Annotated in this window: 420 protein-coding genes, 1 tRNA gene, 1 other RNA gene, 5 pseudogenes and 1 riboswitch (2 of these 428 only partly in view); of the genes and pseudogenes, 250 read left to right on the forward strand and 177 right to left on the reverse strand. The window is 62.5% G+C overall.

Going from position 1 to position 447,953, the window contains the following annotated elements; genetic code table 11:
* From rsmH to murB, 11 genes are all read left to right on the forward strand, one after another.
* Positions 1 to 169: the 3' portion of a 16S rRNA (cytosine(1402)-N(4))-methyltransferase RsmH gene (gene rsmH, locus AC6CIG_RS05955; protein WP_127712416.1), read on the forward strand. The gene continues 857 nt to the left of window position 1, outside the view; 169 of the gene's 1,026 nt are visible here — the last part of the coding sequence; the start codon falls outside the window, past its left edge; its stop codon occupies positions 167 to 169.
* Positions 170 to 175: 6 nt separating this feature from the next.
* Complete coding sequence (gene ftsL, locus AC6CIG_RS05960) at positions 176 to 571, forward strand: cell division protein FtsL (protein ID WP_102761210.1); 396 nt, start codon at positions 176 to 178, stop codon at positions 569 to 571.
* Positions 571 to 2,319: a peptidoglycan D,D-transpeptidase FtsI family protein gene (locus tag AC6CIG_RS05965; protein WP_018095461.1), complete on the forward strand. Its 1,749-nt coding sequence runs from the start codon at positions 571 to 573 to the stop codon at positions 2,317 to 2,319. The genes ftsL and AC6CIG_RS05965 overlap by 1 nt, the downstream gene beginning before the upstream one ends.
* 165 nt (positions 2,320 to 2,484) lie before the next feature.
* A complete protein-coding gene (locus AC6CIG_RS05970) occupies positions 2,485 to 3,945 on the forward strand; it encodes a UDP-N-acetylmuramoyl-L-alanyl-D-glutamate--2,6-diaminopimelate ligase (RefSeq protein WP_127712414.1) in 1,461 nt (486 codons plus the stop codon).
* A 1-nt stretch (position 3,946) separates the two neighbouring features.
* Complete coding sequence (locus AC6CIG_RS05975; RefSeq protein ID WP_127712413.1) at positions 3,947 to 5,380, forward strand: UDP-N-acetylmuramoylalanyl-D-glutamyl-2,6-diaminopimelate--D-alanyl-D-alanine ligase; 1,434 nt, start codon at positions 3,947 to 3,949, stop codon at positions 5,378 to 5,380.
* Between the two features lie 241 nt (positions 5,381 to 5,621).
* Positions 5,622 to 6,722: a phospho-N-acetylmuramoyl-pentapeptide-transferase gene (mraY, locus tag AC6CIG_RS05980; protein ID WP_018095458.1), complete on the forward strand. Its 1,101-nt coding sequence runs from the start codon at positions 5,622 to 5,624 to the stop codon at positions 6,720 to 6,722.
* A 6-nt stretch (positions 6,723 to 6,728) separates the two neighbouring features.
* Positions 6,729 to 8,120, forward strand: a complete 1,392-nt coding sequence (gene murD, locus AC6CIG_RS05985) for a UDP-N-acetylmuramoyl-L-alanine--D-glutamate ligase (RefSeq protein WP_018095457.1) — start codon at positions 6,729 to 6,731, stop codon at positions 8,118 to 8,120.
* Positions 8,121 to 8,177: 57 nt separating this feature from the next.
* Positions 8,178 to 9,332: a putative lipid II flippase FtsW gene (gene ftsW, locus AC6CIG_RS05990; protein WP_018095456.1), complete on the forward strand. Its 1,155-nt coding sequence runs from the start codon at positions 8,178 to 8,180 to the stop codon at positions 9,330 to 9,332.
* Positions 9,333 to 9,335: 3 nt separating this feature from the next.
* Entirely contained in the window at positions 9,336 to 10,460 is a 1,125-nt protein-coding gene (gene murG, locus AC6CIG_RS05995) for an undecaprenyldiphospho-muramoylpentapeptide beta-N-acetylglucosaminyltransferase (RefSeq protein WP_018095455.1), read from the forward strand.
* Positions 10,457 to 11,872 (forward strand): UDP-N-acetylmuramate--L-alanine ligase, encoded by a 1,416-nt coding sequence (gene murC, locus AC6CIG_RS06000; protein ID WP_018095454.1) that lies wholly within the window; start codon positions 10,457 to 10,459, stop codon positions 11,870 to 11,872. The genes murG and murC overlap by 4 nt, the downstream gene beginning before the upstream one ends.
* The gene (gene murB / locus AC6CIG_RS06005) at positions 11,869 to 12,843 is read left to right on the forward strand and encodes a UDP-N-acetylmuramate dehydrogenase (RefSeq protein WP_018095453.1); all 975 of its coding nucleotides are present in this window, start codon (positions 11,869 to 11,871) and stop codon (positions 12,841 to 12,843) included. The genes murC and murB overlap by 4 nt, the downstream gene beginning before the upstream one ends.
* Before the next feature lie 72 nt (positions 12,844 to 12,915).
* Here murB and AC6CIG_RS06010 read toward each other — a convergent pair whose 3' ends face one another.
* Positions 12,916 to 14,226 (reverse strand): MFS transporter, encoded by a 1,311-nt coding sequence (locus AC6CIG_RS06010; protein ID WP_498322520.1) that lies wholly within the window; start codon positions 14,224 to 14,226, stop codon positions 12,916 to 12,918.
* A gap of 401 nt (positions 14,227 to 14,627) precedes the next feature.
* Between AC6CIG_RS06010 and aqpZ the strand changes: the two genes are divergently transcribed.
* Complete coding sequence (aqpZ, locus tag AC6CIG_RS06015) at positions 14,628 to 15,314, forward strand: aquaporin Z (protein WP_127712411.1); 687 nt, start codon at positions 14,628 to 14,630, stop codon at positions 15,312 to 15,314.
* A gap of 112 nt (positions 15,315 to 15,426) precedes the next feature.
* On the opposite strand, the gene AC6CIG_RS06020 is transcribed toward aqpZ, so the two are convergent.
* On the reverse strand, positions 15,427 to 15,639 hold the full coding sequence (locus tag AC6CIG_RS06020) for a hypothetical protein (protein ID WP_498322522.1): 213 nt from the start codon (positions 15,637 to 15,639) through the stop codon (positions 15,427 to 15,429).
* Here AC6CIG_RS06020 and AC6CIG_RS06025 point away from each other — a divergent pair.
* The 8 genes from AC6CIG_RS06025 (at position 15,625) to ligA (ending at position 27,144) form a co-directional block, all read left to right on the forward strand.
* Positions 15,625 to 16,551, forward strand: coding sequence for a D-alanine--D-alanine ligase (locus AC6CIG_RS06025; protein WP_018095450.1), 927 nt, complete (start codon positions 15,625 to 15,627; stop codon positions 16,549 to 16,551). The genes AC6CIG_RS06020 and AC6CIG_RS06025 overlap by 15 nt on opposite strands.
* Positions 16,539 to 17,468: a cell division protein FtsQ gene (ftsQ, locus tag AC6CIG_RS06030; RefSeq protein WP_018095449.1), complete on the forward strand. Its 930-nt coding sequence runs from the start codon at positions 16,539 to 16,541 to the stop codon at positions 17,466 to 17,468. The genes AC6CIG_RS06025 and ftsQ overlap by 13 nt, the downstream gene beginning before the upstream one ends.
* Positions 17,465 to 18,793, forward strand: coding sequence for a cell division protein FtsA (gene ftsA, locus AC6CIG_RS06035; RefSeq protein WP_018095448.1), 1,329 nt, complete (start codon positions 17,465 to 17,467; stop codon positions 18,791 to 18,793). The genes ftsQ and ftsA overlap by 4 nt, the downstream gene beginning before the upstream one ends.
* Positions 18,794 to 18,887: 94 nt before the next feature.
* Complete coding sequence (gene ftsZ / locus AC6CIG_RS06040; RefSeq protein ID WP_127712410.1) at positions 18,888 to 20,669, forward strand: cell division protein FtsZ; 1,782 nt, start codon at positions 18,888 to 18,890, stop codon at positions 20,667 to 20,669.
* Between the two features lie 426 nt (positions 20,670 to 21,095).
* Positions 21,096 to 22,049, forward strand: a complete 954-nt coding sequence (gene lpxC / locus AC6CIG_RS06045) for a UDP-3-O-acyl-N-acetylglucosamine deacetylase (RefSeq protein WP_127712409.1) — start codon at positions 21,096 to 21,098, stop codon at positions 22,047 to 22,049.
* 266 nt (positions 22,050 to 22,315) lie between these two features.
* Positions 22,316 to 23,182, forward strand: coding sequence for an outer membrane protein assembly factor BamD (locus AC6CIG_RS06050; protein ID WP_018095445.1), 867 nt, complete (start codon positions 22,316 to 22,318; stop codon positions 23,180 to 23,182).
* A gap of 36 nt (positions 23,183 to 23,218) precedes the next feature.
* On the forward strand, positions 23,219 to 24,892 hold the full coding sequence (gene recN, locus AC6CIG_RS06055; RefSeq protein WP_127712408.1) for a DNA repair protein RecN: 1,674 nt from the start codon (positions 23,219 to 23,221) through the stop codon (positions 24,890 to 24,892).
* Positions 24,893 to 24,990: 98 nt separating this feature from the next.
* The gene (gene ligA, locus AC6CIG_RS06060; RefSeq protein WP_127712407.1) at positions 24,991 to 27,144 is read left to right on the forward strand and encodes an NAD-dependent DNA ligase LigA; all 2,154 of its coding nucleotides are present in this window, start codon (positions 24,991 to 24,993) and stop codon (positions 27,142 to 27,144) included.
* Positions 27,145 to 27,279: 135 nt separating this feature from the next.
* Here ligA and AC6CIG_RS06065 read toward each other — a convergent pair whose 3' ends face one another.
* Positions 27,280 to 27,684, reverse strand: a complete 405-nt coding sequence (locus AC6CIG_RS06065) for a VOC family protein (RefSeq protein WP_026168647.1) — start codon at positions 27,682 to 27,684, stop codon at positions 27,280 to 27,282.
* 347 nt (positions 27,685 to 28,031) lie between these two features.
* Here AC6CIG_RS06065 and panC point away from each other — a divergent pair, with 347 nt between their 5' ends.
* From panC to AC6CIG_RS06090, 5 genes are all read left to right on the forward strand, one after another.
* The gene (panC, locus tag AC6CIG_RS06070) at positions 28,032 to 28,907 is read left to right on the forward strand and encodes a pantoate--beta-alanine ligase (protein WP_127712406.1); all 876 of its coding nucleotides are present in this window, start codon (positions 28,032 to 28,034) and stop codon (positions 28,905 to 28,907) included.
* Positions 28,908 to 28,909: 2 nt separating this feature from the next.
* Complete coding sequence (gene panB / locus AC6CIG_RS06075; RefSeq protein ID WP_018095440.1) at positions 28,910 to 29,731, forward strand: 3-methyl-2-oxobutanoate hydroxymethyltransferase; 822 nt, start codon at positions 28,910 to 28,912, stop codon at positions 29,729 to 29,731.
* 218 nt (positions 29,732 to 29,949) lie between these two features.
* Positions 29,950 to 30,666, forward strand: a complete 717-nt coding sequence (locus AC6CIG_RS06080) for an AzlC family ABC transporter permease (protein ID WP_018095439.1) — start codon at positions 29,950 to 29,952, stop codon at positions 30,664 to 30,666.
* 3 nt (positions 30,667 to 30,669) lie between these two features.
* Positions 30,670 to 30,978, forward strand: coding sequence for an AzlD family protein (locus AC6CIG_RS06085; protein ID WP_127712405.1), 309 nt, complete (start codon positions 30,670 to 30,672; stop codon positions 30,976 to 30,978).
* Positions 30,979 to 31,094: 116 nt separating this feature from the next.
* Positions 31,095 to 31,334, forward strand: coding sequence for a PA2433 domain-containing protein (locus tag AC6CIG_RS06090; protein WP_018095437.1), 240 nt, complete (start codon positions 31,095 to 31,097; stop codon positions 31,332 to 31,334).
* A 372-nt stretch (positions 31,335 to 31,706) separates the two neighbouring features.
* Here the strand turns inward: AC6CIG_RS06090 and AC6CIG_RS06095 are convergent, their stop codons facing one another.
* On the reverse strand, positions 31,707 to 33,542 hold the full coding sequence (locus tag AC6CIG_RS06095; RefSeq protein WP_127711967.1) for an aminopeptidase P family protein: 1,836 nt from the start codon (positions 33,540 to 33,542) through the stop codon (positions 31,707 to 31,709).
* 666 nt (positions 33,543 to 34,208) lie between these two features.
* On the opposite strand from AC6CIG_RS06095, the gene AC6CIG_RS06100 reads away from it, so the two are divergent.
* Entirely contained in the window at positions 34,209 to 34,466 is a 258-nt protein-coding gene (locus tag AC6CIG_RS06100) for a hypothetical protein (protein WP_003536225.1), read from the forward strand.
* A gap of 69 nt (positions 34,467 to 34,535) precedes the next feature.
* Here the strand turns inward: AC6CIG_RS06100 and AC6CIG_RS06105 are convergent, their stop codons facing one another.
* The 3 genes from AC6CIG_RS06105 to AC6CIG_RS06115 all read right to left on the reverse strand — a co-directional run bounded on the left by AC6CIG_RS06105 (position 34,536) and on the right by AC6CIG_RS06115 (position 36,475).
* A complete protein-coding gene (locus AC6CIG_RS06105) occupies positions 34,536 to 35,411 on the reverse strand; it encodes a 50S ribosomal protein L11 methyltransferase (RefSeq protein WP_026168646.1) in 876 nt (291 codons plus the stop codon).
* A 160-nt stretch (positions 35,412 to 35,571) separates the two neighbouring features.
* The gene (locus AC6CIG_RS06110; protein ID WP_018095432.1) at positions 35,572 to 36,171 is read right to left on the reverse strand and encodes an SCO family protein; all 600 of its coding nucleotides are present in this window, start codon (positions 36,169 to 36,171) and stop codon (positions 35,572 to 35,574) included.
* 145 nt (positions 36,172 to 36,316) lie between these two features.
* Positions 36,317 to 36,475 carry a hypothetical protein gene (locus tag AC6CIG_RS06115; protein ID WP_100671682.1) on the reverse strand — a complete coding sequence of 53 codons (159 nt, stop codon included), beginning with the start codon at positions 36,473 to 36,475 and terminating at the stop codon, positions 36,317 to 36,319.
* 250 nt (positions 36,476 to 36,725) lie between these two features.
* Here AC6CIG_RS06115 and AC6CIG_RS06120 point away from each other — a divergent pair, with 250 nt between their 5' ends.
* The 4 genes from AC6CIG_RS06120 to AC6CIG_RS06135 all read left to right on the forward strand — a co-directional run bounded on the left by AC6CIG_RS06120 (position 36,726) and on the right by AC6CIG_RS06135 (position 40,558).
* Positions 36,726 to 38,795, forward strand: a complete 2,070-nt coding sequence (locus AC6CIG_RS06120; protein ID WP_127711971.1) for a methyl-accepting chemotaxis protein — start codon at positions 36,726 to 36,728, stop codon at positions 38,793 to 38,795.
* A 2-nt stretch (positions 38,796 to 38,797) separates the two neighbouring features.
* Positions 38,798 to 39,262 (forward strand): chemotaxis protein CheW, encoded by a 465-nt coding sequence (locus AC6CIG_RS06125; RefSeq protein ID WP_003536237.1) that lies wholly within the window; start codon positions 38,798 to 38,800, stop codon positions 39,260 to 39,262.
* Between the two features lie 298 nt (positions 39,263 to 39,560).
* Positions 39,561 to 39,950 (forward strand): hypothetical protein, encoded by a 390-nt coding sequence (locus AC6CIG_RS06130; protein WP_018095428.1) that lies wholly within the window; start codon positions 39,561 to 39,563, stop codon positions 39,948 to 39,950.
* 248 nt (positions 39,951 to 40,198) lie between these two features.
* On the forward strand, positions 40,199 to 40,558 hold the full coding sequence (locus tag AC6CIG_RS06135; RefSeq protein WP_437411710.1) for a hypothetical protein: 360 nt from the start codon (positions 40,199 to 40,201) through the stop codon (positions 40,556 to 40,558).
* Positions 40,559 to 40,735: 177 nt separating this feature from the next.
* Here AC6CIG_RS06135 and AC6CIG_RS06140 read toward each other — a convergent pair whose 3' ends face one another.
* Both AC6CIG_RS06140 and AC6CIG_RS06145 read right to left on the reverse strand, forming a co-directional pair.
* A complete protein-coding gene (locus AC6CIG_RS06140; RefSeq protein WP_018095426.1) occupies positions 40,736 to 41,233 on the reverse strand; it encodes a CreA family protein in 498 nt (165 codons plus the stop codon).
* Positions 41,234 to 41,336: 103 nt separating this feature from the next.
* A complete protein-coding gene (locus AC6CIG_RS06145) occupies positions 41,337 to 42,617 on the reverse strand; it encodes a GGDEF domain-containing protein (protein ID WP_026168645.1) in 1,281 nt (426 codons plus the stop codon).
* 122 nt (positions 42,618 to 42,739) lie between these two features.
* Here AC6CIG_RS06145 and AC6CIG_RS06150 point away from each other — a divergent pair, with 122 nt between their 5' ends.
* Complete coding sequence (locus AC6CIG_RS06150) at positions 42,740 to 43,429, forward strand: phosphoribosyltransferase (protein WP_127711973.1); 690 nt, start codon at positions 42,740 to 42,742, stop codon at positions 43,427 to 43,429.
* A gap of 82 nt (positions 43,430 to 43,511) precedes the next feature.
* Positions 43,512 to 43,973, forward strand: coding sequence for a GNAT family N-acetyltransferase (locus tag AC6CIG_RS06155; protein WP_127711975.1), 462 nt, complete (start codon positions 43,512 to 43,514; stop codon positions 43,971 to 43,973).
* A gap of 53 nt (positions 43,974 to 44,026) precedes the next feature.
* Here the strand turns inward: AC6CIG_RS06155 and AC6CIG_RS06160 are convergent, their stop codons facing one another.
* The 3 genes from AC6CIG_RS06160 to AC6CIG_RS06170 form a co-directional block, all read right to left on the reverse strand.
* On the reverse strand, positions 44,027 to 46,579 hold the full coding sequence (locus tag AC6CIG_RS06160; protein WP_127711977.1) for an ATP-dependent helicase: 2,553 nt from the start codon (positions 46,577 to 46,579) through the stop codon (positions 44,027 to 44,029).
* 124 nt (positions 46,580 to 46,703) lie between these two features.
* Entirely contained in the window at positions 46,704 to 47,114 is a 411-nt protein-coding gene (locus AC6CIG_RS06165; protein WP_018095422.1) for a carboxymuconolactone decarboxylase family protein, read from the reverse strand.
* A gap of 16 nt (positions 47,115 to 47,130) precedes the next feature.
* On the reverse strand, positions 47,131 to 47,952 hold the full coding sequence (locus tag AC6CIG_RS06170; protein WP_127711979.1) for a cyclase family protein: 822 nt from the start codon (positions 47,950 to 47,952) through the stop codon (positions 47,131 to 47,133).
* Between the two features lie 320 nt (positions 47,953 to 48,272).
* Between AC6CIG_RS06170 and AC6CIG_RS06175 the strand changes: the two genes are divergently transcribed.
* Both AC6CIG_RS06175 and AC6CIG_RS06180 read left to right on the forward strand, forming a co-directional pair.
* Positions 48,273 to 49,469 carry an efflux RND transporter periplasmic adaptor subunit gene (locus AC6CIG_RS06175; RefSeq protein WP_127711981.1) on the forward strand — a complete coding sequence of 399 codons (1,197 nt, stop codon included), beginning with the start codon at positions 48,273 to 48,275 and terminating at the stop codon, positions 49,467 to 49,469.
* Complete coding sequence (locus tag AC6CIG_RS06180; protein ID WP_127711983.1) at positions 49,466 to 52,600, forward strand: efflux RND transporter permease subunit; 3,135 nt, start codon at positions 49,466 to 49,468, stop codon at positions 52,598 to 52,600. Before AC6CIG_RS06175 ends, AC6CIG_RS06180 begins: the two co-directional genes overlap by 4 nt.
* Positions 52,601 to 52,654: 54 nt before the next feature.
* Here AC6CIG_RS06180 and AC6CIG_RS06185 read toward each other — a convergent pair whose 3' ends face one another.
* Positions 52,655 to 53,089 (reverse strand): anthrone oxygenase family protein, encoded by a 435-nt coding sequence (locus AC6CIG_RS06185; RefSeq protein ID WP_127711985.1) that lies wholly within the window; start codon positions 53,087 to 53,089, stop codon positions 52,655 to 52,657.
* 470 nt (positions 53,090 to 53,559) lie between these two features.
* Between AC6CIG_RS06185 and AC6CIG_RS06190 the strand changes: the two genes are divergently transcribed.
* On the forward strand, positions 53,560 to 54,966 hold the full coding sequence (locus AC6CIG_RS06190) for an FAD-binding oxidoreductase (RefSeq protein ID WP_437411711.1): 1,407 nt from the start codon (positions 53,560 to 53,562) through the stop codon (positions 54,964 to 54,966).
* A 100-nt stretch (positions 54,967 to 55,066) separates the two neighbouring features.
* Positions 55,067 to 58,801, forward strand: a complete 3,735-nt coding sequence (locus AC6CIG_RS06195) for an AsmA family protein (RefSeq protein WP_234841276.1) — start codon at positions 55,067 to 55,069, stop codon at positions 58,799 to 58,801.
* A 41-nt stretch (positions 58,802 to 58,842) separates the two neighbouring features.
* On the opposite strand, the gene AC6CIG_RS06200 is transcribed toward AC6CIG_RS06195, so the two are convergent.
* From AC6CIG_RS06200 to ssrA, 4 genes are all read right to left on the reverse strand, one after another.
* Positions 58,843 to 59,085, reverse strand: coding sequence for a ribbon-helix-helix domain-containing protein (locus AC6CIG_RS06200; protein WP_127711991.1), 243 nt, complete (start codon positions 59,083 to 59,085; stop codon positions 58,843 to 58,845).
* Positions 59,086 to 59,167: 82 nt separating this feature from the next.
* Positions 59,168 to 59,383, reverse strand: coding sequence for a DUF4169 family protein (locus AC6CIG_RS06205; protein ID WP_127711993.1), 216 nt, complete (start codon positions 59,381 to 59,383; stop codon positions 59,168 to 59,170).
* 21 nt (positions 59,384 to 59,404) lie between these two features.
* A complete protein-coding gene (locus AC6CIG_RS06210; RefSeq protein ID WP_127711995.1) occupies positions 59,405 to 59,920 on the reverse strand; it encodes an SspB family protein in 516 nt (171 codons plus the stop codon).
* Positions 59,921 to 60,123: 203 nt separating this feature from the next.
* Positions 60,124 to 60,483: a transfer-messenger RNA gene (gene ssrA / locus AC6CIG_RS06215) on the reverse strand.
* A 149-nt stretch (positions 60,484 to 60,632) separates the two neighbouring features.
* Between ssrA and AC6CIG_RS06220 the strand changes: the two genes are divergently transcribed.
* A complete protein-coding gene (locus tag AC6CIG_RS06220; RefSeq protein ID WP_100671663.1) occupies positions 60,633 to 60,941 on the forward strand; it encodes a DUF2853 family protein in 309 nt (102 codons plus the stop codon).
* Positions 60,942 to 61,054: 113 nt separating this feature from the next.
* Here AC6CIG_RS06220 and AC6CIG_RS06225 read toward each other — a convergent pair whose 3' ends face one another.
* A complete protein-coding gene (locus tag AC6CIG_RS06225) occupies positions 61,055 to 61,501 on the reverse strand; it encodes a DUF2267 domain-containing protein (RefSeq protein WP_127711997.1) in 447 nt (148 codons plus the stop codon).
* A 301-nt stretch (positions 61,502 to 61,802) separates the two neighbouring features.
* Between AC6CIG_RS06225 and AC6CIG_RS06230 the strand changes: the two genes are divergently transcribed.
* The 11 genes from AC6CIG_RS06230 to AC6CIG_RS06280 all read left to right on the forward strand — a co-directional run bounded on the left by AC6CIG_RS06230 (position 61,803) and on the right by AC6CIG_RS06280 (position 69,219).
* On the forward strand, positions 61,803 to 62,009 hold the full coding sequence (locus AC6CIG_RS06230; protein WP_018095410.1) for a hypothetical protein: 207 nt from the start codon (positions 61,803 to 61,805) through the stop codon (positions 62,007 to 62,009).
* 10 nt (positions 62,010 to 62,019) lie between these two features.
* Complete coding sequence (locus tag AC6CIG_RS06235) at positions 62,020 to 62,262, forward strand: hypothetical protein (RefSeq protein ID WP_018095409.1); 243 nt, start codon at positions 62,020 to 62,022, stop codon at positions 62,260 to 62,262.
* 44 nt (positions 62,263 to 62,306) lie between these two features.
* Complete coding sequence (locus AC6CIG_RS06240; protein ID WP_018095408.1) at positions 62,307 to 62,525, forward strand: hypothetical protein; 219 nt, start codon at positions 62,307 to 62,309, stop codon at positions 62,523 to 62,525.
* Positions 62,526 to 62,685: 160 nt separating this feature from the next.
* Positions 62,686 to 63,480 (forward strand): thymidylate synthase, encoded by a 795-nt coding sequence (locus AC6CIG_RS06245; protein WP_018095407.1) that lies wholly within the window; start codon positions 62,686 to 62,688, stop codon positions 63,478 to 63,480.
* A 62-nt stretch (positions 63,481 to 63,542) separates the two neighbouring features.
* A complete protein-coding gene (locus tag AC6CIG_RS06250; RefSeq protein ID WP_018095406.1) occupies positions 63,543 to 64,148 on the forward strand; it encodes a glutathione S-transferase in 606 nt (201 codons plus the stop codon).
* 13 nt (positions 64,149 to 64,161) lie between these two features.
* A complete protein-coding gene (locus tag AC6CIG_RS06255) occupies positions 64,162 to 64,704 on the forward strand; it encodes a dihydrofolate reductase (RefSeq protein WP_164867047.1) in 543 nt (180 codons plus the stop codon).
* A gap of 194 nt (positions 64,705 to 64,898) precedes the next feature.
* On the forward strand, positions 64,899 to 65,987 hold the full coding sequence (gene hflK / locus AC6CIG_RS06260; RefSeq protein ID WP_018095404.1) for an FtsH protease activity modulator HflK: 1,089 nt from the start codon (positions 64,899 to 64,901) through the stop codon (positions 65,985 to 65,987).
* Positions 65,984 to 66,916 (forward strand): protease modulator HflC, encoded by a 933-nt coding sequence (hflC, locus tag AC6CIG_RS06265; RefSeq protein WP_127712003.1) that lies wholly within the window; start codon positions 65,984 to 65,986, stop codon positions 66,914 to 66,916. The genes hflK and hflC overlap by 4 nt, the downstream gene beginning before the upstream one ends.
* A 7-nt stretch (positions 66,917 to 66,923) precedes the next feature.
* The gene (locus tag AC6CIG_RS06270; protein ID WP_018095402.1) at positions 66,924 to 67,109 is read left to right on the forward strand and encodes a DUF2065 domain-containing protein; all 186 of its coding nucleotides are present in this window, start codon (positions 66,924 to 66,926) and stop codon (positions 67,107 to 67,109) included.
* A 5-nt stretch (positions 67,110 to 67,114) separates the two neighbouring features.
* On the forward strand, positions 67,115 to 67,501 hold the full coding sequence (locus AC6CIG_RS06275) for an ACT domain-containing protein (RefSeq protein WP_003534920.1): 387 nt from the start codon (positions 67,115 to 67,117) through the stop codon (positions 67,499 to 67,501).
* A 209-nt stretch (positions 67,502 to 67,710) separates the two neighbouring features.
* Entirely contained in the window at positions 67,711 to 69,219 is a 1,509-nt protein-coding gene (locus AC6CIG_RS06280; RefSeq protein ID WP_018095401.1) for a Do family serine endopeptidase, read from the forward strand.
* A 31-nt stretch (positions 69,220 to 69,250) separates the two neighbouring features.
* Here AC6CIG_RS06280 and AC6CIG_RS06285 read toward each other — a convergent pair whose 3' ends face one another.
* Both AC6CIG_RS06285 and serB read right to left on the reverse strand, forming a co-directional pair.
* Positions 69,251 to 69,826, reverse strand: coding sequence for a GNAT family N-acetyltransferase (locus tag AC6CIG_RS06285; RefSeq protein WP_127712005.1), 576 nt, complete (start codon positions 69,824 to 69,826; stop codon positions 69,251 to 69,253).
* Positions 69,823 to 70,710, reverse strand: a complete 888-nt coding sequence (gene serB / locus AC6CIG_RS06290; RefSeq protein WP_437408588.1) for a phosphoserine phosphatase SerB — start codon at positions 70,708 to 70,710, stop codon at positions 69,823 to 69,825. The genes AC6CIG_RS06285 and serB overlap by 4 nt, the downstream gene beginning before the upstream one ends.
* Here serB and miaA point away from each other — a divergent pair.
* Positions 70,709 to 71,620, forward strand: coding sequence for a tRNA (adenosine(37)-N6)-dimethylallyltransferase MiaA (gene miaA, locus AC6CIG_RS06295; protein ID WP_018095398.1), 912 nt, complete (start codon positions 70,709 to 70,711; stop codon positions 71,618 to 71,620). The two genes, serB and miaA, sit on opposite strands and share 2 nt — an antisense overlap.
* A 65-nt stretch (positions 71,621 to 71,685) precedes the next feature.
* Here the strand turns inward: miaA and AC6CIG_RS06300 are convergent, their stop codons facing one another.
* The 3 genes from AC6CIG_RS06300 to AC6CIG_RS06310 form a co-directional block, all read right to left on the reverse strand.
* Positions 71,686 to 72,126: a DUF6841 family protein gene (locus tag AC6CIG_RS06300; protein ID WP_018095397.1), complete on the reverse strand. Its 441-nt coding sequence runs from the start codon at positions 72,124 to 72,126 to the stop codon at positions 71,686 to 71,688.
* Positions 72,127 to 72,168: 42 nt separating this feature from the next.
* Complete coding sequence (locus AC6CIG_RS06305) at positions 72,169 to 72,519, reverse strand: hypothetical protein (RefSeq protein ID WP_018095396.1); 351 nt, start codon at positions 72,517 to 72,519, stop codon at positions 72,169 to 72,171.
* A gap of 112 nt (positions 72,520 to 72,631) precedes the next feature.
* Complete coding sequence (locus AC6CIG_RS06310) at positions 72,632 to 74,668, reverse strand: ATP-binding protein (RefSeq protein WP_127712011.1); 2,037 nt, start codon at positions 74,666 to 74,668, stop codon at positions 72,632 to 72,634.
* A gap of 347 nt (positions 74,669 to 75,015) precedes the next feature.
* Here AC6CIG_RS06310 and AC6CIG_RS06315 point away from each other — a divergent pair, with 347 nt between their 5' ends.
* Together AC6CIG_RS06315 and ilvN are read left to right on the forward strand one after the other, a co-directional pair.
* A complete protein-coding gene (locus AC6CIG_RS06315; RefSeq protein ID WP_127712013.1) occupies positions 75,016 to 76,794 on the forward strand; it encodes an acetolactate synthase 3 large subunit in 1,779 nt (592 codons plus the stop codon).
* A gap of 21 nt (positions 76,795 to 76,815) precedes the next feature.
* On the forward strand, positions 76,816 to 77,388 hold the full coding sequence (gene ilvN, locus AC6CIG_RS06320) for an acetolactate synthase small subunit (RefSeq protein ID WP_498322532.1): 573 nt from the start codon (positions 76,816 to 76,818) through the stop codon (positions 77,386 to 77,388).
* A gap of 121 nt (positions 77,389 to 77,509) precedes the next feature.
* On the opposite strand, the gene AC6CIG_RS06325 is transcribed toward ilvN, so the two are convergent.
* Complete coding sequence (locus tag AC6CIG_RS06325; protein ID WP_127712015.1) at positions 77,510 to 78,355, reverse strand: aldo/keto reductase; 846 nt, start codon at positions 78,353 to 78,355, stop codon at positions 77,510 to 77,512.
* A 311-nt stretch (positions 78,356 to 78,666) separates the two neighbouring features.
* Here AC6CIG_RS06325 and AC6CIG_RS06330 point away from each other — a divergent pair, with 311 nt between their 5' ends.
* Both AC6CIG_RS06330 and AC6CIG_RS06335 read left to right on the forward strand, forming a co-directional pair.
* Complete coding sequence (locus AC6CIG_RS06330) at positions 78,667 to 78,876, forward strand: cold-shock protein (RefSeq protein WP_003533862.1); 210 nt, start codon at positions 78,667 to 78,669, stop codon at positions 78,874 to 78,876.
* A gap of 156 nt (positions 78,877 to 79,032) precedes the next feature.
* Entirely contained in the window at positions 79,033 to 79,257 is a 225-nt protein-coding gene (locus AC6CIG_RS06335; protein WP_003533858.1) for a hypothetical protein, read from the forward strand.
* Between the two features lie 102 nt (positions 79,258 to 79,359).
* Here AC6CIG_RS06335 and AC6CIG_RS06340 read toward each other — a convergent pair whose 3' ends face one another.
* Positions 79,360 to 80,088: a class I SAM-dependent methyltransferase gene (locus AC6CIG_RS06340; protein WP_437408589.1), complete on the reverse strand. Its 729-nt coding sequence runs from the start codon at positions 80,086 to 80,088 to the stop codon at positions 79,360 to 79,362.
* A 395-nt stretch (positions 80,089 to 80,483) separates the two neighbouring features.
* On the opposite strand from AC6CIG_RS06340, the gene AC6CIG_RS06345 reads away from it, so the two are divergent.
* The 4 genes from AC6CIG_RS06345 to AC6CIG_RS06360 all read left to right on the forward strand — a co-directional run bounded on the left by AC6CIG_RS06345 (position 80,484) and on the right by AC6CIG_RS06360 (position 82,815).
* Positions 80,484 to 81,077: a LysE family translocator gene (locus AC6CIG_RS06345; RefSeq protein ID WP_018095390.1), complete on the forward strand. Its 594-nt coding sequence runs from the start codon at positions 80,484 to 80,486 to the stop codon at positions 81,075 to 81,077.
* Positions 81,078 to 81,144: 67 nt separating this feature from the next.
* A complete protein-coding gene (gene nthA, locus AC6CIG_RS06350) occupies positions 81,145 to 81,786 on the forward strand; it encodes a nitrile hydratase subunit alpha (RefSeq protein WP_127712018.1) in 642 nt (213 codons plus the stop codon).
* Positions 81,783 to 82,442, forward strand: a complete 660-nt coding sequence (gene nthB / locus AC6CIG_RS06355; RefSeq protein WP_127712020.1) for a nitrile hydratase subunit beta — start codon at positions 81,783 to 81,785, stop codon at positions 82,440 to 82,442. Before nthA ends, nthB begins: the two co-directional genes overlap by 4 nt.
* Positions 82,429 to 82,815: a nitrile hydratase accessory protein gene (locus AC6CIG_RS06360; protein WP_127712022.1), complete on the forward strand. Its 387-nt coding sequence runs from the start codon at positions 82,429 to 82,431 to the stop codon at positions 82,813 to 82,815. Before nthB ends, AC6CIG_RS06360 begins: the two co-directional genes overlap by 14 nt.
* A gap of 19 nt (positions 82,816 to 82,834) precedes the next feature.
* On the opposite strand, the gene AC6CIG_RS06365 is transcribed toward AC6CIG_RS06360, so the two are convergent.
* The 4 genes from AC6CIG_RS06365 to AC6CIG_RS06380 all read right to left on the reverse strand — a co-directional run bounded on the left by AC6CIG_RS06365 (position 82,835) and on the right by AC6CIG_RS06380 (position 85,753).
* Complete coding sequence (locus AC6CIG_RS06365) at positions 82,835 to 83,641, reverse strand: anti-sigma factor family protein (RefSeq protein ID WP_127712024.1); 807 nt, start codon at positions 83,639 to 83,641, stop codon at positions 82,835 to 82,837.
* Positions 83,638 to 84,192 carry an RNA polymerase sigma factor gene (locus tag AC6CIG_RS06370; protein ID WP_018095385.1) on the reverse strand — a complete coding sequence of 185 codons (555 nt, stop codon included), beginning with the start codon at positions 84,190 to 84,192 and terminating at the stop codon, positions 83,638 to 83,640. Before AC6CIG_RS06370 ends, AC6CIG_RS06365 begins: the two co-directional genes overlap by 4 nt.
* Positions 84,176 to 84,550, reverse strand: a complete 375-nt coding sequence (locus AC6CIG_RS06375; protein WP_018095384.1) for a COG4315 family predicted lipoprotein — start codon at positions 84,548 to 84,550, stop codon at positions 84,176 to 84,178. The genes AC6CIG_RS06370 and AC6CIG_RS06375 overlap by 17 nt, the downstream gene beginning before the upstream one ends.
* 114 nt (positions 84,551 to 84,664) lie before the next feature.
* The gene (locus tag AC6CIG_RS06380; protein WP_127712029.1) at positions 84,665 to 85,753 is read right to left on the reverse strand and encodes an AbrB family transcriptional regulator; all 1,089 of its coding nucleotides are present in this window, start codon (positions 85,751 to 85,753) and stop codon (positions 84,665 to 84,667) included.
* A gap of 247 nt (positions 85,754 to 86,000) precedes the next feature.
* Here AC6CIG_RS06380 and AC6CIG_RS06385 point away from each other — a divergent pair, with 247 nt between their 5' ends.
* Positions 86,001 to 87,128 (forward strand): ATP-dependent DNA helicase, encoded by a 1,128-nt coding sequence (locus AC6CIG_RS06385; RefSeq protein ID WP_018095382.1) that lies wholly within the window; start codon positions 86,001 to 86,003, stop codon positions 87,126 to 87,128.
* 12 nt (positions 87,129 to 87,140) lie between these two features.
* Here AC6CIG_RS06385 and AC6CIG_RS06390 read toward each other — a convergent pair whose 3' ends face one another.
* Together AC6CIG_RS06390 and suhR are read right to left on the reverse strand one after the other, a co-directional pair.
* A complete protein-coding gene (locus AC6CIG_RS06390) occupies positions 87,141 to 87,773 on the reverse strand; it encodes a LysE family translocator (RefSeq protein ID WP_127712031.1) in 633 nt (210 codons plus the stop codon).
* A gap of 110 nt (positions 87,774 to 87,883) precedes the next feature.
* Positions 87,884 to 89,779 carry an RpoH suppressor SuhR gene (gene suhR / locus AC6CIG_RS06395; RefSeq protein ID WP_127712033.1) on the reverse strand — a complete coding sequence of 632 codons (1,896 nt, stop codon included), beginning with the start codon at positions 89,777 to 89,779 and terminating at the stop codon, positions 87,884 to 87,886.
* Positions 89,780 to 90,169: 390 nt separating this feature from the next.
* Here suhR and AC6CIG_RS06400 point away from each other — a divergent pair, with 390 nt between their 5' ends.
* The 5 genes from AC6CIG_RS06400 to AC6CIG_RS06420 are packed head-to-tail and all read left to right on the forward strand — an operon-like array spanning position 90,170 to position 97,181.
* Positions 90,170 to 93,244, forward strand: coding sequence for an ATP-binding protein (locus tag AC6CIG_RS06400; protein WP_437408590.1), 3,075 nt, complete (start codon positions 90,170 to 90,172; stop codon positions 93,242 to 93,244).
* Positions 93,228 to 94,457 carry a YcaO-like family protein gene (locus AC6CIG_RS06405; protein ID WP_127712037.1) on the forward strand — a complete coding sequence of 410 codons (1,230 nt, stop codon included), beginning with the start codon at positions 93,228 to 93,230 and terminating at the stop codon, positions 94,455 to 94,457. Before AC6CIG_RS06400 ends, AC6CIG_RS06405 begins: the two co-directional genes overlap by 17 nt.
* A gap of 7 nt (positions 94,458 to 94,464) precedes the next feature.
* Complete coding sequence (locus tag AC6CIG_RS06410; protein ID WP_018095377.1) at positions 94,465 to 95,247, forward strand: TfuA-like protein; 783 nt, start codon at positions 94,465 to 94,467, stop codon at positions 95,245 to 95,247.
* 32 nt (positions 95,248 to 95,279) lie between these two features.
* Positions 95,280 to 96,464, forward strand: coding sequence for a gluzincin family metallopeptidase (locus AC6CIG_RS06415; RefSeq protein ID WP_018095376.1), 1,185 nt, complete (start codon positions 95,280 to 95,282; stop codon positions 96,462 to 96,464).
* Positions 96,465 to 96,485: 21 nt separating this feature from the next.
* On the forward strand, positions 96,486 to 97,181 hold the full coding sequence (locus tag AC6CIG_RS06420) for a hypothetical protein (RefSeq protein ID WP_018095375.1): 696 nt from the start codon (positions 96,486 to 96,488) through the stop codon (positions 97,179 to 97,181).
* A 27-nt stretch (positions 97,182 to 97,208) separates the two neighbouring features.
* Here AC6CIG_RS06420 and AC6CIG_RS06425 read toward each other — a convergent pair whose 3' ends face one another.
* From AC6CIG_RS06425 to AC6CIG_RS06440, 4 genes are all read right to left on the reverse strand, one after another.
* Complete coding sequence (locus tag AC6CIG_RS06425; protein ID WP_018095374.1) at positions 97,209 to 97,562, reverse strand: EF-hand domain-containing protein; 354 nt, start codon at positions 97,560 to 97,562, stop codon at positions 97,209 to 97,211.
* A gap of 17 nt (positions 97,563 to 97,579) precedes the next feature.
* Positions 97,580 to 97,819 carry a glycine zipper 2TM domain-containing protein gene (locus tag AC6CIG_RS06430; protein WP_018095373.1) on the reverse strand — a complete coding sequence of 80 codons (240 nt, stop codon included), beginning with the start codon at positions 97,817 to 97,819 and terminating at the stop codon, positions 97,580 to 97,582.
* 289 nt (positions 97,820 to 98,108) lie between these two features.
* The gene (locus AC6CIG_RS06435) at positions 98,109 to 99,215 is read right to left on the reverse strand and encodes a hypothetical protein (RefSeq protein ID WP_127712041.1); all 1,107 of its coding nucleotides are present in this window, start codon (positions 99,213 to 99,215) and stop codon (positions 98,109 to 98,111) included.
* A gap of 230 nt (positions 99,216 to 99,445) precedes the next feature.
* Entirely contained in the window at positions 99,446 to 100,147 is a 702-nt protein-coding gene (locus AC6CIG_RS06440; protein WP_437411715.1) for a DUF899 family protein, read from the reverse strand.
* Between the two features lie 203 nt (positions 100,148 to 100,350).
* Here AC6CIG_RS06440 and AC6CIG_RS06445 point away from each other — a divergent pair, with 203 nt between their 5' ends.
* From AC6CIG_RS06445 to AC6CIG_RS06460, 4 genes are all read left to right on the forward strand, one after another.
* Positions 100,351 to 101,103 carry a pyridoxine 5'-phosphate synthase gene (locus tag AC6CIG_RS06445; RefSeq protein WP_018095371.1) on the forward strand — a complete coding sequence of 251 codons (753 nt, stop codon included), beginning with the start codon at positions 100,351 to 100,353 and terminating at the stop codon, positions 101,101 to 101,103.
* Between the two features lie 243 nt (positions 101,104 to 101,346).
* A complete protein-coding gene (locus AC6CIG_RS06450; protein ID WP_018095370.1) occupies positions 101,347 to 103,362 on the forward strand; it encodes an acyltransferase family protein in 2,016 nt (671 codons plus the stop codon).
* Positions 103,363 to 103,469: 107 nt separating this feature from the next.
* Complete coding sequence (locus AC6CIG_RS06455) at positions 103,470 to 104,888, forward strand: aminotransferase-like domain-containing protein (RefSeq protein ID WP_127712045.1); 1,419 nt, start codon at positions 103,470 to 103,472, stop codon at positions 104,886 to 104,888.
* Positions 104,889 to 105,076: 188 nt separating this feature from the next.
* Complete coding sequence (locus AC6CIG_RS06460) at positions 105,077 to 105,499, forward strand: DUF983 domain-containing protein (RefSeq protein WP_018095368.1); 423 nt, start codon at positions 105,077 to 105,079, stop codon at positions 105,497 to 105,499.
* 114 nt (positions 105,500 to 105,613) lie between these two features.
* Here the strand turns inward: AC6CIG_RS06460 and AC6CIG_RS06465 are convergent, their stop codons facing one another.
* Positions 105,614 to 106,501, reverse strand: a complete 888-nt coding sequence (locus AC6CIG_RS06465; RefSeq protein WP_127712047.1) for an SDR family oxidoreductase — start codon at positions 106,499 to 106,501, stop codon at positions 105,614 to 105,616.
* Positions 106,502 to 106,665: 164 nt separating this feature from the next.
* Here AC6CIG_RS06465 and AC6CIG_RS06470 point away from each other — a divergent pair, with 164 nt between their 5' ends.
* Positions 106,666 to 107,070 (forward strand): winged helix-turn-helix transcriptional regulator, encoded by a 405-nt coding sequence (locus AC6CIG_RS06470; RefSeq protein ID WP_018095366.1) that lies wholly within the window; start codon positions 106,666 to 106,668, stop codon positions 107,068 to 107,070.
* A gap of 105 nt (positions 107,071 to 107,175) precedes the next feature.
* Here the strand turns inward: AC6CIG_RS06470 and AC6CIG_RS06475 are convergent, their stop codons facing one another.
* A complete protein-coding gene (locus AC6CIG_RS06475) occupies positions 107,176 to 107,880 on the reverse strand; it encodes an aspartate/glutamate racemase family protein (protein WP_127712049.1) in 705 nt (234 codons plus the stop codon).
* A 200-nt stretch (positions 107,881 to 108,080) separates the two neighbouring features.
* On the opposite strand from AC6CIG_RS06475, the gene AC6CIG_RS06480 reads away from it, so the two are divergent.
* From AC6CIG_RS06480 to AC6CIG_RS06505, 6 genes and pseudogenes are all read left to right on the forward strand, one after another.
* Positions 108,081 to 108,545: an Lrp/AsnC family transcriptional regulator gene (locus tag AC6CIG_RS06480; RefSeq protein WP_003533799.1), complete on the forward strand. Its 465-nt coding sequence runs from the start codon at positions 108,081 to 108,083 to the stop codon at positions 108,543 to 108,545.
* Positions 108,546 to 108,678: 133 nt separating this feature from the next.
* Positions 108,679 to 109,947 carry an NAD(P)/FAD-dependent oxidoreductase gene (locus tag AC6CIG_RS06485; RefSeq protein ID WP_018095364.1) on the forward strand — a complete coding sequence of 423 codons (1,269 nt, stop codon included), beginning with the start codon at positions 108,679 to 108,681 and terminating at the stop codon, positions 109,945 to 109,947.
* 83 nt (positions 109,948 to 110,030) lie between these two features.
* Positions 110,031 to 110,873, forward strand: coding sequence for a MurR/RpiR family transcriptional regulator (locus AC6CIG_RS06490; protein ID WP_127712051.1), 843 nt, complete (start codon positions 110,031 to 110,033; stop codon positions 110,871 to 110,873).
* A 214-nt stretch (positions 110,874 to 111,087) separates the two neighbouring features.
* Positions 111,088 to 112,548 carry an MFS transporter gene (locus AC6CIG_RS06495; RefSeq protein ID WP_018095362.1) on the forward strand — a complete coding sequence of 487 codons (1,461 nt, stop codon included), beginning with the start codon at positions 111,088 to 111,090 and terminating at the stop codon, positions 112,546 to 112,548.
* Complete coding sequence (locus AC6CIG_RS06500) at positions 112,545 to 113,204, forward strand: aspartate/glutamate racemase family protein (protein WP_100671625.1); 660 nt, start codon at positions 112,545 to 112,547, stop codon at positions 113,202 to 113,204. The genes AC6CIG_RS06495 and AC6CIG_RS06500 overlap by 4 nt, the downstream gene beginning before the upstream one ends.
* 151 nt (positions 113,205 to 113,355) lie before the next feature.
* Positions 113,356 to 114,256, forward strand: a pseudogene (locus tag AC6CIG_RS06505) (aminoglycoside phosphotransferase family protein).
* Between the two features lie 35 nt (positions 114,257 to 114,291).
* Here AC6CIG_RS06505 and AC6CIG_RS06510 read toward each other — a convergent pair.
* The gene (locus AC6CIG_RS06510; protein ID WP_164867049.1) at positions 114,292 to 115,050 is read right to left on the reverse strand and encodes a thermonuclease family protein; all 759 of its coding nucleotides are present in this window, start codon (positions 115,048 to 115,050) and stop codon (positions 114,292 to 114,294) included.
* Positions 115,051 to 115,351: 301 nt separating this feature from the next.
* The gene (locus AC6CIG_RS06515; RefSeq protein ID WP_498322541.1) at positions 115,352 to 116,155 is read right to left on the reverse strand and encodes a hypothetical protein; all 804 of its coding nucleotides are present in this window, start codon (positions 116,153 to 116,155) and stop codon (positions 115,352 to 115,354) included.
* 170 nt (positions 116,156 to 116,325) lie between these two features.
* On the opposite strand from AC6CIG_RS06515, the gene AC6CIG_RS06520 reads away from it, so the two are divergent.
* Positions 116,326 to 116,916 carry a transglutaminase-like cysteine peptidase gene (locus tag AC6CIG_RS06520; protein WP_018095357.1) on the forward strand — a complete coding sequence of 197 codons (591 nt, stop codon included), beginning with the start codon at positions 116,326 to 116,328 and terminating at the stop codon, positions 116,914 to 116,916.
* A 57-nt stretch (positions 116,917 to 116,973) separates the two neighbouring features.
* On the opposite strand, the gene AC6CIG_RS06525 is transcribed toward AC6CIG_RS06520, so the two are convergent.
* Together AC6CIG_RS06525 and macA are read right to left on the reverse strand one after the other, a co-directional pair.
* Positions 116,974 to 118,917, reverse strand: coding sequence for a MacB family efflux pump subunit (locus tag AC6CIG_RS06525; protein WP_127712748.1), 1,944 nt, complete (start codon positions 118,915 to 118,917; stop codon positions 116,974 to 116,976).
* Positions 118,918 to 118,925: 8 nt separating this feature from the next.
* Positions 118,926 to 120,200 (reverse strand): macrolide transporter subunit MacA, encoded by a 1,275-nt coding sequence (gene macA, locus AC6CIG_RS06530; protein ID WP_498322542.1) that lies wholly within the window; start codon positions 120,198 to 120,200, stop codon positions 118,926 to 118,928.
* A 283-nt stretch (positions 120,201 to 120,483) separates the two neighbouring features.
* On the opposite strand from macA, the gene AC6CIG_RS06535 reads away from it, so the two are divergent.
* Positions 120,484 to 121,131 (forward strand): TetR/AcrR family transcriptional regulator C-terminal domain-containing protein, encoded by a 648-nt coding sequence (locus AC6CIG_RS06535; protein WP_018095354.1) that lies wholly within the window; start codon positions 120,484 to 120,486, stop codon positions 121,129 to 121,131.
* A 31-nt stretch (positions 121,132 to 121,162) separates the two neighbouring features.
* Positions 121,163 to 122,209 (forward strand): annotated as a pseudogene (gene ilvC / locus AC6CIG_RS06540) (ketol-acid reductoisomerase); the annotation flags it as partial.
* A 65-nt stretch (positions 122,210 to 122,274) separates the two neighbouring features.
* Here ilvC and AC6CIG_RS06545 read toward each other — a convergent pair.
* Entirely contained in the window at positions 122,275 to 122,529 is a 255-nt protein-coding gene (locus AC6CIG_RS06545; protein WP_018095352.1) for a hypothetical protein, read from the reverse strand.
* Between the two features lie 238 nt (positions 122,530 to 122,767).
* On the opposite strand from AC6CIG_RS06545, the gene AC6CIG_RS06550 reads away from it, so the two are divergent.
* The 5 genes from AC6CIG_RS06550 (at position 122,768) to AC6CIG_RS06570 (ending at position 127,708) form a co-directional block, all read left to right on the forward strand.
* Positions 122,768 to 123,721, forward strand: a complete 954-nt coding sequence (locus AC6CIG_RS06550; RefSeq protein ID WP_437408593.1) for an adenylate/guanylate cyclase domain-containing protein — start codon at positions 122,768 to 122,770, stop codon at positions 123,719 to 123,721.
* Positions 123,722 to 123,877: 156 nt separating this feature from the next.
* Positions 123,878 to 124,822, forward strand: a complete 945-nt coding sequence (locus AC6CIG_RS06555; RefSeq protein WP_437411717.1) for an ABC transporter substrate-binding protein — start codon at positions 123,878 to 123,880, stop codon at positions 124,820 to 124,822.
* Positions 124,810 to 125,508 (forward strand): L,D-transpeptidase, encoded by a 699-nt coding sequence (locus AC6CIG_RS06560; protein WP_127712744.1) that lies wholly within the window; start codon positions 124,810 to 124,812, stop codon positions 125,506 to 125,508. The genes AC6CIG_RS06555 and AC6CIG_RS06560 overlap by 13 nt, the downstream gene beginning before the upstream one ends.
* Before the next feature lie 48 nt (positions 125,509 to 125,556).
* Entirely contained in the window at positions 125,557 to 125,892 is a 336-nt protein-coding gene (locus tag AC6CIG_RS06565; RefSeq protein ID WP_127712743.1) for a hypothetical protein, read from the forward strand.
* 589 nt (positions 125,893 to 126,481) lie between these two features.
* Positions 126,482 to 127,708, forward strand: coding sequence for an aminotransferase-like domain-containing protein (locus AC6CIG_RS06570; protein WP_127712742.1), 1,227 nt, complete (start codon positions 126,482 to 126,484; stop codon positions 127,706 to 127,708).
* 220 nt (positions 127,709 to 127,928) lie between these two features.
* On the opposite strand, the gene AC6CIG_RS06575 is transcribed toward AC6CIG_RS06570, so the two are convergent.
* Both AC6CIG_RS06575 and AC6CIG_RS06580 read right to left on the reverse strand, forming a co-directional pair.
* Positions 127,929 to 128,978 carry an aldo/keto reductase gene (locus AC6CIG_RS06575; RefSeq protein ID WP_018095345.1) on the reverse strand — a complete coding sequence of 350 codons (1,050 nt, stop codon included), beginning with the start codon at positions 128,976 to 128,978 and terminating at the stop codon, positions 127,929 to 127,931.
* A 37-nt stretch (positions 128,979 to 129,015) separates the two neighbouring features.
* Entirely contained in the window at positions 129,016 to 129,690 is a 675-nt protein-coding gene (locus tag AC6CIG_RS06580; RefSeq protein WP_018095344.1) for a glutathione S-transferase family protein, read from the reverse strand.
* 181 nt (positions 129,691 to 129,871) lie between these two features.
* Here AC6CIG_RS06580 and AC6CIG_RS06585 point away from each other — a divergent pair, with 181 nt between their 5' ends.
* Positions 129,872 to 130,417: a metal-dependent hydrolase gene (locus tag AC6CIG_RS06585; protein WP_127712740.1), complete on the forward strand. Its 546-nt coding sequence runs from the start codon at positions 129,872 to 129,874 to the stop codon at positions 130,415 to 130,417.
* 108 nt (positions 130,418 to 130,525) lie between these two features.
* On the opposite strand, the gene rpsU is transcribed toward AC6CIG_RS06585, so the two are convergent.
* The 3 genes from rpsU to AC6CIG_RS06600 all read right to left on the reverse strand — a co-directional run bounded on the left by rpsU (position 130,526) and on the right by AC6CIG_RS06600 (position 131,471).
* Positions 130,526 to 130,762 carry a 30S ribosomal protein S21 gene (gene rpsU / locus AC6CIG_RS06590; RefSeq protein WP_003537123.1) on the reverse strand — a complete coding sequence of 79 codons (237 nt, stop codon included), beginning with the start codon at positions 130,760 to 130,762 and terminating at the stop codon, positions 130,526 to 130,528.
* Between the two features lie 42 nt (positions 130,763 to 130,804).
* Positions 130,805 to 131,092, reverse strand: a complete 288-nt coding sequence (locus AC6CIG_RS06595; RefSeq protein WP_127712739.1) for a cold-shock protein — start codon at positions 131,090 to 131,092, stop codon at positions 130,805 to 130,807.
* A gap of 169 nt (positions 131,093 to 131,261) precedes the next feature.
* The gene (locus tag AC6CIG_RS06600) at positions 131,262 to 131,471 is read right to left on the reverse strand and encodes a cold-shock protein (RefSeq protein ID WP_018095341.1); all 210 of its coding nucleotides are present in this window, start codon (positions 131,469 to 131,471) and stop codon (positions 131,262 to 131,264) included.
* Between the two features lie 380 nt (positions 131,472 to 131,851).
* Here AC6CIG_RS06600 and AC6CIG_RS06605 point away from each other — a divergent pair, with 380 nt between their 5' ends.
* The 4 genes from AC6CIG_RS06605 to AC6CIG_RS06620 all read left to right on the forward strand — a co-directional run bounded on the left by AC6CIG_RS06605 (position 131,852) and on the right by AC6CIG_RS06620 (position 137,785).
* Positions 131,852 to 132,832, forward strand: a complete 981-nt coding sequence (locus AC6CIG_RS06605) for an ABC transporter substrate-binding protein (RefSeq protein WP_127712737.1) — start codon at positions 131,852 to 131,854, stop codon at positions 132,830 to 132,832.
* 7 nt (positions 132,833 to 132,839) lie between these two features.
* Positions 132,840 to 134,870, forward strand: a complete 2,031-nt coding sequence (locus AC6CIG_RS06610) for an ABC transporter permease (protein ID WP_437411718.1) — start codon at positions 132,840 to 132,842, stop codon at positions 134,868 to 134,870.
* Positions 134,858 to 135,934, forward strand: a complete 1,077-nt coding sequence (locus AC6CIG_RS06615) for an ABC transporter ATP-binding protein (protein ID WP_127712216.1) — start codon at positions 134,858 to 134,860, stop codon at positions 135,932 to 135,934. The genes AC6CIG_RS06610 and AC6CIG_RS06615 overlap by 13 nt, the downstream gene beginning before the upstream one ends.
* Positions 135,935 to 136,072: 138 nt before the next feature.
* On the forward strand, positions 136,073 to 137,785 hold the full coding sequence (locus tag AC6CIG_RS06620) for an HAD-IIB family hydrolase (protein ID WP_127712215.1): 1,713 nt from the start codon (positions 136,073 to 136,075) through the stop codon (positions 137,783 to 137,785).
* A gap of 36 nt (positions 137,786 to 137,821) precedes the next feature.
* On the opposite strand, the gene AC6CIG_RS06625 is transcribed toward AC6CIG_RS06620, so the two are convergent.
* Positions 137,822 to 138,016 carry a hypothetical protein gene (locus AC6CIG_RS06625; RefSeq protein ID WP_127712214.1) on the reverse strand — a complete coding sequence of 65 codons (195 nt, stop codon included), beginning with the start codon at positions 138,014 to 138,016 and terminating at the stop codon, positions 137,822 to 137,824.
* A gap of 225 nt (positions 138,017 to 138,241) precedes the next feature.
* Here AC6CIG_RS06625 and ftsZ (AC6CIG_RS06630) point away from each other — a divergent pair, with 225 nt between their 5' ends.
* Positions 138,242 to 139,279, forward strand: coding sequence for a cell division protein FtsZ (ftsZ, locus tag AC6CIG_RS06630; protein ID WP_018095334.1), 1,038 nt, complete (start codon positions 138,242 to 138,244; stop codon positions 139,277 to 139,279).
* A 218-nt stretch (positions 139,280 to 139,497) separates the two neighbouring features.
* Here the strand turns inward: ftsZ (AC6CIG_RS06630) and AC6CIG_RS06635 are convergent, their stop codons facing one another.
* Together AC6CIG_RS06635 and AC6CIG_RS06640 are read right to left on the reverse strand one after the other, a co-directional pair.
* The gene (locus AC6CIG_RS06635; RefSeq protein ID WP_127712213.1) at positions 139,498 to 141,267 is read right to left on the reverse strand and encodes an adenylate/guanylate cyclase domain-containing protein; all 1,770 of its coding nucleotides are present in this window, start codon (positions 141,265 to 141,267) and stop codon (positions 139,498 to 139,500) included.
* Positions 141,268 to 141,450: 183 nt separating this feature from the next.
* A complete protein-coding gene (locus AC6CIG_RS06640; protein ID WP_127712212.1) occupies positions 141,451 to 142,779 on the reverse strand; it encodes a PQQ-dependent sugar dehydrogenase in 1,329 nt (442 codons plus the stop codon).
* A gap of 276 nt (positions 142,780 to 143,055) precedes the next feature.
* On the opposite strand from AC6CIG_RS06640, the gene AC6CIG_RS06645 reads away from it, so the two are divergent.
* The 12 genes from AC6CIG_RS06645 to AC6CIG_RS06700 all read left to right on the forward strand — a co-directional run bounded on the left by AC6CIG_RS06645 (position 143,056) and on the right by AC6CIG_RS06700 (position 156,535).
* On the forward strand, positions 143,056 to 144,195 hold the full coding sequence (locus tag AC6CIG_RS06645) for a TRAP transporter substrate-binding protein (protein WP_018095331.1): 1,140 nt from the start codon (positions 143,056 to 143,058) through the stop codon (positions 144,193 to 144,195).
* Between the two features lie 75 nt (positions 144,196 to 144,270).
* Positions 144,271 to 144,936, forward strand: a complete 666-nt coding sequence (locus AC6CIG_RS06650) for a TRAP transporter small permease subunit (RefSeq protein WP_127712211.1) — start codon at positions 144,271 to 144,273, stop codon at positions 144,934 to 144,936.
* Positions 144,933 to 146,672, forward strand: coding sequence for a TRAP transporter large permease (locus AC6CIG_RS06655; protein WP_437408595.1), 1,740 nt, complete (start codon positions 144,933 to 144,935; stop codon positions 146,670 to 146,672). The genes AC6CIG_RS06650 and AC6CIG_RS06655 overlap by 4 nt, the downstream gene beginning before the upstream one ends.
* 543 nt (positions 146,673 to 147,215) lie before the next feature.
* Positions 147,216 to 148,550, forward strand: a complete 1,335-nt coding sequence (locus AC6CIG_RS06660) for a TadE/TadG family type IV pilus assembly protein (RefSeq protein ID WP_127712209.1) — start codon at positions 147,216 to 147,218, stop codon at positions 148,548 to 148,550.
* 776 nt (positions 148,551 to 149,326) lie between these two features.
* Positions 149,327 to 149,770, forward strand: a complete 444-nt coding sequence (locus tag AC6CIG_RS06665; protein WP_100674869.1) for an NlpC/P60 family protein — start codon at positions 149,327 to 149,329, stop codon at positions 149,768 to 149,770.
* 149 nt (positions 149,771 to 149,919) lie between these two features.
* Positions 149,920 to 151,026 (forward strand): endonuclease/exonuclease/phosphatase family protein, encoded by a 1,107-nt coding sequence (locus AC6CIG_RS06670; protein WP_018095327.1) that lies wholly within the window; start codon positions 149,920 to 149,922, stop codon positions 151,024 to 151,026.
* Between the two features lie 2 nt (positions 151,027 to 151,028).
* On the forward strand, positions 151,029 to 151,778 hold the full coding sequence (locus tag AC6CIG_RS06675; RefSeq protein ID WP_127712208.1) for an NUDIX hydrolase: 750 nt from the start codon (positions 151,029 to 151,031) through the stop codon (positions 151,776 to 151,778).
* A 176-nt stretch (positions 151,779 to 151,954) separates the two neighbouring features.
* The gene (locus AC6CIG_RS06680; RefSeq protein ID WP_127712207.1) at positions 151,955 to 152,872 is read left to right on the forward strand and encodes a PhzF family phenazine biosynthesis protein; all 918 of its coding nucleotides are present in this window, start codon (positions 151,955 to 151,957) and stop codon (positions 152,870 to 152,872) included.
* Between the two features lie 126 nt (positions 152,873 to 152,998).
* Positions 152,999 to 153,074: transfer RNA gene (locus AC6CIG_RS06685), tRNA-Lys, on the forward strand.
* A gap of 434 nt (positions 153,075 to 153,508) precedes the next feature.
* Positions 153,509 to 154,408, forward strand: a complete 900-nt coding sequence (locus AC6CIG_RS06690) for a glycosyltransferase family 2 protein (RefSeq protein WP_437412824.1) — start codon at positions 153,509 to 153,511, stop codon at positions 154,406 to 154,408.
* A gap of 180 nt (positions 154,409 to 154,588) precedes the next feature.
* The gene (locus AC6CIG_RS06695) at positions 154,589 to 155,584 is read left to right on the forward strand and encodes a Tim44 domain-containing protein (RefSeq protein ID WP_127712117.1); all 996 of its coding nucleotides are present in this window, start codon (positions 154,589 to 154,591) and stop codon (positions 155,582 to 155,584) included.
* A 228-nt stretch (positions 155,585 to 155,812) separates the two neighbouring features.
* Positions 155,813 to 156,535 (forward strand): pentapeptide repeat-containing protein, encoded by a 723-nt coding sequence (locus tag AC6CIG_RS06700; protein ID WP_127712116.1) that lies wholly within the window; start codon positions 155,813 to 155,815, stop codon positions 156,533 to 156,535.
* Between the two features lie 19 nt (positions 156,536 to 156,554).
* Here AC6CIG_RS06700 and AC6CIG_RS06705 read toward each other — a convergent pair whose 3' ends face one another.
* The 3 genes from AC6CIG_RS06705 to AC6CIG_RS06715 form a co-directional block, all read right to left on the reverse strand.
* A complete protein-coding gene (locus AC6CIG_RS06705) occupies positions 156,555 to 156,839 on the reverse strand; it encodes a hypothetical protein (protein ID WP_127712114.1) in 285 nt (94 codons plus the stop codon).
* Complete coding sequence (locus AC6CIG_RS06710) at positions 156,836 to 157,165, reverse strand: hypothetical protein (protein ID WP_100674862.1); 330 nt, start codon at positions 157,163 to 157,165, stop codon at positions 156,836 to 156,838. Before AC6CIG_RS06710 ends, AC6CIG_RS06705 begins: the two co-directional genes overlap by 4 nt.
* A 203-nt stretch (positions 157,166 to 157,368) precedes the next feature.
* Positions 157,369 to 158,058 carry a LexA family transcriptional regulator gene (locus AC6CIG_RS06715; protein ID WP_164867055.1) on the reverse strand — a complete coding sequence of 230 codons (690 nt, stop codon included), beginning with the start codon at positions 158,056 to 158,058 and terminating at the stop codon, positions 157,369 to 157,371.
* Between the two features lie 135 nt (positions 158,059 to 158,193).
* On the opposite strand from AC6CIG_RS06715, the gene AC6CIG_RS06720 reads away from it, so the two are divergent.
* The 3 genes from AC6CIG_RS06720 (at position 158,194) to AC6CIG_RS06730 (ending at position 160,081) form a co-directional block, all read left to right on the forward strand.
* Complete coding sequence (locus AC6CIG_RS06720) at positions 158,194 to 158,730, forward strand: helix-turn-helix domain-containing protein (RefSeq protein ID WP_127712109.1); 537 nt, start codon at positions 158,194 to 158,196, stop codon at positions 158,728 to 158,730.
* Positions 158,731 to 158,852: 122 nt separating this feature from the next.
* Positions 158,853 to 159,470: a hypothetical protein gene (locus AC6CIG_RS06725; RefSeq protein WP_018095318.1), complete on the forward strand. Its 618-nt coding sequence runs from the start codon at positions 158,853 to 158,855 to the stop codon at positions 159,468 to 159,470.
* Positions 159,471 to 159,715: 245 nt separating this feature from the next.
* Positions 159,716 to 160,081, forward strand: a complete 366-nt coding sequence (locus AC6CIG_RS06730; RefSeq protein ID WP_026168639.1) for a BA14K family protein — start codon at positions 159,716 to 159,718, stop codon at positions 160,079 to 160,081.
* 12 nt (positions 160,082 to 160,093) lie between these two features.
* Here the strand turns inward: AC6CIG_RS06730 and AC6CIG_RS06735 are convergent, their stop codons facing one another.
* The 3 genes from AC6CIG_RS06735 to AC6CIG_RS06745 form a co-directional block, all read right to left on the reverse strand.
* Positions 160,094 to 160,273 (reverse strand): hypothetical protein, encoded by a 180-nt coding sequence (locus AC6CIG_RS06735; protein WP_018095316.1) that lies wholly within the window; start codon positions 160,271 to 160,273, stop codon positions 160,094 to 160,096.
* Positions 160,274 to 160,436: 163 nt separating this feature from the next.
* Complete coding sequence (locus tag AC6CIG_RS06740) at positions 160,437 to 160,637, reverse strand: hypothetical protein (protein WP_018095315.1); 201 nt, start codon at positions 160,635 to 160,637, stop codon at positions 160,437 to 160,439.
* 1,143 nt (positions 160,638 to 161,780) lie between these two features.
* Positions 161,781 to 162,188, reverse strand: a complete 408-nt coding sequence (locus AC6CIG_RS06745) for a hypothetical protein (RefSeq protein WP_127710994.1) — start codon at positions 162,186 to 162,188, stop codon at positions 161,781 to 161,783.
* A gap of 170 nt (positions 162,189 to 162,358) precedes the next feature.
* Between AC6CIG_RS06745 and AC6CIG_RS06750 the strand changes: the two genes are divergently transcribed.
* Positions 162,359 to 162,724, forward strand: a complete 366-nt coding sequence (locus AC6CIG_RS06750; protein WP_127711114.1) for a hypothetical protein — start codon at positions 162,359 to 162,361, stop codon at positions 162,722 to 162,724.
* On the opposite strand, the gene AC6CIG_RS06755 is transcribed toward AC6CIG_RS06750, so the two are convergent.
* Entirely contained in the window at positions 162,721 to 163,125 is a 405-nt protein-coding gene (locus tag AC6CIG_RS06755; RefSeq protein WP_018095312.1) for a hypothetical protein, read from the reverse strand. The genes AC6CIG_RS06750 and AC6CIG_RS06755 overlap by 4 nt on opposite strands.
* A gap of 337 nt (positions 163,126 to 163,462) precedes the next feature.
* On the opposite strand from AC6CIG_RS06755, the gene AC6CIG_RS06760 reads away from it, so the two are divergent.
* On the forward strand, positions 163,463 to 163,618 hold the full coding sequence (locus tag AC6CIG_RS06760) for a DUF3309 family protein (RefSeq protein WP_020487478.1): 156 nt from the start codon (positions 163,463 to 163,465) through the stop codon (positions 163,616 to 163,618).
* 25 nt (positions 163,619 to 163,643) lie between these two features.
* Here AC6CIG_RS06760 and AC6CIG_RS06765 read toward each other — a convergent pair whose 3' ends face one another.
* Complete coding sequence (locus AC6CIG_RS06765; protein WP_127710996.1) at positions 163,644 to 163,985, reverse strand: GFA family protein; 342 nt, start codon at positions 163,983 to 163,985, stop codon at positions 163,644 to 163,646.
* A 142-nt stretch (positions 163,986 to 164,127) separates the two neighbouring features.
* On the opposite strand from AC6CIG_RS06765, the pseudogene AC6CIG_RS06770 reads away from it, so the two are divergent.
* From AC6CIG_RS06770 to AC6CIG_RS06780, 3 genes and pseudogenes are all read left to right on the forward strand, one after another.
* Positions 164,128 to 164,481, forward strand: a pseudogene (locus tag AC6CIG_RS06770) (terminase large subunit domain-containing protein); the annotation flags it as partial.
* A gap of 68 nt (positions 164,482 to 164,549) precedes the next feature.
* Positions 164,550 to 165,848 carry a hypothetical protein gene (locus tag AC6CIG_RS06775; RefSeq protein WP_498322549.1) on the forward strand — a complete coding sequence of 433 codons (1,299 nt, stop codon included), beginning with the start codon at positions 164,550 to 164,552 and terminating at the stop codon, positions 165,846 to 165,848.
* Positions 165,849 to 166,334: a hypothetical protein gene (locus AC6CIG_RS06780; RefSeq protein WP_127711000.1), complete on the forward strand. Its 486-nt coding sequence runs from the start codon at positions 165,849 to 165,851 to the stop codon at positions 166,332 to 166,334.
* 67 nt (positions 166,335 to 166,401) lie between these two features.
* Here AC6CIG_RS06780 and AC6CIG_RS06785 read toward each other — a convergent pair whose 3' ends face one another.
* Complete coding sequence (locus AC6CIG_RS06785) at positions 166,402 to 167,244, reverse strand: glycosyltransferase family 2 protein (protein WP_437412812.1); 843 nt, start codon at positions 167,242 to 167,244, stop codon at positions 166,402 to 166,404.
* 229 nt (positions 167,245 to 167,473) lie between these two features.
* Here AC6CIG_RS06785 and AC6CIG_RS06790 point away from each other — a divergent pair, with 229 nt between their 5' ends.
* The 3 genes from AC6CIG_RS06790 (at position 167,474) to AC6CIG_RS06800 (ending at position 168,989) form a co-directional block, all read left to right on the forward strand.
* Entirely contained in the window at positions 167,474 to 168,286 is an 813-nt protein-coding gene (locus AC6CIG_RS06790; RefSeq protein WP_437409506.1) for a lysozyme family protein, read from the forward strand.
* A 120-nt stretch (positions 168,287 to 168,406) separates the two neighbouring features.
* Positions 168,407 to 168,658 (forward strand): hypothetical protein, encoded by a 252-nt coding sequence (locus AC6CIG_RS06795; protein WP_018095304.1) that lies wholly within the window; start codon positions 168,407 to 168,409, stop codon positions 168,656 to 168,658.
* Positions 168,651 to 168,989 carry a DUF1515 family protein gene (locus tag AC6CIG_RS06800; RefSeq protein WP_127711004.1) on the forward strand — a complete coding sequence of 113 codons (339 nt, stop codon included), beginning with the start codon at positions 168,651 to 168,653 and terminating at the stop codon, positions 168,987 to 168,989. The genes AC6CIG_RS06795 and AC6CIG_RS06800 overlap by 8 nt, the downstream gene beginning before the upstream one ends.
* Before the next feature lie 144 nt (positions 168,990 to 169,133).
* On the opposite strand, the gene AC6CIG_RS06805 is transcribed toward AC6CIG_RS06800, so the two are convergent.
* Positions 169,134 to 169,418 (reverse strand): hypothetical protein, encoded by a 285-nt coding sequence (locus AC6CIG_RS06805; RefSeq protein ID WP_026168635.1) that lies wholly within the window; start codon positions 169,416 to 169,418, stop codon positions 169,134 to 169,136.
* Positions 169,419 to 169,454: 36 nt separating this feature from the next.
* Positions 169,455 to 169,874, reverse strand: a complete 420-nt coding sequence (locus tag AC6CIG_RS06810) for a hypothetical protein (RefSeq protein ID WP_164866987.1) — start codon at positions 169,872 to 169,874, stop codon at positions 169,455 to 169,457.
* Positions 169,875 to 170,157: 283 nt separating this feature from the next.
* Between AC6CIG_RS06810 and AC6CIG_RS06815 the strand changes: the two genes are divergently transcribed.
* The 4 genes from AC6CIG_RS06815 to AC6CIG_RS06830 all read left to right on the forward strand — a co-directional run bounded on the left by AC6CIG_RS06815 (position 170,158) and on the right by AC6CIG_RS06830 (position 175,832).
* A complete protein-coding gene (locus AC6CIG_RS06815) occupies positions 170,158 to 171,933 on the forward strand; it encodes an SLC13 family permease (RefSeq protein WP_018095300.1) in 1,776 nt (591 codons plus the stop codon).
* 148 nt (positions 171,934 to 172,081) lie between these two features.
* On the forward strand, positions 172,082 to 172,642 hold the full coding sequence (locus tag AC6CIG_RS06820) for a DUF924 family protein (RefSeq protein ID WP_026168634.1): 561 nt from the start codon (positions 172,082 to 172,084) through the stop codon (positions 172,640 to 172,642).
* A gap of 41 nt (positions 172,643 to 172,683) precedes the next feature.
* The gene (locus tag AC6CIG_RS06825; protein WP_437409505.1) at positions 172,684 to 173,145 is read left to right on the forward strand and encodes a GFA family protein; all 462 of its coding nucleotides are present in this window, start codon (positions 172,684 to 172,686) and stop codon (positions 173,143 to 173,145) included.
* Positions 173,146 to 173,276: 131 nt separating this feature from the next.
* Complete coding sequence (locus tag AC6CIG_RS06830; RefSeq protein ID WP_437409509.1) at positions 173,277 to 175,832, forward strand: mechanosensitive ion channel domain-containing protein; 2,556 nt, start codon at positions 173,277 to 173,279, stop codon at positions 175,830 to 175,832.
* A 131-nt stretch (positions 175,833 to 175,963) separates the two neighbouring features.
* On the opposite strand, the gene AC6CIG_RS06835 is transcribed toward AC6CIG_RS06830, so the two are convergent.
* Positions 175,964 to 176,605 (reverse strand): TerC family protein, encoded by a 642-nt coding sequence (locus AC6CIG_RS06835; RefSeq protein ID WP_018095298.1) that lies wholly within the window; start codon positions 176,603 to 176,605, stop codon positions 175,964 to 175,966.
* 399 nt (positions 176,606 to 177,004) lie between these two features.
* Between AC6CIG_RS06835 and AC6CIG_RS06840 the strand changes: the two genes are divergently transcribed.
* Positions 177,005 to 177,268: a hypothetical protein gene (locus AC6CIG_RS06840; protein WP_437409504.1), complete on the forward strand. Its 264-nt coding sequence runs from the start codon at positions 177,005 to 177,007 to the stop codon at positions 177,266 to 177,268.
* 99 nt (positions 177,269 to 177,367) lie between these two features.
* Here the strand turns inward: AC6CIG_RS06840 and AC6CIG_RS06845 are convergent, their stop codons facing one another.
* On the reverse strand, positions 177,368 to 178,027 hold the full coding sequence (locus tag AC6CIG_RS06845; protein WP_275597746.1) for a dihydrofolate reductase family protein: 660 nt from the start codon (positions 178,025 to 178,027) through the stop codon (positions 177,368 to 177,370).
* A gap of 115 nt (positions 178,028 to 178,142) precedes the next feature.
* On the reverse strand, positions 178,143 to 179,552 hold the full coding sequence (locus AC6CIG_RS06850) for an adenylate/guanylate cyclase domain-containing protein (protein WP_102761330.1): 1,410 nt from the start codon (positions 179,550 to 179,552) through the stop codon (positions 178,143 to 178,145).
* A gap of 186 nt (positions 179,553 to 179,738) precedes the next feature.
* On the opposite strand from AC6CIG_RS06850, the gene AC6CIG_RS06855 reads away from it, so the two are divergent.
* Both AC6CIG_RS06855 and AC6CIG_RS06860 read left to right on the forward strand, forming a co-directional pair.
* Positions 179,739 to 181,352 (forward strand): SMc04171 family calcium-binding repeat protein, encoded by a 1,614-nt coding sequence (locus tag AC6CIG_RS06855; protein ID WP_437409503.1) that lies wholly within the window; start codon positions 179,739 to 179,741, stop codon positions 181,350 to 181,352.
* A 103-nt stretch (positions 181,353 to 181,455) separates the two neighbouring features.
* Complete coding sequence (locus tag AC6CIG_RS06860; RefSeq protein ID WP_437409502.1) at positions 181,456 to 182,289, forward strand: response regulator; 834 nt, start codon at positions 181,456 to 181,458, stop codon at positions 182,287 to 182,289.
* A 63-nt stretch (positions 182,290 to 182,352) separates the two neighbouring features.
* Here AC6CIG_RS06860 and AC6CIG_RS06865 read toward each other — a convergent pair whose 3' ends face one another.
* From AC6CIG_RS06865 to AC6CIG_RS06875, 3 genes are all read right to left on the reverse strand, one after another.
* Entirely contained in the window at positions 182,353 to 187,485 is a 5,133-nt protein-coding gene (locus AC6CIG_RS06865) for a beta strand repeat-containing protein (RefSeq protein ID WP_498322553.1), read from the reverse strand.
* A 210-nt stretch (positions 187,486 to 187,695) separates the two neighbouring features.
* Complete coding sequence (locus AC6CIG_RS06870; protein ID WP_498322554.1) at positions 187,696 to 188,457, reverse strand: outer membrane protein; 762 nt, start codon at positions 188,455 to 188,457, stop codon at positions 187,696 to 187,698.
* 408 nt (positions 188,458 to 188,865) lie between these two features.
* Positions 188,866 to 189,870 (reverse strand): GlxA family transcriptional regulator, encoded by a 1,005-nt coding sequence (locus AC6CIG_RS06875; RefSeq protein WP_437409164.1) that lies wholly within the window; start codon positions 189,868 to 189,870, stop codon positions 188,866 to 188,868.
* Positions 189,871 to 190,376: 506 nt separating this feature from the next.
* Here AC6CIG_RS06875 and AC6CIG_RS06880 point away from each other — a divergent pair.
* The gene (locus AC6CIG_RS06880) at positions 190,377 to 190,649 is read left to right on the forward strand and encodes a metal/formaldehyde-sensitive transcriptional repressor (protein ID WP_018095287.1); all 273 of its coding nucleotides are present in this window, start codon (positions 190,377 to 190,379) and stop codon (positions 190,647 to 190,649) included.
* Positions 190,646 to 191,602: a CDF family Co(II)/Ni(II) efflux transporter DmeF gene (gene dmeF, locus AC6CIG_RS06885; protein ID WP_437409165.1), complete on the forward strand. Its 957-nt coding sequence runs from the start codon at positions 190,646 to 190,648 to the stop codon at positions 191,600 to 191,602. The genes AC6CIG_RS06880 and dmeF overlap by 4 nt, the downstream gene beginning before the upstream one ends.
* A gap of 13 nt (positions 191,603 to 191,615) precedes the next feature.
* Here the strand turns inward: dmeF and AC6CIG_RS06890 are convergent, their stop codons facing one another.
* Positions 191,616 to 192,215 carry a YdeI/OmpD-associated family protein gene (locus AC6CIG_RS06890; protein WP_437409166.1) on the reverse strand — a complete coding sequence of 200 codons (600 nt, stop codon included), beginning with the start codon at positions 192,213 to 192,215 and terminating at the stop codon, positions 191,616 to 191,618.
* Positions 192,216 to 192,449: 234 nt separating this feature from the next.
* On the opposite strand from AC6CIG_RS06890, the gene AC6CIG_RS06895 reads away from it, so the two are divergent.
* Positions 192,450 to 193,313 carry an alpha/beta fold hydrolase gene (locus tag AC6CIG_RS06895; RefSeq protein WP_437409167.1) on the forward strand — a complete coding sequence of 288 codons (864 nt, stop codon included), beginning with the start codon at positions 192,450 to 192,452 and terminating at the stop codon, positions 193,311 to 193,313.
* A 123-nt stretch (positions 193,314 to 193,436) separates the two neighbouring features.
* Here AC6CIG_RS06895 and AC6CIG_RS06900 read toward each other — a convergent pair whose 3' ends face one another.
* On the reverse strand, positions 193,437 to 193,637 hold the full coding sequence (locus AC6CIG_RS06900) for a hypothetical protein (protein WP_018095283.1): 201 nt from the start codon (positions 193,635 to 193,637) through the stop codon (positions 193,437 to 193,439).
* Positions 193,638 to 194,187: 550 nt separating this feature from the next.
* Between AC6CIG_RS06900 and AC6CIG_RS06905 the strand changes: the two genes are divergently transcribed.
* The 3 genes from AC6CIG_RS06905 to AC6CIG_RS06915 all read left to right on the forward strand — a co-directional run bounded on the left by AC6CIG_RS06905 (position 194,188) and on the right by AC6CIG_RS06915 (position 196,011).
* Complete coding sequence (locus AC6CIG_RS06905) at positions 194,188 to 195,084, forward strand: LysR substrate-binding domain-containing protein (protein WP_437409168.1); 897 nt, start codon at positions 194,188 to 194,190, stop codon at positions 195,082 to 195,084.
* A gap of 96 nt (positions 195,085 to 195,180) precedes the next feature.
* Positions 195,181 to 195,510 (forward strand): ArsR/SmtB family transcription factor, encoded by a 330-nt coding sequence (locus tag AC6CIG_RS06910; protein WP_018095280.1) that lies wholly within the window; start codon positions 195,181 to 195,183, stop codon positions 195,508 to 195,510.
* Between the two features lie 30 nt (positions 195,511 to 195,540).
* Positions 195,541 to 196,011 (forward strand): SRPBCC family protein, encoded by a 471-nt coding sequence (locus tag AC6CIG_RS06915; protein ID WP_437409169.1) that lies wholly within the window; start codon positions 195,541 to 195,543, stop codon positions 196,009 to 196,011.
* Between the two features lie 218 nt (positions 196,012 to 196,229).
* Here the strand turns inward: AC6CIG_RS06915 and AC6CIG_RS06920 are convergent, their stop codons facing one another.
* From AC6CIG_RS06920 to AC6CIG_RS06950, 7 genes are all read right to left on the reverse strand, one after another.
* Positions 196,230 to 196,892 (reverse strand): phosphotransferase-like protein, encoded by a 663-nt coding sequence (locus AC6CIG_RS06920; RefSeq protein WP_437409170.1) that lies wholly within the window; start codon positions 196,890 to 196,892, stop codon positions 196,230 to 196,232.
* 61 nt (positions 196,893 to 196,953) lie between these two features.
* Complete coding sequence (locus AC6CIG_RS06925) at positions 196,954 to 199,005, reverse strand: ASKHA domain-containing protein (protein ID WP_018095277.1); 2,052 nt, start codon at positions 199,003 to 199,005, stop codon at positions 196,954 to 196,956.
* Positions 199,006 to 199,024: 19 nt separating this feature from the next.
* Positions 199,025 to 199,363, reverse strand: coding sequence for a hypothetical protein (locus AC6CIG_RS06930; protein WP_437409171.1), 339 nt, complete (start codon positions 199,361 to 199,363; stop codon positions 199,025 to 199,027).
* A 2-nt stretch (positions 199,364 to 199,365) separates the two neighbouring features.
* Positions 199,366 to 200,328 (reverse strand): methyltetrahydrofolate cobalamin methyltransferase, encoded by a 963-nt coding sequence (locus AC6CIG_RS06935; RefSeq protein WP_100673765.1) that lies wholly within the window; start codon positions 200,326 to 200,328, stop codon positions 199,366 to 199,368.
* A 121-nt stretch (positions 200,329 to 200,449) separates the two neighbouring features.
* Positions 200,450 to 201,541 (reverse strand): methylenetetrahydrofolate reductase, encoded by a 1,092-nt coding sequence (locus AC6CIG_RS06940; protein WP_018095274.1) that lies wholly within the window; start codon positions 201,539 to 201,541, stop codon positions 200,450 to 200,452.
* Positions 201,538 to 202,125 (reverse strand): methylenetetrahydrofolate reductase C-terminal domain-containing protein, encoded by a 588-nt coding sequence (locus AC6CIG_RS06945; RefSeq protein WP_018095273.1) that lies wholly within the window; start codon positions 202,123 to 202,125, stop codon positions 201,538 to 201,540. The genes AC6CIG_RS06940 and AC6CIG_RS06945 overlap by 4 nt, the downstream gene beginning before the upstream one ends.
* The gene (locus tag AC6CIG_RS06950) at positions 202,118 to 202,420 is read right to left on the reverse strand and encodes a virulence factor (protein WP_003530676.1); all 303 of its coding nucleotides are present in this window, start codon (positions 202,418 to 202,420) and stop codon (positions 202,118 to 202,120) included. The genes AC6CIG_RS06945 and AC6CIG_RS06950 overlap by 8 nt, the downstream gene beginning before the upstream one ends.
* A gap of 305 nt (positions 202,421 to 202,725) precedes the next feature.
* On the opposite strand from AC6CIG_RS06950, the gene AC6CIG_RS06955 reads away from it, so the two are divergent.
* Positions 202,726 to 203,193, forward strand: coding sequence for a BA14K family protein (locus AC6CIG_RS06955; RefSeq protein WP_275597756.1), 468 nt, complete (start codon positions 202,726 to 202,728; stop codon positions 203,191 to 203,193).
* A 316-nt stretch (positions 203,194 to 203,509) separates the two neighbouring features.
* Here the strand turns inward: AC6CIG_RS06955 and AC6CIG_RS06960 are convergent, their stop codons facing one another.
* Positions 203,510 to 204,130 carry a DUF1638 domain-containing protein gene (locus AC6CIG_RS06960; RefSeq protein ID WP_127711030.1) on the reverse strand — a complete coding sequence of 207 codons (621 nt, stop codon included), beginning with the start codon at positions 204,128 to 204,130 and terminating at the stop codon, positions 203,510 to 203,512.
* A 37-nt stretch (positions 204,131 to 204,167) separates the two neighbouring features.
* Here AC6CIG_RS06960 and AC6CIG_RS06965 point away from each other — a divergent pair, with 37 nt between their 5' ends.
* A complete protein-coding gene (locus AC6CIG_RS06965) occupies positions 204,168 to 204,326 on the forward strand; it encodes an entericidin domain-containing protein (protein ID WP_080636480.1) in 159 nt (52 codons plus the stop codon).
* Positions 204,327 to 204,418: 92 nt separating this feature from the next.
* Here AC6CIG_RS06965 and AC6CIG_RS06970 read toward each other — a convergent pair whose 3' ends face one another.
* The gene (locus tag AC6CIG_RS06970) at positions 204,419 to 205,117 is read right to left on the reverse strand and encodes a corrinoid protein (RefSeq protein ID WP_018095269.1); all 699 of its coding nucleotides are present in this window, start codon (positions 205,115 to 205,117) and stop codon (positions 204,419 to 204,421) included.
* A 509-nt stretch (positions 205,118 to 205,626) separates the two neighbouring features.
* Here AC6CIG_RS06970 and AC6CIG_RS06975 point away from each other — a divergent pair.
* From AC6CIG_RS06975 to AC6CIG_RS07000, 6 genes are all read left to right on the forward strand, one after another.
* Positions 205,627 to 207,201 (forward strand): trimethylamine methyltransferase family protein, encoded by a 1,575-nt coding sequence (locus AC6CIG_RS06975; RefSeq protein WP_018095268.1) that lies wholly within the window; start codon positions 205,627 to 205,629, stop codon positions 207,199 to 207,201.
* Between the two features lie 107 nt (positions 207,202 to 207,308).
* Complete coding sequence (locus AC6CIG_RS06980) at positions 207,309 to 208,013, forward strand: ferredoxin (RefSeq protein WP_437409173.1); 705 nt, start codon at positions 207,309 to 207,311, stop codon at positions 208,011 to 208,013.
* A gap of 73 nt (positions 208,014 to 208,086) precedes the next feature.
* Positions 208,087 to 208,839 carry a phosphodiester glycosidase family protein gene (locus AC6CIG_RS06985; protein ID WP_127711034.1) on the forward strand — a complete coding sequence of 251 codons (753 nt, stop codon included), beginning with the start codon at positions 208,087 to 208,089 and terminating at the stop codon, positions 208,837 to 208,839.
* 78 nt (positions 208,840 to 208,917) lie between these two features.
* The gene (locus tag AC6CIG_RS06990; protein WP_018095266.1) at positions 208,918 to 209,553 is read left to right on the forward strand and encodes a helix-turn-helix transcriptional regulator; all 636 of its coding nucleotides are present in this window, start codon (positions 208,918 to 208,920) and stop codon (positions 209,551 to 209,553) included.
* A 27-nt stretch (positions 209,554 to 209,580) separates the two neighbouring features.
* The gene (locus AC6CIG_RS06995; RefSeq protein ID WP_437409174.1) at positions 209,581 to 210,720 is read left to right on the forward strand and encodes an aminotransferase class I/II-fold pyridoxal phosphate-dependent enzyme; all 1,140 of its coding nucleotides are present in this window, start codon (positions 209,581 to 209,583) and stop codon (positions 210,718 to 210,720) included.
* Between the two features lie 73 nt (positions 210,721 to 210,793).
* Positions 210,794 to 212,845, forward strand: coding sequence for an acyltransferase family protein (locus tag AC6CIG_RS07000; protein ID WP_437409175.1), 2,052 nt, complete (start codon positions 210,794 to 210,796; stop codon positions 212,843 to 212,845).
* Between the two features lie 42 nt (positions 212,846 to 212,887).
* Here AC6CIG_RS07000 and bmt read toward each other — a convergent pair whose 3' ends face one another.
* A complete protein-coding gene (gene bmt / locus AC6CIG_RS07005; protein ID WP_437412535.1) occupies positions 212,888 to 213,901 on the reverse strand; it encodes a betaine--homocysteine S-methyltransferase in 1,014 nt (337 codons plus the stop codon).
* Positions 213,902 to 213,976: 75 nt separating this feature from the next.
* Positions 213,977 to 214,825 carry a LysR substrate-binding domain-containing protein gene (locus AC6CIG_RS07010; protein WP_437409177.1) on the reverse strand — a complete coding sequence of 283 codons (849 nt, stop codon included), beginning with the start codon at positions 214,823 to 214,825 and terminating at the stop codon, positions 213,977 to 213,979.
* A 98-nt stretch (positions 214,826 to 214,923) separates the two neighbouring features.
* Between AC6CIG_RS07010 and AC6CIG_RS07015 the strand changes: the two genes are divergently transcribed.
* Entirely contained in the window at positions 214,924 to 215,331 is a 408-nt protein-coding gene (locus tag AC6CIG_RS07015; RefSeq protein WP_437412536.1) for a tautomerase family protein, read from the forward strand.
* A 42-nt stretch (positions 215,332 to 215,373) separates the two neighbouring features.
* On the opposite strand, the gene AC6CIG_RS07020 is transcribed toward AC6CIG_RS07015, so the two are convergent.
* From AC6CIG_RS07020 to AC6CIG_RS07030, 3 genes are all read right to left on the reverse strand, one after another.
* Positions 215,374 to 216,420, reverse strand: coding sequence for a quaternary amine ABC transporter ATP-binding protein (locus AC6CIG_RS07020; RefSeq protein ID WP_437409179.1), 1,047 nt, complete (start codon positions 216,418 to 216,420; stop codon positions 215,374 to 215,376).
* Between the two features lie 229 nt (positions 216,421 to 216,649).
* Positions 216,650 to 217,648: an ABC transporter substrate-binding protein gene (locus AC6CIG_RS07025; protein WP_437409180.1), complete on the reverse strand. Its 999-nt coding sequence runs from the start codon at positions 217,646 to 217,648 to the stop codon at positions 216,650 to 216,652.
* 463 nt (positions 217,649 to 218,111) lie between these two features.
* A complete protein-coding gene (locus AC6CIG_RS07030) occupies positions 218,112 to 218,255 on the reverse strand; it encodes a hypothetical protein (protein WP_010969600.1) in 144 nt (47 codons plus the stop codon).
* Positions 218,256 to 218,545: 290 nt separating this feature from the next.
* Between AC6CIG_RS07030 and AC6CIG_RS07035 the strand changes: the two genes are divergently transcribed.
* The 3 genes from AC6CIG_RS07035 (at position 218,546) to cyaD2 (ending at position 223,209) form a co-directional block, all read left to right on the forward strand.
* Positions 218,546 to 220,000: a cobyric acid synthase gene (locus tag AC6CIG_RS07035; RefSeq protein ID WP_437409181.1), complete on the forward strand. Its 1,455-nt coding sequence runs from the start codon at positions 218,546 to 218,548 to the stop codon at positions 219,998 to 220,000.
* 91 nt (positions 220,001 to 220,091) lie between these two features.
* Positions 220,092 to 220,907 (forward strand): alpha/beta fold hydrolase, encoded by an 816-nt coding sequence (locus AC6CIG_RS07040; protein ID WP_437409182.1) that lies wholly within the window; start codon positions 220,092 to 220,094, stop codon positions 220,905 to 220,907.
* Positions 220,908 to 221,031: 124 nt separating this feature from the next.
* Positions 221,032 to 223,209, forward strand: a complete 2,178-nt coding sequence (gene cyaD2, locus AC6CIG_RS07045) for an adenylate cyclase CyaD2 (RefSeq protein ID WP_437409183.1) — start codon at positions 221,032 to 221,034, stop codon at positions 223,207 to 223,209.
* A 64-nt stretch (positions 223,210 to 223,273) separates the two neighbouring features.
* Here the strand turns inward: cyaD2 and AC6CIG_RS07050 are convergent, their stop codons facing one another.
* Positions 223,274 to 224,182: a FecR family protein gene (locus tag AC6CIG_RS07050; protein WP_437409184.1), complete on the reverse strand. Its 909-nt coding sequence runs from the start codon at positions 224,180 to 224,182 to the stop codon at positions 223,274 to 223,276.
* A 764-nt stretch (positions 224,183 to 224,946) separates the two neighbouring features.
* Here AC6CIG_RS07050 and cobU point away from each other — a divergent pair.
* The 12 genes from cobU (at position 224,947) to AC6CIG_RS07110 (ending at position 239,654) form a co-directional block, all read left to right on the forward strand.
* Positions 224,947 to 225,474, forward strand: coding sequence for a bifunctional adenosylcobinamide kinase/adenosylcobinamide-phosphate guanylyltransferase (gene cobU / locus AC6CIG_RS07055; protein ID WP_100673749.1), 528 nt, complete (start codon positions 224,947 to 224,949; stop codon positions 225,472 to 225,474).
* Between the two features lie 3 nt (positions 225,475 to 225,477).
* On the forward strand, positions 225,478 to 226,542 hold the full coding sequence (gene cobW, locus AC6CIG_RS07060; protein WP_018095253.1) for a cobalamin biosynthesis protein CobW: 1,065 nt from the start codon (positions 225,478 to 225,480) through the stop codon (positions 226,540 to 226,542).
* Positions 226,543 to 226,581: 39 nt separating this feature from the next.
* A complete protein-coding gene (cobN, locus tag AC6CIG_RS07065) occupies positions 226,582 to 230,397 on the forward strand; it encodes a cobaltochelatase subunit CobN (protein ID WP_437409185.1) in 3,816 nt (1,271 codons plus the stop codon).
* Between the two features lie 10 nt (positions 230,398 to 230,407).
* On the forward strand, positions 230,408 to 231,052 hold the full coding sequence (gene cobO, locus AC6CIG_RS07070; RefSeq protein ID WP_100673746.1) for a cob(I)yrinic acid a,c-diamide adenosyltransferase: 645 nt from the start codon (positions 230,408 to 230,410) through the stop codon (positions 231,050 to 231,052).
* Positions 231,052 to 231,477, forward strand: a complete 426-nt coding sequence (locus tag AC6CIG_RS07075; protein WP_437412541.1) for an EamA family transporter — start codon at positions 231,052 to 231,054, stop codon at positions 231,475 to 231,477. The genes cobO and AC6CIG_RS07075 overlap by 1 nt, the downstream gene beginning before the upstream one ends.
* 160 nt (positions 231,478 to 231,637) lie before the next feature.
* Entirely contained in the window at positions 231,638 to 232,804 is a 1,167-nt protein-coding gene (locus AC6CIG_RS07080; RefSeq protein WP_437409188.1) for a transporter substrate-binding domain-containing protein, read from the forward strand.
* Positions 232,801 to 233,415 (forward strand): ANTAR domain-containing response regulator, encoded by a 615-nt coding sequence (locus AC6CIG_RS07085; protein WP_127711064.1) that lies wholly within the window; start codon positions 232,801 to 232,803, stop codon positions 233,413 to 233,415. Before AC6CIG_RS07080 ends, AC6CIG_RS07085 begins: the two co-directional genes overlap by 4 nt.
* Entirely contained in the window at positions 233,396 to 234,292 is an 897-nt protein-coding gene (locus tag AC6CIG_RS07090; protein WP_102761297.1) for an ABC transporter permease, read from the forward strand. The genes AC6CIG_RS07085 and AC6CIG_RS07090 overlap by 20 nt, the downstream gene beginning before the upstream one ends.
* Positions 234,292 to 235,212 (forward strand): ABC transporter permease, encoded by a 921-nt coding sequence (locus AC6CIG_RS07095; protein WP_018095246.1) that lies wholly within the window; start codon positions 234,292 to 234,294, stop codon positions 235,210 to 235,212. The genes AC6CIG_RS07090 and AC6CIG_RS07095 overlap by 1 nt, the downstream gene beginning before the upstream one ends.
* 41 nt (positions 235,213 to 235,253) lie before the next feature.
* Positions 235,254 to 236,870, forward strand: coding sequence for an ABC transporter substrate-binding protein (locus AC6CIG_RS07100; RefSeq protein WP_127711066.1), 1,617 nt, complete (start codon positions 235,254 to 235,256; stop codon positions 236,868 to 236,870).
* Positions 236,860 to 237,804 carry an acetamidase/formamidase family protein gene (locus AC6CIG_RS07105; RefSeq protein ID WP_127711068.1) on the forward strand — a complete coding sequence of 315 codons (945 nt, stop codon included), beginning with the start codon at positions 236,860 to 236,862 and terminating at the stop codon, positions 237,802 to 237,804. The genes AC6CIG_RS07100 and AC6CIG_RS07105 overlap by 11 nt, the downstream gene beginning before the upstream one ends.
* A 68-nt stretch (positions 237,805 to 237,872) precedes the next feature.
* Positions 237,873 to 239,654 carry an ABC transporter ATP-binding protein gene (locus AC6CIG_RS07110; RefSeq protein WP_437409189.1) on the forward strand — a complete coding sequence of 594 codons (1,782 nt, stop codon included), beginning with the start codon at positions 237,873 to 237,875 and terminating at the stop codon, positions 239,652 to 239,654.
* 23 nt (positions 239,655 to 239,677) lie between these two features.
* Here AC6CIG_RS07110 and AC6CIG_RS07115 read toward each other — a convergent pair whose 3' ends face one another.
* On the reverse strand, positions 239,678 to 240,463 hold the full coding sequence (locus tag AC6CIG_RS07115) for a TSUP family transporter (protein WP_026168628.1): 786 nt from the start codon (positions 240,461 to 240,463) through the stop codon (positions 239,678 to 239,680).
* Between the two features lie 325 nt (positions 240,464 to 240,788).
* Here AC6CIG_RS07115 and AC6CIG_RS07120 point away from each other — a divergent pair, with 325 nt between their 5' ends.
* The 11 genes from AC6CIG_RS07120 (at position 240,789) to AC6CIG_RS07170 (ending at position 251,036) form a co-directional block, all read left to right on the forward strand.
* Positions 240,789 to 241,217 (forward strand): cobalamin biosynthesis protein, encoded by a 429-nt coding sequence (locus tag AC6CIG_RS07120; RefSeq protein ID WP_026168627.1) that lies wholly within the window; start codon positions 240,789 to 240,791, stop codon positions 241,215 to 241,217.
* A gap of 133 nt (positions 241,218 to 241,350) precedes the next feature.
* Positions 241,351 to 242,190 carry a uroporphyrinogen-III C-methyltransferase gene (cobA, locus tag AC6CIG_RS07125; RefSeq protein WP_100673738.1) on the forward strand — a complete coding sequence of 280 codons (840 nt, stop codon included), beginning with the start codon at positions 241,351 to 241,353 and terminating at the stop codon, positions 242,188 to 242,190.
* The gene (locus AC6CIG_RS07130) at positions 242,187 to 243,476 is read left to right on the forward strand and encodes a cobyrinic acid a,c-diamide synthase CobB (protein WP_437409190.1); all 1,290 of its coding nucleotides are present in this window, start codon (positions 242,187 to 242,189) and stop codon (positions 243,474 to 243,476) included. Before cobA ends, AC6CIG_RS07130 begins: the two co-directional genes overlap by 4 nt.
* Positions 243,477 to 243,478: 2 nt before the next feature.
* Entirely contained in the window at positions 243,479 to 244,480 is a 1,002-nt protein-coding gene (gene cobD / locus AC6CIG_RS07135; protein WP_437409191.1) for a threonine-phosphate decarboxylase CobD, read from the forward strand.
* Positions 244,480 to 245,466, forward strand: a complete 987-nt coding sequence (gene cbiB, locus AC6CIG_RS07140) for an adenosylcobinamide-phosphate synthase CbiB (RefSeq protein WP_275599853.1) — start codon at positions 244,480 to 244,482, stop codon at positions 245,464 to 245,466. The genes cobD and cbiB overlap by 1 nt, the downstream gene beginning before the upstream one ends.
* A 126-nt stretch (positions 245,467 to 245,592) precedes the next feature.
* Positions 245,593 to 245,880, forward strand: a complete 288-nt coding sequence (locus AC6CIG_RS07145; protein WP_010969581.1) for an acyl carrier protein — start codon at positions 245,593 to 245,595, stop codon at positions 245,878 to 245,880.
* Positions 245,881 to 246,051: 171 nt separating this feature from the next.
* Positions 246,052 to 246,528 (forward strand): 3-hydroxyacyl-ACP dehydratase FabZ family protein, encoded by a 477-nt coding sequence (locus tag AC6CIG_RS07150; protein ID WP_003530766.1) that lies wholly within the window; start codon positions 246,052 to 246,054, stop codon positions 246,526 to 246,528.
* 2 nt (positions 246,529 to 246,530) lie between these two features.
* A complete protein-coding gene (locus tag AC6CIG_RS07155; RefSeq protein WP_018095237.1) occupies positions 246,531 to 247,733 on the forward strand; it encodes a beta-ketoacyl-ACP synthase in 1,203 nt (400 codons plus the stop codon).
* A 12-nt stretch (positions 247,734 to 247,745) separates the two neighbouring features.
* Positions 247,746 to 249,029, forward strand: coding sequence for a beta-ketoacyl-ACP synthase (locus AC6CIG_RS07160; protein WP_018095236.1), 1,284 nt, complete (start codon positions 247,746 to 247,748; stop codon positions 249,027 to 249,029).
* Positions 249,030 to 249,072: 43 nt separating this feature from the next.
* A complete protein-coding gene (locus tag AC6CIG_RS07165) occupies positions 249,073 to 250,101 on the forward strand; it encodes a zinc-binding dehydrogenase (RefSeq protein ID WP_437409192.1) in 1,029 nt (342 codons plus the stop codon).
* Between the two features lie 11 nt (positions 250,102 to 250,112).
* Positions 250,113 to 251,036 carry a lipid A biosynthesis lauroyl acyltransferase gene (locus AC6CIG_RS07170; protein ID WP_127711120.1) on the forward strand — a complete coding sequence of 308 codons (924 nt, stop codon included), beginning with the start codon at positions 250,113 to 250,115 and terminating at the stop codon, positions 251,034 to 251,036.
* Positions 251,037 to 251,270: 234 nt separating this feature from the next.
* On the opposite strand, the gene AC6CIG_RS07175 is transcribed toward AC6CIG_RS07170, so the two are convergent.
* The 4 genes and pseudogenes from AC6CIG_RS07175 to AC6CIG_RS07190 form a co-directional block, all read right to left on the reverse strand.
* On the reverse strand, positions 251,271 to 251,624 hold the full coding sequence (locus tag AC6CIG_RS07175; RefSeq protein WP_127711086.1) for a VOC family protein: 354 nt from the start codon (positions 251,622 to 251,624) through the stop codon (positions 251,271 to 251,273).
* Positions 251,608 to 252,050, reverse strand: a pseudogene (locus tag AC6CIG_RS07180) (SRPBCC family protein). The gene AC6CIG_RS07175 and the pseudogene AC6CIG_RS07180 overlap by 17 nt, the downstream one beginning before the upstream one ends.
* 104 nt (positions 252,051 to 252,154) lie before the next feature.
* Complete coding sequence (locus tag AC6CIG_RS07185; protein ID WP_437409193.1) at positions 252,155 to 253,072, reverse strand: DUF6597 domain-containing transcriptional factor; 918 nt, start codon at positions 253,070 to 253,072, stop codon at positions 252,155 to 252,157.
* An 81-nt stretch (positions 253,073 to 253,153) separates the two neighbouring features.
* Positions 253,154 to 254,572, reverse strand: coding sequence for an alanine/glycine:cation symporter family protein (locus tag AC6CIG_RS07190; protein ID WP_437412542.1), 1,419 nt, complete (start codon positions 254,570 to 254,572; stop codon positions 253,154 to 253,156).
* Between the two features lie 431 nt (positions 254,573 to 255,003).
* Here AC6CIG_RS07190 and gnd point away from each other — a divergent pair, with 431 nt between their 5' ends.
* Both gnd and AC6CIG_RS07200 read left to right on the forward strand, forming a co-directional pair.
* Positions 255,004 to 256,434 carry an NADP-dependent phosphogluconate dehydrogenase gene (gnd, locus tag AC6CIG_RS07195; RefSeq protein ID WP_437412543.1) on the forward strand — a complete coding sequence of 477 codons (1,431 nt, stop codon included), beginning with the start codon at positions 255,004 to 255,006 and terminating at the stop codon, positions 256,432 to 256,434.
* 218 nt (positions 256,435 to 256,652) lie between these two features.
* Positions 256,653 to 256,919 (forward strand): hypothetical protein, encoded by a 267-nt coding sequence (locus AC6CIG_RS07200; RefSeq protein WP_018095227.1) that lies wholly within the window; start codon positions 256,653 to 256,655, stop codon positions 256,917 to 256,919.
* Between the two features lie 108 nt (positions 256,920 to 257,027).
* On the opposite strand, the gene AC6CIG_RS07205 is transcribed toward AC6CIG_RS07200, so the two are convergent.
* Positions 257,028 to 258,089 carry a LacI family transcriptional regulator gene (locus AC6CIG_RS07205; RefSeq protein WP_437409200.1) on the reverse strand — a complete coding sequence of 354 codons (1,062 nt, stop codon included), beginning with the start codon at positions 258,087 to 258,089 and terminating at the stop codon, positions 257,028 to 257,030.
* Positions 258,090 to 258,560: 471 nt separating this feature from the next.
* Here AC6CIG_RS07205 and AC6CIG_RS07210 point away from each other — a divergent pair, with 471 nt between their 5' ends.
* The 9 genes from AC6CIG_RS07210 (at position 258,561) to AC6CIG_RS07250 (ending at position 270,034) form a co-directional block, all read left to right on the forward strand.
* Entirely contained in the window at positions 258,561 to 259,796 is a 1,236-nt protein-coding gene (locus AC6CIG_RS07210; RefSeq protein WP_018095225.1) for an ABC transporter substrate-binding protein, read from the forward strand.
* 190 nt (positions 259,797 to 259,986) lie between these two features.
* Complete coding sequence (locus AC6CIG_RS07215; RefSeq protein ID WP_498322566.1) at positions 259,987 to 260,895, forward strand: carbohydrate ABC transporter permease; 909 nt, start codon at positions 259,987 to 259,989, stop codon at positions 260,893 to 260,895.
* Positions 260,888 to 261,826, forward strand: a complete 939-nt coding sequence (locus tag AC6CIG_RS07220; RefSeq protein WP_437409195.1) for a carbohydrate ABC transporter permease — start codon at positions 260,888 to 260,890, stop codon at positions 261,824 to 261,826. The genes AC6CIG_RS07215 and AC6CIG_RS07220 overlap by 8 nt, the downstream gene beginning before the upstream one ends.
* Before the next feature lie 6 nt (positions 261,827 to 261,832).
* Positions 261,833 to 262,918: an ABC transporter ATP-binding protein gene (locus AC6CIG_RS07225; RefSeq protein ID WP_100673723.1), complete on the forward strand. Its 1,086-nt coding sequence runs from the start codon at positions 261,833 to 261,835 to the stop codon at positions 262,916 to 262,918.
* A gap of 92 nt (positions 262,919 to 263,010) precedes the next feature.
* Positions 263,011 to 265,485, forward strand: coding sequence for a beta-mannosidase (locus tag AC6CIG_RS07230; RefSeq protein ID WP_437409196.1), 2,475 nt, complete (start codon positions 263,011 to 263,013; stop codon positions 265,483 to 265,485).
* A gap of 56 nt (positions 265,486 to 265,541) precedes the next feature.
* Positions 265,542 to 266,303 (forward strand): sugar phosphate isomerase/epimerase family protein, encoded by a 762-nt coding sequence (locus AC6CIG_RS07235; RefSeq protein ID WP_437409197.1) that lies wholly within the window; start codon positions 265,542 to 265,544, stop codon positions 266,301 to 266,303.
* Between the two features lie 15 nt (positions 266,304 to 266,318).
* A complete protein-coding gene (locus AC6CIG_RS07240) occupies positions 266,319 to 267,452 on the forward strand; it encodes a Gfo/Idh/MocA family protein (protein ID WP_437409198.1) in 1,134 nt (377 codons plus the stop codon).
* Between the two features lie 156 nt (positions 267,453 to 267,608).
* Positions 267,609 to 268,637 (forward strand): L-glyceraldehyde 3-phosphate reductase, encoded by a 1,029-nt coding sequence (mgrA, locus tag AC6CIG_RS07245; RefSeq protein WP_127711104.1) that lies wholly within the window; start codon positions 267,609 to 267,611, stop codon positions 268,635 to 268,637.
* A 290-nt stretch (positions 268,638 to 268,927) separates the two neighbouring features.
* Positions 268,928 to 270,034, forward strand: coding sequence for a TRAP transporter substrate-binding protein (locus AC6CIG_RS07250; RefSeq protein ID WP_100673719.1), 1,107 nt, complete (start codon positions 268,928 to 268,930; stop codon positions 270,032 to 270,034).
* Between the two features lie 441 nt (positions 270,035 to 270,475).
* Here AC6CIG_RS07250 and AC6CIG_RS07255 read toward each other — a convergent pair whose 3' ends face one another.
* Positions 270,476 to 272,269 (reverse strand): TRAP transporter large permease, encoded by a 1,794-nt coding sequence (locus AC6CIG_RS07255; RefSeq protein WP_437407613.1) that lies wholly within the window; start codon positions 272,267 to 272,269, stop codon positions 270,476 to 270,478.
* A complete protein-coding gene (locus AC6CIG_RS07260; RefSeq protein WP_100673713.1) occupies positions 272,266 to 272,841 on the reverse strand; it encodes a TRAP transporter small permease subunit in 576 nt (191 codons plus the stop codon). The genes AC6CIG_RS07255 and AC6CIG_RS07260 overlap by 4 nt, the downstream gene beginning before the upstream one ends.
* A gap of 347 nt (positions 272,842 to 273,188) precedes the next feature.
* On the opposite strand from AC6CIG_RS07260, the gene AC6CIG_RS07265 reads away from it, so the two are divergent.
* Complete coding sequence (locus tag AC6CIG_RS07265) at positions 273,189 to 274,832, forward strand: glycoside hydrolase family 43 protein (RefSeq protein ID WP_437407614.1); 1,644 nt, start codon at positions 273,189 to 273,191, stop codon at positions 274,830 to 274,832.
* Between the two features lie 110 nt (positions 274,833 to 274,942).
* Positions 274,943 to 275,323 carry an RcnB family protein gene (locus AC6CIG_RS07270; protein ID WP_437407615.1) on the forward strand — a complete coding sequence of 127 codons (381 nt, stop codon included), beginning with the start codon at positions 274,943 to 274,945 and terminating at the stop codon, positions 275,321 to 275,323.
* A gap of 108 nt (positions 275,324 to 275,431) precedes the next feature.
* Here AC6CIG_RS07270 and AC6CIG_RS07275 read toward each other — a convergent pair whose 3' ends face one another.
* Positions 275,432 to 276,445, reverse strand: a complete 1,014-nt coding sequence (locus AC6CIG_RS07275) for a zinc ABC transporter substrate-binding protein (RefSeq protein WP_437407616.1) — start codon at positions 276,443 to 276,445, stop codon at positions 275,432 to 275,434.
* Between the two features lie 143 nt (positions 276,446 to 276,588).
* Here AC6CIG_RS07275 and AC6CIG_RS07280 point away from each other — a divergent pair, with 143 nt between their 5' ends.
* From AC6CIG_RS07280 to AC6CIG_RS07290, 3 genes are read left to right on the forward strand one after another with little or no spacing between them, the layout of a single operon-like run.
* Positions 276,589 to 277,494, forward strand: coding sequence for a metal ABC transporter ATP-binding protein (locus AC6CIG_RS07280; RefSeq protein ID WP_127712765.1), 906 nt, complete (start codon positions 276,589 to 276,591; stop codon positions 277,492 to 277,494).
* On the forward strand, positions 277,487 to 278,314 hold the full coding sequence (znuB, locus tag AC6CIG_RS07285; RefSeq protein WP_018095204.1) for a zinc ABC transporter permease subunit ZnuB: 828 nt from the start codon (positions 277,487 to 277,489) through the stop codon (positions 278,312 to 278,314). The genes AC6CIG_RS07280 and znuB overlap by 8 nt, the downstream gene beginning before the upstream one ends.
* The gene (locus AC6CIG_RS07290; protein WP_003536852.1) at positions 278,314 to 278,709 is read left to right on the forward strand and encodes a Fur family transcriptional regulator; all 396 of its coding nucleotides are present in this window, start codon (positions 278,314 to 278,316) and stop codon (positions 278,707 to 278,709) included. Before znuB ends, AC6CIG_RS07290 begins: the two co-directional genes overlap by 1 nt.
* Before the next feature lie 9 nt (positions 278,710 to 278,718).
* Here the strand turns inward: AC6CIG_RS07290 and AC6CIG_RS07295 are convergent, their stop codons facing one another.
* From AC6CIG_RS07295 to AC6CIG_RS07310, 4 genes are all read right to left on the reverse strand, one after another.
* Positions 278,719 to 279,249: a gamma carbonic anhydrase family protein gene (locus AC6CIG_RS07295; protein ID WP_437407617.1), complete on the reverse strand. Its 531-nt coding sequence runs from the start codon at positions 279,247 to 279,249 to the stop codon at positions 278,719 to 278,721.
* 49 nt (positions 279,250 to 279,298) lie between these two features.
* On the reverse strand, positions 279,299 to 279,985 hold the full coding sequence (locus AC6CIG_RS07300; protein ID WP_100673708.1) for a fumarylacetoacetate hydrolase family protein: 687 nt from the start codon (positions 279,983 to 279,985) through the stop codon (positions 279,299 to 279,301).
* Between the two features lie 187 nt (positions 279,986 to 280,172).
* Positions 280,173 to 280,382, reverse strand: coding sequence for a hypothetical protein (locus AC6CIG_RS07305; RefSeq protein ID WP_003536846.1), 210 nt, complete (start codon positions 280,380 to 280,382; stop codon positions 280,173 to 280,175).
* Positions 280,383 to 281,135: 753 nt separating this feature from the next.
* Complete coding sequence (locus AC6CIG_RS07310) at positions 281,136 to 281,372, reverse strand: DUF982 domain-containing protein (RefSeq protein WP_018095200.1); 237 nt, start codon at positions 281,370 to 281,372, stop codon at positions 281,136 to 281,138.
* 427 nt (positions 281,373 to 281,799) lie between these two features.
* Between AC6CIG_RS07310 and AC6CIG_RS07315 the strand changes: the two genes are divergently transcribed.
* Positions 281,800 to 282,048: a hypothetical protein gene (locus AC6CIG_RS07315; RefSeq protein WP_018095199.1), complete on the forward strand. Its 249-nt coding sequence runs from the start codon at positions 281,800 to 281,802 to the stop codon at positions 282,046 to 282,048.
* Between the two features lie 158 nt (positions 282,049 to 282,206).
* Here the strand turns inward: AC6CIG_RS07315 and AC6CIG_RS07320 are convergent, their stop codons facing one another.
* From AC6CIG_RS07320 to AC6CIG_RS07340, 5 genes are all read right to left on the reverse strand, one after another.
* The gene (locus AC6CIG_RS07320; protein WP_437407618.1) at positions 282,207 to 282,833 is read right to left on the reverse strand and encodes a hypothetical protein; all 627 of its coding nucleotides are present in this window, start codon (positions 282,831 to 282,833) and stop codon (positions 282,207 to 282,209) included.
* 485 nt (positions 282,834 to 283,318) lie between these two features.
* Positions 283,319 to 284,236, reverse strand: a complete 918-nt coding sequence (locus AC6CIG_RS07325) for an NADP-dependent oxidoreductase (RefSeq protein ID WP_437407619.1) — start codon at positions 284,234 to 284,236, stop codon at positions 283,319 to 283,321.
* A 192-nt stretch (positions 284,237 to 284,428) separates the two neighbouring features.
* Positions 284,429 to 284,974, reverse strand: a complete 546-nt coding sequence (locus AC6CIG_RS07330; protein WP_437407620.1) for a carboxymuconolactone decarboxylase family protein — start codon at positions 284,972 to 284,974, stop codon at positions 284,429 to 284,431.
* Between the two features lie 34 nt (positions 284,975 to 285,008).
* Positions 285,009 to 285,731 (reverse strand): nitroreductase family protein, encoded by a 723-nt coding sequence (locus AC6CIG_RS07335; RefSeq protein WP_419183666.1) that lies wholly within the window; start codon positions 285,729 to 285,731, stop codon positions 285,009 to 285,011.
* A gap of 132 nt (positions 285,732 to 285,863) precedes the next feature.
* Positions 285,864 to 286,820, reverse strand: coding sequence for a cupin domain-containing protein (locus AC6CIG_RS07340; protein ID WP_437407621.1), 957 nt, complete (start codon positions 286,818 to 286,820; stop codon positions 285,864 to 285,866).
* Between the two features lie 210 nt (positions 286,821 to 287,030).
* Between AC6CIG_RS07340 and dusA the strand changes: the two genes are divergently transcribed.
* Positions 287,031 to 288,188, forward strand: coding sequence for a tRNA dihydrouridine(20/20a) synthase DusA (gene dusA / locus AC6CIG_RS07345; protein WP_127712758.1), 1,158 nt, complete (start codon positions 287,031 to 287,033; stop codon positions 288,186 to 288,188).
* 127 nt (positions 288,189 to 288,315) lie between these two features.
* On the opposite strand, the gene AC6CIG_RS07350 is transcribed toward dusA, so the two are convergent.
* Positions 288,316 to 288,528, reverse strand: coding sequence for a cold-shock protein (locus AC6CIG_RS07350; protein ID WP_003535347.1), 213 nt, complete (start codon positions 288,526 to 288,528; stop codon positions 288,316 to 288,318).
* 501 nt (positions 288,529 to 289,029) lie between these two features.
* Between AC6CIG_RS07350 and AC6CIG_RS07355 the strand changes: the two genes are divergently transcribed.
* Entirely contained in the window at positions 289,030 to 289,647 is a 618-nt protein-coding gene (locus tag AC6CIG_RS07355; protein ID WP_018095192.1) for a J domain-containing protein, read from the forward strand.
* 193 nt (positions 289,648 to 289,840) lie between these two features.
* Here AC6CIG_RS07355 and AC6CIG_RS07360 read toward each other — a convergent pair.
* Positions 289,841 to 290,498, reverse strand: a pseudogene (locus AC6CIG_RS07360) (hypothetical protein).
* Positions 290,499 to 290,742: 244 nt separating this feature from the next.
* Entirely contained in the window at positions 290,743 to 293,736 is a 2,994-nt protein-coding gene (uvrB, locus tag AC6CIG_RS07365; protein ID WP_498322572.1) for an excinuclease ABC subunit UvrB, read from the reverse strand.
* A gap of 213 nt (positions 293,737 to 293,949) precedes the next feature.
* Here uvrB and AC6CIG_RS07370 point away from each other — a divergent pair, with 213 nt between their 5' ends.
* Complete coding sequence (locus AC6CIG_RS07370) at positions 293,950 to 294,303, forward strand: DMT family protein (RefSeq protein ID WP_018095189.1); 354 nt, start codon at positions 293,950 to 293,952, stop codon at positions 294,301 to 294,303.
* A gap of 29 nt (positions 294,304 to 294,332) precedes the next feature.
* Here AC6CIG_RS07370 and AC6CIG_RS07375 read toward each other — a convergent pair whose 3' ends face one another.
* Positions 294,333 to 294,923, reverse strand: coding sequence for a hypothetical protein (locus tag AC6CIG_RS07375; RefSeq protein ID WP_018095188.1), 591 nt, complete (start codon positions 294,921 to 294,923; stop codon positions 294,333 to 294,335).
* 11 nt (positions 294,924 to 294,934) lie between these two features.
* Entirely contained in the window at positions 294,935 to 295,324 is a 390-nt protein-coding gene (locus AC6CIG_RS07380; RefSeq protein ID WP_018095187.1) for an acyl-CoA thioesterase, read from the reverse strand.
* A 210-nt stretch (positions 295,325 to 295,534) separates the two neighbouring features.
* Here AC6CIG_RS07380 and AC6CIG_RS07385 point away from each other — a divergent pair, with 210 nt between their 5' ends.
* The 4 genes from AC6CIG_RS07385 to AC6CIG_RS07400 all read left to right on the forward strand — a co-directional run bounded on the left by AC6CIG_RS07385 (position 295,535) and on the right by AC6CIG_RS07400 (position 302,222).
* Positions 295,535 to 297,349 (forward strand): methyl-accepting chemotaxis protein, encoded by a 1,815-nt coding sequence (locus AC6CIG_RS07385; RefSeq protein WP_437407624.1) that lies wholly within the window; start codon positions 295,535 to 295,537, stop codon positions 297,347 to 297,349.
* 421 nt (positions 297,350 to 297,770) lie between these two features.
* Positions 297,771 to 298,325 carry a Kazal-type serine protease inhibitor domain-containing protein gene (locus AC6CIG_RS07390; protein WP_018095185.1) on the forward strand — a complete coding sequence of 185 codons (555 nt, stop codon included), beginning with the start codon at positions 297,771 to 297,773 and terminating at the stop codon, positions 298,323 to 298,325.
* Positions 298,326 to 298,574: 249 nt separating this feature from the next.
* Positions 298,575 to 299,771, forward strand: a complete 1,197-nt coding sequence (locus AC6CIG_RS07395; RefSeq protein WP_437407625.1) for an extensin-like domain-containing protein — start codon at positions 298,575 to 298,577, stop codon at positions 299,769 to 299,771.
* 312 nt (positions 299,772 to 300,083) lie between these two features.
* Positions 300,084 to 302,222, forward strand: coding sequence for a TonB-dependent receptor (locus tag AC6CIG_RS07400; protein WP_437412249.1), 2,139 nt, complete (start codon positions 300,084 to 300,086; stop codon positions 302,220 to 302,222).
* Positions 302,223 to 302,399: 177 nt separating this feature from the next.
* Here AC6CIG_RS07400 and AC6CIG_RS07405 read toward each other — a convergent pair whose 3' ends face one another.
* Positions 302,400 to 303,515, reverse strand: coding sequence for an ABC transporter substrate-binding protein (locus tag AC6CIG_RS07405; protein WP_437407815.1), 1,116 nt, complete (start codon positions 303,513 to 303,515; stop codon positions 302,400 to 302,402).
* Between the two features lie 493 nt (positions 303,516 to 304,008).
* Here AC6CIG_RS07405 and AC6CIG_RS07410 point away from each other — a divergent pair, with 493 nt between their 5' ends.
* Positions 304,009 to 304,935, forward strand: coding sequence for an ABC transporter ATP-binding protein (locus tag AC6CIG_RS07410; RefSeq protein ID WP_100673069.1), 927 nt, complete (start codon positions 304,009 to 304,011; stop codon positions 304,933 to 304,935).
* Positions 304,932 to 305,693: an ABC transporter permease gene (locus AC6CIG_RS07415; protein ID WP_003535321.1), complete on the forward strand. Its 762-nt coding sequence runs from the start codon at positions 304,932 to 304,934 to the stop codon at positions 305,691 to 305,693. Before AC6CIG_RS07410 ends, AC6CIG_RS07415 begins: the two co-directional genes overlap by 4 nt.
* Positions 305,694 to 305,712: 19 nt before the next feature.
* On the opposite strand, the gene AC6CIG_RS07420 is transcribed toward AC6CIG_RS07415, so the two are convergent.
* The 3 genes from AC6CIG_RS07420 to AC6CIG_RS07430 are packed head-to-tail and all read right to left on the reverse strand — an operon-like array spanning position 305,713 to position 307,467.
* Positions 305,713 to 306,414, reverse strand: coding sequence for a TIGR02281 family clan AA aspartic protease (locus tag AC6CIG_RS07420; RefSeq protein ID WP_018095179.1), 702 nt, complete (start codon positions 306,412 to 306,414; stop codon positions 305,713 to 305,715).
* Positions 306,411 to 306,632 (reverse strand): DUF1289 domain-containing protein, encoded by a 222-nt coding sequence (locus AC6CIG_RS07425; protein WP_020487477.1) that lies wholly within the window; start codon positions 306,630 to 306,632, stop codon positions 306,411 to 306,413. Before AC6CIG_RS07425 ends, AC6CIG_RS07420 begins: the two co-directional genes overlap by 4 nt.
* Positions 306,633 to 306,678: 46 nt before the next feature.
* A complete protein-coding gene (locus AC6CIG_RS07430; protein ID WP_026168619.1) occupies positions 306,679 to 307,467 on the reverse strand; it encodes an adenosylcobinamide-GDP ribazoletransferase in 789 nt (262 codons plus the stop codon).
* Between the two features lie 139 nt (positions 307,468 to 307,606).
* Here AC6CIG_RS07430 and cobT point away from each other — a divergent pair, with 139 nt between their 5' ends.
* Positions 307,607 to 308,623 carry a nicotinate-nucleotide--dimethylbenzimidazole phosphoribosyltransferase gene (cobT, locus tag AC6CIG_RS07435; protein WP_018095176.1) on the forward strand — a complete coding sequence of 339 codons (1,017 nt, stop codon included), beginning with the start codon at positions 307,607 to 307,609 and terminating at the stop codon, positions 308,621 to 308,623.
* Between the two features lie 227 nt (positions 308,624 to 308,850).
* On the forward strand, positions 308,851 to 309,264 hold the full coding sequence (locus tag AC6CIG_RS07440; protein WP_018095175.1) for a diacylglycerol kinase: 414 nt from the start codon (positions 308,851 to 308,853) through the stop codon (positions 309,262 to 309,264).
* 74 nt (positions 309,265 to 309,338) lie between these two features.
* Here AC6CIG_RS07440 and AC6CIG_RS07445 read toward each other — a convergent pair whose 3' ends face one another.
* The gene (locus AC6CIG_RS07445; protein WP_018095174.1) at positions 309,339 to 310,874 is read right to left on the reverse strand and encodes a sensor histidine kinase; all 1,536 of its coding nucleotides are present in this window, start codon (positions 310,872 to 310,874) and stop codon (positions 309,339 to 309,341) included.
* A gap of 150 nt (positions 310,875 to 311,024) precedes the next feature.
* Here AC6CIG_RS07445 and AC6CIG_RS07450 point away from each other — a divergent pair, with 150 nt between their 5' ends.
* The 5 genes from AC6CIG_RS07450 to AC6CIG_RS07470 all read left to right on the forward strand — a co-directional run bounded on the left by AC6CIG_RS07450 (position 311,025) and on the right by AC6CIG_RS07470 (position 313,909).
* On the forward strand, positions 311,025 to 311,744 hold the full coding sequence (locus AC6CIG_RS07450; RefSeq protein WP_164867044.1) for a thermonuclease family protein: 720 nt from the start codon (positions 311,025 to 311,027) through the stop codon (positions 311,742 to 311,744).
* Positions 311,737 to 312,366, forward strand: coding sequence for a uracil-DNA glycosylase family protein (locus AC6CIG_RS07455; protein ID WP_437407627.1), 630 nt, complete (start codon positions 311,737 to 311,739; stop codon positions 312,364 to 312,366). The genes AC6CIG_RS07450 and AC6CIG_RS07455 overlap by 8 nt, the downstream gene beginning before the upstream one ends.
* 64 nt (positions 312,367 to 312,430) lie before the next feature.
* Complete coding sequence (locus AC6CIG_RS07460; protein ID WP_003535303.1) at positions 312,431 to 312,919, forward strand: Lrp/AsnC family transcriptional regulator; 489 nt, start codon at positions 312,431 to 312,433, stop codon at positions 312,917 to 312,919.
* 307 nt (positions 312,920 to 313,226) lie between these two features.
* The gene (locus tag AC6CIG_RS07465) at positions 313,227 to 313,499 is read left to right on the forward strand and encodes a type II toxin-antitoxin system VapB family antitoxin (protein WP_018095171.1); all 273 of its coding nucleotides are present in this window, start codon (positions 313,227 to 313,229) and stop codon (positions 313,497 to 313,499) included.
* A complete protein-coding gene (locus AC6CIG_RS07470; protein ID WP_437407628.1) occupies positions 313,499 to 313,909 on the forward strand; it encodes a type II toxin-antitoxin system VapC family toxin in 411 nt (136 codons plus the stop codon). The genes AC6CIG_RS07465 and AC6CIG_RS07470 overlap by 1 nt, the downstream gene beginning before the upstream one ends.
* A 66-nt stretch (positions 313,910 to 313,975) precedes the next feature.
* On the opposite strand, the gene AC6CIG_RS07475 is transcribed toward AC6CIG_RS07470, so the two are convergent.
* The 3 genes from AC6CIG_RS07475 to AC6CIG_RS07485 all read right to left on the reverse strand — a co-directional run bounded on the left by AC6CIG_RS07475 (position 313,976) and on the right by AC6CIG_RS07485 (position 316,466).
* The gene (locus tag AC6CIG_RS07475; RefSeq protein ID WP_437407629.1) at positions 313,976 to 314,704 is read right to left on the reverse strand and encodes a DNA alkylation repair protein; all 729 of its coding nucleotides are present in this window, start codon (positions 314,702 to 314,704) and stop codon (positions 313,976 to 313,978) included.
* Positions 314,701 to 315,570: an NAD(P)-dependent oxidoreductase gene (locus tag AC6CIG_RS07480; RefSeq protein ID WP_437407630.1), complete on the reverse strand. Its 870-nt coding sequence runs from the start codon at positions 315,568 to 315,570 to the stop codon at positions 314,701 to 314,703. The genes AC6CIG_RS07475 and AC6CIG_RS07480 overlap by 4 nt, the downstream gene beginning before the upstream one ends.
* A 68-nt stretch (positions 315,571 to 315,638) precedes the next feature.
* Positions 315,639 to 316,466: a class I SAM-dependent DNA methyltransferase gene (locus AC6CIG_RS07485; RefSeq protein WP_100673078.1), complete on the reverse strand. Its 828-nt coding sequence runs from the start codon at positions 316,464 to 316,466 to the stop codon at positions 315,639 to 315,641.
* Between the two features lie 286 nt (positions 316,467 to 316,752).
* Here AC6CIG_RS07485 and AC6CIG_RS07490 point away from each other — a divergent pair, with 286 nt between their 5' ends.
* On the forward strand, positions 316,753 to 317,478 hold the full coding sequence (locus AC6CIG_RS07490; protein ID WP_018095166.1) for a DUF2270 domain-containing protein: 726 nt from the start codon (positions 316,753 to 316,755) through the stop codon (positions 317,476 to 317,478).
* Positions 317,479 to 317,596: 118 nt separating this feature from the next.
* Positions 317,597 to 318,301: an SDR family oxidoreductase gene (locus tag AC6CIG_RS07495; protein WP_018095165.1), complete on the forward strand. Its 705-nt coding sequence runs from the start codon at positions 317,597 to 317,599 to the stop codon at positions 318,299 to 318,301.
* 28 nt (positions 318,302 to 318,329) lie between these two features.
* Here the strand turns inward: AC6CIG_RS07495 and AC6CIG_RS07500 are convergent, their stop codons facing one another.
* The 4 genes from AC6CIG_RS07500 to AC6CIG_RS07515 form a co-directional block, all read right to left on the reverse strand.
* On the reverse strand, positions 318,330 to 318,596 hold the full coding sequence (locus AC6CIG_RS07500; protein ID WP_026168618.1) for an usg protein: 267 nt from the start codon (positions 318,594 to 318,596) through the stop codon (positions 318,330 to 318,332).
* A gap of 177 nt (positions 318,597 to 318,773) precedes the next feature.
* Complete coding sequence (locus tag AC6CIG_RS07505; protein ID WP_018095163.1) at positions 318,774 to 319,604, reverse strand: ABC transporter permease; 831 nt, start codon at positions 319,602 to 319,604, stop codon at positions 318,774 to 318,776.
* Positions 319,601 to 320,404, reverse strand: coding sequence for an ABC transporter permease (locus AC6CIG_RS07510; RefSeq protein WP_018095162.1), 804 nt, complete (start codon positions 320,402 to 320,404; stop codon positions 319,601 to 319,603). The genes AC6CIG_RS07505 and AC6CIG_RS07510 overlap by 4 nt, the downstream gene beginning before the upstream one ends.
* A gap of 195 nt (positions 320,405 to 320,599) precedes the next feature.
* Complete coding sequence (locus AC6CIG_RS07515; RefSeq protein ID WP_437407631.1) at positions 320,600 to 321,382, reverse strand: ABC transporter substrate-binding protein; 783 nt, start codon at positions 321,380 to 321,382, stop codon at positions 320,600 to 320,602.
* 406 nt (positions 321,383 to 321,788) lie between these two features.
* Between AC6CIG_RS07515 and AC6CIG_RS07520 the strand changes: the two genes are divergently transcribed.
* Positions 321,789 to 324,041 (forward strand): OmpA family protein, encoded by a 2,253-nt coding sequence (locus AC6CIG_RS07520; RefSeq protein ID WP_437412250.1) that lies wholly within the window; start codon positions 321,789 to 321,791, stop codon positions 324,039 to 324,041.
* 105 nt (positions 324,042 to 324,146) lie between these two features.
* Here the strand turns inward: AC6CIG_RS07520 and mobB are convergent, their stop codons facing one another.
* The 3 genes from mobB to moaA all read right to left on the reverse strand — a co-directional run bounded on the left by mobB (position 324,147) and on the right by moaA (position 327,011).
* Positions 324,147 to 324,671: a molybdopterin-guanine dinucleotide biosynthesis protein B gene (mobB, locus tag AC6CIG_RS07525; protein ID WP_018095159.1), complete on the reverse strand. Its 525-nt coding sequence runs from the start codon at positions 324,669 to 324,671 to the stop codon at positions 324,147 to 324,149.
* A 125-nt stretch (positions 324,672 to 324,796) separates the two neighbouring features.
* Positions 324,797 to 325,705, reverse strand: a complete 909-nt coding sequence (locus AC6CIG_RS07530; RefSeq protein WP_437407633.1) for a DMT family transporter — start codon at positions 325,703 to 325,705, stop codon at positions 324,797 to 324,799.
* Positions 325,706 to 325,961: 256 nt separating this feature from the next.
* Positions 325,962 to 327,011: a GTP 3',8-cyclase MoaA gene (gene moaA, locus AC6CIG_RS07535; protein WP_437412251.1), complete on the reverse strand. Its 1,050-nt coding sequence runs from the start codon at positions 327,009 to 327,011 to the stop codon at positions 325,962 to 325,964.
* A gap of 159 nt (positions 327,012 to 327,170) precedes the next feature.
* Between moaA and AC6CIG_RS07540 the strand changes: the two genes are divergently transcribed.
* Entirely contained in the window at positions 327,171 to 327,545 is a 375-nt protein-coding gene (locus AC6CIG_RS07540) for a gamma-butyrobetaine hydroxylase family protein (protein WP_026168616.1), read from the forward strand.
* A gap of 41 nt (positions 327,546 to 327,586) precedes the next feature.
* On the opposite strand, the gene AC6CIG_RS07545 is transcribed toward AC6CIG_RS07540, so the two are convergent.
* The gene (locus AC6CIG_RS07545) at positions 327,587 to 328,078 is read right to left on the reverse strand and encodes a MarR family winged helix-turn-helix transcriptional regulator (protein WP_018095154.1); all 492 of its coding nucleotides are present in this window, start codon (positions 328,076 to 328,078) and stop codon (positions 327,587 to 327,589) included.
* A gap of 44 nt (positions 328,079 to 328,122) precedes the next feature.
* On the opposite strand from AC6CIG_RS07545, the gene AC6CIG_RS07550 reads away from it, so the two are divergent.
* Both AC6CIG_RS07550 and AC6CIG_RS07555 read left to right on the forward strand, forming a co-directional pair.
* Entirely contained in the window at positions 328,123 to 329,040 is a 918-nt protein-coding gene (locus tag AC6CIG_RS07550) for an alpha/beta fold hydrolase (protein ID WP_437407635.1), read from the forward strand.
* Positions 329,041 to 329,131: 91 nt separating this feature from the next.
* On the forward strand, positions 329,132 to 329,740 hold the full coding sequence (locus tag AC6CIG_RS07555; protein WP_498322579.1) for a pyridoxamine 5'-phosphate oxidase family protein: 609 nt from the start codon (positions 329,132 to 329,134) through the stop codon (positions 329,738 to 329,740).
* A 46-nt stretch (positions 329,741 to 329,786) separates the two neighbouring features.
* On the opposite strand, the gene fumC is transcribed toward AC6CIG_RS07555, so the two are convergent.
* Positions 329,787 to 331,178 (reverse strand): class II fumarate hydratase, encoded by a 1,392-nt coding sequence (fumC, locus tag AC6CIG_RS07560; RefSeq protein ID WP_164867045.1) that lies wholly within the window; start codon positions 331,176 to 331,178, stop codon positions 329,787 to 329,789.
* Positions 331,179 to 331,675: 497 nt separating this feature from the next.
* On the opposite strand from fumC, the gene AC6CIG_RS07565 reads away from it, so the two are divergent.
* The gene (locus tag AC6CIG_RS07565) at positions 331,676 to 333,571 is read left to right on the forward strand and encodes a L,D-transpeptidase family protein (RefSeq protein ID WP_127711926.1); all 1,896 of its coding nucleotides are present in this window, start codon (positions 331,676 to 331,678) and stop codon (positions 333,569 to 333,571) included.
* 33 nt (positions 333,572 to 333,604) lie between these two features.
* Here the strand turns inward: AC6CIG_RS07565 and AC6CIG_RS07570 are convergent, their stop codons facing one another.
* A complete protein-coding gene (locus tag AC6CIG_RS07570; protein ID WP_026168614.1) occupies positions 333,605 to 334,288 on the reverse strand; it encodes an HAD family hydrolase in 684 nt (227 codons plus the stop codon).
* A 219-nt stretch (positions 334,289 to 334,507) separates the two neighbouring features.
* Here AC6CIG_RS07570 and rpiA point away from each other — a divergent pair, with 219 nt between their 5' ends.
* From rpiA to AC6CIG_RS07595, 5 genes are all read left to right on the forward strand, one after another.
* Positions 334,508 to 335,203: a ribose-5-phosphate isomerase RpiA gene (gene rpiA / locus AC6CIG_RS07575; protein ID WP_437407638.1), complete on the forward strand. Its 696-nt coding sequence runs from the start codon at positions 334,508 to 334,510 to the stop codon at positions 335,201 to 335,203.
* Positions 335,204 to 335,315: 112 nt separating this feature from the next.
* Positions 335,316 to 335,858 carry a DUF2059 domain-containing protein gene (locus AC6CIG_RS07580; RefSeq protein ID WP_018095148.1) on the forward strand — a complete coding sequence of 181 codons (543 nt, stop codon included), beginning with the start codon at positions 335,316 to 335,318 and terminating at the stop codon, positions 335,856 to 335,858.
* A 199-nt stretch (positions 335,859 to 336,057) separates the two neighbouring features.
* Positions 336,058 to 337,449 (forward strand): glutathione-disulfide reductase, encoded by a 1,392-nt coding sequence (gene gor, locus AC6CIG_RS07585; protein WP_018095147.1) that lies wholly within the window; start codon positions 336,058 to 336,060, stop codon positions 337,447 to 337,449.
* Between the two features lie 232 nt (positions 337,450 to 337,681).
* A complete protein-coding gene (locus tag AC6CIG_RS07590; RefSeq protein ID WP_026168613.1) occupies positions 337,682 to 339,055 on the forward strand; it encodes a class II 3-deoxy-7-phosphoheptulonate synthase in 1,374 nt (457 codons plus the stop codon).
* 134 nt (positions 339,056 to 339,189) lie between these two features.
* A complete protein-coding gene (locus AC6CIG_RS07595) occupies positions 339,190 to 339,585 on the forward strand; it encodes a GFA family protein (RefSeq protein WP_127711928.1) in 396 nt (131 codons plus the stop codon).
* A 31-nt stretch (positions 339,586 to 339,616) separates the two neighbouring features.
* Here the strand turns inward: AC6CIG_RS07595 and AC6CIG_RS07600 are convergent, their stop codons facing one another.
* The 4 genes from AC6CIG_RS07600 to AC6CIG_RS07615 form a co-directional block, all read right to left on the reverse strand.
* A complete protein-coding gene (locus AC6CIG_RS07600; protein ID WP_437407816.1) occupies positions 339,617 to 340,450 on the reverse strand; it encodes a hypothetical protein in 834 nt (277 codons plus the stop codon).
* A gap of 212 nt (positions 340,451 to 340,662) precedes the next feature.
* Positions 340,663 to 342,396, reverse strand: coding sequence for a TadG family pilus assembly protein (locus AC6CIG_RS07605; RefSeq protein WP_498322582.1), 1,734 nt, complete (start codon positions 342,394 to 342,396; stop codon positions 340,663 to 340,665).
* 1 nt (position 342,397) lies between these two features.
* Entirely contained in the window at positions 342,398 to 342,820 is a 423-nt protein-coding gene (locus AC6CIG_RS07610) for a TadE family protein (RefSeq protein ID WP_018095143.1), read from the reverse strand.
* Positions 342,821 to 343,106: 286 nt separating this feature from the next.
* Positions 343,107 to 345,026, reverse strand: coding sequence for an LTA synthase family protein (locus tag AC6CIG_RS07615; RefSeq protein ID WP_437407641.1), 1,920 nt, complete (start codon positions 345,024 to 345,026; stop codon positions 343,107 to 343,109).
* A gap of 268 nt (positions 345,027 to 345,294) precedes the next feature.
* Here AC6CIG_RS07615 and AC6CIG_RS07620 point away from each other — a divergent pair, with 268 nt between their 5' ends.
* Together AC6CIG_RS07620 and AC6CIG_RS07625 are read left to right on the forward strand one after the other, a co-directional pair.
* On the forward strand, positions 345,295 to 346,977 hold the full coding sequence (locus AC6CIG_RS07620) for an NAD+ synthase (RefSeq protein WP_018095141.1): 1,683 nt from the start codon (positions 345,295 to 345,297) through the stop codon (positions 346,975 to 346,977).
* 2 nt (positions 346,978 to 346,979) lie between these two features.
* On the forward strand, positions 346,980 to 347,807 hold the full coding sequence (locus AC6CIG_RS07625) for a TolB family protein (protein ID WP_437412254.1): 828 nt from the start codon (positions 346,980 to 346,982) through the stop codon (positions 347,805 to 347,807).
* A 9-nt stretch (positions 347,808 to 347,816) separates the two neighbouring features.
* Here AC6CIG_RS07625 and AC6CIG_RS07630 read toward each other — a convergent pair whose 3' ends face one another.
* Positions 347,817 to 348,839 (reverse strand): LacI family DNA-binding transcriptional regulator, encoded by a 1,023-nt coding sequence (locus AC6CIG_RS07630; RefSeq protein WP_018095139.1) that lies wholly within the window; start codon positions 348,837 to 348,839, stop codon positions 347,817 to 347,819.
* Between the two features lie 97 nt (positions 348,840 to 348,936).
* Between AC6CIG_RS07630 and AC6CIG_RS07635 the strand changes: the two genes are divergently transcribed.
* From AC6CIG_RS07635 to bluB, 3 genes are all read left to right on the forward strand, one after another.
* Positions 348,937 to 350,130, forward strand: a complete 1,194-nt coding sequence (locus tag AC6CIG_RS07635) for a phytanoyl-CoA dioxygenase family protein (RefSeq protein ID WP_437407643.1) — start codon at positions 348,937 to 348,939, stop codon at positions 350,128 to 350,130.
* A 63-nt stretch (positions 350,131 to 350,193) separates the two neighbouring features.
* Positions 350,194 to 351,015 carry an SDR family oxidoreductase gene (locus tag AC6CIG_RS07640; RefSeq protein ID WP_437407644.1) on the forward strand — a complete coding sequence of 274 codons (822 nt, stop codon included), beginning with the start codon at positions 350,194 to 350,196 and terminating at the stop codon, positions 351,013 to 351,015.
* Between the two features lie 40 nt (positions 351,016 to 351,055).
* Positions 351,056 to 351,265, forward strand: a riboswitch (cobalamin riboswitch).
* Between the two features lie 45 nt (positions 351,266 to 351,310).
* Positions 351,311 to 351,994 carry a 5,6-dimethylbenzimidazole synthase gene (bluB, locus tag AC6CIG_RS07645; RefSeq protein WP_018095136.1) on the forward strand — a complete coding sequence of 228 codons (684 nt, stop codon included), beginning with the start codon at positions 351,311 to 351,313 and terminating at the stop codon, positions 351,992 to 351,994.
* Between the two features lie 299 nt (positions 351,995 to 352,293).
* On the opposite strand, the gene AC6CIG_RS07650 is transcribed toward bluB, so the two are convergent.
* The 4 genes from AC6CIG_RS07650 to AC6CIG_RS07665 all read right to left on the reverse strand — a co-directional run bounded on the left by AC6CIG_RS07650 (position 352,294) and on the right by AC6CIG_RS07665 (position 357,646).
* Entirely contained in the window at positions 352,294 to 353,421 is a 1,128-nt protein-coding gene (locus tag AC6CIG_RS07650; protein ID WP_437407645.1) for a DUF2865 domain-containing protein, read from the reverse strand.
* 168 nt (positions 353,422 to 353,589) lie between these two features.
* Positions 353,590 to 354,234 carry an acyl-homoserine-lactone synthase gene (locus tag AC6CIG_RS07655; protein ID WP_003534106.1) on the reverse strand — a complete coding sequence of 215 codons (645 nt, stop codon included), beginning with the start codon at positions 354,232 to 354,234 and terminating at the stop codon, positions 353,590 to 353,592.
* A gap of 155 nt (positions 354,235 to 354,389) precedes the next feature.
* A complete protein-coding gene (locus AC6CIG_RS07660) occupies positions 354,390 to 355,127 on the reverse strand; it encodes a helix-turn-helix transcriptional regulator (RefSeq protein ID WP_018095134.1) in 738 nt (245 codons plus the stop codon).
* Between the two features lie 206 nt (positions 355,128 to 355,333).
* Positions 355,334 to 357,646: an NADP-dependent malic enzyme gene (locus tag AC6CIG_RS07665; protein ID WP_018095133.1), complete on the reverse strand. Its 2,313-nt coding sequence runs from the start codon at positions 357,644 to 357,646 to the stop codon at positions 355,334 to 355,336.
* A 245-nt stretch (positions 357,647 to 357,891) separates the two neighbouring features.
* Here AC6CIG_RS07665 and AC6CIG_RS07670 point away from each other — a divergent pair, with 245 nt between their 5' ends.
* Together AC6CIG_RS07670 and AC6CIG_RS07675 are read left to right on the forward strand one after the other, a co-directional pair.
* Positions 357,892 to 358,737 (forward strand): UDP-2,3-diacylglucosamine diphosphatase, encoded by an 846-nt coding sequence (locus AC6CIG_RS07670; RefSeq protein WP_498322585.1) that lies wholly within the window; start codon positions 357,892 to 357,894, stop codon positions 358,735 to 358,737.
* A gap of 137 nt (positions 358,738 to 358,874) precedes the next feature.
* Positions 358,875 to 360,098, forward strand: a complete 1,224-nt coding sequence (locus AC6CIG_RS07675) for an MFS transporter (protein WP_100673106.1) — start codon at positions 358,875 to 358,877, stop codon at positions 360,096 to 360,098.
* On the opposite strand, the gene dgcA is transcribed toward AC6CIG_RS07675, so the two are convergent.
* The gene (gene dgcA, locus AC6CIG_RS07680; protein WP_437407646.1) at positions 360,050 to 361,033 is read right to left on the reverse strand and encodes an N-acetyl-D-Glu racemase DgcA; all 984 of its coding nucleotides are present in this window, start codon (positions 361,031 to 361,033) and stop codon (positions 360,050 to 360,052) included. The two genes, AC6CIG_RS07675 and dgcA, sit on opposite strands and share 49 nt — an antisense overlap.
* Positions 361,034 to 361,218: 185 nt before the next feature.
* Between dgcA and AC6CIG_RS07685 the strand changes: the two genes are divergently transcribed.
* The 4 genes from AC6CIG_RS07685 (at position 361,219) to AC6CIG_RS07700 (ending at position 365,337) form a co-directional block, all read left to right on the forward strand.
* Entirely contained in the window at positions 361,219 to 362,358 is a 1,140-nt protein-coding gene (locus AC6CIG_RS07685) for an ABC transporter permease (protein WP_018095129.1), read from the forward strand.
* Between the two features lie 11 nt (positions 362,359 to 362,369).
* Entirely contained in the window at positions 362,370 to 363,179 is an 810-nt protein-coding gene (locus AC6CIG_RS07690) for an ABC transporter ATP-binding protein (RefSeq protein ID WP_018095128.1), read from the forward strand.
* 91 nt (positions 363,180 to 363,270) lie between these two features.
* On the forward strand, positions 363,271 to 364,641 hold the full coding sequence (locus tag AC6CIG_RS07695; RefSeq protein ID WP_164867046.1) for an MlaD family protein: 1,371 nt from the start codon (positions 363,271 to 363,273) through the stop codon (positions 364,639 to 364,641).
* Positions 364,642 to 364,722: 81 nt separating this feature from the next.
* Entirely contained in the window at positions 364,723 to 365,337 is a 615-nt protein-coding gene (locus AC6CIG_RS07700; RefSeq protein ID WP_018095126.1) for an ABC-type transport auxiliary lipoprotein family protein, read from the forward strand.
* 67 nt (positions 365,338 to 365,404) lie between these two features.
* On the opposite strand, the gene AC6CIG_RS07705 is transcribed toward AC6CIG_RS07700, so the two are convergent.
* Together AC6CIG_RS07705 and hemF are read right to left on the reverse strand one after the other, a co-directional pair.
* Complete coding sequence (locus AC6CIG_RS07705) at positions 365,405 to 365,683, reverse strand: BON domain-containing protein (protein ID WP_018095125.1); 279 nt, start codon at positions 365,681 to 365,683, stop codon at positions 365,405 to 365,407.
* An 84-nt stretch (positions 365,684 to 365,767) separates the two neighbouring features.
* Positions 365,768 to 366,679, reverse strand: coding sequence for an oxygen-dependent coproporphyrinogen oxidase (gene hemF / locus AC6CIG_RS07710; protein WP_026168610.1), 912 nt, complete (start codon positions 366,677 to 366,679; stop codon positions 365,768 to 365,770).
* 202 nt (positions 366,680 to 366,881) lie between these two features.
* Here hemF and AC6CIG_RS07715 point away from each other — a divergent pair, with 202 nt between their 5' ends.
* Both AC6CIG_RS07715 and AC6CIG_RS07720 read left to right on the forward strand, forming a co-directional pair.
* Entirely contained in the window at positions 366,882 to 367,142 is a 261-nt protein-coding gene (locus AC6CIG_RS07715; RefSeq protein ID WP_003534130.1) for a hypothetical protein, read from the forward strand.
* Between the two features lie 138 nt (positions 367,143 to 367,280).
* Positions 367,281 to 368,510 carry an MFS transporter gene (locus AC6CIG_RS07720; protein ID WP_437407647.1) on the forward strand — a complete coding sequence of 410 codons (1,230 nt, stop codon included), beginning with the start codon at positions 367,281 to 367,283 and terminating at the stop codon, positions 368,508 to 368,510.
* Here the strand turns inward: AC6CIG_RS07720 and soxR are convergent.
* Positions 368,470 to 368,955 carry a redox-sensitive transcriptional activator SoxR gene (soxR, locus tag AC6CIG_RS07725; protein WP_018095122.1) on the reverse strand — a complete coding sequence of 162 codons (486 nt, stop codon included), beginning with the start codon at positions 368,953 to 368,955 and terminating at the stop codon, positions 368,470 to 368,472. The genes AC6CIG_RS07720 and soxR overlap by 41 nt on opposite strands.
* Before the next feature lie 78 nt (positions 368,956 to 369,033).
* Between soxR and AC6CIG_RS07730 the strand changes: the two genes are divergently transcribed.
* Positions 369,034 to 369,606 carry an NADPH-dependent FMN reductase gene (locus AC6CIG_RS07730; protein ID WP_010969495.1) on the forward strand — a complete coding sequence of 191 codons (573 nt, stop codon included), beginning with the start codon at positions 369,034 to 369,036 and terminating at the stop codon, positions 369,604 to 369,606.
* 54 nt (positions 369,607 to 369,660) lie between these two features.
* Here the strand turns inward: AC6CIG_RS07730 and AC6CIG_RS07735 are convergent, their stop codons facing one another.
* Entirely contained in the window at positions 369,661 to 370,122 is a 462-nt protein-coding gene (locus AC6CIG_RS07735) for a tRNA (cytidine(34)-2'-O)-methyltransferase (RefSeq protein WP_018095121.1), read from the reverse strand.
* A gap of 478 nt (positions 370,123 to 370,600) precedes the next feature.
* Between AC6CIG_RS07735 and AC6CIG_RS07740 the strand changes: the two genes are divergently transcribed.
* From AC6CIG_RS07740 to AC6CIG_RS07760, 5 genes are all read left to right on the forward strand, one after another.
* A complete protein-coding gene (locus AC6CIG_RS07740) occupies positions 370,601 to 372,454 on the forward strand; it encodes an ABC transporter ATP-binding protein (RefSeq protein WP_102761309.1) in 1,854 nt (617 codons plus the stop codon).
* Between the two features lie 61 nt (positions 372,455 to 372,515).
* Positions 372,516 to 374,438 (forward strand): ABC transporter ATP-binding protein, encoded by a 1,923-nt coding sequence (locus AC6CIG_RS07745; protein WP_437407648.1) that lies wholly within the window; start codon positions 372,516 to 372,518, stop codon positions 374,436 to 374,438.
* Between the two features lie 314 nt (positions 374,439 to 374,752).
* Positions 374,753 to 375,331, forward strand: a complete 579-nt coding sequence (petA, locus tag AC6CIG_RS07750; protein ID WP_018095118.1) for a ubiquinol-cytochrome c reductase iron-sulfur subunit — start codon at positions 374,753 to 374,755, stop codon at positions 375,329 to 375,331.
* 14 nt (positions 375,332 to 375,345) lie between these two features.
* Positions 375,346 to 376,626 carry a cytochrome b gene (locus tag AC6CIG_RS07755; protein WP_018095117.1) on the forward strand — a complete coding sequence of 427 codons (1,281 nt, stop codon included), beginning with the start codon at positions 375,346 to 375,348 and terminating at the stop codon, positions 376,624 to 376,626.
* A 32-nt stretch (positions 376,627 to 376,658) separates the two neighbouring features.
* Positions 376,659 to 377,528 (forward strand): cytochrome c1, encoded by an 870-nt coding sequence (locus AC6CIG_RS07760; protein WP_127711960.1) that lies wholly within the window; start codon positions 376,659 to 376,661, stop codon positions 377,526 to 377,528.
* A gap of 502 nt (positions 377,529 to 378,030) precedes the next feature.
* Here AC6CIG_RS07760 and AC6CIG_RS07765 read toward each other — a convergent pair.
* The gene (locus AC6CIG_RS07765) at positions 378,031 to 384,315 is read right to left on the reverse strand and encodes an apolipoprotein A-IV repeat region-like domain-containing protein (protein WP_437407649.1); all 6,285 of its coding nucleotides are present in this window, start codon (positions 384,313 to 384,315) and stop codon (positions 378,031 to 378,033) included.
* 504 nt (positions 384,316 to 384,819) lie between these two features.
* On the opposite strand from AC6CIG_RS07765, the gene AC6CIG_RS07770 reads away from it, so the two are divergent.
* On the forward strand, positions 384,820 to 385,188 hold the full coding sequence (locus AC6CIG_RS07770) for an Hpt domain-containing protein (protein ID WP_127712551.1): 369 nt from the start codon (positions 384,820 to 384,822) through the stop codon (positions 385,186 to 385,188).
* A 398-nt stretch (positions 385,189 to 385,586) separates the two neighbouring features.
* Entirely contained in the window at positions 385,587 to 385,907 is a 321-nt protein-coding gene (locus tag AC6CIG_RS07775) for a 2Fe-2S iron-sulfur cluster-binding protein (protein WP_029957011.1), read from the forward strand.
* Positions 385,908 to 386,377: 470 nt separating this feature from the next.
* Here the strand turns inward: AC6CIG_RS07775 and AC6CIG_RS07780 are convergent, their stop codons facing one another.
* On the reverse strand, positions 386,378 to 387,013 hold the full coding sequence (locus AC6CIG_RS07780; protein ID WP_437407650.1) for a DUF922 domain-containing Zn-dependent protease: 636 nt from the start codon (positions 387,011 to 387,013) through the stop codon (positions 386,378 to 386,380).
* Positions 387,014 to 387,208: 195 nt separating this feature from the next.
* On the opposite strand from AC6CIG_RS07780, the gene folP reads away from it, so the two are divergent.
* From folP to folK, 3 genes are read left to right on the forward strand one after another with little or no spacing between them, the layout of a single operon-like run.
* Positions 387,209 to 388,060, forward strand: a complete 852-nt coding sequence (gene folP, locus AC6CIG_RS07785) for a dihydropteroate synthase (RefSeq protein ID WP_437407651.1) — start codon at positions 387,209 to 387,211, stop codon at positions 388,058 to 388,060.
* Between the two features lie 14 nt (positions 388,061 to 388,074).
* Positions 388,075 to 388,446: a dihydroneopterin aldolase gene (folB, locus tag AC6CIG_RS07790; protein WP_018095110.1), complete on the forward strand. Its 372-nt coding sequence runs from the start codon at positions 388,075 to 388,077 to the stop codon at positions 388,444 to 388,446.
* Positions 388,433 to 388,957, forward strand: coding sequence for a 2-amino-4-hydroxy-6-hydroxymethyldihydropteridine diphosphokinase (gene folK / locus AC6CIG_RS07795; protein ID WP_127712549.1), 525 nt, complete (start codon positions 388,433 to 388,435; stop codon positions 388,955 to 388,957). Before folB ends, folK begins: the two co-directional genes overlap by 14 nt.
* Before the next feature lie 41 nt (positions 388,958 to 388,998).
* On the opposite strand, the gene AC6CIG_RS07800 is transcribed toward folK, so the two are convergent.
* From AC6CIG_RS07800 to AC6CIG_RS07815, 4 genes are all read right to left on the reverse strand, one after another.
* On the reverse strand, positions 388,999 to 389,550 hold the full coding sequence (locus AC6CIG_RS07800; protein WP_437407652.1) for a hypothetical protein: 552 nt from the start codon (positions 389,548 to 389,550) through the stop codon (positions 388,999 to 389,001).
* Positions 389,551 to 389,685: 135 nt separating this feature from the next.
* Complete coding sequence (locus AC6CIG_RS07805) at positions 389,686 to 390,765, reverse strand: YcjF family protein (RefSeq protein ID WP_437412255.1); 1,080 nt, start codon at positions 390,763 to 390,765, stop codon at positions 389,686 to 389,688.
* Positions 390,762 to 392,261 (reverse strand): YcjX family GTP-binding protein, encoded by a 1,500-nt coding sequence (locus tag AC6CIG_RS07810; protein WP_275597840.1) that lies wholly within the window; start codon positions 392,259 to 392,261, stop codon positions 390,762 to 390,764. Before AC6CIG_RS07810 ends, AC6CIG_RS07805 begins: the two co-directional genes overlap by 4 nt.
* A 168-nt stretch (positions 392,262 to 392,429) precedes the next feature.
* Positions 392,430 to 392,966 (reverse strand): SixA phosphatase family protein, encoded by a 537-nt coding sequence (locus tag AC6CIG_RS07815; RefSeq protein WP_437407654.1) that lies wholly within the window; start codon positions 392,964 to 392,966, stop codon positions 392,430 to 392,432.
* Between the two features lie 407 nt (positions 392,967 to 393,373).
* Between AC6CIG_RS07815 and dksA the strand changes: the two genes are divergently transcribed.
* Positions 393,374 to 393,793: an RNA polymerase-binding protein DksA gene (gene dksA / locus AC6CIG_RS07820; RefSeq protein WP_003532995.1), complete on the forward strand. Its 420-nt coding sequence runs from the start codon at positions 393,374 to 393,376 to the stop codon at positions 393,791 to 393,793.
* A 92-nt stretch (positions 393,794 to 393,885) separates the two neighbouring features.
* Here the strand turns inward: dksA and AC6CIG_RS07825 are convergent, their stop codons facing one another.
* The gene (locus AC6CIG_RS07825) at positions 393,886 to 394,848 is read right to left on the reverse strand and encodes a flagellar biosynthetic protein FliO (RefSeq protein ID WP_437407655.1); all 963 of its coding nucleotides are present in this window, start codon (positions 394,846 to 394,848) and stop codon (positions 393,886 to 393,888) included.
* Positions 394,849 to 395,213: 365 nt separating this feature from the next.
* On the opposite strand from AC6CIG_RS07825, the gene cckA reads away from it, so the two are divergent.
* Positions 395,214 to 397,823 (forward strand): cell cycle histidine kinase CckA, encoded by a 2,610-nt coding sequence (gene cckA, locus AC6CIG_RS07830; protein ID WP_437407656.1) that lies wholly within the window; start codon positions 395,214 to 395,216, stop codon positions 397,821 to 397,823.
* A gap of 119 nt (positions 397,824 to 397,942) precedes the next feature.
* On the opposite strand, the gene AC6CIG_RS07835 is transcribed toward cckA, so the two are convergent.
* Together AC6CIG_RS07835 and AC6CIG_RS07840 are read right to left on the reverse strand one after the other, a co-directional pair.
* Positions 397,943 to 398,872: a pseudouridine-5'-phosphate glycosidase gene (locus AC6CIG_RS07835; protein WP_100673131.1), complete on the reverse strand. Its 930-nt coding sequence runs from the start codon at positions 398,870 to 398,872 to the stop codon at positions 397,943 to 397,945.
* 135 nt (positions 398,873 to 399,007) lie between these two features.
* Positions 399,008 to 399,967, reverse strand: a complete 960-nt coding sequence (locus tag AC6CIG_RS07840) for a carbohydrate kinase family protein (protein WP_437407657.1) — start codon at positions 399,965 to 399,967, stop codon at positions 399,008 to 399,010.
* 334 nt (positions 399,968 to 400,301) lie between these two features.
* Between AC6CIG_RS07840 and recA the strand changes: the two genes are divergently transcribed.
* Together recA and alaS are read left to right on the forward strand one after the other, a co-directional pair.
* Positions 400,302 to 401,387, forward strand: coding sequence for a recombinase RecA (gene recA, locus AC6CIG_RS07845; RefSeq protein WP_010969478.1), 1,086 nt, complete (start codon positions 400,302 to 400,304; stop codon positions 401,385 to 401,387).
* 238 nt (positions 401,388 to 401,625) lie between these two features.
* Complete coding sequence (alaS, locus tag AC6CIG_RS07850; RefSeq protein ID WP_127712543.1) at positions 401,626 to 404,289, forward strand: alanine--tRNA ligase; 2,664 nt, start codon at positions 401,626 to 401,628, stop codon at positions 404,287 to 404,289.
* A 299-nt stretch (positions 404,290 to 404,588) separates the two neighbouring features.
* Here alaS and AC6CIG_RS07855 read toward each other — a convergent pair whose 3' ends face one another.
* Complete coding sequence (locus tag AC6CIG_RS07855) at positions 404,589 to 405,803, reverse strand: NADP-dependent isocitrate dehydrogenase (RefSeq protein ID WP_010969471.1); 1,215 nt, start codon at positions 405,801 to 405,803, stop codon at positions 404,589 to 404,591.
* Positions 405,804 to 406,110: 307 nt separating this feature from the next.
* Here AC6CIG_RS07855 and AC6CIG_RS07860 point away from each other — a divergent pair, with 307 nt between their 5' ends.
* The 9 genes from AC6CIG_RS07860 to AC6CIG_RS07900 all read left to right on the forward strand — a co-directional run bounded on the left by AC6CIG_RS07860 (position 406,111) and on the right by AC6CIG_RS07900 (position 416,325).
* A complete protein-coding gene (locus tag AC6CIG_RS07860; RefSeq protein WP_437407658.1) occupies positions 406,111 to 408,126 on the forward strand; it encodes an FUSC family protein in 2,016 nt (671 codons plus the stop codon).
* 50 nt (positions 408,127 to 408,176) lie between these two features.
* Positions 408,177 to 409,007, forward strand: coding sequence for an RNA methyltransferase (locus tag AC6CIG_RS07865; protein WP_018095098.1), 831 nt, complete (start codon positions 408,177 to 408,179; stop codon positions 409,005 to 409,007).
* Positions 408,994 to 409,830 (forward strand): glutamate racemase, encoded by an 837-nt coding sequence (murI, locus tag AC6CIG_RS07870; RefSeq protein WP_127712541.1) that lies wholly within the window; start codon positions 408,994 to 408,996, stop codon positions 409,828 to 409,830. The genes AC6CIG_RS07865 and murI overlap by 14 nt, the downstream gene beginning before the upstream one ends.
* 167 nt (positions 409,831 to 409,997) lie before the next feature.
* Positions 409,998 to 411,512 (forward strand): ATP-binding protein, encoded by a 1,515-nt coding sequence (locus tag AC6CIG_RS07875; protein ID WP_127712540.1) that lies wholly within the window; start codon positions 409,998 to 410,000, stop codon positions 411,510 to 411,512.
* A gap of 253 nt (positions 411,513 to 411,765) precedes the next feature.
* Positions 411,766 to 412,383 (forward strand): 30S ribosomal protein S4, encoded by a 618-nt coding sequence (gene rpsD, locus AC6CIG_RS07880; protein WP_003533017.1) that lies wholly within the window; start codon positions 411,766 to 411,768, stop codon positions 412,381 to 412,383.
* A 143-nt stretch (positions 412,384 to 412,526) separates the two neighbouring features.
* Positions 412,527 to 413,474: a glutaminase gene (locus tag AC6CIG_RS07885; RefSeq protein ID WP_018095095.1), complete on the forward strand. Its 948-nt coding sequence runs from the start codon at positions 412,527 to 412,529 to the stop codon at positions 413,472 to 413,474.
* A gap of 149 nt (positions 413,475 to 413,623) precedes the next feature.
* Positions 413,624 to 414,508: a tRNA 2-thiocytidine(32) synthetase TtcA gene (gene ttcA / locus AC6CIG_RS07890; protein WP_437407818.1), complete on the forward strand. Its 885-nt coding sequence runs from the start codon at positions 413,624 to 413,626 to the stop codon at positions 414,506 to 414,508.
* Complete coding sequence (locus AC6CIG_RS07895; protein ID WP_018095093.1) at positions 414,505 to 415,329, forward strand: inositol monophosphatase family protein; 825 nt, start codon at positions 414,505 to 414,507, stop codon at positions 415,327 to 415,329. The genes ttcA and AC6CIG_RS07895 overlap by 4 nt, the downstream gene beginning before the upstream one ends.
* A 300-nt stretch (positions 415,330 to 415,629) precedes the next feature.
* Positions 415,630 to 416,325 carry a class I SAM-dependent methyltransferase gene (locus AC6CIG_RS07900; protein WP_437407659.1) on the forward strand — a complete coding sequence of 232 codons (696 nt, stop codon included), beginning with the start codon at positions 415,630 to 415,632 and terminating at the stop codon, positions 416,323 to 416,325.
* Positions 416,326 to 416,426: 101 nt separating this feature from the next.
* Here the strand turns inward: AC6CIG_RS07900 and AC6CIG_RS07905 are convergent, their stop codons facing one another.
* The 9 genes from AC6CIG_RS07905 to AC6CIG_RS07945 form a co-directional block, all read right to left on the reverse strand.
* Positions 416,427 to 417,743, reverse strand: coding sequence for a multidrug effflux MFS transporter (locus tag AC6CIG_RS07905; protein ID WP_018095091.1), 1,317 nt, complete (start codon positions 417,741 to 417,743; stop codon positions 416,427 to 416,429).
* Positions 417,744 to 417,800: 57 nt separating this feature from the next.
* Positions 417,801 to 419,048: a multidrug effflux MFS transporter gene (locus tag AC6CIG_RS07910; protein ID WP_018095090.1), complete on the reverse strand. Its 1,248-nt coding sequence runs from the start codon at positions 419,046 to 419,048 to the stop codon at positions 417,801 to 417,803.
* Positions 419,041 to 419,337 carry a hypothetical protein gene (locus tag AC6CIG_RS07915; protein ID WP_127712536.1) on the reverse strand — a complete coding sequence of 99 codons (297 nt, stop codon included), beginning with the start codon at positions 419,335 to 419,337 and terminating at the stop codon, positions 419,041 to 419,043. The genes AC6CIG_RS07910 and AC6CIG_RS07915 overlap by 8 nt, the downstream gene beginning before the upstream one ends.
* 52 nt (positions 419,338 to 419,389) lie before the next feature.
* Positions 419,390 to 419,725: a Grx4 family monothiol glutaredoxin gene (gene grxD, locus AC6CIG_RS07920; protein WP_018095088.1), complete on the reverse strand. Its 336-nt coding sequence runs from the start codon at positions 419,723 to 419,725 to the stop codon at positions 419,390 to 419,392.
* Between the two features lie 165 nt (positions 419,726 to 419,890).
* Positions 419,891 to 420,133: a hypothetical protein gene (locus AC6CIG_RS07925; protein WP_437407660.1), complete on the reverse strand. Its 243-nt coding sequence runs from the start codon at positions 420,131 to 420,133 to the stop codon at positions 419,891 to 419,893.
* A 7-nt stretch (positions 420,134 to 420,140) separates the two neighbouring features.
* Positions 420,141 to 420,374, reverse strand: a complete 234-nt coding sequence (locus tag AC6CIG_RS07930; RefSeq protein ID WP_003531391.1) for a BolA/IbaG family iron-sulfur metabolism protein — start codon at positions 420,372 to 420,374, stop codon at positions 420,141 to 420,143.
* Between the two features lie 123 nt (positions 420,375 to 420,497).
* On the reverse strand, positions 420,498 to 422,729 hold the full coding sequence (gene purL / locus AC6CIG_RS07935; protein WP_437407661.1) for a phosphoribosylformylglycinamidine synthase subunit PurL: 2,232 nt from the start codon (positions 422,727 to 422,729) through the stop codon (positions 420,498 to 420,500).
* Between the two features lie 182 nt (positions 422,730 to 422,911).
* Positions 422,912 to 423,499 (reverse strand): acyloxyacyl hydrolase, encoded by a 588-nt coding sequence (locus AC6CIG_RS07940; protein ID WP_018095085.1) that lies wholly within the window; start codon positions 423,497 to 423,499, stop codon positions 422,912 to 422,914.
* A gap of 90 nt (positions 423,500 to 423,589) precedes the next feature.
* The gene (locus AC6CIG_RS07945; RefSeq protein WP_018095084.1) at positions 423,590 to 425,008 is read right to left on the reverse strand and encodes an aminotransferase-like domain-containing protein; all 1,419 of its coding nucleotides are present in this window, start codon (positions 425,006 to 425,008) and stop codon (positions 423,590 to 423,592) included.
* Between the two features lies 1 nt (position 425,009).
* On the opposite strand from AC6CIG_RS07945, the gene AC6CIG_RS07950 reads away from it, so the two are divergent.
* Entirely contained in the window at positions 425,010 to 425,333 is a 324-nt protein-coding gene (locus AC6CIG_RS07950; protein ID WP_324761825.1) for a DUF1127 domain-containing protein, read from the forward strand.
* Between the two features lie 344 nt (positions 425,334 to 425,677).
* Here AC6CIG_RS07950 and AC6CIG_RS07955 read toward each other — a convergent pair whose 3' ends face one another.
* The 4 genes from AC6CIG_RS07955 to purC form a co-directional block, all read right to left on the reverse strand.
* Positions 425,678 to 426,085: a hypothetical protein gene (locus AC6CIG_RS07955; RefSeq protein ID WP_437407662.1), complete on the reverse strand. Its 408-nt coding sequence runs from the start codon at positions 426,083 to 426,085 to the stop codon at positions 425,678 to 425,680.
* 105 nt (positions 426,086 to 426,190) lie between these two features.
* Complete coding sequence (gene purQ, locus AC6CIG_RS07960) at positions 426,191 to 426,862, reverse strand: phosphoribosylformylglycinamidine synthase subunit PurQ (RefSeq protein ID WP_018095081.1); 672 nt, start codon at positions 426,860 to 426,862, stop codon at positions 426,191 to 426,193.
* A gap of 81 nt (positions 426,863 to 426,943) precedes the next feature.
* A complete protein-coding gene (gene purS, locus AC6CIG_RS07965; RefSeq protein ID WP_003531405.1) occupies positions 426,944 to 427,186 on the reverse strand; it encodes a phosphoribosylformylglycinamidine synthase subunit PurS in 243 nt (80 codons plus the stop codon).
* Positions 427,187 to 427,204: 18 nt separating this feature from the next.
* On the reverse strand, positions 427,205 to 427,969 hold the full coding sequence (gene purC / locus AC6CIG_RS07970; protein ID WP_003531407.1) for a phosphoribosylaminoimidazolesuccinocarboxamide synthase: 765 nt from the start codon (positions 427,967 to 427,969) through the stop codon (positions 427,205 to 427,207).
* A gap of 229 nt (positions 427,970 to 428,198) precedes the next feature.
* On the opposite strand from purC, the gene AC6CIG_RS07975 reads away from it, so the two are divergent.
* Positions 428,199 to 428,513 carry a DUF1476 domain-containing protein gene (locus AC6CIG_RS07975; protein WP_018095079.1) on the forward strand — a complete coding sequence of 105 codons (315 nt, stop codon included), beginning with the start codon at positions 428,199 to 428,201 and terminating at the stop codon, positions 428,511 to 428,513.
* 65 nt (positions 428,514 to 428,578) lie between these two features.
* Here the strand turns inward: AC6CIG_RS07975 and AC6CIG_RS07980 are convergent, their stop codons facing one another.
* Genes AC6CIG_RS07980 through AC6CIG_RS08010 form a run of 7 tightly spaced genes read right to left on the reverse strand, consistent with a single transcriptional unit; the run spans position 428,579 to position 435,028 of the window.
* Positions 428,579 to 429,637: a 4-oxalomesaconate tautomerase gene (locus tag AC6CIG_RS07980; RefSeq protein ID WP_437407663.1), complete on the reverse strand. Its 1,059-nt coding sequence runs from the start codon at positions 429,635 to 429,637 to the stop codon at positions 428,579 to 428,581.
* Positions 429,638 to 429,660: 23 nt separating this feature from the next.
* Positions 429,661 to 430,167 carry a tripartite tricarboxylate transporter TctB family protein gene (locus AC6CIG_RS07985; protein WP_437407664.1) on the reverse strand — a complete coding sequence of 169 codons (507 nt, stop codon included), beginning with the start codon at positions 430,165 to 430,167 and terminating at the stop codon, positions 429,661 to 429,663.
* Positions 430,164 to 431,153 (reverse strand): tripartite tricarboxylate transporter substrate binding protein, encoded by a 990-nt coding sequence (locus AC6CIG_RS07990; protein WP_437407665.1) that lies wholly within the window; start codon positions 431,151 to 431,153, stop codon positions 430,164 to 430,166. The genes AC6CIG_RS07985 and AC6CIG_RS07990 overlap by 4 nt, the downstream gene beginning before the upstream one ends.
* A gap of 24 nt (positions 431,154 to 431,177) precedes the next feature.
* A complete protein-coding gene (locus AC6CIG_RS07995; protein WP_437407666.1) occupies positions 431,178 to 432,695 on the reverse strand; it encodes a tripartite tricarboxylate transporter permease in 1,518 nt (505 codons plus the stop codon).
* Between the two features lies 1 nt (position 432,696).
* Positions 432,697 to 433,581 carry an NAD(P)-dependent oxidoreductase gene (locus AC6CIG_RS08000; protein WP_018095074.1) on the reverse strand — a complete coding sequence of 295 codons (885 nt, stop codon included), beginning with the start codon at positions 433,579 to 433,581 and terminating at the stop codon, positions 432,697 to 432,699.
* 41 nt (positions 433,582 to 433,622) lie between these two features.
* Positions 433,623 to 434,297, reverse strand: a complete 675-nt coding sequence (locus AC6CIG_RS08005) for a 4-carboxy-4-hydroxy-2-oxoadipate aldolase/oxaloacetate decarboxylase (protein WP_100673151.1) — start codon at positions 434,295 to 434,297, stop codon at positions 433,623 to 433,625.
* A complete protein-coding gene (locus tag AC6CIG_RS08010; RefSeq protein ID WP_437407667.1) occupies positions 434,294 to 435,028 on the reverse strand; it encodes a PIG-L deacetylase family protein in 735 nt (244 codons plus the stop codon). Before AC6CIG_RS08010 ends, AC6CIG_RS08005 begins: the two co-directional genes overlap by 4 nt.
* A 112-nt stretch (positions 435,029 to 435,140) precedes the next feature.
* On the opposite strand from AC6CIG_RS08010, the gene AC6CIG_RS08015 reads away from it, so the two are divergent.
* A complete protein-coding gene (locus tag AC6CIG_RS08015; protein WP_437412260.1) occupies positions 435,141 to 436,379 on the forward strand; it encodes a LysR substrate-binding domain-containing protein in 1,239 nt (412 codons plus the stop codon).
* A 26-nt stretch (positions 436,380 to 436,405) separates the two neighbouring features.
* Here AC6CIG_RS08015 and AC6CIG_RS08020 read toward each other — a convergent pair whose 3' ends face one another.
* Entirely contained in the window at positions 436,406 to 436,960 is a 555-nt protein-coding gene (locus AC6CIG_RS08020) for an RBBP9/YdeN family alpha/beta hydrolase (RefSeq protein ID WP_100673153.1), read from the reverse strand.
* A 164-nt stretch (positions 436,961 to 437,124) separates the two neighbouring features.
* Between AC6CIG_RS08020 and AC6CIG_RS08025 the strand changes: the two genes are divergently transcribed.
* Positions 437,125 to 437,934, forward strand: a complete 810-nt coding sequence (locus AC6CIG_RS08025; protein ID WP_100673154.1) for a DUF2189 domain-containing protein — start codon at positions 437,125 to 437,127, stop codon at positions 437,932 to 437,934.
* Positions 437,935 to 437,997: 63 nt separating this feature from the next.
* On the opposite strand, the gene AC6CIG_RS08030 is transcribed toward AC6CIG_RS08025, so the two are convergent.
* From AC6CIG_RS08030 to AC6CIG_RS08060, 7 genes are all read right to left on the reverse strand, one after another.
* Positions 437,998 to 438,303 carry a PilZ domain-containing protein gene (locus AC6CIG_RS08030; RefSeq protein ID WP_018095068.1) on the reverse strand — a complete coding sequence of 102 codons (306 nt, stop codon included), beginning with the start codon at positions 438,301 to 438,303 and terminating at the stop codon, positions 437,998 to 438,000.
* A gap of 151 nt (positions 438,304 to 438,454) precedes the next feature.
* A complete protein-coding gene (purB, locus tag AC6CIG_RS08035; protein WP_127710029.1) occupies positions 438,455 to 439,762 on the reverse strand; it encodes an adenylosuccinate lyase in 1,308 nt (435 codons plus the stop codon).
* Between the two features lie 63 nt (positions 439,763 to 439,825).
* Positions 439,826 to 440,383, reverse strand: coding sequence for a hypothetical protein (locus tag AC6CIG_RS08040; RefSeq protein ID WP_437407669.1), 558 nt, complete (start codon positions 440,381 to 440,383; stop codon positions 439,826 to 439,828).
* Positions 440,383 to 441,120: a DUF2259 domain-containing protein gene (locus AC6CIG_RS08045; RefSeq protein ID WP_437407670.1), complete on the reverse strand. Its 738-nt coding sequence runs from the start codon at positions 441,118 to 441,120 to the stop codon at positions 440,383 to 440,385. Before AC6CIG_RS08045 ends, AC6CIG_RS08040 begins: the two co-directional genes overlap by 1 nt.
* Positions 441,117 to 441,797: a ribulose-phosphate 3-epimerase gene (rpe, locus tag AC6CIG_RS08050; RefSeq protein ID WP_324761814.1), complete on the reverse strand. Its 681-nt coding sequence runs from the start codon at positions 441,795 to 441,797 to the stop codon at positions 441,117 to 441,119. The genes AC6CIG_RS08045 and rpe overlap by 4 nt, the downstream gene beginning before the upstream one ends.
* A gap of 62 nt (positions 441,798 to 441,859) precedes the next feature.
* Positions 441,860 to 442,867: a P1 family peptidase gene (locus AC6CIG_RS08055; RefSeq protein ID WP_437407671.1), complete on the reverse strand. Its 1,008-nt coding sequence runs from the start codon at positions 442,865 to 442,867 to the stop codon at positions 441,860 to 441,862.
* The gene (locus tag AC6CIG_RS08060) at positions 442,864 to 443,952 is read right to left on the reverse strand and encodes a branched-chain amino acid ABC transporter substrate-binding protein (RefSeq protein WP_437407672.1); all 1,089 of its coding nucleotides are present in this window, start codon (positions 443,950 to 443,952) and stop codon (positions 442,864 to 442,866) included. The genes AC6CIG_RS08055 and AC6CIG_RS08060 overlap by 4 nt, the downstream gene beginning before the upstream one ends.
* Positions 443,953 to 444,111: 159 nt before the next feature.
* Between AC6CIG_RS08060 and AC6CIG_RS08065 the strand changes: the two genes are divergently transcribed.
* The 5 genes in view from AC6CIG_RS08065 to AC6CIG_RS08085 are tightly spaced (at most 55 nt apart) and all read left to right on the forward strand, a layout consistent with a single transcriptional unit that may run on beyond the window.
* Positions 444,112 to 444,639 carry a flavin reductase family protein gene (locus AC6CIG_RS08065; RefSeq protein ID WP_018095061.1) on the forward strand — a complete coding sequence of 176 codons (528 nt, stop codon included), beginning with the start codon at positions 444,112 to 444,114 and terminating at the stop codon, positions 444,637 to 444,639.
* Between the two features lie 24 nt (positions 444,640 to 444,663).
* Positions 444,664 to 445,593, forward strand: a complete 930-nt coding sequence (locus AC6CIG_RS08070; protein WP_324761810.1) for an AAA family ATPase — start codon at positions 444,664 to 444,666, stop codon at positions 445,591 to 445,593.
* A 5-nt stretch (positions 445,594 to 445,598) separates the two neighbouring features.
* Positions 445,599 to 446,861 (forward strand): vWA domain-containing protein, encoded by a 1,263-nt coding sequence (locus AC6CIG_RS08075; RefSeq protein ID WP_437407674.1) that lies wholly within the window; start codon positions 445,599 to 445,601, stop codon positions 446,859 to 446,861.
* Positions 446,862 to 446,916: 55 nt separating this feature from the next.
* A complete protein-coding gene (locus AC6CIG_RS08080; protein ID WP_018095058.1) occupies positions 446,917 to 447,249 on the forward strand; it encodes an XdhC family protein in 333 nt (110 codons plus the stop codon).
* 3 nt (positions 447,250 to 447,252) lie between these two features.
* Positions 447,253 to 447,953 carry the 5' portion of an XdhC family protein gene (locus AC6CIG_RS08085; protein WP_018095057.1) on the forward strand. It continues 7 nt past the right edge of the window, so only the first 701 of its 708 coding nucleotides appear in the window; it begins with the start codon at positions 447,253 to 447,255; its stop codon lies beyond the right edge, outside the window.

Consider the following 447,953-nt stretch of genomic DNA (forward strand, 5'->3'; position numbering starts at 1 on the left):
AGTCGGCAAGCCTATGGTCGCGGCAAGCGAGGAGGAGGCGTCCCGCAATCCTCGTGCCCGGTCCGCGAAGCTGAGAGCGGGTGTCCGCACCGAGGCTCCGTCGCCGGGCGCCGATCTTTCGATTTTCAATCTGCCGGAACTGGCGAGCCTTGCAAGGCTGGGGGGCTAGAAGACGATGCTCAGAACGCTCGATATTGTCCTGATCGTCATCATGACGGCGGCCGCGACGGTCACCTACACGATCAAGCATAAGGCCGAGAACAAGCTCGAAGAGGTGCGCAGGCTCGACGCAGCGATAAAGCTCGAAGAGGACACGATCGATCTGCTCAAGGCCGACTGGGCGCTTCTGACCCAGCCGAACCGGCTGGAGAGACTGGTGACCGTCTTTGCAGCCGATCTGCAACTCGCGCCGACCCCCTCGACGCAGCTGGCGCGGCCGGAGGAGCTGCCGATGCTGAGGGCTGATCTGCCTCCATCCGAAGAGGATAAGAAGGCCAGGGAGCAGGCGGCCGACAATATCGCCGCCGTCATCGAGGCCGACAATATCGCAACAGGTTCGGTGGCGCGCTGATGTCGTTTCTCTCTCGTATCATGGTGCTGAAGAGCAAGGCGCATTTTTCGGCGGGCGGCAATAACCGCCCCGCCGACAGCGGGCTCAACGTCACTTTCGAAGGAACGCGCAAGAAGAGCGCAAGCCGGGCGAAAAGCCGGGTCGCGATCATCATCGCCAGTTTCGGCCTCGTCTACGCGGCGATCGGAGGACGCCTCGTCCAATATGGTCTCGCGCAGCCGGAAACGGTCTCCTCGATCGGCCGCGCCGATAGTCTCATGGCCTCGCGGCCGGATATTCTCGACCGCAACGGCGAGGTTCTCGCAACCGATATCCGTACCGTCTCGCTCTATGCGGAGCCGCACAAGATCGTCGATGCCGACGAGGCGGTGGAGCGATTGGCGACGGTGCTTCCTGATCTCAACGCGCGCGAAATCTACAACAAGCTCAAGTCGAATTCGCGCTTTCAATGGCTGCGCCGGCAACTGACGCCGAAGCAGCAGAGCGAAATCCTCGCGCTCGGCATTCCCGGCATCGGCTTCCGCCCGGAGAAACGGCGCTTCTATCCGGGAGGGCCGACTGCCGCCCACATCCTCGGTCACGTCAACATCGACAACCGCGGCGTCGCCGGTATGGAGCGTTACATAGACGAGCAGGGTCTCGCCGATCTTGCGGCGATCGGAATGACCAGCGATGCCAAGCTCGAACCGGTCAGGCTTTCGATCGACGTGCGCGTGCAGAATATCGTGCGCGACGTCATCGACGCAGGCATGAAGAACTACCAGGCGATTGCCGCCGGTGCCGTCGTCCTCGACGTCCATACCGGCGAAGTGCTGGCCATGGCCTCGGTGCCGGATTACGACCCGAACAGGCCCGCGGAAGGCGCCGAAGAGGGCTGGATGAACCGCATGTCGAACGGCACGTTCGAGATGGGCTCCACCTTCAAGACCTTCACCATCGCCATGGGTCTCGATTCCGGCAAGGTGACGCTCAACGACAGTTTCGATGCGACCGCACCGATCCGCATCGGCGGATTCACGATCAAGGACTTCCACGGCAAGCGCCGCGTACTGACGGTGCCGGAAATCTTCCAGTATTCCTCGAATATCGGTACCGCCAAGATCGCCGACCTGATCGGCATTCCGGGCCACAAGGAGTTCCTCACGCGGATAGGCCTGCTGACGAGGCTTCCGACCGAACTGCCGGAAGTGAAGGCGCCAAGCCAGCCGCGCGAGTGGAAGAAGATCAACTCGATCACGATCTCCTTCGGCCACGGCGTTTCGACGACGCCGCTGCAGACTGCGGTCGCAGGTGCTGCGCTGGTCAATGGCGGCAAACTCATCCCGCCGACCTTCCTGCCGCGCAGCGAGGAAAAGGCGAGCGAACTCGCGAGCGCAGTGGTCAAGAAGAGCACCAGTGAAGACATGCGCTATCTGCTTCGCTGGAACGGCATCGCGGGTTCGGGCAAGCGGGCGCTTGTTCCGGGTTTCAATGTCGGCGGCAAGACCGGCACGGCCGACAAGGTCGTCAACGGCCGCTATGCCAGCGACCTGAACTTCAATGCCTTCCTTGCGGCGTTTCCGATCGACGATCCCAAATACATGGTGCTGACCTTCATCGACGCGCCCAAGACCGGCGAAGGCGGGGGACGCACGGCCGGTTCGAATGCCGCCCCGATGGTGCGCGACATCATCAGCCGCTCCGCTCCGCTGCTCGGCGTGGAGCCGAAATTCGGACAAGACGGTTCTGCCTTGCTTGTGTCTTATTGACCGTGAAATGAAAGGCGGAGGATTCGCGATTCCGCTGCATGGCTCCGTGAACCGGAGTCGATTCAAGGACCATACCATGCTGCATTCAAAGTGTTACGGCGACCTTTGCGCGTCTGAGAAGACGCACGGCGCTGTTGGATCATATCGATGTGAGACGTGCAGTTCATGAAGATCACGGACCTGGCGGGATCGAATTTCCCGGAACTTTCGGCGCAGCTGAAGGGCGACGCCGCAACCATCGAGATCGGCGGCATCACGGCCGATAGCCGGCAGGTCAAGCCCGGCGATCTCTTCGTCGCCGTTGCCGGATCGAAGGCGGACGGGGCTGCTTACATAGCGGATGCGCTGTCTCGCGGAGCCTCGGCGGTCGTTGCCGGAAAAGGCGCCCAGGCGGAAGCGGGTGCGCCCGTCTTTGCGATCTCCGAACCGCGCAGGTTCCTGGCAAAGGCGGCATCCAGCTTCTACGAGCGCCAGCCGGAGACGATGGTGGCGGTCACGGGCACGGCGGGAAAGACGTCCGTTGCCTCCTTCACCCGGCAGATCTGGGCGCATAGCGGCTTCTCGGCGGCGATGATCGGCACCACGGGAGTGGTGGCGCCCGGCCGCACCGAATACGGCTCGCTGACGACCCCCGACCCGGTATCCCTGCATAAGCTGCTTGCCGAACTTGCCGATGAGGGCGTGACCCATGCGGCAATGGAGGCTTCGAGCCACGGTCTGGACCAGTGCCGGCTGGACGGGGTCAACCTCGCGGCCGCCGCCTTTACCAATCTCGGCCGCGATCACATGGATTACCATCCGACGGTCGAACACTACATGGCCTCCAAGATGCGCCTCTTCGGGGCGCTCCTGCCGAAAGGTTCGCCGGCGGTGATCTTCGCGGACGACCAATGGTCCGCCGAGGCGATCGCTGCCGCTCGCAAGGCCGGCCACGATGTGCGCACCGTCGGGCGCAACGGCGATTTCATTGCGCTGAAGCGCGTCGAGCATTTCCGCCACAAGCAGTCGGCGGAGGTGCATGTCGGTGACGACATCTACGAAATTCACGTGCCGCTCGCCGGTGATTTCCAGATCGCCAACGCGCTCGTTGCCGCGGGGCTCGCAATGTCCACCGGGATCACCGCAAAGGCGGCATTCTCGGCGCTGGAGAGGCTGCAGGGCGCTTCGGGGCGGCTGGAGCTCGTCGGACAGACGAAGGACGGCGCACTCGCCTATGTGGACTACGCCCACAAGCCGGACGCACTCGCAAACGTGCTGGAGTCCGTGCGTCCCTTTACCACCGGCCGGGTCGTGGTGGTTTTCGGATGCGGCGGCGACCGGGACAAGGGCAAGCGCCCGATCATGGGAGAGATTGCCAGCCGCCTCGCCGATGTCGTGATCGTCACCGACGACAATCCGCGCTCGGAAGTACCGGAAGTGATCCGTGCCGAGATCATGGCTGCGGCCAAGGGGGCTACGGAAATCGGCGATCGCGCCGAGGCGATCCGTGCGGCCGTCGGCATGCTGAAGACCGGCGATACGCTGATCGTTGCCGGAAAGGGGCATGAAGAGGGGCAGACGATCGGTTCGGTGACGCTGCCTTTTTCCGACCACGCGGAGGTCCGCAAGGCACTGGGAGGTCTTTGATTTGAACTGGCTCTGGACAAGCAGCGATCTTCTGGCCGCCATGAACGGCCGCCCGGTCGGGAACCTGCCCGAAGGGATCACCGGCATTTCGATCGACAGCCGCACGATCGGCGATGGCGAGGCCTTTTTCGCGATCAGAGGCGATCGCGTCGACGGCCACGACTATGCCGGGATCGCGCTTGCAAACGGAGCCGCGCTCCTGGTCGTCAGCGAAGCGAAACTCCCGGCGCTGGGGCGCCTGACCGCCCCGATGATCGTCGCCGACGACGTGCTGGAGGCGATGATCCGGCTCGGTTGCGCCGCCCGCGACCGCAGCGCGGCGAAAATCATCGCCGTCACGGGATCGGTGGGCAAGACCACCACGAAGGAGATGCTGAGGCACGTGCTGTCGCCCCTCGGCCGGGTGCACGCCTCCGTGGCGTCCTTCAACAATCACTGGGGCGTGCCGCTGACGCTTGCGCGCATGCCGGAGACGACCGATTTCGGGGTCTTCGAGATCGGAATGAACCATGCGGGCGAAATTCTGCCGCTGACACGGATGGTCCGCCCGCATGTCGCGGTGGTGACCAGCATTGCCGCCGCCCATCTGGGCAATTTCACGAGCCTGGACGAGATTGCGGCCGCCAAGGCCGAGATCTTCGAAGGCGTGGTCAACGGCGGCCATGCGGTCATCAATCGGGACAGCGCGCAATACGAGTTCCTCGAAAGGGCGGCTGCGGCGGCGGGGGTCAGCCATGTCCATTCCTTCGGCGCAAATCCGAGATCGGAGTTCCGTCTGGCCGAGTTTGCCGGAGGAGCGGAAAGCTCGGTGCTCTGGGCCGCCGTGGGAGGCAGAACGCTTGAGATAGCGATCGGGGCACCCGGGCGCCATATTGCCGAGAACGCCTTGGCGGCGATCGCCGCGGCGACGCTGGCAGGCGCGGATACCGATCGCGTCGTCGCGTCGTTTGCGACGATGCAGCCGGAAAAGGGCCGGGGGCTGCGGCATCACCTGAGGATCGGCGCCGGGCACCTCACCGTGATCGACGAAAGCTACAACGCCAATCCCGCCTCGATGCGGGCGGCGATCTCGCTTCTGCGCGATGCAGAGCCGTCAGCCGGCGGGCGACGCATTGCCGTTCTCGGCGACATGCTGGAAATGGGCGAGCATTCGGCGGTGGTTCATGCGGCGCTTGCGAGACCCATTATCGAGGCGGGTATTGCCGATGTCTGGCTGGCCGGGCCCGAGATGGCCCATCTGCGCGACGCCCTGCCGCCGGAGGTATCCGTCGTCCATCGGGACCGGGTGGATGATCTCACGGGCTACGCGCTCGGAGCTGTCGCGGCCGGCGACGTCGTGATGGTCAAGTCTTCGAAGGGCACCGGTTGCGCAAAGATCGTCCAGGCGCTTCTCGATGCCTATCCGCAGGAGACGGCCGGAGCAGGGGAAGTATAGGGACGTTGCCATCGCTGCATGTTTCCTCGAACCGGAACCGGTCTGCGGAAGAACATGCGGCTACTGAAAGCGCTGCGGCGGCTCTTGTGCACCCGAAAGGGTGCGCGGCGCCGCAGTGCTGGTGGATACGGCCTTCGGCCAGGGGAAATGGCCTAACATAGTCGAACGCAAGCGGGTATCTTCTGGCAGATGATTCTGTTGGACGATGTCCGATTATAAACTTCCGGGGGAAAGGTCCCTTATGCTGATCTGGCTTGTGGAACTGGCGGACCACTTTCAATTCTTCAATCTCTTTCGCTACATCACCTTCCGTACGGGGGCGGCTCTCTTCACCTCTGCCTTGATCGTGTTCCTGTTCGGCCCCGCCATGATCGCATCGTTGCGCATCCGCCAGGGCAAGGGCCAGCCGATCCGTGCGGACGGCCCCCAGACGCACTTCAAGAAGGCAGGGACCCCGACCATGGGCGGGTTGATGATCCTGACCGGCATCGTGGTGTCGTCGCTGCTCTGGGCCGATCTATCCAGCATCTATGTCGTATCGACGCTTCTGGTGACGCTCGGGTTCGGCGCTATAGGCTTCTACGACGACTATCTGAAGGTGACGAAGCAGTCGGAAAAGGGCTTCTCCGGCAAGGCACGGCTCGGCATCGAGTTCGTGATCGCCGCCGTTGCCGTCTTCTTCATGATGCAGGCGGCGCTTTCCGCGGGGGCGGCGGGTTCCACCTTCGGCTCGTCGGTGACCTTTCCCTTCTTCAAGGACCTGATGCTCAATCTCGGATATTTCTTCGTGCTGTTCGGCGGGTTCGTCATCGTCGGCGCGGGAAATTCCGTAAACCTGACCGACGGTCTCGACGGGCTCGCGATCGTTCCCGTCATGATCGCGTCGGCCGCATTTGGGCTGATCGCCTATCTTGCCGGTAACGCCGTCTTCGCCAATTACCTGCAGATCCATTTCGTGCCCGGCACCGGCGAACTCGCGGTGATCCTCGGTGCCGTGATCGGCGCGGGCCTCGGCTTCCTGTGGTTCAACGCACCGCCTGCTGCGATTTTCATGGGCGATACGGGTTCGCTTGCGCTCGGCGGCCTGATCGGCACCGTGGCCGTCGCGACCAAGCACGAGATCGTCATGGTCATCATCGGCGGGCTCTTCGTCATCGAGACGCTGTCGGTCATCATTCAGGTCTTCTGGTTCAAGCGCACCGGGCATCGCGTCTTCCTGATGGCGCCGATCCACCATCACTTCGAGAAGAAAGGCTGGACGGAAAGCCAGGTGGTGATCCGTTTCTGGATCATCGCAGTAATCCTCGCAATGGTCGGCCTCTCGACGCTGAAGCTGCGGTGAGCCGCGATGATCCCGGTCACCACATTCAAGGGCAGGAAGATCGCACTCTTCGGGCTTGGCGGCTCGGGGCTCGCGACGGCTCAGGCACTCGTTTCGGGCGGTGCCGATGTCGTGGCGTGGGACGACAATCCTGACAGCGTCGCCAAGGCTGCGGCGGCCGGGATAACCACGGCTGACTTGCGCGGCGTCGACTGGCATGACTTTGCCGCCCTGGTGCTTTCGCCCGGCGTGCCGCTGACGCATCCGAAGCCGCACTGGAGCGTCGATCTCGCGCATCAGGCCGGCGTCGAGATCATCGGCGACGTGGAGCTCTTCGTGCGTGAGCGACGCAAACACGCGCCCGATTGCCCCTTCATCGCCATCACCGGCACCAACGGCAAATCCACGACGACGGCGCTGATCGCCCATATCCTCAGGACGAGCGGGCGGGACACGCAGCTCGGCGGCAATATCGGCACCGCAGTGCTCACGCTGGATCCGCCGAAAGCAGGGCGCTTCTATGTCGTCGAATGCTCATCCTACCAGATCGACCTTGCGCCCACGCTCGACCCGACCGCCGGGATACTGCTCAACCTGACGCCGGATCATCTGGATCGCCACGGCACGATGCAGCACTATGCGGAGATCAAGGAGCGTCTGGTGGCGGGGAGCGGAACGGCGGTCGTCGGCGTCGACGACAGCCTCTCGAGCCTGATCGCGGATCGGGTGGAGCGGGCAGGAACAAAGGTGGTGCGTATCTCGCGCCGCCATCCGCTTGCCGAGGGCGTTTATGCCGAAGGCTCGGCGCTGATGCGGGCGCAGGACGGGGCATCGTCGCTCTTTACCGATCTTGCCGGCATCCAGACGCTACGCGGAGGGCACAATGCCCAGAATGCCGCGGCTGCGATCGCCGCCTGCCTGGCGGTCGGCATCTCCGGGAAGGAAATCGTGAACGGCCTCAGGAGCTTTCCGGGCCTCAAGCACCGGATGCAGCCGGTTGCGAAAAAGGGCGAGATCGTCTTCGTCAACGACAGCAAGGCGACCAATGCAGAGGCTGCAGCCCCGGCGCTTTCAAGTTACGACCGAATCTACTGGATCGCCGGCGGTCTGCCGAAGGAGGGCGGCATCACGTCACTGGCGCCATTCTTCCCGAAGATCGTAAAAGCCTATCTGATCGGAGAAGCGGCACCCTCCTTCGCGGCGACACTCGGCGAAGCAGTGCCCTACGAAATCTCTGGGACGTTGGAAAAGGCGGTTGCGCACGCGGCAGCGGATGCGGCGCGGGACACGCAAGGCCCTGCGGCCGTGATGCTTTCCCCGGCTTGCGCAAGCTTCGACCAGTACAAGAATTTCGAGGTGCGCGGAGATGCCTTCGTCGGCCATGTGGCGGCGCTCGAGGGCGTGAGCATGCTGATTTGACGGCTTCGGCCGGTAGTGGATGTTGGCGCGGTACGCGCCCGGAAAGGGGACAGACTGATGGTAAGCCGAGCCGAACGTGGCCCCGTGGCCGACTGGTTCTGGACGATCGACAGATTTTTTCTCGCCGCCTTCATCCTGCTGATGGGCGTGGGCTTCATGCTCTCCTTCGCCGCAAGCCCCCCGGTCGCCGAACGGCTCGGCCTCGACAGCTTCCACTTCGTCAAGCGCCATGCGCTCTTCCTCCTGCCGTCGCTGGTGGTGATGGTCGGCATCTCCTTTCTCTCGCCCCGACAGGTTCGGCGCACGGCGATCATCCTGCTCGTGATTTCCACGGCGATGATGGTGCTGGCTCTGTTCTTCGGCCAGGAGGTCAAGGGCTCCCGGCGGTGGCTGTCGCTCGCCGGCATTTCGATACAGCCCTCGGAATTCATGAAGCCCGCCTTTGTCGTGGTCTGCGCCTGGCTTTTCGCCGAACATGCACGGCAGCCGGAAATTCCCGGCAATCTGCTTTCGATCCTCCTCTTCGGTATCGTCGGGGCGCTCCTCGTTGCCCAGCCCGACCTCGGCCAGACCATCCTCACTGCGGCGGTCTGGGGCGGCATGTTCTTCATGGCCGGCATGCCATGGCTCTGGATCATCGTGCTCGCGTCGGTGGCGATAGGCGGATTTTTCGCCGCCTATTCCATCCTGCCCCACGTCGCCGGCCGCATCGACCGGTTCCTGACCGGCGAAGGCGATACGTTCCAGGTGGATACGGCCCGCGAGGCGATCATTCGCGGCGACTGGTTCGGCCGCGGCCCCGGTGAGGGCGTGGTGAAGCGCATCATTCCGGACAGCCATACGGACTTCATCTTTTCCGTCGCTGCGGAGGAGTTCGGCATCGTCTTCTGCATGGTCATCGTCATGATCTTCGCCTTCGTGGTCATGCGCGGTCTCAATCATGCCTTCCGCGAGCGCAACGACTTCAATCGGTTCGCGGTTGCTGGGCTGGTTCTGCAAATCGGCATCCAGTCGATGATCAATATCGGCGTGAATCTCGAGCTGCTTCCGGCCAAGGGCATGACGCTCCCGCTGATTTCCTATGGCGGGTCGTCGATGGTGGCGATCTGCGTGACGGCGGGGTTCATTCTGGCACTGACGCGTCATCGGCCGGAGAAACGCGCCGTCGAGCGCAGCCTCTTTCGATCGGGCGTCGGAGTGCCGGCGGAGTGAGACATGGATAAAGGCATCATTCTTCTTGCCGCCGGCGGGACCGGCGGGCACCTCTTTCCAGCCGAGGCGCTGGCGCATGAGCTGAAAGCGACAGGCTATTCCGTGCATCTGGTGACGGACAGCCGTGCCGAACGCTTCACGGGGAAGTTCCCGGCCGACGAGATTCATGTCGTGCCGTCGGCGACGATCGGTTCGAAGAACCCGATGAAACTCGCCCGGTCGGTGTGGAAGCTCTGGACGGGCCTGAGGGCGGCACGGCGACTGATTGCCAGGCTTAGGCCCAGGGCCGTCGTCGGCTTCGGCGGCTACCCGACGGTGCCGCCGCTGCTTGCGGCCACGGGCATGGGCATTCCGTCGATCATCCACGAACAGAACGCGGTGATGGGCCGCGCCAACAAAATGCTCGCATCACGGGTCAAGGCCGTCGCCGGCGGCTTTCTCCCGGAAGGCGCCGGAGCCTTCGCGGCGAAGACCGTGGCGACCGGAAACCCTGTGCGTCCGGCGGTGCTGAAGGCTGCCGGGCTTCCTTATGCGCCGGCTGCCGGCGATGCGCCCTTTCATCTCGTGGTCTTCGGCGGCAGCCAGGGCGCGCAATTCTTCTCGAAAACGGTGCCGCAGGCGGTCTGCCGGCTCGACGACGCGCTGCGCCAACGGCTGAAGGTGACGCAGCAGGCCCGGCCCGAGGACCGCGAAGGCGTCATCGCGGTCTACGAGAAGCTCGGCGTTCCCGCTGAGGTATCTCCCTTCTTCACCGACATGGCCGGTCGGATCGCTTCGGCGCAGCTCGTTATCTGCCGCTCGGGCGCGTCCACCGTTTCGGAAATCTCGGTCATCGGACGCCCGGCGATTCTGGTGCCGTATCCCTACGCTCTCGACCACGACCAGGCAGCCAATGCCGCGGCACTCGCCGCGAAAGGGGGGGCGCGCGTGATCGCGCAGGTGGAGCTCAGCGCCGAGCGGCTCGCCGGCATCCTTACGGATGCGATGAGCAACCCGGATGCGCTGGCGCAGATGGCGGCCGGCGCCCGCCAGACCGGCAAGCCGGATGCCGCGCGCTTGCTTGCCTTGCTGGTAGAGGCTATTGCCAGCGGCTCGACAGTCGCGAAGTTCAAGGAAACACGCTCATGAAGATGCCGAAGACGATCGGGCTCGTACATTTCATTGGTATCGGCGGCATCGGCATGAGCGGTATTGCCGAGGTCCTGCACAATCTCGGCCATCGCGTCCAGGGTTCCGACCAAGCCGACAGCGCCAATGTGCAGCGTCTGCGGGAAAAGGGCATCAGCGTCTCCATCGGGCACAAAGCGGAAAATCTCGGCGATGCCGAGGTGGTCGTCGTCTCGACGGCGATCAAGAAGGACAACCCCGAGCTCATCGCTGCGCGCGAGAAATTCCTGCCGGTCGTGCGGCGTGCCGAGATGCTTGCCGAGCTGATGCGCTTCCGCAATGCAATTGCGATCGGCGGGACCCATGGAAAGACGACGACGACCTCGATGGTCGCCGCCCTGCTCGATGCGGGCGGCCTCGATCCGACCGTGATCAACGGCGGCATCATCAACGCCTACGGCACCAATGCGCGCATGGGCGCCGGCGAATGGATGGTGGTCGAAGCAGACGAATCCGACGGCACGTTCCTGAAGCTGCCGGCCGACATCGCGGTCGTCACCAATATCGATCCCGAACATCTCGACCACTACGGCAATTTCGACGCCGTCCGTGCGGCCTTCCGGCAGTTCGTCGAGAACGTGCCCTTTTACGGTTTTGGCGTGCTGTGTCTCGACCACCCGGAGGTCCAGTCCATGGTCGGCAAGATCGAGGACCGGAAGGTCGTCACCTACGGCGAGAACCCCCAGGCCGACGTGCGCTTCCACAATATCCGCATGGACGGTGCGACCTCCATCTTCGATATCGAGATCCGCCGCCGCCGCACGGGCCAGGTGATCGCGATCAAGGACCTCAGGCTGCCGATGCCCGGACGCCATAATGTCTCCAACGCCACGGCTGCCGTGGCGGTCGCACAGCGGCTCGGCATCAAGCCCGAGGACATTGCGAGAGGTCTTGCCACCTTCGGCGGCGTGAAACGCCGCTTTACTCTGACGGGAGAGTGGAACGGCGCGCGCATCTTCGACGATTACGGCCACCATCCGGTCGAGATCAGGGCGGTCCTGAGGGCGGCGCGCGAGGCGTGCCAGGGGCGCATCGTCGCGGTCCACCAGCCGCATCGCTACTCGCGCCTGTCGAGCCTCTTCGAAGACTTCACATCCTGCTTCAACGACGCCGATACGATCCTGCTCGCTCCGGTCTATGCGGCCGGCGAGGAAGCCATAGAGGGCGTCAGCTCGGAAGCGCTCGTCGACCGCATCAAGGCTGCCGGCCATCGCGATGCCCGCCACATCCCCGGACAGGAGGCATTGGCGCCCGTTATCGCGAAGATTGCACAGCCGGGCGATTTTGTGGTTCTCTTGGGAGCTGGCAGCATTACCTATTGGGCCGCGGCCTTGCCCAAGCAGCTCGCGGAAATTTCAGGAAATCGAGCATGAAACAGGTCAACGGTCAGAAACTTCTCGATTCGCTCGGAAACGGCGTCGCTGCAATCCGCGGACGTCTCACGCCCGATGCCCCGATGGACCGCGTTACCTGGTTTCGTGCGGGCGGTCTCGCCGAGCTCATGTTCCAGCCGCACGACACCGACGACCTCGTCGCCTTCCTGAAGCTGGTGCCCGAAGAGGTGCCGGTGATGGTCGTCGGCGTGGGCTCCAACCTGCTCGTGCGCGACGGCGGTATTCCGGGTGTCGTCATCCGGCTTTCGGCGAAGGGCTTCGGCGATCTCGAACTCGCCGGTGAAAACCGCATCAAGGCGGGCGCGATCTGCCCGGACAAGAACATCGCCGCCATGGCACTCGACCATGGTATCGGCGGCTTCTACTTCTATTACGGCATTCCCGGTTCGATCGGCGGGGCACTCCGCATGAACGCCGGCGCCAATAGCGGCGAAACCAGCGAACGCGTCGTCGAGGTCCATGCCGTCGACCGCAAGGGCAACAGGCATGTCCTGAGCAAAGCCGAGATGGGCTACGGCTACCGCCATTCCGGCGCGGCCAAGGAGCTGATCTTCACGCATGCGATCTTCGAGGGCTATGCGGAAGACAAGACCAAGATCCGCACCGACATGGACGCCGTGCGCCAGCATCGCGAAACGGTGCAGCCGATCCGCGAGAAGACCGGCGGATCCACGTTCAAGAACCCGGACGGCCATTCGGCCTGGAAGCTGATCGACGAGGCCGGCTGCCGCGGGATGATGATCGGCAATGCCCAGATGTCGCCGCTTCACTGCAATTTCATGATCAATACCGGACAGGCGACCGGCTACGAGCTCGAATATCTCGGCGAGACCGTGCGCCAGCGGGTGATGGAGCATTCCGGCGTCAAGCTGGAATGGGAAATCAAGCGGGTCGGCAATTTCATGCCGGGCTATGAAATCAGGGAATTCCTCGGCCGCGCCACGGCCTGATCCGAAATCGGGACCAAGAAAAAGGCCGCGGCGGATATCCGACGCGGCCCTTTTTCAGGATTATTCCATCTCTCAGCCCGAGACCTCTTCCTCGTTCGAAAGAAGCAGGCAGACGAGCGTGATCGATGCCGCCGCCAGCAGATAGTAGCCGACATGGCCGAGGCTGTAATTGGTCGCGAGCCAGGTGGCGATATAGGGCGCCAGCGACGCGCCGAAGATGCCGGCGAGGTTGAAGGTCATCGAGGCGCCGGTATAGCGCACCGCCGTCGGGAAGGGAGCCGCCAGCGCCGCGCCGATCGGCCCGTAGGTGAGGCCCATCAGGCCGAGGCCGACGATCGAGAATACGAAGGCCCCGCCGAGACCGGATGACAGAAGCGGCGCCATGAAGAGGCCGAAAACGCCGATGCCGATCGTCGTCAGCACCAGCACGAGGCGCCGGCCGAAGCGGTCCGAAAGTATGCCGGAGACCGGGATCATCAGGCCGAAGAAGACGACGCCCGTCATCTGTACGAGCAGGAACTGTTCGCGCGAATAGCCGAGCTTGGTCGTGCCCCAGGAGAGCGAGAAGACGGTCATCAGATAGAACAGGACGAAGGTCGCGAGCGCCACGAAAGTGCCGAGTACGAGGCTTCGCTTGTGCGAGCGGAAGATCGCCGCGACCGGCACCTCGACACGCTCGTGCTTGTCGATCGCCTTCTGGAATTCCGGCGTTTCGGTGATCTTCAGGCGGACATAGAGGCCGACGATCACGAGCAGCACGCTGGCGATGAAGGGAACGCGCCAGCCCCAGGCGAAAAAGGCCTCTTCGCTCATGACTTCGCCGAGGATGAGGAAGGTTCCTGCCGACAGGATGAAGCCGATCGGCGCGCCCAGCTGCGGGAACATGGCGTACCAGCTCCGCTTGCCTTCGGGCGCATTCTCGGTGGCGAGCAACACCGCGCCGCCCCATTCGCCGCCGAGGCCGAGGCCCTGACCGAAACGGCAAAGGGCAAGCAGCAGCGGTGCCACGACGCCGATCGTCGCATAGGTGGGCAACAGGCCGATGATGACCGTGGAAATGCCCATGGTCATCAGCGCGGCGACGAGCGTCGCCTTCCGGCCGATCCTGTCGCCGAAGTGACCGAAGATCACGGCGCCGAGCGGGCGGGCGAAGAAGGCGATCGAAAAGGTGGCGAGGGACTGCAGCATTGCCGAGGTCGGATCGGCTGCAGGGAAGAAAAGGTGCGGGAAGATGATTACCGCTGCGGTCGCATAGACATAGAAGTCGAAGAATTCGATCGTGGTGCCGACCAGGCTGGCGAACAGCACCCGGGCAGGGGAGTTCACGGCCTGCCGATGGAACGCACCATCCTGCGGCGACAGCGAGGTTGTCGCGTCTGTCATTGGTTCGTTCCTGTGGCAATTCGCGGGAAAGCGAGTAACTCTCTCCCGCCGGAATTGCGTGGTTTCAGAGGGTTAGATCAGTTCGCTGTCCCATGGACGCAAAAAAATGATCTGGCGGTTATGCCGTCTTGGGAGGCGGGCGGCCGGTTCTTAGCGCAAGTTTTCACATCGAGAAAGTCCGATTTCGTAAGAAATACGAACTAAATGCGCTTGCCGGCGCAGCAATATTCCACCGGCGCATCGCCCCGCCTTGCCCGAGCAGTCGACATGCCCACCTACATGAATTCATGGGCTTCCCGTAATGCGGGCATTGACAGAAAATACATCTTCCGCTTGACGAGAATCGAATACTGGAGAACTCTCGTCGGCGAAGCGTTTTGCTTCGATTTGGGGGAATATTCATGTTCAGAAAGCTCTCTGCGGAATTTCTCGGTACTTTCTGGCTCGTTCTCGGCGGGTGCGGCAGCGCCGTACTTGCCGCTGCCTTCCCGGAGGTCGGCATCGGCCTGCTCGGGGTCTCCTTTGCCTTCGGCCTTACGGTGCTGACCATGGCCTATGCGGTCGGCGGAATTTCCGGCGGCCATTTCAATCCGGCGGTATCGGTCGGACTTGCCGTTGCCGGCAGAATGCCGCCGGCGAGCCTCGTCGGTTACATCATCGCGCAGGTCGCCGGCGCGATCGCCGCGGCTGCCGTGCTCTACGTGATCGCCAGCGGCAAGGCCGATTTTCAGCTTGGCGGTTTTGCCGCCAATGGTTACGGCGAACATTCTCCGGGGGGCTACTCGTTGACGGCGGCTCTCGTCACCGAGGTCGTCATGACCGCCTTTTTCCTGCTCATCATTCTTGGCTCGACGCATGGCCGCGTGCCTGTGGGCTTCGCGCCCATCGCCATCGGCCTTGGGCTGACCTTGATTCACCTCGTCTCGATCCCGGTCACCAACACCTCCGTAAATCCGGCCCGATCGACCGGACAGGCGCTGTTCGTCGGCGACTGGGCCATTTCCCAGCTCTGGCTCTTCTGGGTCGCACCGCTGATCGGTGCAGGCGTTGCCGGGATCGTATGGAAAATCGTCGGCGACGATAGCTAGATCGGGAAAGATAGCGCCACGTAAGACCATGTAGAGCCCGCCTGCACACGCAGGCGGGCTCTGCCTTTCCTAAGATTATTTCCCTTGCAAGCCACAGAAAGCTCTGATTCAGCTAGGAAATCTTGTCTCTGATTGATTCTTGGGGGGTTTCGCCGGAGCGCGTTTCGCGGCGAGAGTTAACCAAAGTAAACACTTCATTAACCATAATGTCGTTGTAGTGGTTCCACGCGACGGTCACGCGAATCGAGGCTTCGAAATCAGCCAGGTGCAAGCAAGCTTCGCGATAGTGGCGTATTGTTTGGGGGTTTGAATGAGCAGCAAGCATGTTGCTGTCCTGTTGGGCGGATTTTCCTCGGAGAGGCCGGTGAGCCTGTCTTCGGGGACGGCTTGCGCGGATGCGCTGGAGGCGGAAGGCTATCGCGTCACGCGGGTCGATGTCGGTCGCGACGTCGCAGCGGTTCTTCAGGAATTGCGCCCGGATGTCGTCTTCAATGCGCTTCATGGACCGTTCGGCGAGGACGGGACGATCCAGGGCATTCTCGAATATCTCGAGATCCCCTATACCCATTCGGGCGTCCTGGCCTCGGCGCTGGCCATGGATAAAGACCAGGCAAAGCATGTCGCCAAGGCTGCCGGCATCCCGGTTGCCGAGGCGCTGGTCATGGACCGGCGTAGCTTCGGCAATCAGCATCCGATGAAGCCGCCCTATGTGGTGAAGCCGGTCCGCGAGGGGTCGAGCTTCGGGGTGGTGATCGTCAAGGAGGATCAGTCGCATCCGCCTCAGTTGATCACCTCAAGCGAGTGGCGGTACGGCGACCGCGTCATGGTCGAGCGCTATATTGCCGGACGCGAATTCACCTGCGGTGTCATGGGCGATGTCGCCCTCGGCGTCACTGAAATCATCCCGCAGGGGCACGCCTTCTACGATTACGACTCGAAATACGTAAAAGGTGGTTCGAAGCACGTCATACCTGCACAGATTTCACCAAATATTTACCAAAAAATACAAACACTGGCGTTGAAGGCGCATGAGGCGATCGGTTGCCGCGGCGTCAGCCGGTCCGACTTTCGTTTCGACGATCGTGGGGATGGTGAGGGCGAGTTGATCTGGCTCGAGATCAATACCCAACCCGGCATGACCCCAACGTCCCTGGTGCCCGAGATGGCGCAGCATGCGGGCCTTCAGTTCGGTGAATTTCTCAGGTGGATGGTGGAGGACGCGTCGTGCTTGCGCTGAGGGGCAGAAGGGGCAAGAGGGTTCGTTACCCGGCCGGCGCTGTCGCCGAGGCGGATGAAGCGTTCGTCCTGCCGCGGCCGCTGCGCAAGGGCGTGCGCTTTCTGATCAGCCTTGGCGCCGGTCGAATCCGCTTCCCGAATCATACCGGAACAGTTTCCGCCGCAGCTTTCATGGTGGCCACGGGCCTTTACGGCATGTCGCTCGGCGGCCACACGCAGAGCTTCGCGCAGGTCTCGACGACTGCCGCCGGCTTCGCGATCGAGGACGTCCGCGTCTCCGGCAATGCGCAGACCTCCGAGATCGACATTCTCCAGCAGCTCGGCCTGGACGGCACGACCTCACTGGTGGCGCTCGATATCGAGGAGGCGCGTCGGCTGATCGGCGAACTGCCCTGGGTGGAGACCGTCACGGTGCGCAAGATCTATCCGGGTACGATCGAGGTCGTTCTCAAGGAGCGCGAAGCCTTCGGTATCTGGCAGCACGGATCGGATCTCTCCCTGATAGAGCGCAGCGGCAGCGTCATCGCGCCGCTCAGGGACAACAAGTTCGCCAGCCTGCCGCTTTTCGTGGGCCGCGACGCGGAGACGGCGGCGGCCGCGTTCTACGATGAATTTTCCCGCTGGCCGGAGTTCCGCTCCCGCGTCAAGGCCTTCGTGCGCGTGGCCGGGCGACGCTGGGATCTGCGGCTCAACAACGGCGTCGTCGTGAAGCTTCCGGAAAAGGATGTTGCCCGCGCGATGAGCGTGCTCGCCGGTATGCAAGACACGCATCAGCTGCTGGAGCGCGACATCGCCGCCGTCGACCTCAGGCTCGAAGACCGCACGACCGTACAGCTGACGCCGGAAGCCGTGAAGCGCCGGGAAGTCGCACTCAAGGCGAGGGAGAAAATGCTGAAAGCCCAGGAGAAGCGGATATGAGTTTGTTCGGATCCGCCAATTTCGGCCTTCCGCGTCTGAAACCTTTGCCCTCGAAGCGGTCGCATGTCGTGTCGGTGCTCGATATCGGCTCGACCAAGGTGGTATGCATGATCGGCCGCCTGACGCCGCGTGCCGAGAGCCAGATCCTGCCCGGGCGCACGCACAGCATCGAGGTCATCGGCATCGGGCACCAGAAGTCGCGGGGCGTCAAGAATGGCGTCATCGCCGATCTCGACGCGGTCGAAAGTGTCGTCCGGCTTGCGGTCGATGCAGCCGAGCGCATGGCGGGACTAACCATCGACAGCCTCATCGTGAATGTTTCCGCCGGCCGCCTGCAGAGCGACGTCTATACCGCGACGATCGATCTCGGCGGGCAGGAGGTCGAGGCGAACGATCTGAAGAAGGTACTCGCTGCCGCGGGTCACCAGTCGCTGCGCACCGATCGTGCCATCCTGCACTCTCTGCCGACCGGCTTCTCGCTCGACGGCGAGCGCGGCATCCGCGACCCGCTGGCGATGTTCGGTGACGTTCTCGGCGTCGACATGCATGTGCTGACGGCGGAGCGGCCCGCACTGAAGAACCTCGAACTCTGCGTCAATCGCGCTCACCTCTCGGTCGAGGGCATGGTCGCGACGCCCTATGCCAGCGGCCTTGCGGCACTCGTGGATGACGAGGTCGAGCTCGGATGTGCGGCCATCGACATGGGCGGCGGTACGACGACGATCTCGGTTTTCGCCGAAGGCAAGCTCGTCCATGCGGACGCCGTCGGGCTTGGCGGCCACCACGTCACGACCGATCTTGCGCGCGGCCTGTCCACCCGCATCGAGGATGCCGAGCGCCTGAAGGTCGTGCACGGTTCGGCGCTTCCGAACAGCGTGGACGAGCGCGATATCATTTCGGTTCCGCCGATCGGCGAAGACGACCGCGATCAGCCGACGCACGTGCCGCGCGCTCTGGTTTCGCGCATCGTTCGCGCTCGCATCGAAGAGACGCTGGAACTCATACGCGACCGCATCCAGCGGTCCGGTTTCAGCCCGATCGTCGGCAAGCGGATCGTATTGACGGGGGGAGCCAGCCAGTTGACCGGCCTGCCGGAAGCGGCGCGGCGCATTCTCGCACGCAATGTCCGCATCGGCCGCCCGCTCGGCGTATCCGGACTGCCGGCCGCTGCCAAGGGCCCGGCCTTCTCCACGGCCGTCGGGCTGATGATCTACCCGCAGGTCGCCGACCTCGAGACGCATGCCGCCGGCAGCGGCATGTTCTCCACCCTCGGTGGCAACAGCCGTTTCGCCCGGATGGGGCAATGGCTGAAAGAAAGTTTCTAGACCGCTCGGCATATCGCCGAACGGGACAGGTGTTCGAGTTTGAAGGAATTGGCCGGCTCGGCAAGGCGGCCAGGGAAAGAGAAGGAACAGGACTATGGCCATCAACTTGCAGAAGCCGGACATTACCGAGCTGAAGCCGCGTATCACGGTCTTCGGCGTCGGCGGCGGCGGCGGCAACGCCGTCAACAACATGATCACCGCCGGGCTCCAGGGCGTCGATTTCGTCGTCGCCAACACGGATGCCCAGGCACTCACCATGACCAAGGCCGAGCGGATCATCCAGATGGGTGTCGCCGTCACCGAAGGTCTTGGTGCCGGCTCGCAGCCGGAAGTCGGCCGTGCGGCCGCTGAAGAATGCATCGACGAGATCATCGATCACCTGCAGGGCACGCATATGTGCTTCGTCACCGCCGGCATGGGCGGCGGCACCGGCACGGGCGCTGCTCCGATCGTCGCCCAGGCTGCCCGCAACAAGGGTATCCTCACCGTCGGCGTCGTCACCAAGCCGTTCCATTTCGAAGGCGGACGCCGCATGCGGATCGCCGACCAGGGTATTTCCGACCTTCAGAAGTCGGTCGACACCCTGATCGTCATCCCGAACCAGAACCTCTTCCGCATCGCCAATGACAAGACGACCTTCGCGGACGCCTTCGCCATGGCCGATCAGGTTCTTTATTCCGGCGTCGCCTGCATCACCGACCTCATGGTCAAGGAAGGCCTCATCAACCTCGACTTCGCCGACGTCCGTTCGGTGATGCGCGAAATGGGCCGCGCCATGATGGGCACGGGCGAAGCCTCCGGCGAAGGCCGCGCAATGGCCGCTGCGGAAGCTGCGATCGCCAACCCGCTGCTCGACGAAACCTCGATGAAGGGCGCTCAAGGCCTGCTCATCTCCATCACCGGTGGCCGCGACCTCACGCTCTTCGAGGTGGATGAGGCTGCGACGCGTATCCGCGAGGAGGTCGATCCGGACGCCAACATCATTCTCGGTGCGACCTTCGACGAGGAGCTCGAAGGCCTCATTCGGGTTTCGGTCGTCGCGACCGGCATCGACCGCACGGCCGCGGAGGTGGCCGGCCGCTCCGCCGACTTTCGTCCGGTAGCGCCGAAGCCGATCGTCCGCCCGTCCGCCGCCGTTCCGGCCCAGCCGCAGCCGACTGTTTCGCTGCAGCCCGCGCCGCAGCCGCAGCCGGTGCAGCAGCCGCTCCAGCAGCAGCAGAATGTCGACCACATCGCGCTCGCCATTCGCGAAGCCGAAATGGAGCGCGAACTCGACATCGCTGCGCGCACCCAGGTCGCCGCACCGCAGACGCAGCCGCAGCCGCAGCCGCAACTGCAGGAAGAGACCTTCCGTCCGCAGAGCAAGCTTTTCGCAGGCGTCGCTCCGGCGGAGGCCGCACCGGTCATGCGGCCGGCGCAGCCGGCACCGCGCCCGGTCGAGATGCAGGCGCCCGTTCAGCCGCAGATGCAGGCACAGCCGGTCCGGCAGGAGCCCACCCCGGTCGTGCGGCAGCAGGCCGAGCCGGTACGCATGCCGAAGGTCGAGGACTTTCCGCCGGTCGTGAAGGCGGAAATGGATCACCGGACGCAGCCGGCGCCTGTGCATCAGGAGGAACGCGGACCGATGGGACTCCTGAACCGGATCACGAGCTCGCTCGGGCTGCGTGAACGGGAAGCGACGAATGTCTCATCCGACATGACCGCCGCCGCACCAAGCGCCGCCTCGCAACAGCGCCGGCCGCTTTCGCCGGAAGCCAGCCTCTATGCGCCGCGTCGCGGCCAGCTCGACGAACACGGTCGCGCTGCGCCTCAGATGCGGTCGCATGAAGACGATCAGCTCGAAATTCCGGCGTTCCTGCGCCGCCAGTCGAGCTGATACCTACGGCGCCGTGCGTCCGATCGGACGCGCAACGTCGCCGTGGTACTTTCAGTCGCCGCAGTTTTTCCTGAGCCGACTCCGGTTCAGGGAAACATGCGGAGACTGTTCCTTCACCTTGCCGATGCCCGGGCGCCAGCCCGGGCATTTTTCGATTTCCCTCGCGAAATCAGACACTTGTCATTTGCATTGCGCGCATATGAATTGCGTAACAAACCGAAACGAACAGTGATTTGGAATGGTGTCTCCAAACTCTTATTTTCATCATCGGAATTGGGGACGCATACGATTCGATCGGGCGCTGTTAGTTCGAAGACGAGATTTCCGCCGACTGGCGCGGGATCCCGGTACTTCGTCTTGTGTCTTGAGCAACGTGGCACCCTCTAGGATTTTGGCCGAAGGCCGCCTTGATTGAAAGTGACGAGAATGGGAATCGAACTGCTCGGGTTTCAGACGACGATTGCAAACCCGATAACCCTCAAGGGAATTGGCGTTCACTCCGGTGCGGAAGTCGAGATCACCTTCCAGCCGGCCGATGCCGACGCCGGGATCGTGTTCCAGCGTGTGCTTGCCGGCGGCCGGGTGAGCGAATTCCGGGCCGTCTCGTCGCAGGTCGGCAACACCGATCTCTGCACCGTCCTTGGCCTCTCGCCGGCGACCTCGATCGCCACGATCGAGCATGTCATGGCGGCGGTCTACGCGCTCGGCCTCGACAACCTGTCGATCGAGGTGCATGGCGCCGAAATGCCGATCATGGATGGCAGCTCCGCTCCCTTTATCGAGGCGATCGAGCAGGCAGGTATTCAATCGCTTGCCGAGAAGCGCCGCTATATCCGCATCCTAAAGCCGGTGCGCATCGAATCGGGCGCTTCCTGGTCGGAATTCACGCCCTATGACGGCATGCGCTTCGAAGTCGAGATCGATTTCGATTGCCCGCTGATCGGCCGTCAGGCATGGAAGGGCGACATGACGCCTTCCGTTTTCAAGCGGGAGCTGTCGCGGGCGCGTACTTTCGGCTTCATGCGCGATGTGGAGCGCCTTTGGGCAGGCGGTTTCGCGCTCGGCTCGTCACTCGAAAACTCCGTGGTAATCTCGGACGACAACGCGGTCATCAATGTGGAGGGACTGCGGTATACGGACGAGTTCGTCCGCCACAAGACCCTCGACGCCGTAGGCGATCTTTCGCTGGCGGGCGCTCCCTTCCTCGGCCGCTACCGCTCCTATCGCGGGGGGCACCGGATGAATGCCAATGCCCTCAAGGCATTGCTCAGCGATCCGACCGCCTATGAGGTGGTGGAAACGGCAACGCCGCGCCAGCGCACCCGTTCGCGGGACATGGTGGCGGTTGCCGCACCGGGCTTCGCGCCCTGGTCCGCCTGAGGGCACAGGACATTCTTCTCCAGTCGCCGGCCGAAAGGCCGGCATTTTTATGATGATTCGATAGTTTTCCCCGAGTAACGCGTGTTCTTCGGCACCGATTTTCACGGTGCCAGAGGCGCTTTACACATCTGAAAAGGGGTGCAGCGTTGCAGGGCGCCACAAATTTGCATGAATTGCCGATCATGACGTTGCGGTCTTGAGGTAACTTGCTCTAAAACGCGCAAGTCTGGCGCGATGCTAGGCGCTGAGTGAAACGGGAATATCCGATGGTTCTTGCAGTTTCTGTCGACATAAGAAGATCAGCGCGCGTCGCCGCGGTCGTTCTTGCGGCTATCGCCGGCTCCAGTCTGATCACGGCCTGCCAGAACGATCCGGACATCGACATCACCAAACTCACGGCCGAGACCGATCCGCCGGACGTGCTCTACAACCAGGGCCTCGCAAACCTGAACGCCGGCAAGACGACGGAAGCGGCGCGGAAGTTCGAGGCGATCGACAAGCAGCATCCGTTCTCCGAATATGCCCGCAAAGCGCTGGTCATGAATGCATTCGTTTCCTATCGCAACGGCCAGTATCAGGACGCGATCAACTCGACCAACCGTTATCTGAACCTTTATCCGCAGTCGGAAGACGCGGCCTACGCGCAATATATACAGGGCCTTGCCTATACGAAGCAGATTCCGTCGGTGACGCAGGATCAAAGACCTGCGGCGAAGGCGATCGAGGCGATGCAGGTCGTCGTCGACAAGTATCCGGACTCCGAATATGTCGACGATGCGCAGGCAAAGATCCGCTTTGCACGCGACCAGCTCGCCGGCAAGGAGATGCAGGTCGGCCGCTATTATCTCGAGCGCAAGGAATACCTTGCGGCGATTTCACGCTTCCGCACCGTCGTCGAGCGATATCCGACCACCAATCAGGTCGAGGAAGCGCTAGCCCGTCTCGTCGAAGCCTATTATGCGATGGGCGTGACTGGGGAAGCCCAGACGGCGGCAGCGGTTCTCGGGCATAACTACCCCGACAGCCAATGGTATGCCGACTCCTACAAGCTGCTGCAATCCGGCGGGCTTGAGCCGCGCGAAACCGGCACGTCCTGGATCGCGCGCGCGGGAAAGAACCTCATCGGCGCGTGATTTTCCCGGCGCCCGACAACGAAGATATGAAACCGGATGCTCGCCCAGCTCGCGATCCGCGATATCGTCCTGATCGAACGGCTTGACCTCAGCTTCGATGCCGGGCTTTCGGTGCTGACCGGCGAAACCGGGGCGGGCAAATCCATCCTTCTCGACAGTCTGTCGCTCGCGCTGGGCGGCCGCGGCGACGGTTCGCTCGTGCGTCACGGCGAGGACAGGGGGCAGGTTACCGCTGTCTTCGACGTTCCCGCCGGCCATGCGGCGCGGCTCTTCCTGCGCGAGAACGGCATCGACGACGACGGCGATCTGATCTTCCGCCGTGTGCAATCGGCCGACGGCCGCACCAAGGCGTTCATCAACGACCAGCCGGTGAGCGTCCAGCTGATGCGGCAGGTCGGCCAGACGCTCGTTGAAATTCACGGCCAGCACGACGATCGGGCGCTTGTCGACACCGACGCGCACCGCACGCTGCTCGACGCTTTCGGCGGCACGACCGAAGCTGCGGAAGACGTCGCGACCTTCTATCGCGGCTGGAAGGATGCCGAGCGCTGTCTGAAGAAACACCGCGAGAAGGTGGAGGCAGCAGCCCGCGAGGCGGACTATCTGCGTTCCTCCGTCGAGGAACTCGAGACGCTTTCGCCACGCGACGGCGAAGAGGAGGAACTCGCCGAGAGCCGAGCCCGCATGATGAAGGTCGAGCGCATTGCCGGGGACATCAGCGAGGCATCCGAGTTTCTGAACGGCAACGCCTCGCCGGTACCGCTCATCGCGTCGCTCGTCCGGCGGCTCGAACGCAAGAGCCATGAGGCACCCGGCCTGCTCGAAGAGACGGTCGAGCTTCTGGACGGGGCGCTGAACCAGCTTGCGGATGCCCAGATGGCGGTCGAGCGCGCGCTCCGCAACACGGAATTCGATCCGAAGGAACTCGAGCGCGTCGAGGAGCGGCTTTTTGCTCTGCGGGCCGCGAGCCGCAAATATTCGGTTCCGGTCACCGAACTGCCGGCACTTGCCGCGCGGATGATCGCAGATCTTGCCGATCTCGACGCCGGCGAGGAGAAGCTGAAGCATCTGGAAATACAGGTCGCCGAGGCCAGGGCGGCCTTCGACGTTGCGGCCCGCTCGCTTTCCGAGAAGCGCCACAATACGGCTGCTGCGCTTTCGGCCGCCGTCATGGAAGAATTGCCTGCGCTGAAGCTCGAACGCGCCCGCTTCATGGTGGAGGTGACGAGCGACCCGGGATCGCCGACGGCCGACGGGATCGATGCGGTCGAATTCCACGTTCAGACCAATCCCGGCACCAGGCCGGGGCCGATCATGAAGGTCGCTTCGGGTGGCGAGCTCTCGCGCTTCCTGCTCGCGCTGAAAGTGGCGCTCGCCGACCGCGGTTCGGCGCCGACGCTCGTCTTCGACGAGATCGATACCGGCGTCGGCGGCGCCGTGGCGGATGCGATCGGCCAGCGCTTGAAGCGACTTTCGAAAACCGTGCAGGTGCTTTCCGTCACCCATGCGCCGCAGGTTGCCGCGCGTGCGGCGACGCATCTCCTGATTTCGAAGGGGCCCTCCGCGGAAAAGACCGAGATGATCGCCACCCGCGTCGCCCGCATGGACGAAGCGGCACGCACGGAAGAGATCGCCCGCATGCTCGCCGGCGCCTCGATTACCGAGGAGGCGAGGGCTGCGGCTGCGCGATTGCTCGCCGGCAACGGTTGAATAGCCCCCCACTTATCTTCGCGTCGGTTACCCTCAAATCGATTCCGATTTTAAGAATCATGCAGTAAAAGCGACTCCAAAGTTCTGGAGCCGCATCCATGCTGAATCAAAGAAAACCCGTCGAACAATTGAACGAAGCGGAAGCTGTCGAGGAACTCGCCTTCCTGGCGGCGGAGCTTGCCCGCCACGACGTACTCTATCACGGCAAGGATGCTCCGGAGATTTCGGATGCGGACTACGACGGGCTGAAGCGGCGGAACGATCTCATCGAAGAGCGCTTTCCGGCACTTGTCCGCGAGGACAGCCCCTCGCGGAAGGTCGGTGCCGCGCCCTCGCTCACCTTCGCGCCCGTCGCCCATGCGCGGCCGATGCTGTCGCTCGACAATACCTTCTCGGACGAGGACGCCCGCGCATTCGTCGCCGGCGTCTACCGCTTCCTCGGCCAGCTCCCGGACGGCTCGATCGCCTTCACGGCCGAGCCGAAGATCGACGGGCTATCCATGTCGCTGCGCTACGAAAACCGGCGGCTCGTCACGGCTGCGACCCGCGGCGACGGCACGACCGGAGAAAACGTCACGGCCAACGTTCGTACCATCGGCATGATCCCGCAGACGCTTCCCGCCGACGCGCCTGACGTCGTCGAGATCCGCGGCGAGATCTACATGGCGAAATCGGACTTCGCCGCGCTCAATGCCGAAATGGCGGCGCAGGGCAGGCCGCTCTACGTCAACCCGCGCAATACGGCGTCGGGTTCGCTCCGTCAGCTGGACGCGAAGGTGACGGCGAACCGCAAGCTGCGCTTTTTCGCTTATGCCTGGGGCGAGATGTCGGCGATGCCTGCGGATACGCAGCTCGGCATGGTGGAGACCTTCAAGGCCTGGGGATTCCCGGTCAATCCGCTGATGCAGCGCTTCTTCTCCGCCGACGCGCTCCTGGAGCACTATCACCATATCGAGCGGGAGCGTCCGGACCTCGACTACGACATCGACGGCGTCGTCTACAAGGTCGACCGGCTCGCTCTGCAGGCCAGGCTCGGCTTCCGCTCGCGCAGTCCGCGCTGGGCAACGGCGCACAAGTTTCCGGCCGAACAGGCGTTCACGCGTCTGAAGGGCATCGACATTCAGGTCGGCCGTACCGGCGCCCTGACGCCCGTCGCGCGGCTGGAGCCGATCACGGTCGGGGGCGTCGTCGTCACTAACGCGACGCTGCACAACGAGGATTATATCCGGGGCGTCGGCAACACCGGCGAGCCGATCCGCGATGGGCGCGACGTTCGTATCGGCGACATGGTGATCGTCCAGCGGGCAGGGGACGTGATCCCTCAGATCGTCGACGTGGTGATGGACGAGCGGCCGGAAGGCGCCGAGCCCTACAGGTTTCCGACGACGTGCCCCATCTGCGGCAGCCATGCGGTGCGCGACATCAACGAAAAGACCGGCAAGATGGATGCCGTGCGCCGCTGCACGGGCGGTTTCGTCTGCCGTGCGCAGGCGGTCGAGCATCTGAAGCATTTCGTCTCGCGCAATGCCTTCGACATCGAAGGCCTCGGCTCCAAGCAGATCGAGTTCTTCTTCGAAAGCGAGGACGAGAATCTGAGGATCCGCACCGCCCCCGAGATCTTCACGCTCGAGCGCCGCCAGGAGCAATCGCTCAACAAGCTCGAGAACATCGATGGATTCGGCAAGGTAAGCGTCCGCAAGCTGTACGAGGCGATCAATGCCCGCCGCTCGATAGCGCTTCATCGCCTGATCTATGCGCTTGGCATCCGCCATGTGGGCGAGACCACCGCCAAGCTGCTTGCGCGCTCCTATGGCAGCTACGAGCATTTCGGGGCGGCCATGACCGAGGCGGCAGGCTTTTCGGGAGATGCCTGGAACGAGCTGAACAGCATCGACGGCATTGGCGAGGTGGTCGCTCGCGCCATTGTCGAGTTCTACAAGGAGCCGCGCAACCTGAAGGTCGTTTCCGAGCTGCTGCGCGAAGTTACTCCCGAAAACGCGGCATCGCCCGTGGCGACCGACAGCCCCGTCGCCGGCAAGACGGTCGTCTTCACGGGATCGCTGGAGAAGATGACGCGCGAGGAGGCGAAGGCGAAGGCGGAGAGTCTCGGCGCCAAGGTGGCGGGATCGGTATCGAAGAAGACCGACATCGTCGTTGCCGGCCCGGGCGCAGGCTCGAAGCTCGACAAGGCCCGCGAACTCGGCGTCCAGACGATGGACGAGGACGAGTGGCTGGCGTTGATCGGCGGGTAGCGTGTTTTGTTTCTCCCGCAAGCGGGGCGAAGGGGATTCGCGGCGCCCCTCCCAGTCCCTTCTCCCCATGGACGGGGGGAGAAGGTGCCGGCAGGCGGATGAGAGCGATGCCGCGCGACCCGTTGGTTTAGATCGTCACGCCTGCTGCTCAGCCGACATGTCCATCCACATGAACTCCCAGACGTGGCCGTCCAGGTCCTGGAAGCTGATGCCGTACATGAAGCCGTAGTCGATCGCCGGCTTCCATGGCTTGCCGCCCGCGGCAATAGCCTTGTCGAACATGTCGTCGCATTCGGCACGGCTTCCGGCGGAGAGCGCGGTGATGACCTCGGTGCCCTTCGCCGTGTCGCTGATCTCGCCGACGATGAAGCTACGGAACTTCGGCTCGGTCAGAAGCATGGCGAAGATATTGTCGTCGATGACCATGCAGGCGGCGGTCTCGTCGGAAAACTGCTCGTTGAATGTAAAGCCCAAAGCGGAGAAGAAGGACCGCGAGGCTTTCAGATCCTTGACCGGCAGGTTGACGAAAATCATGCGCATGGGGTGCTCCTCGTTAAATTGGTTTCGCTTCGATGAGCCAAGGACGAAGACATGTGCCGCACGCCGACAGGTCTCGTTGAATTTTTCGACCCCCTCGTAGTCGACCACGGTCTGAGACGCCGATCAGGTGCGGCGCTTCGAGTTTGAGCCCATTTCCGTTTGTGTTTTTGCGCTGCACAAGATAGATCTTGCAGCCAAAATTTGTGCAATTGCCTTTTCGCGGGGCTGGCGCCCGCAGCCGCGCGTCTTATCGGACGCGCAACTGTCGCTGTAGCATCTTGACGATGCAGGAGCCATATCGGCGAAGCGGGGCGTATCTAACGTCCCGGCGGATTGGAGGGTCCGAAATGAGAACCATCAGCACCATCGCCGAACTGCGAGAGGCCCTTGCCGAGCATCGGCGCGCGGGCAGGTCCATCGGACTGGTCCCCACCATGGGCTATCTCCATGTCGGCCATATGGAACTCGTGCGCCGCGCCCGCGTCGAGAACGACGTGGTCGTTGCCAGCATATTCGTCAATCCGCTGCAGTTCGGCGCGAACGAGGATCTTGGCAAATACCCGCGCGACCTCGCCCGTGATCAGGCGCTGCTGACCGATGGCGGCGTCGATTTCCTTTTTGCACCCGGCGTTTCCGACATGTATCCGCGGCCGATGGAAACGGTGGTCGACGTGCCGAAGCTCGGCTCCGAGCTCGAAGGCGCGGTGAGGCCCGGCCATTTCGCAGGCGTTGCGACCGTCGTCACCAAGCTCTTCAATATCGTCCAGCCGGACCGCGCCTATTTCGGCGAGAAGGATTTCCAGCAGCTCCAGATCATCCGGCGCATGGTCGAGGATCTGGCGCAGCCAGTTACGGTCATCGGCGTACCGACGGTGCGCGAGGAGGACGGGCTCGCCTGTTCGTCGCGCAACGTCTATCTGACGGCACAAGAGCGGCGTGCAGCCGCGATCGTGCCGAAGGCGCTGGACGAGGCCGAGCGGCTGATCGCAAGCGGCGTCACCGAACCGGCCGAAATCGAGAAGGGTGTCTTGGAGTTTCTCGCCGGCGAACCCCTGGCGCGGCCCGAAGTGGTGGCGCTGCGCGACCCGGAAACGCTTGAGCCTATCGGCGAGATCGGAGAAAAGCCGGTCCTGCTCCTGCTCTTCGTCCGCTTCGGCACCACGAAGCTGCTCGACAACCGCGTCATAGCCCCGAAATCCGCCCGTTTTGCAAAGGTAGCCTGAGAATGAGCGTCCAGACCACGAAACGGCGGCTCAGCCCCGCCAGCATCGAAGCCCTGAAGGGTGAGCGCCCGATCGTCAGCCTGACGGCCTATACGACGCCGATCGCACGTCTTCTCGATCCTCATGTGGATTTCCTCCTCGTCGGCGATTCGCTCGGCATGGTTCTCTACGGCCTCGATACGACCGTCGGCGTCACGCTCGACATGATGATTGCGCATGGCCAGGCGGTCATGCGCGGTTCGGAGCGCTGTTGTGTCGTCGTCGACCTGCCTTTCGGCGCCTATCAGGAATCCAAGGAACAGGCCTTCCGCAGCGCCGCGCGCATCCTGAAGGAAACGGGCTGCAGCGCAGTGAAGCTCGAGGGCGGGGCCGAGATGGCCGAGACGGTCGAATTTCTTGTCAGCCGTGGCATTCCGGTGCTCGGCCATGTGGGCTTGATGCCGCAGCTCGTCAACACGACGGGCGGCTACCGCTCGGTCGGGCGCAACGAGAAGGAAGTGGCCAAGATCCGCCGCGACGCCAAGGCGATCGACGATGCCGGCGCTTTCGCCATCGTGGTCGAGGGAACGGTGGAGCCGGTCGCCCGCGAGATCACCGCCACGCTGCGCGCGCCGACCATCGGCATCGGCGCTTCGCCGGCCTGCGACGGCCAGATCCTGGTATCGGATGACATGCTGGGTCTTTTCAACGATTTCAAGCCGCGCTTCGTCAAGCACTTCGCCGAACTGGCACCGACGATCTCAAAGGCGGCGGAGGCCTATGCCAACGAGGTGAAGGCGCGCACTTTTCCAGGCATAGAGCACACGTTTCAGGTAAAGCGCTGACGTGTCGGGGCGGGCGCGTTCCTTGCGTCCGCCTTCTTATGGTTTGGCCGGCCGAGCACCTGGTCTTGCGTGCGCTTGGAATGACGCGCGTCCAACCATCAGAAAATTCAATCGCCGCATCAGAGTAATTGAATTGTCGCGATGTGCGGCAGCGCCTATCTGTCCGGCAGGCAATCTGCCGGCATGCTCGTTACGAGCGGCCCCCGCGGGAGAATTTCATGAGCAGAGGCGATTTCCGGGAAGGGCTTCGCGGCGGCTTTCCGATCATGCTGGCGGCATCGCCCTTCGGCGCGCTTTTCGGCGCGCTTGCGGTGGATAACGGTTTTTCGATTGCCGATGCGGTATTCATGAGCGCCACCGTCTATGCGGGTGCAAGCCAGATGGTCGGCATCGAACTCTTCGGAAGCAACGTGCAGCCCTGGCTCGTGGTGCTCTCGGTTTTTGCGGTCAACTTCCGCCACGTGCTCTATTCCGCTTCTCTCGCCAAGCACATCCGCCATTTCAGCTTCGCTCAAAAGCTGATCGCCTTCTTTCTGCTCGTGGATCCGCAATATGCAGAGACCGAGCAGCGCGGCGAGCGCGGATTGCCGGTCACCTTCGCCTGGTATGCGGGCTTCGGCGTCGTGATCTATGTTCCGTGGATCATCAATACGCTGATCGGTGCGATTTTCGGGCAGTTGATCGGCGATCCCAAAGCGATCGGTCTCGACGTGCTCCTCCCGATCTACTTTCTGGGGCTGGTGATGAGCTTCCGCACACGCGACCGTTTTCTGCCGATCGTGGCCGTGAGCGCCGTCGCCTCGGTGGCGGCGATGCATTTCGTCGGCTCCCCCTGGCATGTCAGCATCGGCGCGCTTGCCGGCATCGTGCTCGCGGCCTGCATGCCGCCGAAGCGACCGGCGATCGAAGCCCACGCCGTGGAAAAGGAGGCCTGATCCTTGGACGCGCAACACCTCGATCTGCTCTATCTCATCGTTGCGGCCGCAGTCGCCACTTATGTCACGCGCTTCGGTGGCTACGTGCTCATCACTCAGCTGAAGTACATTCCCCCGCGGATCGAATCTGCGCTGAACGCAGTCCCCGCGGCTGTACTGACGACGCTGGTGGCGCCCGCCTTCGTCTATGGTGGCATCGACGTCGCCGCAGCGATGCTCGTCGCCTTCGTCATCGGGCTGCGCTTATCGACGCTTCGGATGCTGCTCGTCGGTTGGATCGCGGTCATGGCGATCCGGCACCTGATCATGTAGGTTCCCGCCCGCCTGAGCACGGGTCCGGCCGCTCGGATTGGCGCCAGACCGGTTCTGGACTATCATCCTCTCGTTGCCGGGGAGGCAGCCGCCCCCCGGCCCACGGAGGAGCGACCATGATTACCAGAATTTCCGTTGCGCTGTTTCTCGCGCTTGCGCCTGTCCCCGCTTTTGCGAATCAGTGCCCCGCCATGATGCAGGCCATCGATGCGGCCATGCCCAACGCATCGTTGTCCGAGGCCGACATGGCCAAGGTGAAACAGTTGCGCCAGCAGGGCGAAGACTTGCACAAGGCCGGCGACCATGCGGGTTCGGAAGCAGCGCTCGGCCAAGCCAAGACTATGCTCGGCATCTGACTGGGAACGCGCCGTGATTTGGCATTCAGACGATTGTGGGATGAACGCCTGTTGAGATTCGGGCTACCTGCCGCGGCTTTTTTGATCTCGTCATCCCTGTGCTCGTCGCGCCGCAGGCGCGGCGCGGCCTTCATTTCTGTGACAAGCACATGTGAGGGAGGAGGAGAGATTGCAGTCCTCCGAACAGTTTCCTGCAGCGACCTTTGCGCGTCTTATGAGACGCTCCAAGGCTGCGATCCAGTAAAATTCGCGGGTTACGCGAAAGCGTCGCCGCAAATATAACCATGCTGTTGGTTGAGAAATCGACCCTCCCAACGGAGGCCCGGCGGTACCCCAGCCCCAGCCCACACCGCCGGGCCGCCCGGTTCCGGCCTACCGCGCGATTGCTTCCGTAGCACTGGCCAGCCAGTCTCTCGTCTCCGCGTCCGACAGCAGCGGCATCAGCTTTTCCCGCGTTTCCGCGTGGTAGGCATTCAGCCAGTCGAGCTCGTCGTCGGTCAGCAGGGCGGGAAGGACGAGCCGGCGATCGATCGGGCAGAAGGTCAGCGTGTCGAAGCCGAGCATCGGCTGGTCGCCGCCATCGATCTCCTCCGGCTGGCGGACGACGACGAGATTCTCGATGCGGATGCCGAAGGCACCGGGGCGATAGTAACCGGGTTCGTTGGACAGGATCATGCCCGGCAGCAATTCCTGCGTGGCAAGCCGGGCAATGCGCTGCGGTCCTTCGTGGACCGAGAGATAGGAGCCGACACCGTGGCCGGTCCCATGCGCATAATCGGCGCCCGCCTTCCACAGTGCGATCCGGGCGAGCGGATCGAGATCGACGCCGCGTGACCCCTTCGGGAAGCGCGCCGTGCTGATTGCGATCATGCCCTTGAGCACGAGCGTGAAGAATCGCTTCTGTTCTTCCGGCACCGCGCCGATCGCGACCGTGCGGGTGATGTCGGTCGTGCCGTTGATGTATTGCGCGCCGGAGTCGATCAGGAACATGGTACCCGCCTCGATCCGCCGGTCGGTTTCGTTCGTGACCCGGTAATGCATGATTGCGGCATGCGAACCGGCGCCGGCGATCGTGTCGAAAGAAACGTCCTTCAGCGGGTTCTGCATGCGCTCGCCGACGGCCGCGCGCATTGCCTCCAATTGCCTGGTTGCGCCGATTTCGGTGACGCTGCCGGGCTCCCTCGCGTCCAGCCAGGCGAGGAACTCGACCATCGCCGCACCATCCTGCAGGTGCGCCCGGGTCGATCCGGCGATCTCGGCTGCATTCTTGCAGGCGCGTGGCAGGCGGGCGGGATCGACCGCCTCGACCACCGAACCTTCCTTCCTGCGAATCAGCTCGCCGATCGCAAAGGGGGCGAGATCCGGATCGATCATGATGGCTGCGCCGGTCGAGGCGAGGGCGGCGAGCCGATCGTCGAAGGTAGCAGGCGCCATTATATCGGCGAGCTGCGTCAGGTAGGCCTCCTGCTCGATGCCGGTCTTGCGTTTGTCGAGGAAAAGCTCGGCGCTGCCGTCCGCATGGACGATGGCGCGTGCCAGCGGGTGCGGCGTGTGCGGCACGTCGCTGCCACGGATGTTGAAGGTCCAGGCGACGGAGGAGGGATCGGTAAGTATGACGGCCGCGGCCTTCGCCTTTGACACGCCCGCCGCGATCTCCGCTATCTTGTCTCTTGCCAATTGTCCCGCATGCTCGAGCGGCTGGATCGTCACAGGGCCGAGCGGCGCTGCGGGACGGTCGGTCCAGAGCCGGTCGAGCGGATTGTGGTCGAGGAGGACGACACTGCCGCCGACCGCCGTCAGCGCCTTTTCGAGCCGGCGAACTTCCGCCGCGGTGTGCAGCCAAGGATCGATGCCGAGGCGGAAGTCCTTGGGTCCATGGCGCTCCAGCCAGACATGCGGCGGTTCGCCGATGAGATCGCCGCCGGTGAAGACGCTGCCGTCCACCTGCTCCTTGAGCTGGGTTACATAACGGCCGTCGACGAAGACGATCGCCTCGCGCTGCGTCACGAGCGCTACACCGGCCGAACCGGTAAAGCCCGTCAGCCACGACAGCCGCTCGGAACTGCGGGGCACATACTCCCCTTGAAATTCGTCGGCACGCGGCACGAGGAAGCCATCGACGCCCAGGGTTGCGAGGGCGGCACGCAGGGCGGTGGTTCTCTCCTTGCCGAACTGGGGCGTGGAGGTGACTTCGAAGGATTGGAACATGGACTTTCCCGGTAAGCTTGGCGGAGAACCGCAGGTGAGACGAGCATGTTAATGCATCTCTTCCAAAAGTGTGCAGCGGTTTTGGGGTAACGACCCCCATAAAATAACAACTTAAGATCCGCTCCCGCACGGGGAGGCGAAATTCACGTGAACGTCCCCGCACCTCGGGCAGCGCGGGCGGCATTGCTCATTTGTAATACATATGCACGCGGCGCATGGCACCCATGCCCGAATGTGGCTTTCTCTATCGGAATTATAGGTTATAAGCCGCCTCAACGAACACGGACGAACGTCCGCCGGTTCAAAAGACTGCAGTTCCGAGAATAGTTGGTCATCTGTTCTCCTCCTCCCTCAGGGTGGCCAGCTTCGGAACGGTAGAGCCCGCTTGAGCGCTCCTCCTCCTCAAGCTCGCGGGTATGGTCGGCCAAAAGCCGGTCAGCAGGCGATGCTTCGGCATCGCCTTTGTTTCGAGAAGGCCGCCCGTCATGATGGACTGGGCGGCCTTTTCGTTTTCTCGGCTCCCGTTTCGGTCGGTACGGAGGTTCCTGTGGAAAGAGGCGGTGTCCACGGGAAAACAAATGAAGAACGGTTTGCTTCGTGATATGCCCGCTTACGGTCGACTTGCGAGGATATCTCTCAAACGGAGCATGCAGAGGTAGAGCAGCGATGCTGAAAACCGATACCCGTCAAGCCAATTGGCGCCGTGCCAATCCGGGAAAATATGATGCTCACCTCGCTGTGCAGCGAGCCGTGAAGGCAGGCGAGCTGGAAAAGCAGACGTGCGAGGTTTGCGGGATCGAAGCGGTCGATGCCCATCACGATCAATACGACGAGCCTTTGAAGGTGCGGTGGTTATGCCGCCGACATCACACGAGGCTTCATCATTACGGCGAAGACATGTTCCCGATCAGGGATGCGCTTTAGGGCATTCCAACGTTTCATAGAAACACTGAAGGGGACGCCGCGACCGGACGCGTCTGCGACAAGCGTGGCTTACCTGGTCAGATGAATGGTTACCCAGCCATTGCGCCAGATGGTGCACGCATGTCTGAGGTTCTGGCCGTTATAGGCTGCGAGCACCTTCCAGCGCTGTTCGGCGAGAATGCCGGAGAGGATGACCGAACCGCCCGGAGCGAGGTTGGCCACAAGTTGCGGCGCCATCTTCATCAGCGGGCGCGCCAGAATGTTGGCGATGATGAGATCGAAGGGGCCGTTGGCGCTGAAGGTGGTCGAGTGAAAGCCGGGCGCCGTGGCGAATGTCAAGCCGTTGACGACGCCGTTGCGACGGGCGTTGTCGGCGGCGACGCGGGTTGCGATCGGATCGATATCGGTTGCGAGCACCGGAACATGCAGGAGCTTCCAGGCGGCGATCGCCAGCACGCCGCTTCCCGTTCCGAGGTCGAGCGCGTTGCGGAGAGGCCGGGAACGGGCGACGGAGGCAAGCATTTCGAGGCAGCCGGCGGTCGTGCCGTGATGGCCGGTACCGAAGGCCTGACCGGCATCGATCTCGATGGCAATCTCGCCCGGCTTCACCTTGTCGCGATCATGCGAGCCGTGGATGACGAAGCGGCCCGCGCGCACGGGGGCGAGGCCCTCCAGCGACTTGGCGATCCAGTCGACATCCGGCAGCACTTCGCGCTCGATCGGAAGATGCGAAAATTCGGCTTCGAGTGCCTGAGCGAGGCGTGATCTCACGCTCTCTTCTTCATCCGTCATCATGTAGACGGAGGCCTCCCAGACATCCCGCTTCTCGTCGATCTCCATAGTCGCGATCGCGTAATCGTCTTCTTCGAAGATTGCGCTCATGACGTCGAGGACGGCGGCCGCCTGCTTCTCGGTAGTGGTAACGAAAAGGCGTATCTCGCTCACGGTGCTTTCCTTCGGCATGCAGCCATTCAAAAGGGCCACAGTGGCTTCGGCGCGTCCGAACGGATGCGCGCGCTGTGGGCGGTTCGCCGCTATCATGAATGAGGTACAAAGGCAAAGCGCCGGGATTGCCGGCGCCCGCAGGATAGACGGGCAAGCCTTGTTAGCCGCGCGTGAGGTTTTCCAGCTTCTTGACGGCCGTTTCGGGATTTTCGCCATAGGCGATCGTTCCGCTGAACTGGCCGTTGGCGTCGAGCAGGAAGACCGAGGCTGTATGATCCATTGTGTAGTCGCCGTCCGGCTTTGCCTCGTCGGTGGGGACTTTCTTGTAATAGACGCGGTAACCCTTGACCATATCCAGCACCTTTTCGGGCGGACCGGAGATACCGGTGATGCGCTTGGACACGTTTGAAACATACTGGCCGAGCACCTCGGGGGTATCGCGCTCCGGATCGACGGTGATGAAGTAGGCCTGCAGCTTGTTGCCCTCGGGGTCGACCTTATCGAGCCAGCCGTTCAGTTCGAACAGCGTGGTGGGGCAAACTTCCGGGCAATGGGTGAAGCCGAAGAAGAGCGCCGTCGGCTTGCCGGTGAACGCTTTCTCGGTGATGGGCTCGCCATTCTGGGCGACGAGGGTAAAGGGTACGCCGAAGGGGCTGGATGCGGCCTGCTGCTTCGACTGCGTCATGTCGAAGGTCAGCCAGCCGAGGACGGCCACCATGACGAGAATGGCTACCCAGAGAACGATGCGTATGGATTTCATTATTGCCACCAGTCTGTTGCTGCCCCGACGCATCTGAAACGGACGCACGGCGCCGTCGGGCCGTCAGGAATGTAGCGTTGATACCGCTTCGGACACACGGGTGCAAAGGGGACAATTGCCGCAGGTGTGCTCGAGGCGATGCGTCTCAAATGCACCAGGCGAGGCCGGCTTGCGCCAGCGACAGGAAAATGTCGGCGCCATTCGCGATCCAGCCTCTGAAGGCGAGCAGGAAGACGAGCGCGAGCACGCCGGTGGCGAGGGCGAAGATCAGGGGAGAGAGCGACTTTTTGGTGTCCGTGCGCATGAGGCGATCATAACACCATGAGACGGAAGGAAAAGGGCGGCAGCGGTCGAAACGCGCGAACTTCCGCAAAGTCGCGGCCCGTGTTTTAGCGATTGTTTAAGGTCTGTTTGCCACTGTCCACAGACGCGGAGAAGTGAACCACTTCGATATGACATGAGGTCATCCGGTTTGATCGAGCCCGGTTTTCCGCATCGATCGCAACGGAGGACCCCGCCTGCCGCGGCGGGTCCAGCTATGGACTGCCATATCGATGAACACCCTTGCATCCGCCAGGAGAACGCTCTCCGTCAGCCAACGCCTTGCGACGCTTGCGGGGGCAGCTTTTCTCGGTTTCGGTTCCGTTCTCGCCGTCGGCCTCTATGAGCAAGGCAGCTCGCAAGAGGCGCTCGACAAGGCGGTTATCGCTCAGCGCGACATGGGAACGATAGAGGAAATGCGCCTTGCCCGCCTGAAGCTCGTGCTTGCGGCAATGGACACCATCGTCGACCGCGGCGAACGCCGGATACAGCCGGAGCGTGCGGCCCAGATCAAATCCTCGCTAGAGGTCATCGAGGGCAGGCAAGCCGATCTCGAGGCGCTCGCGCGTCTTGTCGGCAAGCCGGAAGTTCTTGCCGGTTTCGAAGCGGATATCGCCCAACTGCGCAAGGCCGTCGAGCAGGACCTGAAAGCGCTCGTGGAGGCCGGAGCGCCAGGCGATGAATTCGCCCGCATCGACGATGTCATCGACGCCGCAGGCGAGCGCGTGGGCGCATCGCTTGCGCAACTGGCCGATGCCGCAGCCGGCCTGGCCGCGGCGCGCATCGCAGATGTCCGCACCAGTGGTGAGCATGCGCTCATGCTCCAGGCAGCCGCCTGTTTGCTGGCAATGGCGACCCTGATCGGCCTTATCTGGTTCCATGGGAACGTCTTGCGCCGAGGCGTCCTCGGTCTGCGCGACGGCATGCGGCGGATACATTCGGGCGAGCTCACGACTGAAGTGGCGGGGCTCGACCGCGGCGACGAAATCGGCGAGATGGCACGTTCGGTGGAGCTTTTCCGGGTCTCGGCAATCGAGAAACGCGCGCTCGAGGAAGGGGCGAGGGCGAGTCGGCAGGAAATCGAGGCGGAACGCGAGCGGCACGAGACGGAGCGCGAGCAGGCTATCGGACGGATCAAGACCGCAGTCGAAGCCCTCGGCGGAGCGCTCAATCAGCTTGCAGACGGCAATCTGGCGGTTGCGATCCGCGAGCCTTTCGATAGCGGACTCGATGCGTTGCGCCGCGACTTCAACGACACGGTGGAACGGCTGAGCCATGTCCTTTCGAGTGTCACGGAGAATACCGCCTCGATCGAATCGAACGGGCGGCAGATGCGCAGCGCGGCCGACGATCTGGCTCGGCGAACGGAAAAACAGGCCGCATCGCTGGAGCAGACCTCGGCCGCGCTCGAGGAAATCACCGTCACCGTGAAGACAGCGACCGAGCGCGCCGAAGAGGCAAGCCATATGGTCGACGAGGCGCGCATCAATGCCGAGGAGTCCGGGCGCATCGTCGGCGAGGCGATCGCCGCCATGGCCCGCATCGAGGGCGCTTCCAGCGAGATAGGCAAGATCATCGACGTGATCGACGAGATCGCGTTCCAGACCAATCTGCTGGCGCTCAATGCCGGGGTCGAGGCCGCGCGGGCTGGGGAGGCCGGCAAAGGCTTTGCCGTCGTTGCCCAGGAGGTGAGGGAGCTCGCCCAGCGCGCTGCCGGTGCCGCGAAGGATATCAAGGCTCTGGTGAGCCGCTCGGGCAACGAGGTCAAGACCGGCGTCAGGCTGGTTCAGGAGACCGGCGACGCGCTCGGCCGCATCGGTGCCAAGGTGGCCTGCATCAACGAACATATGAGCTCGATCGTCATGGCGGCGCGCGAGCAATCGACGGGCCTCCGCGAAATCAATACCGCCGTCGCTCAACTCGATCAGATGACGCAGCAGAATGCCGCCATGGTCGAGCAGACCAATGCGGCGAGCCATACGCTTGCGCAGGATGCCGAGAAGCTCAGCGAGATCGTCGGGCAATTCCGCCACGGGCAGGCGCGCGAGACGGCGATCCGCACGGCGGCGATCCGGCCGCCGGGCAGGGCAGGCCCGGCGAGGGCAGGCGCTCCGGGGGGGGCGGCAACAGCGACTGCTGTCGCGCCCGTGTCACTTCGCAAGCCCGCGGCCGCGCAATCATCCACGCGTCCAGCTCCATCTCCGGCAAAGGCGCTGATGGGAAAACTGGCTGGCGCATTCGGCAACATGCCGGGATCAACGCCGTCGACAACGGCGTCCGGTGAAAATTGGGAAGAGTTTTGATCATGAGCAACGCAATCAAGCAGTCAGGCGCCTATCTCGAAATCGTCTCCTTTCACCTGGGTGAACAGGAATTCTGCATCGACATCATGGCAATCCGGGAAATCCGCGGTTGGGCACCGGTGACGCCGATGCCGCACACGCCGCCGTACGTTCTCGGCCTCATCAACCTGCGCGGTGCGGTGATCCCGGTCATCGACATGGCCTGCCGCCTCGGCATGAAGATGACCGAGCCGTCGGAGCGCTCCGCCATCATCGTCACCGACATCAATGGCAAGCTCGTCGGACTGCTGGTCGAGCAGGTCTCCGATATGATGACGATCCGCAGCGAAGACCTGCAGCCCGCGCCGGAGATCATCCCGGAAGCCCAGCGCGCCTTCTGCCGCGGCATCGTCGCGCTTGAAAAATCCATGGTCTGCTTCCTCAATCTCGACACCGTCATCGCCGAGGAACTGGCACAGGCAGCCTAGTCACGATTTTTCAGGTCGGCTCGGCCCTGAAAGCATGACTGCCGGACCGCCAGGGACGGTTTCCGGCAAGGCCCGCGAAAGCGGGCCTTTTCGCAGGAGCCGGCGGACGCCCGGCGGCTGTTGCACGGCGATCGGCATCACGGCGGAGCGAGCAAATGTGAAAACGTGGCGGTCGCACGCAAGGAACCCCTGCACGCCAAACGAGTTATGCACAGGCAGCATTTGGCGAGAAGCCGTCTGCTGGTGATTACAGCCTCCGCGTTTGGAAGCTGATGTGGAAACAGACAGGAGCAACGCCATGAAAGTTTCTTTCAGAACATCGCTCGCTGCATTTGCCCTCTCATCGGCGCTTGCCGGCGTCGCCGTGCCGGCCTTTGCAGACAGTTACTATCAGGGCATCGACCCGCATAATCCTCCGGGCACTCAGAACAGAGGCGCGGTAATGGTGCCGGCCCGTCCGTATTACGTCGATCCTGCCCCGACCGGCAGCGTCTATGTCGATCCCGCACCGACGGGCAGCGTCTATGTCGATCCGGCGCCGACCGGCAGCATCTACATGGAACCGGCGCCGGGCAGCCGGGCGAGCAACGCTCCCGGCCGCGTACGTGAGCACTATACGAACGAGTACCAGGGCCCCGGTGACGGCGACTATTATCAAGGCATCTCGCCTCCGGCTCCCCGTCCCTAAACATTCCTGATGCCTTTGAGCGCATTGCGCTTTCGCGGACCACCGCCTCTAGAGGCGATGGTCCGCCGCTGCATGCTCTTTCAGTCTGAGGACGCGCCCGAAATGCCACCCTCGCGGTGGAGGGGGCGGTCAAGTTACAGTTACGTAATGAGCATCACTCTTGGATGAGCAAAAGTGACAAATCGTCAAACGCTTTCGACCGGTGCCCGGTGTTATCTTTGTAACCGCAGCATCCGTAGGAGGCTCGTATGCTGAACAGTAGCATCCATTGGGAGGTGGGATGCCTAACGGACATAGGAGTTAATGTCATGAGACTTTCTCTGAAAAAATCATTTGCTGCATTTGTCCTGTCATCCGCCTTGGTGGGCGCCGCGGCGCCAGCCTTTGCGGATAACTACTATCAGGGCCTCGACCCGAACCACCCTCCGGGGACGCAGAATCAGGTGCGCATGCCGACGTCGCGTAACCTGCCTCCGTCTTCGGTCGACCCGACTGCGACAGGGAGTATCGACGGAGGTCGTATGATGTCTCCGAACGGTACCTACCAGGAGAGATACGACCCGGGTGAGGGCGACTACTATCGGGGTATTGTGCCGCCTAAACCGTAAGGCGCGAAATCAGCTACTGCATGTTTCATCGAGGCGCACCAGCTCAAGAAATTATGTATGCGGCGTAAAATGCGGCAGACCTTAGTCTCGCAGAAGCGCGCGCTGTAGCTCGGAAGGGGAGTGCGGAAACCCGTACTCCCCTTCCGGCCGTTTGATCTGCTGCGTCTGCCGGATCGCTTATTCCGGCCGCCCATTCTCCCAGGTGACCGGCTGGCCATAGAGCGGGACCGTGGTGATCGACATCTTGGCCGAACCGTCGGTCAACTGCCTCGAATGCGCCAGATAGATCAGCGTGTCGTTGGCCTTGTCGTAGATACGGGTCACCAGCAGGTTCTTCCATATGAGGGACAGTCCGGAACGGAAGACTTCCTCCCCCTCCTTCGACAGGTCGATATCGCCGATGGCGATGGGGCCGGTCTGGCGGCAGGCGATGGAGTTGTTCGACGGATCCTCGAACCAGTTGCCGTTCTTCAGGCGGTCGATGACGCTGCGATCGAAATAGGTGACGTGGCAGGTAACCCCGGTCACCTTCGGGTCGCTCACGGCATCGATCTTGATATCGTTGCCGAGCCAGTCGACCCCGACCTGGCCGACGGTTTCGGCGTGGACGGGCGCAACCGCCGCGGCCGAGACGGTGAGGCCGGCGACAAGCAAGGCACGGATGCGGCGCAACATGAGTATCCTCCAATGAACTGCACCGTTCAGATAGGCAGTGGATGCTGCAATGCAAGCACCGGCCGCCACGCCCGTCGATATGCAGGATCCATCGTGCGAGAAGTCACGCGGAGTGGCGCAGTTCCGACCGGGCGGCACGCGCTTCGCGCAATTGCGCGGCGGCTGCCGCGAGGGCGCGGGCGCTGGCGTCGATGCGGCGATCCCTTGCCACCGAGCAACGGTCGCGTCCATCGGCCTTTGAGTCGTAGAGAGCAAGATCGGCGCGTATCATCACGTCGGCAATCGTTTCGCCCGCAATGGCGGCGGCGATCCCGATGCTCACGGTCAAACGGATGCGCTGATGCGAGCGGCCGGCAGGCGTCTCGCGCACCACGCGGCAGATGTCCTCCGCCAGCGCCTTTGCCTGCTCTTCCGTGTGGTCCGGCAGGACGATACCGAATTCCTCGCCACCGATCCGTCCGAGGACGCCCCGTCCGGCGAGGAAAGCCGAGACGGTTTCGGCAAAATGCGCGAGCGCCATGTCGCCGCAGGCATGCCCGTACTGATCGTTGATCTGTTTGAAGAAATCGAGGTCGAGCAGCAGGAAGGCAGCCGGCTCCTGGCGTGCCAGGCACTCGGCGAAGATCCGCTCGCCCTCTTCCATGAGCGTCCCGCGCGACAGCGCACCGGTCAAGCCGTCGCGTGCGATCATAGCCCTCAACCCGGCGATGATGCGGGCCTGCATCGTAAGGATCACGGCCAGGAAGACGAGGGGAAGGCACAGCACCCGCATGGTGACGAGCAGGAAATCAAACAGCATCGAAGCGGGCGGGCCCGGGGGCCCCGGCACGACGTGCGACGATGGGCCGAGAACATGAGCAAGGGCGGTGAAAACCACGGCGGCGGAGCCGACGACTACGATCCCGATCGCCGGCTTTTCGCTCGGCCAGCGGTCGGCTGCGGCCAGACCAAGGACGAAAAGTGGAGCCGCGACAACGCCCGCAACGACAATCAGGGCCGCGGCGGGACTGTCATGGCCGCCGAGCGCGATGATGAAGCCGAGCACGCCGCTCGTGAATGCGAGCACCAGACAAAGCGATGCCGGCATCGACGATGCGAGGAACCAGCGGAGGCCCTGTAGGACGAAGAAGAGGGAAACGGCAAGACCCGCATAGCCGAACATTGCAGCGATCGGCGCCTGCAACGCCGCCGCGACCGTCAAAGCGCCTGCCGAAGCTGCCGAGAGCGCGCAACCGGCGGAGAACTCCCGAACAGCGGCGACCGGCCGCAGAGAAAGGAGAACGGGTAGCATGGCAAGAAGGGCGATGACCGGTATGGCGGAGAGAAAGCTCATTTCGAAACGGCCTGTCGTGCTAAAATAAAGTGCGGCTTGCGTTTCAGCCATTATGCAAGGCCATTGGTAACGATGGCGCATTAACGAAAGCTGGCGAAATTCGCTGCAATTTGAGCGATCACTCTCTCCATAGTTGTGGCAATCGGTCGCGGCGCTTTTCAGGGAGCGATGTCATGGCCCAGGAAGGCATATCCTTTGCAGACATACCCTTTGCAGACAGGGCCGATGCGGGTCGAAGGCTTGCTCGCGCCATCGAAGCGCATCTCACCGAGAAAGCGGACTTCGCCGACCCGCTGGTGATGGCGTTGCCGCGCGGCGGCGTACCGGTGGCCTTCGAGGTGGCAAGAACCCTCGCCGCCTCCCTCGAACTCCTCATCGTTCGCAAGATCGGCGCACCCGGTCATCCCGAATTCGGTCTCGGAGCGCTGGTCGACAGCGACGAGCCGCAGGTCGTCCTCAATGCCGAGGCAATGCGTATCGTCAGTCCTTCCGAGAAGTACGTCCAGGCGGAGACCGAGCGGCAAAGGCTCGAACTCGCGCGCCGCCGTGTCCTCTATCTGGGCGATCAGACGCGAATTTCTCCAAGCGGGCGCAATGTCATCATTGTCGATGACGGCATTGCCACGGGGGGAACGGCCAAAGCTGCGGCGAAAGCCCTGCGGCAGGCAGGCGCCGCGGCGCTGATGCTCGCCGTTCCGGTCTCGCCGAAGAGCGCGATCGTCGCCCTGCGGGACGAGGTGGACCGGCTCGTCTGTCTCGCCACCCCCACCCCTTTCCATGCGGTCAGCGTCTATTACGACGATTTCGAGCAGACCACGGATGCCGAGGTGATCGCGCTGCTGGGACAGGCGAGGGGCGGATAAACGGGGTCTTGCGCTGGGGCGTGACACAGTCTTCCGGCAAAGATAGTTGTAGTGCGCCTGAATTTGCGAACGGGGATTGAGAATGTCCGACTATCTTGCCATACGCCCGGTAACGCGCCTCGACTATGAGCAGTGGTTGCCGCTTTGGAACGGCTACAACGCCTTTTACGGCCGAGCCGGTGAAACGGCGCTCCCTCCCGACATCACCCAGATGACCTGGTCGCGCTTCTTCGATGCCTATGAGCCGATGCATGCGATGGTCGCCGAAAGCGAAGGACGGCTCATCGGATTGACGCACTATATTTTCCACCGCAGCACGACGTCGATCCAGCCGAATTGCTATCTGCAGGACCTTTTCACCGATGAGGCCGGCCGCGGCAAGGGAGTCGGCCGGGCGCTTATCAACGGCGTCTACGAAGCGGCGAAACGCGCGGGGTCGCCGCGCGTCTATTGGCTGACCCACGAGACCAACCACATGGCGATGCAGCTCTACGACAAGGTGGCCGAGAAGTCGGGCTTCGTCATGTATCGAAAGATGTTTTGAGGCCTGCGGTCGGGTAGAACGGAAAAGCGCTGCACACCTTTTCCCTGAAGTGCTTACACCGGCTCTACGAACCCATCCAGCACACGCTTCTGCCCGGCGCGGTCGAAATCGATCGTCAGCTTGTTGCCCTCGATCGCCGCGATGTTGCCGTTGCCGAACTTGATGTGGAAGACCCGGTCGCCGACATTGAAACGGGAGGGCTCGGCGCTCGTCGACTTGGCGACGAGCTCGCCTTCGATGGTGCGCGTGCGGGGCCCCGATTCGCCGTAACCGATTCGTTCGATGGCGTGGCCGGAGCGGGTGCCCCAGTTGTCGCGGGTGGCGTCCGACCGGTGCTGCTGGGCGCGCTTCCAGCCGGGCGTCTGATAATTGTTCTCGAAGGGATCGGCCTTGTCGAAGCGCGACTGGCCGTAACCGCCGCGACCGTAACCGCCATAAGAGACCTCCTGTTCGGCGACTTCCACATGGGCGAGCGGCAACTCGTCGAGGAAGCGTGAGGGAAGCGTCGATTGCCAGAGGCCGTGGATGCGGCGGTTCGAAACGAACCAGATATGACAGCGGCGCTTGGCGCGGGTGATTCCGACATAGGCGAGGCGGCGTTCCTCCTCCAGACCTGCGCGGCCGCCCTCGTCCAGGGCGCGCTGATGCGGGAACAGCCCTTCCTCCCATCCCGGCAGGAAGACGGTGTCGAATTCCAGCCCTTTGGCCGAATGCAGCGTCATGATGGAGACGGCGTCCATATTCTCGTTCTGCTCGGCGTCCATCACGAGGGCGACGTGCTCGAGAAAGCCGCGCATGGACTCGAAGGCTTCCATCGAACGGATGAGTTCCTTCAGGTTTTCCAGGCGCCCGGGCGCTTCGGCCGATTTGTCGGCCTGCCACATGGCGGTATAGCCGCTCTCGTCGAGGATCTGCTCTGCAAGTTCGGTGTGCGGCGTCGATTCGAGCAAAGCCTGCCAGCGGCGGAAATCGGCGACGACGTCGAAGAGGCCCTTGCGCGCCTTCGGCTTCAATTCGTCCGTCTCGACGATCTCGCTCGCCGCGGCCAGCATCGGGATGTCGCGGGCCCGGGCGTAGTCGTGCAGGGTGCGGACGGTCGTCTCGCCGAGGCCACGCTTCGGCGTGTTGACGATCCGCTCGAAGGCGAGATCGTCGGCGGGCTGACAGACGAGGCGGAAATAGGCCATGGCATCGCGTATTTCGAGCCGCTCATAGAAGCGAGGGCCGCCGATGACGCGATAGTTGAGGCCGAGCGTGACGAAGCGGTCTTCGAACTCGCGCATCTGGAAAGAGGCGCGCACGAGGATCGATATGTCGTTAAGGTTGTGCTTCTTGCGCTGGAGCTGCTCGATCTCTTCGCCGATCGCGCGAGCCTCCTCCTCGGAATCCCAGGCGGCATGAACATGCACTTTCTCGTCGTCGGGATTGGTGCGTTCGGTAAAGAGCGTCTTGCCGAGCCGGCCCTCGTTATGGGCAATCAGATGCGCCGCCGCGCCGAGGATATGCTCGGTCGAGCGGTAGTTGCGCTCCAGCTTGATGACCTTGGCGCCGGGGAAATCCTTCTCGAAGCGGAGAATGTTGTCCACCTCGGCGCCGCGCCAGCCATAGATCGACTGGTCGTCGTCGCCGACGCAGCAAATGTTGACGGTGGGCTTTCTCTCTTCGGCGCCAGGGGAATGCCCCTCCCCAACCGCTCCCCACGAGGGGGAGGGGCTAGACTGCGGCGCCGCAGGGCTTGGGGAGGGGTTGTTCTTCCCGGAACCCTGCGTCCGCTGGGCCAGCAGCCTCAGCCACATATATTGCGCCGTGTTGGTATCCTGGTACTCGTCGACGAGGATGTAGCGGAACTTGGCGTGATACTCCTTCAGCACGTCCGGATTGGCGCGGAACATGCGGATCGGATGCAGCAGCAGATCGCCGAAATCGCAGGCATTCAGGGTCAGCAGCCGGTTCTGGTAGGCGGCATAGAGTTCGCGGCCCTTGCCGTTGGCAAAGGCGCGGGCATCGCCTTCCGGGATTTGCGACGGGTCCAGGCCCTTGTTCTTCCAGGTGTCGATCATGCCGGCGAACTGCTTGGCCGGCCAGCGCTTGTCGTCGAGACCCTCCGCCTGGATGAGCTGCTTGATAAGTCGAACGACATCGTCGGTGTCGAGGATGGTGAAGTCGGACCGCAAACCCACCAGCTCGGCATGGCGGCGGAGGAGCTTGACCCCGATCGAGTGGAAGGTACCGAGCCAGGGCATGCCCTCGACGGCGTGGCCGACGAGCACGCCGATGCGCTCCTTCATTTCCCGCGCCGCCTTGTTGGTGAAGGTGACGGCGAGGATCTGCGAGGGATAGGCGCGGCCGGTCGATAGGATATGGGCGATCCGCGTCGTCAGAACGCGCGTCTTGCCGGTGCCGGCTCCGGCGAGCACGAGCACCGGACCTTCCAGCGCCTCGACTGCCTCCCGTTGCTCCGGGTTGAGCCCGGAGACATAGTCCGGTCGCTGGGTCTTGTCGCGGGCGGCCATGGCGCGCGCCGCGATGCCGCCGCCGGCGGCCGCGGGTTTCCGCGGCGCGGGTTCCTCGTCGAAAAAGGGAATATCGTCAAAACCTTTGGTCATGCGGCCCAATGTAGTGATTCGGGACCGAAAGGCCAGAAAGGATGTTCTTCTTTTATTCCGGAACCTTCGCCCGCTCGCGCATGCCTGTGGAAAGACTGATGTTTTCAGGTCGGCATGCCGCCGTTTATGTTTTGCCGGACGCGTCGAACACCGGATCGACCGGGACCTGCAGGGCCGTCGCCAGCTGGTTGGTCTTGGCGGCGAGCGAAATGACGCGCAGGAGATCCGCGTGCTCGGCGTCCGTCATTCCCTTGGTCCTTGCGGCGGCGGTGTGGGAATGAATGCAGTAGCCGCAGCCATTGCTCACGGAAACCGCGATATACAGCATTTCCTTCACCAGCGGGTCGAGCGCCGAAGGCGTCGCCATTACCGCCTTGACCTCCGCCCAGGTCCGCTCCAGCAGTTCGGGGTCGAAGGCGAGCCAGAGCCACATATTGTTGATGAAGTCCGATTTCCGAGTCGCCCGGATGTCGTCGAAGACGGCCTTGACGCGTGGGTCGGATTCGGGACCGGATGGCGGCGCCACAGTGCTCATGCTTACTCCATGCGTTTCAAACGAGGGCGAAGACGCGGGCCGGGCCGCCGGTGCCGCCACGGTGCTTTGGTGCGCCGAGGACCAGCGTCGCGCCCTTGGCCGGCACCTTGTCGAGATTGGCGGCCGCCTCGAGGCCCCAGCGGCCTTCCGGCAGCCAGGCGTAATGGGTGGCGAAATCGGGCGAAATGCCGTGATCGAGCGAGAGGGTATCGACGGCGATGCCGGCTGCCTTCGTGTCCTCGATCAGGAACTTGGCTGCTTCCACGTGAAAGCCGGGGAAATGCATCTTACCGGCCGTGTCTGCATTGCGGAACTTGTCGGTACCGAGATGATCCGACCAGCCCGACAGCATGGCGACGCAGGCGTTTTCGGGAATGTCTCCATTGGCCGCAATCCACGCCTTGATGTCGTCCGGCGTCAGCTGCGCATCCGGATCGGCGGCCGCCTTCTCGCGGATGTCGACGACGCAGAGCGGCACGAGCAGCTTGTCGAGGGGCAACTCGGCGACTGAAAGGCCGTCGGCGGAGAAGTGCAGCGGCGCGTCGACATGAGTGCCGGTGTGCTCGTTCACCCGAAGTTCGAACAGGTTGAACTTGTGTTCGGCATATTTGAACTTCTGCTCCCGGAAGAATTGCTGCTGACCGAAGAAAGTCGGAAACTCCTCATGAAGTTCATGGGTGAGATCGGTGACGCTGCCGTGGCCGGCGGCAAGCGCCGGAGGTGCGATCCCCATGCCGGCGGCGGCAATGCCTGCCGTACCGACCGCGGCCGCACGGAGCAAACTCCGCCGCGACATCATCCGCTGCTTGACCGATTCGATGACGCATGCATCGCACATTGCCGTCTCCCTTCGTGTCGAGAGCCGGCCCGAAACAGCCGCCGGCGACGAACAGAATAGCCGAGCCACGCAAGCTGTAAACATGCCGCCGACCCGCCGCCAGCGTGTGCGGTTCAGGACGGGCGCAGGGGCCATCATGCCGCCACCAAAATCGCTTTTGTTACAATTGCGTAATGATGCCATTCCGAGATTGCCCGGACGTCTGCAAACAACGATAATCAGCGCAAATCGGAACGTTCCGTCGGGTGCGCGCCTCGTTGGAGCGCCCTTTTCTTTTGGAGGGCTTTTTCTTTTGGAGAGCTTTTCTTTTGGAGACATGAATGCGCTTTTGGAATCAGCTCGCGATCAGCGCCGTCGTCCTCGCCGTCGGGGGCGCCGCGTGGGTGCGCTTTGCGCCCGGCGCGGGTGAGACCTTGGCGGCGATCGGGGTTTCGCAACCGTTGATCGATGCGTTGTCGGGGCCAAAGGACGGCGAAGGGGCAAGGGGCGGTTCGGGCAATGGCGAGCGCGGGCAGGGTCGACGCAGCGGCTTCGCGGAAGCCCCCCTGGTCGTCGTTAAGCCTGCCGAGCGCGCCGTCGTCAACGACAGGCTGAACGCGATCGGCAACGGCGAAGCGATCCGCTCGGTTACCGTGACGCCGACCGCAACGGGAAATCTCACGGAAATACTGGTAAAGTCGGGCGACAGGATCACGGAAGGCCAGGTTATCGCGCGCCTCGACAGCGACGACCAGATGATCGCTGCCGAGCAGGCGCGGCTGACCCGCGACAGTGCCCGGGAGAAGGTCGAGCGCTACCGCAATCTCAGCACCGCGCGCGCAGTGACGGCCGTCGAGGTGCGTGATTCCGAGATCGCGCTGCAGGCAGCCGAACTGGCACTGAAAACCGCCGAGCTCGACCTGAAGCGTCGCGACATCGTGGCGCCCTCCAAGGGGGTGGTCGGGATCATCACCGTCAATATAGGAGATTACGTCACGACCTCGACGCCGATCGCCGTCGTGGACGACCGGTCGCAGATCCTCGTCGACTTCTGGGTGCCCGAGCGCTTCGCAGGCAAGATCTCCGTCGATCAGCCGGTGACCGCGAGCGCGATCGCGCAGCCAGGGCGTGCACTCCAGGGCGTCGTTCACGCGATAGACAACCGCCTCGACCCGGAGAGCCGGACGCTCCGGGTCCGGGCGCGACTCGAGAATCCGGATGACATGCTGCGCGCCGGCATGTCCTTTTCGGTCACCGTGGCATTCGACGGCGACCGATATCCCACCGTCGACCCGCTGGCGATCCAGTGGAGTTCCGAAGGCTCCTTTATCTGGCGGGTCAAAGGCGACAAAAGCGAGCGCGTGCCGATCAAGATCATCCAGCGCAATCCCGACAGGGTGCTTGTCGATGCGGACCTCGCCGAGGGCGACCGCGTCGTGACCGAGGGCGTGCAGCGGCTTCGCGACGGCGGCGTGGTGCGGATCGCCGGCGAGCCTGCGGCCGAGGCCGAGCAGAAGGTCGCGGGAGACGCGAAATGAATATCGGCATGGGAGGCCATCAACCAGGCGGAGGGCAGGGCGGAAGGACGGGTTTCACCGCGCTTTTCATCCGCCGGCCGATCTTCGCCCTGGTCGTCAACACGCTGATCGTCGTGGCCGGTCTTGCCGCCTGGAACGGCGTCGAAATCCGCGAACTGCCGCAGGTCGACCAGCCGGTGGTCTCTGTCACGACCGAGTTCGACGGCGCCTCGCCGGAAACGATCGACCGTGAAGTGACCTCGGCCATCGAAGGCGCCGTCTCGCGCGTGCAGGGCATCAAGGGCATTTCGTCTTCCTCGTCATTCGGGCGCAGCCGGGTGACGCTCGAATTCTCCGACACGACCGATATCGGCCAGGCGGCCAACGACGTTCGCGATGCGCTCGGCCGGATCACCGGCCAATTGCCTGATGATGCCGACGAGCCGCGCATCGTGAAGGCGGATTCCGACAGCCAGCCGATCATGCGCCTTGCATTGACCTCCGACACGATGAGCATGGACGACATGACGCTGCTCGTCGAGAACGAGATCAGCGACCGGCTGGCGGCGGTCGAAGGCGTTGCCGACGTCACCGTCTACGGCGACCAGGAGAAGATTTTCCGTATCGACCTGAATCAGGCGAAGCTCGCCGGACGCGGAGTCACCGTGGCCAATCTTCGCGAGGCGCTTTCCGACGCCTCCTACGATGTGCCGGCGGGCTCGCTGACGAGCGCAAGTCAGGACATTTCCGTTCGGGCGACGGCCGACCTCCAGACGCCCGAGCAGTTCGAAAACCTGATGCTCGGCAACAATGTCCGGCTTCGCGACGTCGCGACCGTGACCCTCGGCCCGGATACGGGCACTTCGGCACTACGCTCCAACGGCCGCGAGGGTATTGGCCTCGGCATCATCCGCCAGGCCCAGTCGAACACGGTCGATATTTCCGAGGGCGTGCGCAGCGTCGTGGACGCAATCTCCTCGGATATCCTGCCGCCCGGAACCGAGCTCAAGATCACCAGCGACGACGCGGTGTTCATCAACGGCGCCATCCATGAGGTGGAGATCGCACTCTTCGTCGCCGTTTTCATCGTCACCCTCGTCATCTACCTGTTCCTGCTCGACTGGCGCGCGACGCTCATCCCGACCATAACCATGCCGATCGCGCTGATCGGAACGGTGGCCGCGATCTATCTTGCGGGCTTTTCGATCAACATCCTGACGCTTCTGGCGATCGTGCTTGCGACCGGGCTCGTCGTCGATGATGCGATCGTGGTGCTCGAAAATATCGTGCGGCGCCGGGCCGAAGGCCTCGGTCCGCGCGCCGCCGCCGTCCACGGTACGCTCGAGGTCTTCTTCGCCGTGCTCGCAACCACGGCCACGCTGGCGGCCGTGTTCGTTCCGCTCTCCTTCCTGCCGGGGCAGACGGGCGGGCTCTTCCGTGAATTCGGCTTCGTGCTCGCCTTTGCGATCCTTCTGTCGTCCTTCGTCTCGCTGACGCTCTGTCCGATGCTCGCCTCGCGCATGCTGACGAAAGAGCCGCATGAGCATGAGGGGGTGATGCAGCGCTTCGGCCGGCGCGCTTCCGCCTTCTACCGCGTGACGCTTCGCGCCTGCCTCAACGCGCCGCTCATCGTCTTCGCGGTAGCCGCCTTCTTTACCGCCGCCGGCGCTTTGGGCTTTCTGACGCTCAAGTCGGAGCTGACGCCGAACGAGGACCGTTCGCAGGTCATGCTGCGGATCAACGCGCCGCAGGGCGTCTCGCTGGAATACACGCAGGCACAGCTACGCCGCATCGAAGAGGGCCTGCAGCCGCTGCTCAAATCCGGCGAGATCAGCAATGTGTTCTCGATTTCCGGTCAGGGCGGCTCGGCCAATAGCGGCTTCATGGTCCTGACGCTTGCCCCGTGGGAAGCGCGCGAGCGTACGCAGGGCCAGATCGTCGCCGACATCAACAGGGCGACCTCGAAGATCCCGTCGGTTCGCGCCTTCACCATCCAGGCGAACAGCCTCGGTATCCGCGGTGCCGGCAGCGGCCTGCAGGTCGCGCTTGTCGGCAACGATTACACGAAGCTGGGCGACGCGGCGGCGAAGCTCGTCAGGGCAATGGAGGATACCGGCCGCTTCGAGAATGTGAGGCTCAACTACGAGGCCAACCAGGCGCAATTGTCGGTGACGATCGACCGGGAGCGCGCCTCCGACCTCGGCGTGGACATAGGTGGCCTCTCCTGGGCGCTGCAGGCGATGCTCGACGGCAGCAGCGTCGTCGATATCTTCGTGGAAGGAGAGTCCTATCCGGTCAAACTGCTCTCTTCCACCGAGCCGCTCAACGACCCGACGGATCTGCAGAACATCTTCGTCAAGGCCGGCGACGGCCGCATCGTGCCGATGTCGTCCATCGCCACGGTCGAGGAGAAGGCAGTGGCGCCGCAGCTTTCCCGCGAATCGCAATTGCGCGCCGTTTCGCTGTCGGCCGGCCTGAAGTCCGATCTCGCACTCGGCGAGGCGCTGTCGATGGTCGAGGAGATGGCCGAACCCCTTCTGCCGCCCGGATCGCGGATCATGCCGCTTGCCGAGGCCGCGACGCTGGACGAGAACGCCAACGGCCTGTTCGTTACCTTCGGCTTCGCGCTCGTCATCATCTTTCTGGTGCTTGCGGCGCAATTCGAAAGCTTCGTGAGCGGCCTCATCATCATGTCGACCGTGCCGCTCGGTCTCGCCTGCGCCGTCTTCGCAATGATCGTGACCGGCAACACGCTCAACATCTACAGTCAGATCGGGCTCGTCATGCTGGTCGGCATCATGGCCAAGAACGGCATCCTGATCGTCGAGTTCGCCAACCAGCTCCGCGACCGTGGGCAGGACGTCCGCAGCGCCATCGAGAATGCCGCCAATATCCGTCTTAGGCCGGTGATGATGACAATGATCGCGACCGTCGTGGGCGCGGTACCGCTGGTTCTGGCAAGCGGTGCCGGCGCCGAAGCGCGCATCGCCCTTGGCTGGGTGCTCGTGGGTGGGTTGGGCCTGGCGGTGGTCGTGACGCTCTATCTGACGCCCGTCGCCTATCTGGTCATTGCCCGCTTTACCAAGCCGCATGCCGACGAGGAGCGGAAGCTGCTGGAGGAGATGAAGGCGGCCGAGGTGCTCAAGATCTGACATGGTCGAAATCTGAGGCAGCGGCAGGTGGCGCGGCGCAATTGCCGCGGATCGTCAGAAGCCGCCTGCTGCGGCAGCGAGATAGATGAGGGTAGCGAGCGCACCGAGGGCGCTGCGGCCGGCATGGAGCCTGCCCCAGCGCTCGATCAGTTCACGGGTTTCCGCATTCGCCTGATCCGGACGGGTCGTCTCCAGGCGCTGGTTGACGGGCATGATGACGAAAAGCGTATAGGGCCAGTTGAGTATGATGACGGCCGCTCCCAAGCCCCAGAGCGCATCGCCTGACTGCCACCATGCCACAGCGCCGAGGAGGCAGGAAACGATCGCGAGAGGAGCCTGCATCTCGAAGCCGCGCCGATAGGCGGGTACCCATTCCCGCAACGCTGCACTTCCGTCCAGCGCCAGTCTGGCAGGCTGTTCAGCCACATTGATGTAAATGGCGGCGCCGAAGAAAATCGACGCGGTGATCAAAGCAAGCAGCCCGAACATGCGAACGTTCTCCCTTTCCGGACATAATATCCTATAGGCCTGATATCCTATAGGCCTGCAAACAAAAGACGCATTCGCTGCGGTGCCCTGCAGTCGGCCGGACTTGTGACAAGCCGGTATCACCGGCGGTAATTTTTTGACGCGATGCCGCTCCAAACGGGTGAACTTCTGGACAAAGTGATTCCGATTTGCACAGTAGCCCATTGAAATGTAAGCGCTTCCGGTCGGCCGGGTGGCTGGGGCGCGTGCGGACAAGGACGGTGTCGATCTTCGAAGCCGTCCAAAGCGCCCGCGACGGATTTGCGAGAGTGGAGGCGGGAGAGTGAGCCCTCGCGTATTTTCCTTGTCGCGCCGGACCGGGTGCCCTTAATTCGAGTGCGAATTGGGGATAGATTGTGCGGGCGCTCAAGACGAAAGAGCGCTCTTCCGGGGCCGCGAAGGCGCATCGGGAGATGAGAAGGAGAATTTTCGTGGCGGTGAACGCAATCCGGGCAGGGGCGAGAAACGAGAACGGTATCGCTGCGGCCAAAACACACCTCGCCACACGCTTCGGAGATCGATTCCAGACCGGTGAAGCGATCCGGGCCCAGCACGCCCACACGACGACCTACATTCCCGCGCAGATGCCCGATGCCGTGGTTTTCCCCGAAAGTGCAGCCGAGGTGCGCGAGGTCGTGGAGATCGCGTGTGAATACCGCGTGCCGCTCATTCCCTTCGGAACGGGCTCCTCGCTCGAAGGTCACGTCAACGCGCCCCATGGCGGCATCTCGGTCGACATGATGCGGATGAACCGGGTGCTTGCGGTCAATGCCGACGACCTGGACTGCACGGTGGAGCCGGGCGTGACGCGGGAGGAACTCAACAGCTACCTGCGCGACACCGGTCTCTTCTTCCCGATCGATCCGGGCGCAAACGCCTCGATCGGCGGCATGGCGTCGACGCGTGCATCGGGCACCAATGCGGTGCGCTACGGTACCATGAAGGAAAACGTGCTCGCCGTCACGGCCGTCGTCGCCGGCGGGCGCGAAATCAGGACGGCCCATCGGGCGCGCAAGTCGTCGGCCGGCTATGACCTCACGCGCCTCTTCGTCGGCGCGGAAGGCACCCTCGGCATCCTCACTTCGATCACGCTGCGCCTGCAGGGCATACCGGAGGTGATTTCCGGCGGCGTCTGCCCTTTTCCGACGATTGCCGACGCCTGCAACGCCGTGATCCTGACGATCCAGTCCGGCATCCCGGTGGCGCGCATAGAACTCCTGGACGCGTTGCTGATGAGGGCGTGCAATGCCTATTCGGGCCTGACCTACCAGGAAACGCCCACCCTTTTCGTCGAATTCCACGGCAACGGGGAGAGCGTCGAGCTGCAGTCCCGTCAATTCGCCGAAATAGCGTCGGAATTCGGTTCTACGGGTTTCATCTGGACGACCAATCCGGAAGAGCGGGCACGGCTCTGGAAGGCACGGCACAACGCATACTGGGCGCAGAAGAGCCTCATGCCCGGGCGCGCCATTCTCTCCACCGACGTCTGCGTGCCGATCTCGCGTCTTGCCGACTGCGTCGCGGCGACGCATGAAGACATTGCTGCGCATGGTTTGGTCGCGCCGATCGTCGGGCACGCCGGCGATGGAAATTTTCATGTGGGGCTGCTCTTCGACGACACGGATGCGGCTGACGTGGCGCAGGCGGAGGCTTTCGTCGAGCGGCTGAATGGGCGGGCGCTCTCCATGGACGGCACCTGTACGGGCGAACATGGGATCGGGCAGGGCAAGATGCCGTTTCTTGCGGCCGAACTCGGCGATGCGCTGGATCTGATGCGGCAGATCAAACGCTCTCTCGATCCCGACAACATCTTCAATCCGGGCAAGATCTTTGCCTGAGACTTGCAAAACCGGCTCAAAGCCGCAATGCAAGGGACGGACGAACTGACGGGAATGTGACACGGTGCTGGCGCGAATTCTGGTTACCCTCGGAGGACTGTTGGTCGTCGCGCTCTTTGCCGCGCTGATCGCACCCCTGTTTATCGACTGGACCAGCTTCCGGGCCGATTTCGAGCGGGAGGCAAGCCGCATCATGGGCAAGCCCGTGGTGGTCCATGGCAGCGTCGATGCGCGTCTCATTCCCTTTCCTACGGTCACGCTCAACGACGTGCGCGTCGGAGCGAGCGACGGCGGCGCACCGCTGATTCAGGTCGCGCAGTTTTCGATGAGCGCCGAGCTTGCGCCCTTCCTGAGCGGCGAGGCACTGATCTTCGACATGCGCCTCGACCGGCCGAAGGCGCGGCTCCGGCTCCAGCCCGATGGCACGCTGGATTGGGCACGCGGGTCGCGCGCCGCGATTCCCGCCAACACGGTCATCCTGGAGAGGGTGGAGATCGCCGACGGCGAGATCGAGTTCGTGGATGAACAGACGGGGCGCACGCGCCGGGTCAGTGAGCTTTCCGCCGACCTCTCGGCCCGCACGCTCGCCGGGCCCTGGAGGGTCGAGGGCCGTGCGACGCTCGACGGTGAGGCGGGAAGCTTCTCATTGACGAGCAACACCGTCGACGAGACGGGCGCCTTGAGCCTGCGGGCGCGGCTGGTGCCGGACGAACGGCCCTTCGGCGTGGAGCTCGACGGCGATCTGAAGATCGTCGATTTCAGACCGGTTTATGCCGGGCGCTTCACGCTCACGGAGAACCGGCCCGCCAGCGAGGTCAAGGCGGACGGCGCCCTTCGTATCAACGGCGAGTTCCAGCTTACCAATGAAAGCATCCGCGTACCGGAATACCATTTCGAAATAGGGCCGCCCGACGATCCCTATATCGTCACCGGCGAGGCGACGCTCGACACCGGCAAGGACCAGCGGTTCCTGCTGATCGCCGACGGCCAGCAGATCGATGTCAGCCGCATCGGCAATTCCGGCAGCAGCGGCAAGACGGGGCGCGATCCGGCCGTCTCGCTACGCCAGCGGATCGACGCAATGCTGGCGATCGCCGCCGATATCCCGATCCCGCAGGTGCCGGGACGCGCCAGTCTGAAACTTCCGGCGATCGTGATCGGCGACACGACGGTGCGCGACGTTCGCCTTGACGTCCGGCCCGACGGCGCCGGCTGGATCGTCGACAATGCGGTCGCACTCCTGCCCGGCCGCACGCAACTGGAAGCCAAGGGCCGGCTGAGCCTCAAGGAACAGCGCTCCTTTCGCGGGGACCTCGTCATCGCTTCGAACCAGCCGTCGGGATTCGCGAACTGGCTGGCGGGATCGGTCGATCCGGCGATACGCACGCTGAAAACGGCCGGGTTTTCGGCGACGGTCAATCTGACGGACACTCTGCAGCAGTTCGAAAACCTTGAAGTGGCGGCAGGTCCGGCCACGTTGCGCGGCAGGATCGAGCGCCAGTCCTTCGCCGAGCAGCCGCCCGCGCTGTCGCTGCAGTTGAAAGGCAACCGCATAGATATGGAGGCGCTTCAGGCCCTCGCCGGGCTTGTCGCGGGCGACGCCTCCACCGGGACGTTGCTGCAGCATGCCATCGCCGCCGATCTTTCCGCCGAGACATTCTCCGCCTTCGGTGAGGAAGCGCAGGACGTTCAGGCGGTACTCACCTTCAAGAACGGCCAGCTGCAGGCGGAGCGCGTGGCGATCGGCGCTCTTTCCGGCGCACAGCTTGCGTTTTCCGGCCGCATCAGCGGCGGGCTCGAAAAACCGGTCGTGTCGGCGAAGATGAAACTCGCCGCGGAGGAGCTTACGCCCTTCCTCGAAATGATCGGACGGCATAGCGCGGCCCATCCGGCGCTGGCACGGCTGATCAAGGCCGGACCCTATTACTCGGACGCTGCTTTCGACGTAACGCTGACGGCCGGCAACAAGGAGGGGAACGCACCCTTCACCTTCGGCGTGATCGGGACCGCCAACGGAGGCAAGATAGCCGCCAGCTATCAGGCGCCCGATGTCGCCCAGGCGCTCGCCGGCCAGGGCATGCTGCTGGAGGCGACGCTCGAGAATCCGCAGACATCCGTTCTCCTGGGGCAGGCCGGATTGGACCCGCTGCCCTTCGAAGCGGACGCAAACGGCATTCTTGCTATAAAGCTGCAGAGCACGGAGGGCTCGAAGGCAAATGGTTCGCTGACCTTCACCACGGAGCGGACGTCGCTTGCGGCGAACGGTGTCTTCGATCTTGCGCGCGCGCACTACCTCGAAGGGCAGGGGAAGCTCACCCTGAAATCCGAGGACCTGGAGCCCTATCTGCTGTTGCAGGGCATCGGGCTGCCGCAGATGGGCAGCGGTTTGCCGGTAACGGTCTCGGCCGAGTTTGCGACCGATGCCGAAAAAATCGCAGTCACCGCAATCGAGGGCAAAGCCGACCAGAACGGCTTTGCCGGCGCGCTTTCGATCGACCGCAAGGTCCTCGGCAAGGCGCAAGGGGAGCTTTCGGTCGATGCCCTCGATCTCGCCTGGCTCGGCGAAGGAATTCTGGGGCAGGTTCACGACGCAAGCACCGGGGGACTGGCGCTGGCACCGGTCGTAAAACCGGCATGGACCGGGCTCGATGTGGCGCTCAACGTAAGTGCGAAGCGCTTCTGGCCAGGCGTCTACGGTCCGGTGACCGGCTTTGCCGGGAAGCTGCAATGGAAGGGCGATGAACTCGCACTCAGCGATGCGACGGGAGACTGGCTGGGGGGCAAGCTCGCGGGGCGGCTGCAAATCGGCAATGCCAACGGCTCCGGCTACCTGCGCTCGAAGTTCGATCTCACAGGTGCCGACATTGCCGAAACGGGTTGGGTACGGCCGACGGGCCCGGTGGCGACCGGCCGCTTCGATCTTGCCGTGGCGATGGAGGCTGCCGGCGCAACGCCGCAGGCAATGGTGCAATCGCTCAGCGGATCTGGAACGGCGACCTTCAACGGGCTTACGCTCAACGGCATCAATACGGCGGCGCTGCCGCAACTGATGGCGGCGGCGGACGCAATGAAGACCGATATCTCGCCCGATGCGATCCGCAAGGCTGCGGAGAACCTGCTCTTCACCGGCCAATCGGTCGTCGGCGCTGTGAAGGTGCCCTTCGGCATTGCAGGCGGAACCGTCAGGGCGCAGAACGTCACCGCCGGTGATGGCAACGCCGCTTTCAGCGGGGAGGCCGCTTTCGACTTGCCTGCAGGGCGAATGAGCGGGGCGATCGATCTGACCTTCCGTCCCGGCGAGGAGGCGCTTGCGGGAGCCGAGCCTCGCGTCCGGTTCTCCTATGCCGGGCTGCTTGCATCGCCCGGCGTGACGGTCGATGTCACTGAGCTGTCGAACTTCCTGTCGCTCAGAGCCTTCGAGCGCGAGCGCAGGCGTGTCGAGACACTACAGGCGAATGTGCTCGAAAAGCAACGCTTGCGCCGCGAGGTCGCGCTTTACCGGGCGCGCGCGGCGGAGCGTGAGCAGCAGCGCTTGCGGACGATCGCCGAGGAGCGCCGCCGTCAGGCAGCGGCGGCGGAAGCGGCGCGGATGCGGGCGGAGGCGGAAGCACGGGCGGCCGCTGAACGCCGTGCGGAGGATGAGGAGCGGCTGAGAATGCGGCAGCTGCCGCCGCGCAGCATCGGTCGCCAGCAGACGCCTGTCGCTCCGTCGCAGGATGCCCGGCGCGGCGGCCAGCTGCCATCGCCTTCCGGCAACCCGGGCGGGCAAAATGCCGGACCACCGGCTGGTCAGGGCCTGAATTTCGATTTGCTTCCCGACATTACCGTGCAGTAGCAGGCGACCGGCCAGCAACGGCATCGTTCCCGGAGGTGGCTCTATGCCTCGCGCACCGTCCCTTCGCGTGCCTTGACCCAGGCGAGCACATAGACCCGTAAGGCCGACGACAGATTTCCATCCTGGCCGCGGCCGTCGTCGATCTCGGCAATGAGCCGCGCGAGCGGCATGTCGCGGTCCTTGGCGATGGATTTCAATTCCAGCCAAAAGGGTTCTTCGAGAGTGAAGCTGGTGCGGTGTCCGTGCAAGGTGGCCGAATGCTTGACGACCTTCCCCATGCTCATAAACGGATTCAAGCGGCTGCCGATTGGATTCGGAAAGCTGCCGCAAGTCCTTGAGTGGGAATCGCTTTTGCGGCTGCGGTCGTCACGGCTTCTTCCGGTCGATTGAAGCCTCGCCGCCCGCTTGCTCGAGCCTGCCGTGATCAAGCGTCTTTGCGGCCTTTTCGTTCAAGGCCTTGGTCAGGGCCTTCTCGGTCTTGCTGCGGCCGAAGGTAAGGCGATTCTGCTCGGCCTGCTTTTCCTTTTCAGTCCGAGCCTGGCGTTTGCGGAACTGACGCAGATTGATCACGTCGCCGGCCATGGTCCGCGCCTCCTCGCGTCGTCAGTTTTTCTTGCGGAAGGAATCGAGCGAGACGACGGAAGCGCCGCCGCCCTTCGGGCCGTCGGGTTTTTCCGTGCTTTCGTCAGTTGCGGCCTCGGCAGCTTCGTCGAGCGGATAAGCGGTTATTTCCGCCGAATCGGTTTCTTCTTCCTCGCCGGCCGCCACATCGAACTCCAGTTCGAAGTTGACCGAGGGATCGTAGAAGCCGCGAATTGCATTGTACGGGATCACAAGCTTTTCCGGTGTGTCCGAGAACGAAAGGCCGATTTCGAAGCCGGTCTCGGTAACCTTCAGATCCCAGAACTGGTGCTGGACGACGATCGTCATCTGTTCCGGATATTTGGCCTTGAGATGTTGCGAGATCCGGACACCGGGCGCACCGGTCAGGAACGTAATGAAGAAGTGGTGATCGCCGGGCAGGTGGCCCGTAGCGGAAACTTCGGCCAACACCTTGCGAATGACGCCGCGAAGCGCGTCCTGCGCCAGAATGTCGTAGCGAATATGGTCCTGGCCCATTTGGTCCCCGTTCTCTTCAAGTCACTTGATGCATGATTCCTGCAACCGGAACTCCATTCAGGAAATCATGCAGCGATTCAAGGTGCTACAGCCAAACCTGCGCCTTGACTAGGTCGGCGCCGTGGCCTGCTCCTTCATTGCCCGTCTGTTTATGACGAGTCAATTATTGAGGCATCTATAGACCATTTCACGACAGGGGAGAAGGTGAAGGCTTCTGTTGCCAGGTGCCTTCGGACCCCGCCTTACGGTGCTACCCGGAAGGACTTGATTTGAAGTGTCGCACCGCCGTTAGGCAGCGAGACGTGCTTCAGCATAGTTGTCGTTTGCAACTATAAGTTTAGCCCGATAACGGTGGTACAATGCCGAGCAAAAAGTCGATCTTTACGCCCTTGTCGATCCTATTTCGCCCCCATCAAAAGCCGGTCTGCACCAGGCCGGTTTTTGGTGGAGGCGCCGGGTACCGCCCCCGGGTCCAATGGGTTTATTGCATCGCCCGTTTATTGCCATAGCCGCCCGAAGACGGCATTCGTCATATAGGTCTTTCCGCGTCCCAAGAAAAGGGCTTCTCGAGGGAAATGACGGATTTATGTCGGTCTCGCCAACTCCGCACGAAATGCTTGACTTACACGAGCGGCGTGAAAAACTCCGCCTGCTGCACGCGGTTCGCGAGAAGGGCGGCAGCTTTTGAGAGCAAGTGCAAAGTGGAGGCTTCATGACTGATTATCTTGCGGACGTGCAGAAGTATGACAGCAGCGCCGACGAAGCAGTTGTCAACAAGATCGTGCGCCATCTCGGTATCGCCCTTCGCAACAAGGATTCCGCCCTCGTTTCGGCGTCGGATCCAAAAGAACTGGAACGCGTCAAGGAAAAGTGGTGCGAGAAGAAACTCGGCGTCGGCGGGTCAGATGCAGATGCCGCTGTTGCTGCGGCGGCCAAAGCGATGGCGGATGATCGCAGCAAGTCGCGTGTGACCTTCTACTATCTGGTCGCCAAGAATCTGGGCAAGCTCCAGACCCTCTGATCCAGGTTGGCCGGCAAAGCGCTATCCGGTCGGCGACGAGCCGGCCGGGCGCCATAGCTGCCCCGGCGGCGCCGTGACCCGGCGCCGATCTCTTTTATTCGCCCCCGTTTCGGCTATTCGCGGGCGCCGATGCTGTCGGGCCATAGCGACTGGATTTCTTTGGGCAAGGCGTCGCGTACCTTTGCAGTCTGGCCAAGGTCGACATGCCGTGCCAGGACCCGAAATACGCTACGCGCCGCGTCGGCCGGATCGACCGGCCGCGTATCCTTCATACCCTGCGCGATCCGGGCGAGAAATTCGTCGAGCGAACGAGTGCCCTTGTCCGGCGGGTGGTTCGGCCGGTATTGATCGTAGTAGGCGCCTCGTACGATCAGCGGAAGTTCCGCGCCGAGATGGGCCGCGATTTCCGGAGGAAGCCGGTCCCGCAGGACCCGCAGCACAACTGACAGGATGTGCCAGGCGACTTTCCGGTCCGGACCGTGTTGTTCCATGATCTCGCCGAGCCAGATATGGGTCGTTTGCAGTGTCTTCTCGAAGACGTCGAGACCTGTGGCGCTCATCGTCACCTCCCTTGCTTGATGGCTGAAGCGCAACTGCACGGCTCTTTGGTGGGACCGGTTCAGGCGGTCAGAGCCCGTTCAGGCGTGAACATGCAGAAATTCGCGTCCCGCGAGGAACGCGGCGCTGTAGATTGGCCTAACAGCCATCCGCGGCGATTGTTTCGCCGCTGCCGATAAATACTGCTCCGCCTCGTGCTGCCGAAGGGGGCCGCGATTGCGGAACATTCACGGTTCAGTGCGGTTAAACGAGGAAGTGAACCAGGGGTGCCCCGGAACAAGTCGCAGAGCAGGAGGAAGGCCGATGACATCGTCCAAACATCCGAAGACACGCCGCCCGAGCGACAAGGACCTGAAGCAGGATCCCGGGATCGGACGCACGAAGGGCATTGGTGGACCGTCGGACTACGAAGCCCTGAAACGCGGCAACACTATCGAAGGAGATGTCGCGAACGACACGACCGCGCAAGGCGGCGCAAACCCGGACCAGCGCGGTCGCAGCAACAAATAGGAGCAAGGCAATGGTCGGCAGAAAGACGCAAGAGCAGCAGAAGCGCGTGCTGCAGGGCCGCGAGAACACCTCCAACGCAGACAAGGACTTCAATGCCGAAGCGGATCTGCAACGTTCCGACGCTTTGAGAAAGGCGCAACGCAAGGGACAGGATTTGAGCACCGAGCATGGCGATGCCCGCGAGGCGGACGATCGCAGCATTCTGCGTGGGAAGAATCAGGAGAGCAGGCATCACAAGGGCGCCGGCGACTGATGGAACTGGCCGGCATTTCCGAGAATAGCTGAAAGGAGACTGCGATGGCTCACGCCAGCAAGAAGAACATGGGAAAGCCCGACAAGGGCAAGGGCGACGGTAGCGGTGCGAAAACCGAACTGAAGGAAGGCATCCTCGGCGAAAACGACGTCCTGTCGAACAGGGACAAGGCCCAGCATTCCGACTCGCGGGGCCTCGACGAGAGGGCGGTAAGGAACGAGCAGTATCAGGACCACGCCGCAAACCGACGCCCGTCGAAATGAACCGCCGGGCGCGTATGCCGGAGGTCTTGGGGCTGGTTGGCCCGACCGACGGACGGTCGTGCATGGCGACGCGAAGTGCGGGAAAACACCTTTCCACCATTGGTTCGCGCGGCGGTTCGTTCTATTTTCGACGCTACGAACGAATCGTCGGCGGAAAAGCATGCGACAATATCTCGATCTCCTCGAACATGTGATCACAACGGGAACCGACCGGGGCGACCGTACGGGTACGGGCACGCGCTCCGTTTTCGGCTATCAGATGCGCTTCGACCTGTCGCAGGGTTTTCCGGTACTGACCACCAAGAAGCTGCATCTGCGCTCGATCATTCACGAGCTTCTCTGGTTCCTCAGGGGCGACACGAACGTCGCCTATCTCAAGGAAAACGGGGTGAGCATCTGGGACGAATGGGCGGACGAAAACGGCGAGCTCGGACCGGTCTACGGCTATCAATGGCGCTCCTGGCCGACGCCCGGCGGCGGACATATCGATCAGATCGCGGCGCTCGTCGAAGGCCTGAAGACCAATCCTAATTCCCGCCGCCACATCGTTTCGGCCTGGAATCCGGCACTTGTGGACGAAATGGCGCTCCCGCCATGCCACTGCCTGTTCCAGTTCTACGTGGCGGACGGGAAGCTCTCCTGTCAGCTCTACCAGCGCTCGGGCGATATCTTTCTCGGCGTACCCTTCAATATCGCTTCCTACGCTCTGCTGACGATGATGGTGGCGCAGGTGACAGGGCTCGAAGCCGGCGATTTCGTTCATACGCTTGGTGACGCACATATCTACCGCAACCACTTCGAACAGGCGCAGCTGCAACTGACGAGAACGCCGAAGGCGCTGCCGAAAATGGAAATAAATCCGGCGGTGAAGGATATATTTTCGTTTAGATTCGAAGACTTTGAGCTCGTCGGCTACGAAGCCGATTCACATATCAAGGCGCCGGTCGCGGTCTAGCTAAGCACTCCGGGCAAAGCCGGTTCCCGCGTCTCCCGGTGGTGCCCCAATGGGAGGTTTCCATGCTGACGCTGATCCACGCGCCTTTGTCGCGCTCATCGCGCATCATCTGGCTGCTCGAAGAACTTGGTGCCGACTACGACATCCGTTATGTCGATATTCGCCGTTGGGACGGATCCGGCGGCCCGGATGAGAACAATCCGCATCCGCACAAGCAGGTGCCGGCACTCCTTCACGACGGGACATTGATCTGGGAGTCGGTCGCGGTCGTGCAATATCTGACGGATCTCTATCCCGATTGCAGCCTGAGCCGGCCGCCGGGACATCGTGAGCGCGGCGCCTATCTGTCGTGGCTCGCCTACTATGCCGGCGTCATCGAGCCGACCGCTCTCGCTCATATATCCGGAGTGACGGTGAACAATCCGGGGCTTGCGAGGCTTTACACCGAAATGTGTGCGCATGTGATCGACGCGCTTACGCGGCACACCTATCTCCTTGGTGAATCGATGAGCGCGGCCGATCTGTTGCTCGCAAGCGCATTGCAGTGGATGCGCAAGATCCTGCCGGAAAGCGACGTGATAGATCGCTATATTCGCGTCGTCACGGACCGGGCGGCACTGGTTCGCGCGCGTGAAATCGACAGCAAGCCGAGTGGTTTTCATGACTGAGGCGGAGCAGAAGATGGCTACCCGACCGAAGATCGTTTTCGTCGTCGCTGTCGCGGCGAATGGGGTCATAGGCCGCGAGGGCGATCTGCCCTGGCGGCTCTCGACCGATCTCAAGCGCTTCAAGGCGCTGACGATCGGCAAGCCGGTCGTCATGGGACGCAAGACCTGGGCCTCGCTCGGGCGACCCTTGCCCGGCAGGCCGAACATCGTCATCAGCCGCAACCCCGATTTCGAAGCTCTCGGCGCGGAGGTGGCGCCGTCGCTGGAAGTGGCGCTCACGATCGCTGGGGAGCGGGCGGCCGCGGTCGGGGCCGACGAGATCTGCATCATTGGGGGCGGCGAGATCTATCGTCAGTCGATCGGCATGGCCGATGTGCTGCACGTGACCGAAGTGCAAGCGGAGGTGGATGGCGATACACGCTTCCCTTCTATCGACCCGGCGATTTTCGAAAAGGTGCTGGAGGAAGACCTTCCGCGCGGCGAGAAAGACAGCCATGCGATGCACTTCGTGACCTGGCGCCGCCGCACGTCGCCGCCAGAAGGTGCCGGAGCCTGACCGGTCTCGGCGCTTATCCACGCACTTGCCTATCGCTGCGGCGGGAGCGGTGAACAATTTTAACGCATTTACGGTGAACTCGGCCGTATCGCGTTGAAAGCAATGCACATGATACCTATAACGGGTTCACATCGTGACCGGCCGCAATGCCTGCGGGGCGTTCAGCGACAGAGTTTCTTGGAAGTGAGGATTTAATGCCCTGGAGCAATCAGAATGGCGGCGGCGGCGGCCCGTGGGGCGGCGGCGGCGGCAATCAGGGGCCATGGGGCCAGGGGCCCAACCGGCCACGCGGCGGAAAAGGTGGTCCGCCGGATCTGGAAGAGATCATCCGGCGTGGCCAGGATCAGTTGAAAAACGTGGTTCCGGGAGGCTTCAACGGCGGGATCTTCGTCATCGTAGGCCTGTTGGTCCTCGGCTTCGTTCTGCTGAATTCCATCTATACCGTTCAGCCGGATGAACGCGGCGTCGAGATGCGCTTCGGCAAGCCGAAGGAAGAAATCTCCATGCCGGGCCTGCATTATCACTTCTGGCCGCTCGAAACCGTCGAGATCGTTAAGGTGACGGAGCAGCAGCAGAATATCGGCGGCCGCACGGGCCAGTCGAATGCGGGCCTGATGCTCAGCGGCGATCAGAACATCGTCAACGTGCAGTTCTCGGTGCTGTTCTCGGTTACCGATCCGAAGGCCTATCTCTTCAATGTCGAAAACCCGGCCGACACGCTGCAGCAGGTGGCCGAAAGCGCAATGCGCGAGGTCGTCGGCCGCCGTCCGGCCCAGGATATCTTCCGCGACAACCGCCAGGCGATCGCCGCGGACGTGAAAAACACGATCCAGGCGACGATGGACACTTACGGCGCCGGCATATCGGTGAATACCGTTGCGATCGAGGACGCCGCGCCGCCGCGTGAAGTGGCCGATGCCTTCGACGAAGTGCAGCGCGCCGAACAGGACGAGGACCGCTTCGTGGAAGAGGCGAACCAGTACGCCAACCAGGTGCTCGGCAGGGCTCGCGGCCAGGGCGCCCAGATCCGCGAAGAGGCGGCCGCCTACAAGGACCGCGTCGTCAAGGAAGCTCAGGGTGAGGCTCAGCGCTTCATCTCGGTCTACGACGAATATTCCAAGGCTCCCGAGGTCACGCGCAAGCGGCTTTACATCGAAACGCTGCAAGGCGTTCTCGGCAAGTCCAGGAAGGTCATTCTGGACGAGAAGAACGGCCAGGGCGTGCTGCCCTACCTGCCGCTCAACGAAATCGGCAGGCCCGTTCAGTCGGGAGGAAACCAATGATCAACAATCGCAGCTCAATAATCCTGATCGTCCTCGCCGCCGTCCTGTTCGTCGTCTATTCCTCGGTCTTCGTCGTGAACGAGCGCCAGCAGGCGATCGTCGTTCGCTTCGGTCAGATCCGGGAGGTGAAGAGCGAACCGGGTCTTTATTTCAAGCTTCCATTCGGCTTCATGGACGCCGATCGCGTCCAGTATGTCGAAGACCAGGCACTCCGTTTCGACCTCGACAATATCCGCGTGCAGGTCTCCGGTGGCAAATTCTACGAGGTGGATGCATTCGTCGTCTACAAGATCGCCGATCCCCGCCGCTTCCGGCAGACGGTTTCCGGAGACCGGGAATCTGCGGAGTCCCGGCTTAGGACGCGCCTCGATGCGTCGCTGCGCCGGGTTTACGGTCTGAGGGGATTCGAGGCGGCGCTTTCCGACGAACGCGCATCGATGATGCGTGAGGTCCGTACGGACCTCAGCGCGGATGCCGAGTCGCTTGGTCTCAACATCGAGGACGTGCGCATCCGCCGTACGGACCTGACCCAGGAAGTCTCCCAGCAGACCTACGAACGGATGAAGGCGGAACGTCTGGCCGAAGCCGAACTGATCCGTGCCCGGGGCAACGAGGAAGGCCAGCGACGCCGCGCGATCGCGGATCGTCAAGTGGTCGAGATCGTTGCCGAAGCGCAGCGTGATTCGGAAATCCTGCGCGGTGAGGGCGAAGCGGAGCGGACGCAGATATTTGCCGACGCATTCCAGCGCGATCCGGGCTTCTTCGAGTTCTACCGGTCGATGGCTGCCTATGCGCAGTCGATCGGCAGCCCGGAAACAACCATCGTGCTGTCGCCGCATTCGGAATTCTTCCGTTATTTCAACAGCGCGGACGGTGCGGACCAACCGCCACCGGGCCCGGGCCTGGCGGCGCCGACCACCGCAGATTGAGCGGACGATGTCCGACTTTCTGACCGGTCTGGCTTTTTTCCTGATCATCGAGGGGCTGGTGTACGCACTGGCCCCTTTGGTTTTGGTGGAACTGGCGAGGCGATTGCCGTATGTCCCTGAACATCAGCTCCGATTGGCCGGATTGACTTCGGTGGCCGTCGGCGTCGGGCTCGTATGGTTGCTTCGAGGATAATGCGAATGCCACATAAATTGCTCATCCGGCTGGTCGATGCCGAATATGCCATTACCCGTTTGAATGTCGGATCCGCGATTCCGGAGTGGCTGCCGGGCCCGGGATTCTGGACGGTTTCCAGTTCCCGCGAGGAAATGACGCTTGTCTGTCGTGCCGCCCGTGTCCCATCGAGCGTGCAGAGTTCGCTCGGCTGGCGCTGCTTCCGCATCGAGCAGCATTTCAGTTTCGACGTGCCCGGCGTTCTGTCGTCGGTGCTGCGACCGCTTTCGGAGGCAGGTGTCGGCGTCTTCGCCAATTCGACCTTCAGCACCGATTACGTCTTCGTCGCGGGGTCCAATCTCGAGCAGGCCGTGGAGGCTCTGAAAGAGCACGGGCACGAAATAACCATCTGAGGCGCCGCCTGTTCGCTGCCCGGATCAGGAAATCGTGTTTGGACGCTTCGGAATTCCGCCGTATCTTCAAGAGAAGGTTCGCGTGATGCGCGTCTCGATCGGGTCGCGCTGCGCTGTAGTTCGTTGCAGCCGAACGATGTTCATGCATCATCCTTGCCGGACGACCGGGGGCCGGCGTTATGTAAGGGAAATGATAGGAGCCTAGCGACTTGTCGAAACGACCCGAATTCTTCCGCGGCCTGGTGCTGGCGGCCGCGACGGCACTCATATTCACCAATGCGACGCTGGCCCAGACGGCCACGTCACGACCTCCGGCCGGCCCGCCGTCCGTTGCCGATCTCGCCGAGGGACTGCTCGACGCCGTCGTCAACATCTCGATTTCGCAGAACGTCAAGAGCGACGACAATGCGCCGATGCCGCAGGTGCCGGAAGGGTCGCCGCATCAGGAGTTCTTCGACGAGTTTTTCAGAGGACAAGGCGGCGAGGGCGGTCGGCCGCGCACGGTCAACTCGCTGGGTTCGGGATTCATCATCGATCCGGCCGGCTACATAGTCACCAACAACCACGTCATCCAGGATGCCGACGATATCGAGATCAATTTCTCCGATGGATCGAAGCTGAAGGCGAAGCTTGTCGGCATGGATACGAAAACCGACCTCGCCCTCCTGAAGGTCGAACCGAAGAAGCCGCTCAAGGCCGTCTCCTTCGGCGACTCGCGAAAGATCAGGATCGGCGATTGGGTGATGGTCGTCGGCAATCCGTTCGGCCTGGGCGTATCCGTATCCGTGGGTGTCGTCTCCGCACGCGGCCGCAATATCAATGCCGGCCCTTACGACAGTTTCATCCAGACCGATGCGGCGATCAACCGCGGCAATTCGGGCGGTCCGCTTTTCAACATGCAGGGTGAGGTCGTCGGCATCAATACGGCGATCCTTTCGCAGACCGGCATGTCGGTCGGTATCGGCTTTGCCGTGCCGGCGGAGCTTGCGGTGAACGTCGTCAATCAGCTCAGGGAATTCGGCGAGACGCGCCGTGGCTGGCTCGGTGTACGGATCCAGCCCGTCACCGACGATATCGCCGAGAGCCTGAAGATGGAGCTCCCACGCGGCGCGCTCGTTTCGGGCATCATCGAGGGCGGTCCGATCACCAAGGGCGAGATCAAGCCGGGCGACATCATCATCCGCTTCGACGGAACGGATATCGCGGAAATTCGCGATCTCATGCGCACGGTCGGCGAGAGCCCGGTCGGCAAGGCGGTCGATGTGGTCATTATCCGCGACGGCAAGGAGCAGACCGCTCGCGTGACGCTCGGCCGGCTGGAGGATGGCGAGCAGCTCGCCAATGCGAAACCCGGCGAAGTGCTGCCGAACGGCGGTGAGGCGAAGCCCGGCGAGCCGCCGGCCGCGCAACTGCCTGCAAGCGACACCGTGCTCGGAATGAAGCTTGCCGAGCTCGACGCCGACCGCCGCCAGAGTTTCGGCATCGTCGAAAGCGTCAAAGGCGTCGTGATCACCGAGGTGCAACCCAATTCGCCCGCGGCCGAGCGTCGGGTGGAGCCGGGCGAGGTGATCGTAGAACTCGGTCAGGAAGCCATGGAAACGCCGGAGGATGTCACCTCACGTGTCACCGAACTGAAGGCCGACGGGCGCCGCAACGCCTTGCTGATGATCGCGAACAAGACCGGCGAACTGCGTTTCGTGACGGTGCGGATGGAATAGAGCACGCGCTCTCGGCCGTGGCGACGGGGTGTTACCGCATCGCGGCAAGACCATCCCGCCGCCATTCTTCCGCGGTTATTGCGTAAAGCACGTGGCGTTTGAGATGCGGATGCGTGTCCGGGACGCCGGAATGATCGAAGTCGCGCATGGAATCGGGGCGCATGCCGATCCGCTTCATGACGGCGGTGGAGCGCGTGTTGGCCGGAACGGCGATGGCAACGATCTCCCCAAGCTTCCTCTCGCCGAATCCGTAATCGAGAAGCGCCCGCGCTGCGTCCGTTACGTAGCCCTTTCTCCAATGGCGGAGAGCCAGGCGCCAACCGATCTCGACGGTGCCGTCGGGCAGGTGCGGTTCGAGATCGGTGCGTGCAAGTCCGCAGAAGCCGACCGGCGCGTCGTTCTCACGGAGCGCGAGCGCGAAGAAGCCGAAGCCGGTTTCGAAGATGTTGCGGTTGTTGCGGTCGAAAAGCGCGTCGGCCTCCGCGCGTGTTCGGCGGAACGGGAAGAACTCCATGACCGTGGGATCGTTGTTGATCTCGGCAAAGAGTTCGCGGTCGGTCTCGGCCCAGGCACGGAGCCTGAGCCGCTCGGTCTCTAGAATGATCACGTCACGAAATCCGTCTTGCGGTATCCCTGGAGGTAGAGCAGGGCGGTGAGGTCGCCATGGTCGATGCGGATCTTCGCCTGTTCGGCAACGACGGGCTTGGCGTGGAGTGCCACTCCAGTGCCGGCAAGCTGCAGCATTCCGAGATCGTTGGCACCGTCGCCGACGGCGATGACGTCCGCCGGCGTGATCCCGAGCCGTTCCGAAATGTCGATGAGCGCGTCGACCTTGGCCTGCTTGCCGAGGATCGGCCGGGCAACGTCGCCGGTCAGCTTGCCGTTTTCTTCAAGGAGAATGTTGGCACGGTTTTCGTCGAATCCAAGCTTCTCTGCGATAGGGCCGGTAAATACGGTGAAGCCGCCGGAGACGAGGGCGCTGTAATGTCCCTTCGCCTTCATGGTGGCAATCAGTTCGCGGCCACCCGGCGTCAATGTGATGCGCGTGGCGATGACCTCATCGACGATGGTAACGGGCAGGCCCTGGAGAAGCGCCACTCTTTCGACGAGTGCCGGCTCGAAAGCGATCTCGCCGTTCATGGCACGCGCGGTGATTGCCGCGACCTTTTCCTTCAAGCCGACTTCCGCGGCCAGCTCGTCGATGCATTCCTGCCCGATCATGGTGGAGTCCATGTCGGCGATCAGAAATCGCTTGCGGCGGCTTTCGGCATCTTGCACGGCGACGTCGATCGCGGCGCCGGCGACCGACTGGCGCAGCCGAGCTTCCGCTTCGCCGGCCTCGGCGCCATCCCTCAACACGATGTCGCAGGCAATACCGTCCGCGAGCCAATAAAGCCCGGACGCGTCGAGGCTTTCCGCTGCCGCTTCCGCGCGTGCTGGCGACAGAACGGGATTTGACGGATTGGCGATAAGCGTGGCAACGAGAGCCATGATGCAAAACCTTGCGAAAGACATCGACGCGATCCTGATAACCGGGCCGACCGCCAGCGGCAAGTCCGCGCTCGCGGTGAAGCTCGCGCAAAGACACGGCGGCGTCGTGATCAATGCTGATAGCATGCAGGTTTACGGGACGCTGAAAGTCCTGACCGCGCGGCCGGATGAAAGCGAGATGGGGGGCGTCGAGCATTTCCTCTACGGTCACGTCCCCCCGGGCCGGGCCTATTCCACCGGCGTGTGGCTCCGCGAAGCGGAAGCGCTCGTGGCGCGGCTAAGGAAGGAAGGGCGGCTGCCGGTCTTCGTCGGCGGCACGGGCCTCTATTTCAAAGCGCTGATCGGAGGGCTATCGGATATGCCCGAGATTCCGCCCGCGATCCGCCAGCGCCTGCGCGCGCGCCTGACGGAGGAGGGCGCCGAGGCGCTGCACCGGGAACTTTCCGGGCGCGATCCGGAGACGGCGGCGCGCGTGCAACCCGGCGATGGGCAGCGTATCGTGCGTGCGCTGGAGGTAATCGAGGCCACGGGAAGGCCGATAGGATCTTACCAGCAGAGCCGTGGGCCGGTGAACATCGACCCGGCGCGCGCGCAGAAGATCGTCGTATTGCCGGAGCGGCAGCTTCTTCATGGCCGTATCGATCGGCGCTTCGAGACGATGCTTGCGAGAGGCGCCGTCGAGGAGGTGCGCGCGCTTCTCGCGCTTCGCCTTCCTCCGGAGATGCCGGTGATGAAGGCGATCGGCGTCCCACAGATCGCTGCGATGCTGAAAGGCGAGATGAGCGAGGCGCAGGTGATCGAGGCCGGCGCGGCGGCAACGCGCCAATATGCCAAGCGTCAGATGACCTGGTTTCGCAATCAGCTTGACGAGACCTGGCAGCGTATCGAGGGTCCGGATGCCTTGGGCTGAACAACAAGCACAGGGCTGAGGCTCCTTGGAGCATTATGCTGCGGTCTGAAGCGGCATCAGAAGCGTCAGTCGATGCCGTGCTCCTTCAATACCGCCTCCTCGTCGCCGCTGATCCAGCCGAAAATCTTCGGCTCGCCGCCACTCAGCTGAACGAGGTAATGAACCTCGAAATCGATGGTGACATTCGGCTGTTCCTCGGCGTCGAAGACGGAGCGCCAATCGACTCTTACGAGAAAATGCAGCGCATCGATCGGCGTTACCGTGGTTTTGCGGATCTTCAATTCCCTGGTGCCGATAGCACGATAGCGGGCATAACCCTTTTCCATCGAAGCCGTCAGGGTTTCGTCGTTTTTTCCCGTCATGACTCCGGCTGGCGAGGCGGCGATAAAGTCCGAGGCGAAGGCGGAGGTCGTACTTCCGACCGGAAGCGCCCCCGCAAGGACCTGATTGGCCATGCTCTCGTAGCGCTCGAAGAAGCGCGTCAAAATCTCTTCCATGATTTCCATCCCAATTTGCGCCGCGCAACGGAGGCGGAGGCTTGCGGGCCGTCAATCAACCGGCGTGTGCTGGTGTTGAATAAGCTTCCAGTCTGCTCCAACGCCGTGATAGGTCGAGGTACAACAGGCCGCATAAGGCTCACCTTCCGCGCGTCTCGCCTCCGCAAGATAGCCGAGCACGATAAAGTTCTCGCCGATCCGGCTCATGACTTTCTCGCTGATCGTGAGATGCTCCCACCGCGGAACTCCCTGGAGACTTCGGATTATGACCGATCGTCCGCGCAGCAGACCGACCGGCGCGGGGAATGCCATGATGCAGTCTTCGTCCAGCAATTCGCGATAGGGATCGGAGCCCTCGAGCCAGAGCCGCCGCTCGTTTCTCCATGCGTCATTGTCGTCCATGATCGTCTCCTCGCCTTGACGTCACCTCAACGCTTGAGAGGAGCCCCCGGATCCAAAATTGCAATCAGGGCAGGTTGAGCGGCCAGGACGCACCGTGCCCTCCGCTTCTGCTCTATTTGCGGATGAGGCTGCCGAGTGGTCGCCTGAGCAGGCTTTCGCGAAGCGACCCCTCGTGACGCGGTGCCGGCGTGGCGAAGCCTGCATCCGATCGGCCGGGCGCCTCGGCGGGCCGGCCCGATATCCTTTCCGCCTCGCCGGACAGGATCTGCTCGCGAATCCGGCTGAAGCGTTCGAACTCCTGGTTTCCCGGCTCGGACGGGCGGGGAAGCATGTCGGGGCTATAGGGCTCGAATGCGGGGTATCGGCGCGAATGGGAGTCCGCGATCTCGGTCCCGGTGCCTCTGCCGCTCCGGTTATTATCCTCGAGCGCCGGCGCCTGCTTGGTCTGTGACGCCAGATAGCTCTGTTGGAAACTCGATATGTCGGGACCGTTGACGGCACGCATTCGGCTGATGATCGAACGGAGGTCGGCGAGGGGCTGCGCGTCGTCGTCAACCTTGTCGGTGATGCCGTGGGCGCGGGGCAACCGCGCATCGTCGACGCGGGCAAAGCGCATGCGCATCGGTACTGCGACCGCCTCGCCGAATGCGATTGCCTCGCCGTTGCCGATCGAGGAAATGAAGCTGGTGGTGGAGATCGACGAATTGGCGATCGCCGAACGGATGATTTCCTGGTCGCGATCGTTGGCGAGCCGCATGGCGAAGACCGTCGAGCATTGCGACAGGATCGTCGGATCGAGCTCGCCCGGCCGCTGGGTGATGATGCCGAGCGAGACTCCGTATTTGCGACCCTCCTTGGCGATCCGTGAAATAGCCTGGCGTGTCGGCACAAAGCCGAGCGACGGATCGGCCGGCACATAGCGGTGCGCCTCTTCGCAAACGACGAGCATATGGATGGCGCCATTGCCCCAGAGGCCTATCTCGAAGGCCATGCGGCAGAGCACGGAGGCGAGGGAGTTGACGACTTCCGACGGGATCCCGGCAAGCTCGAAGGTGGCGATCGGCTTGCCGTCGCCCGGAATGCGGAAGATCTTTGCAATCGTGTCCTCGATCGTGTCCGTGATCGTGTTCTGCGAGAACATGAAATGGTAGCGCGGATCGTTGACTGCGGAGACGATCCTGACCTTGAGGGAGCGCAGGTACGGCTTGTCGTTGCGTCCCTCGAGCCGCCCAATGCGCTCATCGATCAGCGCCAGAAGATCGGCAATACGGTATGGGACGGGGGTATCCGCGGTGATCGAGCTCTTTTCCGTCTGCCGCCGCATCAGGGCGGATTCTCCGCCCTTGAATGCCTTTTTCGCGTCCGCGATGACGTCCCGCAGGATATCGAGTTCGTCCGGCACCGGCGGGCGTCCACGAAAGATGACCTCGGCCAACTCCTCGAGCCGGAAGAACCAGAACGGGAGGTCGAGCGTATCCGTGTCGATGACCACCGCCTGGTCGGGAAAGGCGGCGGCGAACTCGTTGTGCGGATCGAGGATCAGCACACGCAGTTTCGGATCGGCGGCGATCGCCTTGTTCAGGAGCAGTGTCACGGCGGTCGACTTGCCGACGCCGGTGGTGCCGACGATCGCAAAGTGTTTGGCAAGCATGGAAGGCACATGGATGGTGGCGTCGAGACTTTCGTCCTGCGTCAGCTTGCCGATGACGCAACTGTCCGATTGACCGGAGTCGTAGATGCGGGCGAGATCGCTCACGCGGATGCGGTGGGCAATCGCTCCGAGATAGGGATAGCGGCTGATGCCGGCGGAAAACTCTTCCCGCCCATCCGGACCGACATGAACCTCGCCCATCAATTCCACTTCGATGCGGAAAGTATTGTTGACCTCTTCACCCCAGCCCTCGGAAACGGTCTGCATCGAATAGACGAGGGCGACGACACGGTTGGTGCCGACGGAAATCGAAACCAGCTTGCCGACCGACCAGAGCTCGGTGAGCGAAGTTTCGCCATTTTCTGCGACCGCCGCGATCGTGGCGCGCGAGCCGTTGCAGGCGACGACCCGCCCGAGAAATCGATTGCCGGGCTTGAACGTATCGCGGCGATCCGTCTCGGCGGCGCGAGGCGCCGATTGATTTCCACTTTCGAGCAACGCAGCACCTCGGGCGAAAACGCCAATCAGCAGCAGGATGCGCGCCGAATCCGGCGCCTTTTCCTTGCTGCGTCCCAGGATAGCGGCTGCGGTTTAATAACTGGTTGCTCGCAGGCCGTGCCGTTCGGGACACGCCAAAGCCGTTGACGGATGGGGAATTTCCGTTTAACAAATCGCCCCATGAAAAATTTCGCGGTTATTCTTGTGGTGGGACGGCGCATGGGCAGGATGGTGTAACCATCCGGCGGTAGCCACCCATGCGCTGAACGAGGCTCCTGACGGGGCCTTTTTTTATGCCTTCAAACACGTTATTCACCCAAACCTGAACGAGGGACGGAAGCAGGCCAATGAGCGGAACTGAGAACCAGATGACGGGCGCGGAGATCGTTCTCCAGGCTTTGAAAGACAATGGCGTCGAACACATCTTCGGCTATCCCGGCGGTGCCGTGCTCCCGATCTACGACGAGATTTTCCAGCAGGAGGATATCCAGCACATTCTCGTCCGCCACGAGCAGGGCGCCGGCCATATGGCCGAAGGATATGCCCGCTCCACCGGCAAGGTCGGCGTCATGCTGGTGACTTCGGGCCCGGGAGCGACCAATGCGGTCACGCCGCTGCAGGACGCGCTGATGGACTCGATCCCGCTCGTCTGCATTTCGGGGCAGGTACCGACGTCGCTGATCGGCTCGGACGCCTTCCAGGAATGCGACACGATCGGCATCACCCGGCCCTGCACCAAGCACAACTGGCTGGTCAGGGACGTCGACGAGCTCGCCCGCGTCATCCATGACGCTTTCCGCGTTGCTCAGTCGGGCCGTCCGGGTCCGGTCGTCGTCGACATTCCGAAGGACGTCCAGTTCGCAACCGGTACCTATACGCCGCCTTCGGCCGTTCCGACACAGAAGAGCTACCAGCCGAAGACCCAAGGGGACCTGAAGAGGATCGAGGAGGCGGTCGCGCTCATGAAAACGGCGCGCCAGCCGGTCATCTATTCGGGCGGCGGCGTCATCAATTCCGGGCCGCAGGCCGCACATTTCCTGCGCGAACTGGTCGAGCTCACCGGCTTCCCGATCACGTCGACGCTGATGGGCCTCGGCGCCTATCCGGCCTCCGGCAAGAACTGGCTCGGCATGCTCGGCATGCATGGGACCTACGAAGCCAACCTGGCGATGCATGATTGCGACCTCATGATCTGCATCGGCGCGCGCTTCGACGACCGGATCACCGGCCGGCTCAATGCCTTCTCGCCCAACTCGAAGAAGATCCACATCGATATCGACCCATCCTCCATCAACAAGAACGTCCGCGTCGACGTTCCGATCATCGGCGACGTCGCCGCTGTGCTCGAGGACATGATCCGCCTGTGGCGTGCTGCGGCCAAGACGGTCGACCAGGCGCGGCTTGGCGACTGGTGGAAAGAGATCTCCAGGTGGCGGGCGCGCAACTCGCTGGCCTATACGCCGAGTGCCGACGTCATCATGCCGCAATATGCGATCCAGCGGCTGTACGAGCTCACCAAGGACCGCGACACCTACATCACCACCGAAGTCGGCCAGCACCAGATGTGGGCCGCACAGTTCTTCGGCTTCGAAGAGCCGAACCGCTGGATGACCTCGGGTGGCCTCGGCACCATGGGCTACGGATTCCCGGCCGCGGTCGGCGTCCAGGTCGCGCATCCGGAGAGCCTCGTCATCGATATCGCCGGCGACGCCTCGATCCAGATGTGCATCCAGGAGATGTCGTGCGCGGTCCAGTACGGCCTGCCGGTCAAGATCTTCATCCTGAACAATCAATATATGGGCATGGTCCGGCAGTGGCAGCAGCTCCTGCACGGCAACCGGCTGTCGCATTCCTACACCGAGGCGATGCCGGACTTCGTCAAGCTCGCCGAGGCCTATGGCGGCGTCGGCATCCGTTGCGAAAAGCCGGGAGAGCTCGACGATGCGATCCGGCAGATGATCGACACACCGGCCCCGGTCATTTTCGACTGCCGCGTCGCCAATCTCGCAAACTGCTTCCCGATGATCCCTTCGGGCAAGGCGCATAACGAGATGCTGCTCCCCGACGAGGCAACGGACGAGGTGGTCGCCAACGCCATCGATGCCAAGGGCCGTCAGCTCGTTTGAGGACAAGGTAGGAACAGGAAAATGAATGCACATCTTCAGGCGACGGGCTCCGCCTACTTCATCGCCAAGGAAACGGGGCTTGCGGAAACGCACACACTTTCCGTTCTGGTCGACAACGAGCCGGGCGTGCTCGCCCGCGTCATCGGCCTTTTCTCCGGCCGCGGCTACAATATCGAGAGCCTGACGGTCTCCGAGACGGAGCACGAGGCTCATCTCTCGCGCATCACCATCGTGACCCGCGGCACGCCGCACGTGCTGGAGCAGATCAAGAACCAGCTCGAACGTCTGGTGCCGGTGCACCGCGTCGTAGATCTCACGGTCCGCGCCGCCGGTCTGGGCCATGAGCGGCCGATCGAGCGTGAACTGGCGCTCGTCAAGGTACACGGCTCGGGCGAACATCGGGTGGAGGCGCTCAGGCTCGCCGACGCCTTCCGTGCCTCGGTCATCGACGCCAACATCGATCACTTCGTCTTCGAGATCACCGGCAAGCCTTCCAAAATCGAGCAGTTCATCGCCATCATGAAGCCGCTCGGGCTGATCGAAGTCTGCCGCACCGGCATCGCCGCGATGAACCGCGGGCCCCAGGGAATGTAAAGAAGCGAGGAAGATTGCGCCCTTCGGGGCGCGCCCCTACCAACCCCTCCCCACAGGTGGGAGGGGCTGCACCTGCCGCACCCTTACAAGCCCACTTCGCCCGTCTGGGTACCCTATGGCATCAAATCACCTCCAGCCGCGTCTTCCTTCGCGGCGGCGGGAAGTGGCGGTCGAGTTCGTCGAGATTTTCCGTCGTAAGGCGGATATCCATCGCGTCGCGGTTTTCGCGGGCGCGTTCGGGGGAACCGGTCTTCGGAATCGAGATCACCCCGGAACGCGTCTTCAAAAAGGCGAGTGCCACCTGCGCGGGCGTCGCCTGATGCGCCTTGGCGATGTGAATCAGATCGGCGTCATGCAGAAGGCGGCCCTCGTCGAGCGGTGAGTAGGCCATGACCGGCACGCCTTGATCGCGGCACCGGGGCAGCAGGTCGAATTCGATGCCGCGGCGGGCGAGATTGTAGAGCACCTGATTGGCCGCGACGTTGCCGCCGTCGGGAACGCCCGACAGCTCCTCCATGTCGTCGACGTCGAAATTGGATACGCCCCAGGCACGGATCTTGCCGGCCTTCTTCAGCTCTTCGAAGGCGGCGACAGTTTCGGCGAGCGGATAGCCCCCGCGCCAATGCAGAAGGTAAAGATCGACGCAGTCGATGCCGAGATTGCTCAGGCTGCGTTCGCAGGCGGCAACCGTACCCGCGCGGCTGGCGTTGGAGGGCAGCACCTTGCTGACGACGAATGCCTCGTCGCGCCGACCCCGGATCGCTTCTCCCACGATACGTTCGGCAGCGCCGTCGCCGTACATCTCTGCAGTGTCGATCAGCGTCATGCCGAGATCGAGCCCGGTCTGCAGGCTGCGGATCTCGTCGGCGGACTTCGCGCGGTTTTCGCCCATGCGCCATGTCCCCTGGCCGAGCGCGGGAACCTTGCGGCCGTCCGGAAAAACGATGGTCGGGATCGGATCGTGCATAGGGATTGTCCTGAGAGTTGCTCCAGTTCCGAGATTTAAGGCCGCGTGGGGGAAAGTCCACAAGCAAGTCGCAGCATTGCGGCCGTGACACGCCGCCGCGTGCGGTCGCGCCGATAGTCTTCTCTCGAAAGAAAATAAAATTGTGCCTTGTAAGAAACACAATGATGACCTACATAGCTCGGTATCGATATTGATCGACGATATTTGTTTCTGCGCCAAGGCGCATCGTCACGAAAATCCTGACAACATCGGTTTTGATACACCGTTTTTATGCGGTGGCGGTTTTCCATGGCTATTGAAAGGACATCGACGTGGCTTCTGGAACGGTAAAGTGGTTCAACAGCACCAAGGGCTTCGGTTTCATCCAGCCAGATGACGGCGCCGCTGACGTGTTCGTCCATATTTCGGCGGTTGAACGCGCCGGCCTGTCCACGCTGAAAGACGGGCAGAAGGTAAGCTTCGAGCTGACGCAGGATCGGCGCTCGGGCAAGACCTCGGCGGACAACCTTCGCGCTCTCTGAACGGATCGCGCGTTTGTGCCCTAACACGGCACTTCATGACATTATTATCTCCCCGCCCGTGACCACGGATGTACTGGCGCGGCGGGTTGAGATGATGAGGAAGGTCGGGCCTGTCCCGGCCTTTTTTATTGGCTGAAATTTGATGGAGGATCTCGCATGAAGGACGTCGGCAATCGTATTTTCAAGGCCGAGAAGAAGAACCCTGCGGATCGCGCGGATCAGGCCACAATTGCATCACGCGCCATTATCGAGCAGGAAGCTGCGGCGCGTGTGAAGAAGACCGCCCGGCTCAAACAGATGCGGCTGGAGAAAGAGGCCGAGGAGGCGGCAAATCCAGTTGCCGCCCCCGCAAAGAAGGGCAAGGCGCAGAAGCGAAAGTAGCCGGACTTTACGGCATATTTCCTGAATTCGGCGCTTGCCCTCCAACAGGGCGGCGGCAAGGGATGGCAAATACTACTCGCGCATCCCGCGCGGCCGAGACTCCTACCTTTGTGCGGCAACGAGCAGCATCATCGGCCGGTCGACCTCTTCCGCGAGGTCCGGATTGCGGGCGATCTCATCGGCGGTCGGGCTCCACTCCTGAACGCGGCGGATCGAAAAACCGGCTAAAATCAGGGTGTTCAATGTGGTGCCGAGCGTGCGGTGATACTTGACGACGCCCTTGGCGAGCCAGTCGGTGACACGCTTTCCTTCGGCCGAGTAGCGATCGAGCGGCCAGATGCGGCGGCCCTCGGCGTCCGTGGACCAGTCAGGTTTCGTCGGAGCCATGTAGACCGGATGTTCGATGGTGAAGACGAAATGCGATCCGGGCAGGAGACTCCTATGGATCGTTCGCACCAGCCGGTCGAAGTCTTCGATATAATGGAAGGCGAGCGAGCTATAGGCGAAGTCGAAGCTCGCCTCGGGCAAAACGAGATGCTCGAGGTCGGCGATTTTATACTCGACCGAAGGATCCTCCGTCTCTTGCCGCGCTCGTGCGATCATTTTTTCGGAGAGGTCGAGGCCAAGGACATGGGCCGCGCCGTTCTCCCGCGCCCAGCGGGCGAACCAGCCGAAGCCGCAACCGAGATCCACGACGCGCAAGTCCCTGAGGTCGGGCAGCATTGCGCGGATTGCCGGCCATTCGGCAGCGCCGGCGAGTCCATGCAGGGATCGCCCGAGTTGGCTGTAGCCGGTGAAGAATTCGGGTTTGTCGTAAACGTTCTGTGCCATTTTCCATCTCCATGATGACGATGGACGGGCGCCTGAATTAGAAGAAAGCCCCGTCCGCTTTGAGCGAGGCTGAGGGGTTGCGCGTGCCTGCGCGTATAAAACGCGCGGCGCTGTTGTCAGCGTGTGCGAAGCCCCTGCATCCCGCCTGTTGGGATGCCGGCGAACCGGGCGACAATGTGGGTGTCATGTTCACACATATCGTGGCTATCCCATGGAAAAGGTTAGGGGTCAAGGCGGTGCAGCATCCCCGGTTTGTCACCGTGACAAGATTTGGGTGGCGGTTGCATTTGGGTCAGCTAGCTTGATCCACCAGGGTCGCCGCCCGGGAGATTACGCGACGCGAATCCCAGGTTTGTAGCGGCGTTCTCGGCAGACCCGCGGCTTTGGAGGAACTCATGCAACTGGATACGCTTCTGGCGCTGTTCCTGTTTGCCTTAACGACATCGATCACGCCCGGACCGAACAACATGATGCTGTTCGCCTCGGGCGTGAACTTCGGTTTCGTGCGCACGATTCCGCATATGCTGGGGATCGGCATCGGCTTCTTCGTTCTTCTCATTGCCGTGGGGCTCGGTCTCGGCGCGCTGCTTCATTCCGTGCCGCTCCTCTATACGGCCCTGAAGTTCGCCGGAGGCGCCTATCTCGTCTGGATCGCCTGGAAGATCGGCACGTCTCGCTCGCTCGGCGAAGGAAAGGCGAATGCAGTGCCGATGACCTTCCTGCAGGCGGCTGCTTTCCAATGGGTCAATCCGAAGGCCTGGGTAATGGCGGTTTCGGCCATGGCCACCTATACGAGCAGCGACAGCTATCTCATGAGCGTGCTCGTCGTCGGCGTCGTCTTCGCACTCGTCAATGTGCCGAGCGTTTCGACCTGGGCGGGTTTCGGCTCGGCCCTCAGGCAATGGCTCTCGGAACCTGCGCGGCTCAAATGGTTCAACATCACCATGGCCGTCTTGCTCGTCGTCAGTCTTTGGCCGATGCTCAGGTAGTCCGCCGACACGCGACGTTTTTAGGGTCACGCATTTAGATCAGTAGCCTTCGGTAGAGGAGCCAGGAATGTCCGAGCATCATCATGGGCATGGCGACGATCACGGCCATCACCACGACAACCATCTGACCGACATGGAAGCCCGGGTTAAGGCACTGGAGACGGTGCTGACGGAAAAGGGTTTGATCGATCCTGCGGCGATCGACGCGATCGTCGAGGCGTACGAGACGAAGGTGGGACCGCGAAACGGCGCACGCGTCGTCGCCAAGGCCTGGAGCGACGTCGATTTTGCCGATTGGCTGAAACGCGACGCGACCGCGGCGATCGCCAGCCTCGGTTTCACCGGGCGCCAGGGCGAGCACATGCGTGCGGTGTTCAACACGCCCGAAACGCACAACCTCATCGTCTGTACGCTGTGCTCCTGCTATCCCTGGGCAGTGCTGGGGCTGCCGCCGGTCTGGTACAAGGCGCCGCCCTATCGTTCGCGCGCCGTTATCGATCCTCGCGGCGTGCTTGCCGAATTCGGGCTCGAGCTGTCGGCTGAAAAGAAGGTTCGCGTCTGGGATTCGACGGCCGAACTGCGCTACCTCGTCGTGCCGGAGCGGCCGGAAGGTACCGATGGCTTCGGTGAGGACGCCCTGGCAGAGCTCGTGACGCGCGATTCCATGATCGGCACCGGGCTCGCCCTATCGCCGGAGGGGGTACGATGAACGGCCCGCACGATCTCGGAGGTCAGCATGGCATGGGCCCGATCGCTCCGGAACGCAACGAGCCCACATTCCATGCAGAGTGGGAAAAGCGGGCGCTCGGCATCACGCTTTCCTGTGGCGCTTTCGGTGCCTGGACGCTGGACGAAAGCCGGCACGCGCGCGAAAGCCTGCCCCCGGCGACCTATCTTTCCGCGAGCTATTATGAAATCTGGACGCGGGCGCTGGAAACGCTTCTGAAGCGTCACGGCTTCGTGACGGAAGCCGAGCTCGACGCCGGCCACATGCTCGACAAGGGGCGGGAGCCGAAGCGGGTGCTCACAGCGGATATGGTGGCAGGCGTGCTCGCCAAGGGCGGGCCATGCGACCGGCCGGTCGAAACCCCGCCGCGTTTTGCCGCCGGCGAGAGAGTGCGTACGAAGAACTTCAATCCGGAGAGCCACACGCGCCTGCCGCGCTACGCCCGCGCCAGGACAGGCATGGTGGAGACCGTACAGGGCGGCTTCGTCTTCCCGGACGACAACGCCCACGGCAGGGGCGAGAACCCGCAATGGCTCTACACGGTGGTCTTCGACGCAGGCGAGATCTGGGGTGAGGGCGCGGACCCCACGCTTACCGTCTCTATCGATGCCTGGGAGAGCTATCTTGAACCCGCATAGATCGACGCCTGCTCCTGCCCGTTCCCCGCTTCTGGCTTCGGCGGAACTGCCAAAATCGCGCGAGGGCGATCCCGTCTTTGCCGAACCCTGGCAGGCGGTCGCCTTCGCCATGACCGTGCGGCTTCACGAGCAGGGTGTATTTTCGTGGAGCGAATGGGCGGAAGCGCTTTCGGCCGAGCTCTACAAGCCCGGCCGCAGGGCGGACGGCAGCGACTACTACGATTGCTGGGTTGCGGCGCTGAGCCGTCTGGTAACGGAACTCTCCCTCGCTTCCGGCCCCGAACTGGAAGCGCTGGCCGGCAGTTGGCAGCGCGCAGCGGAAGCGACGCCGCACGGAACGCCGATCGCGCTCGCGAATGATCCTCTGCGTTGAGGGATTGTCCGACGGCCGTTCAGGAGCTCTCCGAAGCCTCGAACTGGCGATAACATTCGTCGGCAACCTTCTGCAGCAGGTCGCGCGGCACTTCGCCCGTCACGGCGTAGCCGATTTCGCCGTCTATCCAGTAGAATGTCTCGACATTCCCCTGGCTGGATATGCGGAAACTCGTTTCGCGATTTTCCGGGTTGCGGCCGAGAAGGACCGTTAGCCGTTCCCCCGTCACGTCTTCATACATCAGCATTGCGCCTGCCGTATCGTTGACCGGCACGAGGCGCCCGCCGACGAGCGAGAATCCAAGCGAGGACAGGTCGGGAATTTTCAGCCCATAATCGAGGCGCTTGCCGAGCCATGTGGCGAGATGCTCCCGCTCGCTGGCACCGACCTCCACTGGGTGGCGGACTTCGCTGGCATAGATCAGAAATGCCGATTGTGCCTGCCGGGGGAGCGCCTCGGAGGCATCGGCGGACTCGGGCGGCGGAGCCACGAGGTCGGGCCCATAGGCTCCGGCGAGCGCGCCGGCGGCAAAAATCAGAAGCCCGGCGGCGAGACGTCGCAGCGTCGGCACCGCCGATGCCCATCCGGTACTCCGTGATCTTCGGCGGGCCGATATAAGCGAGCGATCTTCCTCGCCGCTGCGGGCATAAGAGGCGAAATGCTGCTTCAGCGCCGTCGCCTGCGCCTGCCACTGACGGACCTCTTCGGCCTTTGCCGGCTGCTTTTCCAGCCAGGCTTCGATGCGCTCGCGCTCCGGTTGCGCCAAGTGGCCATCCACATAGGCGTGGAGATCGTCATCGGAGACGGTTTCGAAGTCGGCGCTCATTTGGGTCTCCGCAGGGCGATCACGTTATCGTCCTTCATCGCTTCGGCGAGCTGGCGGCGGGCTCGCGAAAGGCGGGACATCACGGTCCCGACCGGAATTTCCATCATGTCTGCCACATCCTGATAGCGATATCCCTCGATGACGACGAGCATCAGAACGGCGCGATTGTCCGCGGAGAGCCGCTCGAGTGCGCGCAGCAGACGCTGCCGCTCCAGAGGATCCGCATTGTTTTCCTCCGCGCGAAGGCCGAGCGTCTCGTCAAGCTCCACTTCGGGGTGCTGAGCGCGGCGGCGTCGGCCGTTGCGATAAAGATTGGTCATGATCGTGAAGACCCAGGCGCGAAGGTTCACGCCGCGCCATTGCGCGCGTCTTGTAAGCACTTTTTCGACGCAGTCCTGCAGCAGATCTTCGCCATCCGTATCGGAACGCGCGAGGCTGCGCGAGTAACGCCTGAGCGCCGGAATCAGCGCCAGGACGTCCTCCTCGAACGGGTCGGCGGAGGAGATTTCCTCCCCCGCGCGTTTATTCAAGCCATCACGGCCGTGCGGCATCCCATACGCCCTTCACGCCGTCGCCGGTGACGTCACCCATTTTCTTGTCCTTCACCCAGAAATAAAGGGGCATGCCGTCCTTCGCCCATTGTTTGCTGCCGTCCTTTCGCTCCACGACCGAAAAGGCACCCTCGGCCGTTGCGTCGCCTTCCACCATGAAGGGCGGCCAATTCGTGGCGCAGGCATCATAGCAGGCAGAGACGCCCTTTTTGTCATTTTTGAAAGTGTAGAGCGTCATGCCGTTTTCGGCGGCGAGCACCGGCCCTTTCTCCGACTCGACCGTTTTCACGGGCGGAGCGGCAAAGGCGGCGGCGGCCGTGCCAAGTGAGATGGCGATGGTCAACGCAAGCGTTCTCATGGGCGTTCCTTCCTCAGATGTCTTCGACGAGAACCGCGCTCGGGCGGGTTCGAGGATAAGACACGGAACGCTACGGATTTATTCCCTGCGCAAGTAACGATTGCGGCGCTGGTTTTATGCCCGGTCGGCGACGAAGCGGGCGAGGGCGGGGCCGATCAGCGTGATGATGAGCAGACGGGCCGTCTGCAAGGCCATGACGAATGGCAGGTCGACGTCACTCGAGGCAGCGATGACGGCGATCGAATCGAGCCCGCCGGGACTGGTCGCGAGATAGGCGGTCAGCGGATCGGTGCCGGCGACCTTGACGAGCAACAGAGCGAGAAAGCCGGAAAAGGCAATCAGCACGAGGATGGAGACGATCGTCGGCATCAGAGCGCGCCGCGCATGCGCCAGAATTGCCCGCGTAAAGCCGAGGCCGATATTCCATCCGAGCATCGCGAAAGAGAGCGCCAGCAGCCATTGCGGCAGTTCGATCGTAAGCGTTCCGGTTATGTTGAGGGCCGAACCGATTGCAAAGGGCACGAGGAAGGCGCCGGCCGGCACACGCAGTATCTTGCCAAGGAAGCCGCCCGCGATTCCGACGGCGAGCGTCATGATGAAAGGCAGACCGGCAATCGGGGCAAACCAGTGAGGTGCCGTTTCGGCTTCGACGCCGCTCACCCAGAGATGGGACACGATGGTCGCCGTGCTGGCAACGAAGACGACGCGCAGATATTGCATGAAGGCGACGAGCCGGGCGTCCGCGCCATAGGCATCGGCCATCAGCAGCATGGTCGAGGCAGCGCCCGCCGACGAGCCCCAGATCGCGGTCGTGCCCGGCAGGATGCCCATCCGGGTGATCGTCCAGCCGCAGAGCGTGCTGACGCCGATCACCGAAAGAATGATGGCGAGAAAGAGGAGCCAATTGCCGGAAAAGGTCACGAGAAGATCGGGACTCATCGAAGCGGCGATCATCATCGCCAGCACGACCTGAACGCAAAAGAAGAGCTGTCGCGGCAGCCGGATCGTTCCGCCATTCATGCCGACGAGCGCGCCGGCGATCATCGGCCCCATCAGCAGCCCCGCAGGAATTCCGATCATTTCGAGGAGGCCGGCGAAGACGGCGGAGAGCAGGGCCAGCAGGCACCACTGCCAAACGGCGGACAGACGTCCCAGTCCGCCGTTCCTGGGCAGCGTCGGGGTTGAGGGCTGTTCCGGCTTCAAGGTCATTCTCCGGCGGGCGGCGCGGCTTGCTGCACACTGTATGCAGCGCACCGTTGGTAGCAGGATCGGCCGCCCCAGTTCAAGGTGCAGTGCAAAAAACTGTGCCACAGCCGTTTTGCCGGAAGTCGGCCACAAAGTCGTGGATTGCTGACGTGATGGCCTCGCGCAGCAGCACCGCACGAGCTTCGTCGGCTGGCCGGCCAAATCCGCACTTGCGCCGGGCGGCCGAATCCTGACACTCAAGGTCATGCAGTTCGCTCCGCAACAGGATGAGGCCCTGAAGGCCGTTTCGCAATGGTTGAAGGGAGGCCGATCTCAGCTCTTCCGGCTGTTCGGCTATGCCGGCACCGGCAAGACGACGCTCGCCCGCCATTTTGCAGAAAATGTCGATGGCGAGGTGGTGTTCGCCGCCTTCACCGGCAAGGCTGCGCAGGTGCTGCGCTCCAAGGGGGCCACGAACGCCAAGACGATCCACTCGCTGATCTACCGACCGCGCGGCGAGGAGGAAGTGGAGGACGAGGAGACCGGCAAGACCTCGATTGCGCCGATGTTCGCGATCAACCGCCAGAGTCCGGTCGCGAAAGCGGCGCTGATCATCGTCGACGAATGCTCGATGGTGGACGAGGCGCTCGGCAAGGATCTGATGAGTTTCGGCACGCCGATCCTCGTTCTCGGCGATCCCGGCCAATTGCCGCCGGTTTCCGGCGGCGGCTACTTCACCAATCACGAACCGGATTTTCTCCTGACGGATATCCATCGCCAGGCCAGGGACAACCCTATCATCCAGCTCGCCATGCAGGTGCGCGAGGGCAAGGAGATCATGCACGGCGACTACGGCACCGCCCAGGTCATCTCCAAGGGGCAGGTGACACAGCCCATGGTGCTGGAAGCCGATCAGGTATTGGTCGGGACCAACAGGACACGGCGGCGCTACAACCAGCGGCTTCGCGAACTGAAGGGCTTTACCAGCGAATATCCGCAGTCCGGCGACAAGCTCGTGTGCCTTCGCAACGATCCGGCCAAGGGGCTGCTCAACGGTTCGCTCTGGCAGGTGATGAGCTCGTCAAAGGAGACGGTCAAGCCGGGAATCAACCTGATGATCCGCCCGGAAGACGACGACATGGATCGCGGCGCTGCCAAGATCAAGCTCCTGAAGGCGGCTTTCGAGGACGTCGAGGGCGAAATCCCCTGGTCCACGCGCAAGCGTTACGACGAGTTCGATTACGGCTACGCGCTAACCGTGCACAAGGCCCAGGGCTCGCAATGGAACAACGTCGTGCTTTTCGACGAGAGCTGGGCTTTCCGCGATACGCGCGAACGCTGGCTCTACACGGCGATCACACGCGCCGCCGAGCGGTTGACGATAGTGCGGTAGGACTCTGGCCCATCAACCCTTCTGAATCGCGAGATGGGCTCCCAGTCCGATAAGGGTTGCGCCGCCGATGCGTTGAAAAAGGTGTTGCGCTCGGCCCGAACGCTTCAATCTCGATACGACGGCGCTTGCAAGTACGACGCAGAGGACGTCCGCTGACGAGAATACCAGGTTTACGACCGTTCCGAGGATCAGGAACTGAGCCCATACCGGAAGCGCGGCAGAGGCATCTACGAACTGCGGCAGAAACGCAATGAAAAATAATGCGGTCTTTGGGTTCAAAACTTCCACGACCACGCTCTCGGCAAATGCGCGACGGCCCGATTTCGGATCCGCCTCAGGTAGAAGAGCATGTTCCTCAGCTTTCCGGCAGAAGAGAGAAATGCCGAGCCAAATCAGATAGGCGGCGCCGGTCAATTTGACCGCCAGATAAAGTGTAGGCACGGCATGGAAAAGAATAGACAGCCCGCCGGCGGCGGCAGCGACGTGCACATAGCCGCCGATGTGAATGCCGAGGGTGGCCATCAGCCCGGACCATCGACCGCGCGCCATGGTCTGGGCCGCGGCATAGAGCATAGCCGGCCCCGGAATAAAAGCGAACAAGGCGGTGGTGATGAAGAAGGTAATTAGCGATCCCGCCGATGGCATGTTTGTTCCTCTTGCGGCTGCCGACAGTCCGACTACTATAGCGAAAGTGAATCCGCGTCTACAATGAAGAGCTGCAGGGAGGGGTTGCTGGCGTTGACCGCTCGTGCCAGCTAGTAAGTCGGTGCGATCTGCAATTGTGGCAGCGGCCTCGGGGCGGTCTTCGTCAAGTCAGGCCCTTCATCGCTCCATTTCTGTCCCTCGTTGATAAGCTCCTGAAGAAGCTGCGCCGCCAATTCACGCTCCGCCTTGCTTCCAAACCGATAGGAGGGTGGCGTCGACGCGGGATCGCGAGCGAATGCATAGGCGGTTTCGTAATCCGGAATCCTCGGTTGATAGGCGTCGCTCGCGGCAATATCGATCGTGTAGCGCTGGAGTGCCGAGGCGAGATTGCGCCAGCGGATCCAGTAATGGTTCTCGAAGGAGAACCGGGCGAATGCCTCGCCGGCGGCCGTGCCTTTTTTCGAGACGGTCGCGAGGACCTCTTTCGACATGGCGAGGTTCAGGCCACCTTCCTGTGGGCTCAACGAGACATGGACGATGCGTTCGCGATGCCCGGGCGCGCGCGACTGGAGGAGGTCGCGCCAGTTCTGCATGGTCGCGACGATCGCGAAGACGAAGGCGCAGAGTTCGTGGACTGCCGACTTGCGTGCAATCGGCTGATAGTGCCGCTGCCACCCTTGCCGGTTGTTCTCCGGCAGAAAGACCTCCGGCCGCGAGCCGGTATCGGAGGTTCCCGGATAAACGAGATTGATGGCGAAGGTGGGCCATCGGGGCAGCGCCCGGTCGAAGAGGTGAATCGGGAAGTTGCTGCTGATGCCGCCGTCCGAGAACCAGCAGATCCGGAACGCGGCGGGCCTGGCCCTGCGCTTCTTGCCGCCGGTGGTCAGCGCTTCCGTGCTGTCCAATACGGTCTTCTGTTCGTCCTCGTCCGAAGTCGTATCTTCAGCTTCGTTTTCTCCGTCCGGCGGGCTTTCGCGGCGGGCCGGCTCATGCAGCGGCACGGCGCTGATCAGGAGGGGGAAGCTGAGGCTCATGCGCGTTGCGACGAGCACCGGCATGTCGGCGCCATGCGGTAGCAGATAGTAATCCTCACCCGCCACGGTGACCGGCTCCCCAGCCTTCTCTACCATCCAGTCGACGACGACCTTGGGAAAAAGCGCATCGAACTCCGTGCGCCGGAACCAGAAAAGCGCGCTTTCGAACGGCAGGCTGCGCGGTTCCTGGTGCGATATGCCGGTCGTGATCATCTTCAGGGTGACGGCCCGGTCGGAGCCCGGTTCGCCGGGGTAGCGCTCCGCCGTCCAAAGATCGCCGAAGGTGAGGGGCTGGTCCGAAGCCTTGCCGGACAGTGCCTGCAGGGTTTCGTGGAGCCAATCGGTCAAGACCATCTTTCCTGGGCGGGCGGGCTGATCCGGTGCCGTGCCGGTACAGAGGCCCATCAGATTGCGGCGCAGGACACGAGCGATGCGCAATACCGAGAACACCGCCCCTCCCAGATAGGCGCAGACCGCAGCCGGTAGAGCCGCCGCCATCATGCCGGTTTGCCCCCCGACAGCATAGGCAAGACCCGTGAGGGCCGCGAGCAGGAGCAGCGTTTCGACGGGTGCGATGAGCACGACGCTTCCAAGAAGCGCAAGGCCTTTGCGAAGAACGCCGGCGTTGCCGGCGAGTGTGACGAGCAAACGGAATGCCTGACCTGCGCCGGCCGCAGGCTGGAGGAGGCCGTTGATGAAGCCGGGAGAGGCGAGGTTCGACGATGCCTTCTCGAGACCCTCGAAACCGACGTGCTCCTCTGGTTGAGCGATCGCCGCCTTCATCTGCTTCCGCCGGTCTCCGACCGCGGCCGCCGCACAAGCCGCAGCTGCGATCGCCCCGGCCGACGTGCCGCCGATATTCTTGAACCGGTAGTCCCGCGCAAGCGCCAGAGCGGCATTCGGGTAGACGATACCGCTGGTGATGCCGCCTTTCATGACGAGATCGCAGTATTTCGCGGGAGTGCGTGCCATCGATCGTCTCCTGATGCAGATCTGACGAAGAATCATCCTCCAGGCACCGGGTGCCTGCGCCGCCTCTCTTGCAAGGTTGCGCTCAAACCGTGCGGCAATCCAGTAGCGCCTGCGGTTACGGCGTGTTCCTTGCAGCACAAGAAGGCGCGTCTTAACGCTCATCGAAGGGGAAAGGTTGCCCGGCTGCGCGTTTTGCAACTGCCCGCCGATTGACATTGCCCTGACGGGCAATCAGCCTTCCCCGAGTCGGTCCCGACACCGCGTGCAGTCAGGGGTGATATTTTCCGCACTCAGGTCGGGATCACGTCGGAAAAATGCGAGACAGACAGGTCGCCCTTAGGCAGCGCCGCGTATCTGAGCGGACCTGGCAGGCGAATGCGGGAGTGGTGCATGCTGCGCGAGAGCCGGACCAAAACACCACGAGGAGCGGCCGAGCGTGGGAAGCGCCCGGGCGGCTCTTCCGTGCGTGGCGGCGAGCGGCGTATCGTCACGGCGCTTTGCTATGACCTGGTCGGGTCGACCGATCTGATGCACGTGATGGATATCGAGGACTATCAGGAACTGATGTCCGCCTTTCAGCTTGCTTCCAAACAAGCGATCGCATCGCATTCCGGCGTGATGCAGCACGAGGCCGGCGACGGCGGTGTTGCGCTCTTCCCGATCGAACTCGAGGCGAAGGACGCCGCCTCGCTCGCAATCCGCGCTGGGCTCGGAATCGTAGAGGCCTGCAAGCGCGTCGGCCGCGAGGCGGGGCAGGACGATCTCCAGGTCCGCGTGGGCATCGCCACGTCGGTAGCCCTCGTTCGCGAAGGATCCCGCGAAGGCTGGACTCGGGAACCGGTCACAGGCGCGGCGCTTGCCATGGCTGCCCGGCTGCAGGCCATCACGGCCCCGAACAGCGTTCTGGTCTGCGAGGAGACACGTCACCTTGCCGGCAGATCCCATGCCTTCGTGTTTCAGGGCAGCAAGGAGCTCAAGGGCTTTGCGGCGCCTGAGAAGGTGTGGCGCGCGCTCGGTCATAAATTGGGAGTGGACCGCTTCTATGCTTTCGGACGGATGGGCGGGCCGCTTATCAACCGTGAGAACGAACTGCATACTATCGGGCAACTTTGGGATGGCGTTCTTGCGGGACAAGGCTCCGTGGTCCTGATCCAAGGGGACGCCGGCATCGGCAAATCGCGTCTTCTCAGGGAAATTCGCAGGCGGACGCGCGCCAAGCGTTCCAAGCTTCTCTTCTTCCAGTGCCTGCCCGGCGGTTTCCGCTCGACACTTCATCCCCTCTTGAACAATCTCCCCGAGGCTGCGTCGGGGAGTGGAGGGCAGATGGGTCCGACGACCGCTGCGGTGGCGGCGCTGTTCGAACGCAACGGTATCAGGGACGCGGAGGTCGTCGATGTCTTCTCCTACCTGCTCGGGGCGCAGGGCAGCCGTCTGCAGTCGAACGAAGATCCGAAGGCGATCCGCGAGAAGGCTCATCGCGCCATGCTCCGTGCATTGGAAGCCGTGTGCCGACGCGGGCCGGTGGTGGTGGCTGTCGAGGACGTCCACTGGATCGATCCGACATCGCGTGACCTGCTTGGCGAAGCTGCGAGGATCATTGCAAAATTCCCCGTCTTGCTCGTTACGACGTCGCGTCCTTCCTATGCTTCGGAATGGCTCGACGCCGCCAACCCGACGCGGCTTTCGTTGCGGCCACTCGATTCGGACGAAACCAGGCTGGCGATAAAGGCAAAATGGCCGGAGCACCGCCTGGCGCTGCTTCCCGATCTCTTCGACGCGACCGAACGGATATCCGGTGGCGTTCCGCTCTTCATCGAGGAGATCTGTCAATGGGTGTCGCAAAATGTCGAGCCCGACACGATGCGCCTGTCGGAGAGCGCCAACCCGTCGCATGTGTCGGCGTTCGAGTCGATATTGGAATCCCGCCTGCAGCAGCTCGGCACGGCCAGGGAGGTCGCGCGCGCGGCGGCAGTCGCCGGCACGCAGGTGACGTTGCCGCTGCTTCGGGCTCTGTTACCCGATTTCGGCAAGAGCGCGCTTGCGAACGCAGCCGATACGCTCTGCGAGACGGGATTCCTGACGCGGATGAGGGTGCCGGGGCGCACCGCCTACGGCTTCCGGCATACGCTGATCCAGGAGACGATCTACAATGCCGTGCTGCGCAAGCAGCGGCAGGTGCTGCATCGGCGGCTCTTCACAGCGGTCAACCAAAATCGTGGCATGGCGGCCTGGATCGATACCGGCGCGCTTGCCGAGCATGCGGAAAGGGCGGGGCTTGTCGAAGAGGCCGTCCCCTTGTTTATCGCCGCGGGGAAGGAGAGTTCGAGCCGGTCCGCAATGATAGAGGCGAGGCAATTTCTGGAACATGCCCTGGCTCTTTGCGGCCAATTGAGCGAGAGCGACACAGCCGAACCTCTGAAGCTTTCGGCGTTTACTGCCCTCGGCCCGGTCGTGGCCGGTCTTGTGGGACTTAACTCGCCGCCGGCACGGCGGTTATACGAGGAGGGCGTGGAAATTGCCCGCCGTCGCCCCTTGTCGGAACAGTCGAAGTGGTTTCCGATCTATTGGGGGTGGTGGTTCACCGGATCCGATTTTCGGGTGATGCACGACCGAGCCCTGGAGGTGCGGTCGATGCTGTCAAAGGCCAACGAACCGGAAATCCAGCTCCAGGTCAACCACTGCATTTGGGCGATCGATTTCAATCTCGGCCGGCATCGGGAAACGCAGGAGGCGATCAAGGCCGGCCTGGCGCTCTATGACGAGAAGCGCGCCAAAGAGAGCCGAACGGAATTCGGCGGGCATGATGCGAAGGTTTGTGGCCTCGGCCAACTCGCGCTCTCCCTATGGCTCACGGGGCGCACGAAAGCCTCGGACGCGGCGCTATCGAGAATGATCGCTTTCACGGACCGGATAGCGCATGCGCACAGCAAGGCACACTCCCTGGATACCGAAGCGGTGTCTGCTTTTTACCGGGACGATTTCGAAAGGCTCGTCGAGGTTTCGGCACGAATGGCGGATTTCGCAAAGCGGCACAAAATGCAGTCCCTGTCCGGCCTGTCGATTCTCTTCAGCGGGTGGGCCGAGGCGCACCGCACGAGCCTTGCGAGTGGCCATGCCACCTTTCAAAATGGCCTGGCGCTTCTGCGCGAACTTGGGACGGTGGCGGATCTGCCAATCTATCTCTGCATGCACGCTACCTTGCTGGGTCTCGCCGGCAAGATCGAGCCGGCGATCGACGTCGTTAACGAAGCGATCGGCAGGGGGGAGGAAACCGGCCATGCCTATTGGCTGGCGGAGTTGCACCGATGCCGCGCCATTCTCCGGGCGCGGGCAGGCGAGCGTAAGGATGCCGTCGCCACAGACCTGCGGTGCGCCGTTGAAATCGCGGAAAGCCAAGGGGCGACGGCGCTCATCAGGCGAGCGAGGCATTCGATGCGGGAGCTCGGCATTGCCATTGGGCGCTGAACGAAATGGTGCGAAGTCGAACGAGGGCGCACGCGGCCCCCTCGCTGATCTCTATGCCTCGTTCGTGTCCGCGCGGAAGGCGCCCTTTTCGGATGATCTGGTCGAGGGGAGCCTGGAGCGCTGTCTCGCTGCCCTGCCGCCACTCTGCCGCCGCGCGCGCATCACCCGCCTCGGCGATCTGACGGGGCTCGACCGCATCGGCCTGCCGGTGATGCAGGCTGTCCGCCCCGCCGCGCTTTCAGAGGTCACGTCCCTCGGGCGGGGCCTGTCGAGGGCGGAGGCGGCAGTCGGCGCGCTGATGGAATCGCTCGAGCGTTATTTCGCCGAGACCATTCCGGCGGAACGGACCTTTCTGGCGACGGCCGACCAACTCGACGTTGCCGACGACCTTTTTGACAACCTCGTGGTTCCGCGGTGGCGCGGGAAATGGCGGCAAAGGACAATTGCCTGGATCGACGGTATCGATGTCGTCGGCGGCTCTGCGCACCCGGTGCCGCTGGAACTTGTGCATACGTGCTACAGCGAACCGCAGCCGGCCCATGACGGCGTCTTTCTGCGGACGACCACAGGGCTTGCCTGCCATACGAGCCCCCATGGCGCTTTCCTGCACGGATTATGGGAATGCCTTGAACGGGACGCCATCGCACGCGCATTCGCAACGCACGGCTTCTTCGACCGGTGGCGCATTGCGCCCCACGGACTCGGTGACGGGGTGGATCATATCCGATCGCTCGCGGGCGCTCGCGGGATATCGTTTGCCCTGTGGCTCGCTCCGTCGCCGGCGGCTGTTGCCGTCGTCTGGTGTCAGGCGGTCGAGGCCGGGCTCGGGGAACCCATCCTTGCGTTGCCGACGGAAGGCTACGCCGCCGGGCCCAGCATCGAAATGGCGGCGGCCCGCGCAATGCTGGAGGCGCTCTCGGCAAGGGCAGGGGCGATCTCCGGCGCCCGTGACGACCAGACGAGGGAACATTACCGCAGGAGCACCGATGGCGCGGTGGCGAAGGCCCGCGAGCTCGTCCTCGCCGATGCGGCGGCCAAGCCGGCAGAGCCGACGCCCGCGGCGACTCCGGATCCCGGTACATTGATAGACCGGGTGGCCGAAGCCGGTCTTGGACCTGTGCTGGCCATTCCCGTGGGTGCCGACGAGCAGGCGGGCGTTCATTGCGTGCGAACGGTTCTTCCCGGCGCCTCTCCCTTTTTCGTCCTGCGATGAGTGTGCGATGGCTGGCCGAGGCGACAATCCGATCCTGGTGTTTCTCGGTCCGACGCTGCGTCTTGCCGAGGCGGAAAAAATCCTCGACGCGATTTATCTGCAGCCGGCCGCCCAGGGGGATGTCCTGCTTGCGGCACATGCCTTTCGACCGCGGGCCATGATTCTGATCGACGGGCAGTTCGAAGACAGACCGGCTGTCCGGCACAAGGAAATTCTCTGGGCGATGGCGCAAGGGATCGTCGTTATCGGCGCCGCCAGCATGGGCGCGCTCAGAGCCGCGGAGCTTGACGCTTTCGGCATGATCGGGGTCGGTCTCGTCTACAGGTGGTATCGACGCTTCGGACTTGGTCCACTTTCCAACCCTGCGCCCGACGATGCGGTCGCGGTACATTCGGGCCCGCGGGAACTCGGCTTTCCGCCTTTGACGGATGCACTTGTCGACCTGCAGCGAACCTTCTCCGCGTGGTGGCGCCTGGGTGTCGTCAGCCGTTCGGAACGCGACCGCCTCACAACTTTTGCGCGAAACTTGAACTTCCGGGAGCGCTCGCTTTCCGCGGTCTTGCAGGCCGCGGGCTGTGCTCAGGAGAGAAGCAAGGAACTGCGGGAGCAGATGATCGGACAGAAGAGGCACGACGCGATCCTTGCACTACAGCAAGCACCAAGCCTTCTGGAGCAGCATCGCGGCCCGCAGCAAGATGGCGAATGGATCGCGACGAACACCTTCCTCCGCGACCTGGAAGCAGGCGGCATTGACTCGAATTTGGTGAACACCTATAAATTGAAACCATAATTTAGGCATTTTCATCCGGGGGGCAGTGTGCGATGCGTCTGCTTCGAGACGAAGCCCTCGAGTCCGGCGATTCCCGTCTGGGCACGCGGTTCTGGATTTTCCCTCAGCCACCCTTCATTCCGGGCTATGAAAAACCGGACCGCGTCTGGCTGCCCATACCGAGGGATGAGATCGCCGAGGGGCCGAGCGACGCGACGATGTATGTCGTCGATCCGCTCGACGACAAGGAACCCTACGGCTTCGACCGGCTACCGCCGTTTCACGGCGCCGCTCGCGCGCCGGTGGGACCGGGTCCGGATCGCCATTTCGACAACCTGTCTCCCGACTCCCGGGCGTTCCTGCCTGTGCATGCCTATGCCTGTGTGCACTTCGTTCTCAACATCTGGCAGAGCTATCTGGGCAGACCGGTCCGCTGGTTCTTCGATCAGACCTTTCCGCGGCTGGAGATCGTTGCCTTCGTGAATTGGGACAATGCCCAGGCAGGCTACGGCTTCCTGGAGCTTGGCTGTTCCGACATCGACGGAATAAGGCGGCCCTATGCGCTCAATTTCGACACCATCGCTCACGAGACCGGACATCTCATCCTCCTTTCGGAAACCGGCATACCGACGGCTATGTCGCGCGGAGACGACTTCTTCTCCTTTTCCGAGGCCTTTTCAGACCTTGTGTCGCTGATCTCGTTCCTGCACTTCGATTCCGCGATCGACAGGCTGCTCAGGCGGACGAAAGGGAACCTCCTGCTCTACAACGAGCTCAACCGCTTCGCCGAGACGAGTCCGGAAACCCAGATCCGTCTCGCCACGAATTTTCGCCGCATGTCAGAGGTCACGCGCGAGGTGCATGACCGCGCACTGCCTTTCGTGGGCGCAATTTTCGACTCGATCGTCGAGCTCTATCATCGCGAGCTTGTGGCACGCGACTGTGCCGACATACGGCTGCTCGATATCGACCTCCGGCATCTGGAGCAGGATGATTTCGACCGGTTCCGTCAGGCAACGGCGGAGGCTTTCCGGATCAAGCCGATGATCTTCGGACTTGCGCTGCGCTCGGCCCGCGACGCGGTTGGACAGGCGCTTGCAGCCTCGCTGCGGTCGGTCAATCCAGACACCTTGCGGCTGGATCAGGCCGCGGCCGCTGTCGTCGCGGCTGCCGATGGAACCGCCGCCGGAGTTCTGGAGGCGAATTTCGCATGGCGTGAAATCATCAGCTCGAGATAGGGGACAGAAAAGGAGAGGAAGATGAGCAATTGCAGCAGCCATCCCGGGGTGGGCAAAGAGCCGGACGGCCTGTCCAAACCAATCTACGATACCTACAATCCGAGCGAAGTACGCCTCTACGGGCGACCGGCAACGCGAGAAGAGATATTCAAGATCACGGACGAGCAGATCCGGCAAAGAATCAAGTCGTCGCTACGCGAAACGTCGCTTCGGGACGAAGACCTGAATACGCTGGTGAGAATAGTAAAGGAGGCGGCGATCGGAACGGTCGACAACGACGTTCTCGCCGGTATCTTAAAGCAGCAGATCGTTCTCGCCATATTCGATGATGAGCTGAAGTTCAGTCAGCTTCCGGTCAGCGTCAACATACCGGCGAAGAATTTCGAAAAGGGCGGCGAACGATATATCAAGAGCATCGGCGTGATATACGGCTATGCCTATGAGGGGCATTGCTACAAGTTGCCGAAGCCGCAGATCATGTATCTGCCGGAAGAGCCGCGGGAGATCCTCGGCGGGGATTGCGGATGCGACTGCGGATATGTTCCCGAACTCGGCTACGCCGTATGGCAGATCGACAAGCTCGAGCGCGTCATTGCGCTGGACGTTCGCTCCGACGACGTGAAGACCCTGGTTCTCGACGAGAACATGCCCGGCAGCCGGTCGCCCATGGCCTATGCGCAGACGATGGCGCTGGCTCCGCAACGGCATCGCGACTGAGCATCCTTGGCCGAGCGGCGGCGCTGCCTATTGGAGGCTGCCGTCGCCGCTTCTGTCGGCTGATTTGAAGTCGGCCATGACCCTGTTGAGGAACTCGGTTCGGCTGAGCTTCCCGTCGCGATTGGCGTCGGTCGCGGCAAATTGCTGCGCGTTCAGAACCTGCGCCACTTCTTCCGAGCGCAGGCTTCCATCCTTGTTCCTGTCCAGGTTCGCGAAGGCCGAGGTCATGAAGGCCTGGTATTCCGGCCGGTCGACGGCGCCGTTCCCGTCACGGTCGAGACGATTCATCTGACCCTGGTTCATGGCCACCGGCTGATCCTGCGCCGCTGCTGCAATCACCTGGCAAAGCGCGAACGCCGCCACGAGGACTGGTCTCTTCATCACCCCGTTCCTTTGGGTCAGGTGCAGGTCAGGGCGCTGCCCGCCGCGCTGCCGAGTACGGCACCGCCGCCCACGGCCCAGAGTTGTCCGGTTCCCGATCCGATGGTCGCGCCGGCCAGACCACCGACGACCGCGCCACCGACGGTGCCTGCGATGCAGCCGAACTCACCGGTCCGCCCCCCGGTCATCGAGGCGGTTTGGCAGCCGGACAAGGCGAAGCAGGCTGCGAGAGCGAGAGCGATCGTGCAATTCTTCATTTCTTCCTCCAAGCATTTCGCCCGTATCAAGTACAGATCGTAGGAGGCGCCATCGAGTGGCGTCGAATGGAAAAGGGCTTCCGAATAGCTGCCTTTCGGCAGAACACGCGGTTATCCAGAAAGACGTGCGGACTAACGGCAAATACTACCGCTGCCTATGCGTGAAAACAACTCTCGGGCCAGTTGACCACCGATCACCAATGGCAACACATGATGTCGGCCGTGATTATGAGCTGGTCATATTCCGCTCAGGGGCGCCCCACCGGATGACGAACGATCTCTGAAGAGTTCAGTGACCGGTGATCTTGTGCGGATTGCTGACCGAGAGGATGAAGAAGGGCTCATCGCCCTTGAGCGGCTTTAGTTTCTGCTGACAGGCCCACGCCTCCTGAAAGCTTTCGCGCGTCAGCAGCTTGCGGTACTGCGCGGTCGCCGACATGCATCGCATCAGCGTGCTTTGCAGGCCTTCCAGTGCGGCATGGGCATAGATTTCGCCGTCCAGGGCAAAAAGCTGTGCCGCAAGCGAGGTGCTTTCGTAGAGAATGTCGGCCTCGCTATCGAGCCGGTCCGCGGTAATGAAGTCCTGGCGCAGGGGGATGCCTTCGCCGTCGTGGGAAAGCGTGACCCGGATGCCGGCCGCAGGCGCATCGTACCAGGTGAGCGCGATGGAGAATGCAAGCGCCTGAGTGCCCGAAACCGATGCGCGGCCGCCGTCGGACGCGGTTGCCTGCCCAAGCGTTCCGTGACGAAGCGCTGCCTCGCGCAACTGCGCGGCAAACCGTCCGGTGCTCTTGTGCTGCGGGCCGGTCACGCTGATGCTGACAGAGGGAAGGCCCCTGACGGCGGCCATAGGACCATTGACGAGCTTGGCCTCGGCATCGATCTCGAGCGACATTTCCGACGCCGGCAGAGGAACGAAAAGGAGAAGCGGCAGCACCGTGAGCACGGCCCAGGGAGAGGAGAAGGGGGCGGGCTGCCAGGGCGGCCTGCGCCCGGGCTGCCGGCTGCGGGCGCCCGCGGTATCGTGACCTGAAGACACAGGGACACTGGACGACCGCCGGCGATACTCCGGCACATAGGTCCCCTTGGGCATGGCGATCTGCCATTCTTCGTCTGCGCCGTCCGTTTCGTAAAAGGCCTTGAGCAGCTTGCGCAACTTGCCGGCATGGACGCGTACAAGCGGATCGCTGTCCGCATCGAACGTCTGGCTGCGTCCGAAAACATCGATGGCAATCGAATAGCCCTTCAACTGGGCGCCTTCACCGAGGATCTCCTTTTCCACCACATAGGCGAGAAACGCGCGCAGCCGCTCGGAGCGTTGAAAGCCCTTGCTGTCGAGAATCCGGGCGAGCGCTCGCCGGATCGTCTCATTGCATGGCCTTTCGGCTGGCGTCATCGATGGCTCCAAGAAAAGATGCGGCTCAATGCCGGAAAATTGTTTTAGAACATAAGCAACCTTAGCCTGATTCGAAACTTAGGCCCAAAGATGGTGGTTGTCAGGCCGCGCGTCAAAAAGTCCGCGTTTCGGGCTCCGCAGCAGAAATGCGTGGATTGGCGGGCGCGCAAGGCCGTCGCCTGCACGGGTCCTCTATGGACGGGCAGGCGACGGCCCCTAAAACGGCGCGATCACTCGCCGCTGCTATATTCGAGTTTCGGGTACCAGTCGGCACCTCGTCCCTCTGGCGTGGTGTCGAGCAGGGTCCATAATGGGTCGGGATCGGGTGCGCCGCGCGGATCCTGACCCGGATCGGCCATCTCGCCGCTGATCTCCGCACTCCAGAAGTGCCGGATCTTTCCGTCTCTCCGCGTGAAGACGGTATAGCCCGGAACGTCCTCATCCTCGGCACTGACATAGTCTCGGGTGAAGACGCCGTCGCTATCGGAATAAACCTTCAATTGCGTCCAGCCGCGGGCCTTCTTTGCGGCGAGCAGTCTCTCCACGGGCGAACGGGCGACCATGGCGAGTGCCACGCGCTGTTCGATATCGGGCACCTTGCCCTCCCAGCCGGCCATCAGGGAGGTGCACATAGGGCAGGGCCTTTCGCGCTGCGGCCCGAACATATAGCTGTAGATGATGAGGGTATCCTTGTCGCCGAAGAGATCGGCAAGTGTGACGGGTCCGCCCTCACTCTCGAAACGGTAGGTCTTGGTCACTTCGCCGCCCGGCGGCAATCGCCTGCGCAGCTCCGACACCCGCTCGATGTGGCGCCTCAATTCGATCTCCTCGGCGAGAAGCGCGTTACGCGCCCGGCGGTAGTCGGGACTTTCGTTGGGAAAGCGGGCGCGGTTGCGCGCTGCGAGTTCCGTAGCGGTGGTCTGCATCGTCATGATCACTCTCCTCCGGTTACTGCGGCATCTATCGATCATCGGCGGTAACGTTGATATCAACCTATCTGATCGCTGTCAAAGAGGCGTCCTGTGATGGGGCGGGCAAAGAGCGATTTCGGTTTCCTGAAAACTGCGGTAGAACAGCAGCGTAGCCATCATTCGGCCCCTCGTTCAATTGGGGCGTTTCGTCTGAAAGTTCCGATATGCCTGCAAAGCTCTCCGTAAATCTCAACGCCATTGCCATGCTGCGCAACCGGCGCGATCTCCCCTGGCCGTCTGTGACCGGCCTCGGCCGCACCGCCTTGCAGGCGGGAGCGAGCGGACTGACCGTCCACCCGCGCCCGGACCAGCGGCATATCCGCTTTTCCGATCTCCAGCCGATCCGCGACCTGATCGACGACGAGTTTCCGGCTGCGGAATTCAACATGGAGGGCTTTCCGAACGAGGCTTTCCTCGAACTGGTCGAGCGGCACGAACCCGAGCAGGTGACATTGGTGCCGGACGATCCGGCACAGGCAACCTCTGATCATGGCTGGGATTTTCGCAAGAGCCATAACCTGCTCGGCAACGTCGTCGGGCGGCTGAAGAAGAGAGGTTTCCGCGTCTCGCTGTTTGCCGACGGCGTTCCCGACCCGGAGGCGCTGAAGCTTGCCAAGGAGACCGGGGCCGACCGTATAGAGCTCTATACCGGACCCTATGGCGGCTGTTACGACGATCCGGAAAAGGCGGAGCGGATCGCGATCGAGTTGGGCCGCACCGCGGAGATCGCGATCGGCCTTGGTCTGGCCGTCAATGCCGGCCACGACCTGACCGTCGCCAACCTGCCGTTGCTCGTCAAACACATTCCCGAACTCGCCGAGGTTTCGATCGGACATGGGCTGACGGCCGATGCGCTCGAATACGGAATGGCCGAGACCGTACGACGCTTCCGCCGTGCCTGTGGCGAGACGGCTTAGGGCGACGGATTGGTAGCTCGGCGCGCCTCTTGTTGCGTGTCGCTTTGACGAGGGATTTTCGCGCTTACCTCTTTTGATGTGAAGCTGCGCGCGCCGACTGCGGGCAGCTGAGGCAAAAAAAAGCGGCGGATCAACGCAATTGAGTTCAGTTCGGGCTTCACTTGTATTATAGAGGTCACACTACAGCGTTATCGATCAAGTTATTTCGAATAAATTTATTGCAGGTGCTCGAGGATTGCTCAGATGGAGTACCGAAAGGATATTGACGGGCTGCGAGCGATCGCGGTCCTGCCGGTAGTTTTGTATCATGCCGGCATTCCGGGTTTTTCCGGCGGGTTCGTGGGCGTCGATATCTTTTTCGTGATATCGGGGTTTCTGATCACGGGAATACTCCATAAGGATCTTGCCGAAGGTCGCTTTTCGCTTGCTACGTTTTACGAGCGGCGTGCCCGCCGAATATTGCCGGCGCTTTTCGTCGTCGTGGCGACGTGCCTTGCTGCCGGTGTGCTTCTCCTTCTGCCGGACATGCTGGTCGGCCTTGCGCGTTCGGCACTGGCGACGATGATGTTCGCCTCGAACGTCTGGTTCTGGTTCTCCACTTCCGACTACTTCGCTCCGAGTGCGGATCTGGAACCCCTGCTTCATACCTGGTCGCTGGCCGTCGAAGAGCAGTTCTACATCGTCCTGCCGCTGCTCCTCTGGTGGCTCTACGGGAGGCCGCGCAGGGCCGTTCTCGGTGCGCTTGTCGGTCTCTGTATCTTCTCCTTCCTGCTTTCCGTCTGGGCGACGGGTCCCTATCCGCAGGAGAGTTTCTATTTTGCTCCGACACGGGCCTGGGAACTTGGGCTCGGTGTGCTGCTGGCGCTCGGCGTGTTTCCGGCCTGCCGGAACGCATACCTGGTCGAGGCGATCGCGCTGTCGGGGATCGCGGCAATCTTCATCGCCGTCGCGCTCTATAGCGCCGCGACGCCATTTCCAGGCATTGCCGCCGCGCTGCCATGCTTCGGAGCCCTGGCGTTGCTCTGGTCGGGCGAGCAACGGCAGACGGCCGTAGCGCGCATTCTGTCCAGCCCGGTGCCGGTGGCGATCGGCCTCGTCTCCTATTCGCTCTACCTTTGGCACTGGCCGATCATCGTTTATTTTCGTTTGACCCTCGGTACGCTGGACCTTCCTTACGCGCAGGCTTCGCTTGCGATAGGCCTTTCCTTCGCCTGTGCCTTCGCGAGCTGGCGTCTGGTCGAAAGGCCCTTCCGTCGTCGGCCGCCGATTGGAATTTCGCGGCAACGCATTTTCGCCTCCGCGCTCGCCGGCGCTGCCGTCCTCTCGGTCGTTTCAGCAGTCGTAGACCTGCGGGAGGGTTTTCCGGAACGCCTTCCGCAGGATGTCCGACTTGCCTATGCTGGCAGTCGCGATATCGACGCGCGCCGCGGGCGGTGTGACGGCAAGCTGCCTAAGGACGGACTGTGCCGCATCGAAGGCGAAGCAAGTTCGCCCTCGGATCGGAGGAACGACGTGCTCCTATGGGGTGACTCCCATGCAGGGGCACTTCTGTCGGGCCTCGATTTCCTGATGGACGGCCGGAAACGAGGCGGCGCGGTCGCCTTCAAGGGCGCATGCCCGCCGATCCTCGGCGTGCAGCGGGTGGATCAGAAACACAGCGGGGATTGCGTCGCCTTCAACGCGGCCATCATGGCGATGCTGGAACAAAGCGATGATTTTCCGATCGTCGTCCTCAGCGCACGTTGGCCGCTCGCGGCGAACGGTAAACGATATCCCGGCGAGACGGGACGCCCCGCAATCCTCGACCGTCTGGATTTCGAGGAGGCGAGCCACGGCACCGCCGGAAACTACGCGATTTTCAAGAGCGAGTTTTTGAGGACGGTTCGGGAGATCCGCGACACCGGGCGGCGCGTCGTCATCGTGGATGGGATACCGGAGATCGGCTGGTCCGTTCCGCACGCGTTGGGGCTGCACCGCCTCATCGACGCCCACCTGCCGCCTCCGCCAACGCGGCAGGCGGTAGATGCACGCAGTGCGAAGGCCAATTCGGTCCTGGCCATTGCCGACGAGGACCCGGGCGTACAGCGCGTCAGTGCAGTGCCGCTCCTCTGTAATCCGGTCTGCGCTGTCGAGAAGAACGGCATTCCCCTGTATTCCGACGACGACCACCTTAGCGTTTACGGTGCGATGACCATCGTGCCGAGGATGTTCAAGGATCTGATGCCGAGCGACACCAATCGCCGGCTCAGGCCCGGCTAGTCGTATCGCCGGAAAGCCGCGCGCTCCAGCTCTCTCTACCAGGACGATCTTGCGCGCCAAACTCCGTCCATGCAATATCCATACATTGTAAGACTCGAAAGGCTACGATGGACGTGGATCGCGTGGAGGTTTCCTGGATGCCGGCGCTCGGCCAAGCGCGAGGACCGCTGTATCTCGCAATTGCCGACGAGATCGCCGCGGACATCGCGGCGGGTCGACTGAAGGGGGGAGTGCGCCTGCCGCCGCAGCGCGCGCTGGCGGCCGCGCTCGGCATCGACTTCACGACCGTCAGCCGGGCCTACAACGAAGCGCGCCGGCGCGGTTTGGTCGAAGGCCGCGTGGGGCAGGGTACCTACGTCACGGCTCGGCGCCGGAGCGCCGCACGTCCCTCGTCGGACGGTCTGGCGGGCGGCCTGCTGGGCGGTGTCGTCGACATGAGCATGAACCTGCCGCCGCTCTTTGACGACCCAGCCCTGTCGGAGAGAATGTGGACGGATGTTGCGGCTCTCGACCAGCGTAATCCCGAACTGCTGATGCGCTACCAGCCCGTCGGCGGCACGGAGCGGGACAGGGCTGCCGGTGCAGCCTGGCTCAAGCCGCGGCTCGGCGACCTTCGAGCCGATCGCTTGGTCGTCTGTACAGGAGCGCAAGGGGCTCTGCTTGCGAGCGTCGGGGTGCTGGCGACGAAGGGCGACAGGATCTGCGCCGAGGCGCTCACCTATCCGGGCCTCCGCTCACTGGCGGCGCATATGGGTATCGAGCTCGTGAGCGTCCGGATCGACCGAAACGGGATATTGCCCGACGCGTTCGAGGAGGCGTGCGCCCGGCACAAGCCGAAGGCGCTTTACTGCAATCCGACCCTTCACAATCCCACGACCGCGACGCTTCCGCTCGAGCGCCGCGAGGCGATCGTCGCGATTGCACGCCGTCACGGCGTGGCCGTGATAGAGGACGACGCCTACGGCGCATTGCCCGCGAACCCCGTTCCGCCACTGGCCGCGCTCGCGCCGGACCTCGTCTTTCATATAGCAGGGCTTGCCAAGTGCCTCTCGCCGGCGCTGCGCATCGCCTATCTCGTCGCGCCCGATCGATCGGCGGCCGTCCGCCTCGAAGGGGCGATCCGAGCGACAGTCGGCATGACGTCTCCGCTTTCGGCGGCCATCGCCACGCGCTGGCTGGAGGAAGGAACGGCGCAAGTGGTTCTGGGAGCGATCCGGACGGAAGCCGGCGCGCGCCAGCAGATCGCGATCAAGAGCCTCGAGGACGCCGATCTTCTCGCCGATCGCGAGGGATTTCATCTCTGGCTGAAGCTGCCCTCCCGCTGGAACCGCGGCGAGTTCACGGCGCAGCTGCGAACGGCCGGGATCGGCGTCGTCGCCAGCGATGCCTTCGCGATCTCCGACCCACCGGAAGCCGTCCGGCTCGGTCTGGGGTCTGCGCGGACACGCGATGAACTGCGGCACAGCCTGGAGGTCATCGCCGGTCTCCTCGCTCAGTCGCCGGCGGCCCGAAACCTCATCGTTTAAGGGTGATACTCCCGCGCGAAGGTGCTGCGTGGAATTGCCGCGCCCCGGTATGCATACAATTTATTGTTCTTGTATGCTTTGTATGTCATCTTTTGGGGAGCCGACGAAGCGGCTAGTGCCTGGTCGGCGGGAACGTCTCCCAAGCTTGCGGGTTTGCGGGGGCATGCAGAAGACTGAAAGGAAGAACGATGTCGGATCATGAGTGGCCGCCTCTGTCGCCGCTGCATACGGGATTACGAGGTCGCTGCCCCCGTTGCGGCCAGGGGCATTTGTTCGACGGCTTCCTGAAGCTCAGGCAAGGATGCGAAGTCTGCGGCCTGGACTATTCCTTCGCCGATCCCGCGGACGGTCCTGCTTTCTTCGTGATCTGCTTTGCCTGCGTGCCGAGCGTGTTTCTCGGCGTGTGGCTGGAGGTACAATACAGCGCACCCCTTTGGGTCCATCTCCTGGTCACCGGGCCGTTCATGTTCCTGACCTGTATTCCGCCGTTGAGGCCGTTAAAGGGCTGGTTGGTGGCGAGCCAATATTTCTACAAGGCCGAGGAGGGCAGGGTAGCTCGCCGGGCCGCAGCGTCCGCGCCGCAGAGTTCGAGCGAGACCGCCTTGCGCTGAACGCCGACCTCCACCCTCGAATTGGACCGGAATTCCGAAGGGAAAGCTGCGCATTCTTCTGCTCCCGCTTTTAAAAAGGCCCGGTCGTTTTCCGGGCCTGCCGCTTCCTCATGATCAGTGGACGAGTGCCGACTTATTCGCCTCCAGAAAGGAGGCGAGGTCGATGGGGGGCCTTCCGGTAAGCCCGGCGGTGTCGTCGGTCACGATGTCGAAATGTCCTTTGCGGGTATTGGCGTCGAAGGAGACGAGGATCGGGACGAAGAAGTCCGGGAGACCCGCATTCTTGAGACCGCCCGACAATGCCTCGTCAGAGACGTGGACGACCTCGAGCGTCTTGCCGGTGGCCTTGGCAACAAGGGCGGCGATCTCGCCGGTTGTAAGGGCTTGCGGTCCGGTCAGGGTGTAAGTGCGGCTTTCCGTAGAGCTTGACTGGAGAGCGCAAGCGGCGGCCGCGGCAAGGTCACGGCGGCCGATGTGGGAAATGCGGCCATCGCCGGCGGAGGAGAACCATTGTCCTGCCGCGAGTGCGTGCGGGAGCGACAGGAGGAGGTTTTCCATGTACCAGGCGTTACGCAGGATCGTGTAGGGAATTCCCGTCGCCTTGATGGCTTCTTCGGTGCCGAGATGATCGGACGCGAAAGGGATCACCGAGGTTTCCGGCTGCGGCATCGACGTATAGAGGATGTGCTTCACCGCCGCCTTCCTGGCCGCTTCGACGGCGGCAAGGTGCTGCTTCAGACGCTTGCCCGGTTCGTTGAGAACATCCGTCGAAATGATGAGTATGCGGTCGGCGCCGGCGAAGGCCCGCTCGAGCGAGGCCGGATCGTCGAAGTCGGCGGCACGGGTCTCGACGCCCTTCGCTGCGTAGTCCGCCAGTTTGGCGATGTCCCGGCTGGTGGCGGTAATATCGGCCGGCTTCGTCTTGCCGGAGGCCAGGAGCGCATCGAGCACGAGTTTGCCGAACTGTCCGGCGGCGCCGGTTACGAGCAGTCTTCCAGACATGATTTTCCTTTCGTTTCCACTCCAGCGCGTCGTTCAGCATGTCCTGTCCACATGATCTCATCCCGAAAGCTGGTCTCTTTTTGAGAGTTGCTCTTATCCCTTGATCTGCTAAGAGCTGTAAAGGAGGCAGTTTTTTCTGCCGTGGTTACGGAAAGGGTACCGCCATGACCAAGGCATCGGGCACGTTGAAGGGCAAGCGGGTGGCAGTCGTCTGCGGCATGCCTATGGACATCGACAATTGTCCGGTGCGGGACGTGATGGACAATATCGGCGGTAAGTGGAATTCGCTGATGATTCTGTCGCTCGCCGACGGTCCTTTGCGCTTCTCGCAGCTCAGGCGGCTCATCCCGGACATTTCACAGCGGATGCTGACCCAGACGCTACGGGATCTGCAGCGTGATGGTTATCTGCGCCGTACCGTTTACCCGACGCAGCCCCCGAGCGTGGAATACAGCCTCACGGATCTCGGGCGCTCGTTTCTTGTCGTGCTAAGGGTCTTCGTCGACTGGTCGCTGGAGAACCACCAGGCTATCCGGCAGGCGCGGGCCGAGTACGACGACACGCCATAGGCGGATTGTCGCCACAGGCCTGTGGCAACGCCACGCTCATAGCGATCGGTATCGCTCTCGGTGCTGCGGCGGGCCTGCTAAATCAGCGCCTTTAGGCAGAGCAGCTTACTGCCGGTCGCCAAGCGAGAATTCGACCGCCGCCTCCGCATGGATGGCAGTGGAATCGAAGCCTGGGAGCGGCAATTCGGCCGGATCGAGAAGCAGGCAGATTTCGGTGCAGCCGAGAATGACGGCGTCCGCACCCTCCGCCTTTGCTTTCTCGACGAGCCCGATCACTGCCGAGCGCGAAACGTTCAGCACCTGGCCTGCGCAGAGCTCGTCGAAGATCACGTTGTGGGTGAGTGTCCGGCCATCGGCATCGGGTACCATCAGGTCGATATCATGTGTCTTCATGCGCTCCGCATAGAAGCCGTGTTCCATCGTGTAGCGTGTGGCGAGCAACAGGGGCTTGCGGCTGCCGGCGGCCTTCAGGCGCAGTGCCGTTTCGTCGATGATGTTGATCAAGGGGACATCGACCGAGGCACGCACCGCGTCGGCAATGATGTGCATGGTATTGCTGCAGATCAGGATGCAGTCCGCGCCGCCGGCGACGAGCCCGCGGGCGACATCGGAGAGAAGCAGGGCGGCGTCGTCCCAATGGCCGGCTCTCTGCAGGTCCACGATCCCCTGGAAGTCGACGGAATGCAGAAGCACTTCCGCCGAATGTAATTTGCCACGTCGTTTGCGCACGGCCTCGTTGACCAAGCGGTAATAGACTGCCGAGCTTTCGAAGCTCATGCCGCCGATGAGGCCGATTTTCCGCATTTCCATCGTCGTTCCTGCTGCTGCCCTTTGGCCGTCGGGAACGCTTCGCCACGTTCCCCGTTCCATTGCTAGATTATCGTGCGGGCCCGGTTGCATGTGTTTGCTTTGATCGGCGCTTGGCCAGATTTTAGCAAGCCGTTTGCGCCCGAATCCGCATGCCGCGAAAAATTTCGGCGCACTCTATGGCAAGAGCAAGGAGTCGGAGCGTGCTTGACGAGAGAGACCGGAAGCTGCTCATGCTTCTGCAGCAGGATGCGAGCGTCGCCATGGGCGACCTTGCCGAGAGGGTGAGTCTTTCGCTTTCCGCCTGCTCGCGGCGCATTCAGCGGCTGGAGGAGGCCGGCTATGTCACCCGGCGCATCGTCGTCCTCGACCGGGAAAGGATGGGCGTGCCGACCACGGTGTTTGCGCTGATCAAGACGGCGCATCATTCCGACGACTGGATCGAAAAGTTCCGAAGGGCGATCAGCGACATTCCGGAGATCGTCGAGGCGCACCGGCTGACCGGCAATTACGATTACATCGTCAAGGTGGTTCTGCCGCGGGTCGAACATTACGACGTCGTCTACAAGCAGATCGTGCGGAAGGTGGAGCTTTTCGACGTTTCCGCATCGATTTCGATGGAAGTCCTGAAAAGTGGTACCGCAGTGCCCGTCGGCTATGCGGAGTAGGCCGGCGAAACGTCCGCGAAGACCATTCGCGGATGCAATGCAGCCATGCCGGGCGACGGCTTGCGCTCCCGCGTGTGGAGTTCAACAGTGTTGCCAGCTCGGTGTGAGCGGATGAGGAACAGGACGGAAGACCATGCAGGAAAGACATCATGTCGTCGTGGTCGGCGGAGGTTTCGGCGGGCTGCAACTCGTCAACGACCTCAAGGGTGCGCCGGTCAGGGTCACGCTGATCGACCGGCGCAATCATCACCTTTTCCAGCCGCTGCTTTACCAGGTGGCGACCACGGTGCTCGCAACCTCGGAGATCGCATGGCCGATCCGCCGGCTCTACCGCGACCGACAGGAGGTGACGACGCTGCTCGGCGAAGTAGCGGGCGTCGATACGACTGCGAAGGAAGTGACGCTCGTGCATGGGCAATCGATCCCCTACGACACGTTGGTGTTGGCGACCGGCGCAACGCACGCCTATTTCGGCCATGACGAATGGGCGGCGGTCGCGCCTGGGCTCAAGACCCTGGAGGATGCGACGACCATTCGCCGCCGCGTGCTCATCGCCTTCGAGCAGGCGGAGGTGGAGGAGGACCCCGCCAGGCGCGATGCACTGCTGACCTTCACGATCATCGGCGCAGGACCGACCGGGGTCGAGCTTGCGGGCATCATTGCCGAAATGGCCCATAGAACACTGCCCGGCGAGTTCCGCCGGATCGATACGCGTCTGGCCCGCGTGGTGCTCGTCGAAGCCGGCCCGCGCATTCTTCCCGCCTTCAGCGAAGAGCTTTCCGCCTATGCTTCCCGCGAACTGGAGAAGCTTGGCGTCGAGGTGCTGACGGGCACGCCGGTGACCGACTGCACCGAGGAGGGGGTCACGATAGGCGAGAGCTTCGTCGCGAGCCGGACGCTCGTCTGGGCGGCGGGGGTCCAGGCCTCGCCCGCCGCCAAATGGATCGGCGCCGACGCGGACCGCGCCGGCCGCGTTAAGGTCGGCCCCGATCTGACCGCGCCGGGCCATCCGGACATCTTCGTCATCGGCGATACGGCATCCGTCATCCAGGAAGACGGCAAGCCGGTGCCCGGCATCGCGCCCGCGGCCAAGCAGCAGGGGGCCTACGTCGCCCAGGTGATCCGTGGCCGCTTCACGGGCTCTCCGGCGCCGGGGTCGTTCCGCTACCGGCACCAGGGAAGTCTGGCCACCATCGGCAGGCGCGCGGCGATCATCGATTTCGGCCGGATCAAGCTCAAGGGGTCGCTTGCCTGGTGGATCTGGGGCATTGCCCACATCTATTTCCTGATCGGTACCCGCAGCCGCTTTGCCGTGGCCTGGAGCTGGCTATGGACATATCTGAGCGGTCAGCACAGCGCCCGCCTGATAACGCAGAAGGATACGCTTCGGGAGGAGAGGTGACCGCGGGGCGGATCTTCCACCTATTGCCAAGGCCGGACGAAAATCGGACAGTCCCGTGAAACGTCAGTTTCATGGGAGTGCCAATGGCCGCCAAAGAACGATCCTTCCTCGCTCGCGTCCGCGAAATTCTACCCGAGTTGCACCCGGCCGAGCGGCGGCTCGGCGATTTCCTCTGTGATTTTCCGGGGGAGATAGCGAGCTATTCCGCGCAGGAGCTGGCGGCTTTGGCCCATGTGTCGAAAGCGACCGTATCGCGCTTCGTTCAGCGCCTCGGCTACGAAAACTACGAGGAAGCGCGGCGGCACGCGCGCGCGGACAAGCAGACCGGGTCGCGCCTCTTCCTGGCGACCGCCACCGATGCCGACGGCCGGCAATCGGTCGCAGCGCATGTCGCCCAGGGCGTCGCCAATCTGGAGGCCACGTTCCTTGCGATCGGCGAGGCTAAGATCGATGCGGCTGCCACAGCCATCCTGGAGGCCCGCAAGGTGTGGGTCATCGGCTTTCGCGCCAGCCATTCCTTTGCGACCTATCTGCAATGGCAGCTCACGCAGGTGATCGAAAACATCGCTGCCATTCCCGGAGGCGGGCAGACGCTCGGCGAGCATCTGGTCAGCATCGCGCCCGACGACGTCGTCGTTCTCTTCGGTCTGCGGCGCCGCGTCGCTCTGATGGAGCAACTCATGGCGCAGGTGGAAAGAACCAAGGCGAAGTTGCTCTACATCACCGATGAAGGCGTGCCTCTCCTGAGCGGTGCGGCTTGGCACTTCCGTTGCCAGACCCTGGCGCCGGGGCCGCTTTTCAACCATGTGTCGGTGATGGCGCTCTGCCATCTCCTGACCACACGCTGCATCGAGACCGCAGGCGTTGCCGGCCGGAACCGGCTGCGCGGTATCGAGGCACTGAACGACACGCTGGAAGAGCTGTGAGCCCGCGCAGTACGGATCGCAACGGCTTGGCGCACGAAGCTCGCCATCGATAGGCCCCGGCCGGAACGCCATGTTCGTGGAGGCCAAGCCTGCCGGAAGGGCAGGAATTCCTCTCCGTCACCCCCTGTGGATTCGGGGCTATGAAACTGCAGTTTCGTGATGTATGATCGAGAAACTAAGTTTTCACGCTCGTTCAACCACAAGGGGAACAACAATGGCAGCGGAAAATATGGTGCCGACCGGCGGGAGTTCGCCGGTCATTCGACAACTGGAATCGGCTTTCACCAAAATCGGCGTTACCGGCGCGCACAAGCAGATTCTCGCCCTCGTCCTGATCGGTTGCCTGTTCGACAGCTTCGAACAGAACACGATCGGCGTCGCCGGCCCCATTCTCAAGGAGCACTGGGGCCTTACCGGCACGGACATCGGGTTTCTCAACACGATCACCTTCGGCAGCGCCGCGGTCGGGCGACTGCTGTCGGGCATTCTCGGCGACCGCTACGGTCGGCGGGTGATGCTGACCGTCAATCTCCTGCTCTTCACCATCGGCTCGGCGGCCTGCGCGATGGCGCCGAACTTCACCATGCTTTGTTTTGCCCGCGCGATCGTCGGCTTCGGCGTCGGCGGCGAAATCTCGACGGCGGTGACGATGCTCTCGGAATTCTGCTCGCCGAAGTTTCGCGGCACGGCGGCGGGTCTCGTGAATGTCGGCGCCGGCGGGTTCGGCAACTTCCTGGCGCCGGCATTCGGCCTGCTGATATTTACGCTTTTCCCGGGAGAGAACAGCTGGCGCTGGCTATTTGCGTCACTGGCGCTGCCGGCGCTTCTGGTCGTCTTCTATCGCCGCTTTGTACCGGAGACGCCGCGGTTCCTTGCCTCGAAGAACAGGATCGGTGAGGCGAACAAGGTACTGTCCATCCTGGCCTCAGGCTCGTTGAAACCGCGCAATCTCGTGGTGCAGGAATACCTGACGACAGATCATATGACGGACGAGGCCACCGAGAAGAGCGACTGGCGGGAACTCTTCCGAGCACCCTTCATCGGGCGGACCATACCGGTAGCGATCGCCATTCTCATGAGCTATGGCGCGCAATTGTCGGTCTTGACGCTGATGCCCGTCATCTTCGTGTCGATGGGCTATACGCTCTCCGGCAGCCTGCTCTACAGCATGATCATCCAGAGCGGCAGCGTCCTCGGTGCGATCGCCGCTTCGATGTTCGGCTACTATCTGCCGCGCAAGAAGGTGCTGACCGTGGGTGCGGCGCTCGCCTGCCTTGCGGCGGTGTCGATCGTCGCTCTCGGCACCAATATCTATCTCGTTCTCCTGTTCGGAGCCATCTTCCAGTTCTTCGTCCTGCTGCTCAACACGTCGATCTGGATCTATGCGCCGGAACTGTTCCCGACGAGAATTCGCGCCTTCGGGGTGGCCCTCATTCTGGCAACGGGATCGGCGGCCGGCTCGTTCGTGCCGACGATTTCCGGCATGCTGTTCGACAGCTACGGAATGATCGGCGTCTTCGGGCTTGCTGCGGGAATGTATGCGGTCTTCGCATTCTGCATCCAGCTTGGCCCGGAAACCTACGGCCGATCGATGGAGGATCTCTCGCTGCCGGCGGAGGCCGATCAGCCGAAGGCGGCGCAGCAGGGGCCAGTCGTCGCGGAGCTCAGAACGTGAACTTCCATCTTCTGCTGATCAACCCGAACAGCTCGCAGGCGACGAGCGAGATGATGGCCTCCATCGCGCACAAGGCTGCGAATGGACGCCTGGCCGTGGCAAGCGCCACGGCCAGGCGCAGTCCCCGGATGATCCTGAAGCCGGACGAACTGGCAGCCGCCGCCGACGAGGTGGTGGAAATCGGCACCAGACACGAGCCGGGCTGCCTCGGGATCATCGTCAGCGCCTTTGGCGATCCCGGCCTTGCCCTGCTCCGGGAGCGTGTCGGCATTCCCGTCGTGGGCATCTGCGAAGCTTCGATGCTGGAGGCTTCGCGGGATGGACGACGGTTCGGCGTTGCAACCACGACGCCCGACCTCGCGGATGCGATCGCAGAGCGGGCACGGCATCTGGGGCTTTCCCATCTCTACTCCGGCATCCGCTGCACGCCAGGCGATCCGCTCGCCGTATCCAGAGACGAGGAGCGCCTGCGGACCTCGCTCTGGCACGCAGTTCGCGCCTCCGTCGACCTTGATGGGGCGGAGGCAGTCATCATCGGCGGCGGCCCGCTCGGACAGGCGGCGGAGCAGCTGCAGCCGCTATTCGATGTGCCCGTCATCGGTCCTATCCCGTCCGCCGTAACGCGGGTTCTCGGGCTGTTGCAGGTCGATGCCTGAGGGCAAGTTCCGGGCGGAACTTGGAAACCGTCACGTTTCATGATCTTAATTCGGTCCAGCCGGATCGTTCCGCCGTCTCATTGAGCCATCGAAGCGATCCTGCTCCTCCCGGCAGTCTACCAATCACCGTGATCAGGGAAGCGGACATTCGATGTCTTCCGCCGAAACGCCCGAAATCAGTACAGCTCTCGTCGAACAGTTGATTTCCGAGCAGTTTCCGCAATGGGCGGACCTGCCGATAAGACCGGTCAAGGTTCGGTGGGTGGGACAACAGGACCTTCCACCTGGGCGACGATATGAACGTGCGGTTGCCGAGCGCCGCCCATTACGCGCTTCAAGTGGAAAAGGAGCAACATTGGCTGCCTCGTCTTGCGCCGTACCTGCCGTTGCGTATTCCTGCGCCCTTGGCCATCGGGCGGCCGGGCAGGGGCTATCCGTGGCATTGGTCCGTCTATCGATGGCTACCGGGCGAGACCGCGACCCATGCGCCCATCACCGACCTCGGCAGTTTTGCGACGACCCTCGGTGAATTCCTGGCTGCGCTGCAACGGATCGACGCGCGGAGCGGTCCGCCGCCCGGGCAACACAATTTCTTCCGAGGCGGTCCTTTGGCCGTCTACGACCACGAAACGCGCCGGGCACTCGAAGCGCTCGAGGGCAGGATCGACGTTGCCACCTCACGTGTGGTGTGGGAGGTGGCGCTTGGCTCCGCGTGGAACAATGCTCCCGTCTGGTTCCATGGCGATGTCGCCTCCGGCAACCTCCTGGTCGAAAACGGCCAGTTGAGCGCCGTGATCGATTTCGGCACGTCAGGCGTCGGCGATCCGGCGTGCGACCTGTCGATCTCCTGGACGATGTTCGATGAAACAAGCCGCGCCGCATTCCGGGACGCCCTTCCGCTCGACGAAGAGACCTGGGCGCGTGGCCGTGGATGGACCTTGTGGAAGGCGCTGATCGTTGCCGCCGAGATGCCGGGCACCGATCGACGGGAAATCGAAAAATCGCGGCGGGTCATCGATGCGGTTCTGTCAGATCACCGCCGCTATGGGTAGCGAACTTCATTCCCGCGTCCTGTGGCCGCCACGGTTCAACCGGAAACGCGCGCGGTGGACTGGCCGCACCACGACTGTGGGTGCCCGGTTCGCTTTCTGGCGAGCCCTTCCAATATGAGGATGTCTCCGAGGGATCTGCCGTTCCTGACGACGAGCCGCCGCTTGCCGGGCTCGTCGCCCGGGGTGGCTTCGGATGCAACGAGGGCGAAGTTTCCGGAATTCAACAACTCTCGCAATCGTGCCTTGGCATAAGAGCCGCGCGACCGTTCCTCGTCGCATTTCGCGAGCTTCGTTTCCGGCGCATCTATGTCGGCGATGAGAATTCTCTGGCCCTGGTACAGGAAGGTATCGCCGTCGAGAACGCAGTTATCATGGCGGATGCCGCAGAAATAGAAGGTGCCGCTCTCGGCCGGGCGCAGGTTAGCCTGTTCGAGAGACTGCCTAACCGGTAGTTCCACGGGTGCAGGCGGGATCAATGCGGTCTTCGGCGCTATCGACCCGGTCTGATCCTTCGGACGGAAAGGGATCGGAATGGTCGCCAGTTCCACCTTTTTTGGCGGTTTCTTCTCGGCCGGCATCTTCGCCTGCGCTTTTTTCTCGGACGGTTTCTCGGCGTGCGAAAGCAGCGCGGTCAGCTTCGATGCCCCGGGGAGATGTCCTAATTCCCCCCGGTGCTCGTAGGCCACAATCCCGCCGACGATGACTGCTGCCGCCAGATACCAGCGGCCCATACCGCTCCGGCTGCTCTTGCGGGCCGTGCTGCGCTTTCGTCTTTTGGAATTTGCCTTGGTCATGGGATTCGGTCCTCGATTGCGGCGGCATTATCGGGACCAGGGGTTAGTGAAAGGTTGTCGTCGCTGCACGGGCCAAATCATTTCAGTTTTACACACTCTTCCTGATCCCGCTCTGACGACACCGCTGCCAAAGGGAAGGGCGGCACCTGCGGGAGCCGCCCTTCAAGGGTTACCGTCGACGTTGCTGGACAAGCGCCCCGGCTTGTCACTTTCCCAGTCCGGCCGTAAGCCGTCGACGGTCGCGATCGCTGTTCTCGCTGATGCCAGGGACTTCCGTCACCGCGGCCAAGGCCGCGGCTGCTTACTTATCGCCCTTGGCTTTCCCGCCTTTGTCCTTTCCGCCCTTGTCCTTCCCGCCTTTGCCTTTGCCGTCCTGATCGCCCTTATTGTTGTCCTGGTTACCCTTGCCGCCGTCCTGGTTACCCTTGTCGTTGTCCTGGTGGCCCTTGCCGCCGTCCTGGTTACCCTTGTCGTTGTCCTGGTGGCCCTTGCCGCCGTCCTGGTTGCCCTTGTCGTTGTCCTGGTGGCCCTTGCCGCCGTCCTGGTTGCCCTTGTCGTTGTCCTGGTGGCCCTTGCCGCCGTCCTGGCCGCCCTTCCCGTTATCCTGGCCGCCCTTACCGCCGTCCTGATCACCTTTGCCATTGTCCTGGTCACCCTTGCCGGGATCCTGACCACCACCGCCGCCGTTGTCGCCGCCGCCGCCACCGCCGCCGCCACCGCCACCGCCGCCGCCGCCGCCGCCGCCACCGCCGCCGCCACCGCCGCCGCCACCAGCGCCGCCGCCCTTGTTGCCACCGCTCTTGCCGCCGCCTCTCGTCGGACCGCTTGCAGTGGAGTCACTGCGATCGTGGCGTCCGGTGCCCGCACCAATGGTCGCCGTCGTCAGGGGCGGACACATCTTAATCTGCGCGGGGGTGAGAATCTTCGACCGGTTTATTGCAACGCAACATGCCGCGAAGTTGTCTTCCGAAAGCGGACTGCACTGACGCGCAGTCATGCGCTGGCGCTGTACTGCATCCGCATCCGTCGTAACGATTACGGCTCCTATCGTGGCCGTGGATAGTATGAAAAATGTCCGAAATATCGATCTATTAATTCTTTTCATTTCTATACTCCTAATAACATTAACTTTAAAAATACTTTTTAGAATTGAATTAAAATTACCTGTGGTCAACTTACGAATTGTTAGTAGATGGCCATATCACTGCCTCATTTCGGGTTATCAACCATGGCTTAATCTATCTTAGCTAGTCTCTACGGCGGACCGGGAGACTTATGTCCGTCGTTGGAGAACGCCTCGTGAAACGCTTCATTGCGCAGACAGTCTTTTTGTTGCTGATCGCGGCCCCTGGGGCTGCCGATGCCGGTACAACCATGAGGACCGCCGGCAAGGCCTTCGCGCCGCCGGCCTTCGCATCCTTCTGCGCCCGCGAGCCGCGGCTCTGCAACACTGGCGGCGGCAAGAAGGCCGTCGTTCTCGCGCCGGAAAAGATCAGCGAGCTCAAACAGATCAACAGCACCGTCAATGCAAGCATCCGCGAACGCAGCGACCGCGCAAATGTCGGCAAGGACGACGATTGGCGTGTGCCGACCGCCTACGGAGACTGCGAGGACTTCGCAATTCTGAAGAAGCGGGAGCTTCTGAAGCGGGGTTGGCCGGCCTCGGCTCTGCTACTCACGGTTGCGCGTTATCGCGGAGAGGGCCACACGGTTCTCACCGTCCGCACGAGCGAAGGTGACCTTGTGCTCGACAACAGGACCAACTCGGTCAGAGATTGGTCACGCACTCCTTATAATTACTTCGCCCGACAATCCCAGTCGAACGGCAAGCGCTGGGAATTGATCGCAGGCGCCCAAAATATCTGATTTCGACTGAATGGGCGCTTTTCCAGGGCGGGAAAACCGCTACTGCGTGGAATTGATCTAATCCGCGCCGAGGGCCACCGCCGGCTGGAGGCGCGATGCATTTCTCGCCGGCAGATAGCCGAAGAGCAGGCCGGTGAGAAACGCACAGGCGAAGGCAAGCGCGACGGGGCCGGGCGTGAAGCTGACGGGCATGCCGAAGGCTTTAGCGGCGTAACCGGTCGATAGACCGGCCACGACGCCGATCGCACCGCCGATCGCGGAAACGACCAGTGCCTCGACGATGAACTGCACGAGTATGTCCCGCTCGCGCGCTCCGGTCGCCATTCTCACGCCGATCTCGCGTGTGCGTTCGCTGACGCTGACGAGCATGATGTTCATCACGCCGATGCCGCCGACGAGCAGCGAAATCGCTGCGACCGATCCCAGGAAGAACTTCATGGTGTTCGAAGTCTCGGTGAATGCCTCGCGCACGGAAGACATGTTGGTGATCTGAGTATCGTCCTTCCTGTGGCGCTCGTTGAGCAGTGCCTGAATTCTCTCCTGGGTCAGGTCTATTGCCGCGGCATCCTGCACCTTGACGGTGATCGTGCGGATGTTGCGCTGACCGAAGAGGCGCATGCTGCCGGTCGTGAGCGGCACGAGGACCACGTCGTCCTGATCGTTGCCGCCGGCGCTGGCGCCCATCCCGCTCATCACCCCGATCACCTGGAAGGGGATCTTGTTCACGAGCACGTATTGACCGATCGGGTCGGAGCCCTCCGGGAAGAGCGTCTTGACGACGGTTTCGCCGAGCACCGCGACCGGTGCGTATGTCTCCATGTCGTTCCGGTTGATGAATTCGCCGCGGCCGATCTTCCAGGACTTCGCTTCCGTAAACTGCGGCACCGTTCCGTTTGCGGTCGTCTGATAGTCGATGTTGCCGCGCCGAAGCGTCACGGTGCTCGTCATTTCGGGGACGGCGAATGCGACATTCGCAAGCTCCGTGATCGCGTCCGCATCTGCCGGCACGAGGGTAACATTCGTCCCGCCGGCGCTGCCGCGGAAATTCGCCATGCTGGGGCGGACGACGAGAAGATCCGACCCCATCGACGAGATCCGGTCGAGTACCGAATTCTGCGCGCCGGTGCCGATGGCGAGCATGGCGACAACCGAACCGACGCCGATGACGATGCCGAGCAGCGTCAGGATCGTACGAAAGAGGTTTGCCCGCAGCGCCCGCAGTGCCATCTTCACCGCTTCCGACACGTCCGCGATCGCCGCGAAGCCCTCACGCGTGCTTTGGGCGAGACCGACGGCTGCATCGGGATTGCTGCGTCCCTTCTTGGAGCGGTCGGCAACGATCCGCCCATCGCTGATCTCGATCAGCCGGTCGGCCTGTGCGGCGACCTCGCGCGAATGGGTGATGACGATGACGGTGTGGCCGTTTTCGTTCATATCGCGAAGGAGGCGCATCACCTCTTCGCCGCTCTGGCTGTCGAGCGCGCCGGTCGGCTCGTCGGCAAGGATGACGCGGCCTCCATTCATCAGGGCGCGGGCGATCGAGACGCGCTGCTGCTGGCCACCGGAAAGCTGGTTCGGACGATGATCGAGCCGTTCGCCGAGCTTGAGCGACTGCAGGAGCGCCTCGGCACGATCGTGCCGGTCGCGGGCGGAAACGCCGGCATAGACGGCGGGTACCTCGACATTCTCCCGGGCGCTTGCGGTCGGGATCAGATTGTAGGACTGGAAGATGAAGCCGAAGGTGCGGCGGCGCAGCGCCGCGAGCGCGTCGCCGTCGAAGCCGGAGACGCTATCGCCTTCGATGAAGTAGTCGCCCGAGGTCGGCTGGTCGAGGCAGCCGAGAATGTTCATCAGCGTCGACTTGCCGGAACCGGACTGGCCGATGATCGCGACGAACTCGCCGGCCTCGATATCGAGGGATATATGGTGCAAGACCTCGACGGCGATGTCGCCGTTGAAATAGGTCTTGCTGACATCCCGGAGTGAAATGAGCGGGGCCATCGGCGTGCTCAGAACATCGGCGGCATGCGCATGCCGCGCCGGCTGGTATTGGGACCGCGGCTGCCGTTCGTGGCGGAGGCAGCGTCGACGACCACTTTCTCACCTTCCTCCAGCCCGCGGACGATTTCGGCGCTCACCCGGTTGCGGACACCGACCTCGACGGTGCGCGTCTGCCTCGCACCGGACGGCGCGACGACGGTCACTTCCGCTCTTGCGGGCCCGTCGGAGGCCGCCGCCTCCATGGTGCGGAGTGCCGTGCTCGGGACAACCAGCACATTCTTGGCCGCCGCCTGGACGAAGAAGACCTGCGCGCTCATCGACATCATCAACTCGCCCGTGGGATTGGGGACATCGAAGAGGGCATAGTAGAGGACGACGTTGTTCTCGGTATCGGGTATCGGCTCGATCTGACGCAACTTGCCGGTGAAGCGCTTTCCGGGCTGTCCGAGAAGGGTGAAATACGCATCCATGCCGAGCTTCAGCTTGCCGACATCGGCTTCGGAGACCTGCGCCTTGACCGTCATCGTGGAAAGATCGGCGATCGTGACGATCGTCGGCGTCGTCTGGTTGGCGTTGAGGGTCTGTCCCTCCTTGGCGGGGTCGTCGACGATGGTGCCGGCCATCGGAGCATAGATCTTGGTATAACCGAGATCGACCCGGTCCCCGGCAAGAGTGGCCTTCTGCTTGCGGATCTGCGCCTCGACCGCCTGCACATCGGCGCCAGCGGCCGCATGATCGGCGACAGCCTGGTCGAGCGTCGACTGCGAAACGCTTTTCGTGGCGACGAGATTGCGTTGACGCTCGATGTTGGCCTGCTTCAATACGAGCTGGGCCTTCTTCGAGACGAGCTGCGCTTCAAGATTGGCCAGTTCCGCCTCGTCGATCTCGATCCTGTTCTCGATCGAGGCGGGGTCGATCTCGGCGATGAGCTGGTTCTGTTCGACCTTGTCGCCGATCGCGACATGCAGCGACTTCAACTGGCCGGAGACCTGTGCGCCGGCATCGACCGATTTGACCGCCTCCAGCGTGCCGACGGCAGTCACGCTCTCTTCGATGTCGCCGCGCGTGACCGCCTGAGTGATCATGGTGGTGGCCGGCTGCGCGCCCTGGCGGCTCCAGGCATAGTAGCCCGTGCCGACGATAGCGAGCACCAGGAGCGCAAAGATCCAGCGGCGGCGCGAACGGCGCTTTATGCGTGGCGGCATCACCGGAGCCGGGATGACGGTGACGTTCGACGGTGTCGAACGCGACGCTTCGTCCGTCGTCTTGGCTGTCTTGCTCATTGTTTTTCTCTATCCCAGGCATCTTCATTCAACATAAAGATCAACCCGATCAGCGAAAAGCTTTGAGATCATTATATTTTCGTAATGTAGGGAGGCGCGCACCGGTAAAGCGGGCGCGGGGGCGACGCAGGCACGGAAATCGGAGTCCCGCCAGTGGGTTGCTCCCATTTTTGTCCGGGGCTGCCTTGAAACGAACCGGATATCCAAAACCGCTTGACGTCCCCGGATCGGGCAATTAGAAACCTCACGAACCGTACCGTACGGTACTGATAGGGCGAAGCGAGTGCAAAGCGTCGGAGCGATAAGAGAGGCAGGTGCCGCAAACGGCCTGACCGAGCGCCAGGGAGCGGTGCTCGAACAGGCTTTGCGCCTGCTTGTCGACGGGGGCGAAAAGGCGCTGACGACGGCGGGAGTGGCGCGCGCGGCGAACTGCTCCAAGGAGAGCCTCTACAAGTGGTTCGGCGATCGTGAAGGGCTCCTTTCGGCCATGATCGCCTTTCAGGCGAGCAAGGTTCGCACGCTCGACGTCTCCGCCGCAAAGCTGGACGGGGGCAGCTTGAGGGTGCATCTCGTCGCTTTCGCCAAGGACCTTCTCGACGTGCTGGCAGGCGACGTGTCGCTGGCGCTCAACCGGCTTGCGATCGGACAGGCGAGCCGGGAAGGCTCGAAGCTCGGCCACATGCTGCAGGAACGCGGCCGCCGGCAGATCGGACGCAGGGCGGGAGCGCTGCTCGAAGCGGGCCGCAAGGCCGGTCTCCTGGCTTTCGACAACGCTGACGAAGCCTATGGCGCTCTTTACGGCCTGGTCGTCTCCGACTGGCATTTGCGCATGCTTCTCGGCGAGGAGCCGGGTAGCCTGAAGAAGGATTTCAGCCGCAGGGCGGAGCGGGCGGTCGACGCCTTTCTCACGCTCTACGGCGCGAAAAGGTAGGGCGGCCGTATCTGCGGCTGCCAAAGCGAAACGGACAAGCAAAGGGAAGGAAAAATCGATGCGCGTCTATTACGATCGTGATGCCGATCTCAACCTCATCAAGTCGAAGAAGGTCGCCATCATCGGCTACGGCAGCCAGGGCCGCGCCCATGCGCTGAACCTCAAGGATTCCGGCGCGCAGAACGTCGCCATTGCGCTTAAGTCGGGTTCGGCCACGGCAAAGAAGGCCGAAGCGGACGGCTTCAAGGTCATGACCGTTGCCGAAGCTGCCGCCTGGGCCGACCTGATGATGATGGCGACGCCGGACGAGCTGCAGGCCGACATCTACAAGGCCGAGATCGCCGGAAACATCCGCGACGGCGCGGCAATCGCCTTTGCGCACGGCCTGAACGTCCACTTCGGCCTCATCGAGCCGAAGGCCTCGGTCGACGTCGTAATGATCGCGCCGAAGGGCCCGGGTCATACGGTCCGCGGCGAATACCAGAAGGGCGGCGGCGTCCCCTGCCTGGTCGCCGTTCATCAGGACGCTTCCGGTAATGCCCTCGATCTCGCTCTCTCCTACGCCTGCGGCGTCGGCGGCGGCCGCTCGGGCATCATCGAGACCAACTTCAAGGAAGAGTGCGAAACCGATCTCTTCGGCGAACAGGTCGTTCTCTGCGGCGGCCTGGTCGAACTCATCCGCGCCGGTTTCGAGACGCTGGTCGAGGCCGGTTATGCGCCGGAGATGGCCTATTTCGAGTGCCTGCACGAAGTGAAGCTGATCGTCGACCTGATCTATGAAGGCGGCATCGCCAACATGAACTACTCGATCTCGAACACGGCCGAGTGGGGCGAATACGTCACCGGACCGCGCATCATCACCGAAGAGACCAAGGCCGAGATGAAGCGGGTCCTCAAGGACATCCAGACCGGCAAATTCACCTCGGAATGGATGCAGGAATACCGCTCCGGTGCCGCCCGCTTCAAGGGCATCCGTCGCGTCAACGACTCTCACCAGATCGAGGAAGTCGGCGCGAAGCTGCGCGCGATGATGCCTTGGATCGGCAAGAACAAGCTGGTCGACAAGGCGAAAAACTAAGATCCGCCTGCAATGAACAAAAGGGAAGCCGGAGCCCAAGCTCCGGCTTCTTCATATGCAGCGTCTTACATCGGATCCTTACCCTTCATGGCATTCGCCATATGGGACTTGCACTTTTCCTGATCGTTCGCCGCCAGTGCCTCCTTGGCCATGGCGAGTTCCTTCTGCGCCATCTCCTTCCGACCCGTGTCGGTGATCTGGCCCACGTCAGTCTCGAGCTTCGTCATGCCTGCCTGGTCGCAAACCATATCGGCCTGGGCAAAGGCTGGGGACACGCAAGCGGCGGATATCGCGGCTGCAACCAACATTTTTCTCAACATCTGTAACCTCCAGTTTCGTCGCTTCATGCGATACACGGCTCCAAACCGCCGAGGGACCGATCAGTTCCTTGCAGCAAGCTAAGGTGCTCCCCGTACGCAAAGCCGTTACACACTTTCCTGGAGTGCTCTAAGCCCGCAGTGACGCGCGGCAGATGCGTCCGGCATTGAGAATCGCGACGGCGTCGCTATCCTGCGAGGCGCGGGCCTTCGGCCAGCCTCCGAGCGAGGGCGAAATCCGATGTCATCAACACGCCGTAAGCTGACCACCATTTTCTGCGCCGACGTGCAGGATTATTCGCGCCTGATGGGGAAAGACGAGGAGGGAACGCTTGCGGCCCTCAAGCGCAGCCGGGATGCCATGGCGCGCCTGATCGAGGCGCATGAAGGACGGGTGGTCAATACGTGGGGCGACGGGGTGATCGCGGAGTTTCCGAGCGTGGTGGAGGCGGTGAGAGCGGCGATAGACGTTCAGAACGAGTTGGCCGGACTGAATGCCGAGCGGCAAGGCGAGGCGCGGATGGATTATCGCATCGGCCTCAATCTCGGCGATGTGATCGCTGACGGCGACGACCTTTACGGCGACGGCGTCAATATCGCGGCCCGCCTGCAAGCCTCGGCGCCGGCCGGCGGCATCGTGATTTCGAGCACCGTCTATGATCAGGTTCGCAACAAGCTGGCCGTCGGCTTCGAATTCCTTGGCGCGCTGACGGTCAAGAACATCGACGGGGGCGTTCCGAGTTACGTGGTTCAGATCGGAACGGCCGAGGGCGCGGTGTCGCAAAAAGGGGGCCGCGACTGGGGGAGGCCGGGTGCACTTCCGGACCGCGAGACCCCGGCCGCCGAGACCGGGGCAGGGCGAGCGACGATCGTAAGACGCGCAGCGCCCGGCCGTCGCCTTTTCGGCGTTCTCGCCGTAGCCGCATCGGCGGTCGTTGCCATAAATCTGCTGTCGTGGGAGGGAACGTTCTGGGCCAGATGGCCCCTGTTTGCGCTGGCCTTGATCGCGATGCTCGATTGCCTGTGGACGTCCACGCGGCTCGACCGCGGACTGGCCCTGCTCGGGGCAGCCGGATTTGCGGTCCTTGCGGTCAATCTCCTTTCCTGGGAGGGGAGATTCTGGGCGGTATGGCCTCTGCTTGGAATTGCGGTGGCGGCGGGACTTCGGTGGGTCACGCGCCGTCCCGGGCGGTGAGCACCGGCTCGCATAGGTTAAGCGGCGGAATGCAGGCGGTGTAACCGGAAGTTGACGGGACTCGGCAAGCCGTGCATTGTGCCCGCAAAGGAAGATAAAGCTCAGCAGGCATTCGCATCGGAACGACGTTCAGATAGATCTTTTCGGGGGGGCACTGTGAGGAGAGGCCGGGAGTTCCTTTGCGCGGCGGCGCTGGCGTTGGTCGTGGCTGCGCCGGCAGCGGCGGCGGATCTGGTGATCGCGATGCCGCCCTGGCCATCCGGACAGGCAGCCGCGAACATTCTCAAGCTCGGCATCGCCAAGAAGTTCAGCCTCGAGGCGGAGGTGCGCGAACTCGGGACGCTGACCGCCTTCATCGGCCTCGAAAAGGGCGAGGTCGATATCCAGCCGGAGGTTTGGCGGCCGAATTTCGACGAACTCGTCCGCAAATTCGCGACCGAAAAAGGCGTCGTGACGCTCAGCGAGCGTGCGGTGCCGGCATGGCAGGGGCTTTGCGCCACGCCGGAAGCGGCTGCGACGATCAAGTCGGTCGCGGATCTCGGCGATCCGGCCAAGACCAAGATACTGGATACCGACGGCGACGGGCGCGGCGAAATGTGGATCGGCGCCGCCGAATGGCTTTCGACGGGCATCGAACGGGCGCGGGCGGCGGGCTACGGCTATGCGGCGAACCTGACGCTCGTCGAGGCCAAGGAGGAAGTGGCGATGGCGGCGGTCGACGCGGCGATCGCGACCGCGCGCCCCATGGTCTTCTACTGCTATGCTCCGCACCATGTTTTCAAGCTGCACCAGATCTCCCGGCTCGAGGAGCCGCCTCACGACCCGGCGAAATGGAAGATCGCGCCGCCGAACGACCCGCTATGGGTCAGCAAATCGAGCGCCGCCACGGCGTGGGACGCCGGACAATTTCAGATCGGCTATGCGACGGCCTTCGCAAAGAAGCATCCGGAAGTCGCGCAGTTCCTTCAGAAGGTAGACTTCTCGCCGGATGAAGTGACGGCGATGAGCTATGCGCTCGAAGTCGAGCGGCAGGCGCCTGCGGACTACGCCAGGAAATGGGTTGAAAGCCACGCGGAACGGATCGACGGATGGGCGAAATGACGATGATCCAGACGCTTTCGAAAAGACAGGCAGGTCGGCGCAAATTGGGCAAGGCGCTGCTTCTCCTCGGTCTTTGCCTCGTTCCGCTTGCAGCGCTTGCCCAAACGCAGATCTACGATTCCAAGACGAAGAAATGGGTGAACTACGACAAGAGGAAAGCCCGACAGTACTTTGCGCGAAACAATCAGGTTCCCGAGGCCTTTCGCCGGCAGATGGTGCCGTTCCGCACGGCAGAAGTTCCGGGCACGATCATCATCGATGGCAACCAGCATTTCCTCTATCTCGTGCAGCCCGGCGGTCAGGCGATCCGCTACGGCATCGGTGTAGGCCGCGAAGGTTTCGGCTGGGCGGGCATCGTTCGGGTAGGGCGCACGGCCGAATGGCCGACCTGGACGCCGCCGGCCGAGATGGTCGCGCGCGATCCGAACGCGGCAAAATGGGCAGGCGGCATGCCGGGCGGGCCCGACAATCCGCTAGGCGCTCGCGCGCTCTACCTTTACGAAGGTGATAACGATACGATCTACCGCATCCATGGTACGGTGGAGCCCTGGACGATCGGGCTGGACGTTTCCTCCGGGTGCATAAGAATGAACAATGAAGACATTATCGACCTGCATTCGCGCGTCAGCGTGGGCGCGAAGGTCATCGTGCTGATGCAGGGGGCTGCTCTCTATAAGGGCGTGTAACCGGCCGAAACGCGGCCGCATGGGCGAGAGCGCGAAGATACGGGCTATATGCCAAGACCGGAGGATGTGGATTTGTCGACGAGTAAATTGGGAAGCCGTCCAATTCAAGCGTCCGTGACGGCTGCGGTCTTTCTTCTTGCCGCATGCCAATCGACCCCGGAACCTCAGGAAATGGCCCGCACGAGCCTTCAGACAGCCCCCGCCGACCTGCAGCTTTTGTGCGCCAATGCCGTGGTCGCCCAGGCCGGCGGCGCCAAGGTCCTGCCGATGAGTTCTCGACAACTCGATGCGACGAGCTACAGCGTCGACCTCGATGCCGCCGGTCGCAAGTTTACCTGCATCGTGGACAGCAGCGGCAGCGTGAGGTCGGTCCAGCCGACATAGGTATTCAAGAGGGCGGATTCAAACAAACGCCTCTTCCGGTTCGCTTTTGCGGCGCAGTATAAATGTTGCGCCGCATAAAAATTAAAGAATAGAGTTCTTCTTCGGAAGTCATCCGGAGAATTTTCTTCCAAAAATTCAGAAATTGTGTTCTGATACCCTTGTGGGTAGGAGGAGCACTATGTCCACGATCATACAGCACTTCGCTCTTTTCGATTTGTTTATCTTGGCTGGGATCTCTTTTCTTCTGATCTGCAGCTATTTCGACGAGGGTGAGGCCTGAGTATCAGGAGGCGTTCGCCGCCTCCTGCCGACCGGAACTTATCCGGTCCGTCCCTTGGCGCTTGGAGCCGAAGCGGCTAGCCGATTGTTGCCTGACGGTGTCGACGGCCACGGCGTCACGATCCCGTATGCTTCGATCCCGTACGCCGCCCTTCCCAACGCCTCCCATTCCCAACGAGCGTATCGGAATGTCTGTAACTGCACGATTGCCGTAACGGCCCAGGCGACAGCTGACGCAAAATAGGTCAGGAATATTGACTTAAATATTGCGCTGTGTTCATGTCCCTCGGGTGCAACCGGGAGGACCTCCATGCTGGATTGGGAAAGCACTTTCGCCACGCGCTCGAGCCGGATGAAGGCTTCGGAAATCCGCGAATTGCTGAAGCTCCTCGATCGTCCCGACATCATTTCGTTTGCGGGCGGAATTCCCGATCCTGAGCTTTTCCCGAATGATGCGTTCAGGGAGGCTTACGCCGAGATTTTCGATGGGCCGTCGGTCGGTGCCGCGCTGCAATATTCGGTGAGCGAGGGCTATCGGCCGCTTCGCGAGTGGCTCGCCGGGCAGATGGCGGCACTTGGCATTCCGGCGAGCGTCGACAACATCTTCATCACCTCCGGGTCGCAGCAGGGGCTCGACTATCTCGGCAAGCTGTTTCTGTCGCCGAAAGACACGGCGCTCGTCACCTGGCCGACCTATCTAGGTGCGCTGCAGGCCTTCAACGCCTATGAACCCAATTACGATCAGCTGAACCCCACCGGCAACCGGACGCCGGCAGCCTATGCCCAGGCTGCAGCGGAAGCGGGCGGGCGCGTCAAGTTCGCCTATCTCTCGGCCGACTTCGCCAACCCCACCGGCGAGACGGTGGGCCGCGCCGGGCGCGAGCGCGTCCTTGCACTTGCCGAGGAGCTCGACATCGCCATCATCGAGGATGCGGCCTACCAGTCGCTGCGTTATGACGGCGAGGCGGTCCCGCCGATCCTTGCGCTCGAGATCGCCCGCAAAGGCGACATAAACAGCACCCGCACGATCTATTGCGGCAGCTTCTCGAAGACGCTGGCGCCTGGCCTTCGCGTCGGCTGGATCTGCGCCGCCGAACCGGTGATCCGCAAGCTGGTGCTGATGAAGCAGGCAGCCGACCTTCACTCCTCCACCATCAACCAGATGGCGATCGCGACCGTCGCCGGGCGGGGCTTCGAGGCGCAGGTGGCGAAAATCCACAAGGCCTACAGGCAGCGGCGTGACGCGATGCTGTCGGCGCTCGAAAAATACATGCCCGCCGGCGTCACCTGGACGAAGCCCGAAGGCGGCATGTTCATCTGGGTAACGCTGCCGAAGGGGAGCGACGGCGCTGAGCTGCTGGCCAAGTCGATCCAGACGGCCAAGGTGGCGTTCGTCCCCGGGCGCGCCTTTTTCGCCGACGGGTCCGGCGAAAACACCCTGCGGCTCAGCTTCTCCTGCGCCAACGACAGGATGATCGACGAGGGCATCCGCCGGCTGGCCGATCTCATTCGCGGCGAGGTCGCGCAGGCGGCCTGAGTGGAAGTCGCGGCAGGCTGACGATTTTCGCTCATCCGCCTGCCGGCACCTTCTCCCCGCAAATCGGGGAGAAGGGACAAGCGGCATGCACTCAGTTCCAATGAACGGTTGCGGAGAGATATCGAGCGGCTACCGCGAGTCTCCTTCTCCCCGCTAGCGGGGAGAAGGTGCCGGAAGGCGGATGAGGGGCGGCCGCGGGTGCATAAAGAGCTGTCGTCGCTCAAATATGCGGCCCGAGCAGCGACAGATCGGCTTTGCCGAGGCGGTCCTTGGCGGTCCAGAGCTGATGCCAATAGGGATAGATGACCGGCGGCAGGCTGACCGCGTCGAGGAGTTCGCGTTCCTCGTCGGTGAGCTTCAGGCCGGCGGCGGCGAGATTGTCGCGGAACTGCTCCTCGGTGCGCCCGCCGATGATCACCGAGGTGACGGCATCTCGGCCGATAAGCCAGGCGAGCGCGACCTGCGCCGGGGACACGTTGCGCTCGGCGGCGATCGCCACCAGCATGTCGACGATCTTCCACAGCCGTTCCTCGTCGCGGATCGGCGGCTCGTTCCAGCCGGCAAGCTGGCGGGTGCCTTCCGGCGACTGTCCGCGCCTGTGCTTGCCTGACAGAAGGCCGCCTGCCAGCGGGCTCCAGACGAGGATGCCGAGACCCTGATCGATGGAGATCGGGACCAGTTCGTACTCGGCCTCGCGTGCTTCGAGCGTGTAATGAATCTGTTGGCTGACGAAGCGCTGGCGGTGTTCGAGCGCACTGATGCCGAGTGCCTTCATGATGTGCCAGCCGGAATAGTTGGAGCAGCCGATATAGCGCACCTTGCCCTGGCGCACGAGCGTATCGAGCGCTTCCATGGTTTCCTCGAGTGGCGTCTGACCGTCCCATTCATGAACCTGGTAAAGGTCGATCACGTCGGTCTTCAGACGCTTCAGGCTCGCCTCGCAGGCGTGGACCAGGTGATGGCGCGACAGGCCTCCGTCATTGGGACCGGGGCCCATCGAGAAGCGCGCCTTGGTGGCGATGAGCACGCCGTCCTTGCGCTTTCCGCCGAGAACTTCGCCGATGATCTCCTCGCAGGCGCCGGTCGAATAGATGTCCGCCGTATCGATCAGATTGACGCCCGCATCCAGGCAGAGGTCGACATAGCGGCGGGCATCCGCGACACCGACATCGCCGACCTGGGCGAACTTTCCACCGCCGCCGATCGTCATCGTACCCATGGTGATGGTCGAGATCTTGAGCCCGGAGCGGCCGAGCCGACGATATTCCATTGTCTCGCTCCTTGTGTTGTTGGTCGCCTATAGGATGTTAGAGGAATCTTGCGGGTATCGCGTCCTTATAGGGAAACAGCGGGAAGTAAGGCCGCGCCTCGGCCAAGGTGCGCTGGAAGGAGGGGCGCTCCAGCAGGCGCTCGAAATAGGCGCCGAGGTTCGGGTGCGTGCCGTCGAACGGGGCCACGATCCCGGCGTAGAAGAGGGCGGGCGCGGCGGCGCAATCGGCGATCGAGAAGCTTTCCCCGACCGCAAAGCGCCGGTCCCCGAAGTGGCGTTCGGCAAGGTCATACGCGTTCGCCAGCGCCGCTTGCGCATCGGCGACGCCGCGCCGATCGTTCTCGCCGGAGGCGCGCAGCGTATCGGTCACGATCTTCTGCATCGGGACCTGGACGTAGAGGTCGAAGAAGCGGTCCCAGAGCCGCGCCTCGAGCGCCAGGGCGTCGTCGTGCGGTATCAGCGGCTGCTCACCGGGGTAATGCTGGTCGAGATATTCGATGATCACTGAGGTTTCCGGCACCGTCCTGTCGCGTGCAGCGTCGTGCAGCACGGGGATCTTGCCGACGGGCCAGACCTCCAGATAGCGAGCATGCTCCGCCGGGTCTCCGAGATCCACGACCTGCGGCGTGAACGGCGTGCCGGCTTCGTAAAGCGCGATCAGCACCTTGTGACAGAAGGAAGCAAGCGGATGAAGGTAGAGGGTGAGCGTCATGCGACATGTCCTTGGGCCGGCCCCAGTGACTATAGCGCGGATTCGGGAGGGGAAAAGCAGGCTTCTCTGCAGCGCTCGTTATAGTGGAAATTACTCACAACTCTAACCTGAGATTGCCATGAAAATGCCGGGATGCCCTGATGGTCTGCACCCGGCACGCTGCCGCCCAGGATCCCGCTCGATGTTCATTGCCCATCTTCCCGCCGGTTACATTCTCACCCATTGCATCGCTCGAAAGAATGAAACCATCCGATCCCGCGCGCTCGCGGCAGGGCTGATCTTCTCCGTGCTTCCGGATTTGGATCTGCTTTATTTTTACCTCGTAGACGGCCGGCGTACGCCACATCACGACTACTGGACCCATTTGCCGATTTTCTGGCTGGGGGTTGCGGCGCTCACGGCCGCGGCGCTGATCCTTGCCGGGAAGCGGCACTTTATGTTTCTCGTTTGGGTCGCGCTCGCCAACGTGATGATGCACCTTCTTCTCGATTCGATCGCCGCCGACATACGCTGGCTCCATCCCCTTTCGGGGACCCGCTTCAACCTCGTCGAGGTGCCGGCGCGCTTTGAGACCTGGTATCTCAATTTCATATTGCACTGGACGTCTGCGGCGGAAATTGCGATCTGCGCGGCCGCGTTGTGGGTCTGGCGGACGCAAAGGCGCAGGAACCGTGATCGCAGGGTCGAAGGAAACGCCGCAGAGGGGACCGAGCGAATTCACGCATGAAAACGACGCGCAAGGGCGCGTCGCAAAGTGGTACCAGCCTACAGCGCCGCGCGCGCTCATCAGACGTGCGAGGATCGCCGTAGCTGCTGTGCAGCCGGAGGGCGCGCCTCAGCGCGCGCGGGCTACTTTCTTCGGCGACGGCAACAGACCTTCGCGCTGAAGCTTCTTGCGCGCCAGCTTGCGGGTGCGGCGGACAGCTTCTGCTTTTTCGCGGACGCGCTTTTCGGACGGTTTTTCGTAGGCGCTGCGCATCTTCATTTCGCGGAAGACGCCTTCACGCTGCATCTTCTTCTTGAGAACGCGAAGAGCCTGGTCGATGTTATTGTCCCTGACGAGTACCTGCAAAGTATATCCTTTCCGTTTTTATAGGATTGCTGATTGGGTTCTTTATTTCGGCGTCCTGATGTTCAAGGGTTTGAACCAGGGCTTGCCTTCGACCGATGCCGTCTGGCCCTGTTCCTGGACCGGCGAAGCCGTTTCCGAAGGATCGATGTCGTGTTCGAAGATACGCCGTTCGAAGTTCTCCGTTCCGAACCGCACCCGATATTGCGCTTCCCCATGTTCGGCCGCGGGCAGGATGGACACGATGCGGCAGGTCCGGTCCGCAGCGGCCGTGCGCGTGAGATCGGCTCTCAGGACGACACTGTCGCCAACGCTGTAGGTGTTCCGGCCCATGGCCATCTCCTTCGTCCGCGCCACCCGGGGGCGGCACAAGCAAAAAAGGCCGGGCGTTACCCCGACCTCCTCTTGAGCGCCGCGCGTCTTTACCAGACGCGCTGGGGCGCCCCGTCATTCAAACGCTCCCTGCCAGTACATCCGTGGTCAGCGGAGGCGAATGACGAATTTATGCGGCCCGCAGATTGTCTGCAGAGCTCTTGCCGGACTTGTTGTCGCGGACGATGTCGTAGGTAACCTTCTGGCCTTCTACGAGCGAACGCATTCCAGCGCGTTCAACGGCGGAGGCGTGCACGAATACGTCCGTGGCGCCATCGTCGGGCTGGATGAAGCCGAAGCCCTTGGTGCTGTTGAACCACTTTACGGTGCCTGAGTTCATAACGATTTCCTTTCAATCGCTAGAGTTCCCGGACGAATATCAGCCCGGTTTGATCGATATTGAGAGGAAATCTGACGAAGCGCTTCGGCGCGTAGACAAAGGTCACAAGCAAGTTTCGATGAGCTATATATAAACGCTGCTTCGAGATATGCAATGGATGAACCGAATTTAATTGTGCGAGGGACTCACCCCGTCCCGAAAATACGATCAAGCCGCTGATTTGAATCGCCAATAATATTTTAGAGAGATCGTCCGAGAACATTCGTGGAACTCTCCGGCCGGCCGACGATCTGAGGTTTTTCCGGCTTTTCGCTGTCACATCCCTGTAAAACACCCGCTCTATCCCTCGGCGCGATCTTTCTCCGACCGAGGGCAAATTCATGAAAACGCTTCTCCCCGCCGTCGCCGCAGCGCTCGTCGCCGGCCTCCTGTCCACTGCCGCTTTCGCGGAAAGCCTCGTGCTTTACACCAGCCAGCCGAACGAGGACGCGCAGGCGACGGTGGACGCATTCCAGGCCGCGAATCCGGGTGTCGAGGTCGAATGGGTGCGGGACGGGACGACGAAGATAATGGCCAAGCTGATGGCGGAGATCGAAGCGGGCAACCCGGTGGCGGACGTGCTTCTGATCGCCGACACGGTGACGATGCAACGGCTGAAGGAAACGGGATATCTGATGCCCTACAAATCTCCGGAAGCGGCGGCTTATGACGCCTCGCTCTTCGATGCCGAGGGCGCCTATTATTCGACGAAGATGATCACGACCGGTATCGTCTACAACGCTTCCGCTTCGATGAAGCCGGCCGGCTGGCAGGATCTTGCGAAACCCGAGGCCCAGGGTCTGGTCACCATGCCGAGCCCGCTCACCTCGGGTGCGGCGCTGATCCATGCGCAGACGCTTGCCGGCATCGACGGGCTCGGCTGGGACTATTACAAGGCGCTCGCCGAAAACGGCGCGACGGCCGCCGGCGGCAATGGCGGCGTGTTGAAGGCGGTCGCGACCGGCGAGAAGGCGTATGGCATGGTCGTCGATTTCATGGCCATCCGCGAGAAGGCCAAGGGTGCGCCGGTGGAATTCGTCTTCCCGGCCGAGGGCGTTTCCGCCGTCACGGAGCCGGTCGCCATCCTGAAGACCGCAAGAAACCCGGAGACAGCAAAGAAATTCGTTGATTTCCTGCTCTCCGAGGAGGGCCAGCAAGTGGCGGTGAAAATGGGCTATATCCCGGCGCGCGACGGCATGGCCTTGCCGGAGGGCTTCCCGGCGCGCGAGACGATCAAGGTGCTGCCGGTCGATGCTGCCGAAGCCGTGAAGAACTCCGAGGCGGACCTGAAAACCTTCTCCGGCATTTTCGGTACCAACTGACCTCTCGATGCCGGACACTGACGAGATCGCCCGCAGCGGGCGCCGGATATCTTGCGCGCCGGCTGCCGACCCGAGTGCCGAGGGTGGTTTCGGCTTGAAAAAGCTGGAGCGCCCGCTGAGCGTTCTGTCGAAGGCGCGGTCCTGGCTTCGGTTCGCATTCGACGGCGCGATGGAGGAGGAGGCCGACCGGAGCAGGGAACCGAGCCGGGCTCCGCTACCGAAACCGCTGACGCGGACGCTGCGCGGCTTCGAGTTGCCGCCGTCGCCTTACGTGACGGAGGGTCGATCGCCTAAGGCGAACTCTTCGAAGACCGGGACGGATTGGCGAGCGGCATATTTCCGGCTCCGTGGCCCGCGCATGTCTGCGGGCGGGGAGCCCGCATGGCTGCTGGCATTGGTGTTCGGCGCAGTCTTTCTGCTTTCGGCGCTGCCGCTGATCCGACTCGGATGGGCCGGTATCAAGGGCCTCGAAGGAGGCGAGGCGGTGGGGGTGCTCTTCGAGGCGGCGACCTTCGCGGCGCTCCGCAATACGCTGATCACGGCGGCCGGCGGCACGGCGATCTCGCTCTTCGTCGGGGCACTCTTCGCCTTTGTCGTGGCGCTTACGGACATCCGTGGCAAGCTTGCCTTGAGCTTCGCCTTCATGCTGCCGATGATGATCCCCCCACAGGTGACGGCGCTCGCCTGGGTGGAGATGTCGGGTCCATCGAGCCCCCTTCTCAAGACGCTGGGGCTTGCACCGCCGCTCGGCAGCCCTCAGCCACTCTATTCGCTTGCGGGGATCGCCTTGCTTCTCGGCGTACAGCATGCGCCGCTCGTCTTCCTGGCGATCAGGGCCGGACTTGCAGCGGCGCCCCGCGACGGGGTCGAGGCGGCGCGGCTTTGCGGCGCCTCGCCCTGGGGCGTCCTTCGCGACATCGTTCTGCCGCTTTCCTCTCCGGGGCTCATCGCCGGGGCGGCGATCGCCTTCGTATCCGGTATCGGCAACTTCGGCATCCCGGCGATACTCGGCATTCCCGCCTCGATCGAGACGCTGCCGACCTTGATCTTCAGCCGGTTTGCGAGTTTCGGTTCGTCCACCTTCGGCGAAATCGCGGTGCTTTCGACGCTGATCGCCCTGATTTCCGCCGCAGGGCTGCTTCTGCAGCAGCGAGCCCTCAAGCGCAGAGACTATCGCCTGATCGGCCTTGCCGGCGCGAGGGCCGCCTTCACGCTCGGGCGCATGCGGTTCGTCGCGGAGGCGCTGCTTTGGACAATCCTGGCGCTGCTGCTGGTCGCACCGCTCCTGGCGCTCGTCGCAAGTTCCCTCGTGCCGGCCTACGGCGTGCCGCTCAGTTTCGACACCATGACCTTGAACGCCTATGGGGAAATACTCTTCCGCCAGTCGATGACGTTGACGGCGCTCAAGAATTCCCTTTTCCTCGCCTCCACCGCTGCAGTCGGCCTGCTTGCGGTCACCGTGCCGGCCGGTTACCTGCTCGTGACGCGGCGCGGGCGGCTTGCCAGTCTTATGGCGATCCTGATCGAGATCCCCTATGCGCTGCCCGGCATCGTGCTCGCCGTCGCCTTCATCCTTGCCTTCGCGGCACCGCTGCCGCTGATCGGCGTTTCGATCTACGGTACGATCTGGATCATTCTTGCCGCCTATTTCTCCTCCTTCCTCGCCGTTAGCCTCAAGCCGGTGATGAGCGCCTTCCTCCAGATAGATCCCTCGCTCGAGGAGGCGGCGCGGCTCGCGGGCGCGGGGTTCCTGCGCCGCATGCGCGATGTGCTGCTGCCGCTTCTGGCGCCGGCCGCCGGCGCTTCGGTCATCCTCGTCTTCCTGATCGCGGCGAACGAATTGACCGTCTCGGCGCTCCTCTGGTCCGCCGGCACGCAGACGCTCGGCGTCGCAATCTTCAATCTCGACGACAGCGGCTCTTCCGATCTCGCCTCGGCGCTCTCGGTGCTCGTCGTCGTCATGGTCATCGCGCTGATGGCGGCGCTGGAATTCCTCGCGAAATATTTGCCGGAGGGCGTGCTGCCATGGCGCAACTGATCCTCAACCACCTGACCAAGGACTTCGGTGTCAAAGGTGCAGAGCAGGTGAGGCCGGCCGTTTCGGACGTGTCGCTGGCGCTGCGCAAGCAGGGGTTTCTCGCGCTGCTCGGGCCTTCCGGCTGTGGCAAGACGACGGTGCTCCGGATGATCGCCGGCTTCGAGCAGCCGACGGACGGCTCGATCGAGTTCGACGAGCGCCGGCTTTCGGATGCAGCCCGTGTGCTGCCGCCGGAGAAGCGCAACATGGCGATGGTATTCCAATCCTATGCGCTCTGGCCGCATATGACGGTGGCGGAGAATGTCGGCTACCCCTTGAAGGTCCGCGGCTTTTCCGGCGAGGCCTGGCGCAAGCGGGTAGGCGACGCGCTTTCGCTGGTGAAGCTTGCCGATTTCGCCGATCGGCGGCCGGCTGTACTTTCCGGCGGCCAGCGGCAGCGTGTGGCGCTGGCGCGCTGCCTGGTCACGGAACCGGACGTGGTGCTGCTCGATGAGCCGCTCGCCAATCTCGATCAGCATTTGAGGAAGTCGATGGAGGAGACCTTCCGCGCCTTTCACGAGCGCTCCGGCGCGACGATGATCTATGTGACTCACGACCAGGCCGAGGCGATGGCGCTTGCGACCGACGTCGCGGTGATGTCGGAAGGCAAGCTTCTTCAGGTGGCGCCGCCGGCGGAAATCTATGCGCGGCCTGAGGGTCGGGTGGTCGGGGGTCTGATCGGTCGCGGCGCGATCGTGCGGTTGAATTTGCCGGAGGGAGCGGGGCGTGCGCTCGACTGGCCGCTCCTCCGCGCTGCGCTTGCCGACAGGCGCGGCGGCAAAGGGCATGCAGGCGAAGCGCATGCAGGCGAGGGGCCGCTTTGCGACGTGCTCATTCGTCCGGAGCAGGTTCATCGGGATGGCGAAGGCATCCCGATGCGGGTTCTCTCCTCGGTCTTCGAGGGCGAACGCTCCGCACTCACACTCGCGCTACCCGACGGGCAAAGCCTCAAAGCCTATAGCAGCGTGCCGCTCTGCGACGGTGCTCGCGTTCCTTTCGTCGTGAGTGAAGGCTGGCGGCTTTAGACACAGCTTGCGGCGACAGGCGGCCTTGCGGGCCGGAACCAGCCTTGGCCTTGCACGTTCCACCGTGCAGCACGACAATAGCGGCGGCTAAAGATCGAGCGGATCCGGCGGCCGGTAACAGAAGGAGGCGGCACGCAGATGTATGTCATGGCTCTTGCGACGGATTACGACGGTACACTGGCCGATTACGGTGCCGTCCGTCCGGAAACTCTGGAGACCTTGAAGAGGCTGAAGGAGAGCGGGCGCAAGCTTCTGCTCGTGACCGGGCGCGAACTGCCGGACCTCAAGAGCGTGTTTCCCGAAATCGATGTGTTCGACAAGGTCGTCGTCGAGAACGGTGCGCTGCTCTATACGCCGGAAACCGGCGAGGAGCGGCTGCTTGCACCCTCGCCGCCGGAGGCCTTCATCGAGCGCCTCAAGGAGAAGGGCGTCGACAGGATGTCGGTCGGCCGTTCCATCGTCGCCACCTGGGAGCCGTTCCAGACAGCCGCGCTCGAAGCGATCAACGAGCTCGGCCTCGAACTCGAGATCATCTTCAACAAGGGCGCCGTCATGGTGCTCCCGACGGGTGTGAACAAGGCCACGGGGCTGAAGGCCGCCCTGAAGGAGATGGGGCTTTCCTTTCTCAACGTGGTGGGGGTCGGCGATGCCGAGAACGATCATGCGCTTTTGAGGATGTGCGGCTGCGGAGCAGCCGTGGCCAACGCCTTGCCGGCGCTCAAGGAGACGGCCGACGTGATCCTCGAGGGTGTGCGCGGGGCCGGCGTCGAGCAACTGATGAACCGGATCATGGAGTCCGATTATGCGTTGTGCGCGAGTGCCCGCCACCAGGTGCCGATCGGTGAGGATGACGAAGGGCCGGTGGAGATCGGACCGCAGGACGTGCTGCTGATAGCGGGGAGTTCCGGCATCGGCAAGTCGAGACTGGCGACCGCCCTTGCGGAGCGATTACGGGAACGGCGCTTCCAGCTCTGCATATTCGATCCGGAGGGCGACTATGAGGGGCTTGAAGGCGCGGTGACCGTGGGGAACGGGTCTGTCGCGCCTACCGGCAGGGAGGTGTTGGAGCTCCTGGCCAATCCGGACGATAACGTCGTCGTCAGCGCAACCGGCGTCGAGCCCAACGACCGGCCCGAGTTCTTCGCCGGCCTGATGCCCGATTTGTCGGCGCTGCGTGCCAAGACCGGCAGGCCGCACTGGCTGATTATCGACGAGGCCCATCACCTCATGCCGGCAGCGCGCGACAGTGCCTCGCTCGCGCTTTCCGACGACCGCTCCGGCATGATCATGATCACGGTCCATCCGGACTCCGTCTCGCCCGATGCTCTCAAGGAGATCACTGCGGTCGCAGCGCTCGGGCCCAAGGCACGCGACGTAATCGCGACGGTTTGCTCCGTCTTGGGTGAGGCGCTGCCGGACGGGCTGGATGCTTCTTTCGGGGAAGACGAGGTTCTTTTCTGGCGGCGCACGCCGCGCACGCCGGTTCGGCGGATCAAGAGCGAGCAACCCCGGGAAGCCCGCAAGCGGCATACGCGCAAATATGCGGAGGGTCGGTTGGGCGAGGAGGCAAGCTTCTATTTCCGCGGTCCGAAGAACGAAATGAATTTGCGCGCCCACAATCTGACGATGTTTCTGCAGATCGCCGAAGGCATAGACGACGCGACCTGGGAGCACCATCTGCGCCGCGGCGATTACTCGAAGTGGTTCGAGGAACACATCGGCGACGAGGAGTTGGCGGAGGAGGCTGCGGGCATAGAAGAGGATCGTTCGCTCTCGCCTGCCGAAAGCCGGCAGAGGCTGGCCGAGGCGGTGCGCCGGCGCTACACCGCGCCCGCATCCGAAGCGGGTTGAGCCGGCGCCCGCGGCGGGCGTTGAAGAGACGTCTCTTTACTTTTTCGGCTTCTGCTTCGAGGCGGCGCTGCGGCCGTCGGAGCTTTTCGAACGTTCGTCGAACCGATCGGCGCCTTTTCTAAGGTCCGATCCCTTTTGTGCTTCGGTTCTTTTCTCTTCCTTGGCGGCGCTTTTGTGCAGGCCGGTGCTGGATTGCTTGCCCTTCGCCGTCGGGGCTTGTTCGGTACCCATGGCAGCCATTCCTCCTTGCGCGAAACCCAGATTGAACGTGCCCGGATATTTCTTTGTTCCCCTGCCGACGAAGGTAGTTGTGGACTGCCATGATTTTGTCGCTCTTGCCTTCTCTGTGGCTTTTTTGAATTCCTAGAATGAAGGCGCCTGATTCGCGCCGCACCGCATTCGCTCTCCGTGTTCCGAGTTTTCGGGCGGCCGGGGAACTGCCCAAGGAGAAGAACCATGACGGAATACAAGAAGCCGATCATTACCGAGATGCGCCCGAAGATCACGGTCATCGGCGTCGGTGGCGGCGGCGGCAACGCGATCAACAACATGATCGCCGAAAACCTGCAGGGCGTCGATTTCATCGCCGCGAACACGGACGCGCAGGCGCTGGCGACGTCGAAGGCGGAGCGGCGAATCCAGCTGGGCGCTGCCATCACCGAGGGTCTCGGCGCCGGTTCGGTGCCCGACATCGGCAATGCGGCCGCGCAGGAATCGATCGACGAGATCATGGACCACCTCGGCGGCACGCATATGTGCTTCGTCACGGCAGGCATGGGCGGCGGCACCGGTACGGGAGCGGCGCCGGTGATCGCGGAAGCGGCGCGGCGGGCCGGGATCCTGACGGTTGCGGTCGTCACCAAGCCCTTCAGCTTCGAGGGACAGCGGCGCATGCAGACGGCGGAGCTCGGCGTCGAGCGGCTGCGGGAGAGTGCAGACACGGTCATCGTCATCCCCAACCAGAACCTCTTTCGCATCGCCGATGCCAAGACGACCTTCGCCGACGCATTCATGATTGCCGACCGGGTCCTCTATTCGGGCGTCAGTTGCATCACCGACCTGATCGTCAAGGAGGGGCTGATGAATCTCGACTTCGCCGACGTCAAGACGGTGATGAAGGGCATGGGCCGCGCGATGATGGGCACGGGCGAAGCGACCGGCGAGAACCGCGCGATGCTGGCGGCGGAAGCGGCGATCGCCAATCCGCTGCTCGACGAAGTCTCCATGCGCGGTGCCAAAGGCGTGCTCGTGTCGATCTCCGGCGGAATGGACATGACGCTTTTCGAGGTGGACGAGGCGGCGACCCGCATCCGCGAGGAAGTTTACGACGAAGCCGACATCGTCGTCGGTGCGATCTTCGACCGGAGCCTGGACGGCACTTTCCGCGTGTCCGTCGTCGCGACCGGCCTCGACAGCAACCGCGGAACTCAGGCGACGGCGCCGGAGGCCATGAACGGCCAGGCGGCCGCCGCTCCTTCGCGCACGCTGCAATAGGATAGGGCGGCCCGGCGGATACCCCCGTACGTCACGAAAGTGACGAACGGGGGCGAGGGGGAACACGACCCTACTAAATTGCCCCTCACCCTAGCCCTCTCCCCGCAAGCGGGGAGAGGGGACGTGCACCACGTGGGCGATTTTATTTGCGGTTACGCTGTTGTGGACAGGCGCCGCCGCTTGTCCCTTCGGGCGGGCCATTCGGCAGCAGCTGGATATCAGTCAGGCAGGCCGGCGCGGCGCAGATCGCTGACGAAACGGGTGATGAAATCTTCCGGCATCACCGGCACGCTGCCGAAGTAGAATTCGGCGCGGGCCGTTTTCACGGTCATGTCCGGGCGCCGGCGAAGAAGGTTTGCCACGGCCGAACTGCGTTCGTCGGTCCGGTCGATGGCACCGAGCGAGGCCGCCAGGACCATTGCCGGCCAGAATGTGGCGTTCTCCTGGCGCAGGGAGGCACGGGCCGCTTCGGCGGCTTGCGCGAAGCGACCCGACTGATAGTGGGCGATAGCCACCATATTGTAAAAGGTCCACAGATGCGGATCGCGGGGGCTCAACCGGAAGGCTTCGTTGATCGCGGCAATGCCTTCCTCCGGGCGGCCGACATAGCAAAGCGCTTGCCCGAGGGCGAAGTGGCCCTGGGCGAAGCTTGCATCGAGCCTCAGCGCATTCCGCAGGTGCTCTATGCCACGCTGCGGCTGGCCGCCGAGTGCCCGTGCCCGGCCGAGCGCAAGATGGGCGGCCGGCTCACGGTCGTCGAGCGCGATTGCGCGTTCCGCGAGCGCCGTCGCGTCGGCGATCCGCTCGGCCCGCTCTTCCAGGGGGCCGTACCAGCCGAGCTGTATATGGACATAGGCAAGCCGCGCATGGGCCTGGGCAAAGGCGGGCTCGAGATCGACCGCCCGCTCGAAGAGCGTCTTGGATATCCTCAGATTTTCCAGATCGAACTTGTAAAGATGCCATAGCGCCTTCAGGTAAATGTTCCAGGCATCCATGTCCGTCGCGGTGTGGCCGCGCAACGCAGCGAATTCGATGAAGCCGAGTTCCGGCTCCACGGTGCCGGTGATCTGCCCCGCGATCTCGTCCTGGAGCACGAAAACATCGTCCAGCATACGGTCGTAGCGTTCTGCCCAGAGCAGCATGCCGGTTTCGCCGCTCAGCAATTGCGCCGTGATGCGGATGCGGTTGGCCGCGCGACGTATGCTGCCCTCGATCACATATTTGACACCCAGGTCTTCCGCCACTCTCCTCGCGTCGACTGCCTTCCCCTTGAAGGTGAAGGAGGAGTTGCGAGCGACGACGCGCAGCCACCGGCATCGGGCGAGCGTGGTGATCAACTCCTCGGTAAAGCCGTCGGAGAAATGTTCCTGTTCGTCGGCGCTCGAAAGATTCACGAAGGGCAGGACTGCGATCGATGGGCGCTTCTTACCGGGCAGGGGGTCGGTTTGTGCCGGCGCCGGCGGCACTTCCCCTGCCGCGCCGCCCGGCTGCCAGCGCCAGGCGCGCAGCGGACCGGGAAGATCGGCGAATGTCCTGCAGCCGATTTCGGTCAAGGGGAAATCCACCTTCAAGCCGATCTGGTCATAGACCTGCTGCGACACGCACACGCCGCCGGGCGGCGCCATTTCCTGCAGGTGCTCGGCAACGGCAATGCCTTCGCCATGGATGTCGCCATCGTCAGCGACGATATCGCCGAGATGGACGCCGATGCGCAACTCCAGACGCTCCGCTTCGGCGCCTCCGGCGTGATCATGCATCGTTCGCTGGATCGCGACCGCGCAGGCGACCGCGTCGAGGACGCTTGCGAATTCCGCGAGCGTCCCGTCTCCCGCCTGCTTGACGATCCTTCCGCCATGGACCGCGACCAAAGGGAGAATGAAGGAATCACGGCACTGCTTGACCGCCCGGTACGTGCCCGCTTCATCCAGTCCCATCAGCCGGCTATAGCCGACGATGTCCGCGTCCATGATCGCTGCCAGCCGCCTCATGCCGTCCGTCTCCCGGCGATGTCGTGAGCGAAATACCGATCGGTTGAACATGTGTGAGCGGTAATTCGTGCGTACTTTCCGGTCCGCTCAAAGAGCCGCGGACATCATGAAAAATCGCGTTGCGATCGCCTCGAGTGGGAGAGTAGCAATGGGGAAGCGGCAAGTCTATCGGAGCGAAGACCGCTATCTACGGCTGACGCGCCAGATGACATTGCCGACATCGTCGGCCACGAGCAGGGCGCCCTGCCTGTCGATCGCAACGCCGACCGGCCGGCCCATCGCCTTCCCGCTCCGGCTGACGAACCCGGCGAGGACGTCTCTCGGTCGTCCGTTCGGCTTGCCCTTGGCAAAGGGAACGAAGATCACCTTGTACCCGCTGTGCACGCTGCGGTTCCAGGAGCCGTGCTGGCCTACGAAGGCACCGTTGGCATAGGCGCGCCCGAGCGATGCGCCTTTGGAGAATGTCAGCCCCAGCGAAGCGGTGTGCGAGCCAAGAGCGTAGTCGGGTTTTACCGCTTTCGCCACGAGATCCGGGCGCGGCGGCTTGACGCGCGCATCGACGTTCTGACCGAAGTAGCTGTAGGGCCAGCCATAGAAGGCGCCGTCCCGGACGGAGGTCATGTAGTCGGGAACGAGATCGTCGCCGAGTTCGTCACGCTCGTTGACGGCGACCCAGAGCTCGCCGCTTTCCGGGTTCCAGGACAGGCCGTTGGGATTGCGCAGGCCCGAAGCGAAGACCCGGGTGCGGCGGCTTGCCTTGTCCACCTCCAGAACGGCCGCGCGATATTTTTCCGCAGCCATGCCGTTTTCCCCGACATTGCTGTTGGAGCCGACGGTGACATAGAGCTTTCGTCCGTCTGGGCTCGCGATCACGTCTTTCGTCCAATGATGATTGAGATTTCCCGACGGCAGGTCGATGATCTTTTCCGGCGTGCCCAGGCGAGTCTGACCGCGGGAATACGGGAATGCGACGAGCGCGTCGGTATTGGCGACATAGAGCTTGCCCTTGGAAAGCGTCATGCCGAAGGGAGAATTGAGGCCTTCCGCGAAGGTTCTGCGAAGGTCGGCGCTGCCGTCGCCGTCGGTATCGCGCAGAAGCGTGATCCGGTTGGCGCTTGGCGCTGCGGCACCCGCTCGTTTCATCGCCAGCTTCATGAATGCCTTTTTGAGGCTGAAGCCTTCGTCGTGCTTGGCTGGTGCATTGGTTTCGGCCACCAGCACGTCGCCGTTCGGCAGTACATGCAGCCAGCGCGGGTGATCGAGGCCCGCAGCGAAGGCGCTCACCTTCAGCCCTTTTGCGGGTGTCGGCGTGGCGCCTTCCTGCCAGCCTTTTGCGTCGGCGATGTTGACGGTCGGGATCACCGTGGGGTTCGGCTTCGGCAAAGTCGGATTCGGGCCGTAGCCGACCAGGCCCGTCGTGCGAGCCGCATTTCGGGCCGAAACGCCGGCGCAGCCGGCCATAAGCGCACCGGCCATGGTGATGACGATCAGGTGTCGCGGAACGGTAGTCATGCCATGCCCTCCCGAAGAGATCGGCCGCTCTCGCAGTGAGACGGAACGCTGCGCCATACTATTCCCTTCCGCATCCGACCGGCAGCGTTCTCCGCTCGTTCCCTGCAATCTTTGCGAGGGGCGCATTCGGGAGTATTCTCTCCTGCAGCAAGAAAAAAATCGGGGCGCAGCGCGTCTCCAGACGATGCTTGTGCCTCTTCAGCGATTGTGAATGCCCGCGAAAAAATCCGCTCCCAAAAAGGGGAGGGAGTTCGCGCGCAGCCTTGGGAGGAAAACATGAAACACAGAGCCGAAAGCGGGGGGACATCGCGCCGCAAATTTCTCCGCGGCGCCGCAGCGGCCGGAGCGGCCATGGCTGCAGCGCCGAGCATCGTGAGGGCACAAGGCCCGGTCAGCATGCGCTGGCAAAGCACGTGGCCGTCCAAGGACATCTTTCACGAGTTCGCGCTCGACTTTGCAAAGAAGGTCAACGACATGACTGGTGGCGACCTCAAGATAGAGGTGCTTCCGGCCGGTGCCGTCGTGCCGGCATTCGGACTGCTCGACGCGGTTTCCGAAGGAACGCTCGATGGGGGCCACGGCGTGATGGTCTATCACTACGGCAAGCAGACTGCGCTGGCGCTGTGGGGATCGGGGCCCGGCTTCGCCATGGACGCCAACATGATGCTGGCCTGGCACAAATATGGCGGCGGCAGGGACCTGCTCGCCAAGCTTTACGAGTCGATCGGTGCCAATGTCGTGTCGTTTCCCTACGGGCCCATGCCGACACAGCCGCTGGGCTGGTTCAAGAAGCCGGTCGCCAAGGCCGAGGACCTGCAGGGATTGAAGTTCCGCACCGTCGGTATCTCGATCGATGTGTTCACAGGGCTCGGCGCAGCGGTCAACGCCTTGCCGGGAGGCGAGATCGTCGCCGCACTCGACCGCGGCCTGCTCGACGCGGCGGAATTCAACAATGCCTCATCCGATCGCCTGCTCGGCTTTCCCGACGTCTCCAAGGTGTGCATGCTGCAGGGCTATCATCAGAATGCCGAGACATTCGAGATCCTGTTCAACAAAGGAAAGTTCGACGGCCTGCCGGATCAGATGAAGGCAATCATAACCAATGCGGTGGACGCGGCGTCGGCAGACATGGCCTGGAAAGCGATCGACCGCTACTCCACGGATTATCGCGAGATGCAGACGGCCGATCAGGTCAAGTTCTACAAGACGCCCGAAGCGATCCTCAAGCGGCAACTCGAAGTCTATGACGAGGTGGTGAAGAAGAAATCGGCGGAAAATCCGGTGTTCAAGGAGGTTCTGCAGTCCCAGATCGCCTTTGCCGAACGCGCGACACGCTGGGAGCAGGATACCGTCGTCAACCGGCGGATGGCCTTCGACCACTATTTCGGGCGAGACGGGGTCGCCAAGTCGCTCTGACTTCATCCCGATCCAGTACATCACCGGCGCGCGGCCGGTGATGTACGGTCAGGACCTGGCCTCCCGGGGGTGCGCGTGAACGTTCAGCATCTGCTCATGAGGATCGACGCCATCAGCGTCTGGACCGGCAAGGCGGCGGCGTGGCTGATCATCGGTCTGATGATGCTGGTCTGCGGTGAAGTCTTCAAACGCTATATCCTGAACATGCCGACCGCATGGATCTTCGATGCCAGCAACATGCTCTACGGCAGCCTCTTCATGCTGGCGGGCGCCTATGCCCTGGCGCAGAACGCGCATGTGCGCGGTGATTTCATCTACAGTTCGTTGAAGCCGCGCACGCAGGCGGCGTTGGACCTCATCCTTTACATCTTCTTCTTCCTGCCCGGAATCGCCGCCCTCATCTATGCAGGCTACGACTATGCCGCATTGTCATGGCGGATCGGCGAGCACTCGACGGTGACCGCCGAAGGGCCGCCGATCTATTACTTCAAGACGGTCATTCCGATCGCAGGCGCGCTCGTCATCCTTCAGGGACTGGCGGAGATCCTGCGCTGCATCGTCTGTCTCAGAACCGGGGTGTGGCCGGCGCGGCTGAAGGACGTCGAAGAGATCGACGTCGTCGCCGAGCAGCTTGCCCATAGCGAGCATCTGGACGAGGAAACGCGTGAAGCTGCCATCGAACGCGCGCAGGATATCGACAGGGCGGCCCGGCAGCGCGGCCTCGGAGGGGGAGAGCGGTGAGTGAACCTTTTCTTGGCTTGACGATGCTGGGCCTCATCGTGGTCGTGATCATGATGGGATTTCCGACGGCCTTCACCCTCATGGGTCTCGGAATGCTGTTCGGCTTCTACGCCTTCTACAATCCGGTGGAACCCTGGATCGACAATCGCGTCTTCGATCTCATGGTCCAGCGCACCTACGGCGCAATGACCAATGACGTGCTGATCTCCATCCCGCTTTTCGTGCTGATGGGCTACGTGATGGAGCGCGGCGCGCTGGTCGACAAGATGTTCTACAGCATCCAGCTGTCATTCCGGCGCGTTCCGGCATCGCTCGCGGTGACAACGCTCATCGTCTGCACCTTCTGGGGCATCGCCAGCGGCCTCGTCGGCGCCGTGGTCGTGCTGATGGGGGTGATCGCCATGAACCCGATGCTGCGGGCCGGTTACGATGTGAAGCTTGCCTCGGGCGTCATCACCGCCGGAGGCACTCTGGGCATCCTGATCCCTCCTTCGGTGATGATCATCGTCTATGCGGCCGTAGCCGGCCAGTCGGTGGTCAAGCTTTATGCGGCGACGATGTTTCCCGGCTTCTTTCTGGCGCTCCTCTATCTCGCCTATGTCCTCGGCTGGGCGATGCTCAATCCGAAGATCGCTCCGAGCCTGCCCGAGGAACAGACGCGCGTCCCGGTGCCGCCATGGATGAAGCATTTCGCAGAGGTCTATTCACCCAACATGCTCGCCGGTCTTCTCGCAGCGCTCGTCTCGCCATCACGCGCGCTCGGGATCAAGGCGGGGGAGGGACGGCTCACCTATTGGAAACTCGTCAAGAATCTTGCTGCGGCGCTCTTTCCGCTTCTGCTAACGGCGTCCACGCTCTGGCTTCTCTGGTGGTATGTCGTCATTCATCAACAGGTGGCCGCGACCGAAGCACCGGAGGGGCTGGAAGAGCTCGGCGCGCCGGTCGCGGATGCCGGGCCTGCAGCGGCTGGCGGCCCCGCGACGAGCTTCTACGTCTGGTTCGGCCTCGCCGCCGCAATCGCCGTCTTCGCGCTGCTGCGCTACTATCGCAACATGACGGCGGAACGGCTGCAGGTGGTGAAGCTCCTCGTTTCCTCCGTCATGCCGCTCGCAATCCTCACGGTGGCGGTGCTCGGGGTGATCCTGTTCGGCATCACCACTGCGACGGAATCCGCCGCCGTCGGCGCGGCCGGTGCCTTCCTGCTGGCACTCCAGGCGCGGACCCTCGACTGGCAGCGCACCAAGGAAGCGGTGTTCCTGACCGCGAAGACGACCGCCATGGTCTGCTGGCTCTTCGTCGGGTCGGCGCTTTTCTCCGCCGTTTTCGCGATCCTCGGCGGACAGGCGCTGGTGGAGCAATGGGTTCTCGCGCTGGATCTCACGCCGGTGCAGTTCATGATCCTGTCTCAGGCGATCATCTTCATTCTCGGCTGGCCGCTCGAATGGACCGAGATCATCATCATCTTCGTGCCGATCTTTCTGCCGATGCTCCACCATTTCGACATCGACCCGATCCTCTGGGGCGTGCTCGTCTTCGTCAATTTGCAGGCTGCGTTCCTGTCCCCGCCGGTTGCGATGTCGGCCTACTATCTCAAGGGCGTGTCGCCGCCGCAGGTGACCCTCAACCAGATATTCGCGGGCATGATGCCTTACATGCTCATCGTCATCCTCTGCATGATCATGATGTATATCTGGCCGGGCATGACGCTCTGGCTGCCCGAATATCTCTATGGCTGACGCGCTTGCTGCAGCGTTGAGCGGCGCCGCGGAAATGACCCGGCGCCAGGAGCGCATATACAAAACCAGGGCCCGCCGTCAGCGAGCGGGTCCTGGTAAATTGCGGCGAAAATTCAATCTCTCTATTTTCCCGGCGGCAATATCACACCCGGCTGCCAGACGCCCCGGGCATATCCATCACTCTCCGCCCGGGGGCTGCCGCGAGCTCGACCGGGTAAATCCTCGCAATCGGCGTTCACCCCGAAGGGAGCTCCGATCTAAATTGCTACTGAAATCATTTCCCTGATTGCACCGCTATTTTTGACGAGATCGGTGGCCTTGGTCCAGTAACTTTTCAGGGCGATTTGTTACGAACTACGACCGATTCTTGCGCAGGAGGCGGCTTGGAGAGCTTACACCCGGGCGCTTCCGGATTTTGTCGCGAGGAAGTCGAGGACTCCCGCCCTTCTTGTAAAGATTTCATAAAAGCCGAACGTGTTTGGTAACGATCTTAAAATTAGTTAATGCTTATGTGTTGCGGTGGGGCTGCTGAGAGGGAAGGCTATGAGGGCCGCGACGTTCCGCCTGCATCTGAGAAGATTGGTGCGCGACAGGAGCGGCAACTTCGCCGTTCTGGGCGCGATCGCTTTCGTTCCGATTATCGGCGCGGCTGCGCTGGCGATCGACTTCGCCGGGGCTTACCTGGAGGCGGAGAAAATCCAGAGCGCTCTCGATGCGGCCGCGCTCGGCTCGGTCCGCGCCTATGGCGAGGGTGCCACCGAGGACGACGCCTACGCCGCGGCGCAAAAGTTCTTCTGGAGCAATTATGCGCTGCCGCAGGAGAGCGTCGTCGACGCGCTGGCCGTCGCCACCGAGCCGTCGACGCAGGCGCTGTCCGTAAAGTTCACGCGCAATGTGAATGAAGATACCGCTACCGCCGAATTCGTGCTGGACCACAAGCCGCTCTTCCTCGAGCGCCTGCCGCTGCAGATCCGGCGCCTGGCGATTGCCGCGCGCGCCTCCGGGGCGGAGGCCTGCATTCTTGCGCTTCATCGCACGGCAGACCGGGCATTCGAGGTCAGCGGCAGCGCAATTGCCGATCTGACGGGATGCGCGGTCCTTTCGAACTCCGACGACGATCAGTCGGTCTATATCGGCGGCTCAGGCAAGCTCAAAGCCGAATGTCTTTACGCAGCGGGCCGTATCTACAGCTCGCCGCAGGCGGTACAGCTCGCCTGCGAGGCCGCCGTGGAAGGATCGCCGCGCATACCCGATCCATTTGCGAGCAAGGTGCTCCCCAAGCCTTCGGGCTGGACGAATCTTTCCGGCTGCGGTCAGGGCTACGTCGCCGGAGGCGGCGGCAACGGCGATTGCAACGGCACTGGAAAGACACCGAAAAATGCCGACGGCCATGTGGTGACGTTGAAACCCGGTACCTACGGCGGCCTGGATCTGAAAGGAGCCGTCACGCTCCAGGCGGGCAATTACATCATCGACGGCGGCCGGCTCGAACTCGGCAGCCAAACGGTCGTCAGCGGTCAGGGCGTGACCTTCTTCCTGATCAACGATGCGGAACTCAGGATCAATGGAGGCGCCACCTTCAATATCTCGCCTTCCCTCGAGGGCAGTTGGGCCGGCTTCTCGATCGTTGCAGAGCACGGCAACACCGCATCAGCCGTCATCAACGGCAACAGCAAATCCTCGTTGACGGGGATCCTCTATTTCCCCGACGCCCGCGAACTCCAATATGCCGGCAACGGCACGACCAGCGGTGAGTGCATCAGATTGATCGCACAGGAGATCACGCTGATCGGCAACAGTACTTTCAAGATGGATTGCAGCAAAGAGCTTGCCAATACCCATTTCAATTATCCGGGCGCCATTCGTCTGGTGCGCTGATCCTGAAAGCAGCGCCGCCAGGCCGCCATGCTGGCCGCCGGGGCAGATAAGGGTCAATAGCCGCCGACCGATAGGCAAAAACGCGCCAGTTTCGGGCCACAGTAGCGAATCGGCGAAGAAATCGACGCCAGTTGCGCAAAACAAGCGGTCTTTGCCACAATTTCGCTTCACCTAGCCGGCAAGTTTTCGACTGCTGACCACCGGCTGGCAGGGGAATTTCAAACTCTCGCAAAGCGAACGCCATCAGGTTGGGGGCACGGCCATTGCAATTCGCGGGCCGGCTGCAATACCGCGCTGAAAATCCATATTCGATTTTCGGAAACGGTCATGTGCAGCCTCAAAGCGCTAGAGAGTCCTTTGTGCTTTGTGCCGAAGGCGTAGTGCAGCCTTGACGGCTGCCGACACGGTACCGCTCACGGGCGGACCGTGCAGCAATCCAGGCATGCCGCCTTGGCGCCTTTGACGGGCGCTGGGCGCGGCCGTTGCTGTACGCCTCGGTGGAGGACGCTCTAGCCCTTTGATTCCGGAGCCATCTTCATCTGCGATCGGGACGCATTCCCGAACGCGGAGCGGCTCGGCGCGCGCATATGCGCGTCTGCGGAAGGGGCGAACTTTTGCGATGGACGGAGACGAAGAGGCAGGCGAAGGCCGGCATGACGCCGTCCGCGCCGGCTGCATCTTTTGGATCGAAGTCAATCCGGAAGATGCGGCAAAACCAGGTGCTACGGCGACTTTGCGTCTGATTGGACGCGCAGCGCCGTGAGGGAGACCAACTCATGAAGGTTGTCGCGCTTCTGACTGCAGCATTTCTTGCGCTTACGTCACCCGACACCGCATCAGCGGGAATGCTCACCCAGGCCCAGCAATATGCCGGGCTGCACGAGGTGAAGAACAACAGGCGCCTGCGCGCCGCTCTCGGCATCAATCCGGCCCGTACGCCCTGGTGCGGCCATTTCATGGGGATGGTTGCCAGGAAATCCGGCCGGCAGCCACCGAAGAGCTATGGCATCGCCCGCTCGTGGCTGAGGTTCGGTGCGCCCGTCAAGCTGTCCTACGCAAAGCCGGGCGACGTCGTCGTCGTCAGAGCCGGACGGAGCTATCACGTCGGCGTCCTGTCGCAGATGTCCAAATCGACCGCACGTCTTATCGGCGGCAACCAGTCGGGTCGCGTGCAGTTGTCCTATTTCAGCCGAGCCCAGGTGGTGGCGGTAAGACGATAGCAGCCAGGGCCGCGCACGGGCTCATGGCAAGTTTCCTCTCAGGCGGACGGCAACGCCGCGGAGGGCTCGCGCGCGGCACAATCTGCAGCTTTACACTCTTGCTCGTCCCGCTCTAATCTCCGCGGCAATTCAATGTGGAATTGCCCCTGATGTCGCTTCGCCTTGCCACCTTCAATATCGAAAACCTCATGAGCCGCTTCGATTTTTCCGGCTTTCGCAACCAGCTCAAGCAGGATCGGGTGTTGCGGCTCTTCGACGTTCGCAGCGAGGCGGAATACCAGCGTCTGGAAGAGGCACGCACGATCGCGCATACGGACGACACCCGGCAGATGTCGGCGCTGGCGATTGCCGATTGCGACGCCGATATTCTCTGCCTGCAGGAGGCCGACAACATGGCGGCGCTGCAGGCCTTCGAATATGGCTATCTGTTTCGCATGGCCGGCAACGGTTATCGCCAGAAATATCTGATCGAAGGCAACGACTCCCGCGGCATAGATGTCGCCGTGCTGATGCGGGAGGAGACCCGCGACGGCCAGAAGATCGAGTGCCTGGAGGTAAAGAGCCACGCTGCGCTCACCTATGAGGATCTCGACCTCTTCAACGACGAACTGGCGCTTACGAACCGGCCCCGCGACCGCATCTTCAAACGCGATTGCCTCGAATTGGATGTGAGAATCGGCGGGAGGCCGCTGACCCTCTATGTGGTGCATCTCAAGTCCATGGGGCCGGCGCGCGAAGGTCTCGACGGCCGGCAGGCGACGATGGCCGTGCGTGTCGCGGAGGTGAAGGCCGTGCGCCATCTCATCGAACGCCGCTTCGGCCGCGGACATACGGCCGACAAAGTCTTCGCCATCTGTGGCGACATGAACGACTATCAGGAGAAGGTGAAGGTGCTGGGCGACCGGCGCAACGGCTATGAATTCGTGCCGCATGAGGAAACGACGAGCGCGCTCGACATCCTGAGCCACGACGGTTTTGTCGAAAATCCCAATCTGCGCCGGCCGGTCCTCGACCGCTGGACGCTCTTTCATAGCCGGGGGCCGGATGATCGGCATCTCTGCCAGCTCGACTATATCTGGCTGTCGCCGGAGCTGGCGCGCCGCAACGCGGCCCGGCTGCCTGAAATCATCCGTTCCGGGCAGCCCTATCGCACGATCTTTCCCGCGGGGCAGGAGGTCGAGCGTTATCCGCGCACCGGCTGGGACCGTCCGAAAGCCTCCGACCATTGCCCTGTCGTAATGACCTTGGATATTTGAAGATGACCTTACTGGAAACCAGCCAGGGGCAATGGCCTCTCGACGGGACGATCTTCCCGGTCTCGGAAATCGATATAGAGGTCTCGCCCGAGCCCCATCCGTTCCATCTGGCAGAGGCGGATCGGGCGCGCGAAAGCTGGCAGCGGGAAATCGCCGCGAACCCACACCTTTTCGACGGCCGGATGGTACTGCAGAGGTCGGTCCGGATCACGGACGGGCGCATCAGCGCGCGAGCCCATATCGTTCCCTATTCGACCTTTCTCTGGTGGCGGAAAACGAGAGCGGCGGGCGCGAGCCATATCTTTGGCATGCCGATGCTCGTCTCTTCGGACGGCGCCTTGATCGCCATCCGCATGGGTGCGCACACGGCCAATCCGGGCCGGGTCTATAGCCCCGGCGGTTCGCTGGAGCCGGAGGACATCATCGACGGGCGCTGCGACGTCGCGCGCAACATCGCGCGCGAGGTCATGGAGGAAACCGGCATCTCGCTTTCCGAGGCGATCGCAGAACCGGGCTGGCACGCCATCCGCATGGATGGCACCCTTACCGTTTTCCGCGTTTTCCGATTGGCGGCCACGGCGGAGGAAATCCTTGCGCGGGTGGCGGCGCATGTTGCTGCCGATCCCCATCCCGAGATCGACGAGGCGGTGGCGATCCGAGGGCCAGAGCCGACCGCACATAATTATCCGCCGTTCATTCCACCCATACTTGAATGGCTTTTTGCGCGTAGCCGCGTGCAGCAGATGGCGTGAAGGAACGTCGCCGCGGGCATTTTGCCTTGCCGCCGGGCCGCTGGCGTTGCAAGGTCGCGAGCGGTGCGGCACAGCAGAGTTTTGACCCGACGTCGCGGCGTCGGCAGACGGGATCTTCGTAATACCGCGCTACCCGGACCTAATCCACAACGACCCGGACCAATAAGGGGACATGTATGGCACGGCGTTACGCGATCTACGATGTCTTCACCGAGAAACGGCTGGCGGGCAACCCTCTTGCAGTGGTGTTCGAGGCCGAGGGGCTTGCCGAGGAAGCCATGCAGGCGATCGCCCAGGAGTTCAACCTTTCCGAAACGGTTTTCATCCTGCGGCCCGGCAACGCCGCCCATTCCGCCCGGCTTCGGATATTCACGCCGGCACACGAACTGCCCTTCGCCGGACACCCGACAGTCGGAGCGGCCGTAGCAATTGCGGAAGCGGCCTACGGGGAGGCCAACAGTGCGCTCGAACTGATGCAGGTACTGGAAGAAAGCGTGGGGCCGGTCCGCGCTGCCGTCAGGCTGAAGCCGGGAGCGGCGACCTTCGCCGAATTCGACCTGCCGCGCAAACCGATCCGGCTCCACGCGCAGTTGGACCGGCAGGAGATCGCCGACGCACTTGCGCTCAAGACCACGCAGGTCGGCTTTGAAAATCATGTGCCGTCGTTCTGGAGCGCCGGCGTTCCCTTCGTCATGGTGCCCCTCCATGACGTCGGCGCGGCCGCTTCGGTTGAATTCGATCCGCAGCGCTGGGAGCACCTGGCACCGCTTGGCGAGGGCCGGCTCGCTGCAGCCTATCTCTACTGTCGCGGCGGCATCAATCATACAGCCCGCTTTCATGCCCGGATGTTCGCCCCCGGCATGGGCCTCGTCGAAGACCCGGCAACCGGCTCGGCCGCGGCCGCTCTTTCAGGCGCCATCAACTTCTTCGACGGCCTGGTCGATGGCCACCACCCCATGCTGATCGAGCAGGGGGTCGAAATGGGCCGCCCTTCCTTCATTCATCTGCATCTGGACATAGCGGAGGGCAAGATCGCGAGCGCGCGGATAGGCGGCCATGCCATAAAAGTTGCCGAAGGGGAGCTGACGGTCTGAAGTGGCGGCGAAGGACGCACGAATGCACCGCGCTGAAATTTTTGCAGAAAACTTGCAAACGGCGCTGGACAAGCCCGGCGAACGCCATTATACGCCCCACCAGACCGCAGCGAAGCGGTTCCGGTCGGGTGATTAGCTCAGTTGGTAGAGCAGCTGACTCTTAATCAGCGGGTCCACGGTTCGAGCCCGTGATCACCCACCAAAAACCTCAAATTCTCTGGGAATGCAGCAATGGTTCGGCCTACGCCCTGATGGCTCGGGCTCAGCTGACGAGCGGATTGCGCATAGCCGCTCTGCCATGACCGGCGGGAGCACATTCCGGGAAAGATCAAGAACTTCGTCAAGCTTGGCAGCCGGACCCTGCGACCGCGGCACCCGCTTGCATTCTAGGCCGACGGTTCTGCCCTCAACCGGCGCAAGCTTCGCAGTTGCGGCGGAGTTGAATTCGCGCGCCGATGCCGATAAACGCTTCCTCTCGCAGCGGTCGATCGGGAGCAGACCTTGAAAGAACTTCACTATCCTTTTCGCCGAGCTGAGAGCGAGCGGGTTCGGAGAGGGATATTCGATCGCGTTCTTACCCGTTACGAAACCTACAAGCTGACGGCGCGGGTCCGCAAGCGGAAGCGGACGATCGAGATGTCGTGCCTGACGCCGGGCGGGCAGCGGACGCTCGGCAAAGACGACATCCCGCTCGTGTTCAATACGCATAACGACCGGAAGCTGCTGCCTTCGTTTCTCGCGCACTACCGAAGGCTCGGCGTTACCCGCTTCATCTGCGTCGATGACGTATCGTCGGACGGGACGCGGGACTACCTGCTTGCGCAAGCCGATGTGGACCTTTGGAGCTCGCCGGTGCGGTATCGCGATGCCCGCAGGGGGCGTGAATGGCGAGAGGTTCTGTTCGAGCGCTATGGCTGGAACCGGTGGTATCTGAATGTCGATTCCGACGAGTTCCTGATCTACGAGGATTGCGAGAACCGGCCGCTCGATGCACTTCTGCGGGCGCTGGAAAGCAAAGGGGAAAAGCGCCTCGCAGCCCCGATGCTCGACATGTATCCGATCGGACCGCTCGGGGCTGCCACGCTCGACAGCGATGATGGCCGCATGCCGTGGGAAATCGCCGATCATTTCGACGGCTCCGGATACGAGATCAGCTATACGAAGCGGGCGATCAGCATCACGGGCGGCCCGCGGAAGCGCAAATTCGCCCATCTGCTCGAACTCATCAAATATCCTGTCATCTTCTGGGACAGGGAATGTAGCCTCGGCGTCAGCATTCATCAGCCGTTGCCCTGCGAAAGGAATTTCACCGCCGTCGCCGGTGTGCTGCTGCACTTCAAGTTCTTCTCCGACTACAAGGAAAAGATTGAACAGGCAGTCGCCGACGGGCAGTATTTCGATGCTGCGGCCGTCTACCGCAAGATGTTTGAAGATCTTCAGGAGACCGGTGAGTTCGACTTTTCCGATGCGTGCTCGACGCGGTTCTCGAGTTCCAGGCAGTTGCTCGAACTCGGCTTTATCGGACCCGTGCGCTAGCCGTAGCCGCGTCCGAGGCATCGGGAGGAACGGCGCCAAACGCCTTAATCGGTGGACAGTTTACCGTTAGCTCACACCGAATACGAGGAAAGACGGGGCAGCACTCTTAAATTCCTGCGCCTCTGGCTCTATATGACCTCTTATTGACCGATTGCGGTCGAGAGACAGGGAAGGGTGGAAATGCAGCGTTTCGGACGTGTTCTGGCCATTGCGGCAATCGGTGTTGCGGCGATGATGACGGTGGTCGACGTCGCTGAAGCGAGGCGGGCAGGCGGTGGCTTCGGCTCGCGCGGCAGCCGGACCTTTTCCGCCCCGCCGGTCACTCGGACGGCACCGGCACCGGCCGCGCCGATCGACAGAACCATGACACCGCGGCAGAGCACCCAGCCCTCTACCGCGACCAATCCGGCCAGCCAGAACCGGACCAATGCACGGCCGGGCTTTTTCAATGGTTTCGGCGGATCCATGCTCGGCGGTCTCATGATGGGCGGTCTGATCGGCATGCTGCTCGGCCATGGCATCGGCGGCGGCATCGGCTTCCTCGGCCTGCTGCTGCAGGTCGGCCTCGTCGTTCTGCTGATCTCCCTGGCAATGCGCTTCTTCGGCCGCAACCAGCGTCCGGCCTATTCGGCGCCCGCTGCCTCGGCCCGCTCTTCGGCGGCAGCCGGCGCAGCGCCGTCCTTCCGAATTCCGCGGATAGGTGAAGCCATGGGTGGTGCTGCCACAGGGGCGTCCGCCGCCGCACCGGTACCGGTGCAGACAGATGAGATCAGCGTGGGCCAGGACGATCTCGATCGCTTCGAGGCGATGCTGAAGGATGTGCAGGCTGCCTACGGAGCGGAGGATTATGCGGCGCTGCGTCAGCTGACCACACCCGAAGCCATGTCCTACCTCGCGGAAGAGCTGAGCGACAACGCAACAAAGGGTCTCAAGAACGAAGTCCGCGACGTTCACCTCGTTCAGGGCGACCTCGCGGAGGCATGGAGAGAGAACGGTACCGAATATGCGACGGTCGCCATGCGCTACGAGAGCATCGACGTGATGCGCGACAGGGCCACAGGCAGGGTCGTGAGCGGCAATGCCGACGAGGCGACAGACGCCGTCGAGATATGGACGTTCGCGCGAAAGCCCGGCGCCGACTGGCAGGTATCTGCCATCCAGGGCGTCGAGGCCTGAACGCCCGCCAGCCTGACCGCCGGGCGGCAAGCCTACCACCGGCATCACGATCCGATCAGAAGAAGGCGAAGATCGGCTATTGACGGCGCCGCTCTTTGCCGCTCTTTTCTGACGGGCGGATTCGCCTTAACATCTTGAATTCCGGTTGAGTTCTGCGCGGTGGTTCGTTCAGTCCGGCACGTGTCGGCCTGCTGATCTTTCGCCCGCAGCCGATCGAGGAGCGGCGATATGACGAAGCTTGGCAAGACGGGTGGCAGCGCGCGTACAACGTTCTGCGCTGCGGCGATCACGGTGTGGGCCCTTGCCGCCGGCGTCGCCGCAGCGGCGGATTGCAAGAGCGCTGCGGGACCGGGCACGGACTGGCAGGACTGCAACAAAAAGCAGATCATGCTGGGTGGTAGCGACCTCCCGGGAAGCAATTTGTTCAACACCGATTTTACGATGACCGACCTGCGCGGGGCCAATCTCACGTCCGCTAATCTGGAGAAGGCGACGCTCGTTCGTGCTTCGCTCGCCAGGGCGAAAGCGGACAAGGCGAATTTCAGCAGGGTGGAGGCCTATCGCGGCAACTTTTCAGCCATCTCTGCGGAGAATGCATCCTTCGCAAGTGCCGAGCTGCAGCGCACCGACTTCAGCGGAGCACGGCTGGCAGGCGCCGACTTCGAGAAAGCGGAACTCGGGCGCGCCAATTTCGACAAGGCCGTACTGACGGGCACGCGCTTCGCGATGGCCAACCTTTCGCGCGCCAAGCTGAGCGGTGCGGTTCTCGAAGGACCGATCGATCTGGATCGCGCCTTTCTTTTCCTGACGAGGATAGAGGGCGTCGACCTTTCCAGAGCGTCCGGGCTCACACAGGAACAGGTCGATCTCACCTGCGGTGACGGCGCGACCAAGTTGCCGTCGGGACTGGCCGCGCCCGCTAAATGGCCGTGCCCTCCCGACGACGATTGAAGCGTAAAGGGCGGGCGCTTCAACGATCATCGTTCGGTGCCGCAAGGTCGGCGGATACAAGCCTGAGACCCGGTCGTGCCTGCGGCGACTCCGCGCCGGCTCTCCGTTGCGGCCGATCGTCCTGCGCCGCCGCTTCAGCCAGATCATAGCCGAGAGCGAAGGCGATTTTCCTCAGCATTTCGCGAGCGCGAAACTCATGACGGGCGATGGCCTGGCTTTCGGTGACGAAGTAGGCGGCACTGACCGCCTCGATGAGATTGAGGGCTGCGAGATTGACGACGGCGTATGTCTCGGCGCGGATCACAGGGCGCCTCCGAATTGCTGCCGGGGATTGTGCGTACCGAGCTGCCGCTGGACCTGGCTCGCATCCGCGCCGCTGCCGAACTCACGCTCGCGATCGAGTGCGAAGAAGGCGTCGTCGACGAGATCCGTCGCGGGCCGGGCTTCACGCTGGAAAACATGCCCATCTGCACCAAGATGCCAGGCGAGCGAAGCCAGACTGGAATAGGCGGAGGAGAGAAAGCACTTGAGCGCCATCTGGTTCTGAGCGTCGGTCGAACGGAGAAAGTCGGCGGCGAAGAGTTCGTCGACCTGGCCATGAAGATCGGATCTGATGCGGGGGAGGGACATGTGGCGCTTATTCTCCTCGTATCGCTGCCGGCGTTCGTCCGCCGTGCAATTCTGCCCTGTGTTCACCCAGCATTGCATCCGACACGATACATGTCAACACGAATCGTGTTGATCTCGCTGACATGAGATATGTCGTTGGAGTGCCGGCAAAGGAATTAGCCCGCTGGTCGACTCCCGCCTGAAGATTGGGGGCCTTTGCGTTCTCAGGCGTTGCCGGCGAGCGCGATATAATGGACGGAGTGAACGGTACAGGCTTCGAAGCGCAGTTCCTTATGGGGGTTGAACTGCTCGAGAACCAGCTCGGAGCTGTTGTGGCGCACGAACTTCTTGACGTAGGCCAGCAGGGCCCCGCCTTCTTCCAGCCGAATCTGAGCGATCACGTAGTCGCCTTTCCGGACGCGGCGGCTGGGATCGACGAAGCAGACCTCGCCGTCTTCGTAGCGCGGGTACATCGAATCGCCTGAAACCGAGACCGCATAGGCGCCCGAGATGTCCGAGAGTATCGGCGGCGCCATGACTTCGTACAGCACGTTGCCGTTCATTATGAATTCACCGTCAACCCCGCCGACTGCCTGACCGAAGACCGGGATCTTTTCCCCCTGGCCGATTACCTTGGCGCCGATCCGGGCGTTCGGCGCGTCGACTTCGGCCATTGTCGAGCCGGTCGCGGAGCCGGTGGAGGTTCGGCGGTCGGTACCGGTCAGCAGCCAAAGCGGATCGACATTGAACTTGCGGCCGTAGATCTCCGCTTCGCTGAGTTCGAACTCATTCTGCCCATTCTCGTGGGCGCGATAGGTCGAAGCCACGATGCCCAAGGCATTCGCTGCGTCGGAGGCGAACCGATAGCCCGCTTTGACGCGCGCCTCGCGCAATCTTTCAGCTCTTTCGCTCATGATACGGGACTTAGCAATGTTGATAACATAAATCATGTTGACAACACGACATTATAGATGTCATTGATAAAGTCAAGTCGCGGCTGCGGAGGCACCGCGACCGCTGGGAGCACGGGAAAGGGGAGTTCGAGAACAGTGGCGGAGAATTCGGAACTGGCAAGGCAGACTCGACACTATCGCAGCGTACGGGAGCGGCTGGCTCGCCCGAGCGAAGCGATGGGGCGATCTGCGCGCATCAAAGAACTCGAAGGACAATTGGTCGACCTTGCTTCCGACAACGAAGCGAAAGGACGGCGGATTGCGAGACTGGAAGCCGATCTCGCCGATACGGAAGCGCGGCTGCTCGCGCAGGCCCGAATTCTGCTTGGCAGCCGAGATACCGGTGCGTCGAATGTGGGCGGCCGCGACAGAGCGCCGATCGAGGAAATCGTTGCCGCCGTGCTCGAGGATTTTCCCGGTGTGAGCTGGGACGACATCATCAGTGTGCGCCGGGAGCGCCGGCTGGTGAAGCCGAGGCATGCCTGCATGCGCGCGGTCTATGAGCGCCGCCGGGATCTCTCGCTGGCGGGGATCGGCCGCATCTTCCATAGAGACCACACGACCGTGCTTGCGGTCGTGAATGATGGCGGCGCCGGAAGGCGGACAGCTTCCAGAGATGACACCTTCGGCTGAGCCTTGCGGCGGCTCGCATTCCATACCCACCCTCAGTTCACCCTGAATACCGTCACGTCCCGCCGCTTCACGGCAGGTCGCCCGCAACGGATGTCTCAATCACCACGCTCGAAAGGATTCCCATGTTGACCAAGGCTCAGAAATTGCGTGCAAAGCGCAAGGCACAACTCGGACGGCCGCGGAAGGCCAATGCCGAGCGCTTTGCATGCGGCAAGATAAAGCCGGAGTGGTCCAAACAGGAAAGCGAAAAGGAGGCCATGGCTGTGGCGCTTGCAGCGCGCAAGCGCATGCATGGCCTAGAGACCAGAGGCGCGCTCGCCGGCTACACGCTCGGCCGGCTGTTTCTAGACGGGCGGATTACCGAGCAGCAGCGGGAGGCGGGCGACGACTACGCGGCGACGATGGTGCGCTATTATCATTTGACGGGCATTCCGTTTCCAAGCATCAGGGCCCAGCAAATCGGCCACGTAAGAGGACATGCAAGCGAGCCGAGCGAGGCCCGCGCCGTGAAGGCGAAGAACGCGGCGGAGAGAATGATGAGGCTTGAAGGCCTGTTGCTCGGATGCGAGGAGGGGCGGCAGGTGAAAGCCACCGTCTTCAACGTCTGCGTGATGGATTACGAAGGGTTGAGAATGATGCCGGAAGCCCAATTGGATTGGCTGAAGCGGGGCCTGAATGCCCTCCTCTTCGAAAAGGGCTTGCGCGAATATGGGAAGAAGGATATTTCGCTTACTCCATAATAGGAATAATATCCTATAGCTCGATCCGGCCTAAGCCGGTTCAGACCGTGCCACAAGAATGCCGGGCAAACCGTCGTCCCAAAACCGCTGCACTTTTGGGCGAATAGAGATTAAATGCTTTCAATGCGAAGGTGCCTCGAACCAGTATGTCGAGGCGCATCGACCGTTTCCCGGAGCAGAAAGAAGGTGAGTCCGTGAAAGCTTCAGCAATGCTCGCCTTTGCGGTGATTGCCGTAGCGACAGGTATGCTACCGGCACAAGCCCAGACGTGCAGCACGGGAATTTGCGCCGGTCGTCCCGCGGGCAGCAGCAACCACGATCTCTTCATCGAGAGGGAATACCGCGACTTCCTGCAACAGCGATATCCGAACTACGGCTCCCGCTATCGCGGCAGGGCTCCCGACATCGGCATAGGCCCCGGTGCGACGGTGGGAGGCCCTTCGCCCCGGGCGGTGGACAGATCGCGCCTGCGCCAACGGCAAAGGGGGCAGTTCGACGCCAATGCGCATCTTCGCTGGTGCCAGGAGCGGTACGCCTCGTATCGCGCTGCGGACGACACGTTTCAGCCCTTTGACGGCGGGCGCCGCCGGTGTAACTCGCCTTACAATTAGAGGGGTGACCCCTCAGCGCGTTTTGCGCAGGAGCTTCATTGCGACGTAAGCCGCGGACTGCGCCTGAAGCTGAGTGGCGAACTGACCCTGGGCCGGATAGGTGACGCCGCGATAGCTGAGGACGAAGGCCCAGCGCCCGTTCGTTCGCTTTTCGACCCTGATTTCGGCATCGGGCTTGTTATCTGGACTCACCGCAGTTTTCCTCGTTCGCCATTCAGCGCCGGCATGACCCCGGCGCGAGTAACTTGCGCATCCGGCGGCGGAAAGCAAGAGTTCGCGGCGGTGCCCGGCATGCCTGAAGCGCTGCCTGCCGCACCTGTAAATGGTCCAGTGCAGGTTTGAACGTCGTCCCCGGTTACTCGACGGATTTAACCGGGCCGAAACGCTCCATGACGAACGAAGTCTGGACGCCACCCTGCAGGCGATCGGTCTTTTCAAGTTTTACGCTGGCGAACTGACCGGATTCGGCGAGGGGCGTGCGGTGCCAGGCCGTGGTGACGAACAAGCCGGCACCGACGATGAAACCGACGGCGACATATATCCAAGGATTGCGCATGGACGAAGCTCCTTCTCTCGGGAAGGCAAATGCATTGCGGGCTGTCGTGGTTCCCCGACGATCGGGATACTGGCCTAAATTTCAGTCTCTATAGTAATGTTCAAAGCAATGTGTTTTGCCTCGGCACGAAACGTCGTCCGACATCGAGCAACGATAGCGAACCGATCGCTGCCGTTCATCCGAGACATCATTATCGAAATATATACCCAAGCCCTCAAGCATCAGCCTTTCAGGATTGAAGCAGAGGCCAATGTCTTATGCAAGGAAATTATAATATACATCTGTACAACAAAATTTGAGCAGCCTCTTCATCAAGCAGGCATCCGAGCAGCGGGTTCATAGCGGCCTGCGCGTTGGCAGCAGCAGGCGAACTTACCTCCTGCGGTCCGCCAAGAGACATCGGAGAGATTTTCCGTGGGCAAATCGAAAAACAAGCGCTCTGGGCATGACGAAGGCTTGCGAACCGAGGGGCATTTGCGGTATTCCATAAATCAAGGATAGGAATTTTATCCTCTCAGGGCTTCAGCATCGTGATACCCGCCGCGGCTTGTTTGATCTCCTCGTCCCTGTGCTCGTCACAGGGTCCAGTGAAACCAAGCCTTGGGCCGAAAGAACGCTTCGCGCGCCGCAGACGCGGCGCTGCTGGATTTCTGTGACAAGCACAGAGAGATGAGAGTGGAGCAGGAATTGCAATCCTGCTCCGATCCTGCGGAGGCGACCTCGAAAACGTCCGGCGCTCCTCTCGGCGCGGCGTGCTCCTCACTTCCAATTCATGGTTCACGGCGATGCCGCGCGTTCCAAGACGCCGCGGCGCCGTGTGCGGCCGGCGATGCGCTTCCGCGTCACCCGAATCCGCGAGGCGGATTCTGCGTGAAGACGCGTTGACCCCAAAATCTCGCATGATCCAGGCGCCAGCGGCGCCGGGCGAGTGGGCGGCATCGCCGGCCGCAAATGAATTTGATCCACCGTAATACCCGCGAAACGCAAATGTTCATGAGGAGAAGTCCATGAGTGAAAGGAAGGGCCAGCCCCTCTTGGGCCAACACTTAAACAGGCGTTATCGAGATGGCGGGAACAGGCGGCATCCAACATGCTTTCCCAAGGGATCCGCTTCAGAGACCTGGCTTCGGCGACCGGAGGCGGTTAGCCCAAGTACTCGACTGCTATGACGAGGTTGCCGAAGAGTATCTGCCCCGGGTCGCCTGATACTCTCGGGGTGTAGTAAAGAGGAACGACGCGGGGACGTCCGCTCCAAAGGCGCAACGTAGGAAAACCAGTGTGGCTCACGCAGCAGGCATCCTGCTGCGAGGGGTCGTTCCAAAAGCTGAACGTGTAAGATGAGGCCGACATATCCCGCAACTGGATCACGTGCTCACCGATCGGCACGAAACAATCATCTTCTCCATCGCACCAGCCGCTCGTTTGCTCGAAACTTCTGTCAGGCATTTGAAGCCAGGCCTTCACGAAGTATTGCGGGTCGCCCCGTTCCCCCGCAGAGGCGGAGATCGTCGATGCGGCAATGAGAAAGGCGGTGGCGAGGCTTCGGCGCATATTCCCTCCGTGGCGGTTTCTCTTCGATAAACGAGGCGGCACAGTCCTGTTGCGCCAATCTGATCCGGGATTCTGGCGCAATTATGGATTGCATATGGCGGGAAGATTGTTCCAGAAATTGTGGTCATGAGCTGCCGGCCCGAGAAGGACGAGGAGCGGAGAAATTCATGATGAAAGATCAGAGCGCCATGCCGGAGCCGGAAGCGCCGGACGCGGCGGGCATGCCGGCTGCGAGAGGTGAGGGCAGCCCGCTGGGGAGCAGCTTTCTCGGTGCCGTGCGCGCGGATTTCGCCCAGCATGGCAGCGAGGTCATCGCTCGCATTCGCGACGAGAAGCCGGAAGCCTATCTGAAGCTCGTCGCCTCGGTTCTGCCGAAGGACCTGAGTGCCGCAACCGGCGGGGTTGACGATTTGTCGGACGAACAGATCATCGACCGGATCCGCGCGCTGGACGCTGCGATCCGGCCGCTGCTTCCAGCCAGGAAGAGGGCAGGCGGCCTGCGAAAGCGCGTGCCGCCCGCGAAAGTGCAGCTTTAATGCGTCGGCGCCACTCTTGCCGAGACAGACGCTTCGCTGCTCGAGAAGATGATGACGGCAAAGAGCAGAACGCCGGCGAAAGCGATGAGCGACGAAACGGCGACGATCGGCTCCACGGCCGTGTTTCCGGAAAGCATCAGGTAGAGCGACGGGATCAGGACGGCCACCCCGAAGGTGTAGACCGCGTACTGAATCACCGCCAGCCGCCTTGCCGCCTTTTGAGGATTAAGCGCGTGGTAGCCGCCGAAAATCGCCATGGTTACCCAGCCGAGCAGATTGGCGTGGGCATGGGCGCCCGTTGCGGCATGGTTGCCTGTGATCGACATATGCAGGCCGATCGAAATGCCCAGGATCAAAAAAACAATCGCCGTTCTGAAATAAAGATTTGCAATACGTGGCATCGGTTTCCCCTCCGAGAAAAAAAGAAAATTAGCATGTTCTCATGCGTATGAGAACATGCAGATAAAAGGCCCTTTCACGCCGTCTCGCTGTTCCAGATGTGACAAACCGGAAACGAGGACCAAGCTTCCAAGGAAACTGCCCGTTCTGATTGAGTGTTGCCCGCATACGGGTCGCGTGGGGCGTGGAACATATTCTGACTTCTCGCATTCGTAGGATGAGCGATGTTCTTTGTAGCGCACCCACATCTTCGGAGGCGCGCAAAAGTCGCTGCAGAAACTCGATTTGGCGCGTGATTTCGTTCGCAGAAATTTCGATCGTGCAAGGGAGAACCGCAATATGCTTGGCACCGTCCTCCTCATTATTCTGATCCTGCTTTTGATCGGCGCCATTCCGGCCTGGCCCTACTCGTCCGGCTGGGGATACGGCCCTTCGGGAATTCTCGGCGTTCTGGTCGTGGTCCTGTTGATCTTGCTCTTGATGGGCAGAATCTGAAGGCCCGAGGCACAGAGAGCCGATTTCACCAACTCGCGCCGTCGATAAGGCGGTGCGGGATGTCTTCCCAGACCGAACGATCGAAGACGCGCATGTTGACCCCCATGCGCGGTGAGCTGTGGCCGGCCGGCGACCAGTGGGTTATGCACCCGCAAACGCCGCAGTGATGCATGGTCAAGGTCCTGTCGCCTTGGACATATCCGACGAGCTTTCTTTCAGGATCGGTGATGCTGACCTCGCTGGAAGGGTAATAGCCCCAAAGCGTGCCGAGCCTGCTGCAGAGCGAGCAGTTGCAATCGCCGAGCGTCTCCGGGCGGACGGGGACCGCGACGCGGACCGCCCTGCAATGGCAATGGCCTTCGATCATGATTTTCTCCCATCGGCGCTTCGTATGTCAGCACGGCATTGGGGACATTATTGATCTTATTCCGGCGCAGTCCAGCAAAGACGAAGCGATGCTTACGCCGGCTACGACCGCAATTCGCAAAAATATAGAGGCGTGATCACGGATGAGCGTATCCAACCCATCCGAGGGGACAATTGCGTCCGGCCTTTCCGCGATGCTCAGGGAACAGATGCTGCTGATGGCGGAGCTCCACAGGCGGCAACGGACGAATGTCCTTGCCGCCTACCGGCCCTATGCCAAGCAGCGGGAGTTCCATGCGGCGGGCGCGGCTTTTCGCGAGAGGCTGTTCATGGCCGGCAACCAGCTCGGTAAGACGCTGGCCGGCGCAGCGGAGGCGGCGATGCACCTGACCGGGCGCTATCCCGACTGGTGGCAGGGCCGGCGGTTCGACCGGCCGATCGTCTTGCTGGCGGGTTCGGAGTCCTATGAACTGACCCGCGACGGCGTGCAACGGCTACGCTGCCCTCAATACGATCCGTGTTCTGTTTTGCTATGCCGTCATGTTTGCGTTCATGGATCTTGCCTATGGCAAATTCTTTCATTGGTATATGGCACCATCGTTGGCTTCTGTATGCGACCACGGCGCTGACGCCATTTGCGCGAACGATCCTCGACGACACCAGCGCCGCTGCCGTGAAGACCACGCTCGGCCTTGCGGCAGTGGCGTCGTCCGGATCGGCCTCGGATCTCAGCTCGGGAACGATTTCCGACGCACGGCTTCCGGGCTCGATGGCGGGCAAGAATTTCTCGTCCGGCGTAAGCTTCGCCAATGCGGTTGCTGCCGGGAACACCGATCTTTCGAAGCATATCCAGCTCTACAGCGGTTACGGATTCACGATCACGGGTTCGACCCTGAACTATACGGTCCCGGCCAACTCCTCTCATGTGTGGAACGTCAACGGAACGGAAGTCGGCCGCCTCAATTCCTCGGGCCTGACGCTGGCAACACCGCTTGCGCTCGCCGAAGGAGGTACGGGCTCGACGGACGCCGCGACGGCGAGGTCCAATCTCGGTGCGAACAGCGCTTCCAATCTCACGACCGGAACCATTCCGAACGCCAGAATTGCCGGAGCCTATGACGGCATCACGACGCTCGGCCAGACCGGCACCCATACGATCACCACCCCCGGCGAGGCGATACGTATCGTTGGCCCCGCCTCCACCGACGATCCGTATGTGAGCTTCTATAAGGGGGCCACTCGCCAAGCTTATATCCAGCACACCGACGGCACGGGGGTGAATCAAGGGTTTCGCATTTATAACGATACGGCGACCGGCGGCGACACGGCCCTCACACTGAAGAATTCCGGCGGCGTCGACAGCCTGGAATTCCAGGTCAACGGCGCCGAGCACGTCGTCTATCACTCCGGAAATCTATCCTCGGCCGACCTCAACTCGATCTATGGCTACACGCCGGCGAATTCTGCAAAACAGATCATCGCCGGCAACGGCCTGACCGGCGGCGGCACGCTTGCCGCAGATCGCACCCTGACGCTCGGCACGCCTGGCGACATTACCAACTCGACGACAAACTCCGTCACGTCTACCAGCCACACCCATGCCCTCGGGTTTACTGCGGCGGAGGTCTATGTTGGAACTGGTGCCAACGACACGAGCTTTCCGCTCGGCCATATTGTGGCACTGGGTAACGACGCCAACATTGCACGCAATGCCTCCGGCACCCCCACCCTCCACAATTCGATCAACAGGTACTACGTCCCATCGACCCACCCGAGCGCCGGAGCAGCATTGGCGGGGACCTGGCGCTCACGCGGAGTAGTCAATGGCAACGGCGAGTACAACATCATGCAAAGGGTCGCTTAAATGGAAAAGTCGATTTTCGAGGTGGTCACCGTCCACAAGGTCACGGATACGCCGACCCCTGGCATCTACGACCTTGATCTCACGTTGAGGATCAACGGCGTGGAGGAACGTTTCGAACACTACGTTTCCACACCTGACGACTCGATCGGTGCGAACCCAGCAATCCGTACCTGGATGAAGCAGCATCCGGACTTTCCGGTTCAAAGCTATGTACCGCCGACGACGGAGCAAGTCCGTGCATCGCTTCCGCTACTGACCACCCGTCGGTTTCGTCTAGGCCTCGTCAAGAACGGGTTTACTCCGGCTCAGGTCGCGGCCGCTATTGAGACAATGCAGGAAGGTCCTGAGAAGGAGGTTGCGAAAATTGAGTGGGAATACGCCACCACATTCAACCGCGCGCATCCGCTCATAGACCTCATTGGCACCGCCCTCGGCCTCTCGGACGAGCAGATTGACGCAATGTGGTCCACATCTGCCGACCTCTAGCCTGTCCTGTCACGGATCGACATACAAAGCTGCGCTGTGGCAACGAAACAATTGCCATCAAATGACATTAGAAAATCCAAAAAATCTTATACCGAGTCTTTCGTCGCGCGTCGTTCCAACACATCCGAAAGAATTTCATCCGGGTCGACCAGCTGACATCTGGAAGCTTTTTTACCAGATTGTAGCAGCCTTTAGTATATTTCAGTCTCTGAGTTAGGCGATCTCGAAAACTTTTGGCCCCATAACGCGCCTCAGAGCCAGATCCCTCTGTGAAGTCGAATGTTGGTCCGTCGACGTACACTACGAGGTCGCGGACGACAAGTTCTGAAACGACGTATGATGCGAAACACCAAGGATTTCCAAGTTCGAACCAGCGTTCCATGAGCATTTCTTTTGCGCTGCCTCTGTACAGACCGTAGATCCACTCAGCCGGGAACGTTAGATTTCTTGGAACCTTGCCTGATGCGTATTTACTTGTGAATTCGAAGACAGAGTCGTCCGGGGCTTTGATTCTGGACCCGCTTCGCCCTACCAGCTTCGTCGAGCATGCGGCAAGAAGCTTTCCGGGATTTTCGTCAAGTGCTTCAACCAAGCGCGCGAGAAAATCCGGCGACGAATGGTCATCGCATGCACGCAGGCAAAAATATTCGCCACGTTCGGCGCCGAGCCGGACTGCTCTCGCGAAGTTATCGATCGCGCTTACATGTTCTGCGCATTTGACGACGGAGAAGCGTTCATCCGACCGGCAAAATTGCTCGGCTATGTCGACCGTCTTATCCGTCGATTTATTGTCGAGAATGATTGCTTCGAAGCCATCGAACGTCTGTTCGGCAATGCACCGTAGACTGCTGGTGAGTGTCTTTTCGCCATTGTAGACGGGGAAAACGACGACAACCTTCGGCTTGGGCACTGATTTTATCTCTACCGTTGAATCAGTCTTGCACATATCCAATGGCGCAACGATCCGCAACGGGCGTCCATGGCGAGAGCGCCAGGCGCTTCTTCGGCGGCAGCAAGCTCGCAACGGACGAAGGCCTGTTGAGGAGATCGAGCAAGCCGCTGCGGGTATCCCGAATCTCAACAGGCCTTAGTCCGCCTTTTTTCGCCGACGAACTGCAATTTCAGCAGAAAGGAACCCCATGACCAAAACCGTGCCTCCGGGCGCGGCGATGCTGCTCGACTTTATCCGGGAGGCGGAAGTCGGCAGCAAAGGCCGCGCGTCTTACGACGTGATCTACGGACATAACCAGGGAAAGCTCACAAAGCCGCTTACGCACATGGCGATCGCCGAGGTGATCCGTGCGCAGAAGGGGTGGGCGAGGGCGCATGGATCGAGTGCGGCGGGGGGCTATCAGTTCATGCGGGCCACGCTTTCCGGGCTTTTGAAGGAAGTACCGGGATTGGGCGGAGATCAGCGCTTCGATCCTGCGCTTCAGGACCGGCTCGCCCTTCACCTTCTGAACCGCCGCGGTTTCGCCGGCTTTATCTCCGGCAAGATCGGCCCCGTTGAATTCGCGAGGCGCCTGGCGATGGAATGGGCGTCTCTGCCGGTTCTCGCCGATAGCCAGGGTGACCGGCAGCGGATAAGGCGCGGGCAGTCCTATTATGCCGGCGACGGGCTCAACCGAGCGCTGGTGCGGCCGGAAAAGCTGGAAGCCGTGCTTCGCGCAGTGCTGGCAGCCGGTCCACGAGAGGTCGAGGCGGACCGCGCGGGCGAGGCGGCGGCGCTTGTGGTTCCGGCACGCCCGGGCAAGCCGGTTTCCCGGTCCGGCCGCTTCTGGACCTGGTTGCTGACGGCCGGCGGCACGATCGTCACGGCGCTGAAGGAGCTGAACCTCGTCGCGCTGGATTGGCGGGTGCAGCTTGCGATCCTCGTCATAATCGTCAGCTTTGCCGTTTACGCGATCTGGTCGATGCCGGCGGTCCGCGACGCTTTGAGGCTCACACGATGACGTTTCCGTGGAGCAACCTGGTCGTCGCTGCCTTGATCCTGGCCGGAATTTCCTGGGCCATACTCGAAATCCGTTCGAATGCCGCGCAGGCGGTCCGCAATTCAATCGAAAGGCAGAACAATGAAGCAGCAAAGAGCGCTGACGCGAAGCGCTTTGACTATGACGTCTGTTCTTCTTCTGGCGGGCTGTGGAACTTCGGGACCGGTCGATGTGAGCGGCCTTCGCAGCATCGTGGGAACTGAACTTGCCGGCGCCCGCGGCGCGACGCAGATCGACCAGCGCAAGATCGACCGCACGGTGGTCGGCCTCTGCGCGGCGTCCGTCTGGACCAGGGCGGAGTGTGCGAGACACGGGGAGGGCGGAGATGATTGAGGCCGGCGTTCACCAGCAGCTCGGCACCTTGGTCGCCGAGGTGAAGAACCTGCGGGAGGACCTGCGCCGATCGGAGGACAGGTCGGATGCCGGCCGCGTATCCATGACGCGCCGGATGGACGAGTTGGTCGAGCGCATGCGGACCCTCGAGGGCTCGATGATGCTCGTCAAGGACGATATTGCCGCAATGAAACCGGTGACCGAGGACGTGCGCAAATGGAAGCTGATGGGGATGGGCGCTCTCGGCGTTATCGGGATTGGCGGGGCGGCGCTCGGCGTGACCTTTGCCGATGTGGCAAAACGCGTGCTGTTGCTCACGAAGGCAGGGTAGAGAAATTTTCGCAGTAATTACGTTGCAGCGGCGCTGAAGGCGCCGATGCAATAGGTTCCTTTTTTACCGCAATCCGTTGGCCCGACCGGCGTCACTTCCCTGGAAGATGCTCCAGGGTGCTCCGGCGCAGGAACGTAGCCCAATTCAGTCGTCGTCGAAGAGTGGAAGGTCGCGATAGCGGCGGCTTACCAACCGCAACGATCGGTCCGGCTCTATGACATAGCTTTCGTAGACCCGGCGGCCGAATCGATCGATGAACTGATGCGGCACAATGCTGCCGACCGGTGCCTTGGTAAGCCTGGTGCGCGGCTGGCCACCATAGGTGATGCTGCCGGGAATCGGCTCCAAATAGGGCGAATAGCCCATCGAGGTCGCCTCGCAGCCGGTCAGAAGTGTGAGCATGCACAGGATAGGAAGAACATATTTCATGACGATCCTCGCCACTTGCATGATTCTCGCCGGCATTCAGTCGCTGAAGATGTCGTAATCTATGCGGCGGCTGGTCAGTCGCAACGAGCGGTCCGGATTAATGACATAGGTCTCGTAGACCCGGTGACCATAGGTGTCGAAGAACTGGTGCGGCACCATGCTGCCGATCGGCGCCTTCGTCAGCTTCGTTCGCGGTTGACCGCCATAGGTAATGCTGCCGGGAATGGGTTCTAGTCTGGGGCCGTAGCCAACCGTTTGCGTCGATGTACAGGCGCTGAGCGCGACGGCGGCGCAGAGGGTGAAGAGAGCTGTGCTCAGGGCACCGCGCCTCCGAATGGACGTGTGGGGATGTCCTGCAGCGGCTTGCATTGTCGCGCGGTTCTCCGGCTTCGTTTCGGATTCGGGGAAGATGCGGTAGGCTGCGGCGGATTGCATCGCGTGACGGTTCATGTACATGCTTCGCCTCACATGAGTTGCACCACCTTATTCCTTATTCGACAACGTGCAAAGAAAGCAGGAAGTTCGGCGTGTCGCGGCAACCACCCGCGTTTCGTGGGGATTTCGCGATATTTCGATTGCATAGGCAGAAATCTTTGAACGATGTAATGGCCGAAGCCCGCCGATGCTCGCGCAATGCCGCCCGAACCTTCGGGTGGTATCGCGCGTTTGATCCGGTGTCGGTAAATGGGCTTGCAAACAGAACCCCGGTTCCCGACGATTCGCTGCTCAGGTACTGCCCATGACCGCCGAACAGACCCTTTCGTTTCTCGTGCTCGGCGCCATGATGATCTTCTTCATTTGGGGTCGCTTTCGCTACGACATCATCGCCTGCTCGGCGTTGATGCTTTCGGTAGCCGTCGGCATCGTTCCTTTCGATAACGCATTTGACGGCTTCAGCGACGACATCGTCATCATCGTGGGCAGCGCACTGATCGTCAGCGCGGGCGTGGCGCGTTCGGGTGTGGTCGATGCGGCCATCCAGCGATTTCTTCCGGACCTGCAATCGGTAAGGGCACAGCTCGCTCTTCTCGTCGTCACGGTCACGGTCCTTTCCGCCTTCATCAAGAACATCGGCGCGCTTGCGATCATGATTCCGGTAGCGTTCCAGTTCGCGCGTCGCTCGAATGTGCAACCGTCCGTCTTCCTGATGCCCATGGCTTTCGGCTCGCTGATCGGTGGCCTGATGACGCAGGTCGGCACCTCGCCCAACGTGGTCGTCTCCCGGGTGCGTGCGGATCTGACGGGCGAGAGTTTCACCATGTTCGACTTCACGCCTGTCGGCGCTTCGCTGGCACTGGTCGGCGCGGTGTTCCTGCTGTTCGGCTATCGCCTGGTGCCGGAGCGGAAAAGTCAGCAGGTCGGCATGCATCAGGCGATCGAGATCACCGACTACACGTCCGAGGCGATGGTCCCCGCCGGATCGCCGGTGATCGGCAAGCCGCTCAGTAATCTTGTCAAGATCGGCGATGGCGGAGCCGTGGTGATCGCCGTCTTCCGTCGCGGCACGCATCTGGCCCCGCTGCCCGATGTCGTCGTCGAACTGGACGATATCCTTCTGCTCGAAGGCGGTCCCGCTGCGCTCGACCGCATCGTCTCCCAGGCAAAGCTCAAGATCTCCGGCGATCGTGCGCCGATGCCGAACGACAAGGAGAAAGCCGAGACCGAAGCCATCGAGGCGGTGATCGCCACCGGCTCACCGCTCATCGGCATGTCGGCTCAGCGCCTGGCGCTCTTCAACAATCACAACATCAATCTGCTGGCCGTCAGCCGCCAAGGCGAACGACTGAAACAGAGGCTTGGCAGCATCAGGCTGCGGGCCGGCGACATCGTCGTGCTGCAGGGTACCCGCAGGGACTTGCCGTCTTTCCTGCAGGACTTCGGCTGCCTGCCGCTCGCACAACGGGAAATTCTGCTCGGCACCATTCGCCGTGCCACCGTCCCGCTGCTTGTTCTGGCGACCGCGATGGGGGCGACAGCGGTTGGGGTCGTGCCTGTGCAAATCGCCTTTTTTGCCGCGGCGCTTGCCATGGTGGTGTTTCGCGTCATCCCTCTGCGTGACGTTTACCGCGCCGTGGACGGACCTATTCTGGTCATGCTTGCCGCGCTGATTCCCGTCAGCGACACGTTACGCACGACGGGCGGCTCGGACCTGATCGCGGGCTGGCTGAGCGGGATGGCGGTGAATCTACCGCCTGCGGGGGCGCTTGCCATCATGGTCGTTGCGGCCATGGCGGTGACACCCTTCCTGAACAATGCCGCCACGGTCCTCGTCATGGCGCCGATTGCCGCCAGTTTTGCAACGGCGCTCGAATACAGGCCAGACGCGTTCCTGATGGCGGTAGCGATCGGTGCCGGCTCTGACTTCCTCACGCCGATCGGCCACCAATGTAACACGCTGGTAATGGGACCCGGCGGTTACCGGTTCAGCGACTACCCACGACTGGGGCTGCCGCTTTCCATCGTCATCGTGATCGTCGCGGTGCCGATGCTGATGTGGATCTGGCCGCTGCGTTAGAATGCCGGGGACAAATGGAACCGCGCGAATACGGATCGCCTGCTAAATCGCAGGCATTCGGTGGGAAACGGCCTGATCGCCGCCTATCTTGCGGCGGAAGCGCATCTTTTGTGGAATTGCTCTGGCAGCAGGGAGGCATGTGAGCGTCATGACTGGCGATATCGAGATCTGCACGCCGGAAGAGGTGCTGAAATTCTGGTTCACGGAACTTTCCTATGACCACTGGTTCACGCCGGATCCCGGACTCGATGAGCAGTGCGCGCGGCGATTTCAGGCGTCGCACCTGGCCCTGTCCAGAAACCTCGACAATGTCTGGCGCGAGACCCCGCAGAACTGGCTGGCGGCGGTCATTCTTTTCGATCAGATGCCGCGCAACATGTATCGCGGGTCGCCCTTGGCCTTTGCCACCGATTGTCTGGCATTGCGCGAGGCGAAGCTCGCCATCGGGGCGAGCGCCGACATGGCAGTGCCGACGGAATGGCGCGCGTTTTTCTATATGCCCTTCGAACACTCCGAAAACCTGACCGACCAGACCATGTCGGTCAAGCTGTTCACGGAACTCGGAGACGCCGGCTACCTCGACTATGCGATTCGGCATCGGGACGTGATCGAGCGGTTCGGCCGCTTCCCGCATCGCAATGCCATTTTGGCCCGCACTTCGTCACCGGCCGAGGAAGAGTACCTCGCGCAGCCCGGCGCCGGGTTCTAGGCATGAACCACGGCGAAAAACGCTGAGATCAGGAGGAAACCATGAGTGCCGGAGAACTGCCCTGGCAAGGGGGATGCCGTTGCGGAGAGGTCCGCATCAAGGTGAGCGCGCAACCGCTTCTCACGATGGCATGCCATTGTACCGGCTGCCAGCGAATGACCGGGAGCGCGTTCTCGCTGAGCGTCGCCATTCCGAGCGAAGGCTTCGAGGTCACACGCGGCGAGCCCGTCATCGGCGGCCTTCATGGCGCAACGCGCCACTATTTCTGTCCTCATTGCATGAGCTGGATGTTCACGCGCCCGGAAGGCATGGACTGGTTCGTCAATCTCCGCGCGACCATGCTCGACGATCCCAGCTGGTGCAGGCCCTTTATCGAAACCTGGACCAGTGAAAAGTTGCCGTGGGTGAGCACATCCGCCGTTCATAGCTATGCGGCGTTGCCGCCGCTGGAGGATTACGAACAGTTGCTGGCGGACTACGCCGGGCATTCCGAAGGGGATTGAACCGCGAGACTGTTCGGATCGGCCTAGATCTCAAGGGGTTTGCATCTTTTCGCCGTTATGCATGTGCAGACCGGTCTTGGCGAAGCCTGGAGCGGTTCTGCGCGGCGCAGGGATTATCGAAGGGTAGAATGTTGCATCTCCTGGATAAACTAAGGGCGCTTTCGATTGCCCTGTCTTTCGGTGCGCTGACGCTGGCTGCCGGTGGATTCGCAGTTGCGCAGGAGCCCGCGCCGAGCGTTGAGCAAACCCGGCCGGCCGCACCGGTCGCACCCGCCCAGCCTGCCCAATCCGGCCAGCCTGCGCCGCAGGCCGAACCGGCACAGCGGGCGGAGCAAACGGGGGCCGGTCAGGCGCCGGATGCCGCATCGCCGGTACTGCAGCAGGCGGAGGATCAGCTTGCCCAGGCCGACCGGGAGCTGAAGCGTCTCATCGAGCGTACCAATGCCGTCGGGGACGACGACGCCATGCTCGCCGAACTCAGGGTGCAGGTCGACGAGCTTTCAAAGCAGATCATCGCGGCCTCCGTCCCCACTCGTCCGAGGCTCGACGAAATCAAGGCGAGGCTCACGGAACTCGGCGATCCTCCCGGTGAGGGACAGCCGCCCGAAGACGCGGTCATCACCGATGAGCGAAAACGGCTCCTGGCGGAGCGCGGGGCGGTCAATGCTCTGACGGGCAAGGCGGAGAACTTATCGATCGAAGCGAGGAAACTTGCCAACCGGATCACCGCGACGCGCCGGGCGATCTTCTCCAACACTCTGCTGAGACATACGGATGTCTCGGCGGCGGTGCTGAGCGAGGCAATCACTGCAACGATGCACGAAGCGATGGCACTGTCGCGCAGCATCGGCGGTTGGCTGACATTCGCCTGGAACTACAAGCGCGTGCCGCTGCTGAGCGCGATCTTCCTTTCGCTCTGCGCCGCGCTGCTCTTCCTGGTCGGCGGTTACAGGCTTTTTTCGCCGGTCCTCATGCGCAACGAGGAAGACGACGAGCCCACCTATTTCCGGCAGCTTTCGCTTGCGTTCTGGTCGACGCTCATCCCCACTCTGGCGCTCGCAGCCTTCGCTATGTCGAGCTACTTCTTCCTCAGTAGCTTCAACGTCTTGCGGCCGGATATCGCTCCCATCGTTGCGATCACGCTCGCCATGGGCGTCGTGCTGTTCTTCATAGCCAGGCTGGCAGGCGCGGTGCTATCGCCGCACCGGTCGAGCTGGCGGCTCGTGCGTGTTTCGGATCGCGGTGCCAAAATGCTGATGGTGCCGATCTTCGCGATGGCGCTCGTCAACGGGCTCGACTATCTGCTCGGCAGCATCAGCGAGTCGCTTGGTTCCCCGGTGGTGTTGACGATTGCCAAAAGCTTCGTGGCATCGATCATCATCGGTCTCATTCTGATGTCGATGGCGTGGATCCGGCCTGTGCTGAGGGCCGATGAGCCTTACGATGCACCGGGACATGCCTGGCCGCGGGTGATCTCGCTCTCCTTCCTCCTGCTGGGGGCGGCGCTTATCGCGACTGCATTGTCGGGCTATGTCGGCCTGGCGCGTTTCATCGCCACCCAGATCACGGTGACGAGCGCGATCCTGGTGACGGTCTATATCGGCCTCCTTACGGGGAAGTCTGTCTCCAAGCAGGGCGCCTTTGCCGAAACGGTAGCCGGGCGCTACCTGGAGCGCCGATTCCATCTGGAGCCGGTCGCGCTCGACCAATTCGGCCTTTTTGCCGGTCTCGGCATCTATGTGCTCGTTCTCTCCTTTTTCATCCCGCTGATATTGATGCAGTGGGGCTTCAAGACTGCGGATATCGAGTCCTGGGCCTATCAGGTGCTGACCGAAATCAGGATCGGTACGATCACGATTTCGCTGGTGGGCATTCTCGCGGGAGTACTGCTCTTTGCCCTCGGCTATCTCGTCACGCGTTGGGTGCAGCGCTGGATCGACGGCAACGTCATGGCGCGCAGTCGTGTCGACGCCGGCGTGCGCAACTCCATACGAACCGGCATCGGCTATACGGGCGTGGGCATTGCCGGCCTTATCGGCTTGTCTGCCGCCGGCATCGATCTTTCGAGCCTCGCCCTCGTTGCCGGCGCTCTCTCCCTCGGCGTCGGTTTCGGCCTGCAGAACATCGTCTCCAACTTCGTTTCGGGGCTGATCCTGCTGGTGGAGCGTCCCTTCAAGGTGGGCGACTGGATCGTCAGCGGTACGACCGAAGGCTTTGTGCGGCGCATCTCCGTCCGCGCGACCGAGATCGAGACCTTCCAGCATCAGTCGATCATGATGCCGAATTCCCTGCTCATCAACGCGTCGGTCGGAAACTGGACGCACCGCAACAAGCTCGGCCGGTCGGAAATCGCCGTGACGGTGACCTATGCCAGCGATCCGCGCCGGGTTATCGAACTGCTCTACGAAATCGCCGCAGCCCATCCGATGATCCTCAAGAATCCGGCTCCCAATGTCGGCTTCACGGCCTTCCAAGACGAGCGAATGACGTTTGAATTGCGGATCTATGTCGCTGACGTGCTGACGGCCGGCGGCGTTCGCAACGACCTTCGCGTCTCGATCTACGAGCGCTTTCGTGACGAGGGAATCGGCGCGCCGTTCCCGATGAAGGTCGAAGATGTAACGCCTGAGGAAGAAGCCGGAAGCGCCGGCGCCGAACCGTCTGTTATCGAAAAAGAGAAGGCCTAAGCTGGCTGAAAACAACGCCTGACGCGCCGGTGCTGTTGGCGAAGGCCGGAAAAGCGAAGAAGGAGCGGAAATGCCGCTCCTTCTTCTCTATTTGGCCGGGCCCCGGCCGCGGGTTGAAATTAAGTTACGCGCTAAAGCCCAGCCAGCGCCTGAGCCACCGGCACAACGTGTGGCCACACCTCCATTGTGCCGCGATAGATCATGTCGAGTGCGACGTAGAAGATGATCGCCAGGCCGATGTAAGCGATCCAGTGATAGCGGCTGAGCAGGCGGGCAATAAAGCTGGCGGCGATGCCCATCATCGCGATCGAGAGCGCCAGACCGAAGACGAGCACGGTCGGATGCTCTCGGGCGGCGCCGGCGACGGCGAGGACGTTGTCGAGCGACATCGACACGTCCGCTATCACGATCTGTGTTGCCGCTTGTTTGAAAGTCTTCTTTGGGGCCGAGGCGTCCGCATTTTCGAGCCCGTCAACGCCTTCGTGACCGCCAGTGCGAATCTCGCGCCACATCTTCCAGCAGACCCAAAGCAACAGAAGCCCGCCGGCGAGCAGGAGCCCGATGATCGCAAGCAGTTGCACCGTGAAGATGGCGAGCACGATGCGAAGCACGGTGGCGGCGAGAATGCCGACGAGGATAGCCTTCTTGCGCTGCTCCAGCGGCAAGCCGGCTGCTGCAAGGCCGATAACGACAGCGTTGTCGCCGGCAAGCACCAGGTCGATCACAATGACCTGCAGCAGTGCCGTCAGGCCGGCGGAAGTGAAAATCTCCATGTGTGGTAACCCTTCTTGTCCCCGAAACGCCTGCGGCGTCGCAAACGCATAGACCGCCAACAATCGACGGATCAAGTGGGCCGGCTAAACTAATCGGCACTTTCGAAAGACATACGATCGCCGGGCAGCTTTCGGTGTCTCCGACGCGGCTCGAGCCGCCGCATCGTTTTTCCTGCACGCCGTACGCTTCGAGAAATTCTGCGCTGCCGCGCCGCGCTTCTTATCAGACGCGCAAAGGCCTGCAGCACTTCGATCTGCTGCATGTTTTTGCCCTTTGATCGGTTACGATCAAGCAAATATGCGGTAGGCTGGCCGCGGCTAGAGGGGTGGCCTGCGTCTTCTTCTCGCGACGGGAAGGCGGCCGGCCGAAACGGGGGCGGCGCTCGTGCGCCGAATGTGATGAAGACGTATGCTGTTGTTCTGATGCCTGCAATGCTGTGGGCTGGCGTGGCCTATGCCGCAACTGTTACAAACACGGACGGCGAGGCCGCTGTTCTGGTGATCGTCGAAGGGGAGAGCCGGATCGAAGTGGCAATCGACGCAGGTGCGACGGAAGTGATCTGCCCCGGCGGCTGCTTCGTCACTGCGCCGAGCGGCGACCGCGTGGGGCTCCAGGGCGACGAGACGATCGAAATCGTCAACGGCTCCGTCGTTGTGAAGTGACGCCCCTCCGGGAGCCGGAGGTTGGAGTCTTTCCACGACAATTGCGGGGCCGTAGCCCCGCATCAGTGACGAGCGACGGCACTATACACAGGCAGGAGATCAGCTCAGCTTTCTTCGCCGCTCCAGCTCCGCTTCGGTCGGCTGGTCGAACTCGAACGAACCTGGCACGACAGGACCGCTGCGGACGTATTGGTTGACGGTGACGCCCGTCCCCGAGACTTTTGAACCGACGAGTTTCAACGCCATCGGCATGGCGCCGTGACCGAAGAGCCGCTTGCCCTTTCGGAGCACGACCGGAAAGTACGAGATGTACATCTCGTCTATCAAATCATTGCTGAACAGGGTCTGCAGGAAATCGGTCGAACCCTGGGTCAACAGATCGGGGCCTTCCTCGCTCTTGAGTTTCTTGAGCGTGGCTACCGGGTCGGAGCCGAGAGTACGGCTATTTTGCCAGTCGAGCCTCAGATCGGGGTTGCGCGTAGCGACATATTTGGTGATCCGGTCAAAGAGCGGACCGATCGGATCGTCAGGGCCGGCATAGGGCCAGTGTGCGGCGAAGATGTCGTAGGTCTTCCGACCAAGCAGAAGATCGAACGGCCTGGAAAACATCTCGTCCACCGCTTGTCCCATGGTTTCGTCGAAATAGGGAGCGGCCCAGCCGCCATGGTCGAAGCCGCCGACCGGGTCTTCGTGCGGTCCGCCCGGCGCCTGCATGATTCCGTCAAGGCTTACGAATGCGCCAACGATGATCTTTCTCATTCCGGCTCTCCTCGTTCGTGGTGTTACCGAAGCTAGGACGCTGGACGAAGGCCGATACCGACAGAAACGCCACAAGCTGCAAGAATTTCTTTGAGAACTTTAGCGCAGGAGCGGCTCACGGGATCGCGAAAATGCTGATCTCGTTGGCGATCCCCCTTAGCGCCACGTTATGCGCCACCGGGCTTAAGCCCCGATCAGAGAGCACGCTGGATGCTCGAGGATCCTCGAGGACGGAGCCGGTCGCGAAGATCTCGCGCGAGGTGGCGAGATGCTGGACGCGCGAGGCGATGTTGACGGTCTGGCCGAAATAGTCCTGCCGGTCGTTGAGATTGACCGCGATGCATGGCCCCTCATGGATGCCGATCTTGAGGAGCAGGTCCTCGCTGCCGCGCTCTTCGTTGAGTTTGCGCATTGCCTCGCGCATCCGCATTGCCGCGGTGATGGCCCGGTCGGGCGCTGGAAAAGTTGCCATAACCGCATCACCGATCGTCTTGACGACGGCGCCGGTCTCGGCCGCGACGATTTCGTTCAAGACGTTGAAATGCGTTTTCACCAGGTCGAAGGCCGCGAGGTCGCCAACGCGCTCGTAGAGTTCCGTCGAGCCGCGCAGGTCGGTGAAGAGGAAAGTAAGGCTGGTGATTTTCAGCCGTTGGTCCACATCGAGCGTGTCGGTGCGGTAGATGTCGCGGAATGTCTGGTTGGAGAGCAGCCGCTTGGCGGTGAGAAACGGCCGACGGCGGCCGAGCAGGGCATGCAGCGCTTCGCCTGCCACGCAGATCGAGGGCAGGGTACGAACTTCGGCGTGGTTCTCCACCGAAACGCGCAAGGGGCCGGGCGGCAAGCTCAGCGTCTCGTGATGGCGGTGCGAGCGATCGAAGACGAGCCCGAGATTCCTCCTTTCCCTTGTCGGTTCGCCGCTCACATCCAGGAATTGCGCCGCATGCGTCACCGGCTCGAAGACGATGACGAACTCCGCGGGAAGCTGCAGCGAGATCACGGCTTTCTCGCCAGGCGGCAGTTCCAGCGCCTCCAGCAGGAATTCATCGACCTTTGCTTCGTAATCCTCTTCCGGCAGGTCGATGCCGGAACCCCAGTAGATCTGGCGGAAATATTCGGCCGGCGGCAATTCATGCGGCGTATGTGCCCCTATGTGGCGCACGCGCGGACTGATCGTGAAGGTGACTTCGACCATCTCGTCGAGCGTCGGTTCGTAACCGGCGGCACACAGCGCGCAGGTATATTCCGTACTCTGCACCGTCTTCAGGGACGTGTTGGCATCGAGTACACCGCCGCAACCGGGACAGAGCACGTTCCAGGAAAGCTCGAAAATTCCCAGGCGCGAGGCATGCAGAAAGCCTGCGATCGTCTCTTCCTCGTCGAGTCCCTCGCGCGCGGCGAATGCGAGCGCATTGACGCGGCAAAGCTTGTGATCGGGCGCATCGAGGACGAGCCGCTCGAATGCATCGGCGACCTCCGTCCTTGCCGAATGGCGCAGCACATCGAAAAGGGTTTGGGCCTCGCTCATGAACACATCTTATACGGAAATCGGCGGGCGGTCAGGCCGCATTTCGGTTTGGGTGCGAAGTAATTATATATTTGAAGTAATGTAATCTATATTTACATATCGAAAAATATTTGCGGCCGCGTCTCGATTTATACTTTGAAATTTAATATTAGTGGCATGCTTCGCAATTCATGGGGGAAGAGCGACATGACCACAGTCGTGGGGACGGCCGGAGACGATACGCTATCTGGAACCGGGGAGAAGGATCGCATCTGGGGTCTAGCCGGCGCCGATGAGATCGAAGCTGGCGGCGGCGATGACCTCGTCGACGGCGGGGCGGGAAACGACCGTCTGACAAGCAGGAGCGGCTATGACCGACTCGACGGCGGCGAGGGAGATGATCTCATCAGCCTGATCGGGACCGGCGGCGCGGTTACAGGCGGTGCCGGCGTCGATACGTTGGTGGTCGACCTGTCGAGCGTCAGCTCGGACGTCCGGTTCAGCGGCGAGCACGGGCACGGCATCATCGGCTACAACACGGCGAATTGGGAACACATCTTCTTCAATCGCATCGAGCGGCTGGTGCTGACGACCGGCAGCGGCAACGACCGGATCTTCGGCGCCGCCACCGACGACATCATTTCGACCGGCGCCGGGAACGACGTCGTGGGCCCATATGGCGTCGACGGCGACGACGGCACCAGCATGCTCGGCGACGACACGATCGACACAGGCAGCGGCGGCGACATCATCAACGACACTGTTGGCGCGAACCGGATCTTTGCCGGCGACCACAACGACATCATCATCACCACGCTTTCCTCCGCGGTGATCGACGGCGGGAGCGGCTGGGATAAACTATCCATCTTCGATGAAGGGCGAACCGACGACGTCACCGTCGATTTCGGACAGGGGTTTGCCTCGACGGGCACGCGGATCGGCGGGATCGAGGTTGCCAGCGTGGATCTCGGCGGCGGCAGTGATACGCTGATTGCCGGAAATCTGTCTTCGCTCAGCGCCCATATGGGCGAGGGCGACAATTATGTCGCCGGCAGCAGCGGCAGGGACTATGTCGCCTCCGGAAGCGGCGACGATGCACTTTATGGGGGCGCTGGCGACGACATCCTGATCAGTGCCGGCGGAAACGACGTGCTCGTCGGCGGCGATGGGAACGATGACATCTACGACGGCGGAACGAGTTTCGGCGACGGAGAGACATATATCGACGGCGGCGCCGGCGACGACCTTATCCAGGTGGTTGCGCCATCAGGCTTTATCGATGGCGGGACCGGCAGCGATACGTTGCGCGTCGTCGATCCCCTGCCGGGCACGAATTTCGACGCTTCGACCGGCATGCTGGGTACGTCGCTGATCTTCACCGGTATCGAGAGGTTCGAGCTGTCCGGCGGCTCGGGGGACGATACCATCCGCACTCTTGGAGGCAACGATCAGCTCGCCGGCAACGCCGGCAGCGACCGTCTGGACGGCGGCGCCGGAAGCGACGTGCTTTGGGGGGGCGCGGGTGACGATGTCATGACCGGCGGAGCAGGCGCAGATACCTTCCTTTGGTCGTCCGATACGTTTTCGTTCTCAGGTGTGGATCGTATCACGGATTTCGATGCGGACGGAGGCGACCTGCTGCGCTTTACCGAATATGCACCCGACACGACGGGCATCGACAGCTTCGCAGACCTGATTGCCGCCGCGACCGAGACCGAAGACGGGCTCTACATCGCCTTCAACGGGTCCGATACATTCGGTCTGTTGCTGGACAAGGTCGCACTTGCCGACCTTTCAGCGGATGATGTCGTCTTCGTTTGAGGGATGCCTTCGCCGACATTCGGATGAGTGCGCCCATTAACACCGGATAAAGCGTTTTGCTCCTAGGGTGCCTTCCGGGGACACTCTTTTTCATAGGCGATCAATGTCATTCTTCGGCATTTCCGGAATGTACTTTTCCGGCGAATCCCTCGGCGAACACCGTATCGTGCTTGCCGAGGACTCCAACCTCTTTGCCTCGATGGTCTCGAAGCGGCTGAAGGAGCTTTTCGATATCGACGTGATCGTCTGTCGCGACTACGAGGACTTGCAGTTCGCGGTCGAAAACGCTTCCTTCGCGCCATCTCTGGCGATTTCCAATATCAATCTTCCAGGCGCCGAGAACGGCGAAGCGCTCACCTACCTGATCGAGATGAGCGTGCCGACGATCGTTTTCACCGGCTCGTTTCAGGAGAGCACGCGCGAGGCGATCCTCGCCAAGGACATTGTCGATTATGTCATCAAGGACAGCGTCTTTGCTGTCGATATGCTGGCAGAATCCGTCTGCCGATTCCTGACGAACCAGCAGCATCACGTGTTGATCGTCGACGATAGTGCGACGGCCCGGGCCGTGTTGACGACGCAGTTGAAGCGCTACAATTTCAGAACGAGCTCGGCGGAAAGCGGCTCTGCGGCGCTGGAAATCCTGAAGAGCAATCCGGACATCGCCCTCGTCATAACCGACTACAATATGCCCGATATCGACGGTTTCGAACTTACGCGGCGAATTCGCGCCGCCCACGGCCCGCATCAGCTAAGGATCATCGGTGTGTCGTCGTCGACGGACCGGCTGCTTTCCGCCCGGTTCCTCAAAGCCGGCGGCAACGATTTTGTCGTCCGTCCTTTCGTCAACGAGGAGTTCTACTGCCGCGTCAATCAGAACCTCGATACTCTCACCAAGGTGAGAACGTTGAGTGCGAGGACCAAGATTCCGGCCTGAAGGACGATCGCCATTCGGGCGACCGGCGCCGATTGAGGTCGGAATTTGCCGTGCTGGACTGGCTTACAACAGAAAATCTCCCGTCGCGAGGCTCTTCAACCCGGAAAGCTCGATCTGAAAATCAGCGCGGCCGTCGCCGTTGACATCACCATAGATGATCGTCTTGTCGTCGAGGGTGCCCGCCGGATTGAACGTCTTGTAGATGAGCTCGCCCGCGTGACGGGAGAATTCGCCGGTGCCTCGCCACGTGAAGGCCTGGTTGCCGGCCGCACCGGTGTTCGCATCGATGGCCGATAGATCGAGCCGATCGAAGCCGTTCGCGAAATCTGTCACGGTGTCGCGATGTCCGGCACCAGAGGCCGGCCCATATGCAACATTGTTCACATAGCCGGAGAAACCGGGCGCCGAGTCGTTGGTAGATTTGAAAACGAAGATATCGTTCCCCGCTCCTCCCGTCAGCAGATCGGCTCCTGCGCCGCCAATGATCGTATCGTTGCCGGCTGCGCCATTGATGACATCGTTGCCCGCTCCACCGTCAAAGGTCTCGTTCGCGGCAGTGCCGGTGAGGCGGTCGGAGCCGGCCGAGCCGATATACCGCTCAATGGCGTCGGTGACGGACACCCTGACCGTCTTGGTTGCTTCTAGTCCTGTTCCGACAGACGGGTCGTCAAGCCCGATGGTCACGTCGAGGTATGGGTTTGTCTCGAAATCGAGCCGTGCTCCTGCCTTCAACCAGAGGACGTTGCCGCGGATTTCGAACAGCGCCGCATCCGCGCCGCTCAAAGACAGCAGATTGGTCCCCTGAGCGTCGTCGGCGATCACAAGAGTAGCAACCTTCTGGGCCGTTCCCGTCGAGGCATCTTCGGTAATGCGGGTGAGGTGCTGCGTGAGCGTAAGGCTAGGAGCGTCGTTGACGGGGTTGACGGTGAAATTGAATGTCGCAGGGGTCGGCGCGGAGTTGTCCTCGTTGCCGTCTTCTACGACGACCCGGAAGGAGGCGGCGGTGGTCTCCGAGCCATTGTGGCGGAAGGAGACGAGGCCGGCTGCGAGTTGCGCCGCCGTAAAGCTCGCGGCCACTGACCCGTTGACGAGGACAGAGCCATTGACGGCGTTCGAGACGTTGAAGCTAACACCCGCCGCGGTGTCATCCGGATCGGAATAGCCGAGATCGGCCGCCGTGAGCTTATAGGTTCCGCCCTCTGCGACCGCCGCTCTCAGATCGCCGGTGCGTATGGGAGCGTCGTTGACGGGGTTGACGGTGAAATTGAATGTCGCAGGGGTTGGCGCGGAGTTGTCCTCGTTGCCGTCTTCGACGACGACCCGGAAGGAGGCGGCGGTGGTCTCCGAGCCATTGTGGCGGAAGGAGACGAGGCCGGCTGCGAGTTGCGCCGCCGTAAAGCTCGCGGCCACTGACCCGTTGACGAGGACAGAGCCATTGACGGCGTTCGAGACGTTGAAGCTAACACCCGCCGCGGTGTCGTCCGGATCGGAATAGCCGAGATCGGCCGCCGTGAGCTTATAGGTTCCGCCCTCTGCGACCGCCGCTCTCAGATCGCCGGTGCGTATGGGAGCGTCGTTGACGGGGTTGACGGTGAAATTGAATGTCGCAGGGGTCGGCGCGGAGTTGTCCTCATTGCCGTCTTCTACGACGACCCGGAAGGAGGCGGCGGTAGTCTCCGAGCCATTGTGGCGGAAGGAGACGAGGCCGGCTGCGAGTTGCGCCGCCGTAAAGCTGGCGGCCACTGACCCGTTGACGAGGACAGAGCCATTGATGGCGTTCGAGACGTTGAAGCTAACACCCGCCGCGGTGTCGTCCGGATCGGAATAGCCGAGATCGGCCGTCGTGAGCTTATAGGTTCCGCCCTCTGCGACCGTCGCTCTCAGATCGCCGGTGAGCGCGGGAGCGTCATTGACGATGCCGTCGACGAGGATGGAACTGGTCGGCGCTATATTGTTCAAGGTAAGCAGAGCGCTGTTGCCGGCGCTGTCGCTTATAGTCGCCCCATTGAGCGTGAGGGGGCCGAGCGTGATGCCGGTCCAATCTGCCTGGTTATCGGTAACCGTCAGTCGGAATGCCAGAGCGGTGCTGCCGCTTCCTGCAATATATTCGGCATAGGCTGTCCCGCCCATATCGAGCATAACCGCAAGTCGCGGAACGCCGTTGGTGGTGTCCACGGTCACCGCCTCATGGAAGTTGATCGCGAAGTCCAGACTGTCGCCGAATTTGTAAGTGCCGGCTGCAGGCACTCCTACGCTGGTGACCGTCGGCCCAACGCCGTCCACGACGATGTTGTTCTGCGCGGCGATCGAGTTGGCGCCGCCCGGCGTCGGCAGTGTCAGATCGGCGCCGACATTGGTGGCGCTTCTGATCGCTCCGCCGTTCGCCGCTAGCGCGGAGATGCCCGCATAATCCAGATCCGGAGCCAGATCGCCCGCCTGAACCGTGTAGCTGAAGGACAGCGTATTCGATCCGGAACCCGAGACATACGCGGCAAGCCGATCGGTGGCGCCGGTTTCCAACAGCAATGTCGGCGTTCCGCCGGTGGTGTCGACGTTGACCACCCCGTCGAAGGTTACGGTCAGTGTGATCGTATCTCCTGCCTTGTAGACTCCGTCCGGTGCGGCAGCGTCGACGCTTAAGACCTTCGGAGCCGGCGACACGACGGCGATGGTGATCGTATCGCTATCGCTTTGCGCACCGCCCGAACCGGAATGCCCCTGATCATTGGTTGTGATCTTTAGTGAGGCGTCGCCCGAATAGCCGGGGCTAGGAGAGAAAACCAGCCCGTTCAGTGCGACGTTGATGTCGCTCAGGGAACCCGCAAAGGTCATGCCCGAATCGGACGTGCCGGTGCCGGCAATAAAGGTCAGACCCGCAGTGCCGCCCAGCGTAAGCTGACCGTGTTCGGCGGTAAGCGTCACCACGACCGTACCGCTGCCGGCATCGACGTCGGCAATCGAAATTAGATTTCCATCTGCAATGCTGAAGACGAGGGCGCCGTCGGCTAGGACCGATTGCCCGACCGGGACGTGGTTTACGGGTGCATCGTTCACGGCAGTCACTACGAGCGTCGTGGAGGAAGCATCGCTTTTCGCGCCGCCGGACCCCGCGTTGCCGAGGTCGTTGATCTCCGTCGTCAGAACGACGTTGCTGGTCGAGTTGGACACTGGCGTAAATGTGACATTCGAACCCGCGATGAAGGCATTGATGTCGGCCAAGGAGCCAGACATTTCCAGCGATGTGCCCGTGCCGGAAACGGTAACGCCGCCCGCTGATTGCGCCGAGAGCGATCCCGAGGCGACGCTGAAAGTAACTGTAACGGTGCCGGACCCTGCATCCGCATCAGCGAAGGAGATGCCCGTAATTGCCGTCGCGGTGTCCTCAGAAATACTGACCACAGCGGGAGCCGAAACCGTCGGGGCGTCGTTAACCGCCGTTATTTGCAGCGCCGTCGTTTCCGCCGCGGTCTGCGCGCCACCGCTGCCTGAGTTTCCGCCATCGGTGATGCTCGTCGTGAGGATCACGTTGCCGGTCGCATTCGCGGCCGGGGTGAAAGTCACGTTGGCAGCAGCGATGAATGCGTTGATATCGGCCACCGTGCCGGTGAGCGTGAGGCCCGTCCCCGTTCCGCCTGCGGTGACGCCGCTACCGCTGACGGCCGAGAGCGATCCCGATGGCACGGAGAAGGTAACGGTCACGGAACTGCCGCCAGCGTCGGCGTCGGAGAAGGAAATGCCCGTGACAGCGGCCGCGGTGTCCTCCGTGAGAGCGATTGCGCCGGGCGCGGAAATTTGCGGCGCATCGTTGACGGAGCCGACGTCGATGGTCTTCGTGGCGGGAGCGCTGTCGCTCGTGCCGTCATTGGTGCTGAAACTGATCGTACGGGCCGCAGCCGTGGGTGCCTCGGAGGTGTTCAAATAGGTGACGGTCCGTAACGCCGCCTGCCACTGCGCGACGGTTGCCGTTGCGCCCGGCGACGTAAGGGTCAAAACGCCTGTGAGGGAGCTGTAGGTGGCATCGATGTTCCCGAACGCGGCCGAACTGGTATTCGCGAAGGCCAGAACGTCCTGACCGGAATGAAAATTTTCGGTAATCTGGACGGTCGCCGAGGCGAGCGTACCGTTGTCGAGGTCGGACACGGTTAGTCCGGTGTCGATCGCCACCGGTGCATCTCCCTCAGTAAAGGATCCGGTACCACCGGACGTCGTCGTCACCGGAGCGTCATTGGCTGCGACGAGATTCACCGTCGTCGATGTCGTTGTCGAATTGCCGCCTTCGGCGTCGCGGACCGTGACAGAGACGGTCCTTGTGCCGGTGGGCGAGGCGCCCATGTTGGCGTAGGTCAGATTGTGAATAATGGCTTCCACTGCGGCGCCCGAAGCGTTGCCGTTCAAAGCGACCTGCAGGAAGCTGGACCCCGCACCGCCTCCGCTCATTGTTCCGATAGCGGTGCCGCCAAAGGTAACGATCGTACCTGAAATTCCGATTTGCCCGGCACCGGTTCCCTGGTTTTGCAGACCTAGGGCATCTTCGCCTGCAACCACTCCGGAAAGCGTGAAGCGTATCTGTCCACCGCTCCAGCCGGTATTGTCAGCATCGGTGACGGCAGCCAGACTTGTGGTATCCACAAGTATCGCAGCTTGACTGCCGCTGACATAGTCCTTTGCGTCGGAGGCATCGAAATTGGTAACAACCGGCCGGTGGTTCGCGTCGATGGTTATATTATCGAGCCAAAAGCTCATCGTGCCGGTGGTCGTCGTCTCCGGAATGATGAGATCTTGCAGGCTGAGCGATGTTCCTCTGCTCATAGCGGGAACATTGCCGGCAAAGATCGCCCGATAATAATAGGGCCCGACGCCATCGCCGTGAATATTGTCGTCGTACCAGGTGGTTCCGTCCAGACCGAGTCCCGGCGACCAACCATTCACGATCAAAGGATCGGCGTTCACGCTTATCTGGTAGTCGTAGAAGTCGATCAAAGCTCCGGTTGCGCTGGTGATGGCGATCGAAAATTGTTCGCCGCCATAGGCCGGGTCCTCGGCGAAGTTGAAACGACCGTTGTCGAAATTGGCACTCCAATTTCCTTGCGCGGATATCGTGAAAACGAGCCCGCCGGCGCTAAGGACATTATCGGCCCCGCCGGCCGTTCCGTCGGTGATCTGCCCGGCGGAAAAGTCGATTAATGTTTGCGCCATTGTCTGCACTCCTGCAATATCTGCCGCGATCGCCTGGAGGGACGGCACTGACTCCAAGCCACGGGCGTGTCCGCCCTGTCTTTGTCTACGACGCCGTTTGTGTCACAAGCGTCTGAAGAAAACTCGTAATACATTGATTAAAAAGGTTTTTGTGTCCGCTTACGAAGCGGCCGCCTTGTCTTTGCCCCTACCACTCGGCGTCCCGCAAGGTCACATTCGCCAACGGATTCCGACCCGCACCACATCGAAATCGAGATCGTTTTCGTAGCGCGGAAACGCGCCGACCGGTTCGATCGCTGCGCCCGAGGCGGTCACCTTGCCGAAATCGTAATGAAGATATTCGAGCGTTGCCGACCAGTTCTCCGCAAAGCGCCACTCAGCCCCAGCACCTTCCACCCAACCGCTCTTTGTTCCTCCGCCGGAAACGTTCATCTGACCGATCGTCGGCCAGTCGCTAAGGTCGTAGGCGCGCACGCCGATATCGGCCACGGCGACACCGCCGGTCACATAAAAGAGCAGGTCGTCGGCGGCAAGTCCGGCACGAAGACGTGCGGTGCCGACCCAGTCGGTGTCGAAGCTTGCATGTGTGTCGTTGACGATTGCGGACGTGCCGGTGCCGGCAAGATTCATAAGGCTGAAATCGACCGCGCCACCGATTACGAGTGTCAGCCCTTCGACATCGAGTTGCCGGTCGCAACCGGCTTCGATCCCGCCGACTACTCCGTGATCATCGCTCTTGATCACCTCGTAGGGCGGACCGACGCTGTTCCAGGAGGTTCCGTCCGTCGCGAATGGCCCCTGGGTGAACGGCTTATCGGTTGCGTCGGCATCGGCACGGCCATAGCCCGCATTTGCTCCCAGATAACAGCCCGACCAGTTTCGGGAGGAAGTCAGTTCGTCGGCGAAGGTCGCGTGAGCGCTTGTTACCGTCAGCGCGATGGCGAAGGCCACGGGCGAGGCGAGACCGGACATATTATCTCTCGTGATATATGATAAACAACTTATAGATGATTATGCTGATGGAATTCTCGTTATGCGAGCATAAGTAAGACGGCGGCCCAAAGAAAGTGGGCGCTTTGCACAATCATTAATTTTTTGTGAGAGGGGGCCGTTTATCCGGAGAAAATGGTGCTCCGGCCCAATTGAAAGCGGCGAAAAGCGAAATCCTTCACTGCTGCGCGGCGGCGCGGCCGGAGAGCGAAGCCCGCCGTTTCCCTGCTTCAATGAAACAGGGAAACGTTCTAACAGTTTGGAATCACACACTTCCACACGGAAGAGCGTTACACCCTTTCCGGAAGTGCTCTAAACCAACCGGCCCGTACGAACGAATCACGGTTTCGACCAACCCTGCAAGGTCCCAGAGGATCGAATAGACGCGATCTACCGTGCCATCTGCAGCGTCAGCTTGCGCTCGGCGCGTTCCTGCTGCGGCGAGCGGTTGTAAAGCTCGCGGTAACACTTCGAGAAATGCGAAGCGGAAACGAAGCCGCAGGCGACGGCGACTTCCACAACCGGCATGGACGACTGGATAAGCAGGTGCCGGGCGCGGTCGAGGCGGATTTCCAGATAATAGCGGGCAGGCGATCTGCCCATTTCCTGGCGGAAAAGCCGTTCTATCTGACGGCGAGACAGGTCCGCGCTTTCTGCGATCTCCAGTAGCGACAGCGGCTCGGAGAGGTTGCTCTCCATCAGTTCGATGATTGACAGGACTTTTGCGTTCTGGACGCCGAGACGCGCTCTCAGCGGCAGCCGCTGGCGGTCGTGCGGCCCGCGCACCCGATCCGTCAGCGCCTGTTCGCATACGCGGTTGACGAGGTTCTCGCCGAAATCCTGATCGATCAGGTTCAGCATCATGTCGAGCGAGGCGGTGCCGCCGGCGCACGTATAGATGTTGCCGTCGATCTCGTAGAGGTCCGCATATACATCGGCCTGGGGGAAGCTCTCGGAGAAGCCCGGCAGGTTTTCCCAATGGATCGCGCAGCGCTTGCCCGTGAGCAGGCCCGCCGAGGCGAGCACATGGGCGCCGGTACAGAGACTGCCGACGGCGATGCCGCGATTATAGACTTCGCGCAGCCATGCGTTCACCGACTTGTTCTGGAAGTCCTCGACATAGACGCCCGAACAGACCAGCACCATCGATGGGCGGCTTTCTCCGCCGAGATACTTGCGTTCGTCGGCGAGCGAAGTGTTGACTTCGAGCGCAATGCCGGCCGACGAATAGACCTTTTGCCCGTCGGTCGAGGCGAGACGCCACGTATAGGCTTCATAACCGAGCATCCGGTTCGCGATGCGAAGCGTCTCGATCGCCGCCGAAAAGGGCAGCATCGAAAAGTTTGGCACCAGAAAGAAGACGAGCGAGCGCTTCTTCGTCAGCGGTTTGTGCATAGAACCTCCCAGGCTAAAGCACGTTGCAGAGATAGAATTCATGCGACGCACTTCAGGTCGTCGCTTCCGTGCATGTCGTCAGCCCCAAACCGCTGCGCACTTCTGGGCGACATGCATTAAGGCTCGTATATTCGTCGCTTGGAATATGCGCTTCAGCTTGCCGAATTGCGACATTGGCATGGAAAGCCGCGACTGGGAAGAAATTTCGCATTGCGACATCCATCGGCCCGGGCCTCTTGCGGGCCGGATCGACGAGTGTATGAAATGCGACAAGATCACGGACCGCGATGACGTAATCGAGCAAAAATAAGGCAAATTGAGCGAAAGCTGCGCAAGAGCGCCTAAGTTGCGATTTTGCCGCCAGCGACTTTTCACCTTCGCGGAGTCGGGATGTCGGTATCTGACAAGACGCAATGGAGCGCGCGCAGCTTCGTGGCCTGGCGTCAATGCAACACAGCGACGGCGCGGCTTGCATGGGCGTCTGAAATAGGGTACCCCCCTATGCTATGTCCCATACGATCAGAGATCAGGAAAAGTTGCTCGCCCGTGTCCGCCGTCTAAAGGGGCAGATGGAAGCGGTCGAGCGTGCGCTCGAAGCTCGCCAGGCCTGCGGCGATATTCTCAACCTCGTCGCCTCCGTGCGCGGTGCAGTCAACGGGCTGACCATCGAACTGATCGAAGATCATATTCGCGGCCACGTCGCCGGCCACGAATCTCAAGGAGAGCGCGAAGAGGGCGCTGCCGAACTGATCGAAATCGTCAGGAGATACCTGAAATGAGCGAAACCCATTCACCGGCGCCCACAGGTCATGATCATGTATTCCTCGGCGACAATCACCAGCGCAACGAAAGGCGCACCTGGTTCGTCATTGCGCTGACTGCGGGAATGATGGTCGCGGAGATCGCCGCGGGTACCTTCTACGGCTCCATGGCATTGGTCGCCGACGGCTGGCACATGTCGACACACGCCGCGGCCCTGCTCATCGCGGCGCTCGCCTACCTCTATGCCCGCCGGAACGCGCGCAACCCACGCTTTACCTTCGGTACGGGCAAGCTTGGCGATCTCGCCGGTTTCTCAAGCGCGATCGTACTTGCCTTGATCGCGCTGCTGATCGGCTGGGAAAGCCTCCTGCGGCTTGCCAATCCGGTGGCAATCAGTTTCCCGCAGGCCATTTCGGTGGCCGTGCTCGGACTTGCGGTCAATCTCGCCTGTGCCTGGCTGCTTCGTGAGGATCATTCACATCATCACCACCACCATGGTCATCATCACCATCACGAGCACCACCATAGCGTCTCGGCGCACGGGCGGGACAACAATCTGCGTGCCGCCTACCTGCATGTGCTGGCGGACGCGCTCACCTCGGTCCTCGCGATCGTCGCGCTTGCGGCCGGTAGCGTCTTTGGCTGGATATGGCTCGATCCGATGATGGGCATTGTCGGCGCGCTGGTGATTGCCCGCTGGTCATGGGGCCTGATACGAGACAGCGGCAGCGTGTTGCTCGATTACATTCCGCCGGGCGAGGACCTGCCCGACGAAATACGCGCGGCAATCGAGCGGGACGGGGATCGGATCACCGATCTGCACGTGTGGCAGCTTGGGCCCGGCCACCGCGGTGCCATCGTTTCGCTGGTGACGAAGAATCCGCAAAGTCCGTCGAGCTACCGCCGCAAGCTCGAGCATATCCACGAGCTTTCGCACGTGACGGTCGAGGTCGAGCCGCTGGCGGCCTGAGAGGCAGATCGATCTATCGCGCCTTGCGTCGTGGGTAAGGCGTCTCGCCGCGGGCCAACATGCCGACATATTTTTCGATGCGCGCAGCGCGCGTCTCGGTCTTCTTCGCATCGTGAATGCGGAATAGGATTGCGTAGCGATTTCGGCTGTCGAGTTCGTCGAACAGCATCTTAGCCGCTGCGTTCTGCGCAAGCGCATCGTCAAGATCGTCGGGCACGGTCGCCTTGCTCGGCGGTGGCGCGGCGGCATCCCACCGGCCGTCGTTCTTGGCGCGTTCAACTTCGGCAAGGCCGCGCGGTGTCATGCGCCCCTCGGCGATCAATTCGGTCGCCCGAGCGCAATTCACCTGCGACCATCGGCTGCGCGCACGGCGCGGCGTGTATTTGTTCAGGTAAAAGTCGCTGTCGGATCCAATACGCTGACCGTCGATCCAGCCGTAACAGAGCGCCACATCGAGCGCCTCCCTCGGCGTGATGGTCGCTATCCCGGACGCCTTCTTGGCGAATTTCACCCAAAGCCCCTTGCAATCAGGTCCTTGCTCCGCGATCCACGTTTCGAAGGTCTTTGCGTCCGCAAAATGGATCACCGGCAATTGGGCTTCACTTTCACTCATGAGGATTACCGATCTGCTGGGGAACTCTCGACACGGACCGCTTCTACAAAAGCAAAAACATGCCGCTGATGCCAGCCGCAAATATTTCCAGGAGGCGAGGGGGCCGTCCGGGCAAAGGCAGTCACAGGTTGCGCAGCGCTGCAAAAATTGTGTTGCTCATGTCGGGGAGCGGGAGCCTCGCTCGTCTTATCATCGAAACCGGCACAGGCCGGTCGCAAACCGAGGAGAAGAACGATGTTCCGCACCGCATTGATTACCGCGACGCTGCTCGTTGCGGGCGCCACGCTTGCCCGATCCGAACCGGCGGGCGATCGGGTCAAGGTCAACGGCATGGAAATGTATTACGAAGTCTTGGGCGAGGGCGACCCGCTCATCGTGCTGCATGGCGCCTACATGAACATCCCTTCGATGGGTGCCATTATCCCGAAGCTCGCAGAGACCCACAAGGTCTATGCGATCGAGTTTCAGGGCCACGGCCGCACCACGGATATGGACCGGCCGATCACCTATCCCAATCTTGCCGATGACGTCGCAGCCTTCATGGATGCCGTGAAGATCGAAAAGGCCGATGTCTTCGGCTACTCGATGGGTGCGGCTGCCGGTCTGCAGCTTGCCATTCGCCATCCGGAAAAAGTCAACAAGCTCGCCGCCGCCTCCGTGGCCTATGACGCCGAGGGCTGGCAGCCGGCGTTCAAGGCCTTCATTCCCCAGATGTCGGTCGAGATGTTCGTCAACATGCCGTTTGCCGAGGACTATCGCAAGCTCGCAGCCAACCCCGACGGTTTCCCGGAGCTCGTCAGGAAACTGATCGCGCTGGAGAAGGAGCCGATGGCATGGGAAGCGGACGTCAGGGCATTGAAAACCCCGGTTTTGATCATCACCGGCGATGCGGACGTGGCGACGCTCGAACATTCGGTCGCTCTGTTCCGGCTGCTCGGTGGGGGCGTCATGGGCGACATGGGCAAACCGCTGCCCGCCTCTCGCCTTGCCGTCCTCCCGGCGACGTCGCACACCGCCGTCATCAGCCAGCCCGAGCTGCTTCATGCGTTCGTCGAACCTTTTCTGAAGGGCAAGACGCCGAAGGGATTCTTCGAGTAGGGAGCACTTGCTGGCGCCAAGTGCTTGGCGCTTTTCGAAACAAAAAGGGCATTCCGTTGCGGGAATGCCCTTATAGTCTGGTCTTGCGGTCAATGCCGGGAGGATGGCATCTGCAGTCTTTCTTCATTGGTCCGTCTTATGCACTGCATCATCGACGGAGGGGAAGCCGATATCCTTCAACGTGTCGTAGGAGAGGTTCTCCAGGACACGTTCGTTGCGGTGTCGCTTCCATGCGGCCCAGGCACGGGCCCGCAGGTTGAAGAGTCCGGGCAGGGCTGCGAGACCCGGGCTCGACGCGGACGAAAAATGCTCGTTCATAGACATTGCTGGTTCCTTCTGAGTTCCTCAAAAGGTCGCGACCATGGACGTTATGGTGCAACGCGATTGATCATTCAAACGAATATGTTTGATGTAATTCATCAAACCCCGTGATTGATTTCGCTCGCTATAGCCGTTCTATCGGATGCTCTGATCGGTTGCTGTTCCGCGGGTAACAGGTCGTTTCGGACCCTTGCCGGCAGTCTCGCCAGTTGGCGGCGTGTTTCCACCCGATTCCTGACTAGATTGCCGGCACGGCGCCGTTCGGCAATCCGTTCGATAAGAGATCGGGCATGCCACAGCATCGCCAGCACGATGTCCCCGTCATCGATGGTTCGAGCCTGCCTGGGCGCCCGGCCGGTGGGCGCGGCACTCGGGCCCGGTCTTTCGTGAGGGGCGCCATTATCGATCGCCAACATCAGAGCGGACATAGCCTTCTCCTTCTGGTTCAGGGCGTTTCCGTCCCTTGGAGGCTTGACTATCGCGCATGCGTGATGTTCAATCAAACGAAATGAAGTTAAGTTATCTTTCAGTTTTTCTGATCTAGGGTGCCGCCATGAACATGATGATGCGCCACGCGCTTCCGCTGCTCGAAATGGACGTGCTCAAGACTTTCGTCGCCATTGCCGAGACCGGAAACTTCACCACCGCCGCGGAGACGGTCTACCGCACGCCTTCAGCCGTTTCGATGCAGATCAAGAAGCTCGAGGAAATGCTCGGCTGCACGTTGTTTTTGCGCGATGCCCGCTCGGTGTCGCTGACGCCCAAGGGCGAACTCCTGCTCGGCTATGCCCGGCGGCTTCTATCGCTCAACAACGAGACGGTGTCCCGCTTCCTGTTGCCAGACATGAACGGTGTGGTGCGGGTCGGTGCGCCGGAGGACGTCGGCGAGCGAATTCTGCCTGATGTATTGAAGCGCTTTGCCGAGACGTATCCGAACGTCACCATCGACGTTTCGATCGGCATGAGCAACGCGATGCGCAAGCGGGTCGACGAGCATCGGCTGGACATCGCCGTGTTCAACAGCCTTTCCGAGGACTCTGCCAGAGGCGCAGAAATCCTGATGCAGGAGAAACTGGTCTGGGCAGGTGCGAAATGCGGGAACGCGCATCTGCGCGATCCTCTGCCGGTTTCCATGTGGGAGGACGGCTGCGTCTGGCGTGCCGATGCGGTCGAGAAGCTGTCGCGTGCGGGCCGCAAGTTCCGCGTGGCCTTTTTGAGCGCCTATACGACCGGACAGCGTGCGGCTGTTCTCGCCGGGCTCGCGATCGCGCCGCTGCCGCGCTATCTCGTCCAAGGCGAGATGGTCCAGCTCGGCGAGCGTGACGGCCTGCCGGATCTAGGTCACTACAACATCGGCCTCAAGGTCATCGAAGATGCGCCGGCGCCGGTTCTGGCGGTCGCGGAGCATGTTCGCGCTGCCTTCGCCGAGCTGCAGATGCAGGCGGCATAATTCCGCAGGCGGCGTCCCGCGACCGCCAAACGACTCGGGAAGCAAACGTCGCGCGATACCGGGTGGACGATCATAAGTTTTGGCTTATAATAAGCTATGACTTATGATCAGGATAAAGCCTTTGCTGCGCTCGCCGATCCAACGCGCCGTGCCATCTTCGAGAAGGTGGCTGAGCGGCGGCAGTCGGTCGCCGAGATCGCCCGGGCCATGCCGGTTTCACAGCCGGCGATCTCACAGCATTTGAAGATACTGAAGGCGGCACATCTCGTGCGCGACGTGCCGTCGGGTGCGCGGCGAATCTATTCGATCGATCCCAACGGGCTGGGGCCGCTCAGGAAATGGCTCGACCGATTCTGGGATGATCAACTCGCCGCATTCAAGCAGGCGGTCGAGGCGGCCGAGTGGTCTGAAGAAGCCGAAGAGTAACTCTGTCGCGATCTCACGGGAGGAGACCTCATGAACATGATCGAGCCGGCACCGGTCCGTAAGTCGGTTACGGTGCGTACATCGCCGCAGCAGGCGTTCGACATTTTCGTCAGCGGAATGGGGACATGGTGGATTAAGGGCCACAGCCTCACGCAGTCCGGTCAAAAGACGGTTGTGGTAGAGGCGGTCGCGGGTGGCCGCTGGTACGAGATCGGCAACGCGGGCGAAGAATGCGAGTGGGGGCGTGTCGTCGCGTGCGACAGACCGAACCGAATTCTATTCGACTGGCAGCTCAACGCCGATTTCGACTACGATCCCGGCCTGCATACCGAAGTGGAGGTCCTGTTCGAGGCAAATGGGGAAGGTGGCACAACCGTCATTCTCGAGCACCGCCATCTTGAAAATTACGGCGTGAAGGCCGAGGAAATGCGCGGTATTTTCGATTCGGAGAATGGCTGGGGCGGTCTGTTGGCGTCCTATGTGGAGATGGCAGCAGCTTGAGTTCACGCCGTTCCAGGGTGCGTCGGTCAGCGCGAGGATTTTGGTCATCATGCGCCAAACCTATGGCTGGCTCTGCTGACCGAACGGCCTATAAGACGTATATGGGGACTGCAATCGGCGCGGGAAGCGTTCTTCCTGCCCAAGGACTTCGTCAGCTGGATCCTTGTGACAAGCACATTGAAACAAGCCGCCGCGGATATCCGCAATCTCAACAGGCCTTAATCCGGCTGCGAAATGCTGGCCATTCTGGCCAGCCGTTGGAATGCCGTCGGAGCCATTGGCTCTGCTTCGAGCCGTTTGCGGATGAGCGCGGCGCATTCGTCAGGCGTCATCATGGACGTGTCGACTGCGAGATCGTAGATGCCGGGGCGATGCACCTCTCGCTGCCAGGCGAGCACCTGGCGCGGAACAGGCTCCGCCTCGCTGCCGGTGAGGTAACCGCCTTCGCGACCGAGCTGGCCGCGATTGCGCCGCTCCATTATCGTCTCGACTGGACACCGCACCCCGACGAAGAGGACGGCAAGGCCGAGAAGCCGCCGGGCACAGTCGGGAAGGATATGGCGTGGTTCACCATAGGCCTCGTGATGCCCGACATCGGCGACAACGTTCAGACCCAGCCGGCTATGCGCGGCAACGGACTCGTAGAGGGCAGCATAGAAGAGGGGTACGAGCGCTTCGATTTCAGGCAATTCACCGCCGGGCCGCAACCCGATCCCCGGCAGGTAGCGGCGAGGCATTACTCGCTCCATGTAAGTGTCGACGCCAAGGTTCATCCACGGCCCGTCGAATGTCTCCTGGATCACCGCGGCTATGCTCGACTTGCCGGATCGCGGCGCCCCGTTGAGGATGACGATCCGTCCAGGATTGCAGCCGCTTTTCATCGGATCTCCTCGGCCGTCGACACATGGTCCGGCTATTCGAAGCGGTGAGACGAGGCTGGGACTACTCCCTATTGCGTCGCCGTCTGCGGCCGCCTCCTTCGCCGCCGTCGTCGATCAGTGCCTTGCGCGCCGGCAGGGTAACCACTTCGGCGAGTTTCGGGAAGGCATCCACCTTGTTCGGCATCGCCATGGCGTTGACGAAATGCTCCTGAAACTTCGATTCAAGCGCCGTCTCTATCTTCTCGATTTTCCTCACTGTTTGCTCGATCTCGCGGCGGTGACCGCGATTGAGGAGCGCCATCAGCGCGCCTGTGCCGGCGGCATTGCCGACCGCCTTCACTTCGGTGAGGTCGCAATCGGGGATCAGTCCGAGCACCATGGCATATTTCGGATCGATGAAGGAGCCGAAGGCACCGGCAAACCGGATCGTGTCGACGTGATCGACACCTTGTTTCTCCATGAGCAGCTTGATGCCGGCATAGAGCGCGGACTTGGCGAGCTGGATCGCTCTGATATCGTTCTGCGTCACGGTGATGCGCTGTTCGCCTTCGTGGAGCAGATAGGAGAAGGTGCGGCCGTTCGGGATGATGCGCGGGCTCTTCGCGACCATTGCCCCGTCGACGACGCCGTCCTGCGAAATGATGCCGGTGAGGTACATCTCCGCGACGACTTCGATGATCGCCGAGCCACAGATCCCTGTGACACCGACTGCCGCAGCGGCCTCGGCGAAACCTTCTTCATTCGACCATTTGTCGACGCCGATCACCCGGAACCGCGGCTCCAGCGTCTCGGGATCGATGCGAACGCGCTCGATCGCTCCGGGTGCGGCTCGTTGGCCGGAGGAGATCTCGGCCCCCTCGAAAGCAGGTCCTGTCGGCGATGAGGCGGCCACGACGCGCTCCCTGTTGCCGAGCACGATCTCGGCATTGGTGCCGACATCGACGAGCAGCATCATCTTGTCCTGACGATGCGGCCCTTCGGAAAGCGTCGCACCCGCGGCGTCCGCTCCGACATGGCCGGCGATGCACGGGAGCATATAGAGGCGCGCGCCGCGATTGACCTCTATGTCGATTTCGTGCGCCCAATATTGCAGGGCGCCGGAGACGGCCAGTGCGAATGGCGCCTGGCCGAGTTCCGTCGGGTCGATCCCGAGGAACAGGTGATGCATGATCGGATTGGCGACGACGACCATGTCGAGAATGTCGCGGCGGTCGACCTCGCCCTCGGCGCAAACCTTGCCAATCAGGCCGTTCAACGCTTCGCGTACCGCCTTGGTCATCGCCTCGCGGCCATCCGGATTCATCATCACATAGGAGACGCGGCTCATCAGATCCTCACCGAAGCGGATCTGCGGATTCGATGTGCCGGAGGAGGCCACGATGCGTCCGGAGAGCAGCGATACGAGATGCATCGCAATCGTCGTCGAGCCAATGTCGCAGGCGACGCCATAAGCCTCGTTCTTCAGTCCAGGCCAGAGAGCGACAATGAAGGGACGCGAGGAGTCCATGTCGCGATGGATCGCCGCAGTCACTGCCCAATTGCCCTTGCGCAATATGCCTTGTACCTGGGGAATCAGGTGGGGGGCGATCAGAAGGTCCTTCCAACCCCAGTCTTTTTCCAGAACGACCTTCAACCGATCGAGATCGCCGAGCGGCTTATGCATGTCCGGTTCGTCGATCTCGACATAGCACAGTTGCACCGCCGCATTGCGCTCGATCACGCGGTCGGTTGCGGCCTTGCGCACCACCTGTGCGTTGATGACGGTGTCCTGCGGCACGTCGATGACGAGATCGCCGAGAATCTGGGCCGAACAGGACAGCCGCCGCCCGTCAGGCAATTCGCGCACGCTCGCGTAACGCTGCTCCTTGGGACCAATCGGCGAGATATGGTCGTTGGACGAAACGATCTTGTGCTTGGCGAAATTGCCTTCCTGAACGGAAACCTGGCAACGTCCGCAGGTGGCGCGGCCGCCACAGACGCTTTCGACATAAACTCCAAGCGAACGTGCGGCATCGAGGATCGGCGTCCCGACGGGGAAACGGCCGCGTTTGCCGGAGGGCATGAAGAGCACCAGCGGATCGTTCTTTTCGTCCTTCGAGGGCACGTTCAACATTTTCTGTCTCGCCAGCAGTTTATTTCGCGAGCCGGCGGGCGTTTGCCCGCACGCGCTTGGCATAGGGCCGAACTGCGGCCGCCGCTATCCGGTTGTGCGCGGCGGCAGAGCCCGGCTTTCCGGCGGCAAGCGCCGCGGCCGCACCCATTCCTTCCTTCACCAGGGCGACATTGGCGGCGACGACGCTTTCGGCGACTGCCGCCATCTTTTCGGTCACCATCCGGCTTGCCTCGACATAGTCGGTTGCCGAGCCGGTGATAGCGGCTACGGCCATCGCCTGCGTACGCGCGGCTATGACCATGGGGGCCTGAAACCAGAGTGCCGCCAGGTCGCTTGCGAAGGAGTGGCGCCTGGCCATTTTTACTCCGCCCGTGCGACGCCGGCACGCGCCGCGCGTCCGCCGCGCCGCCCGCCGGCACCCGCCGGTGCGGCCGCAGCAGCGACGGCCTGGCCGCCTTCGGCCGGCTTGTGGTCGCGATAGGTCATGATCCAGTTTGTGCAGTTCGGATCGGTGCCGTTAAGCACGTTTGCGGCTCGAACCGCCTCCATTTCCTGCGGACGGCAGGGGTTCATGATGGCCGAGGTCATGCCGGCGCCGATCACCATGGGGATGAAGCCGGCGTTGATGCCGTGGCGATGCGGCAGGCCGAAGGAGATGTTGGAGAGGCCGCAGGTGGTGTTGACCTTGAGCTCTTCGCGAAGTCGGCGAAGCAGCGCGAAAACCTGCTGGCCCGCAGATCCCAGTGCGCCGATCGGCATGACCAGCGGATCGACGACGATATCGTGCGGCTTGATGCCGTAATCGGCGGCGCGCTCGACGATCTTCTTGGCGACCGCGAAGCGGACGTCCGGGTCCATCGAAATGCCGGTCTCGTCATTGGAGATCGCCACCACCGGAACGTCGTATTTCTTGCAGAGCGGCAGGATCGCTTCGAGCTTCTCTTCCTCGCCGGTCACCGAGTTGACGAGCGGGCGGCCCTTTGCGACGCGCAGGCCGGCTTCGATGGCGGCAGTAACCGAACTGTCGATCGACAGCGGCACGTCGACGAGGCCCTGAACGATCTCCAGAGTCTTGACGAGGAGCGGCGGCTCGGTCTCGTTCGGGTCGACGGCCGTCACGCCTGCATTGACGTCGAGCATCGTCGCGCCGGCGGCAACCTGCTCCAGCGCATCCTTGATCACGGTGTCGAAGTTGCCCTCGATCATCTCGGCGGCGAGCTTCTTACGGCCGGTCGGATTGATGCGTTCGCCGATGACGCAGAAGGGCTGGTCGAAGCCGATGATGATCTCGCGGGTGGCGGAGGCGACGATGGTGCGGGTCATATGAGATCCTCTGAACCTTGAGCGTTGGCCTATGTAATAGGGCCGTTCTGTGTTTGTAAGGCGCTGGACGAGCAGGAGCGCCGGTTATCCTCTGCTAAAGCCGCCGACTCACGGCTTTGTCTCAATGCGGGTGGTGCGCAGCGGCCTCGGCCATCTGCTGCTGATTTTCTTCTTTGCCTTCGCGGATATGTTCCAGCCGCTCCGCAACCAGCGCATCGGTCGGCGCGGCTTCGCGAGTCCAGGGTTTGCGGCCCCTCAGGACACCCGATTCATGGACGATTTCGGCAACATACTCTTCCTGGCGGTAGGCCATGACGTGGACGCCGGAAACGCCCTCGATTTCCTTCACCTCGTTCATGATGTCGATGCAGAGCTGCTTGCCTTCCTTTTTCTGGTCCTGGGCGCCCTCGAGCCGCTTGATGATGCTGTCCGGAATGTGGATGCCCGGAACATTGGAGCGAATCCAGCGGGCAGTCTTGGCGGATGCCATCGGCCCGACGCCCACCAGGATGTAGCACTTCTCGTGAAGACCGAGATCGCGCACCTTCTTCATGTATTCGCGAAACATCGGAACGTCGAAGCAATACTGGCTCTGCACGAACTGTGCGCCGGCCTCGATCTTCTTGGCGAGGCGATAGGGGCGGAAATCATAGGGCGGAGCGAAGGGGTTGATCGCCGCTCCGAGGAATACCTGAGGCGGCGTCGTCAGCTTGCGGCCCGAAAGAAACTTGGAATTGTCGCGCATGATGCGCACCGTCTCGAGCAGGGACATGCAGTCGAGATCGAAAACCGGCTTGGCCCCGGGCTGGTCGCCCGCCTGCACGCCGTCGCCGGTGAGGCACATGATGTTCTGGACACCCATGGCCGAGGCGCCGAGCACGTCGCCCTGAATCGCGATGCGGTTCTTGTCGCGGCAGGCGATCTGCATGATCGGCGCATAGCCCATGCGCGTCAGGAGCGCGCAGATGCCGACGGATGACATGTGGCAGTTGGCGCCAGAAGCGTCGACTGCATTGATGCCGTCGACCCATCCGTCGAAGACTGCCGCCCGCTCGTAGACGTCTTGGGGATCGGCGCTGTCCGGCGGATTGAGTTCGGCGGTCACTGCGAACTCGCCGCGGCGCAGCACGCGCTCCAACCGCCCGCGCGAGGAATGGCCGGGCAGGGGATCGAGCGGTGCGCCGGGATCGTGGGGATTGATGTCCGGACTCATTGCTGCGGACCTTCCTTGTTCGCCGCTTCGCGGGCGGCCGCGGCCTCGGCCGTTACCCGCAACCAGGACGAGGTTTCGCGCAGCGACTGGTTGACCGGCTTCTGCACGTTCATGATCGCATCACCCTTCACCATGTTCTGCGAGCCCTTCCACGCCTGCACCCAGACGCAGGGCATATCCGGTTCGACTTCGCAATTGCCGTTTGCGCGTACGCCGCCGCAGGGGCCGTTCCTCAGCTGTTTCGGACAGTTCATAGGGCACGACATACCGGTTGAGGACAACGCGCACTGGCCGCACATGCGACAGTCGAAGAGGAAGCCCTTGACGTGACGCTCGACGAAGGTGACAGGCCTTTCAACCCGGTTGTAGCCGATTGCGTTCCAAAGCGGATGGAGAAGCAGGAACATGTCGGCGAAACGGTTGTAGAACCACTCGAGGAAACGCGAATTGCGCACGGCCCAGAGACGTACCGTGTATTTGTGGCGCGAGCGGCGGCTGGGCGACACACCCTGGGGCGTATAGGCGCCCGTCGCCGCCTTCCTGGCCGGCTGGGCGTTGCCGGTGACGACCTTCGGGTCAGGCATTGTCCCGGCCTCCGGCCTTGACGAGTGCGACGAGGCGCTCCCGGTCATAGGCGGCTTCCAACTCCGCGGCCGCCCTGTCGGCTTCCGCCTCGAGGTCGTCGGAGACCGGAACGGGATCGGCCTTGCGCCATTCGGCAAGGTAGTCGTCGGTCTCGGCGGCTCCGGTGCGCATGGCGCACATGTCGATCGCCTCGGTGAAACGCAGAGAGAGCTCGCGTTTGGCAGTCTTGCGGCCCTGCTTGATGATGACTTGCGCGGGGATATCGCGCCAGTAGACGATAATGCGGTCTGCCATCGGATTCCTGTTCTCCTATAGGGGCGACAATGCGCATGTCCACGCGCCGTGGCTCACCTTGTCACGACGTCCGATATGTCCAAAAACGACGCTGCACGATCGCGCATCCGAACCTTGCGTTCGCGGAGCGCACCGCTTGTGCCGGCACGGCGAAATGCCTGCCTTATCGGCGGCGACAAAGGACCGGGAATACGCGTGCACCGGCCTTCGGATGGTCCTTAAGAATATCATGAATCTTGCATTCACTGCGTGTTCACCTGGCCGGCGGCAAAAGCTCTGACCTATTCGAACAGATAGGTGTGGAGATGAAGAAGATTGGGATACTGTTCCTCGCGGCTGTGACGGCTTTCACCGCCTATGCGCCTGCGCAAGCTATGCCCTTCCCAACCGTTCCGGTGTCGCAGGCGAGCGACGTGCAGACGGTCGACCACCGCGGCTGGCACGGTCACCGACATCGCCCGCGGCACGGCTGGCGCCGGCACGGCCATCGTCACGGCTGGTATAACGGGCATCGCGGCTACAGCTATCGCCGCCACGGCTACCGCCGCCACAGCGACGGCTGGTGGTATCCTCTGGGAGCCTTCGGTGCCGGCATGATCATCGGCGGCGCCATCGCCCAGCCGCGTTACGCAGAGCCACGCTATGCGGCGCCGGGACTGCCTTCCAGCCACGTCAACTGGTGCTATGACCGCTACCGCTCGTACCGCGCTGCGGACAATTCCTATCAGCCCTATGGTGGCCCAAGACAGCAGTGCTATTCGCCGTATTACTGATGTGTCGCGAGGCCGTCCGTCGGTAACGGGCGGCCTTAAAAGCGCGTCGCGCCGAAGTGTGGCTCAGTAACCCGAACTGCCGCCTCCCGAACTGCCCATGCTGCTGCCGCCGGAGTTGGTGGAACTGCTTCCAGCAGGATTCATTGTGTTTCGGCTGGATTGATTTGTCATGCACCCGGCGAGTGTCAAAAGGGCAATCGCGGCTGCGAGTATCGTCGATCTGCGGGCCATTGTCTCTCTCCCATCGTGAATCGGATAGGACATGTGACGGCGCCCAACTATTCCCTCGGGCGGCACAAACGCCGGCTCAGAGGGATCAAATCTCGATCAGCGATGTCGTGAGATCGCCATAGCCGGTATAGCGGTACTCATATTCGAGCCCGAGAATATCGGCGGCGCGACGCGCCTTTTCCTGCAACACCGCGTCCTCCTGCTGGGAGAGATAGACGAGCTTGCGGTAGTGGCCGAAATACATGTCGCGCAGTTCCGGGTGCCGGTCGAGGCCGAGCGGCTCGATGACGAAGGCTTCGAACTGCCGGGCAAGGAAATCCGTCAGGAAGAAGGCTGTGATGTCATCGTCCCAGCGGGCTGCGAAGTCCGTGTTTCCGGCAAAGAACGAGTAGCAATGCGGCCCCGGGATGCGCGTCACCCCTTCCTCTTCGCAGAGGCGGTCGATAAGCCCGCCGGTGCCGCAATCCGCATAGGCGATGAAGATGCGCTCGAAACCGTCGGCGCGCGCCCGGGTGATAGCCTCACGCAGGCCCGGAGTGATCTTTTCCGGCGTGTTGTGCCAGATGGCCGGCAGACAGTTGAGCTCGATGTGGTCGAGCCCGTTGGCCGCGCAGACGGCAAGAATTTCGCGCGCGATCGCGCCGCAACCAATGACATGAACTTTCTTCGGTTGTGCACGTTCTCTTGCCGACGTTGCGTTTTCCATCTTTATTCCGCCTTGCATCAACAAAGGAATCACGGTCATGACGACAAAATCCATCGCGACCATCGGAGCCGTTTTGATAGCGCTGGCAACCCTGAGTTCCTGCGCAAACACGATCCGCGGCGTAGGACAGGATACTGCAAACGCAGTAAACGCGACACAGGGAGCCGGCCATCGGGTCGCCAGGGCCGCCAACTGACGGCCTGAGCGCAAGATCGACGCTTTTTCCGAAAACAAAAAAGCCGGCTGCTCGTTCACACGGGCAGCCGGCTTTTTCATGTCGGATTCGTCTCAGCCGGCTGCGAGCTGATTGTGCTTGCGCTTCATGTAGTCCTTGGCCGTCTCGACGGCGACGGCCGCATCGCGGCAATAGGCATCGGCCCCGACGGCCTTGCCGAATTCCTCGTTGAGCGGTGCACCGCCGACGAGGACGATGTATTCGTCGCGCAATCCCTTTTCCTTCATCGTGTCGATGACGACCTTCATATAGGGCATGGTCGTCGTGAGCAGGGCAGACATGCCGAGGATGTCCGGCTTCTCACGCTCGAGCGCTTCGAGGTAGTTCTCGACCGGATTGTTGATGCCTAGGTCGACGACGTCGAAGCCGGCGCCTTCCATCATCATGCCGACGAGGTTCTTGCCGATGTCGTGGATGTCGCCCTTGACCGTGCCGATCACCATCTTGCCGAGCTTCGGGGCACCGGTCTCAACAAGCAACGGGCGCAGGATGAACATCCCGGCCTTCATCGCATTGGCCGAAAGGAGCACTTCCGGGACGAAGAGAATGCCGTCGCGGAAATCGATGCCGACGATGCGCATGCCTTCGACCAGAGCCTGGGTCAGGACGTCGTAAGGCGTCCAGCCACGCTTGAGGAGGATGCGCGTCCCTTCCTCGATTTCCTCCTTGAGACCGTCATAGAGGTCGTCATGCATCTGCTGCACGAGTTCCTCGTCGGAAAGGTCCTCGAGAATGATTTCATCGTCTGCCATAGTTGGGTTCCTCGGTTCCTGGCACAGTCATTTCGCACGGGTGGCACGAGAGAGGGCGCAATCCGGACGCGTCGCCCAATCCTTAGCGGGCTATACCTAAAAATCTCTTGTTGAAAGCGACGTCGCATGTGATGAAAAACGACGGCGCCCGGCGTAAATGCTCCCACGCGACGGCGGCGGCATTATTCCGCGGTTCGGAATCTGCCGCCTGCAAAATTATACGGCACTTCAAGGCGTTAGAGTGGCGCTTGCGCGGTGCCGATCTGAAGCAGCCGAAAGACGACTGCAATGGCAGCGACCGCAGACCGAGTGTCTAAGATGCGCCAGCCGTTGGCGCATTAAGACCCGTACCGGTCCGGCGCCTTGGTAGCATTAGGTCAAATCGACTACCGGATGCATATGCCCGCCGCTGGATCAGCCTCGCGAAAGGGGTATGCACCCACCCATCAAAGTGTTGCGGCGTTCATCGCGCATGATGCGCGGGGCACCGCGGGAAGAGGAATGAGCGAATGAGCGACGTTACAGAACAAGGTGCGGCCGAAGGCGGCGGACGCCGCGCGCGTGGCGAGGGGCGGGGAGCGGCAGCGCGTCGCGCTTCCCGCACCGGCGGTGGCCCGGGACCGTCTCTGCCCTATATCCAGCGCAGGATTCGCGAATACGAAGTTCTTGACGAGGAAGGGCTGCAGCTCATCGAACGCAACGCCGAGGTCGTTCTCGAAGAGATCGGCATCGAGTTTCGCGACGATGCCGAAGCGCTCGATCTGTGGAAGGCCGCTGGTGCCGACGTGCGCGGTCAACGCGTGCATTTCCCCAAGGGACTTTGCCGCGAGCTCTTGAAGACGGCGCCGAAGGATTTTACCTGGCACGCGCGCAATCCGGAGCGCAGCGCTCAGATCGGCGGCAAGGCGACCGTCTTCGCGCCGGTTTACGGCCCGCCCTTCGTGCGCGATCTCGACGGCAACCGCCGCTATGCGACGATCGAGGATTTCCGCAACTTCGTGAAGCTCGCCTATATGGCGCCGTCGATGCACTCTTCGGGCGGCACGGTATGCGAACCGGTCGACATCGCCGTGAACAAGCGCCACCTCGATATGGTCTATAGCCATATCCGCTATTCCGACAAACCCTTCATGGGATCGGTCACCGCGCCCGAGCGCGCCGAAGACACGGTCGCAATGGCGAAGATCCTTTTCGGCGACGATTTCGTCGAGAACAATGCGGTGACGTTGAACCTCATCAACGCGAACTCGCCGATGGTTTTCGACGAGACGATGCTCGGTGCCGCGAAAGTCTATGCCCGCCATAACCAGGCTTGCGTCGTTTCGCCCTTCATCCTGTCGGGTGCGATGAGCCCGGTCACGGTCGCCGGCACACTGACGCAGATCCTCGCCGAAGTGCTCGCAGGTGCGGCCTTTACCCAGCTCATCCGCAAGGGCGCGCCGGTGCTGTTCGGCACCTTCGCCGCGTCGATCTCGATGCAGTCGGGCGCGCCGACCTTCGGCACGCCGGAGCCGTCGCTCGTCTCCTACGGCGCTGCTCAGCTGGCTCGCCGCCTCGGCCTGCCGTTCCGTACCGGTGGTTCGCTCTGCGGCTCGAAGGTTCCGGATGCGCAGGCCGCACATGAATCGGCAAATACGCTGAACATGACGCTGCTTGCCGGCACCAACTTCGTGCTGCATGCAGCCGGCTGGCTCGAGGGCGGTCTCGTCTCGTCCTACGAGAAGTTCATGATCGACCAGGATCAGCTCGGCATGATGCAGAAGATGGCCGAGGGCGTGGACCTTTCCGAAGACGCGCAGGCGCTCGACGCCATCCGCGAAGTCGGCCCCGGCAGCCACTATCTCGGCTGTGCACATACGCAGGCGAACTTCCAGAGCGCCTTCTATCGCTCGCCGCTCGCCGATAACAACTCCTTCGAGCAGTGGGAGATCGAGGGCGAGAAGCGGATCGAACAGCGCGCCAACGCGCTCGCCCGCTCGTGGCTCGAAAACTATGAGGCGCCCTATCTCGACCCGGCAATCGACGAGGCGCTGAAGGAATTCATCGCCAAGCGGAAGGACTCGATGCCCGACGCCTTCACCTGAAAGGCTCCCGAGCGAGCCAGGGAGCAAGGCGGCGCGGCGCAGGTGGCCGATATGATACAGAAAGAGGTCTGGCGCCCGCATTACGAAACTCAAGGGCCGAAACCGAAATGACGGCTCCTTACGCATCGGAACGCGATGTGCTTGAAACCATCCGTGCGGCGCTTGCGCCGCACGGTCTTTTTTTGCGCGGAACCGTGAACTTCGCACCGGGCGAGGGGGCGCCGACGCTCGAAGGAGGCAAGTCCGCGGCGAGCGTGGTGCTGATCGGCAATGTCGGCGGCTCGGTCTGGGAGTCCTTCAGTCGGTGGCGCGAAGGCGAACCGGACGGCGGCGGTGCGGAGCCGCTCGACAAGTGGTCGAAGCAGGTCATCCGCCCGGCGGCTGCGGCAGCAGGCGCCTCGGCGTATTTTCCATCCGATCCCCCTTGGCAGCCCTTCCAGCAATGGGCAATGCGTGCCGAGGGGCTGAAGCCGTCGCCGCTCGGCATCCTCATTCATCCGCGCTACGGCCTATGGCACGGCTATCGCGGCGCGCTGGGCTTCGATCGAGCCATGCCGGTGACGGGCGAGCCGGCGGGTGGCCACCCCTGCGAACGCTGTATTGGACGGCCCTGCCTTTCTGGCTGCCCGGCGGACGCCTTGGCAGGCGCTACGTTCGATATGGGGCGCTGTCGCGCGCATCTGAGAACCGGAGAAGGGGTGACCGGCTGCCTTGCTCACGGCTGTCTGTCCCGCGATGCCTGTCCGGTGGGGTGCGACTATCGCTATCCGGCGGGGCAATTGCGTTTCCATATGGCGGCGATCGAGCTTTAATCAGCGCGCGCCCGCATAAATCCGCTGCAATCCATGCGATGCTACGTCGTATGATTCCCTCCGGGTCTGTTCGATGCCGCTGTTTACAAGAGCCTTCATCGCCGGCGCCGCCCTTCTATCCGCCGGTCTCGCTGCACCCGCATTCGGTGCCTGTCGCGATGTTCTCCATCTCGGCGAAACCTACCTCGCCTGCAGCTTCGACCCGTCGACGAGCGACATAAGGCTCTACAACAAGGATCAGACGGGCATGCCGTTCAGGTCTTTCAGGGCGCTGTCGCTCGAACTTCGTCGTCGCGAACAGTATCTCGTCTTCGCGATGAACGGCGGCATGTACCACGAGGACCTCGCTCCGGTCGGGCTGCATGTGGAGGAGGGTGCGGAGCTGGCGCCGCTCAATAGAAATCCGGGTTGGGGCAACTTTCACATGCTGCCGAACGGCGTCTTTTATGTCGGCGATGGCATGGCCGGGGTCATGGCGGCGGAGGCCTATCGCCTTGCCGGCATCGAGCCGCGTTTCGCGACGCAATCCGGTCCGATGCTCGTCATCGATGGTGCGCTGCATCCCCGTTTCCTGCCGGATAGTGACAGCCTCAAGACCCGCAATGGCGTCGGGGTGACGAACAGCGGGAAGGTGGTCTTCGCCGTGTCGAAACGGCCGGTGCGCTTTCACGATTTCGCGACCTTGTTTCGCGACGCGCTCGATTGCCCCAATGCGCTCTTTCTCGACGGAACGATCTCGAGCCTTTATGCGCCGGAGATCAATCGGCACGACCGGCTGTTTCCGCTCGGCCCCATCATCGCTGTCGTCGCGGCGTTTCCGCGCTGACTTCTCGATCCGTCGATCCGCGATTATGAATAAAAAGTACAATCTTGACAAAACGTATAAATCGTTTCAGATGCACGCATGAATATAGAACCGGGCATTCCCACCTGTCTTGCTGTGCACGCGCCCTCGGCCGCGGCGATAAGCGCGTTGCTTTACCCGCATGCGGAGGTCGTTCTGCACGATCTGTCCACCGGCAAGATTGCGGCTCTCTGGAACGCCTTTTCCGGTCGCACCGCGGCGACCGACTCCCTCATCGAGGATGGCCTCGACGGCATGGCTGAGGGCGCCTGCGTGCTCGGCCCTTATGAGAAGACGGGCGCGGACGGACGGCGGCTGAAATCGGTCTCGGCGGTGCTTCGCAACAATGAGGGACATGCCGTCGGGCTGCTCTGCATCAATCTCGATGTCTCACGAATCGACGACGCCGTGAGGCTGCTCGCGGCCTTTGCCGGCACGCCGGAACCACGGCCGCCAGCATTGTTTTCGCGCGACTGGCGCGAGGAGATCAATGCAGCGCTGCACGCTTGGCTAAAGGTGAGAGGCCTTGCGCTTTCCGCCTTGAAGCGCCCGGATCGCGTGGCACTGGTTGCGGCCCTCGAAGAGCAGGGGCTCTTCAAGACCCGCAATGCGGTCGATCATCTGGCGAGCCTGATCGGCACCTCGCGCGCATCCATCTACAACTACCTTTCGGCCGCGCGCGAAGGCGCCGCCTGAATCTCGCGTTCAAAGGAAAGAACGACCATGACGACCTTGCCGGCCTTTCGCCTCGAGACGCATTTCTCGCGCTGGGAGTTCACGGCGCGCCACCACATGACCGCGAGCGACAGCGAAACCATGTCGATGGCGGAGCTGCTTTCCTGCGCCGACGACGCCGATCACGACGCGTGGGAGCGGCTGACGCTCGGCTATACCGAGACCCATGGCGCTCCGGCGCTCCGCAAGGCGATCGCCGCGACCTATGAGGGGGTCGAGCCGGAAGATATCCTCTGCTTCGCCGGTGCCGAGGAAGGGCTCTACTGTGCCATGCTGGCTGCGCTCGGTCCCGAGGACCATGCCATCGTCACCGTGCCCAATTACCAGTCAATGGAAACGCTTCCGGTCACGCTCGCCGCGTCGGTGAGCGGCGTTGCACTCCGTCCCGAGAACAATTGGCAGATCGATATCGCCGATGTCCGGGCGGCGCTGCAGCCGAATACGAAGCTGATCGCGGTCAATTTCCCCAATAACCCGACGGGTGCTGTCGCCGAGCCGTCGGTGTTTCGCGCGCTCGCGGCGCTCTGCGCCGAGCGCGGCATTCATCTTTTCAGCGATGAGGTCTATCGAGGACTGGAGCGCGATGAGGAGAAGCGCCTGCCGCAGGCGGCCGAACTCTTCGATCGCGGTATTTCGCTCAACGTCATGTCCAAGGCCTATGGCCTTCCAGGTCTTCGGATCGGCTGGATCGCCTGCCGCGATCGCGCGCTTCTCCAGCGCATGGAAGGCATGAAGCACTACCTCTCCATCTGCAACTCCCGGCCATCGGAGGTGCTGGCGACGATCGCGCTGAAATCGCGCCATCGGATACTCGAACGCAATCGCGCGCTCTGCACGCGAAATCTCGAGAAACTCGGAGCCTTTTTCGCCGAGTTTGCAGATCTCTACGAGTGGCAGGCGCCGGATGGCGGCTGCGTCGGCTTCGCCCGCTATCGCGGGGCAGACGGCGTGGAGGAACATTGCCGGCGGCTTGTCGAGGAATCAGGCGTGCTGTTGCTTCCGTCGAGCCTTTTCGTCTCCGATCTACTGCCGGTCCCGCAGGATCGCTTCCGCGTCGGATTCGGCCGCAGGAACATCGAAGAGGGGCTCGAAGCCTGGCGCCATCACCTGCGGGCGCGCGTGAGGTGATGGGGCGGCGTGGCGCCGGCCGATTGACCGTGTTAACGATGCGCCAACCTCATGGAAGTACCTGCCTCGCATTATGCATTATAGACCCGAGATCGACGGGCTGCGCGCCGTCGCCGTAATACCCGTCCTGCTGTTTCATGCCGGTTTCGGCTTTATCTCTGGCGGTTTCGCGGGAGTCGACGTTTTCTTCGTGATCAGCGGCTTTCTGATCACGAGCCTCATTCACCAGGAGATCCGCAGCGGCGCATTCAGCGCCGTCGCTTTCTATGAGCGGCGTGCACGACGCCTCGCGCCCGCGCTTCTGTTCGTCTGTGTGGCCTCTATTCCCTTCGCGCTCATGTGGATGCTGCCGAAGGAATTGAATGAATTCGGCAAGAGCCTCTACGCGGCGAACTTGTTCGCGGCCAATTTCTTGTTCTGGAACCAGACGAACTATTTCACGCCCGACACCGATCTCATGCCGCTGCTTCACACATGGTCCCTTGCGGTCGAGGAGCAGTTTTACATCGTCTTTCCCCTACTTCTGCTTTCGCTGCGCCGCCTGTCGGAGGCGACCGGGCTCAAGGTGATCGTCGCGGCGACGGTTCTGAGCTTCGGCGCGACCCAGCTTTTCGCGCGCATCGATCCGGCGGCAAACTTCTATCTCCTGCCCAGTCGCTTTTGGGAACTAGGCCTCGGTGCCGCCGTCGCTCTCTCGGGTGTTTCAAATCGTGAATTCTCCAGATCCGTCCGCGAGTGCTTCGCCTGGGGCGGGCTTATCCTCATCGCTGCAAGCTATCTCTCGATAACCGACACGCAACATTATCCGGGCTGGGCGACCGTTCCAGTCGTCGCCGGTACGGCCCTTGTTCTCGCCTTCGCTCGCGGCGACACGCTGATCGGCAGGTGCCTCTCGGCCCGCCCGCTCGTTGCGATCGGCCTCTGCAGCTACAGCCTCTATCTCTGGCATCAGCCGGTATTCGCATTTGCGCGGCTGCGCACGAGTGACGGAGTGACGCCTGCGGGCTACGCCGGCCTCATCGTGCTCTGCTTCGGTCTCGCCTACCTCAGCTGGCGCTACGTCGAAGGTCCCTTTCGCAATCGTGCCCGTCTCGGGCGGAAGGCGATCTTCGCAACGGTCGCGGCGGTGGGATCCATGGCCGTTGCGACTGGCCTGGTGCTCGACGGCAGCGACGGTCTCGCGTCCGGGAATGCCGAGCTTGCCCGCCTCACCAAGCCGAGCGTCGGCATAGGGAAGGATTGCAATGCGGTTGTCGACCTGAAATGCGGCACAAGCAGCGAACCGGTCATTGCCGTCTGGGGAGACTCCTTTGCCAGGCACCTCGTCGATGGCATCCTGGCCTCCGAACCGGGCGCGAGGCTTGTACAACTGACGAACAACAATTGCGGTCCGCTCGCCGGCCTCGCCCCGATCAAGGCCAAGTTCGAGCCCGCTTGGCCGCAGGAGTGCATCGAGCACAACAAGGAGGTGCAGCGCTTCCTTCTGGCGCAAAAGTCGATCCGCTATGTCGTGTTGTCCTCGCCGCTGAACCAGTATCTGGAGGAAGAGACGATGCTTCTCGACGGTAAGGGAGTGCTGCCGTCGGACGCTCGGATCGTGACCGGCAGTTATCGGGCAAGCCTCGCATGGTTACGGCAGAATGGCTTTCGGCCGGTCGTCATCGCGCCGCCGCCGCAGGATGGGCGCGATACCGGCCTTTGCGTCGCGCGAGCCCGACTGCTTGGAACCTCCGCCGATGACTGCGGGGCGTCACTTGCGAATGTCCGGACCCACGACCGTGACGTACTCTCGATCCTGGCGGATATCGCCAGCGACTATCCGGTCGTGAGCTTCACCGATTATCTCTGCGGCGGGGGCCGCTGCAGAACCGAGGACAGGGGAGTGGCGCTTTTCGAAGACCATGGGCATTTTTCCGAAGAGGGATCCCGTCATCTCGGTGCCGCGCTTCAGTTCTACCCGGCATTTGCCAGTGCTGCGGAGTATGGCTGCTCCACGGAGCGCGGTCGGCTCGGGGCACCTTTGCGCGGGATTTGCGATCTCGGCGAAAATGTCGCTTTGGTGAGCGCCAGTGCGAGCGACGCCCCGCCGGCGCAAATGCGCACTCGCTCTGGTCCCGTAGAATAGGATAGCTCCGGCTTTGCCGCCGGAGCTTCCGCAGGCATGACCTTAGGCGCGCCGACGGCGCTCGCGGGCCGGGGCGGCGGGACCTTCATTTGCCGATTTGTTCCGCAACGGACCGATTTTCTCGACGATCATATCGAGCGTGGGGCGTTCACCCCTGGTGTGATTGTCGATTGCGAGCCGCATCGCGGCCAGATGGTTGCAGGAGGTGCCGCAACAGCCGCCGATGATCCTGGCGCCGGCGTCGACGGCCAACCGGGCATATTCGGCCATCAGCGGCGGAGTGCCGGAATAGTGGATCTCCGAGCCGCGGAATTCGGGAATACCGCAATTGCCCTTGACGACGATTGTCGCCTCCGGGCTGGCAGCCGTCATATCGAGCAGCGAGGAAAGAATGTCGGACGCCCCGACGCCGCAATTCGCGCCGACGGCAACCGGACCGTCGCCGATATCGGCGGCGACGCCGTGAATATCTTTCGGGTGCAGGCCCATCATCGTCTTGCCGGCGGTGTCGAAGGAACCGGTGTAGACATAGGGAAGGCCGACCTTCGCCGCGGCTTCGGCGGCCGCACGAATTTCGTCCGGAGAGGACATGGTCTCGATCCAGGCGACCTCCGCGCCGCCGGCTTTCAGGCCCTCGATCTGTTCGACAAAGGCCGCGACCGCGTCTTCATAGGAAAGGGCGCCGAGCGGTATCAGCAGTTCGCCCGTTGGGCCGACGGATCCGGCCGTAATGACCTTTCGCGGCGCCTGGTCGGCCACGGCGCGCGCGATCTCTGCGGCCCGCTTGTTGAGCTGGTAGACCCGGTCTTCGGCCTGATGAAGCTTCAGTCGGTGGCGTGTGCCGCCAAAGGAATTGGTGAGAATGATGTCGGCGCCGGCATCCACGAAGTCCTGATGCAGCTTGGTGATGTTTTCCGGTTTCGTCTCGTTCCACATCTCCGGTGCCTCGCCCGCTTCGAGCCCCATGGCGAAGAGCGACGTGCCTGTGGCGCCATCGGCAAGCAGAACGCCCTTCTGGGCGAGGAGGTCGGAAAGGGCATGGGCTGCAACGGACATCGGATTTTCCCGGCTGAATGGAACTGCAATAAGATATAAAGATATCTTTATGTGTTGGCAACAGAATTGCGCCGATCAACGCGGCAATTCGTTCGCAAGCAGCGCAGCCAGATCGGTTGCGGGCTTCTCTGCCCGGGCGCGCAGACGCAGGCTGAATTCGGCCGGAGGCAGGGATGGCAAGCCGAGATGGACAGGAGCGCGCTCGATGCCGGTGCCGAGGAATCTTTCCGTCCGGGTCGTAACGGCGATGCCGCTCAAAACGGCGGCGCGCAGGCCCGACAGGCTGGGGCTCGTTGCCGCGATCCGAAAGCGGCGGCCGGTTCTCTCGAGGGCCGATATGGCGGCGGCGCGGAAGCCGCAAGGTGGGTCGAGTACGGCGAGGGGCAGTTCCTCTTCTTCCGCTGCCAAGCCCCTGTCGGAGCAGAGCCAAAGCATCTGTTCGCGGAGCACGAGCAATTCGTCATCTGCAGCCGCCTGTCGCATGGCCAGAAGAATGTCGATCTGGTTCTGATCGAAGGCGGCCGTCAATTCTTTCGACCGCCCGATCCTCAAATCCAGGCGAATGCGTGGATGGGAACGCGCGAAGCGGCGCAGCAGTCCGGGCAGCATCGTATCGGCAAAGTCCTGAGTGCTGCCGAGGGAGATCCGTCCGTCGGCGCGCGCGCCCCTCAGGCTGAGCCAGGCGTCGCGATGCGCATCCAAAATGCGCCGGGCATGGGCGGCGAGCTCCTCTCCCACGGGCGTGAGCACGCGTCCGCGTCCGGCGGGCGCAAGAAGGCGCTCGCCGACCAGCGCTTCCAGCCGCTGCATTTGCGCCGTCACGGCGGAGGGCGAACGGTTGACGGCGGTTGCCGCTCTTGCAAGCGAGCCGCCCTCGGCGAAGGCGAGAAAAGTGCGCAGCAGCTCGGGATCGATCGGATTCATACTTCAATTTTACAGAAGTGTATCTGCAAAACAATTCGATTTTGTTGATGTGGCGACGATGGCAAATTGACGAGGTGTTTCGAAGAAAGGAACCTGTGATGCCCATCATCAACATCAGCGTTACCGGACAGCCGGAGCCGGAGCTTTCGGCGAAAATAGCGGCAAAGGTAAGCGACCTCACGCAGTCGCATCTTCGCAAGGACCCCTCGGTGACGGCGGTCGTCGTCAGCTATGTCGATCCGCGGCATTGGTTCGCGGGCGGAAAGTCGCTCGCCTCGCAGCAGACCAGCAGTTTCTGGCTCGACATCAAGGTTGTCGACGGCACCAATACGAAGCAGGAACTTGGTGCCTATGTCGATGCGATCTTTGCGGCCTTCGAGGATATTCTCGGGATGGTGCATCCCGAAAGCTACGTGCTCGTCCATGAGGTACCGGCGGCAGCCTATGGCTATGGAGGCAAAACGCAGGAGTTCCGGTACATCAGCGGAAGGCTGGGGGTCACTTGACTATCCGCCTGTTGAGGGCGCCCATGGGCGCCCTCAAAGCCATCAAGCCGCCTGCCGGTCGGTATGCTGCACGGGCGTCACCATGGCGGAGATGATCATCTGCAGGTCGATCGCACCGATCGGGCGACCGTTGCCGTCGACGACATGCGCGTTGCTTATTTGCGCGCCGGTCATGGTGCGGGCAGCCGCTTCGAGCACGGTGCCTACGGCGAGCGGCAGGCCTTCCGGGTTTCCGGAGAGCGGCCGCATGATCGTCTCCACGTTGACCACCCGCCCGCGGTTCACTTCCTTCACAAAGGCCGTGATGTAGTCGTCGGCTGGCGAGAGCACGATTTCCTGGCCGGTTCCCTGCTGCACGACGCGGCCGTCGCGCAGGATGGCGATCTTGTCGCCGAGCCTCAGGGCCTCGTCGAGATCATGGGTGATGAAGACCACCGTCTTCTTCAACTCCTTCTGCAGTTCGAGCAGGACCGACTGCATGTCGACGCGTATCAGCGGATCGAGTGCCGAATAGGCCTCGTCCATCAGCAGGATGTCGGCGTCGTTTGTAAGCGCGCGGGCAAGGCCGACGCGCTGCTGCATGCCGCCGGAAAGCTGGTTCGGATAGTGCTGCTCGAAGCCTTGAAGGCCGACGCGCTCGATCCAGCCAAGCGCACGCTTTTCGCTCTCGCGCCGATCGATACCCTGTATCTCAAGACCGTAGATGGTGTTTTCGAGAACCGTGCGATGCGGCAGCAGTGCGAACTTCTGGAAGACCATCGCCGTCTTGTGACGGCGGAACGCGCGAAGGTCGTTCTCGTTCATCTTGCAGACGTCGACGCCGTCGTAGAGGACTTCGCCCGAGGTCGGATCGATCAGCCGGTTGATGTGCCGGATCAGCGTCGATTTGCCGGACCCCGAGAGCCCCATCACGACCGTTATGCAGCCGCCCGGCATGGAAATGTTGATGTCCTGCAGTCCGAGCACGTGGCCGTGCTTTTCGTTGAGTTCGGCCTTACCCATCCCGTTCTCGACGAGTTTGACGTAATCCTCTCCGCGCGGGCCGAAAATCTTGTAGAGGTTCTTCACCTCGATTGCGTGACTAGCCATGGACAACCTTTCCCCTTCTCTTGGCTTGGAGCTTTTACGCCGACTGCGTTTTCGCGGCGCTTCCCGCTCCTTGCATCAGAACTGTGACAGCGGAACACGCCGACCGCTTTACTGTTTGCGACGCAGGCGCGGCTCGTGCGTCGCGCATCAGGCAGCCGCATCCTCGAATGGGCGCTGGAATCCATCACCTTCACGATTTCGCGCCGATCCGACCGAAGATCACAGTGATCTAGAGCGCGGCCTTCACCTTTTCGGCGACCTCCGGGCCTACCCACTGCGTCCATATCTCCTGGAAGTTTTCGAGGAAATAGCGGGCGGCGCTTTCGTTCGTCCCCTGGTTCTGATCCATCCAAGCCAGAACTTTGTTTACCGTCGCGTTTTCCCATTGCCGCGCCTGGACGTAGTCCATGACGCTGCCTGCTCGATCGGCAAAGGACTTGGTCACCACGGTATAGACGTCCGAGACCGGATAGGAGTTTACCTTTGGGGTCGGGCAATTCGGGGCGGCAGTGCAGGAGTCCCATTCCGCCTTGTCGTGATCCACGCCGAAAGACAGCAAGGTCATCTCGTACTTGCCGAGCAAGGCGGTCGGAGCCCAATAATAGCCGAGCCAGCCGGTCTTCTTCTCGAATGCATCGGCGATCGACGCGTCAAGCCCGGCAGCGGAACCGGGATCGATCAGCTGGAAGCCGGCCTTGTCCGCTTCGAGAGCCTTGTAGAGGTTGGCGGTGGAAAACCGGCAATTCCATGTTGAAGGACAATTGTGGACCGCTCCCTTTGCGGGGTTCTCGTGAGAAGGGAAGAGTTCCGGGTGCTTCAACGCGTCCTGCACCGTTCGAATGTCCGGGTGCGCGTCGGCGATGAACTTCGGAATCCACCAGCCCTCTACCCCACCTTCGCTCAAGATTCTGGCGCCTTCGACGAGGCGGCCTTCCTTGATTGCGGCATCGAAAGGCGTGCGTACGGAGTTGATCCACAGTTCCGGCACCAGGTCGGGCTCCGCCTTCTCGTTCATCGAGGTAAAGGTCAGCATCGTGTCGCCAGCGACGAGCTTCACGCTGCATCCATAGCCGGTTTCCAGAATGAACTTGTCCACGTGAGCCGCGACGCCCGCCGATGCCCAGTCCATCTCGGCGATGCTGACGCCGCCACATTCGGCAGCACTGGAAGGGCCCGCCAGAGACCATATGCCCGCCGTGAGGATGAGGGTAGCAAGGAGTTTTTTCATGTCCGTCGACACCTTCACGTCACTGCGGCCACACATGGTGGATGGAGCGCCGCCCAATCGCTCCCGCGCGCTGAAGCTGCCAGCCCACTTCGTTGTCATTGCGGCAAGCCTAAGTGTTCGCGTCGAGAAATCAACCTTTTCGATCCGGCGCCGGTCGCCGGCGGCATATTGCGCCGCGAGGAGCTCGCGGTACCGAGGACGCGAACGGCGAAATCGCCGAAATTCACCTTTGGTTAAGGCCTCAATAACGATCCGGTAAGGTTGTGGGGATAATTGTCTGCCTGCGGCGGGCGACTGCCGCAGGTCCGGATCAGGTAGTGCGTACCGGACCCGATATTCAGCGGAATGATCTGATCGCCGCACCCTTCCATTCCAACGGTTGGGTGCGGCTTTTGCATTTCAGGGCGGGAATCGTGAAGCAGCCGCCCCAAAAAGGGGGCGGTTTCGAACGCGACGTGGCGCTTTATCCGACGTTGGACGTGCGGATGAGGCCGAGTGGGCCGACCGGCGCTTCCGCGACTACATTACGGACGCGGGACTGGCCGTTCGGCGCCTTGGAGTTCCAGGCGATCTGAACGAAGTTGGGTTTGCCGAAAACGAACAGCATGACTTTCTACCTTGGGAGACCGGGCAATTTTCCGGCGGAGTTTCGATGGCGCGGATATAGGCTCTTGCCGCGACGGCTTGAATGCCAGGCTCGGCACCGCATGTCGCAATTGAGCTAGCTCGCGAGAATCTTCAGATCCTGAAAAATAAACCGCACACAGGTTTCATCCTCCCGCTCCAGAACGCTTGAAGAAGGCCGGAAACGCACCGCGACCGCCGGTGACGCAATCACGGCGGAATCGCGTCGGGACGGAGCTTTGCGGCAGGCGCTTTCGATGCTACGGGAAAGGCATGACACGCAAGATCATGCTGCAGGGAACCGGCTCGGATGTCGGAAAATCGGTACTGGTGGCGGGCCTCTGCCGGCTCGCATCCAATCATGGCCTCAGCGTAAAACCGTTCAAGCCCCAGAACATGTCGAACAATGCCGCCGTTGCTGACGACGGCGGCGAGATCGGCCGTGCGCAATGGCTCCAGGCGCTTGCCGCACGCGTGCCGTCCTCCGTGCATATGAACCCGGTGCTCCTGAAGCCGCAATCGGACGTGGGCAGCCAGATCGTCGTCCAGGGCAAGGTGGCCGGCCAGGCCAAGGGGAGGGACTACCAGGCTCTCAAGCCAAGGCTCCTCGGCTCTGTCATGGAGAGTTTCGAGCAGGTGGCAGCCGGCGCCGATCTCGTGATCGTCGAAGGCGCCGGTTCGCCGGCCGAGATCAACCTGCGCGCCGGCGACATCGCCAATATGGGCTTTGCCACCCGCGCTGACGTACCCGTCGTTCTCGTCGGCGATATCGACCGCGGTGGTGTTATCGCGTCCCTGGTCGGCACGCATGCGATCCTGCCGGAGAACGACCGGCGCATGGTCACCGGCTACCTCATCAACAAATTCCGCGGCGATGTTACGCTCTTCGACGACGGCATCGCATCGGTCCGCCAGTTTACCGGCTGGCCTTGCTTCGGCGTCGTGCCCTGGCTGAAAAGTGCCGGGCGGCTGCCCGCCGAAGACTCCGTCGTTATCGAGAGGCTGACGCGGGGCGGCGGCAAGGCGCTGAAGGTCGCGGTCCCCGTCCTGTCGCGGATCGCCAATTTCGACGATCTCGATCCCCTGGCCGCGGAGCCGGACGTGGACATCGTCTTCGTTCGGCCGGGGGCGCCGCTTCCAGACGATGCGGGCCTCATCATCATACCCGGCTCGAAGTCCACCATTGCCGATCTCGAGGATTTCCGCAGGCAGGGCTGGGACCGGGACCTCGACCGGCATATGCGCCGCGGTGGCCGGGTCGTCGGTATCTGCGGCGGCTATCAGATGCTCGGAAGCCGGGTTACCGATCCGCTCGGTATCGAGGGCGGCAAGCGCGCGATTGAGGGGCTGGGGCTGCTTTCCGTCGAGACGGAGATGGCTCCGGAAAAGACGGTTCGCAACAGCCGCGCCTGGTCGCGAGAATACGACGTCGCGCTCGAAGGCTACGAAATCCATCTCGGCAAGACGACCGGCGCCGATTGTAGCCGCGCGCCGGTCGAGATCGACGGCCGCCCGGATGGAGCGATGTCGGCGGACGGCCGCGTGATGGGCACCTATCTGCACGGTCTTTTCGCAAGCGACGCCTACCGTTCCGCGTTGCTCAAGAGCTTCGGTATCGAAGGCGGGGGAGGCAATTACCGCCAGTCGGTGGATGCGGCTCTCGACGAGATTGCCGGGGAACTCGAAGCGGTACTCGATCGGACATGGCTCGGCACGCTTTTGGGGTAGGGCCGGCCGGACGAGGCGTGTCCTTTTGGCATTTCTCACCCGGACCGTATCGTGTCGGAAGCGCAGAAAACGGCTCGTTGAAAGGATCGGAATGCAGCAATACGACGACGATCTTCGGCAGTTCGAAGCCCAGGGCGCACCGGCTCTGCCTCCGGCCGCGGAGCAGGGCTATGTGGAGCGCGATGGCGCCCGGATATGGTATTCGACATATGGCGCGGGAGCACCGGTGGTCCTGTTGCACGGCGGCCTCGGCCACAGCGGCAATTGGGGCTATCAGCTTGCGCCGCTTCTTGAGGCCGGCCGTCGCGTCGTGCTCATCGACAGCCGCGGACATGGGCGCAGCACGCGCGATGAGCGGCCCTACAGCTACGAAGTGATGGCGTCCGACGTCCTTGCCGTCACCGACATGCTGAAGCTTCAGAAATTCGCCGTGGTGGGCTGGAGCGACGGGGCGTGCATCGGCCTCGTGCTTGCGAGCGCGGCTCCAACGCGCGTTGCCGGCGTCTTCTTCTTCGGCTGCAACATGGACCCGAGCGGCGCGACAGAATTCGAGGCCACTCCGGTTATCGACCGTTGCTTCGCCCGGCACCGGAAAGACTATGCCGAATTGTCGGCGACGCCTGATGAGTTCGATGACTTCGTCTCGGCCGTCAGCGAGATGATGAGTACGCAACCCAATTACTCGGCGGGCGACCTCGCCGGCATCCGAGTGCCGGTCGCGATCGTGCAGGCCGAGAAGGACGAGTTCATAAAGAGAGAGCACGCCCAATATCTCGCGCGGAGCATTCCCGCAGCCGACTTGATCACGCTTGAACACGTCAGCCACTTTGCGCCGCTGCAGAGGCCCGACGTGTTCAACGGCGCCATGCTTGCATTTCTCGACAAGGTGCTTCCAACCAGGACCTGAGGCTTAACACCCGTCGTCACGTTCTCCGTTGCATACGCCTTGCGAAAAATGCAGCATGGTTTTCGGGTAGGACGACCTCTTCGCCGCTGTGCATGGCGACGGCGTCCGGGCGAAGGGCGCTGCCATGGCACGCACGCAGCTAATAGGGGTCATTATCGGCCTGGTGATCGTCGCGGCGCTCACAGTGCTGCGCGCAAGCGATCCGCCACTTTTGCGTCTCGCCCGAGATCTCACTTTCGACGAGTATCAGCGCCTGGCGCCGCGCAGCTTCGAGGACGTTCCGGTTCGCGTCGTCGACATCGACGAGGCGTCGCTGAAAGAGTTCGGCCAGTGGCCGTGGCCGCGCGACCGCGTTGCCGCACTGGTCGACCGGCTCTCGGAAATGGGGGCGGCGGTGATAGCCTTCGACATCCTGTTCTCCGAACCGGACCGTCTTTCGCCGCGCAGCGTCATGCGCGATGTCGCCGGGGTCGATCCGGCGCTCCTTGAGCGGCTGCCGGACAATGACGAGATACTCTCCCGATCGATCGGCGACCGGCCCGTCGTGCTCGGTTTCGGCCTTTCCAACGCAGGCAACTACCGGCCGCCGGTGAAAGCGGGATTCGCCTTCACCGGCGAAAGCCCGCTCGATGCGCCGCCGCGGCTTACGGCTGCGACTCCTTTGAGGCCACAACTCGAAGCCAGTGCCGTGGGCCTGGGCCATATCAGCCTCAATCCCGGCAGGCCGTCGGCCGTTGTGCGCGCCGTCCCGCTGCTGTTGAGCGATGGCGAGCAACTCTATCCGAACCTGGCCCTCGAAGCGCTGCGCGTGGCTCAGGGCGCTTCCACCTACATCGTAGCGGGTGCTCCGGATGCGCCTGATACCATCACGCTGATCAAGGTCGGCGAATTCGTGGTGCCGGTGACCGCGGCGGGCGAACTCTGGCTCTATGTCAGTCCCGATCGCGGTGAAAGATATGTCTCTGCCGGCCGGGTGCTGGCGCCCGGCGGAGTTTCCGCCGAAACGAGGGCAGCGATCGAAGGCAGTATCGTATTCGTGGGCACGTCGGCAGCAGGCCTGCAGGACATCCGCACCACGGCTCTTGGACACGACGTGCCCGGCGTGTCGCTGCACGCGCAGACTGTCGAACAGGTTCTCTCGGGCCGTTTTCTCTCCCGTCCGGATTGGGCGGACGGGCTGGAAATCCTTGCGATCGCGGCTGCAGGCAGCCTGCTCGTCCTGCTGACCACCTTCGTCAGCCCGGCCGTCGCGCTTGCCTGCGGCCTTCTGATAACTGCGCTGGCCCTCGCGGCCTCCTGGTCAGCCTTCCTCTATGCAGGCCTGCTGTTCGACCCTCTGGCTCCGATCCTTGCCGGATCGATCACCCATTTTGCGGCAACCGCCTATCGTTTCCTGGTTATAGACCGGGAGCGGCGCGTGGTTCGGCGCGCCTTTGGCCAGTACCTGTCGCCCTCGCTCCTCTATCGCATCGAGCATACGCATGACGCCCTGCGTCTCGGCGGCGATGACCGTGAGTTGACGATCATGTTCGTCGACGTGCGCAACTTCACGGAGATCAGCGAGCGCCTGACGCCGGGAGAGGTGGTCCGGTTTCTCAACACGCTGCTCGACGCGCTGAGCCGCCATGTCATCGCCAATGAGGGCACGCTCGACAAGTTCATTGGCGATTCGATCATGGCGTTCTGGAATGCGCCCATCGACGTCGCCGATCACCCCGGCAAGGCCATCCGCGCCGCCTTGGCCATGCGCGAGACGCTCGCCCGCCTCAACGAGAGCGACGCCTTCGGCTTCGGGAGCGACCAAAAGGTGGCGATCGGTGTGGGGATCCATACCGGGCTTGCCTGCGTCGGCAATATGGGAGCGGAGATGCACTTCAACTATTCGGCCGTCGGCGACGCGGTCAACGTCGCCGCCCGGATCGAGGCTGCCTGCAAGGACGTCGGCTTCGATATTCTGATATCCGAGACGACGGCGGATCTGGGCGAACGGTGCGCCGTGCTGGAGGCGGGGGCGCTGGCGCTGAAGGGCAAGAGCACGCGAACGCGGGTATTCGCCGTGGTCGGTGACGAGCATATGGCCGCTTCGGCCGAGTTTTCCGAGCTGCGGCGCATTCATGAACAGTTGATCGGGGCGATGCGTTTAAGGTCACGGCCCCGCAGAGAGCTCGTCAATGCCGCAAAGCTCAAGGCTCCGGCTCTGTGCGGGGGATTATCGGATTTCTACCGCCGCATCGGACGCCGGACAGACCACTTTGCCGGTGAATCTTTGCCGTTCGCAGACGAAGCCAGATCCGCCGAATAGAGAGACCATTTGATCCAACGCACTTCCGGACGGAAAACCGTTACACATTTTTCCTGGGAGTGCTCTAACCGCGGCCCTTCTTCGTGCCTGTGTCCACTTGCCCGTTCTTGCCGCTATCCTGGCCCTTCTTGCCGGTGTCCTGTCCCTTCTTGCCCGTGTCCTGCCCTTTCTTCCCCTTGTCGAGGCCACGCTTGCCGGGCTCGTTGCTGGGCGTCTTGCCCGGGCGGGGCGCCTTTTGCGGGCTTGCTTTTTCGGGCGGCCGTGCCCGTTCCGGCGTGGTCGGCTTGATCTCGATAGCGGCCGAAATGCCGCAACTGCCGCTCATGCCGCCGAAGGAGGCAGAAAGTCTTTGGTCGCCCGAAAGAAAGGGCAGGGCCTTCCGGTTTCCGAGTGTCGCCAGTGTGCGGCGACCGGCCTTGTGCGTGTCCGTCATGGTGCCGTCGCGCTTTGCGATCACGCAATCGCAGCGTCGGGTGAGCTGCTGGCATCCCGCCGGGCCGCAGAACCGGGCCGCGCCCTCCAGGAGAACGATCGCCGTCGTTCCGTCGTTGCCGATGTAGAAGTCGAACACGGTTCCGCGTACGCCGATCGTTCCGGCAGGCGTCAAGATCTGATAGGCCGAGTGCTTCGAATTTCCGCTGATCCAACGAAACGTGCCCTTGGCGGCGGCGACGGTGAGTTGCTGCACCGATTTCGAATCGTTGAAGACGAACTTGTCGATGACGACGGAAGAGCCTGCCCCCACCGCCAATTTACTGCCGTCGCGGAACACGAACTGGCCGAGCCCAGATCGGGACGTGCTTATTCGCTCGTCCCGGTGAACAGCGTCCCGCTCCACGAGCGGCCCGCCGCTGCCGGTGACGACCGTCCTGATCCGGACCGCTTCTCCAACCGGTTCGGCGGCAATCGTCGGCATGGAACCGTAAAACGCTGCGGCCAAAGCAGCGATTGCGGCACGACGCAAGTGAAACATCGCACCCTCCACGATGATCTCCTGCGGCCGACGTGGTCCGGGGATCATGAGCGTGAATGATAACCGGATCGACACAATGTCGCCGGACCCCAAGCATTCATTCTTATCATGGCCGGGCCGGAAGTGTCTGCTTACCCGTTCGGGGTAGCCGGCGCGAAAGCGCATTTCTGCCGTAATCGGCGGTCCCGGTGTCGCAGGCCGTCGATTGACTTTGCCGCCGCCGCTTCATAATTAACGCAAGTATGGATGGTTCCCTCGTGCCGAGGTGGGGCGAGGGAGTAAATGGGAATGCGACGGGGCGGACCCACGCCGGGCGCCCTTATCGCAGCCGACCCCGCGACTGTAGAACGGTCAGGGTTCGCCATCGGGCATTTCGCCGGATTTCAACGCGCTGCATGGGGCAGTCTCGTGAAGTTTGGCGGCATGTCGGAAAAGCCACTGGCGTGGCATTGCGATGAGCCAGGCAGGACGCCTCTTCTTCTACGAATCGTCCGCCTTTCGCGATGCCGCAAACGCCGGGAAGGCGAGGCGAGCCCGTTCGGTCTTTTGACGCATCGTTTTTCGGGCCGAGCCGGTTCGTCGAACGTGCGGCCATGAGGATCGTGACGCCGTGAGCCAGGAGACCTGCCATTCGTCAGGGCATTCCGCCCGAGGGGAGATGCTCCCCGATGCCAGCACGGAGGTTGTCGTGGCTCACAGGTCTTCGATCGAACGCGTTCTCGGCGCGCGCCGTTGCCGCTATAGCCTTCTCTAGGGCAGGCGGTATGGACATTTCCAATCTCGGCCCGATCCTCGTGCTTGGCGGCGCGCGTTCGGGAAAATCCACCTTCGCGGAAAAACTCGTCGAGGCCACCGGGTCTCCGATGCACTATCTTGCGACCGGCCGGGCTTTCGACGAGGAGATGCGGGAACGCATCGCCCTTCACCAGGCTACTCGGCAGGGGAAGGGTTGGACCACCCACGAGGAACCGCTCGATCTCGTGGGGCTGCTTCGCCGCATCGATGAGCCCGGCCGGGCTGTTCTCATAGACTGCCTGACCCTGTGGGTGACCAATCTGATGATGGAGGAGCGCGACATGGCCGCCGAATTCGCCGCGCTCGCCGCCTTTCTGCCCGCGGCGCGCTCGCGACTCGTTTTCGTCTCTAACGAGGTCGGTCTCGGGATCGTCCCGGAAAACCGGATGGCGCGCGACTTTCGCGATCACGCCGGCCGGCTCCACCAGATCGTGGCGGAGAAATCCGCAGAAGTTTACTTTGTCGCGGCCGGACTGCCGCTGAAAATGAAGGGTTGATTCATGACACTCGCAAGGGCGCCGCAGGGCAAAATACCGGCTACCGTCATCACCGGCTTTCTCGGTGCCGGCAAGACGACGATGATCCGCAACCTCCTGCAGAATGCCGACGGCAAGCGCATCGCGCTGATCATCAACGAATTCGGTGATCTCGGGGTCGACGGCGATGTGCTGAAGGGCTGCGGAGCGGAAGCCTGTTCGGAAGAGGACATCATCGAACTGACCAATGGCTGCATCTGCTGCACCGTAGCCGACGACTTCATCCCGACCATGACGAAGCTGCTCGAGAGGGAGAACCGGCCGGATCATATCGTCATCGAAACCTCCGGCCTGGCGCTGCCGCAGCCGCTCGTCGCCGCATTCAACTGGCCGGACATCCGCAGCGAGGTAACGGTCGACGGCGTCGTTACCGTCGTCGATAGTGCGGCGGTCGCCGCGGGCCGCTTTGCCGATGATCACGACAAGGTAGACGCGCTGCGTGTCGGCGACGATAATCTCGACCACGAGAGCCCGCTCGAAGAACTTTTCGAGGATCAGCTCACCGCCGCGGACCTCATCGTTCTCAACAAGACGGACCTTATCGACGCCGCGGGGCTGCAGTCCGTGCGCGAAGAGGTGGCCTCCCGCATCAGCCGCAAGCCGACGATGATCGAGGCGAGGAACGGCGAGGTAGCCGCCGCCATCCTGCTCGGGCTCGGAGTGGGTACGGAGGGCGATATCGTCAACCGCAAGTCTCACCACGAGATGGAGCATGAGGCAGGCGAGGAGCATGATCATGACGAGTTCGACAGCTTCGTCGTAGAGCTTGGCGCCATAGCCGACCCTGCCGCTTTCATCGAAAAGCTCAAGGGCGTCATCTCAAAGCACGACGTGCTGCGCCTCAAGGGCTTCGTCGACGTTCCGGGCAAGCCGATGCGCCTCTTGGTCCAGGCGGTCGGCAGCCGCATCGACCAGTATTTCGACCGCGCATGGGCTTCCGGCGAAACACGCGGCACGCGTCTCGTCGTCATCGGGCTGCATGACATGGACGAGCCCGCCGTGCGCGCAGCGATTTCGGCGCTCGCGTGAAATGGCTTCGAATTTGAACGAGGAGTCCAGGGAGCATCCATGCATCTCCTCCTAGCTCAGAAAGGAACGATCGCCGACGGTAATGAGGCGATCGACCTGGGACAGAGCCCGGGCGACATATTGTTCCTGTCGGCGGCCGATACGGAGCTTGCCTCGATCGCGGCTGCCCATCGTCAGCGCGCGGGCGCAAGAAGCCTGCGGATCGCCAGCCTGATGAATCTCATGCACCCCATGTCGGTCGACACTTACGTCGAACGCACGGCGAGGCATGCGAAACTGATCGTCGTACGGCCGCTCGGTGGTGCGAGCTACTTCCGTTACGTCCTGGAGGCGCTCTACGCCGCGGCGGTTGCGAATAAGTTCCAGATTGCCGTGTTGCCGGGCGACGACAAGCCGGATCCGGGCCTCGACCCGTTTTCCACCGTATCGGTGGAAGACCGGCAGCGTCTTTGGGCGTATTGCACCGAAGGCGGCGCGGAGAATGCCGGCCTTTTCCTCGATTACGCGCAGGCATTGATCGATGGCGGCGACAAGCCGCAGCCGGCGCGACCGCTGCTCAAGGCGGGGATATGGTGGCCTGGCAGGGGCGTGATCGGCGTCGAGGAATGGGTGCGCCTGTCCGAATCGCGTCGGGCTGTAACCCCCGGGCAGGCGGACAGAGCGGAACACGAACCCACCGTCGCCATCTGCTTCTACCGCGCGCTCGTCCAGAGCGGAGAGACGAAGCCGGTGGAGGCGCTGATCGAGGCTCTGGCGGCCGAGGCTGTGCGGGCGCTCCCCGTTTTCGTCTCCAGCCTCAAGGATCCGGTCTCGATCGGCACGGTCGAAGCGATCTTCGCCGAAGCAGTGCCGGATGTCGTGATGAACGCCACGGGCTTTGCCGTTTCCGCACCCGGCGCGGACCGCCAGCCGACCGTGCTCGAATCAGGCGGCGCGCCGGTGCTGCAGGTCATCTTTTCCGGCTCGTCGCGGGAGGCCTGGGAAGCTTCGGCTCAAGGGCTGATGGCCCGCGATCTCGGCATGAATGTCGCGTTGCCGGAGGTGGACGGGAGGGTTCTCTCCCGTGCCGTTTCCTTCAAGGCTGCCTCGGTTTACGACCCGCTGGTGGAGGCCAATATCGTCGGACACGAGCCGCTTGCGGATCGCGCGCGTTTCGCGGCGCGCCTTGCCGCCAATTGGACGAAGCTGCGCCGGACCCCGCCCGGGCGCCGCCGGGTTGCCATCGTCATGGCCAACTATCCGAACCGCGACGGACGCCTCGGAAACGGCGTGGGTCTCGATACGCCTGCCGGCACGATCGAAGTGCTGAAAGCGATGACCGCGGAAGGCTATGCTGTCGGCAATGTTCCTGATGACGGCGACGCGCTGATCCGCTTTCTGATGGCCGGGCCGACCAATGCGGCGAGCGGCGACCGGGAAATCCGCGAAACGATTTCCTTGAATCATTACAAGGGTTTCTTCAATGCGCTTCCGAAAAAGATTCAGCAGGAAGTGACCGTGCGCTGGGGCGCGCCGCAGGCCGACGCCTTCTACATCGACGGCGTATTCGCTCTGCCGCTCGCGCGCTTCGGCGATGTGCTCGTGGGCATCCAGCCGGCGCGCGGCTACAATATCGATCCGAAGGAAACCTATCACGATCCGGACCTCGTGCCGCCGCACGGCTATCTCGCTTTCTATGCCTATTTGCGCGAGGTATTCGGCGCCCATGCGATCGTCCATATGGGCAAGCACGGCAACCTCGAATGGCTCCCCGGAAAAGCGCTGGCGCTTTCCGAAGAGTGCTACCCCGAGGCGATATTCGGCCCGATGCCGCATCTTTATCCCTTCATCGTCAACGATCCCGGCGAGGGCACGCAGGCCAAGCGGCGAACGAGCGCCGTCATCATCGACCATCTGACGCCACCTTTGACGCGGGCGGAGTCCTACGGACCGCTGAAGGACCTGGAGGCGCTGGTCGACGAATACTACGAGGCTGCGGGAGGCGATCCCCGGCGGCTCAAGCTGCTCAGCCGGCAGATCCTCGATCTCGTCCGCGACATCGGCCTCGACCACGACGCCGGCATCGAGAAGGGCGACAGCGAGAACCAGGCACTCGAAAAACTCGATGCCTATCTCTGCGACCTTAAGGAAATGCAGATCCGTGACGGGTTGCATATCTTCGGCCTGGCGCCGGAGGGAAGGCTATTGACCGATCTTACGGTCGCGCTCGCCCGTGTGCCGCGGGGTCTGGGTGAGGGCGGAGATCAGAGCCTGCAGCGGGCAATTGCGGCGGACTTGAGGTTGCACGTGGCTTTGCCGCAACCCTTCGACCCGCTCGATTGCGTCATGTCCGATCCTTGGGCCGGCCCGAAGCCTGATCTTCTCGCCGCCCTCTCGGATGCGCCATGGCGCACCGCCGGGGACACCGTCGAGCGCATCGAACTGCTTGCAGCGAAGCTCGTTTCAGGCGAAATCGTCTGCCCGGTGGGATGGACCAACAGCCGCGCCGTACTTGACGTGGTCGAGACGCGGCTGAAGCCTTCGATCCAGAGCTCCGGCGAGGCGGAAATCAAGGGTCTGCTGACCGGCCTCGACGGCCGGTTTGTCGCCCCCGGTCCCTCGGGTGCGCCGACGCGCGGCCGGCCGGACGTGCTGCCGACGGGGCGCAACTTCTATTCGGTGGACAGCCGCTCCGTGCCGACTCCGGCGGCCTATGAGCTCGGCAGGAAATCGGCGGAGCTGCTTATCCGCCGCTACCTGCAGGACCACGGCGAATGGCCGTCCTCTTTCGGATTGACGGCCTGGGGCACCTCCAACATGCGTACCGGCGGCGACGACATCGCCCAGGCATTGGCACTGATCGGCGCAAAGCCCGTCTGGGACATGGCCTCGCGCCGCGTGACCGGCTACGAAATCGTTCCGCTTGCCGTTCTCGGCCGTCCCCGTGTCGACGTCACCCTGCGTATATCCGGCTTCTTCCGCGACGCCTTTCCCGAGCAGATAGCACTCTTCGACAAGGCGGTCCGCGCGGTCGGCGCGCTCGACGAGGACGATGCCGACAATATGATCGCCGCCCGCATGCGTGCCGAAACGCGGCGGTGGGAAGAGCGGGGCGCCGACGTGAAGGAGGCTCAACGCCGTGCCTCCTATCGCGTCTTCGGTTCGAAACCCGGCGCTTACGGAGCGGGCCTGCAGGCGCTTGTCGATGAGAAGAACTGGGAAACGCGCGGCGATCTTGCCGAGGCTTACCTCATCTGGGGCGGTTACGCTTACGGTGCCGGCGAGGATGGAAAGGCGGAGCGGGGCCTTTTCGAGGAGCGCCTGCGCTCGATCGAAGCCGTGGTCCAGAACCAGGACAACCGCGAGCATGATCTGCTCGACAGCGACGACTACTACCAGTTCGAGGGCGGCATGAGCGCTGCGGCTGAGCATCTCGGCGGTCAGCGTCCGGCCATCTACCACAACGACCATTCGCGCCCCGAAAAGCCGGTCATCCGCTCGCTCGAGGAGGAGATCGGCCGCGTGGTGCGTGCCCGCGTCGTCAATCCGAAGTGGATCGACGGCGTGATGCGCCACGGCTACAAGGGAGCCTTCGAAATCGCCGCGACGATCGATTACATGTTCGCCTTCGCTGCGACCACCGGGGCGGTGCGCGATCATCATTTCGAGGCAGCCTATCAGGCCTATATTGCCGACGAAAGAGTCCTCCGGTTCCTGCGCGAAAAGAACCCGGCCGCGCTTTCGGAAATATCGGAGAGGCTGCTGGAGGCGATCGACCGCGGCCTATGGAACCCGCGCTCCAACTCGGCGCGATTCGAACTGAACAGCCTTTCCGGCCGCGCGGCTACCGACCGCCTGATGGCCGGAAACCAATAGGGAGGACATCATGAACGACGAGACCGCGAATACCGGCGAACCGATCGCCGAGAAGGACGAAGCGCGCCACGCCATGAAGATGGCGAAGAAGAAGACCGCCCGCGACAAGATCATGGCCACCAAAACGGACGAAAAAGGCTTGATCATCGTCCACACCGGCAAGGGCAAGGGCAAATCGACGGCCGGCTTCGGTATGATCTTTCGCCACATCGCCCACGGAATGCCCTGCGCCGTCGTTCAGTTCATCAAGGGCGCCATGCACACGGGCGAGCGTGATCTGATCGAGAAACATTTCGGCGCTATCTGCCAGTTCTACACGCTCGGCGAAGGCTTCACCTGGGAGACGCAGGATCGCGCGCGCGACGTCGCAATGGCGGCAAAGGCGTGGGAGAAGGCAAAGGAGCTCATCCGCGACGAACGCAACTCCATGGTGCTCCTCGACGAGATCAACATCGCGCTGCGCTACGACTACATCGACGTCGCCGAGGTCGTGCGCTTTCTCAAGGAGGAGAAGCCGCACATGACGCATGTGGTCCTGACCGGCCGCAACGCCAAGGAAGACCTGATCGAGATCGCCGATCTGGTAACGGAGATGGAACTGGTGAAACACCCCTTCCGCTCGGGCATCAAGGGTCAGAAGGGCGTGGAATTCTGATGACGCAGGCCTGGCAGTTCTGGGCGCTGCTCTCCGCGGTCTTCGCAGCGCTGACTGCCATTTTCGCCAAGATCGGCGTCGCAGACATCACTTCCGACTTCGCGACGCTGATCCGAACAGCCGTCATTCTTGTCGTTGTCGTGAGCATCGTTGCAGTGACCGGACAATGGCAGCGCCCAACGGAGATCTCCGGCCGAACCTGGCTCTTCCTCGGCCTGTCCGGTCTTGCGACAGGGGCGTCGTGGCTCGCTTATTTCCGCGCGCTCAAGCTGGGCGATGCCGCTCGCGTGGCACCGGTCGACAAGCTGTCGATCATATTCGTTGCGCTGTTCGGCGTGCTTTTTCTCGGCGAGAAGCTCAATCTGATCAACTGGCTCGGCGTCGGTCTGATTGCGGCCGGTGCGCTTCTGCTGGCGGTATTCTAGCGGGCACGGCAAGATCCGGACAGGAAATCGTCGCCGCCATGTCCTTTCGTATTGACAAGTCGTATCCTAACGTTAGGCTTGGCTGAAATTATCTGTCGGCATCTGGGCCTCGAAGGGAAACTTTGTTTCTCTGCGGGGCCTTTTTGCATTTGAGGGGCGAATGACAGGCAACGTTACCTACCCGGTAGGAGTATTGTTCTCTCGGAGCGGGAGCTACGCGCAGCCGGCGGGCCAAGGCTTTGGCGGCGCAATGGCAGCGATCGAGCATGTCAATGCGTCCGGGCGTTTTCCGTTCAGGCTCGAGGCCCATCATCTCGATCCCGCAGGCGAGGCGGATCGCTATGCACCGCTTTGCAGGCAACTGATCCGCGAGCACGGTGTCCGCCATGTGGTGGGCTGCACCACCTCCTGGAGCCGCAAGGAAGTGATTCCCGTGGTCGAGAAGCTCGACGCGCTGCTCTGGTATCCTTGCGTCTATGAAGGTTTCGAGGTTTCCGAAAACCTTATCTACGTTGCCGCCTGTGCCAACCAGCACCTGGTGCCGCTTCTCGACTATATCGCGCCGCGGTTCGGCAGCAGAGCGATGCTTGTCGGCTCCAACTATATCTGGGGCTGGGAGACCAACCGAATCGCACGCGACATTCTCCATCGCTCGGGCGGCGAGGTCCTGGGCGAGCGTTTCGTGTCGATGGGCGACACGGATATCGTCCACCTGATCGACGAGGTGCGCGAGAAGAAACCGGATTTCATCCTGAACAACCTGATCGGCCCGTCGTCATACGCTTTCCTGCGCGCGCTTCACGCTCTCGCTGAAGCGGATGATCGCTTCCATCCGGATAGATGCCCGGTCATCAGCTGCAACCTCTACGAGGGCGAGATCGCCGGGCTCGGACACGCCGCGGCGGGGCATTACACGGTCAGCTGCTATTTCCGCACGATCCAGTCGCCGGAAAACGACGCCTTCCTGAAGACACTTGCGGCGCTGGATCCGGGCGCCGTAGTCGATGCCTTCTATGTGCAGGCATTCAGTGCCGTGGTGATGATCGCCGAGGCGATCGCGCGCAGCGGCAGCGACGATGCGGATGGTGTACGCGCCGCCCTGTGCGGGCAGGCGGTCGATACACCGCTCGGGGCCATCAGCGTCGATCGATGGACGAACCATGTGGAATTGCCGGCCCATATCGGCCGCGCGGGCGCAGATGGCAGTTTCGAGATCGTCAAGCGCTCGTATGAAGCCATCACGCCGGATCCGTTCCTGACATCCACGCCGCTTGTCCGCCCGATGGGAGGGAACGAGGCGCGGCCTGAGCTGAAGGTGGTGAAATGAGATCTGTTCATAACACCCCGAATTTCGATGGCTGGCGGGCGCTCATCCTGCACCGGCCGCATCAGAACGTCGACGCTCTCTTTGCCCAATGCGCCCGCATAGGCATTGCGGCGGAACAGGCCTGGCCGGATTTTCCCGGTGACCGATCTGCAGAGGAGTTCAACGTCCTCCTTATCGACGCAGATATGGGCCACGACGAGCAATTTCCCTGGCGTCAGGGGGAAGCACCCATGCCGATGATTGCACTGATCGGCTCCGAGGCACCCGGCCGCATCGCCTGGACTATCGCGCAAGGGGCCGACGCGCAGCTTCTGAAGCCCATCGGCAGCGCCGGGCTGTACAGTGCTCTGATGGTCGCAAGCCACAGTTTTGTCCGCCGCCATGCGCTCGATCGTGACGTCGCCGCATTGAAGCATCGCCTGACGCGACGCCAGGAACTTGCGGAGGCAACGGCGCTGCTGATGCTCCGGAAGAACTGCGGGGCCAGCGAAGCCTACCAGCACCTGCGCCTGACGGCGATGTCGCGCAGCTGCAGCATCGAGGACGTTGCCGCGGCGATCGTCCAGGAATTCGAGAACCACGGATTGAAGAATGCCGACCATGGTCGCTGAAACGGCGCGCAGCAAAGAGAATAGGACACCGGGCGTGTGGACGCGCCTTCTTCGCAGGCCGCTTGCGCTCATCGGTCTTGCGGTCATCATCGTGGTGGTGGGCGCAGCAGCGCTTGCACCTTGGATCGTGCCCTATGACCCGCACGAGCAGTTCTTCGAGGGTCTGACCATCGAAGGCGCGCCGCTACCGCCCAACAGTCAATTCTGGCTCGGTACCGACCTTGTCGGACGCGACCTCCTGAGCCGGCTGATCTATGGCGCGCGCACCTCGCTCGTCATCGGAGTGGTCGCCAATGGCATTGCCGTCGTCATCGGCTCGCTCGTCGGCATTGCAGCCGGCTATTTCCGCGGCTGGGTTGACACCGTGCTGATGCGCTTCACCGACCTGATGATGGCCTTTCCGGCGCTCCTCCTTGCAATCGTTCTGGCCGCGATCTTCACACCCAGCCTGTGGATCGTGGCGATGGTCATCGCGATGGTGAATTGGGTGCAGATCGCCCGCGTCGTCTATACCGAAACCCGCTCGATAGCCGAGCGGGATTTCGTGACTGCCGAGCGGGCCATGGGGGCCGGCGCCGGCCGCATTCTCTTCCGTCACATTCTTCCGCATCTCCTGTCCACGATCATCGTCTGGGCGACGCTCGGGATCGCGACGACTGTGCTTCTTGAGGCGACGCTTTCTTTCCTCGGTATCGGCGTGCAGCCGCCCATCCCCTCCTGGGGCAACATCATCTTCGAAAACCAGACCTATTTCACTTCGGCACCGTGGCTGGTGTTCATACCGGGTGCGGCGATCCTGGCGCTCGCGCTCGCCTTCAACCTGGTCGGCGATGCGCTGCGGGATGTTCTCGATCCGACGCAGCAGGGGAGGCATTGATGGCAGCCTATATCGCGCGGCGACTGCTTCAGACGGTCGTCATCCTGCTTGGTATCAGCTTCGTCACCTTCGTTCTCCTCTATCTGATACCGGCCGATCCGGCCAGACAGATCGCCGGCCGCAGCGCAACGGCTCAGACCGTGGAGAACATCCGCGAACAGCTCGGGCTCAACCTGCCTTTCTACGAGCAGTATCTGCGCTATGTTTCCGGCCTGGTGCAGGGCGACTTCGGCCGCTCCTACCTGCAGAAGACCGAAGTCGCGACGCTGATCGCGTCGCGGCTTCCCGCAAGTCTCGTGCTGATGGCCGGAGCCATCACTTGTGAACTGATCTTCGGGCTCACCATGGGGATCGTCGCGGCGCTTCGGCGCGGCTCACGCACCGACGACACGCTGATGATCGCGTCTTTCGTCGGGGTGTCGGCGCCGCAATTCGTGATCGGCATCCTGCTGCTTTATGTCTTCGCCGTGAAGCTCGGCTGGTTCCCGATTGGCGGCTATGGCACTTTCGCCCATCTGGTCCTGCCCTCCGTTACGCTCGGCTTCCTGGGCGCCGGCTGGTATTCGCGCATGATGCGTTCCTCGCTGATCGAAGTGATGCGCCAGGATTTCATCCGCACGGCGCGCGCAACCGGTGCGGGCCGCGCCAAGGTCCTGTTCCGGCACGCAATGCCCAACGCGATACTGCCCGTTATCGCGATGATCGGCATCGACATCGGTCTGTTCATGTCCGGAATAGTCGTGGTGGAAAGCGTCTTTGGCTGGCCCGGCATCGGCCAGCTTGCCTGGCAGGCGATCCAGCGGGTGGACATCCCGATCATCATGGGCGTCACGCTCGTCTCTGCGTTTGCCATCGTGCTCGGCAACCTGCTCGCCGATCTCATCACACCGCTTATCGACCCGCGCATCAAGCTGCGTTGACGCGGGAAGAACCAACAGCAGCACGAAGAAAGGAACTTCAGATGAGGAACTTGCTACTGGCCGGCGTCTGCGCCGCTGCCCTCTTGGGAACTCCTGCGCTTGCCGACGACATCAAGCAGGGTGGCGAAATGACCGTCACCTACAAGGACGATGTTTCGACACTCGATCCGGCGATCGGCTACGACTGGCAGAATTGGTCGATGATCAAGTCGCTGTTCGATGGCCTGATGGATTATGTCCCGGGCACGACCGAGCTGCGTCCCGACCTTGCCGAATCCTACGAAATCTCTGAAGACGGCAAAGTCTTCACGTTCAAGCTGCGCCAGGGCGTCAAGTTTCACAATGGCCGCGAGCTGACGGCCGAAGACGTGAAATATTCGATCGAGCGCGTGGTGAACCCGACGACCCAGAGCCCGGGTGCCGGATTCTTTTCGACGATCAAAGGCTTTGAAGATGCCTCTGCCGGCAAGGCGGAGGGGCTGTCCGGCATCACGGTGCAGGATCCGCACACGATCAGGTTCGAACTGACCCGGCCAGACGCCACATTCCTCCATGTCATGGCCCTCAACTTTGCCCATGTCGTGCCGAAGGAAGAGGTCGAGAAACACGGCGCCGACTTCGGGAAGAATCCCGTCGGCTCCGGCGCGTTCAAGCTTGCCGAGTGGACGCTTGGGCAGCGCCTCGTTTTCGAGCGCTTCGCCGACTACTGGAACGAAGGGCTTCCGAAGCTGGACCGCATCACCTTCGAGGTTGGCCAGGAGCCGGTCGTCGCGCTGCTTCGGCTGCAGAATGGGGAAATCGACGTACCCGGGGACGGCATTCCGCCGGCGAAGTTCGTCGAAGTGACGAATGATCCGAACTTCAAGGACCTGATCATCCAGGGTGGCCAGCTGCACACCGGCTATGTGACGATGAACGTCAAGATGGCTCCCTTCGACAAGGTCGAGGTGCGCAAGGCTGTGAACATGGCCATCAACAAGGATCGCATCCTGCGTATCATCAACGGTCGCGCGGTTGCCGCCAACCAGCCGCTGCCGCCCTCGATGCCCGGCTATGCAAAGGACTATGCAGGTTATGCCTACGACCCCGACGGTGCCAAGAAGCTGCTCGAGCAAGCTGGCCTCGCGGACGGGTTCTCGACCGAACTCTATGTCATGAATACCGACCCGCAGCCGCGCATCGCCCAGGCGATTCAGCAGGACCTGAAGGCGATCGGCATCACGGCATCCATCAAGTCGCTCGCGCAGGCCAATGTCATTGCGGCCGGCGGCGAGGAAAACCAGGCGCCGATGATCTGGTCGGGCGGCATGGCGTGGATTGCCGATTTCCCCGATCCCTCGAACTTCTACGGTCCTATTCTGGGTTGCGGCGGTGCCGTGCCGGGAGGCTGGAACTGGTCCTGGTACTGCAATGAAGAGCTCGACAAGAAGGCGGCCGAAGCCGACGCCATCGTCGACCCGGCAAAGGCCGCGGAGCGCGAGGCCCTGTGGCGCGACATCTATCTGAAGATCATGGAGGACGCGCCCTGGGCGCCGATCTTCAACGAGGAGCGCTTCACCATCCGCTCCGAGCGTATCGGCGGCGACGACAAGCTGTTCGTCGATCCGGTCCACATCCCCGTCCATTACGATCAGGTATATGCAAAAGATGTGCAGTAACTGCGACTACACCATCCACGGACGCCATCACCATTACGGCTGGGATCATTCGATCCCGCCGGCGGAAACCGTGGCGCCCGGATCGCGGCTCGAGTTCAATTGCCTGGACTCCGGCTCCGGTCATTTCACCGCCGACAGCACGATTGCCGATGTCTCGACGGTCGATTTTACGAAGGTCAATCCGGTCACCGGTCCCATCTATGTCGATGGGGCCAGGCCGGGGGACGCCCTGAAGGTGACCATCGAGCACTTCAAGCCGAGCGGCTTTGGCTGGACGGCCAATATTCCGGGCTTCGGGCTCCTCGCCGATCAGTTCGCCGAGCCGGCGCTGACACTCTGGAAATATGATCCGGCTACGCTCGCTCCCGCAGCCTTCGGCGAGCTCGGCCGGGTTCCCCTGAAGCCCTTCGCCGGCACGATCGGGCTCGCGCCGGCAGAGCCGGGGCTGCATTCCGTAGTTCCGCCGCGGCGGGTAGGAGGCAATCTCGACATTCGCGATCTGGCGGCGGGAACGACCCTTTACCTGCCCGTCGAGGTGGAGGGCGCCTTGTTCTCCATCGGCGACACGCATGCGGCGCAGGGGGATGGCGAAGTCTGCGGCACGGCCATCGAAAGCGCGATGGATGTGGTCGTGAAGCTGGAGCTGGTGAAGGACGCCAATCTCAAGATGCCGCGCTTTACCACGCCGGGTCCCGTCACACGGCATCTCGACGCCGAGGGTTATGAGGTCACGACTGGCATTGGAAGCGATCTGATGGAAGGTGCGCGTGCGGCCGTGTCCGGCATGATCGACCTTCTCTGTGCGACGCGCGGCATGAAGCCGGAAGACGCCTACATGCTGTGCTCGGTCTGCGGCGACCTTCGCATCAGCGAGATCGTCGACCAGCCGAACTGGGTCGTGTCCTTCTATTTCCCGCGCATCGTCTTTGCGTGACGAACGGCCCTGTTCCGCCTCGGCGGGGCAGGGCGTCCTCCTGATGACATTGCCGAGGCCTCTGCCCGATGACTTCCTCTCTGCTTTCCGTGAAGGAACTGACCGTCCAGGTGGCCACGCCGACCGGGCCGAAGGTCGTGGTGGAGCGTCTGTCCTTCGATCTTCTTCCCGGCAGGACGCTTTGTCTTGCAGGCGAGAGCGGATCGGGAAAATCGATGACCGCGCTTTCGCTGATGCAGCTGCTGCCAAAGCCGATGGCACGTATTGCGGGCGGCTCGGCCACTCTCGATGGCGAGGACATATTGGCGCTTCCGGAAGCGCGCATGCGGCAGATTCGCGGGCGCAAGATCGGGATGATCTTCCAGGAGCCGATGACCTCGCTCAACCCGGTGATGACGGTCGGCAATCAGCTGATCGGTGCGATCACCGCGCATGGAAACGCCAATGGCCGGCGCGCCGCGCGGGTGCGGGCCGTAGAACTCCTGGACCAGGTTCAGATCCCGGAGCCGGAGCGGCGGCTCGGCCAATATCCGCATGAGCTTTCCGGCGGCTTGCGTCAGCGCATCGTCATCGCGATGGCACTCGCGCAGAACCCGCGAATCCTGATCGCCGACGAGCCCACGACGGCGCTCGACGTAACGGTTCAGGCGCAGATCCTGGCCCTTATTCGCAAGCTGCAGGCCGATCATGGGATTTCGGTGATCATGATCACCCATGACATGGGCGTGGTCGCGGAGATGGCCGACGAGGTGCTGGTGATGAAGCATGGCCGCACCGTCGAGCACGCAACCAGCAGGGATCTTTTCGCGCATCCGCAGGATGCGTACACGAGGGAACTCCTTTCCGCTGTGCCGCGGCTCGGCGAAATGGCGGGAACGGAGGCACCGAAACGCGCAGCGGGGAAGGCGGGCGCGGCAGGATCTCAGCCAGGCGACGAACAGCCGATGCTCCAGGTCGAGAACCTGACGGTGCGTTTCGACATCAAGGGCGGCATCCTTCAGCGCCCGGTCAGGCGACTTCACGCGGTGGAAGGCATTTCTTTCTCCGTGCGCAGGGGTGAGACGCTGTCTCTCGTCGGAGAATCCGGTTGCGGCAAGTCGACGACCGGCAAGGCGCTCTTGAACCTTGTCCCGTGGACGGGAGACATCCGCGTCGACGGACGCTCCACGCATGGCTTGCGGGGGAGCTCCATGCGACCCATCCTGCGCGACGTCCAGATGATCTTCCAGGACCCATACGCATCGCTGGATCCGCGAATGCGCGTCTGCGATCTGGTGGCCGAGCCACTGGTGATCCACGGCCTTGCAAGCGGAAGCGAGCTGCGTGACCGGGTGGAGTATCTTTTCAAGCGGGTCGGATTGTCGCCCGAGCAGATGAAGCGCTACCCGCATGAGTTTTCGGGCGGTCAGCGGCAGCGCATCTGCATAGCGCGCGCCCTGTCTCTCTCACCGAAGCTCATCGTCGCAGATGAGTCCGTCGCGGCACTCGATGTGTCAATCCAGGCTCAGGTGCTCGATCTCCTGCAGGACATCCAGGACGAGACCGGCGTCTCCTACCTGTTTATTTCTCACGACATGGCAGTCGTCGAGCAAATCAGCCATCGGGTAGCGGTCATGTATATGGGCCGTTTCGTCGAAACGGGCACGCGGCGGCAGATCTTCGAGAATCCGCAGCATCCCTATACGAAGAAACTGATGGCTGCCGTTCCCGTGGCAGATCCGGGTCGAGCACGCCGGGATTTCGTGCCTAAAGCGGAAGACCTGCCCAGTCCCGTGCGCGCCCTGGACTATGTGCCGTCCTTCCCGCCGCCATCGGATCTGGGCGGCGGACATCTCGTCTGGAGCGGCTGAACGCTCGTCGGTTTCCGACTGGCCTACAGCCCCAGCCAGATACGCAGCGGATATCCCGGATCGGCGAGCAGCCGGATGGCGAGCGCGATCGAAACGACGACCAGCAAAGGCTTGATGATCTTCGCGCCCTTTGCCATCGCATAGCGCGAGCCGACCTGCGCGCCGAGGAACTGGCCGACGCCCATCGTCAGGCCGATCTTCCACAGCACGACGCCGCTGAGCAGGAAGACGAAAAATGCGCCGATATTGGAGCCGAAGTTCAGGAATTTCGTGTGCGCCGTCGCCTTGAGGATGCCGTAGCCTGCGAGGGAGACGAAACCGAGCATGAAGAAGGAACCTGTGCCCGGACCGAAAACGCCGTCATAGAGGCCGATCAGGGGCACGAAGGTGATGGTGAACAGGAAAACCGACAGCCGCCGATGCTTGTCGATGTCGCCGATATTCGGCTTGAAGCCGAAGTAGAGGGCGATGCCGATCAACAGGAACGGCAGCACGGCCTCCAGGACGTCCGCGGGAACGACCGTCGCCAGCAAGGCGCCCAAAACTGCGCCCGCCGCCGACATCAGGGCCATCGGGAGCTGCTCCCTGAGGTTCACGTGACCGTGCCGGGCATAGGCGATGCTCGCCGACCCCGAGCCGAAAAGGGACTGCAGCTTGTTGGTGCCCAGCGTCTCGAGCGGTGGAATCCCCGCAATCAGCATGGCCGGGATGGTGATCATCCCGCCGCCGCCGGCGATCGAATCGATGAACCCGGCAAGGAATGCGGCCGCGAAAAGAAAGAGCAGTATGTGGAGGGCTAGGTCGTGCACTGGAGTCTCGAGCAAATAGGGCGGCGGAACTGCTTCAGCCGCCTTGTGTCAGAGCTGACGCCGAAATGCAAAGAATTGTCTTGAGGGCGTTCCGTGACCGCACGGTTTGCGACACGTGGATGGCGCAATCCGGTTTGACCGACCTGAAACGCTCCGATAAAAATGACGATCATGCGACGGCGTCCGTTCAGGCGGACTGAAAGAGCGTCCGGTGCGGCCGACCCATGCAGGGGGCTTGATCCGGTGCTGTCCGGACCGGTACGTGGCATTTGCCAGGCCGGCGCTTCGTATGGAACGCCGACGCCGCATGGGAGCCGCACCGCATATGCCTTCCGCCGAAGGACACATCACCGCCGAACTCGTGCTCGGCCTTGGCTGCGAGCGCAACACTGCGCCCGAAGAGGTGATCGCGCTTGCCGAACAGGCGCTGGCGGATGCCGGCGCTTCCGGCAGGGATGTCGCACTCGTCGCCTCTCTGGATGCGCGGACCGATGAGCCCGCGATCCATGCGGTGGCGCGGCACTTTTCGGTGCCCACGCATTTCTTCGACGCTGCCACGCTGGAGGCGCAATCGTCGCGTCTAAAAAATCCATCGAAGGTCGTCTTTGCCCATACGGGTTGCCACGGCGTCGCTGAAGGCGCGGCTCTGGCGGCCGCCGGGTGCGACGCGGTGTTGCTTGTACCTAAGATCCGATCGGTGCGGGCGACGGCGGCAATCGCCGGACCGGCTGACTATGCAAAGGGAGCCGTGTGATGGCCTCGGCCGAATTTTGCAGTTTCTTTGATGAGCGGATTCAATTATCTGCCATTGTTTCCTGCATAACGACTTCAAGTTTTTCCTCGGTTGGATCGGATGGAATGCCTTGCTTTGCCCGGAGTATCGACCGATGACCGACATGTTTGCCGGCCTGCCTGATCTCGAGCCGGGTTCGGTCTGGCTCGTCGGCGCGGGCCCGGGCGATCCCGGCCTTCTGACCCTGCACGCAGCCAACGCGCTTCGCCAGGCGGATGTGATCGTTCACGATGCGCTGGTCAACGGTGATTGCCTCAAGCTCGCCAAAGCGGGTGCCGCACTCGAATTTGCGGGCAAGCGCGGCGGCAAGCCTTCGCCGAAACAGCGCGATATCTCGCTGCGGCTGGTCGAACTGGCACGTGAAGGGAAGAGGGTGCTGCGCCTCAAGGGTGGCGATCCCTTTGTCTTCGGCCGCGGCGGAGAGGAGGCGTTGACCCTGGTCGAGCACCGCATCCCGTTTCGCATCGTTCCCGGGATCACCGCGGGCATAGGCGGGCTTGCCTATGCCGGTATTCCGGTCACGCATCGGGAGGTGAACCACGCGGTGACTTTCCTCACCGGCCATGATTCTTCCGGCGTCGTGCCGGACAGGATCAATTGGGAAGGCATTGCCAAGGGCTCTCCGGTGATCGTCATGTACATGGCGATGAAGCATATCGGCCAGATCTCGGCCAACCTGATCGCCGCCGGCCGCTCGCCGGACGAGCCTGTGGCTTTCGTCTGCAATGCCGCGACGCCGGAGCAGGTGGTGCTGGAAACCACGCTTTCGTCCGCTGAGACCGATGTAACCGCTTCGGGGCTCGAGCCGCCGGCAATCGTCGTCGTCGGCGAGGTCGTCCGGCTGCGCGCCTCGCTCGACTGGCTTGGCGCTCTCGATGGCCGGGCGCTCGCTCCCGATCCGTTTTCGAGCCGCATTCTCCGGAATCCGGCATGAATGGAGTGATGATTGCAGCCCCGAGCTCCGGCTCGGGCAAGACCACGGTCACGCTCGGCCTGATGCGGGCATTGAAACGTCGCGGGCTCTCGATCGCGCCTGGAAAGGCGGGGCCGGACTATATCGACCCGGCCTTCCACGCGGCTGCCAGCGGCAAACCCTGCTTCAATTATGACCCGTGGGCAATGCGCCCCGAACTGCTCCTTGCCAATGCGGCGGCTGCGACGGAAGACGGCTCGGTGCTGATCATGGAGGCGATGATGGGCCTCTTTGACGGCGCGGCGGATGGCACGGGCGCGCCGGCGGACCTCGCCGCAGCACTCGGACTTGCAGTGATCCTGGTCGTCGATTGCGCGCGCCTCTCCCATTCCGTGGCCGCCCTGGTTGGCGGCTATGCCCGTCACCGCGACGATGTCCGTGTCGCGGGCGTCATTCTGAACAAGGTCGGCAGCGACCGGCATGAGGGAATGCTGCGCGATGCGCTTGCCGGTATTGCGATGCCGGTCTTCGGCGTGCTGCGGCAGGACGCAGCATTGAAGCTGCCCGAACGCCACCTGGGCCTCGTACAGGCAGGCGAGCATGGATCGCTGGAAGCCTTCATCGATCACGCGGCAATGCGGGTCGCATCGGGTTGCGATCTCGAGGCGGTGCTTGCTGCGGCGACGCCGCTGACGGTGGGAGAGACGGCCGGGACGCTAAAGCCGCTCGGCCAGCGGACAGCCGTCGCACGCGACGTGGCCTTCGCCTTCTGCTACGAGCATCTTCTTTCCGGCTGGCGCGGGCAGGGGGCCGAAATCACATTCTTTTCGCCTCTTGCGGACGAGGCGCCCGATCCGCTTGCCGATGCGGTCTATCTCCCCGGCGGTTATCCCGAGCTTCATGCGGAACAGCTCTCCAATGCTTCGAATTTCCGCGCGGCCACGCACAAGGCCGCTGGGGGCGGGGCGCGCATCTTCGGGGAGTGCGGTGGTTACATGGTGCTGGGCGACGGGCTTGTCGCGGCGGATGGCGGGCGTTACGAGATGCTCGGGCTTTTGCCGCTCGTCACGAGCTTTGCCGAACGCAAGCGGCATCTCGGCTACCGGCGCGTGACACCGGTCGACGACGTTTTTTTCCGCGGACCGATGACCGCGCACGAATTTCACTATGCCACGATCGTTTCGGAGGGAGCGGCTGAGCCGCTCTTCACGGCACGGGACGCGGCAGGGCTCGATCTCGGCCGCGCCGGCCTCCGTCGCCGGAATGTTGCCGGCTCCTTCATGCATCTCATCGATTTCTCGGAATGATCATGGCCGCTCCCATCATACATGGCGGCGCGATCACGGAAGCCGCAGCGCGCTTCGGCGGCACGCCCGACGACTGGCTCGATCTCTCGACGGGGATCAACCCGTGTCCCGTCCCCCTGCCGGAAATCGACGCGCGCGTCTGGCACCGATTGCCGGATCAGCATGTGGAAGAGGCGGCCCGTGCAGCGGCCAGGGGCTACTACCGGACGGGCGAAATCATGCCATTGCCGGTGCCCGGAACACAAGCCGTCATTCAATTGCTCCCGCGGATCGCGGTCCAGGGAAAGCGCGTCGCCGTATTTGCGCCGACCTATGGCGAATATGCGCGCGTACTGAAAGGCGCCGGCCTTGCCGTCGACACCGTCACATGCGCCGGTGATCTCCGGACGGCGCACGGCCTGGCCGTCGTCGTCAATCCGAACAATCCGACCGGACGGCTCTTTCCTCCGGAGGAAATCCTTGCAATGGCGGAGGCGATGCGGGTGCATGACGGCCTGCTCGTGGTGGACGAGGCCTTCGGCGATCTTGAGCCGGACGCAAGCGTCGCCGGACACGTTGCGGCCAATGACAACCTCGTCGTTTTCCGTTCTTTCGGGAAATTCTTCGGTCTTGCGGGCCTTCGGCTCGGCTTTGTGGTCGCGCACCGGTCGATCGAGCAGTCGTTTCGTGACTGGCTCGGCCCCTGGTCGGTCTCGGGTCCGGCACTTGCCATTTCGGCGAAACTGATGGAAGGCGACACGCCGGGGATCAAGGCCGGCATCGCGGAACGCAAGGCCGCGCTCGACGCGGTGCTTCTCGGTGCGGGGCTCGAGGTGGTCGGCGGCACCGGCCTCTTCACGCTCGTAGAACACGAACGGGCTTACGATCTTCACGCGGCGCTCTGCGAGGCGCATATCCTGACGCGAAAGTTCGACTACGATCCGCGCTGGCTGCGTATCGGATTGTCGCCGAACGCGCAGGGCGACCGTCGTCTCGCCGAGGCTTTGAACCGGATGGGTGCGTAGTGTCGGCTGAAATACTTCTGATCCTCGTGATGGCGCTGCTACTGGACCGCATCCTCGGCGATCCGGACTGGCTCTGGTCGCGTCTGACCCATCCGGTGGTGTTCTTCGGCAAGGCGGTCGAATTCGTGGACGAGGCGCTTAACCGCGGCGAATTCACCAAGGCCTGGCTGAAATTCCGCGGTGTCGTCGGCATTCTGGTACTGCTCGCCGGAGCCACGGCCTTGGGTGTCGTGCTCGCTCGGCTTTTCGATGTGCTTGGCGCCCTCGGCTCTTTGCTCGAGGTTGTCACGGTGGCCGTCTTCCTCGCCCAAAAGAGCCTTGCCGATCACGTTTCCCGGGTTGCCGTCGGCCTGCGACGCGATGGACTTGCGGGTGGCCGCAAGGCGGTATCGATGATCGTTGGGCGCGATCCGAACACACTCGACGAGCCGGCCGTCTGCCGGGCGGCGATCGAAAGCCTTGCGGAAAACTTTTCAGACGGCGTCGTCGCTCCCGCTTTCTGGTATGCGGTTGCCGGACTTCCCGGCCTTCTTGCCTACAAGATGCTGAACACGGCCGACTCGATGATCGGTCACAAGAGCCCGAAATATCTTCATTTCGGCTGGGCTTCGGCGCGGCTCGACGACCTGGCGAACCTGCCCGCGGCCCGGCTCTCGGCCCTCCTGATTGCGGCCGGCGCCTATTTCCGGCGCGGTGCGGAAGCGGCGAAAACCGCGATCGAGGTGGCGCGGCGCGATCACGGACTTCACCGCTCGCCCAATTCCGGCTGGCCCGAGGCTGCGATGGCAGGTGCCGTCGGCATTCAGCTTGCCGGCCCGAGAATCTATGGTGGCGTGAAGGTCGACGAGCCCATGATGAACGATGCCGGCCGTGCGGTTGCAGCCATCGAGGATATCGAGGCTGCGGTCACCGTCTTCTATGCGGCCTGCTCCGTGATGGCGCTCGCTTTCGCGATCGTCGCCTTGCCGCTTCTGGTTTTCTTCTAGGTAAACGGCCCTCTCCTGGCGGTTTAGCAACATCTGTTTCAAATCGCGGTGGCAAAAGCCTGTGGGGCATTGGCTTTTCCGGTGCATTTTTCTATAGGGTTCGCCAAGACTCGAATTTTAAGAGGTATGCGCGTGACAGCTACATTCGACAAGGTTGCCGATATTATCGCGGAAACGAGCGAGATCGATCGCGAGACGATCAAGCCGGAAAGCCACACGATCGATGATCTCGGCATCGACAGCCTCGACTTTCTCGACATCGTTTTTGCGATCGACAAGGAATTCGGTATCAAGATCCCGCTGGAGCAGTGGACTCAGGAAGTCAACGAAGGCAAGGTCTCGACCGAGGAATACTTCGTGCTGAAGAACCTCTGTGCCAAGATCGACGAGCTGCGTGCCGCCAAAGCGGGTTGAGGACGCCTCAAGCGGCTTTCCGCGTGGATTACGCTTTCATCTGCGATCGGAGTTTTAGCGATCATCGCTGACACGGATCGGCCCCTTTCCCGATGCCGCCTGTCGCGCCCCGCGCTTGACAGGCGGCATCGGCATTTTTACTTGAGCGCGAAACGAATGGGATGAGCCTGAATGCTCCTTGAATATTTCCAGATGATCGACCGGGTCGAAACCGTCGATCTGTCGGCAGGCCGTCTCGTGGCGCGCTCGGTCGTGCCGGAGAAGAGCCCGGTATTCGAGGGGCATTTCCCCGGCTATCCGCTGGTCCCGGGCGTGCTGCTTATCGAAACCATGGCGCAGGCTTCCGGTTTTCTCGTGCTGGCCGCCACGAAATTCGCCGCAATGCCGTTCCTGATGACGGTCGATGGTGCCAAGATGCGCAGCTTCGTCGAACCGAATGCCGAGCTTGAGATAGAGGCGCTGCTCGAGCACGAGGGATCCGGCTTTGCCGTGACGAAGGCCAGGATTGCGTCTGGCGGCAAGAAGATATGCGATGCCCAGCTGAAGCTGAGGACGATCCCGTTCGACCAGGTGCCGCTGGGCGACATCGTGCGCAAGCGTGCGGAAGAACTGGGGCTCATGGCCGCGATGGCCGGTTCGGAGAAGTGAAGATGAGGAAATCCGCGAACGATGTTGTGATCACCGGGGTAGGCATCGTGACGAGCCAGGGCGTCGGCGCCGAGCCTCACGTGGCGCTGCTCGGCGCGGCCGAGCCGCCTGAGGCCCGCATTGAGACAGAACGTTTCGCGCCCTATCCGATCCATCCGTTGCCGGAAATCGATTGGTCGCAGCAGATTCCGAAGCGTGGCGATCAGCGGCAGATGGAGAACTGGCAGCGCCTCGGCGTTTTCGCTGCCGGCCTTGCGCTCGACGACGCTGGTCTCAAGGACAACCTCGAAGCCTGCGGCAGCATGGACATGATCGTCGCGGCCGGCGGCGGCGAGCGCGACATCAATGTCGACTCGCTCATCGTCGACGAGGCGCTGAAGCGCAACGACCGCGAACGGCTTTTGAACGAGAAGCTAACGACGGAACTGCGCCCGACGCTGTTTCTGGCGCAGCTTTCCAACCTTCTCGCCGGCAACATCTCCATCGTGCACAAGGTTACGGGTTCGTCGCGCACTTTCATGGGCGAAGAGGCGGCCGGCATTTCCGCGATCGAGACGGCCTTTGCCCGCATCAAGGCCGGTCAGTCGAGCCACACGCTCGTCGGCGGTGCATTTTCGGCAGAGCGTCTCGACATCGTCCTGATGATCGAGGCGATCCAGGGCCATGCGCTCGGCGAATGGCATCCGATCTGGTCACGCAGGCCCGAGGACGGGGGCGGTATGATCCTCGGCTCCGTTGGTGCCTTCCTGGTTCTGGAGTCGCGCGAATATGCCGAGTCGCGCGGCGCCCGCATCTATGCGACGATCGATGCGATCGGCGGCGACCGCGGCAGCCGTGAGGACGGGCGGCTCGAAGCGCGCCTCAGATATTTGTCGAAACCGGCCCTGGAACTCGATCCGCAGTCGACCGTCGTCTTTTCCGGCACCTCGGGCTTCCATGACCTTGCCGGACGGGAGAAGGCGTTTCTCGAAACCGAACTCGCCGGCCGGCCTGTGCGTGCCTATGGCGGGCTCGTCGGTCACGGCATCGAGGCGCAGTTTCCGGTCGGCATGGTCCTGGCCGCGCTCTCGCTCGGACACGCAGCCAAGGTTCCGCCTTTCGACCCCGCCGCCGAAGCCCCGATGCTGGCGCCGGCCAGGGCGGCGGTCGTTACCACCATCGGCCACTCCCGTGGCGAAGGCGTCGCCGTGCTTGCCGCGGAATAAGGAGCTCGAACTATGAGCAAGGCTTATAAGGACCACCTCGGCCGTCCGATCGTTGCTGTCACCGGCATGGGCGTCATCACCTCGCTCGGGCAGGGGCTCGACGATAATTGGGCGGCGCTCACCGGGGGCGTATCGGGCATCCACAGGATCACCCGGTTCCCGACCGATGCTCTTTCGACCCGCATCAGCGGCACGGTCGACTTCATCGAGATCCCTGCGGAGAATGCCGTCGAGCGTTCCTATGCGATGGCGCGCGAAACGACGCTGGAGGCCCTGGCGCAGGCCGGCCTTTCCGGCGAATTCAACGGTCCGCTCTTCCTGGCGGCCCCGCCGATCGAGCCTGAGTGGAATGCCCGTTTCGAGCTTGCCGACCGCTCGCCGCCGTCGAGCCAGCCGGGCGACGCTTATAACCGCTTTCTCGCGGCAATGCGGCAGAAGGCCGATCCGGCCTTCCACGAGGCCGTGCTTTTCGGCTCGATCTCGGAGCGTCTTGCCGATCGATTCGGAACGCGTGGCCTTCCGGTGACGCTTTCGACGGCCTGCGCATCCGGGGCGACCGCCATACAGCTCGGCGTCGAAGCCATCCGCCAGGGCAGGACCGACAGGGCGCTCACGGTTGCGACCGACGGCTCGGTCAGTGCCGAGGCTCTCATCCGCTTCTCGCTGCTCTCGGCGCTCTCCACACAGAACGAGCCGCCGGAAAAGGCTTCGAAGCCCTTCACCAAGGATCGCGACGGTTTCGTGATTGCGGAAGGCGCCGCGACGCTCGTGCTCGAATCGCTGGAAGCGGCGGTCGCTCGCGGCGCCCGCATCTACGGTATTCTCAAGGGCTGCGGCGAAAAGGCCGACCTCTTCCACCGCACGCGTTCCTCCCCAGATGGCGGACCGGCGATCGCGACGATCCGCGCAGCACTTGCGGATGCGGGCATCGACGAAGCCGGGATCGGTTACATCAATGCCCACGGCACCTCCACGCCCGAAAACGACAAGATGGAGTATTTGTCGATGTCCGCGGTCTTCGGCGAGCGGTTGCCGTCGATCCCGGTCTCATCCAACAAGTCGATGATCGGCCACACGCTGACGGCAGCCGGTGCGGTCGAAGCGGTCTTCTCGCTCCAGACGATGCTCAGCGGCACGCTGCCGCCGACGATCAACTACCAGAACCCCGACCCCGCGATCGTTCTCGACGTCGTGCCGAACGTAAAGCGCAGCCAGCAGGTGACTGCAGTGCTGTCGAACTCCTTCGGCTTCGGCGGCCAGAACGCCAGCCTCGTCATGACCGCCGAGCCGGCTTGAGCCGCTCGAGGACCGAATACCTGCCTGCCGCAAAGGAAAAACCATGCGCGCCCTGCAATTGCTCGATGACCGCAAGCTTGAAATCACCGATCTGCCGGAGCCGGAGGCGCCCGGTCCTGGCGAGGTGACGCTGCGGGTCAAGGCGGTCGCGCTCAATCATATCGACGTCTGGGGCTGGCGCGGCATGGCTTTCGCCAAGCGCAAGATGCCGCTCGTCATCGGCGCGGAAGCCTCCGGCGTCGTGGAGAGCATCGGTCCGGGCGTCGCCAATGTGCTCCCCGGCCAGCTCGTCTCGATCTACGGTGCGCGTACCTGCGGCCTCTGCCGCCCGTGCCGCGAGGGGCGCGACAATCTCTGCGAACATGTCGGAGGCGTCCATGGCTTCCATCTGGACGGCTTCGCGCAGGAGAAGGTCAACCTTCCGGCGCGCCTGTTGGTGCCTGCACCCTCGGGTGTCGATGAAATCGGCGCGGCGCTGGCGCCGGTCACCTTCGGTACCGTCGAGCACATGCTGTTCGACAACGCCAGGCTCGAACCCGGCGAGACGATCCTCGTCCATGCGGGCGGATCCGGTATCGGCACGGCCGCGATCCAGCTCGCCAAGAAGATCGGCTGCACGGTCATCACCACGGTCGGATCGGACGACAAGATCGACAGGGCGAAGGCTCTCGGTGCCGACCACGTCATCAATTACCGGACCGACCGTTTCGAAGGCGTCGTGCGGAAGCTGACGAAGAAGAAGGGCGTCGATGTCGTCTTCGAACATGTCGGCAAGGATACCTGGGCGGGCTCCATGCTGTCGATGAAGCGGGGCGGACGCCTCGTCACCTGCGGCTCGACTTCCGGCGTCTCGACCGACATGAACCTGATGATGCTGTTTCAGCAGCAGCTGAAACTGCTCGGCTCCTTCGGCTGCCGCATGGAGAACATGGCGAACGCCATGCAGAAGATGGGGCGCGGGCTCGTTCACCCGGTGATCGATACCGAGGTGGGGCTCAACGATATCGACCGTGCGCTGGAGCGTATGGAGTCGCGCCAGATCTTCGGCAAGATCGTGTTGCGGATGGATTGATCTTCGTGCGGATGCTGATCACACGGCTGGTGCTTGCTGCGAATCGATTCCGTCAATGGTCGATTGCGCAGCTCGTCCTGCTGCTTCTCACGATACTCAAGCTTTTCCCCGCGGACATGGCGATCAACTTCACGGATCGCATTGCCCGCTGGATCGGGCCGAAGACCGGTCGTCACAAGCTGACGCTGATCAATCTGCGCAACGCCTTTCCCGAGAAGAGCGATGCCGAGATCGCGGCGATCGCGCTCGAAAGCTGGGGCAATATGGGGCGGCTCGCCGCCGAATACGTGTTCCTCGATCAGCTCTTCGACTTCGATCCGGCGCGCGCGGAGCCGGGCAGGGTGGAGGTTTCGGGCATCCCTCTCTTCCTGGAGCTGCGAGACAATCCGCGGCCGTTCATCGTCTTCACGGCCCATAGCGGCAATTTCGAAATGCTGCCGGTTGCCGGCTCGGCTTTCGGCCTCGACGTGACGGTGCTCTTCCGGCCGCCGAACAATCCCTATCTCGCCGACCGGGTATTCGAGTTCCGCAAGGAGCGCATGGGCAACCTCGTGCCGTCGCATGCCGGCTCCTCCTTCGCCCTTGCCAGGCAGCTCGAACGCGGCGGCGGAGTCGGCGTGCTCGTCGACCAGAAGTTCCGCAAGGGCCTGAAGACGAAGTTCTTCGGGCAGCCCGTGCAGACGAATCCGCTGCTTGCCAAGCTCGTCCGCCAGTTCAATTGCGAGGTCTATCCGGCCCGTTGCATTCGCCTGCCCGGCAACCGCTTCCGGCTGGAGCTCGAGCCGGCGGTCGAAATCCCCCGCAGGGCCGACGGCAGCGTCGATGTCACGGCAACGGCGCAGATGTTAAACGACAAGGTCGAGAGCTGGGTTCGCGAATATCCGGGCCAGTGGCTCTGGTATCATGACCGCTGGCACATCAAGCGGACGCTTTGAGCCGGTCTCCTGACGGACATCTTTCCCCTCGGAAGCTGCCGCCTCCTTAAATCGGTGCCGATTTAGGGATTGTCTGGAGTGCGCCGGGCATGCGCGACGAGAACCGTGACGGCGTCCGCCGAAGGAGGAAACGAGATGGCACAGGAATGGCCGATGTTCATCCTGCAGTGCATCGTCGTCTTCGGGCTCGTCGGCGCGCTGTTCATCCGCTTCGGCGAATGAACAGGCTTACGGCTACTGCGCGGACCACACCGCCAGCTCATAGCCATCGGGGTCGGCAAAATGGAACCGCCGGCCGCCCGGGAAGGTGAAGATAGGCTTCAGGATCTTGCCGCCTGCGGCTTCGACCCGTCGCTGAGCGTCCTCGATCTGGTCGGCATAGATGATGACGAGCGGACCGCCGCTGCGAACCGGACCAAGTGTGGTGAAACCGCCCGTCAACCGCCCGTCGGCGAACTCGCAATATTCCGGGCCGTAATCCGTGAAGGTCCAGCCGAAGGCGCTGCCGTAGAAGGCCTTGCTCGCGGCGATATCCGTCACATTGAACTCGACATAGTCGATGCGTTTGTCGTTACCTTTGCTGGCCATTGGCTTTGCGCCTTCCTGCTTGTGATTACCGGTTTCCAGGATGGATTTGAGCGCGGCAAGATCCTTTTCGACCCAGGCCGCGTCATCGGCGAATTGCGCATCGGTCATGCCGGCCTGCCTGAGCAGGGTGAACATGACTTCCGCGCCGTCGCCGTTCGGCACGACGCGAAGCGCATTGTGGACGCGCGCGCCGTTTCCGAGTGTCACGAGGTGGTCGACCACACCGAATTCGTTGTCGGCGACGAAGCGGACGCGGGCATTGCCGAGAGGCCCGGGTGCGATCCACTCGTCGCCGTCGCGCGTGAGCCCGGAGGAGAGACCGGTCGCCCAGAGCGGCATCTTCTCGTGGTCTGCCATGAAGGCATAGACCTCGCGCCAGTCGCGCTCGATCGAGGTGTGGATAATCCGGGCCGTCATCGTCGCCATGCGTTCCTCCGTCCTGGGATTTATAGCATTGCTCCGGGCAACGGTCTTGAACGAAACGGCCAACCTTGCCGCCGGCGGGCCCACGCACGTAATAGTCTCTTGAATCAGTCTGTTATGTGGGAATTCTCAACCCGGCCAAGGCCGAAGCGCGCGGCCAACTGCCGCTGGATTTCGCGCGGCGTGAAGGATGTGAGCCCTCTTGCCTCCCGGGCAAGATGGGCCTGATCGGCATAGCCGGCATCGACAGCAATGTTTGCCAGCGTGTCCCCGGGCCGCGACCGGCAGGCGGCCAGGAAGCGCTGCAGGCGCAGAATGCGGTCGAGGGTCTTTGCGCCGTAGCCGAGATGCTCGTGGCACAGACGGCGAAATGTTCGCTCGCTGGTACCGATCTCTCGGACAAGGGGCCGGACGGGATCGTCTAAGGTCAGCCGGTCGACCTGAAGGTGTGCGACGCAAGCCGCAATGTCCGGCGGCGGAGGCTCGGCGGCGGCGGATAGGCGTCCAAGCAGGGCCGCGGCAAGAACACCGAGCCGCTCCGGCGTGCTCGCCGCTTCGCGCATCCGCGCCTCGATTTCGTTCGCAGCCGGACCCCAGACGAGATGGAGCGGCACCGTTTGGCCGGTGATTTCGCGGAGCGGCGTGCGCAACCACGGCGCCGCCGCGCCGATCCGGAACCGAGCGCCGATGATGGTTTCGCCGGCAGGAAGCTTCGGAAAGGCGGCGACCCTGTCGGGACCGACGATGGCCAGTCCCTTCGACGACCAGATGATGTCGCTGCAACCGTCGGGGACGACGGCGATGGTCGAGGGGGCGCCGTCGGGCATGCGGTGCAGCCAGAGGCATTTGAAGTAGGAGGCGAGCGCCGCCGGGGGCGACTGCTCGCGGTAGATTCCGCTCGTCTGGGCGAGCGCGGGAGGGCAGAGCCTCGGCCTATCGACGCCTGAACAGCCGGCCGCAACCTCCTGCCGGAGCCGGTCGGCGGCGCCAGCGTCTTCGCCGTATGCGGGGCAGGACGTTCCCATTGCCCTTTTTTGCGCCGGCGAACCCGCGCGGTCAATGCCTCTCACCGAGACAAGGAATGCCTCGGCGGTCCCGCCCTGTCGCTAATCGCGCGACCAGATCTCGCCGTCGATCTTTCCCTGCAGCTCCGGATAATCGGCCGCGTGGAAAACCGGGACGGCGCCCGCTTTACGCTGTTCAAAATAGTCTTTCGTCAGCTTTGCGATGGTCCCCGAAAGGAGCAGGATCGCGACGAGATTGATCGTCGCCATCAGTCCCATGGAGGCGTCGGCCGCGTCGAAAACGGTGGTGATGCTTTCGTAGGCTCCCCAGACGACCATCGCCAGCGTGGCGCAACGCATGATCATAAGCCCGAGTCGGTTGCCCCCGCCGAGATAGGTCAGCGCGTTTTCGGCGTAGGAATAGTTGCCGATAATCGAAGTGAAAGCGAAGAAGAAGATCGCGACGGCGATGAAATAGGTGCCGGCCGAGCCGATATGCGTGCTCATCGCTGCCTGTGTGAGCTGTGTCCCGGTGACGCCGGAGCCGGGTTCCAGCGTGCCCGAAAGCAGGATCATCACTGATGTCGCGGTGCAGATCAGTATCGTGTCGATGAAAACGCCCAGGGACTGCACGAAGCCCTGCGACGAGGGATGGTGCGGTACAGGGGTCGCCACGGCTGCGATATTCGGAGCCGAACCCATGCCCGCCTCGTTCGAGAAGAGGCCGCGTTTGACGCCGTTGAGCATCGCCGCAGCAATCCCGCCGGTGATGCCGCCGGCCGCTTCCTGAAAGCCGAAGGCGCTCGAGATGATCGTCCAGAGTACGCCCGGCACCGCCGAGGCATTTGCGATCAGCACGTAGACAGCCGTGAGCAGATAGGCCGCGGCCATGAAGGGGACGACAATCTCGGCGACGCGGGCAATCTGGCGGATGCCGCCGAAGATCACCACGCCGGAGAGTAGCGCAACGGCCACGCCCACTGCGAGTTTGGGCACACCGAAGGCACCCTCGACCGCATCGGCGATCGAGTTTGCCTGAACGGCGTTGAACACGAGACCGAAGGAGAGGATGAGGCAGGCCGAGAAGATCGTGGCCGCCCAGGGCGCGTTGAGGCCGCGAGCGATATAGAAAGCCGGCCCGCCGCGGTATTGCCCGTCCTCGTTGCGAATCTTGTACAGCTGAGCCAGCGCGCTCTCGGCATAGGCGGTCGCCATGCCGACGAACGCCACGATCCACATCCAGAAGGTCGCGCCGGGTCCGCCGAGATAGAGAGCGACCGCAACACCTGCGAGGTTACCGGTTCCGACACGTGAGGCGAGGCTGACCATAAGCGCCTGGAAGGGGCTGATTCCGGCCGCATCCTTGCTGCCGCCGCGGCTTAAGACCCGGAACATTTCGGCGAAATGAACGATTTGGGGAAAACCGAGCCGGACCGTGAAATAAAGCCCGACCGCAAGCAGACCATAGATGAGCACATAGCCCCAGAAGATCGTGTTCAGAAAGCCGATGATCGTTTCCATACGGTCCTCGCTCCTATTGCATTGGAGGTTGCGCCGGCCCCTCGTTCTAGTCGCGCGGGGGACTCGGACGTGTTCTGCGGCATTACGGTGCAAACTCGACTCAGATCAAGGCTCTACGGGGCTGGAACGGGCAGAACACAGGGCGGGAGGCGATATATTCCGTGGATTCGCTTCGGACGCATTCAGAAAGAGGATGTAGAGGGTGCCTTCCGGCGCGTGTTCAAGGCGTCGAACAGGGGCCGGAAAAGGTTTGATTTTGTCAGGAACGGCTTGTCGTAAATCGATTTGAATGCCAAAACAGCCTCCGCCGCCGCGTGCCGTCCGGTCCCTGATTTCCTGGGGGCGACAGGCACGCGCAGATCAATTCGAAGGGCCGGCACGCGCGCGATTGCGCGCCGTGGCCGGCTCTCCTGTCCAATGGAGGCAATCACGTGTCACAGGCGGAAATCGGCCTAATCGGTCTCGGAGTCATGGGCTCGAACCTGGCGCTCAACATCGCTGAAAAAGGCAACAGGATCGCCGTTTTCAACCGCACGGTCGACGCGACGCGCAAATTCTACGCTGAGGCCGGCGCGCTGAAGGACCAGATCGTTCCCTGCGAAACGATCGAAGAATTCGTCGCCGCCATCCGCCCGCCGCGTCCGATCATCATCATGATCAAGGCCGGCGATCCGGTCGACCAGCAGATGGAGGCCCTGAAACCCCATCTCGCCAAGGGCGACATCATGATCGATGCGGGCAACGCCAATTTCCGCGACACGATGCGCCGTTTCGAGGGTCTGAAGGATTCGGGCCTCACCTTCATCGGCATGGGTGTCTCCGGTGGCGAGGAAGGCGCCCGCCATGGGCCCTCGATCATGGTCGGCGGCACGGAAGAATCCTATCATCGCGTCGAGAAGGTTCTGACCTCGATCGCTGCGAAATACGATAGCGTCCCCTGCGTCGCCTGGCTCGGCGAGAACGGGGCGGGGCACTTCGTCAAGACGATCCACAACGGCATCGAATATGCCGATATGCAGATGATCGCCGAGATTTACGGCATCCTGCGTGACGGATTGAAGATGACGGCACAGGAGATCGGCGAGGTCTTCGGTGCCTGGAACAAGGGCCGGCTCAACTCCTACCTGATCGAAATCACCGAGAAGGTCCTTAAGGCCGCCGATCCGCTGACCGGCAATCCCATCGTCGATATGATCCTCGACAAGGCCGGTCAGAAGGGCACCGGCAAATGGTCGGTGATCGAGGCGCAGAACATGGGCGTGCCGGCGACCGCGATCGAAGCGGCGGTCGCAGCCCGCAGCATCTCCTCGGCGAAGGAAGAGCGGGAAGCCGCCGAGAAGGTTCTCGGTCTGCCTCCGGTCGGCGAAGTCAAGGTGGCCGACAGGGACGCTTTCATCAAGGACCTCGAAATCGCGCTGCTCGCCGCCAAGATCGGCGCCTATGCGCAAGGCTTCGCAGTGATGGCGGCGGCTTCGAAGGAGTTCGGCTGGAACCTGCCGATGCCCACGATCGCAAAGATCTGGCGCGCCGGCTGCATCATCCGCTCGCAGTTCCTCGACGAGATCACCACCGCCTTCACCAAGGCACCGGATGCGGCGAACCTGATCGTCACCCCGGCTTTCGCTGCCATGGTCAAGGAGAGCGATGGTGCGTTGCGACGGGTGGTTTCGACGGCCGTCCTCGGCGGTCTTCCGGTGCCTGCGCTGGCCTCGGCGCTCGGCTATTTCGACAGCTACCGCCGCGGCCGCGGCACGGCCAATGTCATCCAGGCGCAGCGCGACTTCTTCGGCGCCCACGGTTTCGACCGTATCGATGGTGCAGACAGCCATCACGGACCGTGGGGCAGCGGTCTGAACGCTTGAATTCGCATGAGTTTAGAGGGGCGGCTGGCCGCCCCTCTAAAGCGGGGCGAGGAAAAGAGTGTGCGGCTTTCCGCCTGCATCCCGCGTCTCAAACTATTATGAATCGATCGCGGCCGTGATTGGGTCGCCCGGACCTGAAATCATCGTGATCTGGCGACAAGTCCAGGCAAGCCCCGGCGTCTAAGATCTCAAAAAGGGAGCCATTCGAGAAGGCAGGCATGAAATTCACAGTGATCGAAGGGGGCAAGGCGGCGGAGGTCACGGCCGCCGGATCGATGACCATCCGCGACGAGGCGGAGAGACGCATAAAGGCGGCCGGTTATGAGCAATGGCGGGTGCGGAGCCTGGCAACCGGCGCGCCTATCCCGGGGCCAATCCGGTACCTGAAGATGCAGATCGATTTCGTCGCCGGAAAGCTCGAACAGCTCAATCCCATCCCAAGCGATTTTACCGACGACAAGTACTGGCCGGCCGCGAGGATCTGAGCCCTGCTGCGTCGGCGCGGAAGCGTTCTCCTGGAGCGAGGTTTTCGGCGGGTCGGCTCCCTGTGGCAGGCCCAGGAATCAGGATCGCCTGCAACAGGCACGGCAGATCTATGATGCCGCCAACCTCGCCATCGGCGGCTGGAATTCCGGCTGGCTGAGGCTCTGAAGCGTCTCTGGGGGGTGGCCTTCGATATGGCCGATCACAGCCTTTGCGAGCTCGCGCCCGGCAATGCGGATGTCCTCATACATCGTCATGACTTCCGGGCGCAGCCAGCGCAGGAAGTCGCTCGGCACTTTCGACACCATTTCCGCGTCCTCCCCGACCTTCTTGCCTGCCGCTTCGATCCCGGCGATCAACGCGATCGCGCCCGAACCGCTGCCGGACACCACGCCGTCTGGGGCGTCGGGGGAACGCATCAGCTTCTCGAACGCATCACGGATGGCGACCAGGCTGTGGTCGATGTTGACCTGGTGAAAGCTTACCGCTTCCGCGCCGAAGTCTTTCAGGCCCCGCTCGAAGCCGGTGCGCATGTGCGAATGGAAGGTCAGATTCGGCGGCGGTTCGAGGAGCACGAGCCGCCGCCTGCCGCGGTCGACGAGCTTGCGGACCGCCTCGTAGGCGAAGCGTTCATTGTCGAAGTCGTGATAGGGATGGATCAGCCCCATTTCGGTTCGCCCATGGGTGGCGAAGGGCAGGTGGCGCTCGGTTAGAAGCGTTACCCGCTGATCGTTGGGCTCGGTACGCGAAATGATCACCCCGTCCGCCGCGCCGGTATCGAGAATGTAGCGGATCGGGCCGAGCGGATCCTTGGCCGAACTGTAAGGCGTCACGACCAGGTGGTATTGCGTGCCGGCGAGAATTTCGGTGATGCCGATGACCATGGGGCTGGTAATGCCCATGATCTCTTCCTCCAGCGTCAGCACGAGGCTGATGACATTCGTCTTGCCCGTCCTGAGGCGGACGCCCGCCCGGTTGGGCTGATAACCGATCTGTTTTGCTACCAGGCGGACACGCTCCTTGGTTTCCGCACCGATGTCCGGAGCGTCCTTCAGGGCACGCGAGACGGTGGTAACACCGAGCCCGGTCATGAAGGCGATCGTCTTAAGGGTCGGTCTGCCGCCTTCGACCGGCGGCGCCGTCGTCGCTCTGTTCTTCGTCTTGCCATCCATGCCCGTCACGCCAATCCGCTCTCCTGAACCGCGGCCCTCGTCGCTACCCTTCAACCGGAGGCCGTGTCGCCCCGCCTTATATACGAACCACGGCTGCTGGCCACATCCGTCTACGCCTGAGTTCAAATCAAAATCTGTAACGATACAGTAGCGATGTCGAGCATTTTCGTTGCTGCAATGCGAAGGGCGTAACCCTTAGGTTGAGTTGCGCTCGGGAGAGCGTCGATGTGGCGTATGGGAAGCCATGAAAGGTTTCGCCGGGATGAGAGATGTGCGAAAATCCCAGAAATCAGGGAGATTATCGCGCATTTGCCGTCGAATTTCTTGCCTCTCCACAGGCGTTCCGACCTGGGCATTCTCCACTCAAGATTGTATTTGTGGATTTATCGTGAATTGCCCGTTGTAGGTGTTGCGCAGGGAAATTCTTTGATCTAAGTTTTTCCGGCAACGTTACAGTGAGGGAGGACACTCATGAAATTGCGTTTTCTAGCTGCCGCTTTGGGCGCAGCCACTGCCTTGCCATTCGGCGCTGCCAACGCGACCGATCTCGAGGTCACGCATTGGTGGACTTCGGGTGGTGAAGCCGCGGCGGTTGCCGAGCTGGCGAAAGCTTTCGATGCGACCGGCAACAAGTGGGTCGACGGTGCGATCGCCGGCTCCGGGGGTACCGCACGCCCGATCATGATCAGCCGCATAACCGGCGGTGACCCAATGGCCGCCACCCAGTTCAACCACGGCCGTCAGGCGGAAGAGCTGGTGCAGGCGGGCCTGATGCGCGATCTCACCGATATCGCCACCAAGGAGAATTGGAAGGAAGTCGTAAAGCCCTCGAGCCTGCTCGACTCCTGCACGATCGAGGGCAAGATCTATTGCGCGCCGGTCAACATCCATTCCTGGCAGTGGCTGTGGCTTTCGAATGCAGCCTTCAAGCAGGCGGGCGTCGAAGTTCCGAAAAATTGGGACGAGTTCGTCGCTGCCGCCCCGGCGCTCGAGAAGGCCGGAATCGTTCCGCTCGCCGTCGGCGGCCAGCCGTGGCAGGCGGCGGGCGCCTTCGACGTGCTGATGGTTGCGATCGCCGGCAAGGAGAACTTCGAGAAAGTCTTCGCCCAGAAAGACGAGGAAGTGGCAGCCGGGCCTGAAATCGCCAAAGTCTTCAAGGCTGCCGACGATGCCCGCCGCATGTCGAAGGGCACCAACGTCCAGGATTGGAATCAGGCGACCAACATGGTCATCACCGGCAAGGCTGGCGGGCAGATCATGGGAGACTGGGCCCAGGGCGAGTTCCAGCTTGCGGGTCAGAAAGCCGGCGTGGACTACACCTGCCTTCCGGGTCTCGGCGTCAACGAGGTGATCTCGACCGGCGGCGACGCGTTCTACTTCCCGCTTCTGGAGGACGAGGAGAAGTCGAAGGCGCAGGAAGTGCTGGCGTCGACCTTGCTCAAGCCGGAAACGCAGGTGGCCTTCAATCTGAAGAAGGGCTCTCTGCCGGTACGCGGGGACGTCGATCTTGCGGCCGCGAACGACTGCATGAAGAAGGGGCTCGATATTCTCGCAAAGGGCAATGTGATCCAGGGCACGGACCAGCTTCTGTCGGCCGACAGCCAGAAGCAGAAGGAGGACCTTTTCTCCGAGTTCTTCGCGAACCACTCCATGACGCCCGAAGATGCGCAGAAGCGTTTCGCCGACATCATCGCGGCTGCGGATTGAGAGCGGCGCTCCAGGCCCCGCACTTTGACGGGGCTGATCTTCCCTCGCCGGGAGCACGGTGAAAACACGCCGCCTGCGCTGATTTTGTCGGCGCAGGCGTGGGCGAGGGAGGCAAACGGGCCTCAGCCGCCGGCGCATTGCCGCAGGTGCCCGATTACATGAAAACCTTTTGCAGTTCGGAGGAGGAAACATGACAGGTCTAACACATGGTTCGGCGCGGCCGAACCAGTGGCTGCGAAACCTGAATGCGAAGATCGCCTCTATCCCGATGATCCTCACGGCCATGGTCATCTTCGTAGGCTGCACGGCCTGGACGGTCGTCTACTCCTTTACCAATTCCAAGCTCCTGCCGCGGCTCGCCTTTGTCGGCTTCGACCAGTACGAGCGGCTGTGGGCCGCGCCCCGCTGGCTGGTCTCGATTCAGAACCTGGCGGTCTTCGGTTGCCTCTCGCTGATTTTCAGCCTGGTGATCGGCTTCGTTCTGGCCGCCCTGATGGATCAGAAGATCCGTTTCGAGAACACGTTCCGGACGATCATGCTCTATCCGTTCGCCCTGTCGTTCATCGTCACCGGCCTCGTCTGGCAATGGCTGCTCAATCCGCAATACGGGATCCAGTCGATCGTCAGGTCGCTTGGATGGACGAGCTTCTCCTTCGACCCGCTCTACAACTCGAACATCGTCATATACGGCATTCTCATCGCCGCGCTGTGGCAGGGAACGGGCCTCGTCATGTGCCTGATGCTCGCCGGGCTGCGAGGGATCGACGAGGACATCTGGAAAGCGGCGAGGGTGGACGGCATCCCGATGTGGAAGACCTATGTGCTGATCATCATCCCGATGATGCGCGGCGTCTTCATCACCACTCTGGTGATCATCGCGAGCGGCATCGTCAAGGTCTACGACCTCGTCGTGGCGCAGACGAGCGGCGGCCCGGGGATCGCCTCCGAAGTGCCGGCCAAATACGTCTACGACTACATGTTCCAGGCGCAGAACCTGGGCCAGGGCTTTGCCGCCTCCACCATGATGCTCGTGACTGTCGCGATCATCATCGTGCCGTGGGCATATCTGGAGTTCGGAGGAGGCCGCAAGCGTGGATAACATCGCAAATAACAGCATGGCCGCGGCTTACGAGACTGCTCCCGGACTCGTGGCCGGCCCTCGCGGCAGAAAGCCGCGCAGGACGCTCTCACGCCGCAATATCATCGTCTACGGCACTTTGATCGTCGTGGCGCTCTACTATCTTCTGCCGCTTTACGTGATGATCGTGACCTCGCTCAAGGGCATGCCCGAGATCCGCGTCGGCAACATCTTCGCTCCGCCGCTCGAGATCACTTTCGAGCCCTGGGTGAAGGCCTGGGCGGAGGCCTGCACCGGACTGAATTGCGACGGGCTTTCCCGCGGCTTCTGGAATTCGGTGCGCATCACCGTGCCGTCCGTGATCATCTCGATCGCAATCGCCTCCGTGAACGGCTACGCGCTCGCCAACTGGCGCTTCAAGGGCGCCGATCTGTTCTTCACCATCCTTATCGTCGGCGCCTTCATCCCTTACCAGGTGATGATCTATCCGATCGTGATCGTGCTCAGAGAAATGGGCGTCTACGGGACGCTGACCGGCCTGATCATCGTCCACACGATTTTCGGCATGCCGATCCTGACCCTGCTGTTCCGCAACTATTTCGCCGGGCTGCCGGAGGAGCTCTTCAAGGCCGCACGCGTCGACGGCGCCGGGTTCTGGACGGTCTATTTCAAGATCATGCTGCCGATGTCACTGCCGATCTTCGTGGTTGCGATGATCCTCCAGGTGACCGGGATCTGGAACGACTTCCTTTTCGGCGTGGTCTTCACCCGGCCGGAATATTACCCGATGACGGTCCAGCTCAACAACATCGTCAATTCGGTTCAGGGCGTGAAGGAATACAACGTCAACATGGCGGCCACGATCCTGACCGGCCTCGTGCCGTTGACGGTCTATTTCGTCTCCGGCCGCCTGTTCGTCCGCGGCATCGCAGCCGGCGCAGTGAAAGGATAAGCAAGCATGACAAGCGTATCTGTCAGGGATCTGTCGTTGAATTTCGGCGCCGTCACCGTGCTCGACAGGCTCAATCTCGACATCGATCACGGGGAGTTTCTCGTCCTGCTCGGCTCATCCGGGTGCGGCAAGTCCACGCTGCTCAATTGCATTGCCGGGCTGCTCGACGTCTCCGACGGGCAGATCTTCATCAAGGACCGCAACGTCACCTGGGAGGAGCCGAAGGACCGCGGCATCGGCATGGTGTTCCAGTCCTATGCGCTCTATCCGCAAATGACCGTCGAGAAGAATCTCTCCTTCGGCCTGAAGGTCGCCAAGATCCCGCCGGCCGAAATCGACAAGCGCGTGACGCGTGCCGCGGAGATCCTGCAGATCCAGCCGCTGCTCAAGCGCAAACCCTCGGAGCTCTCCGGCGGCCAGCGGCAGCGTGTGGCGATCGGCCGGGCGCTGGTGCGCGATGTCGACGTCTTCCTGTTCGACGAGCCGCTGTCGAACCTCGACGCCAAGCTTCGCTCCGAACTGCGCGTGGAGATCAAGCGCCTGCATCAGTCGCTGAAGAACACGATGATCTATGTCACCCATGACCAGATCGAAGCGCTGACGCTGGCCGACCGGATCGCCGTCATGAAAAGCGGCGTGATCCAGCAACTCGCCGATCCGATGACGATCTATAACGCCCCGGAGAACCTCTTCGTCGCCGGCTTCATCGGTTCGCCCTCGATGAATTTCTTCCGCGGCGAGGTGGAGGCAAAGGACGGACGCAGCTTCGTTCGGGTCGGAGGCATCGCTTTCGACGTGACCGACTATCCGGCGCACACCAGGCTGCAGCCCGGCCGGAAGGTCGTTCTCGGCCTGCGGCCGGAGCACGTGAAGGTCGATGAGGCGAGGGACGGCGAGCCGGCGCACCAGGCGATCGTCGACATCGAGGAACCGATGGGGGCCGACAACCTCCTATGGCTGACATTTGCCGGCCAATCCATGTCGGTGCGGATTGCCGGCCAGAGGCGCTACCCGCCGGGCAGTACCGTGCGCCTTACCTTCGACATGGGCGTGGCGTCGATCTTCGACGCCGAGAGTGAAAACCGCCTCTGACGAGCCGAGAAGGGGACCGGGATACCAGACTCGGTCCGTATCGATGAAACGGCGCCGGTGCAGGCCGCCCGGTGAACGAATGGATCCTGGAAATGCCTTCCGAAACCCCGAACCGCGATTCCATGCGTATCGACCTTTCCGGCGATTGGCTGCTTGCCGCCGCCGACAACAGCCACGCCCTGACGATCGCGCTGCCGGGCGACGTGCATAGTGCGTTGCAGCGAGCCGGCATCATCGCCGATCCCTATCGCGGCCGAAACGAGGCCGATATCCAGTGGGTCGCCCGGAAAGACTGGGTGCTCGAGCGCACCGTCGTCATCGATGCCGATGATCTGAACGGGGGATGGTATCTCGACTTCGAAAGCATCGACACGGTCGCCTCGGTCTACGTCAACGATGAGCTCGTATTGCAGTCCGAGAATTGCTTCCGCCGTTATCGGCCCGACGTGTCGGACGCGATCGTCGCCGGCGAGAACCGCATCCGCATCGTGCTCCATTCGGCAATTGCCGAGGGCGCGCGGCGGCAGGCGGCGCAACCCTTCTACGTGCCCTACCATGACGGCAATTCGCCGATCGCCAACGGCAACATGCTGCGCAAGCCGCAATGCCATTTCGGCTGGGACTGGAATATCGCCATCGCGCCGCTCGGGATCTACGGCTCGTTGGCGCTCCGCCGGCTGGAAACGGCACGCATCGAACATGTCACCACGCGCCAGATGTGGCTTGATGACGGCAGCGTCGATCTGCAGGTGACGGTCCAGCTTTTCGCCCGCGATCCCGGTATCGTGCCGGTTCATTTCATGCTCGACGGCGTGCGCGAACGACTGGATTGCGCGGTCGGCGCCGGGGAAACGCGCCTTACCCATGTCTTCACGGTGCAGGAGCCCAGGCGCTGGTGGCCGGCCGGCAGCGGCGATCAGGCGTTCTCGACGCTCAAGGTGGAGGTGCCCGGCGAAGCCGTCACGCGGCAGATCGGCTTCCGCACGATCGAGCTCGTCACCGACAAGGACGAGGCGGGAAGCCGCTTCGCCTTCCGGGTAAACGGCAGGGAGATCTTCTGCCGCGGGGCCAACTGGATACCGGCGGATGCGCTGATGTCGCGCGTCACGCCCGAAAGTGTCGAGGACCTTCTCCGCTCGGCGGTGGACGCGAACATGAACATGATCCGCGTCTGGGGCGGCGGCTTCTATGAGCCCGACTGGTTCTACGATCTTTGCGACCGGCTCGGTCTGCTCGTCTGGCAGGATTTCATGTTCGCCTGCAATCTCTACCCGTCGACGCCGGATTTTCTGGAGAACGTTGCGGCCGAAGTGGACTATCAGGTCAGGCGGCTTTCGACCCATCCGTCCCTCGCGCTCTGGTGCGGCGACAACGAGCTTGTCGGCGCGCTTACCTGGTTCGAGGAGAGCCGCAGGGATCGCGACCGCTATCTGGTCTCCTACGACCGCCTGAACCGGACGGTCGAGGCGTCGATGAAGCAGGCCTGCCCGGAAGCGATCTGGTGGCCGTCCAGCCCCTCCGTCGGATACCTCGATTTCGGCGACGCCTGGCACGCCGACGGGGCCGGCGACATGCACTACTGGTCCGTCTGGCACGAGAACAAGTCCTTCGACAATTACCGCACGGTGCGGCCGCGCTTCTGCTCGGAATTCGGATTCCAGTCCTACACCTCGATGCCGGTCATCCGGCAGTTCGCCGAAGCGCGCGACCTCAACATCGCCTCGCCGGTGATGGAGACGCATCAGAAGAATGCCGGCGGCAACGAACGCATCGCCGGCACCATGTTCCGCTACTTCCGGTTCCCCAAGGATTTTCCGAGCTTCGTCTATCTGAGCCAGATCCAGCAGGGCCTGGCGATCCGGACGGCCGTCGACTATTGGCGGTCGCTGAAGCCCCATTGCATGGGCACGCTCTACTGGCAGCTCAACGACACCTGGCCGGTCGCGTCCTGGTCGAGCCTCGACTATGGCGGACATTGGAAGGCGATGCACTACATGGCGCGCCGCTTCTTCCAGCCGGTTGCCGTTGCCGCAATTCCCTCCACGGATGGGCGGGAAATCGCCTTCTCGATGGTGAACGACACGGCCGAGCCGGTGACGGTCGAGTTGCAGGCGTTCCTGGTTTCGCTCGACGGCACTCGGCAGCCGCTGCTCGCCGCCGCGGGCACGTGCCCGGCCGATCGCGCGTCGACGCTCGTTACCATCGCCGCGAAGGACATTCCACCCGACACGCTGCTCTTCTGGTCTTTCGAGGCTTCGAACGGGGCAACGGGCGAAGGACACTATGTCCACGGTACCTATAAAGCACTCGATCTCGTGCCTTCCAGCCTGACCATCGAGACGGCGCCTCGGCCGGACGGTTCCTTCGATGTCGCCGTAACGGCCACCGGGCTGGCGCTGCACGTCATGATCGAAGCCGATGTCGAGGGACGCTATTCCGACAATGCCTTCGATCTGACCGCCGGCGAGACGAAATCGATCCGCTTCACGCCAAGGCTGCCGGTCGACGCGGGCGTGAGCCCACGCTTCAGCGCCTACGATCTCGAATCCTGCCAGGGAAAAGGGTGAGTCCCATTTTACGCGCACTCCCAGGCAAACGTTCCACGAACCACCAGGAGATTTCCATGAAAGACGTCAGCTTCCAGCTCTACAGCGCCCGCAATTTCCCGCCTTTTGCCGAAGTCCTCGCTGCTATCGGCTCCGCGGGCTACACACAGGTGGAAGGCTACGGAGCCCTTTACGCGGCCCTCTCGGATGCGGAGATCGCCGATTTCAAGGCCGGGCTCGATCGCAACGGCCTCTCCATGCCGACCGCGCATTTCGGCCTGGATATGCTGGAAAGCGACGCGCCGCGCGTGCTTGAGATCGCCGAGGCGCTCGGCATTCGCGCCATCTATTGTCCTTACCTGATGCCGGACCAGCGCCCGATGGATGCGGGCGGATGGCGAGCCTTCGGGGAACGACTGCAGGCGGCCGGTAAGCCGTTCCGCGACGCCGGGCTCGACTTCGGCTGGCACAATCACGACTTCGAGTTCCACGCACTCGCCGACGGCTCGGTGCCGCTCGACCAGATTTTCGCCGGCGGCCCGGACCTTTCCTGGGAGGCGGATATCGCCTGGATCGTGCGCGGCGGGGGAGACCCCTTCGCCTGGATCTCGAAATATCCGACCCGCATCACGGCGGTCCATGTCAAGGACATCGCGCCCAAGGGCGAGAATGCGGACGAGGACGGTTGGGCCGACGTCGGGGAGGGAACGCTCGACTGGAAGGCACTGATCCAGGCACTTTCCAGAACCTCGGCCAAATATTTTGTCGCCGAACACGACAATCCCAGCGACTTCAGGCGTTTCGCCAAGCGCTCGCTGGCTTCGATTCAATCCTACTGATCGACGGAAAACCCCATGACAAAAGAACTTGGTGTCGGCATCATCGGATGCGGCAATATCTCCACGACCTATTTCAAGCTTGCTCCGCTGTTCAAGGGCATTCGGATCGCCGCCTGTGCCGACATCAATCCGGCGGCGGCGGAAGCACGCGGCGCCGAATTCGACGTGACTGCGCAGAGCATCGATGCGCTGCTCGCCAATCCGGAAGTTGACATCGTCGTCAATCTGACCATCCCGGAGGCGCATTTTCCGATCTCGAAAGCCATTCTGGAAGCCGGCAAGCATGTCTATTCCGAAAAGCCGCTCGTGCTCTCGCTGGAGCAGGGGGAGGAGCTAAGGAGAATTGCCACCGGAAAGGGGCTGACGGTCGGTTGCGCACCGGATACTTTCCTGGGTGGGGCGCACCAGCTTGCCCGCGCCTATATCGACGCCGGCAAGATCGGGCAGGTCACCTCCGGTACCTGCCACGTCATGAGCCCGGGCATGGAGATGTGGCATCCGAATCCGGACTTCTTCTTCCTGCCGGGCGGCGGGCCGATTCTCGATCTCGGACCCTATTACATCGCAAACCTGATCAACCTGATCGGACCGGTGAAACGGGTCGGCGCACTCTCCTCCATGGCGAGCACGACGCGGACCATCACCAGCGAACCCAGAAACGGCGAGGTTATCCCGGTCAAGACGCCCACCAACATTCACGCCCTGCTCGAGTTCCAGAACGGCGCGACCATCACGCTTTCGGCAAGCTGGGATGTCTGGGCGCATCGTCATGCGAATATGGAGCTTTATGGCACCGAAGGCTCGCTCTTCGTTCCGGATCCGAATTTCTTCGGCGGCACGGTCGAGGCGAGCGGGCGGAATAAGGACATCCGGCCGCTCGAAATGTGGGAACACCCCTTCGCCGTCAACAATTGGGACCATCCGCTCGGCCCGATCGCCAATTATCGGACGGCCGGGCTCGCGGATATGGCGGACGCAATCCTCAAGGGGCGCGATGCCCGCTGCTCGCTGGAACGCACGCTGCACGGTGTCGACGTGATGGTGTCGATCCTCAAATCCGGCGAGGAGGGAAGTTTCGTCACGCTGTCGACAACCTGCACCCAGCCGGCGGCGCTCGGCATTGAAGAGGCGCAGGCATTGCTGCGCTGAGCCGGGAGCCATCCGCCTGCCGCCACCTTCTCCCATTTTGATGGCGAGAAGGGGCCGGCAGGCGGATCAAGGGGCCCTTCATCGATCTGCTGCCCCTTGAGGACCTTTGTGGGGAGGGGTATTCAACGCCACCGAAGCGAACGAGGAACATGAGTCATGGCCTGGCAACCGGCGGAAAACAGATACGAGAAGATGAAGTACAATCGCTGCGGCCGGAGCGGCTTGAAGCTCCCGGCGATTTCGCTCGGTCTTTGGCACAATTTCGGTGGCGACACGCCGCACGACCGCAAGGTGGACATGTGCCGCACGGCCTTCGACCTCGGCATCACCCATTTCGATCTGGCGAATAATTACGGGCCGCCGCCCGGCTCCGCCGAAATCGCCTTCGGCGAGATCATGCGCACCGATTTCGCCGGTCTGCGCGACGAACTCATCATCTCGTCCAAGGCGGGTTATGACATGTGGCCCGGCCCCTATGGGGAGTGGGGCAGCCGGAAATATCTTGTCGCCTCTTGCGACCAGAGCCTCAAACGCATGGGGCTCGATTATGTCGACATCTTCTATTCCCATCGCTTCGATCCGGATACGCCCCTCGAAGAGACTTGCGGTGCGCTCGATCACATCGTCCGTTCGGGGCGTGCGCTCTATGTCGGCATTTCCTCCTACAACTCGCAGCGTACCCGCGAGGCGGCGGCGATCCTGAAGGAGATGGGCACGCCCTGTCTCATCCACCAGCCGAGCTATTCGATGCTTAACCGTTGGGTCGAGGATGACGGCCTCGTCGACACGCTGGAGGAGCTCGGCATCGGCTCGATCGTCTTTTCGCCGCTCGCGCAGGGCATGCTGACGACGAAGTACCTGAACGGCATTCCCGAGGACAGCCGGGCCGCGCAGAACCACTTCCTCAAGAAGGATTTCATCCGTCCGGGGATCATCGACAATATTCGCAAGCTGAACGCGATCGCCGAACGGCGCGGCCAGACGCTCGCTCAGATGGCACTCGCCTGGGTGCTGCGCGGCGGCCGCATCACCTCGGCGCTGATCGGCGCCAGCCGTTCCGCACAGATCGTCGATTGCGTCAAGGCGCTGGAAAACGACACTTTCACATCAGAGGAACTGAGCGAAATCGACCTTTACGCACGCGAGGCCGACGTCAATCTCTGGGCCAGATCCGCCGAGCTCTGAATCGGTTCGAATGCATTGATTTGCCTCGATTTTGGGCAATTTCCAACCGCTTGCGACGTCTTATACAAAAGTCGAAGAAGACGCCGCAACACGGTCGCTGGACATGCATTATCGATTATGTATGGTGCACGTGTGCCGCGGTGCGCAAAGCCTTCGCGGGCTTCGGCGTCGTCGGCACTAACGAGGAGGAAAGAGACCTTGCGACGTCCCGGATGGGCGGACGGGGGCTCGATGTGCAGTGACGCGGCCGATCCGTGTCGCACTGCTCATGGCGGGAACAGGGAGGAACCATGGATCGCCGTTCATTCATCAAACATGCGAGCATCGGCGGCCTGGGTGCGGCTGCTGCATCGACGCTGGCTGCGCCGGCCGTTGCGCAGACCAATCCGAAGGTCACCTGGCGCTTGACGTCGTCCTTCCCGAAATCGCTGGATACGATCTATGGCGGCGCGGAAGTGCTGTCGAAATACGTGTCCGAAGCTACCGACGGAAATTTTCAGATCCAGGTCTTCGCCGCCGGCGAAATCGTCCCGGGCCTGCAGGCAGCGGATGCGGCGGCTGCCGGAACCGTCGAGGCGTGCCATACGGTAGCCTATTATTACTGGGGTAAGGATCCGACCTGGGCGCTGGGCGCTGCCGTGCCTTTCGCACTCAATGCCCGCGGCATGAACGCCTGGCACTATCATGGCGGCGGCATCGACCTCTTCAACGAGTTTCTGGGAACCCAGGGCCTCGTCGGCTTCCCGGGCGGCAATACCGGCGTTCAGATGGGTGGCTGGTTCCGCAAGGAAATCAAGACGGTCGCCGACATGAAGGGCCTGAAGATGCGTGTCGGAGGGTTCGCCGGCAAGGTCATGGAACGCCTCGGAGTCGTTCCGCAGCAGCTCGCCGGCGGCGACATCTATCCGGCTCTCGAAAAAGGCACGATCGACGCGGCCGAATGGGTCGGTCCCTATGACGACGAGAAGCTCGGTTTCTACAAGGTCGCGCCCTATTACTACTATCCCGGCTGGTGGGAAGGCGGTCCGACCGTGCATGCCATGTTCAACAAGGCAGCCTTCGACGGCCTGCCGAAGGCTTATCAGTCGCTCCTGCGGACGGCCTGCCAGGCGACCGACGCGAACATGCTGCAGAAGTACGACTATCTCAACCCGTCCGCGATCAAGCGCCTCGTTGCGGCGGGGGCGAAGCTGAGCCCGTTCAGCCCGGAAATCCTGTCGGCCTGCTTCGACGAGTCCAACAAGGTTTACGCGGAAATGGAAGCGTCGAACGCGCCATTCAAGAAGATCTGGGAATCGATCAAAGCCTTCCGCGCGGAGTATTTCCTCAACGCACAGATCGCGGAATACAACTACGACACCTTCATGATGATCCAGCAGCGGAACGGTAAGATCTGACGCTGCGCTGAGGGGCACTTTTTCGAAATTGCCCTTCATCCCGCTGCCGCGACCTTCTCCCCGTTTGACGGGGAGAAGGGACTAGCTGCAGGTGAGTTGCTCCCCATAAAGCCAAATGAGGACCGGAACATTGCCGCGGGTCCCCTTCGCCCCGCTTGCGTGCAGGCTCTCCGTCGTGGCCTTCTATGAAAGTGCGCCGATCCAGCTCACGCGACCTGCCGCTTCGGGACGACGGTCGGCGATGCCCCGAGGCTCGCCGCAGCGTTTTCAAGCCGGCGGTCTATGTCCGGTCGTGACGTTCACCACCACGAACGGGATGGCGATCACCTATGATCTACAATCACCTCCAAATGGAATGATGCAAAGAAGCCACCCGGCCGCTGCCGGGTGGCTTCTTGCATCGGCCAACGGTAAGCCATCGGCCTGCTTGTGGAACGCACTTCAGTTGAACGACGGCGGAGCGGTGAGATCGGGGGCCGGGTTGTTCTGCTGAGGCGCCGTATTCGGTTGGGCCGGCTGCTGGCCAGCCCCGTCCAGCGGGCTGCCGCTTGGCAGTTGCAAGCCGCCGGGAAGACCGAGGCCGCCGCCGTTGTCGGGCAAGGTCAGGCCGCCTCCGCCGTTGCCGAAGCCCGGAACTTCGATCTTTATCGTTGACGGATCGACGCCGGTGCCGCTGCCTTTGTAATGCAGCACCATCTGCGGGAACATGAGTGTGAGCGCGATCATGATGATCTGTATGCCGACGAAAGGCACTGCGCCCCAATAGATCTGCCCCGTCGTCACCGGCTCCATCTTCTTGCCGGTCACCTTGTCGAGATAGGGCACCCGGGCTGCGACGGAGCGCAGGTAGAAGAGTGCGAAACCGAAGGGCGGATGCATGAAGCTCGTCTGCATGTTGATGCCGAGCAGCACGCCGAACCAGATCAGATCGATGCCCAGCTTGTCGGCCGCCGGTGCGAGCAGCGGCACGATGATGAAGGCGAGCTCGAAGAAATCGAGGAAGAACGCCAGAAAGAAGACGAGTACGTTGACGGCGATCAGGAAACCGATCTCGCCGCCCGGCAGCGCGGTCAGCAGATGTTCCACCCAGAGGTGTCCGTTGACGCCGTAGAAGGTGAGCGAAAAGACCCGCGCACCGATCAGGATGAACAGAACGAAAGCGGAGAGCCTCGTCGTGGAAGCGAGTGCGGCGCGGACGACCTCCATGTTCAGCCGGCCCTTGGCCGCAGCCATGACAAGGGCACCGACGGCTCCCATGGCTCCGCCCTCGGTTGGGGTGGCGATGCCGAGGAATATGGTGCCGAGAACTAGGAAGATCAGGGCCAGCGGCGGGATCAGCACGATGATCACCTGCTGGGCCAGACGCGAAAGCGCGTTGATCTTGAGCGCTCTGTCGGCGATGGCGGCCACATATATGACTATGATGCCCACCGTCGCCCCGAGGATGTCAGCGTTTTCCCCCTGTGTCGGCGAAAGGTACAAATGGGCCGCATAGGCTATGGCTACGGCGACCACCAATGCGACCGCGAGCGAGGTGACGCCGGATCCGAGGGTGCGCGCTTCCAAAGGCAATGCCGGCATGGAGTCCCGCTTCACGAAGGTCATGAGCACGATGTAGCCCATGTACAGGCTGGTCAGGACGAGGCCGGGGATGAGAGCGCCCGCATACATGTCGCCGACCGAGCGGCCGAGCTGGTCCGCGAGAACGATCAGCACCAGCGACGGCGGGATGATCTGCGCGAGCGTGCCCGACGCCGCAATGACGCCGGTGGCGATGCGGCGGTCATAGCCGTAGCGCAGCATGATCGGCAGCGAGATCAGGCCCATGGCGATCACGGAAGCCGCAACGACGCCGGTGGTGGCCGCAAGAAGCGCGCCCACGAAGATGACAGCATAGGCGAGCCCCCCGCGTACGGGACCGAAGAGCTGGCCGATCGTGTCGAGAAGATCCTCGGCCATGCCCGACCGTTCGAGCACTATGCCCATGAAGGTGAAGAAGGGAATGGCGAGGAGCGTGTCGTTCGACATGACCCCCCAGAACCGTTCCGGCAATGCGTTCAGCAGGGGCCAGGAGAGATTGATGGAATCCGACAAGGGCGCGAGTTCGACGCCGATGATGAAGAAGAGGAGACCGTTGGCGGCAAGCGAGAAGGCGACCGGGTATCCGAGCAGCAGGAACACGATCAGCGACACGAACATGATCGGCGCCAGGTTTTCAGCGACGAACTCGATCATGAGCGGGCCTCCGGCGATACCGTGTCATCGAGCGGTGCATGTGCCGGAACGTAAGGCGTCGGATCGTCCATGTTTCCGGTCATGATCGCGATCTTCTTGATGATTTCGGATACGCCCTGCAGGGCGAGAAGCACGAAGCCGATCAGCAGGATCGCTTTCGCCGGCCATAGGATGAGCCCGCCGGCGCTCGAGGAAAGTTCGCCCGAGACATAGGACATTCGTACGTAGGGCACGAGGTAATAGAGCATGAGAAGCACGAAGGGCATCAGGAAGAAGACGTGTCCGAAGAGGTCGATCCAGTGCTGCACGCGGCGCGAGAACATTCCGTAGACGACATCGATGCGGATGTGCTCGTTCTGGCTCAGCGTGTAGGCGGCGGCGAACATGAAGGCCGCGCCGAAGAGATACCACTGCGCCTCCAGCCATGCATTGGACGACATGTTGAACACTTTTCGGATGACGGCGTTGCCGGCGCTCACGAGCACGGCCACCAGAATAAGCCAAGAGACCGCCTTGCCGATCTTTTCGGTAATGGCGTCGATCAATCGGCTGAAGCCGAGTAACGGTTTCATCGAGTTCCTCCCCGCAATGGTTTTTGTTTTTTTGCCAAGCACAGGCAGAGTGCCCATTTCAAGCCTGCTTTCAAGTGCGATGGCCGATTTTCCGGGATAGGGGCGGGGTCTCAGACGAAAGTCGAATACGGTCCACCGGCGAATGATCAAAACTTAGGCACGCAGGCGCGCTTGCCGCCGATGTTCCGCCGCAGCTTTCGTCGAAAATGAAGCCCGCGCAGGGGATTTCAGGCGATTCGACAGGTGGCAATCTGCCGGATGCCGGTGTCGGAACGCTGCGCGAAAGGTCTTGAAAAGACGGTGGGCTTGGGGCTGGATGCGGCACCGCGAAGAGGGAGATGCAAGAGATGAACGCGACGATCCGGAACCCGATCCTGCCCGGTTTCAATCCGGACCCCTCCATCTGTCGGGTCGGCGAAGACTATTACATCGCGACCTCGACATTCGAATGGTACCCCGGCGTGCAGATTCACCATTCGCGTGATCTCGTGAACTGGCGACTCGTGCGCCGTCCGCTCGAACGCGCAAGTCAGCTCGACATGCGCGGCAATCCCGACAGTTGCGGCGTATGGGCTCCGTGCCTGTCCTATTGCGACGGGCTGTTCTGGCTCGTCTATACCGACGTCAAACGCCTGGACGGCAACTTCAAGGATGCCCACAACTACATCGTGACTGCGGAAGCGGTCGAGGCCACCTGGTCCGATCCGGTCTATGTCAATTCGTCGGGATTCGATCCGTCGCTCTTCCATGACGACGATGGCCGCAAATGGTTTCTCAACATGAAGTGGAACCACCGCTCCGAAAGCTTCGGCGGTTCGCCCAAAAGCCCCGCTTTCGACGGTATCCTCCTGCAGGAATGGGACGAGCGAACCCGCAAGCTCGTAGGCCCGGCGAAGAACATCTTCGCCGGCAGTCCGCTCGGCCTCGTCGAAGGGCCGCATCTCTTCAGACGCGACGGTTGGTATTACCTGACGGTCGCCGAGGGAGGAACAGGTTACGACCACGCCGTGGGCATGGCGCGGTCCCGCACGATCGACGGACCTTACGAGATGCACCCGAATGTTCATCTCATCACATCCAAGGATCACCCGGAGGCGGCTCTCCAACGCGCGGGGCACGGGCAATATGTCGAGACGCCGGACGGCCAAGCCTATCATACGCATCTTTGCGGCCGGCCGCTGCCGCCGCAGCGACGCTGCACGCTCGGCCGCGAGACTGCGCTGCAGAAATGCGTCTGGCGGGAGGACGGATGGCTCTATCTCGAAAATGGCGGCCCCGTTCCCGAGGTGACCGTGCCCGCGCCGGGAGCCGCAGGAACCGTCGCTGAGCGTGTCCTTTTTGAAACGGACTTCGACGAGCAGTCGCTTCCGCCGGAGTTCCAGTGGCTGCGCACCCCGATCCCGGAGCGGATATTCTCGTTAACCGCCCGGCCCGGGCATCTCCGGCTCTTCGGCCGCGAGAGCATCGGCAGCTGGTTCGAGCAGGCGCTGGTGGCGCGGCGGCAGGAACATCATTCCTTCCGCGCGGAAGCCGTCGTCGATTTCGCTCCTGACACCTATCAGCAGGTCGCGGGTCTCACGCATTATTATAACCGGCACAAGTTCCATGCCCTTGGCGTCACACGGCACGAAACCCTCGGACGTACCCTCACCGTACTCTCCTGTCCGGGCGATTTTCCGAACGGGCGGTTGACCTATCCGGTCGGCAGCGGCATCGCCGTACCCGACGGTCCAATTCAACTCGCCATGGAGGTGAGAGACAACGATCTCCAGTTCTTTTGGCGGGGGGCGGACCAGGCACAATGGCTGACCATCGGGCCGGTGCTCGACGCCGGCGTGATTTCGGACGAAGGTGGGCGCGGCGAGCACGGTTCCTTCACGGGGGCGTTCGCCGGCATCTTCGCTTTCGACATCTCGGGTTGCGCGATGCCTGCCGATTTCGACCGTTTCCGCTACCAGGCGCTTAGCGTTCGAAATGCGGGAAGTTTATGAGAGAACTCTTATAAGCATCGGTAATCATTACTTATTTGTAATGTCAGGCTTCATATTCGGTTCAGGAAGGGAGGCTTAGTTTCGGGGGGTAATAACGAAAGGAAAACCTCATGAAACGCCTTCTGATCGCGCTCGTCGCCAGCTCGTTCCTCGCCACTCCGATGGCGCTTGCTCAGCCGGCCGGCTCCTTCGAGCTTGCGCAGGCGCATGATCGTAATCGCCACAGGCACGTCGATCGTCATGTCGAGAAACGCGTCGACCGACACGTCGAGAAGCGTGTCGAAAAGCGCGTGATCGTCAAAAAGCACCGCTGGGCGCGCGGCCACAGGCTGAGCCCGTCCGAGCGGCGCCACATGGCCTATGTCCGCGACTACCGCCGCTACAAGTTGCGGCCGCCGCCGCGGGGCCAGCAATGGGTGCGCGTCGACAATGACTTTCTGCTGATCAGCCTCGCAACGGGCGTGATCGCAGGCCTCGCAACGGCCTATTGACCTTGCCTGTTCCTTTTTAAGGAACCCGATTTTTCCCTCATCCCTGTGACGAGGACAGGGATGAGGCGATCAAACAAGCGGCGGCGGTGGCCCGAATCTCAACAGGCCTTAGCTCGCCGAAGAAAGGCATTCCTTCAGCGAGACGCCGATGTTTTCCATCATCTGGAAGTAAAGATCCGGTCCGGCGTCGAGGGTGCCGGCTTCCGCATCGAGCGTACCGGATTTCGCCGGCGTGCCTTCGATGACGACACTGACGAGCTTCGGCTCGAACTGCGGCTCGGCGAAGACGCAAGTCGCGCCCAATTCTTTGATCTTCGCGCGGATCTCGGAGAGCCGTTCCGCGCCGGGCAGCACTTCCGGGCTGACGGTGATCGAACCGGCGACGCGCACCTTGTAGCGGTTCTCGAAATACTGATAGGCATCGTGGAAGACGACGAAAGGCTTGTCCTTGATTGCGGCCACCGTCTCGGCGAGACCCTTGTCGAGAGAGTCGATCCGCTCGTTGAACCTCTCCAGATTGGCCTTGTAGGTGGCGGCGTTGGACGGATCGGCCGCGGCCAAAGTCTTCTCGATCTCAGTCGCCATGGCCTTGGCGTTCATCGGATCGAGCCACATATGCATGTCGAATTCGCCTTCGGCGTGATCGTGACCGTCATGCTTGTCGGCATGCTCGCCACCGTCCGCTTCGCCGGCATGGGCATGGCCGTGATCTTCGTGGCCGGCTTCGCCGCCGTGCCCCTCTTCACCGTGATCATGCCCCTCGAAGGCGCCGCCCTCGCGGAACTTCAGCTTCTCCAGCCCGGGAGCCTCGCCGAGTTCGACCACCTGGGCTCCTGTGCCGAGCGTATCAAGCGGCTTGTCGAGGAAAGCCTCAAGGCCCGGTCCGACCCAGAACACGACCTTTGCCGCCTGCAGTGCCGCGGCGTTCGACGGCTTCATGGTGTAGGTATGAGGGGAGGCGCCGCCCTCGACGATGAGCGAGGGTTCCCCGACGCCCTTCATGATCGAGGCGACCAGCGAATGGACCGGCTTGATCGAGACGACCACATTGGGCGTCTCCGCAAATGCGGGGGAGGCAAGGAGAAGCGTCGAGGCGAACAGGAGGGCAGTCGTCGAATTCATCGGTTTCTCCGAATTGTCCGGTTGCTGCAGCCGGCGTTTATGGCCGGGCGTTGCTTGAAACGGCATGGTTATGTTATTACATCAATTGCGTTATGCTATAACGTGTGCGATAGCCAGTGGCAACCACCAGCCGGAACTTTTTGATGCTGAACTTTCGATCACCAGAAACGACGCCTTTGGTCAGCCTCGCCAATGCCGGAGTGCGGCGAAACGGCAGATGGCTGGTGCGCGGCGTCGATTTTTCGATCAGCCGCGGCGAGATCGTCACCCTCATAGGGCCGAACGGGTCTGGAAAATCGACGACGGCGAAGACGGCGATCGGGGTTCTCAAGCCGGATGAGGGACACGTCGACCGGCTCGCAGGGCTGAAGGTCGGCTATGTGCCGCAGAAGCTTGCCATTGACTGGACGCTGCCGCTGACGGTGGAGCGGCTGATGACGCTGACGGGCCCGCTCAAGGGGCGAGAGATCGAGGAGTCGCTCGCTGCGACGGGCATGCTGCACATGGCGAAGGCCGAGGTGCAGCACCTTTCGGGTGGCGAGTTCCAGCGGGCGCTGCTTGCCCGCGCGATCGCCCGCAAACCAGACCTGCTCGTCCTGGACGAGCCGGTGCAGGGAGTCGATTTTTCCGGGGAGATAGCCCTCTACGAATTGATAAAGCAGATCCGCAACCGCACCGGCTGCGGTATCCTGCTCATTTCCCACGATCTCCATATCGTCATGGCGGAAACCGATACGGTCGTCTGCCTCAACGGCCATGTCTGCTGTCGCGGAACGCCGCAGGTGGTGAGCCAGAGTCCGGAATATCTCAAACTCTTCGGCCGCCGGGCCGCGGGCGCGCTTGCGGTTTACAGTCATCACCACGACCATACGCACCTCCCGGACGGGCGGGTGCTGCATGCCGACGGCAGCATCACCGAAAGCTGCTTCCCGGACGACGGCCATCATCATGACGAAGAGGCCGACAACATTCATGATCACGATCCGGACTGCGGCTGCGGCCATCACGCGCGGCTACAGGGTTACGGGACGGAGAAGCGCGATGCTTGACGATTTCTTCATTCGCGCGCTCGTCGCCGGAATTGGCATCGCCATGGTCGCCGGGCCGCTCGGTTGCTTCGTCATCTGGCGGCGCATGGCCTATTTCGGCGATACGATGGCACATTCGGCGCTGTTGGGGGTGGCGCTCTCGCTGCTCATGGACCTCAACCTCATGGTAAGCGTGTTTATCGTCGCTTCCGCCGTCTCGGTGCTGCTTCTCTTCCTGCAGAAGCGCGGCGCGCTTTCGACCGATGCGCTGCTCGGCATTCTCTCGCACTCGGCGCTGTCGATCGGCCTCGTCATCGTCGCCTTCATGACCTGGGTCCGGATCGACCTCGTCGGCTTCCTCTTCGGCGACATCCTCGCGGTGTCCCGCGCCGATATCGACATCGTCTGGGGCGGTGGCATTCTGGTGATCTTCGCGCTGGTCTATCTCTGGCGGCCGTTGCTCGCATCGACCGTCAATCCGGAACTGGCCGAAGCGGAAGGCCTCGAGCCCGAGAGGGCGCGGTTCTTCTTCATGCTGCTGATGGCTCTGGTGATTGCGATCGCCATGAAGATCGTCGGCATCCTGCTGATCACCTCGCTGCTGATCATACCGGCGGCAACCGCCCGTCGCTTCGCCTCGTCTCCGGAAGTCATGGCTGTCTACGCCTCGCTGATCGGCGCGGTCGCCGTTGCCGGCGGGCTTTTCGGCTCGCTTCACTGGGATACGCCGTCGGGACCGTCTATCGTGGTTGCCGCGCTGGTCCTTTTCGTGCTGAGTCTGCTGCCGGTCGGCCGCCGGATCGCGAGCGCCCCGCATACTTCGGATGGAGGACATCACTGATGGTTACGCCCCAATTGACCAAGAACCAGTCGCTGGTGATGGGGGCGCTTGCCCATTCGGACGGTCCGATGAGCGCTTACACCATTCTCGACAAGCTGCGCGACAATGGCTTTCGCGCGCCGCTGCAGGTCTATCGCGCGCTCGACAAGCTGCTCGAATACGGGCTGGTTCATCGGCTGGAGAGCCTCAACGCTTTCGTGGCCTGCAGCTGCCCGCATGAACACGAGCACGACCACGGCGTCACGGCCTTCACCATCTGCGAAGGCTGCGGCCAGGTGACCGAGTTTCATGACGAGGTGATCGAGGATCGGCTTTCCACGCTCGTGCGCGCGCAGGAGTTCAAGACCGAGAAGACGACGATCGAGATCCGCGGACACTGCAAGAGCTGCGCGTGAGGCCGCGTATCAATCCAGCAGCGTAAGCTGGGCGGCGTAACGCTGCCAATTCTTCACATAATGTTCGGCCGAACGCTTCAATCCCTCGGCGGCGGCGTCATCGAGGGTCCGCACCACCTTGGCCGGGGCGCCGACAATGAGAGAATTGTCGGGGAATTCCTTCCCCTCGGTGACCAGCGCGTTGGCGCCGACGAGGCAATTGCGGCCGATCTTCGCACCATTCAATATCGTCGCTCCCATGCCGATCAGCGAATTGTCGCCGATGGTGCAGCCGTGAACGATCGCCCGGTGACCGATGGTGCAGCCTTCGCCTATGGAAACCGGGTGACCGGGATCGACATGGATGATGACGGCCTCCTGGATGTTCGTGCGCGCGCCGATGCGGATCGGCTCGTTGTCGCCGCGCAGCGTCGCGCCGAACCAGATGCCGACGTCCTCGCCGAGCTCAACCTGCCCGATGATGGTTGCGTCCGGCGCCACCCAGTAGCTGCCTTCGGTCGGCGTCTGCGGTCTGAGGGGTCCTAGAGCGTAAAGCGGCATGGCGGCTGCGTCCCTTGATCGAAGGCGGTGATCTTCGCCCTTCCGTTTCTCAAACGATGTTGACGGAGATCGCGCCGATCCCGTCGATGCCGCAGGCTACGACATCGCCTTGCGTGACGGCACCCACACCTGACGGCGTTCCGGTCATGATGATATCGCCCGGTGCAAGAGTGAAGAGGCGGGAAAGCTCGGCGATGATCTCGGGCACCTTCCAGATCATCTGGTCGAGGTCGCCCTGTTGGCGCAGTTCGCCATTGACCTTGAGCCATATATTGCCGCTTGCGGGATGACCGATCGCGGTGACGGGGACGATCGCGGAAACCGGCGCGGAATGCTCGAACGCCTTGGCGGCCGTCCACGGCTTGCCGGCCTTCTTGGCTTCCGCCTGCAGATCCCGGCGGGTGAAGTCGATGCCGACGGCATAACCGAAGATGTGATCGGCGGCCTGCTCGACGGGAATGTCCGCGCCCCCGGTGCGCATGGCGACGACCAGCTCAACCTCGTGATGAACGTCGGAAGAGCGCTTCGGATAGGGGAAATCCTCGCCCGGCGGCAGAAGATTGTCAGCGTTTTTCTGAAAGAAGAAGGGCGCCTCACGGTCGGGGTCGTGACCCATCTCGCGGGCGTGGGCCGCATAGTTGCGGCCGACACAATAGACCCGGCGCACCGGAAACCCGACGGAGCTGCCGGAGATCGGCAGCAGGACGAGGGGCGGGGGTGTCAGGGCTGTCTGCATGATCGTCCGGCTCCATCATTCGGTCTCGGTCTGGCCCGAGCGGTTCGTTCGCAGAAATCGACGCACCAGCACCGCCCCCTAGGTCAGGGCGACGCCGAAGCGAATCTGGAGAGAAGGACGTTAGCAGCCGGACGGGCTGCTGCAATAGGCAGGGCGTGAGAATGATGCCTGAGCCGTACTCTCGGGGTCAGGCGCAGCGCGCATAGGCCTCGAGTTGGTCACGCGTGAGGAAGCGGCCGTCGGAGCGTGAGTTGAGTTCCGGATGACTGTATTCGAGGCTTGGTACCTGGGGAAGCTCAAGGGCCTGGCGCACGGTCATGATGCCGATTTCCTTCCGGCCGCTTTCTCGCTTCATGCTGACTTCGACGATACGATAGAGATTACGCTCTCTCATCATAGCTCTCCCGTATTATTTCTTATGTCCCTCTTTTGATGGGACCTTAAACATTCGATATTGGTTTTTGTAAGACGGAATAGAATATAACGCCGCCAGATGAAGCCTTCACGACAGAAATCGGGCGAATTCGCGAAGATTTCACACTCATTTCGAGGCTGGACCGCGCGATTGCAAAGATCGCATTCTCATATTCGCGGATTAACACACGGGAACGGTTATATTAGAGGTTTCTTTGTTTTTCAAGCCGACCGGGCGGGTGTGCCCGAATATTGCGCTGCACAAGAATTGTATTACCAATACACTGGGTCCGACTGGAGGCGCCCAGCATCGATCCACCCAGGCGGCGGAAAACCGCAAGCGCAAAGGATCGATCAGTGTTGCGGTCGGTTGCCCGGCATATCGTGAGCTAAGGCCTGTTGAGATTCGGGCCGCCCGCCGCGGCTTGTTTGATTTCCTCATTCCTGTGCTTGTCACAGGAATCCAGCCAGACCAAGTCCGTGGGCTGAAAGAACCCTTCGCGCGCCGCAGACGCGGCGCTGCTCTCATCCCTGTGACGAGCAAGGGATGAGGACGGAGGAAAGATGCAGTCCTCTGAACAGTTTCCTACAGCGCCGCGCGTCTTATGAGACGCGCAAAGGTGCTGGAGCACTTTGAGCTGCGTCGCCATGCGTGCCGACAAAATCGATCAGAGCTTCAACGCCATTATCGATCTCGCAGCAGCCGTCATTAATTCAAAATGAATCTCAACAGGCCCTAGTGCGCTTTGAGACGCGCCTCCTCAGCGGCGGAAAGAAAGAGTCTGCGTGCTTCCTCGCAGGTACGACGGCCGTCGATCGCGGCGCGGCACGCGCTGCGCGCGGCGACGTAGTAGGGACCGCGATACGGCCAATGGTCCGCGAGGCATCGGAGCGCGTCGGACGGTCCCTTGACCATGCGCACGTCACCCCCGTTCATTCCAAGCTCGATGGGATTGCTCCACAAGACCTGCATGCTTCTCCTCCTGGATCGCAGCGACGCGGCAATCGGGCCGCGTCTGGGTATGTTCGGTTCCAATCGGGCGACAAAGCGACGGACACCGGCTTCGACTGCCGCTTTCCCGCTCCCGGGATCATGTACAAGAACGCTGTCGGGCCTGCCGGGTTCCCTCCCGAGAAGCCCGGAGACCGGGCCGAGCGCTTCAATGTAGCTCAGGGAATCCCGTTTGTCCGCAATTTTGCTGAAACACGGTTTCCCTCCTGTCCGCCGCCGCCGCCGATCAGATATTTTCGCAGCAGGGACGCTTTGCTCATCGTCGAAGGAGCCCTTATCTGGAGTTGTCCTTTCCCTCGCCACCCGTATTGCGCTGCATCCCCTTAAAAGGCGGGGTTTCAAGCACTTGGCCCACATTCTATACCTTTTCTGCTGTTGGAGGGCTGGAATGGTGACGGTTGCAGAAATCCGTTTGACTTGGTTGCCGCTGCAGAATGGGACTTTCTGCGCGATGCTTGGCAGACATGAAGTCGCCTTTGTCATGAAACGTCAGGCCATGAGCGATTGGGCCTGGCGCATCTCCCATTGCAACGGTACCGGTGAAACGGGCTTCCGCTACGAGCCGACGCTCGAGGGCGCCAAGGCGGAGGTTCTTGCCGGCATCCAGGAGTGGTTCCGCCAGGCGGGATTTCAATGAGCTTCGACCGCCTCTGATTGCGGCAGTAGAGCGGGATGAGGAGAAAAGTGTGCCGTTTTCCGCCCGCATCCCGCTCTAACTTCGTAGAGTCGATCACGTTCATGATGTTAGGTCGACCCGACCTGAATCATCGTGATCCAACGACTATTGGTACCGTGTCAGTCGCTCGACGTGGAAGCGGGAGTTTCGCCGCCGCCGGAGCCGCTATCCTGGCCACCGCTTGAGCCGCTATCCTGGCCGCCGCCGGAGCCGCTGTCCTGGCCGCCGCCGGAGCCTTCGCCGCCACCGGAGCCTTCGCCGCCGCCGGAACCGCTGTCCTGGCCACCGCCGGAACCGCTATCCTGTCCGCCGCCTGAGCCGCTGTCCTGACCGCCGCCGGAGCCGCTATCCTGACCGCCGCCGGAGCCGCTATCCTGTCCGCCGCCGGAACCGCTGTCCTGACCGCCGCCGGAACCGCTGTCCTGACCGCCGCCGGAGCCGCTGTCCTGGCCGCCGCCGGAGCCGGTATCCTGTCCGCCGCCGGAACCGCTGTCCTGACCGCCCCCGGAACCGCTATCCTGACCGCCGCCGGAACCGGTATCCTGACCGCCACCGGAGCCCGTCTCCTGACCTCCGGCTGGCGCGCTCCCGGCGTCGGCAACGACAAGGACGTCACCATGAGGACCGGCGAGCGCTGTACTCTGACGCAGTCCGTCATCGAACGACGCGAGTGAGGCAAATGGCGTGGCAACGACATAGGCGAGACCAAGCAATGAGCCGATGATAGTTTTTCCTGTTCTACGCATTGTCCTGCTTCCTTCCCTAAAGTTTAGGACATGTTTCGAACCTCAGCCTCCAGCGCGGCGCAGGATGGCACAGAAAGTGCTGCCTTACGCAAGAATATTATAACTGTCTGATCTTCAACAGAATATCCAGTTAAAGGCCTCGGGAGGTGCCCGAATTTTGCCACAAGATACAATCGACAGTATTAGGTACGAAGAAACAATACATCCGAACATCTGATTCGGCTCTGTTTCTTCTGTCGGTTATATTAACGATCCCTCTTTCACTCGGCGATTGTGCACGTGATTTGCTACAAGCCTCGGACCGCTGCCGTATGTAGAAATGGGCTGACGAGACAGGATGGAATCGGTGCCACAGACGGGAAGACGGGAAGTCGGTATTTCAAGGCACCCGTCTTTGCGGTGGCGCCGTCGCATGGAGGCCTATCCGGCAGGAAGATACGGCCGCTTCGATTCCCCCGCGAATATCCTCGGTTCTCGCCGAGTCCTCACGGGAGAACGCGGATGACTGTCTTTCCGGCGCGTCGCTCCGTAGAATTGAAGGTGGCGATCGCATCGTCCAGACTTGAAATCTTGCCGATGTTCGTCCGCAGTCTTCCGTCCCGGACGCGCTGAACGATCTCCGAGAGCTGGCCACGATCAGCCTCTACGACGAAGTCAACCACCAGGCCATCCACAGGTCGGACATCCGTCGGTCCGACGGCTGTCACAAGCGTTCCTCCGGCCCGGATCAGCGCTACGGACCGCCTCTGTACATCGCCGCCGATAACGTCGAATACCAGATCGACGCCGCCGACGTCTTCCAGGGTGTCGTTTTCAAGATCGACGAATTCATTTGCACCGAAGTCCAGAGCTCTCTGGCGGTCGGCGGCGCGTCCGGTGCCGATGACATAGGCGCCGGCTTCCCGCGCAAGCTGCGTCACGATCGAGCCGACGGCGCCAGCTGCGCCATGGGCGAGGACGCTCTGCCCCGCCTGCAGGCGGCCATGCTGAAACAGTCCCTGCCATGCGGTCAGGCCGGATATTGGCAGGCTTGCGCCCACCGTAAAGTCGACGTTGCCGGGCAATGGCGCGAGGTTGCGGGCCTCCATGGCGACGTACTCAGCGAGTGTGCCGTCGCGATACCAGTCCGACAGGCCGAACACCCGCTGGCCGATCGACAGCCCCGTGGTGCCATAGCCCAGCGCGGTGATCACACCGGCCAGCTCATGGCCGAGAACCGATGGCGTCCGGTCACGAAAGGCCCGATCCGTCCAGGTTGAAGGCCAATCCAGTTCGGTGTTGACGAACCCCGCCGCATGGACCTCAACGACGACGTCGTTTATGGCGGCCTGAGGCTCGGGTCGCTCCACCAGCTTCATTCCGGCTGTTCCCGCAGCCTGGTCGGTCACTACGATCGCTTTCATGGGAATTGTCTCCTCAGATATTTGTTGGCTTGGAAAAATTCAGGCGTGGAAGATGTTTTCGATCTCCCGCGCAACCCGTTACCGGCTTGACGCCTTTTCGAAGACCTTGCTGTCGAAATTGCTGTGTGATGTCGCGCGGCGAGCCCGGCTTATTTCGGGTTCAACCGCGCGGAGATTGCGACAGGACCGGGCTTAGACAGAGCCGGCCGGGGCAACGGCGGGAAAGTCCCGCTCGGGGTCGAACACGTTGTTGAAGAAGTTCGTCAGGGAGTACATGGCGACCAGCGCAACGATCTCGATGATGTTCGCATCGGTGTAGCCGACATCGCGGACGGCTTTCAGATCGGCCTCACCAACGTGTCCTCGGGCCTCGATGACTTTGCGCGCGAACTGGACTGCGGCGTCTCGTTTCGCGTCGCTTGCATGACCCTTCCGGGCGAGAATGATGTCATCCGCCGATAACTTTGCCATATGTTCCGCGGTGTAGCTGTGAACCGTCAGGCAATAATTGCAGCCATTCACCTCCGAGACGGCAAGGCCGATACTATCGCGCGTCCTCACATCGAGCGCCTTGCTGAGGGAGCCAAGCAGCGTGGCCCATGCGTTGAACGCGATCGGGCTCTGCGCGAAGGCCGCCATCATATTTGGGGTGAACCCGATGCTCTTCGTGAATGCATCGAGAGTCGGTTTCGATTCTGCCGGTACATGTTCGGGTTCCAGGGCAATAGTTCTAGACATCATACTCTCCATAAGTGACTGTTTGGGCTGCGAATTATGCAAAGGACAGGACGTCGGCCACCGGCAGGCGCGGCTTCTGCGGCCAGTTGCCGGTCCGCTCCGGCCCGACGGTCAGAAGCATGACCGGCACTTCGTCCTCGGTCAGGCCGAACTCGCGGTGCACGGCTTCCGCGTCGAACCCGATCATCGGCGTCGAACCCAGGCCGAGGGAGCGAGCTGCATAGATGATGGCCGCGGTGCCGAAGGTAGCGGAACGTACCGCCTCGTCGCGCTGCCGTTGGGGTTGACCGTCATACAGACCGCGAGCGGGGATTTCCCATTCCGGCACCAGGTGCGCTGGCATGATGCCGGCTTCCACTACCGGCGCCAGGCGCTCCGGGACGGTGCTGGCATCGGCCAACCTGCCGACGATGATGAAGGTAACGGCGGCGTCGGTGATTGCGGGCTGGTTCCAGGCGATCGGACGTAGCCGTGCCTTGGCGTCAGGCGTACGGACTGCGATAAACCGCCAGTTCTGCAGGTGGAACGATGTCGGCGCGGAGGTGCCGATCCGCACCAGGTCGCGGATCTCACCATCGCTCAGGGTGGCGGCTGGGTCGTAGTACTTGGCAGCACTACGGCTCAGAATGGTTTCGATGACGGCATTCGTCGGCGTTGGCTGCGCGTGCGAATGGGAAGGTTGGGGGATCTCGGTCCGTGCGTGGATTTCGGCGTCTGTGCCGGTTGCGGTTTCGGCGGTGATACTGATGCAGTTCATTGGATGGCTCCTTCATCAAGTGATGACGGAACCCAATTTACGAATGACGATGCAAACATCGAGACTGGATTGGCTCAATATAATGCGCGAAAGGATCAATCTAGCGCATATGAGCTAAGATCGTCCTGGGGCCTACGCGCCATTTTGCGCCAGTCGGCGCCATTCCCCCGGCGTCATCCCCATCTTTTCCGCAAACACCCGTCGAAATGCGGAAACGGATTGATATCCCACCGTCTCGGCCACGGCTTCAGTGCTTATCGCCGGCTTCTTGAGTTCGTTGGCGGCCAAACTCATGCGGAGATCGGTCAACAAATCGAGCGCGGAGCAACCTAGCCTGTCTTGAAAGTGCCGCATGAACGTGGCGCGTGACATGCCGCACAAATCCGCCAGATCAGGCAGTTTCCATGGATGGGCCGGATCGCCAAGCATGGCCGCAATGGCTGGAGCAAGTCGCGGATGGCCGGCCAGGGCCAACAAGCCTTCAGGGGCTTTCTCGGATTCGCTCGCCGCTCGCAGTACCAGTGTGAACAGGGCCGAAGAAAGGGCGTTGAGAACGGCGCGTCCTCCCGCTCGGTCGCCGGCAGACTCCATACGCATCAGCCTCACCAGACTGGCCAGTTGGTTGGAAGCGGAACCGATACCATCTTCTTCACGGCTGTCCGTGGCCCGCGCCACGAGATTTGTGGGGAGGTAGTTACGGATCAGTCGGTCATGAGGCGGCGCGATGAAAAATCGACCGCACAACAGATCGAGTTGCTCGCCCTGGCTATCGTTCTCGCTCAGCATCCATCCGGCAGACCTCCGGTGTTGCCGGGTATGGATAGGAGTTTGCCCGCTACCGTCGTGCAGTACATGCGCCGCACCATGAGGTAGCAGCACGATATCTCCGCTCACCAACTCCCTCGTCGTTTTCGTCTCCGGATCCTCGAAAATGGCCCGACCCTGGACGATGGCGTGGTAGGGGATTTCGTTCGCCGCAGCCCGGCTCCAGGCCACGCGCCATGGCGCACCGTAGGTACAGCGGACCTCGAGCTGACCGGTTACGGTGACGATTTGCAGGAGATGGCTCAACCAATCGACTTCAGACATTGGACCTCGAGACTTTCAGGAAATCGTCATGTGATTGAAACAGTCGCGGCAGACATCCTCGACCGGGATGATCGCCTTTCTGCCCATTCCGGCGCTTTCGCTAGACGATGGTGCCCATGTTTTTGCTATAAGCCTCCAGCCATTTGCTACATTGTAGCAATAGCACAGCAGGAACCGGCTAAAAACGCGTCAAACGAGAGCTAAGCGGACATGAAAGAAACAGCGCAAACCGCTGGTAAGCAAGATAAAAACAGGTACTTCAAGGCACCTGTCTTTGCCGTTGCGCCGATGATCGACTGGACCGATCGTCATTATCGGTTTTTCGCGCGCCTGCTCTCGAGGCATGCTTTGCTCTATACGGAAATGATCGTCGCGGATGCGATTCTGCGCGGCGACCGAGAAAAGCTGCTCGGCCACGATGCCTCTGAACATCCGGTCGCCCTGCAGCTCGGCGGCAGCGATCCGACGAAGATGGCGGAGGCGGCGCGGATCGCAGAAGGCTTCGGCTACGACGAGATCAACATGAATGTCGGCTGCCCGTCAGACCGGGTGCAATCCGGCACCTTCGGGGCTTGTCTGATGCAGGAGCCGGCGTTGGTCGCCGACTGCATCGCGGCGATGAAGGCGGCGGTCAAGATTCCGGTCACGGTCAAATGTCGTATCGGCGTCGACGATCAGGATCCGGAAGTCGCGCTTCGCGACCTCGTCCGGCGTGTCAAGGATGCCGGAACGGATGCCGTGTGGGTGCATGCGCGAAAGGCATGGCTCAAAGGGCTGAGCCCGAGAGAGAATCGCGAGGTTCCGCCGCTCGACTATGGCCTCGTACATCGCCTCAAGGCGGAAAATACGAATCTTTTCATTGGTCTCAATGGGGGTCTTCAAAAGCTGGATCAGGCGCTATCCCACCTCGATCCGCGGTCGCTGCCGACGGGAGGAGCCACCGGGACTGCGGCAGAGGCCGCATGCGGCGCTCCTCTCGACGGTGTGATGCTGGGCCGTGCGGCCTATCACGACAGCGGCCTGCTGACGGCCGCCGACGGCTATTTCGTCCACCCGCTGACGGGGGCCGCGCCCATGCCGATCGACCCCGACGGCTTTTCCGATCGTAACCATAATCTGTCGCTGGAATTCTGGTCCGGTATCCGCGATGCCATGGCGAACCATGCCGCTGCGCATATCGAGAATGGCGGCCGGCTGATCCACGTTACGCGGCACATGGTCGGGCTCTTCCAAGGCTGGCCCGGCGCGCGGCGCTATCGTCAGATACTCTCCGCCGACGCCACCCGCAAGGACGCCGGTCCGCAAGTCATCCACACAGCTTTCGACGCGGTGTTCGAGGCGGTAACGGCAAGGCAGGCGGCAGAGTAACGTGACTGCGCCGCAGTCTCCTTCGCCGGCGAGGGGAAGGCGGGCGGCAGGTGGGATGGGGTGCTCTCCAACGAAAAGCGGCGCCTCTTGCGAAGCGCCGCTCTTCACGCTTTGTCGAACGCCAGGCTTAGAGAGCCTGGAGGTTGACGGCCTTCGGGCCCTTGCCCATGCGATCCGGCTCCGTGTCGAAGCTGACCTCCTGGCCATCGTTCAATGTCGTGAGGCCTGCGGCCTGGACAGCGGTGATGTGGACGAAAACGTCCTTCGAACCGCCTTCCGGCGTGATGAAACCAAAACCCTTGTCCTGGTTGAAAAATTTGACGATGCCTTTGGTGGCCATGGAAGAAGTCCTTTTCCTTCAGTCTGTCTTTGCCGCAACCCTGCGCTTCAATATCACGCATCGGTTGCTTTAGGTAGTGTGTCCGCGCCCCCGGAAGGAAGCGAACGTGTCGTCTTCAGCGAAATGCGCTGAAAGGCGTCGAGTGGTCACGATATCGGGGAAAAGACGTCTACGATGCCGCTTGCGGCTGTCCCGGCGTCAAGCCAGGCTCAAAGCGAAAGTCCAGTCTCCGGGATTGAAAACGCCCGAACAGCAATAGAATTGGCAGTATTCCGCGAAAAAGGCAAGGGGAGTTCTTGTGGTCCCGCACCTGCGGACAATGCCTTATGCCGAAGCGCCCGCGTGACCTCGCGGTGCCGTGTGCCGTGGGGCAAATGTCGTGGATTGCCTCGTTTCGACCACAATTTCGTCGCGGCACTAGGTTGAGCCTGCACTCTCCCCGTGAGCCCCGCGGGCTTGCTGCTGCCGCGGCGAACCGGTAGGTCTGTACCGGAAACGAATATGCGAGTTGACGATGAGCAGGTGGCCGGCGTGATCGATCCCTATGCCCTCCTTGGAATTGAGCGCGACGCCGACGAGCGGGCGGTCCGGACGGCCTATCGCCGGGCGGTAAAGACCGCGCATCCCGACCGCGGCGGTGATGCCGAGCAGTTCGGCAAGCTGCAGGCGGCCTACGATCTCCTGAAGGATCCGGTGCGCCGCAAAGTCTACGATGACACCGGTTACGATCCCCAGCTCGCCGACCCGAAAGACCTCAAGGGCCTCATGATGCTGGAGACCCTCGTCAACGACTTCATACTCGATGAACGCGAGCCCGGCAGTTTCGATCCGGTGGCGGCGATGCGACGCAAGCTTTCCGACGACATCGTCAAAAACCGCTTCCACATTCTGGAACTGGAACGCCACCGCTCCCGCGTGCGCAAGCATCTCGACCGCATCGGCAGGCGGCCCGAGACAGACGTGCTCGGCTCCATGCTGCGCGCCCGCAGCCAGTCGATCGCCGAGGCGATCAGGAATGCAGAAGCCCAGATCGAGGCGATCGAGCAGGCCTACTCCATGCTGGAGGGGTATTCCTACGAGTTGGAAGCGGTGGAGGCGAAGGCGCGCGCGGCGGAGTAGAGCAGGTGCGGCCGTCGCTCCATGGCAGGGTGACCGCTCGTTGGAGCTGTGAAACGCGAAGCGCATAGCCTCAACAAGCCAGACGTTCTCCGCGACGCGCCGGGAGCGGGACTGGCCGTGCCGGCTATGAGAGCCGGCACGGCGCTCTCGTCATTTGCCATCGGCGCTGTCGAGCGCTCCTGCGGGCAATCCTTCAGGCGCCCGACCCGCCGTCATCGCGGTTATCGTCGTCCTGGTTAGTCCTGGTTACCTTTAAGGCCGCGATCTTGGCTGCCTTTGCCGTTGTCCTGGTTGCCGTTGTCCTGGTTGCCCTTGCCGTGGTCCTGGTTGCCCTTGCCGTGATCCTGGTTACCCTTGCCGTGATCCTGGTTACCCTTGCCGTGATCCTGGTTGCCCTTGCCATGGTCCTGGTTACCCTTGCCGGTGTCTTGGCCACCGCCGGGATCGCCACCACCGCCGCCGCCACCGCCACCGCCGCCGCCGCCACCGCCGCCGCCACCGCCGCCGCCACCGCCGCCGCCGCCACCGCCGCCGCCGCCGCCGCCGCCACCGTCATCGCCATTCAGGTTGCGAGGACCGCTGTCGGTGGAGGTCGTGGAAAATGAATTACCGATGGCCGCCGTGGAGAGGGGCGGGCATTGCTCTATTTGCCCGGCCGTGAGGATTTCCGCTCTGTTCTGAGCCATGCAGCAAGCTTCGTAATTGGCGTCCGTCAGAGGGCTGCACTGCTCGGCCATGAGCACGGGGCCCGTAAGGTTCTGGGCGTGCGCGGGAATCGTTGCCGAAGTTGAAAAACCGACTGACATAAGAGCCAGACCGGTGCTCGTAAGAAATACATCCAGGGTTTTCATATTTTCCTCCCTAAATTAGTGACAACTTAAATTCGTGTCGGGAAGGAAATGTTCCGTAAAAATTTAAGGGTATCGCGGCTATGTCGGGCTAATCATTTCGGGCTACCCATAAAAAATTGGGGTAGTGGCGGCGTCGTTGCACTCGTTCTGAAGTCGCTCTCGCAGCGACCGCTTTGGTTGATTCGATGTCTGGAAAGGCCTGGCAACGGCCCAGCGTCCGGCCCTTGATCCTGATAGGACTGGCTCAGCGTCCCGGACGCCCCGTCTTGCCCTTCGTCCGGCTCTTGCGCCGCTTTTCCTCCGCCGGCTCCTCGTAGGATCCTACGCCCGGCTTGGCGCGGGTGAGGGTCGGCTTTTCCGGTGCCGGTCCCGGTACCGGCTTCTCCGTGCGGCCGACGGTCATTTCGTCAAGGGTGTTTTTTCTGAAAAGCGACTGCCCCTCATCTGCCTTTCGGGCACCTTCTCCCCGGCCGCGGGAAGAGGGGATCGCCACGTCGCGGCCCATTTCATCGAGTTCGGGTTTGCGGAAGAGGGGACGTTCGGTGTCGGTCCCCGGGCCCATATTGTCGAGCGAGGGCTTCTGGAAGTAGGATTCTGTCTTTCCCTCCCCCTTGTGGGAAGGGTGGCCCGAAGGTCCGGGAGGGGTGTCGCCTTGCCCCTCCGCAGCCCTCCCCACAAGGGGGAGGGTGTCCGTTGTGCCGGGCACGCCCTTGCTGGCCCGCTTGCTGCTCTCCTGCGATTTCGCTTCCTCTCGCGCCATCGGGTCGTCCAGCACGGCCAGTTCGGCCGCCTTGAGGCGCTTGATCTCGTCGCGCAGGCGTGCGGCCTTTTCGAAGTCGAGGTCCGCGGCGGCGTCGCGCATCTGTTTTTCCAGTGCGTTGAGGTGCGCCTGCAGATTGTTGCCGACGAGGTGGCCGCCATCGGCAAAGCCCTTGCCGGCGACGCCGGAAATATCGGCGCGGACATGGTCGCGTTCGTAGACCGAATCGAGGATGTCGGAGATCTTCGCCTTGACCGATTCGGGCGTGATGCCGTGCTCGGCATTGTAGGCCATCTGTTTCTCGCGGCGGCGGCTGGTCTCCTCCATCGCCCGCTGCATCGAGCCGGTGATCGTGTCGGCATAGAGGATGACCTTGCCGTCGACGTTACGGGCGGCGCGGCCGATCGTCTGGATGAGCGACGTTTCCGAGCGCAGGAAGCCTTCCTTGTCGGCGTCGAGAATGGCGACGAAGCCGCATTCGGGAATATCGAGACCCTCGCGCAGGAGGTTGATGCCGACCAGCACGTCGAAGGCGCCGAGGCGCAGATCGCGGATGATCTCGATGCGCTCGAGCGTGTCGATGTCCGAATGCATGTAGCGCACCCGCACGCCCTGTTCGTGCAGATACTCGGTCAGGTCTTCGGCCATGCGCTTGGTGAGCACGGTGACGAGGGTGCGGTAGCCCGCGGCGGCGGTCTCGCGGATCTCGCCCAGCACGTCGTCCACCTGCGTTTTGGCGGAGCGCACCTCCACCGGCGGATCGATGAGGCCGGTCGGACGGATCACCTGTTCGGCGAAGACGCCGCCGGCCTGCTCCATCTCCCAGGCGCCGGGCGTTGCCGACACGGCGATGGTGTCGGGGCGCATTGCGTCCCATTCCTCGAAGCGCAGTGGCCGGTTGTCCATGCAGGAGGGCAGGCGGAACCCGTACTCGGCGAGCGTCGCCTTGCGGCGGAAGTCGCCGCGATACATGCCGCCGATCTGCGGAATGGTGACGTGACTCTCGTCGATGAAGATCAGCGCATCGTCCGGAATATATTCGAACAGCGTCGGCGGCGGCTCGCCCGGCCTGCGGCCGGTGAGGTAGCGCGAATAGTTCTCGATGCCCTGGCAGGAGCCGGTGGCCTCGAGCATCTCGATGTCGTAACGGGTGCGCTGCTCCAGCCGCTGCGCTTCCAGAAGGCGCCCGGCGCGTTCCAGTTCGGCGAGGCGCTGGCTCATTTCCTCCTTGATCGCCTTGATCGCGGCGTTCAGCGTCGGCCGCGGCGTCACATAGTGCGAATTGGCGTAGATCTTCACCGACTTGAGGTCACCGGTCTTCTGGCCGGTGAGCGGATCGAACTCGGTGATCGAGTCGATCTCGTCTCCGAACATCGACATGCGCCAGGCGGCATCCTCCAGGTGGGCGGGAAAGATCTCGATCGTGTCGCCGCGCACGCGGAAGGAGCCCCGCTGAAAGTCCATGTCGCGGCGCTTGTATTGCTGCGCGACCAGGTCGGCAAGCAACTGGCGCTGGTCGAGCCGGTCGCCGACGCTCATCTGGAAGGTCATTGCCGTATAGGTCTCGACCGAGCCGATACCGTAAATGCAGGAGACCGAGGCGACGATGATGACGTCGTCGCGTTCGAGCAGCGAACGCGTCGCCGAGTGGCGCATGCGGTCGATCTGCTCGTTGATCGACGATTCCTTCTCGATGTAGGTGTCCGAGCGCGGCACGTAGGCTTCCGGCTGGTAGTAGTCGTAATAGGAGACGAAATATTCGACCGCATTGTCCGGGAAGAAGTTCTTGAACTCGGAATAGAGCTGCGCGGCGAGCGTCTTGTTCGGAGCCAGAATGACGGCCGGGCGCTGCGTCGCCTCGATCACCTTGGCCATGGTGAAGGTTTTTCCTGACCCAGTGACGCCGAGGAGCACCTGATTGCGCTCGCCCGAGGTGAGCCCGTCGACCAGGTCCGCGATCGCCGTCGGCTGGTCTCCGGCCGGCTCGTAATCGGACTGCATGCGGATCGGGATGCCGCCTTCGGACTTTTCAGGCCGGGCCGGGCGGTGCGGCGTCCAGAGCTTGCCGTCCTTGAACAGCGGATTGCCGCTCTCGATGAGCTTGGCAAGCGCCTCGACGGTGGCGGTGACGCCCGAGCCGGAGGTGAGCTTGTCGGCATCCTCCAAGGCGACATCGAGGCCGGCCACGGGATTGAGCCCCGCGGCCGCACGCGTCTTCGGATCGGTCGTTCCGCCCATCGATGTGCCGCGGGCCGATTTCGACGCGGAGATCTCCACCTTCTTGCGATGCCTGCCGGCCTTGGACGCAACTTCGCGCCGGCTCTCGAAGGTGCTCGCTTCCGCTTCCGATTCGAGCTGCTTCACCCAGTCGGAGACATTGCCGGAAAGGGGCGTACCGGAAAGCGGCGCCTGCGGGGCTTCTTCGAACCCGCCGGGTGCCGACGATTTCTTCGGGGAATTCTTCGGTGATCTGGCCATGCCGGGAATATGGGCAGAGTCAGGTCGAAAGTGAAGGGGGAACGAGTACAAAAGGGAAACGGAAAACCGCGATCCTCCACTCGTTTCCCGGACCTCCGAGGCGACGGCTTAAACCGACGGTCGCATCGTTGCACCGGGAGCCGAAGGCACTTGCAACGCCGGCACTCGGCGGAGCATTCTCGGCCTGCGATTCGCGCTCTTCCCGAGGTTTCCATGCCATTTGCCATCAATCCTGCCTATGTCTGGCCGGTCATCCTGCTGCTCCTCTCCAACGTGTTCATGACCTTCGCCTGGTACGGCCACCTGAAGTTCACTTCGTCGCCGCTCTACATCGTCATCGTCGCAAGCTGGGGGATCGCCTTTTTCGAATATTGGCTGGCCGTGCCGGCGAACCGCATCGGACACTCTGTCTATTCGGCGGCGCAACTGAAGACGATGCAGGAGGTGATCACGCTCACCATTTTCGTCCTCTTCTCGATTTTCTGGCTGAAGGAACCGATCGGCTGGCATCAGTTCATCGGCTTCGCGCTGATCGCGCTCGGGGCGTCGTTCATCTTCAAGGGGTGAGACATCGCCACGAGCGGCATCTGCCCCCGTCAATCGAGAAGGTCGAAGGCGCGATACATCCATGTGAGCTGGTAAAGAACCGCGCCGACCAGAAAAGACGCATGGAAGCGCCGGTCGGGCGTGACCGCCGCGATGATGCAGAGCGCGATATAGGCGGCGTTGCGAAGCGGATATTCGATCCCGAAGGACTGGAAATAGGCCTTGCCCTTCAAGGCTGTGTCGATGAGGTCGACTGCGAATGCGATGGCGAGGAAGCCGAAGAACCAGGCGCGCCTGGACATGAAATAATGTTCATAGCCGCTGTACTCGTCGAGAGTCGTCGGAAAGAGGAAGACGCAGAGGAGGAAGAAGACGCAGCTATAGAGGATGACGAACAGGTAGACGCTGACGTCGATCACCGCCAGCGAGTGCAGATGATACTCCCACCACCAGAAATGGACGAGGAAGAAGAACATGAACAGCACCCAGCCGAGGTGTATCCAGTAGACCTTCGTCTTGCCCGGGTGCTGCACGAAAAGCGCAACGCCGCTGAGGAGCCGCGCAAGCGAGAGGCTGATCACCATGCCCATGACGACGCGTATGTGCGAAAAGATCGCCGGATCGGGCTGCACCTGCTCCATGAACTAGGCCCTTATTGCTCGGCCGGAACGGGCGTCGGCTTGCCGGTCGAGTCGAGCGCGACCATCACGAAGATGGCGTCGGTGACCTTTTCCATGACATGCGAGAGGTAACGCTGTGCCCATGCCTCGACCTTGAGCGTCATCGACGTCCGCCCGACCTTTACGATGTCGGTATAGATGCACAGTGTGTCGCCGATCTTCACCGGCATGGCGAAGGCCATTTCCTTTACCGCCGCAGTCACGACGCGGCCCCTGGCGCGCTCGGCGGCCCGGATGCCGCAGGAAAGGTCCATCTGCGCCATGACCCAGCCGCCGAAGATGTCGCCGGCGGCATTGGCGTCGCCGGGCATTGCGAGGGTGCGCAAGGTCAGTTCGCCATTCGGCTTGCTTGCTGCGTTCATGCGGCCTGTCTCCCTGTTGACGAACAAGGTTTAACGCACTGCCGTCAGGCGAGCAAAGAGGCGCCGGAACAATTCCACGCTGAAGAAGCAAAAGGCGGCACACGTGACGGTGTTATCGTTAATTTGATCACCCTCAAATCTAGTGAGCGTTTGTTAGGAGCTTTGCAAATAGCCGCTCATATTCTGCATGCCTCGAAATGGAGGCAGGGGATGAGAAGAATTCGAATTTCGGCGCGTCTTTACGCGCTGGTCGCGTTTGCGCTTTTGACGATGGCGGCGGCGCTGACCTTTGGGCTGATCCAGGCGCAGGACAAGCTGGTTGCCGAGCGCAAGGCCATGCTCGCGGCGATGAATGAGAACGCGATCAAGGTTTTCGACGCCTATCACGGCCAGGAAAAGGCCGGCACGCTGACGCGCGAGGAGGCGCAGGGCCGCGCACTGGAGGCGATCCGGGCGATGCGCTATCAGGACAGCGGTTATTTCTGGGTGAACGATATGCATCCGAAGATGGTGATGCATCCGATCAAGCCCGAACTCGACGGCGCCGACCTGACGCAGAACAAGGATCCCAACGGCAAGTTCCTGTTCGTGGAATTCGTCAAGACGGTTCAGGCGCACGGCAAGGGCTTCGTCGATTATTACTGGCCGAAGCCCGGCGCCGACCAGCCCGTGCTGAAATATTCGCACGTGGCCGGTTTCGAGCCCTGGGGATGGGTGGTCGGTACCGGTGTTTATGCCGACGACCTGGCCGCCATGTTCCGCGAGCGCGCCTGGCAGATGGCCGGCATTCTGGTCGCGGCAGCGCTCGCGATCCTCATGGCGGCACTGGCGATCGTGCGCAGCGTCGTTCGGCCTATCGAAAAGCTGAAGGTCTCGATGCGGGCGATCGCAGACGAGGACCTTTCCTCGGATGTTCCGGAAACCGATCGCGGCGACGAGATCGGGCAGATGGCAAAGGTGCTCGTCGTCCTGCGCGACTCCGTCAAGGACCGCCTCGAACTGCGATCGCGCGAGGCGGAGCAGCAGGACCGCCTGGACGCAGAACGGCGCGGCAACGAGGAGCGCCAGCGTGCGACTGCCGCAACCCAGGCCGAGGCGATGGAGACGCTCGGCGGCGCGCTCGAGCGGCTGGCAAACGGCGACCTCACCGCCGCGGTCGCCCGGATCGCGCCGGAATACGCCAAGCTCAAGGACGACTTCAACACGGCGGTCGCCGCGCTTCGCGACGTCATCGGCGCCATTTCCCAATCCACCGAAATCGTCCATGGCAGTGCCGCCGACATTTCAGAGGCCGCCAACAATCTTTCGCGTCGGACCGAACAGCAGGCGGCGGCACTTGAAGAGACGGCCGCAGCTCTTGACGAGATCACCTCCACCGTACGCCAGGCATCGGATCGTGCCCTGGAAGCGCGCGACATGGTCGACGAGACGAAGGCGAGCGCGGCGAAATCCGGTGGTATCGTGCGCAATGCGATCGATGCGATGGGGCGGATCGAAGCCTCGTCCAGCCGGATAAGCCAGATCATCGGCGTGATCGATGAGATCGCCTTCCAGACGAACCTGCTGGCGCTGAATGCAGGCGTCGAGGCGGCGCGGGCAGGGGAGGCCGGCCGCGGCTTCGCCGTGGTTGCCCAGGAGGTCCGCGAGCTTGCGCAACGCTCGGCCGGCGCAGCAAAGGAGATCAAGGAGCTGATAGGCACCTCGGTGAAGGAGGTCGGCGCCGGCGTCGAACTCGTCCGCTCGACGGGCGATGCGCTGATGGAGATCGAGGCTCTGGTCAACCGTGTCAACGAGCAGGTGGCCGCAATTGCGACCGCTGCTCGGGAACAGGCGACCGGACTGCAGGAGGTCAACACGGCCGTCAACAGCATGGACCAGATGACGCAGCAGAACGCCGCAATGGTCGAGGAGACGACCGCGGCAAGCCAGACGCTGGCGCAGGAAAGTCGCGAGCTGAAGGCGCTGCTCGAACAGTTCAGGCTCGGGGAACGGGGCGCACAGCCGGCCTTTGACAGGGCAGCCTGAGGCCTGTTGAGATCGTAACCGATCAGTGGACAAAACATGCAGCACCACAGCGCCGCGCGTCTCATAAGATGCGCGGCGCTGTGGGAAACTTTTCGGAGGACTGCAATCTCTGTGCTCGTCACAGGGATCCAGCAGCACCGCGTCTGCGGCGCGGGAAGCGTTTTTTCAGCCCAAGGACTTGGGCTGACTGGATTCCTGTGACAAGCACAGGAATGAGGAAATCAAACAAGCGGCCGCGGGCCTCTTCGTTCAACCGATGTCGTTCGGGCGGGTGAGCCTGCTCCTGTCGGTGGTGCGTGGACGGCGCATCTCGCGGGAGTTGACGCCTGGCCGCAAGACAGGCGAGATGGTGCGACGGGAGGACGGTCGCTATCGCGCGCCGATCCGGCCGCATCCGAGATGCCAGCCAAGGGGGAGACCTGTGTTGCCTTTCAAGCGTTTCATCATGAAGTCTGCCGCCATTTTCCTGGCCGCCGCCGGCTTTCTTTCTGCCTGTACCGTGGTCGTCGACGAGCCACGCCCCGGTCCGGGACCGATCCGCCCGCCGGGCCCGCAAATGTGCACGATGGAATTCGCGCCCGTCTGCGGCGAACGCGGCAATCGCATTCGGACCTTCCCCAATGCCTGCCAGGCACGCGCCGACGGCTTCCGTGTCGTTCATCGCGGCGAATGCCGTCCGGCATCCCGTCCGCCGGAAGAGCAGGTCTGCACGCGCGAGTTTTCGCCGGTTTGCGGCCAGCGCGGCCCGCGAAGGCAGACCTTCCCAAATTCGTGCATGGCGCGCGCCGAAGGCTTCCGCGTCGTCGCACCCGGCGAATGCCGCCGTGAGGATGATCGCCCGCAGCAGCCGCAATTCTGCACGCGCGAATTCGCGCCGGTCTGCGGCGAGCGCAATGGACGATCAAGAACGTTCCCGAATGCCTGCGAGGCACGAGCGGACGGGTTCCGCGTCGCCCATCCAGGGGAATGCCGTTAGTCGGACGAAATCCCACAAAGAAAAGGCCCGCACCCGTAAGGATGCGGGCCTTTTCTTTTGTCCCCGCTCGCCCGATTTGGCGTGCGGCCGGCAAGGCTTCGTTTACCACGTTTGCTTAAATTGCTTTGCAAAGCCGACTTTCTCGACCGAGCGCCCGTTTGGCGACATTCCGCAGGTTCATTCTTGGCTGTGGGCAGGCGGCGCACGGACAAGGCCGAAGCTTTGTCATGGATGAAGGCGGCAATCAGTATGGCGTATGTTTCTCTTCTTCATCGTCCACTGGCGGCGCTGCTGTTGTCCATTCCGCTCGTTGCCTGCACGACCGACGTGCTTGCGCCACCGGCCCGAATCGACGGGAGCTCCCGTGTCGGCGCGATCAGGCCGGCGCCTGCAGCCATGCCGGAGCAGGAAGTCGCTGCCTATCCGTCGTCAGAGCCGGTCGCCATGGCCAGCCAGACCTCCGTTGCCCCGGCTTCCAGTAATGCGGCCCTTGCGCCGCAGGGCCAGGTCGCCAGGGCCGGATCGATGACGGTTCCGCCCGAGGGGGTGAACATGGACGCCATGCTCGGCGTCGAACCGGTGGTCGGCCTGGCGCAGGAGCAGGCCGGCGAGATCGCCGAGGGGAATACGACGCAGCCGGTCGTGGCCGGTATCGGCGAAAGCGATGTGCGACAGCTTGCCGGAGCGCCGCAGCCGATGCCGATGCCTGAGGCGAATCCCGGCTATGATCCCGACCTGCCGCCCCTTGCGCCCGCGCAGAGCGCGGCCGAGGAAGTGAATAGAACGCGTGTTCTCGAGCCGCAGCGGGCGACGCGCACTGAGCAGCCGCAGCAGGTCGCTTTCATACCGCGCGCCCGCAGCCCCCTGTCCACGCCGGAATACACCGGCGACATGCCGGGCTCGGAGGTCGCGTGCCGGCAGCGGTTGAAGAAGCTCGGCGTCCTCTTCCGCGACGTTCCGCGCGTCCATAACGGACCGTCCTGTGGCATCGACTACCCGATCGAGCTCAGCGGCCTGTCCGGCGACATCGCCGTCAAACCTGCGGTGAAGCTGAATTGCCAGGTAACGGAAGCCTTCGCCAAGTGGGTGAAATACGAGCTGGCGCCGTCGTCGCGCTACCGTTACTGGTCGGGCGTAAAGACGATCAAGCCCCTCGGCGGCTACTCCTGCCGGACGATGAACTCCCGCCGCGGCAATCCCATGTCGGAACATGCGCGCGGCAACGCGATAGACGTCGGCAAGTTCGTGTTGAAGAACGGCAAGGAAATCGATGTGCGCAAGAAGGGCTTCTTTGCTTTCCGTGAGCGGGGGCTCCTGAAAGCGGTGCGCACGGACAGCTGCAAGTATTTCCACACGGTGCTCGGACCGGGCAGCGATCCTTTCCACAAGGACCATTTCCACTTCGATCTGCGCACGCGCAAGTCCGGTTACCGGCACTGCGATTAGCACGCTGCACAGGCGGACCATCGGTCGGACGGCCCGGCTGACGCCGCGATGGCCTCGTCTCGGGAGAGGAGTCGAGGATGACGGGGCAGGCGTCCAGGGGTATCCGGCGCCTCCCGGTCGGAAAACACCCGCAAGCGAACGCGGCGGACGGCGCCGAACGCGCGGCCGTTCCATTTTATCGCTGCAAATAGCGGCTGCACGCGAATTGTTGACATAAAAAATCAAGTTATCTAACACCGGTTTTGTACCGACGTGCTCGGCTCGTTGCAAAGCGAGTCGGCCGTCTCGGTCGATGTTCTTAGAGGGGTATCTATGGAACTGCGTGTTGGACTGCTGGCTGTCCTGCTGGCAACGGTGAGCCGTGCCGCTTTGGCACAAGATGCGACGGTGCTGGATCGCATCGAGGTGAGGGGCGCCGCGACTGCGACGATAGGCACGGAACCGGAAGACTACGCCGGGGGGCAGGTAGCGCGCGGTGGTCGCGTCGGCTTGCTCGGCAACCGCGACTTCATGGACACGCCGTTCAACATAACCAGCTATACCGCGGCGACGATCGAGAATCAGAATGCGAAGACTGTAGCCGACGTTCTGGCCAACGATCCGTCGGTCAGGAGCACTCACGCCTCCGGCGGAATGCTGGATTCCTTCTACATCAGGGGGTTTCCGCTCAACGAGGGGAATTTTGGCGAAGTCTCCTTCGACGGGGTCTTCGGCGTCGCTCCGACCTTTCGCCTGTTCACCGACTATGCCGAACGTGTGGAGGTTATCAAGGGACCGACGGCACTCCTTTACGGCATCTCTCCGAACAGCAGCGTCGGCGGCAGTATCAATATCGTGCCGAAACGCGCGCCCGAGATTGATCTGACTCGCGTGACGACCGACTATGCCTCCGATCTTTACGGCGGCGGACATCTGGATGTCAGTCGCCGCTTCGGCGACCAGCGCCAGTTCGGCGTCCGCTTCAATGGCAGTTATCGCGGCGGCGACACCGCCATCGACAACCAGTCACTCGACGTCGGTGTCGGCGCAATCGCGCTCGACTACGAGGGCGAAGGCATCCGGGCGACCCTGGACGTCATCGGGCAACGGCAGGACGTCGACGCCCCGCTGCGCCCATTCTTCCCGTTTGGGAATTTCGAAATTCCCGAGGCGCCGGGTGGCCGATCCAATATCCAGGAACCCTGGGAATGGGCGACGACCGAGGACCTGTCCTGGTTGGGGCGGGTCGAATACGACCTGAGTGACGCGGTCACCGTCTTCGCGGCCGTCGGTGGCGGGAATTCGCGGGTCGAGCGCCTCTTTGGCACTCCGCTGCTTCTTAACTCTGCCGGCGACGCCAGTGTCACCCCGCAGAATTTTGTCTTCGATGTCGACCGTCTGACGGCGGAGGCGGGCGTTCGCGCCGAGTTCGAGACGGCGGCCATCGATCACTCGGTCACATTCCAGGTCAACGGGCTTCAGCAACGTCTCGCGCGCGGCTCTAACTCTGGAATCGCGCAGCCAACCAATATCTTCGATCCGCTTCCTCGTCCCGAGCAGGAGGTGCCGCAGCCGACCCATGTGCCAAGAGCTTCGGAGAATATCTTCCATGGTTTCGCGCTTTCCGACACCATGTCGATGTTCGATGAGCGCGTGCAACTGACCTTGGGTGGGCGCTGGCAGCATATCGATACCGAAAACTACAGCCCTGCCACGGGCGCCATCACCGCATCTTCCGACGAGAGCGCTCTGACGCCGCTCGCTGGCATCGTCTTCAAGCCGTGGGAAAACGTCGCGCTTTATGCCAATTACGTTGAGGGCCTCAGCGTCGGCGACACGGCCCCGGCGACGGCCGTCAATTCGGGCGAGACGCTTGCGCCCTACCGATCAAGACAATACGAGATCGGCACCAAAGTCGATCTCGGACGCGTGGCGGTGACCGCCAGCGTGTTTCAGATCGAAAAGCCGTTCGGCGTGCTGGAGACGCAGGGCGGCGGCCTGGTCTTCGCGGAAGGCGGCGAACAGCGCAACCGCGGCGTCGAGTTGAACGTCTTCGGCGAGGTGACACCCGAAATCCGGGTTGTCGGTGGTGTCGCCTTCATCCACGGCGAAATCACGAAAACGAGCGATGACGCGGCGCGTGGCAATACCCCGATCGGGGTGCCCTCTCTGCAGGTCAATCTGGGGGCGGAGTGGGATACGCCCTTCTTGCCTGGTCTGACGCTCACCGGCAATGTCATCCACACGGACGAGCAGTTTGTGAATACGGCAAACACCCAGGAAATTCCCTCCTGGACCCGGCTTGATCTCGGCGCCCGCTACTTGACCGCGATCAACGAGAGGCCGGTCACGTTCCGCGCCAATGTCGAGAATGTCTTCGACCTTGACTACTGGTCCGGCGTTGCAAGTTACGGCACCCTGTCGCAGGGTGCGCCGCTGACGGTGAAGGTCTCCATGACAACCGACTTCTGATTCCACCGAGTATGCCCATGGAGGCGCCGTCGGGCGCCTCCGGCCGTCGAGCGTGCGGTCGAACCGGATCAGCAACCCGCGGATGCAGGCGTGACCGCGTACCTCACGAACGTAGAAAAGCGAAGGCGAGACACTCCGTGGAGAGCCTCACGCGCTTGAATCACCAGGCTGGGCCGATCAGTCAGTGCTGTCGACGAGGCTGACGGCATAGCCGGGACGATAGGGGATGGGCAGAAAACGCCGGTGATACTCGGCAAATGTCGCGTCCGGATCGAGGCTGGCAAAGAGTTCCGGGTGGAGCCATTTCGCCAGTTGCTGGACGGCGAAGAACTCATAGGGGCTGTTGTAGAACTGGTGCCAGATGCCGTGGAAGGTCCGGGTCTTCTGGGCTGCGATGTCGGTGTAGGCGCTGCGGCTGGTGAACCATTCGAGCTTCTGCCGGGTCACCGTCTCATCCGCGCCGGGTCCCAGGGGGATCCAGTGCCCGCCGGGCACGTAGGCTTCCCAGTCGGCGCTGGTAACGACGACATGTTCGGGATTGGCGGCGATCACCTGCTCGGGATTGAGCTGTCCGAACGTGGAAGGAAGAATGTCGCTGCCGATATTGAGGCCGCCGGCGAGTTCGACATACTTGCCGAAGTTTTCGGCCCCGAAGGTAAGGCAGCAATCGTCGGCATAGCCGCCGATCCTCTCGATGAACACCCTCGGGCGCTCGGGCTTGGACGTGCCGATGACGTCGGTCACTCGAGCCATCGCTTCACGGCGGAATGCGATGATCTCTTCCGCGCGCTCCTCGCGCTCCATGATCTTCCCGAGCAGACGGATGGTAGGCTCGGTGTTCTTCAGCGGATGATGGCGGAAATCGATATAGAGAACCGGGATCTGGAGCTCCGCGAGCTTCTCGATATATTTGGCATCTTCGTTCGCACGCATGGCCTCGAGATTGAGCAGGACCACGTCGGGTTTCAGGACGATTGTCGATTCTATGTCGATCAGACCGTTTTCCTTTCCAGGAAATGCCGGAAGCTCCGCCAATCTGGGAAAGGCTTCGAGGTACTGCTTGTATGTCGCCGGATCGGCCTCGATCAGATCGTTGCGCCATGCGACGACGCGAGCCAAGGGATCTTCCGGCTCGAGCGACGCAACAAGGTAGAGTTGCCGTCCCTCACCAAGCAGTACGCGCCTGACCGGCGTATTTACCGTCACCTCGCGGCCGGCGATATCGGTGACCGTAATCGGTGCAGACTTCTCCGCCTCTGTCCGCTCCCCGGCGAACGCAACGGCCGGAACCATCAGGACCAGAAAGGCGATCGCGGCGCAAAGCACCGAAAGTTTTCTCCTCACGACAATTCTCCTCCCTCGAATGATTGACGCGGCCTGTCCCGCAGACAGAGCGCCGACCCGTTCGGTCTATCTCGTGGCCGAAATCGATCGCGCCGGCGAGAGAGACCATGTTCGGGCGGCGGGCCCTCACGCACGCTTTTGCATCGCATACATATCTTGACGAAGGCAATCAAGATTAGGCAGCGCTCGAGACTGTCCGGCATCGTCACGACGCGGCGCGACGCGAGAAAGATTTCTATCGGCTCGCCGAGGAAAGGCGGCACGGCTGGTGTCCGCACTCCAAGAGATTCTACTGGCGCACGGGCAGCAGTCGCTAAGCGGAGCGGCGGCCCTTGACGGAGCGTCAACGTAAATTTGGCTTGGACGGGCTGCAAATCCATGTGAATCGGCCCATATAGAGCAGCACCCTGCCGTCTTTTGCACCTCTTCCCGGATATGTTCCATGGCGCCAATTGTTTCCATCTCCAATCTGTCGAAGACCTATGCCTCGGGGTTTCAGGCCCTGAAGGGCGTCAGCCTCGATATCGAGGAGGGAGAAATTCTTGCCCTCCTCGGTCCGAACGGCGCCGGCAAGACGACGCTCATCTCGATCGTCTGCGGTATTGTCAATGCGACGGGCGGCAAGGTTACCGTCGGCGGCAACGACGTCGTGCGCGACTTCCGCCAGACGCGGGCGATGATAGGCCTTGTGCCGCAGGAACTGACGACCGACGCTTTCGAGACGGTGTGGAACACAGTTTCCTTCTCGCGCGGGCTTCACGGCAGGAAGCCGGATCCGGCGCATATCGAAAAGGTACTGAAAGACCTCTCGCTCTGGAACAAGAAGGACAGCACCCTGCGCGAGCTTTCCGGGGGCATGAAGCGGCGCGTGCTGATCGCCAAGGCGCTCTCGCACGAGCCGCGCGTTCTTTTCCTCGACGAGCCGACGGCCGGTGTCGACGTCAGCCTGCGAAAGAGCATGTGGGAGGTCGTCCAGCGGCTGCGCGCTTCGGGCGTGACGATCATCCTCACGACCCACTATATCGAGGAAGCTGAGGAGATCGCCGACCGGATCGCGGTGATCAACAGCGGCGAGATACTGCTCGTCGAAGACAAGAATGCGCTGATGACGAAACTCGGACGCAAGCAGCTGCGCGTCGATCTGGCCCAACCTCTGGAGCGGGTTCCCGATTCTCTTGCCTCCTACAATTTGTTGCTGGAGGGCGAAGGCGAACGCCTGATCTATGAATACGACACGAGCGCTGATCGGACGGGCATCACGTCGCTGCTCGCGGCGCTGGCCGAGGCGGGCATCAGGCTCCGGGACATTTCCACGAGGCAGAGTTCGCTCGAGGATATTTTCGTTGAGATCGTGGAGGCGGGGCGATGAACATAGAAGCAGTCAAATCCATCTATTTCTTCGAAATGGCACGCACACGCCGCACGCTTCTGCAAAGCGTCGTGTCGCCCGTCATCTCCACTTCGCTCTATTTTATCGTTTTTGGAGCCGCCATCGGTGGACGTATCCAGGAAATCGACGGGATTTCCTACGGTGCCTTCATCACGCCCGGGTTGATGATGCTGACGCTTCTGACGCAGTGCATCGGCAACGGCTCATTCGGGATCTATTTTCCGAAATTCACCGGCACGATCTATGAGGTGCTGTCGTCACCGATATCCATGCTGGAGATTGTGCTCGGTTATGTGGGAGCAGCGGCGACAAAGGGGATGATGATCGGCACGATCATCCTCGTCACGGCCTCGCTGTTCGTCGATCTCAGCATCGCCCATCCCTTCGTGATGCTTTTCTTTTTCGTTCTGACGGCGGTGACCTTCAGTCTGTTCGGTTTCCTGATCGGCATCTGGGCGAAGGATTTCGAGCAGCTCAACCTCATTCCGATGCTGGTGGTCCCGCCGCTCGTCTTCCTCGGCGGCAGCTTCTATTCGATCGACATGCTGCCGCCATTCTGGCGGGCAGTAAGCCACTTCAACCCGGTCCTTTATCTGATCAGCGGCTTCCGCTGGAGCTTCTTCGAGATCTCGGATGTAAATCCGCTCGCCAGCGCGGCAATCATTCTCGTCTTTCTCGCCCTCTGCATGTCCGCACTGACATGGATATTCCGGACCGGGTACAAGCTGCGCAACTGAGGCTGGAGCGGCGGGGGGCTCAGTCCCTGAGCCGGAGCTCGTCGCTGCGCATCTGCAGGAAGTCGAGGGTCGAGAGGAAGCTCATGCCGAGCAGGCTGCTGTCCAGCCGCCCCTCGGCCGCGACCATGGCGCGGATATTCGTCCGCCGGATCGGTCCGATCGCGATCTCCGGCAGGATGACCGGTGCCGCAAGCGCCGGTCCGTTCGCGGTCATGACAGTGATGGTGTAGCCGAGATCGGCGACGTCGAGACCGACCCTCGCCGCGTCCTCATGGGTGAGCACGATACTGCTCGCGCCGGTGTCCACAAGCATGCTGACCTCACGCCCGTTGACGGTCGCATCGGCGGCAAAGTGGCCGTCGATCCGCTTGTGAAGCACCACCTCCTGCTGACCCTCGCTGTCGGTGATGACCATGGCCCTGCCGGGCATAAGTCCTGCCAGCACCCGGTCGCCGACGGACTGAAGGTCGAAGCGGTAGACATAGAGCGCAACGAGGACGAACGCGATCAGCAGCCAGATCGCGATCTGTGTCAGGCCTTCGCCCAGCGTTCGGCGGCTTCTGACGATACCGGCGGCGAAAAGCGTCGCCAGCGCGCCGAGGGCTACGAGCTGTCCGAAATCGTCGTTGTTCATGCCGAACGTTCGGCCGGAATCGTGATTGATGATCAGCAGCACGAGGCCGATGCCGAGTATTGCGAGGAGGACGATCAGTCTGCTCATGAGCCGTTTTGTTCTCGCGCCATGCGCGACCGGCGCGTCTCCCGCCGCGGTTTGCGCTCGACCGTTTCCAGTCGCGCCGGCAAGGCCTGCATGATCGTGTGCCGTTCGGTATCGGTGTAGAGCGTCCAGGCGCCGATCTCCTGACGTGTGCGCCCGCAGCCGAAACAGTAACCGGTCCTATCGTCGATCGTGCAGACGAGAATGCAGGGAGATTCCATGATCGGGACGATGCTCTGCTGTTTCGTTCGAAAATATATCGGCTTTTCAGATGGCCAGTGCAAGAGCGCCCAGAACGGCGATCTCCGTCAGTTGCTGGGTGGCGCCGATGGTGTCGCCGGTATGGCCGCCGACCTTGCGTAAGGCGATCCGGGTGAAGCCTGGCACCGCAAGCCCGAAGGCAGCGAGCGAAAGCAGAACGGCGACGGTCGGGACGTCGGCCAGGAAAAACAGCACGAGCGCGAGGAGCACGCCCGAGCCGAGCGCAACCGATGTCGCCTGCGGCTCGGGTAAACCGGCCGAGGCGGCGACACCGCCGCGGCGGGCAGGCGGAAGGCGGGACCAGTGCCAGACCATCGCGGCGCGGCTCAGCGCGGCGGTCGCAAGCAGCGCAATTCCGCCGCCTATCGGCGTCAGCAGCGGCAGGAAGGCGGCCAGGGCCGAGACGCGAAGGCCGAAGGAAAGAATGAGGGCAACCGCGCCATAGGTACCGATCCGACTGTCCTTCATGATCTCCAGGGCGTTTTCCCGATCGCGCCCGCCGCCGAAACCATCGGCCGTATCCCCAAGGCCGTCCTCATGCAGGGCGCCGGTGACCATCGCCTGCACCGCGACGACGAGGGAGGCGTTGAAGAGCGAGCTCGCGTGTAGCGCGCCCAGAAGGACCGCTATCACGGCGGCAGGAAGGGCGATCAGGATACCCGCAAGAGGGAAGGCGCGCACGGCGCGGCCGAGCCCGCCGTCATAGCCGCGGAAATATCGATCCGGCACGGGAATGCGGCTCAAAAAGGCAACCGACCGTGCGACGTCGTCCCAGAGCTCGCGAATATCTGCCATCTCGTCTCCCGCATCCCGAATCGCCCGGCGTTCCGCGGGATCATGCGAGACGACGGCAAATGGCGCAAATGCCGTTGCCGCGGGCGGCATCACGCTCTATGACGAGCCCCGAACGAGTTTCACGTTGCAAGGATGATCCATGAGCGCCAGCGGCCTGCCGTTTGATGATTTCCGCGAACTACTGCGCAACCTGCCGGGGCCGGATACGGCGGCACTCGTTGCGGCGCGCGAGCGGGACGGGCAATTGACGAAGCCGCCCGGCGCTCTCGGGCGCCTCGAGGAAATCGCCTTCTGGCTTGCCGCCTGGACGGGACGTCCGCCGGCGGTCAACCGGCCGCTCGTCGCGATCTTCGCCGGCAATCACGGCGTGACCCGGCAGGGAGTGACGCCCTTTCCCGCTTCGGTGACGGCGCAGATGGTCGAGAACTTCGCCGCCGGCGGTGCTGCCATCAACCAGATCTGCGTGGCACACGATCTCGGCCTCAAAGTCTTCGATCTGGCGCTCGACTATCCGACCGGAGATATCACCGAGGAACCGGCTCTCTCCGAGCGCGACTGCGCCGCCACCATGGCTTTCGGCATGGAAGCGATTGCCGGAGGCACGGATCTGCTGTGCATCGGCGAAATGGGCATCGGCAACACGACGATCGCGGCCGCCATCAATCTCGGCCTCTATGGCGGCACGGCAGAGGAATGGGTCGGTCCCGGCACCGGTTCGGAAGGCGAGGTGCTCGCGCGCAAGATCGCTGCCGTCGAAAAGGCCGTTGCGCTGCACCGCGATCACTTGTCCGATCCGCTCGAAGTCATGCGGCGGCTCGGCGGCCGCGAGATCGCGGCGATGGCGGGTGCAATTCTCGCGGCGCGGATGCAGAAGGTGCCCGTCATCATCGACGGCTACGTCGCGACCGCGGCCGCGGCGATCCTCAAGGCCGCCAACCCGGCGGCGCTCGACCATTGCCTGATCGGCCATGTATCAAGCGAGCCCGGTCACATGCGGGCGATCGAGAAACTCGGCAAGACACCGCTCCTGGCTCTCGGCATGCGGCTTGGCGAAGGCACGGGTGCGGCTCTTGCAGCAGGCATCGTCAAGGCGGCGGCTGCCTGCCACAGCGGCATGGCGACCTTCGCGCAGGCTGGCGTAAGCAACAAGGAGTAGGGCAGGCCAGCCCACGCGCTTCAGCACGCCTTGGTGCTTGCTGTCGATCGGCCGTCATGCGTGCTATGCTCGTGCCGTGCAGCTATTGATGCGGGGCAGCTTCTCGCATATCGGGGATAAACCGGGTCATTCGGTTCGGGTGGCCTCGCAATGCGGCATTGCCGCCGCCTTTGATTCGCCTCAATAGGAACGTCGAAGCTGTGCCCCCTCCCAACCTGCGAGACGAAATGGACGTCAAGAACACTACCTCCCGCAACGGCGCCACCGCGCCCGTTCAGAAGCATCGTGGTTTCCGGCATCTTTTCGCGGCGGCCAGCTATTCCTTCGGCGGTGCGAAGCGCCTGATCGGCGAGGCGGCCTTTCGGCACGAACTCATCGCCTTCGCCGTCGCGATGGTCGCGTTCGCGATCGTCGGCGCGAACCTGTTCCAGTATGTCGCGATGGCAATCCTGTTTCTGCTGATGATGGCCTTCGAGGCGATCAACACCGCGATCGAGGAAATCGTCGACCGCGTCTCGCCGGAGATCTCGGAGATGGGCAGGAACGCAAAGGATCTCGGCTCGTTCGCGTGCCTTTGCCTCATTCTCGCCAATGCGGCCTATGCGCTGTACGTGATATTCCTCGCTCGCTTCCTGGGCTGATCCGCGACGCCGGCACCACCCTCATTTCCGTGACAGGCACAGGAATGCGGAAGTGGAGGACGCCCGGCAAGCGTTTACGCGAAGCTCCTTCTCCGGCGGGTGAGGGACGGGACGTCCTCGACCGGGGGCAAGCTCTGCAGAACGCGACGCGGCGGCAGGATAGCGATCGCCTCGGTACCTTCCCGGAGTTTCGAGCGCAGGATGAACTGACCGCCATGCTTGGCGAGGATCGCCTGGACGATCGGCAGACCGAGGCCGGTGCCCTGTTCGGCGCTCTTGATGGCGATCGAACCCTGGCCGAAGGCGGATAGGACGATCGGGATCTCCTCTTCCGGAATGCCGGGGCCGTTGTCTCTGATCGAAAGATATTGCCCGCCGCCGGCGGTCCAGCCGACCTTTACGCTGACCTCACCGCCCGACGGGGTGAACTTGACGGCATTCGAAAGGAGGTTGAGGGTCACCTGGCGCATGGCTTTTTCGTCCGCCCAGACGGACGGCATCGCCTGTTCGAACTGATGGGCCATGGTTATGTTCTTGCCGCGCGCACGGAGCTGAACCATGCCGATGCAATCCTCGACGATCTCCGCCAGGTTTACCGCATCCTCGCTGAGCTCGTACTTGCCGGCTTCGATACGCGAAAGATCGAGAATTTCGTTGATGAGATTCAAGAGGTGCTCGCCGGAGCGATGGATGTCCAGCGTGTATTCCTTGTAGGTCGGGTTGGCGAGCGGTCCGAGCACCTCTGTCGACATGACCTCCGAGAAGCCGAGGATGGCATTGAGCGGCGTGCGCAGCTCGTGCGACATCGAGGCCAGGAAACGGGATTTTGCGAGATTCGCCTCTTCGGCGCGGCGGCGAGCCTCGTCCGACATGGACTTCGCCACCTCGAGTTCGGCGATGAGATCGTCCTTCTCGGACTGTACCGAAAGGATATGTACGTTGGCGCGGTTCATCCTGTCGGTCATGAACGCCAGGAAGACAAGCGAGAGCGCCAGGATGCCCGTGAGGCCGATATCGACCGCGTCGCCGGTCGTGAGTGAGGAGAAGCCGAGCGCGGCCAGGACAGGCAGAAACGTGTAATAGAGGGCGTTCCGCAGCAGAAAAGTGCCCATGGCGGTGACCGCAAGGGCAATGAAGAGCACCGTTCCCTCGAACAGACTGGAAGCGATCTCACCGCAGGACGCACAATCCGAAAGCGTGAAGATCGCCCAGCACAGGCCGGTCAGCATCTGGCCGGCGAGGAAGCGGCGGCGCCAGACGGACACTTTTTCGGCGACCACATCCTCGCGTTTGGCCTTTCGCGCGAGAAAGATGGTGACCGCATGCGCGGAAAGCGCCAACAAGGCCCAGGCGAGAAAATGCGGGTCGCCCGAGAGGTAGATGCCGCTGGCGGCGATCAGGATTACGAGGAGGGGCAGGGCCATCGCGCCGTGGAGCACGGACTCGATGTGTAGCAGGAGCATTTCCCGTTCGAAGCCGGACGGTGCCGAGGAACCGGTCTGCAGCCGCTGACGCGTCGCGCGAACGGTCTTCGAAACAGCCTTGTTTCGATGGCTCCGCGACTTGTCCACGATGATCTTGTCGGTCGATGTGCTGGCGGCGATGCTCATGCTTCTGGTCAGGATTGGGTTCAGCTTGCACTCTAGGATGCAATCCTTAAGAAGTTGCTGCCCCCATGAAGGATTCGGCAACCATTGTGGCGCGATTGCGGTTTTCGAGGCCGGGATGGGCAGGAAGAACAACACGAGGAGGCGCGGGGCGTGAAGTCGCAAGACCGCAGATTCCGGATCGTCGGCGGCAGCGGCGCCAGCCCGGGCTCTTCCGGAAGGCGCTTTGGATTTGGTCGCTCCGGGTTTCCCGAGCGGCGAAAGAGGCCGTCCGGCAGCGGCGGCATGGCCGGCGGTTGGATTTTCCTGATCCTTCTCGGTATCGGCGCCTACATAGCCGCGCAGCTGCCGCCCTCGGAACGGCCCGTGACCGGCGAGTTGCGCGGCTCGGCGTCGGCGAGCGATGGCGACAGCCTGCGGCTCGACGGACGCCGCATACGCATCGAAGGCATCGATGCACCGGAGATCGGCCAGATGTGTCGACGCGGGGAAACCGCGTGGGACTGCGGCGCCCAGGCGCGGCAACGGTTGATTGCTCTCATCGCGGGAACAACGACCGTCTGCCGGCTCCATGGCCACGATCGCTATGGTCGGGAACTCGGTGTCTGCGCGGCTGGCGGGACCGACCTCGGAAGAGAAATGGTCCTCTCCGGTCATGCGGTCAGCTATGGACTCTACCGTGACGAAGAAGAAACGGCGCGAACGGGCCGGCGAGGGCTCTGGGGCGGCGATTTCGTCAGGCCGCAGGAATGGCGGCGTTCGAACGGCGGTGCGGAGGAGATTCCGCACCGGGCGGGTGACTGGCTGGAGACCATTATTCAATGGCTTCAGGAGTATTCGAGCGCGATCATGGCGAGGATCGGCGGTGACTGAGGAGCGGCTGCAGGCGTTGAGGGCGGCGATCTCGATCTGTCGCCGGTGCCGTGACGAGCCGGCGCGCGGCGAAGACCACCGGCTGCCGCACGAGCCGAGGCCGGCGGCGGTGCTTTCCGCGTCGGCGCGGATTCTGATCGCCGGGCAGGCGCCCGGATTGCGGGTCCATGAAAGCGGCCTTCCCTTCAACGATGCCTCTGGCGATCGGCTGCGGCAATGGCTGTCGGTGGACCGGGCGGCATTCTACGATCCGCAAAATTTCGCCATCGTGCCGATGGGTTTCTGTTTCCCGGGCTACGACAGCCACGGCAGCGATCTGCCGCCGAGACGCGAATGCGCGCCGCTGTGGCGGCAGAGGGTGATGGACGCGATGCCGCAGATCGAGCTGGTGCTTGCGGTCGGTCATTATGCGCAGCGTTGGCATCTCGGAAGGGAGTGTCCTAAATCCATGACGGAGACCGTGCGCAACTGGCAACGCTACGCGAGACGCAATTCCGGCGTCTCCGTATTGCCGCTGCCGCATCCGAGCTGGCGCAATACCGGCTGGCTCCGGCGTCATCCCTGGTTTGAGGCCGAGTTGCTGCCCTTCCTGCGCGAACGGGTGAGGGCGCTGACGACGTGAAACAATTTTCTTTATTTTCACGATTACCGCGCTATAGAGGGAAAAATATTCGAGAGGATTTTCCATGGATCGCCTAGACCGCAAGATCCTGCGGCTGTTGCAGGAAGACTCGACCTTGGCCGTAGCCGACCTCGCCAAGAAGGTCGGGCTTTCCACGACGCCATGCTGGCGGCGCATCCAGAAGATGGAAGAGGAAGGCGTGATCCGCCGCCGTGTCGCGCTTCTCGATCCGGTGAAGGTCAACACCAAGGTCACCGTATTCGTTTCCGTGCGCACCAATTCGCATTCGATGGAGTGGCTGCGGCGGTTCTCCGAAGTCGTGGCGGATTTTCCGGAAGTGGTGGAATTCTATCGCATGAGCGGCGACGTGGATTATCTCCTGCGCGTGGTCGTGCCGGATATCGCCGCCTATGATGCCTTCTACAAGCGTCTGATCGCCAAGATCGAGATCCGCGACGTTTCCTCGGCCTTCGCAATGGAGCAGATCAAGTATACGACGCAGCTACCGCTCGATTACATGGTCATCGACCAGGCGAAGTCGAGCGAGGACTAGAAGACCGGGTCGTTATCCTCGCTCAAGCCGGGTATGACGCGGAGGGATGGTGCGATAGGTCCTCAAGACATGCGGCTGCCCAGCCGCGTGCAATGCCGATCTCGATGGTTCGGTACGGCTCCCGCTACCCTTTCTCCGGCGCGAACCTCTCCACCCGCCATCCACGGGCAGGTTTGACGACTGCGTGCCGCCATAGAGGCCATTCAACCGGTGATGACGATTAGTAGGGGCCGGGATTTCGACCCTTTCCGTTGAAACATCGGGTCGGAAATGCTATCTAGATTGCAAATCTAGATAGGTGGTTGCCATGGCCTTGAGCATCAAGACAGAGGAAGCCGACCGGCTGGCGCGGGAGTTGTCTCGCCTGACCGGCGAAACCATGACCGACGCCATCACGCAGGCCATGCGCGAGCGGCTGGAACGGCTGCGTGCCGAGCGGGAGGCGCAGGCCGACTATGTTGCGCGCATGAAGGCCTTCGTCCGCGAGCGCGCCGGCCGCTACGATCGCCGTCCGGTCACGAAGCAGGAATGGGATGAAGCGGTTGGCGATACGGCTGAAGAACTCGGTGTTCACCGTTGATGGTCGTGGACGCGTCCGCCATCATCGCGATCATGTTCGAGGAGGCGGAAGCGCCTGACTGCATGGCTGCTCTTCAGACAGAGGCCCTGCGCCTCATATCGGCTGTGAACTATGTCGAAGCCGGTACTGTCATGGCCGGCAGGATCAAGGATGGAGACCGGCATGAGGCGATTGCCGATCTCGACGCGTTTCTGTCCGACTTCGGCATAGCGGTTGCGCCCATAGACGATAACCTTGCTCGTGCCGCCATGAGGGCGCGTCTGGATTACGGCAAGAGATTCGGCACGCGCGGCGGCCTGAACTTCGGCGATTGCTTCGCCTATGCCCTGGCCAAACGGCATTCCGCTCCTCTTCTCTACGTTGGCGACGATTTCGCGCTGACCGACGTTCAATCTGGACTGGCGCGCTAGACGCAGAGAGTCCGGGTGGAGATGAAGAATGGCGAGGCCTCGAAGAACGAGGTTTGTCAGGCTCGGTTAAAACTCGGGCTTGACTTGAGAAACCATTCGCGAGCCGCTGGAAAGCCGCTGGCGGACCCTGCTGTTCGTCAGTTCGCGCAACGCGTCCTTGCCCGTCCATCGTGCCGTACGGTCCGTGCTCGCCGCGAGCTTTTGCGCGAGCGCCAGGGCCGGTCCGTGGCAGGCGGGGCTGCGCTTGCCGATCTGCCTGAGTGCCCAATTCACCGACTTCTTCACGAAGTTGCGCTCGTCGGCGGCGTGAGTCTCGATCAGCGGCAGCCAGGCAAGCAGCGTCGAATCAGGCTCCTTCTTGAGATGCACGGCGGCTGTTGCGATCATCGCGAAGGCCAGGCGGCGGACGAATTCCCGCTCATCGGCGGCGAATTCAGGGATGAGCACTTGCTCGAGGCGCGCACCGACGAAGAGGTCGGCAACGGTATCGACCACCTCCCAGGAGTCGCAGGCATTCGCCCATTGCCACGCTTCAGCGAGCTTCAGCGCCTTCGGGTCCGCGGTGAATGCTGCCAGCAGGCGTGCTTCGCGGATGCCGGAGGTCCAGAGGTCGAGCGCACGGGCATGGTCGGTCTTTACCGTGCGCGCGACGCGACGAAGCTCAACGTTCGAAACGCCCAGGGCGGTTTCGGTCGCAATGCCGAAGCGCGCCATGCCGGCGATGTTTTCGTCCGAGCCGAGGGCGCGGAGATATTCGATGATCTCTTCCGCCGTCGACGCCGGGGCCGGCGTCATTTTTCGAGCCGGGCGAGCAGGGAAGACGTATCCCAGCGATTGCCGCCAACCGCCTGGATGTCGCCGTAGAACTGGTCGACGAGGGCGGTCACCGGGAGCTTGGCGCCGTTGCGCCTGGCCTCGGCAAGGACGATGTCCAGATCCTTGCGCATCCAGTCGACCGCGAAGCCGAAGTCATATTTGCCTTCGTTCATGGTCTTGTGGCGATTTTCCATCTGCCAGGAACCGGCCGCTCCCTTGGAGATGACCTCGATCACCTTCTCGATGTCGAGCCCTGCTTTCTTGCCGAAGTGGATTCCCTCTGCGAGCCCCTGGACGAGGCCAGCGATACAGATCTGATTGATCATTTTGGTCAGTTGGCCGGCGCCGGCGGGGCCCATCAAGCCGACCATCCGGGCATAGGCGTCGATGACGGGCCTGGCCTTGTCGAAGGCTCCCGCATCGCCCCCGCACATGACGGTGAGCACGCCGTTTTCCGCTCCGGCCTGCCCGCCGGAGACGGGCGCGTCGATGAAATGCGCACCCTTCGCCGCCGCCGCCGCGTAGAGCTCGCGGGCAACCGCGGCCGATGCCGTCGTGTTGTCGATGAAGATCGACCCGGCTACCATCGTTTCGAAGGCGCCGTTCTCTCCCGTGGTGACGGAGCGGAGGTCGTCGTCATTGCCGACGCAGGCAAAGACGAAATCCTGGCCCTTGGCCGCTTCGGCCGGCGTTGCGGCGGTCCGGCCGCCGAATGCCGCTGCCCATTGCTCCGCCTTGGCTGCAGTCCGGTTATAGACCGTGACATCGTGCCCGCCGCGGGCCTTGAGATGACCGGCCATCGGATACCCCATGACGCCGAGACCGATGAATGCGACTTTGGCCATTTCCTTGAGACTCCCTTATCGATGGCGTGTTTGCGGCCGACGATAGCCGCGGCCGCAGCAGCCTGCAATCAGGGTTTGAAGCGGGCGGTCACCAGTTGGCCGGCAATCGGCTCGCCTTCCTCCATGCGCACCGTGATGTCGGTGATGTCGACGATCTCGAACCCGGTCGCCGCCAGGCGCTCGCGCAGGTAGGTTTCCGAGTGGGCGAAGCGCTGGTGCGGTCCGACGGCGAAGCCTTGACCCGCCGTGGTCCCGCCCGGCAGGCTCTCGCTCGAGAAAATCAGGAGCCCGCCCGGCACCAGATTGTCGACTGCGCCGAAGAACAGCGGCTCCAAGGCGCCGATATAGGGCAGGACGTCGGTTGCGGCGATCAGGTCGAAGGGTTCGTCGTCATTGTCATCGAGGAAATCGACCGCCTCTGCGACATAGAGCGTCTCGTAGAGGTCCTTCTCATGGGCGATCTCAACCATGTTTTCCGAAAGGTCTACGCCGGTTATGTCTTCCGCCATGTCGCGTAGCGCGCCTCCGGTCAGCCCGGTGCCGCAGCCGAGATCGAGGATCCGCTTGAACGGTCCGAGCCCGAGCGCCTGAAGCCGCTGGCGCACGAGCAGTGGCACGCAATAGTGGAGCTGGTCGACGAGAACATTGTCGAAGACGTCGGCGTGCTGATCGAAGAGTGTTGCCACATAGGCGTCCGAAGCCTTGAGCGGCGTCTCACCGCGCCCCATCGATGCAAGCCGAACGGCGGCGCCGCCGTGGTCCTCCGGGTCGATTTCCAGGACTTCCCGATAGGCGGCGGCCGCCGCGTCGAAATGCCCGGACTTCTCCAAGGCAAGCGCTCGGTTATAGGCCTCTGCGAGGGCCTCCTCGTCGATCTTCTTGATTTTCTGCGTCATGGGCGCTTCATACGACCCCCGGCGGCCTTTGACAATCGCCGGTCGCGGCCGTCCCTGTCACTGGCCGGTTCAGCTCGATAATAACCTGTTCTTTGGCGGAACGGCGACGGTTTCCGTCGACGCGGGATTATACCACCTCGCGGCCCGAGGAGAGGTCCCGCCGAGGCGGCGACGGGAACATTCGCCTGCGGTAAAGATTTTGAGCAGGTCGGGGACGCGCGCCATTTAACCTTGATCGAAAAGGAGTCATCATTCCTAAAAGAATGAAAAATCGGGAGGAATGCCGATGTCTGCCGAATTGAGCCCGTTGACATTGGAAACGGAGATGCCGGAGCGGCAAACGCCGCCTCTGCCGCAGACACCGCAGGAGACGATCAACGCGATCATCCACTATTATCGCGGCGAAATCGGGCGGATGGCCGGTTGGCGGGACCGCATAGACCGAACATCGAACTGGGCGATCACCGTGGTCGCAGCGATGCTTTCGGTCTCGCTCTCGACGCCGTCGTCCCATCACGGTGTTCTTCTCTTTGCCATGCTGCTCATCAGCCTGTTGCTGCTGATCGAAGCGCGGCGTTACCGTTTCTTCGACGTCTATCGCGCCCGCGTGCGCCAGATGGAACGCGGCTACTTCGCGCAAATCTTGTGCCCTGAAGGCACGCCGAGCTTCAAATGGTCGGTGTCGATCGCCAAGAGCCTGCGCCAGCCGGCTTTCCTGATGGGCTACAGGGAGGCCCTCTGCCGGCGGTTACAGCGCAATTATTGCTGGATGTACCTGATCCTGCTCCTGGCATGGGCGCTGAAGATTTCCTCGCCGAAGATTTCGAGCACGGGAGAGCCTTTCGGCCATGTCCGTTCCTGGGCCGATGTTGCCGAGAACGCCGCTCTTGGTCCCGTGCCTGGCCTTGCCGTGGCGATCGGCGTCGCGCTCTTCTATGCGGTCGTGCTCTACGGTTCGCTCCACAGGGCGACAGGCGCCGGCGAATTGGCGCATGGCGAGGTCCATGTCTGAGACCTGCGTGCACCGCTGCGCCGCATTGCTGATCCCGCCTTCAGAAATTCTCAGTTGATGCGGGCGCGCAGGCCTGCTTCAACTGCGCTTCTCTCGGTCATGCCAAAAGGAGCACAAGATGAGCGAACAGAAGGTGGCGATCGTCACGGCCGGCGGTTCCGGCATGGGGGCCGAGGCGGCAAGGAGGATGGCGGCAGAGGGTTACAGGGTTGCCGTCCTGTCTTCGTCCGGCAAGGGCGAGGCGCTCGCCAAGGAACTCGGCGGAATCGGCGTTACCGGATCGAACCAGTCGAACGACGATCTGAAGCGGCTCGTCGACGCAGCCTATGATGCCTGGGGGCGCGTGGACGCGCTGATCAATTCGGCCGGGCATGGCCCGCGGGCTCCGGTGCTCGAACTCACCGACGAGGAATGGCACCGGGGTATGGATGTCTATTTTCTCAACGTCGTGCGGCCAACCCGGCTGGTGACGCCGATCATGGTGGAGCAGAAATCCGGCAGCATCGTCAATATTTCCACCTACGCCGCCTTCGAACCCGACCCCTTGTTTCCGACGTCGGGGGTCTTCCGTTCCGGGCTTGCGGCTTTCACCAAGCTCTTCGCCGATCGGTATGCCGCCGACAATGTCCGCATGAACAACGTTCTGCCCGGCTTTATCGACAGTCTGCCCGAAACGGAGGAACGGCGTCAGCGGATTCCGATGGGACGTTACGGCGCATCGGAGGAGGTGGCCGAGTTGATCGCGCTGCTCGCAAGCGATCGCGGAGGCTATATCACCGGCCAGAACATCCGGATCGACGGCGGCATCACCCGATCCGTCTGACACATCCGACAACGACGTGCGCCGGAGCCTAATGGACGATAAACTCTCCCTGGAGAGCCCGCCATTCGGAGGCCGAAATCAGCTTTCGGTGCACATAGCGTACCGAATGCAGCGGCCCGTCCAGCTTCTCCTGCCAGAATTTGAGGAAGCTATGCATTTCCGGAAAGTCCGGCGCGATGTCGTAGTGTTGCCAGATGTATGTCTGCAGGAAAGCCGGGTGGTCGGGCATCCGATAAAGTATCTGAGCCGTCGTCAGCCCGTAACCCTTGAGCTGCAGTTCCATGTCGTTCGTCATGCGGACCTCACTTTTCACAAAGGTTGGTCTCTATGATGGAGCGCTTAATTGCTTAATCAAGCCTTAATGTAGGTGAGTAAAGCGAGAAATCACCTACAAAAACAATCGGTTGGCAGCAAACGGCAGCGAGTGCTGCCAAGCCGGCCACCGGAGTCCGGCTTGCGGCCCGAGGCGCGTTCAGCGCTTTAGATGGCGGGTCAGGCGGGCTTCCAGCCAGCCCCAGATGTTGCGCAGCAATTCCACCATCAGCAGATAGAGGATCGCGGCCCAGATATACATCTGGTAGTCGAAGGTCCGGGAAAAGGCGCGCCGAGTCTCACCCATGAGGTCGAAGACCGTGACGATCGCCACGATTGCCGAGCCCTTGATCATCAGGATGATTTCGTTGCCGTAGGGGCGCAGCGCAACGATCATCGCCTGAGGCAGAATGACCTTGAAGAAGGCTACGCGCTCCGGCAGGCCGAGCGCGGCCGCCCCCTCGCGCTGGCCGCGCGGCACGCTTTCGATGGCGCCGCGCAGGATTTCCGCCTGATAGGCGGCGGTGTTCAGCGTGAAGGTGAACAGCGCACAGTTCCAGGCATCGCGGAAGAACCACCACAGTCCCGCGGATTCGAGCTGCGGACGGAAGCTGCCGAGCCCGTAATAGATGAGGAAGAGCTGGGTGATGAGCGGCGTCCCGCGGAAGAAGTAGACATAGGCGTAGGCAAGCCAGCCCCATAATCTGTTCTTCGACATGCGCCCGAGCGCCACGGGCAGCGAAACGACAGCGCCCATGAGGATGGAGGAGGTGACGAGTGTCAGTGTCACCCCAAGACCGGAAAGGAAGCTCGGCCCATAGCGAGAGAATTTCTCGGGGTCCCAGCCGTTGACGACCGTCAGGAAAATTCCGACACCGAGCGCCAGCCAGATGCCGAGCGCCACGCTGCCGAAAAAGCGCGAGAAAGTGTAGGGCTTCGGCGGCGCCGGCGGGGGCGCCTGCGGCGGGATCATGGTTTCGGCAATGCTCATCGGCGTGCCTCCGCGCGCTTGGTGGAGCGCTCGAGCGCCGAGAATACGACCGAGGAGATCATTGCCAGGACGAGGAACAGAACGCAGGCGATGCCGAAGAATTCGAAAGCGTGCTTGGTCACCCGGGCCGCAACGCCGGTCTGGCGCAGGATATCCGGCAGCCCGATGACCGAGACGAGGGCGGTGTCCTTGAGCAGCGCCATCCAGAGATTGCCGAGCCCGGGCAGCGCGATGCGGATGAGCTGAGGCAGAATGATGAGGCGCATCGTCTTGCCCCGGTGCAGGCCGAGCGCGTCACCGGCCTCGTACTGCCCGTGGGGAATCGCCTTGAAGGCAGAAAGCAGCACTTCGGAACAATAGGCCGAAAAGACCACGCCCAGGGCGATCATCCCCGCAACGAAGGCGCTGATCTCGACGGCTCCCGTATAACCGATCGTCGCCAGGAACTGCTGGGCGAGAATCTGCAGGCCGTAATATACGATGAAAAGCGTAAGGAGCTCCGGCAGGCCTCGGAAAATCGTCGTATAGATGTTGCCGGCCAGCCGCAGGGATTTTTCCTCGGATTGCTTGGCGAGCGCAACGAAGAAGCCGATGATCAATCCCACTGGAAGGGTCGCGATCGCCAGGCTGGCGGTGACGAGGAATCCATAGGCGATTTCATCGCCCCAGCCTGCGTCTCCGCACGCGAGAAGGGTATCCGATCCGAACCACCGAAATACCCCGAGAGGACCGCATAGCGGATCGATGATCGCGCCGATCCAGGAGAGACCGGAGGAAAGGGCGGCAAACAGTCCGCTCATGCCAATAGTTCCCGTTGCGTATTCTGGCGTCTACCGCGTTTTTGTTCTTCAGCCGCGCCGCGCGCTAGACGCTTATTTTCGTGATTCCTTGTCAAACAAAAACGGCGGAAGGGCAAGCCCGTCCGCCGTTGCATTTTCTTCATCAACCGAGATTATCCCGGCATAAAGCCTCAAGATGTGCAGGATTCGCCGAGATTAGCTGCCGTAGACGTCGAAGGGGAAGTACTTCTCGTTGATTTCCTTGTACTTGCCGTTCGCGCGGATGGCCTCGATCGCCTTGTTGAACTTCTCCCGCAGAGCGTTGTCGCCCTTGCGGAGCGCGATACCAGCGCCTTCGCCATTGATGACCGGATCGATCGGCAGGGTACCAAGCAGCTTGCAGCAGGCGCCATCGTCCGTCTTGAGCCATTCCGAAAGCACCACGACGTCGTCGATGGCCGCGTCGATGCGGCCGTTGGCGAGGTCGAGCTTGTATTCATCCGCGGTCGGGTAAAGCTTCAGTTCCGACTCTTTCATATGCGCTTCCGCATAGTTGGAGTGCGTGGTCGAACTTTGTGCGCCCAGCATTTTGCCGGAGAGGGCTGCTGCCGTCGCCTCGGTGATCGGCGAATCTTTCGGCACCGCGATGGCCGGAGGCGTGTTGTAGTACTTGTTGGTGAAGTCGACCTTTTCCTTGCGTTCCTCGGTGATCGACATGGACGCGATGAACGCGTCGAATTTCTTGGCGATCAGCGCCGGAATGGCGCCGTCCCATTCCTGGGTCACGAAGGTGCAATCGGCCTTCATCTCTTCGCAAAGCGCCTTGGCGATATCGATGTCGAAGCCGGTCAGCGTGCCGTCGGACTCGAGATTGTTGAAGGGCGGGTAGGCGCCTTCGGTACCGATCACGATCTTCTCGCCCTCCGCCATGGCAGCGCCGGCCATAAGCACGAAAACGGCAGCCGATACGGTGGCTGCCAGACGTCTGGAAATACGCATGATGTCCTCTCTGTTGGCTCGGCATCCGGTTCTTCTTGTTTCGCGGATGCCAATTGGCGCCGGAGCTTCAAGCCGCCGGTTGCGGCGATATTCGTACGGATTTCCTGCAAAAATCAACTGGAAAGCTTTGCTTCCCACTGTTCGACGCGAATCATGTCCTTCGATTGCCGCAGAAGTTGCGCGAGAAGATGAACGGGCCGTTCAGGACCGGTTAATGTCGCCTTCGATAGGCCTTGCAGCGGAACCGATCCGCAGTTGCGGCGTTGCGGCTACGGCATTTCGGCCGAGGCAAAAAATGGCCGGGACCGCGGATCATGGCCCTGTGACGAGGCGCCATGGTGGGCGAGGCGATTGGAGTCGCGTTTGCACACCAGCGTCAGGACCTCCGAACAAGAGGAAGAAAAAAATGTCGATACGATCCAGACTTTTCGCAACAGTGGCCTTGCCCGTTCTTTCGGCGTCCCTGATGATCCAGCCGGCCTTCGCTGACAGCCTGACTGCTCCGTTCGAAGTCGCTCAGGAAGGAGAGGGCCAACAGTCGCCCGAGGATCTGCTGTTGCTGAAGCGCAAGCAGCGTCAGGCCGAGGAGGAATCGCAGGGGCAGGCGGAGGAGCAGCCGCAGGCCGAGGAGCAGCAAAAACCGCGCAGGAAGCGCCAGCAGCAGGCCGAAGAACAGCCGGCAGCCGAAGAGAGCGCTCCGCAGCAGGCCGAAGAAGAGGCTCCCCGCCGCAAGAAGCGCCAGCAGCAGGCGGAAGAGCAGCCCGCAGCCGAAGAGAGCGCTCCGCAGCAGGCCGAAGAAGAGGCTCCCCGGCGCAAGAAACGCCAGCAGCAGGCGGAAGAGCAGCCCGCGGCCGAAGAGAGCGCTCCGCAGCAGGCCGAAGAAGAGGCTCCCCGGCGCAAGAAGCGCCAGCAGCAGGCGGAAGAACAGCCTGCAGCCGAAGAGAGCGCTCCGCAGCAGGCCGAAGAAGAGGCCCCCAAGCGCAAGAAGCGCCAGCAGCAGGCCGAAGAGCAGAAGCCTGCGGCCGAGGAGGGTGCTCCCCAGCAGGCCGAAGAAGAGGCCCCTGCGGGCGAGAAGCGCCAGCAGCAGGCGGAAGAGCAGCAGCCCGCAGCCGAGGAGGGCGCGCCGCAGCAGGCCGAGGAACAGGAGCCTACGCGTAAGAGACGCCAGCAACAGGCCGAGGAGCAGCGGCAGACGGAAGAACAGAAGGCCGCCGAGCAGCCGACCGCCGAACCTGAGAGCGGCACCACCGCCGAACAGCCCGCGACGGAGGCGCCGGCCGAGCAGACTGGCGAGAGCGAGCAGCAGTCGATTCCCGGCGCCGAACAACCCGCAACCGCTGAACAGCAGGGTGAGCAGCCCGCCGGCCAGCCGGCTCCCGAAGTCGTCGATGAGCGCTCGACGGAAGAAAAGCAGAAAATCGCGGAGGACCCCGCAGCCTCCGACGAGACCGTCGTCCTGCCTGTCGAGAAAGGCGCGGCTGTCCTCGACAGCGACAAGGATGCCGACATTTCCGGCGGCAACCAGGCGCGAGAAACCCGGCGGAAGCAGCGCGAGGAATTGCGTGCGACTCAAGAGAGCGTAGAACCGCCGGCCGACGATGCAGCGGCCCAGGCTGCGATCCCGGCCGAAGCCAGGGAAGAAATTCCTCAAAAGATCGAGGCTGCGCTCAGCGAAGAGGGCGAGCGGGTTGAGGAGGCGCCGACCTTTGCGGTGCCGCAGACGACCAACATCATCAACAACACGGTCATAAACAACACAACGGTCAACAACACGACCGTCAACAACACCACCGAGAACAACGTCACGGAGGTGAGGGTCGTCGAAGAAAACGAGGACCGTGTCATCCTCGGGGTCGGCGATCGCATCTTCGTGCGCGGCGACGACCGGCCGCGCCTGCGCAGGAATTCGGAAGAGAGCTATTATGAAAATCTCTCGCGAGGTCGCGTCCGTGAAACGATCGTCCGCCCGGGCGGCTATCGGATCGTCACCATCTACAACGAGTACGGAGACATCCTGACGCGCACGCGCGTCGATCGTGACGGCGAGGAATACGTCATGATGTACGCGCCGGAATACGAAGAAGACCGACCCGCCATCATAGACGTGGGTTATGACCTGCCACCGATGCGTCTGACGATACCGGTGGACGAATATATCGTCGATGTCGCCGAGGATCCGGACCGGGATTACTACGAGTTCCTGTCCGAACCCCCGGTCGAGTCGGTCGAACGCGTCTACACCATCGATGAGGTGCGTCACTCCGCCCGCCTGCGCGACAAGGTTCGCCGAATCGATCTCGACACCATCACCTTCGCGACGGGAAGCGCCGAGGTATCGATGTCGCAGGCGAAAACCATGCGCAATGTCGCGGAGGCAATGAACAAGATCCTGGAGAAGGATCCGGGTGAAACCTTCTTCATCGAGGGTCACACGGATGCCGTTGGCGCCGACCAGTCCAACCTCGTCCTTTCCGACGAGCGTGCCGAGTCCGTCGCAGTGCTCCTGACCGAGGTCTACGGCATCCCGGCCGAAAACCTCGTCACCCAGGGCTATGGCGAGCGGTTCCTCAAAATCCGCACGAACGGGCCGGAGCAGGAGAACCGCCGCGTCACCATTCGCCGCGTGACGCCGCTGGTGCGTCCTGTAGCGCAGCGATAGGTCAACGAGGCGTGCGAACTGACATCGGGGCCGGGAAACCGGCCCCGATTATTTGTGGGTTCTGCAAGCCGCCTGTGCGCTTGGATTGATGCCGTCCGCCCGACCTCAGTCACGCAGTCCGATGACCTTCTCGACGAAATCTGCGATCGCCTGCGTGTCGTCCAGGTCGAATACGGGGAGGCCGGCGTCCGCGACCGGATGATCGGCAGCGATGGCCATGATATGCGGATCGTTGGGTGCGAGCGGTTCGCGATTGGCCGATTCCTGGCGGCGCGCCTCGATTTTCGGGACAGGCTCGCGCTTGTACCCTTCGATCAGTACCAGGTCGCAAGGGGCAAGCCGGGACAAGATCTCTTCGAATGTGGGCTCCGGCGCCCCACGCAATTCATGCATGATCGCGAAGCGCGTCGACGAAACGATCGTTACCTCGTGCGCGCCGGCCTCGCGGTGGCGGTAGCTGTCCGCGCCGACCTTGTCGATGTCGAAGTCGTGATGCGCATGCTTGATCGTGGAGACCATGTAGCCGCGGCGGGTCATTTCACTGACAAGGCGGACCATCAGGCCGGTCTTCCCGGAATTCTTCCAGCCGGCGATGCCGAAAATCTTCGGTGGGCGCAAGGGGTCGTTCATGGTTCGTGATCCTCGATATGGGGCAACCAGGCCTCAGCCCGCTGAAGCTCTTCGGGCGTGTTGATGTTGACTGCCGGAGGGAAGGTGGCATGGGAGGGGCCGCCTGGCATCGAGAACGTCCTCGGCTATTCCAGGGGGCCGCCGAGTGCGCGCTGCGCGACCGCCCGCCGGCCGCGCTTGCTCTCGCGGTAGAACGTATAAAGGCCGGAACCGATGATGATGACGACGCCCGCCAGCATCCAGCGGTCCGGCGTCTCTGCGAAGAAGACGACTCCGAGGGTGATCGACCAGAGAAGACTCATATAGCGAAATGGCGCAATCACGGAGATCTCGCCTTCGCGCATCGCGAGTACGATCGTCTGGTAACCGAGCATCAGAAGCACACTGGCGCCGGCGATATGGCTGAGCGACGTCGTAGACATCGGTTGCCAGCCGCCGAGCGGGACGATGAGGGTCGCACCGACCAGCGTCGTCACGAGTGAGGTCGTCACCGTGATGTACAGCGACGGCACGTCGGTGCCGATGCGGCGGGTGCAGAGGTCTCGTGTCGCAGTGAAAAAGACGCAGGCGACGACGGTGAGGGCCGCCGCGGTGAAGCCCTCGGGACCAGGGCGCAACACGACGAGGACGCCGGCGAAGCCGACGACGATCGCCGCCCACCGCCGCCAGCCGACGGGCTCGCCGAGGAACAGCGCAGCGCCGAGCGTGACCGCCAGCGGAAGTGCCTGCATGATCGCCGAAGCGTTGGCGAGCGGGATCTGGCCGAGCGCGGAGATATAGGTCACCGATGCAAGCGCCTCCATGGCGATGCGCAGCAGGATGGCCGGCCTGAAGATCGTCCGAACCGGCCGGAAGGCGCCGAACCGGTATGCGACTACGACCACCATCAGCGTCGTCAGCAACCCGCGGATGAACATGATCTGGCCGGTATTCATGGCGCCGGTGACCGATTTTACCAGCGCATCGTTGCAGGCGAACCCGATCATCGCGAGGCACATGAAGACGATGCCGCGGAAATTGGCTGACGAGCGCATTCTCATTCCTGATAGCTGTGGCCGAACGGCGCGAGCCTTCCCGGCGTGGCGAATCCCTACTGCATGTTCCCTTAAATCCTATCCGATTAAAGGACAAAAACATCCGGAAGATCAAAGATCTGAGCGCTTCAAAACCGATGAGGTAGGAGATGTCGCGCATCGCCCGCGGCGCTCGTGCCGAGCAAGGTATTGCCGCTTGTCCCTTCGCCCCGCTTGCGGGGAGAAGGTGCCGGCAGGCGGATGAGGGGCAAAACTGTTATCCCCCGGTGACGCTCATGTGCCGGGCGACGGCGGGGCGGTTGTGTTCGCGGTCGATGATGAAGTCGTGGCCCTTCGGCTTGCGGCCGATCGCCTCGTCGATGACCTGCCCGAGATAGGCGTCGTCGTCGGTGGCGCGCAGTGCGGCGCGCAGATCGGCAGCGTCGTTCTGGCCGAGGCACATATAGAGCGTGCCGGTGCAGGTCAGCCGGACGCGATTGCAGCTTTCGCAAAAATTGTGCGTGAGCGGCGTAATCAGGCCGAGACGCCCGCCGGTCTCCGCGACCTCGACATAGCGGGCCGGGCCGCCGGTGCGGTAGGGAATGTCATTGAGCGTGAAGTCGGCCTCGAGCCGCCTGCGCATCTCCGAGAGCGGCAGGTAATGGTCGGTCCTGTCCTCGTCCACTTCGCCCATCGGCATGGTCTCGATCAGCGTCAGATCCATGCCGCGGCCATGCGCCCAGCGCATCAGTTCCGGTATCTCGGCATCGTTGAAGTCCTTGAGGGCAACCGCGTTGATCTTCACCTTCAATCCGGCTGCCAACGCCGCGTCGATGCCTTCGTGCACCCTTGCCAATTCGCCCCAGCGGGTGATCTGGCGGAACTTGTCGGGATCGAGCGTGTCGAGCGAGACATTGATCCTCCGCACGCCGCAATCGACGAGTTCGGCGGCGAATTTCGAAAGCTGCGAGCCGTTGGTGGTGAGTGTCAGTTCGTCCAGCCGTCCCGCTTCGATCTCTTTGCCGAGTTCGCGAATGAGGAACATGATGTTCTTGCGCACCAGCGGCTCCCCGCCGGTGAGCCTCAGCTTGCGTACGCCCTTGGCAATGAAGGCGGAACAGAGCCGCTGGAGTTCTTCCAGCGTCAACAGGTCCTTCTTCGGCAGGAACGTCATGTGCTCCGCCATGCAATAGGTGCAGCGGAAGTCGCAGCGATCGGTGACAGAGACGCGGAGATAGGTGACCGCGCGGCCAAATGGATCGACCATCGGGGCAGTCGTGGTGTCGAGCGGTCTGGCGTCGGTCTGGTCTATAGCGGCCGTGTTCAAGTCTTTTCTCCCTGCGCTTTCAATGTCGGGGTCAAAAAGGGTCGCGTCAAGGCGCATCCTGTCGCAAACTGTTTCAAATATCTGGAAAGCCTTCTGCGGGCGATTTCCGGCCGTTCAATTCTGCTTTACTTGAACGGGGACGAACACGGAGCAATGACGATGAGCGAATTCTGGCCGACCGAACTGCGGATATCCAGGGACCGCCACCGCCTGTCCGTCACCTTCGACGACGGCGTGGCCTTCGACCTATCCGCGGAACTCCTGCGGGTCCTCTCGCCCTCGGCAGAGGTGCAAGGGCACGGGCCGAGCCAGCGGGTGACGGTTCCGGGCAAGCGCAACGTCCAGATCATCACGGTCCAGCCGACGGGAAATTACGCGGTGCGAATCGGTTTCGACGATTCGCATGACACCGGCATCTATACCTGGACCTATCTGCGGGAGCTCGGCGAGAAAGGCGAAGAGCTGTTCAAGGCCTATGAGCAGGAGCTCGCCGACAAGGGTATGTCGCGCGACAAGGCCGAAAAGCCGCGCTGACGTCTCGCAGCCTTGGGGACCGCCGACCCGGGAAGCCTCGGTCAGCCTCCCGCCGCCAATTCATCTTCCCTGAGCAGGGTGGCGATGATCCGCTCCATCGACTCGGCGACCTTGACGCAGTCCTCGATCGGCTCCCCGCCGTGCGAACTCTCGATGAGCGCCGTCTGAATTTCCATTGCTTCCTCGGTCAAGGTCCTTCCGGCTGAGGTCAGCGACAGACGCAATACGCGTTTGTCTCTTGCGTCGCCTCGCCTTTCGATGAGGCCGCGCTTTTCGAGCTGCGGCAGCAGCATGCTCATGTTCGAGCGGCCGACGAGCAGCTTGCGTGCAAGCTCCTGCTGGGTGATGCCGTCGAAGCGGTAGAGATTGACCAGGATGTCCAGGTGCGGCGGCTTCACATCCAGATGGCTCAGCCGCCGCGTCAATGTCTGCTGCATCAGCTGACAGGCGCGGGCAACGGCGATCCAACTTCGAAAACGAGGATGATCCCAGGGAAAGTGGTGGCTTTCGATCTGTGCTTGCTTTTTGTTCATCGTTGTACAATTATGTTCATGGTTGAACATTAGAAAGCTCCACTATGCCATCCTTTGCGATCAAGGTCATCCGTCTATCGCTGAAGGCCGTTTCCGCCTTTTCGGCCGACAAGGCAGGCAAGTCCGCATTCTGGATCTTCTGCCGCACTCCGAGCCGGAAGCCAAAAAGCGGCAAGGAGGCGGCGCTGCTCAAAGCGGCAGTGCCGATCATGCAACGGTCGCGGAAGGTCACGTTGTCCTTTGCGGGCGGCTGGGCTGCCGCTCGCCATTTCGAATGCCGCAACGGCGGTCGTGGGCCGCGGGTACTGGTCGCGCACGGCTGGGGATCTCGCAGCGACTATCTGGCAACGCTGATCGACGGCCTGTTCTCCGCGGGAGCGGAGGTGGTGGCGCTCGACTTGCCGGGTCACGGAGCGTCGCCCGGGCGGACACTGACCATGCCGCAAGCGGTGAGGGCGATCGATGCGGCGTGGCGCCACTTCGACGGATTCGATGTCGGTATAGGCCATTCCTTCGGCGGGGCGAGCCTCGCCTGCGCGGCCGGGGCAGTGCTCTGCGACGTACCGGCGCGCGTTCCGGGGAAACTGGTCCTGATCGGTGCGCCAAGCGAAATGACATGGCTCTTCAGGGGCTTCGGCCGGATGTTGGGGCTCGCGCCGAAGGCGCAGGCAGCTTTCGAGGGCATGGTGGAGCGGCTCTCCGGGCGTCGCATCGAGGGTTTCGATGCCACCCGCATCCTGGCGGCACTCCGCAGGCCGGTTCTGGTCATCCATGCCGAGGACGACAAGGAGGTCCCCGCCGATCACGCGCGCCGCTACGGCGCGGTCGGGCCAAATGTGGAATTGCACTGGGCGAACGGTCTCGGGCATCGCCGCATCGTTTCCGCCGCTCCGGTCATCGAGAAGATCAACGAATTTCTCTGGGAGCGCAGGAAAGAGGCTCCCATGTCAAAAATCGCCTGATGGCGTCATCAGGTCGTCATGCTATTCCTCGAAACGAGCGCGCAGAGTTCGCGATTTCGGCGTGCCGTAGCACCGTTGCAGGAGGGGTGAGATGACGATTATCCGAACGGTCGAGGAGTTGCAGGCGCTCTATGGCGGAGCGAGCGAGGCATCGATCGTCAAAGTAACGGCTGCGCTGACGGCCGAGTACCGGGAAATGGTCGAAGCGTCGCCCTTCGCAGCGCTCGCCACCGTCGGTCCAGAGGGACTCGACTGTTCGCCGCGGGGCGACGATCGATGCGTCGTCCGCGTCGCGGACGACAAGACCGTGCTGATGCCCGACTGGCGCGGTAACAACCGGGTGGACTCGCTTGCCAATATAGTGCGCGACCCGAGAGTGGCGCTGCTCTTCCTCGTGCCCGGATCGAACACGACCATCCGCATCAACGGCACCGCCGTCGTCAGCGTAGACCCGGCTTTGACCGGTTCCTTCGAGATCGATGGGAAGCACCCGCGCAGCGTCGTCGTGGTAACGATCGGCGAGGTCTATTTCCAATGCGCCCGGGCTCTGATCCGTTCACAGCTCTGGAATGCGGAGCGCTTCGCCGATGCTGCCTCGCTGCCGACGCCGGGCGCGCTGCTGAAGGCTGCCAAGGCCGATTTCGACAAGGAAAGCTATGACCGGGAATGGCCCGGCCGCGCCGCGAAGACCATGTGGTAGGCGGCCGCGGCGGCAACATGTCGAGCCGCGGCCGCATGAAGTGCGATCAGGCCGGACCGATCATGGTCTCGGGGCGGACGACGGCGTCGAACTCCTCGTCCGTGACGTAGCCGCCGCCTACGGCCTCTTCGCGAAGCGTGGTGCCGTTCTTGTGTGCGGTCTTGGCGATCTTGGCCGCGTTGTCGTAGCCGATCTTCGGCGCAAGCGCAGTCACCAGCATCAGCGAACGGTCGAGCGCCGCCTTGATGTTGTCCTCCCGCGCCTCGATCCCGACGACGCAATTATCGGTGAAGGAGATAGCCGCATCGGCGAGCAGCTGCACCGACTGCAGGAAGTTGTAGGCCATCAGCGGATTGTAGACGTTGAGCTCGAAATGGCCCTGGCTGCCGGCAAAGGTCAGCGCCGCATGATTGCCGAAGACCTGGACGCAGACCTGGGTAAGCGCCTCGCACTGAGTCGGATTGACCTTGCCCGGCATGATGGACGAGCCCGGCTCGTTTTCCGGCAGCGAAAGCTCACCGAGGCCGGAGCGGGGGCCGGAGCCGAGGAAGCGGATGTCGTTGGCGATCTTGAAGAGCGCGGCGGCGGTGGCGTTGATCGCGCCGTGGCTGAAGACCATCGAGTCGTGTGCGGCCAGTGCTTCGAACTTGTTCGGCGCGGAAGTGAAGCCGATGCCGGTGATGCCGGCGATTTCCTCGGCGACCTTCTCGGCAAACCCGACGGGCGCGTTGAGCCCGGTGCCGACGGCGGTCCCGCCCTGGGCGAGTTCGCAAAGGCCGGGGAGCGTCATCTCGATCCGTTTGATCGAGGAGGCGACCTGCGCAGAATAGCCGGAAAACTCCTGTCCCAGAGTCAGGGGCGTTGCGTCCTGCGTGTGGGTGCGTCCGATCTTGATGATGTGATCGAAAGCCTTCACCTTCTCTTCGAGCGCCTTGTGCAAGTGCTTGAGCGCCGGCAGCAGATCGTGGATCACGCGCTCCGCGCAGGCGATGTGCATGGCGGTGGGATAGGTGTCGTTCGACGACTGGCTCATATTGACGTGATCGTTCGGGTGAACCGGCTTCTTCGAGCCCATGACGCCGCCGAGCAGCTCGATCGCACGGTTGGAAACGACCTCGTTCGCATTCATGTTCGACTGGGTTCCGGAGCCCGTCTGCCACACGACGAGAGGGAAGTGCTCGTCAAGCTTGCCGTCGATCACCTCCTGCGCGGCCCTGACGATCGCGTCGCCGATCGTCGGGTCGAGGCGGCCGAGCGCCATGTTGGCGCGGGCAGCCGCCTGCTTGACGATGCCGAGTGCACGCACGATTGCCAGAGGCTGTTTTTCCCAGCCGATTTTGAAATTGCCCAGCGATCGCTGGGCCTGTGCGCCCCAATAGCGGTCGCTCGCCACTTCGATGGGGCCGAACGTATCTGTTTCCGTGCGGGTCGATGTCATCGCGATACCTGCTTTCGTCATGCGGTTCATGAAGCCGAGGCGGGGAACCGGGTCCAAAGCCGATCTTGCTCCCCGCTGCCTGGCATTTCTCTGCCTCGGCCATGACGCCTTGTAAAGGGGCCGCGGGAGCATGGAACCCCTACAATCGTTTGAATTGCCGCCGAGCGGCAAGCCACGATCAGGCTTTGCTCACAAGGGTTTCCGGCCGGCACGATGTGTCCTTTCCGTCACATCCGCAATCTTCCGTTGCGCATCTTGCCTGTGTCGCAGGGAACATCGGCATGGCGCTCCGGCGTTCAAAGTGGATGCAAATCAGATTTTTAGGCGAAGGGTCATGGCTGAAAACGGGACGCGGCGATAGGCGGGGCGCGGATTCGGGAGGCTTCGTTTCCTTTTCATTCACCATCCTTTTCTATAACTCTCGGAGCACGAGGGCGTGGCGAGAATCTGGCGGCGACTGCATTCGGCGGCGACGCAATACGGGGACGTTTGTATCTATGAGAACTATCAAGTCGGCAGCGATTGTCGCGCTCATGAGCGGCTGTGCGGTTGCAACCATGGATGTGCAGCCGGCGTCTGCAATCACCTTCATGGACTTCATCCGCGGAGGCAAGAAGCGCGATGCGCAGGAGCAGGTGCAGCCTCGCCAGCAGGTTCCGGGCGTGGACATGTTCGCGCCGCAGCGGCTTGATCAGAAGGCGGCGAAGCCTCCGCGCATCACCGGCCCGCGCTATTATACCTATAAGGCGGACCCGCTGCGCCGGATCGCGACGGATCGTATGGTCGATCCTGTCGTTACCGGTTCGGTCCTGAACGGAGCCCTGCCGCCGATGCTGCGCTCGCCGCTATCCGATGCGCGCCAGTTTCTTCCGGAAATCGATGTGCGCGCGCCTGGCGAGGTGGCAAAAGCTGTCGAGAATTTCTACGGCACGAGGACGGAATTCCTGTGGATCGAGGGGACGGGCGTCAACGGCCGTGCCAAGGCGGCGCTGGCCGTCCTGTCCGACGCTGCGAAGGTCGGTCTCGACCCGCTCGACTACGCCGTCGTCATTCCTCCGGAAGATTTCGACCGCGGCGACATGATCGCCCGCGAGAAGGATTTGGTGCGCTTCGAAATCGCGATGTCCGCGGCCGTGCTCACCTATGTCCAGGACACCGTGCGCGGTCGTATCGATCCGAACAGGATATCCGGCTATCACGACTTCAAGCGGAAAAACGTCGATCTTCTTGGCTTTCTGGAGAAGGTCGAGACAAGCAGTGATGTCGCGGCGCTTGTCGAAAGTCAAAATCCGAAAAGCGCACAGTTTACGGCATTGAGGCAGGAACTCGAGCGGCTTCGGACGCAGGTCGAAGCTGTGCCCCGGGTGGAGATCGCACCGGGGACGTTGCTGAAGCCCGGCGAAAGCAATCCGGAACTCGCGAATGTCATCGCCGGAATCAAGTTGAAAGCCTCGGAAGCGTTGAAGACGGAGCATGCGGTCGTGCTCGCGGCCTATGACGGGACGCCGGACTACACGCCCGAGCTGGTGCCGGTCGTTGAGGCCTTCCAGAAGGAACACGGTCTGAAGGCGGATGGCATTGTCGGGCAGGCGTCGATACGCGCGCTCACCGGCGGCGATACGACCGAAGGGAAGATAGACAAGGTCGAAATCGCGATGGAGCAGGCGCGCTGGTTGCCGGATGGGCTTGGCGACCGCTATGTCTTCATCAACCAGCCGGCCTTCACCGCGTCCTACACGGAACAGGGCACCGAGCAGTTCTCCATGCGCGTTGTCGTCGGTTCCAAGGCCAACCAAACATATTTCTTCCAGGACGAAATCCAGACGGTCGAAGTAAATCCGTATTGGGGCGTGCCGCAGTCGATCATCGTCAACGAGATGCTGCCGAAGCTTAGAAACGATCCGGGCTATCTGGATCGGATGGGTTATCAGGTGGAAGTCGGTGGCCGCGTTGTTCCTTCCACCGCGGTGAACTGGTACGGATCGACGAACTCGGTCGCCGTGCGTCAGCCGCCGAGCAGCGACAATGCGCTTGGCGAACTGAAGATCCTCTTCCCCAATGCGCATGCGATCTACATGCACGACACGCCGTCGAAGAGCTTCTTCAAGCGTGATCAGCGGGCGCTCAGCCATGGCTGCGTGCGTCTCGCCGATCCCCGGCGCATGGCGGCGGCGGTTCTGGGCGTGAGTGTCGAAGAGGTCGGCATGGAAATATCAGGCGGCCGCAACAAGGCGCTGCCGGTATCCGCCAAAGTCCCGGTCTATGTTTCCTATTTTACCGCCTGGCCGAACAAGGACGGAACCGTCGAGTATTTCCACGACGTCTACGATCGCGACATGTATATGAATCGCGCATTCGAGGCGACGCGCAAGGCGCGGAGTTTGGAAGGATGAGGAGAGTGGGCCGCGTTAGACGAGCGGCCCCTTTCACTTCGGCTTGCGGGAGAGCACGGTCTCGACCAGATTCGGTGTCAATTCGTCGAAGTGCCCGATGATCTGATCGGGCAGAAGGCTTTCTATCGGCACGTCTGAATAGCCGAAGGGCACGACGATCGACGGAACGGAGGCATTTCGGGCGACGAGAACGTCGTTGAGACTGTCGCCGACCATGACCGCCCGTTCGGCCACCCCACCGGCATTCGAGACCGTCGACAGCAGGTGGTCGGCATGCGGTTTGCGCACGGTGAAGGTATCGCCGCCGGATATCGCCGCAAAGCGGCCAAGTAGCCCCAACCCCTCCAAAAGACGCTTTGCCAGCATTTCCGGCTTGTTGGTGCAGACGGCGAGTTTCAGCCCCGCATCCTGCAGGCGGTCGAGCGCTTCGACCAGCCCCGGATAGGGCAGGGATTCACCCGGCATCGATCCGTGATAAAAATCGACGAACTCTTTCATCTGCCAGGACAGTTCTTCTTCGGCAATCGTTCTGCCGCGAAGCGCGAAAGTCCGCTCGATCATGGCCCGTGCGCCGTGGCCGACCAGATGCGTGAGGTCCGCATAGGTCACCGGCTCGATACCGGCTTGCGTCACCGCATGGTTCAAGCTGGCGACGAGATCGGGCGCTGTGTCGACGAGCGTACCGTCGAGATCGAAGACGACTAGGGGCAGGGACACCGGCAACCTCGTTCTGCAAAACCTTGTCCGACCGGGTAGGCGAAGTCGGCGTGGAATGCAATGGCGACCTAGGTCGTAGCGCTGCCGGAATCCGGTTCAGGCCGTGCATTTTGACTTTTGTTTGCCGCGGCGGGCGTGTAAGTGTCTCAGCGGAATTGGACGGTGGCGGCCGAGGGCGACGCCCCCGCCTGACGTGGATCGAGAGGGAGCGAGTGGCGCATGGACGCCCGCCAAATGAAGATCAAGGCCGCCGAAGCGGCGCTTGAACATGTCGAAAACGGCATGCGGCTTGGAATAGGCACAGGCTCGACAGCTGAAGAATTCGTCCGATTGCTGGCCGAGAAAGTGGCAGCCGGCTTTCAGATCTGCGGCGTCCCGACGTCCGAGCGGACGGCGCGCCTCTGCCTCGAGCTCGGTGTGCCTCTGAAGTCGCTCGACGAACTGCCGGAACTGGACCTGACGATCGACGGGGCCGACGAGGTCGACGGAAAGCTACGCCTCATCAAGGGCGGCGGTGGCGCGTTGCTGCGCGAGAAGATCGTCGCGAGCGCCTCGGCGCGGATGATCGTCATCGCCGACGAATCGAAGGTCGTGGACGTGCTCGGCGCTTTCAAACTGCCGATCGAGATCAATTCTTTCGGCCAGGTCGCCACGAGGCTCGCGATCGAAAAGACCGCTTCGCGTCTGGGGCTGGCAGGAGATATCGTCGTGCGATCCTCCGGCGACGGAGCCTTCACGACCGATGGCGGACACCTCATTCTCGATGCATCTTTTGGCCGTATTCCTGATGCAGATGCGCTCGCGGTGGAGCTGAACGCCATCCCGGGCGTCGTCGAGCACGGGCTTTTCATAGAAATGGCGTCGATGGCGATCATTGCCGGTCCTGAGGGAGCGCGCACGCTTACGGCCTCTTGAACGGCTCCGGCCGAGCGGCGCGGGGCGTATCGAGAGACAGACTTTTGCACAGGTCAGCCAGGCGGCGGCTATCGGCCGGGCGGCACGTGCCAACACAGGAGCATGGAAAAATATGAACAAATTCGCAGGTCTTGCCCGCACTTTCGCTACTGCTGCGATCCTCGTTTCGGTTGCGGTTCCGGCGGTACGGGCGCAGGACGTGACGGAAGATCAGATCAAGGCTGCGCGTGCGACGATCGCCGCGCTCGGCGTGACCAACAGCTTCGACAACATTCTGCCGAACCTCGCCGAACGCCTGAAGAACACGCTCATTCAGGCATCGCCGAACCATCAGGAACTGATCACCGCGACCGTGGACGAGAAGGCGCTCAGCCTCGCCGGGCGGCGTTCGGATCTGGAGCGCGAAGCCGCCACCATCTACGCGAAGACCTTCACCGTCGAAGAGCTGAACGCCATCGCCGACTTCTACAACTCGACCGCGGGCAAGAAGCTTCTGAACGACGGCCCGATCGCCTCGCGTGAGATGCTGAAGGCTGCCGACATCTGGGCTGCCGGCGTTTCGCGCGACCTGACCAGCGAAGCGACGAAGTCGCTCGATGAGAAGATCGGCAATGCGCCGGCGGCAAATGCCGGCGCCACGGCGCCTGCGCAATAACGACCGGTCGAACCGGCGGTCTTGCCGCCGCCTGACGGCACGAGTTTAACCGCAAGACAGGAGCCCGGAGCGATCCGGGCTTTTCTTTTTTTGCGCCGCAATACTATATCAGGGGCGAAGGCGACTCCGTGTGCGCTTTCCAGCCCGACGTCCCCCGGCCGACGGCCTATTCGACATTTCACTTCCTGCAGGAGTTCCCATGAGCGCTTTCGACTATGACCTCTTCGTGATCGGCGGCGGTTCGGGCGGAGTGAGAAGCGGGCGGCTGGCTGCGGCGCTCGGCAAGAAGGTGGCGATCGCCGAGGAGTTCCGGTACGGCGGGACGTGCGTCATCCGCGGCTGTGTACCGAAGAAGCTCTATGTCTATGCCTCGCAGTTTGCGGAACATTTCGAAGATGCCGCGGGATTCGGCTGGGTCGTCGGCGAGAGCCGTTTCGATTGGGCCAAGCTCGTTGCCGCGAAAGAACAGGAAATCGCCCGGCTGGAGGGTCTTTACCGTAAGGGCCTGGCGAATGCCGGGGCCGAGATCCTGGATACGCGCGCCGAGCTCGCCGGTCCGAACACAGTGAAGCTGCTTGCTAGCGGCAAGACCGTCACGGCGGAGCGCATCGTTATCGCGGTCGGGGGGCATCCGAGTCCGCATGACGCGCTGCCGGGCCATGAACTGTGCATCACCTCCAACGAAGCCTTCGATCTTCCGGCGCTGCCGGAATCGATCCTCATTGCCGGCGGCGGCTACATCGCGGTGGAATTCGCCAATATCTTCCACGGGCTGGGCGTGAAAACGACGCTGATCTACCGCGGGAAGGAAATTCTGTCCCGCTTCGATCAGGACATGCGGCGTGGTCTGCACGCAGCCATGGAGGAGAAGGGAATCCGCATCCTTTGCGAGGACATCATCCAGTCGGTCTCGGCGGATGCGGACGGACGGCGTGTGGCAACGACGATGAAACATGGTGAGATCGTCGCCGACCAGGTGATGCTGGCGCTCGGGCGTGTGCCGAACACGAAGGGTCTCGGGCTTGAGGCGGCCGGCGTCAGGACCAATGAGCTCGGTGCAATCATCGTCGACGCCTTTTCGCGCACGAGCACGCCGGGGATCTACGCACTCGGCGATGTGACCGATCGCGTGCAGCTGACCCCGGTGGCGATCCACGAGGCCATGTGCTTCATCGAGACGGAATACAAGAACAATCCGACCTCGCCGGACCACGACCTGATCGCGACCGCCGTCTTCTCGCAACCCGAGATCGGCACGGTCGGGATCACGGAAGAGGAAGCGGCCCGGAAATTCCAAGAGATCGAGGTCTATCGCGCCGAGTTCCGGCCGATGAAAGCGACGCTCTCCGGCCGTAAGGAGAAGACGATCATGAAGCTCGTCGTCAATGCCTCTGACCGCAAGGTCGTCGGGGCGCATATTCTCGGCCATGATGCCGGCGAGATGGCGCAGTTGTTGGGAATTTCGCTGAAGGCCGGCTGCACGAAGGACGATTTCGACCGGACGATGGCGGTTCACCCGACGGCGGCGGAAGAGCTCGTCACGATGTATCAGCCGAGCTATCGCGTGAGGAACGGGGAGAGGGTCGGCTGAGCCTCGCCCGCCGTCATCGTGACAGTCCACGTTTTCTGGTAGGATGGCTTTCCAAGCCCCCTGTTAACGTTTATAAGCCCGCATCCGCGAAAGTAGTCCGCCCGGGCGTTGTGGCAGATCGCAGGTATCGGCGGGGCTGCCGACGCGGACGCATGCAAATCCGGATGCCGGGCGGCGTGACGGCCGCAGGGCGCGACGCGGGCCGATCCGCGTCAGACAACAGGTGATGGAAATGGCACAGACTTGGACTCCGAACAGCTGGCGGCAAAAACCCATTCAGCAGGTGCCGGACTATCCGGACCTCGCAGCGCTCGATAGCGTGGAGGCGCGTCTTGCCAAGTATCCGCCGCTTGTCTTCGCGGGAGAGGCGCGCCGTCTCAAGAGCGCGCTTGCCAATGTTGCCGAGGGCCGCGGCTTCCTGTTGCAAGGGGGCGACTGCGCCGAGAGCTTCGCCGAGCATGGCGCCGATACGATCCGCGATTTCTTCCGCGCCTTTCTGCAGATGGCCGTCGTCCTGACCTTCGGTGCGCAGCAGCCGGTCGTCAAGGTGGGCCGCATCGCCGGCCAGTTCGCCAAGCCGCGCTCGTCGGGCATCGAGAAACAGGGCGATGTGACGCTGCCGAGCTACCGCGGCGACATCATCAACGGCATAGAGTTCACGGAGGAGGCACGCGTGCCCAATCCGGAGCGGCAGGTCATGGCCTATCGCCAGTCCGCGGCCACGCTGAACCTGCTGCGCGCCTTCGCCATGGGCGGTTACGCCAATCTCGAGAACGTCCATCAGTGGATGCTCGGTTTCGTCAAGGACAGCCCTCAGGCAGAGCGGTACCGCAAGCTCGCCGACCGGATCTCCGAGACGATGGATTTCATGAAGGCGATCGGTATCACCGCTGAAAACCATCCGAGCCTGCGTGAAACGGATTTCTTCACCAGCCACGAAGCTCTGCTGCTCGGTTACGAGCAGGCGCTCACGCGCGTCGATTCGACCTCGGGCGACTGGTACGCGACGTCCGGCCATATGATCTGGATCGGCGATCGTACGCGCCAGCCCGACCACGCCCATATCGAATATTGCCGCGGCATCAAGAATCCGCTTGGCCTGAAGTGCGGCCCGTCGCTGACCGCGGACGGCCTTCTCGAATTGATCGACGTCCTCAATCCCGCCAACGAGGCGGGACGTCTCACGCTGATCTGCCGCTTCGGCCACGACAAGGTCGCCGAGCATCTGCCGCGCCTCATCCGAGCCGTCGAGCGGGAGGGCAAGAAGGTGGTGTGGTCCTGCGATCCGATGCATGGCAACACGATCACGCTCAACAATTACAAGACCCGGCCGTTCGAGCGGATTCTGTCCGAAGTCGAGAGCTTCTTCCAGATTCACCGCGCCGAAGGCTCGCATCCGGGCGGCATCCATATCGAGATGACCGGCAACGACGTCACGGAGTGCACCGGCGGCGCACGTGCGCTTTCCGGCGACGACCTTGCCGACCGCTACCACACCCATTGCGATCCGCGCCTCAATGCCGATCAGGCACTTGAGCTGGCCTTCCTGCTCGCCGAGCGGATGAAGGGCGGCCGCGACGAGAAGAAGATGGTCGTCAACGGCTGATCGCTTCGATAAAGCCATCGGTTCAATATTTCTGAACCTGTGGCGCATTCTCTGAATTTGACTTTGGCCGGGCCAGCTTGAAAGCTTGCCCGGCTTTTATGTGTTGAAGTGCACAGGTTCGAAGGGGGCAGACGATGGAAATACACGAGGGCGGTTGCCTTTGCGGCGCTGTACGTTTCAAGACGCGCGGAAAGCTTCGCGAACTGATTTTCTGCCATTGCTCTCAATGCCGAAAGCAAACCGGGCTCTACTATGCGGCCACAAATGTGCTCGACAGTGAAATGGAAGTGGAAGGCGTCGAGAACGTGACCTGGTACCGTTCCAGCGATGAGGCGCGACGCGGTTTCTGCCGGCATTGCGGATCGGCCCTGTTCTGGAAGGCGGATGGATTGGACTACACGTCCATTCTCGCCGGAACGTTCGAGGGTGCGGTGGCGCTCGAGCCCGGCTATCACATCTTTTGCGCGGACAAGGGGAGCTATTACGATATCAGCGACGACCTGCCGCGCTTTCCAGAATCGCGGCCGTAGCGGCATAAGGCGTGCAGCGAATGCTGGGCAGTCAAGCAGCCCAATCGGAGGCTTGATCATAGGCGCTGGCCAAAGCCTCGATCTTGACCGCCTGCCAGGAGACATATTCCTCGATCAGCCGTGCGCTCAGCCAGAACCGTCCGCGTCGTCCATCCTCGGATTTTCCAAGGAACCCGGCTGCGTCGGCCCTGGCGAATATCCGGCGGACATGGGTATTCGATATCAGGTAGTGCTCGGCAAGTTTCGCCAGGCTGACATCGACCCATACCTTGCCGTCCATCGGCGCGAATTCGGAGACGCGCGTCATGAGATCGTCGAGGATCACGCCGCCCGATTCGGACCAGACAAAGATGGCGACACCCTTCGGCGGCGTCGTCCATCTGTTGTCGGAGAGGAGGCGCCGTGCCGCCAGCGGCTGGGCGCGTTCGAAAATCGATTTGTCCGCTTCGACGCGTGAGACTCTGGTTCCGCCGTCGAGGAGATCGATCGTGCTCATCTGACTCTTGAACCAGAGTCGCATCGCGGTCTCGCTGACCTCGGTCGGCTCGAGAGGGCGCGCTCTCTTGGTACGTCCGCCCGATGCCGGCTGAAGCAGCTTGTAAGCGACCAGTTCCGCCAGGAATGCGGCGGCCGTATTGCGGCTGGCGCCCCCGGTATCCCGCATGAACTTGAGCAACCGCGCGGCAGTGATGCCTGATTCCGGGTTGTTGGCATCCCGTTCCAGATGCAGGGAATAGGCCGCTTGGGTCAGCATCCACTTCTGGTGTGACGCCACCAGACGCGCAACGCGCGGGAAGAGGTCGTTGACGGCGATCAGCGTTCGCGCGCCTGCCTGCAATATTTGCGGGAAATTTGGATTTTGCACCAAGTCGCTAACCGTCAAGCCGGTTGGTACCTGCTGCTCAGAGCTGCCCTTCTCCGCGACCCGCTGCATCTGCTGCGCGCGCCCCCCACTCCTGCGCTGGGGGCACTGCAATGGTCCCTTCGCCCCACATTTACCATTCACGCGTAATCATCAATGCGCAAGGCCTGCGTTTTGTTTCACACGAAATTGAAATCTGCACGTGTGCGAGCGCTTTACTGAACAAGAACGGGCCGTTGGCATGTGACGCCGGTGACGCGCACGTCGGCCTCGCCGACGCGCACGCCGACCAGGAGCAGTAGATTGTAGAGCAATTGATCGACGGGTGCGGTCACGGCGCCGAGTGTTTGCGCCAGGGCCTGCTGCAATAAAGTCGGACTTCCGATCGAGAGGAGACCGCCCACATTGATCTGGGCGTCGAGATTGCCGAGCAGGGTCTTGGTCGTCGAAGAGAGAATATCCCTGGTCGAGACGCTCTTGATCGTCCGCGAGGCAACCTCGGTGGGGCTGAATGTCAGGCGAGAGGGTTGCAGGTTCTTGGACTCGACATGGGCGATGCCGTCGATCTTGATCAGACCGTCGAGGAGCCGCGCCCGGGTCACCCGGGCATCGGACGAAAAGCTCGACAGGACGGTGGGATCGACATCGCCGAGGGCGATCTCCGCCACGCCGGGAACCGCATCTATGATCACCGCCGCATTCTCCGGCCTTCCGCCATAGCAACGGATGTCCGAAAGCTTTGCTTCCGCATGGGCGAGTTCGACATAGATCGGCAGCCGAATGCGGGTTCCGGCGAGAGCCGCGAGACCGTCGATGACGACTTCGACAGCGAGGCGCGTCTGTGCCGTTCTTACTGCCGCGCCTGGTGAACCAAGGCGATGGCTCGGCGTTTCCACGGGCGGTTCGCCGATCGCGAGCCTGACCTTTACCGAGGCAATACCTGGCAGACCCGCAACGGCGTCGAGAGCGATCTGCTGTTCGCCGTTGGCAATCACCGCAGCGGCAGAGACGATTTGCAACGCACTGACTTTCATCGCCCAGTCCGAGCCCGCATCTATGCCGAGGCGATTTTTCGGGTCGATGTTGAGGATCTGCGCCAAAGTGAATGTCTGCCTGTTCCCGGCTGTTGCGAGTTCGACGGACTTGAGCGCCGAAGTCACCGTTCCGGAGAGCCCCTGCACGAGCCGCAGCGATCCGAGCAGTTGCGGCATCGTCAGTTCCGTCGTCAGCACGTCTTCATAGGAAGCGGCCGTGAGACTGAGGCGGGTGGCTATGATCTTGAGGAATGGCTGGATATCGATGTCGGCGTCGATCAATGCCTCGTAATCCATGACCTTCAGCGCCACGTTGGTGCCGAGCATCTGGCCGAGGATCGCGTTCAAGAGGCCCCCATTGAGGCTGGCAAGGCGGGAGCCGACGGAGAAGGCAGCGATTTTCGAACTCGCCGCGGTGCCGATCACGCTCAAATCTGGCGACTCGCTGAACAGCGCCACGAGATAGATGTCGCCCTTCTTCTCAAGCGTAACCTGGACGGCGTCGGCGGGCAGGGCCCCCCTGATGAACCGTTGGCCGGCATCGATCGTCGGGTCGGGGACATAGCGCCCGCGCACGACCGTAGCCACCCCCTTTGCGGCGGTTTCGACGTCGTTCGGCAGGAGTTTGCCGTCCACAGTCATCAGCCCCGAGGGAGTCGAGACGGCGAAGCCGAGACCGTTGCTCCGGAAGTGGGCGAGCACGGCCTCTTCGGCTGAACTTACATTGGCCGCGGCCGCGATCGAGGCGAGGTCCGCGACAGACTGCAGCTCGCGCCGCTGAAGGGTGAGATAGCCGTAATCGATGCCGAGCCCCATCGACGCGACCACCAGCGGCATGACGAGGGCCGCCGAGACGCCAATATTGCCGGTGCGGGACTTCAGGTATCGCCGGACGGCGGATGTCGCTCCTTGCATCTCAGATGCCTCCCACACGTATCGTCGCGTAACGCTCGATCTGCTCACCCGGCAGGGCAAAGGTGAAGAGCTTCCAGATGGGGAGGTCGCTTGCGTCATAGGAGATGGTGACGGTGAACTGGTTGGTATTGTTGGCATCATCGCGGACGGTGACGTTCATGCGGGAGGAGTCGATGAAGGTCTGGCTCATCGTCGTGCGCCGGATGTAATCGGTCGCAAGGCGCTCCCGCTCTTCTTCGGAGAGGCCCGCAATCGCCGTCCGTGCCGCATCCGCGGCTATCTGCTGGATGGAATGTGCGGCGCTCAGATAGATCCCGTAGGCTATCAGCGTCAGCACGCACATGAAGAAAAGCGGCGCAATGACTGCGAATTCAATGGCGGCAGCACCCTTCCGACTGGCGAGCAGGCGGTTGAAAACGGACATGCGGCATCTCCAAAGTATTATGAGTATTTGTTTCCCATTGTCTCTGCAGCTTCAGGCTGCGCCACAATCGTTAATTATTCTATACACCTGCAAGTATTTGTTTTTGCTTGTGGAAAACTGCAATTTAGGAAATATTTATTCGCGTTTTAATTGAAATCGGTGGAGTCTGCCACATTTCCCTGCGGGGACGCGGTTCGCTTGGAATCAAGAAGCGTTTCACTGCTTGTCGAAAGCAGTGAACGCTTGTTGATTCCGGGAGGGGATTGGCCGTCCGGGCCGGGTCCGTTCACAAACCAGCGCTATAAAGCTCGGCGTGAGACTTGAAGAAGCGCTCGGTGCTGTAGCGCTTGCCGAACATCATGTCGTGCTGCAGGAAGCGGTAGTCACGCAGCGATGCGGGCACCTTCGGCTGGCGCAGCCAGTCGGCGACGTCCTTGCCGTTCTTGCGGATCAGCATGTAACGGTCGAGGACACGGTAGTGGTCGTAGACCTTGCCGAGGAACCCCGTGTAGTAGGGATGCTCGTAGCCCGCCTGTTTCAGGATCTGGTAGGAAAGGAAGGCCGGGCTGATCGTGCCGATGTTCTTCTTCGGCCCCGTCTTGTTCGACCAGACGACGAGCGGCGTCTCATGCTCGGCCTTCATCTGATCCTTCGGTCCCTTGCGCTCGGCCGTGATGCCCTTCATGTAACCGGTGCTGGAATAGACGGTGTTCAGCGGCGGAAGGTGGTCGCCGAAGAGAACGATGATCGTCTCCCGGTCGCGCTCTTTCGCCCAGTCCATCAGCATCTTGAGGCTGTCGTCGGCTTCCTTGACGCCTTGCGCATAGGTGGCGAGCACCTGGCGGTCGGCTTCGGGAAGATCGCCCTCGACCTTGATCGTGTTCTTCGCATAGCGGTTGGCCTCATAGGGACCATGGCCCTGCAGGGTCACCGCGAAAAAGAAGAAAGGGTCCTCCACCTCGTCCGCCTGGCGGATGATTTCCTTCGTCAAAGACTCGTCCGACGCAAAGATGCCGCGCTTCTGCATGGCCGGCATGTTCTCTTCCGACCGGAACATGTCGAAACCGAAGGCCTTGTAGACGGCTGTGCGGTTCCAGAACCATCCCTGGAAAGGGTGAATGGCGCGCGAAACATAGCCTTCGCCGCGGAAGAAGGTGGCGAGTGAGGGAATCGGATTGCGGATATATTGCTGGTAGGGGATGCTGCCATAGGGCAGGAACGCGTTGGAAAAACCGGTCAGCGCTTCGAATTCGACATTGGCGGTCATGCCGCCGAACTCCGGAGAAAAGACGTTGCCGCCCTGCAGTTCACGGATCGTCGGCATGGGATCGGGCGTGAGCTTCACCTTGGGCAGGCGCGTAGGATCCCAAAAGGACTCGCTCATCAGCACGATCACATCCGGTTTGCCGCGATGGGTCGTGCCGGCGGGAAGCGACTTTACCGGAATCCGGTCGATCGCGTCCGCCATATAGCCGGCCGGCGCGCTTACGTTGGCCATCGGGAGGTTGATGGCAAAGGCAAGCGCGAAGCCGTTGTGGCGGTAGTTCTCGGTCTGGTCCCACATGATGGGGATGACACGAAGCCGGTCACGGATCCACGAGAACTGGTTGTAGTCCATAATGTTCCAGAATGCGACCAGCAGCGGCAGGGCGAATGCGATCCGCATCAGCCGCTCCCGACGTGTCAGCTTGGGAAAGTTCCGCCAGGCGTACCGCAGCAGGAGCGCGCCAACGACGATGGCCGCGATCAAGCCGGCGACGACGCCGACTGCTGTCCACGGCCTGTCCTTCACGAGTACCGGCATCAGCTCCATGATCTGCCGGCCGAAAAGGAAATCGGTCGGATAGAGCGGATCGGACAGGAAGACCTGCTTCTGCTGACTGATGAATGCCGGCACAACGGCGAGCGGCGCGACGAGCAGCGCCGCCTTGTGTTCGCGGCCGAACAGGGCATCGACGCCGAGCATGGCGAGGAAGAACACGGCGACCGTGGTCCAGGCCGGGCGCATGGGATCGGTGAAATAGGCGACGGTGTCGGGCAAGGACCAGCGCACGATCAATTCGACGGTGAAGACGAGCGCCGTCGCAATGAGAAGCGTGAAGAGAGCACTGCGGGCGCCCGACAGGGTTCTCGTATATCTTGCGGAAGAGCCTTGCCCGTCGGCGTAGACTTGAGAGCTGCTCACGGCGGAATCGATACGGGCCAACGGGCGTCTCCAATTTCACAAATATTTCACTCTACCGTCATACGACTGTCATCTTGAACAGGGGATGAATGGCGGAAACGGCGCCGCCGCCGCCAGGTTCCTGTGGCGGCTAAAGAATTTCTGCGCTGCGCTTAACGGTCCGAAAACACGAAGCTTTTTGGATTTTTTCCGCCGGATCTCGATTGAGTGCGGGTTTTTTTCCCCCGGATGCGGTAAGAACAACGCGAACGAAGCATGTATTCGCTGACGAGAGACGACGGGCCCGCTCATGAATGCACAGAAAGCCGCTCCCTCAACGCTACGGATCGCCGTGGCACAGCTCAACCCAACGGTCGGAGACATTGCCGGCAACGTCGCAAAAGCACGCGAGGCGCGGACGGCGGCGGCGCGCGAAGGCGCCGATCTCCTGCTTCTGACCGAGCTCTTCATCTCCGGCTATCCGCCGGAAGACCTCGTCTTGAAGCCCGCTTTCCTGAAGGCCTGCGAGCAGGCGGTGGAGAAGCTTGCGGCGGAGACGGCAGATGGCGGGCCGGGCGTCGTCATCGGCTTTCCACGGCAGGCCTCCGGCCTCCGGCACAATTCGGTTGCAGTTCTCGACGCTGGCAAGATCATCGCTATCCGCGACAAGGTCGACTTGCCGAACTACGGCGAATTTGACGAAAAGCGCGTCTTCGACGCGGGTGAGATGCCGGGCCCGGTGAACTTTCGCGGCGTGCGGATCGGCATACCGGTGTGCGAGGACATATGGGGCGATCTCGGCGTCTGCGAGACTCTCGCGGAGAGTGGCGCCGAAATCCTCCTGTCGCCGAACGGTTCGCCCTACTACCGAGGCAAGGTCGACGTGCGCCATCAGGTGGTGCTGCGGCAGGTGATCGAGACCGGTCTGCCGATGATCTATGCCAACCAGCTCGGCGGCCAGGACGAGCTGGTTTTCGACGGCGCGAGTTTCGCCTTCAACGCGGACAAGTCGCTGGCATTCCAGATGAGCCAATTCGAAGAGGCGGTGGCCGTCTCAGAATGGAAAAGGGGCGCGGACGGCTGGACCTCGGCCAACGGGCTCAAGTCGCGCATACCGGAAGGCGAAGAGGCCGATTACCGCGCTTGCATGCTGGGCTTTCGCGATTACGTCAACAAGAACGGTTTCAGGAACGTTGTCCTGGGCCTGTCCGGCGGCATCGATTCGGCGATCTGCACGGCGCTTGCGGTGGATGCGTTGGGCGAGGAGCGGGTTCGCACGGTCATGCTGCCCTACCGCTACACCTCGCGCGAGTCGTTGCAGGATGCCGAGGCATGCGCCAAGGCGCTCGGCTGCCGCTACGACATCGTTGCGATCGAAGAGCCGGTCGAGGGCTTCCTCAGCGCGCTCTCCGACACGTTCGAGGGAACCGAGGCGGGCATTACCGAGGAAAACCTTCAGAGCCGTACGCGCGGGACGATCCTGATGGCGATCTCCAACAAATTCGGCTCCATGGTGGTGACGACGGGCAACAAATCCGAAATGTCGGTCGGTTACGCCACGCTTTATGGCGACATGAACGGCGGCTTCAATCCGATCAAGGATCTCTACAAGATGCAGGTTTACGCGCTGGCACGCTGGCGAAACGGCACCGTTCCGCCGGGAGCGCTGGGTCCGTCAGGCGAAGTCATTCCGCAGAACATCATCGACAAGGCGCCGTCGGCCGAACTCCGCCCCGACCAGACGGACCAGGATTCGCTGCCGCCTTATCCGGTGCTCGACGACATTCTCGAATGCCTGGTCGAGAAGGAAATGAGCACGGAGGAGATCGTCGCGCGCGGGCATGAAGAGGCAACCGTTCACCGGATCGAGCACCTGCTCTACATCGCCGAATACAAGCGCCGCCAGTCGGCGCCGGGCGTGAAGATCACCAGGAAGAATTTCGGCCGCGACCGGCGTTATCCCATCACCAACCGCTTCCGCGACAGGGGGTAATCATGCGCAGTTCGGTGGAGATCTTCGACATCGCGACCGGCGATACGCGCGTCGTCTGGCAGACGGAGCGGCTGGTCGAGGCACCGAACTGGTCACCCGACGGAAAATTCCTCATCATCAACGGCGACGGCAGGCTTTATCGGCTTGGCTTCGACGGTTCCGAGCCCACGGAGATCGATACCGGCTTTGCCCGGCGCTGCAACAACGATCACGGAATTTCGCCCGACGGCAGCACGCTCGTGATCAGCGACAAGACGGAATTCGGCAGTTCGGCAATCTATCTCCTGCCGGCAGAAGGCGGCACGCCGCGGCTCGTCACACGCAACCTGCCGTCCTACTGGCACGGTTGGTCGCCCGACGGGCGCATGCTGGCCTATTGCGGAATCCGCGATCAGGTCTTCGACATCTACACGATTCCGGTCGAAGGTGGGGAGGAACGCCGCCTGACGCAGGGGCAGGGCCGCAATGACGGGCCGGACTGGTCTGCGGACGGGGAGTGGATCTATTTCAATTCGAGCCGTACCGGCCGCATGCAGATCTGGCGGGTGAGGCCGGACGGCGAGGATCTACAGCGTATCACTGACAGCCCCTACGGCGACTGGTTTCCGCATCCTTCGCCGGACGGCAGGCACCTGCTCGTGCTCTCCTATGACGGCGATGTCTTCGATCACCCGCGCGATCTCGACGTGCGCCTCCGCCTGATGGATGCGGACGGCGGCAATGCGCGCGTACTGTTGGAACTCTTCGGCGGGCAGGGGACGGTGAACGTCCCGAACTGGTCGCCCTCGGGCACCGCCTTTGCCTTCGTACGCTATCAGCCGGAGGAATAGCCTGCGGGGTCAGACACGCGGCAGGTTGTAAGGGGTGATTACTTCGACGGCGGAAAGATGCCGCTTTTCGGAGGCGCGGAGCGCGCCCCGGCGCTCCATGACCGCGTGGAAAGCCATGCGGACGTCCGTTTTCAGGTCGTGGTGAAGAACGAACTGGACAAGGCCCTGACGCAGGAGCTCCAGATTGTCCTCGTCGAGGTCGTGAGCGACGAAAAGAAGGCAGTCGCGCTGCAACTGTCTGAAGGCGTCTAGCACGGCGCGATTGCCTCCGCCGATCGAATAAGCAGCATTGATCTCCGGATGGCTGCCGATTGCCTTTAGGGCAAGTGCGCCTGTCTCCTCGTTCCGGCCGTGGCCCTCACTGATCTCGATCACGCCGATATGCGGATATTTTTCCCGCAGCACGCGGCGAAAGCCGATCTCGCGTTCCTCTTCGCCGCGAAAGCGGCTGCTCGATATGGTGACCAGCACCGTCGCAGGACGGTCCGCGAAGCGCTCGCCGACCAGGTAGGCCGCGGTTTCCCCGGCAGCGCGGTTGTCAGCCCCGGCATAGGCCGTCCGCGATGAATGCGGCAGATCGGTAACGAGCGTGACGACCGCAACTCCCGCGTTTTCGAGCCGCGCTACGGCGCCGGCAATCTCCGGCACGTCGGGCGCCTTGAGGACTACTCCGTCGGTTCCGCGAAGCCGAATACGGTCGAGCAACTGGCTGATGTCCTGCGGCCGCATGGTCTCGGCGAAATGGAAGCGGGACCGGAAAACGGTAGGCATGAAGGTCGCGGCTTCGCTTTCGAATGCCTTGCGCACCGCTTCGGTGAAGCGTTCCGGTGCCTCCATCACCACGTCGACGGCAAATTTGCGTCCCTGTACTTCAAGGCCGGCCTGCTGCCTCTCGAGTTCACGAATGGCTGCATTGACGCGCATTACCGTTTGCTGGCGCACGCCCCTCCGGCCGTTGAGGACGCGATCGACGGTCGCCGTACTGAGTCCCGCCTGGAAGGCGATGTCCTTGACGAGAAACGGATGTGCCACCTATCCCTCCTGATGGCTTTTTGATGGATTCCTGCTCTATATCAGAAGCGGGCAAGCCGTATAGTCGGATCATCGTCGTCCTTGAGGAGGAGAACTGATGAAGACGGACAATCCCGCGAGAGCGCGTCTGGAACGCGTCTGGCTCAGTGAGGCGGCCTGCGATATCGAGGAATTTCGCGCCGCGGTCGAGCACCGTGTCGGCCTGGCGGACTATCCGCACGCGGCAGACTGCCAGAAGAACGTCCTGATCTATGACAGCGCCCGTCTTATCGGTGATTGCGGCACGCAGGACGGCAGGCGGTCGGTGCTTGCGGAGATCTGCGATGTGCTCGCGACGGGGCCGGGCGTCGCGGTCTTCAAGCGTGCCTTCACCGATACGCATGTGGTCGACGAAGCGAGCCGCATCTTCGATGAGATTATCGAGGAGCAGCACCGCACCAACAGCGGCGGCGGCGATCATTTCGCCAAGCCCGGCGCCAACGACCGGATCTGGAATTCTCTGGAAAAGCACTGCCTGAAGAACCCTGAGAATTTCGCCGCCTACTACGCCAACGCCATCATTGCGCTCGTCAGTGAGGCATGGCTTGGTCCGAGCTACCAGATGACGGCGCAGGTCAATCGCGTCAATCCGGGCGGCGCGTCTCAATCGCCGCATCGCGACTACCATCTGGGCTTCCAGACCTCGGCCGTCATAGAGCAGTATCCGGCGCATGTGCACAGGCTCTCGCCGGTCCTGACGCTCCAGGGCGCGGTCGCTCACTGCGACATGCCGGTCGAAAGCGGGCCAACCCTGTTCCTGCCCTATAGCCAGACGTATCTGCCCGGATATCTCGCTTTGAGACGGCCGGAGTTCCGCGCCTATTTCGAAGAGAACCATGTGCAATTGCCGCTGGAGAAGGGCGATATCGTATTCTTCAACCCGGCACTTTTCCACGCCGCGGGCAGCAACCGGTCTGCGGGAATCAAGCGTGTGGCCAATCTTCTGCAGGTATCCTCCGCCTTCGGCAGGGCGATGGAAACGGTGGATCGCGAACACATGTGCGCCGTGCTCTTTCCGGCTCTGAAAGTCCTTGCGGCCGGCGGCAAGCTCACGCAGGACGAAATTGCCCATGCGGTTGCCGCGTGCGCCGAAGGTTATTCATTCCCGACCAATCTCGATCGTGATCCGCCGGTTGGCGGTCTGGCGCCCAGGACGCAGGCGCAGCTGATGCACCAAGCGCTTGCCGGCGAATGGAGTGCCGAAGCGTTTGCCGAGGCGCTGGCCGATCAGGCGGCGAGAAAGCTAAGCTAAACCACCTGGCTCAATGCACGGTCACGAAGCCATATTCACCAACATATCAAAGGGAGGAACAGGATGAGCACGGACCACGCACGACTGGACGGGAAGATCGCCATCGTGACCGGTGGCACGCAGGGGCTCGGTGCCGCGATTGCCGCACTCTTTGCCGAACGTGGCGCCGCCGGCATCGTGATTTGCGGGCGCAACGCGGCGAAGGGCGAGGCGAAAGCTGCCGAGATCGCCGCGGCGACCGGTTCGAAGGTCGTCTACGTGCCGGCGGATCTTGAGCGGGTGGAGGACGCCCGAACGGTCGTCGCGGCCTGCGACCGCACTTTCGGCCGGGTCGATGCGCTCGTCAACGCCGCAGCGATTACCGACCGGGGCACGATCCTCGACACCAGCCCGGAACTCTTCGACCGGATGTTCGCGGTCAATGCGCGCGCGCCATTCTTCCTGATGCAGGAGGTGATAAAGGTGATGCGGCGCGAGAAGACGGAGGGCACGATCGTCAATATCGGCTCCATGTCGGCGAAGGCGGGCCAGCCCTTCATCACAGCCTATTGTGCGTCGAAGGGGGCGCTGGAGACGCTGACCAGGAACACCGCCTATGCCGTCCTGCGCAACCGGATACGGGTCAACGGCCTCAACATCGGCTGGATGGCCTCGGAAGGCGAAGACCGGATCCAGCGCGAATATCACGATGCGCCGGCGAACTGGCTGGAAAAGGCGGCGGCGAGCCAGCCCTTCGGCAGGCTCGTAGACCCGGCCGAGGTCGCGCGTGCCTGCGCCTATCTCTCATCGGCAGAATCCGGCCTCATGACGGGTTCCGTCATCTGCTTCGATCAGTCGATCTGGGGTGCCTATGACGCCTCGCCTCATCCGGAGGCACCGCTCTGAAGCTCCCCTCTTGCTCGCCTTGCGTTTCGAGGGGAGCTATGGCCATATGCCGCCGTCAGGTGCCCGCGAAGGCGGGAGAATCGGGAAGCCGGTGCAGTTCCGGCACGTGCCCAGCGCTGTGACGGGGACGTTCGCGCCAAGTCGGTCTGAATCTTTTCAGACCTTTGCCACTGAATCTTCACGTGATTCGGGAAGGCGGCGCGAACGGATGATCCGAAGTCAGAAGACCGGCCTGGCGAGATAGACCGGCCCCGCGCGGACGGCGGGAGGTTTCCGCATTGTTGGGGATCGAACGATGCTGCCTGACCAGAACGGCTGCCTTGCGGCGGCCGGAGCTTTTTCGCCGGACGAGCGCGCCGCCGTCTATCGTGCCATAGAGACGCGCCGCGACGTGCGCGACGAATTCCTGCCCGAACCACTGCCTGAGGATCTGGTCGCGCGACTGCTCGCTGCGGCGCACCAGGCGCCGTCCGTCGGCTTCATGCAACCCTGGAACTTCGTGCTCGTGCGACAGGACGAGACGCGGGAGAAAGTCTGGCAGGCATTCCAGCGCGCCAATGACGAGGCCGCAGAGATGTTTTCCGGCGAAAGGCAGGCGAAGTATCGCTCGCTGAAGCTCGAAGGCATTCGCAAGGCGCCGCTCAGCATTTGCGTGACCTGCGACCGGACGCGCGGCGGAGCGGTCGTCCTGGGCCGCACCCATAATCCGCAGATGGATCTGTACTCGACCGTTTGCGCCGTCCAGAACCTCTGGCTTGCCGCGCGCGCCGAAGGGGTGGGCGTCGGCTGGGTCAGCATTTTCCATGAGAGGGAAATCAAGGCGATTCTCGGGATTCCGGAGCATATCGAAATCGTTGCCTGGCTTTGCCTGGGTTTCGTCGACAAGCTGTACCAGGAGCCGGAACTCGCCGCGAAGGGCTGGCGGCAGCGCTTGCCGCTCGAAGATCTCGTTTTCGAGGAAGGCTGGGGTGTCCGTTAGATCACGATGTTAGGGTCGATCTAAGGCCGACGCGGTTTGTTCGATACCCTCATTCCTGTGCTTGTCACAGGAATCCAGCCAGACCAAGTCCTTGGGCTGAAAGAACCCTTCCCGCGCCGCAGACGCGGCGCTGCTCTCATCCCTGTGACGAGTACAGGGATGAGGTGAGGAGAGATTGCAGTCCTCCGAAAAGTTTCCCACAGCGCCGCGCGTCTTATCAGACGCGCAAAGGTCGCTCCCTAACGGGCTCTGGATCAAGAACATGCGTGATTCTCGCAGAATGCTCGCAACGGCGCCTGTCAATTGTCCTGCAGCGGCTGGTATCGCGGCCCAAGCGGATGCTTGAGGTCGATCGCGCTCTCTTCCTGCGGAAGGAAAGTCGGACCGACGATGCGGACCTTGTTTTTGGTCGGGTCGTAGGGTCGCTCTTCTACCGGCTTGGGCGGCGCCTTTCTCTCGCTGCCGATGGTAATGACCGATGGGCTGACGGCGGTGAGCTTTCCGGCAGAGCCTGTCTTTTGCCTGTTGGCATCCGTTGCGGAATCCGGGATTCCGCAGCCACAGATGCCCGGTGAGCCGACACCGCGCGCCCGGTAGGCAAAGGCCGTTGGGAGGTCGGTGTAGGGCCGGCCGGTCGTTGCCGAAACCATCCGGTCCGCTTCTTCCGTTGCGAGCACATGGTAATAGAGCTCCGTCTCCGCACCCGGGCAGCGCGCGCGGCAGAGATCGGCGTCGCGACCGAAGTCCGCCGGCGTGGCATGCGAGGAGATGGGAAAGAAGGCGCCATCGCATGTTCGTACGCACATGGTTCTGAGGCTGCCGACGAAATCGGGCTCCATGAGCGGAAGCTCTGCCCCGGGGGCGTCGAGCAGAAGCGGATAGGCATCGCTGTCCGGCGGCAGGTCCCTCAGGATGTTCCGGTGAACCTCCGTTTCCCGGGCGGCGGCGCTCGCAAACTCGCCTTCGGCGCTTCCGGTATCCCAGGCCTCGCGCACCCCCGAGCAGTCGTTGAGTTCCATTGCAGCGAGGATACGCCGCCGAACGTCGTCGTCTCCACCGCCGATCAGATGCCTGCGCTGCGCCTTGAGTTGCCGCAGATTCTCCTCCATCCGCGCGATCGTCCCATCGAGTTCGGCGCAAGCCGCCTCGTCATCGCCGCCGATAATGACGACGCTGTCGCTGCTGCATTCCATTCGGCGGCGATCGTTCTTTGCGCGTCGCAGCTCGATGTTCTGGCGGGAGACCGCACCTGTAAAATCGCGCAGGCTGGCATTCGTCGTGAAACCCGTGGGAAGGCCGGCGAGGCGGGCGCTCAGCCGCTCGCAAACGCCGGATGCCGCAGCCGGGTCGGTTGTCGCCAACGCGAGCGGTACGAGAACCGCCGCGATGCGCCGGATCTTGGATGCCACCTTCGGGGACGCGGACACGTGCTTCTTCCTGCCTTGCAGCGGATCGTTGCCGATGTGTCCGCCTTACCGCCTCATCATAGGACCTTGTCGAGATGGTGCAACGGGAAGAGGGCATCTGCGTTAATTTGCAATGCCCTTGAATGGAAAGCAGTGGGCCGTGCGACCTGCACGGCCCGGAATATCGGGTCAGGCGGCGCGTGCCGTTTCGAGCGACATCGGGCGATCGAGGACGGTACCCTCGATGGAGGCCACAGCCTTCATCGTTTCGAGCAGGTTCCTGCTCACCTCCCAGGCAATGGCGACCGCATGGACGGAGCCGATCCTGTGTGGGTCGGCTATGCGCTCCCCCGGGCAACCCATGCGGCGGAACATTCGCTCCAGGAAAACGTCGGTGACCGTGACGATATGGCTGATGCCCGACGCAAGGCTCATTTCGCCCACACCGCACATCAGTTCGGCCGCGGCGATGGTGACCTGGTTCGATGCGCGATCCTGGGAAATTTCGGGATCGATGCAGAAGCGGCTCGATTCCCACACCGACGCACTGCGGATTTCCGGATTGTCCCCGAGCAGGATCGGGAACGTATCGTCCAGCATGTTCGGACCAAGCGTCGGAAGGAGCCTGAGAGAGCCACGAATCTTGCCAGTGTCCGGCGAGTACGACATGACATAGAGCGGATTGGCCTTGTCGTAGTGGTCGATTTCCCAGTCCCCTTCGGTCTTGACGTCCCACTTCAAGAAGTCGTGGAATACGCGCTTACGCAGCCGGAACATCTCGTCGATGGCCTGGGGATGCTGGCTGCGACCGTTTCCGTTCACTATCCTGATCATTTTTCGCTCCATGCGTGATTACGCGATGTAGCGATGCTGTCAGGCTCGGATGACATATGTAACTGTCTATAGTGACAGTTTATTTTCTTGTTTTTTCCCAATAGATTTGTGGGGGAAACTGCGAGTGGCCGGTCCTGTCCCGGGCCGGCAACCCGTCAGATGGTGGGGATCAGAGCATGTCGAACAGCGTGCGCTACGGCTTGCGTGTTGGACACTACATTGAGTTTGCGGCGGGCATTGGTCATGAAGAAACGCACGGTTCGCTCGGATATCCCGAGAATGGTTGCAATCTCCCAGTAGCTCTTGCCGGCCGCCGACCAGGTGAGCACTTCGGTTTCCCGCCCGGTCAGGCGGAGATCGCGCTCGTCGAGCGCCCCGGCCATGGCCGAATGTTCGAGCATGGAGGCGTGGAACAGGTTGGCAGCCAGCTGGAAATCGCGCAGATGACAACGGCGATAGGCGGACCACTCGACCGGCGACATATTGGCACCGATTGCGAGGAGCGCCATGCGGCCTGCAGGCGAGGGGAGCGGCAAGGCCACGCCTTCGGTGGAAAGCCCGATCTCCTCGGCCGCCTCGAAGAGGGGCTCGCATTCCGGAAAGCGGCGCCGCGCTGTCGCCCATTCCACAGGCCTGACACCGCCTAGCGCAAGCTTGAGGATCGGGTCGATCCTGTAAAGCTCCCTGGCGGCGTAGATTTCAGCGGCGTAGGCGCCGAAAGTGTGATGCAGGCGGCAGATTCTCAGACCATCCGGAAGAGACTCCGCCTCCAGATACAGGAGATGCGAGATGTTGAAGGTTCGACGCATCAGGGCGAAGAAGCGCTCGGGGTCGGCGCAACCTCCATATTCCACGATATCCAGCAAATTGAGGACAGCTTGTTGATTAGTCATGCCGTAACACCGAAACTTGCCCCTATAATAAACATGGTTTACGGCGGCCGGTTTTGTCTAGTGCAATATTTCATAAACGGTGCAGTAATCCGGTCTATACAATCTCAGGTTGAGTTTTGAGCCTGATATCGCCAGCGCGGCCGCGTCGTTTCCCTGGAAACAGCGCTTTTCGGCCCTCCATCGCCAATGAGGAGGCGCGCCATCCCTCAGACGGGATGGCTCGATTCGACGACGGCCAGCGCTGCCATGTTGACGACGCCGCGCGAGGTGACGGACGGCGACAGGATATGCGCCGGCAGCGCCGAGCCCAGAAGGATCGGGCCGACATGCAGGCTGTCCGTCATGGTTTTGACCACGCCGAGCGTGATGTTGGCGGCGTCGAGATTGGGGAAGACGAGCAGATTCGCTTCGCCGTTCAGCGTGCTGTCCGGCATCACGCGTTGGCGCAGGACCTCGGAGATGGCGGAATCGCCATGCATTTCTCCGTCCACCTCCAGATCGGGGGCTAGCTCGCGCACGAGCTGCAGTGCGGTGCGCATCTTGAAAGCGCTCTCGGAATCGCGCGAGCCGAAGTTCGAATGGGAGACGAGGGCGGCACGCGGCGTGATGCCGAAGCGGCGGATTTCGTTTGCAGCCATCACCGTCGTCTGAGCGATCTCCTCCGCGCTCGGGCTGAAGCTCACATAGGTATCGGTAAAGAAGGTCGCTCCGCGTTGTGAGATCAGGAGGCTGAGCGCCGAGAAGTCGAGTACGCCCGACCGCTTGCCGATGATCTGCGATACATCGCGCAAATGCTTGCTGTAGCGTCCCTCGACCCCGCAGATCAGCGCGTCCGCCTCGCCGCGCTTGACGGCGAGCGCGCCGATGACCGTCGTATTCGTGCGCACGATCGTGCGGGCCGCCTCGGGAATGACGCCGAGCCGCCCGACGAGGGCGAAATAATCATCGACATAGTCGCGGTAGCGCGGGTCGCCTTCGGGATTGACGACCTCGAAATCGACATCGGGGCGGATTCTGAGGCCGTAGCGCCGCAGTCGGGTCTCGATGATTTGCGGGCGGCCGATCAGGATCGGCTTGGCTGTGCCTTCCTCCAGCAGAACCTGGGCGGCCCGCAGCACCCGCTCATCTTCGCCCTCGGCGAAGATGACGCGGTTCTTCGTCGCATTCTTCGCTGCAGCAAAGACCGGTTTCATGATGAAGCCGGAGCGGAAGACGAAACGGTTGAGCTTGTCGAGATAGGCGTCGAAGTCCTGGATCGGACGCGTGGCGACGCCGCTTTCGGCCGCAGCCTTCGCAACGGCCGGTGCAATCCGCAGGATCAGCCGCTGATCGAAAGGCGAAGGGATCAGGTAATCGGGGCCGAAGACGGGCGTTTCGCCGGAATAGGCGCGGGCGGCGACATCCGACGGCTCCTCGCGGGCAAGGCCTGCTATCGCGCGCACGGCCGCCATCTTCATCTCTTCGTTGATGGTGCGTGCGCCGCAATCGAGCGCGCCACGGAAAATATGCGGGAAACAGAGGACATTGTTGACCTGGTTCGGAAAATCCGAGCGTCCGGTGCAGATCATGGCATCGGGGCGCGCGGCGCGGGCCACTTCGGGCATGATCTCCGGCGTAGGATTGGCCAGCGCCATGATCAGTGGCTTTTCGGCCATCCGGGCCAACAGTTCAGGCTTGAGAACGCCGGCGGCCGAGAGCCCCAGAAACACGTCGGCTCCGCCGATGCTGTCGGCGAGCACACGATTGTCGCTCTCCTGCGCGTAGACGGCTTTCCACTCGTCCATCAGGGCCTCGCGCCCCTTGTAGACGAGACCTTCGATGTCGTGGACCCAGATGTTTTCGCGCTTGGCGCCCAGCGTGACGAGGAGGTTGAGGCAGGCAAGCGCCGCCGCCCCGGCACCGGAGGCCACGATCTTGGCCTCGGCAATGTCCTTGCCGGCAAGTTCCAGGCCGTTCAGGACGGCGGCAGCGACGATGATCGCGGTCCCGTGCTGGTCGTCGTGGAAGACCGGTATTTCCATTTTCTCGCGCAGACGCCGCTCCACCTCGAAACATTCGGGAGCTTTGATGTCCTCGAGATTGATGCCGCCGAAGGTCGGCTCCAGCGCCGAGATGACGTCGACCATCCGATCGACCGTCGGTGCGTCGATCTCGATGTCGAAGACGTCGATCCCCGCGAATTTCTTGAAGAGAACGGCCTTCCCCTCCATCACGGGTTTGGAGGCCAGGGGACCGATATTGCCAAGACCGAGAACGGCTGTGCCGTTGGATACCACGGCGACGAGATTGGCGCGGGCGGTGAAATCGGCGGCGGTCTCGGGATTGTCCTTGATGGCGAGGCAAGGTGCGGCGACCCCCGGCGAATAGGCGAGCGCCAGGTCGCGCTGATTCCCGAGTGGCTTGGTCGGCTGAATCTCGAGCTTGCCGGGGCGAGGATAGCGATGGAAGAAGAGTGCCTGCTGATCGATGTCTCCGCTGGCGGGAACGGCCTGGGATTTCGCTTTATCGCCCGTGTTCATGCCTTTGCATTCCTTGAATTCTTGCGTGGGACCCGAGAGCGCGGTTCAGGAAATCGCGTTCACGTCCGGTGCTGATCGATGTCGTGCCTTTTGGCATGAATCGCCCGGCAGGTACAGTTTCGACGCGGTTCTTTCCAGCCATGGCTACGCGGCGCTTGCTGCCTGCTCCGTGTCCCATGTCATCTTCCTGAAACACGAGTCTGATTTTGACGGTCGTGAAACGGCTAAACCAGGATGAGGCTGGCATGGCGGCGGCATCGGCATACCAACAAAATTCCGTTCTGAAACTGCGGACGCTTTTCATTTCCGATGTTCATCTGGGCTCGAAAGCGGCCAAGACGGACTTTCTTCTGGATTTCCTGCGGCACCACGAGGCGGAGACGATCATTCTGGTCGGGGATATCGTGGACGGCTGGCGTCTCAAACGCAGCTGGTACTGGCCGCAATCGTGCAACGACGTGGTCCAGAAGCTTCTGCGCAAGGCACGAAAAGGCACGCGCATCATCTACATCCCCGGTAATCACGACGAATTCCTCCGGGAGTTTCCGGGCGTTCATTTCGGCGGTATCGAAGTGGCGCAACGCTATCTCCACAAGGGCGCGGACGGGCGGACCTATCTCGTGCTGCACGGGGACGAGTTCGACGTGGTCGTGCGCAACGCACGCGTTCTCGCCTATCTCGGCGACTGGGCCTACGACATGGCAATCGCCATCAATATTGGCCTTGCGGCAATACGTCGTCGTCTCGACATGCCTTACTGGTCGTTTTCCTCCTGGGCCAAGCTGCAGGTCAAACACGCGGTGAATTTCATCGGCGAGTTCCAGAAAGTCGTAACCGAGGAAGCCCGTCGTCACGACGCGCAAGGGGTGATCTGCGGCCACATCCATCATGCGGTCATCGAAGACATCGACGGCATCAGGTACATCAACACGGGCGACTGGGTGGAGAGCTGCACGGCGATCGCCGAGCATCACGACGGCACGATGGAGCTCATCACCTGGCACCAGATGCGCGGCGACAGCGCCGCTGGACAGCGAGCCGGCGAGGCCGAGGCGATGCCCATCAGGCGGCTCGCACCGCAGGCCGCCTGAGTGATCTGCGGGGCGCGGGAAAGTCGCGGAAGGGTCTGACTATCGTTCCGGTGGACAAGCGTCCGCGGTGACGACGAGCCGATGGCAAACACGCGCGCGGTTGTGTTACTGGTGGCCCACAGCCATCAGGTCCCTCCATGATTCCGTCATCTGCTCCCGCATTCGTCGCGGGGCCCCCGCCGCGCCATTTCGCACTCCGCATCGCGCTTCTCTTCTCAGCGCCGCTGATCGTCAACGGTTTCGCGATGCCGTACTTTCCGGTCTGGCTGAGCAGCCTGTCGCTCAGCGACTTCGAAATCGGCATAGTGCTTGCAGTTCCGATGTTCGTCCGGGTCATCACCGCACCGCTGGCGGGCGTTCTCGCAGACCGCATCGGCGAGCGGGCGATCGTCCTGATCTGGTCGGGCATCCTGTCCTTCGCCGGGGCAATCGTTCTTTTCTACGCGCAGAGCTTCTGGCCGGTGCTCGTCATCTACACGCTGCAATCGGCGGTTTATTCGCCCTATGTGCCGATCGTTGAGGCGATCGCGCTTTCGGGCGTGCGGCGCTGGGGCTTCGACTATGCGCAGATGCGTGTCTGGGGATCGGTCGCCTTTATCGGGGCGACGATGCTGGGTGGCTGGCTGATCGGAGTCGTCGGCGGGCAGATGGTCCTGCCCGCAATGGCGGCAGGCTTCGCGCTCACCATACTGTTGGCGGTGGCCGCGCCGCGTGTCGGCCGTCCGCGCAGGCCATCACCGATTACCGCAATCACCGAGCCGCCGCCGCAATCGCTCCGCCAGGCGGACCTTCAACTGCTTTTGGTCGGCGTGACGCTGGTCAACAGCAGCCATGCGATGCTCTTCGCCTTCTCTGCCATCTACTGGCAGCATATCGGCTACAGCGGCACGCAGATCGGCATTCTCTGGAGTGCCGGCGTCGCAGCGGAAGTGCTGATGTTCTTCCTTGCCAGGGCGATCGTCCGCCGGTTCAGCGTCTGGACGATGATCTTCTCCGGCTGCCTGCTCGCGGTCGTGCGCTGGCTGATTTTCCCGATGGATCTCGGCTTCTCGGGCTATTTCGTTCTGCAGTGCTTCCACGCCTTCACCTATGCCATCATGCATACGGGCATGCAGCACAAGCTGGTCGAGCGTGTCGCGGAGGAGCAGGAGGCGTCGGCGCAGGGGCTTTACTTTTTCTACACCGGCATCTTCACGGCGATCTTCACCTTTCTGTCGGGCTATTTCTACGCCTGGTTCGGCGTCGACGGCTTCTACTCCATGTCGGTGGTCGCGCTTTCCGGCTGCCTTTTCACTTTCCTCGGCTGGTATCTTCAGCCCCAGAGGCTGGCTTCCGGCGGAAAGACGAGCGAGGCCTCGTAGCGAAGGCCCGGCGTGCGGTCTTTCGAAAGCAGCAGCGGTCCGTCGAGATCCACGAAATCCGCGCCCTGCGCGACAAGCACCGCCGGCGCCATGGCGAGCGAACTGCCGACCATGCAGCCGACCATGATCTTCAGACCGAGGGCTTCGGCTGCAGCGCGCATGCGCAGGGCCTCGGTCAGCCCTCCGGTCTTGTCGAGCTTGATGTTGACCGCATCGTAGCGGCCGACGAGCCTTTCGAGGTCCTCCGTGGCATGCACGCTTTCGTCGGCGCAGACGGGTACGGGGCGGGGCAGGGAGGCGAGTATCTCGTCGCGGCCGGCCGGCAGCGGCTGTTCGATAAGGCTGATGCCGTTCTCGGCGCAGGCGGTGAAATGGGCGGCAAGGTTGGCTGCCGTCCATCCCTCATTGGCGTCGAGAATGATGCGGCTCGCCGGCGCGCCGCTCCTGACGGCGCGAATGCGCGCCGTGTCGTCTGCCGTTCCGACTTTCACCTTGAGAAGCGCGCGATGGGCGTGTTTCGCGGCCTGGGCCCTCATCTGATCCGGTTCGCCGAGCGATAAGGTGTAGGCGGTGGTCAAAGGCGTCGGCCCGGCTATTCCGACGAGCGCGGCAGCGGAGCTTCCACTGCGCTTTGCCTCGAGATCCCACAGGGCGCAGTCGACCGCGTTTCGAGCGGCGCCGGCCTTCATCGCCTTCTGCAGGTCCGTGCGTGTCATACCCTCTTCGATGAGCGGTCGTACGGTCTCGATGGCGCTCAGCACCGACTCGACCGATTCGCCGTAGCGGGCATAGGGAACGCACTCGCCCCAACCCCATAGCTCGCCGTCGGTAACGCGGCAGGTGACGACGCTTGCCGTGGTTTTCGAGCCGCGCGAAATGGTGAAAGCCCCGGCGATCGGAAAATGTTCGACGGTTGCTGTAAGAGAAATCGGCATAGGGACCCCTTGATTTCATCAGCTTCGGACCGCGGGCGGCGGACTTTCGCGAAGCTTCCGGCCCATTGTGTCATTTCTGTCGCACCAAGGGCACTGTACGACTTTGAATTCCCGCATGATTTTGTCATCAATTCGATTCTGGTTTAAGAGACTATGCGGAGAACGAACTGAAAGACCGATATCACGTGACGCGTGCCCAAACAGAGACCGCTGCCGACGTCGTCGTCGATGAGGGCGCCGCCGGAAACGGTCGGCGCTATGTGTTCAGCGGCGACTGGCGGCACGAGACCGCGGAGGAGATGGCCGCCAAGCTGAAGCGGCTTGAAAAGCCCTCCGATGGGCAGAGCGAGTTTGACTTCTCCGGCATCACCGCGATGGACACGGCCGGTGCGTGGATCATTCGCCGCTTCATGCACGGGGCAGCCGACGACGTTCGGTTCACGGGCGGCGAGCGTTATGCCGAACTGGTCCGCGCACTGCCGAAGCAACTGCGCAGCCCGGAAGAGAGTGGGACCAGAATGCCGCTTTTTCAGCGGCTGTTTACGCCCGTGGGTGAGCTGACGGTCTCCATCTGGACCGACACGGTAGCGGCCATGTACATCCTGGGGTCTGCGGTACGCGGCGCGCAGATGAAGCTCGGGCGTCACGCGGGCGTTTCGCCTGCTGCGATCGTCCATCAGATCGACCGCATGGGCGTCATGGCGACGCCCATTATCACCCTGATGTCGTTCCTGATCGGCGCCATCATCGCGCAACAGGGAGCGTTCCAGCTCCGTTCTTTCGGAGCGGAAATTTTCGTCGTCGATCTCGTCGGCATCCTGCAATTGCGCGAGATCGGCGTGTTGCTGACCGCGATCATGATCGCCGGTCGGTCGGGCAGCGCGATTACCGCCGAGATCGGCTCCATGAAGATGCGCGAAGAGGTCGACGCGCTCAAGGTCATGGGCTTGAGTCCCGTCGGCGTTCTCGTCTTTCCACGTCTCGTGGCGCTGACGATTGTCTTGCCGCTCCTGACGATCATTGCGAACTTCGCCGCCCTTGCCGGCGCCGCCATGGTGGCATGGGCCTATTCCGACATCACGATCCCGACCTTTTTGGCGCGGCTGCAGGAAGCTGTCGATTTCTCCTCGGTCGCGGCCGGTATGATCAAAGCCCCCTTCATGGCCCTGATCATCGGCGTCGTTGCCGCGGTCGAGGGACTGAAGGTCGGCGGCAGCGCCGAGTCGCTCGGGCGGCGTGTGACCTCCTCCGTCGTCAAATCCATATTCGTCGTGATTCTGATCGACGGATTGTTCGCCATGTTCTACGCGGCAATCGATTTCTGAGGTAGGCGAACATGGTTCAAGCGGTTATCGAAAAGCAAGCGGATGCGAGGGACAAGCGAGAGGCGGTTCTCTCCGTGCGCGATCTGACCGTCGGCTTCGGGGACCATGTCGTTCTCGACAATCTCAATCTCGAAGTGCTGCGTGGTGAAATCCTCGGCTTCGTCGGCGCCTCGGGTACCGGGAAGTCCGTACTGATGCGCACGGTCCTTCGGCTTCTGCCCAAGCGTTCCGGCACGATCGAAATTCTTGGCGCCGACTACGACAAAATGGGCGAGGCCGAGCGCATCGCACTCGACATGCGCCTCGGCGTGCTGTTCCAGCACGGCGCGCTTTTCTCGGCCCTGACGGTGCGTGAGAACATCCAGGTGCCGATGCGCGAATATCTGGATCTGCCGCAGGACCTGATGGACGAACTCGCCCGTCTGAAAATCGAACTGGTCGGCCTCGCACCGGAGGCCGCGGAGAAATACCCCTCGGAGCTTTCCGGCGGCATGATCAAGCGCGCGGCGCTTGCGCGCGCGCTTGCGCTCGATCCCGATCTCGTCTTTCTCGATGAGCCGACATCCGGACTCGATCCGATCGGTGCCGCGGAGTTCGACGAGTTGATCGCCAAGCTGCGGGACACGCTTGGATTGACCGTGTATATGGTGACGCACGACCTGGACAGCCTGTTTTCGGTCTGTGACCGGATCGCGGTGCTCGGCAACAAGCGCGTTCTCGTCGAAGGCACCATCGAGGATATGCTCGCCTGTGACGAGCCCTGGGTGAAGTCGTATTTCCGGGGCAAGCGCGCAAGGGCGATCGTGCGCGAGCAGGATTGAGACGAGAATGCGGGAGGCGGGGGAGCTACGGCGAGCCTGCTCGCAGAATGACATGAACAGGCGGCAAGGACCGCAAAGGTAGGTAATGCCGATGGAAACTAAAGCGAATTATGCCATTGTCGGCTTCTTCACCGTCCTGGTCATCGCCGCGGCCTTCGGCTTCGTCTATTGGATGTCGCAATATGGGCGAACCGGCCAGATGGTCGAACTCGTCGTCAACATTCCCGGGTCGGCCAATGGTCTGTCGGTGGGCTCACCGGTGCGCTTCAACGGCATCAACGTCGGCAGCGTGCGCAATCTTGCGATCGATGCCAATGATCCTCGCTATTCGATTGCGATCACCGAAGTCTCGGCCGATGCGCCGGTCATGAAATCCACAACGGCGACGCTCGAGGTGCAGGGGCTGACGGGAGCGGCCTATATCGAGCTCAGCGGCGGTCGCAAGGGGGACGAGAATATCCTCAAGACCGCGCTGGAAAACGGCACCCAGGCGCACATCCTTGCCGATCAGTCGAGCGTCACCAGCCTGCTGGCGACCGCGGACCAGATCCTCGACCGCGCGAATTCGGCGATCACGGATATCCAGAGCTTCGTCACCGACGTGCGTGGCCCGCTGACGGCCACCATCGGCAACGCGGAGCGCTTTTCCAAGGCGCTGGCGGACAATTCCGGTGCGATCGACCAGTTCCTGAAAAGCGTCGAACAACTGTCCGGCTCCGTCAATGCAGCATCGAAGAAGCTCGATGATACGCTTGCGAGCGCCGACAGGCTGATCAAGTCGGTCGACCCGAAGAAGATAGACAACATCGTCAGCAATGCCGAGCAGGTGAGCAACAATCTGAAGGATGCTTCAGGCGGGGTATCGGAAGCGATCGCCGGATTCCGGCGCACGGTGGAAACCTACGATCAGTTCGGCAAGAGTGCGCAACAGACGTTGAAGCGGGTCGATACACTGGTGGCCGCCGTCGACGCGCAGAAGGTCGGGCTGGTCGTCAACGATATCACGGCCGCGAGTGCGGACGCCCGCAAGATCGCCGCGCAGGTTTCGGACTTTGCCGAAAAGATTTCCGCCCGTCAGGGCGACATCGATCAGACGATCACCGATTTCACGCAAATGTCCAACAAGCTGAATGCGGCATCGAACCGGGTCGACAGCATCCTGGTGAAGATCGACGGCTTCCTCGGCGACGCGGACGCTCCGTCGCTTTCTGCGCAGGCACGCGAAACGCTCGAGTCCTTCCGGCGGGTGGCGGAGAACCTGAATGCGCAACTGGGCCCGATAGCCGAAAATCTCAAGCGTTTCTCCAATTCGGGACTGCGGGACGTCGAGGCGCTCGTCGGCGACACGCGTCGCACGGTTCAAAGCCTGCAGAATACGATTTCCGAGTTCGATAAAAATCCGCAGCGGCTTCTGTTCGGCGGCGAAACGGTTAAGCAATATGATGGCCGCACGCGTCGGTGATTCGTTTATCGAGGGTCGCGGGCAGGTTGCGTTGAGGGCGGGAAGCTGAACGGCGCCGCGTTGCTAGGGGATATTTGGCGTATGGGTTTTCCGGGTCTGGTAGGTTTTCGTGGCGCGAGAGCGGCCCGGTCTGCGGTGGTTCTTGCATTGGCGGCGACGCTGGCGGGGTGCGGCTCACGCCAGGCGGCCAACGACACGTTCAGTCTGGCGTCCGTTCCTGCGGTGGAGCGTCCGGGAGCCACGAACCGCCAGCTTCTCGTGCCTGAACCGACGGCGCTGAAGACCCTGGGCAGCGACCAGATCGTCGTTCGTCTTTCGAGGTCGGAACTGCAATACCTCGCCAGGGCCCAATGGGGAGACAATCTGCCGCGCATGGTGCAGGACAGGCTCGTCCAGACCTTCGATAACACCGGCAGGATTCGCGTCGGTAAACCCGGCCAAGGGCTCGCCATCGATTATCAATTGATAACCGAGCTCAGAGCCTTCGAAATATCCACCGATGGTCCGGCAACGGCGGTCGTCGAGATATTCGCCAAGCTACTGGACGACCGGAACGGCACCGTCCGCAAACAGCAGGCCTTCCGCGCCGTCGTGCCCGTGCGTGGCGCCGGCAATCCCGCCTTCGTCACCGCACTCGACGCCGCTTTCGCCAGGGTCGCGGCCGACATCGTCGGCTGGACGCTCAGCTCCATCTGAGGGAAGCCGTCTCTCTGACGATTATTTCTGATCTGAGATCAGCCGCATTGGGTAGCTGAGGGGCCGCTCACCCGCGCCCCGCCTTCGCGAGTTCGATGCGATTGACCACCTCGGCGACCCCTTCGACCGATAGGGCCGCCTCCTGGGCGCGGGCGATCTCCTCTTCGGTCGCCACCGTACCGGCGAGCAGGATCGTACTGCCCGAGCCCGTCACCGTGACCTCTATGGCGTCGAGGCCCGGCGCGACCGCAAGACAATGAGCGACCCGACGCTCGAGTTCGGCCGGATCTTCGGCAGGCAGCCTCTCGGGGTCATCGCCGAAGAATGTCCGTTTCTTGAAGACCATGCGTCGCTCCTTCTCTCCTGGAGAGGGAAACGCCGACGCGGCGCATTTGTTCGCCGCTTCAACGATGGTCGAATAAGCTGCGATTCACGGCCAGCGTACGAGTGGAGGCAGGGAGGAGAGGATCGACTCCACGTTGCCACCCGTCCTGAGACCGAAGATCGTGCCGCGGTCGTAAAGCAGGTTGAACTCGACGTACCGGCCGCGGCGCACGAGCTGTTCGTTTCGATCCTGTTCGGTCCAGGGCTTGTGGAAATTCGTCCGGACGATTCTCGGATAGACGAGTGCGAAGGCTTTGCCGACATCGCGCGTGAAGGCGAAATCCGCGTCCCAACCGCCGAGCTCCTCCGCAGAGCGGAGCCAATCGTAGAAGATCCCGCCGGTGCCGCGCGGTTCGTTCCGGTGTTTCAGGTAGAAATACTCGTCGCACCACTGCTTGAATTTTGCATGATCGGCGACGGGGTGCCGATTGCAGGCGATCTCCATGGCACGATGAAAAAGGACGGTATCCGGATCGGTCATGATGCGCCGGCGGTCCAGGACCGGCGTGAGGTCCGCGCCGCCGCCGAACCAATTGCTGGTGGTCACGACCATGCGCGTGTTCATGTGCACGGCAGGGACATTGGGGTTGACCGGGTGGGCGATCAGCGAAATGCCGGATGCCCAGAAGCGCGGATCTTCGCTCGCGCCGGGAATCTGGTCGCGGAACTCCGGCGAGAACTCGCCGAAGACGGTGGAGGTGTGAACCCCCACTTTCTCGAAGACGCGCCCTTCCATCATGGACATGCGACCGCCGCCGCCGGCACCTTCCTCGCGCAGCCAGTCCTTGGCGACGAAACGGCCTGCCGGACGATCCGACAGCGGACCTGTCAAATCGTCCTCGATCGCCTCGAAGGCGGCGCAGATCGTGTCGCGGAGGCTTTCGAACCAAGCCTTCGCCGCTGCCTTCTTGTCTTCGATGTCGGCCGGCAGGCCCTGTGGCAGTTGCGGTCTTTCCATGGGGATGCACTTCCGTTCGCGGATTTCCCTGCTGAAAACCGCCGATTCGATGTCGCCGCCACAGTCCATATTTTCAGCGGCTTGGCAACGGTGCCACGGCGACAGCGACAGTCTACCGCAATCAGGGCCTCAGCGGAGGATCGGGACAAATGACTGGCAATAATGCGGCGCTCATCCTATCTTTTCGCCAGAGGTATGGCCCATGGCGAAGATACCCCCAGGACCGCCGCTGGACGGCTTGCGGCGCCAGATCGCCCGGCATCGCCGGGAGCATCCCACACGAAGAGACGGGCTTTTCGTGCGCGAGACGTTTCGGCTCGAGCGCGACGCCGCGCGGGCCAAGGCGCGGGAGTGGTTCGATACCTGGCCAAAGGCTGCCTATTGGACCGAAGTCGAGAGCTGGCGCCAGCTCGAAGGGGGCGAGATCGAGTTCACGATGCGCCGTCTCCCGAGCGCAGACTGATCGCCCCCGATCCCGCCGCTGATACGACAGGCAAGAAAATCTTTGGCCATCGATAATAGCGTGGCCAAGGTCATGGCGGCGCGATAAACCATTTTGTGTCTCCCTCTCGCCATTGCGCGTATTCCCGAACCTGCCCCGATGCCCGTTCTCCGTTCCATCATCGTGCTCTCCATCACCCAGATCATCGCTTGGGGAGCGATGTTCATGTTCGTCTCTGTGACGGCGGTCGGAATGGCGAACGATCTTCTCCTGAGGCCTTCGGCCATCTATCTCGGCCCGACCGTCATGCTGGTCGCGATGGCCTTCTGCTCACCGCTGCTTGCGCCGATCTACGCGCGCCACGGGGCGCGGCTCGTGCTCGCTTTCGGTTCGGCGGCTGCGGCTCCGGGGCTGTGGCTGCTGGCCGGCGCCGGAGGTCCGGTTTCCTATTTTGCGGCCTGGGGCATTCTTGGTCTAGCCGGGGCGGCAGCACTCACGACGTCGGCTCAGGTGTTCCTGACAGAGATCGCGGGCGAGGGCGCGCGTCGTGCCATAGGGGCGCAGATGCTCGCCATGGCGCTCGCACCCACGATCGCCTGGCCGGTCACGACTTTCTGCGAGGCGGCTCTCGGTTGGCGCGGCACATTCGTCCTTTATGGTGCGGTGATGCTCCTCGCCTGCGCGCCCTTGCATTTTTTCGCCTTGCCCAGAGGCAAGCCGCCAAAATGCGATCCCCGGATCGCCCGATCGAATCGATCCGCGTCGCCGGCTGTTCGTCGCCAGTGGCGCGTCGTTGCCCTGATCACGGCGGCGGTCGCGCTCAACGGCTTTGTTACCTGGGGTTTTCAGCTTGTGGTGATCGATCTTTTCCGCAGCTTTGCCGTGCCCGGCTATCTGGCGGTCGGCTTCGGATCGGCCATCGGTTTCATCCAGCTCTCGGCGCGGCTTTTCGATTTCCTCGGCGGCAATCGCTGGGACGGCTTGACGACGGGCTTGGTTGCCGCGGCGATCATGCCGCCGGCACTGCTGGCGCTCGCGCTTGGGCAAGGGGCGGAATGGTCGATCGTTCTCTTCCTCGTGCTCTATGGCCTTTCAAGCGGCGCCATGTCCGTCAGCCGGGCGACGATGCCGCTCGTCTTCTTTTCTTCTGCGGAATATGGGGCGGTGGTGGCGCGCCTCGGCCTGCCGCTCAACCTGGCTTTCGCCGCCGCCCCGCCGTTCTTTTCGTTCCTGCTTGGCGAGGCGGGCAACAGGTGGACGCTGGCGTTTGCGCTTCTCTGCTCCCTCGGTGCATTGGCCAGCATGGCTCTGCTCTCCCGTATGAGGCCTGCGCAGTCGGGTCAGCCGGCTAACTCGCGTCATGCTCCGGCCCATCGGCGGGATCGATGAGGCGCGGCCCCGTTCCTTCGGAGGCAAGGACGTCCCATGGATTGCGCAAGGGACAGTCGCGCATCGACAGGCAACCGCAGCCAATGCAGCCTGTGAGCTGATCGCGCAGCGCCGTCAGCTTGGCGATCCGCTCGTCGAGCTGCTGCCGCCAGGTCTTCGAGAGCCGTCCCCAGTCGTCGACCGTCAGCGGCCGGTCGTCGGGGAGCACCGACAGGGCCGACTGGATCTCGGCAAGCGGGATACCCGTACGCTGGGCAACCTTGATCACGGCCACCCGCCTCAGGACGGAACGCGGGTAGCGCCGCTGATTGCCCCGGCTGCGATTGCTGCGGATGAGGCCCTTGGTCTCGTAGAAATGAAGCGTCGACACCGCGAGGCCGCTGCGTTCGGCCACTTCGCCGACCGTCAGCTCGCGCTTGATATCGTTGGGTCTGTCTTTTTTCACGGCTGCTATTGACCTCAACTATAGTTGAGGTTCTATAGCATGAGCTCCCTGCAACCGACAACATGGAGCCGACATAGCATGACTGAAAAGATGACCCTTGCCCTGATCTACGGCAGCGCACGGCAGGGCCGTTTCTGCGACACGGTCGCGAGCTGGCTCATTCGTGAGCTCGAGACGTCCGACGTGTTCAGCCTGACGATCATCGATCCCGTCAGAATGAAAAGCGCTCGCGGTGACAAATCCGCCGGTCCAGCCGAGTGGATGGAGCGGAAGGTCGCCGAAGCGGACGCATTCATCGTCATCACTCCGGAGTACAACCACGGCTACCCGGCGGCCTTGAAGGAGATGATCGATGCGGTCTATGAGCCCTGGCACGCAAAGCCGGTAGCCTTCGTTTCCTATGGCGGCGCATCGGGCGGCATACGGGCCGTCGAACAATTGCGGCAGGTCTTCGGCGAATTGCACGCCGTCACCCTTCGCGACGGCATCTCCTTCGCCAAGGCCTGGTCGAAGTTCGATGCGGCGGGCAATCTCTACAAACCGGAAGAGATGCGTGCGCCGCTATTCCTGATGATCGACCGGCTGACCTGGTGGGCGCGCACCCTGAAATACGCACGCAAGGCAACGCCCTACAACGAGATCGCCGCATGACCGCCGTCAGGACGCCGGATCCGGGTACAGTTGACGGCCGCCGCTCGTTTCGGCTCAGAAGGCGCCGGTCTGCCGCAGCGCTTCTCCGGCGATCATGGCGGTTGCCATGGCGATGTTGAGCGAACGCTGGCCGGGCGCCATCGGTATGAGGATGCGCGCGTCGGCCCGTTCGTGGACGTGATCGGGAACCCCGGCGCTTTCCCTGCCGAAGAGAAGGACGTCGTCCGGCCGGAAGCTGAAGCGCGTATAGGGGGCGGCCGCCTTGGTGGAGGCGAGCACGAGGCGTCTGCCGGTGCTCGACCGCCATGTTTCGAAACGCTCCCAGCTGACGTGCCGAGTCATGGTCACCGCCGCGATATAGTCCATTCCCGCACGCTTGAGATTGCGGTCCGAAAGATCGAAACCGGCAGGCTCGATGATGTCGACCGAAAGACCGAGGCAGGCGGCGAGCCGCAGGATCGTTCCGGTATTGCCTGGAATGTCAGGCTGGTAAAGGGCGATGCGGAGGTCGTTCATGCGGCTGTCGATAGAATAGATTGGAGCGTGGGAGTGATCGATGTCGGTTCCTATGCCACCGATCGGCCTCGCGATCCATGGTCGGGTGTACTCCGAGACGATTCATTCGGGGCCGCTTCTTTTGCCGCCGCTAATTTGTGCCGTATTGGCAACAGACCAACGGCCGGCGAAAAAATGGTCAAGAAAATGCCTGCGACAATCTGGCATGGCAGCACGAATAAGGTTAAAGCTCTGTCCTCTTCAACGCGAACCGAAGGAGGCATGCATGACTGTTCTGATGTTGACGCGCCTCCCACGAGTAACACGGCCTTTCCTGGCCTGACCGGTTCCGCGCCTCTGCTTTTTTCGATCGAGCGATGCGCGCTCCGGTTCATCCGGGGTCATGCTCCGCTCGCGGGCGTCATTTCCGGGTTGTATTTTTCAAGATAAAGAATGCGGGGCGACCCGCTTTCCTTCAACTATCTGAAGGGGCTAGACAATGTTCGGCTGGTTTGAATCCCGCCTCGATCCTTATCCGACGGAGGAGCCGAAGCTCCCGCCAAAGGGTCTCTTTGCCTTTTGCTGGCACTATACCAGGCCCGCGGCTCCGTGGCTCTTGATCATGTCGATCTGCACCATGCTGATCGCGATCGGCGAAGTGGCCTTGTTCCAGTTCCTGGGCAATGTGGTCGATTGGCTGTCCACCGCTGACCGCGAAACCTTTCTTGCGACCGAAGGCGGCAGGCTCGCCTGGATGGCAGCCCTCATTCTTATCGGTCTGCCGGGGCTGGTCGCCCTCGACTCCTTCGTGATGCATCAGGTGTTGCTCGGCAATTATCCGATGATCGCGCGGTGGCAGATGCATCGCTATCTGCTCAGGCAGAGCATGACGTTCTTCGCCAACGAGTTTGCCGGGCGCGTGGCCACGAAGGTCATGCAGACGTCGCTTGCGGTCCGTGAAACGGTGATGAAGATCCTCGACGTCTTCGTCTATGTGGTGAGTTATTTCGCGACGATGCTGATCGTCGTGGCGGCCGCGGATTGGCGCCTCGTGATGCCGCTCGGGCTGTGGCTCGTCATCTATATCGTGATCGTCACCTATTTCGTTCCGCGGCTGCAGAAGATCTCCAAGGAACAGGCCGACGCGCGCTCGATGATGACCGGACGCATCGTCGACAGCTACACCAATATCGGGACCGTCAAGCTTTTCTCCCATGCAGGGCGGGAGGAGACATACGCCCGCGCGGGCATGGACGAATTCCTGAGCACCGTGTACCGGCAGATGCGGAAGGTCACGCTCTTCCACATATTCGTCTACGCAAACAACTGTATCGCCCTTTTTTCCGTCGGCGCTCTCGGAATCTATCTGTGGCTGACGAGCGGAATCTCGATCGGCGCGATCGCCGTCGCGATCGGTCTTGCCATGCGCGTCAACGGCATGTCGCAATGGATCATGTGGGAAGTGTCGGCGCTGTTCGAGAATATCGGCACTGTCTATGACGGCATGGGCATGATGACCAAGTCGCACGACATCGTCGACAAGCCGGCTGCCGTGACGCTCAAGGCCGACCAGGGTGCGATCAGCTTCGAAGACATCCGCTTCCATTACGGCAAGGCCAAGGGCGTCATAGACCGGCTATCACTCGATATCCGGCCCGGCGAGAAGATCGGGCTGGTCGGCCGCTCCGGCGCCGGCAAGACGACCTTGATGAACCTGCTTCTGCGCTTCTACGATCTGGAATCCGGCGCGATCCGGATCGACGGCGTGGACATCTCGACCGTCACCCAGGACAGCCTGCGTTCCCAGATCGGCGTCGTGACTCAGGACACGTCGCTCCTGCATCGCTCCATTCGCGACAACATCGCCTATGGGCATCCGCAGGCAAGCGACGACGACATCATCGCCGCCGCGAAGAAAGCGAATGCCTGGGACTTCATCCAGACGCTCGAGGACAATCTGGGCAGGCGAGGGCTCGACGCTCAGGTGGGCGAACGCGGGGTCAAGCTTTCGGGCGGCCAGCGGCAAAGGATTGCGATCGCCCGCGTTTTCCTGAAGGACGCACCGATCCTCATCCTCGACGAAGCGACGTCTGCGCTCGACTCGGAGGTGGAGGCGGCTATTCAGGAAAATCTCTTCGCACTGATGTCCGGCAAGACGGTGATCGCCATCGCGCATCGCCTGTCCACGCTGACGGAGATGGATCGCCTGGTCATCCTCGAAGCCGGCCGGATCGTCGAGACCGGCTCTCACAACGAGCTCGTCGCCAGGCGCGGCATTTATGCCGATCTCTGGTCGCGCCAGTCCGGCGGCTTCATCGCCGACGAGGTCGAAAAGGAGGAGGCGGCGGAGTAATCCGCCGCCTCCCGCTCCACCGCCGGCTCTGCGTTCAGCGGGCCGGAGTTACGCAATCGTAATGGGCGCGGAAGCGAAAACGGATTGCCCGGATTTCAGAACCGCCTATATCGGAACGATGCTGCGCGCCATCGTCAAGATTTTCGAAAACTGGATCGACCCCTTTGCGCCCCGCGAGCGGCTGCAGCCGCCGCGGTCGCTCTTGGGTTTTGCCTGGTTTTACGCCAGCCAGGCGAAAGGTCCTTTCCTCGCCATGGCCGTGCTCGGCGGTCTCGTGGCGATGCTGGAAGCCGGCCTGTTCTATTTCGTCGGTCGGCTTGTCGATGTGCTCGACACGATCCGACCGGAGGACGGCTGGCACGGGTTGATCTCGACCAACGGACCGGAACTGCTCTTCATGCTGCTGACGGTCCTGGTGTTCCGCTTCCTTGCGGTGACGCTTGCCGCGCTGGTGGAGGAGCAGTCGATCATCACCGGTTTCCTGAACCTGGTGCGCTGGCAATCCTATGTCCATGTCGCGCGCCAGTCGCTCTCCTTCTTTCAGAACGACTTTTCCGGGCGTATCGTCACCAAGGTCTGGAGCGGCGCACAGGCGACGAGCGACCTGATCGTTTCGCTTTTGCAGGTGGTCTGGTTCATCGTCATCTACACGGCCTCGACCATGGCGCTGATCGCCCAGTTGGACTGGCGGTTGGCGGCGATGGTCGCCTTCTGGATCGTGATCTTCCTGGTGCTCGCGCGCTATTTCGTCCCGCGTGTGCGCAAGCATGCCCGCGACACGGCGGAGATGGCGTCGATGCTGAACGGCCGCATGGTCGATGCCTATGCGAACATCCAGACGCTGAAGCTGTTCGGCAGTGACGAGGAGAACGACCGTTATATTCGGGGTGGGTTCCACCGCTTCCAGGGAGCAGTCATCCCTTTCACGCGCCTCCTGACGGGGGTGAGGGCATCGCTCGCGCTTTTGTCCGGCATGATGATCGCGGCGATCGCGGTCTACGCGGTTCACTTGTGGTTGGCGGGCGCGGTCAGTTCCGGCGCCGTCGCGTTCACCCTGGCGCTGGTGCTGCGCCTCAACATGCTGCTCGGGCGGATGATGTCGCAATTCAATGCGATCATGCGCAATATCGGCACGATCCAGAATTCGGCGGAGCTGGTATCGCAGCCGATCGGGCTGACCGACCGGCCGGGCGCACCGGAACTGCGGGTCAGCCGGCCGGAAATCCGCTTCGAACATGTGACGTTTCACTACGGCAGGGGCGGCGGGGTCATCGACGACTTTTCGCTCACCATCCGTCCGGGCGAGAAAGTCGGCATCGTCGGCCGTTCGGGTGCCGGCAAGTCGACCCTCGTCAATCTGCTGTTGCGATTCTACGATCTCGAAGGAGGGCGGATCCTCATCGACGGACAGGACGTCGCTGCCGTCCGGCAGGAATCGCTGCGCAGCCGGATCGGCATGGTCAGCCAGGACACGTCGCTTTTGCACCGGTCGATCCGCGACAATATCCTCTTCGGGCGACCAGGGGCGGGCGAGGAGCAATTGGTCGAGGCGGCGCGCAGGGCGGAAGCCCATGACTTCATCGTCGGTCTGCAGGATCAGCGCGGCCGCAGAGGGTTCGATGCACATGTGGGCGAGCGCGGCGTCAAGCTTTCCGGCGGCCAGCGCCAACGTATCGCTATCGCCCGGGTCATGCTCAAGGATGCGCCGATTCTCGTGCTGGACGAGGCGACTTCGGCGCTCGATTCGGAAGTCGAAGCGGCGATTCAGTCCAATCTGGAACGGCTGATGCAGGGCAAGACGGTGTTGGCCATCGCGCATCGGCTGTCGACGATCGCCGCGCTCGACCGGCTCGTCGTCATGGACAGAGGCCGTATCGTCGAGGACGGCACCCATGCCGAACTCATCGCCAATGGCGGTCTCTACGCCGATCTCTGGTCGCGCCAGTCGGGCGGTTTCATCGCGCGCGAAGAGGCCGCGGAATAGGGCGTTCCGCGGCGCGGCTATAACGCGTCAAGTCCTTGTGCCAATTGGTCGCGCCTTTCCCCGCGACAATCTGCCCGCGGCCCCTTGTCAAGGCTGGACATAATCTGCGATCAGGCATAGAACGCGCCGGATTGATGGGGAATCTGCGTGCAGAATTTTTCCCGGATTCTGACATCCGATCCGTGGCTTGCCTCAAGGGGCCGGATGGGGTGCCAGCGTTTGACGGGGCGTGGTTCCAGGCTCGGGACGGGGCAGGAAGCGCGCCGGGGGCGGATGCGGTTTCCGCAACATTTGCGTGAGAGGATGTTTTAGCCGTGAGCGAACACGAGACTTCAAGCGAGACCATGGGCGAGCCCACTCGCCGCGATTTCCTATACCTGGCTACCGGTATGGCCGGCGTTGTCGGGGCCGGTGCGGCGGCATGGCCGTTCATCGACCAAATGCGTCCGGACGCATCCACGCTGGCGCTTGCTTCGATCGAAGTCGACGTTTCGAGCTTGCAGCCGGGCATGTCGCTGACGGCGAAGTGGCGCGGCAGGCCGGTCTTCATCCGCAACCGCACCGATAAGGAAGTGGAAGAGGCCAAGGCCGTAGCACTCGAAGAATTGAAGGATCCGGTGGCGCGCAACGCCAACCTTCCGTCCGATGCCCCGGCAAACGATCTCGATCGTTCCGCCGGCGAAGGCAAGGAAAACTGGATCATCATGGTGGGTGTCTGCACCCATCTCGGTTGCGTTCCGCTCGGTCAGGCGGGCGATTTCGGCGGCTGGTTCTGTCCCTGCCACGGCTCGCACTACGACACGGCCGGCCGAATCCGCAAAGGCCCGGCACCGGAAAACCTCGCCGTGCCGACCTTCTCGTTCGTTTCCGACACAGTCATCAAGATCGGTTGAGGGGACTACTGATAATGAGTGCTGATCATTCAACCTACACGCCAACGACGGGCATCGAGAAGTGGGTTGACTCCCGTCTTCCGCTGCCGCGGCTCGTTCACGACTCGTTCGTCTCCTATCCGGTTCCGCGCAACCTGAACTATGCTTACACCTTTGGTGCTATGCTTTCGGTGATGCTGATCGTGCAGATCCTCACCGGCATCGTCCTGGCCATGCACTATGCCGCAGAAACGAGCGTCGCCTTCAATTCGGTCGAGAAGATCATGCGCGACGTCAATCACGGCTGGCTGCTGCGTTACCTGCACGCCAACGGCGCGTCGTTCTTCTTCATCGCGGTCTACCTGCATATCGCCCGCGGCCTCTATTACGGCTCCTACAAGGCGCCGCGAGAGATCCTCTGGATCCTCGGCGTGGTCATCTATCTCCTGATGATGGCGACCGGCTTCATGGGCTACGTGCTGCCCTGGGGGCAGATGTCCTTCTGGGGGGCAACCGTCATCACCGGCTTCTTCTCGGCCTTCCCGCTGGTGGGCGAGTGGATCCAGCAGTTCCTGCTCGGCGGCTTTGCCGTCGACCAGCCGACGCTCAACCGCTTTTTCTCGCTGCATTACCTTCTGCCCTTCATGATCGCCGGCGTCGTCGTCCTGCACATCTGGGCGCTGCATGTCACCGGCCAGACCAACCCGACCGGGGTGGAGGTCAAGTCCAAGTCCGACACCGTGCCCTTCACGCCCTATGCGACGCTGAAGGATGCGCTCGGCGTATCGGTTTTCCTGATCGTCTATGCCTGGTTCGTCTTCTACATGCCGAACTTCCTCGGACACCCGGACAACTATATTCCGGCGGACGCGCTGAAGACTCCTGCTCATATCGTTCCGGAATGGTACTACCTGCCGTTCTACGCGATGCTGCGGGCAATCACCTTCAACGTCGGCCCGATCGACTCCAAGCTTGGCGGCGTTCTGGTGATGTTCGGCTCGATCCTCATCCTGTTCTTCCTGCCCTGGCTCGACACGTCGAAGGTCCGGTCGGCCGTCTACCGTCCCTGGTACAAGCTGTGCTTCTGGATCTTCGTTGCTGACTGCATCCTGCTCGGCTGGTTGGGTTCGCGCCCGGCGGAAGGCATCTATGTCGTGATGTCGCAGCTCGGCACGTTGTATTACTTCGCCTTCTTCCTCGTCATCATGCCGATCCTCGGTCTGATCGAGACGCCGAAGCGCATTCCGAACTCCATCACCGAAGCGGTGCTGGAAAAACAGAATGCCAAGGCGCAGTTGAAGCCCGCACGCGCCTGACCGGAACAGCGATCGATAAGGAATCCACAACAATGAAAAAGCTTGTTACAGGCATTCTGTCACTTGCTGTCGTCGCCGGTCTCGGGTTTGGAGCGGCTGTCGCGCAGGACGAAGCAGGCGGCGAGGAGCACGCCGGGGGCACGCCCCACTACCCGATCCACAAGCCGGAACAGCAGGACTGGACTTTTGCCGGGCTGTTCGGCCACTACGACAAGGGGCAGCTGCAGCGTGGCCTGAAGGTTTACACCGAGGTCTGTTCGGCCTGCCACTCGATGGAGCTCGTCTCCTTCCGCACGCTCGAGGACCTCGGTTACTCCGAAGCGCAGGTGAAGGCCTTCGCTGCGAATTACGAAGTCGAGGACGGTCCGAACGCGGATGGCGAGATGTTCACGCGCAAGGCCGTTCCGTCCGATCACTTCCCGTCACCCTTCCCGAACAAGGAAGCGGCGGCTGCTTCGAATAACGGCGCGGCACCGCCGGACTTTTCGCTGATCGCGAAGGCACGCGGCATCGAACGCGGTTTCCCGCAATTCGTCTTCGACATGTTCTGGCCCTACCAGGAAGGCGGTCCGGACTACATCCATGCGCTTCTGACCGGCTATCAGGATCCGCCGGCGGGCGTGGAAGTGGCCGAAGGCACGCATTACAACCCGTATTTCGCCAGCGCCGCGGCACTGGCAATGGCACCGCCGATCTCCGATGACCAGGTCACCTATGACGACGGCGCCCCCCAGACCGTCGACCAATATAGCAAGGACGTCTCGGCGTTCCTGATGTGGGCCGCCGAGCCGCATCTGGAAGATCGCAAGCGCACCGGCTTCATGGTCATGGTGTTCCTGCTCATCTTCACGGGCCTCATCTACCTGACGAAGAAGTCGGTCTACGCGAACAAGGAACATTGATCCGGTTTGCTTGCTGGCCAGCAGGCCTGATCGACAGGAAGCCTCGGTGTTTTTTACCGGGGCTTTTTTTGTGGCATGCGGGCACAACGCAAAATTCGAAGCGAGGGCCCACCGCAGGTATTCTCCCCCCTTGTGGGGACACGACACGCGGTTTGACCTTCACCTATCCCAAACAATGCCGTCGGCAGACCGCGTCGCTTGAAGCGAGTGGCAGCCGGTTTCTCTCCGTGGCAACGGCTTCCCCCGGAGGAGCAGATGTGTATGTGCCCTAAAGTGTGCCGAGATTGGAGCCGCCGGCGCCGCTTGTTTGCTTTCCTCATTCCTGTGCTTGTCACAGGAATCCAGCCAGACCAAGTCCTTGGGCTGAAAGAACCCTTCCCGCGCCGCAGACGCGGCGCTGCCCTCATCTCTGTGACAACCACAGAGAGAGGAAGAGGAGAGATGAATAGAAACGGCCCCGTCTTGCGACGAGGCCGTTCCGAGAGACCGATTGCTGTCCGTGTCAGCTGAAGCGCCCTGCCGCGTGGGCAAGCATCGTGTAGACCTTGCCCGTATCGGACGTCAGGTAGGTCTGTGTGATGCGCTTGTCGGGATCGTTGCGCGCGACATCGGCGAGCAGCTTCTCGAAGTCGGCGATATAGCGGTCGACGGCGGTGCGGAACTCCGGTTCGCGATCGTATTTGCGCTTGATTTCGTCGAAGGTCTGCTGCCCCTTCAGCGTGTAGAGGCGGCGGGTGAAGACGTCCCGTTCGCCGCGCTGATAGCGACGCCAAAGCTCGACGGAGGCGTCGTGGTCGATCGCACGCGCGATGTCCACCGAGAGCGAATTCAGCGACTCGACCACATGGCGAGGGTTGCGGCTGTCGCCGGCTTTTGCCACCGGTTGGCTTTCCGCCGAGCGCGGCCGCGCCGCTGCAGGCTCTTCCTCGCGGGAAGCCGCGCGCAGGAGATCGCGCATCCAGCCGCCGCCCTCTTCGGCGCGTTCCTCCGTTGCCGGCGGCCGGGCAGGCTGCAGCGGGCGGGTGGCCTGCTCTATGCCCAGGCTTCCGCGCAGAGCGGCATTCGGAGCCGGCTGCGGTGCGGCAGGTTGCGGCACGGCGGCTTGCGGCAGCGATGACTGCGGTGCGACGGCTTGTGGCGCGACGACGCGGGCTGCCGGGGCAGCGGGGGCTTCCTGCTGGCGAACCGGCTGGGCGACTTCGAGCTGCGAGGAAGACTTGCCGATGATCTCGGACAGTTCCTGCAGCGCCTTGATCTGTTCGCCGACGGCGCGCCGCATCAGCGCGGCATTTTCCTTGGCCTCTTCCGGAAGGTCGAAAGCGCCGCGCTTCAATTCTTCGCGCGTCATGTCGAGTTCCTTGCGGATTTCGCCGGCGGAACGACGGATGTCGTCGGTTGCGCCGTTGAAACGGCCGATCGCATCCTCGATCGCCTGGCGGACGGCTTCGCGCAACTGTGCTGCGACGCCATCGGACTTCTTGCCGCTCTCGGCCAGCATACGCTCGACGTCGGAGACCGACGCACCGATACTGCCGCGCAGCCGCGAGGCCGCGTCCTTGGCACGCTCTTCCACGGTGGCGAACGCGCCTTCGAGCGCCTGGCCGGCTTCCTCGCCGGTCTTTGCCACGACTTGCCGCAGGGCCTCGGAGGCGCTGAGTGCACGTCCTTCGACCTGCGAAAGCGTCTTGTTTGCGTCGGCGAAGGACGTCTCGACGCCGGAGCGCAGTCTGTCGGCGATCTGGCGTGAGCGTTCCTCGGCCTGCGAGAAGACCCCTTCGACCGAAGCGGCGGCTTCATCGCTCGCCTTCACAAGCGTATCGCGCAGGGCCTCTGCCGCCTCGGTTGCCCGCTGTTCGGTGTTCGACAGCAGTCGGCCCACATCGGCGAAGGAGGTTTGGATCCCGCTGCGCAGGTTGCCGGCAACCTGACCGGAGCGTTCCTCGGCGCGCTGGAAGGCGCCGTCGACGAAGCCCTCGAGCGCACGCATGGTCCGCTCGATCTCCTCCGAACGCTGGACGAGGCCGACCGAGAGTGTCCGAAGCGCGTCCTGGCGCTCTTCGAGCGTGCTCACAAGGTTCGACTGGGCGGCCGCCAGGAGGTCGGAAGCCTGTCCGAGAACCTTCGAATGGTCTTCGAAGCGGCCGACGATGCCGCCGATCTGCGACAATGTCGAGGAGGAAATGTCCGACAGCTTGTCGACTTTGCCTTCGATCAGGCGGGTCGAGGTGGAGAGCATGTCGGAGGCCTGCCGCGCCGTTTCCGAGACCTTTGCGGCGGTCGCCTCGAGCCGCTGGTCCATATCTCCGAGATTGCCGCTCGCCTGGTCGATGACCGTGGCGATCGCCGAATTGCTCGACGCAAGCTGGTCGATCAGGCCCATGGCCGTCGACTGCAGCCGGTTCTCGACCATTTTCATCGCCTTGGCGGTCTCTTCCGCACGCAACGAGATGGCGTCGAGCGTCTCGCCGGTCCGTTCGGTGATGGCGTTGATGAGCGCGGCGTTTTCGGCACGCAGGCGGTCGGCGCTTTCCTGGGTGAGGGAAGCGATGCGTTCGGCGGCCTCCTTGCCGGTGGCGGCGTATTGTTCGATGACAGGGCGAGCCTGCTCGTCGAGAAGACGCGACAGTTCCATCGAGCGCCCGGCAAGCATCGAGTTGAGTTCGCGGGTGCTTTCGTCGAGCGTGCTGCGGATGGACTGGCCGCGCGCATCGAGCGCTTTCTCCGCCTCTGTCAGGCTCTGCTGAATGCTCTTGGCATGGGTCGCGATCTGGCTGTTGGTCGAGGCCAATCGGGCGGTCGCCGTGTCCGCGGCTTCCGCGACCGAGCGGGCGAGATCGGCGTGGCGTGCTGCCGTGGCCGATGCGGTTTGCTCGATCGACGATGCAAATTCGGCATTGCTCGCGGCGAGCGCACCCGCGAAGTCGGCGCCGGCCTTGGACAGGAGCCCGGCCGACCGGGCGGCTTCCGCGTCGATCTCCTGGGTGGCGTCGCTGACGGCGCCACGCAGGCTGGTTACGAGCGCCGCAGCTTTCCCCTCGATCGTGCGGTTTACGTTGTCGAGGCCGATATTGAGGGCCCGATCCATCGTGCCGAGCCGCTCCTCGATCCGGCCCGTGCCGGCTTCGATGGCAGTCGATATGCGCGTTGCCGCAGCCTCGCTGATCCGGTCGATTTCGCCTGCGCGTTCACCGAGGCTGTCGGCGATGCGCTGGCCGGCATTGTCGACGATCGCATTGACGCTGCCGACGCTGTCGCGGATGCGCTCCTCGAGGGAGCCGAGGCTCGTTTCGATGCGCGCGCCGGTATCACCGAGAATGGCGTCGACATCGCCCACGCTGCCGCGGATGCGCTCTTCGAGGGAGCCGAGGCTCGTTTCGATGCGTGCGCCGGTTTCGCCGAGAATGGCGTCGACGTCGCCGACGCTGCCGCGGATGCGTTCTTCGAGCGAACCGAGGCTTGTCTCGATGCGCGCGCCGGTTTCGTCGAGGCGGCTATTGACGCCGCTGATCGAAATGTCGACGCGATTGGTGAGCGTGTCGGCCGCCAGACTGATCTGATCGGCTGTTTCGGCCAGACGTTCCGCAATCTCGCCCGTCGTCGAGCGCATGCGGGAGTCGAGCGCCTCGGCGCTGCGATCGATCGCTCCGGCGATCGAGGCCTGGCGCTCTTCCAGCGACATTTCGAGCATGCTGGCGCTGGTCGCCAGTGTAGTGGCCATCGCCATCGACTGGTCGGACAGCAACTCTTCGAGACGCTCGCGTCCCTGGCCAACCGAGAGGTTGATGGTGTTGATCCGATCGTCGAGGGTCGTGCGCAATTGCTCATGGGTGGTCGCCAGCGTGTCGCGCAGTTGCGCGGCCTTGCCGGAGAGCGTCCGATCGATCTCGGTGGCCTTGTCGGCAAGCGATGCGGTTGCTTCCGACGTGCGGGCGGCGAGCGCCTCGGTGCTGCGCTCGATCGCTCCGGCGATCGAGGCCTGGCGCTCTTCCAGCGACATTTCGAGCATGCTGGCGCTGGTCGCCAGGGTCGTTGCCATCGCCATGGACTGATCCGAGAGCAGCTCTTCCAGCTGCTCGCGGCCCTGGCCGACGGCAAGGTTGATCGCCGTGATCCGGTCGTCGAGCGTCGAACGGATCTCGTCGTGCGTCGTCGTCAGCGTATCGCGCAGGTGCGAGGCCCTGCCGGTGAGCGTCTGTTCGATCTCGGCCGCTTTTCCTGCAAGCGAAGCCGTTGCTTCCGACGTGCGGGCGGTAAGCGCTTCCGCAATTTCGGCGCTGGTACCGGCCAGCGTCTCGGAGATCTTTCCGACTCGGCTGCTCAGGTCCTCGGCAATGCGGGCGCTGGTATCGGTGAGCGTATCGGCGATCAGGCTGACGCGGCCGCCCAGGTTTTCGGCGACTTCGGAGACGCTCTGCGAAAGCTTGTTTTCGATCTCGCCGACGCGGTCGGTCATGGTCTCGGCGACCGCCATGGCGCGGAAAGTAAGGCTGTCGGCGACGTCCTCGGCATGACGGCTTAGCGAGTCAGCCATTTCGCTGGCGCGGGCCGACATGGTGGAATTGATTTGCGTCGCGCGCTCGGCGAGCACGCCGTCGAGCGCCGCTGTCTGGTTGGACAGTGCGTCGGTGATCGACTGCCCACGCTCGGAAAGGACACGCTCAAGCCGTTCTGCTGTGCCGCCGACGGCGCTTTCGATGACGCTTGTTCCTGAGGCGAGGGCGCTCGACAGCGCGGCGGTCCGTTCCGAAAGCGTGTTGTCGAGCCGATGCTGGCTTGCGGCGATCGCGCTCGTGATCTCGTCGGTGGAGCCGGTAAGAGTCTGCTCGATGCGGGCATGAGCAGACTGCAAGCCCTCGATGAAGGCCGATGTACGGGAGTCTAGTCCGTCCGTCAGGCTTCGCTCGCTCGCCGTCAGCGCGTTGGCAAGCGCATCGGCACGCTGGCCGAAGCCGTTTTCGATGCGCTCCTGCGCTTCGGTCAGCGCGCCCATCAGCGAGCCGGTCTTGTCCGAAAGCACGCTCTCGATGCGGTTGTGCGCGTTGCCGATCAGGCTGCTGAGCTCGGAGGTGCGGCTGCCGATCGTCTCCTCGATGAAGTCTTGCGTCGCGCCGAGCGCCGTTGCCAGGGTGAGCGACTGGTCGGACAGCGCCGAATTGATCTTATCCACGCTGCTGTCAAGGGCGCCGCCGATCGCCTCCGAGCCGCCGGAAACGGTCTCGTTGATCCGGTGGAGGCTTTCCATGAGCTTGGTGTCGAGCTGGCTGGCCCGCTTGTCGAAGGCGCTTGCAAATTCGTGGAAGCGTTCGTCGAAGGCGCTTGCCAGCTGGCCGACCGTCGTCTGCAGCTTTTCCTCGAAAAAGCCGCCGCGCAGATCGAGATCCATGATGGCGTCGTCGGCGCTCGACTTGAGGCTCTGGCGGAAGCTCGCTCCCTTTTCGTCAAGGGCCGAGTTGAGCGAGGAAAGCACGTCGTCGAGACCGCCGGAAATCGCCTGCTGGCCTATCCTGAGGCTCTCATTGAGGTCACGTGTGCGGGCGATCAGCGTCTCGTTGAGCTGACGGGCGCGTTCGTTCAGGGCGGCGTTGAGCTTCTCGGTATTGGCGTCGAGCGTCGAGGCACGGGTTTCGAATTGGCTGAGCAACTGCTCGCCACGCTGCGTCAGGTTATCGCTGAGCGCATCGAGACGCGCGTCGAACTCGTTGCTGAGCGCCACTCCGGCGGTCGTAAGGCCGGAAAGCAATGCGTCGGTCCGGGTGGTCAGCATGGTGCTCAGATTTTCGAGCGCATGGTCCGATTTGTCGGTAAGTGCCGCGGCCCGGGTGTCGATGAGCGAAGCGAAGGCCTCCCCGGAAACGGCGATGCGCGACGCAATGTCCTCGCTTGCGGTTTCGAGATCGTCCTTCAGCTTGGTATGCGCGCCAGCGATAGCCGTGCGGATCCGATCCGAATGGCCGATGATCGCTTCGCGTTCGAGACCGAGCTCCTGGACGAGCGTGCGGACACGCAGTTCGTTTTCGCTGTAGCTGCGCTCAAGTGCGCTGACTTCCGAATGCACGAGCGCTTCGAGCTCGGTTGCCCGGGCGATGGTGCGCTCGATGCCCTCGTTCATCGCCGAGACTTCGCGGCGCACGGCCTGACCGACCGTCATGACGCGGTCGGCGGCATTGGTTTCCGGCTCGGCGAGGCGCATCGCGACCTCGGCCATCGAACGCGCGGCGCTGCGCAGTTCCTGAGCACGCGCGATCATGATCGCGAAGGAGAAGAAGAGCATGACGGGCAGGGCGATGCCGAGCAGGATGCCGATCGCTCCAGGCATTGCCGCGAGATCGCCGAGAGAGCGGATCTGCCAGATCCCGGGCGCATAAAGAAGGTGGGCGACGCCGAGTCCTGCCACTGTCCAGACCAGCGAGACGATCGCAGCGACGCGGATTGCCGCTCGGCTCGAGCGGACCTCCAGCGAGCGCAGCATGGCGGCTGGGGATTTGCGCGTGTCATCGTTGGCCGGCGCCAAGGGGGGCTGCTTCGGCGCCATTTCGCTTGCAAAACTGCGCGGTGCTTCGGCGCCGCGCGCGGGTTTCGCAGCTTCCTGTTGCGTTCGTGCGGCGCGGGCCTCACCGGAACCGGCGGCCTGGCGGGCGCTCTCGGACACACTTTCCGGCACCGGCTCGTCCAGGGAAGTCTCGTCGTTCAAGGCCGACTTCAGGTCGTCAAAGTCGATCTTCAGGGCAGCTTCCAGCGCCTGGAACGCCTTTTCGTCGATCGACTCGTTGGTCTTCTTCGTCGCCATACGGATACGCCTCACTACTATTGCCCGATGATGGCCGTCTTCCTGTGCCGCCAGGTGCCCAGCGGAACATCCGAACCAGGGCGGTGACCGCAAGGTCCAGGCTTCGCAACGAAGCCACAGATTTACTGATCACCCATTACATCGCCTCGATGGATAGCCGCAGCCTATGCCCTGCGACACCTTGGGACGCAGCTTATCCACCGGAACAGTTGCCATTTTCATATACGGACCCGTTCCTAATCGTATCGTAGTGACACATTAGCCGGGCTCTTACAATTATGAGCGTTCCCCATTCATTAAAATCCTAATGATTTCTTAACGGAAGCGAGCGCTCGGGACCCGAAAAGCCAAGGGAATCAGCCGGTTTAATGGTCGTTAACCATTTCCTCAATTTTTCTGCCTCCATTGCGCCGCGTTTTAGGTCAATGGCAGTGCCGCGCACCGATATTCCTGTTTGAAAACGGTGCGATTGTTTACGCGAAATCGATTGTAGGAAGCGAGCCCATGGCGGCACTCAAAATAGCCTTCGAGGCACCGGACATCCCCGCAAGTTCCACTCCCTCCAGCAGGAATCCCATCGACCTTGCGCATCTCTACAGACAGACCATGGGGGACACGGCGCTCGAGATCGAGGTTCTGAAGCTCTTTGCGCGTCAGGCACGCCAGGCGATGGCCGAGATGGCGGAACGTGACGCAGAGGCCTGCAGCCAGGAGGCCCACCGTCTGAAGGGGGCGGCTCTCGCGGTCGGTGCGGTCGCGGTCGCCGAGGCTGCAGCCGCCATCGAGAAATGTCCCGCCGATGCTGCTCTGCGGAGCGCTCTCGGCGCTGCCGTTCTCGAGGCTGAGCTCTTCGTTTTGAAACTCTGCCGTTGACCTGAAGCGCGCCCTTATCGCGCGCAAGAGCGGGGTGAGGAAAGCGGGCGCGGTTTTCCGCCCGCATCCCGCTCTAACTTTTTGGGGCCGGTCACGCTCATGTCAGTCGACCCAGACCTAAAGACATCAACGTGATCTGGCTGCAGCTTGTCGTTATTGTGCATGTCGTTGTCCCAAAACCGCTGCGCACTTTTGGGCGGGATGGCTTAAAACCTATCATCAAACGCGATCTGCCCGACCGCCGCGGCAATTTGAGGCTGTGCGGACCGGCCGCATCGTGTTGACTGGCCGGTTGATTTGTTGGAAGAACGTGCCCTGAATTCAAAGCCGGGGCACCGCCTAGTCCTGACAAGCCCTGTGCCAGCCGGCCGGCCCCTCAATTCGTTCCGGAAAGAAAAATGACAAAACTTACGATCGTAGCCTTTGACGGCGCGCGCCACGAACTCGATGTCGAGAACGGCTCCACGGTCATGGAGAATGCGGTTCGCAATTCGGTCCCCGGGATCGAGGCGGAGTGCGGCGGGGCCTGTGCCTGCGCCACCTGTCATGTCTATGTCGACGAGGCCTGGGCGGCGCAGGTCGGCACGCCGGAAGCGATGGAAGAGGATATGCTGGACTTCGCCTACGACGTGCGTCCGACCTCGCGTCTCTCCTGTCAGATCAAGATGAGCGAAGCTCTGGACGGGCTTGTCGTTCATGTCCCCGAGCGCCAGGCCTGATCGGCTCGAAGGGCCGTCGTTGCAAAAAAAAGCCTCGCCGGTCATTCGACAAGCGAGGCTAGGAGGGCGCATCGCATGCAGATGAGGGAGGGAACATCTGCCGCACCAGGACACGCCAGGAGAACCTGTGCTGCCTCATCGTCCGGACAATGCTGCAATAGCCGAAGACGACGAAGCCAAACTCACGCCGGTTGCCACTAAAACGCGAGATCTCGGTATTGATCCGCAATCCAATGTCAACTTCATCGAGCAGTTGAACTTCGGTTCCTCCGCTCGTTGCATGATTCTAATATAGCTGAGTCGGCTGCGCCCCGCTATCGCTAGATTCCGCCAGTAAAATACTGTGGGTTCCCGGCGTTTTCTTCTGGAGCGGAAACTATATCCCACCGTTTCTTTGGGGTATTCCGATCGAAAGCGCAGCCACGGTCCCGCGTTTCGCGCGGCGGCGATGCACGGCCTGCCTCACGCCATCAGCGGGCCTTGGCGTTCTTCTTCAGGCTTTCGAGGCGGTATTGCAGCAACCGGATCATCCGCCGGTCGAAATTCGCCGCCTCGGTGCGATCGAAGCGCGCCTGGTCCTTGTCGTGCCGCTCGACTTCTTCGGCGCTCACTTCCGCTACCCGGGCCTGCATGCGCTCGCAACTGTCCTCGGCTTTCAGTGAAAGCAGTGCCTTTTCCATCTGGCGCGCGTGAATGCGCGCGATCTCCGCATGGCGTTCCTCGTGGCGCTTGATGTCGCTCGCCAGCGTGTCCCAGACCAGGCCGAGATCTCGGCCCGCCTGTCGACGATACTTCCAGCGTGGCAGAATGATGCGCGTGTTGAGCGTGACTTTGGCCGAGCCCACCGCGCAGCGGTCGTCACGACTGACATAGGTGACCGTGCCGCCAAACTTGATCCGGGTGGCGCCCGGATGCCGCGTCCCGGTGCTCTTCATCATAGGGCCGGACGCCGAAAGCGCCTTGTCGAGTTCTGCGGCCGTGCGCCCGCCGATCGAGAAGTAGGAGATTCTCTTGCTGATCAGTGTCTCGCCCGAGGCATTGCCGAACGGGACTCCGACGAGCAATGCGACCAGGGCTGCACGCAGCGGGATATGGAGTCGGGGCATGGAAGGGTGTTCTCGCCGGTTGAACTTCATTGAAGCTTGGGGCATAGCCAAAGCCAGCGCAACACAAATCGGCCCCAACCGACGTCGACAAGCTTGCAAGGTGTGTGAGGAAGGCGTCATAACATGTTGCTTTCGAAGATATATTTGCACCATGACGGGCGGTGAATTCAAACCGTTCAGCTGCGGACCGGAACAATGACATACGATCCATTTCAGCCCTGTCGCTGGCAATTGGCGCATGGACGCGATCTCGAACTGGGCCCGCGTGGCGTTTTGATGGCGATCATCAATGTTACACCGGATTCATTTTCCGACGGCGGGCGCTTCGCTGATCCCGACGCCGCTGTCAGAGCTGCGCTGCGCGCATTGGAGGCGGGTGCGGAAATCCTGGATATCGGCGGCGAATCCACGCGACCCGACGCCAAACCGGTCAGCGCCGACGACGAGCAGGCCCGCGTTCTGCCCGTTATCGCCGCGATCACGCGGCAGTCCCGGGCCGTCATTTCGGTCGATACCTACCGCGCGGAAACCGCGCGTTTGGCGGTTCACGCCGGCGCCCACATCGTCAACGACGTGCACGGGTTGCAACGCGAGCCGGCGATCGCGGCCGTGGCGGCCGAGACGGGGGCGGGGCTCTGCATCATGCATACCGGACGCGATCGGGAGAAACTGAGCGATGTGATCGAGGATCAGTTCCATTTCCTGGAACGGTCTCTGCAGATCGCCGCCGACGCCGGCGTGGCGCGGGAACGGGTCGTGCTCGATCCGGGCTTTGGATTCGCGAAGGACACGAACGAGAACCTCGAACTGATGGCGCGCTTCAGGGCGTTGCATGGGTTTCGACGGCCGCTTCTTGTCGGAACTTCGCGCAAGCGCTTCGTCGGTGCGGTGACGGGCCGAGAGGCGGAAGACCGCGACGTCGGTACCGCCGCGACGACGGCGCTCCTCAGAACTGCCGGCGCTGCGATTTTTCGGGTACACGATGTCGCAATCAACAGGGATGCGTTAGCGGTGGCCGATGCTATGCTGGCCGCAAAGATCAGCTGACGGGACATGAAGCCATGACTGCGACCTACACGATCACACTGAAGAACTGCGCGTTCTTTGCCCGCCATGGCGTGCTCGACGAAGAGGAGTTTCTCGGGCAGCGTTTCTTCGTCGATGCGGAACTGGTCGTCGACCAGGGGACCGCGCTTGCCGAGGACTGCATCGACGACACCGTGCATTACGGCATCGCCTTCGCCGAGATCGAGAGGATCGTCACTGGACGCCGGCGTTATCTCATCGAAGCGCTGGCGCTTGAGGTCGCCAAGACGCTTTGCGCCCGTTTTCGCCAGATTCGCCGGGCGAAGGTCTCCATCCGCAAGCCGAACGCGCCGGTTCCGGGCATCCTGGACTACGTGGAAGTCACGGTCGAGCATGTCGCCGAATAGGAGCTGGCGGCACGCGATCCTCGGTCTCGGCGGCAATCTCGGCGATCCGCGCCGGTCGATGGCGGAAGCCCTGCGGGCGCTCGACGCGCGGCCGGATTGCCGGATCGTCGCGGTTTCGCGGCTCTACCGCACGCCGCCATGGGGCAAGACGGATCAGGATTGGTTCTTCAACGCCTGTGCGGAAGTCGAAACGACGCTGGATCCAGAGGCATTGCTTGCGGCCTGTCTCGAGATCGAACGGACCATGAAGCGCGTGAGAATGGAGCGCTGGGGTCCCCGCACCATCGACATCGATCTCCTGACCTTCGGTGACCTCAACAGGGCGAGCGCGACGCTCACGCTGCCTCATCCGCGCATGACCGAACGCGGCTTCGTGCTGAAGCCGCTCGCCGACTTTGCGGCAGACCTTGCCGTCGAAGGACGGACAGTCAGAGAATGGCTGGGCCGGGCGGATGTGAAGGGCATCGAAGTGGCCGACGAAAACGTCGAATGGTGGCGCGCGGAGCAATAAGCGCAGAAGCCGTGCTCGTACAGGTCTGACGGGAAGGGTGGTTACTCGATCGAACCGACGGCGATATCGTCCATTTGCCGGTTGAGGCTCACACCGATGACCGGAACCATGGTGTCCTCGACCTTCACCGAGATCGTGATGTTCATTGTTTCTTCGCCGTGCAGGCGCGCGATCATCGCGCCATTGAGCTTTTTGCGGTTGATCCCGACGACCACCTTGTCCTTGGCAACGCTGCCGGACACGACGTCGAGACCCTTGCCCTCGGCACCGTCCAGGAACTTTCCGGTGTAACTGTTGCCCTTCCGGACGATCGTCGCCGACATCGGCTGCTTGAATACCCCGACGCGGCAGAAACCGTCCAGTTTCAGGCCGGCTTCGGTGCCGGGTGCCGCTTCACCGGTAAGATCGCAGGTAAACTTCGTGCCCTTGTACTTGCCGGCAACGATTTCGCCCGGGCCTTTCCATTGCCCGGCAATCCTGTCGAAGAACGCCTTGTCGCGGGCGCCGGAGAACGCGGGTGTCGCAAGGCCCGCGGCGGCGACAAGCGCGATAACGGCAATGCCGCGAACAATCGGAGAAGGGCGCGAGAGCATGAGCAGTCCTTGATGGATCAAGCTGGAAACTGACGTCTACATTGCCGTGAAAATGGTTAACGGATGGTTTCAGCCTGGCTTCTGGACCGCCTTATCTTGCGTAGAGGGCAGGGCGCGCCGGCGATGGATCGACGATCAGCCGGCTGCGTCCTCGGACCGTGCGGCGCCGGGCGCCAGGTCGCCCAGAAAGTCGCCGATGCTGGGGCGCTTGAGCGCGCGAAACGGCATCGGCCTGCAGAGATCCATCGCCGCGATCCCTATGCGCGCCGTCATCAGCCCGTTGATCACGCCCTCGCCGAGGCGGGCGGACAGCTTGGATGCCAGGCCGTGTCCGAGGATCTGCTGGATGAGGCTGTCGCCGACGGCGATCGAGCCGGTGACGGCGAGATGCGCGATGACGTCGCGCATCAGGCGCAGCAGGCCGAGCGTGCCCGGGCGGCTGCCGTAGAGTTCGGCCATGGCACGGATCAACCGCGCGGATTCGTAGATCACGTAGCCGAGGTCCACGAGCGCGCGCGGACTGACGGCAGTCACGATCGACACCCGCTTCGCGGCGCCAAGAATGATCCGCCGCGCCTCGCGGTCTAGCGGCGCCAGCAATTCACGCTCCGTCAGTTCGATGAGATGGGGTGCATCGATGATATCGCCCTCGGTCTCCGTCAGGCGGGCACGGCCCTTGGCCGTCCGGGGATTGCCGGCGAGCAGGTGAACGAGCCTCGCGGTCGCAGCACGTGCGGCTTGCGTCTTTCCGGCTGCGGCGGCCGCGGCCAGATCGGCTTTCAGCGTCTGGACAGCGGTCAGTTGCATCATGCCGAAGACTTCGCGCGCGACCACGATCAGGAAAGCGACGACGCCGATCGCCACGACTGCGACGGCCCCGTAGCCAAGCCAGTCGGCGCGCGAAAAGAGGTCGCGCACGAGCCGGTCGATCCAAAGCCCGACCGCGAGCGAAATGAGGATGCCGAAAGCCCCCCCGGCGATCTTGCCGAAGGAGAGCCGGCGCCGCTGCGGCTTTGCTTCCGGCAGGTTGAGCGATTCGATCGCCGCGGTGGTCCCGATGAACGGGTCCTCGGCATCGGGCGTCATGACGACCTTTTCGCTGAAACTCCCCGGTGAGCGCCGCGGCGTCTGTACCATCTGGCGTTTGGTGGCCTCCTCGGCCTCGACGGAAAAGGCGGCCGGCCTGCGTCGACGGTCGTTGAAGTCATCACTCATGCGAGGCGATCTCCGAGTAGGAACTGCATGGCCCTGTCGAGCCGGATATGCGGCACGGAGAGTTTCAGGCCGCCGCGCGTCTCCTCGAGATGCGGCGGCCGGAAGCGGACGAAATTCAGTTCCGGCATTGCCTGCTCCGGGGCGGAGGCAGATAGGGCCGATGCGGAGACGCGGTCGACGGCTTCAAAAAGGAGTTCAGGATCTTCCGGCAAGTCTCCAGGAAATATCGCTGTTTTCTTTTCGCCGTCGAATATCTCGCCATTGATCTTCTCACCGGCGATCGGCGTTCCGACGATCACGGGCAAACGATGGCCATCGTGGTCTACGGTGGCCTCCCGCGTTGCTCTGACAGATGCGAGCGCCATGACCTCAAGGCCCGCCCCGCTCATTCCTATCCGCTCGGTCGCCCGGCTGACGAGGCGAGCCGTGATGCGCTCCAGCCGGTCGTGACTTTCATGGTGCAGGTGATCGGCCTTGGTGGCGGCGATCAGTACGCGGTCGATCTTGCGCGTGACGAACGAAGTCAGCCAGGAGTTGACGCCGGGCCGGAAGCAGGCAAGCACGTCTGCCAGAGCCTGTTCCAGGTCCTTCAGCGCCTCCGTGCCGCGGTTGACCGCCTGGAGCGCGTCGACAAGCACGATCTGCCGGTCGAGGCGGGCAAAATGTTCGCGGAAGAACGGTTTTACCACATGCGTCTTGTAGGCTTCGTAGCGTCGCTCCATCATTGCCCAGAGCGAACCCTTTGGGGCGCGGCCCGCAGGCAGGTCGGGGAGCGGCGAGAAGGTAAGCGCCGGCGACCCTTCGAGGTCGCCCGGCATCAGGAAGCGGCCAGGCGGCAGGGTGGAGAGGGACCGGTCGTCGTCCTTGCAGGCCTTGAGATAGGCGGTGAAACTCTCGGCAAGCCGGCGAGCGCTGCCTTCGTCGGCCGGCGCCGAGGCTCCGAGCGCGACGGCAAGTCCCAACCATTCGCTCGACAGGTCGGCGCGCATGCCGGTGCGTGCGCGTTGAACCGTTGCGTCGCTGAACTGCCGGAAGTCCTGGCCGAGCAGCGGCAGATCGAGCAGCCATTCGCCGGGATAATCGACGATGTCGATCGACAGCCGCCCGGGAGAGAACAGACGGTTCCAGCCGCTGGCGCTTTCGTAATCGAGGGTGATCCGCAGCTGCGATATGGCCCTGGTCGAATCCGGCCAGGACCGATCCCGGACCAGGGCCGCAATGTGATCCTCATATTGAAAGCGCGGCACCGCGTCGTCGGGCTGCGGCTCGAGCCTGATTTTGGACACACGGCCCGACCGGACCGGTTCGAAAACCGGCAGCCTCCCTCCGTTCAGCAGGTTGTGGACGAGCGAAGAGATGAAAACGGTCTTGCCGGCCCGCGAAAGGCCGGTGACGCCGAGCCTGACGGACGGGGTGACGAGACCCGCGGCACGGTCGGCGAGATTGTCCAGGGCGATCAGCGCGTCGTCTTTGAAACTGGTGAGAATGGGCGCCAAATTGTTTCGTCCCTTCGGGAATGATGAGCGGTACGTTTGATTTGCCGATATCCCAACCGGGTCGCGGGCATCCGCGTAGCGTCTGGAGCGATATAGGAAATGTTTCCGTCAGCGCAACAAGGCGAAGCGAATTCGCCGTTTCCGCGGGCGGAAGCGGCGGGTAGCGGCTCATCCTTTCTCCGCTTCTTCAAGGGCGGGAACGAGGAACTTCGAAAGTGTCGCTGTCCATGCCGTTCCGGCTATCGGCCGCGCCGCAAAATCGATCACTGCCATTCCGGCCGGCGGATATCCGTCAGCGAGTGCCGCTGCCGCCCGTTCTTCGCCCAGAATTCGTCGAAAGAGCTCCTCTATCATCGGATTGTGCCCGATAATCATCAGCGAGGGTCGGCTCGCATGCGCCTCGACAAGGTCGGCATAGACGGTCGTGGGACCGGTATAGAGTGGGTCGAGGTACCGAATGTCGATATCTTCGCCAAATGCGCGGTATAGCGGTTCGGCCGTCTGCCGGCAGCGGACGGCCGTCGAACAAAGGATCAGGTCCGGCCTGATGCGATGGTCGGCTGCGGACTGTGCCGTGAGTTCGGCCTCCGCAAAGCCGACATCGTCGAGCGCGCGATCGAAGTCGCTCTGGCCGGGCAGAGCCCAGCCCGATCGGGCGTGGCGAAGAAGCAGAAGCTGGAAGGCCGGGACGACGCTGTCTTGCATGTATTCACCCGGTGTTGGAAATCCCCAGGATGAAGGCGTCCGTGGTGCCGACGGCTCGAAACGCCTCGCGGATGCTCCGTTGTCCCGCCGGTCGGCGTAAAGATCAAGCCGCGTTTCGCGGTTTTTTGATCCGGCGCACCCATTGAACCGATGCGGGTTGCGCACCAAATGTCGCAATCCGAAATGCCGCCGTCCTCGCCCGTGGAACGTCAAGCGGCCGGTGCCGTCGGCGGTGAGCGGTATTTCGGCGTTTCAAGACTTTGCGTGTAATTGTGATGAAATATTAGCCGGTTAGCCTGCGATGCGGGCAGTGTTAAAATGCAGTTAAGCACTGATTACAAGGCTTGAATCAGAGCTTCCATAGGTCTATACACCGCCGCAATGAGATGTTCTTCAGGAGAATCGCGTTGAGTGAGAAGATCGATCTTAGTACCTATGTCCTGTCGGAGGACGAGGATTTTATGAATGCGAACCACCGGGCATACTTTCGTGCGAAGCTGAATGCCTGGAGAAACGACATCCTTCGCGAGGCCCGCGAGACACTGGATCACCTGGCGGAGGAGAGCGCCAATCATCCTGATCTTGCGGACCGCGCCTCGTCCGAAACGGACCGGGCGATCGAGTTGCGCGCTCGGGACCGTCAGCGGAAGTTGATTGCCAAGATCGATGCCGCGCTGCAGCGGCTCGATGAAGGCACCTACGGCTACTGCGAGGAAACCGGGGAGCCGATCGGACTGAAGCGCCTGGACGCCCGGCCGATCGCAACTCTCTCGATCGAGGCGCAGGAACGCCACGAGCGTCGCGAGAAGGTCTACCGGGACGAATAAGTCCCGGGACACCGTTGGGACTATCGAAAACGGCGCGGTTCGACCGCGCCGTTTTCATTTGTGCACCGATGCGTTGTTTCGCGACGTGCGACTTACAATTTGCGGCTCACGGAGATATCGGCGAGCATCCTTTCCATTTCTTCTTCGATCGTCGGCTCCTTGCGGGTCTCCTGCGAAGGCGATCCGAGTACCGGTTCCTGGCGACCGGCGGGCCTGATCTCCGGACGCGGCGGCCCTGAAGGTGAGAAGCGCTGGAGATCGCCGCTGATTTCCGCATCGAGCATGCGCTCGAATTCCGCGGCCGCTTCCGGCGCTGCGGGCCGAGGCGGGAGAGAGCGGCCCGGCATGCCCTTTACCGGCTCGAGCGCCGTAAGCGGGACGGGGCGCTCTTCGCGAGCAGCGGGCTCCACCGGAAGCGAGCGGTCACGCACCGCGCTGAAATCGGTGTGCGACGGCTCGATGGCTGATACCGGCGGAATGTGAGGCGCAGGTAAAGGCCTGGAGACCTGCTGCGGCTGCGGCGAGCCGAGTGCGGGGCCTTGCTGATCCGGGACCACCCGCACCGGAGGCTCTGGGCGCGCGGCGACCCGCGGCGGCTCGCTCGGGCGCGCCGGTTGCCGAACGGGGTCGGCGGCAGCTTCCGTCGGGAGAGGGCGTTCGGGCGGGACAGGGGAAGGAACCGGCTGAGGCCGGGTTTCCGCAATCGGAGCGCGGGTCGTCTTTTCTTCCGGCTGCGCCTGAAGTGCGGCCGGAACCGGATCTTCTCCCTCGGGCGCGATGCGGCTTTCGATCACGATGTCCGTCGGGCCGCCAATCATGATCAGGTGCTCGACGTCGTCGCGGCGGACGAGCACCAGGCGCCGACGCGTGTCGACAGCGGCGGCATCGAGCACCGCAAGCCGCGGCTGCCTGTTCTTGCCGCCGCGGACGAAGGGAGAGGAGGGCTTGTTGCGCATGAGCCGAAGCACGGCGACGAGGCACAAGAGACCGATGGCGACCGCTCCGGCGGCGATCATGAACCGGCTGGCGTTGTCCCCGAGGATTGTTTCCAACATAGGCTGAACTCCTTACTGCCGCTTCGCATGTCAATATTTGACGGCTTTTTTCGGGCTTGGACAAGCTTCGGCCCGACATTCCCTGTGAATTGACCGCAGCGCTTCCGCAGAGACGCTTTTTGCTGTTATCTCTGATTGTTAAAGATGATTCCAGGTCGATGCGCGAAAGCGCGGAGGGCGGCCATCGATTCGCGACGATGCCTTCGGACCCGGCCACCGCATGATTCCTCAAGCCGGAAACGGATTGGGGATAAGTCATGCGGCAATTCAAAGTATTGCAGCGGCCCTTGTGCATCCACGGGGATGTACGGCACTGCAAGCGCTCGGATCGCGTTCGATGCGACCCGGCAGCAGGTGAGGACCCGATGACGAAATTGCGGCAGGCAGGTGACTACCAGATGCCGGTCGTTGACCGGGGCGTTCGTCCGGGAACCATCCTCAGGATCATCCTGCTTGCGATCGTCCTCACCGCGTCGGCTGCCGCTTTCGTCGTCTTCAAGGACCAGCTCGAAAACGAGATCGTGCTCGGCATTCTCGGCGTGCTGGCCATGGTGGGCATATTCTTCCTCGTTTCTTCCGTCATCGGTTTTATCGAAGTGATGCCGCAATCGCGGCCGGACGAACTGGCGCGCGCCTTCCTCGACGCGCATGAAGACGGGACGATCGTGACCGACCGCAAGGGGCGCATCATCTATGCCAACGCAGCCTATGGTGCCCTGACGGGCACCAAGAGTGCGGCAGGCATCCAGTCGCTCGAAACGATCCTGTCGCGCAACCGCGAGGCCACCGAAGCGATCTATCGCCTGACCAACGGTCTGCATGAGGGCAAGCAGGGACACGAGGAGTTCCGGCTGCTGAAACCTCTGGCAAACGGCAAGGTGGCCGGTTCCGGCGCCCATTGGTATCGGCTGAAGGCGCGGGTATTGCCGCTCGAGGATGCCGACAGCAATCCGCTCTACTTGTGGCAGATCGCGGATATTACCGCGGAGCGCGACGAGCAGGAGCGCTTCTTCAAGGAACTGCAGAACGCGATCGACTATCTCGACCACGCACCTGCGGGCTTCTTATCCGCCGGGCGCAAGGGCGAGATCTTCTATATCAACGCGACGCTCGCCGATTGGCTCGGAATAGACCTGACCAAGTTCCAGCCCGGCTCCGTCAGCATTGCCGATCTCGTCGCGGGCGAGGGGCTGGCGCTGGTACAATCGGTACAGGCGGAGCCCGGTCTCAAGAAAACCAAGATCCTGGACCTCGATCTCAGAAAGACCAACGGCCAGAGCCTGCCGGTACGCCTGATTCATCGCGTTTCCTCGGCACGGGACGGTGCGCCCGGCGAAAGCCGGACGATCGTGATGTCCCGGGAAGGCGACGACGGCGATCAGTCGGCGTCGAATGCCGCGATGCGGTTCACCCGCTTCTTCAACAACACGCCCATGGCGATCGCCTCGGTGGATGGAGACGGCCGCATTCTCCGAACCAACGCTCCGTTCATGAAGCTCTTCGCCGGGCTCGTTTCGCAGGACGAGGTCGAGCGCGGGGCCCTGATCGACGCTGTGGTGCACCAATCCGAGAGAGGCCGTCTGCAGGAGTCGCTGGCTGCCGCGAAGGATCGCCAGAGCGATATTGCCCCGATCGACGCGCTTCATCCCAAGGATGAGGGGCGTCACTTCCGCTTCTATGTCAATGCCGTCATCGACCAGAGCGATCAGGCGCCCGAGGAGGCTGCGATCATCTATGCCTTGGAGATCACCGAGCAGAAGGCGCTCGAAAACCAGATGGCGCAGACGCAGAAGATGAATGCCGTGGGAACGCTCGCCGGCGGCATCGCCCATGACTTCAACAACGTCCTGACGGCCATCCTGCTTTCCGCCGACCATCTGCTGCTATCGGCGCGGCCGGCGGATGCGACCTTCGCGGACCTCATGGAGATCAAGCGTAACGCCAACCGGGCAGCCGTGCTTGTGCGGCAGTTGCTCGCCTTCTCGCGCAAGCAGACGATGCGTCCGACGGTGCTCAATCTCACCGACGTCATCGGCGATCTCAGGATGCTCGTCGACCGCATGACCGGCACCAACGTCAAGGTGGAGGTCGACTACGGCCGCGATCTCTGGCCGGTGAAGACCGACCTCGGCCAGTTCGAACAGGTGCTCCTGAACCTCGCCGTCAATGCCCGCGACGCCATGCCTGCAGGCGGGATCATCACGCTCAGGACGCGCAATCTCCCGGCGAGCGAAGTGTCGGCGCTTGGACGGCGCGAACTGCCCGAGGAAGACTTCGTCATGGTCGAGGTGTCCGACCAGGGCACCGGCATTCCGCCGGAAATCATGGACAAGATCTTCGAACCCTTCTTCACCACGAAGGATGTCGGCAAGGGCACCGGGCTCGGACTGTCGATGGTTTACGGCATCGTGAAGCAGTCCGGCGGCTATATCTATCCCGAGTCGGAGATCGGCAGCGGTACGACCTTCCGCATCCTGCTGCCGCGGCATGTCGACGTGCCCGAAATCCAGGATGAGGACGCGTCCGCAGCGCAATCCGCGGCGCCGGCGAGGAGCGAACCGGTTGCGGTGCCGATGCCTCGGGCCGAGCCTGCCGACCTGACCGGGGATTCGGCGGTCGTGCTGCTCGTCGAGGACGAGGAAGCGGTCCGGCGCGGCGGCAAGCGCATGCTGGAGACGCGCGGCTATACGGTTCACGAAGCGGGATCGGGTATCGAAGCGCTGGAGATCATGGACGAACTCGAAGGCGCCGTCGATATCGTCGTCTCCGACGTCGTGATGCCGGAGATGGACGGGCCGACGCTGCTGCGCGAGCTGCGCAAGACATATCCGGACCTGAAATTCATTTTCGTATCCGGCTATGCCGAAGATGCTTTTGCGCGAAATCTGCCGGCCGACGCGAAGTTCGGCTTCCTGCCGAAGCCCTTCTCTCTGAAGCAACTCGCGGTCGCCGTGCGCGAGATGCTCGACAGCTGACGAGGTTTCTCCTCCGAACCTGTGCTCTTCGCCGTTTGCCGGCATCTTCCGCATTTCGAGGGAGAAGGGCAAACGGCGGCGCGCCAGATCCCCTTCGCCTTTTTATTCCGTTTCTGCGGTTACTTCGCAGCGAGTGCGACAGCGATCCCGGCGGCAAGGCGCGCATTGTTCTCGACCAGCGCGATATTGGTTTCCAGGCTGCGCCCGTCCGTCAAACGGAAGAGGTTGTCGAGCAGATACGGTGTGACCGCCTTGCCGGAAATGCCCTCGCTCGCCGCATTGTCGAGTGCGCGGGTGATATAGATCTCCATCTCCTCGCGCGGGATTTCGCTTTGTTCCGGCACCGGATTGGCGACAAGCATTCCGCCGTCGATCCCGAGCAACTCGCGCGTCCGCTGGAAACTGGCGATTGCCGCCGGACTGTTCAGCATCAGCGGGCTCTTGAGGCCGGATTCACGCGACCAGAAGGCCGGGAAGTTCTCGCTGTCATAGGTCACGACAGGGACACCGCGGGTTTCGAGCACTTCGAGCGTCTTGGGAATGTCCAGAATGGCCTTGGCGCCGGCACAGACGACAATGACGCCGGTACGTGCGAGTTCGTCCAGGTCCGCCGATATGTCGAAGCTCTGCTCCGCTCCGCGGTGAACACCGCCGATACCGCCGGTCGCAAAAACCCGGATGCCCGCGCGGGCAGCGGCGATCATCGTTGCGGCAACGGTCGTGGCGCCGGTGCGGCGTTCGGCGATCGCAAAGGCGAGGTCGGCGCGCGAAAGTTTCATCGCGCCCTGCGTCTTCGACAGCGCCTCCAGTTTGGCATCGTCCAGACCGATATGGAGGACCCCGTGGATTACGGCGATGGTCGCGGGCACGGCACCCTGTTCGCGGATGATCGTCTCGACGCTGCGGGCCATGTCGAGGTTGCCGGGATAGGGCATGCCATGCGTGATGATCGTGGATTCCAGCGCGACGATCGGCGCACCTCGTTGCTTGGCGGCCGCGACTTCATCTGAATATTCCATCGGCAGGGACGGGGAGGAGGGTTTGGTCATGATCGTTTCCTTGATTGATGACATCCGACGGCAAATTGCATCGGGGGTGCCTGATCGATTCCGGTGCCTGGAGCAGAGGGTGCGCAAGAACCGCCCGCATTCCGCGCTACCCGGCTCCCATTCAGCTGCCAATTCTCATGCCAGCATTTCCGCTTCCGGCACAAGGCGCAGCACTTGCTCCAGCTTGTCAGGCAGCATCTCTTCGGAGGCAGCGTAGGGCGAATGCAGCGTTATGACGGCGGCCGCCATGCCCCAGCGCAGGCAGTCGGCAAGATCCGCACCGGCAAGCCGGGCGGAGAGAAAGCCCGAGGCGAGCGCATCGCCGGCGCCGGTGACGTCGGCGAGTGCCGAAAGAGCCGGCGGCGTAGCGAGGCAGGCACCCTTGCGGTCGAAGGCGACCGCGGCCCGGCCTCCGCGCGTCACGACACCGCCGGAAAGACCGGCGGAGCGCAGCAGCAACGGCCATTCCGCGGCGGTTGCGGCCTCGGTTCCGGTCAGCGCGCGCGCCTCCGCCTCGTTCATGAACAGGAAATCGAGCCCATCGAGGCACGCGCGGTAGCGGACCACCTTTGCCGGAGAAACGGCGATGCCGGCACGGAGAGGGCTGAACTTCGCGGCGGTGCCGGCAAGCGCCGTCAACGTCTCCTCCGGCAGATTGGCGTCCATCAGCACGAGTTCGCTCGCCGCTAAAATCTCGCGCGTGGTCCGCTGCTGCAGCCGGCGCGGCGTAAACAAAGCATAGAGGTCCATGTCCGCGAGCGCGATGACGAGGTTGCCGTCTTTTTCGAGGATTGCCGTATAGCTCGGCGTCTTGCGATCGAGAAAGGTGAAAGGGCGATCGATCACACCGGCAGCTTCCGCAGCGGCCGCCACCGTGTCGCCGGCGGGATCGCCGCCCCGCGGGCTGATCATGGTTACGCGATGGCCGAGGCGCGCGAGATTTCTCGCTGCATTGAAGCCGCCGCCCCCGGCTTCCTCGAACCAGGTGCCCGGATTGCTCGCGCCCGGTGTCGTCGCGCCGTTGATCCGGCCGCGCCGGTCGATATGAGCGCCGCCAAAAACGGCTATGTTCTGCGACTTCACCTGTGCTTGCATCTGGTCCTCGATGAAGGGCGGAGAAAAGGTGGCGAAGTCTCTCTTCCGCCGGCATTCCGATCTATCGTTTCGGACTACCTTTTAGGGCTTTGTCCGGCTTTGATCCATCGTGAATCACGAAGCGAATCGGGGCGGCGCGTGAAAGCCGGCATGCGTTGACGCGCAACTTGTGGATACTGTGGACGAAAGGCGTGAACAAGAATCGAACGTAGTGAAATATTCCTAGCATTTTCAATTACTTGACGTGCCGTTGCCAAGTTGGAACAAAACATGTACAAAAAGGCTTGCGGCGGCTTCATTGCCTCGATAGCTCCAATAACCTAAAGGTGGACCAATGGCACAAAATTCTTTGCGGCTCGTAGAGGACAAATCGGTGGACAAAAGCAAGGCACTTGAAGCGGCTCTTTCCCAGATCGAACGTTCGTTCGGTAAGGGATCGATCATGAAGCTCGGAGCGAAGGACAGCGTAGTTGAGATCGAAACCGTCTCCACCGGTTCGCTCGGCCTCGACATCGCGCTCGGCATCGGCGGCCTGCCGAAGGGCCGCATCATCGAGATCTATGGTCCGGAAAGCTCGGGCAAGACCACGCTGGCGCTGCAGACCATTGCCGAGGCACAGAAGAAGGGCGGCATCTGCGGCTTCGTCGATGCCGAACACGCACTCGATCCGGTCTATGCGCGAAAGCTCGGGGTCGATCTCGAAAATCTCCTGATTTCGCAGCCTGATACGGGCGAGCAGGCGCTGGAAATCACCGATACGCTGGTCCGTTCGGGTGCGATCGACATTCTCGTCATCGATTCGGTGGCCGCACTCGTGCCGCGCGCCGAAATCGAGGGCGAGATGGGCGACAGTCTGCCGGGCATGCAGGCGCGCCTCATGAGCCAGGCGCTGCGCAAGCTTACGGCATCGATCTCCAAGTCAAACTGCATGGTGATCTTCATCAACCAGATCCGCATGAAGATCGGCGTGATGTTCGGCTCGCCGGAAACGACGACGGGCGGCAATGCGCTCAAGTTCTACGCCTCGGTGCGCCTCGACATTCGCCGTATCGGCTCGGTCAAGGAGCGCGAGGAAGTCGTCGGCAACCAGACCCGCGTCAAGGTCGTCAAGAACAAGATGGCACCGCCCTTCAAGCAGGTCGAGTTCGACATCATGTATGGCGAAGGCGTTTCGAAGACGGGCGAATTGATCGATCTCGGCGTCAAGGCGGGCATCGTCGAGAAATCGGGCGCCTGGTTCTCCTATAACAGCCAGCGGCTCGGCCAGGGACGGGAAAACGCCAAGCTCTTCCTGCGGGAGAATCCCGAACTGTTGCGCGAAATCGAGACGGCTCTGCGGCAGAATGCCGGTCTCATCGCCGACCGGTTCCTGGAGAATGGCGGGCCGGAAAGCGACGGCGACGAAGCCGCCGATATGTAATCGGCAGCAGCCGTCTCATTGAAGCATGCGAAGCCGGCCGTCGTCACCTGCGGCCGGTTTTTTGCTGCCCGCTGGACAGCATGAAATGCGGACGATAAAAGCCTGTGGTTCCGACGGCTCGGCCGGCGGGAGGCGTGACGTGATTGAACGCGACGCGACTAAGCGCGGGGTTGAAAAGTGCGGCTTGCAGCCTGGAGAGATCGGGCTGCCGCCGGAGTGTACACAGATAGGACGCAAGATGAGCGGCGTGAATGAAATCCGGTCGATGTTCCTCGACTATTTCCGCAAGAACGGTCATGAGGTCGTGCCGTCCAGCCCACTCGTGCCGCGCAACGACCCGACATTGATGTTCACCAATGCGGGCATGGTGCAGTTCAAGAATGTGTTCACCGGCCTCGAGCAGCGACCCTATTCGACCGCGGCGACGGCGCAGAAATGCGTGCGCGCCGGCGGCAAGCATAACGACCTCGACAATGTCGGCTACACCGCCCGGCACCACACCTTTTTCGAGATGCTCGGCAATTTCTCCTTCGGCGACTATTTCAAGGAGCGCGCGATCGAGCTTGCCTGGAACCTGATCACCAAGGAATACGGGCTCGATGCCAAGCGTCTCCTCGTCACGGTGTATCATACCGACGACGAGGCCTTCGGCCTTTGGAAGAAGATCGCCGGCCTGAGCGACGATCGCATCATCCGCATCGCGACGAGCGACAACTTCTGGGCCATGGGAGATACCGGTCCATGCGGCCCGTGCTCGGAAATATTCTACGATCACGGCGATCATATCTGGGGCGGCCCTCCCGGCTCGGCTGAGGAAGACGGCGATCGCTTCATCGAGATCTGGAACCTCGTCTTCATGCAGTACGAGCAGATCACCAAGGAAGAGCGCGTCGACCTGCCGCGGCCCTCGATCGACACGGGCATGGGGCTTGAGCGCGTGGCCGCCGTGCTCCAGGGCCAGCACGACAATTATGACATCGACCTTTTCCGCGCGCTGATCGCGGCCTCCGAAGAGGCGACCGGCGTGAAGGCCGAAGGGGACCGGCGCGCGAGCCATCGCGTCATCGCCGATCATCTGCGTTCCTCGGCGTTCCTGATCGCCGATGGGGTTCTGCCGTCGAACGAGGGCCGCGGTTACGTTCTGCGCAGAATCATGCGCCGCGCCATGCGCCACGCGCAGTTGCTCGGCGCGCGGGATCCGCTGATGTGGAAGCTCCTGCCGGCGCTCGTGGGCCAGATGGGCCGCGCTTATCCGGAACTCGTCCGCGCCGAAGCGCTGATCTCGGAAACGCTGAAGCTGGAGGAAACCCGCTTCCGCAAGACCCTGGAGCGCGGCCTCAACCTTTTGGCGGAGGCTTCGGCCGATCTTTCCGAAGGCGACCAGTTCAACGGCGAGACGGCGTTCAAGCTCTACGACACCTACGGTTTTCCGCTCGACCTCACCCAGGACGCGCTGCGCGCCAAGGGCATCGGCGTCGATACGGACGCATTTACGGCCGCCATGCAACGGCAGAAGGCCGAGGCCCGCGCCAACTGGGCCGGCTCCGGCGAAGCCGCGACCGAGACCATCTGGTTCGAGCTCAGGGATAAGCACGGCGCGACCGACTTCCTCGGCTACGACACCGAGTCGGCCGAAGGGGTCATTCAGGCGATCGTCAGGGATGGTGCCGTCGTCGAGGCGGCCACCAAGGGCGAGAACGTACAGCTGGTTCTGAACCAGACGCCTTTCTACGGCGAATCCGGCGGCCAGGTGGGCGACACCGGCGCCATCACCACCGAGACCGGCAAGCTTACTGTGACCGACACGCAGAAACGGGGCGAAGGGCTCTTCGTCCACTATTGCACCGTGGAGGAAGGCAGCGTGAAGACCGGCGAAGCGGCTGCCCTGACGGTCGACCATGCGCGCCGTGCGCGGCTGCGCGCCAACCATTCCGCGACGCATCTGCTGCACGAGGCGCTGCGCGAGGTCCTCGGTACCCATGTTGCCCAGAAGGGCTCGCTCGTCGCGCCTGAGCGCTTGCGCTTCGACGTCTCGCATCCGAAGCCGATGACGGCGGAGGAGCTGAAGATCGTCGAGGAGATGGCGAACGAGATCATCGTCCAGAACACGCCGGTCGTCACACGGCTGATGAGCGTCGACGATGCGATCGCCGAGGGCGCCATGGCGCTCTTCGGCGAGAAATACGGCGACGAGGTACGGGTCGTGTCCATGGGGCAGGGCCTTCGCGGCTCCAAAGCCGGCAGGCCCTATTCGGTCGAGCTCTGTGGCGGTACGCATGTGTCCGCCACGGGCGATATCGGCCTCGTTCGCGTCGTCTCGGAAAGCGCTGTCGGCGCCGGCGTGCGCCGGGTGGAGGCGCTGACCGGTGAGGCCGCGCGAGCCTATCTCAACGAACAGGATGAGCGGGTCAAGACGTTGGCATCTGCCCTGAAGGTCCAGCCCTCGGATGTCCTCGGGCGCGTCGAGGCGCTGCTCGACGAGCGCCGCAAGCTGGAACGGGAACTTACCGAGGCGAAGAAGAAACTCGCGCTCGCGGGTGACGGTCAGAACGGCTCCGGGGATGCCGCCCGCGAGATCGGCGGCGTCCGGTTCCTCGGCAGGGTGGTATCCGGCGTCGAGCCGAAGGACCTGAAGAGCCTTGCTGACGACGGCAAGAAGACGCTCGGTTCGGGCGTGGTCGCCTTCGTGGGCGTCAGTGGCGACGGCAAGGCGAGCGCCGTGGTGGCGGTGACCGACGACCTCACTTCGAAAGTCAGCGCCGTGGATCTGGTGCGCGTCGCTTCGGCTGCGCTCGGTGGCAAGGGCGGCGGCGGGCGGCCCGACATGGCCCAGGCCGGCGGTCCGGACGGCGGACGTGCAGCGGAGGCGATCGAGGCCGTTGCCGGCGCGCTCGCCGGCTGAGCCCCAGGGCGTGCTGACTTCTGAAGGGCGCTGCGGCGCCCTTTTTCATGGCAGCTGTTCGGTCCGGGTGGTTTCGAGGGCTGCCTCGACCGAGGCGCGCATCAGCACGCGCGGCGACCGCGTCGGGCATAGGCGGGCTTTCCGGATACCGCCACCTTGGCGGCGCCGGACGTAACGGGCGCTCTCAGCCGATCTGAGCCGCAGTTTCCCACAAGTGGATGGAACGGGGCCGGCTCCCACGACAAAAAGAAACCCGGCGCGGGGCCGGGTTCCGAAATTCTGTCGATAGAACAGGCCGCTTACGCCGCCATTGCCTTCCTGAGGTTCTCGTCGATCTTGTCGAGGAAGCCGGTGGTCGAAAGCCAGGGCTGGTCGGGGCCGATGAGGAGCGCCAAGTCCTTGGTCATGAAGCCCGACTCGACCGTATCGACGCAGACGCGCTCCAACGTTTCGGAAAACTTCGCGAGTTCGGCGTTGCCGTCGAGCTTGGCGCGGTGGGCGAGGCCGCGGGTCCAGGCGAAGATCGAGGCGATCGAGTTGGTCGAGGTTTCTTCGCCTTTCTGGTGCTGGCGGTAGTGGCGCGTCACCGTGCCGTGGGCGGCTTCCGCCTCGACCGTCTTTCCGTCCGGCGTCATCAGCACCGAGGTCATCAGGCCGAGCGAGCCGAAGCCCTGCGCGACGATGTCGGACTGCACGTCGCCGTCATAGTTCTTGCAGGCCCAGACATAGCCGCCGGACCACTTCAGCGCCGAGGCGACCATGTCGTCGATCAGGCGGTGTTCGTACCAGAGCTTCTCGGCCTTGAACTGGGCGGCGAATTCCTCGTCGAACACCTTCTGGAAGATGTCCTTGAAGCGGCCGTCATAGGCCTTCAGGATCGTGTTCTTGGTCGAGAGATAGACCGGAACCTTGCGCTGCAGGCCGTAGTTGAATGAGGCGCGCGCGAATTCGGTGATCGATTCGTCCAGGTTGTACATTGCGAGTGCCACGCCGGCGCCCGGCGCGTCGTAAACGTCATGCTCGATCGTCTGGCCGTCTTCGCCGACGAACTTGATCGAGAGCTTGCCCTTGCCCGGGAATTTGAAATCGGTTGCGCGGTACTGATCGCCGAAGGCGTGGCGGCCGACGATGATCGGCTTGGTCCAGCCGGGAACGAGGCGCGGCACGTTCTTGCAGATGATCGGCTCGCGGAAGATGACGCCGCCGAGGATGTTGCGGATCGTGCCGTTCGGCGACTTCCACATCTTCTTCAGCTTGAACTCCTCGACGCGGCCTTCGTCCGGCGTGATCGTGGCGCATTTGACCCCGACACCGTGTTTCTTGATGGCGTTTGCGGCGTCGATCGTCACCTGGTCGTCGGTTGCATCACGGTTTTCGACGCCGAGGTCGTAATATTCGAGATCGAGGTCGAGATAAGGATGGATCAGCTTGTCCTTGATGAACTGCCAGATGATGCGGGTCATCTCGTCGCCGTCGAGTTCGACGACCGGATTGGCGACCTTGATCTTTGCCATTGATATGCCTCGTAGCTTGCGGAACACCGCGTGCGGCATTCCGACGGTGGGAGAAATCCAGAGCCCTATAGCACTGTGAGCCAGCAAGGCAAAGCATGCTTGGCCGAAACTTTGGACCAAGGCGGCGAGCTCGGAATCGGCCGGTCGCGTCCGGTCTTCAGACCGGGGGCCGGTCATCTCACCGCTTTGAAAAGACCGCGCGAAAGGCTATTTCAGAAATCGAGCGGCGGCGTGCTTCAACTGTTTTTTGCGTGTCGTCATCCCAGAAACGCTGCACGCTGCGGGCGTGCGGACAGGCAGAGGCGCCATGACGTTCAGGCTTCGCTTGCGGGACTGGCTGCTGGCCAATGATCCGGCCTTTTCCCGGCTGCGGCAGGCGTCCCGCATAACGGCGACGGTGGTGATCTCGGTCGCTCTGCTGATCGCCTTCCATTTCATCGCCACACCGCTGCCGCCGGCCGCCTATGGGCTTGCGATAACGCTTTCGATCGAAGGCGGTCTGGCGGTTCGCGACCGGACGGCCTCGGAACAACTGGTCACGCGTATTCTGGCGGTCGTCACGGGCGTTGCGATGGTCACGCTCGCCTCTACGCTGGAGCGCTACCGGCACGTTTCCGATCTCGTTTTTCTCGTGGTGATCTTCGTAGCCGTCTATGGCCGCGCCTTCGGTCAGCGGTGGTTCGCCGTCGGCATGTTCGCCTTCATGTCCTATTTCACCGGAGCCTATCTGCGCCCGTCGCTGGATCAGTTGCCGGCGCTCGTTCTCGGTGCCGGAATCTCGGCGGCGACCGCGCATCTTGTGCGAACCGTCCTTCTTCCGGACGACCGCTACCGTGATCTTCTGAGGGCGATTGCGAGCGTCCAGCAGAGGGTGGATGAAATCCTTCATGAGATCGCAGCGGCTGCGCGCAGGCCCATTCTCAAGGCTGCCGATCGCCGCAGGCTGCACGCGCTGGAGGAGAGGTTGAAGGAAGCCGTGTTGATGGCGGAGAGCTTCATTGCGACGGACAACCGCCGCCCGGCGCCGGAACCCGGCGTCGTCTCTGCGGACCTCGCCATCGGGCTCTTCGACATTCACCTTGCGGCCGAGAGCGTGATCCTGCTCAGCCTTCAGGCAATGCCGCCTGCGATAGTTGTCGACGCAGCCCTGGCGAAAAATTCGGGCGAGATAGAACGGGGAATGCAGTCGCTGGGCGAGGCGAATGTCAGGCAGCTCGAGGCGGCCAGGGCTCTGCTTTGGCTTCATACGGTTCGAGATCGCCTCGATCGCAGTCTGGGCGCCCTCAAGGAGGCGGACTTCGACGAACCGCATCCGGTTCCATCTCCTGAGCCCTTGGCGGCAGTGGCTCGCTTTTCCATGGCCGACCCAGCTTTACGGAGCGCGATCCAGATTACCCTCGCCTCGGGCATCGCAATGGTGTTCGGCCTGATGCTTTCGCGCGAGCGCTGGTTCTGGGCGGTTCTCGCCGCGTTCCTCGTCTTCACCAATACGCGCTCCCGCGGTGATACCGCAGTGAAGGCCTTGCAGCGGTCGGCCGGCACATTGGCGGGCATCGTCGTCGGACTTGCGGCGGCAAGCGCGATCGGCGGGACTGTCTATACGGTCCTGCCCCTTGGTGCGGCCTGCATCTTTCTGGCCTTCTATTTCCTCCCGGTCTCCTACGCGACCATGACGTTCTTCGTCTCGGTCGTCCTCTCTCTCGCCTACAGCCTGCTCGGCGTTTTGACGCCGCAGCTTCTGGAGCTGCGTCTCGAGGAGACGCTTGTCGGCTCGGTCGCCGGCGCGGCGGTGGCCTTCGTCGTGTTTCCGACGAAAACCCGCACGACGCTCGATGGCGCGATCAGAAACTGGTGCGACAAGCTCGCCGAATTGCTGGAGGAGGCAAGGAGGGGAACGTCCGGCCTTGATCTCGTCACCCGGTCGCAGGCGCTCGACCGCGCCTACAGGGACCTGGCCGCTGCCGCCAAACCGCTCGGCGTCTCCTGGCAGCTCGTCACCCGCCCGGGGCATGTGCGCCAGACCCTGGCGGTGTTCATGGGCTGCACCTATTGGGCGCGCATATTCGCGCGAAAGATGTCGCAGGCCGCGGAAAGCCCGGATGACTTCGCGGCGCAGATCGCGGAAAATCTGAAGCTCGCAAGCAAGGTGCGCGAAACCGGAGCGGACTATTTCTATCGGTCCCGGAGCGTCGCTGCGCCGGTCGAGCGTCATCTGCCGGTATCGCGCGACGACGCAGGCCTTGGGCTGGAGATGGTTGCCGTTTCGCTCGAGCGTCTTCATTCGCCGCGCGTGCGGCCCGCCGGGCAGGAGCGCGGGCTTTAAATCCGCCTCCATATATGCGAGGGAAGCGCCGAACAGAAGGCACACAGGCGATGGCAGGCACAAACAGCGAACGCGAACTTTTGACGGAAGGTCCGGCGATCATTCTCGCCTTTCCCCAGCTCGGCGAGAATATCGGCATGGTGGCGCGCGCCATGGCGAATTTCGGCCTGTCCGAACTGCGCCTCGTCAGCCCGCGCGATGGCTGGCCGAGTGAAAAGGCACGCTCCGCCGCCAGCCGCGCCGATCACGTGATCGACGGCGCCAAGCTCTACGAAACGCTCGAAGAGGCGCTCGCCGACCTCAATTTCGTCTACGCGACCACCGCGCGCGACCGCGACGGCTTCAAACCCGTGCGCTCGCCGATCGTCGCCGCCCGGGAACTCCGTCACCGGTTCAAGGAGGGCGAGAAGGTCGGCATCATTTTCGGCCGCGAGCGCACCGGACTGACCAATGCCGAGGTCGCGCTTGCCGACGAGATCGTGACCTTTCCGGTCAATCCCGCCTTCGCTTCGCTGAACCTCGCCCAGGCAGTGCTGCTCATGTCCTATGAGTGGCTGAAGACCGGCATGACCTCCGAGGACGAGACATCTTTCCAGGCGAGCCAGCAGCGCCCGGCGACGAAGGAGCAGTTGCATGGGCTCTGCGAGCATCTGGAAGAGGCGCTCGACGCGCGCAACTATTTCCGTTCCGCCGACAAAAAGCCGAAATTGGTCGAGAATCTGCGCGCGGTTCTGACCAGACCATCCTTTACCGAATCGGAAATCCAGGTGCTGCGCGGCGTCATTTCTTCGCTCGACCGTTTCACGCGGGAAAATCCGCGTGGCTCCGCAGCTCCGCCCGGGCATAGCAGGAAAGAACAGAGCGGCGGTGACAAAGACTGAGCTGAAGCCCATTCTCGTCTTCGACAGCGGGATCGGTGGCCTGACGGTGCTGCGCGAGGCGCGCGTGCTGATGCCGGAGCGGCATTTCATCTACGTCGCCGACGATGCCGGTTTTCCCTATGGCGGCTGGGAGGAGGGCGCTCTGAAGGAGCGGGTGATCGCTCTATTCGGTCGGCTGCTTGCCGAGCATGATCCGGAAATCTGCATCATAGCCTGCAATACGGCATTCACGCTCGTCGGCGCGGATCTGCGCGCCGCGTATCCGCAGATGACCTTCGTCGGCACCGTTCCGGCCATCAAGCCTGCGGCCGAGCGCACCCGTTCGGGCCTCGTTTCGGTGCTTGCGACTCCGGGCACCGTGAAGCGCGCCTACACCCGCGATCTCATTCAGTCCTTCGCCTCGCAATGTCACGTCAGACTGGTCGGCTCGGAGAACCTCGCGCGCATGGCGGAAGCCTATATTCGCGGCGACGCATTGGGTGATGAGGCGGTTTTCGCCGAGATCGCGCCCTGCTTCGTGGAGGCGGAGGGAAAGAGAACCGATATCGTCGTGCTGGCCTGCACCCACTATCCTTTCATGGCCAATGTTTTCCGCCGGCTGGCGCCCTGGCCGGTAGACTGGCTGGATCCGGCCGAAGCGATCGCGAGGCGGGCGCGTTCGCTGGTGCCGCTGCCGAACGGGTTCGAGCCATTGAACGGCGAGGACCCGGCGATCTTCACATCGGGCAACCCCGATTTCGCGACACGCCGTCTGATGCAAGGCTTCGGCTTGAGAGTTGTTGCGGCTGCCGCAACTGCGGACAGGCGCGAAGCGGTCACCTAAATCGGCGCACGACATTGCTGCGCATGTCCGAGAGCGGCATTCGAGCGCCAACTATTCCCTGTGGGTTTCCATAATCGGCGGCACGTTCGAGCGCGATCCATGCTAGGTGTTGCCCGTTTTGGCGACCCGTCCGCGGCCGCGAATCAACCCGTCAAGAAGAGGTAAGGATGAAAGTCGGCATCGACATGGGAACGACGTCCGAAGGGACCTCGGCCTCGCTCGATATCGAAGAGCTTCTGGCGACGCGTCTTCTCGTGCAGGGCAATTCCGGCTCCGGCAAGTCGCATCTGCTCCGCCGTCTGCTGGAACAATCCGCGCCCTGGGTGCAGCAGTGCATCATCGATCCGGAAGGCGATTTCGTCACGCTTGCCGACAAGTTCGGCCATGTGGTGATCGAGGGGGAGCGTACCGATGCGGAGCTCATCGGCATCGCCACCCGCATCCGCCAATACCGCGTTTCCTGCGTGCTTTCCCTCGAAGGGCTGGATGTCGAGCAGCAGATGCGCAGCGCCGGCGTGTTTCTGAATGCAATGTTCGATGCGGACCGGGAATATTGGTATCCCGTTCTGGTGGTCGTCGACGAGGCGCAGATGTTCGCACCGTCGGTCGGCGGCGACGTCTCGGAGGAAATACGCAAGGTTTCGCTCGGCGCGATGACCAATCTCATGTGCCGCGGCCGCAAGCGCGGACTTGCCGGCGTCATCGCCACCCAGCGCCTCGCCAAGCTCGCCAAGAACGTGGCGGCAGAGGCCTCGAACTTCCTGATGGGACGCACCTTCCTCGACATCGACATGCTGCGTGCCGCCGATCTGCTCGGCATGGACCGGCGCACCGCCGAGATGTTTCGCGACCTGAAGCGGGGCTCCTTCGTGGCGCTCGGTCCCGCGCTTTCCCGCCGGCCGTTGAGGGTAACGATCGGTTCGGTCGAGACCTCGGCACGGTCGATGAGCCCGAAGCTGATGCCGCTGCCCGAAGCGCCGCAGGACGTGGCGGACCTGATCTTCACGCCCGACCCAGAGGAATTCACCCGCCCGGTCGTCCGCCGCACAGCGCCGCAGCCGCGCCCCGCGAGCGATATTCTCGCGGAGCTGTCGCGACCAAGGCCCGAGCCCGCAGCGCCCGTGGAGGCCAAGCCGGTGCAACCGGAAATCTCGGCGGAGGAGCGGGATGCGCTGATCGGCAGCCTCTTTGCCGAAATCGTTGCAAATCCGGAAGCCGCGTTCAGGCCCGATGCGGAGCTCTACCAGGACTTTCTCGTGCGCTGCCGCATTCGCCGCGTCCCCGGACCCGCGCTCTCCTTGAGCGCATTCCGCCGCAAGATGGCCGTTGCCCGATCGGGCATCGATGCCGAGACGGCGGAAAGCGAGGATTGGGCCTCGGCGATTGGGCTGGCCGACCGGGTGACGGAAGACCTGCAGGCGGTTTTCCTGATGTTGGCACAGGCGGCCCTGCGCGGGCTGCCTTGTCCGTCGGACGCTATGATCGCCCGTGCCTACGGAACGCATTCGGCCCGTCGCGCACGGCGATTGCTCGGTTATTTCGAAGAGCAGGGGCTCGTCGTGGTGCATGCGGATTTCTCCGGCAAGCGCATCGTCGCTTTCCCCGACCTCGGCAAGGAAACGGCTCCGGGCGACGCCAATGCCCCGGACACGGGCGATTCAACGCGCGCGGCCGCCGAGTGAAATTGCATTCGGAAGTGCGGCTGAATTTGCCATTGTTCCTGTCATATTCCGTTGACAATTCGCCGCCCAGTGCTTAAAGACCCGCTCAACGCCGGGCAGTGATGCCCGGTGTTTCATTTGACATGTCCCGTGGTTTCTCCGGCAGCGTGATCGTGAGAAGCCTGTCAGAGCCCCAAAAATGGGTTCAGAGGAGGGCGTGTTTCCTTGATCCGGTTTGGCAGCAAACCGGTGTAACACTTTGAAAGGAAATGCGATGAGCAAGCGCGAGTCGTCCAAGTACAAAATTGACCGCCGTATGGGCGAAAATATCTGGGGCCGTCCGAAGTCCCCGGTGAACCGTCGCGAATATGGCCCGGGCCAGCACGGCCAGCGCCGCAAGTCCAAGCTTTCCGACTTCGGCGTGCAGCTGCGCGCCAAGCAGAAGCTGAAGGGCTACTACGGCGATATCCGTGAAAAGCAGTTCCGTGCGATCTTCGCCGAAGCATCGCGCCGCAAGGGCGACACCCCGGAGAACCTGGTCGGCCTGCTCGAATCGCGCCTCGACGCGATCGTTTACCGCGCCAAGTTCGTTCCGACCGTTTTCGCCGCGCGCCAGTTCGTCAACCATGGCCACGTCAAGGTCAACGGCGTTCGCGTCAACATCGGTTCCTACCGCTGCAAGCCGGGCGACGTCATCGAAGTCAAAGAAAAATCCAAGCAGCTCGTTACGGTGCTCGAAGCCGTACAGCTCGCCGAGCGTGACGTTCCTGATTACATCGAAGCCGATCACAACAAGATGGTCGCGACCTTCGTTCGCGTTCCCGCGCTCTCGGACGTGCCGTACCCGGTCGTCATGGAGCCGCACCTGGTCGTCGAATTTTATTCGCGTTAATCAGGCCCGCCTGAACGAATTGGAAAGCCGCCCGGAGACGGGCGGTTTTTTTGTACGAAGTTGCCGGACGAATCCCATAGACTGGAGGCGGGCGCAGGACGGAGTGTCCTGAACGAGACCGCTTCCGAAGTGAGAAGTGCCGTATGCGTGAGCCGAAACCGCAAGAAGACCTCCAGGCGATCATCGACGACATCTTTCTGGAACTGACGCCGCGCCTCGGCGAAGGGAAGGTTGCGGATTATATTCCGCAGCTAGCACGCGTCGATGCCCGCCACTTCGGCATGGCGATCGTCACAACGGGCGGCAAGGTCTATCGCGCCGGCGATGCGGAGATGCCGTTCTCCATTCAAAGCATCTCCAAGGTGTTCACGCTCACGCTGGCGCTGGGCAAACACGGCGAAAACATCTGGAACCGGGTTGGGCGCGAGCCTTCGGGCTCGGCCTTCAATTCGATCGTGCAGCTCGAGCATGAGGGCGGCAAGCCGCGCAACCCCTTCATCAATGCCGGCGCGATCAGGATAAGCGATCTCATTCTCGCCGGCCACACGCCGAAGGAGCTGATCGGGGAGATCGTTCGCTTCGTTCGTTATCTCGCGGATGACGAGGACATCGTGATCGATCATGAAGTCGCGCGCTCGGAGACCGCGACCGGTTACCGCAACATCGCGCTTGCGAATTTCATGCGCTCCTTCGGCCGGCTCGATCATCCGGTCGAGCACGTGCTCGGCGTCTATTTCCATCATTGCGCGCTCGCGATGACCTGTAGCCAGCTCGCCAAAGCCGGTCTGTTTCTGGCCGCCGGCGGCACCAACCCGCTGACCGGGCATTCGGTCGTGTCGCGCCAGCGCGCGCGGCGCATCAATGCGCTTATGCTCACCTGCGGCCATTATGACGGCTCCGGGGATTTTGCCTACCGGGTCGGTCTGCCGGGGAAGAGCGGCGTCGGCGGCGGCATCATGGCGGTGGCGCCGGGCAAGGCGTCTATTGCCGTCTGGTCGCCGGGGCTCAACGAATACGGCAATTCGCTGCTGGGGTCGCTGGCGCTCGAAATGCTGGCTGCGCGTACGGGTTGGTCGGTGTTCGGGCCGTAAGCGCGCGGAAAGCCGCCGCCCCTGTACCCTTCACGGGACGCCGGGGGCCCACACGCCCGTTTTTTCTTGATCTTCCCGGCCGGACGGGGCAAGTGCTGCTTCAGAAAACGAAGCGCAACCTGCGCTCTGCACAATCCGAGATTGCCGCCATGGAAGTCGCACAATCCTCCCCCGACAAGACAGGCAGCGTCATTGAAGATGACGCTGCCTTCGAAGGTGCGGCCCATCCGCTTTTTTCGCGCATGCCGTCCTCCGTCTCCTTCAACAAGCTGCGCAAGCGCCTGCTCAGGCAGGTGCGCCAGGCGCTCGACGATTTCGGCATGCTCAAGGGCTCCAGACGCTGGCTTGTCGGCGTGTCGGGTGGAAAGGACAGCTACAGCCTGCTGGCGCTGCTGATCGACCTGCAGTGGCGGGGTCTGCTTCCCGTCGAAATCGTCGCCTGCAATCTGGATCAGGGGCAGCCGAACTTTCCGAAGCATGTCCTGCCCGACTATCTCCGGTCCATCGGCGTCGAGCACCGCATCGAATACCGCGACACCTATTCGATAGTGAAAGAGAAGGTGCCGGCGGGCGCGACCTATTGTTCGCTCTGTTCACGGCTGCGGCGCGGCAATCTTTATCGCATCGCCCGGGAGGAGGGCTGCGACGCATTGGTGCTTGGCCATCATCGGGAAGACATCCTCGAGACCTTCTTCATGAACTTTTTCCATGGCGGGCGCCTGGCGTCGATGCCGGCAAAGCTTCTCAACGACGAGGGCGATCTGATGGTCCTGCGGCCGCTTGCCTATGCGGCGGAGGACGATCTGGCGAAGTTCGCCGCGGCCATGGAGTTCCCGATCATCCCCTGCGACCTCTGTGGTTCGCAGGATGGGCTCGAGCGCAACGCAATGAAGGCGATGCTTGCGGATATCGAGCGGCGCATGCCGGGCCGCAAGGACACGATGCTGCGCGCGCTCGGACACGTGAACGCCTCGCATCTGCTCGATCCGAAGCTTTTCGACTTCCAATCCCTCTCTCCGGAGCCCAAAGAATGAGCCATTCCGTCGACATCGCCGCACTTGCCAACCTGCTGCAGGAAGCGGCGGTAAAGGAAATCCTCCCGCGCTTTCGCAATCTTGGCTCCGGCGATGTGCGGATGAAATCGGAAGCGATCGACCTGGTGACGGAAGGCGACGAGGCCGCCGAGAGGCTGATCAAGGCGAATATCGACGCGATTGCGCCGGGGGCCGTGTTCATCGGCGAGGAATCCGTCGCCGCCGATCCGGCGCTCCTCGACAAGCTCGCCGGTGCCGATCTCGCGATCGTCGTCGATCCGATCGACGGCACCTTCAATTTCGCGGCCGGCCTGCCGCTCTTCGGTGTGATGGCGAGCGTCGTCGCCGGGGGAGAGACCGTCGCAGGGATCATCTACGATCCGCTCGGCAACGACTGGGTCATCGCCGAGCGGGGCTCCGGCGCGTGGATGTGCCGGCCCGACGGGACGCAGGAGAGACTGTCGGTCACAGCCGGGGTCACCGTCGACAACATGGTAGGCGTCGCATCGGCCGGGTTTTACGCGCAGGCCGAGCGCCGCATCGTCATGGGCAATATGGCAAAGGTCCGGATGGCCACGAGCTATCGCTGCGCGGCGCATGAATACCGAATCTTTGCCGGCGGTCATCTGCACTTCCTGATGTATCAGAAGCTTATGCCCTGGGACCACCTTGCCGGCACCCTGATCGCCGAAGAGGCCGGCGCCTATGCGGCCCGTTTCGACGGCTCGCGTTATCTGCCCGCGCACACGAACGGCGGGCTGCTTCTGGCGACCGACAAGGAGAGCTGGGAGGAGTTGCGGCGCGAGGTCTTCACCGTCTGATCTGAAAAGCCCTTTCGAATGACAGAGGCCGCCCGGTTTTCCGGGCGGCCTCTGTCGTTAGACCCGATGCACGAAAAACCGCTACACGGTATTCGACACCGTGTCCAAGCTCTGGCGGATCACCCTGAACAGGAAGGTTGGGTACGTCGAAAGGCGCGGAAGAATCCTAGAAGCTCTGCCAGCGAATTTTGAGACTCAATTTGATCAAAGCCGAACGCATGGCCTTGATTGGCGTATCAATGATATCAGAAGCCGATAAGTGATCGTCTTCGGACGAGGTCTTTGGCGCTGGAGTAAACATTGTCTGAGAATGATTATGATGCGTTTGCAGCGGCCTATGACGCTGACAACGAGAACAATGCCTGGAATGCCTATTACGAGCGGCCAGCCATTCTTTCGATGGTTGGAGATGTCACCGGGCTTCGGGTGTTTGACGCAGGGTGCGGCGGCGGAGCCCATGCTGCGGCGCTCCTCGACCGAGGGGCAATTCTAACCGGTATCGACTCAAGTGCCGGACTGCTCGAGATCGCACAACGCCGCCTTGACGGCCGGGCGCGATTGTTGGTGGCGGATCTGAACGAACCGCTGCCCTTCGACGATGGTTGCTTCGATTTGATCCTTGCCTCCCTTGTCATGCACTATCTGCCAGACTGGGCACATCCCCTTTCGGAATTCGCCCGTCTGCTGCCCCAAGGCGGCCGCCTGGTTTTCTCCACGCACCACCCTTTTATGGATCACGAGTTGGCGGGTCGCGAGAACTATTTCGAGACCTATAGCTTCAGCGAAACGTGGCAGCGTGGCGGGAAGGCCATCACAATGCGCTTCTGGCATCGTCCACTTCACGCCATGGTTGATGCATTGAGGGCAGCGGGGTTCCAACTCGAGTCGCTGAACGAACCTCAGCCCGATCCTGGTGCCCACTCACGCTTCCCAGAGGCATATCAGACCCTGACGACCAAGCCGCGATTTCTCTTCTTTTCGGCGGTGAAAGCGTGAGGGCCACTCTTGTGGGGCAAAGCCAATGTCAATCGCTCGCGAAGCAGACAACAAAAGCAGTGCCCTCCTGGGTGGGCACTGCTTGCCATCAATCGGGGGCTCTAAAGGTGTCCGCCGCCGCCGTGTTCGTGCGTTCCATCGCTGTCGCCCGGATGGGTGAACAGCTTTCCATTTTCCGCCCAGAGCGTTGCGAGGATGGTCAGCACGCCGAACAGGGCGTAACCGCCGAACAGCGGCTGTAGCGTCCCGTTGAAGAGCTGGCCGACGGCACCGCCGATCAGCGCACCGCCGGTGGTGGAGACGAAACCGGTGACGGCGGTTGCCGTGCCCGCCAGATGTCCCATCGGCTCGAGGCTGATGGCGGTGAAGTTGGTGGCGATGACGGCGAAGAACATCAGCAATAACGAAAACAGGAGATAGCTGATGGCGAAGGCCGGAGTGCCCGCGAGCGACAGGACGTAACCGGTCGCAGCAAAGAGGGTGAAGAGGATCATAGCGGCATGCGAGATGCGGCGCATGCCGAAACTGCGCACGAAATACCCGTTGGCGAAGTTCGCGACCGCTATCCCGCCCGCGGTGCCCGCAAAGGCGATAGGCATCCAGTCACTGAGGTTGTAGACCTCGCCGAAGACCTGCTGAACGCTGACGACATAGGCGCAAATGACGGCGGTAAACAGGGTCATTCCGATCATGTAGCCGCAGGTGATGCGGTTCGTGAGCACCGTGCGGAAGCCGGAAAGGACCGCTCCCACCGAAAGCGGCAGACGTTCCTCCTTCGGCAGAGACTCCTTCATCCGGGTCAACGCCCAGACGAACAGGGCGGTGCCGACGACGCCGATCAGGATGAAGATCCAGTGCCAGTCGGCATAGGCGATCACCACTTGGCCAAGTGTCGGAGCGACGATCGGGACGATCATGAAGACGATCATGACATAGGACATGACGCGCGCCATGTCGCGGCCGCCGAAACAGTCGCGGACGATCGCCATGGTCGTGATGCGGACGGCGGCACCGCCGATCCCCTGGATGAAGCGGAGAAGGAGCAGCGTCTCTATGCTTTCGACCCAGGAGGCGGCGAACATCGACAGGCTGAAGAGCGCAAGGCCGCAAAGGAGAACTGACCGGCGCCCGAAGGCATCCGAGAGGCTCCCGAAGAATATCTGGGAGAGGCCGAAGCCGAGGAAGAAGACGCCGATCACGAGTTGCGTATCGTTGGCGTTGGCAACGTTGAGCGTCTGGCCGATGCTCGGCAGAGCCGGCAGCATGCTGTCGATCGCGAGCGCAATGCTCGCGGTCATGACCGCAATGGTGACGATGAATTCGACAAGGCCCATTCCGAGGCGCGCGGCGCCCGAAGCCTGATCGGCATGGCCCGATGATTGTTCACCAAGCGAAGATTGTTGGGAAACGGAAGTCATGTTCAAAACATCCAAAATGGATTGGGAGGAAAAATCGGTATACTGGAGCCGATCCGGCTAGCCTGCCGGATTGTGCGGTTTGAAGAGCTTGCCGCCCTCTGCGATCAGCACGCAGACAAGCGCGACGAGTGCGACCGTGAAGAAGCCGACCGCAAGGGGCGTGACGCTGTTATCGAATGCCTGGCCGATGAACGCGCCGATGATTCCGCCGCCGATCGTCTGCGTGAAGCCGAGAACGGATGAGGCGGTGCCGGCCACGTGGCCGAGCGGCTCCATCGCCATGGCGTTGAAGTTGGCGGCGATCAGCCCGAACTGGAACATGGTGGCTGCATGAAGGAGCATGAAGACCGGCAAAGGCAGCGGCCCGATCAATGAAGCCGACATCCAGATGAAACTTGCCAGAGTGAAGCCGAGAAGCGCGGCATGCGACAATGCCCGCATGCCGAACGTCCGGACAAGTCGCGAATTGGTAAAGGAGGCGACCGCCATCATGCCGGCGAAAGCGGCGAATACTGCCGGAAACCAGACGCCCAGGCCATAGACGCCGACGAGAATCTGTTGCGCCGAGTTGATGAAACCGAAGAGACCGCCGAGAAGGGCCGACGTCGCGAGCGTATAGAACAGCGCCAGCCGGTTCGTCAGCACGATGCGGAAGCCCGCAAGTATGGACGAGGCCGTGAAGGGGCGCCGGTTGGTGGGGGCCAAAGTCTCACGAAGGCGCAAGGCGACCGGAAGCGCTACGGCAACCGCGAACATTGCGATCACGACGAAGATCATGTGCCATTCGGAAAAGAGCATGATCAATTGTCCGATGCTCGGTGCGATGACCGGGACGATCATGAACACCATCATTACCAGCGACATGATCTCGGCCATCTGCCGCCCGCCATAGACGTCGCGCACGATGGAAACGGTGATGACGCGGGTTGCCGCCGCGCCTATGCCCTGGACGAGCCGAAGGAACAGGAGTGTCGTGAAGGTCGGTACGAACACGATCGCGAGGGCGCTGACGCCGTAAAGGGCCAGCCCGCCCAACAAGGGTGCCTTTCGCCCGAATCGGTCGGACAGGGGGCCGAAGAACAGTTGCGCGAACCCCATGCCGAGCAGGTAGGCGGTTATGACGTATTGCCGATGGTTCTCATCTGCCACGCCGAGGCTCGCGCCGATTTCCTGCAGCCCGGGCAACATGATGTCGATCGAGATCGCATTGATGGACATCAGCATGGCCATCAATGCAATGAACTGGACTTTCGTCAGCCCGGAGAGGGTGGCGGCTTGGTCTATGGGCCTTGTCATTTCATACATCCTGCCGGCTGCCGCTTTCCCGCAGCCGGTTCTTTGCCACGCCGAGCCAGTGCGTGGCACGTTTCGCAATGATTAGGATCTGCTGAATAAATTCAGTCTTTTGTTGTGTCGGATCGAAGAAGGACGCAGTACTCGCCGGCGCAAATCGGAGGAGGCCGCACCCCTGGGCAGGGCTGCATACGAGACCGCGCGCCCGGTCGTCCATGACGCCCATGATCGGCGTGAACTTCGCCGCCCGCTCATGAAGCGTATCGAAAATTAGACGCGCGGCATATTGCTTCGGAATCAAAAAAGGCGGTTACCCGCCTTTCCGATCATCGCAAAGATGCGGTTCGGAGGTGTCAGGCGGCGCCCTTGACGGAAATACCCTGTCCCTGAAGAAGCGTCTGCAACTCGCCCGCCTGGAACATCTCCCGCACGATGTCGCAACCGCCGACGAACTCGCCCTTTACGTAAAGCTGCGGAATCGTCGGCCAATTGGAATAATCCTTGATGCCCTGACGCAGATCCGCATCGGCGAGCACGTTGATGCCCTTATAGTCGACGCCGACGTAATCCAGGATCTGCACCACCTGGCCGGAGAAACCGCACTGCGGAAACTGCGGCGTTCCCTTCATGAAAAGAACGACGTCGTTGCTCTTGACCTCGTTATCGATGAAATCGTTGATTCCGCTCATCTTGTCTTCCTTCCTGCGCCGGTTTCAAGGACCGGATGTCGATTGGGGTCTAGATAGCACGCATGGACGTGGTTTTCACCACCCAATCGCAAAATTATTGATGGTCCCTCAAAGTTCGGCTTCCGCACCACTATCAGCGGGGAACGAGGGCTAGGCCATCGGGATCTAGGCCGAGCGGCGGCGCAGTTTGCTCCGGGAAGCCGCGGTCCGGCGACGGCTCACCTGCTTCTTTGCCGGTTTACGCAAGACCGCCTCGACGATGTCAGCCAGTATGCCGCCAGACTTGGCTTTCCTGCTTCGCCGTTTCGCCCGCTTGGCCGCGGTTCCGGCCGCTCTGGTTTTCTTGAGGATCTCTTTCAACGCGCTGTCAACGACCCCGCTTACGAGCTCCTTGATCAGGTCGGCCATTTCCGTCTTACTCCGGCGCGCTGGTTTGAAGGGCGAGCGCATGCAGAATGCCGCCCATGTTGCCCTTCAAGGCGTTGTAGACCATCTGGTGCTGCTGCACGCGCGTCTTGCCACGAAACGCTTCGGCCACGACTTCGGCGGCATAGTGGTCGCCGTCACCGGCCAGATCACGAATCGTGACCTTTGCGCCGGGAATCCCGGCCTTGATCATGTCTTCGATATCGCCTGGTGCCATGGGCATGATACGCCAACTCCCTTGTAATTTTGCGGCGCGGCCGCATTGCCGCCGCCCGCTATGAACTAAAGGGAACACGATTCAGGGGCCGAAGGCAAATGCTGTTTCGGCCGTCTGCCGGCCGGCGGGTCAATTGTCCGGTGCGAGATCGCCATCCATGTAATTGGGGAACCACGCCTCATGTGCGGAACGCAATTCATCGACGGATACGGGCCTGGCGTTTCCGAGCTGCACCGCATTTCCGCCTGTGCTGCCGATCACCGGAAGCGCAACGCCGGCGGCTTTTGCCCGCGCGGCCACCGTCTCGGCCGAACCCTCCGTGACGGTTACGACATATCGGCCCTGGTCTTCGCCGTAGAAGACCGGGATCGGGTCGTGTTCCGCAGGTGCATCGATCGTCGCGCCGATGCCGGAAGCGATGGCCATCTCGGCCACGGCGAGCGCAAGTCCCCCCGAGGAGCAGTCGTGCACGGCCGTAACCAAGCCGTCCTCGATCAACCCGCGAACGAAATCGCCGACCTTGCGTTCATGGCCGAGGTCGACATGCGGCGCGGGACCGTCGGTGCGGCCATGAATGTCGCGCATGTAGACCGACTGGCCGATATGCGTTCCCCAGCTCTGCGGAGCACCGGCGAGGAGGATGGTCTCGTTCGCCGCAGCAAAGCGAATCCGCGCCATCTTCGACCAGTCGCGGACGAGGCCGACGCCTCCGATGGTAGGGGTCGGCAGGATCGCCTGGCCGTTTGTCTCGTTGTAGAGAGAGACGTTGCCGGAGACGATCGGGAAGTCGAGTGCCTGGCAGGCCTCGCCGATGCCTTTGATCGCATGGACGAGCTGGCTCATGATCTCCGGCCGTTCGGGATTGCCGAAGTTCAAATTATCTGTGGCGGCGAGCGGCAGCGCGCCTGTCGCAGTCAGGTTGCGCCAGCACTCGGCAACCGCCTGCTTGCCGCCCTCGAATGGATCGGCTTCGACATAGCGCGGCGTAACGTCCGAAGAAAAGGCAAGTGCCTTGGTCTCATGGCCCTCGACGCGGATTACGCCGGCGTCGCCGCCCGGAAGCTGCAGCGAATTACCCTGGATCAGCGTGTCATACTGCTCATAGACCCAGCGGCGCGAGGAATTGTTGGCGGAACCGACAAGCTTCAGAAGCGCATCGGACACATCAGCCTGCGGAATGTCGTTGGTGGCGAGCGGCGAGGGTGTCCTTGCCGGCGTCCAGGGGCGGTCGTATTCCGGCGCCTCGTCTCCGAGTTCCTTGATCGGCAGGTTCGCGACTTCTTCGCCCTGGTGCAGAATACGGAAGCGCAGGTCGTCGGTGGTCTTGCCGACGATAGCGAAATCGAGGCCCCATTTGACGAAGATGGCCTTGGCTTCCTCTTCTTTTTCCGGGCGCAGCACCATAAGCATGCGCTCCTGACTTTCCGAAAGCATCATCTCATAGGCCGTCATGCGCTCTTCGCGCACCGGCACCTTGTCGAGATCGAGTTCGATGCCGAGATCGCCCTTGGCGCCCATTTCGACGGCCGAGCAGGTGAGGCCGGCAGCGCCCATGTCCTGGATCGCAATGACCGCACCGGTCTGCATCAGTTCCAGGCAGGCTTCGAGGAGGCACTTCTCGGTGAAGGGATCGCCAACCTGAACGGTCGGGCGCTTCTCCTCGATCGACTCGTCGAACTCGGCCGATGCCATCGTCGCGCCGCCGACACCGTCGCGTCCGGTCTTGGCGCCGAGATAGACGACCGGGAGGCCGACGCCTTCCGCCTTCGAGTAGAAGATCGCGTCGGTCTTGGCGAGTCCCGCAGCGAAGGCATTGACGAGGATGTTGCCATTGTAGCGCGCGTCGAACTCGACTTCGCCGCCGACCGTCGGCACGCCGAAGGAATTGCCGTAGCCGCCGACGCCTGCGACGACGCCCGAGACGAGGTGGCGGGTCTTCGGGTGATCCGGTGAACCGAAGCGCAGCGCGTTCATCGCCGCTACCGGACGCGCACCCATCGTGAAGACATCACGCAGGATGCCGCCGACGCCCGTTGCCGCTCCCTGGTAGGGCTCGATGTAGGAGGGGTGGTTGTGGCTCTCCATCTTGAAGACGACGCAGTCACCGTCGTCGATGTCGACCACGCCGGCGTTCTCGCCCGGGCCCTGGATGACGCGAGGCCCCTTGGTCGGGAGCGTGCGCAGCCATTTCTTCGAGGATTTATACGAGCAATGCTCGTTCCACATGGCCGAGAAGATGCCAAGCTCCGTAAAGGTCGGCTCGCGCCCGATCAGGTTCAGGATGCGTTCGTATTCGTCGGGCTTGAGCCCGTGCGAGGCGATCAGGTCCGGGGTGATGGGGCGGGTGTTGGAAATCGTCATCGTCGACCGTCAAATCCTTCGGGCGGCGCGCAACCCTTGCTTCAAAGGGAAGGCGCGTGCGTACCGCAACGTAACAGGGGCGCTTTGCGGCTTCTTTAGCCTATGCTGCGGCGCGGCGCGACAGAAAAATACGGTCGATCAACAGGGCGGCAGCTCGGATTTCAGCCCGTCGGACCGGGACTCTAGAACTGGTAGCCGAGCATCAGCCCCGCGCGCGTGAGCCCGTCGTTCGGGCCGTCGCAGAGGTTGGCATTGGACGCATGCTCGACCGTGGCCGAGAGATTCCAGTGATCGTCGAAACGGTAGCCCACGGCTGCATATTCGCGAAACAGCAGCCTGCAGCCGAGTTTCGGTCCGTCCGATCCATCGTCATTGAGATCGCCGTCGTGCACCGTGCCGCCGGCGCCGAGCTCGATGAAAAAGCGCTCGGTGATGTCGGCATTCCAACTCAAGCCGGCGTAGATTTCGTTTACGCCGCTGGACGAGGTCGCGACGGACGCGCCGGCATGGATCCGCGGCCGCAGGATTTTCTCGACAAGGCCGCTTGCGCTGCCGGCGCCGAGCGGATCGAAGAACAATGTAGCGGAGGGGAAGACCCCGTCTTCCTGATTTGAGCCGTTGCCGATCGAGGTCGTAGCGCCGAACCGCAATTCATCGAAAACACCTTCTGCTGCACCGGCCTGAGAACCGATGAGTGCGCTCGAAAGCGTCAGGGCTGCTGCAACGAATGTAAACGGTCCCCGACCTGCAAACGAGCGGAAATCCTTCATGCCCAAACCTTCCAGTGCGAATCAATTCTGCGGGATCAAAAGCAAGAATAGATTGCCGAGGCTTGTGCGAAAGTCACCTCTAAAAAGTAATCAATCGAAACTGTCGTATCCGGCGCGCCCGCTATCGAGGAGACGGCGCAGTATTTCGAAGCCTCTTCGCACCTCGGATCGTTCGATTGGCGAGGAGAAACCGACGCGGATACGGTGAAAAACCCGGTCGGAGCGTCCGGCCTTGAATTCATCCTCGTCGTCGATGAGCACGCCCTCCTGCAGGGCGGCCTGCTTGAAGGTTCCGGAAAGCCAGGGCTCGGGCAGCTTCAGCCAGAAAAACGGAATCTTCGGATGCGAGTTGAAATCGAAGCCCGTGAAGATCTCGCGCGCCAGAGCTTCGCGTGCGCCTATTTCCTCGACGCCGCGATTGCGCAATACCGACGCCGATCCGGAGAGGACCAGACGGGCGCAAAGCTCCGCGAGAATGAAAGGCAGGCCGCCGCTCACCATCTTGTGGGCTACGCGGATGCGCTGGCTGAAATGCGGCGGGCAGGCGACCCAGCCGCCGCGTACGCCGGCAGCAACGGACTTCGAAAGTCCGCCGACGAGGAAGGTTCGCTCGGGCGCAAGTTCCATCAGCAATGGCAGCGGGTCGCCGGTCATGGAACCGTAGAGATTGTCCTCGACCAGCCAGACGCCGTATTTGCGCGCGATGTCGGCGATTGCCTGGCGCCGGTCGAGCGGCATGACCGCCACCGTAGGGTTCTGCGCGCCGGGCATCAGAAAGGCGAGTTTCGGGTGCTGCTGGGCACAGACACGCTCGAAATCTTCCGGCCGCATTCCGAATTCGTCGCTTTCCACCAGCGCGATCCGCCGGCCGATGAGGCCCGCGCTGCGGCTTATCTGGGAATAGGTCAGCGTCTCGAAGGCGATGCGGTCGCCCGGGGAGGTGACGGCCGAGATCACCGCGACGACTGCGGCATGAGCCCCAAGCGTCGGGACGACCGTTTCCGGCCCAGGCCGGAAATTGCCGCGTGCCAGCCATTGAGATCCAGCCTCGAACCAATGATCCGGAAAGTTGCGGGCATAGCTCGCAATGTCCCCGTGATGCTCGCGGCTGATGTCTCCGAGCAATTGCGCCAGGATGTCGCCCTGTCCGATATCAGGAGCGGCGGTGCTGTCGAAGCGGAGCTTGCCGGCTGGAGCTATGAGCGGGCGCGTCCCTGAAAGCGACGTCGTCAGCGGATCCGACTGCTCCGGCGGCCGGCTTTCCGGATGATCGAGAACGTAGGTGCCGCGGCCGACCTCGCCGCTGACCAGGCCACGCTCGCGGACAATGCCGTAGGCGCGCCCGATCGTGCCGATCGTGACTCCTACATCGAAGGCGAGATTGCGCTGGGGCGGCAGCTTCGTACCCGCGGGCAGGGTGCCGTTGCCGATCGCCTCTTCGATCTGGTCGGCGATGCGCGCGTAAAGCGGCCCGTGACCTTGTTCAATGTCGGGAAGCCAAGTTGTCATAGTGACAATTCTCTATATTGCGCGACATTTCATGTCAATTATCTCTATGGCAGCAGATGCAATGCGAGCAATGGTGATGACAATGGGTGCAATTGATGCAATTCAGCCCCGGGAGCGCAACCCGCGGCCACCGGCCCGCTTCGGCATTGATTCACGAAGTGGCGCGGGAAACCTTTTGTCGCGGCTTTGGCAGCTTTATTGCAAACTGGCGTCCAAGAGGCGCAGCCGTCTGGCGCTCGACGAACTGAGCACGCATCTGCTCGACGATATCGGTGTGAGTGAAAAAGAGGCGCGGCGTGAGTCGGCCGTCCCTTTCTGGCGGTAGGTGTCCGGCGATTGCTTTCCTCCCTATCCCGTCACACGAGATGAGAGCGGCCCCGCGTCTGCGGCGCGGAAGAGTCCTTCCAGTCCAATGACTTGGTCTGGCTGGATTCCTGTGACAAGCACAGGAATGAGGGCCGGGGATGTGTGGCTCCTACAACTTTCGCTTGCGAATATGGGGTCCGAGGAGTTCGACCACGCTCCTCCCTCATCCCTGTGCTCGTCACAGGGATCCAGCAGCCGCGTCTGCGGCGCGGAAGAGTCTTTCCAGTCCAATACTTGGACTGGCTGGACTCCTCCGTGAGAGCATCGCCCCCGCGGAAGGGCGCGTTGCCGAAGATGGTCGGATCAGCTGCAGCCTTTGCCGCCGGCGGCCCAGCGGCGCACATCCGCGGCGATGCGCGTCCCTACGGGCTCGTTCATCAGCGGGCCGAAGGCCTGCAGGCGGGCTGGTTGACCCTCGGCCTCGACCACGGCAAGCGGGCGCGATTCCGGTGATTTGCGCGGCACGATCAGGATGCGCGGGCGTCCGGAGAAGGAGTTGAGTTCGGGGGCGAGGCGATAGGCTTTGAACGCCGCATCGCCAGACTTGAACCAACAGCCATTCGCGCCGAGAGCGATGCGTTCCATGGTCGGCAGCGCGGCGGAACTCGCGGCCGGTGCGGCGGGGCGCCCCGACTGGCAACCGGCGACAAGCGTCAGGCTGGCGGCAACGCAGGCGAGCGCAAAGGAACGTCCGTTAACAATGGATGACATAGGAGGTCTCACGGGAACTGGTGGCGAATGCCGCCTTCCAGCGGCGACCGGAGCAATTTCATAAGTACGAAGTGGTTTTCCGCCCGTAGTGCTACATGACAAAACTTAAGCAGCAATTACGTCCAGCGCCGAGGCGAAGAGTCCTCGGCCGTCCGCGCCGCCATGGGCGGACTCGATCAGATTTTCTGGATGCGGCATCATGCCGAGCACATTGCCCTTCGCGTTCAGGACGCCGGCGATGTCGTTGACGGAGCCGTTCGGATTGGTGCCTTCGGCATAGCGGAACACGACCTGGCCGCTGCCTTCGATTGCCTTCAACGTTTCCGCATCGGCGAAATAGTTGCCGTCATGGTGGGCGACAGGGCTGCGGATTACCTGACCCTTGGCGTAGGCGCGGGTGAACGCGGTGTCGGCGTTGACGACTTCCAGCTTCACCTCGCGGCAGACGAACTTCAGCGAGGCGTTGCGCATCAGCGCGCCGGGCAGGAGGCCCGCTTCGACAAGGATCTGGAAACCGTTGCAGACGCCGAGGACGCGCACGCCTTGCTCCGCCTTGGCCTTGATCGCCTGCATCACCGGCATGCGTGCAGCGATCGCGCCGCAGCGCAGATAGTCCCCATAGGAAAAGCCGCCGGGAATGACGATCAGATCCACATCCGGGATTTCGGTCTCGGTCTGCCAGACGGTGACAGGCGCCTTGCCGGAAATCTTCGTCAGCGCCGCGATCATGTCGCGGTCGCGATTGAGACCAGGAAGCTGAACGACGGCGGACTTCATGACGTACCTATCTTGCCTTTGCCCCCGGCATATAAGGATTTCCGGGGCTGTTTCAACGCAGTGCAATGGCCGCCCCCGCCGTCAGGCGAGGGAGATGCTGTAGTTTTCGATAACGGTGTTGGCGAGCAGCTTTTCGCACATGGCCTTGAGGTCGGCTTCAGCCTTGGCCTTGTCGGCGGTTTCGAGCTGCAGATCGAAGACCTTGCCCTGTCGCACCTGGCCGATGCCGTCAAAGCCGAGAGCGCCGAGAGCGCCTTCGATAGCCTTGCCCTGCGGGTCGAGAACACCGTTCTTCAGCGTCACGGTTACGCGTGCCTTGATCACTTTTGCTTATCCCCGAGATTACTTGACCAGCACCGGACCCGAACCGCGCGGCGGCTCGTTTTCATTGATGATGCCGAGGCGGCGGGCCACTTCCTGATAGGCTTCGACAAGTCCGCCCATATCGCGGCGGAACCGGTCCTTGTCCATCTTTTCCTTCGTCTCTATGTCCCAGAGACGGCAGCTGTCGGGGGAGATCTCGTCGGCCAGGACGATGCGCATCATGTCGCCCTCATAGAGGCGGCCGCATTCGACCTTGAAGTCGACCAGCTGGATGCCGACGCCGAGGAAGAGGCCGGAAAGGAAATCGTTGATGCGGATGGCGAGCGCCATGATGTCGTCGAGTTCCTGCGGGCTCGCCCAGCCGAAAGCCGTGATGTGCTCCTCGGAGACCATCGGGTCGTCGAGGGCGTCGGCCTTGTAATAGAATTCGATGATCGAGCGCGGCAGGACGGTGCCTTCCTCGATACCGAGGCGCTTGGCAAGAGAGCCGGCGGCAACATTGCGCACCACGATCTCCAGCGGGATGATCTCCACTTCCTTGATCAACTGCTCGCGCATGTTGAGGCGGCGGATGAAATGGGTCGGGATGCCGATCTTGTTCAGATGCGTGAAGATGTACTCGGAAATGCGGTTGTTGAGTACGCCCTTGCCGTCGATGACGTCATGTTTCTTCTTGTTGAAGGCGGTGGCATCGTCCTTGAAGAACTGGATCAGCGTGCCCGGTTCCGGACCCTCGTAAAGGATCTTGGCCTTGCCCTCGTAGATACGGCGGCGACGATTCATGGATCTGTCTCTGTGGTTGTTGGCGCTCTTGGGAGGCGCATTGGGAATTTTCTCAGCGGGTCCATATCCGAAAAGAAGACAATTAACAATCGGCGTGTCTTTCCATCCCCGGATTAGATTAGGCTATCATGAAAGTCGCCGAAGGCGAAAAGGCGCATTGCACTTTCGAGAGCCTTTTGGTTTATGGCGATGGTGCTTCGGGCAGCATATTTTTCAGGGAGATCGATTGATGACGACGATGCAGGACCGCGAGAAGGCTTTCGAGGCGAAGTTCGCGTTGGACGAGGAATTGAGGTTCAAGGCCACCGCCCGCCGCAACAAACTGCTTGGCCTTTGGGCCGCCGGTCTTCTCGCCAAGTCCGACCCGGAAGCCTATGCGAGCGAGATCGTTGCCGCGGATTTCGAAGAGGCCGGGCACGAGGACGTCGTGCGCAAGATCAAGGCCGATTTCGACGCGGCTGGCGTTGCCATATCCGAAGACGACATTCGCGTCCGCATGATTGAATTGCTCTCGGAAGCGGTTGCACAGCTACAGAAAAACTAAACGACACCTGCATGCCGCCGCCCGGCAGAGACCGGGCGGTGTTTCTTTGAGCGGCGCCCCCGCTGTCATGCGAAGACGCGACCATCGAAGAGTTTTCGCGCGGTTCGTAGAAACGAGCATTCCTCCACACTGCCGGCGTTGTCGAGCCGAAGCAGGATTTCCATGCGGCCCGTCGGGTGCTCGACGGCCAGAGTCTTTTCCTCGCCCTCCGGCAAGGTGGCGAGGGACGCTGCGGGACTGTTTGGCAGCAGGCACGCCGTGGCCACGCTGAGCGCGCCAAAGACGCCGATCGAAGCATGCACGCGGTGGGGAATGAGGCTGCGGGTCATGATGGCGCCGCCATTCACCGGAAGGGCGACCAAGGTCATCTTGGGGACCGACTTTTTCGTGACGTCGCCCAAATTCATCAGCGGTCCTGCGGCGAGGCGGATGCGCTCGATACGCGCCTTGACAGACTCGTTCGCCTCGAGCTCTTCGCGGCTCTCATATCCCGTCAGGCCGAAATCCGCCGCCCGCATGACCACGACCGGCATTCCGTTGTCGATCAGCGTGCAGGCAACACCCTCGATCTCGTTTGCGGCCGAGCCGGTCGGCAGCAATGCGCCGCAGCTTGAGCCGGCGGCGTCCGTGAAGGTCAGATAGACGGGTGCGGCGGGAGTCGGCACCCCGTCGATCGACGCGTCGCCCGTATAGACGGGTCGGCCATTCGCGGTGCGGATGCGCGCGACAGCAGACTGGGACGTGTTCTCCATGTAGATGCGGATGGCGGTTTCGCCTTCCGCGGCTTCGACCAGCCCGCGCTCGACGGCAAAAGCGCCGACGCCGGCAAGGATATTGCCGCAATTCTGGCTGTCGCTTACCAGTGCCTGATCGACGAAGACCTGGAGAAAGAGAAAATCTACGTCGAAACCGGGCCGAGCCGAGGCGCGGACGACGGCCACTTTGCTTGTCAGCGGATCGGCCCCTCCTATGCCGTCGATCTGGCGCGGGTCGGGCGACCCCATGATGCGCAGCAGGAGCCGGTTGCGCTCTCCAGCGTCGGTCGGAAGATCGTCGGCGAGAAAATAGGCGCCTTTCGACGTGCCGCCTCTCATCATCATGCACGCGATACCGTCTGGCGTCATGTGTTCACTCCTGTCAGGCCGTTTCAAGGAAGAGGAAGCGCGAGCAGCTTGCCGAATACCAGATAGGCGATCGCCCAGAAGCCGGCCCCGGTTGCGGCGGCTCGGACGAGCGGCTTCTCGCCCGGAAAGAGCAGCGTCGCCACGCCCGCGCCGATTCCGAGGCAAAGAGCCAGCCCCATCCAGTTCGCGCCGAGACACACGGCGACGAAGAGGGCCATCAAGCCGCTGACGCGCGCAATGTCGAGCCTGCCGTGCGTTCCGCCGAGATCGACGCCCCTCAGGACCTGAACGAGATAGACGGCCGACACCGCCGTACCGAAGACAGCGACCTGAATGGGCAGCGAACCCGGCCCGACATCGCCTCGTGAATGTCCAGCCGGCAGACCGAGGCTCAACAGCAGGAAGCCCCCGTTCCAGCCGATGCACACAAGAGCCGCGACGAGGTTTTGCCAATAGTGCCCGTGCGGTGCCTCCCCGCCGTGCCCGGCGGAGAGGTCATGTTCCGGAGCACCCGATACGTGACCGCTCATTCGACGTATCCGTTGGCCTTGAGGAATTCGACCTGGTTGGCGAGATCGCTCTGCGCCCGTTTGGTGAAATCCTCTTCCTTCCAGTCGGGGCTATCCTGGAACTGCTCGGTCTGGAACTTCTTCCAGTCCTCGGATGCAGTCACTTTGTCCACTGCAGCCTGGATGGCGCCGACGGTGTCGTCGGGTGTTCCCGCCTTTACCGCGATACCGCGCCAGACCGCCCCTTCGATGTCGTAGCCCTGCTCTTTGAACGTCGGTACGTCGGGCAGGAATGCGCTACGCTTGTCGGTCGAAACGCCAAGCAGCTTGATTTCGCCGCCTTTGACCTGCGCAAGGCCGGTCGATGGCGTCATCATGGCAGCATCGAGGTGCTTGCCGAGAAGGCCGAGCGTCACCTTGCCCGACGCGTCATGCGGGATCCAGCCGCTTTCGAAGCCGCCCTTCTTCATGAGCTGGTACAGCATGTACTGATGAAAGCCTCCGGGCGCATGGCCGCCGACTTTCAGGCCGTTCGGATTGTCCTTCATGTATCCGATGAAATCGTCGACGGTCTTGAATTGGCTGTCGGAAAGCACCGCAAGCGAAGACGGCTCCGATTGCATGGCCCGAAGCAGGCGGAAATCCTCGAGTTCGAAGGGAATGAGGCCTTGGGCGATGCCGAAGGTCAGTGTCCCGGTGAGGACGAGGATGTTGTAGCCGTCGGCCGGCTGCGTCATGATCTGCGAGACGCCGACGGCGCCGCTGCCGCCCGGCCTGTTGTCCACTTTCACCGTCCACCCTGCCTCCTTTTCCAGGAGCTCGGCGAGCTTGCGGCCGTAAGTGTCGAGCGCTCCCCCGGCACCCGCCCAAACCACCAGCGTCACCGGCTTTTCCGGAAAATCCGCGGCGAGGGAGTTCGCCGGTGCTGCAAATCCCGACAGGACGAGGGCCAGCCCCACAGCCGCGCCTGCCATGCGCGCGCCGAACGTTCTTCTTGTAATACTCATGTCTTCTCCTCCAGTTGGATGCTTTCAACGGACAGTGCAGTCCGCCGTTTCTTCGGTCCGCGCACTGGCGCGGCGCGCCTGGATCCGCCGCCAAAGAGGCGTCAGCAGGCTGACGAGGCTCAGGATGAGGAAGATCAGGCTGATCGGATCGGTGACGAAGATCGTGTAGTCGCCTTGCGAGGACACGAGCGCGGTACGATAGTTCGACTCCACCAGATAGCCGAGTACCATCGCCAGAATGACGGGGGCGACCGGGAAGCGGAGCTTCTTCATGAGATAGCCGACGACTCCGAAGCCGAGCATCAGGTAGACGTCGAACATCAGGTTGCGGATGGCGAAGGCGCCGAGAACGGCAAAGGCCATGATGCCGACGGCGATCACCGCGTCGGGCAGCCGCATCACCCGGGCCATGAGCGGCAGGAAAAGAGAGCCCGCGGCATATTGCACCAGCGACGCGATGATCGTTCCGAAAAGGATCGCATAGACCAGTGACGGCGCCTCGTTGAAGAGCTGCGGACCGGGATGCAGACCGTGCATGATGAGTGCGCCGACCATGATCGCGGTCGTCGGGGAACCGGGAACACCGAGCGCAAGGAGGGGTACGAGTGCGCCGCCGACCGTGGCGTTGTTGGCGGCTTCAGGTGCCGCGATGCCGTTTGCGGAGCCATTGCCGAACTCTTCGGGATGACGGTCCCGGGCGCGGGCATAATCGCGGGCGACCCAGCACGCGATGTTGCCGCCGACACCGGGAAGAATTCCGAGCAGGGTGCCTATGGCCGAACCGGAGAGCATGGAGCGCCAGGTTTCCTTCCACAGCGCCGCGGACATGAAGACGTGGCCGACCTTGTCCTTGATGGACGGCGCCGACACCATGCGGCTCTCGACCATCGCGAGCGCTTCCGACACGGCGAAGAGGCCGATGAGTGCCGCCAGAAACGGTACGCCCTCATAGAGCTGGAAAAGTCCGAAGGTGAAGCGCGGCGTGCCGGCGATCGGATCTATGCCCACCGTCGCCAGCGCAAGACCGAAGGCGGCACAGGCAAGACCCTTGACCAGCGAACCTCCGGACAGTGCCGCGACCGAGCTCAGGCCGAACACGCCAACGGCGAAGTACCCGGCCGGTCCGAACTTCAACGCCAGCGAGGCGAGCGGCATGGCCAGCAGCAGCAGCGCAAGCCCGCCGAGAACCCCGCCGACGGTGGAGGCAGTCAGCGAAATCGCGATCGCCTCGTTCGCCTTGCCCTGTCGAGCCATGGAATAGCCGTCGATCGCGGTCGCCGCAGCGGCGGCCGTGCCCGGGGTCGACAGGAGGATAGCGCTGATAGAGCCGCCATATTCGGCTGAGGTATAGAGCGAGATCATCAGCAGCATGCTGAGCTCGGGGCCGAGATTGTAGGTGAACGGGATGAGCAGGCTCAATCCGATCGACGGGCCAAGTCCGGGCAGGGCGCCGATGACGATCCCGAGCAGGGCCCCGGTGACGAGTACGGCAACGCCGGAAAGGCTGAAGATGACGCCGAGCGACTGTAAGATACCGTCCATCTCAACTGTCCTTCGCCAGGCGGCGTGCGAGCACCGGTACGAAACCGCGATAGCCGTCATTTACGGAGAGCCCCTGATCCTTCATCGCCGCATGAGCGGCAGCGATCGTCTCGCAGGCAGCCCGCGACATGGGGGCGCTCAGTCCGAGCGATTCGATCGTCTCGGCTGCTTCGGTCATCTCTGTCACGCGACGGGCGCCGTGCTCGAAGGTCCGGGACAGGTAATAGTCGGCCACATTACGCCAATCGAGGCCGGGAAAGGTCTCCTGGACCGAATCAAGAATGCGCTCGGTAACGCCGGCCCGCTCCGCCGAGGACAGAGCTTCGATCAGCAGGGCCTCGACACCTTTGATCATCACCGAACGGATCATCTTCAGCGACGAAGCCTGGCCAGGGGTATCGCCGACCGCTTCGAGGTTCATGCCGAGCGCGTTCAGGCGCCCCGCCACCTCGACGGCACGCTTGCCCGCGACGAGGATCGGAACCTTCTCGGCATAGGGTGGCACGCGCGCCATGACGGCGCCTTCCACGAAGCTGCCCTTCCCGGTAGCGATCGCGCCGGCTGCGAGGGCCTTGGTGTCCGGCCCGACGGAGTTGAGGTCGATGAAGACCGCCTCGCCGGAAAGATGCGGCGCCGCCGAGGCGGCGACGGCCTTCGTCGCGGCACCGACGACGAGCGACAGCACGACATCCGCGGAAGCAATGCCGGCCACGTCGTCGAGCGGTTCGACACCGAGTTCCGCCGCTCGTGCCCGCAGGGCGTCGGAAGCAGCCGGGTCGTTGAAGCGCAAATCGTAAGCGGCGAGCCGCGCGGCGTTCCGGCCGCCAAGCCCGCCGGCGATGGACTGCGCTGCCTCGCCGAAGCCGATGAATGCAATCGTGGTCATTCGTCCTCCCTGCGGAAGTGGCTCCTGCGCCATCTCCCGCTTCAATCGATGTATTTCAGTCCTTTGGCTGCGAGTGCGCCGCGCATGTCGTAAATGTCCAGTCCCAGTTCGCCGGCGGCCAGCCGCTCACGCGTCTTGCGCTCCTTCTCAAGCCTCGCGCGCGAGGCCGCGACGGCTTGTTCTGCCTGCGCTTTCGGCACGACCATGACCCCGTCGTCGTCGGCGATGACGACATCGCCGGGGGCCACGGTGGCGCCTGCACAGACGATCGGCACGTTGACCGAACCAAGCGTCGCCTTCACCGTTCCCTGTGCCGAGACGAACCGTGACCAGACGGGAAAGCCGATTTCCTCCAATTCGCTGACATCCCGTACCCCGGCCTCGATGATCAGACCGCGCACGCCACGCACCATAAGGGAGGTTGCAAGCAATTCGCCGAAATAGCCGGCGTCGCACAGCGAGGTCGGTGCGACCACGAGAATGTCGCCTTCGCGGCACTGCTCGACCGCCACATGGATCATCCAGTTGTCGGCAGGCGGTATCGAGACCGTCACCGCCGTACCCGCCACGCGCGCCCCGCGCCAGACGGGGCGCATATAGGACTGCATCAGGCCGGTGCGGCCCATCGCCTCGTGGACCGTCGCAACGCCGCACTCCGCCAGGGCGTCGACAAGGCTCTGACCGGTCCGCTCGATATTCCGGTGAACGACGCTCATGCCAGCGCTCCATGTCCGAGTGTACCGGTGACATGCGGAAACACGGCCTCGTAGGCCTCTCCATAGGTGATCTTGTAGTCGGAATTGCGCGAGGCCTGGACGCCTCGCTGGAGGGCGACACGGGTATAATATTCCCAGAGATGCTCTTGTCCCTCCATGCACTTGATCGCCGTCAGTTTCTTCTCCCAGACATCGGTGATGTCGAGCAGGAAGTTCGGCTTCCAATTGCATTGTTCCGGCTGGTGCGGCTCGAAGAGATAGACAGGCGGGGCGCCGAGTACGGGCGTGCCGGGCTTGTGCCCATGCGCCTGGGCTATGACACGCGCATGCTGCGCGAACTCGGTCGCCATCGGGTGATCGAAGTTATAAGGGTCCTGCCGCGAGTGCGTCAGCATGAACTCCGGGCGTATTTCGCGGTAGAGGTCCACCAGCCGATCGAAGGCTTCCGGCGTCACCTGCATGGGGTAGTCGCCGAGATCGTAGAACAGGATATCGCGAACGCCGAGCGCCTTCGCGGCGTTTTCCGCCTCGCGCCGACGGTCCGCCTTCACGGCCTCGAGAGTCATTCCCGACTTTTTCCAGAGCTTCGCCGACTCGCCGCGCTCGCCGAAGGACAGGCAAACGACTGTGACTGCATAACCCTGTCTTGCGTGGGCCGCGATCGCGCCGCCAGCCCTCCAGACGAAGTCGGCCGAATGCGCGCTGACGACGAGTCCGGTCTTTTGATGCATATCCATGCTCCTTCATTCTTCGGAGTGGACACTGGCATCCGACAGGGGCCCGGTGCTAATACGAAAGCCGAGCCGAGCTATAGTTTTTTTCGAATCTGCCTCTGGAGCACAGATGATCGCAATGGATATCAACATCCGGCATCTGCGGGTCTTCATGCAGGTCTGCGAGACGGGCAGCCTCAACCGGGCGGCCGCCGCGCTGCACATTTCACAACCCGCCGTCTCGGTGGCGCTCGCGGGGATCGAGCGCCGCTTCGGCGCGAAACTCCTGTCGCGCTATGCTGCCGGCAGTCAGCCGACGGCGGCCGGCGAGATTCTCTTGACGCGGATACGCCGCATGGAGAACCAGATCGCATTGGCGCTGGCCGAGCTCTTCGGCTTGAGTTCGCAGCGCGATCCGACGCTGGTCGCCAAATGTATCGCGCGAATAACCTTTCGGCAGATAGAGGCGCTGATCGCCCTTGCCGGCAACGGTTCCATCACCGAGGCGGCGCGCGGCGGCGGCGGCTCGCCGGCGGCGCTGCACCGGGCATTGCATGACCTGCAGACCAATATCGGCAGGGCCATCCTCATGCGCAGCCCGGCCGGCGTGGCGCCGAATACACTAGGCCGCCGCCTCGCGATGCGCTGGCAGGTGGCCCTCACCGAACTGGAGCAGGCGCTGGATGAAATCCGCGAAATCGAAGGGCGCATGGAAGGGCGGATCAAGATTGCAAGTCTTCCGCTTGCGCGCACCCTGTTGATTGCGCGCGCCGTCAACCCCCTTATGGCGGAGCACCCGAATGCCCGGGTGGAAGTCGTGGATGGCTCCTACGAGGCTCTGTCGCAGCAGTTGCGCACCGGCGCGAGCGACATTCTGATCGGAGCGCTGCGTTCGGGCAGCGACCTCGAGGGGCTGCGGGCGGAGCCCCTTTTCGAGGACCCCTACGCGGTGGTCGGACGATCCGGGCACCCGCTTCTCAACAGCAGCGGAAAGGGTGCATCGCTTGACCAGCTCGCCGCCCAGCAATGGGTCGCCCAGCGTCCCGGCACGCCTATCCGGGCCGCATTCGATGCGCTTTTTGCTGGTTGCGGGGACGCGCCAAGGGCGAGTATCGAGACGAGCTCGCTCGTTCTCACGCGTGCCATCATTCTGGAAAGCGACCGGCTGTCGATGCTCTCTCGCCGCCAGATCGCCATCGAGGAAAGAGAAAATCTCCTTGGTTGCATTCCGGTCGCCGATGAGGTGCGCAGCCGGCTCCGGACGCGGACGATCGGTGTCACCGTTCGGGAGAACTGGCTGCCGAGCAGGCTTCAGAAAACTTTTCTCGAATACCTGCGGGTGGCGGCAGCGGGTCTCGGCCAGGCGTGAGTTGCGATGTCGAACGATAACGTGTCCTACGCCCGCAGGCGGCTCAGGAACTGGGCGAAGACCATCGAACCTTCCGGCCAGGGGCCGTGGCCGGATTCCGTGTTGATGTGGCCGGCGTCGCCGGCATCGACGAGCAGCGATCCCCAGGCGTTTGCGATATCGCCGGCGTGCTCGTAGGAGCCGAAGGAATCGTTGCGGCTGGCCACCATGATCGACGGGAAGGGCAGGGGATCGCGCGGATAGGGGCCGAAGGTCATCAGGTGCTTCGGCCGGATATTCGGGTTGGCGACGTCCGGCGGTGCAACCAGGAATGCGCCGGCGATCTGCCGCGTGCAGTGAGGCAGTGCGTGGATCGCCGTGGCAACGCCGAGCGAATGCGCGACGATGACGACCGGCTTCTCTGCGGCATTGACCTCCTCGATCATGCGCGCCACCCAATCCTCCCGCACCGGCTTCGACCATTCTGCCTGCTCGACGCGGCGTGCGGTCGACAGTTTACGCTCCCATCGGGTCTGCCAATGGTTCGGGCCAGAGTTGGTGTAGCCGGGAACGATGAGGATATGTGTTTCGGAAACCTTCATGATCGTCGCGATTTGAAGTCGAAAAGGGCCGAAGTCAAGGCGGAGGCGACAGAGGCGGCATTTTCTGTATAATCACACTCACAGTCGCGGTTCGACAGCGGCCCATCTTTTAACACCACTGTCGCGGGTCCGTGGCTGCTCTGGTTCGTTGAGGAGTGTGAGCCATGACAACCTTCCATGTTCTGTCGGGGGCAGATCCGACCGTCGCGCATCCTGGCATACGAAAGATTGGCATTGCGGATGTGTTCGACGCGTTGCGTCTCGGGCTGGATGACTTCCGGGAAAAGCCGTCGCATTATGTTTTTCTGTGCCTCATATATCCAATCGCCGGCGTCGTGCTGATGACGTGGAGTGCGGGAGCGAACATGTTACCGCTGCTCTATCCGCTCGCTTCCGGCTTTGCCCTCATCGGGCCTGTTGCTGCCATCGCCCTCTACGAGGTCAGCAGGCGTCGCGAACTCGGCATGGACGCGCGGTGGCCGCACGCAATGCGGCTGCATCGCCATCCGGCAATCCCGTCGATCCTCGCGGTTGCCGCTGTCCTCTTCGTCATCTTCGTCGTCTGGCTGCTGGTCGCCCAGGGTCTTTATCTAACCATCTTCGGTTCGACGCCTCCGGCTTCGATCTCGGAGTTCTGGACCAGTGTGACCACCACCGAGCAGGGGTGGAATCTGATCCTGGTCGGCAATCTTGTCGGCTTCGTCTTTGCCGTCGTCGTGCTGTCGATAAGCGTCGTCACCTTCCCGCTGCTCCTCGATCGCGACGTCGGTGCGCTGACGGCGATGGAAACATCGGTCAGAGCGACGCTCGCCAATCCGGTGCCGGTGGCCCTGTGGGGCTTGATCATCGCAGCCGGACTGGTGATCGGCTCCATCCCGGTCTTCGTCGGTCTTGCCGTCATCATGCCGATCTTCGGCCACGCGACGTGGCATCTCTACCGCAAGCTGGTGGAACCGGCCGGTCCGGCGCGATAGGTCTCCCGCTCGAGCGGGGAGTTGGGAGCGACCGCCTCAACATCCCGCTCGGATCGCCACCGATCAGCGAAAGAACTTGTAATAGGATGAGATCTGGGCTGCCGTGTTCGAGGACAGGTTCAGCTTGATGCCGATCCTGTCGCCGCGGACCCAGCGCACCATGCCGGAGAGAAAGCCGAGCTCCTCGCTCCGGATCGTCACTTCCTGACCGGTCCGCGCGCCGATATCGAAGAGCAGCCTGAAGCAGATGCCTTCGTCGGAAAGATCGACCACAATCCCGTTGGTCGAACCCGTCTTGCAGGTGACGGTCCCGGTTATCTTCGTCTTTTCGCGCGAAGAGGCGCGCTGAAGGCTGTCCTTGTAAACCATGGTTTTCTCGAAACCTGATTGCGACAGCTGCAAGCTTCACATGGAGCACCTAAAGGACCGGTAAAGACTTCGCCCGCATTTGAACGAAGGACGTCAAATGCGGGCCATGGAAAAACGTGCGCCATTCCGGGATCAGCGGTTTCCGTTCCACCTAGACGGAACCGAAAACCCGCCGGAAGATCGTGTCGACGTGCTTGGTATGATAGCCGAGGTCGAATTTCTCCCGGATGTCCTCTTCGGAAAGAGCTGCACGGACTTCCGTGTCGGCGAGCAATTCTTCGAGGAAGTCCTTGCCCTGTTCCCAGACCTTCATGGCATTGCGCTGCACGAGCCGGTAGGCATCCTCGCGCGAAACACCGGCCTGGGTGAGGGCGAGAAGAACACGCTGGGAGTGAACAAGTCCGCGGAACTTGTTCATATTCTTCAACATATTGTCCGGGTAGACGAGAAGCTTGTCGATGACGCCGGTCAGCCGGGCCAGCGCGAAATCGAGCGTGACCGTCGCATCCGGACCGATCATGCGCTCGACCGACGAATGCGAGATATCGCGTTCGTGCCACAGGGCGACGTTTTCCATGGCCGGAACGACGAAGGCGCGGACCATGCGGGAGAGTCCCGTCAGGTTCTCCGTCAGCACCGGATTGCGCTTGTGAGGCATGGCGGAAGAGCCCTTCTGGCCCGGCGAGAAATATTCCTCCGCCTCCAGGACCTCGGTGCGCTGCAAATGCCGGATCTCGGTTGCAAGACGCTCAATGGAGGAGGCGACGACGCCCAGCGTTGCGAAATACATCGCGTGGCGATCGCGCGGGATCACCTGAGTCGAGACGGGTTCAGCCTTGAGGCCGAGCGCCGCCGCTACATGTTCCTCGACGCGGGGATCGATATTGGCGAAGGTGCCGACCGCTCCGGAAATGGCGCAGGTCGCGATCTCCTCGCGTGCAGCGAGAAGGCGCTGCTTGCAGCGGTCGAACTCCGCATAGGCGAGCGCGAGCTTGACGCCGAAGGTCGTCGGCTCGGCATGAATGCCGTGCGAACGGCCGATGGTCACCGTGTCCTTGTGCTCGAAGGCACGCCGTTTCAGCGCCTCGAGCAGCTTGTCGAGATCGGCGAGCAGGAGATCGGTCGCGCGGACGAGCTGAACGTTGAAGCAGGTGTCCAGCACGTCGGAAGAGGTCATGCCCTGATGGATGAAGCGGCTGTCGGGGCCGACGAATTCCGCAAGATGGGTGAGGAAGGCGATGACATCGTGCTTGGTGACGGCTTCGATCTCATCGATGCGGGCGACGTCGAAGGTTGCCGCGCCGCCCTTTTCCCATATGGTCTTTGCAGCTTCCTTGGGGATCACGCCGATTTCGGCCAAGGCGTCGCAGGCATGCGCCTCGATCTCGAACCAGATGCGGAACTTGGTTTCCGGCGACCAGATGGCCACCATTTCCGGCCGGGAGTAACGGGAGATCATGGGCTTCAAGCTTTCGTCGAGAGTGGAGGATGGCTGTGCCTCTATCAAAGATGGCGGTGAAGCTCAACGCCGTTGCCGCGCGTCCGATCGCGCGAGCAGCAGACTCGTTGCCAAGAGCGCGACGGCACCGAGCGGCAGATAAAGGCGAACCCCGAGGACCAGAAACTGGTAGAAGGCGGCCAGCGACGTGAAGGCGAACTGGAACATCCAGGTGCGAGTCCCGGTCGTCGCGTGCCACTGCGCGTAGAAAGCGCGGTAGTCGAGGGCGAACAGGAATGCCGTCGTTCCGATCGTGCCGGCGGTGAGACACAGGAAAAAAGCTGAAAAGCGTGTCTCGACCGGTCGGTTCTGCGACAGGCAACGGGCGGCAAATAGCGAGAGCGGCCATGCGATGAGACCGCCCCACGCGTAAAGCGCGAGGATGCTTTTCAGGTGGAAGGTGGCGTCATTTTCCCGCCACCAAAGTGCAAGCCACGCCGAGAGCGCCATCGCGAAGCCCCAGCAGAGCGCGCCCAGGATCGCTTCCCGCAGGCTCGGAACCGAATGGGAGAGACGGAAGCGCTTCGGCCGGTCCGGGGCTGCGATGAGCACCTTTGCCCGGACCGCGGCCTTCCCCTCCATCAACCGGGAATCCGCACCGGTACCGCGATCCAGCGGCCGTCGGTGGTGCCTTCGAAGCCGAGCGACTCGACCAGGATCATCACTGCATGGACCTCGGAGCCATCGGTCTTGACATGGGTCACGACGCCGCCGATGCGGTAGCCCGTCGGGCAACGTCGGCTCAGTGGGATTCGCTGATCGTCTTCGAGTATTTCCGCTGTGGGTTTTCCGGCCTTCTCGGTCATCGTCAGACGGAAGCCCTTTACCTCTTTCAGAAAGCCTTCGCAAATCCCTTCCGGCTCGAAGACCTTCTCTTCGAGCTTCAGCGTATAAACCTTGCGGAAGGATGCATCGGCGGGAAATGAGGAATAGGTCAGTGTGCGCGGCTCTGCATCGAGCTCGGTCACAGGATTATAGGCGGCGAGCACTCCCGGCGTGTGGTGGAGACGATAGGCATCGATGAGCGGCGCGGAGCGCCTGTGGGCTTCACCGCGCGCCGTGTGCAGATCGGCTCCGTCCTCTTCCGCAACGGCGCGCACGGGCGCGCCTGGCAGGAAGGCGTCGGTATTGGTGTCGAGAACGTAGATCGTAGAATAGGGAAAGCCGGAGCCGTCCTGGATACCGTATTCCTCGAAGGCGAAGACATCGCCATCCGATGAAAAGCCGATCGGTTGAAAGGCGGCATAGTCGCCGGCCGCGGCACCCGATGCGGCAAGCATCGCCACCATGATGCCGGCAGTGGTTGCGCGCGCCTTCATCCGCGTGCCTTTTCCGCCTGTGTGCGGAGCACTTCGATGGCGCTTCGATACGCATCGACGGAATCGCCCTTGAAGATGGCGGAGCCGGCGACCAGCACATTGGCGCCGGCTTTCGCTGCGACGCCGGCGGTATCCGGCGCGATGCCGCCATCCACCTCGATCTCGATCGGGCGACTGCCGATCATTGCCTTGATCCGCCGGATCTTCTCCTCCGTCGCGCCGATGAACTTCTGGCCGCCGAAGCCAGGATTGACCGTCATCACGAGAACGAGATCGACGGTGTCGAGGACATATTCGATGGCGCTTTCCGGCGTCGCCGGATTGATGGAGACGCCGGCTTTCTTTCCGAGCGACTTCACAGTCTGCAGCGAGCGGTGCAAATGCGGGCCTGCTTCGGCATGGACTGTTATGATGTCGCAACCGGCCTTCGCGAAGGCTTCGAGGAAGGGATCGGCCGGCGCGATCATCAGGTGGCAGTCGAAGGTTGCCCGGGTGTGCGGGCGCAGCGACTTGATGACGTCGGGCCCGAAGGTGATGTTCGGCACGAAATGTCCATCCATGACATCGAGATGGATCCAGTCTGCGCCGGCCTCGGCGACGTCGCGAACCTCCTGGCCGAGTTTGGAGAAGTCGGCCGCCAGGATCGACGGGGCAATGCGAATTGGGTGGGTCATCATCGGGCTCCGGCTCTTTCCCGCGCCATAGCATTCTCGGGCCTCCCGAACAACCGGCGCGAAGATCAGGAGCGTGAGGACCAGGCAGGTATCAGATCGTCTCCGGCATCTCGTGCATCATGGACGCCGCGCGCGATCGCACGGGCCATCGTGGCGGCTGCCGCGGCGCTGAGATCGATGAAATCCTGAAGCAGCGGCGTCTTTCCGCTCGTGCCCGTCGAAAGCGCGAAGACCAGATCGCCGTCAAGGGGCGTATGAGACGGCCATAGGGCACGCGAAAAGCCGTCATGGGCCGCGATCGCCAGACGCTTGGCCTCCGCCTTGGTGAGCAGCGCATCGGTGGCTATGACTGCGATGGTCGTGTTCGTCGCCGGCGCTGGCCGCTCCCGAAATTTGAAGCGCGGGGTAGCGGCGTCCTGCGGCCAGGGCGTGGGCTGGCCCAGCCCGCCGAACTCGTCGTCCATCTCGAAGGGTGCAGCCCAGAAATGAGGTGTGTCGCCGACGGTCGCGGAGCCGACGGCATTCACGGCCACGAGGGCGCCGACAGTGATCCCATTGGCCAGCACCGTCGACGCGGAGCCGAGACCGCCCTTGAAGGTCGCGGTAAGCGCGCCCGTGCCTGCGCCGGTGCTGCCGGTGCCGAAGTCCGCCGATACCGCATGCGCCGCTTCGTAGCCGAGATCGCGATACGGAGCGTAGCGTCCCCAATCCTTGTCGCCGCCATTTGCCAGATCGAAGAGGATCGCCGCAGGCACGATCGGCACACGATGCGGGCCGACGGCGAAACCGCGTCCCATCTCGCGCAGCGCCGCCTGAACGCCCGAGGCGGCATCGAGGCCGAAGGCCGAGCCACCGGAGAGCACGATCGCATCGACCACCTGGACCGTATTGTGGGGTGCGAGCAGCTCGGTCTCGCGCGTACCGGGAGCGCCACCGAGAACCTGAACGGCGGCCGTCGCCGGCGGATCGCAAAGCACGGCCGTAACCCCGGATTTCAGCCTGACATCCTCAGCATTGCCGACCAGCAATCCGGGCACGTCCGTGATGAGATTTCTGGCCCCTTTCCGCATCATTCCGTATTGTCCGTAGCGGTTGCATCGACGAAACGCGCGTCCTGCCATCGCATCAGCCGGTAAGGGGTTTCGGCAAGCTCGTGCGCATTGTTGAACCCGATCGGCCCGAGCACCGTCGGATAGGGTCCTTTCGTCAGGGCATCGGCAAGCGAGCTGCCGTCTTTTGCCGCCTGGTCCTTTGCCTGCTCGAGGAGCGACACTGCGGCAAAGGCGGGCAGAACATATCCCTCGGGCTCGATCTCGGCGGCGCGCATGGCCTTTGCCACCGCCGCAGCCTCCGACGATCGTGCGGGGTCGGGTATCGTCATGGCAAGGACGCCGTTCTCGAGCGGCACGTCGAGATCGGCAGCGTTCAGCGTGTCGCCGCCAAAAAGGGTTATCGGGACGTTTTCCGCTTTCGCGTCACGCGCAATCACCGCCGTATCGTTGCGATCGCCTCCGGTGAAGACATGCGTTGCACCGCTCTTCGCCAGTCGCCGAACGAGGCTCACCTGCTGCTCCTGCGAGGGGCGGTAGGTGTCGGTGAAAACCGGCGTTATGCCGATCTCGGCCAACCCGTTGCGCACGCTCTCGACAAGCTCGCGGCTGTGGATCGTCCCGTCGTCGATCAGAGCGAGCGGCCTGCCTTTCCAGTTCGCGACGATGGCATCGGTGATCGCCGCCGCTTCCGCCTTGCCGCCCGGCGCCAGGCGATAGAACGGCCACTCCTTCTTGAGTGCGTCCTCCATGAGGATGTCGGAACGGACGCTGACGGTGATCGCCGGAATGCCGGCTTCGGCCAGGGCCGGCAGCGCGGCCTCAAGGCTCTCGGTGCACAGAAAGCCGATCGCCGCTTCCGCGCCGCTTGCAAGCAGGGCCTTCGTCAGCGCCTCGCCGCCGGCAGGATCGCAGGTTTCGCTGATCGGGATCACCTGGCTTCCGCGGTCGCCGGCCTGGAATGCTGCCCCGGCAGAAATCTGCCTGCCGAGGGAGGCGAAGGGCCCTTCCTCGGGAGCCACGACCGCGACCTTTACGCCGGCAGCGAAAGCAGGACCGGTCAGGGCAAGTGCAGCGACAAAGAGGCTGGTGGCGATTGATCTAGGCATGTCATTTCCCGCTATCGACCGCCATGTTTTAAGGATGTGGGCGCGCCCGTCAAAGGAAAAGATCGAGGCATAACGAGGCTTTGTCGCCGCATCGATTGCAAGCGCCGCTGATCCGCAAAATTCTCGCATCGCCGGGTTTCATATTTTCCGCGAGAGTCTATGTATGTGCGAGATATCGTTCCGGAGCGAGATGTGTTGGAGAAGACCCGGCTGGACCCGATAACCTACCGTGATGCGATGAGCCGCATGTCGTCGCATGTGCAGCTGATCACGGCGGCCGATGGCAAGGAGCGGCGTGGCGTCACGATCACCGCGTCCTGCTCGGTATCGGACGATCCGCCGACAGTGCTCGCTTGCCTCAACGCAGCCAACCGGCGCAACGACATCTTTTCGCGTGGCGGCAGTTTCGCGCTGAACCTGCTCGGCTCCCAGCATCACGCCCTGGCTCACGCCTTTTCTGGCCGCGACCAGCTCGACATGGAACGACGTTTTGCCCTCGGCCGGTGGACGCAGCGCACGACCGGTGCGCCCATCCTCGTCGAGGCGATCGCTGCCTTCGACTGCCGCCTGATCGAAGTCAAGGAAGTGGCCACACATCTCATCCTTATCGGCGAGGTCGTGGATGTGCAGCTCGGCCCGAAGCAGCCACCGCTCATTTATGTAGACCGCGGATATCACACGCTATAGGTTTTCGTCCACGCGGGAGGAAGCATGGCGAGACAGGTGACAGGAAAGCTGCCTCAGTCCATCGACGAGACGAGGGCGATGCTGGAGGCGCAGGATTATCTCGCCGGAACCGCGCTTGCGACCGTTCTCTTCCTGGCCCTCAGGATGAAGCGCCCGCTATTCCTCGAAGGCGAGGCCGGCGTCGGCAAGACCGAGATCGCCAAGGTGCTGGCGCGCGCCCTCGACCGGCCCCTTATCCGGCTTCAGTGCTACGAGGGACTTGACGTCGCCTCGGCCGTCTACGAATGGAACTATCCCGCCCAAATGCTGGAAATCCGCCTGTCGGAAGCGGCGGGCACCGTCGACCGCCAGAGAGTGGAAAGCGACATCTTTTCCGAGCGGTTCCTCATAAGACGGCCGGTGCTGCAGGCGATATCGACGACGGCCGGGCGGGCGCCGGTGTTCCTGATCGACGAGCTCGACCGCACCGACGAAGCTTTCGAGGCCTTTCTCCTGGAGGTGCTTTCCGATTTCCAGGTCACAATCCCCGAACTCGGGACGATCAGGGCCGACGAGCCGCCGATCGTCATCATCACCACCAACCGGACGCGCGAAATCCACGACGCCTTGAAGAGGCGCTGTCTCTATCACTGGGTCGACTACCCCAGGGCGGCGCAGGAACTGGAGATCATCCGCCGCAAGGTCCCGGGCTGCAACGCGGCGCTTTCGCGCGAGATCGTTGCCTATGTTCAGAGGTTGAGGGCGCTCGACCTCTTCAAGAACCCCGGCGTCGCGGAAACGATCGACTGGGCCACGGCACTTACGGAGCTCGACGCGCTGGCTCTCGATCCCGAGACGGTGGCCGATACGCTCGGGACGCTTCTCAAATATCAGGACGACATCGCCCGGATCGAAGGTGCCGAAGGCCGCCGCCTGCTTGCCGAGGTGAAGGCCGAATTGCTGGCGCAGGGCTGAGCAGGATGACCGCCGGAGCCCATGCGAATGATGGAAGGCTCGCCGATAATATCGTCTTCTTCGCCCGTGCCCTCAGGCGGGCGGGACTGCGGATCGGTCCGGCCGCCATCGCCGATGCGATCGGTGCCGTGAAGCTGATCGGCATCGGCTCCCGCGGCGAGTTCTATGCAGCGCTCCAATGCACCTTCGTCAAGCGGCATGAAGACCAGGCCGTATTCGACGAGGCTTTCCGGCTGTTCTGGCGCTCGCCGGATCTGGTGAACAAGATGATCGCGCTCATGTCGCCCATTGCCATGCCCCGCTCCGGGGAGGATCGGCGTCGGCGCGCCGGCGAAGAACGCGTCCGTGATGCGCTTCTTGCCGGCCGGGACGGCGCGCAGCAGCCAAGCGAAGCGCCGGAGGTGGAGGTCGACGCACGCTACACGGTCTCGGGCCGCGAACTCTTCCGCAAGGCGGATTTCGGCCAGATGACGGCCGCGGAGATCGCGGAGGCAAGAAAGGCATTGTCCGCAGTCCTGCTGCCGCTCGACCGGGTACGCACGCGCCGCTATCGACGGTCCCACCGCCCGGTGCGGATCGATCCGCGCTCCACCATGCGAGATGCCATGCGGTTCGGCGGGGACTTCATCCTGCCGCGCTTTCGCGAGCCGCGGCTCGTCCATCCGCCATTGGTCGTGCTTGCGGACATTTCCGGATCGATGAGCAAGTATACCCGGATATTCCTGCACTTTCTGCACGCCCTCACCGAACAGCGCCATCGCGTCCATACTTTCCTTTTCGGGACGCGGTTGACGAATGTCACGAGGCAGATGCGCAACCGCGACCCCGACGAGGCGCTGGACGACTGCATCGCGGCAGTCAAGGACTGGTCGGGCGGCACGCGTATCGGAGAGACGCTTCACGAGTTCAACCGCCGTTGGTCGCGCCGGGTGCTCGGGCAGGGGGCCGTTGTCCTCTTGATGACCGACGGGCTCGAGCGCGACGATACGGCCGAACTGGAGATCGAGATCGATCGACTGCACCGTTCCTGCCGCCGTCTCGTCTGGCTCAATCCGTTGCTGCGTTTCGACGGTTTCGAGGCGCGCGCCCGAGGTGTCAGGGCCATGCTTCCGCATGTCGACGAGTTCCGCCCGATCCACAACCTCGAATCCGTCGCCGATCTGGTGAAATCGCTGTCCGGGCGCGGAGCGCGCGACGCCGATCCGCGGCGCTTCCTGAACCATGGACGGCCGGCCGTTGACCGCGCGCCGGCGAGTGCGTCACAGTGATGTGACTTGATCCGATGCAGGATCATCGCCTGAGTGCAATTTTCGGAGTTGCAGCATGCAGAACGAGCCGAACATCCTCGATCCTCTGGAGGTGGCCGAGACCTGGCACGGTCAAGGTCGCTCCGTGGCTCTCGCGACCGTGATCGAAACCTGGGGTTCCGCGCCCCGTCCCGTCGGCAGCCATCTGGTGATCGACGGCGAAGGCAATTTTCAGGGTTCCGTTTCCGGCGGCTGCGTCGAGGGCGCGGTTATTGCGGAGGCTGCCGAGGTGATTGCGTCCGGTACGCCGCGGGTTCTCGAATTCGGAGTGGCCGATGAGACGGCTTGGCGCGTCGGCCTTTCCTGCGGTGGCCGGATCCGCGTCTATGTCGAACGAATTGACGGCTGAACGATGGAACTGAGCACACTGCAGACACTCAATCTCGCCCGTGCGTCGCGGCGCGCCGCCGTCGTCGTCGGGGATCTTTCGGACGGCAGCAGTCAGGCTTTTGTCGAAGGCGATCGCATTCCCCCCGAATGGGCCGCGCCCGTCTCCGAAGCGCTGCACTCGGGCCGGCCCCGTCTTCTGAAGGTCGAGGAAAGGGCGTTTTTCATCAACGTTCATCTGCCGCCCCCACGTATCGTCGCGATCGGCGCGGTTCACATTTCGCAGGCATTGGCGCATCTGGCGCCGGTCGCAGGTTTCGACATGGCGGTCATCGATCCGCGTACCGCCTTTGCAACGGCCGAGCGTTTCCATGGCGTCGAGCTTCTTGCAGACTGGCCCGAAGACGTTCTGCCCGCTCGACCGCTCGACCGTTATACGGCAGTCGCCGCTCTCACGCATGATCCGAAGATCGATGACTATCCGATCAGGGCGGCGCTGGAAGCGGGATGCTTCTATGTCGGCGCGCTTGGCAGCCGCAAAACCCATGCGGCTCGGACCGAACGCCTGCAGGCGCAAGGGGTGCAGGGGGAGGCGATCGCACGTATCAAGGCCCCGATCGGCCTCGATATAGGTGCCGCGAGCCCGGCCGAGATTGCGGTTGCCGTGCTGGCGGAAATCATCGGGGCGCTGCGGCGTCGTGACGTGAACCTGCCGGTGGAGGGGGC

The organism is Sinorhizobium sp. GQ132 (assembly GCF_059758575.1).

What these genes read in the sequence shown, in the direction of transcription:
- AC6CIG_RS06050 (WP_018095445.1), top strand. Translation starts at nt 22,316, where the DNA reads ATGGTTCTTGCAGTTTCTGTCGACATAAGAAGATCAGCGCGCGTCGCC.
- hemF (WP_026168610.1), bottom strand. Translation starts at nt 366,679, where the DNA reads ATGGAAAGACCGCAACTGCCACAGGGCCTGCCGGCCGACATCGAAGAC.
- purB (WP_127710029.1), bottom strand. Translation starts at nt 439,762, where the DNA reads ATGATCTCCCGTTACTCCCGGCCGGAAATGGTGGCCATCTGGTCGCCG.
- AC6CIG_RS07235 (WP_437409197.1), top strand. Translation starts at nt 265,542, where the DNA reads ATGAAAGACGTCAGCTTCCAGCTCTACAGCGCCCGCAATTTCCCGCCT.
- AC6CIG_RS07655 (WP_003534106.1), bottom strand. Translation starts at nt 354,234, where the DNA reads ATGATCAGGATAGTGAACGGAAACGGTCGCAGCCAGCATCCCCAGGCC.
- AC6CIG_RS06595 (WP_127712739.1), bottom strand. Translation starts at nt 131,092, where the DNA reads ATGGGCCGGAACACCTACAGCGTTGGCGACAGTGTCGTCCTGAGAGCC.
- AC6CIG_RS06610 (WP_437411718.1), top strand. Translation starts at nt 132,840, where the DNA reads ATGCCGGACACTGACGAGATCGCCCGCAGCGGGCGCCGGATATCTTGC.
- AC6CIG_RS07265 (WP_437407614.1), top strand. Translation starts at nt 273,189, where the DNA reads ATGAACGCGACGATCCGGAACCCGATCCTGCCCGGTTTCAATCCGGAC.
- AC6CIG_RS06440 (WP_437411715.1), bottom strand. Translation starts at nt 100,147, where the DNA reads ATGACGATGCAGACCACCGCTACGGAACTCGCAGCGCGCAACCGCGCC.
- AC6CIG_RS06345 (WP_018095390.1), top strand. Translation starts at nt 80,484, where the DNA reads ATGCAACTGGATACGCTTCTGGCGCTGTTCCTGTTTGCCTTAACGACA.
- AC6CIG_RS07720 (WP_437407647.1), top strand. Translation starts at nt 367,281, where the DNA reads ATGCCCGTTCTCCGTTCCATCATCGTGCTCTCCATCACCCAGATCATC.
- AC6CIG_RS07495 (WP_018095165.1), top strand. Translation starts at nt 317,597, where the DNA reads ATGAGCGAACAGAAGGTGGCGATCGTCACGGCCGGCGGTTCCGGCATG.
- AC6CIG_RS07755 (WP_018095117.1), top strand. Translation starts at nt 375,346, where the DNA reads ATGAGTGCTGATCATTCAACCTACACGCCAACGACGGGCATCGAGAAG.
- AC6CIG_RS06780 (WP_127711000.1), top strand. Translation starts at nt 165,849, where the DNA reads ATGGAAAAGTCGATTTTCGAGGTGGTCACCGTCCACAAGGTCACGGAT.
- AC6CIG_RS06545 (WP_018095352.1), bottom strand. Translation starts at nt 122,529, where the DNA reads ATGTTGAGAAAAATGTTGGTTGCAGCCGCGATATCCGCCGCTTGCGTG.
- AC6CIG_RS07475 (WP_437407629.1), bottom strand. Translation starts at nt 314,704, where the DNA reads ATGACGCCGGCCCCGGCGTCGACGGCGGAAGAGATCATCGAATATCTC.
- AC6CIG_RS07215 (WP_498322566.1), top strand. Translation starts at nt 259,987, where the DNA reads ATGACAGGTCTAACACATGGTTCGGCGCGGCCGAACCAGTGGCTGCGA.
- purQ (WP_018095081.1), bottom strand. Translation starts at nt 426,862, where the DNA reads ATGAAGTCCGCCGTCGTTCAGCTTCCTGGTCTCAATCGCGACCGCGAC.
- AC6CIG_RS07380 (WP_018095187.1), bottom strand. Translation starts at nt 295,324, where the DNA reads ATGAACGCAGCAAGCAAGCCGAATGGCGAACTGACCTTGCGCACCCTC.
- AC6CIG_RS07510 (WP_018095162.1), bottom strand. Translation starts at nt 320,404, where the DNA reads ATGAGCGGACTGTTTGCCGCCCTTTCCTCCGGTCTCTCCTGGATCGGC.
- AC6CIG_RS06080 (WP_018095439.1), top strand. Translation starts at nt 29,950, where the DNA reads ATGAGCAGAGGCGATTTCCGGGAAGGGCTTCGCGGCGGCTTTCCGATC.
- AC6CIG_RS07995 (WP_437407666.1), bottom strand. Translation starts at nt 432,695, where the DNA reads ATGGACGGTATCTTACAGTCGCTCGGCGTCATCTTCAGCCTTTCCGGC.
- AC6CIG_RS06185 (WP_127711985.1), bottom strand. Translation starts at nt 53,089, where the DNA reads ATGTTCGGGCTGCTTGCTTTGATCACCGCGTCGATTTTCTTCGGCGCC.
- AC6CIG_RS06160 (WP_127711977.1), bottom strand. Translation starts at nt 46,579, where the DNA reads ATGACCAAAGGTTTTGACGATATTCCCTTTTTCGACGAGGAACCCGCG.
- AC6CIG_RS06130 (WP_018095428.1), top strand. Translation starts at nt 39,561, where the DNA reads ATGAAAGTTTCTTTCAGAACATCGCTCGCTGCATTTGCCCTCTCATCG.
- AC6CIG_RS08025 (WP_100673154.1), top strand. Translation starts at nt 437,125, where the DNA reads ATGACAACCTTCCATGTTCTGTCGGGGGCAGATCCGACCGTCGCGCAT.
- AC6CIG_RS06755 (WP_018095312.1), bottom strand. Translation starts at nt 163,125, where the DNA reads ATGCCACGTATTGCAAATCTTTATTTCAGAACGGCGATTGTTTTTTTG.
- ftsW (WP_018095456.1), top strand. Translation starts at nt 8,178, where the DNA reads ATGGTAAGCCGAGCCGAACGTGGCCCCGTGGCCGACTGGTTCTGGACG.
- AC6CIG_RS07290 (WP_003536852.1), top strand. Translation starts at nt 278,314, where the DNA reads ATGGTTACGCCCCAATTGACCAAGAACCAGTCGCTGGTGATGGGGGCG.
- AC6CIG_RS08020 (WP_100673153.1), bottom strand. Translation starts at nt 436,960, where the DNA reads ATGAAGGTTTCCGAAACACATATCCTCATCGTTCCCGGCTACACCAAC.
- AC6CIG_RS06970 (WP_018095269.1), bottom strand. Translation starts at nt 205,117, where the DNA reads ATGGCAGACGATGAAATCATTCTCGAGGACCTTTCCGACGAGGAACTC.
- AC6CIG_RS06990 (WP_018095266.1), top strand. Translation starts at nt 208,918, where the DNA reads ATGAATATAGAACCGGGCATTCCCACCTGTCTTGCTGTGCACGCGCCC.
- AC6CIG_RS07500 (WP_026168618.1), bottom strand. Translation starts at nt 318,596, where the DNA reads ATGACGAACGACATGGAACTGCAGCTCAAGGGTTACGGGCTGACGACG.
- AC6CIG_RS06465 (WP_127712047.1), bottom strand. Translation starts at nt 106,501, where the DNA reads ATGTCTGGAAGACTGCTCGTAACCGGCGCCGCCGGACAGTTCGGCAAA.
- AC6CIG_RS06625 (WP_127712214.1), bottom strand. Translation starts at nt 138,016, where the DNA reads ATGGGTACCGAACAAGCCCCGACGGCGAAGGGCAAGCAATCCAGCACC.
- AC6CIG_RS07815 (WP_437407654.1), bottom strand. Translation starts at nt 392,966, where the DNA reads ATGCAAGACAGCGTCGTCCCGGCCTTCCAGCTTCTGCTTCTTCGCCAC.
- AC6CIG_RS07145 (WP_010969581.1), top strand. Translation starts at nt 245,593, where the DNA reads ATGCGCGTGACAGCTACATTCGACAAGGTTGCCGATATTATCGCGGAA.
- AC6CIG_RS07155 (WP_018095237.1), top strand. Translation starts at nt 246,531, where the DNA reads ATGAGGAAATCCGCGAACGATGTTGTGATCACCGGGGTAGGCATCGTG.
- AC6CIG_RS06370 (WP_018095385.1), bottom strand. Translation starts at nt 84,192, where the DNA reads ATGCCGCACGGCCGTGATGGCTTGAATAAACGCGCGGGGGAGGAAATC.
- AC6CIG_RS07085 (WP_127711064.1), top strand. Translation starts at nt 232,801, where the DNA reads ATGAGATCTGTTCATAACACCCCGAATTTCGATGGCTGGCGGGCGCTC.
- AC6CIG_RS07635 (WP_437407643.1), top strand. Translation starts at nt 348,937, where the DNA reads ATGAAGACGGACAATCCCGCGAGAGCGCGTCTGGAACGCGTCTGGCTC.
- AC6CIG_RS07700 (WP_018095126.1), top strand. Translation starts at nt 364,723, where the DNA reads ATGGGTTTTCCGGGTCTGGTAGGTTTTCGTGGCGCGAGAGCGGCCCGG.
- AC6CIG_RS06120 (WP_127711971.1), top strand. Translation starts at nt 36,726, where the DNA reads ATGAACACCCTTGCATCCGCCAGGAGAACGCTCTCCGTCAGCCAACGC.
- AC6CIG_RS07580 (WP_018095148.1), top strand. Translation starts at nt 335,316, where the DNA reads ATGAACAAATTCGCAGGTCTTGCCCGCACTTTCGCTACTGCTGCGATC.
- AC6CIG_RS07760 (WP_127711960.1), top strand. Translation starts at nt 376,659, where the DNA reads ATGAAAAAGCTTGTTACAGGCATTCTGTCACTTGCTGTCGTCGCCGGT.
- AC6CIG_RS06375 (WP_018095384.1), bottom strand. Translation starts at nt 84,550, where the DNA reads ATGAGAACGCTTGCGTTGACCATCGCCATCTCACTTGGCACGGCCGCC.
- cobO (WP_100673746.1), top strand. Translation starts at nt 230,408, where the DNA reads ATGAACGACGAGACCGCGAATACCGGCGAACCGATCGCCGAGAAGGAC.
- AC6CIG_RS06860 (WP_437409502.1), top strand. Translation starts at nt 181,456, where the DNA reads ATGTCATTCTTCGGCATTTCCGGAATGTACTTTTCCGGCGAATCCCTC.
- AC6CIG_RS07400 (WP_437412249.1), top strand. Translation starts at nt 300,084, where the DNA reads ATGGAACTGCGTGTTGGACTGCTGGCTGTCCTGCTGGCAACGGTGAGC.
- AC6CIG_RS07120 (WP_026168627.1), top strand. Translation starts at nt 240,789, where the DNA reads ATGCCTTCCGCCGAAGGACACATCACCGCCGAACTCGTGCTCGGCCTT.
- AC6CIG_RS06745 (WP_127710994.1), bottom strand. Translation starts at nt 162,188, where the DNA reads ATGCGCCGAAGCCTCGCCACCGCCTTTCTCATTGCCGCATCGACGATC.
- AC6CIG_RS07745 (WP_437407648.1), top strand. Translation starts at nt 372,516, where the DNA reads ATGGGCGCGGAAGCGAAAACGGATTGCCCGGATTTCAGAACCGCCTAT.
- AC6CIG_RS07545 (WP_018095154.1), bottom strand. Translation starts at nt 328,078, where the DNA reads ATGAACAAAAAGCAAGCACAGATCGAAAGCCACCACTTTCCCTGGGAT.
- AC6CIG_RS06775 (WP_498322549.1), top strand. Translation starts at nt 164,550, where the DNA reads ATGGCAAATTCTTTCATTGGTATATGGCACCATCGTTGGCTTCTGTAT.
- AC6CIG_RS06470 (WP_018095366.1), top strand. Translation starts at nt 106,666, where the DNA reads ATGACCAAGGCATCGGGCACGTTGAAGGGCAAGCGGGTGGCAGTCGTC.
- AC6CIG_RS07675 (WP_100673106.1), top strand. Translation starts at nt 358,875, where the DNA reads ATGATTCCGTCATCTGCTCCCGCATTCGTCGCGGGGCCCCCGCCGCGC.
- AC6CIG_RS07175 (WP_127711086.1), bottom strand. Translation starts at nt 251,624, where the DNA reads ATGGCCAGCAAAGGTAACGACAAACGCATCGACTATGTCGAGTTCAAT.
- AC6CIG_RS07885 (WP_018095095.1), top strand. Translation starts at nt 412,527, where the DNA reads ATGCGTGAGCCGAAACCGCAAGAAGACCTCCAGGCGATCATCGACGAC.
- AC6CIG_RS07165 (WP_437409192.1), top strand. Translation starts at nt 249,073, where the DNA reads ATGCGCGCCCTGCAATTGCTCGATGACCGCAAGCTTGAAATCACCGAT.
- purL (WP_437407661.1), bottom strand. Translation starts at nt 422,729, where the DNA reads ATGACGATTTCCAACACCCGCCCCATCACCCCGGACCTGATCGCCTCG.
- ftsZ (WP_127712410.1), top strand. Translation starts at nt 18,888, where the DNA reads ATGGCCATCAACTTGCAGAAGCCGGACATTACCGAGCTGAAGCCGCGT.
- AC6CIG_RS07405 (WP_437407815.1), bottom strand. Translation starts at nt 303,515, where the DNA reads ATGGTTCCGGCCGTTGCGTTCGCCGGGGAGCGGACAGAGGCGGAGAAG.
- AC6CIG_RS07530 (WP_437407633.1), bottom strand. Translation starts at nt 325,705, where the DNA reads ATGCGCTCGTCAGCCAATTTCCGCGGCATCGTCTTCATGTGCCTCGCG.
- folK (WP_127712549.1), top strand. Translation starts at nt 388,433, where the DNA reads ATGTCGCCGAATAGGAGCTGGCGGCACGCGATCCTCGGTCTCGGCGGC.
- alaS (WP_127712543.1), top strand. Translation starts at nt 401,626, where the DNA reads ATGAGCGGCGTGAATGAAATCCGGTCGATGTTCCTCGACTATTTCCGC.
- cyaD2 (WP_437409183.1), top strand. Translation starts at nt 221,032, where the DNA reads ATGGCACGCACGCAGCTAATAGGGGTCATTATCGGCCTGGTGATCGTC.
- AC6CIG_RS06955 (WP_275597756.1), top strand. Translation starts at nt 202,726, where the DNA reads ATGAAGAAGATTGGGATACTGTTCCTCGCGGCTGTGACGGCTTTCACC.
- AC6CIG_RS06460 (WP_018095368.1), top strand. Translation starts at nt 105,077, where the DNA reads ATGTCGGATCATGAGTGGCCGCCTCTGTCGCCGCTGCATACGGGATTA.
- AC6CIG_RS07565 (WP_127711926.1), top strand. Translation starts at nt 331,676, where the DNA reads ATGAGAACTATCAAGTCGGCAGCGATTGTCGCGCTCATGAGCGGCTGT.
- dmeF (WP_437409165.1), top strand. Translation starts at nt 190,646, where the DNA reads ATGAGCGAAACCCATTCACCGGCGCCCACAGGTCATGATCATGTATTC.
- AC6CIG_RS07925 (WP_437407660.1), bottom strand. Translation starts at nt 420,133, where the DNA reads ATGGCCGACCTGATCAAGGAGCTCGTAAGCGGGGTCGTTGACAGCGCG.
- AC6CIG_RS06490 (WP_127712051.1), top strand. Translation starts at nt 110,031, where the DNA reads ATGGCCGCCAAAGAACGATCCTTCCTCGCTCGCGTCCGCGAAATTCTA.
- AC6CIG_RS07020 (WP_437409179.1), bottom strand. Translation starts at nt 216,420, where the DNA reads ATGGCTAGTCACGCAATCGAGGTGAAGAACCTCTACAAGATTTTCGGC.
- AC6CIG_RS07000 (WP_437409175.1), top strand. Translation starts at nt 210,794, where the DNA reads ATGCATTATAGACCCGAGATCGACGGGCTGCGCGCCGTCGCCGTAATA.
- murC (WP_018095454.1), top strand. Translation starts at nt 10,457, where the DNA reads ATGAAGATGCCGAAGACGATCGGGCTCGTACATTTCATTGGTATCGGC.
- AC6CIG_RS06115 (WP_100671682.1), bottom strand. Translation starts at nt 36,475, where the DNA reads ATGCGCACGGACACCAAAAAGTCGCTCTCTCCCCTGATCTTCGCCCTC.
- gor (WP_018095147.1), top strand. Translation starts at nt 336,058, where the DNA reads ATGAGCGCTTTCGACTATGACCTCTTCGTGATCGGCGGCGGTTCGGGC.
- AC6CIG_RS06560 (WP_127712744.1), top strand. Translation starts at nt 124,810, where the DNA reads ATGGGCGAAATGACGATGATCCAGACGCTTTCGAAAAGACAGGCAGGT.
- mobB (WP_018095159.1), bottom strand. Translation starts at nt 324,671, where the DNA reads ATGAACGACCCCTTGCGCCCACCGAAGATTTTCGGCATCGCCGGCTGG.
- AC6CIG_RS06250 (WP_018095406.1), top strand. Translation starts at nt 63,543, where the DNA reads ATGCTGACGCTGATCCACGCGCCTTTGTCGCGCTCATCGCGCATCATC.
- grxD (WP_018095088.1), bottom strand. Translation starts at nt 419,725, where the DNA reads ATGAGCGGAATCAACGATTTCATCGATAACGAGGTCAAGAGCAACGAC.
- AC6CIG_RS06325 (WP_127712015.1), bottom strand. Translation starts at nt 78,355, where the DNA reads ATGCACGATCCGATCCCGACCATCGTTTTTCCGGACGGCCGCAAGGTT.
- miaA (WP_018095398.1), top strand. Translation starts at nt 70,709, where the DNA reads ATGATGCAAAACCTTGCGAAAGACATCGACGCGATCCTGATAACCGGG.
- AC6CIG_RS06870 (WP_498322554.1), bottom strand. Translation starts at nt 188,457, where the DNA reads ATGTCCGGTCTCGCCTCGCCCGTGGCCTTCGCCATCGCGCTGACGGTA.
- AC6CIG_RS07335 (WP_419183666.1), bottom strand. Translation starts at nt 285,731, where the DNA reads ATGAACTGCATCAGTATCACCGCCGAAACCGCAACCGGCACAGACGCC.
- AC6CIG_RS07910 (WP_018095090.1), bottom strand. Translation starts at nt 419,048, where the DNA reads ATGTATGAAATGACAAGGCCCATAGACCAAGCCGCCACCCTCTCCGGG.
- AC6CIG_RS06905 (WP_437409168.1), top strand. Translation starts at nt 194,188, where the DNA reads ATGAACATGATGATGCGCCACGCGCTTCCGCTGCTCGAAATGGACGTG.
- AC6CIG_RS07825 (WP_437407655.1), bottom strand. Translation starts at nt 394,848, where the DNA reads ATGTTGGAAACAATCCTCGGGGACAACGCCAGCCGGTTCATGATCGCC.
- AC6CIG_RS06695 (WP_127712117.1), top strand. Translation starts at nt 154,589, where the DNA reads ATGCAGCGTTTCGGACGTGTTCTGGCCATTGCGGCAATCGGTGTTGCG.
- AC6CIG_RS06525 (WP_127712748.1), bottom strand. Translation starts at nt 118,917, where the DNA reads ATGGCCCCGCTCATTTCACTCCGGGATGTCAGCAAGACCTATTTCAAC.
- AC6CIG_RS07320 (WP_437407618.1), bottom strand. Translation starts at nt 282,833, where the DNA reads ATGCGTAGAACAGGAAAAACTATCATCGGCTCATTGCTTGGTCTCGCC.
- AC6CIG_RS06675 (WP_127712208.1), top strand. Translation starts at nt 151,029, where the DNA reads ATGACCTTACTGGAAACCAGCCAGGGGCAATGGCCTCTCGACGGGACG.
- AC6CIG_RS07300 (WP_100673708.1), bottom strand. Translation starts at nt 279,985, where the DNA reads ATGCAGACAGCCCTGACACCCCCGCCCCTCGTCCTGCTGCCGATCTCC.
- AC6CIG_RS07185 (WP_437409193.1), bottom strand. Translation starts at nt 253,072, where the DNA reads ATGGGAACGTCCTGCCCCGCATACGGCGAAGACGCTGGCGCCGCCGAC.
- AC6CIG_RS06825 (WP_437409505.1), top strand. Translation starts at nt 172,684, where the DNA reads ATGAGTGCCGGAGAACTGCCCTGGCAAGGGGGATGCCGTTGCGGAGAG.
- uvrB (WP_498322572.1), bottom strand. Translation starts at nt 293,736, where the DNA reads ATGGCCAGATCACCGAAGAATTCCCCGAAGAAATCGTCGGCACCCGGC.
- AC6CIG_RS07520 (WP_437412250.1), top strand. Translation starts at nt 321,789, where the DNA reads ATGTCGATACGATCCAGACTTTTCGCAACAGTGGCCTTGCCCGTTCTT.
- AC6CIG_RS07835 (WP_100673131.1), bottom strand. Translation starts at nt 398,872, where the DNA reads ATGACCAAACCCTCCTCCCCGTCCCTGCCGATGGAATATTCAGATGAA.
- recN (WP_127712408.1), top strand. Translation starts at nt 23,219, where the DNA reads ATGCTCGCCCAGCTCGCGATCCGCGATATCGTCCTGATCGAACGGCTT.
- AC6CIG_RS07110 (WP_437409189.1), top strand. Translation starts at nt 237,873, where the DNA reads ATGACTTCCTCTCTGCTTTCCGTGAAGGAACTGACCGTCCAGGTGGCC.
- AC6CIG_RS06960 (WP_127711030.1), bottom strand. Translation starts at nt 204,130, where the DNA reads ATGGAAAACGCAACGTCGGCAAGAGAACGTGCACAACCGAAGAAAGTT.
- AC6CIG_RS07105 (WP_127711068.1), top strand. Translation starts at nt 236,860, where the DNA reads ATGTGCAGTAACTGCGACTACACCATCCACGGACGCCATCACCATTAC.
- AC6CIG_RS07975 (WP_018095079.1), top strand. Translation starts at nt 428,199, where the DNA reads ATGACGACGATGCAGGACCGCGAGAAGGCTTTCGAGGCGAAGTTCGCG.
- AC6CIG_RS06700 (WP_127712116.1), top strand. Translation starts at nt 155,813, where the DNA reads ATGACGAAGCTTGGCAAGACGGGTGGCAGCGCGCGTACAACGTTCTGC.
- AC6CIG_RS07080 (WP_437409188.1), top strand. Translation starts at nt 231,638, where the DNA reads ATGACAGGCAACGTTACCTACCCGGTAGGAGTATTGTTCTCTCGGAGC.
- AC6CIG_RS06945 (WP_018095273.1), bottom strand. Translation starts at nt 202,125, where the DNA reads ATGCCTGACCCGAAGGTCGTCACCGGCAACGCCCAGCCGGCCAGGAAG.
- rpsD (WP_003533017.1), top strand. Translation starts at nt 411,766, where the DNA reads ATGAGCAAGCGCGAGTCGTCCAAGTACAAAATTGACCGCCGTATGGGC.
- AC6CIG_RS08030 (WP_018095068.1), bottom strand. Translation starts at nt 438,303, where the DNA reads ATGGTTTACAAGGACAGCCTTCAGCGCGCCTCTTCGCGCGAAAAGACG.
- AC6CIG_RS06880 (WP_018095287.1), top strand. Translation starts at nt 190,377, where the DNA reads ATGTCCCATACGATCAGAGATCAGGAAAAGTTGCTCGCCCGTGTCCGC.
- AC6CIG_RS06410 (WP_018095377.1), top strand. Translation starts at nt 94,465, where the DNA reads ATGGCTGGCCGAGGCGACAATCCGATCCTGGTGTTTCTCGGTCCGACG.
- AC6CIG_RS07865 (WP_018095098.1), top strand. Translation starts at nt 408,177, where the DNA reads ATGGCAGGCACAAACAGCGAACGCGAACTTTTGACGGAAGGTCCGGCG.
- AC6CIG_RS08075 (WP_437407674.1), top strand. Translation starts at nt 445,599, where the DNA reads ATGACCGCCGGAGCCCATGCGAATGATGGAAGGCTCGCCGATAATATC.
- AC6CIG_RS07205 (WP_437409200.1), bottom strand. Translation starts at nt 258,089, where the DNA reads ATGGATGGCAAGACGAAGAACAGAGCGACGACGGCGCCGCCGGTCGAA.
- AC6CIG_RS07425 (WP_020487477.1), bottom strand. Translation starts at nt 306,632, where the DNA reads ATGGAATCTCCCTGCATTCTCGTCTGCACGATCGACGATAGGACCGGT.
- AC6CIG_RS07445 (WP_018095174.1), bottom strand. Translation starts at nt 310,874, where the DNA reads ATGAGCATCGCCGCCAGCACATCGACCGACAAGATCATCGTGGACAAG.
- AC6CIG_RS07250 (WP_100673719.1), top strand. Translation starts at nt 268,928, where the DNA reads ATGGATCGCCGTTCATTCATCAAACATGCGAGCATCGGCGGCCTGGGT.
- AC6CIG_RS07415 (WP_003535321.1), top strand. Translation starts at nt 304,932, where the DNA reads ATGAACATAGAAGCAGTCAAATCCATCTATTTCTTCGAAATGGCACGC.
- AC6CIG_RS06095 (WP_127711967.1), bottom strand. Translation starts at nt 33,542, where the DNA reads ATGTTCCAATCCTTCGAAGTCACCTCCACGCCCCAGTTCGGCAAGGAG.
- AC6CIG_RS07430 (WP_026168619.1), bottom strand. Translation starts at nt 307,467, where the DNA reads ATGGCAGATATTCGCGAGCTCTGGGACGACGTCGCACGGTCGGTTGCC.
- AC6CIG_RS07310 (WP_018095200.1), bottom strand. Translation starts at nt 281,372, where the DNA reads ATGCAGGTCTTGTGGAGCAATCCCATCGAGCTTGGAATGAACGGGGGT.
- AC6CIG_RS07775 (WP_029957011.1), top strand. Translation starts at nt 385,587, where the DNA reads ATGACAAAACTTACGATCGTAGCCTTTGACGGCGCGCGCCACGAACTC.
- AC6CIG_RS07075 (WP_437412541.1), top strand. Translation starts at nt 231,052, where the DNA reads ATGACGCAGGCCTGGCAGTTCTGGGCGCTGCTCTCCGCGGTCTTCGCA.
- AC6CIG_RS06605 (WP_127712737.1), top strand. Translation starts at nt 131,852, where the DNA reads ATGAAAACGCTTCTCCCCGCCGTCGCCGCAGCGCTCGTCGCCGGCCTC.
- AC6CIG_RS07160 (WP_018095236.1), top strand. Translation starts at nt 247,746, where the DNA reads ATGAGCAAGGCTTATAAGGACCACCTCGGCCGTCCGATCGTTGCTGTC.
- AC6CIG_RS06165 (WP_018095422.1), bottom strand. Translation starts at nt 47,114, where the DNA reads ATGAGCACTGTGGCGCCGCCATCCGGTCCCGAATCCGACCCACGCGTC.
- AC6CIG_RS07620 (WP_018095141.1), top strand. Translation starts at nt 345,295, where the DNA reads ATGAATGCACAGAAAGCCGCTCCCTCAACGCTACGGATCGCCGTGGCA.
- znuB (WP_018095204.1), top strand. Translation starts at nt 277,487, where the DNA reads ATGCTTGACGATTTCTTCATTCGCGCGCTCGTCGCCGGAATTGGCATC.
- cobD (WP_437409191.1), top strand. Translation starts at nt 243,479, where the DNA reads ATGGCCGCTCCCATCATACATGGCGGCGCGATCACGGAAGCCGCAGCG.
- AC6CIG_RS06900 (WP_018095283.1), bottom strand. Translation starts at nt 193,637, where the DNA reads ATGTCTATGAACGAGCATTTTTCGTCCGCGTCGAGCCCGGGTCTCGCA.
- ligA (WP_127712407.1), top strand. Translation starts at nt 24,991, where the DNA reads ATGCTGAATCAAAGAAAACCCGTCGAACAATTGAACGAAGCGGAAGCT.
- AC6CIG_RS06920 (WP_437409170.1), bottom strand. Translation starts at nt 196,892, where the DNA reads ATGAAAAGCGGCTGCAATCCTGGACGGATCGTCATCCTCAACGGGGCG.
- AC6CIG_RS06520 (WP_018095357.1), top strand. Translation starts at nt 116,326, where the DNA reads ATGTCCGTCGTTGGAGAACGCCTCGTGAAACGCTTCATTGCGCAGACA.
- AC6CIG_RS07460 (WP_003535303.1), top strand. Translation starts at nt 312,431, where the DNA reads ATGGATCGCCTAGACCGCAAGATCCTGCGGCTGTTGCAGGAAGACTCG.
- AC6CIG_RS06175 (WP_127711981.1), top strand. Translation starts at nt 48,273, where the DNA reads ATGCGCTTTTGGAATCAGCTCGCGATCAGCGCCGTCGTCCTCGCCGTC.
- AC6CIG_RS07190 (WP_437412542.1), bottom strand. Translation starts at nt 254,572, where the DNA reads ATGGAAACGATCATCGGCTTTCTGAACACGATCTTCTGGGGCTATGTG.
- suhR (WP_127712033.1), bottom strand. Translation starts at nt 89,779, where the DNA reads ATGGCACGCACTCCCGCGAAATACTGCGATCTCGTCATGAAAGGCGGC.
- AC6CIG_RS06980 (WP_437409173.1), top strand. Translation starts at nt 207,309, where the DNA reads ATGACGGCTCCTTACGCATCGGAACGCGATGTGCTTGAAACCATCCGT.
- AC6CIG_RS06065 (WP_026168647.1), bottom strand. Translation starts at nt 27,684, where the DNA reads ATGCGCATGATTTTCGTCAACCTGCCGGTCAAGGATCTGAAAGCCTCG.
- AC6CIG_RS07670 (WP_498322585.1), top strand. Translation starts at nt 357,892, where the DNA reads ATGGCGGCGGCATCGGCATACCAACAAAATTCCGTTCTGAAACTGCGG.
- AC6CIG_RS06515 (WP_498322541.1), bottom strand. Translation starts at nt 116,155, where the DNA reads ATGAAAAGAATTAATAGATCGATATTTCGGACATTTTTCATACTATCC.
- AC6CIG_RS06810 (WP_164866987.1), bottom strand. Translation starts at nt 169,874, where the DNA reads ATGTACATGAACCGTCACGCGATGCAATCCGCCGCAGCCTACCGCATC.
- AC6CIG_RS06430 (WP_018095373.1), bottom strand. Translation starts at nt 97,819, where the DNA reads ATGAAGAATTGCACGATCGCTCTCGCTCTCGCAGCCTGCTTCGCCTTG.
- AC6CIG_RS07740 (WP_102761309.1), top strand. Translation starts at nt 370,601, where the DNA reads ATGTTCGGCTGGTTTGAATCCCGCCTCGATCCTTATCCGACGGAGGAG.
- AC6CIG_RS06300 (WP_018095397.1), bottom strand. Translation starts at nt 72,126, where the DNA reads ATGGAAATCATGGAAGAGATTTTGACGCGCTTCTTCGAGCGCTACGAG.
- AC6CIG_RS06180 (WP_127711983.1), top strand. Translation starts at nt 49,466, where the DNA reads ATGAATATCGGCATGGGAGGCCATCAACCAGGCGGAGGGCAGGGCGGA.
- AC6CIG_RS08010 (WP_437407667.1), bottom strand. Translation starts at nt 435,028, where the DNA reads ATGCATCAAAAGACCGGACTCGTCGTCAGCGCGCATTCGGCCGACTTC.
- AC6CIG_RS07015 (WP_437412536.1), top strand. Translation starts at nt 214,924, where the DNA reads ATGCCCATCATCAACATCAGCGTTACCGGACAGCCGGAGCCGGAGCTT.
- AC6CIG_RS07040 (WP_437409182.1), top strand. Translation starts at nt 220,092, where the DNA reads ATGCAGCAATACGACGACGATCTTCGGCAGTTCGAAGCCCAGGGCGCA.
- AC6CIG_RS06010 (WP_498322520.1), bottom strand. Translation starts at nt 14,226, where the DNA reads ATGACAGACGCGACAACCTCGCTGTCGCCGCAGGATGGTGCGTTCCAT.
- AC6CIG_RS07490 (WP_018095166.1), top strand. Translation starts at nt 316,753, where the DNA reads ATGTCTGCCGAATTGAGCCCGTTGACATTGGAAACGGAGATGCCGGAG.
- AC6CIG_RS06835 (WP_018095298.1), bottom strand. Translation starts at nt 176,605, where the DNA reads ATGGAGATTTTCACTTCCGCCGGCCTGACGGCACTGCTGCAGGTCATT.
- AC6CIG_RS07735 (WP_018095121.1), bottom strand. Translation starts at nt 370,122, where the DNA reads ATGAACGACCTCCGCATCGCCCTTTACCAGCCTGACATTCCAGGCAAT.
- AC6CIG_RS07945 (WP_018095084.1), bottom strand. Translation starts at nt 425,008, where the DNA reads ATGACAACTTGGCTTCCCGACATTGAACAAGGTCACGGGCCGCTTTAC.
- cobT (WP_018095176.1), top strand. Translation starts at nt 307,607, where the DNA reads ATGAGCGCCAGCGGCCTGCCGTTTGATGATTTCCGCGAACTACTGCGC.
- AC6CIG_RS06335 (WP_003533858.1), top strand. Translation starts at nt 79,033, where the DNA reads ATGAAGGACGTCGGCAATCGTATTTTCAAGGCCGAGAAGAAGAACCCT.
- AC6CIG_RS07170 (WP_127711120.1), top strand. Translation starts at nt 250,113, where the DNA reads ATGCTGATCACACGGCTGGTGCTTGCTGCGAATCGATTCCGTCAATGG.
- AC6CIG_RS06255 (WP_164867047.1), top strand. Translation starts at nt 64,162, where the DNA reads ATGGCTACCCGACCGAAGATCGTTTTCGTCGTCGCTGTCGCGGCGAAT.
- AC6CIG_RS06855 (WP_437409503.1), top strand. Translation starts at nt 179,739, where the DNA reads ATGACCACAGTCGTGGGGACGGCCGGAGACGATACGCTATCTGGAACC.
- AC6CIG_RS06795 (WP_018095304.1), top strand. Translation starts at nt 168,407, where the DNA reads ATGAAGCAGCAAAGAGCGCTGACGCGAAGCGCTTTGACTATGACGTCT.
- AC6CIG_RS07625 (WP_437412254.1), top strand. Translation starts at nt 346,980, where the DNA reads ATGCGCAGTTCGGTGGAGATCTTCGACATCGCGACCGGCGATACGCGC.
- ftsA (WP_018095448.1), top strand. Translation starts at nt 17,465, where the DNA reads ATGAGTTTGTTCGGATCCGCCAATTTCGGCCTTCCGCGTCTGAAACCT.
- AC6CIG_RS06225 (WP_127711997.1), bottom strand. Translation starts at nt 61,501, where the DNA reads ATGAGCGCCACAGGTCTCGACGTCTTCGAGAAGACACTGCAAACGACC.
- AC6CIG_RS07770 (WP_127712551.1), top strand. Translation starts at nt 384,820, where the DNA reads ATGGCGGCACTCAAAATAGCCTTCGAGGCACCGGACATCCCCGCAAGT.
- AC6CIG_RS06680 (WP_127712207.1), top strand. Translation starts at nt 151,955, where the DNA reads ATGGCACGGCGTTACGCGATCTACGATGTCTTCACCGAGAAACGGCTG.
- cobU (WP_100673749.1), top strand. Translation starts at nt 224,947, where the DNA reads ATGGACATTTCCAATCTCGGCCCGATCCTCGTGCTTGGCGGCGCGCGT.
- AC6CIG_RS06275 (WP_003534920.1), top strand. Translation starts at nt 67,115, where the DNA reads ATGCCACATAAATTGCTCATCCGGCTGGTCGATGCCGAATATGCCATT.
- AC6CIG_RS06205 (WP_127711993.1), bottom strand. Translation starts at nt 59,383, where the DNA reads ATGGCCGGCGACGTGATCAATCTGCGTCAGTTCCGCAAACGCCAGGCT.
- AC6CIG_RS07730 (WP_010969495.1), top strand. Translation starts at nt 369,034, where the DNA reads ATGACTGAAAAGATGACCCTTGCCCTGATCTACGGCAGCGCACGGCAG.
- murB (WP_018095453.1), top strand. Translation starts at nt 11,869, where the DNA reads ATGAAACAGGTCAACGGTCAGAAACTTCTCGATTCGCTCGGAAACGGC.
- AC6CIG_RS07240 (WP_437409198.1), top strand. Translation starts at nt 266,319, where the DNA reads ATGACAAAAGAACTTGGTGTCGGCATCATCGGATGCGGCAATATCTCC.
- AC6CIG_RS07480 (WP_437407630.1), bottom strand. Translation starts at nt 315,570, where the DNA reads ATGGCCAAAGTCGCATTCATCGGTCTCGGCGTCATGGGGTATCCGATG.
- AC6CIG_RS06975 (WP_018095268.1), top strand. Translation starts at nt 205,627, where the DNA reads ATGAGCGACGTTACAGAACAAGGTGCGGCCGAAGGCGGCGGACGCCGC.
- panB (WP_018095440.1), top strand. Translation starts at nt 28,910, where the DNA reads ATGAGCGTCCAGACCACGAAACGGCGGCTCAGCCCCGCCAGCATCGAA.
- AC6CIG_RS07540 (WP_026168616.1), top strand. Translation starts at nt 327,171, where the DNA reads ATGAGCGAATTCTGGCCGACCGAACTGCGGATATCCAGGGACCGCCAC.
- AC6CIG_RS06240 (WP_018095408.1), top strand. Translation starts at nt 62,307, where the DNA reads ATGGCTCACGCCAGCAAGAAGAACATGGGAAAGCCCGACAAGGGCAAG.
- ftsZ (WP_018095334.1), top strand. Translation starts at nt 138,242, where the DNA reads ATGACGGAATACAAGAAGCCGATCATTACCGAGATGCGCCCGAAGATC.
- AC6CIG_RS06665 (WP_100674869.1), top strand. Translation starts at nt 149,327, where the DNA reads ATGAAGGTTGTCGCGCTTCTGACTGCAGCATTTCTTGCGCTTACGTCA.
- AC6CIG_RS06135 (WP_437411710.1), top strand. Translation starts at nt 40,199, where the DNA reads ATGCTGAACAGTAGCATCCATTGGGAGGTGGGATGCCTAACGGACATA.
- AC6CIG_RS07340 (WP_437407621.1), bottom strand. Translation starts at nt 286,820, where the DNA reads ATGTCTGAAGTCGATTGGTTGAGCCATCTCCTGCAAATCGTCACCGTA.
- AC6CIG_RS07860 (WP_437407658.1), top strand. Translation starts at nt 406,111, where the DNA reads ATGACGTTCAGGCTTCGCTTGCGGGACTGGCTGCTGGCCAATGATCCG.
- AC6CIG_RS06600 (WP_018095341.1), bottom strand. Translation starts at nt 131,471, where the DNA reads ATGAACTCAGGCACCGTAAAGTGGTTCAACAGCACCAAGGGCTTCGGC.
- AC6CIG_RS06340 (WP_437408589.1), bottom strand. Translation starts at nt 80,088, where the DNA reads ATGGCACAGAACGTTTACGACAAACCCGAATTCTTCACCGGCTACAGC.
- AC6CIG_RS06750 (WP_127711114.1), top strand. Translation starts at nt 162,359, where the DNA reads ATGAAAGATCAGAGCGCCATGCCGGAGCCGGAAGCGCCGGACGCGGCG.
- AC6CIG_RS07895 (WP_018095093.1), top strand. Translation starts at nt 414,505, where the DNA reads ATGAGCCATTCCGTCGACATCGCCGCACTTGCCAACCTGCTGCAGGAA.
- mgrA (WP_127711104.1), top strand. Translation starts at nt 267,609, where the DNA reads ATGGCCTGGCAACCGGCGGAAAACAGATACGAGAAGATGAAGTACAAT.
- AC6CIG_RS06495 (WP_018095362.1), top strand. Translation starts at nt 111,088, where the DNA reads ATGGCAGCGGAAAATATGGTGCCGACCGGCGGGAGTTCGCCGGTCATT.
- AC6CIG_RS06690 (WP_437412824.1), top strand. Translation starts at nt 153,509, where the DNA reads ATGTCGTGCCTGACGCCGGGCGGGCAGCGGACGCTCGGCAAAGACGAC.
- rpe (WP_324761814.1), bottom strand. Translation starts at nt 441,797, where the DNA reads ATGATGACCCACCCAATTCGCATTGCCCCGTCGATCCTGGCGGCCGAC.
- AC6CIG_RS07255 (WP_437407613.1), bottom strand. Translation starts at nt 272,269, where the DNA reads ATGATCGAGTTCGTCGCTGAAAACCTGGCGCCGATCATGTTCGTGTCG.
- AC6CIG_RS06365 (WP_127712024.1), bottom strand. Translation starts at nt 83,641, where the DNA reads ATGAGCGCCGACTTCGAAACCGTCTCCGATGACGATCTCCACGCCTAT.
- AC6CIG_RS07695 (WP_164867046.1), top strand. Translation starts at nt 363,271, where the DNA reads ATGGAAACTAAAGCGAATTATGCCATTGTCGGCTTCTTCACCGTCCTG.
- dgcA (WP_437407646.1), bottom strand. Translation starts at nt 361,033, where the DNA reads ATGCCGATTTCTCTTACAGCAACCGTCGAACATTTTCCGATCGCCGGG.
- cobA (WP_100673738.1), top strand. Translation starts at nt 241,351, where the DNA reads ATGACCGACATGTTTGCCGGCCTGCCTGATCTCGAGCCGGGTTCGGTC.
- AC6CIG_RS07395 (WP_437407625.1), top strand. Translation starts at nt 298,575, where the DNA reads ATGGCGTATGTTTCTCTTCTTCATCGTCCACTGGCGGCGCTGCTGTTG.
- AC6CIG_RS06020 (WP_498322522.1), bottom strand. Translation starts at nt 15,639, where the DNA reads ATGCTTGCTGCTCATTCAAACCCCCAAACAATACGCCACTATCGCGAA.
- AC6CIG_RS06805 (WP_026168635.1), bottom strand. Translation starts at nt 169,418, where the DNA reads ATGAAATATGTTCTTCCTATCCTGTGCATGCTCACACTTCTGACCGGC.
- AC6CIG_RS07805 (WP_437412255.1), bottom strand. Translation starts at nt 390,765, where the DNA reads ATGAGTGATGACTTCAACGACCGTCGACGCAGGCCGGCCGCCTTTTCC.
- AC6CIG_RS07905 (WP_018095091.1), bottom strand. Translation starts at nt 417,743, where the DNA reads ATGACTTCCGTTTCCCAACAATCTTCGCTTGGTGAACAATCATCGGGC.
- AC6CIG_RS07025 (WP_437409180.1), bottom strand. Translation starts at nt 217,648, where the DNA reads ATGAAAAAACTCCTTGCTACCCTCATCCTCACGGCGGGCATATGGTCT.
- nthA (WP_127712018.1), top strand. Translation starts at nt 81,145, where the DNA reads ATGTCCGAGCATCATCATGGGCATGGCGACGATCACGGCCATCACCAC.
- AC6CIG_RS07515 (WP_437407631.1), bottom strand. Translation starts at nt 321,382, where the DNA reads ATGCGTATTTCCAGACGTCTGGCAGCCACCGTATCGGCTGCCGTTTTC.
- AC6CIG_RS06485 (WP_018095364.1), top strand. Translation starts at nt 108,679, where the DNA reads ATGCAGGAAAGACATCATGTCGTCGTGGTCGGCGGAGGTTTCGGCGGG.
- bluB (WP_018095136.1), top strand. Translation starts at nt 351,311, where the DNA reads ATGCTGCCTGACCAGAACGGCTGCCTTGCGGCGGCCGGAGCTTTTTCG.
- AC6CIG_RS06730 (WP_026168639.1), top strand. Translation starts at nt 159,716, where the DNA reads ATGCTACCGGCACAAGCCCAGACGTGCAGCACGGGAATTTGCGCCGGT.
- AC6CIG_RS06895 (WP_437409167.1), top strand. Translation starts at nt 192,450, where the DNA reads ATGTTCCGCACCGCATTGATTACCGCGACGCTGCTCGTTGCGGGCGCC.
- AC6CIG_RS07610 (WP_018095143.1), bottom strand. Translation starts at nt 342,820, where the DNA reads ATGTCCGTTTTCAACCGCCTGCTCGCCAGTCGGAAGGGTGCTGCCGCC.
- AC6CIG_RS06930 (WP_437409171.1), bottom strand. Translation starts at nt 199,363, where the DNA reads ATGGCCAGGCGCCACTCCTTCGCAAGCGACCTGGCGGCACTCTGGTTT.
- AC6CIG_RS06820 (WP_026168634.1), top strand. Translation starts at nt 172,082, where the DNA reads ATGACTGGCGATATCGAGATCTGCACGCCGGAAGAGGTGCTGAAATTC.
- AC6CIG_RS07485 (WP_100673078.1), bottom strand. Translation starts at nt 316,466, where the DNA reads ATGACGCAGAAAATCAAGAAGATCGACGAGGAGGCCCTCGCAGAGGCC.
- AC6CIG_RS07225 (WP_100673723.1), top strand. Translation starts at nt 261,833, where the DNA reads ATGACAAGCGTATCTGTCAGGGATCTGTCGTTGAATTTCGGCGCCGTC.
- AC6CIG_RS06220 (WP_100671663.1), top strand. Translation starts at nt 60,633, where the DNA reads ATGACTGATTATCTTGCGGACGTGCAGAAGTATGACAGCAGCGCCGAC.
- AC6CIG_RS08045 (WP_437407670.1), bottom strand. Translation starts at nt 441,120, where the DNA reads ATGAAGGCGCGCGCAACCACTGCCGGCATCATGGTGGCGATGCTTGCC.
- AC6CIG_RS06985 (WP_127711034.1), top strand. Translation starts at nt 208,087, where the DNA reads ATGCCGCTGTTTACAAGAGCCTTCATCGCCGGCGCCGCCCTTCTATCC.
- AC6CIG_RS06125 (WP_003536237.1), top strand. Translation starts at nt 38,798, where the DNA reads ATGAGCAACGCAATCAAGCAGTCAGGCGCCTATCTCGAAATCGTCTCC.
- panC (WP_127712406.1), top strand. Translation starts at nt 28,032, where the DNA reads ATGAGAACCATCAGCACCATCGCCGAACTGCGAGAGGCCCTTGCCGAG.
- AC6CIG_RS07385 (WP_437407624.1), top strand. Translation starts at nt 295,535, where the DNA reads ATGAGAAGAATTCGAATTTCGGCGCGTCTTTACGCGCTGGTCGCGTTT.
- AC6CIG_RS06455 (WP_127712045.1), top strand. Translation starts at nt 103,470, where the DNA reads ATGGACGTGGATCGCGTGGAGGTTTCCTGGATGCCGGCGCTCGGCCAA.
- AC6CIG_RS06640 (WP_127712212.1), bottom strand. Translation starts at nt 142,779, where the DNA reads ATGACTACCGTTCCGCGACACCTGATCGTCATCACCATGGCCGGTGCG.
- AC6CIG_RS06670 (WP_018095327.1), top strand. Translation starts at nt 149,920, where the DNA reads ATGTCGCTTCGCCTTGCCACCTTCAATATCGAAAACCTCATGAGCCGC.
- AC6CIG_RS06840 (WP_437409504.1), top strand. Translation starts at nt 177,005, where the DNA reads ATGAAGACGTATGCTGTTGTTCTGATGCCTGCAATGCTGTGGGCTGGC.
- AC6CIG_RS06550 (WP_437408593.1), top strand. Translation starts at nt 122,768, where the DNA reads ATGTCATCAACACGCCGTAAGCTGACCACCATTTTCTGCGCCGACGTG.
- mraY (WP_018095458.1), top strand. Translation starts at nt 5,622, where the DNA reads ATGCTGATCTGGCTTGTGGAACTGGCGGACCACTTTCAATTCTTCAAT.
- AC6CIG_RS05970 (WP_127712414.1), top strand. Translation starts at nt 2,485, where the DNA reads ATGAAGATCACGGACCTGGCGGGATCGAATTTCCCGGAACTTTCGGCG.
- AC6CIG_RS06390 (WP_127712031.1), bottom strand. Translation starts at nt 87,773, where the DNA reads ATGCCATCGGCGGGATCGCTAATTACCTTCTTCATCACCACCGCCTTG.
- murG (WP_018095455.1), top strand. Translation starts at nt 9,336, where the DNA reads ATGGATAAAGGCATCATTCTTCTTGCCGCCGGCGGGACCGGCGGGCAC.
- AC6CIG_RS07350 (WP_003535347.1), bottom strand. Translation starts at nt 288,528, where the DNA reads ATGGCCACCAAAGGCATCGTCAAATTTTTCAACCAGGACAAGGGTTTT.
- AC6CIG_RS06715 (WP_164867055.1), bottom strand. Translation starts at nt 158,058, where the DNA reads ATGAGCGAAAGAGCTGAAAGATTGCGCGAGGCGCGCGTCAAAGCGGGC.
- macA (WP_498322542.1), bottom strand. Translation starts at nt 120,200, where the DNA reads ATGAGCAAGACAGCCAAGACGACGGACGAAGCGTCGCGTTCGACACCG.
- AC6CIG_RS06510 (WP_164867049.1), bottom strand. Translation starts at nt 115,050, where the DNA reads ATGACCAAGGCAAATTCCAAAAGACGAAAGCGCAGCACGGCCCGCAAG.
- AC6CIG_RS07010 (WP_437409177.1), bottom strand. Translation starts at nt 214,825, where the DNA reads ATGAATCCGATCGATCCCGAGCTGCTGCGCACTTTTCTCGCCTTCGCC.
- AC6CIG_RS06565 (WP_127712743.1), top strand. Translation starts at nt 125,557, where the DNA reads ATGCCAAGACCGGAGGATGTGGATTTGTCGACGAGTAAATTGGGAAGC.
- AC6CIG_RS07605 (WP_498322582.1), bottom strand. Translation starts at nt 342,396, where the DNA reads ATGCAAGGAGCGACATCCGCCGTCCGGCGATACCTGAAGTCCCGCACC.
- AC6CIG_RS06110 (WP_018095432.1), bottom strand. Translation starts at nt 36,171, where the DNA reads ATGAAATCCATACGCATCGTTCTCTGGGTAGCCATTCTCGTCATGGTG.
- AC6CIG_RS06915 (WP_437409169.1), top strand. Translation starts at nt 195,541, where the DNA reads ATGAACATGATCGAGCCGGCACCGGTCCGTAAGTCGGTTACGGTGCGT.
- rpiA (WP_437407638.1), top strand. Translation starts at nt 334,508, where the DNA reads ATGGACGCCCGCCAAATGAAGATCAAGGCCGCCGAAGCGGCGCTTGAA.
- AC6CIG_RS07275 (WP_437407616.1), bottom strand. Translation starts at nt 276,445, where the DNA reads ATGAATTCGACGACTGCCCTCCTGTTCGCCTCGACGCTTCTCCTTGCC.
- cobW (WP_018095253.1), top strand. Translation starts at nt 225,478, where the DNA reads ATGACACTCGCAAGGGCGCCGCAGGGCAAAATACCGGCTACCGTCATC.
- AC6CIG_RS07100 (WP_127711066.1), top strand. Translation starts at nt 235,254, where the DNA reads ATGAGGAACTTGCTACTGGCCGGCGTCTGCGCCGCTGCCCTCTTGGGA.
- AC6CIG_RS07875 (WP_127712540.1), top strand. Translation starts at nt 409,998, where the DNA reads ATGAAAGTCGGCATCGACATGGGAACGACGTCCGAAGGGACCTCGGCC.
- AC6CIG_RS07280 (WP_127712765.1), top strand. Translation starts at nt 276,589, where the DNA reads ATGCTGAACTTTCGATCACCAGAAACGACGCCTTTGGTCAGCCTCGCC.
- AC6CIG_RS07095 (WP_018095246.1), top strand. Translation starts at nt 234,292, where the DNA reads ATGGCAGCCTATATCGCGCGGCGACTGCTTCAGACGGTCGTCATCCTG.
- AC6CIG_RS06400 (WP_437408590.1), top strand. Translation starts at nt 90,170, where the DNA reads ATGCTGCGCGAGAGCCGGACCAAAACACCACGAGGAGCGGCCGAGCGT.
- AC6CIG_RS07305 (WP_003536846.1), bottom strand. Translation starts at nt 280,382, where the DNA reads ATGATGAGAGAGCGTAATCTCTATCGTATCGTCGAAGTCAGCATGAAG.
- AC6CIG_RS06420 (WP_018095375.1), top strand. Translation starts at nt 96,486, where the DNA reads ATGAGCAATTGCAGCAGCCATCCCGGGGTGGGCAAAGAGCCGGACGGC.
- AC6CIG_RS06890 (WP_437409166.1), bottom strand. Translation starts at nt 192,215, where the DNA reads ATGAGTGAAAGTGAAGCCCAATTGCCGGTGATCCATTTTGCGGACGCA.
- dusA (WP_127712758.1), top strand. Translation starts at nt 287,031, where the DNA reads ATGAAAGAAACAGCGCAAACCGCTGGTAAGCAAGATAAAAACAGGTAC.
- AC6CIG_RS06940 (WP_018095274.1), bottom strand. Translation starts at nt 201,541, where the DNA reads ATGAGTCCGGACATCAATCCCCACGATCCCGGCGCACCGCTCGATCCC.
- AC6CIG_RS06025 (WP_018095450.1), top strand. Translation starts at nt 15,625, where the DNA reads ATGAGCAGCAAGCATGTTGCTGTCCTGTTGGGCGGATTTTCCTCGGAG.
- AC6CIG_RS07030 (WP_010969600.1), bottom strand. Translation starts at nt 218,255, where the DNA reads ATGCTGTTCGTTTTCGGCAAACCCAACTTCGTTCAGATCGCCTGGAAC.
- AC6CIG_RS06200 (WP_127711991.1), bottom strand. Translation starts at nt 59,085, where the DNA reads ATGAGCATGGGGAAGGTCGTCAAGCATTCGGCCACCTTGCACGGACAC.
- AC6CIG_RS06585 (WP_127712740.1), top strand. Translation starts at nt 129,872, where the DNA reads ATGTTCATTGCCCATCTTCCCGCCGGTTACATTCTCACCCATTGCATC.
- AC6CIG_RS08015 (WP_437412260.1), top strand. Translation starts at nt 435,141, where the DNA reads ATGATCGCAATGGATATCAACATCCGGCATCTGCGGGTCTTCATGCAG.
- folB (WP_018095110.1), top strand. Translation starts at nt 388,075, where the DNA reads ATGACTGCGACCTACACGATCACACTGAAGAACTGCGCGTTCTTTGCC.
- AC6CIG_RS07270 (WP_437407615.1), top strand. Translation starts at nt 274,943, where the DNA reads ATGAAACGCCTTCTGATCGCGCTCGTCGCCAGCTCGTTCCTCGCCACT.
- AC6CIG_RS07355 (WP_018095192.1), top strand. Translation starts at nt 289,030, where the DNA reads ATGCGAGTTGACGATGAGCAGGTGGCCGGCGTGATCGATCCCTATGCC.
- AC6CIG_RS07940 (WP_018095085.1), bottom strand. Translation starts at nt 423,499, where the DNA reads ATGAAGGATTTCCGCTCGTTTGCAGGTCGGGGACCGTTTACATTCGTT.
- AC6CIG_RS07090 (WP_102761297.1), top strand. Translation starts at nt 233,396, where the DNA reads ATGCCGACCATGGTCGCTGAAACGGCGCGCAGCAAAGAGAATAGGACA.
- AC6CIG_RS07705 (WP_018095125.1), bottom strand. Translation starts at nt 365,683, where the DNA reads ATGGTCTTCAAGAAACGGACATTCTTCGGCGATGACCCCGAGAGGCTG.
- AC6CIG_RS06935 (WP_100673765.1), bottom strand. Translation starts at nt 200,328, where the DNA reads ATGACCCGCACCATCGTCGCCTCCGCCACCCGCGAGATCATCATCGGC.
- AC6CIG_RS06145 (WP_026168645.1), bottom strand. Translation starts at nt 42,617, where the DNA reads ATGGCTGAAACGCAAGCCGCACTTTATTTTAGCACGACAGGCCGTTTC.
- AC6CIG_RS06965 (WP_080636480.1), top strand. Translation starts at nt 204,168, where the DNA reads ATGACGACAAAATCCATCGCGACCATCGGAGCCGTTTTGATAGCGCTG.
- serB (WP_437408588.1), bottom strand. Translation starts at nt 70,710, where the DNA reads ATGGCTCTCGTTGCCACGCTTATCGCCAATCCGTCAAATCCCGTTCTG.
- purC (WP_003531407.1), bottom strand. Translation starts at nt 427,969, where the DNA reads ATGAATCGTCGCCGCCGTATCTACGAGGGCAAGGCCAAGATCCTTTAC.
- AC6CIG_RS07325 (WP_437407619.1), bottom strand. Translation starts at nt 284,236, where the DNA reads ATGAAAGCGATCGTAGTGACCGACCAGGCTGCGGGAACAGCCGGAATG.
- AC6CIG_RS08005 (WP_100673151.1), bottom strand. Translation starts at nt 434,297, where the DNA reads ATGAGCGTCGTTCACCGGAATATCGAGCGGACCGGTCAGAGCCTTGTC.
- AC6CIG_RS07035 (WP_437409181.1), top strand. Translation starts at nt 218,546, where the DNA reads ATGACACGCAAGATCATGCTGCAGGGAACCGGCTCGGATGTCGGAAAA.
- AC6CIG_RS08080 (WP_018095058.1), top strand. Translation starts at nt 446,917, where the DNA reads ATGCAGAACGAGCCGAACATCCTCGATCCTCTGGAGGTGGCCGAGACC.
- AC6CIG_RS08065 (WP_018095061.1), top strand. Translation starts at nt 444,112, where the DNA reads ATGTATGTGCGAGATATCGTTCCGGAGCGAGATGTGTTGGAGAAGACC.
- AC6CIG_RS07260 (WP_100673713.1), bottom strand. Translation starts at nt 272,841, where the DNA reads ATGAAACCGTTACTCGGCTTCAGCCGATTGATCGACGCCATTACCGAA.
- AC6CIG_RS08070 (WP_324761810.1), top strand. Translation starts at nt 444,664, where the DNA reads ATGGCGAGACAGGTGACAGGAAAGCTGCCTCAGTCCATCGACGAGACG.
- AC6CIG_RS07330 (WP_437407620.1), bottom strand. Translation starts at nt 284,974, where the DNA reads ATGTCTAGAACTATTGCCCTGGAACCCGAACATGTACCGGCAGAATCG.
- AC6CIG_RS07800 (WP_437407652.1), bottom strand. Translation starts at nt 389,550, where the DNA reads ATGCTCTCGCGCCCTTCTCCGATTGTTCGCGGCATTGCCGTTATCGCG.
- AC6CIG_RS06315 (WP_127712013.1), top strand. Translation starts at nt 75,016, where the DNA reads ATGAGCGGAACTGAGAACCAGATGACGGGCGCGGAGATCGTTCTCCAG.
- AC6CIG_RS06580 (WP_018095344.1), bottom strand. Translation starts at nt 129,690, where the DNA reads ATGACGCTCACCCTCTACCTTCATCCGCTTGCTTCCTTCTGTCACAAG.
- AC6CIG_RS07470 (WP_437407628.1), top strand. Translation starts at nt 313,499, where the DNA reads ATGGTCGTGGACGCGTCCGCCATCATCGCGATCATGTTCGAGGAGGCG.
- AC6CIG_RS07375 (WP_018095188.1), bottom strand. Translation starts at nt 294,923, where the DNA reads ATGGAGCAGGTGCAGCCCGATCCGGCGATCTTTTCGCACATACGCGTC.
- AC6CIG_RS06575 (WP_018095345.1), bottom strand. Translation starts at nt 128,978, where the DNA reads ATGGAATATCGTCGGCTCGGCCGCTCCGGGCTCAAGATCTCGACCATC.
- AC6CIG_RS07210 (WP_018095225.1), top strand. Translation starts at nt 258,561, where the DNA reads ATGAAATTGCGTTTTCTAGCTGCCGCTTTGGGCGCAGCCACTGCCTTG.
- AC6CIG_RS07590 (WP_026168613.1), top strand. Translation starts at nt 337,682, where the DNA reads ATGGCACAGACTTGGACTCCGAACAGCTGGCGGCAAAAACCCATTCAG.
- AC6CIG_RS07420 (WP_018095179.1), bottom strand. Translation starts at nt 306,414, where the DNA reads ATGAGCAGACTGATCGTCCTCCTCGCAATACTCGGCATCGGCCTCGTG.
- AC6CIG_RS06800 (WP_127711004.1), top strand. Translation starts at nt 168,651, where the DNA reads ATGATTGAGGCCGGCGTTCACCAGCAGCTCGGCACCTTGGTCGCCGAG.
- AC6CIG_RS06170 (WP_127711979.1), bottom strand. Translation starts at nt 47,952, where the DNA reads ATGTGCGATGCATGCGTCATCGAATCGGTCAAGCAGCGGATGATGTCG.
- AC6CIG_RS07985 (WP_437407664.1), bottom strand. Translation starts at nt 430,167, where the DNA reads ATGAGCGGTCACGTATCGGGTGCTCCGGAACATGACCTCTCCGCCGGG.
- bmt (WP_437412535.1), bottom strand. Translation starts at nt 213,901, where the DNA reads ATGTCCGTTGCAGCCCATGCCCTTTCCGACCTCCTCGCCCAGAAGGGC.
- AC6CIG_RS07410 (WP_100673069.1), top strand. Translation starts at nt 304,009, where the DNA reads ATGGCGCCAATTGTTTCCATCTCCAATCTGTCGAAGACCTATGCCTCG.
- recA (WP_010969478.1), top strand. Translation starts at nt 400,302, where the DNA reads ATGGCACAAAATTCTTTGCGGCTCGTAGAGGACAAATCGGTGGACAAA.
- folP (WP_437407651.1), top strand. Translation starts at nt 387,209, where the DNA reads ATGACATACGATCCATTTCAGCCCTGTCGCTGGCAATTGGCGCATGGA.
- AC6CIG_RS07660 (WP_018095134.1), bottom strand. Translation starts at nt 355,127, where the DNA reads ATGACTAATCAACAAGCTGTCCTCAATTTGCTGGATATCGTGGAATAT.
- AC6CIG_RS07855 (WP_010969471.1), bottom strand. Translation starts at nt 405,803, where the DNA reads ATGGCAAAGATCAAGGTCGCCAATCCGGTCGTCGAACTCGACGGCGAC.
- AC6CIG_RS06475 (WP_127712049.1), bottom strand. Translation starts at nt 107,880, where the DNA reads ATGGAAATGCGGAAAATCGGCCTCATCGGCGGCATGAGCTTCGAAAGC.
- AC6CIG_RS06910 (WP_018095280.1), top strand. Translation starts at nt 195,181, where the DNA reads ATGACTTATGATCAGGATAAAGCCTTTGCTGCGCTCGCCGATCCAACG.
- AC6CIG_RS07765 (WP_437407649.1), bottom strand. Translation starts at nt 384,315, where the DNA reads ATGGCGACGAAGAAGACCAACGAGTCGATCGACGAAAAGGCGTTCCAG.
- murD (WP_018095457.1), top strand. Translation starts at nt 6,729, where the DNA reads ATGATCCCGGTCACCACATTCAAGGGCAGGAAGATCGCACTCTTCGGG.
- AC6CIG_RS06790 (WP_437409506.1), top strand. Translation starts at nt 167,474, where the DNA reads ATGACCAAAACCGTGCCTCCGGGCGCGGCGATGCTGCTCGACTTTATC.
- hflK (WP_018095404.1), top strand. Translation starts at nt 64,899, where the DNA reads ATGCCCTGGAGCAATCAGAATGGCGGCGGCGGCGGCCCGTGGGGCGGC.
- AC6CIG_RS06570 (WP_127712742.1), top strand. Translation starts at nt 126,482, where the DNA reads ATGCTGGATTGGGAAAGCACTTTCGCCACGCGCTCGAGCCGGATGAAG.
- AC6CIG_RS07505 (WP_018095163.1), bottom strand. Translation starts at nt 319,604, where the DNA reads ATGAGCATTGCCGAAACCATGATCCCGCCGCAGGCGCCCCCGCCGGCG.
- AC6CIG_RS06850 (WP_102761330.1), bottom strand. Translation starts at nt 179,552, where the DNA reads ATGAGCGAGGCCCAAACCCTTTTCGATGTGCTGCGCCATTCGGCAAGG.
- cobN (WP_437409185.1), top strand. Translation starts at nt 226,582, where the DNA reads ATGCATCTCCTCCTAGCTCAGAAAGGAACGATCGCCGACGGTAATGAG.
- AC6CIG_RS05965 (WP_018095461.1), top strand. Translation starts at nt 571, where the DNA reads ATGTCGTTTCTCTCTCGTATCATGGTGCTGAAGAGCAAGGCGCATTTT.
- AC6CIG_RS06875 (WP_437409164.1), bottom strand. Translation starts at nt 189,870, where the DNA reads ATGCACAAACCGCTGACGAAGAAGCGCTCGCTCGTCTTCTTTCTGGTG.
- AC6CIG_RS06415 (WP_018095376.1), top strand. Translation starts at nt 95,280, where the DNA reads ATGCGTCTGCTTCGAGACGAAGCCCTCGAGTCCGGCGATTCCCGTCTG.
- AC6CIG_RS06865 (WP_498322553.1), bottom strand. Translation starts at nt 187,485, where the DNA reads ATGGCGCAAACATTAATCGACTTTTCCGCCGGGCAGATCACCGACGGA.
- AC6CIG_RS06725 (WP_018095318.1), top strand. Translation starts at nt 158,853, where the DNA reads ATGTTGACCAAGGCTCAGAAATTGCGTGCAAAGCGCAAGGCACAACTC.
- AC6CIG_RS06150 (WP_127711973.1), top strand. Translation starts at nt 42,740, where the DNA reads ATGGCCCAGGAAGGCATATCCTTTGCAGACATACCCTTTGCAGACAGG.
- AC6CIG_RS07550 (WP_437407635.1), top strand. Translation starts at nt 328,123, where the DNA reads ATGCCATCCTTTGCGATCAAGGTCATCCGTCTATCGCTGAAGGCCGTT.
- AC6CIG_RS08060 (WP_437407672.1), bottom strand. Translation starts at nt 443,952, where the DNA reads ATGCCTAGATCAATCGCCACCAGCCTCTTTGTCGCTGCACTTGCCCTG.
- AC6CIG_RS07130 (WP_437409190.1), top strand. Translation starts at nt 242,187, where the DNA reads ATGAATGGAGTGATGATTGCAGCCCCGAGCTCCGGCTCGGGCAAGACC.
- ilvN (WP_498322532.1), top strand. Translation starts at nt 76,816, where the DNA reads ATGAATGCACATCTTCAGGCGACGGGCTCCGCCTACTTCATCGCCAAG.
- AC6CIG_RS06450 (WP_018095370.1), top strand. Translation starts at nt 101,347, where the DNA reads ATGGAGTACCGAAAGGATATTGACGGGCTGCGAGCGATCGCGGTCCTG.
- aqpZ (WP_127712411.1), top strand. Translation starts at nt 14,628, where the DNA reads ATGTTCAGAAAGCTCTCTGCGGAATTTCTCGGTACTTTCTGGCTCGTT.
- AC6CIG_RS06140 (WP_018095426.1), bottom strand. Translation starts at nt 41,233, where the DNA reads ATGTTGCGCCGCATCCGTGCCTTGCTTGTCGCCGGCCTCACCGTCTCG.
- AC6CIG_RS07315 (WP_018095199.1), top strand. Translation starts at nt 281,800, where the DNA reads ATGGTGACGGTTGCAGAAATCCGTTTGACTTGGTTGCCGCTGCAGAAT.
- AC6CIG_RS06100 (WP_003536225.1), top strand. Translation starts at nt 34,209, where the DNA reads ATGCTGAAAACCGATACCCGTCAAGCCAATTGGCGCCGTGCCAATCCG.
- AC6CIG_RS06155 (WP_127711975.1), top strand. Translation starts at nt 43,512, where the DNA reads ATGTCCGACTATCTTGCCATACGCCCGGTAACGCGCCTCGACTATGAG.
- AC6CIG_RS06710 (WP_100674862.1), bottom strand. Translation starts at nt 157,165, where the DNA reads ATGTCCCTCCCCCGCATCAGATCCGATCTTCATGGCCAGGTCGACGAA.
- ttcA (WP_437407818.1), top strand. Translation starts at nt 413,624, where the DNA reads ATGGAAGTCGCACAATCCTCCCCCGACAAGACAGGCAGCGTCATTGAA.
- AC6CIG_RS07715 (WP_003534130.1), top strand. Translation starts at nt 366,882, where the DNA reads ATGGCGAAGATACCCCCAGGACCGCCGCTGGACGGCTTGCGGCGCCAG.
- AC6CIG_RS06270 (WP_018095402.1), top strand. Translation starts at nt 66,924, where the DNA reads ATGTCCGACTTTCTGACCGGTCTGGCTTTTTTCCTGATCATCGAGGGG.
- lpxC (WP_127712409.1), top strand. Translation starts at nt 21,096, where the DNA reads ATGGGAATCGAACTGCTCGGGTTTCAGACGACGATTGCAAACCCGATA.
- AC6CIG_RS06445 (WP_018095371.1), top strand. Translation starts at nt 100,351, where the DNA reads ATGCCTGCAAAGCTCTCCGTAAATCTCAACGCCATTGCCATGCTGCGC.
- AC6CIG_RS07780 (WP_437407650.1), bottom strand. Translation starts at nt 387,013, where the DNA reads ATGCCCCGACTCCATATCCCGCTGCGTGCAGCCCTGGTCGCATTGCTC.
- AC6CIG_RS06995 (WP_437409174.1), top strand. Translation starts at nt 209,581, where the DNA reads ATGACGACCTTGCCGGCCTTTCGCCTCGAGACGCATTTCTCGCGCTGG.
- AC6CIG_RS07990 (WP_437407665.1), bottom strand. Translation starts at nt 431,153, where the DNA reads ATGAGTATTACAAGAAGAACGTTCGGCGCGCGCATGGCAGGCGCGGCT.
- hflC (WP_127712003.1), top strand. Translation starts at nt 65,984, where the DNA reads ATGATCAACAATCGCAGCTCAATAATCCTGATCGTCCTCGCCGCCGTC.
- AC6CIG_RS07440 (WP_018095175.1), top strand. Translation starts at nt 308,851, where the DNA reads ATGGACGTCAAGAACACTACCTCCCGCAACGGCGCCACCGCGCCCGTT.
- AC6CIG_RS08040 (WP_437407669.1), bottom strand. Translation starts at nt 440,383, where the DNA reads ATGGAGGGGAAGGCCGCGGTCCGGGCAAAGGTGCTCATCGCAGCCCCG.
- AC6CIG_RS07555 (WP_498322579.1), top strand. Translation starts at nt 329,132, where the DNA reads ATGACGATTATCCGAACGGTCGAGGAGTTGCAGGCGCTCTATGGCGGA.
- AC6CIG_RS07370 (WP_018095189.1), top strand. Translation starts at nt 293,950, where the DNA reads ATGCCATTTGCCATCAATCCTGCCTATGTCTGGCCGGTCATCCTGCTG.
- AC6CIG_RS06760 (WP_020487478.1), top strand. Translation starts at nt 163,463, where the DNA reads ATGCTTGGCACCGTCCTCCTCATTATTCTGATCCTGCTTTTGATCGGC.
- AC6CIG_RS06660 (WP_127712209.1), top strand. Translation starts at nt 147,216, where the DNA reads ATGAGGGCCGCGACGTTCCGCCTGCATCTGAGAAGATTGGTGCGCGAC.
- AC6CIG_RS06815 (WP_018095300.1), top strand. Translation starts at nt 170,158, where the DNA reads ATGACCGCCGAACAGACCCTTTCGTTTCTCGTGCTCGGCGCCATGATG.
- AC6CIG_RS07640 (WP_437407644.1), top strand. Translation starts at nt 350,194, where the DNA reads ATGAGCACGGACCACGCACGACTGGACGGGAAGATCGCCATCGTGACC.
- AC6CIG_RS07295 (WP_437407617.1), bottom strand. Translation starts at nt 279,249, where the DNA reads ATGCCGCTTTACGCTCTAGGACCCCTCAGACCGCAGACGCCGACCGAA.
- AC6CIG_RS06210 (WP_127711995.1), bottom strand. Translation starts at nt 59,920, where the DNA reads ATGGGCCAGGACCATATTCGCTACGACATTCTGGCGCAGGACGCGCTT.
- AC6CIG_RS06765 (WP_127710996.1), bottom strand. Translation starts at nt 163,985, where the DNA reads ATGATCGAAGGCCATTGCCATTGCAGGGCGGTCCGCGTCGCGGTCCCC.
- fumC (WP_164867045.1), bottom strand. Translation starts at nt 331,178, where the DNA reads ATGACATCGACCCGCACGGAAACAGATACGTTCGGCCCCATCGAAGTG.
- AC6CIG_RS07930 (WP_003531391.1), bottom strand. Translation starts at nt 420,374, where the DNA reads ATGCCCATGGCACCAGGCGATATCGAAGACATGATCAAGGCCGGGATT.
- AC6CIG_RS07690 (WP_018095128.1), top strand. Translation starts at nt 362,370, where the DNA reads ATGGTTCAAGCGGTTATCGAAAAGCAAGCGGATGCGAGGGACAAGCGA.
- AC6CIG_RS06615 (WP_127712216.1), top strand. Translation starts at nt 134,858, where the DNA reads ATGGCGCAACTGATCCTCAACCACCTGACCAAGGACTTCGGTGTCAAA.
- AC6CIG_RS08000 (WP_018095074.1), bottom strand. Translation starts at nt 433,581, where the DNA reads ATGACCACGATTGCATTCATCGGCTTCGGCGAGGCAGCGCAGTCCATC.
- AC6CIG_RS07200 (WP_018095227.1), top strand. Translation starts at nt 256,653, where the DNA reads ATGAAATTCACAGTGATCGAAGGGGGCAAGGCGGCGGAGGTCACGGCC.
- AC6CIG_RS06620 (WP_127712215.1), top strand. Translation starts at nt 136,073, where the DNA reads ATGTATGTCATGGCTCTTGCGACGGATTACGACGGTACACTGGCCGAT.
- AC6CIG_RS07150 (WP_003530766.1), top strand. Translation starts at nt 246,052, where the DNA reads ATGCTCCTTGAATATTTCCAGATGATCGACCGGGTCGAAACCGTCGAT.
- AC6CIG_RS06305 (WP_018095396.1), bottom strand. Translation starts at nt 72,519, where the DNA reads ATGGACGACAATGACGCATGGAGAAACGAGCGGCGGCTCTGGCTCGAG.
- AC6CIG_RS06635 (WP_127712213.1), bottom strand. Translation starts at nt 141,267, where the DNA reads ATGAGGCGGCTGGCAGCGATCATGGACGCGGACATCGTCGGCTATAGC.
- AC6CIG_RS07230 (WP_437409196.1), top strand. Translation starts at nt 263,011, where the DNA reads ATGCCTTCCGAAACCCCGAACCGCGATTCCATGCGTATCGACCTTTCC.
- AC6CIG_RS07980 (WP_437407663.1), bottom strand. Translation starts at nt 429,637, where the DNA reads ATGACGCCAGACGGTATCGCGTGCATGATGATGAGAGGCGGCACGTCG.
- AC6CIG_RS07840 (WP_437407657.1), bottom strand. Translation starts at nt 399,967, where the DNA reads ATGCAAGCACAGGTGAAGTCGCAGAACATAGCCGTTTTTGGCGGCGCT.
- AC6CIG_RS07465 (WP_018095171.1), top strand. Translation starts at nt 313,227, where the DNA reads ATGGCCTTGAGCATCAAGACAGAGGAAGCCGACCGGCTGGCGCGGGAG.
- AC6CIG_RS06090 (WP_018095437.1), top strand. Translation starts at nt 31,095, where the DNA reads ATGATTACCAGAATTTCCGTTGCGCTGTTTCTCGCGCTTGCGCCTGTC.
- AC6CIG_RS06435 (WP_127712041.1), bottom strand. Translation starts at nt 99,215, where the DNA reads ATGACGCCAGCCGAAAGGCCATGCAATGAGACGATCCGGCGAGCGCTC.
- AC6CIG_RS07595 (WP_127711928.1), top strand. Translation starts at nt 339,190, where the DNA reads ATGGAAATACACGAGGGCGGTTGCCTTTGCGGCGCTGTACGTTTCAAG.
- AC6CIG_RS06645 (WP_018095331.1), top strand. Translation starts at nt 143,056, where the DNA reads ATGAAACACAGAGCCGAAAGCGGGGGGACATCGCGCCGCAAATTTCTC.
- AC6CIG_RS08055 (WP_437407671.1), bottom strand. Translation starts at nt 442,867, where the DNA reads ATGATGCGGAAAGGGGCCAGAAATCTCATCACGGACGTGCCCGGATTG.
- AC6CIG_RS06230 (WP_018095410.1), top strand. Translation starts at nt 61,803, where the DNA reads ATGACATCGTCCAAACATCCGAAGACACGCCGCCCGAGCGACAAGGAC.
- AC6CIG_RS07955 (WP_437407662.1), bottom strand. Translation starts at nt 426,085, where the DNA reads ATGTCATCCATTGTTAACGGACGTTCCTTTGCGCTCGCCTGCGTTGCC.
- AC6CIG_RS06740 (WP_018095315.1), bottom strand. Translation starts at nt 160,637, where the DNA reads ATGCGCAATCCTTGGATATATGTCGCCGTCGGTTTCATCGTCGGTGCC.
- AC6CIG_RS06245 (WP_018095407.1), top strand. Translation starts at nt 62,686, where the DNA reads ATGCGACAATATCTCGATCTCCTCGAACATGTGATCACAACGGGAACC.
- AC6CIG_RS06950 (WP_003530676.1), bottom strand. Translation starts at nt 202,420, where the DNA reads ATGGCAGACCGCATTATCGTCTACTGGCGCGATATCCCCGCGCAAGTC.
- AC6CIG_RS06235 (WP_018095409.1), top strand. Translation starts at nt 62,020, where the DNA reads ATGGTCGGCAGAAAGACGCAAGAGCAGCAGAAGCGCGTGCTGCAGGGC.
- cckA (WP_437407656.1), top strand. Translation starts at nt 395,214, where the DNA reads ATGACGAAATTGCGGCAGGCAGGTGACTACCAGATGCCGGTCGTTGAC.
- nthB (WP_127712020.1), top strand. Translation starts at nt 81,783, where the DNA reads ATGAACGGCCCGCACGATCTCGGAGGTCAGCATGGCATGGGCCCGATC.
- AC6CIG_RS06845 (WP_275597746.1), bottom strand. Translation starts at nt 178,027, where the DNA reads ATGAGAAAGATCATCGTTGGCGCATTCGTAAGCCTTGACGGAATCATG.
- ftsL (WP_102761210.1), top strand. Translation starts at nt 176, where the DNA reads ATGCTCAGAACGCTCGATATTGTCCTGATCGTCATCATGACGGCGGCC.
- AC6CIG_RS06925 (WP_018095277.1), bottom strand. Translation starts at nt 199,005, where the DNA reads ATGTTGAACGTGCCCTCGAAGGACGAAAAGAACGATCCGCTGGTGCTC.
- AC6CIG_RS07665 (WP_018095133.1), bottom strand. Translation starts at nt 357,646, where the DNA reads ATGAACACGGGCGATAAAGCGAAATCCCAGGCCGTTCCCGCCAGCGGA.
- AC6CIG_RS06385 (WP_018095382.1), top strand. Translation starts at nt 86,001, where the DNA reads ATGCAGTTCGCTCCGCAACAGGATGAGGCCCTGAAGGCCGTTTCGCAA.
- AC6CIG_RS06425 (WP_018095374.1), bottom strand. Translation starts at nt 97,562, where the DNA reads ATGAAGAGACCAGTCCTCGTGGCGGCGTTCGCGCTTTGCCAGGTGATT.
- AC6CIG_RS07050 (WP_437409184.1), bottom strand. Translation starts at nt 224,182, where the DNA reads ATGTTTCACTTGCGTCGTGCCGCAATCGCTGCTTTGGCCGCAGCGTTT.